The organism is Pseudoduganella violacea, assembly GCF_014191875.1.
GTDB lineage: Bacteria > Pseudomonadota > Gammaproteobacteria > Burkholderiales > Burkholderiaceae_D > Rugamonas > Rugamonas violacea_A.
The window spans coordinates 114,252-571,827 of the sequence record NZ_JACHXD010000001.1; the positions used below are offsets into that span (position 1 = coordinate 114,252).

The window sequence follows — 457,576 nt, forward strand, 5'->3', positions numbered from 1 at the left end:
AAGACATATGAAACGCGCTTCCCGGAGATTCCGGCCAGCCGCTTCGCCCTGATCGAAAACGGTTACGACGAAGAGAACTTCGCCGACGCCGGCGCCCTCGCCGCCCAGGCCGCGCCGGCGCAGGGCCGTCCGTTCACGCTGATCCACAGCGGCATCATCTACCCGTCCGAACGCGACCCGGTGCCGCTGTTCGAGGCGCTGGCGGAGCTGCAGGCGCAAGGCCGGATCGATGCGCAGCGTCTGCGCGTGGTGCTGCGCGCCACGGCGCACGACGACTATCTGGCTGGCTTGATTGCGCGCTATGGCATCGGCGAATTGGTCGGCCTGGCGCCGCATATCGCCTACCGCGATGCGCTCAGCGAAATGCTGACGGCCGATGCGCTGCTGGTGCTGCAAGCGAGCAACTGCAACCACCAGATTCCGGCCAAGCTGTATGAATACCTGCGCGCGCGCCGCCCCATCCTGGCCCTGACCGACACCATCGGCGACACCGCCGCCGCCTTGCGCCAGGCCGGCATCGACACCATCGCGCCGCTCGACTCGAAGGAAGGCATCATGCAAGGGCTGATGCGTTTCCTGGAGCTGGCGGAAGCGGGCAAGGCGCCGCTCGCGTCGGAAGAGGCGATTGCCGCCAATTCGCGCCGCGCGCGCACGGGAGAACTGGGCCAGCTGCTGGAGCGCGTCGCCCAGCCGGCGCAAGCCGCGCATGCCTTGCAGGCCAATAGGGAGGAAGTACGATGAAGATCAAGGCAACCCTGGCTGCAATTCTGCTGCTGGCCGCCGCCAGCGGGCAATTGGCCGCCAAGCCGTTTTGCGGGGAGCTGGTGAACGCCTTCGGTCCCTTCGATTACCGCACGCCCGATGCCGAACAGCTGCATCTGGTGGAGCAGGCTCACTTCACGGAAGAGGTGGAACAGGGCCTGAAGGGCAATACCGGCACGCTGGGGGCGGACCTGGACTACACGCTGCGCGCCTTCCCCAACCATACGCGGGCGCTGGAAACACTGGCCAAGGTGGCGCTGCGCCAGAAAGCAGTGCAGCTGCCGGGCGGGAAATATCCGGTGGAATGCTATTTCGAGCGCGCCGTGCGCTTCGTGCCGGATGATGGCGCGGCGCATGCGGCGTACGCCGGCTATCTGTACCGCATCGGACAGGCCGAGAAAGCCCTGCCCATGCTGGAAAAAGCCGTGGAGCTGGACCCCGAGAATCCCACGATCAATTACAACCTCGGCCTGGCTTACGCGAAGATGAAGAAATACGACCCCGCCGTCAAATATGCAAGGAAGGCTTATGAGCTGGGCTTTCCGCTGCCGGGGCTGAAAAATATGCTGACGGCGGCGGGCAAGTGGAGCGATAAGACGCCATGATCCGCGCCGGGCTGCATCGAGCCAGCGCGCTGCTGATGTTCGCAGCGTTGCTGGCCGCAGCCTGGGTCTACCCGGCCAGCAAGCCTGTCCTGGGCGCCGCGCTGGTCCTCTATCTGGCGCTGCTGTGGCGCTATCCCGCCGCCTGGCTGCTGCTGGTGCCGGCCCTGCTGCCGGTCTTCGACATCGCACCCTGGACCGGCTGGTTCTTTCTGGAAGAACTGGACCTGCTGCTGCTGGCCACCTGCACCGTCGGCTATTGGCGCTACGCCGACGCACCGCCCGGCGCGCGCCTGCCAGCCGGCCTGAAAATCTGTCTTGCCCTATTGGCCGCCTGCTTCGCCATCGCCGCCTGGCGCGGCATGCAGCCGCTGGCGCCACTGGACGCGAATGCCTTCAGCAATTACGTCAGCCCCTACAACAGCCCGCGCGTGCTGAAAGGCTTTGCCTGGGGCTTGCTGCTGCTGCCGCTGCTGCGCCATAGCGCCGGGCCGCAACTGGAAAACCTCACGCGCCTGTTCGTGCCGGGCATGCTGCTGGGACTTGCGGGCGCTTGCCTGGCGGTGGGCTGGGAGCGCGCCGTGTTTCCCGGCCTGTTCAACTTCGCCAGCGACTACCGGCCGACCGCGCCCTTCTCGGCCATGCATACGGGCGGCGCGGCGCTGGATGCCTACTTGGCCATGGCCTTTCCCTTTGTCGCCCTGTGGCTGATCGGCGTGCACGATGCGCGCCGCCTGGTTCCCGGCCTGCTCCTGCTGCTGCTGGGCTGCTATGCGGGCCTGACGACTTTTTCGCGCGATATCTATCTGGCTTACGCCTGTTCCGGCGCGGTGATCGCGCTGCTGGCGGGAGCGCGCCACGTGCGCGACGGCAGCCTGACGCTGGCGCGCCTGCTGGGCGGCCTGCTGCTGCTTGCCCTGCTGGTCTGGGCGCTGGCCCAGGTCTTCGGCAGCGGCGGCTATCGCGGCCTGGCGGCGGCCCTTGGTCTGCTGGGCGTGGCGTTTGCCTTGGGCGGCGCCAGGCCGGTTCTGCAGCGGCGCGACTTGGCCGTGGCGCTGGCCGCTGGTCTGCTGCTGGCCTGCAGCGGCCTGTATCTGCTGCTGCAGGGCGGCGATGCCGCCACCGGCAAGGGCGCGTATGCCGCTTACCTGCTGGCGGGCGGCGTCGCTGGCGCGGGCATCCTGCTCCTGCTATTCGGGCCGCAGCGGAAGCAGTCGCTCGGACTTTGCCTGGCCCTTGCCGGTTTTCCCGCGCTGGCATTGAGCGCGGCGCTGGTGTCGGTGCATTGGGGCGGCGGCAAGGCCTGGCAGGACGCGGCGCTGCTGGCCTTGATTGCAGGCGCGCTGGCGGCGGCGCGCCTGCTGCCGCCTGAGCGGCGGCCCTGGCATCTGGAACGCTCGACGCTGATACTGGGCTTCTTCGGCGCGATTGTCTGCGCCACGCTGATTCCGGTGGCGGGCAGCTATTACGCGGGCAGCCGCTTCGCCACCGTGGGCGGCGACCTGGATGTGCGCCTGCGCCACTGGGGCGAGGCGCTGGAGATGATGGACAGCGACAGCGGCACGCAGCTGCTGGGCATGGGGCTGGGCCGCTATCCCGAGGTGTATTTGTGGAAGAATCTGCACGGCGAAATGCCCGGCACCTTCCGCTACGAGGAGGAGAACGGCAACAACCGCTTCCTGCGCCTCGGCACGCCGCAGTACTCGATAGGCTACGGCGAAGTGCTGCGCATGCTGCAGCGGGTCGACGTGCAAAACGGCCGCGATTACCGGCTGTCCTTCGACGTGCGGCGCAAGGATGGCAAGGTGGGCATGGCCATCGGCATCTGCGAGCGCTGGCTGCTGTACCGCCAGAATTGCAGCTACGTCCAGTCGCGCCTCAAGCCGCAAGAGCGCGCATGGCAGCATGTGGATGCCACGCTGCGTCCCCAACTCGGCCACGGCGGCCTGCTGGCCGCGCCGACCCAGCTGGAAATCTTCAGCGACGGCGGCAGCGCATGGTTGGACGTGGACAATATCAGCCTGCGCGACGCCGCAGACGGGCGTGAGCTGATCCGGAACGGCAGCTTCTCCGCCGCCAACGATTACTGGTTTTTCAGCAGCGACCGCAATCACTTCCCCTGGCATGTGAAGAATTTCGCGGTCAACACGGTGTTCGAGATGGGCTGGCTGGGCGCGATGGCGACGGCGGCCTTGCTGCTGGTGGCTGGCGGCCAGATGGCGGCGCGCGGCCTGATGGGCGAGCTGCTTGCCACGATCTGCCTGGCGGCGCTGGCGGGCTGCATGATGGTCGGCCTGTTCGACAGCATCTTCGACGTGCCGCGCCTGACTACCCTGTTCTTCCTGCTGCTGGGCGCCGGCAGCCTGCGTCCGGCGGCCGCGCCGCATCGGGGCAAGCGGCGCCGGCGCCGCTCGGCGTCTCAGGAAGAGGAACCCTTGATGGCGTGACGCTCCATCAAGTCGTATAAGGTGGGGCGGCTGATGCCGAGCAGTTCGGAAGCCTTGACGATATTGCCCTCGACCCGCGCCAACGCCTTGACGATGGCCTTGTATTCCGCCTCTTCGCGCACTTGGCGCAGGTTCAGCGGCTCCTCTTCCAGCGGCACGCCGGACAAGCCCAGGTCTTCCGCCAGGATCTGCGAGCCATCGGCCATGATGACCGCGCGCTTGATGCAGTTTTCCATCTCGCGCACATTGCCCGGCCAAGGATGGGTTTCGATCTGCACCAGTGCCTCCTGGCTGAAATGCAGATTGCCGCGTCCTTCCTGCGTCGCGAACTTGTTCTTGAAGTGCTGGGCCAGCAGCACCGCGTCGCCCAGGCGCTCGCGCAGCGGCGGGATGGTGACGACGATCTCGGACAGGCGGTAATACAAGTCTTCGCGGAAGCGGCCGGTGGTGGCCAGCTGCTTCAGGTTCTGGTGGGTGGCGCAGACGATGCGCACATCGACCGGAATCTCCTCATGCCCGCCCACGCGCTCAATGACGCGTTCCTGCAGGAAGCGCAGCAACTTGGCTTGCAGCGCCATGGGCAGGTCGCCCACCTCGTCGAGGAAGAAGGTGCCGCCATGGGCCAGCTCCACCTTGCCCTTGGTCTGTTTCACCGCGCCGGTGAAGGCGCCCTTCTCGTAGCCGAACAATTCGCTTTCCAGCAGGTTCTCGGGGATCGCCGCGCAGTTGATCGCCATGAAGCGCTGGCTGGCGCGGGGGCTGAGCTGGTGCAGGGCGCGCGCCAGCACTTCCTTGCCGGTGCCGCTCTCGCCCAGCACCATGACGGAGGCCGAAGTCGGCGCCACCTTCTCGATATTGCGGCAGACCTTCTGCATGCCCGCGTCGCGGCTGATGATGCCGGCCAGCGGCGACTCGGCCTGCGATTGCAGCATGCGGCGGTTCTCCTGCTGCAGCGCATGCAGGAAAAAGGCGCGCTGGATCACCAGCGACAGGATTTCCGGTTCGCTCGGTTTTTGATGGAAATCGTAAGCGCCCAGCGCGATGGCTTTCACCGCGTGGCTGCGGTCCTGGTTGCCGGTCAGGACGATGACCTTGGTGTCCGGCGCCAGGGCCAGGATCTGCTGCAGCGTGGCCAGGCCTTCGGTCGCGCCGTCCGGATCGGGCGGCAGGCCCAGGTCCATGGTCACCACCGCCGGTTCGTGGCGGCGCAATTGGGCCAGGGCGGCCTCGCGGTCGCCGGCCACCACCACATCGTAAGCATCGAAGCTCCAGCGCAGCTGCTTTTGCAAGCCTGGATCGTCTTCGATGATGAGCAGCTTCGGTTTGTTCTGAGTCACAGCTTTCCTTCTGCCTTATGCGGCTTGCTCGACGGTCTGCGCGCTCTGGCGGTACACGGGCAGGCGGACCTTGAATGTGGTTCCGTGCAGCGGCAGGCTGCTCACTTCCAGCCTGCCGCCCAGTTCATAGATGTATTCGCGGCTCTCGAACGCGCCGATGCCCATGCCGGCCGACTTGGTCGAATCGAAGGGCTTGAACAGGCGCTCGCGGATGAAGTCTTCGCTCATGCCCTGTCCGGTGTCGCTGATTTCGATCAGCACCTCGTCGCCGTCGCTGGCGGCGCGCACCACCACCTTGCCGTCCTTGGGCGTGGCTTCGATGGCGTTCTGGATCAGGTGGCCCACCACCCTTTCCAGGCGTTCGCCATCGGCCAGCACGCGCAGGCCGGACTGGCCGATTTCCAGCTGCGGCTTGGGCTCGAACGCCGCTTTCAGCGCCACAGCCTGGGTCAATACCTGCTCCACCGAAAGCGGCGCGGGCCGCTGGGGCGAGGCGCTGCGGCTCAGCTTTTGCAGCAGGAGTTTCATCTTCTGCACCGAGTAGGCGACGGTGTCCTGCATATCGCGCTGGAACTCGGGATTGTTGCGGTGCTTTTCCGCGTTCGCCATCATCAGCGACAGCTGGGCCACCAGGTTTTTCAGGTCATGCACCACGAAGGTGGACATGCGGTTGAAGGAGTCGAACTGGCGCGCCAGCATCAGGGCGCCCGCCGCCTCCTGCTGCGCCAGATAGCTGGCGGCCTGGCTGCCCGCGATCTTCAGCAGGTCGATCACTTCCCAGTTCAGGCGGATGGCGCCGCGCGGCTGCAGCAGCAGCACAAAGCCGAACAGGCGGCCATGCAGCATCAGCGGTAATACCAGGCGCGCGCGCGGATAGGCGTCGAGCCAGGCGGGCAGCGGCACGTCGGCGAATTGTTCGGGATGCTGGCGGTGTTCCTCCAGATCGACCAGCCACTGCTTCTGTTCCATGAACTGCAGCAGCGGGCTGTCGGCGGGTTCGACCTTGTCCGGCAAGGGCATATGCCAATGGGCGGCCGGCTCGAACTGGCCGGAATCGCGCCGGATCCACAGCGCGCCGGCCGGGCTGTCCACCAGCGAAGCCATGGCGCCGATGCTGCGTTCGCCCACGTCCTGGCCCTGCTCGGACAGGGTGCGCGTGAATTGCATCCACTCTTCGCGGTAATCGTAGTTGTAGCGGTAAAAGTGCTTGGCAAGGAACACCTTGAGCGAGGCGCGGAAGCTGCCCGAGAACAGTATGCCGACCAGCAGGATGCTGGCGCCGAACAGGAAGGCCAGCTGCATCAGCGAACCCCACATGCCGCCGACAAAACGCAGGTAGTAGCCGGCAAAGCTCATCGCCAGCAGATAGATGGCGGCGCCGATCAAGGTGGCCGAGTGGAACAGCATGCGGCGCGACACGGCGATCGGCGAAGCCCAGGAAGCGCTGCGCGACACCGAGACGGCGATCAGCGGCACCGTCAGCGCGTTGACCAGGCCACGCGCCGACCACAGCTCCACATTCAGTTCGCGGAACAGCAGGGTGTCGCTGTACATGTAAAAGTCGTAAACGAAGATGCCGCCGATGCCCAGGCAGGCAAACTTGATGGCCCAGCGCTCGGTGGGCGGGCGGTTGCGGTACAGCTGCTCCACCAGCAGCATGCCCAGCACGGCCAGGCCGACGCGGCCCACCACGGTCAGGTAGAACATCAGCGGCGCGCTCAGCCAAGGCAGCAGCAGCGCGCACACGACCAGCAAGGCATAGCCGGCGCCGATGGCGCGCGCGAAGCGGCGGCGGCGTTCGCTGCCCTCGCCTTGCGGCGCCAGATGGCCGAGCAGGGACAGCAGGGCAATCGTCCACGCGCCGTTGCGCGCCAGTTCCACCAGGTCGATGGCGAAGCTGGCCATGGTGGGCGGAATCAGCTGGGCGGTATACAGGGCGATAACGCCGCCCCAGATCACGCTGAGCAGGCTGGCCAGCGCCAGCACGCGCACATGCTGGCGGCTGCGCCAGCTGGTCAGCAGGAACAGGCACAGAAGTAGAAACGCCAGCGCGGCGCTGGCGTAGCTGAAGGCGGCGGTCGTGTTGAGCATCCGGTCCCGCCCCTCCGCTTACCGGCCGCCCCGGAACACCACGACCTTGAAGGTGTCGATCAGGATCAGGACATCCAGCAGCAGGCTATTGTTCTTCACGTAGTACAGATCGTACTGCAGCTTTTGCAGCGCATCCTCGACCGAGTCGCCATAGCCGTAGCGCACCTGGGCCCAGCCGGTGATGCCGGGTTTGATGCTGTGGCGGACATTGTAATAGGGCACGCGCTCGGTCAGCTGCTCGACGAAATATGGCCGCTCCGGACGCGGACCGACGAAGCTCATCTCGCCTTTGAGCACGTTCAAAATCTGCGGCAGCTCGTCGATGCGCAGCTTGCGGATGATATTGCCGACGCGCGTGACGCGCGGATCGTTGCGCGCCGCCCACTGCGGCTTGCCGCCTTTTTCCGCATCGTTGAACATGCTGCGGAATTTCAGCACCTTGAACACATGGCCGTCCTTGCCCACGCGCTCCTGCTGGTAGAAGATCGGCGCGCGGTCTTCGATGAAGATGCACAGCGCGGTAAACAGCATGACCGGCAGCGACACCGCCAGCAGCAAGAGGCTGGCCATCACGTCGAAGGCGCGCTTCATGAAGGCGCGCATGAAGCTCTGGTCAAAACCGCCGCCGAACACCAGCCAGCTCGGTTGCAGGGAGTCGACGCGGATCTGGCAGGTTTCGCGCTCGAAGAAGGTGGCCGCATCCGTCACCTGGATGCCGTACAGTTTGCACTCCAGCAGTTCCTTGATCGGGAAGGCGCCGCCGCGGCGGTTCGACACCGAGACCACGATCTCGCTGACGCGCTGCTTATTGGCCAATGCCACCAGCGACTGCCCCTCTTCCAGCGGCAGCAGGCTCGCTTGCGGCACGCAGACATCCTCGGAAGGCACGGGAATATAGCCGGCGATATCGTATTTGCGGTAGGAGCTCTTGCGCAGGGCCAGGTCGCCACATTCCTTGGCCAGCGCGCCGCCGCCGAGGAAGATGATGCGCGATTCGAGGAAGTGGAATTCCGAAGTCTTCAGGAACATCACCCGCGCCAGCAGAATGCCACTGCCGGAGAAGAAGAAGACCATGACCAGGATGCCGCGCCCGAAATACAGCTCCGGCGCCAGGTAGAACACCAGGGTCAGAATGCAAAAACCCATGGCGAAGGACGGCATGAGCTGGAAGAAGAAGGAATTGCGCAAGCCTTCATTGAAGTTGATCTGGTACATGCCCAATGCGCTCATGCTGAACACAATGGCGGCCGCGAAGACGCAAGCGGACATGAAGAAATGGTCGAGTTTCGGCAGCACGAATTCCTCGCCGTCGAAAAAGCGCAGGCCGGCCCCGGCATAGAAGGAGCCGATCAGGATCAGCACCTCCAGAAACAGCAGGCTGAATACGACCTTAGAGACGTAGTGGTTTGAGATTCTTAGCATTTTTCCCTCCCGCACAACCCTATTCTTCTGGATGAGAGCCGCGTCCCCACGCCGCCTCTCCAGGATTCGTTTTTTAATTGGAACGAACCAGATTGCGGACGTACCAATCCATGGCTTCTTTCAGTCCCTCCCCGATGCGGTGGGTGGGGTTAAAGCCAAGCAGTTGCTGCGCCTTGCCGATATCCGCCTGAGAATGGCGCACATCACCGGCACGGAAATCCTTGTACTGCGCCTGGTGCTCCTGCAGATGCGGGAAGCGGTCCAGCAGCAGCTGATGCATCATGCGGTACAGCTGGTTAAGGCTGGTGCGCTCGTTGAGCGCCACGTTATAAACCTGATTCACCGCTTGCGGCGCGTTGGCCAGGGCCGCCAGCAGATTGGCCTGGACCACATTGTCGATAAAGCAGAAATCACGGCTCGTCTCGCCATCGCCATTGATGAACAAAGGCTGGTTCTTGATCAGCGCTGCCACCCACTGCGGAATCACCGCCGCATAGGCGCCGTTCGGGTCCTGGCGCGGACCGAACACATTGAAATAGCGCAGGCCGATCGATTCGGCGCCGTAGCAGCGCGCGAACACGTCCGCATACAGCTCGTCGGCGTACTTGGTCACCGCATACGGCGACAAAGGATTGCCGATCTGGTCTTCCACTTTCGGCAGGCCGGGATGGTCGCCGTAGGTCGAGCTGGAAGCGGCGTACACGAAGCGTTTGATTTTCGCGTCGCGCGCGGCCACCAGCATGTTCAGGAATCCGGTGACATTGGTTTCATGCGTGGCCAGCGGATCTTCGATCGAGCGCGTGACGGAACCGAGGGCCGCTTCATGCAGCACGAAATCGACGCCGGCGCAGGCGCGTTCGCAATCGGCGCGCTGGCGGATATCGCCTTCGATGAAGTCGAAATTGGCCCAGGCCTGCGCGCCCACCAGCGCCTGCACCTGCTCCAGGTTGTGGCGGTGGCCGGTGGCGAAGTTATCCAGGCCAGTCACGCGCTGGTTCAGCTTCAGCAAGGCTTCCAGCAAATTGGAGCCGATGAAACCGGCCACCCCGGTGATCAGCCAGTGGTAGCGCTGTCCACGCAGGTGTTCCTGAATTTCCTCAAACTTGCCCACGGCTTTCATGCCTCCACTGTTCTTGTCGGTTGCGGCGCGCGCCGCCGCGCTCACAGGCGCCAGACGTTAAAGCCCGCTTCGCACAAGGCGGCCAGATCGAACTGCGATTTCACATCGATGAAGCAGCCGCCCTTGTTCAATTTTTCTTCCAGATCGGTCAGCGGGCGCGCCAGCAGTTCCTTGTGCGACACGGCCGCCACGATGGCGTCAGCCACCGGCAGGTCTTCCCATGTATCGAGCTTGATGCCGTATTCGTGCATCGCCTCGTCCGCGTCGGCCACCGGGTCGTGCACATGCACGTCCACGCCATACGAGCGCAGCTCGGCCACCACGTCCGCCACCTTGGAGTTGCGCAGGTCGGGGCAGTTTTCCTTGAAAGTCAGGCCGATCACATTCACCTTGGAACCCTTCACATGGAAACCGGCGGCGATCATTTCCTTAACGGTTTTTTCGGCCACGAATTTAGCCATGCCGTCGTTGATGCGGCGGCCCGCCAGGATCACCTGCGGGTGATAGCCGATCATATCGGCCTTGTGCGTCAGGTAGTAAGGGTCGACGCCGATGCAGTGGCCGCCCACCAGGCCCGGACGGAAGGGCAGGAAATTCCATTTCGTGCCGGCCGCCTGCAGCACTTCCAGCGTGTCGATGCCGATCTTGTCGAAGATCAGGGCCAGCTCGTTCATCAGCGCGATATTCAGGTCGCGCTGGGTGTTCTCGATCACCTTGGCCGCTTCCGCCACCTTCACGCTGGAGGCGCGGTAGACGCCGGCGGTGATGATCGATTCGTACAGGCCGGCGATGGCGTCCAGGGTCGGCGCGTCGTCGCCCGAGACCACTTTCAGGATAGTGGTCAAGGTGTGCTGCTTGTCGCCGGGGTTGATGCGCTCGGGCGAGAAGCCGACGTGGAAGTCCTGCTTCCATTTCAGGCCGGACTGCTGTTCCAGGATGGGAATGCAAATCTCTTCGGTGGCGCCGGGATACACGGTCGATTCGTAGACCACGATGGCGCCGCGCTTCATATGCTGGCCAACGGACTTGCTGGCGCCTTCGAGCGGGCCGAAATCGGGGTTATGGGCAATGTCCACCGGGGTCGGCACGGCGACCACGATGAAGTCGGCGGCGGCCAGCGCGGCCGGGTCGGTGGTGACGCTCAGATGCTCGGCGGCGCGCAAATCCTCGCTCGACACTTCGCCGGTCGGGTCGATGAAGCGGCGGTAATTCTCGACCTTGCTGGCCGACAGATCGAATCCGATGGTGCTGCGCTTTTTGCCGAATTCCACTGCCAGCGGCAGGCCGACATAGCCCAGCCCAACAACTGCGACAACCTTTGCCTTGTCCATAACGAATTCCATAAAAGAATTACATTTTGCAATTATGCTAACTATATATCATTACTTGAAACTATTCAATGCGCAATTTGTCGCAAATTAGTCTGCCTTTTGTGCATGACGGCAGCGTGACGCCAAGCCCGCAGCCATGGGCTTTTGGCGATAGTTTTGCGGGTGAAAGATTGATTCCGGACAAGCCAGATTATTGCTTTATTTACATGGAATAACGATTCTACACTGCTTGCTGAGCTTGATCCACAGAAGAACTGTGGCTAGCTGCAAGCTAGCCACAGTTGGGCAGGAAGGCGGGGATGGGAGGGTCAGGCCAGTTGCTTGAACTTGTTTTTTTCCAACCGTGGCGTGGCCGGCGACGCGGCGTGCGGGTGCGCCTGGGGCATTCCTCGGCGCGCGGCAATTTCCTTGAGCTTGAACACCGCCATGGCCTGGGCCACCCATTCGGCCTGCTGCGCCAGGCTGCGCGCCGCCGCGGCCGCCTGCTCCACCAGGGCGGCATTTTGCTGGGTAATGTCGTCGATCTGGTTGACCGCCTGGTTGACCTGCACGAGGCCATGGCTTTGCTGCTGGGTGGCCGAGGAAATCTCGTCCATCACATGGGTAACCCGCTCCACCGACTCGATAACTTCGCTCATCGTGCTGCCGGCGTTGCTGGTCAGCGCGGTCCCGGCATCGACCTTGGAGAGGGACAGGTCGATCAGCTGTTTGACCTCCTTGGCCGCCGTGGCCGAACGGTGGGCCAGGCTGCGCACCTCGCTGGCCACCACGGCGAAGCCCTTGCCATGCTCGCCGGCGCGCGCCGCTTCCACCGCCGCATTCAGCGCCAGGATATTGGTCTGGAAGGCGATGCCATCGATCATGCCGATGATATCGAGGATCTTGCGCGAGGATGTGCTGATATCGCCCATGGTCTGCACCACTTGCGAGACGATGTTGCCGCCTTGCGCGGCGATGCGCGAAGCCTGTCCCGCCAGCTCATTGGCGCTGGCCACGTTGCCGGCACTTTGCTGCACATTGGTAGTCAGTTGCTCCATACTAGCGGCAGTTTGCTGCAAGCTCGATGCTTGCGATTCGGTCCGTCCCGACAGATCCATATTGCCGCTGGCGATTTCGCTGGTGGCCAATTTGATTTCGTCGAAGTTGGCGCGTACATCGCCGATGATGCTGTGGAGATTGATATTGGTCTGGCGCAGCGCGGCCAGCAGCTGGCCCATATCGTTGTGCTGGGGAATGTCCAACGCCCCGGTCAGGTCGCCGCCCGCCATCTTGCGCGCAAAGCCGATGGCTTGCTGCAGCGGCATCACAATCGCCTGGTGCAGGCTGTACCACACATACAACGCTCCAACCACGGCCACGGCCGACAGGGTGCTGAGCCAGCCATGCAAGACACTGCCGTCGCCGCTGGTCCACAGGCCCACCGCCAGCAAAGCCAGCATCAGGCTGACCCCGCCCAGGCCCAGGCCAATGTGGCGCGCCAGCGACAGATGGCTCAGCCGCGCCAGCTTACCGACGAGGCCGCCACGCAACACCTGGCCGTGGCGCAGCGTCAGGCCACGCGGATTGCCGTTGCGCAGTTCACGGTAAAGGTCGTCGGCCTGGCGCACTTGCTCGCGGTTGGGCTTGGTGCGCACCGACATATAGCCGACCGGCCGGCCCCCCTCGATCACCGGCGTCACATTCGCCAGCACCCAGTAAAAATCGCCATTCTTGCAGCGGTTTTTCACCATGCCGGTCCAGGGCATGCCCGCCTTGATGGTGAGCCACAGGTCGGCAAACGCTTCGGCCGGCATATCCGGGTGGCGCAGAATATTCTGCGGCGCGCCGATCAGTTCGTCTTCCGCGAAGCCGCTGACTTCGATGAAATAGGGGTTGGCGTACTGAATCTTGCCTTTCAAGTCCGTGGTGGAGACGATGGTCTTGCCATCGTCCAGGACAAATTCATTATTGGTGACCGGAGAATTCACGCGCATGACGCTTTTCCTTCACTTATATATGGGAACAAGGAATCGATGCGCGAACCAGGGGCTGGGGTTCGCAAACACAGGCAAACAGTTGTTTGCCTGGCGCACGGCGCGACCTGCCATGCCCAGGGTTTTTTTGGAGTATAGGAAACAAAAACTTGAGGATACTCACCAATTGTCTCAACAGTGGAACTTACAACAGCAGCTTTCTTGATCTAGATCAATGCGAATAGTTCTCATTAACATTTAAGCTCGCGGTTTCCTTTCGTATCGATACCGTCAGCCACTCGGCCTGCCCGAACCAGCCAGCCCGGACTCGTCCCCACCACCGGAGGCTAGATGTTTCAGCAAAAACCCATGGCCGCGGCGCTCGTGCTCGCCTTGAGCGCGCCGCTTGCGCACGCCGATAAAACCCTGTCCACCATCACCGTCACCGCCACGCGTACCGAAACGGCGGCCGAAAACGTGGCCGCCACCGTCAGCGTACTGGAGCGCGCCGAGATCGAGCGCCGCCTGCCGGGCGACGCCGCCGACCTGCTGCGCAATGAAGCCGACGTGGCGCTGGCGCGCGATCTGCGCCGCTTCGGCGCCACCCGCGTGAACATCCGCGGCATCGAGGACAACCGCGTGACGCAGATGGTCGACGGCGTGCGCCTGCCTGACTTCTACAACGGCGGCGGCCCCACCAACTTCACCATGAATGCGCCGGGCGGCGCCTCGCCCGACTTTCTGAAGCGGGTCGAAATCCTGCGCGGCGCGGCATCGAGCCTGTATGGTTCGGACGCCATCGGCGGCGTGGTCGGCTACCTGACCCTGGACCCGGCCGACCTGCTGGCGCCCGGGCAGCGTACGGCGGCACGCTACCGCATCAGCCGCAATGGCGACAACGATGCGCTGCGCCATTCGCTGATGGGCGCCTGGCGCGGCGAGTCGGGTGAGGCGCTGCTGGGCTACTCGCGCGCCACCGCGCACGCCTTCGAGAATATGGGATCGGACGACAGCCACACGGCCAAACGCAGCCTGCCCAACCCGCAGGACATCCGCGACCAAGGCTTGCTGATGAAGTTCGCCTACCGCCCCGCGTCCGGCCACAAGCTGTCGGCCACGCTGGAAGGCCGCAAGATCGACAGCGACGTCGACGTGCTGCGCCTGGCCACCTCCCTGCCCAAGGTCAGCGCCATGTCGGGCGACGACCATAGCCGCCGTCTGCGCGGCACCGTGGAATGGCAGCATATGCCGCAAGGCGCCTGGTATGAGCGCCTGACCGCGAAGCTCTACCATCAGGATTCGGATACCAAGAACTACAACCGCCAGCAGCGCGAACGCACCAGCGCCACCTGCGCCGCCTCCGGCCCCGTGGGCGTGAACAACTGCCTGATCGACCAGGAATTCCTGTTCTCGCAAATCGCCACCGGCGCCAGCCTGCAATTCGAAAGCGGCCTGAAACTGGGCGGCCAGGACCATCTGCTGACCTATGGCGTGGATACCTCGCGCGTGAAGACCGAGGAGCGGCGCGACGCCACGGTGCGCAACCAGACCACCGGCACGGTGGGCAAGAACCTGGCCGGCGACATCTTCCCGCTGCGCGATTTCGCCATCGGCAATACCGACACCATCGCCTTCTTCGCCCAGGATGAAATCAGCGGCCTGGCGGGCGGCTCCCTGAGTCTGACGCCAAGCCTGCGTTACGACTGGCGCCGCCTCGCCCCCAAGGTCGACGCCCTGGCCCAGGCGGTGCTGGACAATATCAAGCGCAAGGTGGCGCGCCAAAGCGACGGCTCGCTCTCGCCCAAGCTGGCCGCGATGTGGACCTTCAAACCCGGCGTATCGGCTTACGGCCAGCTGGCGCGCGGCTACCGCGTCCCGAACTATGAAGAGGTCAACGGCGCTTTCCGCAACAACTCGCAGATGTACAGCATCGTTCCCAATCCCGATCTCAAGGCCGAAACCAGCGTCGGCCTGGAAGTGGGCCTGAAGCTGAACGCCGACAAGCTGCGCGGCCAGGTCGCCCTGTACGACAACCGCTACCGCGATTTCATCGCCAGCGTGCAGCTGAACTGCCCGAGCGATCCGCGCTGCGTGCCGGCGCCGATCCGCATGACCAGCATGTACCAGAACCTGTCGCGGGTGCGCATTCACGGCGCCGAAGCACGCGCCGTGTGGGACGTTGCGCCGGGCTGGAAACTCGACGGCTCGGTGGCCGTGGCGCGCGGCGACAACCGCTCCGACGGTCAGCCACTCAATACGGTGGAGCCGCAGCGCCTGAGCGCCGGCCTGCTGCACGATGCGGGCGCCTGGGGCGCCGAGCTGCGCCTGCGCGCCGCCAAGGCCGTGACGCGCACCGACGATAGCGATGGCGCCTGGTTCCGCCCTGCCGGCTATGGCGTCAGCGACCTGGCGCTGTGGTGGCGTCCGATGAAAGGCACACAGATCAATCTGGCGCTGAACAATCTGACCGATAAAAAATACTGGCTGTGGAGCGATATCCGCCAGAGCGAGGGGCGCGACCTGACGGGAGCGGACTTCTACACCCAGCCGGGACGCAAGCTGTCGGCCAGTCTAAGTTACCAGTTCTAAGGCCGGATCATGCGCAAGCTCTTACCCCGCTGCCTGTTGGCCTGCGTGCTGCTGCTGTGCGGCAGCGGCGCGGCCAACGCCGCCAGGCTGCTGTTTCTGACCACCAGTCCCACGCCCGCCGGCAAATTCCAGCTGCTCGCGCAGCTGGGCAAGCCGGTCGGCGCCAGCGTCGACGTGCGCTTCATCGAACAACTGCCATCGGAGCCGGACGCCTCGCTGTTCGCCGGCTATGATGCGGTGCTGTTCGACCTGCCGCGCGACCATATGCGCGAATTCGGCAAGCTGCGCCTGGCGCGCGCCTTGCCGGGCCTGAAAGCGCCCTCCCTTTGGCTGCACGAGCAAAGCCCGTCCTGGCAAGGCTTGCCGGAGCCGCTGGCGCGCCGCCTGCTCGCTTACTACGTGAACGGCAGCAGCGCCAATTACACTGGCTTCCTGCAATCGCTGACGGCGCATCTGGGCGGCAAGAGCCTGGACGGCATTGCGCCGCCCATCGTCTTCCCCAAGGCCGCGCTCTACCATCCGAAAGCGCCCGGCAAGATCTTCGCCAGCGCGGCCGACTACCTGCGCTGGAAGGGCGCGCGGATGGAGCGCAAGCCCGTCATCGTCGGCATCGCCCTGCACCAGTCCTATATCGCCGCCGAGCAGACCGCCTTCATCGACGACCTGATCGCGCGCATCGAGGCCGGCGGCGCGATCGCCCTGCCCTTCTATGGCCCGGCCATGACGCCGATGGCGCCGGCCATGAGTATTGATGGCAAGGCGCTGCCGGACGTGATCATCAACAGCCAGATCATGCTTAATCCCGAAGGCCGCAAGCAGGAATTCGAGGCGCTCGGCATTCCCGTGATCCAGGCCACGCCTTACCGCAAGGGCGATGCCGCCGCCTGGGCCGCCGATCCGCAAGGCGTGCAGCTGATGGACGTGCCCTTCTACCTGGCCCAGGGCGAATATGCCGGCATCGTGGACGCCATGGTCACGGGCGCGGCGCGCAAGAGCGACGACCAGATCCTGCCGATTCCGGCGCAGGCGCAAGCCATCGTGGAAAAAGCGCTCAAGCTGGTGCGCCTGCAGCGCACGCCGAATGGCGAGAAGCGCTTGGCCATCTTCTTCTGGAACTATCCGCCGGGCGAGAAGAATCTCTCGGCCTCCTATCTGAACCTGCCGCGCAGCCTGTCCGGCACGCTGGCCGCGCTGCACGCCGCCGGATACGGCACCCAGCCGCAGGACGAGGAAGTGCTGACCGCCTCGCTGCAACGCTTGCTCGCGCCTTTCTATCGCGACGATACGCTGGAAGGCTTGCTGCGCGATGGCCTGGCCGAGCTGCTGCCGGTATCGGCTTACCGCGCCTGGCTGAGTACCCTGCCCGAACCGGTCAGGCAGACGCTGAACACGCGCTGGGGCGAGCCGGAACGCTCGTCGATGGTCGTCAAGCGCGGTGGCGAAGCCTTCTTCGTCGTGCCGCGCGCGAAGTTCGGCAATATCGTGATCCTGCCGCAGCCGCCGCGCGGCGAGAAATGGGAGGGCAAGGAGAAAGCGCTCTACCACAGCACCAAGGCCGATCCTTCGCACTTCTATCTGGCCACCTATCTGTGGGCGCGCCAGAGCCAGCAGGCCGATGCGCTGATCCACTACGGCACCCACGGTTCGCAGGAATGGCTGCCGGGTAAGGAGCGCGGCCTGTCGGTGTATGACTATCCGCTGCTGGCGATCGGTGATGTGCCGGTGGTCTATCCCTACATCGTGGACAATATCGGCGAAGCGGTGCAAGCCAAGCGCCGCGGCCGCGCCGTCATCATCACGCACCAAACGCCGCCTTTCGCACCGGCCGGCCTGCACGACGCGCTCTCGAAGCTGCACGACCTGCTGCATGCCTGGCTGGCCCAGGACGCCGGCGCCGTCAAGGACAAGCTGGCCGAGGACCTGCTGCGCGCCACACGCGCCGAGCGCATCGACAAGGATATGGGTTGGGATGCGCAACGCATCGCCACCGATTTCCCCGGCTTCGTGGATGCTCTGCACAGCCAGTTGCACGAGGTGGCGCAAACGGCCCAGCCGCTCGGCCTGCACAGCTTCGGCAGCGCGCCCCAGGAGCTGCACCGCCTCGGCACCGTGATGCTGATGCTGGGTAAGCAGTACTGGAAGCTGGCGGCGGCGCCCGGCGATGAAGAGGACGAAGTCTTCGTCGACGATTACCGCAAGCTGGCCGAATCGGCGCCTTACCGCCTGCTGCACCGCTATGTGGTCGAAGGCCATCCACTGAGCGAAGTCAAAGACCAGCGTCTGTCCGCCCTGCTGCAGCGTGGCCAGGGCTACTACGCGGCGCTGGGCGCGAGCCAGGAAATGGCGGGCATGCTTGCCGCCCTCGATGGCCGCCACATTGCCACCTCCTACGGCGGCGATCCGATCAAGAATGCGGACGCGCTGCCGACCGGCCGCAATCTGTATGGCTTCGACCCCTCGCGCGTGCCGAGCGAGCAAGCCTGGAGCGCGGGCAAGGATGCGCTGAACAACCTGCTGGCCGCGCACCGCAAGGCCAAGGGCCAGCTCCCGAAAAAGCTGGCCTTCTCCCTGTGGTCGGTGGAAACCATGCGCCACCAGGGCATCCTGGAAGCGCAGGCGCTGTGGGCGCTGGGCGTGGAACCGGTATGGGACGCGGGCGGCCGCGTGGTGGACGTGAAGCTCATTCCGCGCGGCCAGTTGGGCCGGCCGCGTGTGGATGTCGTGCTGTCGGCCACCGGTTTGTATCGCGACCACTTTCCGAACGCCATGCGCCAACTGGCGAAAGCCGTGCGACTGGCGGCCGAGGCGCAGGAGGATGACAATCCCGTGCTCGCCAACACGCGCGCCATCGCCACCACGCTGGCCAAGGCGGGTGTACCGGAGGCGGAACGCCTGAACGCGGCCCAGACCCGCATCTTCTCCTCCGAATCGGGCCGCTATGGCAGCGGCCTGGATGACGCCACCCTCGCCAGCGACACCTGGAAGGGCAAGGAGGAAGGCGACCGCAAACTGGCCGAGCTATACCTGTCGCGCATGCAGTACGCCTACGGGCCGGACGAGGCGCGCTGGGGCCAGGCCGGCAGCAAATTGAACCTGTATGCCGAGGCGTTGCGCGGCACCGAGGGCGCGGTGCTGTCGCGCACTTCGAACCTGTACGGCATGCTGACCACCGACGATCCCTTCCAGTACCTGGGCGGCTTGTCGCTGGCCGTGCGCCACCTCGACGGCAAGGCGCCGGAGCTGTACATCTCCAATCTGCGCGACAGCAGTCAAAGCGGCGGCCGGGTGGAAAGCGCGGCCGGCTTCCTCGCCAAGGAGCTGGCGACGCGCAATTTCCATCCCGGCTATATCAAAGGCCTGATGGCGGAAGGCTATTCCGGCACGCTGCAAGTGCTGGACTCGGTCAACAATTTCTGGGGCTGGCAAGCCGTGGCGCGCGAAACCGTGCGCGACGACCAGTGGCAGGAATTCGTTGATGTGTATGTGCGCGACAAGCATAAACTTGGCATCCGCGACTGGTTTGAGCGCGACAACCCGCATGCGATGGCACAGACCATCGAACGCATGCTGGAAGCAGCGCGCAAGGGCTACTGGCAGGCCGATGCCGCCACCGTGCAGGAATTGAAGGAACGCTGGCGCGAGCTGGCCGCGCGCCATGATGTGAAAACGGATAACGCGCAGTTCCAGGCCTTCGTCGCACCGGGCTTCGGCCTGCAGGGCAGCGCGCCGGCGCAAGCCGTGGCGCGCGCCGCGCCGCCAGCGCCGGCGCAGAAATCCACCCAGGCCAAGCCTGCCGAAGCCGCGCCGCCGGCACCACCCGCACCGCCGCCCATCCGTGGCATGCAGCTGGAAAAAATCGCGACACCGCAACCGCCCAAGCCGCAACCCCTACCCGTGGCGCTGGCCATGATGCTGGGCGCCCTGCTGGCCGGCGCGCTGCGCCAGGCCCGTTCCCCATCCGCTATCTAACGTTGAAAGACCAACCATGCAAATCCTGATTGAAACCCTGATGTACCAGCTGGGTCAGATTTTCCTGCTGCCCACGCTGGCCCTGATCGCCCTGCTCTTCCTCTACAGCTGCTACAGCCTGGGCGGCTTTGCCGTGCAGGCCTTGCAGCGCCGCCGTGGCCAGGGCCGCCCGCTGCTGGAATGGTGGCGCGGCAACCGCCATGCCAGCGCCGACGAACTCGATGTGCGCGCCCACAAACAGCTCGAAGCGGCGCGCATCGCCACCCGCATCGCACCGATGCTGGGGCTGGTGGCGACCATGATCCCCATGGGGCCGGCCATGAAATCGCTCTCGGACGGCAATCTGGGCGCGGTGTCGCAAAACCTGATGGTAGCTTTCTCCGCCGTGATCCTGGCGCTGATCGCCGCTTCCGCCACCTTCCTGGTGGTGAATGTGCGCCGCCGCTGGCTGGCCGAGGAAATTCTGGAAATCGACAGCCTGCGTGGGGAGAAAGCGCAATGAAGCTGCTGCATGAACCGGAAACCGAAGACCCTATCCTCTCCGTGGTCAATCTGATCGACGTCTTCCTCGTTATCATCGCCGCGCTGCTGATCGTGGTCGCCAAGAACCCGATGCTGAACGCCTTCAGCCGCCAGGACGTCACCGTGATTACCGACGCCGGCAAGCCCACCATGGAAGTGATGGTGAAAAAGGGCGAGAAGATCGAACACTATAAAAGCAGCGGCAATATCGGCCAGGGCGAAGGCGCCAAGGCGGGCACTGCCTACCGCATGAAGGACGGTTCCATCGTCTACGTGCCGGAAGCTTGATACACATCATTCAAAAACCCGCCCCGCCGCGAGTAGGATTCCATCTGCGTCAATAGAAAGAAGCCGTCCAATGTCCCGTCTACCTTCTCCCATCGCCGCCGGCCTGCTGGCCGGTTGCAGCCTGCTGGCCGCCGAAGCGGCCGCGCAGGAAAGCACCCTGCCCCTGACCACCGTCACCGCCAAAGGCTATGCCGGCGAAGACCTGCAAACCCCATTGGCCGCCGTTTCGCTGAACCGCGACGAGCTGATGGCGCGCGGCGCGGCCAACGCCGGCGATGCGCTGCGCGGCGTGCCGGGACTGGCGGTCGCCAGCGACGGGCCGCAGGGACAAAATCCGGTGATCCGTGGCTTGAAGAAGGAAAGCATCGCCCTGCTGATTGACGGCATGCGCGTTAATTCGGCCCAGCCTGCGGGCGCCATCGCCTCCCTGCTGTCGCTGGGACTGGCGGATCGGCTGGAAGTGGTGAAAGGCCCAGCCTCGGTGTTGTATGGCGCGGGCGCCATGGGCGGCGCGATCAATATCCTGACGCCGCAGGCCAAATTCGTTCCGGGCGCGCAGATCAGCACCAGCATGGGTGGCGACAGCGCCAGCGATGCGCTACGCGCGGCGGCCATCGCCAATCTTTCGCAGGGCGACCATGCCTTCATGCTGGGCGCATCTATCGCCCGCATCGGCGACTACCGCAGCCCGGCAGGCGAGGTGGCGCATAGCGGCTACGATTCGGACAGCTTCATCGGCCAATACCGCTTTCGCATCGACGCCAACCAGCAGTTGCGCGTATCGCTACAGCGACACCGCGACGACGACGTGTGGTATCCCGGCTCGGCCAAACCCGGCACGCCGCCCGCGCTGGGCGTGGTGACGGTACGCGCGCCGAAGCAGGAGCGCAAGCTGGCCGAAGTTGGCTACAGCCGCAAGGATGGCGGCACCCTGAATTTCGACGTGCGCGCCTACCGCCAGGAAGTGCGCCGCCAGATCCAGGCTTATGCCGCCGCGCTGGGCCGCAACCAGAGCGAGACTGACGTCACCTTCACCACCGATGGCCTGGACGCCAGTGCCAACTGGCTGGTCCATCCCCAGCACTTGTTGTCCTTCGGCGTGAACGCATGGAAGATGAAGGCCGCGCCGGAGCGCTATCTGAACAACAACCCGCCGCTGTTCAACAACCATGTGCGCAACGATCCTTTCCGCGACGGGAAGATCGACGCCCTCGGCCTGTACGTGCAGGATGACGCGCGCTTCGGCCAGCTGAATGTGCTGGCGGGCTTGCGCTACGACCGCATCAAAGGCTCGGCCGAGTCGATGAGCAATGGCGCGGTACGCAATGGCCTTGCGCGCAGCGACCATGCTACCTCCGGCAGCCTGGGTGCGATCTACGAAGTGTCGCCGCTGCTGCGTCCTTACGCCAATCTGTCGCGCGGCTTCCGCGCCGGCGAGATGCGCGAGCGCTTCGAAGCTTCGCCGCGCGGCGACGGCTATTACTACGTGGGCAATCCGCAGATCCGGCCCGAAAAGGCAACGCAGTTCGAGTTGGGTCTGAAGGGCGAGGACAGCCGCTTCAGCTACAGCCTGTCGGCCTACCGCAGCCGCATCAGCGATTACATCACGGGCCGCGTCACCGGCGCTGTGAATGCCGGCCTGCCGGTCAAGCAAACTGAGAATATCGGTCGCGCCACGCTCAAAGGCCTGGAATTCCAGGGCCGCTGGCAAGTCGTGAACCAGCAGTGGCTGACGGCGGCTTACTCGCGCATCCGTGGCGAAAACGACGACCTGCGCGAGCCGCTGTTCCAGATGCCGGCCGACGAAGCTTCGCTGGGCTGGCAGGGCCGCATCGCCGGCGGCTGGAACGGCGACGCCACGCTGCGCATGGTCAAGCGCCAGGACCGCGTGGCGCGCCTCTTCGCGCGCGGCACGGAGAACGCGACAGCGGGCTTCGGCACGGCCGATCTCGGCCTGACTTACCGCTGGACGAAGAACAGCCTGCGCATCGCGCTGAAAAACCTGGCCGACAAGGCCTACCACGAGCACCTGACCGAAGGTTTGTCCGGCCAGGAAATCCAGGCGCCGGGTCGCAGCCTGGCGCTCAACTGGCAAAGCACTTTCTGATATGAATATCCTGCGCCGCACCGTACTGGCAGCCGCTCTCGCCGCCGTCTCCGTCTTCGCCCAGGCGGCCAAGCTGCCCAAGCTGGTACTGGCCGGACCGTATGCCAGCGTATCCTACCCGCTGATCCATATAGCCGAAAGCGGCGCACTCTCCGACCTCGCCGACAAGGTGGAATTCGTGGCCTGGCGCGATCCCGACCAGTTGCGCGTGCTGGCACTGGACGGCAAGGCCGACTTCCTCGCCATGCCAACCAATGTGGCGGCCAATCTGTACAACCGCGGCGCGCCGCTGTCGCTGCTGAACGTCTCGTCCTGGGGCATGCTGTGGATGGTGTCGCGCGATGCGAACCTGAAAACGCTGGCCGATTTCAAGGGCAAGGAAATCGCCATGCCCTTCCGCGCCGACATGCCGGACATCGTCTTCGGCGCGCTGGCCGAGAAGCAGGGGTTGGACCCGCGCAAGGACTTCCGCCTGCGCTATGTGGCGACGCCGATGGACGCCATGCAGCTGCTGTTGACGCGCCGCGCCGACCACGTTCTGCTGGCCGAGCCGGCCGCCTCGATGGCGCTGCGCAAGAGCCGTTCCTTCCCCATCAGCACCATCGCCCCCGAGCTGCACCGCAGCGTGGACTTGCAAAAGGAATGGGGCCGCGTCTTTCAGCGTGAAGCGCGCCTGCCGCAAGCCGGCATCGCGGTGCTGGGCAAGGCAAAGGGCGATGCCGCCCTGGTGGAACGCTTCCAGTCCGCCTACGCCGCCTCGCTCAAATGGTGCGGCGAGCATGCCGATGCCTGCGGCGCCATGGTCGCCAAAAAAGTGGACATGCTGACGCCGGAGGCGGTGGCCGATTCGATCCGCCTGGGCCGCAGCCAGTTCGTGCCGGCGCGGCAGGCGCGCCCCGAGCTGGAAGCTTTCTTCGGCGTCCTGCTCAGCAAACAGCCCGCCATCATCGGCGGAAAACTGCCGGACGCCGGCTTCTATTCCGGTAGCATGCCTGGCGAGAAGACAGCGGACAAGCGATGAGACTCCTGCGCGACTGGCTGTATGGCATCCCCGCTTATCTCTGGAGCGGTTGGGGCGCCATCGCCAGTCTGTGCCTGTTCCTCGCGCTGTGGGAATGGGGCGCGCAGGTTTACGGCGCGCTGATCCTGCCCGGCCCGCAGCAAGCCTTTGCCACGCTGGCCGAGCTGCTCTCCTCCGGCGCGGCCTGGCCGGAACTGTGGGCCACCGCGCGCCGTTCGCTGGCCGGCTTCGCGCTGTCTGTGGCGGCGGGCAGCACGCTGGGACTGGTGGCCGGACTATCCATGACCACGGCCATGGTCTCGCGTCCCATCGTCACCCTACTGGTCGGCATGCCGCCGATCGCCTGGCTGGTGCTGGCCCTGCTGTGGTTCGGCGCGGGCGACGCCACGCCGGTGTTCACCGTTTTCGTGGCCTGCTTCCCGGTGATCTTCGCCGGCGCGCTGCAAGGCACGCGCACCCTGGACCGCCAGCTCAAGGACGTGGCGCGCGCCTACCGCCTGCCGCTGCGCATGACCCTGCTCGACGTGTATCTGCCGCATGTGCTGTCCTACCTCTTCCCTTCCTGGATTACGGCGCTCGGCATGTCGTGGAAGATTGCCGTGATGGCCGAGCTGCTGGCCACGGCCGATGGCGTGGGCGCGGCGCTGGCCGTCACCCGTTCGCACCTGGACACGGCAGCTTCGCTGGCCTGGGTGGTGGCGGTGCTCGGCCTGCTGCTGGCGGTGGAATACCTGCTGCTGGAACCCATCAAGCGCGAAGTCGAGCGCTGGCGCGAGGCCACATCATGAAACTCAGCGTCGACCAACTAAGCCACAGCTTCGCGCTGGATGAGGTGCTGGCCGATATCGGCCTGACGCTGGAGGCGGGCGAATCACTGGCCCTGGTCGGTCCATCGGGCTGCGGCAAGACCACTTTGCTCAACCTGATCGCCGGCCTGCTGCAGCCGCGCGAGGGACGTATCGACAACAGCTTCACCAGCCTGGCCTATATGTTCCAGCAACCACGCCTGCTGCCCTGGAAAACGGCGCGCGACAATATCGCCCTGGGCCTGAAGGCGCGCGGCATGCCGCGCAAGGAGCGCGAGGCGCGCGCCGCCGATCTGGGCCGCAAGCTGGGGTTGGAAGCGGCCGATCTGGACAAGTTCCCGCACGCCCTGTCCGGCGGCATGCAAAGCCGCGTCGCGCTGGCGCGCGCCCTGGCGCTGGAACCCGATCTGCTGCTGCTCGACGAACCCTTCTCGGCGCTGGATGTGGGCTTGAAAATGGAACTGTACGCCCTGCTGCTCGACCAGCAGGAAGAGCGCGGCAGCGCCGTGCTGATGATCACCCACGATCTGATGGAAGCGGTGCGCCTGGCCGATCGCATCGCCATGATGGCCGCCGCGCCGGGACGCATCGTGCGCACCTTCACCCTGAGCCGCCCGCAGCATGAGCGCGACGATGGCTGGGTCTACCGCACCACGGCCAAATTGATGCAGGAGCCGGAAGTGCGCGCCGGCTTCGGTCTTGGCCGCGCCATGCTATCTTCGGACGACGAAAGCGGCGATGGCGTCGCCAGTTCCAGCGAGAGCAAACCGGCGCGCCGCAGGGAGATGCGCTGTGCCTGATCTCATGCCGCGTCGCCTGCAAGCGCACCCGCTGTTCCTGTGCGGCTTCCGTCCCTTCTTCCTGTTCACGGCCGGTTGGGGCGCGCTGGCCATGGCCGCCTGGCTGGCGATGTTGGCCGGCTGGCTGCCCATGCCCGACGTGGCGGGCGGCGCGCTGCAGTGGCATGCCCATGAAATGCTGTACGGTTTTGCCATGGCTTCCGTGGCCGGCTTCCTGCTCACGGCCGTGCCGGAATTCACCGGCGCGCCGGGCTATGGCGGCGCCACGCTGTTCGAACTGAGCCTGCTGTGGCTGGGCGCCCGCCTCGCCTTCCTGCTGTCGCCATGGCTGGGCGTCTGGCCGGCCGCCGTGCTGAATGCCGCCCTGCCGCTCTGGCTATTGTGGCTGCTGGCGCCGCCGGTGTGGCGCGATCCGGGCCGCCGGCATCTGAGCTTCCTCTACGCGCTGGCGGCGCTGGCCGCCGCCGATGCCGGCTTCTTCATCGCCCTGGCGCGCGGCGCGGTGGCGCTGCCCTGGCTGTACGCGGCCAATGGCGTGCTGATGGTGCTGATCGTGGTCACCGTCAGCCGCGTCTCCATGCGCATCGTGAACAGCGGCGTGGATGGCGACGATGACAGCGGCGCGGCCTATCTGGCGCGGCCGCCACGCCGCAATCTGGCCACCTTCGCCATTGCCCTGTGCACGGCGGTGGAATTCTTCTTGCCGGGGAATGCGGTCGCCGGCTGGCTGGCCCTGGCCGCCAGCGCCGCCATGCTCAATCTGCTCAACGACTGGCATGTGGGCATGCCCCTGTTCCGCCGCTGGCCGCTGATGCTGTACGCCGTGTACTGGCTGATGGCGCTCGGCTTCGGCGCCATGGGCGCCAGCCTGCTCGGCGCGCCCTGGCCGGTATCGGCCGGACGCCATCTGCTGATGGCGGGCGCCATCAGCCTCGCCATCCTGAGCGTGATGTGCATCGCAGGCCGCAGCCACGCCGGACACTGGCCGGAGCGGCGCGCCTGGGTGCCGCTGGCCGCCGCCACCATCATCCTGGCTGCGCTGCTGCGCTATGCGGCAGGCCTGCCGCAGGCGGGGACGCTGGCAGCCAGCCTGCTAGCTGTATCCGGCCTGCTGTGGCTCGCCGCCTTCGCGCTCTACCTGCGCTACTTCTGGCACGTCCTGGCCGGACCGAGACCGGACCAGGCACAGGGCTGTGCCGGTCCGGCCGAAGAGGCTTGATCAGGCCAGGTGCTCGGCGTACAGCTTTTCGGCCATCATGATCACGGTGGGATTCAGGTTGATCAGCGGGATGTCCGGGAAGATCGAAGCATCGATCACGCGCAAGCCTTCCACGCCGTAGACGCGCGCCGCCGCATCGACCACCGCGAGCGGATCATCCGGCCGGCCCATGCGCGCCGTGGCGCAGGGATGCTGAATGGTGGAGACAGCCTTCAGCAAGGCCTGCTCGATCTCGGCATCGCTTTCCACTCCGGGGCCGGGGAAGATCTCCGCCACGGTCAGTTCGGCCAGCGGCCCCGTGGCCGCCAGCTTGCGCGCCAGGCGGAAGCACTCCACCATGCGCCGCATATCGTCTGGATCGTCCAGGTGGTTGAAGTTGATGAGGGGCGCCTGCGCCGGGTCGCGGCTGGCCAGTCTGACCCAGCCCACGGACTTGGCGTTCATCAGTTCCAGTCCCAGGGTAAAGGCGACGCCGGTCGGGCTGACGCCGCCATCCAGCAGGTGCGAAGGCGAGATGGCGATATCCAGTTCCCTCTCCGACGAGGCATGGCTGGAGTTGGTCCACAGCTGGGCGCCGACCACCGGCTTTTCCTGCCCCTTCAATTCCGGCACGCCGGCAAAATTCATCCAGTAGAAAGGGTGGTCGCGCAGATGCGTGCCGACCGCCGCTTCGCGCAGCAGTGGAATGCCCATTTCTTCCAGATGTGCCTTGGGGCCGATGCCCGAACGCAGCAGGATGGCCGTGCTGCCGTAGGCGCCGGCGCTGAGGATGATGTCGCGCGCGGCGATTTCATGCCCGTCCGCCAGCACCACGGCCACCGCCTTGCGGCCATCGAAGCGCACCCGGTCCACCAGGCATAGCGGCTGGATCTTCAGGTTAGGCCGCGAGCGCACCGCATGCGTCAGATAGGCCATGCCGGTATTCACGCGCACGCCATTGACGATGTTCATGGGATTCGGTCCCGCGCCATTGTTGCCGTCCGAGTTGAAATCGTCCACCGCCGCGTAACCCAGTTCCAGCGCCGCATCGACCATGGCGCGCTGCACCGGCGAGATGGCCGCGCGCGACATCTGGTGGATGGGCAAAGGGCCGCTGCGGCCATGCCAGCGTTCCTCGCCATGCTGGCTGCTCTCCATTTTTTTATAGTAGGGCAGCACTTCCTCGAAGGACCAGCCTTTTACCCCGGCCTTCTCCCATAAATCGAAGCAATAGGGAGTGGCGCGGCAGGCGACGGCGGCGTTGATGGCGGAGCTGCCGCCCACCACCTTGCCGCGCGGCGTGTAGACCGGATTGTCATGCGGACCGGGAATGCCGTGGTAGCCCCACTCGTAGCGCGCATCGCCGTTGGCGGCCACGATATTGCTGTTGTAGATTAGTTCGGGATATTCGTGCGGGTCGAAACTCTGGCCCGCTTCCAGCAGCAGCACGCGCCGCTCGCTCTTCTCGCTCAGGCGCGCCGCCAGCACGGCGCCGGCCGAGCCGCCGCCAACAATGATGTAGTCGAATGCAGTATCGCTCATGGTTCTCTCCAAGGGTGGTCCAGTAAATCAGTGCGGCATGCGCAGCAGGGCTTTGACGGTGGCGCCCGACAAGGCGTCTTCGGCGGCCTGGTTGATCTGCTCCAGCTCATACACCTTCATCATGCGGTCGGCCGGGAAGCGGCCCTGGCGGAACAGCTCCACCAGGCGCGGAATGAAGACGTCGGGCACTGCGTCGCCCATCACGCTGCCGCGCACTACACGTCCGCGCAGCAAATGCCATAGGTCGATGTCGAAGCGCGAGCCGGCCGGCGGCGCGCCAGTGATCACGCATACGCCGTTTTCCGCCAGCGCATCGACGGCCTGGGTCATCACCCGCGTGACGCCGGTCGATTCGACCGCGCCGTGCACGCCGCCTTCCGTGATGGCGCGGATGCGCGCCACAGCGTCCTCCTTGCTGCCGTTGACGGTATGGGTCGCGCCCAGTTCGCGCGCCAGATCGAGGCGACTGTCCTTGATATCCACCGCGATGATGGCGGCGCAGCCGGCCACGCGGGCGGCCATGATGGCGGCAAGGCCCACGGCGCCGGTACCGAAAACGGCCAGCGTGCTGCCCGGTGTGGGCCGCAGGGTGTTCATCACCGCTCCAGCGCCGGTCATGATGCCGCAGGCGAAGGGGCCGAGAAATTCGAGCGGCACGTTCTGCGGAACCTTCACCACCGAACTGGCCGGCGCGATGGCGCGCGTGGCAAAGGAGGACTGGCAGAAGAAATGGCTATGCACCTCATACATGCCGTGGTGCAGGCAGGTCGAACCATCCAGGCGCGCGCCGCCGAAATTCAGCGCCACATGGTGCACGCAGTAGGTGGGCAGGCCGCTGCGGCATTTCTCGCAGACGCCGCAGGCGCCAAGGCTCAGCACCACATGGTCGCCCACCGCCACCTTGCCCACGCGCGCGCCCACGCGCTCGACGATGCCCGCGCCCTCATGGCCGAGCACGATGGGCAGCGGCGTGGCGATGTGCTGGTCGCGCACGGCGAGATCGGTGTGGCAGATGCCGGTGGCGACCACGCGCACCAGCACCTCGTCGTCGCGTGGATCGTCCAGCGTCAGGTCGGCCAGGCGGAACGGTTCCGCGGCGCGGCCGGCCAAGGCGGCTCGTATCTTCATTTGTCTCCCTTTCATTGCGTTAGTCGGCGCTGCGGATTGTAGAATCGGCCATTTGAGCAAACAATCCTCGATCTCTGAAACCCTATGTCAGTCTGGAGCGAACAATGAATTACCAATTCCCGTGGATCGAAGCCTTCGTCAAAGTGCTGGAGACGGGCAGTTTTACCGAGGCGGCGCGCGTGCTGGGCGTGACCAAGTCGGTGGTCAGCAAGCGCGTGCAGGATCTGGAACAGGCGCTGGGCGCCAAGCTGCTGCACCGCTCCACGCGCCGCCTGACGCCCACCGATGTGGGCCAGGGCTTTTACGAGAAAACGCGCAGCATCCTGATCGACCTCGATGGCGCGGTGGAGGACGTGACGAAGAGCGGCGGCCGGCTGACGGGCGCCATCCGCATTTCCGCGCCCATGAGTTTCGGCACCATGCACCTGGGGCCGGCGCTGTATCCGTTTCTGCGGCGGCATGCGCAGTTACAGGTGGCGCTCTCGCTCAACGACCAGCGCACCGACCTGCAGACCGAAGGTTTCGACCTGGGCATACGCATCGGACGGCCTGGCGACTCTTCGCTGATCGGCCGCAAGCTGGGCATCAGCCGCCGCGTGCTGGTCTGCAGTCCAGAATACGCGCGGCGCAAAGGCATCCCCGCCACGCCGGAGGAATTGCGCGACCACGACTGCATCCACTACCTGACCGTCAATCCCAACCAGCTCTGGCAATTCGAGCGCCCGAACGGCGAAATCCGCTCGGCCCCGATCAGCGCCCGCTTCATCGTCAACAACGGCGAAGCGACGCGCGACGCCGCTTGCGCCGGCCTGGGCATTTCGGTGCAGCCGCTCTTTCTGGCCTGGGAGGCGATCCGCGACGGCCGGCTGCAGATCCTGCCGAATTTCAAATTGGCGGACGACTACATTTATGCACTCTACCCGCAGGACCGCCACCGTTCCGAAAAGGTGCGCGCCATCGTCGAATACCTGTCCGGCTGCTGGCAGCAACCGGCCTGGGAGCGCGTGATTTACCCATAAAATATTTCTAATTCACAGTGATAATTTATTATTAACAATAGCGTCCCAGCCATAACACTTTTATTTAAGAAGTCTTTTCTCTGACATTTTTGTGATTATGTGTGACTATTTATAGTTAAACATTACAAAATATAGACAAATTGATATAAAACTTCGTTGACACAACCTACCTAGACAGCTATCTTTCCGTCACCGTTGAATTTCAACGTAGGATTAACGTCAGGAGTTTTGTATGAATACTGTCTACAGAAGCTGGCTGTGCTCCTCTCCTTTCCGGGGGAATTTACTTCAGCGCACTATTCAGTGCGACGCCGATATTTGTCTCTTTGATTTGGAAGATTCCGTTCCACAACACTTGAAACCGACGGCGCGCGAAGAGCTAGTAAAGCAAATGGGTCTACCCCATGAAAAGAAATATGCTTTACGTATCAATGCCTTATCTACAAGAAATGGCCTGCATGACATGATGTTGCTGGCCGATAACGATTTCGATGTGGATATTATTCAATTGCCCAAGGTCGAATCGGCCGGGGAAATCCGCATGGCCTGCCATTTGCTAAATGAAATGGGCCGTAAAGCGGAGATATTCGCCATTATCGAAACGCTGGCAGGATTGAAAGCAATTGATGAAATCTGCGCCGTTGGCGGACAATTACGCGGTTTGATTCTGGGTTCCGCCGACATTTCTTCGGAAATCGGCATCCAGGTCAATAATAAGGGCCGCATGCTGGGCCAGATCAAATATCAGATCGCGGTGGCCGCGCTGCGGAATGGGTTACATGCAATCGACTCGCCCTGCTTCGCCATTGACGATGCGGCATCCCTGCAAGAGGAATTGGAAATCGCGCTGGATTTGGGCTTTACCGGCAAGATCGCCATCCACCCGTCCCAGGTTGCTTCCATCAACCACGCCTTCTCGCCTTCCGAGGCCGAGCTGCGCGAAGCCATCGCCGTCGTGCGCTCGGTTGACGATTCCACCCACGGCATCGCCGCGGTGCAGGGCCAGATGATCGGCCCGCCGTTCGCCAAATACGCGCAAAAAGTCATTCAAAAAGCAGGTCTAACCACGGAGCACGCACGTCAATGAAAAAGAGCATCAGCGTCCTGGAACATATCGATGGACAGCGTTACCGCGAATCGCATGGCATGTACTACGAAGATTTCGATGTCGGCGATATTTATGAGCACCGTCCCGGCCGCACCATCTCGGAGGCGGACAATACCTGGATGTCCCTGCTGTGCATGAACACCCATCCGCTGCACATCGACGCGGCCTATGGCGAGCAGACGGAGTTCAAGAAGCCCCTGGTGTCGAGCCTGATCACCTTCGCCATCATCGGTGGCTTGAGCCTGGCCAGCACCAGCGCGCGCGGCGTAGCGAACCTGGGCTGGAGCAATGTGCGCTTCCTCTCGCCGGTATTCGCCGGCGACACCATCTATGCCGAAACGCGCGTGGTGGCCAAGCGCCAGTCGGACTCCCGTCCCGGCGACGGCATCGTGACGGTGGAAACCAAGGGCTTCGTGCATCCTGACCGGCAGTTCATGGTCTGCGAGCGCAGCTTCCTGGTGCCGCTGCGCAACGCCCAGCAATAAGGCCGCGCCATGCGTATCCTCAACAGCAAGGATGTGCGCGCCCTGGTGACGATGGCCGATGCTGTGGCGGCGCTGCGCGAGGGTTACCGCGCCAGCGTGGCCGAGCCGGCCCTGGTGCCGGCGCGTACCATCATTTCGCCGCCGGGCAGCCACGCCTACCTGGGCGCCATGCCGGCTTTCGGCGGCAGCGCGCGCAAATTCACCGTCAAGGTGGCGGCCCTGCACCTGCACGAGCAGGAGGCAGCCAGCATGCATTCGCTGGTGACGGTGCAGGACGGCGCCACGGGCCAGTTCCAGGCTCTGATCGAGGGCAATAGCCTGACCGCGCTGCGCACCGGCGCCACCGCCGCCCTGGTGACGGACCTGCTGGCCCCGGCCGACGCCGACACCGTGGCCATCATCGGCAGCGGCGCGCAGGCGCTGACCCAGCTGGAAGCCATGTGTGCGGTGCGGCCGATCCGGCGCGCCCAGATCTATTCGCGCCACGGCGCCAATGTGCAGGCCTTCATCGAACGCTGCGCCGCCGTCAAAGGCATCGCATGTGAACTGCTGGCGGCGCCCAGCCTGCGCCACGCGCTGGAAGGCGCGGCCATCATCTGCACCGCCACCACCTCGGAAACGCCGCTGATCGAGGCCGGCGACCTGCTTGCGCGCTGCCATATCAACGCGGTCGGCAACCACACCGACGACAGCATCGAAGTCGGGCGCTCGGTGCTGGACCAGGCCTTCCTGGCCGTGGAGGAGCGCGCCGCCGCCATCCGCGAAGCGGGCGAATTCAATCACCGCGCAGCGGAAATCGGCGAGCTGCTGAACCAGGCCAAGCCGCCGGCGCCATCCGGCCACAGCGTCTTCGTGTCGGTCGGCACCGCCTTCCAGGACTTGTGCATCGCCACCCTGATCCAGCAGCGCGCCGACCAGGCGCAGGCCGGACAGCTTATCGAATTTGCTTGAAGCCCCCCCTATTCAAAGGAAAGAACATGCCAGACGATCTGATTGCCCCACGCAGAAACCAGTTCATGAACAACGAGAAGGCGGTTGCCATCGGCTCGCGCTTCTGGGAAGAGACGGCGGCCCACGGCCTGGCCGGCATCGTCGCCTCGCTCGGCAAAGACGGCTACTTCACCACCGACAACGGCCACCGTTTCGTCAACCTGAGCTGCTGCTCCTACCTGGACCTGGATTCCCATCCGCACATCATCCAGGGCGCTATCCGCGCGCTGGAAAAATACGGCGTGCTCGATCATTGCATCTCGCGCGTACGGGTGCAGATGCCGGCCCTGCTGGAACTGGAAGACAGCCTGTCCTCCCTGTTCCGCGCCAAGGTCGTTACCGCCATTTCGGCCAGCGCCGCCAGCGCCGGCATCCTGCCGCTGATCGCCTCCGGCCACCTGGCCAATGGCGAAAAGCCGGTGGTGGTGTTCGACAAGAACGCGCACTTCTCGATGAACCTGTACAAGGCTGTGTGCGCCGACGAAACCGAAGTGCTGACCGCGCCGCACAACGATATGAACTTCCTGGAGGACGTCTGCAAGAAGCATAAGAACGTCGCCTATATCTGCGACGGCACCTACAGCATGGGCGGCCACGCTCCGGCCGAGGAACTGCTCGCGCTGCAGGAAAAATATGGTCTGTTCCTGTACTTCGACGATTCGCACTCGCTCTCCATCGTCGGCGAAAAAGGCGAAGGCTATATCCGCTCCAGCATCCAGGAGGTGAACGACCGCACCATCATCGTGGCGACGCTGAACAAGGCCTACGGCGCGGCCGGCGCGGCCATCATGTTCGGCCCGAAACGCAGCGACCAGGCGCTGACCCTGGAACGCTTCGGCGGCCCGCTGGCCTGGTCGCAGCCAATGAACACGGCGGCCATCGGCGGCGCCCTGGCCGCGGCCGAAATCCACAACAGCCCGGAACTCAAGGAGCGCCAGGAAAAACTGCAGCGCAATATCAAGCTGTTCGACGCACGCATCGACACCGAGCAGAAAGGCTTGCAGTTCCCGATCCGCGTGGTGCGCGCCAGCCACGAGAACGTCATCAACGTCGGCCTCGACCTGTACCGCCAGGGCTTCTATGTGTCGCCGGTATTCTTCCCCATCGTGGCGCGCGACAAGGCCGGCCTGCGCGTGATGCTGCGCGCCGGGATGCCGGAGTCGGAAGTGCAGCGCCTGTGCGACACCATCCTGCGCAATAAACTGTTCTGATCGGCGCGCGCATGAACGGCCTGACCCGCATCCTGCCGCTGATTTCCTTGCTGGTCACGCTGACCATCTGGGCTTCCGTGCCCACGGTGGCCAAGGCGGCGCTGGCGCATGTGTCGCTGGTCACTTACCTGATGCTGCGCTACACGCTGGCGGGCCTGTTCATGCTGCCCTACCTGAAGCAGACCGTGGCCGGCGCGTCCGGGCTGTCCTGGCGCAGCTGGGCCGTGCTGGTGGTCAGCAGCTGCCTGATCATCTATGTGCAGACCTGGGCCATCCAGCAGGTCACGGCCAGCTGGTACATCGTCGTGTTCTCCAGCTGCCCGGTGCTGATCGCGCTGCTGCTGCGCTACCGCTTCACCACCCGCGCCGTGGCCGGCCTGCTGGCCACGGTGGCCGGCCTGGCCCTGTATCTGCAGGACAGCCATGCCGCCGGTGCGCCTTTCCAGCTGGGCGCCCTGCTCGGCGTGCTGACCGGCATGCTGGCCTGGGTCGCCTATACCGTTATCATCACGCGCTTCCATGCCGTCTATAACGACACCCAGATCACCGCCATCTGCAGCTATATCGGCGCGCTCTTCAGCCTGATGCTGTTTATCGCCGCCGGCGACTACAGCGTGCGGCAGGCCAGTTGGCCGGTGGCTGCCGCCATCATCGTCAGCGGCGTGCTGATGCCGCTCTCGCTGTGGTGTTATTCGTATTCGATGCGCAAGGCCGAGGCGCTCACCATCTTCGGCCAGTATCTGGAACCCTTGATCGGATTGTTCATCGCCTTCCTGGTTTTCGGCGCCGAGCTGACCGCCTTTGCCTGCGGCGCCGTGGCCCTGATCCTGTGCGGCACCATCGCCGTCACCCGCTATAGCGTAAAGCCGGTGCGCCCATGACATCCGTCCGTCTTCCTGCCCGCTGCATGGGGCATGCAAGCCCACAGAAGGTGCCGCCCACGGCACTCCGACTTCATTTTTTGGAGGAACCATGCGATCTTTACTGATTCTATGCGCCGGTTTGTGCGCCGGGGCTGTCGCCCAGGCACAGGAACCGGTGGTGGCCGAAAAACCGCTGCGCGCCCACCTGGCCTACCTTGCCAGCGACCTGCTGGAAGGGCGCGGCACCGGCCAGCGCGGCGCCGACCTGGCCGTGCGCTATCTGGAGAAGCAGGCGGCCGAAGCCGGTCTCAAACCCCTACCCAACGGCAGCTATCGCCAAGTGGTGCCGATGCTGGGCATGAAAATCCAATCGACCAGCCAGATGAGCATCGTCGCCAATGGCAAGAGCCAGGCGCTGGAATTCGGCCGCGACGTGATCTACGGCTCGGGCAACGGCGAATCCGAGCTGCGCGTGGACGTGCCGATGGTCTTCGTCGGCTACGGCATCCGCGCACCGGAAGAGAACTGGGACGATTACAAAGGCGTGGACGTGCGCGGCAAGCTGCTGCTGATGATGCTCAACGATCCGCAGCCGACGGTCGATGAACCGAACCGTTTCGGCGGCAAGTCGCTGACCTATTACGGCCGCTGGGATTACAAGTTCGAGGAAGCTTTCCGCCAGGGCGCGCTCGGCGTGCTGGTGCTGCACACGGACGCTTCGGCCTCCTACCCCTTCTATGTACCGGCCAACGCCTATAAGCTGGAGCGCGTGCACCTGGCCGGCGGCGGCAACCGTTTCGAAGGCTGGCTGGAGGAAAACGCCAGCAAGGCGCTGTTCACGGCCAGCGGCCTCGATCTGGCGGCACTGCGCGCCAGCGCCGAATCGCGCGCCTTCCGTCCGGTGGAACTGACGGCCAGCGCGCATATCGAAATGCACAGCAGCATGCGCCAGCTGGAACAGTCGAATATCATCGGCATCGTTCCCGGCAGCGACCCGCAGCTGAAACACCAGGCCATGGTGTATTCGGCGCATTGGGACCATCTGGGCAAGGATCTGGGCAAGGACGACAAGAACGCCCGCACCGGCAAGACCGACCATATCTGGAACGGCGCGGTGGATAACGCCTCCGGCTCGGCAGCCCTACTGGCTATGGCGCAGGCGGCGGCGAAGAAACCGGCGCGCCGCACCCAGATCTTCTTCTGGCCCTGCGCCGAGGAAGAGGGCATGCTGGGCAGCGCAGCCTATATCCGCCAGCCGGCCTGGCCGCTGGCGCAGACCGCCGCCAACCTGAATCTGGACAGCATGAATTTTGTCGGCGTGACGCGCGATATGGGCGTGCCGGGCAGCGATGCCAGCACCCTGCGCGCCACCTCGGCCGAAGTGGCGGCGAAGATGGGGCTGAAGCTGGTGCCGGAAGTGCCGGATCCGGCGGGCAGCTTCTTCCGCAGCGACCACTATAACTTCGTGAAGGCGGGCATCCCGGGCATCCGTGTCGGCTCTTCGGTGTTCTCGGGCGACGGCCTGTTCGACTTCGTCAACGATCCGACCGGCTCGCTGGCACGCATCCGCGACTACACCCAGCACTATCACCAGGTATCGGACGAATACAATCCGGCCTGGGATCTGTCGGGTATGGTGCAGCAGGCGCAGTTCACGCTTAACCTCGGCTATGCCGTGGCGAACGCCGAGCGCATGCCCTCCTTCAAAGGCCAGCCGCCGCGCTAAGCCTGGGCTTCCGCCAGCAAGGCCCGCTGCCGGGTCTTGCTGAGCGATGCCAGGGCGCGCTCATACGACCACTGCACCAGTTCCCGCAGATAGTCTTCGGGAAAGGCTTGCACGTTCACGATCGTGGCCCAGTGAAAGCGCGCCATGAAGCGCGCCGGCTTCACGCCCGGCATGCCGGTCAATTCCAGAAAACGATCGGGCGTGGCGCGAAAGCTGAAGCGCCATTGTTCCGGCTCGCTGGTCTTGAACCAGGCGAAATGCTTGCCGCCCACTGTGTAGGTCAGGACATTCGAAGGCGGGCCGTGCAAGGCTTCCACGGCGGCTGGAAAGCTGTTGCAGAGGTCTTTCGCTTGCTGGATATTCATCGGCTCTCCAATGGTGAAGCGCAGATCATACAACGGTAACAGGCAGGTACTCGCTATCCGCAAAAAGACGTGCCGAAGCCGTGATCTCCACCATCAACGAGATGCGGCGCGCCATCGAAATGGCGCAGCCGCCCTTCATCCGCTGACGCGCCCCATCAACGACGCGGCGTGTACTTCAGGGTCAGCATCGCGCTGCGCGGTTCACCGTAATGGTTGTTCGACGCCGTTGTGCTGTAAGCTGGAATGTAATAGCGCTTGTCGAAGACATTGTTCACGTTCAGCGCCAGCGAAACTTCCGGCGTGACCTGGTAAGCAAGGCGGGCGCCCCAGGTGCTGAAGCCAGGCACATTAAAGGTGCGGCCAAAGCCCAGGGTATTGCTCTGGGTGTTCACGCCACCGCCCACGCTGACATTGCGCAGGGCGCCGGTCAGCTTGTAGTCGGCCCACACGCGCAGCATATGCTTGGGCGCCCAGGTGCTGAAGATCTGGCCTTCATTCTCGGGATCGGACAGATACTTGGTCGTGGTGTAGGCATAACCGGCGAACAGCTGCAGGCCGCGCGCCACTTCACCGCTCACTTCCGCTTCGCCGCCCTGGCTGCGTACCTTGCCCGACGCGCGCGAGCAGTACCAGCCGTCGCAGGCAAAGCCGGCATCCGTATCCTGCACGGCGCGGCCCGAATGATCGTAGCGGAACACGGCGAAGGAGGTGTTGAGGCGGCCTTGCAGCAACTCGCCCTTCACGCCCAGCTCATAATTGCGTCCGGTGACCGCGTCCAGCGTATGGCCGGCGACATTGCGTTCGGCTTGCGGCTCAAAGATATCGGCGTAGCTGGCGTAGGCCGACCAATCCTTGTTCAGCGCATGCACCAGGCCTGCATAGCCGGTGAATTTGCCCGATTCCGACTTGGTTTCGCTGGAACCCGGCGCGGCATACGTTTCCTTGAACCAGCTCAGTCGCCCGCCCACCACAGCGGTCAGTGCCGGCGAAAACTTGGTGCGCAAGGCGCTGTATACACCCTTCTGCTCCGTGTCGTAAGTGCTGGTGCGGGCGCGGTCCAGCTTGGCGATGCTGTTGAAGTCCTGCCATGGACGGTCGTGGCGGATATTCAAGATATTGCCGCCCTCTTCCCAGGTACGCGTATAGGCATCGTCCGAATTGAACTGCGAGTAATTCGCGCCGACGATGAGTTCATGCTGCAGCGCCAGGGCATCGATCTGGCCGCGCAGATAAGTGTCGAAGCCGCGTTTGCGGCTGCTGAAATCGACGGCGAAATTGGCATAGTCAACGCCATTGCCCTTGGCGTCCACCGCGCCGGCCATGCGCTGATGGACCGAGGCGTTACTCTCGCGCATGGCGATGCCGGCGAATTTATAGGTCCAGCGCTCGTTGAGGCGGTGCTCCAGATCGAAGAACAGATTGCTTTGCTCGTTCTGCGAACGGTTCCACCACGCGCCGGTATAGGTGGAGCGCGGCAGGCCGATATCCCCGCCATCCGCATGGCGCGGCAGGCCGATCATCTGGGGACGCGAACGGCTGCTGGCATGGCTGACGCCCAAGCCGATGGTGGTGGCGGAACTCAGATCGTAGTCCAGGGCGGCATACTGGGTATGCGCGCGGCTCCAGACCGAATCGATATAGGAATGCGAACGGTCCTCGTCCAGCAGCACGCGGCCGCGCAGCGTGCCTTCGGCGTTCAGCGGCCCACCGGCATCAAGCTGGGCGCCCAGATGATCCCACGAGCCGGCCTTGCCCGTCAGAGTGATGGTGCGTTCGGCCTGGCCGCGTTTGCGCACCAGATTCACGGCGCCGCCCGGGCTGCCGGTGCCCTGCAACAGACCCGATGCGCCGCGCAGCACTTCCATGCGGTCATAGAAGGCCATGCCTTCCGAAGCCCAGTTGCCGAGCGCGTAGGTGTTGCGCGGCATCGGCACGCCATCGTATTGCCACTGGTCAATCTGGAAGCCGCGGGAAAAAACGACCAGGCCGGGGCCGACGCCCTGCGCACCCACCACGCCCGTCACATTATTGACGGCCTGGCGCAGATCGGTGATGCCCTGGTCGTCCATGCGCTGGCGCGTCAGCACGCTGACCGACTGCGGAATCTCTTTCATGGCCTGTTCGCCGCGGCCCATGGTCATCACGCTGCTGGTGTAGGCGCCGCTGTTTTCGGTGGTGGCGCTCTTTTCCAGCTGCGCGGTCACGGTGACGCTGGGCAGCGTTTGGGCAGTCTGCGCCGTGCTGCCAGCCACCGCCTGCAGGGCATAGGAACCATTCGGCGCGCGCACCGCATCCAGACCGTGCCCTTTCAACAGCTCGGCCAGGCCTTCCGCCACGGTGTAGCTGCCATTCAGGCCGGCGCTGGTCTTGCCGGCGGTGAGGGAGGAATTGGCGGTCCATTCGATGCCGGCGGCCGCAGCGAAGCGGTTCAGGGTCTGATCCAGCGAACCGGCAGGCAGGCGATACATCTGGCGCGTTTGCGCCACGGCGCTGGTTTGCTGCGCCAGGGCGGCCGGCGCGGCGGTCAGCAGCCCCGCTGGCACGGCGCAGCACAGCAAGGCTGCGGCGAGGGAGGATGGGGTGGATGGTGAACGGTGGAAGCGGTGCCGCATGATGCCCTTTCGTTTGAGGATGTGGATTCGATACCCTGCTTTCCGAACGAGAAAGCAAAACCCTCAATCGCGCGGTAAAAAAAATTTCGTCAGGCCTGGCGGCGTGGCAGCACCCTGACCCAGTAAGGGCTGAGATAGCGGATTTCCAGCGGTAGGGCGAGTGCCAGGTTGCGCAGGGCGCGGTCGGTATCGCGCAAGGAGAACACGCCGCTCACCCGCAGCCCGGCCACAGCCGGATCGCAGCGCACCATGCCGCGCCGGTAGCGTCCCAACTCATCCAGCAGGTCTTGCAGGCGCATTTGCTCGGCCACCAGCACGCCGCGCGACCAGGCAGCGGCATTTTCCTCAGCCTGCTGCACGGCGCCAATGCGGCCGGCATCGAAGCTGGCCTGCTGTTCCGCCTCCAGCCGCTGCACCGAGCCATGTTCGCAGCGGATTTCAACCGCGCCATGCTGCACGCTCACGCTGGATTGATGCGCATACTGCCGCACCACGAACTCCGTGCCCAGCGCCCGCACCGTGCCATGCCGGCTTCGCACCGAGAACGGCCGGGCAGCGCCATCTTTAGCCGTGGCCACCAGAATCTCACCAGCCCTCAGCACGATGCGGCGCTGCGTGACGCTGAAGGCCACGTCGATGGCACTGCCGGTGTTCAGCACCACATTGCTGCCGTCGGGCAGGACCAGGCGGCGGATTTCGCCGGTCGCACTGGTGTAATCGGCACTGGCCAGCGCCCATGTCTCGCTGCTGCCAGCCAAACGCCAGGCGCCGCCGGCGACAACGCCGAGGCCCAGCAACTGCAAGACCTTGCGGCGCGCCGGCGACGGCGTGGGCATGCTCTTCAGCGCCGCGTGGGCGGCGGCTCCCGGCATGGCGTCAAAGCGCTCATTGACCGCTTGCAGGCATTGCCACGCCGCCTCGTGCTCCGGCTTTTGCGCGCGCCAAGCGGCGCAGGCGGCGCGTTCGGCATCGCTGGCATTGTCCGACCACAGGCGCGCCATCCATTCTGCGGCGCGCTGCACCAGCACCGGGTCGGGCACGGACGAAAGCATCTGCTTCATGCCGAATACAACGCCAGACAGCAGGCCTGCAAGGCCGCCGCAATGTATTTTTCCACGGACGACACGGAAACGTCCAACTGCGCCGCGATGTCGCGATAGTTCATGCCATCGAGCTTGCACAGCAGGAAGGCGCTACGCGCCTTGGCAGGCAGCTTGTGCAGTAGACGGTCCAGCTCCAGCACCGCTTCGACGGCCAGCGCCCTGTCCTCTTCCGATGGCGTTTGCGCCTCGGGCAAGACGCGCAGCGCCTCCAGATACGCCGCCTCGATCTGGCGGCGGCGGAACAGGTCGATCATCAGGCCATTCGCCACCTGCGCCAGGTAGCGCCGCCCATCCTCCGCAGCGGGCCGGGTGCCGGCGTGCAGGATGCGCACATAGGTATCGTGGGCCAGGTCGGCCGCATCCCAGGCATTGCCCAGCTTCGCGCGCAACCAGTTGCGCAGCCATGCGCCATGGTCGGTATACAGGCTATGCAGCGGGTGGGATGAGGACATGGGTGCGGCGTGGCGGCGGTCGCCTGCAAATGAGAACGATTCTCATTATAGCGGATTTGCGCGGTGACTTGCAGATCGCCTGTTCACGCCTCGCACGCGCTGCGGCGCATCGCCTTGCCGCTTTATTGCCCGACCAGTTTTTCCAGCCGCGAGCCATCGACGCGCATCTGGTATTTGCGCACCGTGCCGCTCGGGTCGAACAGGATGACCAGCTCGCGGTTTTGCGCCGTCACCTCGACGGCGCTTGCCAGCGATCCGACCAGCGGCACGAAGCTGACCAGCGCCGGCAGTTCCAGCTTGTCGTTATAGACCCAGACCTCATAGCCGCTGGGGAAGCTGGTCACCGCCGCCCGGCCCAGCGCGGCAGCCACCTCCGCCTTGCTGCTCCGGCCGACGACGAGCCGGGTCTGCGCCTCGGTCACGCTGACACCCGTGGAGGTGCGCGTTGGGCTGGCGCAGGCGGTCAGCAGCAGCAGACCAAGTGCGGCAAGGCCGCTGTGAAAACGCAGGTGCATGACGGTGTCCTAGTGCGCGGCCGAGGCCAGCGGCGCCTCGTCCATGTATTCCAGTTCGATCAAGGTATCGTCCGGCCAGCTGGCGTCCGAGATATGGATCCACACCGTGCGGTCCATCAGCAGCGGATAAAAGTCATAAAAGGAGAAAATCAGCGGCGGCAAGGGCCTGCCATAGTAGTGCGAGGAGAACAGCACCTGGCGCCGCGCGCCATGCACCAGCGTGGCGCTGAAGACGGGACGCTCCGCGTACAGCCACCAGCCCTGCTTGCGGTCCAGGCACAAATCGGAGGCCGCGTTCAGCGCATACCAGCTTGGCGTCTTCAATCCCCGCGCCAGGTCGGCGCCGCGATTGACCTCGCACTCAAGGCGCAAATCGCCCAGACGGCGCATGTGGGCGGGCAAGCCCGGCGTGCGCACCTCGGGGAACCAGGCAAAGCTGCGGTCCTTGCGGTTGCTGCTGACCGTCGCATTTTCCTCATACAGCTTGCTATCACGCTCCACGGTGAAACTCATATCCGGCGCCAGCGGCAGCACGGTACTGCCGTTGGCGCCGCGCAGGGTGAGCACCGTCCCTTGCGCCGCCACCTTGGGCAGGCGCGGCAAAATACGGTAGCGCAGCGTGGCTTGCGGCGCCAGATGATGGTATTGCTCGAAGAAGGCCATGCCCTTCACCAGATCGCGGTAACGGCGTTCGTCCGGATCGCTCAGGCCATTGATTTCGACCACTTGCACCGCGCCCGCGCCGGCATCGGTGCCTTGCTGCGCATGGAGCGGCGCGCAGCAGGTCAGGGCCAGCAAGGGCAGGCAGCGTAAAAGCCTCATAGCATTCCTCGTCATCACCTCAGTTAGCATAAGACTATCATCGCAACCTTTAGAAAATATTAAGGTTTGCCTTTCCCCAGCGCCGCGCGCGCACTGCTATTGCCTTGAAAGGAGCCACCTTTGGCAAAGCTTAAGGTTCGGGCTTTATACTTTTCCGCATGCATATCCTAATTATTGAAGACGACCTCGATCTGGGCCAGGCCTTGCAGCAAGCGCTGAAGGCCGATGGCGTCAGCAGCGAATGGCGGCGCCGCATCAACGACGCGCCGCCGGTTTGCGACATGCAGGACTACGACTGCGTACTGCTCGATCTGAGCCTGCCCGATGGCGGCGGCCTGCAACTGCTCAAGCAATGGCGCAGTGCCGGCTGCACGGTGCCCATCATCATCCTGACCGCGCGCGCCGGGCTGGAAGACCGCGTCACCGGCCTCGATGGCGGCGCCGACGACTTTATCGTCAAACCCTTCATCACGGCCGAATTGATGTCGCGCATCCGCGCCGTGCGGCGCCGCTACGCGCAGCAGGCCACCGAAGTGTGGCGCATCGGCGCCTTGCAGATCGAGCCGCGCGCCCACCTGGTGCAGCTCGACGGCGTGGCGCTCGACCTGTCGCCGCGCGAATTCCAGCTGGTGCTGGAACTGGCGCGCGAAGCCGGCGCCGTGGTGCCCAAGGGCGCGCTGGCCCAGCGCCTGGAGCCGCTCGGCGATCCGCTCGATTTCGGCGCCATCGAAGTGCACGTCTCCAATCTGCGGCGCAAGATCGGCGCCCAGCGCATCCGCACCGTGCGCGGCGTCGGCTATATGCTGGAGGCGTGATGTACCGGCGACGGCCATGGGCCAGGCCGACCCTCACGCGGCGCATCGTGATGGCCCTGCTGGTCGCGTTCGTGCTGGTGTGGTCGGTATTTCTCGGCATCGAATTCGTCAAGGCGCGCGATGTGCGCCACAACGACCAGGAACTGCGCGATTTCAGCGCCAGCATGATGAGCTCCATCAGCGGCCTGACCACGGCCAATGAAGCGCGCGCCGTCGCCAACACCACCTCCATCATCCTCAACGACTACTACGACAGCATCGACGTCCCCGGCGCCGTGCTGCTGCAGCTCGACGCGCGCAGCGGCGAACGCCTGTTCCTGTCGCCGGAAGCGGAAGGGGTGCGGCTCAAGGGCATGAATGGACAGATCGGCAACGCCGTCATGCACGGCTTGCGCTACCGCGTTTACCGCGGCGAATCCGAGCGCTGGATTCTGACCGTGGCCATGCCGATGCCCGCGCCCTTCTGGCTGCTGACCAGCGTCGGCAGCGATCTGGTCAAGGATTTGCTGATCGCCTTCCCGCTGGTGCTGCTGCCGATCTGGATTGCCGTGGCGCGCGGCCTGCGTCCCCTGCACCTGCTGTCGAAACGGATTGCCGCGCGCGGCCCGGACGAGCTGTCCCCGCTCGACCTCAACGCCAGCTACGCCGACCTGCTGCCGCTGGGCCAGGCGATCAACCAATTGCTCGCCAAACTGCGCCGGCGCATCGAACGCGAACACAATTTCGTCCACGACGCCGCGCACGAACTGCGCACGCCGCTGGCCGTGATCTCGGTGCAGGCCCACGCGCTGGCCGCCGCGCCCGACGAAACGCAGCGGCGCGTCGCCGAACAACGCCTCGACCACGCGATCGCGCGCGCCTCGCACCTGATCGCGCAGCTGCTGGAAATGGCGCAGGCCGACGGCAGCACCGCGCGCAGCGCCAGCAAGGTCGACGTGGCCGAACTGGCACGCCAGGAACTGGCCCTGGCCGCCCCCGCCGCCATGGCGCGCCAGCTCGACCTGGAACTCGACGCGCCCGACACGCTGCCGCACACGCTCGACGTGCCGGCCTTCCAGGCCATTCTGCAAAACCTGCTGCGCAACGCCGTGCACTACACCCAGGAGGGCGGACGCATCGTGGTCAGCCTGGCGCGCAACGGCAGCGGCCTGCAACTGGCGGTGGCCGACAACGGCCCCGGCATCGCAACGGCCGAACAGGAATTGATCTTCGAACGCTTCTATCGCGGCAGCGGCGGTCACGATACCCCGGGGTCGGGACTGGGCCTGGCCATCGTCAAGCAGGCCGTGGCGCGCTTGGCGGGCAATGTGCGCCTGAGCGGGGGGCTGGATGGGCGGGGGTGCACCTTCAGCGTGGAGCTACCGACTTAGCCGGCATCTGTGAACGAACCTACCAGCTTCACGGACCCGCTTGCTCAGATCAGTTCGATTGCATCTCTTAACAGCTTGCTTATTTGCGGGAGTCCTTGTTGTTCAAACGTCGCCACGTGAGCCTCTGCCGACTTGGGCGGGTTACGCAAACGCTCTCGCTGTGCCTTTACCACGCTGAGAAAACCGATCGGATCAAGGTGATACTGAGCAACAAGGAAGTCATCAGGATGAAGCACTTCTATTCCATAAGGTTTTGCAATCTCTTCTGGAAAATCCTTCATATTAAAAGTTACGATAGCATCCGCATGGCCAATAATTGCCGCAGCCAAGACATGACGATCATCCGGATCTGGCAACTTCAGGCTATCGACAATGGACTCGGCATTCTCAACGAGGCAGTCCTCCACAGCCGATGCCATTAACTCCACCGTACGCTCGAGCCTCTTCGGGTCAAGCTCAGGCCGCTTGGCCAAGAGATTGCGTATCCATTCCTGCTGAATGCTCTCCGTCCAGCGAGGACGGTATAAGCCATCCGCGCCAAGACTGAGCAATAGATCCCGTAACGGTGCCGGATACAATACGCATGCGTCCAATACCGCTGTATAGCGCGCAGTCCCGGCCATCAATAGCCCATTTCAAGCTCCTGCGCTTGATCAGCCAGTTCCTGCATTGCATCGTGCGCTTTCTGACGTCGCGTCTCTTTGTACTTAACAACATCTTCGAATGTCACCCTGCGATGCGTCCCAACCATATGATATGGAATCTTTCCTGACTCCAGCAGTCGAACCAAGTATGGCCTTGATACATTCAAGAACATGGCCGCCTCCTGAGTCGTAATATCAAGCTCCTTCGGAATCACCGAGACTGCCTTGCCCTGGGCCATCGAACCCAGCAAATCTGCAAACATCCGCAAGACCTTTGGCGGCAACTTAAGGATAGGCGCCCCATCTAAAGTCTCAATACCATCCTCGACAATTGCAATGCTCACAGCTCGCGAATGATCGAGCGCACTGATGATGCACCGTTGCGCGGATTTTGCGAGCTCGACTTCTTCCTTGCTCTCCAAGCGATCAACGATAGCCGACATTAAAATCTCCCTCTGAAACCTGATCAGCAGCCAGCCTCCTCATCGGCACGGTTCGTGCCGATGAGGAGGCTAACATTCCCTTCAAAACCATTGTAAACAAATCCTACGAAACAACCGAAATAAACGCAACAGCAAGATGCAAAATCGGATCGCAAGCGAGAACGCTTACGCAGGTGGGACAGCATGGGCATGAGGGGAAAGCGTTCGGCAGCGACTGTACCAAACTGAGCAGAATAATGCCCTACGATGCAATGTTCTGCATCTAATTAATTGATTTTATGGGGAATTAGTGGTGCGGCTGGCTGGGATCGAACCAGCGACCCTTGGCTTCGGAGGCCAATACTCTATCCACTGAGCTACAGCCGCGCGGGTGGGATGTCGGAAGTGAGACGAAGGATACCGGCTTTCGCCGCCGCCGTCCATGAGAATGCGGAAATTATTGCACAAATCGCATCAAATACCCCGCCAGCTCAGAATTGGAAGTAGATAAAACCGCCGTTGCCCCGCGTGAAAACGATGCTCAGGTAGGTAATCGCGGCAAAATTGGCGCCAAAAGCCCATGCGGGCTGGCGATTGACGGCGGCCATCAGCTGCTCGCGCCAGCGCATCGGGGTGAAATGCAGCAGGGCGGCGGCGGCCAGCGCCAGCAGGGCCGATAGCGACAGGGGGAAGCGGCCGTCCAGCGGTCCCGCCATGGCGGCGAGGTAGGAGCCGGCCACCGCCAGGCTCTCGCTGCGGAACAGGATGCGCGTCAGCGAGACGATGCTGAAGATCAGCGTCACTTGCAGCGCCAGCCGCAGGCCACGGTAGACGGGCGCCGGCAAGCCGCGCGCGGTGCGCGCTTCGCTGCGCAGGTGTTCCAGCGCCACCAGGCTGCCGTGCAGCAGGCCGTAGACCACGAAATTCCATCCAGCGCCATGCCATAGGCCGATCGCGACAAACACGATCAGCAGATTCAGCCAGGCCGGCGCGTTCCATGCCGCCGACAAGGGCGTGTACAGGTAGTTGCGGAAGAAGGAGGACATGCTGATATGCCAGCGCTGCCAGAAATTGGCGACGCTGGTGGCAAGGTAGGGCCGGTTGAAGTTGGACGGCAGCCGGTAGCCCAGCATGCGCGCCGCCCCCAGGGCCATATCGGTGTAGCCGCTCAGGTCCAGGTAGGCTTGCAGGCTGTAGCCGAACATGGCGAGCCAGAGGAAGGCGGAGGAATACACGCCGGGATTGGCAAACGCGGGATCGACCAGATGGCTGCCCAGGGTATCGGCCAGCAGCACTTTCTTGACCACGCCGCGCAGCACCAGGGCCAGGCCTTCGAAGCGCTGGTCGTCGGTGACGCGCACCGGCTGTTCCAGCTGCGGCAGGAAGTAGGCGGCGGGGACGATAGGCCCGGCCAGCAGGCGCGGGAAGAAGGCGATGAATAGGGCGAAGTCGCCCAGGCTGCAGGTCTTTTTCAGCCGCCCCGCATACAGGTCGATGGGATAGCTGATGGCCTGGAAGGTCATGAAGGAAATCCCCACCGGCAGCAGCACACTCACCAGCGGCAGCAACGCGTCCTGCCCCATCCAGTGGGCCACGCTGTTCAGCATGGCGGCGAAGAAGTTCAGGTATTTGAAGTAGCCGAGCATGGCAAGGCTGGCGACGATGGCCGCCGCCACCGCAGCGCGGCGCAGGGCCAGGCTGCGCGCACGCATCACCACTTCGCCGGCGCTGTAGTTGATGACGGTGAAGGCGGCCAGCAGGCCCATGAAGCGCCAATCGACGGTGGCGTAGAAGTAGTAGCTGGCGGCGGTGAGCATGGCTTTCTGCCAGCCGCCATGCGCGCGCAGATAGTGGTGGGCCGCCAGCACCAGCAGGAAAAACACCAGATAGGCGAAGCCCGTCAATTCCACGGCCGGACCTTACTTGTCTTTGCTGGTGAACGCGCCGCCGCTGGCCACTTCCATGCGCTGCGGGATGCCCAGGCCGCGCGCCAGATCCGGGTGGCTGTACATGCTGCGGAACAGGTAGTCGGCGGTGAAGCGTTCGCCGCGCGCGGTGAAGTGGCCGCCGTCGACAAAGTAATCGCGGCCGCCCGGCATGGCGCGGGCCAGGTCGACCAGCGCGGTATGGCGCTGCCGCGCCACATTGGCGATGGCGCGGTTGTACATGGCGCTGGCCTTGAGCAGGCCAGAGAGATCGAGGCAGGGATTGTAGAACAGCGCGGTCTGCGCCAGCTGCACGCTGCCGGGCTGCTGCTCATGCTTGGTGGCGCGCGCCACCGTCATCAGCACCGGCACGATGCCGGCGCTTTGCAGGCGGCTGACGATGGCGTCCAGCCGCGCGGCATAGCCGTCCGTCATGTGCTGGGCGGGATCGACCACGGTGGCGCGCACCGGCGGCTCGCGCAGCGAGACGGTGTTCTTGGACAGGATCTCGCGCGTCAACATCCAGCGTGGCAAGGAGGGCTGCGGCGCGTGGGCCGGTTTCTCGTGGCTGCGGGCGGCGCGGCAGATGCCGCTCATATCGTTGAAGCCGGGGTAGATCACCACGGCGGCCGGTTTCAGGCCGATCAGGGCGCGTTCCACCAGGCGTTCGATATCGTCCAGGGTATAGCCCTCGATGCCGGCGTTGACCACGTTCACCGGGCGGCTCGGCATCTGCTGGCGCAGGCGCTGCTCCAGCAGGCTGGGGAAGGTGTCCTGGTTGGTGGCGGCGTAGGCGCCGGACACGGTGGAGGCGCCCGCCACCACCACGCGCAGCTCGTTGGCTTGCGGCGCGGCGTCGATTTCCGGGCTGCGGAAGCCGAGCGAGTTGACGTCGAAGCGGCCGCCGTTGGCCAGCACCGTGCGCGAGAAGTGCGGGCGGTAGGTGGTCAGTCCCCAATCCTTGTTGAAGGCCATGGCGCCGCTGCCGGTCAGCAGGGAGGCAGCGCTACGGCCGGTCTTCAGGTAATGGCGCATCTGCAGCGAGCCTTCGCCCACGGCCAGCAGCGAGAAGGCGACCATGGCGGCGACGGCGAAGCGGCGCGGCCTATGCTCGTCCTGCACCGCTGCGACGGGCTGCTTGAGCGCTTCCAGTTCGGCGATCGAGCGCGCTTCCCAGTTTTCCGGCAGATGGCCCAGATAGCTTTCGATCAGCAGCGAGATGTCGACGAAGCTGACCGAGTCGCCGTCCAGATCGAGGAAGCTGTCCTCGGGCCGCACATCCTGCACGCCCAGCACCACGCTATAGGCTTCGATCAGCGAGCGCGGCGCCTCCGGCAACTCTTCACCGGCCGCCTGGCGCACCAGGCGCAGCACGGCGCGGTGGTCCACCTTGCCCGAGGGGAGCGTGGGCAGCGGATCGAGCACCCGGACTTCGACGGCCGACGCGGGCAGGCCAAAGCGTTCCAGCAAGGCCTGTTTCAATTCCGCGCGGCCTTCACGCTGCACCATGGCGACGGCGATCAGCTTGTCGTCGCCGCCCACAGCGCCGTACACGCCGCGCTGTTCCAGCCAGCGCTCGATCTCATCGAGGCTGATGCGCAGGCCGAGGATTTTCGAGAAGCGGCTCTTGCGGCCCACGATATAGTAGTTGCCGTTGGCCTTGCGGCAGGCCAGATCGCCCGTGCGCAGCTCGGCGGGACCGGCGCCGCGCGCCAGATCGGCCGCGCTTTCGGCATAGCCCATCATCACATTCGGGCCACGGTATACCAGTTCGCCCGGCTGGTCGGCGGCCGTCACCGGCTGGCCGTCTTCCTCGATCAGTTCAAAAGCGCCGCCGGGCACGGGCACGCCGATGCAGTCCGGGTTTTCGCTCAATTGCGCCGGCGGCACATAAGCCATGCGCGGCGCGGCCTCGGTCTGGCCATACATGACGAACATCTGCTTGCCCTGCTCGCGCGCCCAGTCGGCGTAAGCGAGCACCCGCTCGGCCGGCAGGCGGCCGCCGGCCTGGGTCAGGTAGCGCAAGGCGGGATAGCGGCGCTGGCGAAAGCCGATCCGCTCCAGCACATCGAAGCTGAACGGCACGCCAGCCAGCGAGGTGGCGCCCTCGGCCTCGAAACGCTGCCAGAACTCGTCCTGGGCCACCGAGTATTCGCTCAGCAGCACAGTGGCGCCCACGGCCAGATGGGAATTGAGTACGGACATCCCGTAGGAATAAAACAACGGTAGCGCCGTGATAGCTTTGTCCGTGCTCAAAATGCCCAAATATTCAGCAATGGCTTGGGCATTTTTTTCGATATTTGTCAGCGACAAACGGACCAGTTTGGGGCTGCCCGTGCTGCCCGATGTCGACAGAAGGAGACAAAGCTCGGGGTGCAGCGCTGGTTCTCTTGCCCCAGGTAAAGTTTGGAACGCCCAGGCGCCATGCTCGCTCTCGCGGAATACCAGGCCCGCCTGGAAGGTAGCGGCAATACGGGAATCGCGCGCGGTGGAGCCGGGCTCGGCCAGCACCACGGGCCAGCTGCGGCGCAGGCAAGCCAGATAGGCGCAGACGCATTCGATGCGGTTGGCGGCCTCGACAATAACCAGCTGGCGCGGCCCTTGCAGGGCGGCGGCGGCGCGGTCGGCGGCGGCGGCCAATTGGGCGTAAGACCAGAAGCAGCCGTCATCGGCCACAATCGCCAAACGCGTCCCGAAGGATTCCAGCCGTACTGCAAACGTCGTATCCGTCATTTGCCAGCCTCCGCAGCTGCTGTATTATTTTAATGTCATAAAGACAATTTAACACCAGCCGTTATAGCGAAGTCAACAAATCATTTACGTTCCATAGTGGTAAGTTTGGGTCTATAATCGCGGGTTTGGCGAGGGATTGCGCGCCAACGTGCAAAAACGAGAACGCCAACCGCCACCAGTTTCGATCTTTGTACTAAGGAAATCATGAGCGACGCACATAACGAACACGAATCCGCTATCAGAACGCCTAAGCAACTCGTTGCTGCCGTGGTAGGCTTCTTCCTCATCACCGTTATCGGGATTGCACTGCTGGTGCAGTTCGTGACCCAGGAAAAACTCACGGGCCACGGCTCCGACAGCCAATCCTCCGAAGCACTGGCCGCCCGCCTGAAACCGGTCGCCGACATCGACTACACCCTGAAAGACAGCAACGCGCCGAAAGTGCTGCAGACCGGCGAAGCGATCTACACCTCCACTTGCGCGGCCTGCCACGGCAGCGGCGCAGCCGGCGCCCCGAAAGTGGGCGACAACGGTTCCTGGAGCGCGCGTCTGGCCCAAGGCGAAGCGACCATCATCAAGCACGCCATCGAAGGTCTGCGCGCCATGCCTGCCAAAGGCGGCAACCCGGATCTGGACGATGTGGAAGTGGCCCGCGCCGTGGTCTTCATGGCCAACAAATCCGGCGGCAGCCTGAAAGAACCCGCAGTGCCGGCACCGGCCGCTGCCCCGGCCGAAGAAAAGAAAGAATAAATCTTCGCCGCATAAAAAAACCGCTCATTCGAGCGGTTTTTTTTGGCTATGTAGCGGCTAAGTGTTGAACTGTTTGCAGCCTGGTCGGCCCAAGTAAGTACGAAGAGACTGACCGGGGGCTGCAATGAAGAAAGCGGACTTTAAGGTACTCATTAATCAGCTGGACATGCTGTCTCCTAAGCAGCGTGCAGCGCTCGCAGCGATATTAGGTGAGTTGGGTAGGGCGGATGGTCTGGGAGAGCTGGCTGCCGTTTTGAGTGCCAAGTGTTCAAATTGCCCGCATTGTGGCGCAAGCACGCTATACAAACACGGCCAGGCACACGGCTTACCGCGCTATCGTTGCCGCGTTTGCCGCAAGACCTTCAACTGTTTAACCGGCACACCGTTGGCGCATCTGCGGTTACGGCACAAGTGGTTGTCCTACCAGCAATGCTTACTCGACTCGCTCACCATTCGCAAAGCGGCGATTGCTGTTGCCATCAGCCGTAATACCAGTTTCCGTTGGCGCCATCGTTTTCTCGCCTGGGTAAAAAATGACCGCCCGGAGCGTCTGCATGGCATCGCTGAAGCCGATGAAATGTATTTGCTGGAGTCAGAAAAGGGGGCGCGGCATATAACGCGCGCACCTCGCAAGCGTGGCGGTGCTGCCAGTCAGCGTGGCACGTCAAAGGAACAAGTTTGCGTGCTGGTCGTACGTGACCGAACTGGTCAGACGCGCAATTTCGTCACGGGCCGGGGCCCCGTTAGCAAGGCTCAACTGCGTCAATGCCTGCTACCGATACTCGATAAGGATGTGTTGCTGGTGACGGACTCCAATTCGGCATACCGCTTTTTTGCCCGTGATGCTGGCCTCAGCTACGAGTCGATCAATTTGCGCGCCAAGCAACGAGTCCGGGGCGCGATCCACATTCAAAACGTCAATGCCTACCATAGCCGCTGTCGGCAATGGCTCGACCGCTTCCACGGTGTGGCAACACACTACCTTCCCAATTATCTTGGATGGCGATGGGCGCTTGATGCCAACCGCATCAACGCACCCTTCGATTTGCTGAAGGCCTCGGTCGGTGTCTTTCCACACTTAGCCGCTACATAGCCTTTTTTTTCGCCTTCAAGTTGAGCCCGTGTCCACCCTGGTGCCAGGCACCAGGGTGGACACGGGCTCGGCAGTGGGCTTACCAGATGATGACGCGGTCTTTCGGGGCCAGGTACATCTTGTCGCCGGGTTTCACGCCGAAGGCATCGTAGAAGCCGGGCTGGTTGCGCATGGTGCCGTTGGCGCGGTACTTGCCAGGGGAGTGCGGGTCGGTCTTGATCTGCACGATCTGGGCTTGTTCACGCATCTTGCTGCGCCATACTTGGGCGAAGCCCATGAAGAAGCGCTGGTCGCCAGTCAGGCCGTCGATCACCGGCGCTTTCTTGCCTTTCAGGGACAGCTTGTAAGCCTTGTAGGCGATCGCCACGCCGGAGTTGTCGGCAATGTTCTCGCCCAGGGTCAGCTCGCCGTTGACGTTATAACCTGGCAGCGGGGTGAAGGCGCTGTACTGCTTGACCAGCTCACTCGTCTTCTTCTTGAAGTTCTTGTGGTCGGCGGCGCTCCACCAGTCGCGCAGATTGCCGTCACCGTCGTACTGGGCGCCCTGGTCGTCGAAGCCGTGGCTGATTTCGTGGCCGATCACGCCGCCGATGGCGCCGTAGTTCATGGCGTCATCCGCATTCGCGTCGAAGAACGGCGGCTGCAGGATGGCGGCCGGGAACACGATCTCGTTCATCTCCGGGTTGTAGTAGGCGTTGACGGTTTGCGGCGTCATGCCCCACTCGTCGCGGTCGATCGGCTTGCCGAGCTTGTTCAGCTCCTTGTTGTAGTCGAACTCGTTGGAACGCTTGACGTTGCCCAGCAGGTCGTCGCGCTGCACGTTCAGCGCGGCGTAGTCGCGCCATTTGTTCGGGTAGCCGATCTTGGTGGTGAACTTGGCCAGCTTGGCTTGCGCCTCTTTCTTGGTGGCCGGGGTCATCCAGTCCAGCTTATTGATGCTTTGCTTGTAGGCCAGCAGCAGGTTCTTCACCAGCTCTTCCATGCGCGCCTTGTTGGCGGCCGGGAAGTGCTGCTCGACGTAGATCTTGCCGATGCTTTCGCCCAGCGCGCCTTCGGTCACTTCCACGCCGCGCTTCCAGCGTGGACGGTTCTCGGTCACGCCGCTCAGGGCCGTGCCGTAGAAGGCGAAGTTGGCGTCGACGAAGGATTTCGACAGGTAAGGCGCGGCGGCGCGCACGGTCTGCCACTGGAAGTAGGACTTCAGGGTTTCCAGCGGGGTGGCGGCGAACAGGCCGTCCAGCGCTTTCAGATAGGTCGGCTGGCTGACGATCACATAATCGACCTTGCCGGCGATGCCGGTGGCTTGCAGATAGCTGTTCCAGTCGAAGTTGGCCATCAGTTCCGGCAGCTTGTTCAGGGCGACCTTGTTATAGGCCTTGACCGGATCGCGCAGTTCGACCTTGGTCCACTGGATTTTCGCCAGCTCGGTTTCGAAGGCCACGATGGCCTTGGCGTTAGCGGCAGCCTTGGCGTCGCCGGCCAGGGCCAGCATCTCTTCCACATGCTTGCCGTATTTCGCCAGGGTGTCGGCCAGTTTGGCGTCGTCGGCTTTCAGGTAGTAGTCGCGGTCGGGCATGCCCAGGCCATCCTGGAAGATGTCGGCCACATACTTGGTCGAATCCTTATTGTCCTGGTGGATGCCGAAGGCGAACGGGGAATGCACGCCATTGCGCACGGCGGCGGCCAGCAGCAGCGGCAGTTCTTTCTTGTCCTTGATGGCGGCGATGCGGTCCAGATCGGCCTTCACCGGGGCGATGCCCAGCTGTTCCAGGCGCGCTTCGTCCATGAAGCTGGCGTAGAAGTCGCCGATGCGCTTGGCGTCGGCGCCATTGGCCTTGGCGGCCGCTTCTTCGATGATGGCGCGCAGCTGCGGCTGGATATCGTCGCGCAGCTTGGCGAAGGTGCCCCAGCTCGATTTATCGGCCGGGATTTCGGTGGTGGACAGCCATTTGCCGTTCAGGTGAACAAAGAAGTCGTCCTGCGAACGCACGGCTGGATCGATGAACTGGGTATCGATGCCGGAGCCGAGGTTTTTTGCCGCGCTGACGGCAGCCTTGCCGGCAACGGCGCTGGTGGCGCCTTCCGCCGCAACTGCCAGGCTGGATACGCCAGCCAGCAGGCTCAAGGTCAATGCACTTAACAGATGTCGTTTCACTGATATTTCCCCTCTAGTTTTAGACAGTGGTTTGCTCGGACTTTTGCCGAGCTGACGACTCTAGCACAGGGCGGCAAGCATGAATAACAAAAAGACCACGCGATGTGGTCTTTTTGTAGAGGGCCAGCTCGGTTAAGCCGGTTTTAATTCAATGCTTATGCGCTTACCAGATAATGACGCGCTGCTCCGGCGCCACGTACATCTTGTCGCCTTCCTTCACGCCGAAGGCTTCGTAGAAACCTGGCTGGTTAACCACCGTGCCGTTGGCGCGGAACTGGCCCGGCGAATGCGGATCGGTTTTCACCTGCATGATCTGCTGCGGTTCCAGCATCTTGCTGCGCCATACCTGGCCAAAGCCCATGAAGAAGCGCTGCTCGCCCGTCAGGCCGTCGATCACCGGCGCCGGCTTGCCGTTCAGCGACAGCTTGTACGCCTTGTAGGCGACGGCGACGCCGGAGTTGTCGGCGATGTTCTCGCCCAGGGTCAACTCGCCATTCACGTTATAGCCGGGCAGCGGGCTGTAGGCGCTGTACTGTTTGACCAGGGCGTCGGTCTTGGCCTTGAAGTTGGCCTTGTCCGCCGCCGTCCACCAGTCGCGCAGATTGCCGTCGCCGTCGGACTGGCTGCCCTTGTCGTCGAAGCCGTGGCTGATTTCGTGGCCGATCACGGCACCGATGGCGCCATAGTTGACCGCGTCGTCGGCGCGCGCGTCGAAGAACGGCGGTTGCAGGATGGCGGCCGGGAACACGATTTCATTGGTGGTGGAACGGTAGTAGGCGTTCACGGTTTGCGGCGTCATGCCCCACTCTTCGCGGTCGATCGGCTTGCCCAGTTTGTTCAGATTGCGCTGGAAGGAGAACAGCGAGGCGCGGCGCATATTGCCGGCCAGGTCGCCCGCGGTGAACTGCAGGGCCGAGTAATCGCGCCATTTGTTCGGGTAGCCGATCTTGTAGGTGAACTTGGACAGCTTGGTTTGGGCTTCCTGTTTGGTTTCCGCGCCCATCCAGTCCAGCGTGTCGATGCTCTGCTTGTAGGCCGCCAGCAGGTTCTGCACCAGATGCACCATGCGCTCCTTGCGCTCGGCCGGGAAGTACTTGGCCACATACAGCTTGCCCAGGCCTTCGCCGATGGCGCCTTCCACCACGCTCACGCCGCGCTTCCAGCGTGGCGGCTGCTCCTTGGTGCCGGAAATAACGGTGCCGTAGAAGGCGAAGTTCTCTTCGGCGAAAGCCTTGGACAGGTATGGCGCGGCGTCGCGCAGCAGCTGCCATTCGAAGTAGGCCTGCCAGGTGGCCAGCGGGGTGTCCTGCACGATCTTGTCGAGCGCCGTGAAATAGCTCGGCTGGCTGACGATCACATAATCGGTCTTGCCCGACACGCCGGTACTGGCCAGCGCGCCTTTCCAGTCATAGGCTGGCGCCAGCGCGGCCAGCTCGGCGAAGCTCTTCTTGTTGTAGCGCTTGACCGGGTCGCGGTTCTCGACCTTGGACCATTGCACTTCCGCCATCGCGGTTTCCAGCGCCAGAATCGCCTTCGCCTTGGCTGGCGCGTCCTTGACGCCGGCCAGGCTCAGGATCTTGCCGATATGGGCTTCGTATTTGACGCGAACTTCGGCCAGGCGCTCGTCGTCTTTTTTCAGATAGTAGTCGCGGTCGGGCAGACCCAGGCCGCTTTGCGACAGGTAGACGGCGTAACGCGTCGATTCGCGCGCATCCTGGCTGACAAAGAAGCCGTAAGGCGCAGCCACGCCGATCTGGTTCATGTGGGCGATCAGCGCCGGCAAGCCTTTCTTGTCCTTCAGGCTGCGGATGCGGCTGAACTCACCGGCCAGCGGACGCACGCCGGCTTTTTCCAGCTTCGCTTCATCCATATAGCTGGCGTACAGATCGGCGATCTTCTGCTCTTCGGTGCCGGCCTTGTGCTTTTTCGTGTTCAGTTCTTCGATCAGGCCACGCAGCTGCGGCAGGGTGTCGTCGCGCAGCTTGGCGAAGGAACCCCAGCTCGATTTGTCGGCCGGGATCACGGCGGTTTTCAGCCACTGGCCATTGAGGTGGGTGAAGAAGTCATCTTGCGCGCGCACGCTAGCGTCGATGTACTGGGTGTCGATGCCGGACTGCGGAACGTCGGCGGCGTGGGAGAAAGCGGCCATGACGCTCAAGGCCAGAGTGCTCAGCAGATGGGTTTTCTTCACTTGTATCCTCTCTTGTTTATATGATCAGTTCGATCAGAACTTGGTTTCCAGCTTGATGCTCCACACCCGGTAGGTGGGGTTCAGCGAGTCCGAGGTAATGGACAGGCCCTTAGCGTACATCAGATTATGACCGAGCGAATCGTCGGCTAGCAAGTTCGAGGCCGAGAAGCGCAGCTGGGTGCGGGCGTCGAACTTCCACAGCGCGTACATATCGAGCACGCGCTTGCTGCCCGTATCCACCGTCTGCGTCGGGCTGGTTTGCACGCGCACCGACGGCGTCCAGTTAAAGCTGCCGCCCAGGGTCAGGGGGATATCCTTCATGCGGTAATCCATGCCCAGATTGGCGGTCTGCTTGGCTTGCTGGTCGAGGCGGTTGTCCGGGCCAGGAATGCCGTCCACCTTCGACCAGAAGCGGCTGTAATTGCTGCGGAAGTCGATATTCGGCGCGTTTTCCATCAACTCGGAAAGCGAGAATTTGGCCTCCAGCTCAATGCCACTGGTGCGCGCGTGACCGACGTTGGTCGGCATGGAGACCCAGTGCAGGCCATCGGCCATCTGCTTTTGCGCGACTTCGCGGCGGATCAGATTATCGATGTCGCGCACGAAACCGCTGACGCTGACGATGCCGTTGCGGCCCAGGTAGTGCTCATACGCGATATCCAGGCCGGTCGCCAGCTCCGGCTTCAGGTCGGGATTGCCGACGCGGTCGGGACGATCTGGACGGTTCACGCCGCGCGATGGCGTGGGCGCGGCGATCAGGTCCTGCACATTGGGCGACTTGTAGCTCTTGGTGAGGCTCATGCGCACCTGGTCCTTTTCGAAACCGGGAATGCGCCACACGCCGTGCAGCAGCGGGCTGAATACCTTGCTGGTGTTGCTGATGCTGCCGGCGCTGCCGTTGCTACGCTCGCTGCTGGTGCGGATGCCTTCCCAGCGCGCGCCCATATACACGGCCCATTGCGGCGTGATGTCCCACTCGTCCTGGGCGAAGAAGGCGACGCGGCGGGTGTCGGCGTTCAGGTTGTCGCCGGATTCGGCGAACTGCGGCTTGCCGTCCTTGTCCACCGACACCTTGGTCTGTTCGCGGTGACTGCTTTCCAGATCCCAGCCGGCGGCCAGCAAATGACCCTGGCCCAGCGGCGAGGTGTATTTGCCGCCGGTGCTGAAGTTGCGGTCGCGCGTGGAATCGGTGTCGGTAAAGCGGTCCAGCAGATTGCCGCTGCCATCGAATTCCGTGCGCTGCGAATCGCTATTGCGCTTGCCGATGCCGCCACCGAATTTCACATCGAGCTTGGCCGCGCCCTGCAGCTTGTGAATCCAGTTGCCGAAGCCGCGCAGGAAGGTCATGCTGGAATGGGCCTGCTGGGTGAAGGCGTTGTAGTCCGGGGCGTCCTTGCCGATGGGCTGCTCCAGCGTGCCTTTGGAGCCGGTGTCGCCGCGACTGGCCATCAGGAAGGGCTGGATATTCAGCGTGTCGCCGTTCTCGAATTTGTAGGAGACGCGCGGCGCGAAATGCAGGTTCTTCGAATTGCCCGAGCTTTCATCCTGCAGCAGCTGTTCGCGCTGCACCGTGCCGTCGTCGAGGATATCGCGGCTGATGCTGCGCCCGCCCTTGTCCTGGCTACGGTGCTGGCCGATGGAGCCGGACAGGGTATAGCTGAGCGCACCGGCCTTGCCCGGCAAGGTCACGGACAGATTCGGCGAATGCAGGCCTTCCTCGATCGAGTCGGTCAGCTTGACCTGGATATCGCGCTGCTGATAGCCGTCGCGCAGCACGATATTGATGGTGCCGGCGATGGCGCGCGCGCTGTGCTCGGCCACCGGGCCGCGCATCACCTCGATGCGCTCGACCTGGTCGGGCGACAGCGACTCCATCGAAAAACCGGCCGGCGGACGTTCGCCGTTCAGCAGAATCTGCGTATAGCCATTGCCCAGGCCGCGCATGCGGACATCGCCGCCGCGGCCGGGGCGGCCGCCGATGGTCACGCCCGGCAGGCGCTTGAGCACATCGCCCAGGCTGGTGTCGCCATTGCGGTCCAGCTCCTCGCGGCCGTAGATCTGCTTGCCGGCGGTCGAGTTGCGGCGCTCATCCATATCGCTCTGGCGGCCGCCGCTGACGGTCACCTGCGGCATCACCTTACCATCGGACCCCGTCGCCGGCGCACCGGCCTTCACGCTCCCCTTGGACGGAGAAGAAGCAGCGGAAGGCGCCTCGGCGGGCGTGGAATCGGCAGGCTGCTGCTGGGCCTGTGCCGTCGCCGCGCTCAACACCGCAGCGCAGGCAAAAGGGATCAATTTGCTCATGGATACTCAAGAAAGGACGCCGTGCGGCCTGGCTGGCAGAAAGCTGGCTCGGAAAAAAGGTTGCCGCGCCCGCATTTTAAGCGCCCCGCCCTACGCCAAGTCAGCCCAGGCACCAATTTTTACTTTTCGATACACAACCGCTCCTTTGACATTTCGCAAACAATGTCCGACCTTGGTGTCAGGCACCAGAGCCGGACATTGTTTGCGATAGATCAAGGAATGTCTAACCGTGGTGCCTCGGCGGCCCCGCCTGACACCAGGGTTGGACATTGTTTGATTTGGCGCAAAGGGTGGTGGTATCAGCTGCCGGGGCGGGCGGGGCGGCTGTCGCGGTGGTGGCCGCTGCGGTGCTCGCCGCTGTCGGCTTTGGGGCCGGGAGTACGCGGGGCGTCGGCTTGGCGCTGCAGCTGTTCGCTGAGGAAGGTGGCGACGGCGCGGCGCTGGCTGTCGTCGAGGGCGTCGTTGAGCTGGAGCCACCATTCGCGCAGTTGCTTGTCCTCAGCCGCGGCGGTCGCGGCTTCGCTGTCGATGGCACTGCTGAGTTCGCGCAGTTCGACATCCTTGCCGTCGAGCGATTGGCGGGTGGTCGCTTGCAGGCGCTCGCGCCGCACCTGTCGTTCGCGCAGCAGGGTTTTGCTGCGGCTTTCGGTCTGCTGCCACAGGGTTTGCTGGTTGGCGTTCAGTTGCAGGGCTTTCTTCAGCTCAGCCGCCATCATGATCAGGTCGTCGCTGCGCATGTCCATCAAGGGTGTGGCGTGGGCCACGCTGCCCAGCAGGGCCAATCCCAGCGCGCCGGCGCGCAAGCTTTTCAAAATGAAAACAGAGGACATTTTTGCTCCGTGCAAAAAAAAGCCTGCGCGGGAACGCAGGCGGAAAACCACTTCAGGGTAGAGAGAAATTACGGATTCAGTGTAGGTCCAGCTTGGCGCGCTTTCCGCTTTTCTTACAAATGCTTACTCTCGTAAATCTTCGCCATATGCGCGCTTACAAATCGCAATATTGACCGGTGACTATCGTGTTAGCGTAAAGCGTGGCTTAAGCAGGATTTATTACACTTGGGCTACTACGCTTGCTGAGAATCAGGTTTATACTGAATTTACCGGCGGCCGCGTGACCGCTGCGCACGACACAGGTGACACATGAGCAAGAAACTCAATAGCGCCGGGCTGATCGGGTTCGGGATGGTGGCCGGCATGGCCGTCTCCATGCAGTTTTCAGCGATGGCACAAAAGCCCGGCGAGCCGGTGCTTCCGCTCGATGAGCTGCGCCAGCTGGCCGATGTGTATGGCCTGATCAAATCCGATTATGTCGAGCCGGTCGAGGACAAGCAGTTGCTGACCCAAGCCATCTCCGGCATGGTCGCCTCGCTCGATCCGCACTCCGCTTATCTCGACAAGAAGGCTTACGCCGAGCTGCGCGAAGGCTCGCAGGGCAAGTTCGTCGGCCTGGGCATCGAGATCGGCCAGAGCGACGATGGTTATATCCGCATCGTGTCGCCCATCGAGGATTCGCCGGCCTACCGCGCCGGCATCAAGGCGGGCGACCTGATCACCCGCCTCGACTCGACGCCGGTCAAGGGCTTGAGCCTGGACGAATCGATCAAGAAGATGCGCGGCGAACCGCATACCAAGGTCACGCTGACCATTCTGCGCAAGGATGAGCCGCAGCCGCTGGTGTTCAATATCGTGCGCGAAGAAATCCATCAGAAGAGCGTGAAGGGCAAGATTGTCGAATCGGGCTACGCCTGGCTGCGCGTGGCGCAGTTCCAGGAGCCGACGGTCGACGACCTGGCGAGCAAGATCAGCGATCTGTATCGGCAAGACCCGAATCTGAAAGGCATGGTGCTCGACCTGCGCAACGATCCGGGCGGCGTGCTGCAAGGCGCCATCGGCGTGGCGGCGGCCTTCCTGCCCAAGGACACGGCCATCGTTTCCACCAATGGCCAGCTGCCCGACTCGAAACAGACCTTCTACGGCCGCGCCGAGTATTACAGCCTGCGCAGCGACGGCGACGCGCTGGCCAAACTGCCGGAAGCGGTGAAGCAGGTGCCGCTGGTAGTGCTGGTCAACACCGGTTCCGCCTCCGCCTCCGAGATCGTGGCCGGCGCACTGCAGGATTACAAGCGCGCCACCATCATCGGCAGCCAGACCTTCGGCAAGGGTTCGGTGCAGACCATCCGCCAACTGAGCGCCGACACGGCCGTCAAGCTGACCACGGCGCGCTATTACACGCCGAACGGCCGCTCGATCCAGGCCAAGGGCATCGTGCCCGATCTGGCGGTGGACGAGAACGAGGACGGCGACGGCTTGAACAGCCTGCGCATGCGCGAAGCCGATCTGGAAAAGCATCTGTCCAATGACCGCGAGCAGGAAAGCGGCAAGGCCAAGCGCGATGAAATGGAAGAGCAGATCCGCATCCTGGCGTTGGAGAAGAAGCGCAAGCCGCTGGAATACGGCGGAACGGAAGACTTTCAGCTGCGCCAGGCGCTGAACCATCTGAAAGGCCTGCCGGTGCAACTGGCGAAAGGCGAATCGAAGCTGGTGCAGGCCGACCTGCCGCCCAAAGGCAAGGCGAAAAAATGAGTCATACTGTTTATATAAACAGTCTTTAAGCACGGCTGAACAATTAGACGGCGCCCTCGGGGCGCCGTTTTTCATGGGCGCTTTGGGGTAAAATCAGCCCCATTGCTGGGCTCTCGCCCATTACCAGATCTGAAAGCTTAATCATGAAACAAGCCGTCATCAGCGGTACCGGCCTCTTTACTCCTCCCTACTCCATCTCCAACGAAGAACTGGTCACCTGCTTCAACGCTTATGTTGAGCAGTTCAATGCCGACAATGCCGGCGCCATCGCGGACGGCAGCGTCGCCGCGCTGGAACCATCCAGCGTCGCCTTTATCGAAAAGGCTTCCGGCATCAAGGCCCGCTTCGTGATGGAAAAGGAAGGCATCCTCGATCCGCGGCGCATGGTGCCGCGCATCCCCGAGCGTGCCGATGAGGAGCTGTCGGTGCAGGCCGAGATCTGCGTGAAAGCGGCGCAGCAGGCGCTCGACCGCGCTGGCCGCACGCCGGCCGACATCGATATGGTACTGGTGGCCTGCTCGAATATGCAGCGCGCTTACCCGGCCATGGCGGTCGAGGTGCAGCAGGCCCTGGGCATCGAGGGTTATGGTTTCGACATGAACGTGGCCTGCTCCTCGGCCACCTTCGGCATCCAGACCGCCGTCGCCGCCGTGCAAAGCGGCCAGGCGCGCGCCGTGCTGGTGCTCAATCCCGAAATCACCAGCGGCCACCTGAACTGGCGCGACCGCGACAGCCACTTCATCTTCGGCGATGCCTGCACCGCCATCGTGATCGAAGCGGCCGACAGCGCCGTCTCCAAGCACCAGTTCGCGATCCTCGACACCAAGCTGAAGACCGCCTTCTCCAACAATATCCGCAACAACTTCGGCTTTATGAACCGCTTCGACGAAAGCGGCATCGGCCAGGCCGACAAGCTGTTCCGCCAGCAGGGCCGCAAGGTGTTCAAGGAAGTATGCCCGATGGCCGCCGAGACGATCAAGAACGCCGTCGCCAACGCCGGCCTGGAAATCGCGCAGGTGCAGCGCTACTGGCTGCACCAGGCCAACCTGAACATGAACCAGCTGATCTCGCGCATGATCCTGGGCCGCGACGCCGAGCCGCAGGAAGCGCCGGTGATTCTGGACACCTATGCCAACACCTCCTCGGCCGGTTCCATCATCGCCTTCCACAAATACCAGGACGATATGCCGGCGGGCGCGCACGGCGTCATCTGCTCCTTCGGCGCCGGCTACTCGATCGGCAGCGTCGTCGTGCGCAAGCTGTAATCCCGCTCCACGGCTGAGTCCGTGTCCACCTTGGTGCCAGGCACCAAGGTGGACACGGGCTCAGCAAAAAAATCGGGCATTTTTCCTTCCCGGTTTATACTCTTTGCGGCTGGCGTCCGCCATCCGCAACGAATATGGAAGGAACCCACCCTGCATGCCCCATGACGTCCCCCTGATTACCACGATCGCCGCCGCGCTGGGATTTGGCCTGGTGTTCGGCTTTATTGCGACCCGCTTGAAGCTGCCGGCCCTGGTCGGCTATCTGGCCGCCGGCATACTGCTCGGCCCCGCCACGCCCGGCATGGTGGCCGATGCGGAGCTGGCTGGCCAGCTGGCCGAAATCGGCGTGATGCTGATGATGTTCGGCGTCGGTCTGCATTTTTCACTGGACGATTTATGGGAAGTCAGACGGGTGGCCCTGCCCGGCGCGCTGCTGCAGATCACGGCGGCGACGGTCATGGGCATGGGGCTGGCGTGGTATTGGGACTGGAGCATAGGCGGTGGCCTGGTCTTCGGCCTGGCGCTGTCGGTGGCGAGCACGGTGGTGCTGCTGCGGGCGCTGGAAGAACGCGGCATCCTCGATTCCTTCAATGGCCGCATCGCGGTCGGCTGGCTGGTGGTGGAAGATCTGGTGACGGTGCTGGTACTGGTGCTGCTGCCGCCGCTGGCCGGTTCGCTGGGCGGCACGCCCCTGCCCGGGCAGGCTGAAACCAGCCTGCTGACAACCATGGCCATCACCCTGGGCCAGGTCGGCGCCTTCATCGCCTTCATGCTGCTGGTGGGACGCAAACTCTTCCCCTGGATTCTGTGGCAGGTGGCGCGCACCGGTTCGCGCGAGCTGTTCACCCTGTGCGTGATCGCCGCCGCGCTGGGCATCGCCTATGCGGCCACCAAATTATTCGGCATCTCCTTCGCGCTGGGCGCCTTCTTCGCCGGCATGGTGCTGCGCGAATCGGAACTGAGCCACCGCGCGGCCGAAGAATCGCTGCCGCTGCGCGATGCGTTTGCCGTGCTGTTCTTCGTTTCGGTCGGCATGCTGTTCGACCCGGCCATCCTGATGCAGAAACCCTTGCAGGTGCTGGCGGTGGTGGCCATCATCGTCTTCGGCAAATCGCTGGCGGCCTTCCTGCTGGTGCTGCTGCTGCGCTATCCGGCCAAGACCGCGCTGATGGTCTCGGCCAGCCTGGCGCAGATCGGCGAGTTCTCCTTCATCCTGGCCGCGCTGGGCATGGCGCTGGGGCTGATGCCGCAGGAAGGGCAAAGCCTGATCCTGGCGGGCGCCATCATCTCCATCGCGCTCAATCCCGTAGTCTTCGCCATCACCGGGCCGCTGGAGCGCTGGTTCGGCAAGGACAAAGGGCTGGCCGCCAAATTCGATCGCAGCGCCGACCCGCTGGCCGAGCTGCCGATGAGTACCGCATCCACCAAGCTGGCCGACCAGGTGGTACTGGTCGGCTATGGCCGCGTTGGACGACGCATCGCCGAAACGCTGACCGCGCAAGGCATCCACTTCGTCGTAGCGGAGCAGAACCGCGAGGTCGTCGACCAGTTGCGCCAGCAAGGCGTTCCCGCAGTGGCGGGCAATGCCGGCGAACCGGCGGTGCTGATCCAGGCGCACATCGCGCGCGCGCGCATGCTGGTGATCGCCACGCCGGACACCTTCCACGTACGCGCCATGATCGAAACCGCGCGCGCGCTGAATCCGAATATCCGCACCGTCGTCCGCACCCATAGCGACGAAGAAGCCGAATTGCTGAAACGCGAACGCGCCGGCCAAGTCTTCATCGGCGAGCAGGAATTAGCCAAGGGCATGAGCGCCCACATCCTCCACGAGTTCCACACCACCCACCATTGATCTACCTCAAACAATGTCCAACCCTGGTGTCAGGCACCACGGTCGGACATTTGCTGATTTAGATCAAAGAATGTCCTACTCCGGTGCCTGACACCAGGGTTGGACATTGTTTGATTTGGCGCAAACTTTGGCGCAAAGGCGCTTGGCTTAGAGGCTGGCGGCGAGTTCGGCGCCTTCTTTGATGGCGCGTTTGGCATCGAGCTCGGCAGCCAGGGAGGCGCCGCCGATTTTGTGGAAGCGCGGACCATTCGCCATAGGCGCTTCGGGCATCAGGTCGGCCAGGCTGAGCTGGCCGGCGCAGATCACGACATTGTCGACGGCGAGCAGGCGCTCTTCGCCGCCAACCGTGATGTGCAGGCCATGGTCGTCGATCTTGTTGTACTGCACGCCGGCGAGCATGACGACGCCGTTGCGCGCCAATACCGCGCGGTGGACCCAGCCGGAGGTCTTGCCCAAGCCGGCGCCGGGTTTGCTGGTTTTGCGCTGCAGCAGATAGAGCTGGCGTACCGGTTCTTCGGCCACGGGCGGCACCAGGCCGCCGCCGCTGCGCGCTTGCAGGTCGACGCCCCATTCCGCCGTCCAGTGGGGGACGGCCAGCGGCAGTTCGTGCGCCGGATTGTGCAGCAGGTATTCGCCGACGTCGAAGCCGATGCCGCCCGCGCCGATGATGGCGACGCGCTTGCCGACCGGTTTCTTGTCGCGCAGGACGTCGAGGTAGGACAGCACTTTCGGATGTTCGATGCCTTCAATCGCCGGCTTGCGTACCTGGATGCCGGTGGCGACGATGACGTCGTCATAGCCGCCCGCCAGCAGTTCGTCGCGCGTGACGCGCCGGCCCAGTTTCACTTTCACGCCACTGAGTTCGATCTTGCGGCGGAAGTAGCGCAGAGTCTCCGCGAATTCTTCCTTGCCCGGGATTTGCATGGCGACCTTGAACTGGCCGCCCACGCTGTCGCTGGCATCGAACAGGGTGACGTCATGGCCGCAGTCGGCCGCCACCGTCGCCGCCGACATGCCGGCCGGCCCGGCGCCCACCACCGCGACTTTGCGCGGCGCGGCTTTGCGGGTGTAGACCAGCTCCGTCTCGTGGCAGGCGCGCGGGTTGACCAGGCAGCTGGCGCGCTTGTTCTGGAAGGTGTGGTCGAGGCAGGCCTGGTTGCAGCCGATGCAGGTGTTGATTTCGTCGGCGCGGCCTTGAGCGGCCTTGTTCACCAGCTCGGGATCGGCCAGGAAAGGGCGCGCCATCGAGACCATATCGGCGTCGCCGCGGACCAGGATGTCTTCCGCCTCGCCCGGCATATTGATGCGGTTCGAGGCCACCACGGGAATGGTGACTTCCTTGCGCAGCCGTCCCGCCACGCTGGCGAAAGCGGCGCGCGGCACCGAGGTGACGATGGTGGGCACGCGTGCTTCATGCCAGCCGATGCCGGTATTCAGGATGGTGGCGCCGGCCTGCTGCAAGGCCTTGGCAACCGCCACCACCTCTTCCCATGTATTTCCGCCTTCCACCAGATCGAGCAAGGAGTGGCGGTACATGATGATGAAGTTCGTTCCCACAGCGGCGCGGATGCGGCGCACGATTTCCACCGGCAGGCGCATGCGGTTTTCGATGCTGCCGCCCCAGCCGTCGGTGCGCAGATTGGTGCGGGCGCACAGGAATTGATTCAGCAGATAGCCTTCGCTGCCCATCACTTCCACGCCGTCGTAGCCGGCCTTCTGCGCCAGACGCGCGCAGCGCACATAGTCGCGGATGGTCGCTTCGATGCCCGCTTCCGTCAGGGCGCGCGGCTTGAAGGGCGAGATCGGCGATTTCTTGCCGGAGGCGGACACCACCAGCGGCTGGTAACCATAGCGTCCCGCGTGCAGGATCTGCATCAGGATTTTTCCGCCCTCTTCGTGCACGGCGCTGGTGACGCGGCGGTGGTTCAGCACATCGCCGATAAAGTTCATGGTGCCGCCGAAGGGCAGCAGCCAGCCCTGGCGGTTGGGCGAGATGCCGCCCGTGACGATCAGCCCTACCCCACCCTTGGCGCGTTCGCGGTAGAAGGCGGCCAGCTTGCCGTAGTTGAAGAAGCGGTCCTCAAGGCCGGTATGCATGGAGCCCATGATGACGCGGTTGCGCAGGGTGGTGAAGCCCAGGTCGAGAGGGGCAAGCAGGTGGGGGTAGTTGGTGGTCATGGTTTGTCGGTATCGTTCTGTGCGCTGGCTAACAGTGGAGGCGTGCGGCGCTTGTATTCTGCCACCAGTTCCCTTACGCTGGGAGAATGAAGCCTCTACTCTTGTTATTGCTTTTTGGTTTAGTCGCACCCGCCCCCAGCCCGGCGCAGGCAACAAGGCTGGACCCGCCCAAACTGGAAGTGTCGGTAAACCGCGTGAATCTGGACGCCCTTCATATGTATGAAGTGGGCGCCAGCGGCACCGTGCAGGCGTCGCCGGCCAGTGTCTGGAAGGTGTTGACCAGCTATGACAAGATGGACGAATTCGTGCCCGACCTGCAGTCCTGCCGCGTGCTCTCGCGCAATGGCAATGAGGTCATCATCGAGCAGTTCGGCACGGCGCGCTTCCTGTTCATGTCCAAGTCCATCCACCTGATCGTGCGCGCCACCGAGCAGCCCATGTCGGCCATCGACATCGCGCTCATTTCGGGCGATATGAAGCACTACGAGTCGCGCTGGGAGCTGCAGCCGGTGCCGGAAACGGGCGGCACGCGGGTGGTCTACAGCGGCCGCATGATTCCCAACTTCTACGTACCCGGCCTGCTCGGGACGAACATCATCCGCGGCGACATCGAGAGGATGATGGTCGCCGTGCTCTCGCGCCTGGATAAGCGCGAGCAGTAGTCCGAATGGATCAGGCGGGGTAGTAGTCCTGCGAGCGCAGCTCGGCGAAGTTTTCCAGGCTGCCGATGCGGATCACCACCGGATTCAGGCTGAGTTGACTCTGCATGGCGCGCCAGGCGAATTGCCATTCCTGTTCCACTTCGTCGTGCGCGTCCTTGGTGAAGGCGGCGCCCAGGGCGGCGCGCGCGCCGTATTCGACGGCGCCGTCGATGCCGGCCCAATTCGGCAGCGTGCGCTGCACGGCGCGGTGGATGCGTTCACCGAATTCCTCGGTGTTGTGGATGACCAGGCAGCTGTCGGCGCCGAAGTGGGCGAACAACTCGCGGTCCCAGGCTTGCGAGAAGCTCAGGGTCAGGAAGCCGTTGGCCGGGCGCAGCACGAACTGCCCCGTCGTCAAGGCCTGTTCAAGTTCGCTGCGCGGGCCGTAACGGTGCAGGGTCGGGGGGCGTTTGTAGTCGTGCATGGTGTTTCTTTATTCTTTATGGGGGCGGAGGACGGCGCTGGCCGTGCCGGTGTCGTTAGCTGTGCGTGGCGTGTGGCGGACGTGCCGGTGCGAGAGCATGAAGGATGAGGCAATGAAGATCTCGCGCAGCAGATACACAAAGCTTCCGATCAAGGTGCCCATGGCGATCACGAACAGGCCGGCCACATATTTGTCCAGCGCCACATTGGTGGTGTCGCCAACGAACAGCAATGCAATCACGATGCAGACCAGCAGGCCGCAGGCGGTTGAAAGCGCAATGGCAACATTAATCAAATGCGAACGCTTGTACAGGATGTCCAGTTCGTTCAGGTAGTTTTCGTTATAGCCTACATCAAGGCGGTCTTCCAGCGCGCGCGAACGGTCGATGATGCGCGCCAGACGGTTGGTCAGCACCACCAGCATGGTGCTCACGCCGGTCAACAGGAAAACTGGCGCAATCGCCAACTGGATCGTGTGGCCGATGTCGCCCAACTGAATGTTCATGGAGTCCCGGATTTTTTATAGGTCTAAGCCCTTAGTTTAGCAGCCCGCGCGGTCCTTATCCAAAACGGCGGTTCTGGCGGAACTGCTCGGTGGCGTTGACCAGGGCGCGGCTGATGCCCGTTTCCATGGCGGCGTGGCCAGCGTCGGGGATCAGGTTCAGCACCGATCCGGGCCAGGACCGGTGCAGACGCCAAGCCACATACGGTGGGCAGATCACGTCGTAGCGTCCCTGCACGATGGTGGCGGGCAGATGGGCGATGCGGTCCATATCGCGCAGCAGCTGGTTGTCCTCGAAGAAGCCGAGATTGGCCATGTAATGCGTTTCGAGACGGCCCACGCCCAGGTCGAGCGTGTCCGACGGCGGTTCTTCCGGCTGCGGCATGAGGAAGACGCGGCGGCCTTCGAAACGGCTCCAGGCGCGCGCCGCCGGCCAGAATACCTCGGGATCGTCGCTGCCGATGCGTTTAACGTAGGCTTGCAGCAGGTCCATGCGCTCCTCGGCCGGGATGGGGGCGACGAATTCCTCATACAGCTCGGGGTGGAACCATTGCGCGCCATCGAGGAACCAGTCGACTTCCAGCTGGGTGCAGAGGAAGATGCCGCGCAGGACGAAGCCCAGGCAGCGTTCCGGGTGCGCCTGGCCATAGGCCAGCGCCAGGGTCGAGCCCCAGGAGCCGCCGAAGACCAGCCATTGCTCGATGCCGAACATGTCGCGCAGGCGTTCGATGTCGGCGATCAGCAGCTGGGTGGTGTTGTTGCGCACTTCGCCCAGCGGCGTGGATTTGCCGGCGCCGCGCTGGTCGAACAGGATCACGCGGTAATGCTGCGGGTCGAAGAAGCGGCGGTGCTGAGGCGAGAGGCCGGCGCCAGGGCCGCCATGCAGGAAGATCACCGGTATGCCGTCGGGATTGCCCACCTCCTCCCAGTAAATCGTATGCAGCTCATCGACCGCCAGCATGCCGTGGCGCAGGGGTTGAATGGGCGGGAACAGGGAGGTGGAGAGTTCGGGCATGGCTGTCCTTTGCGGTTGATGCCTGATTGTAGCGAATCGGAGCCGGGGGAGCAAAAACACCGGGGCGAAATGAAAAAAAGGCCCGGTGGAGGTTACCGGGCCAAAGGGTACAGCGGGAAAGGGTGCTCAGAACTTGTGGTTGTACTCCAGCGTGAAGCGGGTTGCTCGCGGCGAGGAGCGGTTCAGGATGCGCTTGTAGGACGGGTCGATGCGATCGCCGGTGTTATAGGTTTCGCTGACCGAGAGCGCGGTCTGGCGGTTCAGCACATTGAACACGTCCACCTTCATGCGCAGTCCCTTGAGGAATAGGGGCTGGTAGGCCACGTTCAAGCCAAGCTGCACATCCCATGGCAGGTTGCCGCGGCTGCCGCGCGGAGCGGGCTTACCGTCGCAGTAGAAGAAGTTGGAGCCGTAGCCGCCGGCCGGATTCTGGCCGTCCGCGTTCTCGGATTTCGGCAGGTTGCCCATACAGTTGATGGGGCGTCCCGAAGTCAGGTTCAGATTGCCGCCCAAATTCCACTCCGGCGTCACCTGGTAGTAGCCGAAAGCCTTGACGACGTGGGTGTGGTTGTTGGGCAGCAGGCCGGTGGAATAGCGCATCAGCTCTGGATGGTCCCAGTTCGGCGTGACGGCCACCTGATAGGAACCTGTGGTGGTGTCGACCTGGCCTTCGCTATTGCCCTTGTTCTGCGACCAGGTGTACAGCACCTTGCCGTACCAGCCATTGCGCAGCGGGTGTTCGGCGAACAGATTCAGGGCGACGTAGGTACGGCGTACCTTGGGCAGGCCGATCTCGGCCGCCGTCAGCGGCACGCGCACCAGGTTGCCGTCGCCCTTGATGTCGAGCAGCAGGGTGTTGTCCGCGCCCGGATTGATGATGGCGCACTGGAAGCCGAAGTGGCTGTCGTCAACCTTGTTGCGCACGGCCCAGGCGTGGATGGGGCGCGGGTCGCAATAATCGTCGTTGGTGCTGCGCAGCTTGCGGTAGGTGGCCATGGCGCCGATATTCAGGCTGTCGGACCAGGCTTTCTCGAAGCCGAGCGCCAGTTCGTCCTGGTAGTTGGCCTTGATGTTCTGCGCCGCGACCTGGCGCGCATCCTTGGGCTGGCCCCAGGCGTTGCTGACCGAGACCGTGGGGCCGAGCGGCACCAGGCCGGTGGGGGCGCCGGTGGCGGGGTCGATGCCGGAATAGACGTAGTAGGTGTCCGTGGCGAGAGTATTGCCGGCCGCGTTGCGTGCCACATTGGTCGGCATTTGCAGATGGTAGCGGCCAGCGTTGGCGAAGACGCGGAAGGAGCTGTCGCCCTTCACGTCCCAGCTCACGCCAAGGCGCGGCGCCAGCTGGTGGCGCTGCGAGATGAAGGGCTTGCCGGCCGTGTTGTAGTTGGTGAACTGCTCGTTGCGCAGGCCGATGGAGAGCAGCAGATTGTCGGTGGCCTGGTAGCGGTCCTCGATGTATTGCGCCGACTGGTCGGTGCTGGGACGCGCCGTGTCGTAGAACATATGCTTGGTGGCGAAGTAGCCCTGCTTGCCGTAGCCGCCCGCCTGGGCTGGCGAAATCTGCGCGCCATATGGCAGGGTGGATGGATCGGCATAGCGGTTGTAGGTCCAGTAGCCGCCGCCGGCGGTCGATTCGCCCGTGACCGAGCGCACCTTGTTGCGGTCGATACCGACGCGCAGGGAGTGGTTGCCCAGCTTGTACTCGACGTCCACGCGCAGGGTGCGTTGCCAGTCGCCCGAACCTGGCGCGGGCAAGTTGCCGGACACGGTTTGCGGCGTGGTGTAGCTGAAGCCGGGGATCTGGGCCTCTACCGGGGCATTCACCTGCAGAATGTCCGGGTTGTAGCCGTCCGGCGTCTGCACATGGGTGGTCTTGGACTTGCCGTACAGCGTGGTCAGGGTCAGCTTGTCGGTCAGGTAGCCGGTGTATTTGAAGATATTGTCGGTGGCGCCGGCATTGGCGGGGCCGCAGCAGTTCACCCAGCTCATGCCGTTCTTGTACACATTGTCGCGCTGCTTGGTGGCGTTGCTCCAGCCGTAGTAGCGCGAGTTGGCCTCGGTCTTGTCGAAGATGCGCGTGTATTCGAAGTGGTGGTTGTCGTTCAGGTGGTAATCGAGCTTGGCCAGGTAACGCGGCGTCTTGCTCACGTTCTCGGTATAGCCGCCGCTGGAATTGAGCGTGGCCGTGGTGGCTCCCACGCTTTCCGATTCGCTGCGCTGCTGTTCGGCGGCGACGAAGAAGAAGAGCTGGTCGCGGATCAGCGGACCGCCGAGATAGGCGCCCACGGTGCGGCTGGTGGTCTTGTTATCCCGGTTCCATTGGTATAGCTGGCCGTCGGTCTTGGGGTTGGAGCCGGTGTTCGGGTAGTAGGTATTTTTCTGCGAAGCGCGCAGGCTATTGGGCGCGTACTGCACACTTGCCCCCGCCTCCCAGCGGTTGGTGCCGGTTTTGGTGGTGATGTTCACCACGCCGCCGGTGGAACGGCCGAATTCCGCGCTGTAGCCGCCGGTCAGGATCTGGGCGTTGGCGATGGCGCCGAAAGGCAGTTCCGAACTGCCTACCTGGGTCAGGATATTCGTGACCGGGAAACCGTTGATATAGAAAGCGTTCTCGGATGCGCCGGCACCGCCAAAGCTGGGGCCGGGAATGCGGCTATCGCCGCGGTTGGTGCCCGGCGCCAGCTGGATGATGGCGCCCACATTCTGCGCGATGGGCAGATTGTCGAGCTGCTTGGCGTTGAAGATGGCGCCGTTATTGGTGTTGCTCACGTCGATAGTCTTGCGCGTGCTGCTCACGGTGACCGTCTGCACCGCTTCGAAGGAGGCTTCGATGCCCTGCCCAATCAGCGCTTCCACTTCCAGGCTGCGCTCGACGGCGCCATTGCGCTGCAGCTGCACCTTGTAGCGGCCGGGCGGCATGGAGGTGGCCTGGTAGCGGCCGCGCGCATCCGGCGTCACGCTGCGGCGCACGCCGGTGGCCAGATTCTCCAGCAGCACGGTGGCCCCCGCCGCCTCGCTGACCTGGCCGAAAATGGTGCCGGTGGCGTTCGACTGGGCGAAAGCCGGGGCCACCATGGCGGCCGAAACAATGCTGCTTCCGAATGCGATGGCTACTGCCCGCGCCATCACCTGTCTCCTGATCGTAGTTTTTTTGGTGTGCATGGTCGTTCTTCGTGAAGTGGTTGGATTGCCAATCCACGATAGGCCGGGCCTTCCGGGCACGCCATCGACCATATCTAATCAACACCATTAGAAAAATTTGAACCTGGCCGCGCCCCGAGGGAGGCAAGAGAAAACGCCCGCTTTCCTTAACTATTTATAATGGACCGCATCAAATTTAGTCGCTGGCCGCGTGCCGGGGAGCGACTTATAGTCTCTGGAATACCACCATGACACGGCTATGCGATCACACTTCTTCAAGGGTTTGCAGGGACTGACATTCAGTACGCTGATCGGCGCCTTACTGTGCGCTCCGGCCGCCCATGGCGTGGAAACCGTGCGCGTCACCGTGGCCCATTACAGCAATGGCACGGCGCCCTACTTCCGCCAGATGGCGGAGCAGTTCGAGCGCGCCAATCCCGGCATCCGCATCAAGGTCGAGGATGTGAACTGGGACAGCCTGCTGCAAAAGCTGCAGATCGACGTGGCGGGCGGCGTGAACGCCGATATTTCCATCATCGGCACGCGCTGGCTGCCCGAAATGCTGCAGGACGATCTGGTCGAGCCGCTGGACGGCTATATGGACCCGGCTTTCCGCGAGCGTTTCATCGGCGCCTTCCTCACGCCCGGCCAGGCCCAGGGCAAAACCTATGGCCTGCCCATTGCCGCCTCGGTGCGCGGCCTGTTCTACAACAAGCAGATGCTGGCCAAGGCCGGCTTCCCCGATGGCCCCGCCACCTGGAGCGATGTGCTGCAGGCGGCGCGCCGCATCAAGCAGAACGGCGGCTATGGCTTCGGCCTGCAGGGCAAGGAGATCGAAACCGATGTGTACTGGTATTACGCGCTGTGGACGCATGGCGGCGAACTGCTCGACGCGCAAGGCAAGCCCGCTTTCGCCTCGCCCGCCGCTATCCGGTCGGCAAAGCTGTACCAGTCGCTCATCGGCGAAGGCCTGACCCAGCCCGGCGTCACCAGCTACAGCCGCGAAGACGTGCAGAACCTGTTCAAGCAGGGCCGCCTGGGCATGATGATCTCGGCCCCCTTCGTGGTGAAACAGTTGCAGAAGGAAGTCCCCCGCCTGCAATGGGGTATCGTCCCGATTCCCACGGCCGGCCGCGCCGCCACCTTCGCCACCACCGACTCCCTGATCCTGTTCAAGAATTCGCGCGTCAAGCGCTCGGCGTGGAAGTTCATGGACTTCCTGTTCACCAAGGCGCCGCGCGTGGCCTTCACCAGCGCGGAAGGCTTCATGCCGACCACCAAGGAAGAAGCCGCCGATCCCGCCTTCGCCGATCCGCTCACGCGCACCTTTGTCGACATGCTGCCCACGGCCCGCTTCACGCCCACCGTACAAGCCTGGGAAGACATCGCCAAATCCGTCAGCAACGCCATGCAGGCCGTGTACCTGAACCGGGCCACGCCGGAACAGGCGCTGGGCGCGGCCGCCGCCCAGGCGGAACAGGCGCTCAAGAAAAATTGAAGGTGACAGCCATGACCCCTGCCCGCAAACCGTGGCTGCTGATCGCGCCCAGCCTGGCCCTGGCGCTGTTCATCATCAGCTATCCCGTGTTCCACATGGCTTACCAGTCGCTGCACGAGATTTCGCGCTTCGGCGTGGTGCGCGGCTTCGCCGGCCTGGGCAACTTTACCGGCGTCTTCGTCGACCCGGTATTTCACGCCACCCTGCTGCGCACCCTGATCTGGACGCTGGCCGTGGTGGGCGGCTCACTGCTTATTTCCATGCCGCTGGCCCTGATCCTGAACCAGGACTTCCATGGCCGCTCGCTGGCGCGCACCATCATCATGCTGCCCTGGGCGGTATCGCTGACGATGACGGCCATCGTCTGGCGCTGGGCCTTCAACGACGAATTCGGTATGGTCAATCTGAGCCTGCAGGCGCTGGGCATGATCGACAAGCCGGTGCAGTGGCTGGCCAGCGCCGCCCTGGCCTTCCCGGCCGAGATCCTGGTCGGCATCATGGTGTCGATGCCGTTCACCGTGACCCTGCTGCTGGGTGGCCTGTCCTCGGTGCCGCAGGATATTTACGAAGCGGCGCGCATGGAGGGCGCCACGGCCTGGCAGCAATTCCGTCTGCTGACCGTGCCCTCGCTGCGGCCCTTCATCAATATGGCCGTGGTGCTGAACGTGATCTACGTGTTCAATTCCTTCCCCATCATCTGGGTGATGACGCAGGGAGGCCCGAGCAACTCCACCCATATCCTCGTTACCTATCTGTATGAGCTGGGCTTCCGCCTGGGACGTCCGGGCCAGGCGGCGGCGATCTCGCTCATCATGCTGGCCATCCTGCTGGCGTTTACCTGGCTGTATGTTCGCATGCAGCCGAAGGAGGAAGCGGCGTGAATCCGAAATTGAAACGCAGCCTGTGGGCCTGGCTGGCGCTCTCGCCCTTCGTCGTCATCATTCTTTTCCCCTTCGCCGTGATGTTCTTCACCGCGCTGAAACCGGCCGAAGAAGTGTTCAGCTTCCCCACGCGCTGGCTGCCAGTACAGTGGCGCTGGCAGAACTTCATCGATATGTGGCATGGCGCGAATTTCGGCCCGGCGCTGAAAAACAGCGTGATCGTCAGCATGGCATCCACCGCGCTGACCTTGGCCGCTAGCGTGCCCGCCGCCTATGCGCTGGCGCGCTTTCCCTTCCGCGGCCGCGGCCATTACCGCCAGTTCCTGCTGGTGACGCAGATGCTTTCCCCCATCCTGCTGGTGCTGGGCCTGTTCAAGATGGCGGCCAATATTTCATGGGATGGCGCTAACCTGGTGGACAGCCACTTCGGCGTGATCGTCGCCTACGCCGCCTTCAATATCGCTTTCGCCGTGTGGATGCTGTCGTCCTACTTCGCCACCATTCCGCGCGACCTGGAAGAAGCGGCATGGCTGGAAGGCTGCGGCCAGGGACGCGCCGCGCTGCGCGTCTTCCTGCCGCTGGCAACGCCCGCCATCGCGGTCAGCTTCATCTTCACCTTCATCAATGCCTGGAACGAGTTCGCCGTCGTCTACACCCTGATCCGCTCGCCCGAGAACAAGACGCTGACGGTGCAGATCGTGGACATGGTGGCCGGCCAGTACACCGTGGAATGGCAGCTGGTGATGGCGGCCACGCTGTGCGCCACCATTCCGGTCGCCGTTCTCTTCGCCTGGCTGCAGCGCTTCCTGGTGGGCGGCCTGGCGCTCGGTTCCGTTAAATAATCCCAACCACTGCAAGGAAAGCAGCATGAGCAAACAAAAAATCGCCTACGGCAATGTGCCGTCCGGCGCGGGCGGACAGCGCCTGCCCTTCTCGCCAGCGGTGCGCGCCGGCGACTTCGTCTACATCTCGGGCCAGGTGGCGATGAAGGAAAACGGCGAGATCGAATATGGCGGCATCGAGGCGCAGACGCGCACCACCATCGGCAATGTGGAGAAGGTGCTGGCACTGGCCGGCTGCACCCTGGAAGACGTGATCAAGGTAACGATCTGGCTGGACGATACGCGCGATTTCTGGACCTTCAACCGCGTTTACCAGGAATATTTCAAAGACCCAATGCCCGCGCGCTCCTGCGTGCAGTCGGCAATGATGGTGGACTGCAAGATCGAAATGGAAGTGGTGGCCTACAAGCCGCTGGACTAAGCTGGCCGGGGCCGCCGCTTCAGCGCGGCCCCATCCCAGCTTGACTCTATGCGCCAGCGGCTTCCTTGCGGATGGCTGCCAGGCGCGCCACGAAGGCGGCGGCGTTGGCGGTGACTTCGGCGTAATTGCCCTTCTTCGCCGGCCCGGTCATGCTGCCGCCGATCCCCACGGCCACCGCGCCGTACTTGAACCATGTGCCCAGGTTTTCCAGCGTTACGCCGCCGGTCGGCATCAGGGCGATATGCGGCAGCGGGGCGCGCAAGGCCGCCACATAATGCGGGCCGACCGCATCCGCCGGGAAGACCTTGACGATGTCGGCGCCCGCTTCCGCCGCCTGCACCACCTCGGTCGGCGTCAGCGCGCCTGGCATGGACACGACCTGGTAGCGGTTGCACAGGCGGATCACATCCACATTCACATTCGGCGCGATCATGAACTGGGCGCCGGCCAGAATCGCCAGGCGCGCCGTTTCCGCATCCAGTACCGTACCCGCGCCGATCAGCACACGGCCCGCGTGGCGCTCGCGCAGGGTCTTGATCACGTCCAGCGCGCCGGGCGTGGTGAAAGCCACTTCCAGCGCGCGCACGCCGCCTTCGATGCAGGCTTCGGCCTGCAGCAAGGCATCCTGCGCCGAGTCGGCGCGCACGATGGCCACCATGCCCGCTTCGCGGATGGCCTGCAATACCTCCAGCTTCATCATGGCGTCACCAGCTTTCTGGCGCGGGCGACGGCGATCGCGCCCAGGCCTGCGAGTTGCGGCTGCAAGTCGTCCGGCACCACCGTGACGTCGCCGGAGAAGTAATCGTCGTTCTGCACCAGCAGAGCCAAGGCCTGCTTCAGGATCGGCTTGCCGGCGATGATGACGTCGATGCCGGGCCGCATGCGGATGGCGTTGCTGTTCTTGAGCGTCAGCAGGTCCGCGCCCAGCACGGCGCCCAGCAGGAAGTTGGCGCGGTCGTTGCGCTGGTAGATGGTGAACTGGTCCAGGGTGCGCACATTGAAGCAGGCGCGCCCCAGGCCGATGCGCTTGGCCAGCTCGGCGCCGGCCAGCAGCATTTCTGGATTGATCTCGGTGGCGAAATCGCGGTCCAGCGAATCGGCCAGGATCGTGTTGTGGGTGATGATGTGCAGCAGCTCGCCGGACAGGGTGGTGACGCAGCCGGTGATCTGGTTGTTTTCGTCGATGCAGACGAATTTCGAATGCGATCCCGGCATAATCAGCATGGCCGGGCCGCGCAGCGACAGGCGCTCGATCAGGCCCATGACCTCGACCTCTTCGCCGCGCATCATGTCCATCTCTTCGCAGTTGTGCAGGCCGATGTTCTCCACATCATTGCGCACACCGGGAACAAACCAGATAGGCTTGCTGAAAATATGCGGCAGCAGCTCGCTCTCCATGCCCCGCGCCAGATCGGCGATGCCGGCCGGCGCCAGCACATGCGGAATCTCGTGCAGGCCGACATTCGAAGTGATCATGCCCGAAGCCAGCACCAGGTCCACATCATCCGCCGTGGTCCGCCCTTTTTCCAGCGCGGCGGCGATCGTATCGCGCACCGCTTCATCGAGCTTGCTGCGGCTGCCGGTGATGGCGGTGTCGCGCACCCCCACCTGGGTGGCGGCCACGCTGACCGCCTTGCCATCGCGCCAGAGCGTGATGCGGGTATTCGTCGTGCCGGTATCGATCGTCAATATCTTCATTTGATTTGAATAAAAAATTAAATGGCAGGCGCCGTGATATTCAAGCTCAATATTATCGCCATTATTACCTGTTAAAATATAACCGTTTCCCGCCAATTGCGACAGCGACGAATATTAAGGCAGTCGTTCAAAAAAAATTAAGGTGACACAAGCCGTTGATTTCATGAACTTTCATGGCTTAAATTACCTTTACTTCGTCCGCCCTGCACACAATTTCAATAAGGGAATTATGAAATTCATTTGATCTGGGTTATTATTGACACCGATTGCTCCACGATTATCAATATAACAGCAATATGGCACGCAAGCTCCCCCCGCTTAATTCACTGCGCGTATTTGAAACGGCCGCCCAGCGCCTGAGCTTCACGCGCGCGGCCGAAGAGCTGTGCGTGACCACGGCGGCGGTCAGCCACCAGATCAAACTGCTGGAAGACCACCTGGGCATCAAGCTGTTTGTGCGCACCAATAATGTGCTGGCCCTGACGGTGGCGGGCGAACGCTATCTGCCGCGCGTGCGCGAAGCTTTTCGCGCGCTGGCCCAGGCCACCGATGAACTGATGGACGAGAACAATGCGGTGCTGAAGGTGGCGGTGGCGCCGACCTTCGGCGCGAAGTGGCTGGTGCCGCGCCTGTACCGCTTCCTCGCCCAGCATCCCGAGATCCGCGTCGAAATCAATACCGATAGCGAGCGCAATTACCGCAACAGCGACATCACCATCGATTCGCGCCGCGCCGGTTTCGCCGACCTCAGTGTCGAACCTTTCCTGGCCACGGGCCTGATCCCGGTGTGCAGCCCGGAACTGAAGGCGCGCATCCGCACGCCGTCTGACCTGGCCAATGTCACGCTGCTGCATGAAGTCAGTCCCCTCAACGACGCCGACTATCCCAACTGGGAGGAGTGGCTGTCGGCGGCGGGCGTGGGCGATGTCGATGTGCGCCAGGGACTGGTGTTCTCGCAGGCGCTGATGGCGCTGCAGGCGGCCATCGACGGCCAGGGCGTGGCGCTGGCCCAGCGCCTGCTGATCGATTACGACGTGGCGGCGGGACGCCTGGTGCGCCTGTTCGATATCGCCACGCCGCTGCGCCTGCACTACTACCTGATCCACGCGCCGGAGACGCGCAAGAACCCGGCCTTCCAGGCTTTCCGCGGCTGGCTGCTGGCCGAGTTGAATCATTCCGCCGGCGAGTAGCGTTCTTCCTGCCGCCGCAGCACGCGGCCATGGCGCGCCGCTGCCGGCACGCCGCCCTCCAACGCCACTTCCCCGTTCACCAGCACATGGACGATGCCGGCCGCCGCCTGCTTGGGCTGGGCGAAGCTGGCACGGTCGGCCACGGTGGCCGGATCGAACAGCACCAGATCGGCCCAGCAGCCGACGGCGACGCGGCCGCGCTGTTTCAGGCCGAAGGTATCGGCCGAGAGGCTGCTCATGCGGCGGATGGCTTCCGGCAAGGTGAAGAGCTGCTCTTCGCGGCAGTAGTGGCCCAGCACGCGCGGGAAGCTGCCCCACAGGCGCGGATGGGGATGGGCGTCGTGCGGCAAGCCATCCGAGCCAATCATGGTATGCGGATAGGACAGCACGCGCCGCACATCATCCTCGCGCATCTGGAAATACACGGCGCCGGCAGGATGCAGGCGGCGCGCCGCCTCCTTCTGGTCCACGCCCCATTCGGCAGCGATGTCGGACAGGTCGCGGCCCGCCATTTGCGGGTGGGCTTGCGACCAGCTGACCATGATGCGGATCACGCCATCCACATAATCGGGATCGAGCACGGTGGAGCCGGCCACATAGGGATAGGCGTCCAGGCCCACAGCCTGCGTGCGGCGGCGCTCCGTGATCAGGGCCAGCGTCTCGCTGCTGCGGCCCCAGTTGGCGGGACCGGCGCATTTGTGATGCGACAGCACCACCGGCAGGCGCGCCGCGCGGCCCGCATCGCAGGCTTCGTTGAGCGCATCGATCACGCCGTCGTATTCGTCGCGGATATGCGAGGTATAGATGCCGCCATGTTCGGCCGCCACGCTGGCAAGCGCGATCACCTCGTCGTTGTTGGCGTGGCTGCTGGTCTTGTAGAACAGGCCGGAACTGAAACCGAGCGCGCCGGCACGCATGCCTTCATCGAGCAAGGCACGCATGGCCTCGATCTCTTGCGCTGTGGCGGGTGCCTGCGTGTCGCGCATGGCATTCACGCGCAGGGTCGAGTGGCCGACCAGCATGCCGACATTCACGGCGGGCCCCGCGTCCTGCACGGCGCTGGCGTAATCGGCCACGCTGGCGTAGCGGTAATCGGGCTGGGTGCCGATCAGCGACAGCGGCGCGGGCGGCGCCATCGTCGCCTGCCACGGCGCCAGGCTGATGCCGCAGTTACCGGTGATGACCGTGGTAACACCCTGGGTCAGTTTCGGCAGCATGGCTGGAGAATCGAGCACCTGGCGGTCGTCATGCGTGTGGACGTCGATGAAGCCGGGAGCCAGGGCCAGTCCTTGCGCATCGATCAGGCGCGCACCGGGCGGCAGTTGCAGCGAGCCGGCGGCGGCAATGGCGGCGATGCGGCCTGCGCGCACGGCCACGTCGGCGCGGAAGGCGGGACTGCCGCTGCCGTCGTAGACCTCGGCGTCGTGGATCAGCAGATCAGAAGAAGGTGTTGACGGCATGGCGCACGGTGTAGTCATCGTCCACTGCCAGCAGCAGCGTCCATTTATCGAAAGTGGTGCAGGGATGGGAAATGCCGCAGCCAATCAGATCGCCCACCTGCAGCGACCCGCACAGCGCATGGCCTTCCGGCAGGCGCAGATAGGCATGCTGGTCGTTCATCTTCTCGATGCGCGCGCCTTCGGGCAAAGCCTGCGGTTTCGCGTCGCCGGGACGGTGGGCCAGCAAGGGCAAAGGCAGGTCGATGTCGTAGGAAGCATCGCGCTTGCCCATGGACAGAATCGCCAGCGTCGGCTCGGGACGCGACAGCACCACGCTCCACACTTCCAGTGCGGGCAACAGGCCATCCTTCAGTACCGCGCCTTCGCGCTCGCCCAGTTCCTGCGTCAGGCCGTGGTAGAAGCCGTGGTCATTGGTCAGGTAGCAGCCGCTGCGCAGCACCGGCAGCACCGGGCGCGACAAGCCGTCGATGCGCGAGAAACCGCGCGCCACCAGGTCGAAATAGGCCGAGCCGCCAGCGGAGAGCAGAATCTGCGTCCCGCCGAACAAGCCTTCCTTGTCGGCCTGGCGCACGATTTCCACGATCTGCGCGACGAAGGCCGATACCGCCTCCACGTCGGCGGCGCGGTCATGGCTGACCAGCAGCCCCTCATAGCCTTCGATGCCGGCCAGCTCCAGCCCCGGCGCCTGCGCCACGGCGCGCGCCAGTTCCAGCACCTGTTCCGCGCTGCGGCAGCCGGCGCGCTTGCCTGCGATGCCCAATTCCACCAGCAGCGGCAAGGGGCGCTGCAAACCGCTGTGCTGCACCGCCTGCGATAGACGGGCCACACCCTCGGCCGAATCGACCAGGGCGAAGAATTCGAAGCCCGCGTCTTCCTTCATCAGATGCAGCACGGCGCGGATATCGGCCGGCGCCACCAGCTCATTGGCCAGCAGCACGCGGCGCACGCCGAAGCGGTAGGCGATCTGCACCTGGCTGATGGTGGCCAGCGTGATGCCCCAGGCACCATTGCCCAACTGGGCGCCGAACAGCTGGGGACTCATGGTGGTCTTGCCATGCGGCGCCAGTACCGCGCCATAGCGCTGGCAGAAGCGCTGCATCCAATCCAGATTGTGCTCCAGGGCCGACTGTTTCAGCACGGCCACGGGGAAGCTGGTGTCGCCCGCCAGCACATTCCAGCGCTGCACGCCAATCGCGCCCTGGCGCAATGGTTCGGTGATGGGCAAGCCTTTCACGCCCGGTTGCAGCAATTGCTCTTCAAGGGAGGCGAGCGCCAGCCCGCCGTCAGGCAGCTTGTTCATGGGGATGATCCTGGTTGAGTCGCGCCCCGGTGGCGCTGTCGAAATAGTGTAGGCGCGTTTCCGGCAGTTGCAGCGACAGCGCGTCGCCCGGCTGCACGGCCAGCCGTCCGGCGGCGGCCACGCACAGCGGCTGGCCGCCCAGCTTCGCGTAAAGATGGGTTTCGGCGCCGGTCGGCTCGACCACCTCCACGTTCACGCGCACCTCGCCCTGGCCGGCCACGATGTGTTCGGGGCGGATACCGAGCGTGACGCGGCTGCCGTGTTCGATGCCCGGCGCCTGCACATGGATGCGCGTGCCGTCGGCGCAGACCAGGCTCGCGCCGTAAGTCTCGCGCTGGATTTCGCCTTCGATGAAATTCATGCCGGGCGAGCCGATAAAGCCCGCCACAAAAAGATTGGCGGGACGGTCGTACAGCTCCAGCGGCGCGCCCACCTGCTCAATGCGGCCGGCGTTCATCACCACGATGCGGTCGGCCATGGTCATGGCCTCGATCTGGTCGTGGGTGACGTAGATGATGGTGTTCTTCAAGCGCTGGTGCAAGGCCTTGATCTCGGTGCGCATCTGCACGCGCAGCTTGGCATCCAGATTCGACAACGGCTCGTCGAACAGGAACAGCGCCGGCTCGCGCACGATGGCTCGGCCCATGGCCACGCGCTGCCGCTGGCCGCCGGACAAGGCGCGCGGCAGACGTTCCAGATACGGCGTCAGATTCAGCATGCGCGCCGCCGCCTCGATGCGCGGACGGAAGCTCGATTCCGGCTCCTTGCGCAGGCGCGGGCCGAAGGCGATATTCTCGTACACCGACAGATGCGGGTACAAGGCGTAACTCTGGAACACCATGCCGATATTGCGCTGCTGCGGCGGCAGCTCGTTGGCGCGCGCACCGTCGATCAGCAAGTCGCCGCCGCTGATGTCCTCCAAGCCGGCCACCATGCGCATCAACGTGGTCTTGCCGCAGCCGCTGGGACCGACCAGCACAATGAACTCGCCATGCGCGATGCGCAGGTCGACGCCATGCACCACCTGGTTGTCGCCGTAGCGCTTGAAAATGCCTTGGAGCTGGACGGTTGCCATATGATGGATGCCTTAAAAGTCTTCCAGCGTGAGTTCCTGCGCCATCACGCGGTTGCCCGCCATCAGGCCGCCATCGACCGGCAGCGCCACGCCGGTGATCACGCGCGCGGCGGACGAGGAAAGGAACAGCGCCGCGTCGGCGATATCGTCGGGCGTGGCGAAGTCGCCCAGCGGATACCACTTCTTCAGCTTCTCCAGGATTTGCGGATCCTTGTCTACACGCGCCTGCCAGGCCTGGGTTTTCACCGTCCCGGGGCAGACGATGTTCGCGCGCACGCCGCGCCGGCCGCTTTCCAGCGCCAGCGCCTTGGTATAGCTCACCAGCGCCGCCTTGGCCGCGCTGTAAGCGGGATGGCCCAGCGCCGTCAGCCCGTTGACGGAGCCGATCAGCACAATGCAGCCCTGGCCGCGCTCCAGCATCGCCGGACGCACCGCCTCCACCGTGTTGTAAGTGCCATGCAGATTCAAATCGATATCCGCATGCCAGGACTCCGGCGTGGTCGCCGCCAGCGTGGCGCAATCCGCCGCACCCGCATTCGCCACCAGCACCTCGACCGCGCCGTGCAAGGCCACAGCCGCATGCACTGCTGCCTTGGTGGCGGCGGCATCGGTAATGTCAGCCTGCAGCGGCGTGCAATGGGCAACGGCTGCCGCCAGCGTGGCCAACTGCTGCGCATCGCGGTCCAGCGCCAGCACATGGTCGCCCTGGGCCGCGAAACGTTCGCATAAAACGCGCCCGATACCGCCACAGGCGCCAGTGATAAGAACGACACGGCTCATGATGTGCTCCGATCGAAATGATGAAGGGCCGCCCCCAGCGCATCCAGACGCTCGCTGCGCAGCAAACCATGGTTATAAAACGCGAAATCGCGGATGCCCAGCGCCGCCAACCCCGCCAGCGCCTGCGGCAGCTGCGCCCCGTCGGCCAGATCCGGCGCCCCCGGCCGCAAAATCGCCCGCACCTTCACCGCCGAGCCCGTGTCCACTTTGGTGCCTGGCACCAAGGTGGACACGGGCTGAGCTATTACGGGCAGGCGGCGCAGGGTGTCGTGGGCGTCGGCGATGACGCGGGCGGCGTCGGTTTCGTAGAAGGGGACTTCGAGCCAGTCGGCAGCGGCGGCCAGGGCGCGCAGGTCCGTGCCTTCGATCCAGCTTTGGGCGGTGGGGCGCTGCACGGTGGGGATCACGGCCAGTTGCACGCCCGCCGGCAATCCGGCGCGGATGGTTGTTACCAGTTCGCTGACCCAGGCCTGGCGCTGGCGGAGGTAGGCGGCCAGCTCCTGGTCGTCGAGCAAATCGGCGGCGAGCCAGGCGGCGGCTTGCGCTTCGGTGGCGTCCACTGGCGCTTTCAGGTAGGCGTCGATGCGGCCGGCCACACGCAGGCGCAGGCCGGCGCCGTCGATGCCGGCATCGGCCGCCGCCTTGACGCAGGCGTCGCAGAAGCATAGGCCGAGCATGGTGTCGAGCCAGACATTGCTGCGCAGCTGGGCGAATTCGTGGTGGTAGCCATGGGCGTAGGGCAACCAGCCCGGCGTTTCGAGCACCACGCTGCGCACGCCCTGGGCGGCGGCGTCCTGCGCCAGCGCCACGGCGTATTCGAACACCGCCGGCTGCGCTGGGCACAGGCTGTAGACATAGCTGTCGCCGAAGGCATTGCGCGCCGTGTACTGCGGATAGGCCGCGCCCAGGCGGCTGTTATGCAGCAGCACCGTCCACGCATGTACGTCCAGGCGGCCATCGCCGGCCAGCTCGGCGAAGAGCCGGCGCAGGGCCGGGTCGGAATGCGGCTGGGCGCGCAGCTTGCCATAGCGCTTGGGATCGGGGTCGAAATACACCACGCCATCTTCCGGGAAGACCACGCGGCGGCCGCTGCGCGCATTCGGCCGCAGGAATTTGCCGGCGTGGTAGCTGGCCGCCAGCGTCACGCCATTCAGGCCGCGCGCCAGCGCCTTGGCGGCGAAGGCGGCCACGCCCTCTTCCGCCACGTCCCAGGGATAAGCGTACAGCGATCGGTATGCCGAAGTTTGCGTCATTATTTTCCTGCCTTGTCACCCTCGAAACCAATGACTGTAGCATTGGCCCAGTTGGCGCACACTTTGGCCGCGTCCTTACCGTGCGCGCCCAGGGTGCGCAGGCTCAAAAGCGAGATGCCGCGGATATCCAGCTCGGGTTTGACCACGGCCGGCGCCGCGATCAAGCCGCTATCGAACAGCAATTTCCCGTCGCCGTGCACCTGGAATTGCAGGCCGCCCGCCTGGCGGCAGCTGTCGTCGATGCCGACGTCGGCGCGGAACAGCTGCCAGTCGCCGCTCAAGCGGTAATCGACCTGGCTTTGCGCCGCCACCGGCAAGCCCTTGCTGAACTTCAGGCCATTCATCTGCAGCAGGCGCGGCTTGCTCAGGTTGCGGCTCAGGTCCGGCTTCGCTTCGGACAAGGCCAATTGCTGCTTGGCGCGGTTCGGCGCCGGCGCTTCCAGCACGCGGAATTCGGAGATGGTGATCGGGTTCACCTGCGGCGACAGGAAGGCGTTGAAGGCCTTGGCCTGCTTGCCGTTGCCATTGGTGGCCGTGACCATCGGGTCGTTGGTGTTGTCGTCCTGGCCCTGCTCCTGGGTGCTCAGCACGCGGAAGCGGAACAAGCTGCCCGCCTTGGCCGGGAATTCGACCTTCTGCTTGCCCTCCACCAGCTTCAGGCGGCCGGTGAACACCGGCTGGCCCCACTCGCCATTGCGGTCGCCCAGATAGATTTCGAAGTCGCGCACCTGGCCACTCTGCCAGTGCTTGTCGTTGCGCGGCGAGATTTCGAAGCCGTTGATCATGCGCCGTTCGCCCAGCGCCAGCGTGAATTCATGCGCGCCGGTCTTCTGCGACTGGTCACGGATGGTGCGGAACCAGGTGTCCGGCTTGTCGTCGAAGGCGTTTTCCAGCTTGTGGCCCGGCTCCTCGGCCGGACGGTTCAGCACCAGGATGCTGTCGGCCGCCACCGCGTTGCCCAGATCGGGCGCGGTGCCGAAAGCCGGCGTCTGCGCCAGCACGGCGTCGGCGGCAATCGCCAGGTCGAAGCGGTAGGCCGCGCGCACGCTGGTCTTCTCCGATTTGGCGTGCACCGTGCCGTACTTGGCTTGCGCGTCATAGAACCAGCCGGCGCCGCCCTTTTCGAATTCGGCCAGCGTGGCGTATTCCTTCAATGCCTTGCCGCCCAGGGCCAGCGTTTGCGGCTTGACGCGGGTATGCACTTGCAGGCGGTAGACGCGCTCCTCTTCCTGGCCCGCGTACTTGCCCTGCACCGCGCCCACCTCCACGCTGATATCGCCGGCGCGGCCCTGCGGCGCCTGCACGGTGAACTGCTGGCTGCTGAAGGCGCCGTCCTTGTACTGGCGGGTATTGCCGTCATCCTCGTACATGGTGAAGGCGGACTGGCCGTGCGGATAGATATCCAGGGTCAGCACATCCTTCGGCACCTGGCCGTCGTACAGGGCAGAAGGGTACATCGGGATAATGGCACCGGCGCGCACCAGCACCGGCAGCTTGTCCAGCGTGACCGGATAGTCGATCACTTTGCCCGATGCTCCCGCTTCAATCACGCGGCCATCCCAGTAATCGACCCACTGGCCCTGCGGCAGATAGATATTCTTGCGCCAGCCCTTGCTGGCGGCCTGGCTGCGGTAGACCGGCGCCACGAGGAAATCGCGGCCCAGCAGGAACTGGTATTTGTACGCTTCGTCGTTGGCATGCGGGTCGGCCGGATGGTCCCACATCAGGCCGCGCACGATCGGCGCGCCGGTCTGCTCGGCCTCGCGCGAATAGGTGTACATATACGGCGTCAGGCGCATCTTGAGCTTCAGGTAGTCACGGTTGATGCTGCGGTAAGGCTCGTCGAACCACCACGGGTGTTTGCGCTCGTTCTTGGCCCAGCCGGACATGCCCATCAGCACCGGCGTGAAAGCCTTCCACTGCAGGTCGCGCGTATAGGTTTCCGGGCTGCCGCCGAAGATGCCGTCCACGTCGCCCGTGGCGTAAGCCTGTCCCGACAGGCCGGAGCCGATCAGGGTCGGGATATGCCAGCGGATATAGTCCCAGCTGCCCGACTGGTCGCCGGTCCAGGTCACGGCGTAGCGCTGCATGCCGGCCCAGCCCATCACGGTCCAGATGAAGGGGCGCGCGTCGGAATTGGACAGGATGCCGTCGGCCGCCGCCTTGTTCGCATCGAGCGCGAACTGGTAGCCCTGGCCGGTCCAGGCCACGTCCAGCTTCTGCGCGCGGCTGCCGGCCGTGCCGACTTCCCACTTGATCTTGTCGACGCCGTTCTCGGTCCACAGGCCGGTGCGGAAGCCGTACTGCTTCAAGCCCTCCACCACCTTCGGCAGATCGGTGTAGCCGCAGCCGTAGCCGTCGTTGGGCAGAATCCAGCCGCCCGGCATATCGTGCTCGCGGTATTTGGCCGCCACCGACAACACCACATCGGGCGTGCTGCCGGTCGGACCATCGCTCCAGCCGGGCGGCGTGGTGCCCGGCTTTTTCACATTGTCCTTGTCGTTATAGCAGTCGGCGTCGCCATACTCGTAGGCCCAGCGCGGCAGCAGGGAAGCGCGGCCGGTCAGCTCAGTGTAGGCGTCCAGCACCTTGTGGATCGAGCCGCCCGCGAAATAATAGGCGTCGAAGCGGTTCTCGCGGTGGCCGGCCGTGATGAACTCATTCGAGCGGAAATCGTAACTGCCATTGGCCCAGGTATTGCGCAGCACGCCGTAGCCGGCGCTGGTCATATAGAAGGGCGCGGGGCTGGGGCGGTCGCCCTCCTCCCAGCCGCCCGAATACGAGATCGGCATCTCCTTACCCTTGAAGCTGTAGGCGCCGTTCTGCTGGCCGCCGCCGAAGAAATGCTCCTGCGCCGTGGTGGACAGGGTCTGGAAACTGCTGTCGGCCGACAGTTCCAGCGGCTGCATCTCGCGCCAGACCAGGGTCTGGTTATCGGCCTTGTACAGCTCGAAGCGCAGCGGCTTCTTGTAGATGCGCAGCGCCAGCGCATCGGTCTGGATCAGGTGATGGTCGGCCAGCTCGCTGTGGCGGAAGGCGACGGCGGCGTAATCGGTCTTCAGCACGATGGGCGCGGCCTTGTCGCCCGCGCCGGTGAACTTACCCTGCGGCCCGGCCAGGATGCGGAACACGTCCGGGCGCAGCAGCTCCACGCGCAGGGCCACGCCCTTGTCGGTCGCCAGTTCCAGCTTGCTGTCCTTCTGGGCGAATTTGTTCAGATTGCCGACCGGCGCGGCGCTGGCGCTCAGGCACAGCAGGGTGGCAGCGGTGGCGAACAGGGTCTTGCGAAGCACAGGCAGCATGGGGCGGGTCCGGTCTGGTGAATGTTGCACAGAATGTACACAAGCCCGGCCGCAAAGGCCAGCGACGCTTTTTCACCGGCCTCATTAGAAAAATTTAAGGGGTGCGGCGTTTGCCGGCCAGCACGCTTAATCGGTGATGGGGTTCTACCCTGTCCGCCCACGCCTCGTTTAACCGGGCAATGCCTCGTTTATCCTCGTTTTTGTAAGCGACTTCTGGGAACTCTCAGAGGGAAGTCCGGCTCCAACACGGTATCTCCACGAGCAAAAACGAGGCAAAACGATGAAAGACGAGGCATTTACCGTAGATATACCACCCACGCTCTACTTTGAGCTATCCACGCATCTCTTCCGCACCTGCGACAAGCGCCAACCCGGCGAAGTGGCCGCCCAAGCCATCCGTACCTGGCTGGCAACCGAACGCGGCAAAGCCAGCGGACGCGGCTACCAATGGAAGAGTTTGTTTCTGCCGGACAGCACCGAACTGCGCATGCACTATCGCGGCGACTACTACTACGCCAAAGTCGAGGGCGACCGGTTGATGTACAACTACGAACCTGTCTCGCCGCGCGAATGGACCCTGCTCGTCACAGGCACGGTGCGCAACGCCTGGCGCGACATCTGGATACGGCGCAATGCCGGAGAGTGCTGGCTGCGCGCATCAATGTGGCGCAGTCAAAACTCGGTTGAAGCCCTGCTTCCCTATGCCGAGCGGCGCCGCCACGCCCGCCGCAGCACGGACTAAAAAAAACAGCCAGCTCGCAAGCTGGCTGTTTTGCTTCGGCTGGCCGCCGCTTAGTACATATGCTGGCCGCCGTTGATGGCGATATTGGCGCCGGTCACGAAGGCCGCTTCTTCCGAAGCCAGGTAGGCGACCAGGCCGGCCACTTCTTCCGGCTTGCCCAGGCGCGACATCGGGATCTGCGGCAGGATTTTCGATTCCAGCACTTCCTGCGGGATTTCCATCACCATCTTGGTGCCGATATAGCCCGGCGAGATGGTGTTGACGGTCACGCCCTTGCGCGCCACTTCCAGCGCCAGCGCCTTGGTGAAACCGTGCACGCCGGCCTTGGCGGCCGAGTAGTTGGTCTGGCCGAAAGCGCCTTTCTGGCCGTTCACGGAGGAGATATTGATGATGCGTCCCCAGCCGCGCTCCACCATGCCGTCCGCTACCGGCTTGGTCATATTGAAGACGGAATCCAGATTGGTGCCCATGACGGCGTCCCAATTGGTCTTGTCCATCTTCTTGAACGTCATGTCGCGGGTAATGCCTGCGTTATTCACCAGCACCTCGACCGGGCCGATATCGCGCTCGACCGCCGCGACACAGGTCTGCGCCGAATCGTAATCGGACACGTCGCAGGGATAGGCCTTGAAGTCATAGCCCTGGTCGCGCATCGTCGCCAGCCACGATTCATGCGTCTTGTTGGATGGGGAATACGTGGTTACTACCTTGTAGCCCAAGGCTGCCAGTTTGATGCATACCGCTTCGCCGAGACCACCCATGCCGCCTGTTACTAATGCAACTCGTGCCATATGTTATCCCCTGTTTTGCGTTCAAAAAAACTGCTTAATCCCTTTCAACGGCCAGCGCCACGCCCATGCCGCCGCCGATGCACAGCGAGGCCAGGCCTTTCTTCGCGTCGCGGCGCGCCATTTCGTGCAGCAGCGTCACCAGGATGCGCGCGCCCGAAGCGCCGATCGGGTGGCCGATGGCGATCGCGCCGCCATTGACGTTGATCTTGCTGGTGTCCCAACCCATTTCGCGGTTGACGGCGATCGCCTGCGCCGCGAAGGCTTCGTTGATCTCCATCAGGTCCAGCTCCTGCGGCGTCCAGCCGGCTTTTTGCAGGCACAGCTTGGAAGCGGACACTGGACCCAGGCCCATCACGGCCGGATCGATGCCGGAGGAAGCGTAGGACTTGATGCGCGCCAGCGGTTTCAGGCCGAGCTGCTTGGCCTGGGTGGCCGTCATCATGATCACGGCGGCGGCGCCGTCATTGATGCCGGAGGCGTTACCGGCGGTTACGCTGCCCTCTTTCGAGAAGGCCGGGCGCAGGGACGACAGCGCGTCCAGCGTGGCGCCGGTCTTGACGTACTCGTCGCTGTCGAAGACGATGCTGCCCTTCTTCTGCACGATTTCCAGCGGCAGGATCTCATCCTTGAACTTGCCGGCTTTCTGCGCGGCTTCGGCCTTCTGCTGCGAGGCCAGCGCGAACTCATCCTGCTCGGCGCGCGAAATCTCGTATTTCTTCGCCACGTTCTCGGCCGTCACGCCCATATGGTACTGGTTGTACACATCCCACAGGCCATCGACGATCATGGTGTCGACCATCTTGGCGTCGCCCATGCGGAAACCGTCGCGCGAACCGTTCAGCGCGTGCGGCGCGGCGCTCATGTTCTCCTGGCCGCCGGCGATGATGATATTGGCGTCGCCGCATTTGATGGCTTGCGCCGCCAGATGGGTGGCTTTCAGGCCGCTGCCGCACACCTTGTTGATGGTGTAAGCCGGAATGGCCGACGGCAGGCCGGCCTTGATCACGGCTTGGCGCGCCGGATTCTGGCCCACGGCGGCGGTCAGCACCTGGCCCAGGATGGCTTCGCTGATCAGATTGGGGTCGATGCCGGTTTGCGCCAGCAGGCCCTTGATGACGTGGGCGCCCAGCTCGGACGCCGGAATCTTGGCCAGGCTGCCGCCGAATTTGCCGACCGCGGTACGGCCCGCGGCTACGATAACTACATCATCCATTTGTTTCTCCAGTGTGCTGAAAGTTTTTCAGCGAGGTTGGTCAAGCGATATCGTTGGTTTCATTCTAACGAACAGCGTGGGCCTATTCCAGTAGTCTCTTACTGGAAATCTGGGGTGTGCATTGACGTAGAGCAGAAATGCTAATTGTTGCGGGGCATAGAACGTTTGATTTACATCAAGCTTGCTGCAATTGTGCACAAAAAGACAATTATCGTCACGACAACAATTCGATACCGTCCAGCGTGCGCGCGCACTGTTCCCGTATCACATTGACGAAGTCGAGCACGAAGGCTTTCTGCCGCAAGGCATCCGGCACCGACACGAAGAGATCGCTCCACAAGCCCTGGTCGCCGACCGGGCGCGCGCTCACATAGTCGTAATCCACATAGTTTTTGATGGCCCAGTTCGGCAGCGCGGCCACGCCGCGCCGGCTCGCCACCAGTTGCAGCACGGCCACCGTCAGCTCGGCCGTGCGGCGCTGGTAGTGGATGCCGGCCGGCTGCAGCACTTCGCGGATGAGGTCGATGCGCGCTTCCGGCACCGGATAGGTGATCAGGGTTTCGCCTTCGAAGTCGGCCGCCTGCAAGCGGCGCTTGGCCTGCAATTTATGTTTCAGCGCCATCACCGTCAGGATTTCAAAACGGAACAGCGGGAAGGTGGCGAACTCGCTGGCGTAGTTGGAACCGATCACGAGGTCGGCATTGCCGGCGCGCAGCAGATCGCAGGGCTCGCTGTGGAAGCCCGACACCAGGTCGATTTCCACTTCCGGCCAGCGCTGGCGGAATTCGTCCATGACCGGCATCAGCCAGTCGAAGCAGGTATGGCATTCGAGCGCCACGCGCAACTGGCCCTGGTCGCCCTGGGACAGGCGGGCCACATCGCGTTCGGCTTGCTCGATTTCCGGCAACAGGGTATCGGCCAGGCGCAGCAGGCGCGCGCCGGTGGCGGTGAACCCGATGGGCACGGTTTTGCGCTCGAACAGGGGACCGCCGTAGCGGTCTTCCAGCAGCTTGATCTGATGCGACAGGGCCGATTGCGTCAGATTCAGCAATTGTGCAGCGCGCACCAGACTGCCGGCCGAGCGCAGCGCGGACAGGGTGCGGAGATGGCGGATTTCCAGCATGGTTTTGTATGAAAATCTTTCAAGTTAAGACGCAAAATCTTTCGTTTTTATTATGGGAAGAATTGTCGCACACTCTACATCACCAATATTTAATGCGGATGACAATTTCATGAATGCAATTCAGACCCATATCCCCGGTTTCCCGCGCATCGGCGCGGCGCGCGAACTGAAATTCGCGCTGGAGCGCCACTGGCGCGGCGAAGCAGATGAAAACGAGCTGGAGGCGGTCGGCCGCGAACTGCGCGCGCGCCACTGGGCGCAGCAGCGCGCCGCCGGCCTCGATTTCGTCACCGTCGGCGACTTCGCCTACTACGACCACGTCGCCAACCACATCCAGCTGTTCGGCTGCGAACCGGCCCGCTTCGGCTTCCGTAGCCGCGATTCGGCCCTGGCGCGCTACTTCACGATGGCGCGCGGCGGCCGCACCGACGCCGCCTGCGGCCACGGTCCCGGCTGCGGCCATGCTGGCCATGCGCTGGAAATGACCAAGTGGTTCGACACCAACTACCACTATCTGGTCCCGGAATTCTCGGAGCAGACCGCCTTTGCCCTGGCCGGCGAGCGCCTGCTGGGCGAAGTGGCGGAAGCGCAGGCCTTGGGCCATCCCGTCAAGGCCGTGCTGCTCGGCCCCTTGAGCTTCCTGTATCTGGGCAAGGAGCGCGCGGCGGCCGAGGGCTTCTCCCGCCTCGACCTGCTGGAACGCCTGCTGCCCGTGTATGGCGCGCTGCTGAGCCGCTTGAAGGAACAGGGCGTGGCCTGGGTGCAGATCGACGAACCGATTCTCGGCCTGGACCTGCCCCCGGCCTGGCGCAACGCCTTCGAGCAGGCGTACTGGCAGCTGAATCAGGCTGGCGCCCAGCTGCTGCTGGCCACCTATTTCGCCCCGCTCGAAGAAAACCTGAGCCTGGCCTGCCGCCTGCCGGTCGCCGGCCTGCATGTGGATGGCGTGCGCGCCGCGCATGAGCTGATCAATGTGGCCGACTGGCTGCCGGCGCACAAGGTGCTGTCGGTCGGCATCGTCGACGGCCGCAATATCTGGCGCAGCGATCTGGATGCGGCCCTGGCCCGCCTGGCGCCGCTGCTGGCCAAGCGCGACGGCAAGCTGTGGCTGTCCACCTCCTGCTCCCTGCTGCATGTGCCGTTCAGCCTCGATGCCGAAACCAAGCTCGATCCGGAACTGAAAAGCTGGCTCGCCTTCGCCGCCGAAAAACTCGGGGAACTGGCCGTGCTGAAAGCGGCGGTGGCGCTGGGGGATGGCGGCCAGCACGCCGCTGCGGCTGGCGCCGAGGCAAGCGCTGCCGCGCTGGCCGAGGCCCGCGCCCGCATCGCCGCCCGCCGCGCCAGCGCCCGCGTGCACAATGCCGCCGTCGCGGCGCGCCTGGACGCGGTGGCCGCCGATCCCCAGGCCGACCGCCGCGCCGCGCCCTTCGCCCAACGCCAGCAAGTGCAGCGCGAGCGTCTGCGCCTGCCCGCCTTCCCCACCACGACCATCGGCTCCTTCCCGCAAACCCCGGCCATCCGCGGTGCGCGCGCGGCCTTCAAGCGCGGCGAGCTGGCGGCTGATGCCTACCAGGCCGCGATGCGCGCGGAAATCGCCTACGCCATCGAGCGCCAGGAAATCCTCGGCCTGGACGTGCTGGTGCACGGCGAGGCCGAACGCAACGATATGGTCGAATACTTCGGCGAGCAGCTCGACGGCTTCGCCTTCACCCGGAACGGCTGGGTGCAATCCTACGGCTCGCGCTGCGTCAAGCCGCCCGTGATCTACGGCGACGTGGCGCGTCCGGCCGCCATGACCGTGGCCTGGACCGTGCATGCGCAAAGCCTGACCAAAAAGCCCGTGAAAGGCATGCTGACCGGCCCCGTCACCATCCTGCAATGGTCCTTCGTGCGCGACGACCAGCCGCGCGAGCGCACCGCGCTGCAGATCGCCCTCGCCATCCGCGACGAGGTGGCCGACCTGGAGCGGGCCGGCATCGCCGTGATCCAGATCGACGAACCGGCCGTGCGCGAAGGCTTGCCGCTGCGCCGCAGCCAGTGGAACGCCTACCTGGACTGGGCCACCAAGGCCTTCCGCCTGAGCGCCAGCGTGGCGCGCGACGCCACCCAGATCCACACCCATATGTGCTACGCCGAGTTCAACGACATCCTGCCGCAGATCGCCGCCATGGACGCCGACGTCATCACCATCGAAACCAGCCGCTCGGACATGGAGCTGCTGGCCGGCTTCGGCCAGTTCCGCTACCCCAATGAGATCGGCCCCGGCGTGTACGACATCCACTCGCCGCGCGTGCCCTCGGCCGCCGAGATGACGGCCCTGCTGCGCAAGGCCAGCGCCGTGATCCCGCCGTCCAATCTGTGGGTCAACCCGGACTGCGGCCTGAAGACGCGCGGCTGGGACGAAACCAATCTGGCCCTGGCCAATATGGTCAGCGCGGCGCGCCAGCTGCGCGCCGAGACAAAGGCCGCGGCGGCGTAAAAACGGCTGTAACACGCATGGATGCTGGGGGGAGCGCGCTTTGATTCGAGCAAAGCCACTCCCCTTTCTTGATTTTCCACAGTAGAATGCTGGGGCCGGGCCAGCCCACTTCTTACTACCGTTTATGTCCAAAAGCACGTTCCAGAAGCCCATCGAAATCAAGATTTCCACCGTCGTCGCCGTTTCCGCCATCCTTTACACCTCGGATGGCATCGCGCTCGACGCCGCGCTCAACGAAATGACCGGCGGCGTGCCGGACTTCTTCGAAGGCGACCTGGCCGTGATCGACGTCGGTTCCCTGGCGCCCGGCAGCGAGCGCATCGACTGGGCCAGCACCATCGCCCTGCTCAAGAAATACCGCCTGAACCCGGTGGCCGTGCGCAACGCCACGCCGGACATGGTGGAAGAGATCCAGGCCCACGGCCTCTCGCTCGACAGCGGCAAGCGCGAGGAGCCGGCGCCACCGGCGCCCGCCCCGGCCAAGGCGGCTGCGCCGGCCAGCGCAGCCGCCCCGGCCGCCGCACCGGCCGTGGGCGCCGGCGGCACCATGATCATCGACACCCCGGTCCGCGCCGGCCAGCGCATTTACGCGCGCGGCGGCGACCTGATCGTCATGGCCGTGGTCAACAATGGCGCGGAACTGATCGCCGACGGCAGCATCCACGTGTACAACACCCTCAACGGCCGCGCGCTGGCCGGGGCGTCCGGCAAAACCGACGCCCGCATCTTTGCCCTGTCGATGGCGCCCGAACTGCTGTCGATCGCCGGTGTGTATAGCACCTTCGAAGACGGTTTCCCTGCGGCCCACGCGCGACAGCCCACACAAATCAGGCTCGTCGGCGACCGACTGGATATACAATCTGTCAATTCCGCAACCCGCGCATAAAGCACGGCACTCAAAAAAGGATTATTTGTGGCAAGAATTATTGTTGTGACGTCCGGCAAGGGCGGTGTCGGCAAAACGACTTCCAGCGCCAGCTTCGCCAGCGGCCTGGCCCTGCGCGGACACAAGACCGTGGTCATCGACTTTGACGTTGGCCTGCGCAATCTGGACTTGATCATGGGCTGCGAACGCCGCGTGGTGTACGACCTGATCAATGTCGTCAACAAAGAAGCCTCGCTGAACCAGGCCCTGATCAAGGACAAGCACTGCGAGAACCTGTTCATCCTGCCCGCCTCGCAGACGCGCGACAAGGACGCGCTGACCGAAGAGGGCGTGGAAGCCGTGCTGCACGAGCTGATCAATATGGGCTACGAGTACATCATCTGCGACTCGCCGGCCGGCATCGAGCATGGCGCCCTGATGGCGCTGACCTTCGCCGACGAAGCGCTGATCGTGACCAATCCCGAAGTCTCCTCGGTACGCGACTCCGACCGCATTCTCGGCATCATCCAGGCCAAATCGCGCCGCGCCCAGTCCGGCGGCGAACCGGTGAAAGAGCACTTGCTGATTACCCGCTACGCGCCGAAACGCGTGGAAGCCGGCGAAATGCTGTCCTTCACCGACGTGCAAGAGATCCTGCGCATTCCCCTGATCGGCATCATTCCCGAATCGGAGCAAGTGCTGCACGCCTCGAACCAAGGCAATCCCGCCATCCACTTCAAGGGCACCGACGTCGCGAACGCGTACGAAGACGTGATCTCGCGCTTCCTCGGCCACGAAACGCCGCTGCGCTACACCAACTACGAAAAGCCAGGTCTCCTGCAGCGTATTTTTGGAGCAAAGTAAATGGCCCTGCTTTCCTTTTTATTCCCCAGCAAGCCGAAATCGGCCAATGCGGCCAAGGAACGGCTGCAAATCATCATCGCCCGCGAACGCAACGGCCGTAGCGGCCCCGACTTCCTGCCCGCCCTGCACAAAGAGCTGATCGAAGTCATCTCCAAGTACACCAAGGTCAACGCCGACGACATCAAGATCTCGCTCGACCGCCAAGGCAACCTCGAAGTCCTCGACGTCAACGTCGTCCTGCCCGACGCCTGACCCCACCGTTTGATCTTCCTCAACAAATGTCCACCCTGGTGTCAGGCACTGGGGTCGGACATTGTTTGATCTGGCGCAAAGAATGTCCGACCCTCGTGCCTGACACCAGGGTTAGACATTGTTTGATGCAGATCAAAGGCTTAGCGGGCGGCGAGCAGTTCGGCGGCGACTTTGGCGCAGGCGTCGATGTGCTGGTTGCCGATCTGGCGGAAGGCAATAAAACCGATCGCGGCGGAGGCGATCTGGCCGGCGATCGGGACGATCCGCGTGGCTTGCTTGGCCACCAGCTTGGCGCCGCTGCGCCGCAAGAGCTGCAGCACCAGCTCCTTGGTGATTAATTTTCCTATCAGCATGCCGCCGACGCTGAGCGCGGCTTCATACGCGACCAGGCGGAATCTGGGCTGCAAACGCTCGATCTGGGCCGGGGTCAGGCCGAATTCGCGGTTGATGTCGTCAATGACGGCGGCGAACAGGCCGAGGTCGGCCGCCAGGTCGACGCCCGGCAGCGGCACGGCGGCAATCCCGGCCGAGACGGCGGCGCGGCGCTTGACGATGCGCCGGCAACGGGCTTTCACCTCTTCAATATCGCGCTCCGAGGCGGGCATCAGGGTCCAGTCGGGCATGCGGCGGCTTCTCCTATGCAATATTGCAATTTTTGTAAAATTTAATTGATTAGCGTCTTTTTCCAGTGTACCGTGTTATCGCTAGACGGGTCCGCACCGCCGCAGGATGGAATTTCTTAATAGAACGTTACAGTTCGTGAAGATGTGAATTGTAAATCCCTGTTATTATTCCTGTAACCATTGTTTAACAAGCCTGTCTATATGAGAATCGTTGTACTCGATAAAGAACGCAATCAGACGGACTTGATCTGCCAGGTGCTGAGCGCCGCCGGCCATGTCTGCCATGGCTTCCAGACCGGCAAGGATGTGCTGAACCAGCTGCGCCGCGAGAATTACGATATGTTGATCCTCGACTGGCAAACCGAGGATACCCATGCCGCCGAACTGATGCGCCGCGCCCGCGAACGCCTGCCCGAGCCGGCGCCCGTCATCTTCATGACCACCACCGCGGGCGAGGACGATATCGTGGCCGGCCTGGCCGCCGGCGCCAACGATTACCTGGTCAAGCCGCTGCGGCGCAGCGAGCTGGTAACGCGCGTGCAAGCCATGCTGCGCCGCGCCTATCCGGCCCAGAACGGCGCGGAGCAGCTGCAATTCGGTCAGTATGTGTTTGAAACCCGCCCGGGCCGCCTGCTGCGCGACGGCCTCGTGCTCGACGTGACGCATAAGGAATTCTCGCTGGCCCTGCTGTTTTTCCGCAATATCGGCCGGCCGCTGTCGCGCGCCTACATCCACGAGACCGTGTGGATCCGCGAAACCGATGTCCCTTCGCGCACCATGGATACCCATGTCTCGCGCGTGCGCAATAAGCTGCAACTGAAGCCGGAGAACGGTTTTCGCCTGGTGCCGGTCTATAGTTACGGCTACCGGCTGGAGAAACTTGGCGTCTAGCAGGAGCGCCACAGTCCGGGCAAGAAAATGTACCGGGGGGAACATCACGGTATAATGTCGGCCAACGCCTGCCAAAATTCCAGAAATGCAAGTTCTTGCCGTCGGCCTCAACCATACCACTGCGCCTGTCGCCCTGCGCGAACGGCTGGCGTTCGCGCCTGAGCAGCTGGGCACGGCGGTGACGGCGGCGCGCAACTGGTTCCAGCGCCTGGACAACCGTTTCAGCGACGAGGCGGCCATCCTGTCCACCTGCAACCGCACCGAGCTGTACGCGGCCAGCGGCGCCGACAACGGCCTCGACGCGGGCGCCCATTTCCTTGCCGATTTCCACAAGCTCAACTACGCCGAACTGCGGCCCCACCTGTATCTGCTGCCCCAGCACGATGCGGTGCGCCACACCTTCCGCGTCGCTTCCGGCCTGGATTCGATGGTGCTGGGCGAAACCCAGATCCTGGGCCAGATCAAGGACGCCATCCGCACCGCCGACGAAGCGGGCGGCCTCGGCACCTATCTGCACCAGTTGTTCCAGCGCAGCTTCTCGGTCGCCAAGGAAGTGCGCAGCACCACGGAAATCGGCGCCCACAGCGTCTCGATGGCGGCCGCCGCCGTGCGCCTGTCGCAGCGCATCTTCGACAAGATCGCCGACCAGAACGTGCTGTTCATCGGCGCCGGCGAGATGATCGAACTGTGCGCCACCCACTTCGCGGCGCAAAATCCGAAATCGATCACCATCGCCAACCGCACCATGGAGCGCGGCGAGCTGCTGGCGCACCGCTTCAACGGCCGCGCCATGCGCTTGGCCGACCTGCAGAACCAGCTGCACCAGTACGATATCGTCATTTCCTGCACCGCCTCCTCGCTGCCGCTGATCGGCCTGGGCCTGGTGGAACGCGCCATCAAGGCGCGCCGCCACAAACCCATGTTCATGGTCGACCTGGCCGTGCCGCGCGATATCGAAGCCGAGGTGGGCCGCCTCAACGACGTCTTCCTGTACACCGTGGACGACCTGGGCAAGGTGGTGCAGACCGGCCTGGAAAACCGCCAGGCCGCCGTGGCCCAGGCCGAAGCCATCATCGAAACCCGCGTGCAATCGTTCATGCACTGGATCGACGACCGCGCCGTGGTGCCGGTGATCCAGGGCTTGCAGGAAAGCGGCGAAGCGATCCGCCAGATGGAACTGGAACGCGCGCGCAAGATGCTGGCCAAGGGCGAGGATGTGGAAGCCGTGCTGGAAGCCCTGTCCAAGGGCCTCACCGCCAAATTCATGCACGGCCCGCAACAGGCCCTGCACCGTGCCCAGGGCGACGAGCGCGCCCAGCTGGCCACCCTGCTGCCCCAGCTGTTCCGCGGCCGCCGTTAGCGCCCGCGTCTTCCTCGGCCGCCCGCGCCCTGCGGCGGCCTTGCCGTTTTTCCCGCGCTGCCCGCGCCCCTCACCGAATCGAATGCCATGAAACCATCAATGCTGGCCAAGCTGGACCAACTCGCCAACCGTCTCGTCGAACTCGACGAATTGCTGATGGCCGAGGGCGCCACGGCGAATATGGACAGCTACCGCAAGATGACGCGCGAGCACGCCGAACTGGGCCCGCTGGTCGAGCTGTACAAGAACTACCAGCAAGCCCAGACCGACATCGCCGCCGCCCAGGACATGCTGGCCGATCCCGAGATGCGGGACTTCGCCCAGGACGAGATCGATGCCGCCAAGGCGCGCATGGCCGAGCTGGAACTGGCGCTGCAGAAAATGCTGCTGCCCAAGGACGCCAATGACGAGCGCAATATCTTCCTCGAAATCCGCGCCGGCACCGGCGGCGACGAGTCGGCCCTGTTCGCCGGCGACCTCTTGCGCATGTACACCCGCTTCGCCGAGCGCAACCGCTGGCAGGTGGAAATCGTGAGCGCCTCGGAAAGCGATCTGGGCGGCTACCGCGAAGTGATCGCGCGCCTGATCGGGCACGGCGTGTATTCCAAGCTCAAGTTCGAGTCCGGCGGCCACCGCGTGCAGCGCGTGCCGGCCACGGAAACCCAGGGCCGCATCCACACCTCGGCCTGCACCGTGGCCGTGATGCCCGAAGCCGACGAAGTCGAGGACGTGCACATCAACCCGGCCGACCTGCGCATCGACACTTACCGCGCCTCGGGCGCGGGCGGCCAGCACATCAATAAGACCGACTCGGCCGTGCGCATCACCCACCTGCCAAGCGGCATCGTGGTCGAATGCCAGGACGACCGCTCGCAGCACAAGAACAAGGCTTCGGCCATGAAGGTGCTGGCGGCGCGCATCAAGGACGTGCAGCTGCGCGAACAGCAGTCGAAGGAAGCGGCCACGCGCAAGAGCCTGATCGGCTCGGGCGACCGCAGCGAGCGCATCCGCACCTACAACTACCCGCAAGGGCGCATGACCGACCACCGCATCAACCTCACGCTGTACAAGCTCGACATGATCATGGATGGCGAGCTCAACGAGCTGACCAATGCCCTGTCCGCCGAACACCAGGCCGAACAGCTCGCCGCCCTCGGCGACTAAGCCCCACCGCGTTTGATCTGCCGCAAACAATGTCCCACCCTGGTGTCAGGCGGGGCCGCCGAGGCACTGGAGTAGGACATTCTTTGATCTAGATCAGCAAATGTCCGACCTTGGTGCCTGACACCAGGGTGGGACATTGTTTGATTTGGCGCAAAGGCGGGGTTAAGGGCGGTATAAGGCCGGGGGCGCGGGGTTTGTGGGAGAATGGCGCGGACTTTACTTTTCTTTCTTTTGACGATGACTTCTCGCTCTGTCTTGATTTCGGTGGCTGCGGCCAGCTTCGGCATGATCGCGGTGGCGATGTATCTGCAGCATGTGATGGACCTGCTGCCTTGTCCGCTGTGCGTGATTCAGCGTTATCTGTTTATCGCGATCGGCGTCACGGCGCTGGTCGGCGCGTTTGCGCGCAAGCCGAAACTGGGCGCGGGCCTGGGCTTGCTGGCGGCGCTGGGCGGCGTCGGCGTGGGCGCCAAGCATTTGTATGTGCTGGCCCATCCCGGCCTGTCCTGCGGCATCGATCCGATGGAAACCTTCCTCAATAAAATCCCGACCGCGACCTTCCTGCCTTGGGTGTTCCAGGCCGATGGCCTGTGCGAGAACGCCACCGAGGGCTTCTTCGGCCTGTCGATTCCGCAGTGGGCCGTGGTGTGGTTCGGCATCTTCGCGCTGGTGTCGCTATGGACGCTGCTGCGCCGCCGCGCATGAGCCAGCACGTGCAGGCCGGTGCCACGGTCGCCTCGCTGCAGCAGCAAACCCGCCTGGACGCGGTGGATAACCGCATCCTGGTCTGCCATGCGCTGAGCTTGAACCGGGTCGGTTTGATTACGCAGTCGGAGCGCATGCTGACCGAGGCCGAGGCGGCGCGCCTGTCGGACTTGATCGAACGCCGCCTGCGCGGCGAGCCGGTGGCCTATATCATCGGCCAGCGCGAATTCTATGGTCTGGCGTTCGAGGTCAGCGACGCGGTGCTGATTCCGCGCCCGGAAACGGAACTGCTGGTGGAACTGGCGCTGGAGCGCCTGCCGCCGCGCGGCCGGGTGCTGGATATGGGCACGGGCAGCGGCGCCATCGCCGTGGCGCTGGCGCATAGCCGGCCCGACGCCGCCGTCAGCGCGCTCGATGTCAGCCCCGCGGCGCTGGCCGTGGCGCAGCGCAATGCGGCGGCCAACCAGGCCCCGGTGCGCTTCCTGCACAGCAGCTGGTATGCGGCGCTGGACGGCGGTGAGCGCTTCGAATTGATCGTCTCCAATCCCCCGTATATCGCCAGCGGCGACCGCCATCTGTCCGAGGGCGATCTGCGTTTCGAGCCGGTGGGCGCGTTGACCGACCATGCCGATGGCTTGTCGGCGCTGCGCACCATCATCGCCGGCGCGCCGCGCCATCTGCTGGGCCAGGGCTGGCTGCTGATGGAGCATGGCTATGACCAGGCCGCCGCCGTGCGTGGCCTGCTCGCGGCGGCGGGCTATCTTGAGGTGCAGAGCTGGCAGGATCTGGCCGGCATCGAACGCGTGTCGGGCGGCCGCCTGGCCTGAGCGGCCCGGCGCCGCTTTGATAAAATACCAAGCTTGAGGTCATCGGCGGCGCCGGCTGCGCGCCGGTGGACGGTTTTTGCCGGCGCTGCACGCACTTTTCCGTTTTCGGTTACTCTCGCACCAATCTTATATATGCTGTACAGGAAAGGAAGAGCCAATTGTCCAATCTTCTGACACGCCGCCTGGCCCTGCTGGCCGATGCCCAGCACCGCCCGCTGCTGAGCGGAGGCCTACGCGGCATTGAGCGCGAAACCCTGCGCGTCCAGGCGGACGGCCATCTGGCGCACACGCCCCATCCATTGGCGCTGGGCTCGGCCCTGACCCATCCCCAGATCACCACCGATTACGCCGAAACCCTGCTCGAATTCATCACCCCGGCCGAGCATGACATCGCCGACACGCTGCACAAGCTGGACGCCATCCACCGCTTCAGCTACGGCAAACTGGGCCAGGAGCTGCTGTGGAGCCAGTCCATGCCTTGCCAGTTGCCGTCCGAGGACGAGATCGAAATCGCCTGGTACGGCAAGTCGAACCTGGGCATGCTCAAGCATGTGTACCGGCGCGGCCTGGCCCTGCGCTACGGCAAGGCCATGCAATGCATCGCGGGCATCCACTACAACTACTCGCTGGACGAGGATCTGTGGGCCTTGCTCAATCATGAAGAAAATGGCGACCGCAAGCTGACCGCCAAGGCTTACCAGTCGGAAGCCTATCTGGCGGCGATACGCAATTTCCGCCGCTACAGCTGGCTCCTGATGTATCTGTTCGGCGCCTCGCCGGCGCTGGCCAGCGGCTTCCTGCGCGGCCAGCCGCACAAGCTCGAGACGCTGTCGGCCGACACCCTGTATCTGCCGTATGCCACCAGCTTGCGCATGAGCGACCTCGGTTACCAGAACGATGCGCAATCCGGCCTCAGCCCGCACGAGAATTCGCTGGACAGCTATGTGGCGACCTTGACGCGCGCCGTCAACCAGCCTTACGAGCCGTATCAGCGCATCGGCACCAAACGCGATGGCGAGTGGGTGCAGCTGTCGACCAATGTGATCCAGATCGAGAACGAGTACTACTCGACCATCCGGCCCAAGCGCGTGATCCGCACCGGCGAGCGGCCGATCCAGGCGCTGTGCCTGCGCGGCGTGCAGTACATCGAAGTGCGCTGCATGGACGTCGATCCCTTCGAGCCGGTCGGCATCAGCCTGGAGACGGGCCGCTTCCTGGACGCCTTCCTGCTGTTCTGCGCGCTGGAAGACAGCCCCACCATTTCCGAAGACCAAAGCCGCCTGTACGCGCAGAATTTCGCGCGCACCGTGAAGGACGGCCGCCGTCCCGGCCTGACCTTGAGCCGCGACGGCGAAGAAGTGGCGCTGCGCGACTGGGGCCTGGCGCTGCTGGAACGTATCCGCCCGGTGGCGGCCCTGCTGGACCAGGCGCGCGGCGACGGCGTGCACGCCGCCTCGCTGGCGGTGCAGGCGGCCAAGCTGGACGATCCGGAGCGCACGCCCTCGGCGCGCGTGCTGGCCGAGCTGCGCGCCAATGGCGGCTCGTTCGCCGCCTTCGGCCTGCGCCAGAGCGAGCGGCATGCGGCCTACTTCCGCGCCCATCCCGCCAATCGCGACGAGGAAGCCTACTTCGGCCAGCTGGCCGCGGAATCGCTGGCGGAACAGGCCGCGCTGGAACGCAGCCAGACCGGCAGCTTCGACGATTATGTGCAGGCTTACCGCGCCAGCAATCTTTGTCCCAACTGCGAGTAAGACCGGCAGAGCGCAGCATGCTGACCTTTTACAACGAACAGCACGACCAACACCGCGCCCGCCATGAGCTGGTGCGCGGCGAAGCCACGCCCTGCCTGGAAACGCCGGCGCGCGCCGAAGCCGTGCTGGCCGAGCTGGGACGGCGCGGCCTGGGCCGCATCGTCACGCCGCATGGCGTGCCGCTGATGTCGCTCGAGCGCGTGCACCAGCCGCGCTATCTGCATTTCCTGCGCAATGCCTGGACCGAGTGGCAGGCGCTGGCGCCCGCCAATACCGGCAAGGACGCCTTCCCCTCCGGCTGGCCGGTGCGCAGCTTCCGCGCCGATATCGAGCCGGAAGGCTTCGACGCCCGTCTCGGCCTGTATTCGCGCGACACGATTTCCCCCATCACGGCCGGCACCTGGACCGCCGCCAAGACCGGCGCCGACTGCGCCGTGAACGCGGCCCATGCGCTGCGCCTGGGCGAACGCGCCAGCTTTGCGCTGACGCGGCCGCCGGGCCACCATGCCGGCGCCGATTTCAGCGGCGGTTCCTGCTATCTGAACAACGCGGCGCTGGCGGCCCAGCATCTGCTGGACGACGGCCTGCGCCGCGTCGCCGTGCTGGACCTCGACTGCCACCACGGCAACGGCACGCAAAGCATCTTCTACGACCGCGCCGACGTGCTGTGCATTTCCCTCCACGCCGACCCGCGCTCCAGCTATCCCCACTATCTGGGCCACGCCGACGAAACCGGCGACGGCGCCGGTTACGGCTATAACGTGAACATGCCGCTGGCGCCGCAGCAACTCAATGCCCAGGCCTGGTTCGCGGCGCTGGAAACGGCTTGCGTGCGCCTCGCCATGTACGGGCCGGAAGCGCTGGTGGTGGCGCTCGGCGTCAACACCTTCCAGGGCGACCCGCACGGCGGCCTCGGTCTGCTCAGCGCCGACTTCCTGCGCGTGGGCGAGCGCCTGGCCTATCTGGGCCTGCCCACCGCTTTCATCCTCGAAGGCGGCAGCGCCATCCGCGAACTGGGCGTAAACGTGGTGAATGTGCTGGAAGGCTTCGAAACCGCGCTCTAAATGCCGGCAATATAGCCAAACAGTTACTTAAGTGTTGCTATTCGACGCCAGATACATCTGGCTTCTTGCTCTCCCCCTACCCCAGCGATATTGTTGACAGACGTTTTATGCAAAACCTGTCGGCATCGGGGCTTCTGGGGAGAACTGGCATGAGCATCAGGAACTTGAAAATCGGCATGCGTATAGGCGGCGGCTTCGTCGTCCTACTGGTACTGGTGGTGCTCATGGCCGTGCTGGGCATGGTGCGCATGAGGCAGATCGAGGACCAGTTGCTCGATATCGCCAAAGTCAATAACGTCGAGGCCCAGTTGCTGGTCCGCATGCGCGTCACCATCCTCGACCGCGCCATTGCCGCGCGCAATGTCGTGCTGCTGACCGAAGCGGCCGACATGAAGCCGGAAGCGGAACGCATCGAGGCCAACGAAAAGAAATACGCCGAAGCCGAAACGGAATTGAACCGCATGTTCAGCACCCTGGCCGCCACGACCGACAAGGAAAAGGCGTCCATGGTCAAGATCAAGGCCAGCGAACAGGCTGTGCTGCCGCCGATCCGCAAGGTGGTGGAGCTGGGGCTGGCCAACCGCAACGAGGAGGCGGTCAAGGTCTTGATGAAGGAAGTGCGTCCCGCCCAGCGGGTGTGGCTGGACGATATCAATGAACTCCTCGCCTTCGAGGACAAGCTCAATCAGGAAGCGATCCAGGAAGCGGAAAGCGTATATGCCAATGCGCGCAACTGGATGGTGGCGATTACCGTGGCCGCCATCGTCTTCGGCCTGGCGATCGCCTGGTGGATCACGCGCAGCGTGACCCAGCCCATCAACGCTGCGGTGGAAGCGGCGCAAACGGTGGCCTCGGGCGACCTGACGCGCGAAATCCAGGTCAATACCAACGATGAAACCGGCCAGCTGCTGCAAGCCCTGAAGGAGATGAGCGGCAGCCTGGAAGACATTGTCGGGCGGGTGCGCCACGGCACGAACGCGATCGCCGTGGCCTCGTCCGAAATCGCCAACGGCAATATGGACCTGTCCTCGCGCACCGAGCAGCAGGCCAGCTCGCTGGAGGAAACCGCCTCCTCGATGGAAGAATTGACCTCCACCGTGCAGCAGAACGCCGACAACGCGCGCCAGGCCAACCAGCTGGTGGTGTCGGCCACCGAGGTGGCGGTGAAGGGCGGCAGCATCGTGACGCAGGTGGTGGAAACCATGGGCGCCATCAATGCCTCGGCCACCAAGATCGTGGACATCATCAGCGTCATCGACGGCATCGCCTTCCAGACCAATATCCTGGCGCTGAACGCGGCGGTGGAAGCGGCGCGCGCCGGCGAACAGGGACGCGGTTTTGCCGTGGTGGCTTCCGAGGTGCGCAACCTGGCGCAGCGCTCGGCCGCCGCCGCCAAGGAGATCAAGGCCCTGATCGGCGACTCGGTGGAAAAAGTCCAGACCGGCAGCAAGCTGGTGGACGAGGCGGGCGGCATCATGCAGGAAGTGGTCAAGAGCGTGCAGCATGTGAGCGACATCATCAGCGAAATCACCTCGGCCAGCGTGGAGCAGTCGACCGGCATTTCCCAGGTCAACCAGGCCATCGTGCAGATGGACGATGTGACGCAGCAGAATGCCTCGCTGGTGGAGCAGGCGGCGGCGGCGGCCGGCTCGCTGAAGGACCAGGCCGAAGGCCTGGTGCAGGTGGTCAGCGTGTTCAAGATCAACGGCGGCGCGGCGAACAGCTATGCCAGCGCACCGAAGCCGCAAGCGCGCCCGGTGGCCGCAGCAATGCCCAAGCCGGCGCCGCGCAAGATCGCCGTCAAGAGCGCTGCCGCGCCACGCGGCATGGCTGCCAGCAAACCGGCGGCGGGCGGCGACGACTGGGAAGAATTCTGATCTGAACGCGACTTAAACAGCCTTTTGGGATGCCCAGCTAGCCGGCATCCGGCCGGGCCTGCTAGGATATGTGGACACTGTCCACATATCCTTCTTGCAGCCATGACGAAACCGCAGCGCGTCACCACCACCATTTCCGACGGCCTGGCCTATGTGCGCCTGGCGCGTCCCGAGCAGCACAACGCCATCGATTTCGACATGCTGCACGCGGTAGTGAAGGCCGCCCGCAGCCTGCGCAAGCAGCCGGGCGTGCGCGCCGTGATCGTGCATGGGGAAGGGCCATCGTTCTGCTCAGGCCTCGATTTCAAAAGCGTGCTGGCGCGGCCCATGCGCGGGCTGCTGCACTATGCCCAGCTGTGGTACTGCTGGCGCAATAACTTCCAGGACTGGAGCATGGGCTGGCGCGATGTGCCGGCGCCCGTGATCGCGGCGATCCACGGCAACTGCTTCGGCGGCGGCATCCAGCTCGCGCTGGGCGCCGACATCCGCATCGCCACGCCGGATGCGCGCCTGTCGCTGATGGAGGCGAAGTGGGGCCTGATCCCCGATATGGGCGGCGTGGCCCTGTTGCGCGAACTGGTGCCGATCGATGTGGCCAAGGAGCTGGTGCTCTCCGGCCGCGTCTTCAGCGGCGCGGAGGCGATGGAACTCAAGCTGGTCACCCATCTGGCCGACGATCCGCTGGCGGCGGCCGAAGCGCTGGCGGCCGAACTGGCCACCCGTTCGCCGGATGCCCTGGCGGCCGGCAAATTCCTGCTGCAGCGGGCCTGGAGCAAGTCCGAGTCCGGCGCCCTGGCACAGGAGCGGCGCTGGCAGCGCCGCTTGATGGGCTTTGCCAATAACCGCATCGCCATTCAGAACAATCAAGGCGGCAAAGCGGCGGCCGGCAAGGCTTACCAGGCGCGTCGCATACAAGGCTGAGGCGCGCCCGGACGGGCGGCGATTTACACCGATGCCGGATCGGCCTTGCCGGCGTCGATGCCGTAGCGCTGGATCGCCTCGGCAACCCGGCCACGCGGGATTGCGCCTTCGTCCGCCAGCGCTTTCAGGGCGGCCAGCACGATGAAGTGCCGGTCCACTTCAAAGAAGGTACGCAGCGATTCGCGCGTATCGGACCGGCCGAAACCGTCCGTGCCCAGGGAGACGAAACGGCGCTGTTCGACGAAGGGGCGGATCTGGTCGCCGACGATCTTCATATAGTCGGTCGCCACCACCACCGGACCCGCGCGATCGCGCAGGCATTGCTGCACATACGGAATGCGCGGCTCGCTTTCGGGATGCAGCATATTCCAGCGCTCCGCCGCCAGGCCTTCGCGCCGCAGCTCGGTCAAGCTGGTGGCGCTCCACACATCGCTGGAGACGCCGAAGTCCGTCTTCAGCAATTCCCCCGCCGCAATCACTTCGCGCAGAATCGCGCCGCAGCCCATCAACTGCACATGCGGCTTGCCTTGCGCCGCGCTACCGTCGCTGAACAGGTAGAGTCCCTTCAGAATGCCCGCCTCCGTGCCTTCCTGCAGCGCGGGGTTCGGGTAGTTTTCGTTGAGCAGGGTAATGTAGTAGTAGATGTCTTCCTGTTCCACATACATGCGGCGCAGCCCGTCCTGGATGATGACCGCCAGCTCGTAGGCAAAGGTCGGGTCGTAGGAGACGCAGTTCGGAATGACCGAGGACAGCACATGGCTGTGGCCATCGTCGTGCTGCAAGCCTTCGCCCATCAGCGTGGTGCGGCCGGAGGTGGCGCCGAGCAGGAAGCCGCGGGTACGCGCGTCGCCCGCCGCCCAGGTCAGGTCGCCCACCCTTTGCAGGCCGAACATGGAATAGAAGATGTAGAAGGGGATCGCGGCCAGGCCATGGTTGCTGTAGGCCGTTCCGGCCGCGATCCATGAGGAGATCGCGCCGGATTCGTTGATGCCTTCCTGCAGGATCTGGCCGTCCTTGGCCTCCTTGTAGTAACTGAGCTGGCCGGCATCCTGCGGCGTGTAGAGCTGTCCGAGATAGGAATGGATGCCGATCTGGCGGAACAGGCCTTCCATGCCGAAGGTGCGCGATTCGTCCGGTACGATGGGGATCACGAGCTTGCCCAGCTGCGGGTCTTTCAGCAGCGTGGTCAGGATGCGCACGAAGGACATGGTGGTCGAGACGCCGCGCTCGCCGCTATCCTTCAACTGCGTGGCAAAGGTGCTGAGCGGCGGCACCACCAGCGGCGCCACTTTGCTGATGCGGGCCGGGATGTATCCGCCCAGTTCCGCCCGGCGCTGCGCGAAGTAGCGCGCTTCCTCGCTGCCAGGTGCGGGTTTGAGGTAGGGCATCTCCGCCAACTGATCGTCCGACACCGGCAGCGCGAAGCGGTCGCGGAAGGCGCGCACCGCGTCGGCGCTCATCTTCTTCAGCTGGTGGTTGATGTTCTGGCCCTCTCCGGCCTCGCCCATGCCGAAGCCCTTGACCGTCTTGACCAGCACCACCGTGGGACGGCCCTCCGTGCGCACGGCTTGCGAATAGGCCGCGTAGACTTTCTCCGGATCGTGGCCGCCGCGCGTCAAGGCCCAGATTTCATCGTCCGACATATGCGCCACGAGTTCCAGCAGCTGCGGATATTTGCCGAAGAAATGCTCGCGCACATAGGCGCCGTTCTGCGACTTGAAGGTCTGGTATTCGCCGTCGACGCATTCCATCATACGCTGGCGCAGCAGGCCTGTGGTATCGCGTTTGAGCAGATCGTCCCAGCCGCTGCCCCACAGCACCTTGATGACGTTCCAGCCCGCCGCGCGGAAGGTGCCTTCGAGTTCCTGCACAATCTTGCTGTTGCCGCGCACCGGTCCATCGAGGCGCTGCAGATTGCAGTTGACGACGAAGATCAGATTGTCGAGCCGCTCGCGGCCGCCCAGCGAGATCGCCGCCAGCGATTCCGGCTGGTCCATCTCGCCGTCGCCAAGGAAGGCCCAGACCTTGCGGCCCTGGTGTTTCAGCAGCCCGCGATATTCCAGATAGCGCATGAAGCGCGCCTGGTAAGCCGCCGTCAGCGGGCCAAGGCCCATGGACACGGTGGGGAACTGCCAGAAATCCGGCATCAGGCGCGGATGCGGATAGGACGACAAGCCCTCGCGTCCTGCTTCGCGGCGGAAGTTGTCCAGCTGCGCCCCGCTGATGCGTCCCTCCAGGTAGGCGCGGCCATAGATGCCGGGAGCGGAGTGGCCCTGGATGTAGACCATATCGCCGCCAAAGGTGTCGGTGCGGCCACGGAAGAAGTGGTTGAATCCGACGTCATACAGGACGGCGGCGGATTGGTAGGTGGCGATGTGTCCACCCACATTGGAATACTTACCGGCCCGCAGCACCATGACCATGGCGTTCCAGCGGATATACGCGTTCAGGCGCTGTTCCACGCCGAGGTCGCCCGGATAGGCAGGCTGGCGCTCGCGGGAAATGGTGTTGACATAGGCCGTCGTCACCCGCCCGTGCAGATCGCCGTGCTGGGTGACGTCAAAATCCGTCAGTTGGTCGATCAGATAGTGGGCGCGCGGCCGGCCTTCGGCCGCGACGACGGCTTCCAGCGCCGCCAGCCACTCTCGTGTCTCTTGCGGATCGACGTCGGGAATTACAAGGGGCTGAGTCATGGCATATCTCCTGGAAAATAGAAAAGGCAATGTTGTCGGGCTGCTTCATGGATGCAAGACGTAATGGTCGATGAATTGCATTTGCAATCATAGCATTTGCAATCGTTTGAGTGTGGGATAGAATTGCATTTGTAATCGAAACAAGGCGGGGGAAAATATTTATGACAGCGAAGGAACCGGATCTTTGGTTCTCATTTGTGCGCGCGCATCGGACGATGATCCGGGAGGTGGAGCGCCGCCTGGCCGCAGCCGGCCTGCCCAGCTACGCCTGGTATGACACGCTATGGGGTCTGGAAAGCGGACCCGATGGGACGCGGCGCATGCACGAACTGGCCGACGCGCTGGCCATCGAGCGCTATAACCTGACAAGGCTGGTGGACCGCCTGGAACAGGAAGGTCTTGTCACGCGCGCCCGCTCCGCCGAAGACGGCCGGGCCGCCTACGCCTCCATCACCAAGGAAGGCCGCGCGCTGCGCAAGAAGATGTGGAAGGTGTACGAATCCACCGTCGCCGAATTATTCCTCAAGCAGTTCAGCGCTGGCGAACAGGCCGGCCTGGCCGAAGGACTGGATCGCGCGATCGACGCCGTCAAGGCATCGACAGGCCAATAGCTTTACGCAAGCCGGTAGCGCTCCAGCGCCTCTTTGGCACGGCCGAGCGGGATGCGTCCTTCCTCGCCCAATGCTTTGAGCGCGAGGGCGGCAATCCATTGGGTGCTGTCTGTTCCGGCGCGTAGCGGATGCGAGTCGGCGCCAAGCGCCGCGAAGCGTGCCGGCACGAAGCCGCCGATCTGGCTGGCGATATTCTGCGCATAGCCGGTCACGGCCAGCACCGGCGATGCGCTGCCGCCAAGACAGGTCTGGAGGTGCGAACCTCTCTTCTCCGCACGGGGATGCAGCGTATTCCAACGCTCCGCCGCATAAGCATCCCGCGCCAGGCGCGTATAGCTTGGGCAGCTCCATATCTCGCTCGCCACGCCCCAATCCTGCTGGAGCAGCTTCGCCGCGCGCTCCACCTGCGACAAGGTTTTGCCGGCTCCCAACAGCCGCACGCTTGCCGTGGATGTCTCCTGGAGGGGCGCTGCGCAGTACATGCCCTTGAAGGCATGCAGCCCATCGGCCGCTGACAGCGCGCGCGCATCGCCACCGTCGGCATGCGCAGAGAAATACACGAATCCCGGTTCGCCATCGATGTAAAGCGCATGCAGTGCCGCACGCAGGATGGCGAGCGTTTCGGCGCCGGAGGCGGGGTCGTATGGCGTGCCGTCCGCCATGGCGGAGAGCCACAGGGGCAAGGCCGGCTGCACGCTCTTTGGCCAGCGTGAACTGAACGCCTCCGCGTCATTGCAGAAGATGCCCTGGCTTGTCGTTTCCGCCAGCGCCGCACGCAACCCCGCGACGGATTCCGAACGCATCAGATAGAGCAGCGGCTTCTCGCGCCGCTGACATTCGCTGCGCAGCCACAACGGCCAGGCGCTGATGTTGTGATGGCCGTCTGCCGCGCTGGCATGCACCTCCGCGTCCCGCCCCACCGCCCGGACAATCCAGGCGCTGCCCTGCTCCAGGCGATTGGCTATCGCATGCATTGCAGTACGTGGCGAAGCGCTCCGGCAATGCGCGCTCAGTGCATCATCGTCCAAGCGATCCAGACAGCTTGCGGCGGCATGCCGCATTTCCCGCATCGACTCCGGCAGATGAAAACGCTCCAGCTCCATGGCATGCCTCTATCACACGATTGCAATTACAACGATTGTAAATGCAATCAATTAATGTATCAAGGATGAGCGCTGACGATGGTCGTCGGGGCAGCGTAAAAATTCTTTAAAAATCGCTTGCAATTAAATCGCACACTATTTATAGTGTGCATATGGGCGCTGCAAACAGTAAGCGGAATCCCAACAAATAGCACACTACTGAATCGTCAACTATTAAACTGAAAGGATTTCACCATGTCTATCAAACAAGTTCTGTACCGCGCCAACGCCAAATCCACCGGTGGCCGCGAAGGCCGTTCCGTCAGCAATGACGGCGTGCTGGACGTGAAACTGACCACGCCGAAGGAACTGGGCGGCAATGGCGCCGTCGGCACCAATCCGGAACAGCTGTTCGCCGCCGGCTACTCGGCCTGCTTCATCGGCGCGATGAAATTCGTCGGCGGCCGCGACAAGATCGCCGTGCCGGCCGACACCTCGATCGACGCCACCGTCGGCATCGGTGCCATCGAAACCGGCTTCGGCATCGAAGTGGAACTGAAAATTTCGCTGCCAGGCCTGGACCGTGCCAGCGCCGAGAAACTGGTGCAGGCCGCCCACATCGTCTGCCCATACTCGAACGCCACCCGCGGCAATATCGACGTGACCCTGACGATCGTGTAAGAAGCCGTACAATGGTCGCCTCACTTCACAGGGGCGATCATGATCGAATGGCAGTGGCGGGACTTTGACGGCATTCCGGGCCGGCACTTGTATGAGCTGCTGCGCCAGCGCCAGGACGTGTTCGTGCTGGAGCAGCAGTGCCTATATCCCGATCTGGATGGCTACGACCAGGGCGCCCACCACCTGCTGGGATGGCGCGAGATAGGCGGCAAGCGCGAGCTGGCCGCCTATCTGCGCTGCATCGCGCCCGGCGTGAAATTTCCCGAAATGTCGCTGGGCCGCGTGCTGACCACGGCCGCCGCGCGCGGCATCGGCGCCGGACGGCTGCTGGTGGCCGAAGGCGTGCGCCAGGCCGAATTGCAGCATCCGGGCCACCGCATCCGCATTGGCGCGCAAGCGCATCTGGAACAGTTCTATGCCGGCTTTGGCTTCCGGACCATCTCCGCACCTTACGACGAAGACGGCATCGCGCACATCGACATGCTGCGCTGAGCGCTCAGAAAGTCACGATGAAGCGCGCGCCGCTGCTGACGGTGCGCGCGTAACGCACCGTGCCGCCATTGCCATGCACCAGATGGCGCACCATGGCCAGGCCAATGCCGCGTCCCTGTTTTTTGGTGGAGAAGAAAGGCGTGAAAATATGCGCCGCCAGCTCGTCCGGCACGCCCGGGCCATTGTCGGCCACTTCGATGCGCAAGCGCCCTCCACGGCTTAAGCGGGCACTGACCGTAGCCGTGGGGCGGGCTTGCGCGGCCGTGGCTTCCGCCGCGTTTTTCAGCAGATTGATCAGCGCCTGTTCCAGCTGGCCGGGATCGACCAGCACTTCCAGCGAGGCCGGTTCGACCGAGAATTCAGCGTTGCCGCCGCGCGCCTGCCAGTCCGCCGCCAGCAGCGCCGCGAGGCGGGCGAACAAATCGCCCAGGCGCACGCGCTCGGGCTGTGCCTCCGGCACGGTGGACAGGCTGCGGTAGCTGCCGACGAAATCGGCCAGGCTGGCGGCGCGGCGCGCGATGGCGTCGAGCGAGGTGCGCAAATCGTCAGCCAGTTCCGCCGCTTGCGCCGGCTGCGGCGCCTGCATTTCCTCCAGCAGCTCGCGCGCAGTGCGCGACAGCGAGGCGACCGGGGTCAGGGAATTCATGATCTCGTGCGTCAGGATGTGCACCAACTGGCGCCAGGCGTTCAAGGCCTCGGCTTCCAGTTCGCTTTCCACCGGCAGCAGGGCGGCGATGCGCTGACCCTCGCCCTGCACCGTCAGCGCGGAAACGGCCAGCATGGCGCGCTCCAGGCCGCGTTCCGTATCGAAGCTGATCAGATTACGCTGGTCGGCCGGCTGTGCCGCCAATACCTCGCACAACTGCTGCGGCGCGCTGGCGCGGCCCGGCGCCAGCAGGCGGCGCGCATTGGCGTTCAATGGTGTGGCCTCGCCCGCGCCGCTCAGATGGGCGATGCGGAACAGTGCAATCGGCGCATGCTCCAGGCGCGCTTCCAGCGCCAGCGCGGCGGGATGCAAGCCCTGCCAGTTGGCCATGCCATCATCGCCATCGGTGGTGGACGTGGCGCGGCCGGCGGGCAGAAAGGCGCTGGCCGGGGCTTCGCGGCGCGGCTGTCGCACTTCCAGCTTACTTAAGCCATGCCACATCAAGGCCGCAGCTGCCGCCGCGCCGATGCCGCATAGCGCCAGCAGGCGCGGGCTGTCCGGCTGCGCGTACAGCACGGACGTGGCAGCCGCCGACACCGCCATCAGGACCAGCGCGCCAGCGACCAGGGCCAGCTTGGGGCCGCGCTCAGATGCCATGCTTGCCCAGCTTGCGGTACAGGGCGGCGCGGCTCACGCCCAGCAGGCGGGCCGTGTAGCTGATATTGCCTTTCGCCTGGGCCAGCGCCGCTTCGATCGCATCGCGTTCCAGCACATGCAGCTTCAATTCGTCCGGCGCGCCACGCAAGCCGGCCGCTTCCGCGAGCACTTCGTCTGTCACCGGTTCAACAATGGCAGGAACGCTGCCGCCGCCCAGGTTCATGCCAAAGTCTTCGGCAAGGTAGTCCTCGCCCGCGCACAGGATCACGGCACGCTCGCAGGCGTGGCGCAGCGCGCGCACATTGCCGATCCAGGCATGCGCCTGCAAGACCTGCAGGGCCGCGGCATTCAGCGCGCGCGCCGGACGCTGGTACTGCCGGCTGTAATGCTCCAGATAGTGATGCAGCAGGGCCGGAATATCTTCGCGCCGTTCGCGCAAGGGCGGCACTCGGATCACGATGGTGTTCAGGCGGAACAGCAGGTCGGTGCGGAAGACGGCCGGATCGAACAGGCTGGCCTCATCCAGATTGGTGGCGCTGACGATGCGCACGTCGATGGTCTCGGCGCGGTCGGCGCCCAGCGGCGTGACTTCGCGCCGCTCCAGCGCCGTCAACAGCTTGGCCTGCGCCGCCAGACCCAGATTGCCGACTTCATCGAGAAAGAGCGTGCCGCCGCGCGCGGCCTGGAAACGTCCGGCGCGGTCGGCCTTGGCGTCGGTGAACGATCCCTTGCGGTGGCCGAACAGCTCACTCTCGAACGTCGCTTCGGGCAGCGTGCCCATGTCCACCGGCAGGAAGACGCCGGCGGCGCGGCGCGATGCCAGATGAATGGCGCGCGCCACCAGCTCCTTGCCCACGCCGTTCTCGCCCAGCACCAGCACATTGGCGGCGGTGGGGCCGACGCTGGCGATCATGCGCTTGACGGCGCGCATGGCGGCCGATTCGCCCATCAGCGCATCGGTGGCGACGTTCGCGGACAGGCTGTCGGCGCGCCGCTCCTGGCGCGCCAGCGCCGTTTCCACGGCCGCCAGCAGGCGCGCATTGTCCCAGGGCTTGGTGATGAAATCGCTGGCGCCGCGCTTCAGCGCTTCCACCGCCAGCGGCACATCGGCATAGGCGGTCAACGCGATTACAGCGGGAGCGCCGGGATGGCGCCGCAGCAGCTCCAGCGTGGCCAGGCCTTCGGCGCCGTCGGTGCGGCCAGGCGTGAAATTCAAATCCAGCAGCACCAGATCAGGGGCCGAGGCTTGCAGCAAGGCAGGCAGACCCGCCGGATCGTGCAGCACGGAGATTTTGCCGTGATGGCGGCGCAGCAGCATCTGCGCGGCGTAGGCGACGTCGGGATCGTCGTCGAGGATCAGGATGTGTGCTGCGGAATCGGCCATGGCGTGGGAATGGGTGGGACTCGCCGGGCATTCTAGCAGTCCATCCGCAGGCCGCAAACGCCGGCCGGCGCAACGCGGACATATTGTCCGGAAACGGACAGCTGCCGCTGTTCGGAGCCGTACAGCGGCAGCCACCGGCGCGCCGCATCGCGCATCGTGCGTCCAGCGCCAGCCCTGTATCCATGCGGCTTGCGCCATCGACTTGGATGTCTGGCACGCGGCTTGCTGTAGCAGGCCTTCATGAATCGCTATTCTCAGCAACGATGAACCTGCACCAGCATCCAGCCGCCGCCAGCGGCGCCGCCATGGACCGCATTGTGCCGCGCAAGCGCGGCAGGACAATTGCCCTGGCCGCGCTGGCGGCAACGGCCGTCGTGGCGGCCGGCCTGGCTTTGTGGCACTGGGCGCCGCGCGGCCTGCTGGTATCAGGCCGCGACCTGCAGATCGCCCAGGTGGAGAGCGGCATCTTCCGCGACGACATTGTGGTGCGCGCCAGCGCCCAGCCGCTGTCCTCGGTGATCCTCGATTCGGTGGAGTCGGGCCGGGTGGAGGAGGTGTATGCGCGCGACGGCGATATGGTGCGCCAGGGCCAGCTGCTGTTCCGCATCTCGAATCCCCAGCGCAATCTGGAGCTGCTGGCGCGCCAGGCCGAACACGCGCAGCAGATTTCCAATCTGTCGAACCTGCGCGTGGCGCAGGAGGCCAGCCGCAGCGAGCATCAGCGCCGCCTGGACGATCTGGCCTTCGCCTTGCAGCAAGAAGAGAAGAAGCATGCGCGCAACGAGAAACTGGCGGCCGAAGGCTTTATCTCGGCCGTCGCACTGGAGGAGTCCCGCGACACGCTGGCGCAGCGCCGGCGTGCGTTGGCCCAGGCCCAAGCCAGCGACGCCACCGAAACCGAAGTGCGCGGCAATGCACTGGTCCAGCTGGGCAGCGCGCTCGATGGCCTGAAATCCGGCCTGCAACTGGTGCGGGCCACGGTGGAAGCGCTGGCCGTGCGCGCCCCGGTGGCGGGCCGCCTGACCGACTTCCGCCTGCAGGTGGGCGAGTCCATCGTCACCGGCAAGAACGTGGGCCGCATCGACGATCCGCGCCGCTTCAAGCTGTCGGCCCAGGTGGACGAGTTTTATCTGAACCGGGTGGCCGTGGGCCGCCAGGGCAGCTTGCGCGTGGACGAGCGCAGCTACCCGGTCGCCATCGGCACCATTTATCCGCAGGTGAAGGAAGGGCGCTTCACCGTGGAGCTGATGTTCAGCAAGGAGCAGCCGCCCGCGCTGAATCCCGGCCAGAGCCTGGATGCGCAGATCACGCTGGGCGAACCGGCGCCCGCCCTGCTGCTGCCCAACAGCGCCTTCAGCGCCGACAGCGGCGGCGCCTGGGTCTTCGTGCTGGCGCCGGATGGACGCCATGCGGAAAGGCGCGAGATCCGCAGCGGGCGGCGCAATAACAGCCAGGTCGAGGTGCTGGCAGGACTGCAGCCGGGCGAACGCGTCATCGTTTCCAGCTACGCCGCTTTCGGCAAATCCCTCACATTGCAGATTTCACAGTAAGCTCCATCCATTCATCGAAAGGAAGCACTCATGATCAAACTCGCAGGCGTCAGCAAAATCCATGTGGCTGGCGAAGTCCAGACCACCGCATTGGACCGCATCGACCTGGAAATCGATGCCGGCGAATACGTGGCGATCACCGGTCCATCCGGTTGCGGCAAATCGACCCTGCTCAGCCTTCTCGGCCTGCTCGATGTACCCAGCAGCGGCGATTACTGGTTCGAAGGCACGAATGTCGCCGGCTGGAGCGAGGCCCAGTTGAACACGCTGCGGCGCGGCCGCATCGGCTTCATCTTCCAGAGCTTTAACCTGATCGAGGAGTTGAGCGTGTTCGAGAACGTGGAACTGGCGCTGGAATACACCGGCATGGCGGCGCGCGACCGCAAGGACAAGGTCCATGCCATGCTGGAAAAGCTGGGCATCGCCCACCGCGCCAAGCACCGTCCCTCGCAACTGTCGGGCGGCCAGCAGCAACGCGTGGCCATCGCACGCGCCCTGGTGGCCGGCCCCGCCGTGCTGCTGGCCGACGAACCGACCGGCAACCTGGACACCGCCCACGGCGATGAGGTCATGCGCCTGCTGCGCCAGATCAATGCCGAAGGCACGACCGTGGTGATGGTGACCCACTCCCCCACCCACGCCGCGCAGGCCTCGCGCAGCCTGAACCTGCTCGATGGCCGCATCATGGTCGACGCCCTGCGTGCCGCATGAGAATCAGCGACTTCCGCATCGGCTGGCGCGTGCTCTGGCGGCAACCCGCCTGGTCGGCCGTCAGCATCCTCAGTCTCAGCGTCGGCTTTGCCAGCTGCTTGCTGCTATTGGGCTTTCTGCATTACAGCCTGAGTTTCAACCGCCAAGTGCCGCAGGCCGAGCGTATCCAACTGGTCAAATACCGTCCCAATCTGAAATCCGATGCCAGTTGGGCCGAGTCAAGCTATGCGCCGCTGCGCGATGCGGCACTAGGCAGCGGTCTGGCGGAGCAGGCCAGCATCGACGTCGCTCTCGATCTGCCGCTGCGATACGCCGGGCATCCGCATGACGCGCGTTTGCGTGCCGTGGACCCGGCGCTGGCTAACATCTTCAGCCTGCACGCTCTGCAAGGAGATGCACAGACCGCACTGACGCGGCCCGAGGGCCTGGCTCTCAGCATCAGCATGGCGCAGAAAATATTTGGCGACCGGCCGGCTCTTGGACAGTTGGTACAGCGGGCGGCAGCACGCTGCAAGTCATGGCACTGCTACCCGACCCGCCAAGCAACAGCAGTCTGCAATATCGGGCACTGGTCGGCAGCAATAGTCTCGCTTGGCCGCTAGCTGAGCGCGAAAAGGTCATGAATTGGGGATTGGCGCGTATCTGGCTGAAGCTGCGCGCCGATGCCGATCCAGCGCGCCTGCAAGCTTTTCTGCAGGCGGAAACCGACCGCAACTCCCCGTTGGCTGAGGCCAGGCTGGGCGTCATGGCTGCCGCGTTGGGTGGGCGCAAGCCGGTTGACATCGCTCTCGTCGGCTTACCTGCCCTTTACCTGGATCCTGACCTTGAGGATTGGGGCAGGTTTCAGCCGCATGGAAAATTAAGCGATGTCTACAGCCTAAGCGCGGCTGGCCTGCTGATCATGCTGCTGGCCGCCATCAACTACGTCAATCTGGCCACCATGCGCACCTTGCAGCGTCAGCGCGAAATCGCCATCCGCAAACTCATGGGAGCTGGCATCGGGCGCGTGGCTGCCCTCTTCCTGGCTGAATCCATCCTCGCGGCGCTGCTGGCTATGGCGCTTGGCCTTGGCCTGGCATGGCTATTCCAGCCGCTGCTGGGCAACTGGCTGGAACGCGACTTGGGCAGCTTATTCACTCCGTCTTATTGCGCCGTCGCGCTGTTGCTGGCGATTGCCATTGGCATCCTGGCCGGAGCCTATCCCGCCTGGCTGGCGCTGAACGTACATCCAGCCCAGCCTCTAGCCAACCGCGATAGCGGCGAGAAGTCGGCAGGGCTGAATATGCGCCGCACCCTGACGGTATTGCAATTTGGTGCAGCAATTGGGCTGGCCGCCACGGCTACCGCCATCACCTGGCAAACCTGGTATGCCAGCCATGCCGATCCAGGTTTCAACACCGCCCATCTACACGTCATTAGCCTGCCCGGCAAAGCCACGGCGCAAAGCAGGAAGGCCTTTGTCGAAGCGCTGAAGCGTGAGCCGGAGGTGCAGGCTGCGGCCAGCTCGCTGGCCGCAGTGGGCGGTAATCTCGGCGCCCGCATATTCCGGTTTTACAAAAACGGGAGCAGCCCTATGCTGAACTACGAAGCGCAGGTCGTGGACGCCACCTTCTTTCAGGTATACGGTATCCAGCCTCTCGCCGGGGAACTATTTTCGCCGCAACGCGACCAGGGCACGGCTCGCGGCGTGATCCTGAATGCGAGCGCTCTTAAAAGCTTTGGTTTCAGCAAGGCACAGGACGCCGTTGGCCAGACCATCCGCAACGCTAAACGAGAGACGGTACTGGGCGTGGCGCCGGATATCCGCCATCACTCGCTGTACAGCAAGGCGGGGGCCATCGTGTATGAACTCGACGATGGCAACGCAACCGGTGGTGTGGCCAGCGTGCGCAGCATCCTGGCCAGCGCCGAACTGGCGCGCCGGCTGGGGCCTGTTTGGCAGCGCTACTTTGCCGACGAAACAATGGCACTGCGTCCCGCTGCCAGCTTGTTCGCGGAAAATTATGAGCGGGACCGCGGCAAGGCGCATATGCTGGGTCTTGCCAGCTTGATCGCCATTGTGTTGGCTGCCTGCGGCATCTATGTATTGGCCGCCTACAGCGTGCAGCGCAATCAGCGCCAGATCGTGTTGCGCAAGCTGCATGGCGCCAGCAACGGCGCCATCGTACGCCTGCTGGGCCGCGAATATCTGCTGTTGCTGGCCTTCGGCGCCCTCTGCGGCCTGCCGCTGGCGGCGTTCGCCATCGAGCGCTATCTGGCCGAATATGCGGAGCGCGCGCCGATGGGCCACTGGCCGCTGCTGGCCGCTGTTCTGCTGGCCATGCTGGTTGCCCTGCTGGCCACCGGCCGCCATATGATGGCTGGTCTGCGACTGCCGCCAGTGCTGGCCCTGCGTCTGCAGGACGCCTGAAGCGCCGGGCTGAAATAAAAAGGGCGGCCCGCAGGCCGCCCTTTTCGCTCAAGCCTCGCGGCTTATTTCGGGTACACGCTCACCAGTTCGAACTCGAACAGCAGACCGGTATTCGGCGGCACCTGAGGCGGACGGCCGTTCGGGCCGTAAGCCAGGGCGCTCGGCACGGCCACCAGGCGCTTGCCGCCAAGACGCATGCCCAGAATGCCCATCTCAAAGCCAGGCACATAGTTGTTGCCCGCGCCCAGCGGAACGCTCAACTGGCCGGCATCCAGCTTGGTGCCTTTCTTGTCCACCGCGTCGCGGTTGTAGATATAGGTCACGTAGCGCACGTCGACGCGGTCGCCATTGACGACCGGGTTGCCGCTGCCGACGGCGATGTCGGTCTTGGTCAGCTCGGCGACCTGGGTCAGCGGGTCCAGGACCACGGGTTCGGAATAGTCTTTGGCGCCGCCGCAGGCTGCGAGAGCCAGGGCGCATGCCAGGGTAGCAATCTGTTTGAAAATCGAGTTCATCTTCGCCTTCTGTTTTACTGGATGTCGGAGTGGTCGCACACGCATCCGTGCGCCGATCGGAGCAGCAGTTTAGCAGACTGCCCCGAACGGGATTTAAAAGTACATTTTCTTACAAAATTTATGTCTCAAATTTCCACCTGCGTGCCCAGTTCGATCACGCGGTTGGTTGGAATCTGATAGTAATCGGCGGCGCCGCGCGCATTGCGCGACATGGCCACGAACAGATGCTCGCGCCACGGGGCCATGCCGGCGCCGGGGGCCGAGATCACGGTCTGGCGCGCGATGAAGAAGGAGGTTTCCATCATCTCGAACTGCAGGCCATGGTCGGCGCACAGTTCCAGCACTTTCGGAATATCCGCTTCGTCCTTGAAGCCGTAGTAGACATTCAGCTGGTAGCAGTCGTGGCCCAGGGCCGTAATGCGCACCTGTTCGGCCGGCGGCACCCATGGTTCTTCCACGATATGGATGGTGAAGAAGACCACGCGTTCGTGCAGCACCTTGTTGTGCGACAAGTTATGCAGCAGCGCATGCGGCACGCCGTCGCTCTCGCCGCGCAGGAAGATGGCGGTGCCGGGCACGCGCACCGGCGGCGCCATGAACAGGGAGTTGAGGAAGTCTTCCAGCGGGATGGCGTGCTTTTCCAGGTTCTTGAACACCAGCTGGCGGCCGGTGCGCCAGGTGAGCATGGTGGTAAACAGGATGCCGCCCAGCAGCAGCGGGAACCAGCCGCCATGGAACAGCTTGAGCGTGCTGGCCGAGAACAGCATGATGTCGATCACGATGAAGAAGCCGGTGGCGGCAAAGCACAGCAGCAGCGGCAGCTTCCAGCGGTAGCGGATCACGAAGAAGGTCAGGATGGTGGTGGCCAGCATGGTGGCGGTGACGGCGATGCCGTAGGCCGCGGCCAGGTTTTCCGAGGAGCCGAAACCGACCACGGCCAGCAGCACCACGGCCAATTGCAGCCAGTTCACGGCCGGGATATAGATCTGGCCGATCTCGCTCTCCGAGGTATGGCAGATGCGCATGCGCGGCAGCAGACCGAGGGCGATGGCCTGCTTGGTCATGGAGAAGGTGCCGGAAATGGTCGCCTGGGAGGCGATCACGGTGGCCATGGTGGACAGGATCACCAGCGGATACACGCTCCAGGCGCCCAGCTGCTGGTAGAAGGGATTGGTGACGGCCTCGGGATGGGCCAGCAGCAGGCCGCCCTGTCCCAGATAGTTCAGGGCCAGGGCCGGGAACACGATCATGAACCAGGCGGTGCGGATCGGCTTCTTGCCGAAGTGGCCCATATCGGCATACAGGGCTTCGGCGCCGGTCAGGGACAGCACCACGGCGCCCAGGGCGACGAAGGCGATCAGCCGGTTCTCGTACATGAAGACCAGGGCATGCCAGGGATTGAGGGCGGCCAGGATGGCGGGCGACTTGACGATATTGATGACGCCCATCACCGACAGGGCGATGAACCAGACCACCATCACCGGCGCGAACCAGCGGCCGATGCCGGCCGTGCCGTGCGACTGCACCGCGTACAAGGCGACCAGCACGACGATGGTGAGCGGCACCACGTAGGGACTGAAGGCGGGGGTGGCCACTTCCAGGCCTTCGATGGCCGACAACACCGAGATGGCGGGCGTGATCACGCTGTCGCCATAGAACAGGGTGGCGCCGAACACGCCCACCAGCAGCAGCACGGTGTGCCAGCGCGAATGGCGGCTGACCGAGGACAGCGCCAGCGCCATCAAGGCCATGATGCCGCCCTCGCCGCGGTTGTCGGCGCGCAGCACCAGGGTCACGTATTTGAGCGAAACGATGATGGTCAGTCCCCAGAAAATCAGGGAGACGATGCCGATCAGATTGGGGGCGTTCAAGGCCAGGCCGTGCTGCGGGTCGAACACGGTCTTCAGGGTGTACAGGGGGCTAGTGCCGATATCGCCATACACGATACCGACGGCCGCCAGCGTCAATGCGACGAGGCTGCTTTTTTTATGTTGTTGCGACGTCAAGTTTTCACCCGATTTTGTTATGGTGCATCGCACAATAGAAGATGTGTATGCAATTTGCAAGCGATTTTGCCACGGCCTCGGCCGCGCCTCCAAGCATCCCATTCTAGCCCTGGCCGGGGCTGCTCAGCGCCGATTGTGCATTTCCGCGATAATTCCAGGTTCCGCCCACCGTCTTTTGCGCGCAACCATGAACACCGGCATCCTGTACGCAGTCCTGGCCTTTTTGTGCTGGGGCTTGTTTCCCCTATATTTCCACGCCCTGGGCACCATGCCGGCGATGGAAATCCTGGCGCACCGCATGCTGTGGTCCCTGGTCTTCCTGCTCATCGTCCTCTTGCTGCGGCGCCAGTGGAGCTGGCTGGGCGCGGTACTACGCCAACCCAAGGTGCTGGCCAGCTTTATCGCCAGTTCGCTGCTGCTGAGCGCGAACTGGTTTGTATATATCTGGGCCGTCAACAATGGCCATGTGATCGACGCCAGCCTCGGCTATTTCATCAATCCCCTGTTCAATGTGCTGCTGGGGCTGCTGGTGCTGAAGGAAACACTGCGGCGCGGCCAGTGGCTAGCCATCGGCGTGGCGGCCAGCGGCGTGCTGTGGCTGACCTGGCAGGCCGGCCAACTGCCCTGGATCGCCCTGCTGCTGGGCATTTCCTTCGGCGGCTACGGCTTGCTGCGCAAGACGGCCGCGCTGGCGGCGCTGGAAGGCTTGTCCTTTGAAACCCTGCTGCTGTTCCCGCTGGCGGCCGGCTACGTCATCTGGCTTACCCTGCACGGCGCGAATACCTTCCTCAACACCGACAGCAGCGCCATGCGCTGGCTGCTGGCGGCGGCCGGTCCCATCACCGCCATCCCGCTGCTGCTGTTCGCCGCCGGCGCGCGCCGCATTCCGCTGTCGGTGCTGGGCATGCTGCAATATATCTCGCCGACCATGCAGATGCTGCTCGGTATGTTCGTGTTCCATGAAGCCTTCTCGTCCGAACGCCTGGCCGGCTTCTGCGTGATCTGGAGCGCCCTCGCCCTGTATATGGCCGAGGGCTGGTGGGCCAGCCGGCGCGCCGCGTAAAGGCGCAAAAGCATGGCTTGCGGACGCGCTTTGGCGTATCCTTGTTGACCTTTGTAAAAAAATCGAGATTTCCTAATGGCAAATTACGTCTATACCATGAACCGCGTGGGCAAAATCGTCCCGCCCAAGCGCCAGATTCTGAAAGATATTTCGCTGTCCTTCTTCCCGGGGGCGAAGATCGGCGTGCTGGGCCTGAACGGCTCCGGTAAGTCGACCTTGCTGAAAATTATGGCCGGCATCGATACCGACATCCAGGGCGAAGCGCGCCCGATGCCGGGTCTGAACATCGGCTACCTGCCGCAGGAACCGCAGCTGGACCCGGAACAGACCGTGCGCCAGGCCGTGGAAAGCGGCCTGGGCGAAGCGTTCGAAGCGCAAGCCAAGCTGGACGCCGTGTACGCCGCCTATGCGGAAGAGGACGCGGACTTCGACGCGCTGGCCGCCGAACAGGGCCGCCTGGAAGCCATCCTGGCTGCGGCCGATGGCGGCAACCTGAACCTGCAACTGGAAATGGCGGCCGACGCGCTGCGCCTGCCGCCATGGGACGCCAAGATCGGCGTGCTGTCCGGCGGTGAGAAGCGCCGCGTGGCGCTGTGCCGCCTGCTGCTGTCCAAGCCCGATATGCTGCTGCTCGACGAACCGACCAACCACCTGGACGCGGAATCGGTCGAGTGGCTGGAGCAATTCCTGCTGCGCTTCCCGGGCACCGTGGTCGGCATCACCCACGATCGCTACTTCCTCGACAATGCCGCCGAGTGGATTCTGGAACTGGACCGTGGCCATGGCATTCCTTGGAAAGGCAATTACAGCTCCTGGCTGGACCAGAAGCAGGACCGCCTGAAGCAGGAAGAAGCCACCGAATCGGCGCGCCAGAAAGCGCTGCAGAAAGAGCTGGAATGGTCGCGCCAGAACCCGAAAGCGCGCCAAGCCAAGTCGAAAGCCCGTCTGGCCCGCTTCAACGAGCTGAGCGAACACGAATACCAGAAGCGCAACGAAACCCAGGAAATCTTCATTCCTGTGGCCGAGCGTCTGGGCAACGATGTGATCGAGTTCAAGAATGTCTCGAAAGCCTTCGGCGACCGTCTGCTGATCGACAATCTGAGCTTCATCATTCCGCCGGGCGCCATCGTCGGCATCATCGGCCCCAACGGCGCCGGTAAATCGACCCTGTTCAAGATGATCACCGGCAAAGAACAGCCGGACAGCGGCGAAGTGGTGATCGGCAAGACCGCCAAGGTCTCCATCGTCGACCAGAGCCGCGACGCGCTCGACAACGACAAGACCGTGTTCCAGGCCGTCAGCAATGGCGCCGACATCCTGCAGGTGGGCCGCTTCGAAATGCCGTCGCGCGCCTATCTGGGCCGCTTCAACTTCAAGGGCGGCGACCAGCAGAAGGTCGTCGGCAACCTGTCGGGCGGTGAACGCGGCCGTCTGCACCTGGCCCAGACCCTGCTGATGGGCGGCAACGTGCTGCTGCTCGATGAACCGTCGAACGACCTGGACGTGGAAACCCTGCGCGCGCTGGAAGATGCGCTGCTGGAATTCGCCGGTTCCGTGATGGTGATCTCGCACGACCGCTGGTTCCTCGACCGTATCGCCACCCACATCCTGGCCTTCGAAGGCGACTCGCAAGTGGTCTTCTTCGACGGTAACTATCAGGAATACGAAGCCGATAAGAAAAAACGCCTGGGTGAAGAAGGCGCCAAGCCAAAACGCATCCGCTACAAGCCGCTGACGGTATAAGCAGGTTAAGATCGAAGGCACGCTCAACAGCGTGCCTTTTTTTATTTTCGGAGACTGCTATGCCTAAATGCTTATCTCTGCTGGGCCTGCTGGCCAGCGCCAGCGTGCTGCACTCCGCCGTCGCCGCCGAGACGGCCTCATTGGGCAGCCTGAACTGGCTGGCCGGCTGCTGGACGCAAACCAATGGCGAAACCGGCACGGGCGAACAATGGATGACGGCGGCCGGCGGCGTCATGCTGGGCACGGCGCGCACAGTCAAAAACGGCCGCGCCGTGGGCTGGGAATTCATGCGCATCGAGGAAACGGAGGCGGGCCAGCTGGTGTTTACGGCCAAGCCGCGGCGCGAGGCCGAGGCCAGCTTTGCGCTGCTGCGCCTGAGCGAGAATGAGGTGGTGTTTGAAAATGCCCAGCACGACTTCCCGCAGCGCATCAGCTACCGCCGCGACAGCGCCCAGGCCGTCAGCGCCAGCATCGAGGGCATGCTCAAAGGAAGGCTCAAAAAAATAGACTACCCGTTGAAGCGGGTAGTCTGTGAAGTAACTAAGGAAACGTGAAAAGAGGAGAGCGGGGGAGGCCGGGCGCAGGGACAGCGCCCCACGCCCCAGGCATGGGCGCTGTCGCACCCGGCCTCGATCGGTAGCGGGCCTTCAGCCCGCGTGACCATTAGAAGTGGTAGCGGGCGCCGAAACCGAAAGCGCCGTTTTTGCGGCCCTGGTCGGTTTTGTTCTTGCCGTAGCGCTCGTAGGACACTTCCAGACCCAGCTTCGGCGTGACCATATATTCGGCACCAATCGCGGCGTACAGGGCAGTCTTGTTGCCGCTGTTGTTCAGGTTCGCGGCCAGGCCGGCAGCGTTCACGTCGTTCTTGTTGCGGCCGACGCCCAGCTTGCCGAAAACGGAGAACTGTTCGTTGATCGGGTAAGCGGCTTTACCGGCGATGTAGAAGGATTTGGCCTTGGCTTCAACGCTGCCCTTGTCGGCGCCGAGGGAGTAGTTGTACTTCTCCTTGCCGAACTGGGTGTAGCCGGCTTCGACCGCGAACATCTTGTCGATCTGGTAGCCGCCGAAGATTTTGCCGCCGAATTCATTGGACTTCTTGTCGCCGCCGGTGGTGTCGTTGGCGATGTTGTACTGGTTCTTGTTGTACACACCGCCGATACCGATGTACGGGCCTGGTTCAGCAGCGTGGGCAGTCACGGCGCCCAGAGTGGCGGCAGTAGCGATAAGTGCGAGTACGGTCTTTTTCATGGTGTGATCTTTCAGCTAAAAGTTTTGAAAAGTCTTATTGCCTGGGATCGCAATCTCTCAGGTAATTGCGATTGCGATCACAATAGCACCGCAACAAAAACTTAGGCTGAAGGATTCAGTAATAAATGTTAGCAGATGTAAGCGCCCTTGAAACTGGGGAGATCGCCCCAAGTTGCCGGAAATTGCACGGAATTAATCTGATCTTAAGGTAATTTCACTGAACCAGACGAAACGTCAGATTAATCCGCGGACCGTGGGCGCGGCTGGACTTATTGATGCCATGACGCCAATAATGCTGCAACGCACCAGCCATCAGCAACAGGCTGCCATCGGTCAAATCGAGTTTCAGGTCGAGCGGCCGCTGCTTGTGCTTGAGGATGAAACGGCGCGTGGCGCCCAGGCTGAAGGAAGCGATGGCGGGATTGCGGCCCAGCTCGGGTTCATCGTCGCTGTGGAAGCCCATGCTGTCGCGCTCGTCGCGGTAGTAGTTGAGCAGCACGCTGTTGAAGCGGCAGCCGCTGGCGGCCTCGACGGCGGCCTTGATTTCCAGCAGCAGGGGCGTAAATGGCAGCGGATGGAAGGTCTTGCCCGAATAGGTGTAGCTGGCTTCGCCATACCAGGCGCTCAGGCGCGGCTGAGCCTGCTCCTTGCCGAAGACGATGATGGTTTCCACGCGCCATGCGATGTCCTCCTGCAGACGCCGCATCAACTCGGCGTTTGGGTAGGGCAGCTTCAGCTGCTGTAAAAAGCGCAGTTCGCCATCCTCGACCGGGATGGGCTGCATCGCATCGTCATCGGCGGCAAACAGGTCCATAGGGCTTATGATAGCGAAATCTGCTTCTTCGCCCAAAATCATGAAAAAACGCCATTTCCTCGGCGCTTTGGCTGCGGCCGGCGCCCTCCCCGTCTTGCACGCCGCGCCCGCCGCCGGCAAAACCGCGCCGCGTGGCCCTGCCCTGCTGACCGTCACCGGCGCCATCGCCCAGGCCAACCGCGGCCGCTTCGACCCGGTGGCCGACCAGATGATGCACAAGCAAAAGCTGAGCTTCGACAAGGCCTATGTCTTCGACTTCGCCGCCATCATGGCGCTGCCGGCCCAGACCATCCGCCCGACGCTGGAATATGACGGCAAGGCGCATACCCTGCGCGGTCCGCTGCTGCTGGACGTGCTGAAAACGGCCGGCGCCACGCTGAACGAGGGCGGCAAGCTGGTGCTGCGGGCGGTGGATGGCTATGCGGTCAGCCTGCCGGTGGCGCAGGCGCGCGCGCAGCGCTTCATCGTCGCCACCCATCTGGATGGCGCGGCGATGGCGCTCGGCGGTCTTGGCCCGCTGTGGGCGCTGTACGACGCCGACCGCGTGCCGGAGATGGCGGCCAAGCCCGTGGCCGAGCGTTTTCCGCTCTGCCCGTGGGCGCTGTACCATATTGAAGTGCAGGCCTAGGCCTGCGGCGGAAACTTAGGCGTAGGCTTCGGCCAGGGTCATCACGCGCGGCGCGATGGCGATGCCGATGTCGCCGAACAGCTTGGTGATGGCGGCCATATTCGCTTCGCATTCCTCGGCTTTCCAGCCCTTGAACAGGTCGGTACCGTCTTTCTGGAAGTGCAGGTCGAGCACCTTGCCGCGGTCTTTGTGCACATAGCCGGAGCTGTGGGTGTTTTGGAAGCCGAGGGCGGCCAGCGCCTCCAGCACCGCGGTGGGCGGATTATCCGGATCGGTTGCCATGTAGACACCGTAAGTCTTGCCTGGCGGCTTGGCGGCGATATCGACTTCGTAAATGCCCGGCGCCTTGGTCACGGTCGTGGATTTCAAAAATAACATGGCTATCCCCTGTTCGGCGCCGGTTCGCAACGCCGATGATGAATTCTTAGACACACGATCGCAGAGCGACCGCAAGTAACCTAGCTTATTGCTTCCGAGCCATTTTGTCGATGCAAACGACGATTTTTTTGCTCTACCACAACGCTTTTCGCCGTAGAGACAAGCCGGCCTGCTACTGAAATATACTTTCGCATCAATAATTTGCAAGCCGGCTTCGCTAGCGTGCGCAACACCATGCGCGGCAATATTGTCCAGGGCGAAACGCTGCGCGCTCAGCCCCGGGCTTCAGCCCTGGACCTTGCGCGCCGCCAGCGCCACGGTGGGACCGACCAAGGCCTGGTACAGCTCGCCGGTGGCGCCATCCCACGCCGCCACTGCCTGCCGCTGGCGTTCGACGGTAGCGAAGTCACCGCGCGCGATCGGGCCGCTGAGCGCGGGCGCGGCCCCCATGCGGAACACATTGTTCAAGGTTTCGCTGGCCAGGGGCCGGGCCAGCTCGCGCGCCACGTCCTCGGCAATGCCGGCCGCCTGGTAGGCGCGCAGGGCGGCGTCCAACACCGTCACCAGGTAGTTGCTGGCGAAGACGGCCGCCGCGTGGTACACGGTCTTGGCGGCGGCATCGATGGCGACCGGGCGGCCGCCGATGGCTTGCAGCGCCGGATCGAGCACGGCCAACGCGCGCGCATCGCCCTCCACGCCGCAAAAGGTGCCGGCGAAATGGGCGGCCACGGCGGCGGGATCGGCAAAGCTGCGGATCGGGTGCACGCTGGCAGTGTAAGCGCCCGCTTCGCTGGCGGCCTGCAGCCGGTCGGACGCCAGCGCGCCGCTGCAATGGAAGACCACGGCGCCCGCCAGCGGCACGGCCGCCGCCAGCGCCGCGCAGGCGGGCAGGATCTGGTCGTCGCTGACGGCCAGCAGATACACATCGGCCGGACGCAGCTGGGCGTACTCATGCAGGGCGCGGCCGGCGCCGATGAAGTGCGCCGCCTGGCGCGCCGATTGCGGCGAGCGCGTCAGCACGTCCTGCACGCTGAACTGGCCGGCCAGCAGGCGGCCCAGGGCGCGGCCCACATGGCCGCCGCCGATGATGGATAAGGTGGGCATCAGAAGCTGGAGCCGGGCTGGCGCAGGAATTCCTGCTCTTCCGGCGTGGAAGTGCGGCCGAGAATGGCATTGCGGTGCGGGAAACGGCCGAAGCGGCGGATCACGTCGAAATGCCGCTTGGCGTAATCGAGCGGCACTTCAAAGCCCGGCACGGCGGCGCTCAGCATATCGAACAGGTCGACCGAGCGCATTTGCAGCGAGAGGTTTTCCGCGTGCTCGAACGGCAGGTAGGCGAAGAAGCGCTGCACCGGCGGCAAGGTCTGGTTGGCGCCGGAATCGTCCAGGGCCTTGGCCGCCTCCAGCGCCAGCGCATCGCCGGCAAAGGCCTTGGGCGTGCCGCGATAGGCGTTGCGCGTCATCTGGTCCAGCACGATGATGCGCGCCAGCGTGCCTTGCGTACCCTCGTCATCCCACTGGCGCAGGCCGCCGCTGATGGCTTCCTCGATCAGGGCGCCGAAGTGCAGGCGGATGCCGGCGTCGAAGACCGGATCCTGGGTAAACCATTCCTGGCGCTGCGCATTGTGGCCTTTGACGCCGATGGGCAGGAACCAGAAATCCAGTATGTCTTGCGAAGTGATGATCACACGCGTCTCCTTCAGTTGCGGGCATGGGTCAGCTGGAAACCGTCGATGCCCTCGAAATGCGCCAGTTCGGCCGCCAGCTGCGACAGCGGCGAGCCGCTGCGCTTGCTGAGGGCCAGCGCCACGAAACGCCACTCCTGCATGCCGCGGTCCAGGCCGATGGTCAGCGAGCCGCCGGCGATTTCATAGCCGCGTTCCAGCGCCACCTTGCGCAAGGCGTCTTCGCGCGGCTCGAAACCGGGTTTGAAGCGCATGGTGATCGCAATCGCGTGGCGCGAAGGCAGCCAGGCCTCCAGCTTGGACAGGAAAATCATCGACATCGCGCACAGGAAGGCCAGTCCCATGGCCGAGGCGTAAAAGCCCACGCCCACCAGCACGCCGATCACCGAGGAGGCCCAGATCGAGGCGGCCGTCGTAAGGCCGCTGATATTGAAACCTTCCCGCATGATGACGCCCGCGCCGAGGAAACCGATGCCGGTGACGATGCCCTGGATGACGCGGGTGGGATCGACGCCCAGCATCTCGGTCATATGGCCGCCGAACCAGTGCGCCGGATAGCCGCCGATCACGGTCAGGGCGGCCGACGCCATGCACACCAGACCATAGGTGCGCATGCCGGCCGCCCGGCCATGATAGGAACGCTCATAGCCGACCAGCAGGCCAAGCAGCAGCGCGCCGAGCAAATTCAACAGAATCACGCCATTGGTCGCCAGCTCCCCGGTGGACCAATAGGCGCGCAAAAATTCAATGGAGGGCATCTTCGCCTCTTCTCCTGGTTAGTCGGCCTTCTTCTTGCCGAGCTGTTTTTCAAACTCGACATCGAGCTTGCTGACGCGCTTGGGTTTCTGCGGTCCCTGGGCGTTGAGGAAGGCGACGAAATCGTCGAGTTCCATCGGGGCGCACAGCGGCGGCTTGCCCGCACCTTCGCTCAGGAAGAAATGACCGTTGCCGGTGCGCGTCATCGAATAGGCGGCATTGCCGCTGCGTTCTTTCAGCCGCGCCAACGCATTGGCGGCCCTGGTGGAACGGGCGCCGCTCATATGGCCACCGTCCTTTCTTCCAGCCAGGCCAGGGCCGCGCCGCCCACATGGGGGCTGAGGCGAGCGCGCACGGTGGCGTGGTAATCGTTCAGCCATTGGACCTCGTCGGCGCGCAGCAAGGCCTTGTCGACGCAGCGCGTGTCGATCGGGCACAGGGTCAGCGTCTCGAACGCGAGGAAGGGGCCGAAGCCATGGTCGCCCGCCAGACGGTTGAGCACCAGGTTCTCGATGCGGATGCCCCATTTGCCGGGGCGGTAGATGCCCGGCTCGATCGAGGTGATCATGCCCGGCTCCATGGCGGTATGCGCTTCCGGCATGGCGGACGGCGAAATCGATTGCGGACCTTCATGCACATTCATGAAGTAGCCCACGCCGTGGCCGGTGCCGTGGCCAAAGTCGACGCCCTCGGCCCAGATTGGGGCGCGCGCAATGGCGTCCAGCATGGGCGACTTGGTGCCGCGCGGGAAGCGCGTCACGGACAGGGCCATCATGCCTTTCAGGACCAGGGTAAAGTCGCGTTTGTGCTCGGCCGTGATGCGGCCGACCGCGATCACGCGCGTGATGTCGGTGGTGCCGCCCACGTACTGGCCGCCGGAATCGATCAGCAGCAGGCCATCGCCTTCGATGACGGCGCTGCCTTCCACCGGTGCGCGGTAGTGCATGATGGCGCCGTTGGCCTTGAAGCCGGCAATGGTGCCGAAGCTCGGGCTGACGAAGCCGGGGCGGCGCGAACGCGCGGCCGTGATGCGGGTGCCGATTTCGTACTCGGTCAATGGCGCGCGTTGGGGATTGGCCAGGGTCTGTTCCAGTTCGCTGAAGAATTCGCACAGCGCGGCGCCATCCTGTTCCATGGTGTCGCGCACGTGGAAGGCTTCGGCCTCGGTCTTTTTCGATTTGGCGAAGGTGGTCGGGTTGATGGCTTCCACCACGTTCACCGAGGACGGCACGGCCTGGCGCGTGCCGCTGGTGATGCGGCGCGGATCGAGCAGCAGGGTGCTGCCCGGCGGCAGCGCGGCCAGCGCGGCATTCGCGGCGGCATAGGGCGCCAGCACGACCTTGTCCTGCGCCAGGATGGCAGCCAGCTCGGACGGCACCTTGCCCTCGGCCACGAACAGCGTGGCCTGGTCGGCGCCGATCAGGGCGTGGGACAGGAAGATCGGGTTGTAGTTGACGTCCGAACCGCGCAGATTGAACAGGTAGGCGATATCGTCCAGCGTCGAGATGACGTGGTGCTGGGCGCCCAGGCGCGCCATCTCGGCGCGCAGCTCGGCCAGTTTGGCGGCGCGCGGCGTGACGGCATATGGCGGCAGGTGTTCATACACAGGGGCATCCGGCAGGGCAGGACGGTCCTGCCACACCTCGTTCAGCAGATCGAGGTCGGTGCGCAGGTCCACGCCCTTCGCTTGCAACGCCTGCTGCAGCAGGCGGGCAATGGACAGGCCCAGCACTGCGCCATCCACGGCCACGGTCTGGCCGCGCTGCAGGGTGGCGGCCAGCCAGTCCACATACTGCACGCTGGCGCCCGAAGAAATCTTCATCAGCTGCACGCCGGTGCCGGCCAGCTCGGATTCGGCCTGGGTCCAGTAGCGGCCATCGGTCCACACCCCGGCGAAATCGGCGGTGATGATGAAGGTGCCGACCGAACCGGTGAAGTTCGACAGCCATTCGCGGCCCTGCCAGCGCGGCGGCAGATACTCGGACAAATGCGGATCGGCGGAGGGCACCATCAGGGCATCGATGCGGTGCGCGCGCATCGCCTGGCGCAGCGAGGCAAGCCGGCCGGCGATCGTGGAATTTTCTGGATTTTGCATGAGCTTCGTCGAATTCTTATCAGGCGCGCCACTGCGGCGCGGCATGGCTCTATGATACAGCGATCTCCCCAGCGCTGGGGCGCAGAGTCCGGCAGGCTTGCCAACGCATCCATCTATGACGCAGAACAAGGTGACGTCATTCTTGTTTTAATCCCCGTAGCTTATAAACTACACTGGGAGCATGCTTAAATTGCTCCGTTACCGCCGCAACGATGGCCGCGAACCCTTTACCGAATGGCTGAGCAGCCTGCGGGACAAGGTCGCTCAAGCTCGCATCCGTATCAGATTGCGGCAGCTTGAAACAGGCAATTTCGGCGACGCCGCCTCAGTTGGAGAAGGCGTAATGGAGCTGCGCATTCATCTTGGCGCCGGGTATCGGGTCTATTTTGCTCAACATGGAAAAACCATCGTCATCCTTCTGTGCGGCGGCGATAAAAGTAGTCAAAGCACAGATATACGGCGCGCCAAAGAATACTGGCTCGATTGGAAAGGTCGGGAACATGGATAAAGGAAGCAGTGCCGTTTCGCATACCGAACGGGAAATCGAGGAATTGCGCGCCGACCGGGAGCTGGCAACCGAATACCTGAAAGCCGCCATGGAGTCATTGGACGATCCCAATGAGAGGGCGGCGGGCCTGCTGGCACTGCGTACCGTCGCCGAAGCCTACGGCGGGCTGGGCGCAGTGGCGGCAGAAGCTGGCATCAGCCGCGAAGCACTGTATCGTGCCTTGTCCCCCAGGGGGAATCCAACATTACGCATCCTGCTGGCCGTGCTGAAGGCGGTCGGGATGCGTCTCTCTGTCGAATCCAGCGAGACTTGGGTAGAACAAGATAAGCGGGCAGCGCAAAGCGCGGGCTGATTAAGCCTCGAAGCGGCGCAGGCCGTCGAGGTCGAGGATGCGGATGCCGCCATAGTCGACCCGGAGCAGGCCTTGTCTTTCGAGCAGCTGCAAGGCCTGGTTGGCACGCTGGCGCGAGGCGCCAGACAGCAGGCCGACTTCTTCCTGCGAGATCTGCAACAGCGGTTCGCTGCCGGGATATAAATGCGAATGGAACAGCGAGGCGAGGCAGCGCGCCACGCGGGTGTCGGGGTCGAGCAGGCGTTCGCTTTCGACCAGGCCGATGAACTGGCCCAGGCGCTCGTTCAGTTGCATCAGCAGGAAGCGCGTGAACGGCAGGCTGGTTTCCAGCAGCCAGAGGAAAGTCTCGGCCGGCATGCGCGCGATGCGGCTGTCGCGCAGGGCCATGGCGTCGTATTTGCGGCGCTCATCTTTCAGCAGCGAGCCTTCGCCGAACCAGCCGCCGGGCGGCACGCCGGTGAAGGTCACGCTTTTGCCGGACGGCGAAAAATTATTCATCTTGACCATGCCGCTCAGGATGCCCACCCAATTGTCCACCACCTCGCCCTTGTGGCACACATAGCCGCCTTTCGGCACGAACACTTCGAAGGTGGTCGCTTCCACGCGCGCCATCTGCTCGGGCGTCAGGGTCTTGGCCCAGATTGCCGCGTGCAGCGCTTCCTTCAGGGTCGGTTGTTTAGTTTCCATTGTTGCGACGCACCATCAAAAGTCCGCGAATTGTCTCCGAAAAGACAACATGTCCCAAAAACGCACGTTAATATCATCACACAAGAAAAGTGCTGATCAGAACCATTATAAGCGCCCCCAAGAGAGGGCTAAGGAGACACTGGTGCAGACTGAATTACACACTTTCCCGCGCCGCCTGCTTCAGCACGGGAAGGACCGCCCGCTCAAGCCGGCGTTCCGCGAGAAGTACCTCGGCATCTGGCAGACCTGGAACTGGGCGCAGGTGAACGAGGAAGTGCGCGCCCTGGCCTGCGGGCTGGCCGCGCAGGGCTTCCAGCGCGGCATGAACCTGGCGATCATCGGCGACAACCGTCCGCGCCTGTACTGGGCCATGCTGGCGGCACAGTGCCTGGGCGGCGTGCCGGTTCCGCTGTATCAGGACGCGCCGGCCGCCGATATGGCTTTCGTGCTGGAGAACGCGGAAATCCGCTACGCCGTGGTGGAAGACCAGGAGCAGGTGGACAAGCTGCTGGAGCTGAAAGCGAGCTGCCCGGACATCGCTCACATCGCATACGAAGACGAACGCGGCATGCGCAACTACATGCAGCCGGAGCTGACCTCCTTCGCCAAGCTTCAGGAACTGGGCCGCGCTTACGACAAGGCCAATCCCGGCTTCTACGAAGCGGCCATCGCCGCCGGCCAGGAATTCGACAACGCCATCATCCTCTACACCTCGGGCACCACCGGCAAGCCGAAAGGCGTGTGCCAGACCCATTCCGCGCTGATCGCGGCCGCCACCGGCGGCATCGGCTTCGACAACCTGAAAGACAGCGAAGACATCCTGTCCTACCTGCCCATGGCCTGGGTCGGCGACTGCCTGTTTTCACTGGCGCAGGCCATGGTGGCCGGCTTCACCGTCAACTGCCCGGAATCGAGCGACACGGTGATGACCGATATGCGTGAAATCGGCCCCACCTACTATTTCGCGCCGCCGCGCATCTTCGAAAACATGCTGACCCAGGTGATGATACGCATGGAAGACGCCGGCACGCTGAAGCGCAAGATGTTCCAGCACTATATGGACGTGGCGCGCCGCTGCGGCGCCGACATCCTGGACGGCAAGGACGTGCCCCTGTCCGACCGCATTGCCTACGCCCTGGGCGACCTGCTGGTGTATGGCCCGCTGAAAAACGTGCTGGGCCTGTCGCGCGTGCGCGTGGCCTACACGGCGGGCGCCGCCATCGGCCCCGACCTGTTCCGCTTCTACCGCTCGATCGGCATCAACCTGAAACAGTTCTACGGCTCGACCGAGACCTGCGCCTATATCTGCCTGCAACCGGACGGCAAGATCAAGTTCGACAGCGTGGGCCTGCCCGCGCCCGGCGTGGAAGTGAAGCTGGCCGCCAACGGCGAGGTTCTGGTGAAATCGCCGACGCTGATGGACTGCTACTACAAGCGTCCCGACGCCACCAGCGAAGCCATCGACGAGCAAGGCTATTTCCACACCGGCGATGCGGGCCTGTTCGACAGCGAAGGCCATCTGAAAATCATCGACCGCGCGGCCGACGTGGGCAAGCTGAATGGCGGCGCCATGTTCGCGCCCAACTATATCGAGAACAAGCTGAAGTTCTTCCCCTTCATCAAGGAGGCTGTGGCTTTCGGCAACCAGCGCGACCAAGTCACGGCCTTCATCAATATCGATATGGAGGCGGTGGGCAACTGGGCTGAGCGGCGCAATATCGCCTACTCGGGCTACACCGACCTGGCGGCCCATGCGCAAACCTATGAGCTGATCAAGGAGTGCATCGAAAAGGTCAACGCCGACCTGGCCAGCGAGGCGCTGATGGGCGACACCCAGGTGCACCGCTTCCTCGTGCTGCACAAGGAACTGGATCCGGACGACGATGAGCTGACCCGTACCCGCAAAGTGCGCCGCAAATTCGTCGCCGAAAAATACGCGGTGCTGATCGACGCGCTCTACAGCGGCAAGGCCGTGCAACATATCGAAACCCAGGTGAAATTCGAGGATGGCCGCAGCGGCATGATCGCCGCCGACCTGCAAATCCAGGACAGCAAAACCTTTCCCGTCATCGGGAAGGCCGCAGCATGATCGAGGAACCCACCATGATAATGAATGAACCCGACATGCACTTCGGCTCAGCGCGCAAGACCGGCCCGGTGATACTCGATCTGCAGAATATCTCGCTGTCCTTCGGTGGCGTGAAAGCGCTGACCAATATCTCCTTCGACGTGCGCCAGCATGAAATCCGCGCCATCATCGGCCCCAATGGCGCGGGCAAAAGCTCGATGCTGAATGTGATCAATGGTGTGTACCGCCCGCAGCAGGGCGAGATCATCTATCGCGGCCAGCACCGCAAAAATATGGATTGCTACCAGGCCGCCAAATCCGGCATCGCGCGCACCTTCCAGAACATCGCCCTGTTCAAGGGCATGACGGTGCTGGACAACATCATGACCGGCCGTAACCTGAAGATGAAATCCAACTTCCTGCTGCAAGCCCTGTACTGGGGACCGGCGCGGCGCGAGGAGATCGAACACCGTAAAAAGGCCGAAGCCATCATCGACTTCCTGGAAATCCAGCATATCCGCAAAACGCCGGTCGGCCGCCTGCCCTACGGCCTGCAAAAGCGCGTGGAGCTGGGCCGCGCCCTGGCGGCCGAACCGGAAATCCTGCTGCTGGACGAACCGATGGCCGGCATGAACGTGGAAGAAAAACAGGATATGTGCCGCTTCATCCTCGACGTGAACGACCAGTTCGGCACCACCATCGTGCTGATCGAGCACGATATGGGCGTGGTGATGGATATCTCGGACCGCGTGGTGGTGCTTGACTACGGCAAGAAGATTGGCGACGGCACGCCCGACGAGGTGCGCGGCAATCAGGATGTGATCAACGCCTATCTCGGCAGCCACTAGGAGCAAGTAATGAATATCAGTTTCTTCTTCGAGGTGCTGATCGGCGGCCTGCTGTCCGGCGTGATGTACGCGCTGGTGGCGATCGGCTTTGTGCTGATCTACAAGGCATCCGGCGTCTTCAATTTCGCCCAGGGCGCCATGGTCTTCTTCGCCGCGCTGACCTGCGTCGGCATCATGGATAAATTCGGCCTCTCGCTATGGCTGGCGATTCCGGCCACCATGGTCGCCATGATTATTCTGGGGCTGGCCATCGAGCGCGTGGTGCTGCGGCCCCTGGTGAACCAGCCCGAGATCGCGCTGTTCATGGCCACCATCGGCCTGGCTTTCTTCATCGAAGGCCTGGCCCAGCTGCTGTGGGGTTCTCAAGTGCACAAGCTGGAACTGCCGATCGAGGACGTGCCGCTGCAATACCTGCTGGATAACTTCAACATCATCGTGTCCCAGTTCGACGTGATCGCCGCCGCCATCTGCGGCGTGATGGTGATCGTGCTGGCCCTGCTGTTCGCCAAAACCAAGGTGGGACGCGCCCTGCGCGCCGTGGCCGACGACCACCAGGCCGCGCTGGCCGTGGGCATTCCGCTGCAGCGCATCTGGGCCGTGCTGTGGGCCGTGGCCGGGCTGGTGGCGATGGTGGCGGGCCTGCTGTGGGGCGCGCGCAATGGCGTGCAGTTCGCGCTGACCTTCATCGCGCTGAAGGCGCTGCCGGTGCTGATCCTGGGCGGCTTCACCTCGGTGCCGGGCGCCATCGTGGGCGGCCTGATTATCGGCGCTTCGGAAAAACTGGCCGAGGTGTATATCGGCCCGCTGGTGGGCGGCGGCATCGAAGGCTGGTTCCCGTATGTGCTGGCCCTGCTGTTCCTGCTGGTCCGGCCCGAAGGCCTGTTCGGCGAAAAAATCATCCGCAGGATTTGAGAGGATCGCACCATGTTCTACCGTGAAGCAGGACAATTCAAGACCAGCTACGAAACGGACGGCCAGATCCTGCCCATCCGCCAGGACCGCATCGCCCTGTTCGCGACGCTGGCCGTGGCGCTGCTGGCGCTGCCGCTGATTTCCTCGCCCTATATGCTGTCGGCGATCCTCATCCCCTTCCTGATCTTTGCGCTGGCCGCGCTGGGGCTGAACATCCTGACCGGCTATGCCGGACAGCTCTCGCTCGGCACGGCCGCCTTCATGGCGGTGGGCGCCTTCGCCTCGTACAACTTCATGGCGCGCCTGCCCGGCATTCCGGTGCTGCTGGCCTTCGCGCTGGGTGGCCTGTGCGCGGCCATGGTGGGCATCGCCTTCGGCCTGCCTTCGCTGCGCATCCGCGGCTTCTACCTGGCCGCGTCCACGCTGGCGACCCAGTTCTTCGTGGTCTGGTGCCTGACCAAGATTCCCTGGCTGACCGGCCACAGCTCGTCCGGCGTGATCACCGCGCAGAAAATGGAAATCCTCGGCTATGCCTTCGATACGCCGGCACGCAAATATGTGCTGGTGCTGGGCGTGGTCGCCTTCATGGCCCTGCTGGCGAAGAACATGCTGCGCTCGAACGTGGGCCGCTCCTGGATGGCGGTGCGCGATATGGATGTGGCGGCCGAAGTGATCGGTTTCCGCCTGATGCGCACCAAATTGCTGGCCTTCGCTGTCAGCTCCTTCTACTGCGGCGTAGCGGGCGCGCTGTATGCGTTCGCCTATCTGGGCACGGTGGAACCGGAAGCGTACAACCTCGACCTTTCCTTCCGCATCCTGTTCATGATCATCATCGGCGGCGTCGGTTCGATTCTCGGCTCCTTCCTCGGCGCGGCCTTCATCGTGCTGTTGCCGGTGTTCCTGAACATCCTGGCGCATGGCCTGGCCCTGCCCACCAGCGTGGCATCGAATCTGGAGCTGATGACCTTCGGCGCCCTGATCATTTTCTTCCTGATCGTGGAACCCCACGGTCTGGCGCGTTTATGGCAAATCGGTAAAGAAAAACTGCGCCTGTGGCCTTTCCCCCACTGAGCAGCGGATAAAAACCATTGAGGAGACACAAATGAAAAAAGCCCTGAAAACCCTGGCCCTGAGCGTCGCCCTGATCGGCAGCTTCGCCTCCGCACAAGCCCAGGTCACGGAGCAGTTCGTGGCCCTGCCGTCCTACCGCGTCGGCCCTTATGCGGCGGGCGGTTCCGGCTTCTATGGCGGCATCATCGATTACTTCAACCTGGTCAACGCCAACGGCGGCATCAATGGCGTGAAGGTCAGCTGGGAAGAATGCGAAACCGAATACAACCCTTCGCGCGGCGTGGAATGCTATGAGCGCCTGAAAACCAAGAACGGCGGCGCCACCATGGTCGAGCCGCTGTCCACCGGCATCGCCTACGGCATCCTGGACCGCATCCCGCAGGACAAGGTACCGATGACGACCCTGGGCTATGGCCGCTCCGACGCGGCCAACGGCAAGGTCTTCCCCTACGTCTTCCCGCTGATCTCCGACTATTGGAGCCAGGCGGCCGCCATGATCAAGTATCTGGGCGATAAGGACGGCGGCGTGGCCAAGCTCAAAGGCAAGAAGATCGTGCACCTGTACCACGACTCGGCCTTCGGCAAGGAACCCTTGCCGGTGCTGGAGGCGTTGGCCGCCCAGCATGGCTTTGAGCTGATCAAGATTCCCGTCGCGCCGCCGGGCAGCGAACAGCAGTCGCAGTGGCTGCAGATCCGCCAGGCGAAACCGGACCATGTGATCCTGTGGGGCTGGGGCGTGATGAATTCCGTTGCCATCAAGACCGCGCAGCGCAACGGCTTCCCGCGCGAGAAAATCCTCGGCGTGTGGTGGGCCGGTTCGGAAGAGGACACCGTGCCGTCGGGCGACGCCGCCAAGGGCTATACCGCGATGTCCTTCAACACGCCGGGCAACTACCCGGTGCTGGACGAGATCCGCAAGAAAATCTACAGCGGCGGCAAGGGCAATCTGGCCGACCAGTCGCGCATCGGCTCCGTGTACCACATGCGCGGCGTGACGGCCGGCATTCTGTTCGTGGAAGCCATGCGCACCGCGCAGGATAAATTCGGCAAGGGCAAGCCAGTGACTGGCGAGCAGCTGCGCTGGGGTCTGGAGAACCTGAACATCGACGAGGCGCGCCAGAAAGCCATCGGCGCGCTGAATATGTTCCCACCGGTGAAAACCTCCTGCGACGACCACGAAGGTTCGGGCGCGGTCAAAGTGCAGCAGTGGGATGGCAAGAAGTGGAACGCCATCACGCCGAACTGGATCGTGGGCGACAAGGCGCTGGTGCGCAAGCTGGTGGAGGAATCCTCCAACAAGTACGCGGCGGAAAAGAAAATCACGCCAGCCTGCATGAAATAAAGCGGAGCGGGCTATGACTACCTTACATGCCGTGCCGTCAATCCAGCCAGCACCCCAGCCTTATCTGTCGGTGAACAATATCGAGGTGATCTACGACCATGTGATCCTCGTGCTGAAAGGCGTGTCCCTTCAAGTCCCGCAGGGCAAGATTGTGGCCCTGCTGGGCGCCAACGGCGCCGGCAAATCGACCACGCTGAAAACCATCTCGACCCTGCTGCGCGGCGAACGCGGCGACGTGACCAAGGGCGAGGTGCAGTTCAAGGGAGAACGCATCGACCAGCTCACGCCGAACGAGCTGGTGAAGCGCGGCCTGTCGCAGGTGATGGAAGGGCGCCATTGCTTCGGCCACCTGACCATCGAGGAAAACCTGCTGACCGGCGCGTATACCCGTTCGCTCTCGCGCGCCGAGCTGCGCGAAGCGCTGGACAAGGTGTACCACTACTTCCCGCGCCTGAAGGAGCGCCGCGCCAGCCAGGCCGGCTACACCTCGGGCGGCGAGCAGCAGATGTGCGCCATCGGCCGCGCGCTGATGGCCAAGCCTTCCATGATCCTGCTGGACGAACCGTCGATGGGCATCGCGCCGCAGATCGTCGATGAAATCTTCGGCATCGTGAAGGATTTGAACACCAAGGAAAACGTCTCCTTCCTGCTGGCCGAGCAGAACACCATGGTGGCGCTGCGCTATGCGGACTTCGGCTACATCCTCGAAAACGGCCGCGTGGTGATGGAGGGCGCGGCCGACGAGCTGGCGAACAACGAGGACGTGAAGGAGTTTTATCTCGGCATGTCCGGCGCGGGCCGCAAGAGCTTCCGCGACATGAAATTCTACCGCCGGCGCAAACGCTGGCTGGCTTAAGGACGGTATGAATCTGAACAAGGCAAAAACTTTCTGCCGCAGCCTGCCCGGCACGATAGAAAGCGTGAAATGGGGCGAGGTGCTGGTGTTCACGGTGGGCGAAAAAATGTTCGCCTGCACCGATGCCGACGGCGAGTCGAACCGCATCAGCTTCAAGGTGGAAGACGAACGCTTTCTGGAGCTGTCCGACCGTCCCGGCTTCGTGCCCGCGCCGTATCTGGCGCGCGCCAAGTGGGTGATGATCGATGACGTGAAAACCGTGGCCGAGGACGAGGCGAAGGCCTTGCTGCGGCGTTCCTATGAATTGGTGTTCGCCAAATTGAGCAAGAAAATGCAGCGCGAAATCGGAGAGCAGGTATGAGTGGCGATACGCTGGACGAACTGGAAACGAGGAAGCCGCAAGAGCGCGAACGCGAGCTGATGGCGCGCTTGCCGGGCCTGATCGCGCAGGCGCAGGGCGCGCCGGGCTGGGCGCGCATCCTGCAGGGCGTGGATGCCGCCGCTATCGACAGCCGCGCCGCGCTGGCGCGCCTGCCGGTCACGCGCAAGGCCGACCTGAAAGGCCTGCAGCACGATCTGATGCCTTTCGGCGGCTTGAACAGCACGCCGCAAAGCCAGCTGGCGCGGGTGTATATGTCGCCCGGCCCCATCTTCGATCCCGAGGGACGCTCGCCCGACTGGTGGCGCTTTTCGCGGCCCATGTACGCGGCCGGCGTGCGCGCCGGCGGCCTGCTGCAAAACTGCTTCTCCTACCACTTTACGCCGGCCGCCTTCATGGTGGAGGCGGGAGCCGCGCGCATCGGCTGCACCGTGATCCCGGCCGGCAGCGGCCAGACCGAGATGCAGGTGCAGGCCATGGCCGAGCTGAAGCCCGATACCTATATCGGCACGCCCTCCTTCCTCAAGATCATCATCGAGAAGGCGCGCGAGATGGGCGCCGATATCAGCAGCGTGAAGCAAGCCATGATGGGAGCGGAGGCGCTGCCCGAATCGCTGCGCCGCTGGTTCGCCGAGAACGGCGTGCCGCATGTGTACCAGACCTATGCCTCGGCCGATATCGGCAGCATCGCCTATGAGACGCGCAGCAACGGCGTGCTCAATCCCGGCATGGTGCTGGACGAGGATGTGATCCTGGAGATCGTGCGTCCCGGCAGCGGCGATCCGGTGGCGCCGGGCGAGGTGGGCGAGGTGGTGGTCACGCTGTTCAACCCGGACTATCCGCTGATCCGCTTCGCCACCGGCGACCTGTCGGCGATTCTGACCGACGCGCCGCCCTCGGCCTGCGGCCGCACCAATACCCGCATCAAAGGCTGGATGGGGCGGGCCGACCAGACCACCAAGGTGCGCGCCATGTTCGTCCACCCCTCGCAGGTTAACGAAATCGCCAAGCGCCATCCCGAAATCCGCAAGGCGCGCCTTGTCATTTCAGGCAAGGTTGCCAGCGACGTCATGACCCTGCACTGCGAAGTGGACGACCCCATGGACCTGCGCAACGCCGCCGCCATCGTCAACTCGATCCGCGAACTGACCAAATTGCGCGGCGACGTACGCTTTGCCGAATGCGGAAGCCTGCCAAATGACGGCAAGATCATCGACGATGTGCGCGATTACAGCTAGCTGTGGCGCGAATCCAACTGCCAAAGCGAGGGCCGGATTTATGGCGGATAATGAAGTCATTCTTGAGCCATTTACCACCGCCACAGAATTATTATGCAAGACTTTCACCATAACCGCGCCCGCGCCCTGCTGAAAAACGCAGAAGAAATCTTCGATAAACAAGCCGTTCTCGACTCCGTCGCCCGCATCGCCGACCAGCTGAACACCCGCTTCGACCATAACGACAACCAGGAATTTCCGCTGGTGCTGGGCGTGATGGGCGGGGCCGTGGTGTTCACCGGCCACCTGCTGCCGCAGCTGACCTTCCCGCTCGAATTCGACTATATCCACGTCAGCCGCTACGGCGACGACGACCAGGGCGGCAAGGTGGTGTGGAAGGTGATTCCGCGTCCGACCGTGGCCGGCCGCACCATCATCGTGGTGGACGATATTCTGGACGAGGGCGAGACGCTGGCCCACGTCAAGGAACGGCTGCTGGAAATGGGCGCCAAGGAAGTGATCCTGGCCGTGTTCGCGGACAAGGCGATCGGCAAGCCGAAGCCGGTGAAGGCCGACCTGGTGGGGCTGACCATCCCCAACCGCTTCGTGGTCGGTTTCGGCATGGATGCGTATGGCTACTGGCGCAATCTGCCGGGGCTGTGGGCCATTCGCAATGAGGATCTGAACCAGCGCTAGGCTGGTGCCGGGCCTTGCGCGGCCCGGCGATTTACGCGCTTACAGCGCCAGGCGCGCGCGCGCCGCCTGGTATTCGGCCGTCAGGCGCTCCACCATTTCGGCCACGGTCGGCACGTCGTTCATCAGGCCCACGCCCTGGCCGGCGCCCCAGATGTCGCGCCACGCTTTCGCGCTGCCTGAGCCGAAGCTCATCTTGCTCTTATCCGATTCAGGCAGGTTTTCTGGATCGAGGCCGGCGGCCACGATGGATTTTTTCAGGTAGTTGCCGTGCACGCCGGTGAACAGATTGGTGTACACGATATCGGCTGCCGCCGATTCCACGATGGCGTCGCGGTAGTCCTGGCTCACATTCGATTCCTGGGTCGCCAGCCAGCGCGAGCCGATGTAGGCGAAGTCCGCGCCCATGGCTTGCGCCGCCAGAATGGCGTCGCCGGTGGCGATGGAACCGGACAGCGCGATCGGGCCGCTGAAGAACTTGCGCACCTCGCCCACCAGGGCGAACGGCGAGAGCGTGCCGGCATGGCCGCCGGCGCCGCTGGCCACCAAGATCAGGCCATCCACACCCGCTTCCAGCGCCTTTTCCGCGTGGCGGATCGACACCACATCGTGCAGCACGATGCCGCCGTAGCTGTGGATCGCGTCCAGCATCTCCTTGGGCGGCGCGCGCAGCGAGGAAATGATGACCGGCACCTGGTGCTTGACGCAGACTTCCACATCATGCGCCAGGCGGTCGTTCGACTGGTGCACGATCTGGTTCACCGCGATCGGGCCGACGCGCTTGTCGGGATGGGCGCGCTGATAGTCGGCCAGCTCCGCCTGCAAGTCGGTGAGCCAGGTATCCAGCAACTCCGCCGGACGCGCATTGAGCGCCGGGAAAGAACCGACGATGCCGGCCTTGCACTGCGCCGCCACCAGGGCCGGGCCGCTGGCGATAAACATCGGCGAAGCGATGACGGGAAGAGACAGATTTTGCAGCACTGGAGGCAAGGCCATGGCACGCTCGCTAAAAAAAGGTTAATCGGACCCAGCCGATTATAGCCCCGAAATAGTACGATCGTGCTGAATCTAGACCAAAGCCTCTACCGCCACAGCCGAGTCCGTGTCCACCCTGGTGCCTGGCACCAGGGTGGACACGGACTCGGCTGCTTCAGCCGTCGTTGAGGAGGTAGTCGCCGTCGAGGCGGGCGGCGCAGGCGCGGGTGAGCTGTTTGATGGCCCAGGCGGCCAACTCGTCGTCGCTGCGGTGCAGGTAGCGCGCGTTGGCGGTGGCGAGGGCGGACATGCCGGCCAGGATGCCGGCGACGTCGCCCAGCGGGATGCGCTGGCGTTCGAGCAGCACGAATTTGAGCATGACCTTGACCGCGTATTCGGCATTGCGCACCGGATCGGCGGAGAGGAAGGCCAGGCGCTTGCGGGCGCGCCCCAGCGCGCCTTTGATGTCTTCGAACATGGCGCCGTGGCCGGGGATCACGACCCGCACGTCGAGGGTGTCGATCAGGTCGAGCGTGGCGCCGGCTTCCTCGAAGCCGTCCTCGCCTTCGAGCTCGGGGAAGATGACGCCAAAGCCGTTCCACCACAGGGCGTCGGCCGAAATCAGCACCTTCTCCTGCGGGCAGTAGTAGATCAGCGAGTGGGTGTGGTGGCCGGGTGCGCCGAGCGCCTGCCATTCCATATCGCCCAGGGTCAGCACTTCGCCCGCTTGCACCACGCCGTCGATGCGGAAACGCTCGCATTGCTGGCCGGTGGCTTTGAAAGTGAGCGCTTCCTCGTCCCAGTGGCGGACTTTTTCCGCCTCCTCGGCGGGCACGAAGGTGTCGCAACCGTAGTGGGCCTGCAGGATGGCGTTGCCGCCGCAATGGTCGGAGTGCAGGTGGGTGTTGTACAGGCGGTCCAGGCGGCGGCCCGGCAGCGCGTGGCGCACCAGCGCCAGGGTTTGCTCGGCGTGGCTGATGTAGCCGCTGTCGATCAGGGCCGCGTCATGGCGGCCAAGCAGCAGCACATTATTCGAGGAGAGCCAGCCACGTTCGAAAACGTGGATGGAGGAAGGCAAAGTAATCATTTTTTCATCTGGAAGGCCAGGGAGATCCTGGCAAATTCCACCAGCACGTCCTGCGAGCCGCCGTTGAAGGTGACGAAGGCGTTCCCGGTGCGCACCACCATGCGCGGCGGGAAGAGCCAGGACAGATACGGAATACCAATCAGTTTCGCGCCGCGCACATCGCGCCATTCGACCTTTTTGTCGTACAGCCAGGTCTGGCGGATGCCGCTGCCATCGATGGTGGTGGTGGCGCGCAAAAACCAGTAATAGCTGACGGTCAGCATCAGGCCCGCGCCGATCAGCAGGGCTTTCACGCCCAGGCCGAAGTGCAGCAGCGGGAAGCGCAGCGCCACGTTCATCGTGTAGCCGGCCAGCACGATGGTGATGAAGGTGGCGAACAGCTTGAAGCCCTTGCCATAGGCGGGGCCGGTGACCGCGCGCTCGGGTTGGTAGGTCTGCATGAATTATTCGAAATCGATCAGTTGCTCGCGGCGGCGAATTGCGGCCCATACGCCGCGTTTGAAGGCGTCGTCGGCCTGCGACCAGGCGACGATTTCGTCGATGGTGCGCAGGCAGCCTTCGCAAAAACCGCTGTCGCGGTTCATTTTGCACAGGCTGATGCAGGGCGATGGCACCGGCGTCGCCAATTCTGGGGCGCCGGGTGGCAGATCATGACTCATTGGTGCGGTGGTTGGGAAAATTAGGCGTATTTTATCCTGCGCCTGCATTTTTAGCGTGCGGCCGGAATTCGCTTGCATTGCTTCGTGCTTCTTTTACAATATTCCAAACAGATGGCGGGCCATGCCACGGACACGGAGGGGACTCGCGCCGATTCTCGTATTCACCAAGTATCCGAGGTATAGCATGAAGCTGAATTTCTCCTGGCTCGCCGGCCTGCGCAAGGCTGTGCGGCGATTATGGATGCGCCGCAGCGGCCTTCCCCCCACCGTGCCACCGGATGAGGACGCGCCCGGCCAAAGCCTGCCGCGCCACCAGCCCGGCCCGCGCTTCATCGCCGGCCTGTATCGCAATGAGTTCGGCGCGCGCCACTACAAACTCTATGTTCCGGCCAGTTTTCGCGGCCAGCCCATGCCCCTGCTGGTGATGCTGCACGGCTGCACGCAGGACCCCGACGATTTCGCCGCCGGCACGCGCATGAACCAGGTGGCGGAGGAAGAGGAATGCTTCGTGGTCTATCCCGCCCAGTCGCCCGAGGCCAACGGCTCGCGCTGCTGGAACTGGTTCAGCGCCCTCGATCAGCAGCGCGGCCAGGGCGAACCTTCCATCATCGCCGGCATCGCGCGCCTGGTGATGGAAGCTTACCCGGTGATGCCGGAGCGCGTGTACGTGGCCGGACTGTCGGCCGGCGGCGCGATGGCGGCCATCGTCGGCACCTTGTATCCCGATATCTTTGCCGCCGTCGGCGTGCATTCCGGCCTGCCCTTTGCTTCGGCCCAGGACCTGCCCTCGGCCCTGGGCGCGATGCGGCGCGGCGCGGCCAGCGCGCGCGACAGCAACCATGGCCCGCAGCCGGTGATCGTCTTCCACGGCGACCGCGACGACGTGGTGCATCCGGTGAATGGAGAGGATGTGATCGCCCAAGGCCTGCGCAGCCATCCGCTGGGACGCAGCGCGCGCTATTCCACGCTGTCGGGCCAGACGCCGGGCGGCCATGGGTACACGCATACGCGGCACTGGCTGAAAGGCGGCACGCCGCTCGGCGAGCATTGGGTGATCCATGGCGCGGGCCACGCCTGGTCGGGCGGCAGCGCCGACGGCAGCTATACCGACGCCAAAGGGCCGGACGCCAGCCGCGAGATGATGCGCTTTTTCAGCACCGTGGGCGCGCGCGCCCACAATCCCATTTCATCGCCGGCGCATCCGGCTCCGGTCGCAGCTTAAGAGATCAAGCGCCTTCGCCATTGCCCATGGGGTCGGCGAACATGGCGAGGCGCTTGCGCTTTTCGCCGATATCGTCTTCGCTGTCGGCGTAGTGCTGGGCGATGGCGCGCATCTCGTCCTGGATGGCGAGGAAGGCGTCCACCATGTCCGGATCGAAGTGGCTGCCGCGCCCCTTGGCGATGGTGGCCACCGCTTCGGAATGCGGGATGGGTTCCTTGTACACGCGGCGGCTGATCAGGGCGTCGTAGACGTCGGCCACCGCCATCAGGCGCGCCGAAATGGGAATGGCTTCGCCGGCCAAACCTTCGGGATAGCCGCTGCCGTCCCATTTCTCCTGGTGGCTGTAGGCGATCTCCTTGGCGAAGTGCAGGAAGTCCACGCTCAGTCCCAGCTCGCGTTCAGCGGCGATGATGGCGTCGCGCCCCAGCGTGGTGTGGGTCTTCATGATTTCCATCTCGTGCGGCTCGAAGCGGCCCGGCTTGAGCAGGATGCGGTCGGGGATGCCGACCTTGCCGATATCGTGCAGCGGCGCCGATTTGTACAGCAGCTGGATGGTCTTCTCCGTCAGGAAGGCGGAAAAGCGCGGATGGTGGCGCAGCTTGTGCGCCAGCGCTTTCACGTACAGCGAGGTGCGGCGGATATGGTTGCCGGTTTCGCTGTCGCGCGTTTCGGCCAGCGAAGCCATGGCGTGGATGGTCACGTCCTGCAGGGCCGTGACTTCGCGCGTGCGCTCTTCCACTTCATGTTCCAGGAATTTGTTCTGGTCGCGCAGGAAGTCGTGCATGCGCTTCATCGAGAGCTGGGTCTTGATGCGGGCCAGCACGATGGGCGCGGACAGGGGCTTGGTCAGGTAGTCGGCCGCGCCCATGGAGAAGCCGAGCTGCTCGTCCAGTTCCTCGCTCATGGCGGTGACGAAGATGACCGGGATGTCGCGCGTGGCGGGATTTTCCTTGAGCGCCTTGCACACATCGTAGCCGCTCATGCCCGGCATCATGATGTCGAGCAGGATCAGGTCGGGCTTGGCCTCGCCGTTGGCGATCTTCAAGGCACGTTCGCCGTTGACGGCGATCTTGGTGCGGTAATCGTCTTCCAGCAACGCGCACAGCACATCGATATTGTCGGGCGTATCGTCCACGACCAGAATAGTGGGTTTGCCCTGCGTATTCATGCCGTTCTTTCGTTGATCTTCAGGTGCAGCGCGGAGGCCGCCTCGTTCAGTTGCGCCAGCGCGCCATCAAAATCGTATTGGCCGATCTGACGCTGCAGCTGGCGCGCGTGCTCGCCCTGCCCTGCCGCCGCCAGCTGCGGACAGAGTTTTTCGGCCAGCTTGAGGGCCGCCGAATCGTCCTGCTCCAGCAGCGATGCCAGTTCCTGCAGGCCGGCGGCCAGGGCCACCAGATCCTGCTGGCCCTCGGCGGCGGGAGCGCCGGCCTCGCTGGCCTGCGCCTTGGCGCGCGCCGCGCCGCCTTGCAGCGCCGCCGGGTCGATGACGCTGCCCGCGCCCAAGCGCAGCGTCATGGTGATGCTGACCACCACGTCGCGCAATTCCGCTTGCATAGCTGCAGTCACTTCGTCGCGCCCTTCTTCCACGCCATGACTGAGCATGGATTCGAGCTGCGCCGCGCTGTCGGCCACACCGGCCGCGCCGATATTGCCGGCCAGGCCTTTGACGGTATGCGCTTCGCGCGTGGCGGACGCCAGGTCGTTATTGTCGACGGCGGCGGCGATGCGATTCATCACGTCAGCCTGGGTTTCCGCAAAGCGTATCAGCAGCTTGCGCATCAGCTTAGCATTTCCGCCGACGCGCTGCAGGGCCGCTTCCATTTGCAGGCCAGGAATTTGCGGCAGGTTTTCCGCTTCCTCCTCGCGCGCCGCCGCCATGCTGGCGGCCGGACGGCGCGGCTTGATCCAGCGCGCCAGGGTGGCGAACAGCTGGCTCACGTCGACCGGCTTGGCGATGAAATCGTTCATGCCGGCGGTCAGGCACTTCTCCTTGTCGCCCACCATGGCGTTGGCCGTCATGGCGATCACGGGCAGCTCGGCATAGCGCGGGTTTTCACGCAGCTTGCGGGTGGCGTCGTAGCCGTCCATGATCGGCATCTGGCAGTCCATCAGCACGCCGTCGTAATGCGTGACGGCGATCTTGGCCAGGGCCATGGCGCCGTTAGTGGCCACGTCGACGCGCACGCCGGCGTCGCCGAGCAGCTGCTGCGCCACTTCGCGGTTGACCTCATTGTCCTCCACCAGCAGCAGGTGGGCGCCGCGCATGGACTGGGCCGCAGACTGGTAATCGGCTTCGCGGCGGCGCGTGCGGCAGCGGTTCAGATCCTTGCCATAGGCGGTGGAGATGGAATCCATCAGGGTCGAGGCGCTGACCGGTTTATTGAGCACGCTGTCGACATGGACTTCGCGCGCCTCGTCCATCAGCACATCGCGGTTATAGGCGGTGACGACGATGAAGCGCGGCAGCGCGTCCGGCGCAAAGCCGGCATCGGCGCGGATGGCCTGGATCGCTTCGATGCCGTTCATGTCCGGCATCTGCCAGTCCATCAGCACCACGCCGAAGGGCTGGCCGGCCTGGCGCGCCTGGGACACGGCCAGCACGGCTTCGGGACCGCTGCCCACGCCCACCGCGTCGAACTGCAGGGAAGTGAGCATGGCGACGAAGATTTCGCGCGCGGCGGCATTGTCGTCCACCACCAGCACGCGTTCGCCGGCGATGTCGGAATCGGGCGCCACGTCGGGCGTGTGCGTGCTGGGCAGGCCGAAGCGGGCGCTGAAGAAGAAGTTGCTGCCCACGCCGGCTTCGCTTTCCAGGCCGATCTCGCCTTCCATCATTTCCACCAGGCGCTTGCTGATGGTCAGGCCCAGGCCCGTGCCGCCGTGGTGGCGGGTGGTCGAGGTGTCGCCCTGGGTGAAGGCCTGGAACAGCTTGGTGCGCTGGGCCGGGGTCAGGCCGATGCCGGTGTCGCGCACGTCGACGCGCAGGCTGACCTGGTCGTCGCTCTTGTCCAGCACGCGGATGGTGACGACGATCTCGCCCTGCTCGGTGAACTTGATGGCGTTATTGGTCAGGTTGATCAGCACCTGGCCGAAGCGCAGCGGGTCGCCCACCAGGGCCACCGGCACGTCGGGCGCGATGTCGAACAGCAGCTCCAGGCCCTTGTCCTGGGCGCGCATCACCGACAGGTCGGCGATATGGGCCATCACGTCTTCCAGATAGAAGTCGACGTTCTCGAAGGCCAGCTTGCCCGCCTCGATCTTGGAGAAGTCCAGGATATCGTTGACGATGCCGAGCAGATTGCGCGCCGCCGACTCCACCTTCTCCAGGTAGTTGCGCTGTTTCGGCGTCAGTTCGGTCTGCAGGGCCAGATGCGTCATGCCGATGATGCCGTTCATCGGCGTGCGGATCTCGTGCGACATATTGGCCAGGAAGTCGGACTTCATCTTGGTGGCGTCTTCCGCCACTTCGACCGCGTGGCGCAACTGCTGTTCGGCCGCCAGCGCCGCCGTCATGTCCTTCAGCGCCAGCAGCAGTTCACCCGTTTCATCCTTCGACGTGACTTCAATAACGGAACTCAAGTCGCCCTTGGCGACGCGGGTGGCGATGGCCACGGCTTCGGCCAGCGGCCGCGTGATCGAACGCGCCGAAATGGCGAAGGCCACGCCCACCAGCACGGCGGCCAGGCCGATGGCGCTCATCCACACCAGCGAGGCGTTGATGTCGGCGCGCGCCTCGGCGCCGGCCGCCAGCACGGTGCGCTTTTGCAGCGCGCTCAGTTCGCGGATGGCGCCTTGCAGGCGGTTCAGCGCGGGCGTGGCCAGGTTATCGAGACGGTCTTCGGCGCTGGCGCGTTCGCCCGCTTCCACCATATCGGCCACGGCGGCGAAGCTGTCGAAGTATTCGCTGCGCGCCGACTTGATGCGCTCGATCAGGTGCTGGGCTTCCGGCGCTTTCTGCAATTCAGCCAGTTGCTCCAGTTCGCGCTCGATGCCGCGCTTGATTTCCTCGATGCGGGCGTAACTGTGGGCGCGCTGCGCCAGATTGCTCTGCATGATGAGCGTCACCATGCGGGTGGACGCGTCGCGCGAATGGATGTCGATATTGTTGATGGCGGTGTAGGCGGCCCAATCCTGGCTCAGGATGCGGTCGCCCTCGGCGCGGATGGCGTAGATGCGGCAGACGCCGACCAGGATCACGCTCATCATCAGAAAGATCAGGATCGCATAACCCGCGTTGATGCGAACACTGATCCGTATGTCCCTAAAACGCATAAAACTTCCTTAAAACTCTGTCTGGCCGGCGCGGGTCGCCTCGGCTCCACCCTCCATGTTAACCTGCTTTTGGGCAATATGGTCTTTCAGGCAGGCCGCGCACCAGCAGCCCACGGCCGCATCGGCGGCGCCGGCGGCAGCGTCCAGCGCCGCCGCCGGCAACTCCGGCACCGGCACGGCGGGCGGAAAATAGGTGCACCAGCAGGGTTCCGTGGGCAGCTTGCCGTCCGGTCCCGCGTCGACCATGGCGCAGGAAAAGCTGGCGCCGCAGCGTGTGCATGTGCTCATCGCTTCTCCTCGTCGTCAAAGGGAAAACGCCGCATGGCCTGGCGCAGCAGGGACATCTGCCCGCTGAAGCGGGTGCAGGCGTCGCATACGCTCAGGTGCAGGCGCAGGCGGATGCGCTCGACCAGCGAGAGCTGGCGGTCCATGCCTTCGGAGACAAGGCGGTGTACTTCGCGGCAGGTGGGCTTGAGGCCGGGCTTTTCCATAGGGTCTAATGAGCGTGGTGGCCGAACCAGTTCAGATCGAGGCATTCGCGCAGGCGCATGCGGGCACGATACAGCAGCACCCAGGCATTAGACGCGCTAATGGCCAATTCCTTACAAATTTCCTCGGTTTCCAGTTCCAGCCATTCGCGCATCATGAAAATGCGCGCGGTCTTGGCCGGCAACTGGTCGAGGCAGACTTCGAGCACGCGGAAGAAGTCCTTCTGTTCCAGGCTGCGGTCAGGATCGCCCCACTGGCGCGGCAGCTCGCGCGCATGGCCGTCACGCGCGAACAGGGCGTCGATGGCCTCGTCCTCGCTCTGGCCCTCGTCCGGTTCGATCTGGCGTTCGCGCGTGGCACTGCGCAGGGCGTCGATGATCTTGTATTTAAGGATGCCGGTCACATAGGTGCGCAAGGAGGACTGGCCGGCATAGCGCCCGGGCTGTTCCAGCACGGCGATCAGGGCATCCTGTACGGCGTCTTCGGCCAAGGCTTGGTTTCGTATTTGCAACTGTGCAAAACGGACAAGCAGGGGCCGCATGGCTTCAAGCTGGCTATGGAGTTCTTCGTTGGCAGGCATATGCGGCCAGCCTAGCGGAAGCGTGCCGGATTGACAATCCAATTGGACCGAAAATTCACACTTGCAAGCGGCGATTGGCTGTAAAATCGCACAAATTTCTAACCGGACCCGCCATGACCTCTTTGCCTAATCTGAGCCTGGACATGAATCAAAACGACCTGACTGCGGTCTCGCCGCAGATCAAGGCTCAGATTCTGGCCGAAGCGCTGCCCTACATCCGTAATTTCCACGGCAAGACCATCGTCATCAAATACGGTGGCAATGCCATGACCGACGAGCGCCTGAAGCACGGCTTCGCGCGCGATGTGATCCTGCTGAAACTGGTAGGCATGAATCCGGTCGTGGTGCACGGTGGCGGTCCGCAGATCGACAACGCGCTGAAAAAAATCGGCAAGCAAGGCACCTTCGTGCAGGGCATGCGCATCACCGACGAAGAAACCATGGAAGTGGTGGAGTGGGTGCTGGGCGGCGAAGTGCAGCAGGATATCGTGATGCTGATTAACCACTACGGCGGCCAAGCCGTGGGCCTGACCGGCAAGGACGGCGGCTTGATCCGCGCCCGCAAGATGGCCATGCCGGACCGCGAAAACCCAGGCCAATTCCTCGACATCGGCTTCGTCGGCGAGATCGACGCGATCAATCCGGCCGTGGTCAAGGCGCTGCAGGACGACGCCTTCATCCCCATCATTTCGCCGATCGGTTTCGGCCAGGACGGCCAGGCCTACAACATCAATGCCGACGTCGTCGCAGGCAAGATCGCGGAAATCCTGAAGGCCGAAAAGCTGATCATGATGACCAATATCGCCGGCGTTCAGGACAAGAACGGCAATCTGGTGACCGACCTGTCGGCGCGCGAGATCGACGAGATGTTCGCCGACGGCACGATTTCGGGCGGCATGCTGCCTAAAATTTCATCGGCACTGGACGCGGCCAAGTCCGGCGTGAACACCGTGCACATCATCGATGGGCGAATTGAGCACAGTTTATTGCTTGAGGTGTTGACCGAACAGGCATTTGGCACTATGATCCGGTCTCACTAAATTTTTTAGCGGCGCAAGAACACCACAGCGCCGCTGAAATGTGAATGCCCTTGTAGCTCAGTGGTAGAGCACTCCCTTGGTAAGGGAGAGGCCACGTGTTCAATCCACGTCAAGGGCACCATTCCTCTTCAGTAGATCCGCTCCACCGCAATACCCCGCCGACGCAGCAAGTCCGGCACATTCTCCCAACCGATCAGATGCAACGCCCCGATCGCGGCCACGCTGAGTTTTTCGCGCGCCAGCAGTTTGGCAATGCCGTCGGCCAGTTGCGGATTGCGCTCTTCCAGCAATACCTTTTTCATAAATTTGCCGGAAAAAGTAGCATCATTGGACAGCTTGCGCGCCACCGCGTCCAAGGCAGCCGGATTGGCGCTGCTCCAGGCATCCATCAGTTCGCGCGCCTCGCCCGCGTATTTCTCGTCTTCGATCGATTGCAGGTCTTCTTCCAGCATGCGCAGCTGCTCGGCGTCGCTCAGGCGGCCGAACAGGGACATCTGGCCTTCCACCGATTCCAGCTCCTCCACCTTGAGACGGCGCGCGCGCGCCTGCTTGGACAGCCAGGCGTCGACCGCCAGGATGGGTTGATAACCCTGGGAGCCGAATTCCGCGATGGTCAGGGCGCTGGTCAGCATCCATGGCTTCAGCGGCGCGGCCGCTTCGGGCGGAATGCCGTATTTGCGCAATGCGCGTTCCAGGCGCGCGCGCGCGGCCGGCGAGAGCTGGGCCGAAGCCGGGCCGCTGCCGGGCGCGTAGACGCCGTATTTGCGCACGGCGTTGAGCATGCGCTTCTGGTCCGCCAGCGGATCGATTTCCAGCGCCAGCACGCTGGCCTGGGTCAGCGCTTCGGTGATGCGCGGCTCCAGCGGATAGAAATCGGGCGAGCCGACGTGGATGGTGCCGAACAGGTAAAGCGTATTGCCGCCCTGCTCCGCCTTGAATAAGACGCCGCGGTTCGGGATGGCCGGGGCGGTAGCCTGCGCCTGCTGCGCCCAGGCGGGCTGCAAGGTCAGGCAGAACAGACTGTAAAAGATCACTATAATCAGGCGTCGCATGTTTTCCTTTGCTGCTTACTCTCTGGTTAATCTCCCGTGAATATTAAACGCTCCGATCCGGTCTGGCTATTCGACCTGGATAACACCCTGCACAACGCTTCGCACGCCATCTTCCCGGCTATCAAGACGAATATGAACGCCTATATGGCGCGCGTGCTGGGCGACGGCGACACGCCGGCGGATATGGAGACGGTGAACGCTGCGCGCACCCTGTATTGGCAGCGCTATGGCGCAACGCTACTGGGACTGGTGCGCCACCATGGCGTAAACGCCAGCCATTTTCTGGACGAGACGCACACGATGGAAGACCTGCGCGCCATGATGCGCCATGAAAAAGGCCTGGGCCGCCTGCTCAAGCGTCTGCCCGGCCGCAAAATCCTGCTGACCAACGCGCCGCACCGCTATTCGACGGCGGTGCTGCGGCATATGGGCTTGCAGCGCCAGTTCTCCCACCATATCTCGATCGAATCGATGCGGGTGCACCGCGAGCTGCGGCCCAAGCCCTCGAAACTGATGCTGCGCTCCCTGATGCGCAAGCAGGGCGTGACGGCGCGCCGCTGCATCCTGGTGGAGGACACCTTGGCCAATCTGCGCACGGCGCATATGCTGGGCATGCGCACCGTCTGGGTCACGCAATACCTGATCGTGGGCGATCCGATCGGCTCGGCGCATCCGCCGAAAAGGCTGAACCGGCCCGCTTGGGTCGATGTCAAAGTAAAATCTGTCAAACATTTGCCGGCGCGGCTGTCGCGCCTGCGCTGATCCCCTCTTTTCAATCTTAGGTCGAACTCACATGGCTAGTACACCGCCAGGCCAACGCCGGCTGCAAATCCTCCAGGCCTTGGCCGAGATGCTGGAGCACCCGAAAGGCGAGAAAATCACCACCGCCGCGCTGGCGCGCAAGCTGGAATTCTCGGAAGCGGCCCTGTACCGCCATTTCGCCAGCAAGGCGCAGATGTTCGAGGGGCTGATCGAGTTCATCGAGTCCTCGGTCTTCGGCCTGATCAACCAGATCGCCGAAAAACAGCAGGACGGCCTGGCCCAGGCGCGCGACATTCTGGCCATGCTGCTGCATTTCGCCAGCAGCAATCCGGGCATGACCCGGGTGCTGATCGGCGACGCGCTGGTGAACGAGGATGAGCGACTGCAAGCGCGCATGAACCAGTTTTACGACCGCGTGGAACTCTCGCTGAAACAGGCGCTACGCCTGGCCGCCAGCGAAGGCCTGGCGCACGAAGCCGACGTGCCGGCGCGCGCCGCCATGCTGGTCAACTATGTTTTGGGCTGCTGGCAGCGTTACGCCAAGAGCGGCTTCAAGCAAAACCCCTCACAAGATGCCCCGATCCAGATCGCACTACTGCTGCAATGAACGACACTAGCTTCACCGGTTTTCCCTGCTTTGCCCTGCTGGATGACGCCAGCCCTGGCGATATCCAGGCGCCGCGCTCGCGCCTGTACACCGGCCACGCCGCCACCCTGAGCTGCAGCGACAGCGCGCACTGGCCGCAATTGCTGGACCAGATGCAGGCGGCGCTGGCGCGCGGCCAGTACGCCGTGAGCCTGTGCAGCTATGAACTGGGCGGCCACCTGCATGGCCTGCCGCCGCGCGCGGCGCAAGCCGGCCAGCCGCCGCTGGCGCAGATCCTGCTGTTCGAACGCTGCGAGCTGCTCGAACAGGGCCAGGTCGCGGCCTGGCTGGCAGAACGCTCCGGCGAGGAAGCCGCTGATGCCGCCGGACTGGCCGATATCCGCGCCAATGTGACGGAAGCGGAGTTCAGCGATGCGATCGAACGCATCCGCGCCTATATTGCGGCGGGCGACACCTATCAGGTGAACTATACCTACCGCCTGCGCTTCGACGCCTTCGGTTCGATTTACGCCCTGTACGAGCGTCTGCGCGCGCGCCAGCCGGTGCCATACGGCGCCCTGATCGGGCTGGAAGACGGCACGGCGGTGGTCTCGCTATCACCCGAGCTGTTCGTCCAGCATCAGGACGGCGTGTTGACGGCGCGCCCGATGAAAGGCACGGCGCCGGCCGCCCTGCCCTCGCCTGCCATGCAGGATGCGGAGGCCCTGGCCGAAGAAAACCGGCGCCGCGCCCAGGTGCTGGCCAGCGACAGCAAGAATCGTGCTGAAAACCTGATGATCGTGGATTTGCTGCGCAACGATATCGGCCGCGTGGCCGTCACCGGTAGCGTGCAGGCGCCCGATCTGTTTGAAGTGCGACGCTACAGCAGCGTGCTGCAAATGACCTCCACCGTGCGCGCCGAACTGCGCGCCGACGCCAGCCTGGTCGAAATTTTTGAGGCGCTGTATCCCTGCGGTTCGATCACGGGCGCGCCCAAGCGTCGCACCATGGAAATCATCGCCGAGCTGGAAGCGGCGCCGCGCGGCATCTACACCGGCGCGATCGGCTGGTTCGATCCGCCCGCGCAAGCGCAAGGCGCCCGCCGCTTCGGCAATTTCTGCCTGTCGGTGCCGATCCGCACCCTGTATCTGCAAGCACCTGAAAACGGCGTGCGGCGCGGCGAGATGGGCGTGGGCGCGGGCATCGTCTACGACAGCAATCCGCAGGACGAATTCGCCGAGTGCAAATTGAAGGCACGCTTCCTCACCGGCCTGTCCAACGATTTCGAACTATTCGAAACCATGTACGCCACGCGCGAAAGCGGCGCGCGCCATCTCGAGCGCCATTTGCAGCGGCTGCAAGCCTCGGCGCGCTATTTCGGCTTTGCCTGGGACGAGGCGGCGGCGCACGCCTATATCCAGATGGCCTGCAATGCGCTGCCGCCCGCCACGCCACACCGCCTGCGCCTGGCGATGAACCAGGCCGGCGCCTTCGCCGTGCAGACCGGCGCGCTGACGCCGCTGGCGGAACCGGTGCGCGTGCTGCTGGCGCCCGAGGCCACCAGCGCCAGCGAGCTTTTCCTGCGCCACAAATCGACGCTGCGCACGCGCTACGACGCGGCCTGGAAGGCGGCCGAAGCGCAAGGCGCTTTCGACCAGCTCTTCTTCAACGAGCGTGGAGAATTGACCGAGGGCGGGCGGTCCAGCGTCTTCCTGCGCCTGAACGGCCGCTGGGTCACGCCGCCGCTGGCTTGCGGGCTGCTGCCCGGCGTGATGCGCGCGGTGATCCTCGACGCCTGGCAGGCCGAGGAAGCGGTGGTCACGCGCGACATGCTGGCGCAGGCGGAGGAAGTCGTCGTCTGCAACGCCCTGCGCGGAGCGCTGCGGGCGACGCTGTAGGCATTACAAGTCCACGATCATCTTGAAGCCGCCGAAGATCATGCGCTTGCCGTCGAAGGGGAAAGTGGCGGGGTCCATCATCTCCTTCATGCGCGGGTCGTTCATCACTTTCTCGTTGATGATGTCGCGCTCCTCGCGCGATTCGTAGACGATCCACGAGAACATCACCAACTCGCCCTCTTCCTGCTTCACCGCCTGCGGGAAGGAGGTGTGCACGCCCGGCTTCACGTCGTCGGCCATGCATTCGCGGAACTGCAGCGCGCCATGCTCGCGCCAGATGGCGCCCGCCTTTTGCGCCATTTCGCGGTAGGCATCGATATTTTTCTGTGGAACGGGAATCAGAAAGCCGTCAACATAAGGCATCGCATTCTCCTTGCTCAAGCAGGCGCAGCCGGGGTGCCGCGCACCGTGGCATCAGCTTAGTCACGTTCGATTGAAATTACAATCATTGCAATTCGGCTACAAGGCAGGGGGGGGCGAAGCGGCGCCGGTAAGCGCCCGGCGTGGTCGCGGCCAAACGGCGGAAGTGGTGGCGCAACGATTCTTCGGAGCCGAAGCCGGCGCGCTCGGCCACCTGGGCCAGCGGCAGCTCAGGCGTTTCCAGCAGATCCTTGGCGATGGCAACGCGCTCGCGGGTCAGCCATTCCATCGCGCCCATGCCGGTCGCTTCCTGGAACTGGCGCTGCAAGGTGCGCGCGCTCATGGCCGCGCGTTCGGCCATGCTGGCCACCGTGTGGCGGCGCGCCGGATATTCGCGCAGCCAGTCCATCAGGCGCGACAAGCGACCCTGCTCGTCATGCGCCATGGGGCGCGGCAGGAACTGCGCCTGGCCGCCCTCGCGGTGCGGCGCCACCACCAGGCGCTGGGCCACCAGATTGCCGACGCGGGCGCCGTAATCGCGCCGCACCAGATGCAGCAGCATGTCCAGCCCTGCGGCGGAACCGGCCGAGGTGATGATCTGCCCTGCATCCACATACAGATCGTCTTCCCTGACCTCGATGCGCGGATAGCGGCGCGCCAGCCGCTCGGTATAGCGCCAGTGCGTGGTGGCGCGGCGGCCATCGAGCACGCCGGCTGCCGCCAGCACGAAGACGCCGGAACAGATGCTGCACAGGCGCGCGCCCCGCGCATGCGCGGCGCGGATCTGTTCCAGCAGCGCGGCGGGCGGCTCTTCATCGGCATTGCGCCAGCCGGGAATCACGATGGTGTCGGCGCGCGCCAGCAGCTCGGGCGCATACGGCGCCTGCAGCGTGATGCCGCCGGCGGCGCGAATCGGCCCCGGCTCGGCGGCGCAGACGGCAAAGTCATACCAGTCCACGCCCAGTTCGGGGCGGTCGAGCGCAAACAGCTCGACGGTGCAACCGAATTCAAAGGTGCACAAGCCGTCATAGGCCAGAGCCACGACCAGATGCTTTTTCGCCTGGGAGTCCATGGCGCAATCTTAACGCAGAATGGCATTTGCGCCACTGCCGGCTTAAGCCAGCCGCTTCGATAATGGAGGCCATCTACAGAGCGCCCGCCATCCCGGCGGGACCAAACACGGAGAATGTCCATGTCCATCGTTACCGAAGCCACCGCCCCCAGCACCCTTGCGCTAGCCCATTTCGAAGCCTCGCTGCAATTCGAAACCGACTGCTGGGATGTGCAGAGCGTGATGGGAACGCCGCAACAGGACTTCGTGCTGCTCGACGTGCGCGGCACGGAAAAATACGCGGCCGGCCACGTGCCAGGCGCCATCGACCTGGCCCAGCGCAAGATCATCGGCTCGCGCCTGGCGGCCTACCCGGCCGATACCGTCTTCATCACCTACTGCGCCGGCCCCCACTGCAACGGCGCCGCCCGCGCCGCCATCCGCCTGGCGCAGCTGGGCCGTCCGGTCAAGATCATGACCGGCGGCATCACCGGCTGGCTCGACGAAGGCTTCGCCCTCGCCACCACCTCCGCCAGCGAAGCCGCTTAAGCTCACTACTCTGGCGCAACCACATTCAGCCAGCGCAGGATAAGTTGAGGAGGATTCGGCCTGCGCCGGATATCGAACGCGACTTCCGGCCCTTTACGGATGTGCGCAATAGTGAACGCATCTCGCTGAACAGTGCTGTCATCGCACAGGATAGCCGCATCTGCCACATGGAGCGCGGAACGAATCGCTTGCTGCGTGCGCGTAAAGCGTTCGCGCAGGCGCTTTGCGGGAACAGAATGACCTCCTTGCGCGATGCGAGAGTACACGCGACCGATCGACAGGTTGACACTTGCCAGCCCAACAAAAATCAGCAGAACATAGTACCCGGCCTCCTGCAAGCTACGTATTGAAACTCGTCATCCACAAACCGACCGCGCGCCTCGCGGCCACGCCATTGCTGAATCACGAGTTCTGGATGCTCCGGATCGCCAAAATACACAGGCGTGTCCTGATCAAACTCCAAGTCGATACCGGGTTTGCCTAAGGCGGCAAGCAGTCCTTGCTTCGCCTGCTCGCTAGCTTGCAAAGCTGCCTGTACCTCATCCTTTTCCGCTTGCCCTGATCGTACGGATACCAAACCGATCGTAAGTTCTACCGTTGGATGATTTCTCTTTTCGCCGTTGCGTGCCATGATTTCCTCCTGCGCCATTCGATCTCTCTTCACATTCTTTCGACAAACGGCGCGGCAGGAAGTTCCTTACATGGCCAGCGCTTTTTCGACCGCGCCGACCAGTTGCTTGTCACCCGGCGTGATCTTGCTGGGGAAGCTTTCGATCACATTGCCATTGCGGTCGATCAGGTATTTGTGGAAGTTCCAGGCGGGGGCTTTGCCGGTGGCTTTGATCAGGCTGGCGTAGAAGGGATTCGGCGCGCTGCCCGACACCACCGATTTGGCGAACATGGGGAATTTCACGCCGTAGGTGTTGTAACAGAAGTCGGCGATCTCCTTGCTCGATCCCGGTTCCTGCTTGCCGAAGTCGTTGGACGGGAAGCCCAGCACCACCAGCCCCTTGGACGCGTATTTGGCGTGCAGCGCTTCCAGGCCTTCGTATTGGTTGGTGTAGCCGCAGTAGCTGGCGGTGTTCACCACCAGCAGCACCTTGCCGGCGTACTGGCACAGATCCTGCGGCGCATCGTCCTGCAGGCGCTTGAAGTTCTGCTTGAGGATGGCCGGGCAGCTGGCGGCTGGGGCGGCGGTGGAAGCGGCCGGCGCGGCGGGCGCGGATTGCGGCTGGGCGAGGACGCTGGCGGCGCTCATCAGGCCCAGCGCGGACAGCACGGAAAATTTGATCAAGGTAGGGGACATGGCTATTCCTGCACAAGTAAGAAAAGTGGGAAAAAACCATTCTATGTCAAAGCCATCCGCACCGCTGAACGACCCCGCAGCACGGTAAGCGTTCCTGCTGTACGATTGAGCGGCTTTAAATACCGCTCCAGAAGTTCTCGCAGAATTGCAGCTCCATTATCAACCGGGAGATTGCCATGCCACGCTGCCGTCCCTTCTTTGCACGCCGTATCGCAAGCCGCTTTATAGCCAGCCTGGTTTTGCTGGCCACCGCCCTGTCCCTGTCCGTATCACAGGTGCAGGCCGCTCCACTGCCCGCCATGAAGGCGAAGCAGGTTTCCGTTTCCGGACTCAGCTCCGGCGCGTATATGGCGGTGCAGTTCGGCGTCGCTTACTCGGCTATTGTGGATGGCGCGGGCGTGATCGCGGGCGGCCCCTACTACTGCGCGCGCGGCAACCTGAGCACCGCCACTACCGTATGCAGCTGCACCACCTTGCCCGCCATGTGCCATGTGAGCGCTGGCGGCACCAATGTGCCGGGCCTGTTCGACATCACCAACCAGAACGCCAGCAATGGCAGCATCGATCCCGTGGCGGGCATGAACCGCCAGCGCATCTGGCTGTTCTCGGGCAGCGCCGATACGCTGGTGCCGACGCCGGTGATGGACGACCTGGCCAGCTACTACCAGAACTATGTGCCGGCCGCGAATATCCGCTACAAAAAGGACCTGGCGGCCCAGCATGCGGTGCCGACCGACTTCTTCGGCAATGGCTGCTCGACATTGGCTTCGCCCTATATCAGCAACTGCGGCTACGATGCGGCGGGCGAACTGCTGCAATGGATTTACGGCCCGCTGGTTCAGAAGTCCAGCAACAACCCGGCCGGACGCTTTATCGGTTTCGATCAGGCCGAGTTTCTGAGCGATCCGCAGTCGCACGGCATGGCCGCCACCGGTGTGCTGTATGTGCCGCCGGGCTGCGACGCCAATAACGCCCAATCCTGCAAGCTGCACGTGGCATTCCACGGCTGCAAGCAGAATCAGGCCAACGTCAGCGACGCCTTTGTCCGCAACGCCGGCTATAACGGCTGGGCCGACGCCAACAATATCCTGGTGCTGTATCCGCAGGCTGCGGCGGTGACGATGGCAAATCCGAATGCGTGCTGGGACTGGTTCAGCTACGACGATCCCAACTACGCCAAACAGTCGGGCCGCCAGATGAAAGCCGTGAAGCGCATGGTCGACCGTCTGACCGGCGCCAGCGATCCCGGCCCGGGTCCAGGTCCGGCCACCTGCTTCAACGCCAGCAATTATGCCCATGTGCAGGAAGGGCGCGCCCATACGAACGGCTTCTACGTCTATGCCAACGGTTCGGATCAGCTGATGGGGCTGAACAATATCTTCGCCCGCACCACGCTCAAACGCACCGCGCCGGACTACTACGAAATCGGCACCTGCCCCTAAACTCTCAGCGAGGTATGCATGTATCCATGGCTCTGGTTCTGGAATCCGCAACTCAATCTTCCCCTCAGCGGCCATGTGGCCCAGCAGTTCGATTTAAGGCAGTTGCTGCGCACCCTGCCCAGCAATGCGGGCGATGGCGTGGTGGAAGGCGATGTGGTCCACGAGGTCGCCTCCTACGGCAAGCAGATCGGCTGGCTGACCGATGTGCTGCTGGACGAAGTGCAGGAAATACGGGAGAAGACGGCCGCGAAAAACAGTGCACTGGAGAGCTTGCGCATCACCCGGGAGAAAATCGAAGAGATCAAAAAGCGCTACAACCCGACGGCGGCCAGCATCTACAAGGATGTGCAAGACCTGCAGCGCCGCGACGGCGAGGAATTCCAGCAATTGCGCAAGCAATTGCTGGAGATTCTGCAACAGCCTCCGGCTGGCTAAGCCGAATCAGATCCCGCCCAGGCAGATGTATTTGACGACCAGGTAATCGTCCATGCCATAGCTGGAACCTTCACGCCCCAGGCCCGACTGCTTGACGCCGCCGAAGGGCGCGACCTCGTTGGAAATCAGCCCGGTGTTCACACCCACCATGCCGCTCTCCAGCCCTTCCGCCACGCGCCAGATGCGGCCGATATCGCGCGAATAGAAATAGCTGGCCAGGCCGAATTCGGTATTGTTGGCCAGCGCCAGCGCTTCCTCGTCGGTCTTGAAGCGGAACAGCGGCGCCAGCGGGCCGAAGGTCTCTTCGCCGGCCACCTGCATCTGATCGTTGGCGTCCGCAATCACGGTCGGTTCGAAGAAGCTATGGCCCAGCGCGTGGCGCTTGCCGCCCAAGAGCAGGCGGCCGCCTTTGGACAAGGCGTCGGCCACATGCTGCTCGACCTTCTGCACGGCTTTCTCGTCGATCAGCGGCCCCTGGGTCACGCCCTGCTCCACGCCATTGCCGACTTTCAGCTTGCCGACGGCAGCCGCGAATTTTTCGGCGAAGGCTTCGTATACGCCATCCTGCACATACAGGCGGTTGGCGCAGACGCAGGTCTGTCCGGCGTTGCGGTACTTGGAGGCGATGGCCCCTTCCACCGCCGCATCCAGGTCCGCGTCGTCGAACACGATGAAGGGCGCGTTGCCGCCCAGTTCCAGCGACAGCTTCTTGATCGTCGGCGCGCACTGCTGCATCAGGATGCGGCCCACGCCGGTGGAACCGGTGAAGGTCAGCTTGCGCACGATGGGGTTGCGGCACATCTCCTCGCCGATCTCGCGCGGCGAGCCGGTGATCACGCTGAACACGCCAGGCGGAATGCCAGCGCGCTCGGCCAGCGCGGCCAGCGCCAGCGCGGAGAACGGCGTGGCTTCGGCCGGTTTCAGCACCATGGGGCAGCCGGCGGCCAGCGCGGGGCCGGCTTTGCGCGTAATCATCGCAATCGGGAAGTTCCATGGCGTGATCGCGGCGCAGACGCCGATCGGTTCCTTGGTCACGACCAGGCGGCGGTCTGGCCAGGGCGACGCCAGGGTTTCGCCGGCAACGCGCTTGCCCTCTTCCGCGAACCATTCGATGAAGGAAGCGCCGTACTGGACTTCGCCTTTCGATTCGGCCAGCGGCTTGCCCTGCTCCGTGGTCATCAGCAGGGCCAGATCATCGGCGTTTTCCAGGATCAGCTCATACCATTTGCGCAGCACGACGGCGCGCTCCTTGGCGGATTTCTTGCGCCACGCGGGCCAGGCGGCATTCGCGGCTTCGATGGCGCGGCGGGTTTCGGCCGTGCCCATATTCGGAATGGTGCCGATCTGCTCGCCCGTGGCGGGATTGGTGACGGCATGGGTTTCGCCATTATCGGCATCGCTCCACGCGCCGTTGAGATACGCTTGCTGACGCAGCAGGCTTGGGTCCTTGAGTTGCATGATGGCCTCCAGCTGTGTTGATCCCGCCACTATGCCATATGGCGCCAGGGCTTGCAGCGCGCCTGCCACCTTGCCCCTTTTTTCAGCGCACTTGCAATTTCAGCAGCTCCGGCGCGGGCTCCGGCCATTTCAACTTCATGCTCTCCAGCGTTTCCAGCAGCAGCGAGGCGACGGCGACATTGCGGTGCGGCTTGGAATTGGCGGGCACCACATACCAGGGCGCATGGTCGGCGTCAGTGGCGGCGATGGCATCCTCATAGGCTTTCTGGTACTGGTTCCACAGCTCGCGCTCCTTTAAATCCTGGGGATCGAACTTCCAGCGTTTTTCCGGCTCATCGAGGCGCGCCTGCAAACGTTCGCGCTGCTCGTCGCGCGAAATGTGCAGGAAGATTTTGACGATGACGGTGCCGGTTTCCGCCAGCAGGCGTTCGAAATCGCGGATCTGGGCATAGCGGCGCTTGCATTCGGCCGGCTTGATCGTGCCATGCACCAGCGGCACCAGCACTTCCTCATAGTGGCTGCGGTTAAAGATGGCGATTTCACCCGCCTTCGGCACCTCGCGGTGCACGCGCCACAGATAGTCGCGCTCCAGCTCAGCCTCGGTCGGCGCCTTGAAGGCGACAGGACGCAGGCCGATGGGATTGATGCCTTTGAACAGGGCGCGCATGGCACCATCCTTGCCCGCCGTGTCTATGCCCTGCAGCACCACCAGCACCTTGCGCTTGCGCTCCGCCAGCAGCATGGTCTGCAGCGTGGCGATGCGTTCGCTGAGCGCCTCCATGCGCGCCTTTTCCTCATCCTTGCCCGGCTCCAGCGGGGCGCGGTCGGCATCCTTGTCGCGCAGCTTGAGTTTAGCGGGTGCCCGGAAATGGTCGCGTGCTTTCATGATGGTTCCTGTTTGCTTGCGGTAATGTCCTTGCAGACTAACAGAAATTCCGGCTGCAGCTTTTTAACGCCAAGTGGGTGCGTTACAATATTTGGGAGATGGTTGATCTATTGCGCAGGAGAGTTGGAATGTTAACAACTGAAATGAAGCGCCAGATTTTCCTGCGACTGCGCGACGAAAATTATCAAGCCAGTCTGCGGCTTGAAGGACTGGTGCCCGATAAGACCGACGCGAATCAGTCCACCGTCAAGCCGACCGTGGCTACGCCCAAAACCACGTATGTCCGATAAGTATGGCAGGAGCCAAGATGCGCTCTATTGCTATCCACACTCCAATGTCCTAATCAATAAACTCGGTCTAACCGAAGCGGATGCCCTCCAAGCGGCGGAAATTGAGCTCACGCAGACACGCATCAGTCAATATGAGCCCGACTTTAACAATATTTCCTTCTCGGCCTTACGCGCCATCCATTTCCACCTCTTTCAAGATCTCTATAACTGGGCCGGCGAGTTACGGACAATAGACATTAGCAAAGGCAGCACACGGTTTGCGAACGTCAATCGGATCGAACCAGAAGCGAACAATCTCTTTCGTCAACTTAAACAGGAAGCTTATCTCATCGGTTTACCGCGCGAGCAATTTGTCGCGCGCCTAGCCCATTATTACGGCGAACTGAACGTGATCCATCCATTCCGTGACGGCAATGGGCGCGCCCAGCGTTTGTTATTTGAAGTGCTCAGCATCAATGCCGGGTATGCACTTCGCTGGGAACCGATTCGCCGCGAAGAATGGGTAGGCGCCAACATTGCCGCCTACAACTGCCAGCTTGCGGCACTGACCGCTCTTCTCGACCGCGCATTCATGCCCATTTAACAGCTCGGGTTTATGCTATTCGAATTCGATAGTGCGTTTAGTTCAACGCCAGCCGCGCGGCGCGGTAGCCCCACCACGAGGCTTCCTCAAACACGGAGAAGCCACTGAGGTCGGAGTGGGCGAAAAGGATGGGACCATCCAGCTCGCGCAGGGCGCGCAGGCCGGCGTCGCTGCGGAAGCCCGGGGACGGGGAAGCCATGGCATGGCCGCGCAGTGTGATGTCGACGCGCTCGACGCAGGAGGCGAAGTTGGCGCCGTAAGCGGCTTTGAGGTCGGCGCCGGCCAGCGCCAGCAGCTCTTGCGGGCTGGCCGAGATCATCCAGCGCCGCGCGCCGGAAGGGGTGCGATCGGATAGCGCCACGTAGGAACTGAATACGGTCTTTTCCGGCGGACGCACGCGAATGTCCTGGTGGGTGGAGACAACATAGCCCAGCCCTGGTTCGCCGTACACCACATTGTCCCAGGAGAGCGGCGTCTGCCCCCTCTCTTCGGGGAAGCGCTTGAGCAGAAAGTTCGCCACCATCCACGGCGCGTACACGGGAATATGCTGGGCGGGGTTGAAGCCGTAGCTGGCGATGTTCTCCACCACGCGCGCCGCCACGTACAGCGGCATGGCGCAGATGGCTTTGCGCGCGCGCACCAGGAAGCTGCGCGGCTGGCCGCCTTCGAGCGCGAAGCAGAGCGCTTCCACGCCCTTGTCCGCACGCTTCAGTGATACGGCTGTGCCCTTCAGGCGCTGCGCGCCGGCGCGCCGTTCCAGGCCGGAAGCCAGGGTCTGCAAGCCGCCCGGCCAGGTGAGCCAGGCGCCCTGCCCGGCATTGGCTGCTTCGCCGCCACGGCCGCAGAAGTAGTGCAGGCCGGCCCAGGCGGATACCTTGTCGTAGCGCGCGCCGTAGTCGTCGCGGCAGCAGTAATTCAAGTACCAATGCAGGCTGGGCGAGCGGTAGCCTTTCTGTTCTATCCATTGCTTGAAGCTGATGGCGTCGAGCTTGAGCCAAGCCGCATCGTCCGAGGAATTCACGGTGGGGAAGGCGAAGACGCGCTTGCCGTCGCTGCCGCGCACCTGGCGCAGTTGCTCGACTTCGGCGAAGAAGCGTTTGTGCTCTTCCAGCTCCTGCGCTGGAACGCCTTCGTGCGGTACCAGCCCTTCCTGCCATTGGCCATTGAACAGCAGGCGCTCTTCCGGCGCGTGCAGCACGGCGCGTTCGTCGTAATACGGTCTTTGCGCCATGGCGTCGCGCTGGATCACGCCCAGATCGGTCAGAATCTCGCGCACGTGGAAGCATTCCTGCGTCGGCAGCGGCAGATAGTGGGCACCGGTCGGAAAAGCCAGCTCGCCGAAGCTGCCGCCCGCCGCGTTGCCATAGGGCTGGGGGCCGTCGAGCATGAGGAAATCTCGCTTGCCTTCCTTCGCCATCTTCCACGCCGCCGTCAGTCCGGCGATACCGGAACCAAGAATCATCACATCGGTTTCCAGCGTTTGCGATGGCGGCGGCAGGGCTTTGCGGTCGCGCAGGAGGTGACCTTCGTCGCGGCCCGGCATATTGACGTTGGGCGTGATTTCCTGCCAGCGTAGAAAGCCCGCCACGCCGGCGGCGGCGGTCGCGCCGCTGGCGCCGGCCCACAGCAGAAAGGAGCGGCGCAGCATCAGCGTATGCTCCGCCGCCAGTCGCGCTCGAATTCATTCACGAGGGACTGGGTGTTGAGGCGGTTGGGTTCCATCGGCAGCGGCTTCATATCGGGCGGGAAGCTGAACATGGCGCGCGTGGTTTCCGCATTCAGGTAGCGCATCGGCAGGCGATACGACTCGGGCGGCTTGTACTCCTGCTGCGGCGAGGCGAGGATAAAGCCCCATTCGCCGAACGAAGGAACGTAAGCGTGGTAAGGACTGGTGCGCAGGCCCACTTCGCGCAGCGTGGCGTCGATGGTCCAGAAAGCATGGGGCGCGAAGAAGGGCGAGGTCGATTGCACCACCAGCAGGCCGTTCGCCGCCATATGCTGCTTCACCATGCCGTAGAAAGGCACGGAGTACAGCTTGCCCAGCGCGAAGCTGGAGGGATCGGGGAAGTCGATGATGACGGCGTCGAACATCTCTTCCGTGTTTTGCAGCCAGATTGCCGCGTCGGCATTGATGACGCGCACGCGCTTGTCGGCAAAGGCGCCGTGGTTCAGTTTCACCAATTCTTCGCGCCGGGCGAAAGCCTGGGTCATGGCCGGATCGAGATCGACCAATGTGACCTGCTCCACCTGTGGATAACGCAGCACTTCGCGCAGGGCCAGACCATCGCCGCCGCCCAGCACCAGCACGCGGCGCGCCCAAGGCAGCGCTTCCATGGCCGGATGCACCAGCGCTTCGTGGTAGCGGTATTCGTCGCGCGAGGAGAACTGCAGATTGCCGTTGATGTAGAGCCGCAGGTCGTCCTTCCAGCGCGTGATGACCAGGCGCTGATACGGCGTGGTGGTGGAGTACACGATCTCGTCGCCGAACAGGCCATGCTCGCCGAACTGCGTCATGCGGTCGGCGCCGATGAAGCCGAACACCAGCGCCACCAGCACGGCGCTGGCGCGCAGCAGGCGTCCCGTCAGATTTTCCAATTCGCGGCGGAAGACGTAGATGGTCCACAACGCCACGCCCACGTTCAGCATGCCGAACATGAAGCCGGTGCGCACCAGGCCCAGATGCGGCGCCAGCACCAACGGGAACAGCAGGGACACGGCCAGGGCGCCCAGATAGTCGAAGGTCAGCACCCGGCTTACCAGTTCGCTAAAGCCGGTCTGGCGCACGTTCAGGGCGCGCATCACCAGCGGCACTTCCATGCCGACCATGGCGCCGACCATGAACACCATCGCATACAGCATGGTGCGGAAGGGCGCCCCCATCCACGAGAAGGTCAGGAACAGCAGGGCCGCCGAGACGCCGCCGATCAGGCCCACGGCCAGTTCGATGTCGACGAAGCGGGCCAGCACGTCCTCGTCCTTCACGTATTTGGACAGGTGGGCGCCGACGCCCATGGCGAACAGGTAGCAGCCGATGATGGTGGAGAACTGGAGGATGGAATCGCCCAGCAGATAGCTGGCGAGCGCCCCGGCGATCAATTCGTAGGCCAGCCCGCAGGATGCGACCACGAAGACGGACAGGATCAGAATCTTTTTGGTCATTTACGTGCTTTTGCTCTAATATGTTTCTATGCAAGCAAGTTTGACACATACTCAGCCACGGGGAAAGACGTGTACGCCATCCTGAATTATCTGATCCACCTGTTTCTGGCTGCCTTTTTATTGGGCGTGTTCTTCAAAGCGTACACCTGGATGACGCCCTACGATGAAGTTCTGCTGATCCGCCAAGGCAATCACGCCGCGGCCCTGTCGCTGGGCGGCGCCCTGATCGGCTTCTCGCTGACGATCGCTTCCAGCCTGCTGCACACCGCGAATTACCAGCAGTTCTTTGCCTGGGCCGGCGGCGCCATGGTGGTGCAGGCCTTGGCCTATGCCGTGACCACGCGCCTGCTGCGCATGGCCAAGGACCAGATCGAGGCCGACAACAGCGCCTTCGGCGGCCTGCTGGGCGCGATTTCGCTCTCCATCGGTGGCATCAACGCCGCCTGCATTTCCTGACACAGAGTATTCAAGCGAGGACCACATCATGGGTATCGGCAGCTTTATCAAGAAGCAGTTTATCGACGTCCTGCAATGGAACGAGGAGACGGAAGGCGTGCTGGCCTGGCGCTATCCGATGCAGGACGCGGAAATCCAGAACGGCGGCGTGCTCGTGGTGCGCGAATCGCAGGTGGCGGTCTTCGTCAACGAAGGCCAGATCGCCGACGTCTTCGGCCCCGGCACCCACAAGCTGAGCACCCAGACCTTGCCCGTGCTGACCAACCTGAAAAACTGGGACAAGCTGTTCGACTCCCCGTTCAAGTCGGACGTGTACTTCTTCAGCACCCGCGTGCAGACCGGCCGCAAATGGGGCACGCAGCAGCCGATCACCATCCGCGACAAGGATTTCGACATGATCCGCGTGCGAGCCTTCGGCATGTATTCCTACCGCGTGACGGATGCGCGCAAGTTTTTCACGGAAGTGAGCGGCACACGCGAAGCCTATACCCGCGACGAGGTGGAAGACCAGCTGCGCGGCATCCTGATGGCGACCATGGCCGGTTCGCTGGGCGGCTCGAATATCGCCTTCCTCGACATGGCGGCCAACCAGGCCTTGATGGCGCAGGAAGTCAAAGGCGACCTGGCCGATGCCTTCGCCCGTTACGGCATCGGCCTCGATGAATTCAATGTGGCCAGCGTCAGCCTGCCGGAAGAGCTGCAGGCGGCGCTGGACGAGCGCATCTCGGCCGGCATGAAGGGCGGCCTCTCGGCCGATAAGCTGGGAGGCTTCACCAAATACCAGGTGGCCAGCGCCATTCCGCTGGCGGCGCAGAACGAAGGCGGCATCGCCGGCATCGGCGCGGGACTGGGCGCGGGCGTGACCATCGGCCAGGCCATGGGCCAGGCGGTGGGCGCCAGCATGACCCAGGTGGGGGCGCCTACCGCAGCGGCGCCTGCGGTGGCGGACGACTCGATCGAAGCCCGTCTGGGCAAGTTGAAAGCCCTGCTCGACAAAGGCCTGATCTCGGCGGCCGACTACGACAGCACCAAGGCCGAGCTGCTGAAAAAACTGATAGGTTAAGCGCGTCTGATGCAAGTAGTTTCCTGCCCCAGCTGCGGCGCCGAAGTCAGCTTCCGCTCGCACGCCTCGGTCATGGCCGTGTGCGAGTACTGCAATACCCGTGTGCTCAAGGATGCCGACGCGGTCCAGAACCTGGGCAAGATCGGGTCCGTGCTGGAGGATTATTCCCCGCTCTGCCTGAACGCCAGCGGCGTGCTGGGTGGCCGCGCCTTCACCGTGATCGGCCGCATCCAGCTGCGTTATGCGGCGGGCATGTGGAACGAGTGGTATCTGCAATTCGCCGATGGCGGCAACGGCTGGCTGGGCGACGCCTCCGGCCAGTACACCGTGACCACGCTGCGCAAGCCGGAGGGCGAGCTGCCGGCGTTCGAGCAGCTGGCGCCGGGCCAGCAATACACCGTCGGCAAGGAGCGCTATACGGCGGCCGACATCCGCAGCGCCGAGTGCAGCGGCGGCCAAGGCGAGCTGCCGTTCAAGGTGGGCGACGGCTGGCAGGCGCGCGTGGCCGACCTGCGCCTGGGCGAGAGCTTTGTCACACTCGATTATTCGGACGGCGCGCAGCCGCAGCTTTATCACGGCATCGCCGTCACGCTGGGCAGCATGCAAATGCAGCTGCTGCGCGACGACGAGCAAATCCGCCGCACGGCGGGTCGCTATCGCGGCAAGCTCGATACGCTGAACTGCCCGTCCTGCGGCAGCGCCATCCAATACCTGCCCGGCCTGACCGCGAATCTGGTTTGCCAATCCTGCCGGACCAGCATCGATGCGGCCAGCCCGCAAGCGCAGGTACTGGCTGCCGGCGCAAAGCTGGAGCAGGTGAGCACTTCGCTGGCACTGGGCGCCAGCGGCAAGCTGGGAAACCAGGACTACACGGTGCTCGGCATCCTGCGCCGCCAGGACTATGAAGGCAGCAGCTGGACCGAGTATCTGCTGTACAGCGGCCGCAAAGGCTTTACCTGGCTGGTGGAGACGGACGAGGGCTGGTTCCGCTCCAACGTGATGGACAAGTGGCCCAGCTGGGACGGCCCGGCCTCCAGCGCCTGCACTTTCGACAAGATCCGATACGCCAAGCTATACGACTACGAAGCCAAGGTCACGTTCGCGGCGGGCGCCTTCAACTGGCGCGTCAGCGTGGGCGACGAGGCCAAGGTCTACGAATTCAAACAGGGCGTGGTGCAGCTGGCGGCCGAGCTGACGGGCGAGGAATTGAGCTGGTCGCGCGCCACGCCGATGTCGCGCGACCAGGTGAAGGCCTGGTTCGGCAAAGCCTATCGCGGCCCGGAACCGGGCGCACCGCTGCTCGACTCGGCGGCGGGCAAGCGCTATACCTCGGTCGCCAAGGGCATGATCATGATGCTGCTCGCGATCAATGCGATACCGCTGCTGGCGTCTTTCACCAGCACCTTCATGTACAGCGTGATCGCCGCGCTGGCGATCTATATTCCCGCCAAAATTCTGGATGCGATGGATAAGTAAGATGGGTAAATTCCTGGTGTATGCGATGGTTGTGACCATCTTCAGCATGTCGGCAAGCTGGATCCGCATGTTTTCCGGCGACGAAGGCACGCACGGCGGCAGCGGCAGCAGCTGGTCTTCGCGCACCGGCGGCGGCAGCTGGGGCGGCGGTGGCGGCGGAGGTCACAAGTGAGCGCATACTCACGCACGGACGACCGCCATCTGCCCAGCGGTACGCATTTGCTGGCCGATATGTCGGGCATCGCCGCGCAGCGCCTGGGCGACTGCAGCGCCATCGAAAAGCTGCTGCGCACCGCCGCCGAGGCGGCCGGCGCCTGCGTGCTGCACAGCCATTTCCACGGCTTCGGCCCCGGCCAGGGCGTGACCGGCGTGGTGCTGCTGGCCGAATCGCATATCTCCATCCACACCTGGCCGGAGGATGGCTTTGCCGCCGCCGACATCTTCATGTGCGGCGCGGCCCAGCCTCAGCTGGCCCTGGACCTGCTGCGCGCCGCCCTGCAGCCGGCCCATTGCGAGCTGCACACGGTGCGCCGCGCGCCGCCCCAGCTGCTGGCGCGCGCCGGTTGACTTCCTGGCAAGGCGGTGCCACACTGGCGCCTCCATCAACGACCACCACAGGAGACGACAAAATGCGTAAATTGGACATTGCCCTCCTGTCGGCAGCCTGATCCCCCGCGTTTCGCAAGCTCTCGCAACACCATCTGTTTGAGCCGGTAACGAGCCGCGCCTGATCGCGCGCCGACCTTCCCATTGCACTTCGTGCCTCCGCCTTGCGCGGATGCGTATGCTCGCGCGCGTCGCGAGCGAACTGAATCCGGGAACACCGCTCAATCATGATCGAATTCGATTTCGCAGTACTGCGCCGTATCGGCCTGAACAACTCCATCCTCGCCCAACTCTCCATGGCCGAGGCCGCCCCCGGCGCCCAACTGATGCGCCTGACCGAAGTCCAGCGCGACTGGCAAACCGTGCATGACGGCCAGGCCGAACACCGTGCGCGCGCCCTGCCCCGCCTGCTCAGCAGCTTGCAGGAACAAGGCAGCGGCCTGGCCGTGGGCGACTGGGTCGTGGTGGAAAGCCATGCCCATGGCGAGCTGTGGATAAGCCGGCGCTTATCCCCATTCACCCATATCGCGCGCCGCGCCAATGACGGCCGCCGCCAGCCCTTGGCCAGCAATATCGACACCGCCCTCTTAGTCATGGGATTGGATAATGATTTCAATCCACGCCGGGTGGAACGTTATATTGCCCTGGTCCAGGCCGCGGAAGTGGCGCCGGTCGTGGTACTCAGCAAAACCGATCTCGGCATCGATGTCGATAATCGCATCGCCGAATTACGCCAGCGCCTGCCTTCTTATATTCCAATCGTGGCAATTAATAGTCTCAGTATGATGGCCAATACGGAATTAAAACCCTGGCTGGGCAATGGGCAAACCATCTGCCTATTAGGCGCATCCGGCACCGGTAAATCCACGCTGACCAATACCCTGACTTCGGCGCATCAGGAAACCGGCGGCAACCGCAAAAGCGATGGCCGCGGCCGGCATACGACAACGGCACGTTCGCTGCATATCTGTCCGGATGGCGGCTGCATTATCGACACGCCCGGGCTGCGCACCTGGCGTCCCGATGCTGATGGGGAAACCCTGGCTGCCACCTTCGACGATATCGAAAGCTTGGCCGCCCATTGCCAATTCCACGATTGCCGCCACGAGGCAGAACCCGGTTGCGCGGTGCGCGAACAAATCGATCCGGATCGCCTATTGAATTACCACAAGCTATTGCGCGATGTGCAGCGCAGCCAGCAAACGCCGCTGGACAAAATCTCCGCGCGCGCCAAGTGGAAAGTCATCATCAAGGCCGCCCGCACGCGTGGCCGCGACAAGCGCAGTGTGTAGGCACTAACACGCATACACAGGTGCACGAGCTGGCGGCTGTTTCAGCAGCTTGTTTTTGCACCAATATTTAGCTTATACAAGCTGCAATCTTGCACAAAACTCTAATCCAGTTCCTCCCAGCCCGGACTTTGGCCCGTGCTGGGAGTACACTATGGTTTCCGGCTACTCCAGCCTCACTCAGACTGCATACCTATCATGCGCCGCTTTGCGCCCCTCGCTTTCGTTTTCCTCGTCGCCGGCTGCAGCGACAATTACACCGCCCCCAGCCTGTATATGGCGACCACGCCCGAGTGCAAGACCTGGGCCGAAGGTTCGACTTTCCAGCTGCCGCGCGGCATTACCGTCTCCGCCACGGCGCCCACCACCCTGCCCGAGGGCGGCGTGGAATTCAGCATGATTTATATGGTCCCGCGCGGCAATGAAGTCCAATTCACCAGCCGCGCTTTTAAAATCAGCCAGCCCAAAGGCGAAGTCATTGCGCCGGCCGAAGTCGTCAGCATTTACCAGCGCGGCACCAATCAGCGCGCCGATCTGGTGGAAGTGATTAAAGAAGTGCCATTAATGATGATTTCCGTCGGTACTTCCGACGAAACCCAATTCCGCTATTCCTTCCGCTATACGGGCAAATTGCCGGAACGTTTTGATGTCACCCCGCCCACGACGATTATTCGCGGCAATCGTTACCCGGTGCGGACTTTCACTTACCGCTATTTCGCCGACCGCAAAGCCTACGGTTTATGCACCTAATCAGAACCACGGAGATTTGTGCATGGAGCTCGATGTTATTCACTGTGCCCCGCAAATTCTCGGAGGCATTGACGACTTCCCATCGGTAAGCCGCGCCAGTGCCTTAGCCTAAAAAGCTTAAGACAAAGAAAAAGGCAGCCGAGGCTGCCTTTTTTGCTGTGCTGCGCGGACCGATCAGTGCTTGGTCTGGCGCAGTTTGGCGATCGCTGCCAGCTGGCCGATGGCGGCTGCCAGTTCAGCTTGCGCTTTCGCGTAGTCGATGCCGGTCTTGTTGTTGGCCAGGGATTCTTCCGCCAGTTTCTTGGCGGCCTGGGCCTTGGCTTCGTCCAGATCGTGACCACGGATCGCGGTGTCGGCCAGTACCGTCACGGCGTTCGGCTGCACTTCCAGCAGGCCGCCGGCGACGAAGACGAACTCTTCTTCAGCCTTGCCTGGGATCTGGATGCGCACCGCGCCCGGACGGATACGGGTAATCAGCGGCGTGTGCTTCGGGTAGATACCCAGCTCGCCCTGTTCGCCCGGCAACGCGATGAAGGTGGCTTCGCCGGAGAAGATTTCTTCTTCGGCCGAAACCACGTCAACGTGAATAGTGTTTGCCATGTGTGTCCTATCGGGTGTAAGCGGCGCCGCCCACGGGGCCGCGCCGCGCCAAACTCAACGATTAGTTGAGTTTCTTGGCTTTCTCGATTGCTTCTTCGATCGTGCCAACCATGTAGAACGCTTGCTCTGGCAGGTGATCGAGTTCGCCGGAGGAGATCATCTTGAAGCCTTTGATCGTGTCCTTGAGCGAAACGTATTTACCTGGGGAACCGGTAAACACTTCAGCAACGTGGAAAGGCTGCGACAGGAAACGCTGCATCTTACGGGCGCGAGCCACCAGCAGTTTGTCTTCCGGCGCCAGCTCGTCCATACCCAGAATCGCGATGATGTCACGCAGTTCTTTGTAGCGCTGCAGGGTGCCCTGCACGGAGCGCGCGGTGTCGTAGTGTTCCTGGCCAACCACCAGCGGATCCAGCTGACGGGAGGTCGAATCCAGCGGGTCCACGGCTGGGTAGATACCCAGGGCGGCGATGTCACGCGACAGAACCACGGTGGAGTCCAAGTGGCCGAAGGTGGTCGCAGGCGACGGGTCGGTCAAGTCATCCGCTGGCACGTACACGGCCTGGATCGAGGTGATCGAACCGGTCTTGGTCGAGGTGATACGCTCTTGCAGACGGCCCATTTCTTCGGCCAGGGTCGGTTGGTAACCCACGGCGGAAGGCATACGGCCCAGCAGTGCGGACACTTCGGTACCGGCCAGGGTGAAGCGGTAGATGTTGTCCACGAAGAACAGCACGTCACGGCCTTCGTCACGGAAGGATTCCGCGATGGTCAGACCGGTCAGCGCCACGCGCAGACGGTTGCCTGGTGGTTCATTCATCTGACCGTAAACCATCGCCACTTTCGAGTTGGCTGGGTTTTCCAGGTCCACCACTTTGGCGTCGGCCATTTCGTGGTAGAAGTCGTTACCTTCACGGGTACGCTCACCCACGCCGGCGAACACGGACAGACCCGAGTGCGCTTTAGCGATGTTGTTGATCAGTTCCATCATGTTCACGGTCTTGCCGACACCGGCGCCGCCGAACAGACCCACTTTACCGCCTTTGGCGAACGGGCAGACCAGGTCGATAACCTTGATGCCAGTTTCCAGCAGGTCTTGCGATGGCGACAGTTCGTCGTACGCAGGCGCCACGCGGTGGATCGAAGCCACTTGGTCGTGAGCAACTGGACCGCACTCGTCGATCGGGTTGCCCAGCACGTCCATAATACGGCCCAGGGTTGCTTTGCCCACTGGCACCATGATTGGTTTGCCAGTGTTCTGGATGCTCATGCCGCGACGCAGACCGTCGGAGGAGCCCAGTGCAATGGTACGGACAATGCCGTCACCCAACTGCTGTTGCACTTCCAGGGTCAGCTCGGAGCCTTCCATTTTCAGCGCGTCAAAAACTTTAGGCATCGCATTGCGTGGGAACTCAACGTCCACCACAGCGCCGATACACTGAACGATTTTGCCATCAGCCATGTTCGTTCCTTCAAATATAGTTAAATTCGTTTAAACCGCTGCCGCACCGGCGACGATTTCAGACAGTTCTTTGGTAATTGCAGCCTGGCGGGTCTTGTTGTAGACCAGCTTCAGTTCACCGATGACGTTACCGGCGTTGTCGCTGGCGGCTTTCATCGCCACCATACGGGCCGATTGCTCGGACGCCAGGTTTTCCGCCACCGACTGGTACACCAGCGCTTCTACATAGCGCTCCAGCAGTTCGTCGATCACGGTCGCAGCGTCCGGCTCATAGATGTAATCCCAGTTGTGATTACCCTTGTCAGCCTGCACTTTGTCTGCCGTCAGCGGCAGCAATTGCTCGACCATCGGTTCCTGCTTCATCGTGTTGATGAACTTGGTGTAGCACAGGTAAACAGCGTCCAGCTTGCCTTCCTGGAATTTCTCCAGCATGACTTTGACCGGGCCGATCAGCTTTTCCAGGTGCGGCGTATCGCCGATCTGGGTAGCTTGGGCGACCACGGGCACGCCAACGCGGTTCAGGAAGCCCAAACCTTTATTACCAATTGCGACTGCCTCAATCTTGTTACCAGCGCCTTCCAGCTCGCGGGTCTTGGCCGTCACCATACGCAGCACGTTGGTGTTCAGGCCGCCGCACAGACCTTTATCGGTCGTGACGACGATGAAACCCACTGCCTTCGCTTCCGTGCCCTTGGCGTCCGCCAGGAACGGGTGCGTATATTCCGGGTTGGCATTTGCCAGGTTCGCAGCGATGTTCCGAATCTTGTCACTGTAGGGACGGGCGGCGCGCATGCGATCCTGCGCCTTGCGCATTTTCGATGCGGCGACCATTTCCATCGCCTTGGTGATCTTCTTCGTATTCTCTACGCTCTTGATCTTGCCACGTATCTCTTTGCCTACTGCCATGAGTCCTTACTCCTTTGCGCGTGAAGGCGGCCTGTCGCCAGGCCGCCGTGCATCTTAGAATGCGCCGGATTTCTTGAAATCAGCAATGGCGGCCGACAGCGCAGCTTCGGCGTCTTTGTCCAGTTGCTTGGTTTCTTCGATCTTGGTCAGCAGAGCAGCGTGCTTGGCTTTCAGGAACGAATGCAGACCAGCTTCAAAGGCCAGCACTTGCTTCACAGCGATATCGTCCAGGAAGCCCTTGTTCACGGCGAACAGCGATGCACCCATCAGGGAGATCGACAGCGGCGAGTACTGGGACTGCTTCAGCAGTTCGGTCACGCGGGCACCGCGGTCCAGCTGCTTACGGGTCGATTCGTCCAGGTCGGAAGCGAACTGCGCGAACGCAGCCAGTTCACGGTACTGTGCCAAGTCGGTACGGATACCGCCGGACAGGCCCTTGATGACCTTGGTCTGGGCAGCACCACCCACGCGCGACACCGAGATACCGGCGTTAATCGCAGGACGGATACCGGAGTTGAACAGCGAGGTTTCCAGGAAGATCTGGCCGTCGGTAATCGAAATCACGTTGGTCGGCACGAAGGCGGACACGTCGCCAGCCTGGGTTTCGATGATCGGCAGCGCGGTCAGGGAACCGGTCTTGCCTTTGACTTCACCCTTGGTGAAGGCTTCGACGTAGTCGGCGTTCACGCGGGCTGCGCGTTCCAGCAGACGCGAGTGCAGGTAGAACACGTCGCCTGGGTAAGCTTCGCGGCCTGGTGGGCGGCGCAGCAGCAGGGAGATCTGACGGTAGGCAACAGCTTGCTTGGACAGGTCATCGTACACGATCAGGGCGTCTTCGCCGCGGTCGCGGAAGTATTCGCCCATGGTGCAGCCGGAGTAGGCCGAGATGTACTGCATGGCAGCGGACTCGGATGCCGAAGCGGCCACCACGATGGTGTATTCCAGCGCGCCGTGCTGTTCCAGCGAACGCACGATGTTCTTGATGGTCGAGGCTTTTTGGCCGATCGCCACGTAGATACAGGTCATGCCCTGACCTTTTTGGTTGATGATGGCATCAACCGCAACGGCGGACTTACCGGTCTGGCGGTCGCCAATGATCAGCTCACGCTGGCCACGGCCGATCGGCACCATGGCGTCGATCGATTTCAGGCCGGTCTGCATTGGCTGCGACACCGACTCACGGGCGATCACGCCGGGGGCGATTTTTTCGATAGGGGAGGTCAGCTTGGCGTCGACCGGACCTTTGCCGTCGATCGGCTGGCCCAGGGCGTTGACCACGCGGCCGCGCAGTTCAGGACCGACTGGCACTTCCAGAATACGGCCGGTGCACTTGACGGTGTCGCCTTCCGAGATGTGCTCGTAAGCACCCAGAATCACGGCGCCGACGGAGTCGCGCTCCAGATTCATGGCCAGACCAAAGGTGTTGCCTGGGAATTCCAGCATCTCGCCTTGCATCACTTCGGACAGACCGTGGATGCGGCAGATACCGTCGGCAACGGAAATTACGGTGCCTTGGTTGCGCACTTCAGCGCCGCCATCAATGCCTTGAATCCGGCTCTTGATCAGCTCGCTGATTTCAGATGGGTTGAGTTGCATACTAACTCCTAAATGTTTTCTCTCAGCTTGCGCGAGGGTATATGGGTCTGCCGAAGCGGGTGCGAATTACGCTACCAGCGCAACACGCATCTGTTGCAGCTTGGCGCGCACCGAAGTGTCCAGCACTTCATCACCTACCACCACGCGCACGCCACCGATCAGCGATGGGTCGACCGTGACGCTTGGGTTGAGCTTGCGGCTGAATTTCTTTTCCAGCGTGTTGACCAGCTCAGCCGTTTGGGCTGCGCTCATATCGAATGCGCTCGTGATCTCGGCATCGGCCGCGCCTTCCGCGCTGTTTTTCAACAGCTGGAATTGGGCGCCGATTTCCGGCAGCAATTCAATACGGCCATTTTCGATCAGCATCGACAGGAAGTTCTGCGCTTCCGCGTTCAGCGGAGCCTTCACCAATGCTTGAATGGTCGCGGCAACATCGCTATCCGACACTTTCGGATTGCGTGCATACGACAGCACCTCGGGGTGGCTGCCGACCTGGGCCAGTTCGGACACCAGATCGGACCACACCGCGAGGTTGCCGGCTTGGGCTACGCGGAAGAGGGCTTCCGCGTATGGACGAGCGACGGTTGCGAGCTCTGCCATAATTACAGCTCGGTCGCAAGGCGCGACAGCAGGTCGGCGTGGGCCGACGCGGTCACTTCGCGCTTCAGGATTTGCTCGGCGCCCTTGACGGCCAGATCGGCGACCTGGGCGCGCAGTGCTTCGCGGGCCTGGGTGATTTGCTGGTCGGCTTCGGCCTTGGCTTGCGCAATGATGCGGGCCGCTTCGGCTTGAGCGTTGGCTTTGATTTCTTCAGCGATCAGCTGAGCGCGTTTTTCAGCGTCCGCAACGCGCTGCGAAGCTTCGTCGCGGGCCGAAGCCAGGGCTTCATTGGCGCGCTTTTCAGCGAGCACCATGGAAGCCTGGCCCTGGTCGGCAGCTGCCAGACCGTCGGCAATACGCTTGGCACGCTCATCCAGCGCATTGTTCAGCGCTGGGAATACGAATTTCATCGAGAACCATACGAGCACCGCGAAGGTGATCATCTGGCCGATGAGAGACATATTGATGTTCATACCTTGCTCCTAAAAAGAGTTTCCCCGGTTGGAGCGTGGATTACTGAGCTGCTGCGGTGGCCAGGGCGGTCAGGAATGGGTTGTTGAAGGTGAACAGCAGAGCAACACCAACGCCAATCATCGAGATCGCATCCAGCAGACCAGCGATAACGAACAGCTTGGTTTGCAGTTGTGGCATCAGTTCTGGTTGACGTGCCGAAGCTTCCAGGAACTTGCCGCCCAGGATAGCGAAGCCGAGTGCGGTACCGATGGCGCCCAGGCCGATGATGATGGCAACTGCCAGAACGGTCATGCTTTGTACTTGTGCGATCAGAGCTTGCATTAGATTTCTCCTAATTTAAAAAACGAAAGATACTAAAAAAACAAAATATAAAGTTGCTGATTAATGCTTCTCAACCGCGAGGCTAAGGTACACAACCGTCAACGCCATAAACACAAAAGCTTGCAGAGTTACAATCAAGATGTGGAAGATTGCCCATGGACCACCCAGCAGCCACTGTGCCCACCATGGCAACAACGCGATCAGGATGAAAATCAGTTCGCCGGCATACATATTGCCGAACAGTCGCAGCGACAGCGAAATTGGTTTGGCCAGCAATTCCAGCATCTGGAACAGGAAGTTGATCGGGGCCAGCAGGATGGCTGCCGGACCGTGCGCGTGGAACGGCGCAGTGAACAGTTCTTTACCCCAGCCGCCGATGCCCTTGGCCTTGATGGAGAAGCCGATAATGCACAGCAGGACGCCGATCGACATGCCGAAGGTGTGGTTCACGTCGGCGGTCGGCACGACGCGCAGCTTGTGCACGCCGAACAGTTCCAGCACGCGCGGCAGGGCGTCAACCGGCAGGAAGTCCATTGCGTTCATCAGCCAGACCCAGACGAAAATGGTGATGGCGAGAGGAGCGATCACGGCGCTTTTCGCGTGGAAGGCGCTGTTGACGGTGTCATTGACCAGCTCCATGACCCATTCAACGAAGTTTTGCAGCTTGCCCGGCACGCCAGCGGTGGCGCGGCGCGAAGCCATGGAGAAAATGCCCAGGAAAACCAGGCCGAGAATGGCGGAAACCCAGAACGTATCCAGATTGATGGTGCCGTCCGCGCTTTGCAGGTGCGAAAGGTGGTGTTGGATGTATTCCGTGGCATTTGCCGGGCCTGCGTGGCCAGTAGCGTGTTCAGTGGTCATAAGTTGAAATTAAGATGATTAAACCGCGAGTAATGACAACCAATACGCCATGGTCGCCACCACAAAACCCAAGATCAGCCATAACCAGGCGGCCGACTGAAACAGCACCAGTGCCAAAATAAACAGCACTGCTGTGATAAAAATTTTTATCAATTCGGCACGAAAATGCGTCCGAAAAGCTTGCTTGGCGTCAGGGTTCCCCTTGGCCACCATCAGCGCGTACACCAGACTCCCGGCGACTGCGATTGCGCCGCCCATGGCGGCGGACCACCCTTTGCTTTCGCTCGCAAAATACGCGGTGGCGGCGGCAAACAGGACGGCGATGGCGAATTGCAGGGCAACTACTCGGTACACTGGTTTGGCAATGCTTTGCGAAGAATCACTCACTTGCCACGTTCCCAGAGATAGCCTATTGACCCAAAGACACGGGATTATAGGTTGGTTTCGGGAGCTGCGTCAAACATGCTGCGGCGCAGCATGGCACCGCAAGCAACATTGCTCGCTTTTGGGGGATGCGAAGGCTGGGACATGCACCAGTTTGGTGCATGTGACCTTGCTTAAATTGTAGGCTCAGCCGCGCAGGCGGGCGAGCACGCCGTCCAGAATTTCCAGATCGGCGAAATCGATAATCATTTGACCACGGCCCTTATTCCCCATCTTGAACACGACCGGGGTGGCCAGGGCGTCGGACAACTCTTCCTCCAGGCGCAGGATGTCGCCCGATTTCTCGCGCGGCTTGGCCTGCTCCTTGGCCGACTGCTCTTCCTGGCTGCGCTGGACCAGTTTTTCGGTCTCGCGCACCGACAGCCGTTTCGCCACCACCAGATTGGCCAGCGTGATCTGGGTGGCGGCATCGACCGCCAGCAGCGCGCGCGCATGGCCCATATCGATGTCGCCCGCCATCAGCATGGTTTGGACCGGCGCGGCCAAGTTCATCAGCCGCAGCAGATTCGACACCGCGCTGCGCGAACGGCCCACCGCATGGGCGGCCTGTTCATGGGTGAAGCTGAAGTCCGTGATCAGACGATGGATACCTTGGGCTTCTTCCAGGGGATTCAAGTCCTCGCGCTGGATATTTTCGATCAGGGCCATGGCGGCGGCCGTGGTGTCGTCCACATCGCGCACCAGCACCGGCACGTTTTCCAGGCCGGCCAGTTGCGCGGCGCGGAAGCGGCGCTCGCCGGCGATGATCTCGTACTTGGTCTTGCCGTTGGCCTGACCCACCGGGCGCACCAGGATAGGCTGCATGATGCCCTGGGTTTTGATGGAGGCGGCCAGCTCGGTCAGGCTGCCCTCGTCCATGCGGGTGCGCGGCTGGTATTTACCGGCCTGCAGCTGCTCGATCGCCAGTTCGTGCGGCTTCGCATCGGAAGCCGGGTTGGATGGATCGCCGTCGCCGCCAAGCAGCGCATCGAGGCCGCGTCCGAGGCCTTTGAGTTTTTTCGTTGCCATTGAGGGGAATTCCGTAATTACATTTTCTTGATGCGTTTGACCATCTCGGCGCCGAAGGCGATATACGCCTGGGCGCCCTTCGAAGCCGGATCGAAGGTCACGCCCGGCATGCCGTAGGACGGCGCTTCGGCCAGGCGCACATTGCGCGGGATGATGGTCTTGAAGACCTTGTCGCCGAAGTGCTGCTCCAGCTGGGCCGAAACCTGCTGCGACAGCGTCATGCGCGGATCGAACATCACGCGCAGCAGACCGATGATCTTCAGATCCTGGTTCAGGTTGGCGTGCACCTTCTTGATGGTGTTGACCAGATCGGACAGGCCTTCCAGCGCATAGTACTCGCACTGCATCGGGATGATCACGCCATGGGCGGCGCACAGGCCGTTCAGCGTCAGCATGGACAAAGCGGGCGGGCAGTCGATCAGGACGAAGTCGTACTCCTTGTCCACCGCGGCCAGCGCATCCTTCAGGCGGCGCTCGCGGTTATCCAGCTGCACCATCTCCACCTCGGCGCCGGCCAGCTCGCGGTTGGCGGGCAGCACATCGAAGCGCCCCGCCTCCGAACGCTGGCGCGCCGTGACCACATCGGAGTTGCCCAGCATGACTTCATAAGTGGAAGCCTGCAGGCCGGCCTTGTTGATGCCGGCGCCCATGGTGGCATTGCCTTGCGGGTCCAGGTCGACCAGCAGTACGCGCTGGTTCAGTTTGGCCAGGCCGGCGGCCAGGTTCACCGTGGTGGTGGTTTTGCCCACGCCGCCTTTTTGATTCGCTACGCAGAATATTTTCGCCATGTATCTTCTTGTTCTGTTTATACCGTTTATACGATATAAATCATTTATACAGTTTATTCAATTTATACCGTATAAACGATTTATACTGTTTATATAGTTAAGCCTTGCCAATGAAAACCAGGTGGCGTTCCGCGTCCAGTCCCGGCACCTGCAAAGCCCGCAATTCCCGCACCTGCCACGGCTCCGGCAAGCGTTCCCTTTCCTCCGCTGGCGCCGTGCCTTTCAAGGCGATAAAGCGTCCGCCCTCGCCCAGCAGGTGGCCGGACCAGTTGACGAAGTCCGACAAGTCGGCAAAGGCGCGCGAGGTGATCACGTCGAAGGCTTGCTTGACCTCCAGCTCCTGCACTTTCTTGGTGTACACCGTGACATTGGCCAGCTTCAGCTCCGCCTTGACCTGGGTCAGGAAGGCGGTTTTCTTGTGCACCGTATCGATCATCGACACCTTCATATCCGGGCGGGCGATGGCCAGCACGATGCCCGGCAAGCCGCCTCCCGCTCCCACGTCCAGCACGTTCTGCGCGCCCTCGAAGGCGGCCACGGCCGCCAGGGAATCGAGCAGATGCAGGGTCAGCATCTGCATCGGATCGCGCACGGAAGTCAGGTTATAGACTGCATTCCACTTGTTCAGCAGAGCCAGGTAATCCAGCAATTGCTCCTGCTGGGCCTGGTTTAAATCGAGTTGCAGGCCGTCCAGGCCATTCTTCAGCATCTGCGCCAGCGCGGCGCGGTCGAACAACCTCATTGGACCGCCTCGTCTTTCAGCGTGACGAAGCCGCCATAGCCGGCTTTCTTCAGGTGCACCAGCAGCAGCGAGATCGCCGCCGGGGTCACGCCCGAGATGCGCGAAGCCTGGCCCAGGGTTTCCGGACGGTGTTTCGCCAGCTTTTGCCGCACTTCGATCGACAGCGCGGCGATGTCCAGATAGTTGAAACCTTCGGGCAATTTCAGGTTTTCGTAGTGCTCGTGGCGCTCCACTTCCTTGATCTGGCGCTCGATATAACCGGCATATTTGAGCTGGATTTCCACCTGTTCCTGCACCGCCGCGTCCTCCACGCCGGGGCCGCCGAGGTTCTGGCCTTCGGCGCCGGTCAGCGTCACCAGGGTATCGTAATCCACGTTCGGACGGCGCAGCAGGTCGGCCAGCGAGTATTCGCGCTCGATGGCCTGGCCGATCACGCGCTCGGATTCGGCCGCCGCCACGATGCGCGGATTGACCCAGGTGGAACGCAGACGCTCCAGTTCGCGCGCCACGGCCTCGCGTTTGCGCTCGAACGCTTCCCATTGCGCATCGCCGACGCAGCCCAGCTGGCGGCCGATTTCGGTCAGGCGCATATCGGCATTGTCCTCGCGCAGGCTGAGGCGGTACTCGGCGCGGCTGGTGAACATGCGGTACGGCTCCTGCACGCCCTGGGTGACGAGATCGTCCACGAGCACGCCCAGATAGGCTTCCGAACGGGCCGGGGTCCAGGCGTCCTTGCCCTGGGTTTGCAGCGCGGCATTAATGCCCGCCAGCATGCCCTGCGCCGCCGCCTCTTCGTAGCCGGTGGTGCCGTTGATTTGGCCGGCGAAATACAGGCCGGAAATGGCCTTGGTTTCCAGCGATGCTTTCAAGCCGCGCGGGTCGAAATAATCGTATTCGATGGCGTAGCCGGGGCGCAGGATATGGGCGTTTTCCAGGCCTTTCATCGAGCGTACCAGGGCGATTTGCACATCGAACGGCAGGCTGGTGGAGATGCCGTTTGGATAGAATTCGTGCGTGGTCAAGCCCTCGGGTTCGAGGAAAATCTGGTGCGATTCCTTGGCCGAAAAGCGGTGGATCTTGTCCTCGATCGAAGGGCAATAACGGGGGCCGACACCCTCGATCACGCCGGTATACATGGGGCTGCGATCCAGGCCGCCACGGATGATATCGTGGGTTTGCTGGTTGGTATGCGTGACCCAGCACGGCAGCTGCTGCGGGTGCATGGCGGCATTGCCCATGACCGAAAACACCGGCACCGGATCGAGGTCGCCAGGCTGTTCCGTCATCTGCGCGAAGTCGATGCTGCGGCCGTCGATGCGCGGCGGCGTGCCGGTTTTCAAGCGGCCCTGCGGCAGTTTCAGCTCTTTCAGGCGGGCCGACAGCGACAGCGCGGGCGGATCGCCGGCACGGCCGGCCGAATAGTTTTGCAGGCCGACGTGGATCTTCCCGTCGAGGAAAGTACCGGCCGTCAGCACCACGGCGCGGCCCAGGAACTTCAGGCCGATCTGGGTGACGGCGCCGACCACGCGGTCGCCCTCCACCATCAGATCGTCCACGGCCTGCTGGAACAGCCACAGGTTCGGCTGGTTTTCCAGGCGGGAACGGATGGCCTGCTTGTACAGGATGCGGTCGGCCTGGGCGCGCGTGGCGCGGACTGCCGGGCCTTTCGAGGAATTCAGGATACGGAACTGAATGCCGGCTTCGTCGGTGGCAATCGCCATCGCACCGCCCATGGCATCGACTTCTTTGACCAGATGGCCCTTGCCGATGCCGCCGATGGAGGGATTGCACGACATCTGGCCCAGGGTCTCAATATTATGCGTCAGCAAGAGCGTCTTCTGCCCCATACGGGCCGAAGCAAGGGCCGCTTCGGTGCCGGCATGGCCGCCGCCGACAACGATAACGTCGAATTCAGTAGGAAATAACATGGTGGAAAAATTGGGTAAATCGGGGAGTTAAGACCAGATTATAGAGTCTTTTTGCGGCTGCGAATTTTTTAGGCAGAAATTTTCCTCGCGATTGTTCCACGTGAAACATAAAAAAAGCGCCGGCGAAGCGGCGCTTGCTTGGTCGCCGAGTCCCCTACTCGGCTGTTCCACGTGAAACAATCACCAACGTTGCCAGGCATCGAAGCCCGTCTTCACGATCAGGATGGTCACCACCACCAGGAAGATACGGCGCACGAAACCGCTGCCATGCTTGAGTGCAAGCTTGGTCCCCAGCAAAGAACCGAGGACCTGGCACACCGCCATCATCAGACCCAACTGCCACAGCAGATGGCCGCTATAGCCGAACCACATCAGCGCCGCCAGATTGCAGGCCACGTTGACCACCTTGGCCGCCGCCGACGCGCCGAGGAAATCGAAGCCGAAGCAGCGCACAAACAGGAAGACCAGGAAGCTGCCCGTGCCCGGGCCAAAAAACCCGTCATAAAAACCGATCAGCGCGCCAACACCGATAGCCATCACCCGCTCCTTGGTGCCGGTATGCAGCGGCGCGTGCACGCTGCCCAAGTCTTTCTTGCGGAAGGTATAGATCGCCACCGCGATCAGCACGAAGGGCAAGAGGATGCGCATGAAATCGGCCGGAATCTTGGTCACCGTCACCGCACCGAGGAAGGCAAAGATAAACGCCGTAACCGCCGCCGGCGCCGCGGCCGACCATGCCACCCTGACCCGGCGCGAATAATTCACGGCTGCAGCGGCTGTGCCAAAAATCCCCGCCAGCTTACTGGTCCCGAACAGCGTCGCCGGCGCCGTCGAACTGAACGCCGAAAACAGCACCGGAATCTGGATCAATCCCCCGCCCCCGACCACCGCATCCACCAAACCCGCAGCAAACGCCGCCACCGCCAACATCGCAAACTCAAGCATGACACCCCGCACAACATCGTTATAAGAGGTCTCACATTGTACGGAATAAACGAAATCCGTTTGCGCTAGATCAAAGAATGTCCCACCCTGGTGTCAGGCACCAGAGGCGGACATTGTTTGCGCCAAATCAAAGAATGTCCGACCTTGGTGCCTGACACCAGGGTTGGACATTTGTTGAGGAAGATCAATGCGCCTTAGTCGGGGATGTCGATGCGGGTACCGGTGGTGGTGATGGCGTTGGCGCCGGGGGCGCTGCTGAAAGCCGGCAGGTTCGCGCTGGTGATGGGGACGCTGGCGTCCGCCCGCGTTGTGGTGCGGATCAGCTGGGACGGCGGTAGTGCGCTGCTGTTCTTGAGGTTGGCGTACACCGCGTCCAGCGCCCGGGCCAGGTAGACGTGCAGCGGGACGATGTTCTTCGGATAGACGGAGCTGAAGGAGTCGAAGTGGTTGGCGTTGGTGACTTCGATGTAGCGCAGCTTGCTGCCGCTGCCTTCGGTGGCGGCGTTCAATCCGACATAAGCGCGGGCGGCGTGATTGACGGGGATCAGGGCGTCGCTGCGGCCGGAGACGATGATGGCCGGTTTGCCTTTCAGATTGCCGCTGGCCTGCACTTCGCCAATGCCGTTGCGGACCTTGGTACTGAGCGCGGCCATCTCGGGCGACAGTGCCAAGCCGCTGATGGCGTCAACGCCCAGGACCAGGGAGCGCATGCAGAGGAAGGCGTCCAGCGACAGGTCGGCTTCTCCCGTCGAGGGCGATGTGCCGAAGGCATAGGACTTCGCGCCGCCCACCGAGTTCTCATACACGGGCGTGCCGATGATGCCGTTCTGCCCCGCGAAGCTGGCCGCCCTTTGCGCCGCCGTGAAAGGGATCAGGGCGCCGCCAGCGTCCACGGACGAGAAACTGATGCCGCATACCTTGTCGATCACGGAGAAGCGTCCGTAGGCGTTCAAATAGGTGGTGGCGACGAGGATATTGGTCAGCGCATGCGCGCCTTGTATGACGTCGGTATCGGCCTGCCAGCCATAGGCTTTCAGCCGCGCCATGGCGTCGGCCTGCTGGCTGGTCAGGTCGACGCCGTTCAGCAGCCCCCTCTTCACCAGCGCCGAGCAGCGCGCCGCACTGCCGGCGATGCAGTGCTGGTATAGCGCCGCGTAGGTGGTGTAGTCGAACAGCGGCTTGCCTTGCGCCGACACCGCCGCCCCACCCTGCCGTATCGTGTAGCTGCCGGACTTGGGTTGGATCTGCGGCTCGGTCACGGCCACGGCGTCGATCAGGCCTTTGCTGTCCTGCTCCGCCGCCAGCAAGGCTGAGCCGCCGCCATTCGAAATGCTGGAGGCGATGGTCGCCGTATTCTCCGGCTTCAGGCGCACCTCGTGGCTCTTGCCGTCATCGGACAGGGCGCCGTATTTCTCGTTCAGGACATAGAAGGCAAACTCGATGGCCTGCAGCGTGACCTTGCCCCAATCCTTCTCCGGATTCTGCTGCGAGTGCGCATGCTTGAAGGCGACGCGGTTGGGATAGTCGCGCAGGAAAGCGGCGCGTTCCGCATCGCTCAGCGCCGGCGCGAAGTGGGCATCCTTGCCTGCCGCCGTGCGCGTGGCGCGCACGCCGTTCTGCAGGTTCACGCTATCGTCGTCGAAGGTGTACATGCCATTGCCGCTGCCCTTGTCGGCATAGGCCACGGCGCAGTTGTTCTTCAGCCCCCATTCGCCCGAGCTGCCGATGGCGCCATAGATCCCGCGCGAACCGCTCGACGTGCCGGTGACGATGCAGGGATTGACCGGATCGAAGCTGGCCGGCACCTGCACCAGTAAAGTCACATTCTGCTTGCCGCTGCCATCGTCGGTGTACGCCATGTACTCGGCGCCGGCGATCTTGCCCTCGCCCGGCGTCACCACGCCGGCGGCATTCACGTTCGGCCCGTACATGGTGCCGTAGCCGCTGTTGGCGGCGATATCGAGCACGGCGCGGTAATTGGCCCAGATCGCGTTGCGGCGCAATTCAGCGGCGGTGGGATTGGTCGGATCAGCGTAGGCCGGCTGGGCGCCGGCCAATCCGGTCTTGCCCAGGCCTGCGGTCAGCAGGTCGTCGCTATTGCCGTCGTAGTTCTTGACGGTGACCGCGCCGAGAAAGGATGGCTTGGTGTTGACGCTATCGGAAAAAGTGCTGCTGCAGGATGTCAGCGCCAGCATGGCGGCGCTGGCCATGGCCAGTTTTTGGATTTGCATATCGTGTCCTCATTCTTCGGTCATGAAAAAGTGGAACCAGCAACTTGCTTGCTACAAGTACCTCTGAAAAGAAAAACGCCGGACATCGTCCGGCGCTTTCGGGTCTTGCTTCAGGCAGATCTTCTTCTGCCTGTGAGGGCGACAATTTCGCCCACGATGCCTTTCCTGAACAGCAGCACGCAGGTGACGAAGATCAGACCCGTCACCATATTCACCGCCTCGCCCAGGGTATTGAACCATTCCACGCCGGTGTGCGATGCGACGAAGGTGCCGAAGTCACCCAGCTTGTTTTCCAGCGCGATGATGATGATGGCGCCGATAATCGGGCCGACCAGGGTGCCCATGCCGCCCACGAGCGTCATCAGGATCACCAGGCCGGACATGGCCCAGTGCACATCGGTCAAGGTCTCAAATCCCAGCACCACGGTCTTGGTGGCGCCGGCCAACGCGGCCAGTGAAGCCGACAGCACGAAGGCCATCAGCTTGTACTTGTCCACGTCGTAGCCGAGCGAGATGGCGCGCGGCTCGTTTTCCTTGATCGCCTTCAGGGTTTGGCCGAAAGGCGAATGCACGGTGCGCATGATGAGGGCAAAGCCGGCCACCGCGATCGCCAGCACCACGTAGTACATGGTCAGATCGTCGTGCAGATCGATCATGCCGAGCAGCTTGCCGCGCGGGACGCCTTGCAAGCCATCTTCGCCGCCCGTGAAATCGGTGAAGCGCAGGCCGGCGAAATACACCATCTGCGCCAGCGCCAGCGTGATCATGGAGAAGTAAATGCCTTGGCGGCGGATCGCCAGCGATCCCATGACAAAGCCGATCAGCGCGCCCGCCGCCACGCCGGCCAGCAGCGCCATCTCGAACGGCAAGCCCCAGTTGCGCAGCGCATTGCCGGTGGCATAGCCGGCCGCGCCGAAGAAGGCCGCGTGGCCGAAGGACAGCAGGCCGGTAAAGCCAATCAGCAGATTGAAGGCGCAGGCAAACAGCGCGAAGCACAGAAGCTTCATCAGGAAGACCGGATAGCCGACAAAGGGCGCGGCCAGGGTCAAGGCAAAGGCAATCGCATAGCCGATTTTCTTGTTCATTCCAGACTCCCTTATTTCTCTTTGCCGAACAGGCCGGCGGGACGCAGCAGCAGCACGATCACCATCACCACGAAGACCACGGTGGACGAACCTTCGGGATAAAAGACCTTGGTCAAACCTTCGATCACACCCAGTCCGAGGCCGGTCAGGATCGATCCCATGATGGAGCCCATGCCGCCGATCACCACCACGGCGAACACCACGATTATCAGGTTGGAGCCCATCAGCGGCGTCACCTGGATGATGGGCGCCGCCAGCACGCCGGCGAAGCCCGCCAGCGCCACGCCGAAGCCATAGGTCAGCGTCACCATCAGCGGCACATTGATGCCGAAAGCCTCCACCATCTTGGGATTCTCGGTGCCGGCGCGCAGATAAGAACCGAGCTTGGTTTTCTCGATCACATACCAGGTGCTGATGCAGACGACGAGGGACGCCACCACCACCCAGGCGCGGTAATTCGGCATCACCATAAAGCCCAAGTCCGTCGCGCCCTGCAGCTGGGACGGCGTTTCGAACGGCTGACCGGAAACGCCGTAGAAGGAACGGAATAGGCCTTCGATCAGCAGCGTGATGCCGAAGGTCAGCAGCAGCCCATACAGATGATCGAGCTTGTACAGCCAGCGCAGCATGGTCTTCTCGATGACCACACCGAGCACACCGACGATCAGCGGCGCGGCCACCAGCATCACCCAGTAGCTCAGGCCGAAATAGCTCATGCCCATCCACGCCAGGAAAGCACCCATCATATACAGGGCGCCATGGGAAAAATTAATCACGTTCAGCAGGCCGAAGATGACCGCCAAGCCAAGGGATAACATCGCATAGAAGGAGCCGTTGACGAGACCCAGCAACAACTGGCTCATCAAGGCTGGCAGGGGGACACCGAAAATATCCATGGCTGCACACAGGAGAGGGAGTGAAAAAAACGGCGCAGCAAAACCGGGACGAGGGCGCTGCGCCGGGGCTAAACGACAGGCGCCGCGCACTATCGCGGCGCCCTCTTCCGACTACATCATTTCCAGAGCGGGCACTTGGTTTCGGCCTTGGTCAGATAGGCCTGGTCGCCCGGCACGGTGGCCACGACCTTGTAGTAATCCCAGGGATATTTCGATTCCGCGGGCTTCTTCACTTCCATCAGGTACATATCGTGCACCATGCGGCCGTCGGGACGGATCACGCCGTTCTTGGTGAACATATCGTTGATCGGCGTTTTCTTCAGATGGGCCATGACCTTCTCCGAATCGTCGCTGCCGACCGCCTTCACCGCTTTCAGATAGTTGGCCGCCGCCGAGTAATCGGCCGCCTGCAGCATGGACGGCTCTTTCTTCATCTTGGCGAAATAGCGTTTGGACCAGGCGCGCGTGTCGTCGTTCATATCCCAGTACCAGCCGTCGGTCAGGTACATGCCCTGAGTGGTGTTCAGGCCCAGCGAGTGAATGTCGTTGATGAAGATCAGCAGGCCCGCCATCTTCATCTTCTTGCTGATGCCGAATTCATTGGCGGCCTTGATCGAGTTAATGGCGTCGCCGCCGGCATTCGCCAGGCCCAGGATCTGCGCATTCGAGGATTGCGCCTGCAGCAGGAAGGAAGAGAAGTCCGATGCCGACAGCGGATGCTTGACGCCGCCCAGCACCTTGCCGCCCGCCGTTTTCACCACGTCCGCCGTATCTTTTTCCAGCGAGTGGCCGAAGGCATAGTCGGCGGTCAGGAAGTACCAGTTCTTGCCGCCCTGCTTGACGATGGCGCCGCCGGTGCCGCGCGCCAAGGCCACGGTGTCGTAAGCGTAGTGCACGGTGAAGGGCGTGCATTCCTCATTGGTCAGGCGCGAGGAACCGGCGCCGATGGAGATGAACACGCGCTTCTTTTCGGACGCGATCTTGGCCATGGCCAGGTTGGCACCGGAATTGGTGCCTCCGATCAGCATGTCCACGCCCTGCTGGTCGAACCATTCGCGCGCCTTGGAGGCGGCGATATCGGCCTTGTTCTGGTGGTCGGCCGAAATGAATTCGACTTTCTTGCCGGCGATGACCACGCCCGCATCGGCAATCGCCATCTTGATCGCTTCCGCCCCGCCTAAGCCGTCGATGTCGGAATAGAGGCCTGACATATCGGTGATGAAACCGATCTTGATGGTGTCACCCGACACCTGCGCCTGGGCGGCGCCGGAAATGCCAAATGCACAGGCGGCAGCGGCCACAGTGGCGAGAGCTTTGCGTTTCATTTTGTCTCCGTTTTAGGATTGTAGTAATCGATTTTGTACAGCTATGTACTACTTACACATACTTAGACTTGGTATTACACGCCCAACAACTCAGTCAACACCGGCATCTTGGCGTCCAACTGGGATGCAGCAAAAGTCTCGACAATCTGACCGTGCTCCATCACATAGAACCGGTCCGCCAGCGGCGCGGCGAAACGGAAATTCTGCTCCACCATGACGATGGTGTAGCCCTTGGCTTTGAGGGTGGTGATCATGCGCGCCAGCCCCTGCACGATGACGGGCGCCAGGCCTTCGGAGATCTCGTCCAGCAGCAGCAGCTTGGCGCCGGTGCGCAGGATGCGCGCCACGGCCAGCATCTGCTGCTCGCCGCCGGAAAGCCGCGTGCCCTGGCTGTTGCGGCGCTCTTTCAGATTCGGGAACATGGAGTAGATCTCATCCACCTCCATGCCCTTGCCGTTGGTCTTCAGCGTGGGCGGCAGCATCAGGTTTTCTTCGGTGGAGAGCGAAGAAAAAATCGCGCGCTCTTCCGGGCAGTAGCCGACGCCGAGGTGGGCCACCTTATGCGTCGGCATGCCGACCGCTTCCGTGCCATTGATCTTGATCGAGCCTTTGCGCGCGCCGGTCAGGCCCATGATGGCGCGCAGCGTGGTGGTGCGGCCGGCGCCGTTGCGGCCCAGCAGGGTCACGACTTCACCCGGTTTTACCGTGATGTTCACGTCATGCAGGATGTGGGATTCGCCATACCAGGCTTGCAGATTGCTGATTTCGAGTGCGCTCGTCATCTCAATGGGCTCCCGCCAGCTCGGTGGCTTCGGTGCCCATATACGCTTCCATCACCTGGGCGTTCTTCGATACTTCGGCGTAGCTGCCTTCGGCCAGCATGGCGCCGCGCTGCAGCACCGAGATCTTGTTGCAGATACCGGACACCACATTCATATTGTGTTCGACCATGAGGATGGTGCGTCCCGCCGAAACCTTCTTGATCAGCTCCGTCACGCGGTGCACGTCTTCGTGGCCCATGCCCTGGGTCGGTTCGTCGAGCAGCATCAGCTCCGGTTCCATCGCCAGGGTGGTGGCGATTTCCAGCGCGCGCTTACGGCCGTAGGGCATATCGACGGTGATGGTGTCGGCGAAGCTGCCCAGGTCCACCTCTTCCAGCAGTTCCATGGCGCGGCCATTCAGCTGGTCCAGACTGCGCTCGCTCTGCCAGAAATGAAAGGTCGTACCGAGCTTGCGCTGCAAGCCGATGCGGACATTTTGCAACACTGTGAGGTGGGGGAAGACGGCGGAAATCTGAAAAGAGCGGATCACGCCCATGCGCGCGATCTGCGCCGGCCTGGCGGCGGTGATGTCTTTTCCATTGAATAGAATCTGTCCCGAGGTGGGAACCAGGAACTTGGTCAGCAGGTTGAAGCAGGTGGTTTTGCCGGCCCCGTTAGGGCCGATCAGTGCGTGGATATGGCCGCGCTGCACCTTCAGGTTCACTCCGTTTACAGCAGTGAATCCCCTGAACTCCTTGGTCAAATCTCTTGTTTCCAAGATAAAGTTTGACATTGTGTCTCCTGGTTATTCTTTGCATAAAGCTAAAGTTTTTTAGATCATACACAGAATAAATTTTCGTCACAATACGGTATAACTACCATGATCTTCAGCAGTTTACGCCTGGCTTCCTCTTGTGCTGCTTGAGATTCCGTAAAGCGCCTGTCGCTTCATTCCCACATCGAATGAATCAGTTGCGCGGCTTTTTCCGCGATCATGATCACCGGCGAATTCGTATTGCCGGAGGTGATGGTGGGCATGATGGAAGCGTCGACCACGCGCAAGCCGGCCACGCCGCGCACGCGCAACTGGCTGTCCACCACGGCCGATGCATCACCGTCCCGCCCCATCTTGCAGGTGCCGACCGGATGGAAGATCGTGGTGCCGATCGCGCCCGCCGCCTGCGCCAATTCCTCGTCGCTGCGGTAATGGATGCCCGGCTTGTATTCTTCCGGCGCATAGCGCGCCAGCGCCGGCGCCGCCACGATGCGGCGCGTCAGATTCAGCGCCGCGGCGGCCACGCGCCGATCCTCTTCCGTACTCAAATACATGGGCAGGATTTTCGGCGGCGCATACGAATCGGCCGAAGCGATGCGCACATGACCGCGCGAGGTGGGACGCAGATTGCACACGCTGGCCGTAAAGGCTGGGAAAGCGTGCAGCGGATCGCCGAATTTTTCCAGCGACAGCGGCTGCACATGGTATTGCAGATTCGGCGTCGCTTCCGCCGCATGCGATTTGGCGAAAGCGCCCAGCTGCGAAGGCGCCATCGACATCGGCCCGCTCTGCAGCAAGGCATATTCGAGGCCGATGCGCAGCTTGCCCAGCCAGTTGCTGGTCATGACGTTCAGCGTCTTCGCGCCCTGCACCTTGAACACCATGCGCAGCTGCAGATGGTCCTGCAGATTGCCGCCCACGCCGGCCAGATCGGCCAGCGGCTGCACGCCAGCTTCCTGCAGCACGGCGGCCGGGCCGATGCCCGACAACTGAAGTATCTGCGGCGAACCGATGGAACCGGCCGCCAGCAGGGTTTCGCGGCGCGCATCGGCGCGGTAGAGCGTGCCGCCGCCGCTGAACACCACGCCCTTGCACACCAGCCCCTGCTCGCCTTTTTCAATCAGCAGCTTTTCCACGTGACAGCCAGTCATGATGGTCAGGTTCGGCCTGTGCGCCGCCGGCTTGAGAAACGCCTTGGCCGTATTCCAGCGTATGCCGCGCCGCTGGTTCACCTCGAAGTAGGAACAGCCCTCGTTGTCGCCGCGGTTGAAGTCCTCCACTTTCGGAATGCCGCTTTGCGCCGCCGCCTCGCGGAAAGCATCGAGGATCTGCCACGACAGGCGCTGCTTCTCGACCCGCCACTCGCCGCCCGCGCCGTGAAAATCGGAAGCGCCGGCATGATGATCTTCGCTGCGCATGAACAGCGGCAAAACCGCCTTCCAGCGCCAGCTGTCGTCGCCGCACAAATCGGCCCACTGCTCATAATCGCGCGCTTGGCCGCGCATATAAATCATGCCGTTGATCGAGGAGCTGCCGCCCAGCACCTTGCCGCGCGGGTACAGCAGGCTGCGTCCGCCCAGGCCTTCATCGGGTTCGGTGCGGAACAGCCAATCGGTGCGCGGATTATCGATGCAATGCAAATAGCCGACCGGGATGTGGATCCACACATAATCATCCTTCCCTCCTGCCTCGATCAGCAGCACTTCCGCCTTCGCATTGCGCGTCAGACGGTTGGCGAGCACGCAGCCGGCCGTGCCGGCGCCGATGATGATGTAGTCGAACTGTCCAGCTGATTCCAAAGACCGCTCCTTCATGTGAGTGTTATGCGGCCTGCATTTCCGCCACCAGGGTTTCGACCAGCTTTGCCGCCGGCATGGCGCGCGCTTTGGCCACCCCCGTGCCGCACCACAGCGACATCCATTCCGCATCGCCGCGCCTGGCCGCCTCGGCGCGAATGCTGCCGGTCAGCGCATTCTGTACGGGATAAGCCGGCACTTGCGTTTCCACCGCGGCCATCTCGCGCATGAAACGGTTTTCCAGGCCGCGCGCATAGCGGCCGGAGAAAGCGCGCGTGAGCCGGGTCGGCGTCTCGCCCGGATTCAATAGGCGCGCCTTGTAAGCCGGATGGATCGCCGATTCATCGGCCACCAGGAAGGCGGTCCCCATCTGCACCGCCTTGGCGCCCAGCGCCAGCCGCCGTTTGATGTCGGCGCCGTTCATGATATTGCCGGCCGAGATGACGGGAATGCCCACCGCCGCCACCGTCGCCAGCAGCAAATCCTCGGCGCCGAGCGTGGCTTCCGTCTGCGGCACGAGGAAGGTGCCGCGATGGCCGCCCGCCTCCACTCCCGATGCAATCACCGCGTCGGCGCCGATCTCTTGCCAGGCCAGCGCTTCTTCCGCCGTGGTGATGGTGCCGACCACGGCAATGCCAGCCTCGTGCAGACGCTGTACTTGCGCGCGCTGCAAGATGCCGAAAGTAAAGCTGACAACGGCCGGTTTCAGCTCCAGCAAGGTTTCAAACTGGGCAGCAAAATCTTCGCACCATTTCGCCGGCAGCGGCAATTCCTGCCAACCCAGCGCCGTCCACACGGGCTTGAGCAGCCCGGCAGCCCGTTCCAGCTCGGCTTTATCGGGCGCCGGCGTGCCTTGAACGAAAAAATTCAGCGCAAAAGGCTTGCTCGTCAGACGGCGGATCTCAGCCACCTGGGCGCGCAGCGCATCCGGCGTCAGCAGGGAAGCGGCCAAGGAACCGAGTCCGCCGGCATTCGACACGGCCGCAATCTGGGCTGGCGTATTCGAACCGCCGGCAGTCGGCCCCTGGATGATGGGATGGGGAAAAAGGGACAGCAGTTCCATCGGCATTACTCCTGAGCATGCAGAAAGATTGTCAGGATACGCCTAAAAACCTCCTCTTGGAGCTGTTGATAAGTGATTGGATATCCACAGGTATCGTTTGTGAGTAAACAAAACTTTTTTCGGAGCCGTCATTTTTGTCCAAAAACAGTTCCTGGCCCATACAAGGTTTACGCGCCGCCTTATACAAGAGCCAAATCCCTGATTTTTCGCTGGTTTACCTGGTTATCCACAAAAACCGGCACTTGTTAACAACCATTACTATCTTGTATACACACTATTCATATGTAAACGAAGCCAGCTTTTTCCTTCACGCAGTCAAAAATCCAACACCCGCTACGCTGCGCGTCCAGCATCCCCTATACTGACTCGACCCAAAAACCCAAACTGCACAGCTGAGGATAGCCTTGTCCAAACAGCGCTCAGGCAAGCCAACCGTCCAATCGAACGCTTACCTGCGCTTTCGACAGCGCCTGATCGCCGGTCTGCTGACTATGGCGGTACTCGCTACAGCGATCGTTGTCTGGGAAATCCACACTGCAGCGCAAGAACGCGAGCAAGCCATCGCGCGCCAGACTCAGCACTACACGCGAGCGATCGAAGCCCAGGTTCTATCGACCATCGAATTTGTCGACCTCTCCCTCACAGGTTTCAGCAATGCACTCAAGCTGCTGCCTGCCGACCACAACAACGTGAACAACCGTATCGCCGCCCTGCTCTCTTCCCGCGGCAGTTCCTTTCAAGGCGTCTACTGGCTGGCTTTCATCGATGCGCAAGGCCAAGGCGTTGCCGCCTCCAACGATTTGCCAATTGCTGGCACGGATTTTTCGCAACGCGACTATTTCCAAGCCCATTTACAAAACAAGGTGGGCAACAAGCTGTTCATCGGCGAACCCATACTTAGCCATATCACCAAAAGCCGGCTCTTCGTCATCAGCCGTCGCGTGGAAAATGCTGAAGGCAAGTTTCTTGGCGTGATCGCCGCCCCCCTGGATGCGCGCCGTTTTGCCGAAGTGTTCGAAAAATCGCGGCTAGGCAAGGATGTTTCGATTTCCCTGGTGCATATGGGTGGCCATCTGATCGCACGCGCACCGCAATTCGAACGCACTTTCCGCTGGGATCTGCGCAACAACGAATTGTTCAAACGCGTTCCTCAAAGTAAAAACGGAACCTTCACCACCATCAGTCCCATCGATCACGTTTCCCGCGTGTTCAGCTATGCGGTGTTGCAAGACTTTCCGCTGATCGTGGTGTCGGGCAGTTCCGATACCGCCATCGGCCTGGCCATGGACCGGCATATCTTCGCCGGCGTACTCGGCTTGACCCTGTTGCTGGGCATCATGCTCGCTGGCGGCCACTTCGCCTTGCGCTCCTACGCCAAAGTCGAAGAAAGAGAAAGCCGCTACCGCCAGCTCTACGTGCGCAGCCGGGACACCGAAGCCAAACTGACGGCCAGCGAACAACGCCTGCGCTTGATTGCCGACAACTTGCCGATCATGATCGCCTACGTTACCCGTGATGGCCGCTATAGCTTCACCAACCGCCGCTTCGAGGAAAGATTCGGCCAGATAGGACAAAGCCTGATCGGCAAATCCGCCGCCCAGACGGTCGGCCAAGAGCTGTACCAGATTGTCCTGCCGCATCTCGACAAGGCGTTCGGCGGCCAGAACACCCGATACGAACGCAAAGTGCTCACTTCCCATGGCGAACGCTGGGATAGCGTCTGCTATGTGCCCGATTTCGACGATAAAGGCCAGGTTGTCGGCCTGTTTTCCATGGTCGAAGACATCACCAACCGCAAAAAGCACGAAGAATCGATGAAACTGGCCGCCCTGATGTACCAAAACAGCTCGGAAGGCATGTTGGTGACGGATGAAGAAGGCACGATCCTCTCCGTCAACCCCGCGTTCTCGCGCATCAGCGGCTATGAAGAACGGGAAGTAGTTGGCCGTCCCGCGTATCAGCTGACTGCCGGGCTGCAGGATCGGGAGTTTTTCAGCCGCATGCGCCAGTCCATCCTGCATACGGGTCGCTGGGAAGGCGAGATCTGGCACCAGCACAAAAACGGCGAACACTACTTGGTCGCCCTGCGCTTCGACAGCGTTTGTGATGAAAACGCTGCGGCCTACCGCCGTGTCGCCCTGTTCTCCGACGTCACCAAGCGCAAAGCCTCGGAAGAGCTGATTTGGAAGCAAGCCAATTTCGACGCCCTGACCGGCCTGCCCAACCGCCGCATGTTCAACGAGCGCCTGAACCAGGAATTGAAGAAATCGCAGCGCCACCGCCTATCCATGGCCCTGCTCTTCATCGACCTGGACGGCTTCAAGGGCGTCAACGACACCCTGGGCCACGCCATGGGTGACGTGCTGCTGCAAAAAGTGGCGCAAAGGCTGGGCCAATGCGTGCGCAGCAGCGATACCGTGGCCCGGCTCGGCGGCGACGAGTTCACCATCATCCTCAGCGAGGTGCACCAAGCCTCCGCTGTCCTGCGCGTGGTGCGCGATGTGCTGGCCGGCACGGCCGATAGCTTCGATCTGGGCAAGGATCAAGTCCAGATTTCGGCCAGCATCGGCATCACCAGTTATCCGGACGATGGCGAAGACGCCGAAACCCTGCTGAAAAACGCCGATCAAGCCATGTACGCGGCCAAACAGCAGGGCCGCAACGGTTACCACTACTTCGCCCCAGCCATGCAGGAAGGCGCCACGCTCAAGCACGAGCTGCGGCAAGCCTTGGAAAACAATGAGTTACGTCTGGTCTATCAACCCGTGATTGCGCTGGCCAGCGGCCGCATGCAAAAGGTGGAAGCCCTGCTGCGTTGGCAGCACCCATCGCGCGGCCTGCTGACGCCGGCTGAATTCCTCGCCGCGGCCGAGCATTCCGGCGCCATCGTCGGTATCGGCGACTGGATCTTCCGCCAAGCCGTGCTGCTGGCCCAACGTCTGCAAGCCGAATATGGCCCGAATTTCCAGGTGTGCGTGAACAAGTCGGCCCTGCAATTCCGCAGCGAAGACTGCAATGTGGAAAGCTGGCTGGCATTTCTGCGGCAAAGACAGGTTGACGCGCGCAGCATTGTCATCGAAGTCACGGAAAAGCTGCTGATGGATGCGAATAGCCAGACCACCGGCAAGCTCAAACGGCTGCAGGAAGCCGGCATGCAGCTGGCGCTGGATGACTTTGGCACCGGTTACTGCTCGGTCAGCTTCCTGCGGCGCTTCCAGATCGACTACCTGAAGATCGATCCGGCTTTCATCGCCAATCTGGACGATGGCATCCATGGCCAGGAGCTGTGCCGGGCGATTATTGCCATGGCGCACACGCTCGGCATCCAGGTGATCGCGGAAGGCATCGAACATCCGGGCCAGTTGGCGATATTGAAGGCTGCCGGTAGTGATTTTGGCCAGGGCAATCTGCTGTCCGAGCCGGTTTCGGAGGACAAACTGGAGAAAATCAGCCTTGTCTGTTGATAAGTGCCTGAATATCCACAGGATCGAATGTGCGTAAACGCCTCAGTTAGCCCCAGCTGAAAAATTTGTCCCAAACTCGTCCTTTGCAGACGCAAGGTTTTTCCAGCCAGTTTACAAGACCGTAAACTTCTGATTTTGTGGATGTTAACAGACTTATCCACAGTAGACCTCGCGTTTACTATCTACTACCATCTTTATATATCTACTTTTATCTATATTAAAAGGAAAAGTCGCGATTCACGCGAGCAAAGTCCAAATCCTGGAAAAACTATGAACTCAGCACAAAAAATGCGTCTTGGAATCATCTCAGCCTTAGCTGAAGAACAACACGGCCTCATAGAAGCCATGAAAAGCCCCTACAAGCTCATCCACGGCATGCGTGAGTACACAGCCGGAAAACTCTGGGAAATCGATTCTGTGTGTGTTTTATCGCGAATTGGCAAGGTTGCTGCTGCGATGACCGCTGCAATCCTTGTGGAGAAGTTTCAAGTTACCCACATCGTCTTTACTGGCGTAGCTGGTAGTGCCGATTCTGGGGTACGTGTAGGTGATGTCGTGGTGGCCGAATCGCTGATTCAGCACGATATGGATGCCAGTCCCCTGTTTCCCCGTTTTGAAGTCCCGCTGACAGGGATTTCGCACCTGATGTCCGATCGCGAACTTAGCCGGCGACTGCATGCCGCCACGCGCCAATACCTGGAAACCGAAAAACTGCCGAGCAACATCCACCGCGGCCTGATCGGCAGTGGCGATCAATTCATGGAAAACCCGGCCAAGCTCGCCGAGCTAAAAAGACGACTGCCTGACCTGCTCGCAGTCGAAATGGAAGGAGCAGCCGTCGCCCAAGTCTGTTTCGAGCTAGGCGTCCCCTTCGCGGTGATACGCACGATTTCAGACGACGCCAACGAATATGCCGCCACCGACTTCATGCACTTCGTCAAAACCGTCGCCTCCCGCTACGCCTACGGCATCCTCAAAAACTTCTGCCACAGCTAAGCCGTTTGATTTTTCTCAACAAATGTCCAACCCTGGTGTCAGGCACCAGAACCGGACATTCTTTGATTTTGCGCAAAAAAAGTCCACCTCTGGTGCCTGACACCAGGGTGGACATTTGTTGATTCAGCTCAAACGGCTGGTTTAGGCACCGAGCGTCATCAGACTGGCGTTGCCGCCGGCTGCGGTGGTGTTGACGCACAGGGCGCGTTCGGCAACCAGACGCCACAGCGGGATTTCGCTGTCGTCGCTGCTGTCGATGACGGAGACCAGGGCGCCGTCACGGGCTGCCAGCTCAGGACGCAAGCTGGCGCTGAGCGACGATTCGACCAGGGCGATCTGGAAGCCGGCGTTGACGTCGTTCAGCTTGCTGAAGACCTGGATACGGTCTTTGACGGCTGCCGGCAGGTCGGCTGGCAGCAAAGCCGGGCTGCTTTCCAGCACCAGGGCCTGGTTGCCGGTCGCCATGGCGGCGGCAATTTGGTTCAGCAGGGCTGGCTGGGTGCTGGCTGCGCACAATACGGCGCCGCGGGAGGTGAAGCTCAGCGTATTGCGTTCACCCGTCGGACCAGGCAGGACGGTGGTGCTGCCGAGCAGGCTGCTGTGGGCGTATTTGTCGCTGAGCTTGCTCACCGTGTCCAGGCCTTTGGCTTTGGACCAGGCTGCCAAGGCGTCGAAAGCGGCGGTGGTGCGGCGTTCCGGCGTCGATGCGAGCACGGCGTTGCGTTGCAGACGTTTCAGATACAGCGGACCGCCGGCTTTCGGCCCCGTGCCCGATTTGCCTTCGCCACCGAACGGTTGCACGCCCACCACGGCGCCCACGATATTGCGGTTGACGTAGATATTGCCCACGTGCGCGCGCGACGTGATGAAATCGATGGTTTCATCGATGCGCGAGTGCACGCCCAGGGTCAGGCCAAAGCCACTGGCATTGATTTCGCCAATAACTTTGGGCAGTTCCGAGCGCTTGTAGCGGATCACGTGCATCACCGGCCCGAAAACTTCCTTGCTCAGCTCGTTCAGCGAGCGGATTTCGAGTACGGTCGGCGGCACGAACGTACCGTTCACATCGCTTGGCAGGCCCAGGGAGAAGCTGTTGACGGCCGTTTTGCGCGTGGTTTCGATGTGGGCCAGCAGGTTTTGCTGTGCTTCGGCATCGATCACCGGGCCGATATCGGTCACCAGGCGGTCGGGGCTGCCGATTTTCAGCTCGGCCATGGCGCCTTTGAGCGTGCGAATGGTCTTGTCGGCGATATCTTCCTGCAGGAACAGCACGCGCAGCGCCGAGCAGCGCTGGCCGGCGCTGTCGAAAGCCGAGGAAATCGCATCCTGCACCACCTGCTCCGGCAGCGAGGAGGAGTCGACGATCATGGCGTTCTGGCCGCCGGTTTCGGCGATCAGCGGGATATCGGCATGCTCGGCCGCCGCGCGTTTGGCCAGCGAACGGTTGATCAGCTGGGCCACTTCGGTCGAGCCGGTGAAGATCACACCCTTGACGCGGGCATCGTTGCACAGGCCGGCGCCGACGACTTCGCCGCGGCCCGGCAGGAATTGCAGGGCGGCACGCGGAATGCCGGCTTCATGCAGCAGTTCCACGGCGCGGAAAGCGATCAGCGGGGTCTGCTCGGCCGGTTTGGCCAGCACCACATTGCCGGCGGCCAGTGCGGCCGCGACCTGGCCGGTGAAAATGGCCAGCGGGAAATTCCAGGGGCTGATGCAGGTGACCGGGCCCAGGGCCAGGGTATTCGGCGCGCTGCCCACCTCGGCGGCGTAATAGCGCAGGAAGTCGACCGCTTCGCGGATCTCGGCGATCGCATTCGGCAGCGATTTGCCGGCTTCGCGAATCGCCAGCGTCATCAATTCCAGCATATGGGTTTCGAACAGCTCGGCGGCGCGCACCAGGGCGGCGGCGCGCTGCGACGGTTCCACCGTCTGCCAGTCCATGGCGAAATGGCTGGCGCTGGCCAGCGCGTTTTCCACGTCGGCGGCATTGGCTTCCGTCACCTGGCCCACCACATCGCTCTTCTGCGCCGGGTTGACGACCGGCTGGGCGGGCTGGCCCTCGCTGGCGGCCACGGCCAGCAGCGGCACGGCGCTCCAGCTGCGCTGTTCGGCCAGCACGGCCGAGATATGGCGCAGCACGTCTTCGTTCGCCAAGTCCAGGCCGGCCGAGTTCAGACGCTCGGCGCCGAACAGATGCAGCGGCTGTGGAATGGCCGGGTGCGGCAGGCCGCCTTGTTCGCGCGCAATGTCCAGCGGGTTTTTCACCAGCGATTCGACCGGAATGCTCTCATCCACGATCTGGTTCACGAAGGACGAGTTGGCGCCGTTTTCCAGCAGGCGGCGCACCAGGTAGGCCAGCAGCGTCTCGTGCGAACCGACCGGCGCGTAAATGCGGCAGGCCTTGCCCAGCTTGTCGGCGCCGACCACCTGGTCGTACAGCGTTTCGCCCATGCCGTGCAGGCACTGGAACTCGTAGTCTTCGATGCCGTCGCGCTTGGCCCAGGTGTAGATGGTGGACACGGTGTGCGCATTATGGGTGGCGAACTGCGGATAAATCACGTCGGTCGCGGCCAACAGCTTCTGCGCGCACACCAGGTAGGACACATCGGTGTACACCTTGCGCGTGTAGACCGGGTAGCCGGGCATGCCCTCGACCTGGGCACGCTTGATCTCGGCATCCCAATACGCGCCCTTGACCAGACGCACCATGAATTTGCGACCGCTGCGCTTGGCCAGGTCGATCAGGAAGTCGATAGCGAAGGGGCAACGTTTCTGGTAAGCCTGCACCACGAAGCCGATGCCGTCGAAACCGGCCAGGGCCGGGTCGAACGCCATCGCCTCCATCAGGTCCAGCGACAGTTCCAGGCGGTCGGCCTCCTCCGCGTCGATATTCAGGCCGATGTCATAGCCTTTGGCCAGCAGCACCAGTTGGCGCAGGCGCGGCAGCAGCTCATTCATCACGCGCTCGCGCTGGGCGCGGCTGTAGCGCGGGTGCAGGGCCGACAGCTTGACCGAAATGCCCGGGCCTTCCTTGATGCCGCGGCCGTTCGACGCGCGGCCGATGGCGTGGATCGCGGTTTCATAGGCGGCGTAGTAGTTGGCCGCATCCGCCTCGGTCAGCGCCGCTTCGCCCAGCATGTCGTAGGAATACCGGTAGCCGCTCGATTCGTTCTCGCGGCCGTTCTTGATCGCTTCATCGATGGTCTGGCCGGTCACGAACTGGTTGCCCAGCATGCGCATCGCCAGGTCCACGCCCTTGCGGATCAGCGGTTCGCCGCCCTTGGCGATCAGGCGGGTCAGGGCCGACCCCAGGCCCTGCTCGCTGCTCGAGCTGACCAGCTTGCCCGTCACCAGCAGACCCCAGGTCGCCGCATTGACGAACAGCGAAGGCGACTCGCCCAGGTGCTTGCGCCAGTCGCCCTTGCTGATTTTGTCGGCAATCAGGCGGTCGGCGGTGGCGCTGTCTGGAATACGCAACAGTGCTTCGGCCAGGCACATCAGCGCCACGCCCTCTTCCGACGACAGCGAAAACTCATGCATCAGCGCATCCACGCCCGACGAGCGGGTACGTTTTTCACGTACCGAATTCACCAGACGCTGGGCCAGCGTCTGCGCCTGTTGCGTGGTTTCCGCGCCGCCCTCGCGGATTTGCGACAGCAGCCATTGCACGGCGCCCTGCTCATCGCGGCGATATGCAGCGGTAACGGCGGCGCGCAGCGGGCTGGGATCGCGCAGGATTTCGGCTTGCAAAGTAGCAAACGGGACGAGGGAAGGAGGGGCTGCTGGGTGCATGAAGGGGCTCTTTTATCGAAGAAATAATGAGGTTGAGCACATAAGAAAACACGCCCGACAAACCCTGTTTGCGGAGCGTGTTCTACGGTGCTGCTGATGATTTGATTGTATGCGGGATTCTTCTGGATTAATTCTGGTATTGCTTAGGACTAGCAATACATAGTTTTTAGTGAGAGAATTTGACCAAATAAAATTAATTAGGGGATGAATCCATGCTGGACAAGATCAGTAAGAAGATTCTGATGGAGCTGCAAAGCGACGGCCGCATCAGCAATGTAGAACTGGCGGCACGCGTCAATCTCTCGCCGGCCGCCTGTCTGGAGCGCGTGCGCAAGCTGCATGAATCCGGCTACATCATGGGCTACACCGCCCAGCTTAATCCACAATTGCTGGACGTGTCGCTGCTCGTCTTCATCGAAGTCGTGCTCGACCGCACCACGCCCGAAGTTTTCGACGCCTTCAAGCAAAGTGTGCAAGTCATCCCCGAAGTGCTCGAATGCCATATGGTGGCCGGCGGCTTCGACTACCTGGTGAAAGCACGCGTCAAGGACATGGCCGCCTACCGTGAATTCCTCGGCAAGACCCTGCTGCAGAAAGGCGTACGCGAAACCCACACCTACGCCGTGATGGAAGAAGTCAAAAACACCAGCAAGCTCCCCATCAAATAAGCCCGTTTGCGCCAAATCAAACAATGTCCCACCCTGGTGTCAGGCACCACGGTCGGACATTCTTTGAGAAAAATCAAGCAATGTCCTGCTCTGGTGCCTGACACCAGGGTGGGACATTTGCTGATTTAGATCAAAGGTTTAGTAGGTGTCGTTCTTGGGCGCGGTGCCGGGCGCGGTGCGCTGGGTGACGCTGTTCATGCTTTCGAGGTGGCTGCGCAGCCATTTGTGCACGGGACTGCGGGCGTCGCGTTCGTGCCAGAGCATGTCGAGGTGGACGGCGGGGAGCTGGAACGGCAGCTCTTTCGAGATCAGGGCGTCGGTCATGCCGGTGGAGGCGATCAGGTGCTTGGGCAGCACCGTCACCAGGTCGGAGTTGGCGACGACGCGGCCGGCGGTGAAGAATTGGTTCACCGTCAGCAGGATGCGCCGTTCGCGGCCGATCTGGGCCAGGGCTTCGTCCACCAGGCCGTGGGCGCGGCCGGAGAAGCTCACCAGCAGGTGGTTGACGGCGCAGTAGTTGTCCAGCGTGAGCTCGCTTTTGGCCAGCGGATGGTCGCGCCGCATCACGCAGACATAGGTTCCCGAATACAGGCGCTCGTGGCGGATCGGCGAACTCGGTTCGCTCATCAGCTGGGCCGCCACGCCGGGGAAGAAGCCGACCGCCAGGTCGATGTCGCCGCGCAGCAGCATGGGACGCGGCTCGCGCGTCGTCAGCGGCACCATCCGCACATTCACGCCGGGCGCTTCGCGCTCGATCGAACGCATCAGCGAAGGCAGCCAGAAGGCGGCCGTGGCGTCGGCCATGGCCATGCGGAAGGTGGCGTGGGCGCGCGACACGTCAAACGTGCCGGGCGCCACCGCCGCTTCCAGCGAGGCCAGGGCGCTGCGCACGGCCGGCCACAGCGCTTCGGCGCGCGGGGTCGGCTTGACGCCGTAGGCGGTGCGGATCAGCAAGTCGTCGCCCAGGCTTTCGCGCAGGCGCTTGATGGCGTTCGAGACCGCCGGCTGGGTCATGGCCAGGTGGCCGGCCGCGCGCGTCAGGTTCTGCTCGGTCATCACGGCGTCGAAGACGCGCAACAGGTTCAGGTCCAGCGTCAGAAAGCTCATGGTGTTTGGCGGTCAGGTTGGGGGCGGCTCGAATGATTATTCACAATAATTATAATTATTATTGGGAAACAAAATTAGATTTATATGTTGCGCTGCACTATAGTTACGCTAGATTCTAAATGCAACTGAAACATCATGTCTACCTTCATTTCCGCGTCGCAACTTTTCCTGCAAGACCTCTCCTTCATGGACGCCGTCCTGGTGCTGCTGGGCGTGGCCCTGGTATTCGGCACCGTGATGCTGTTCCAGCCGCTGCTGCGCGGTGTGGCACGCGCGGCAATGATGGTCGTGAAGCCAAAAATGAGTAAAGAGGAGCAGCTGAACCGCCGCAAGATGCATGACGCGATGCTCTTGAAAAGCATGCTGAACTCGCCCGATGGCTCGCCCAGCCATGCCGCCGAGCTGTATGCTCTGGCATCGCGTTCGTAAGAAATGAACGTGGCGGCAGCGGGTCCCCCCGTCTGCCGCATTGCAGCATCGAAGCTTACTTCACTTCACCGAGCAGTTTCGGCTTGAGCGAGCTGTCCACGGCCTTGTCACCAATCCAGATGCGGGTAATGGCGTTGTAGAACGCGACATCCGGCACGGTTTCCCCGATTTTCTTCCCATTCAGCTGGCATTGCGTGCCGACGCCGGGAACCCAGTCCACCAGCAGCACATCGCCCTTCTTCAGGCCGGGGATGGCGGCGAACATTTCACCGAAGGTTTTGGTTTGCGGCAGGATCTTGGTGCGTTCGGCTTGGTCGGTATTGGCGTTCAAGCCATCCATGAAGGCTTTGCCGAAGTCTTCCGAGCTCAGGTCGCGCATGCTGACGATCTGGATGCGGCGCGCGCCCGGCACGGCCAGGATGTCGGCCATGGTGGTCTTTTTCTCGCTCAGATACAGGCCCAGGGCATAGACCTTGAAGATGACCTTGGTGCGCAGGCCGGCGCCGTTCAGCTTGAGCTGTTGGCCGGCGACGGTGGCGGTTTCCTCGAATTTCACGCCGGCCACGTCGGTGCTGGCGAAAACCGGGGCGGCAGAGAGCATCAGGGCAGCGGCGGCTGCCTGGATCAGGGTGCGGCGGGTGATGGACATGCGGTCTCCAATTAGTGTGGTTGCCGGTGAAATATACCACCGGCCGCGCCTAATTGTGCACGCCCATGCTATTTTGCGACGTTTAAGCCTTGGCGGCTTGCAGGCGCTCGAACTTCTCGTACAGCTGGTCCTGGGTTTCGCGGCGTTCCGGATTGAAGGGAATGCAGCTCACCGGGCACACTTGCTGGCACTGCGGCTCGCTGAAGTGTCCCACGCATTCGGTGCATTTATCCGGGTCGATTTCGTAAATTTCCGGCCCCATATAAATCGCGTCGTTCGGGCACTCGGGCTCGCACACATCGCAATTAATGCAGTCGTCGGTAATCATTAAGGCCATGGCAGTACTCGCAATACAGGTAAAACGTTAAGGCTAGGCTTGGGACTCGGCCTTCAGCGCGGCAATCTTCTTTTGCAGCCAGCGGTCGACCGAGGGGAAAACGAATTTGGACACGTCGCCGCCCAGCTGGGCGATCTCGCGCACGATGGTGCCGGAGATGAACTGGTACTGGTCGGACGGGGTCAGGAACAGGGTTTCGACGTCCGGCAGCAGGTAGCGGTTCATGCCGGCCATCTGGAATTCATATTCAAAGTCGGACACGGCGCGCAGGCCGCGCACGATCACGCGCGCATCGTGCTGGCGCACGAAATCCTTGAGCAGGCCGGAGAAACTCTCCACTTTGACGTTGGGATAATGCCCCAGCACCTCGTTGGCGATGGTCAGGCGTTCTTCCAGCGAGAAGAAAGGCTTTTTATTCTGGCTATCGGCCACCCCGACCACGAGCGTGTCGAACAGGCCGGAGGCACGGCGTACCAGATCCTCGTGACCACGGGTCAGGGGATCGAACGTTCCCGGATAAACTGCTACAACCATTGCGGCTCCCTGCGATATGCACCAAAACGCGCATTATGCCTGAAATCGCTGCTGCTAATTTTTTAGGCGCAATTTCAATAAATGATAGTACACCATGCCAGCCTTGTCCGCCCGGACCACCTCCCAAGCCGCCATCCACTCGGGCACTTCTTCGCCTTCGAACGTGAGCGGCAGGCCGGATTCGGCATACACCAGGCCATCTTCTTTCAATAGGCCGGCGCACAGCGGCAGGGCCTTGCTCAGAAAGTCTTGCTGGTAAGGCGGATCGAGGAAGACCAGGTCGAAGCGCTGGCCGCGCAGCGCCAGCGACTGGGCGCTGGCCACGGCGTCGCCGCGCTGCACCGTCACATTGGCGGCGTTCAGCTTGGCCTTGATGCTGTCCAGCTGGCGTACCACGGCGCTATTGCTGTCGATCATGAGCACGTTCTGCGCGCCACGGCTGGCCGCTTCGAAACCGAGCGCGCCGCTGCCGGAGAACAGGTCCAGCACCTGGGCCGCGGCCCATTCGCCGTCGCGCAGGTGGTTGATCCAGTTGAACACCGTTTCGCGCACGCGGTCCGGCGTGGGACGCAGGCCCAGCGCTTCGAGCACGGGCAGCGTCGAACGTTTCCATTGCCCGCCGATGATGCGCACCTGCTTGGCGTGCTGGGGACCGTGGACGGGGACTTTGGCGGGCTTCTTCTTTTGCATGGGACAACGGAGAGGATGGTTCAACGGCGGCCACTATACCATGCAGCCGCCCTCGGGCCGCCCCGCCAGCCCTTATTTGGCCTGGGCCGCCAGCGTGTTGAAATCGTCGATCCAGCCCTGTATGCGCTTGTGGGCATGGGCTTTCTGCGCCGGCGTGGCCAGCTGGACCACGGTGTAGACCAGGTCGATGGTGCTATTGGTATACGCGTCCATGAAAGGCTTGCGTTCGGAATTGTCCATGCGCGCGAAGCTTTCGCGGATCAGGCTCTGCACCCAGGCAATGGCTTGTTCGCGGCTGGGCTGCTCGCGCGCGATGCGCTGCGCCAGTTCCAGGATGCTGCGCTGGCGGCGCATGCGCTCGTCGAGCCAGATTTCATTGTCGAGCGGACGGGCGTCGGAGGCGCGGCGGATCGCCGCCTCCTGCTCGGCACTGAAATTGCCGAACCATAGCTCGAACTGGTCCATCGACTTCTTATAGCGGAACTTGTTCTGCTGCTCGCGGTCCCCTTTCATATTCTTTTTGCGGAAATCGGCATTGTTCTTGGCGAATTTCTTTTCCATCTGGGCCAGTTGCTCGGGATGGAGAGTCAGCGCCATATCGGCGATATCGGGCGCCGCCTTGAGCAGCAGGGCCTGGGTGCGGTTGCGCGCATCGTGATAGCTAGCCAGCAGGTCGGCGCGGCTGATCTTGCCTTGCTGCAGCTGGGCCTGGGCCTTCTGCAGCACCTGCACATAGTCTTGCAACTGGGTTTTGCGGTGCCAGCGGAACAGCTCGTCGATATCGTGTTTGGCCTCGCCCTTCTGCTCGCCGTCGAAATCGATATAGCCGTCCAACCACCAGTAAAGCAAGGTATCGCCATTGTTGTACGCCAGACGCAGCGAGCTGCAAGCCGTGACCAGCAAGGCCAGGGCCAGCACGATATACAGGCTGGCGCGACGGGAAAAAGAGTGCTGCGTGTTAAACTTTTGCATATTTTTAACTCTCTCGAATTTTCGGCCTATGAACGTTGTTATTCTCGCCGCCGGCATGGGCAAACGCATGCAATCCGCCCTGCCGAAAGTTTTGCATCCCCTGGCCGGTAAGCCGCTCCTGTGGCACGTGATCGATACCGCGCGCACCTTGTCTCCCGCCAAATTATGCGTGATCTACGGTCACGGCGGCGCAGCCGTGCTGGAGTCGCTGGAAAAGCAGAAAAAGCCGGACGGCATGCAGATCAGCGCCGCCCTGCAGGAACCGCAGTTGGGCACCGGCCACGCCGTGATGCAGGCGCTGCCGGAACTCGATGACAGCGTGCCGACCCTGATCCTGTACGGCGACGTGCCACTGACCAGCGCCGCCTCGCTGCAGCGCCTGGCCGAAGCGGCCGGTAAGGACAAGCTCGGCATCCTGACCGTGGTGCAGGACAATCCCTTCGGCCTGGGCCGCATCGTGCGCGTCGGCGGCCAGATCATGCGCATCGTCGAAGAGAAGGATGCCAACGAATTCGAGCGCGCCATCAAGGAAATCAATAGCGGCATCATGGTGGCGCCGACCGCCCACCTGAAGCAGTGGCTGACCGCGCTGAAGAACGACAATGCCCAGGGCGAGTACTACCTGACCGATATCGTGGCCCAGGCCGTGGCCCAGGGCGTGGACGTGGTCTCCGCCCATCCGGAGGCCGAGTGGGAAGTGCTGGGCGTCAACAGCAAGGTGCAGCTGGCCGAGCTGGAAGGCATCCACCAGAACAATATCGCCAAGGCCTTGCTGGAAAAAGGCGTGACCGTGATCGACCCGCACCGCATCGATGTGCGCGGCGAGCTGATCTGCGGCCGCGATGTCACCATCGACGTCGGCTGCGTCTTCGAAGGCCGCGTCGAGCTGGCCGACGGCGTCACTGTCGGCCCTTACAATGTGCTGGTCAATGCGCACGTGGCTGCCGGCGCCACCATCAAGCCCTTCTGCCATATCGAAGAGGCGGTAGTGGGTCCGGCCTCCATCATCGGCCCGTATGCCCGCCTGCGTCCCGGCACCGAGTTGGGCGAGGACGTGCATGTGGGTAACTTCGTCGAGATCAAGAACAGCCAGGTGGCCGCGCACAGCAAGGCCAACCACCTGGCCTATATCGGCGACGCCACCATCGGCTCGCGCGTGAATATCGGCGCCGGCACCATCACCTGCAATTACGACGGCGCCAACAAGTTCCGCACCGTGATCGAGGACGACGCCTTCATCGGCAGCGACAGCCAGCTGGTGGCCCCCGTCACCGTCGGCGCGGGCGCGACCCTGGGCGCCGGCACCACCCTGACCAAGGATGCGCCGGCCGGTAAGCTGACCATTTCCCGTCCCAAGCAATTGACCATCGAAGGCTGGAAGCGTCCGGTCAAGGTCAAGAAGTAAAACTGTTCCTAGTAGGAACGACGGCGCCTTCGGGCGCCGTTTTACGTTTACGCGGGCTTGTGGATAAATATGTGTATATGTCTGCGGAAAAACCGGGCATAAGCCCATGGATAAACAAGGGGATAAGCTGGGGAATGTGGCGGGATAACTTTCTTTCCACGCTGAATAGTTTGGTTTTTGCAACTATTTGCCGCCAATGTGGATAAGGCTGTGGTTAAGCCCTTGGGTAAGTATTGGAAAACTGCTGAACAAGCCTGTATAGCACCAATTCCGCCTATTTTTCTTGCAAGCGTCATGTGGATAAGCTTGTGGAAATGCGGGGAAAATTCCGTGGATAAAGTTGTTAACAACAATTTTTGACCCCTTTTTTGCGCTGGCCTGTCATAGCAGATGAAGAGTGGGCGCTCCTGCCCGCTTTGCCCGAATAAGGTTTGCGCATGGCTTTCCCGAAACAGCTTCTCACCCGCCGCCGGCTGGCTGCGGCCCTTCTGCTCGTCCTTGGCGCGGGCGGCATCCTCTGGTGGCAGCAGCAGCGCAAAGCGCCCAAGATCGAAACCGCCCGCCTGGCCAAGTCCAGCATCGAAGCGAACGTGATGGCGGTTGGCACCTTGCAGCCGCGCAGCTATGTGGATATCGGCGCCCAGGTCTCGGGCCAGATCCTGCGCCTGCACGTCACGCCCGGCGCCACCGTCAGCAAGGGGCAATTGCTGGTCGAAATCGATCCCAGCGTGCAGCAGGCCACCGTGGACGCCGGCCGGGCCGCTCTGGCGGGCCTGAACGCGCAATTGTCCGAACAGCGCGCCCAGCACCGCTTGGCGGGCCAGCAGCATAGCCGCCAGCAGCAACTGGCGCGCGACGGCGCCACCCGCGAGGAGGACATGCAGTTGGCCGTGGCCGCGCTGGAAACGGCGGCCGCCCGCATCGCCAACCTGCAGGCCCAGATCCAGCAGACGCAAGCTACCTTGAAGGCCGACGAAGCGCGCCTGGGCTATACCCGCATCTATGCGCCCATGAGCGGCACCGTGGTCTCGGTCGAGGCGCGCGAAGGCCAGACCTTGAACGCCACCTACCAGACGCCGAATGTGCTGCGCGTGGCTGACCTGTCGGGCATGACGGTGTGGACCGAAGTCTCCGAAGCCGATGTGCGGCGCGTGAAACCCGGCATGCCGGTGTATTTCAGCACCCTGGGCGGCAACCAGCGGCGCTGGCATGGCAAGGTGCGCCAGCTCTTGCCCGCCCCGCCCCAGGCCGAGGCGCGCAATAACGGCACGGCCATCACGCCCTCCTCGGGCAAGGTGGTGCTGTACACCGCGCTGTTCGATGTGGATAACAGCGATGGCGAATTGATGCCGCAAATGACGGCCCAGGTGCATTTTGTCACCGCTTCGGTCAAGAACGTGCTGGTGGCGCCGCTGCCCGCGCTGACGGCGCTGGAAGGCAAGCCGGGCCAGTTTTCCGCCCGTGTCATGAACAGGGATGGCGCCATCGAACAGCGCGTGGTGCAGGTCGGCGTGCGCAACCGCCTCTCGGCCGAGGTGCTCGGCGGCCTGCGCGAAGGCGAGCTGCTGGTGACGGGTGAAATGCCATCCGATAGCGCCAGCAGGTTCCAGCTGTGAGCGCGCCACCACTGATTTCCCTGCAGGGCATAAGAAAACGTTATGGCGGCGGCCATGGTACGCCGCCGGTCGAAGTGCTGCGCGGGATTTCGCTCGATATCCACGCCGGCGAATTCGTCGCCATCGTCGGCGCCTCCGGCTCGGGCAAATCGACCTTGATGAATATGCTGGGTTGCCTCGACCGCCCGAGCGAAGGCGTTTACAGCTTTGCCGGCGAAGACGTCGCCACGCTCGATGCCGACCAGCTGGCATGGCTGCGGCGCGAAGCGTTCGGCTTCGTGTTCCAGGGCTATCACTTGATCGCCACCGAGTCGGCGCGCGAAAACGTCGAGCTGCCCGCCGTGTATGCGGGCATGGCGCCAGCGCAGCGCGCCGAAAGGGCGCAGGCGCTGCTGCGGCGCCTGGGCATGGACAGCCGCATGGAGCATCGTCCCAACCAGCTATCGGGCGGCCAGCAACAGCGCGTCTCCATCGCGCGCGCCCTGATGAACGGCGGCCGCATCCTGCTGGCCGACGAGCCGACCGGCGCCCTGGATTCCACCAGCGGCGCCGAAGTCATGGCGTTGCTGCACGAACTGGCCGACGCCGGCCACACCATTATCCTGATCACCCACGACCGCAACGTGGCGGCGCAGGCGCGCCGCGTGATCGAAGTGCGCGACGGCCAAGTCGTCAGCGACTCGGCGCATGCCAGCCGCACGGCCAGCGGGCATGGCCTGCCGCCGCCCGATATGCGCCAGGTGGTGCGGCAGAACGGCCATGGCGGCGGGGCTTCCTTCTGGACCGATATCCGCGAGGCGGCGCGCGCCGCCTGGCGCGTGATGTGGGTGAACCGCTTCCGCACCGGCCTGACTTTGCTCGGCATCGTGATCGGCGTGGCCTCGGTGATCGTCATGCTGGCGATCGGCATGGGCGCGCGGCAGAAGGTGGTGGCCCAACTGGGCGCCTTCGGGTTCAACCTGATGTATATGTCCTCCATCGGCAACAGTTCGCGCCTGCCGGGACGCAGCATCACCCTGGCCGACCTGGAAGCGGTGGCCGAGCTGCCCAATATCAGCCATGTGCTGCCCAACGTCACCGGCAACCAGGTGGTGCGCTTCCGCAACCGCGATGTGCAGACCTATGTGCGCGGCAGCGGCGCGGCGCTGCCGCGCATCCAGACTTGGCCCTTGGCGCGCGGCGGCTTCTTCACCGAGCAGGATGACCGCGAGCTGGCCAACGTCGCGGTGCTGGGCCACAAGCTGGCGCAGGAACTGATGCCCGACGTGGCCGACCCGATCGGCCAGATCATCCTGATCGGCAATCTGCCGCTGCAGGTGGTCGGCGTCATGAGCGAAAAAGGCGCGCTGACCGGCGACCGCGACGAGGACAATGTGTTGCTGCTGCCCTTCAGCACCGCCGGCCTGAAAGTCTTCGGCCAGCGCGAGCCGACCTACACCGTGATCGCCGTCGACGACGTCAGCCGCGTTGCCCAGACCCAGGCCGCGATGGAAGCGCTGATGCTGGAACGTCACGGCCTGCGCGACTTCGACGTCGGCAACGCCGCCGCCTCGATTGCGGCCGAAGCGAAAACCAGCGACACCATGACCCTGATGCTCAGCCTTATCGCCGCCGTGTCCCTGGTGGTGGGCGGCATCGGCGTCATGAACGTGATGCTGATGACGGTGCGCGAACGCACGCGCGAAATCGGCATCCGCATGGCGACCGGCGCCCGCCAGCGCGACATCCTGCGCCAGTTCATGACCGAAGCGGTGCTGGTCTCGCTGACCGGCGGCCTGATTGGCGTTGTCGCCGGGCTGGCGCTGGGCGCCGCCCTGCTGTGGTGGGACGTGGCGCTGATCTTCTCGCTGCGCGCCATTGGCGGCGCCTTCGCCTGCGCCCTGATCACCGGGCTGGTATTCGGCTATATGCCCGCCCGCACCGCCTCCCGCCTCGACCCGGTGCAGGCTCTCGCCTCCGAATGAATGGAATACCGATGAAACACAAGACCGTGCCGCTCTGCCTGACCATCCTGCCGCTGCTGGCCGCCTGCGCCGGCGCGCCCGCGAGCAAAAGCACGCCGGACATCGCCGCGCCGGCCGCATGGCGCAATGCCGCTGCGCAGGCTGGCGATACCCCCCACGCCGCAACGCAAACCGACTGGTGGCGCGCCTTCGGCAGCCGCGAACTGGATGAGCTGCTGGCGCGCGCCCTGCAAGGTAACCACGATCTCGCCGCCGCCGCCGCGCGCGTCGACCAGGCTTATGCCGCCCTGCGCATGGCCGACGCCAACCGCCTCCCCAGCCTGAACGCGCAAGCCGGCGCCGGTGGCGACGGCCGCCTCGGCGCGCGCCGGACCAGCAGCGCCAGCGGCGCCTCCTACACCGCCGCCCTGCGCGCCAGCTACGAAATCGACCTGCGCGGCCGCAACCGCGCCCTGAGCGACAGCGCCGCCGCCCAGCTGCAAGCGAGCCGGTATGAACGCGAAGCCAGCCGCCTGAGCGTCACCGGCGCCGTCGTCAACGCCTGGCTGCAAAGAGGCGCGCTGGCCGAACGCCTCGCCATCGCCGACGCCAACATCGCCAGCGCCGAACGCATGCTGGCGCTGGTCGCCGCCCGCGTCCGCGCGGGCGCCGCCCACCCGCTCGAACTGGCCCAGCAACGCGGCCTGCTCGCCGCCCAGCAGCGCCAGCGCGCCGAACTGCGCCAGCAGCACGAAGACAGCCACCTCGCCCTCGCCCTTCTGCTCGGCCAACCCGCCGCCGATGTCCACCTTGGGGTCAGACCCCAATCGGACACGGGCTCAGCGGTGCCGCTGCAGCGCTTGATACTGCCGGCGGCGGAGGCGGGATTGCCGTCGGCCCTGCTGGCGCGGCGGCCGGATATCGCCGGCGCGGAGGCGCAACTGGCGGCGGCCGAGGCGGATGTCGCCGCAGCCCGCGCCGCGCTGTTCCCGAGCCTGACGCTGGATGGCGCGCTGGCTTCTTCTGCCAAAGGTTTTTCCGGCCTGTTCGACAATCCTATCTACAGCCTGGCCGCCGCCATCGGCGCGCCGCTGTTCGATGGCGGCCGCCTGGCGGCAGGGCGCGATCTGGCCGGCGCGCGCCGCCAGGAGCTGCTGGCCGCCTACCGCCGCACCGTGATGACGGCGTTTGCCGACGTCGAGCGCGCCTTGAACGCCATCGGTTCGCTGGCCATCCAGCGCAGCGCCCAGGACGAGGAATTGCGCGAAGCCGGACGCGCCCTGGCCCTGGCCGAAGCGCGCTACCGCGCCGGCGCCGAGAACGCCCTGACCCTGCTCGATGCCCAGCGCACCTTGTACGCGGCACAGGACGCATCCCTGCAACTGCAATTGGCGCGCCTGCAGGCCGCGGTCGCGCTGCACCAGGCTTTGGGCGGCGGCTGGCAGCAAGGTTCCTAAAATGAAGCTAATTGTGTATAATGAGAATCATTCGCATTTAAATGCCGTCCGGCCCGACCGGCGATTCTCTAGGACCTTCACGCCGTGTCAGCCCACGATCTTGCGCCGCGCAGTGACTTTGCCGCCCTGTACATGGAACACCATGGCTGGCTGGTGGCTTGGCTGCGCCGCAAGCTCAATGGCGCCGACCACGCCGTCGATCTGGCGCACGACACCTTCGTGCGCATCCTCTGCCAGCCGGACCAGAAGCGCGCCCCGCTGCAGGAGCCGCGCGCCTACCTCACCACGGTCGCGCGCAACTTGCTGATCAATTACGTGCGCCGCCAGTCGCTGGAACAGGCTTACCTCGACGTGCTGGCCCAGTTGCCGGAGGCGCAGACGCCTTCGCCCGAAACGCGCCTGATGCTGCTGGAAACCCTGCATGAAATCGACGCCATGCTGGACGGCCTGCCCAGCAAGGCGCGCGAAGCCTTCCTGCTGTCGCAGCTGGAAGGCCTGACCTACGCCGAAGTCGGCGAGCGCCTCGACGTCACCGTGCGCACCGTCAAACGCTATATGGCGGCGGCCTTCGAGCAGTGCATCCTGCTGCTGGACGACGCCGCATGAGCAGCCAGAACGCGCCGGCCGTCGATCCGCGCGCCGCGCGTGAAGCGGCGCGCTGGATGATGCGCATGCACTCCGGCGAAATGAGCGCGGCCGACCAGCGCCGCTGTGCCCAATGGCGCGCCAGCGATCCCGAAAACGAAAAAGCCTGGCAGCGCGCCGAGAGAGTGGCGCACAAGCTGGGCATGGTGCCGCCCGCCCTGGGCGCTCCGGCCCTGCGCAACGCCGCCGGCGACAGCCAGCGCCGCACCGCGCTCAAGACCTTGGCGCTGGCGCTGGGCGCCGTTCCCTTGGGCTGGGCCGTCTGGCGCGCCACGCCCTGGAACGAGTGGAATGCCGACCAGCAGACCGCCGCCGGCGAGCGCCGCGAAATCAAGCTGCCCGACGGCGGCAGCGTGGTGCTGAATACCGCCACCGCCCTTGACGTCCAATACGACAGCGCCACGCGCCGCCTGCGCCTTTACAAAGGCGAGATCCTGGTGCAGACCGCCGCCGACGCGCTGGGCCGCCACTTCATCGTGGAAAGCCCGCAAGGCGCCATGCGCGCCATCGGCACCCGTTTCGTGGTGCGCCTGGATGGCGAGCATACCCGCCTCGGCGTGCTGGAAGGCGCGGTCGAAGTGCGCCCCGCCGGCCATCCGGACGCGCCCTATGTGGTGCGCGCCGGCCGTCAAAGCCGCTTCAACGCGGCTGGCGGCGCGACCGAAGTGCTCGATCCGAACGCAGAGGCCTGGAACGGCGGCGTGCTGTACGCCGAAAAGATGCCGCTGGCCGACTTCGTGGCCGAACTGGCGCGCTACCGTCCCGGCCTGCTGCGCTGCGACCCATCCGCCGCCCGCCTGCGCGTTTCCGGCGCCTTCCAGCTGCGCGATACCGACAGCATCCTGCAGGCCTTGGCCGCCTCTCTCCCCGTGCGCGTGCAGACGCGCACCCGCTACTGGGTCACCCTGACCCACGCCTGAAAATATTTTTGGGACGGCATGTCCCTTTTTGCAATCTCGCGGGTCATAGAGGGGAGAAGCATATCGACCACTATCCACGCAGAAGGACAGTTTCATGAATCAACACGCATCCTCTTCCAAACGCCTGCCCGTGCTGAAACCGGCCGCCCTGATGGTCGCCGCCGCGCTGGCCCTGGCCGCCGCGCCGCTGCAGGCCTATGCCGCCGAAGCGCCGGCTGCCGCCAGCGCCGCCAAGAGCTACAGCATTCCCGCCGGCCCGCTTAGCCCGGCCCTGTCCCAATTCGCCGGCCAGAGCGGCGTCACCCTGTCCTCCGATGCGGCCCTGACCGAAGGCCTGAGCACCAAAGGCCTGCAAGGCAGCTTCAATATCGCCGATGGCTTTGCCCGCCTGCTGCAAGGCAGCGGCCTGGAAGTGGCGCAACGCAGCGCCGGCGTCTACGTGCTGCGCAAGCTGCCCGGCGCCGACAAGAACGCCTCCGTCATGCCGCAAATTACCGTGACTGGCCAAGGCCTGGGCGCGAACACCGAAAACAGCGGTTCCTACACCGGCGGCTCGATGAAAACCGCCACCCGCATGGATATGTCGATCCGCGACACCCCGCAATCGGTCAGTGTCATCACCCGCGAACGCCTGAACGACCTGGGCGTGACCCGCCTAGACCAGGCCCTGGCCCAGACCACCGGCATCATGATCGGCCAGCAGGACAGCGAACGCACCCGCTACTACTCGCGCGGCTTCGGCATCAACAATGTGCAGGTGGATGGCCTGCCGCAGGGCGTGAATTCGCCACTGACCGACACCGTGCTGTACGATCGCATTGAAGTGGTGCGTGGCGCCACCGGCCTGATGGGCGGCACCGGCGATCCGTCCGCCACCGTCAATATGGTCCGCAAGCGTCCGACCCGCGACCTCCAGGCCAGCACCTCGCTGCAGTACGGCCGCTGGAACAACCGCCGCGCCGAAGCCGATATCTCCACCCCGCTGACCGCCAGCGGCAATGTGCGCGGCCGCGTCGCCCTCGCCTGGCAGGACCGCGATTCCTATATGGACCGCTACGGCGAGCGCAAGACCATCGGCATGGCCATCGTCGAAGCCGACATCACGCCGGATACCCTGCTGACCGTCGGCGCCGACTTCCAGCACAACAAGCCGCGCGGCTCGACCTGGGGCGCCATCCCTTACTGGAACAAGGATGGCAGCCTGGCCAACCTGCCGCGCAACTTCAGCCTGAGCGCGAAGTGGAACAGCTGGGCCAATGAACAGGAAACCTACTTCACCACCGTCGACCACAATTTCGGCAGCGGCTGGAAGCTGCATGCCGGCTATGCCCGCACCAATAGCCGCAACAACACCTCCCTGGCCTATGGCGGCGCCGGTTATCCCGACCCGGCCACCGGCAAAGGCATGACGCTGTGGACCGGCGTCTGGGGCGAAGGCTATGGCGTGAACCAGAATTACGAAGCGTATCTGACCGGTCCCTTCCAGCTGTTCGGCCGCCGCCACACCGTGATCGCCGGCTTCAATGGCGGTAACCAGAACAGCCGTTCGCAGGGCGGCGACGCGCCGAAGCAGTACCCGGACGAGATTCCGGACTACCGCAACTGGACCGGCGATCTGCCGCGCCCGATCTTCCAGCCTGACGGCACCCATACCGAAGAACTCACCCGCCTGTCCGGCGCCTATCTGGCTGGCCGTTTCAGCCTGGCCGATCCGCTCACCATGATCGTCGGCGCGCGCATCAGCAACTACAGCACCGAAACCCGCGAGTTCGATAACAAGAACAAGCACACCGGCACCAACGGCTTTGCCGAAACCAAGGAAGAGGTCACGCCGTATGTGGGCCTGGTATATGACCTGAACGAACAGATTTCGACCTACGCCAGCTACACCACCCTGTTCAACCCGCAGAGCCAGCGCGACAAGTTCAACAACTTCCTCGCGCCGGAAACCGGCACCAATATGGAAGCGGGCGTGAAGGGCGAATTCTTCAGCGGTAAGCTGAACGCCTCGGCCGCCGTCTTCCAGACCCGCAAGAAAAACCTGGCGGAGCTGGATAAAACCGTGCCGCAAGGCTTCAAGCTGCCGCAAGGCGGCGACGCCTACGTGGCGAATGGCGACGGCATCAAGGCGCGCGGCGTGGAGTTCGATGTGTCCGGCCAGATCAGCCAGGCCTGGAATGTCAGCGGCGGCTACACCCTGCTGAAGGCGGAAGAAAAAGACGGCCGCCGCGCCGTACCAAGCCAGCCGCGCCACCTGCTGCGCTTCAGCACCGCGTACAGCTTCGGCGGCCAGCTGCAAGGCCTGAAAGTCGGCGTGAACATGACTGCGCAAAGCGGTATCTATGGCGAAACCTGGTATGGCCGTCCGACCTATCCACGTTCGCAGAAAGAGCGCCTGGTGCAGGGTTCCTATGCCCTGGTCGGTGCGATGGCGTCCTACCAGATCGACAAGCACATGAGCGCCCAGCTCAACATCAGCAACCTGCTGGACAAGAAGTACTACCGCAACGTGGGCTTCTACGACAGCGTGTTCTGGGGCGAGCCGCGCAACGTCACCGCGACGCTGACCTACAAGTTCTGAGGACGACATGAAGCCCACGCACGCCGCCGCGAGCCAGAGCCGCTCCTTGTTGCAAGCCTTGCGCCAGCCGCATCCCACGCTGTCGCGTACTTTGGCCGCGCTGGTGGGAGGCTATCTGTTCGCCTCCGCCGCCGGCGTGCTGCTGACGGCGCTCAGCCTGGTGCCGCATGAATCGCCGGAGCACGCCATGCTGGGCGGCGGCCTGCTGGGCCTCGCCATGTATGCGATCGACATCACCTGGGCTTTCGGCACGCGCAGCGTGCGCCGTGCCTGGGCCGGGCTGTTGCTCGGTTCCGTGCTGCTGGCCGTTCCCGGCCTGCTGCTGACCATGCGTGGAGGTGCGGCATGAAGGCGGCCAAGGACGAAATCCAGGGCGGCCTGCGCCAGCGCATGTCCTGGCTGCATACCTGGGGCGGACTGTGGGTGTGCTGGCTGGCTTTCATCATCTTCCTGCCTGGTACGCTGAGCGTGTTTTCCGGCCCCATCACGCATTGGATGGAGCCGGAACACCGGCCGGAGAAAGAAGTGCCGGCCTTCGTCGCGCCATCCAGCCATGCGGCCGCGCTGGAACATGGCCTGCGCTATCTGCGCGAACATGCGCCCAACAGCAATCTGTGGGAGATGTGGCCGCGCGCCGGTGAAGATAGCTTCATGGTCTACTGGCTCGACGAGAAGAACCGCTTCGCCGACGTGCGTCTGTCCACCGCTACCGGTCAGCCGGTGACGGAAGCCGAACACGCCGACGTGCGCGAAACCGCGGGCGGCAACCACTTCATCCTTTTCCACTACCGCCTGCATGCGGGAACGGCGGGCGTGTGGATCGTGGGCGCGGCGTCCATCGCCATGCTGGTGGCGCTGATTTCCGGCGTTATCACGCACAAGCGCATCTTCAAGGACTTTTTCACCTTCCGTCCCGCCAAGGGCCAGCGCTCCTGGCTCGACGCGCACAATCTGATGGGCGTGCTGACCCTGCCCTTCCTGTTCATCATCGTGTTCAGCGGCGTGGCGATCAGCTGGGACACCCTGGTGCCCGCCGTACGCTGGGCCCAGGTGGTCCGCACCGGCGAAGCGGCTGAAGTGCGCGACTTTGGTCCGCAAGGCCAAGCCACCGGCAAGAAGGGTGAGCTGACCGCGCTGGCGCCGCTGGTGCAGCAGGCCGAGGCTACGCTGCAAAGCCACACCTTCGCCGTGGTGGTCAATCACCCAGGCGACGCGGGCATGAAGGTGCAGGTATATGGCATGGCCAATCCCGACATCCAGCAAAAACACCTGCTTAGTTCGCGCGGCATGCTGGAATTCGACGGTGTCAGCGGCGCGCTGACGAAGACCAAGCTGGCGCATGCCGTCGATCCGCATCCGGCCCGCGCCACCATGCAGGCGCTGGACGATATGCACCGCCTGCATTTCGCCGGCACCACGATACGCTGGCTCTACTTCGTCTCCGGCCTGGCCGGCACGGCGTTGATGGCGACCGGCGCCATTCTCTTCATGGTCAAACGCCGCCAGAAATCGCTGCGCGAGTTCGGCGACAGCACGCAGCGCTTCTACCGCATCTGCGAGGTGTTGAACCTGGCCGCCATCGCTGGCCTGGTACTGGCCTGCATCGGCTACCTGTGGGGCAACCGCCTGCTGCCGGTCAAGCTGCATGAACGCCACGACTGGGAAATCGCCGTCTTCTTCAGCGTCTGGCTGGTGGCGCTGCTGCATGCGCTGTTGCGTCCTTCGGCCCAGGGCTGGCGCGAACAGCTGCTGTTGGGCGGGGCGATGTGCGTTGCCCTGCCGCTGCTGAACTGGATCACGGCGGGCCAGCACCTGTTCGGCTACTGGCTCAATGGCGATCTGGAACGCGGCAGCGTGGAACTGGTGACGGTGGCCCTGGGCCTGGGCCTGCTGTATGCCGCCCGCAAGGTGGGCAGCCGCATTGCGGCGGCATCGGCCAAAGCGCAGGCCAAGGCCAGCGCCGTACTGCAAACGGAAAGGGCGGGAGCATGATGGGATTTACAGCAATGGCATTGGCCGCCCTGGCACTGTCCTTTTCCGGCATGAGCGCTTTGGCGCTCGCCATGGACCGCCACCACCAGCAGCTGCGCCAGCGCGACGTGGCGCCCCGATTGCGCAATATCCTGCGCGTGCTGGGCGGCATACTGCTGCTGATGGCGCTTTTACCCTGCATCGATTTATGGGGTGGCGGCGCCGGCATCGTCGCCTGGGCAGGCTTCCTGACGGCCGGCACCCTGCTGCTGGCTATCCTGCTGCCCTACGCCCCCGGGCTGGCTGCGGGTTTGGCGGCATTTTCCCTGGTTTATGGCTTGTGGATAAGCTTGTTGGTAAGTGTTGGAATAAGCGCGGCATAAGTATGGGATAAGTGGCGCATAAGTCCGCTTATCCCGTGTATAACTCAGTGTATAAATCTGTGAAGAACGTGTGATTAGCCTGTGATAGACGGTGGAAAAGCCAGTGGATAAAGCTTGGATACTGCGTGAATAAATTGGGATAACTCACACGGCAATGCACGTTTCGAACTTGCTGCGGAAAGTGGAAAAGTAGGTTTTCACATTGCGCACATTGGTCTGGGTGGCGAACAGACGATGCGCCAGCGCGTGATAGGCCGGCATATCCGCCACCTGCAGCACCAGCACAAAGTCCGGCCCCGGCGACACGCGATAGCATTGCAGCACCGCCTCCTCCTTCGCCACATGGGCCTCGAATTCCTCCATGCGTTCCGCCGCCTGCACATCCAGCGTGATCTCCACGATGGCCGTCAGGCGCGCGCCCACCTTATCCGGCGCCACGATGGCCACCTGACGCTCGATAATCCCGCTCTCGGTCAGCTGCTTGACCCGCCGCAGACAGGTGGGCGGTGACACGTGCACGGCCTGCGCCAGCTCGCTATTGGTCAGTGACGCGTCATTTTGCAATGCGTTGAGGATGCGGCGGTCGATTTCGTCGAGGTTAGGTAATGAATTCATTAAAAATTGCCTATGAAATGAAATAATATTTCATGCATGATGGTGTGTGAAATATTATTTCATAAAATGCGAAACTCTGAACGCATATTTCATCGCAACTCAACTACGATGGCTCCATTGTCAATTTCTTACGAACAGAGGCCATCATGTGCGGAATCGTCGGCGCAGTCGCGCAACGCAATATCACCCCAATTCTGGTTGAAGGCCTGAAACGCCTCGAATACCGCGGCTACGACTCCTGCGGCGTCGCCCTGCATGTGGACGGCCAATTGCAACGTTCGCGCAGCACCTCGCGCGTGGCCGACCTGGAAAAGCAGATCGACGAAGTGGGCCTGAAAGGCTTCACCGGCATCGCCCACACCCGCTGGGCCACCCACGGTGCGCCAGCGTCGCACAACGCCCACCCGCACTTCTCGCCCAGCTCCGAGAACGCCCGCATCGCCCTGGTCCACAATGGCATCATCGAAAACCACGATGAACTGCGCGCCGAACTGACGGCCCTCGGCTATGTCTTCCAGAGCCAGACCGACACCGAAGTGATCGCCCACCTGGTCGACCATATGTACAACGGCGACCTGTTCGAAACCCTGCAGCAAGCCGTCAAACGCCTGCACGGCGCCTACGCCATCGCCGTCTTCAGCCGCGAAGAACCGCACCGCGTGGTCGCCGCGCGCCAAGGCTCCCCGCTGATCGTGGGCCTGGGCCAAGGCGAAAACTTCGTCGCCTCCGACGCCATGGCGCTGGCCGGTACCACCGACCAGATCATCTACCTGGAAGAAGGCGACGTGGTCGACCTGCAGCTGGGCCGCACCTGGATCGTCGACGTCAATGGCAAACAAGTGCAGCGCGAAGTGAAAACCGTGCACGCCCACACCGGCGCCGCCGAACTGGGTCCATACCGCCACTACATGCAGAAGGAAATCTTCGAACAGCCGCGCGTCGTTGGCGACACGCTGGAAGGCGTCACCGGCATCATGCCCGAGCTGTTCGGCGACGGCGCCTACAAAGTCTTCAAGGAAGTGGACCGCGTGCTGATCCTGGCCTGCGGCACCAGCTACTACGCCGGCCTGACCGCCAAATACTGGATCGAATCCATCGCCCAGCTGCCGGTCAATGTGGAAATCGCCAGCGAATACCGCTACCGCGACAGCGTGCCGCATCCGAAAACCCTGGTCGTCACCATCTCGCAAAGCGGCGAAACGGCCGACACCATCGCCGCCCTGAAACACGCGCGCGAACTGGGCATGGAGCACACGCTCACCATCTGCAACGTCTCCACCAGCGCCATGGTGCGCGAATGCAAACTGGCCTACATCACCCGCGCCGGCGTTGAAGTGGGCGTCGCCTCGACCAAGGCCTTCACCACCCAGCTGGCCGCCTTGTTCCTGCTGACCCTGAGCCTGGCCCAGGTCAACGACCGCCTCAGCGAAGAACAGGAAGCCCAGCACCTGAAAGCTATGCGCCACCTGCCAGCCGCCATCTCGTCGGTACTCGCGCTGGAGCCACAGATCATCGCCTGGGCCGAAGAATTCGCGCGCAAAGAAAACGCCCTGTTCCTCGGCCGCGGCATGCACTACCCGATCGCCCTGGAAGGCGCGCTGAAGCTCAAAGAGATTTCCTACATCCACGCCGAAGCCTATCCTGCGGGCGAACTGAAACACGGCCCACTGGCCCTGGTGACGGAAGAAATGCCGGTCGTGACCATCGCCCCGAACGACGCGCTGATCGAAAAGCTGAAATCGAATATGCAGGAAGTGCGCGCCCGTGGCGGCCAGCTGTATGTGTTCGCCGACGTCGACTCGCGCATCACCTCCGGCGACGGCGTGCACGTGATCCGCCTGCCGGAACACTACGGCCACCTGTCGCCGATCCTGCACGTGGTATCCCTGCAGCTGCTGGCCTACCACTCCGCCCTGGCGCGCGGCACCGATGTGGATAAGCCACGCAATTTGGCGAAGTCGGTGACGGTGGAGTAAGCCCGCCCTCAAGGCATTATTGTTGTAGAAAGATAAAAAATCTGACAAAAAGCAAAGTCTGACAAATGGCTTTGGGGCGAGAAGGGGACACCGATTTGAAGCGGCGTCCCCTTCGCACAAGAGCCTATAGCTGCTGAAATCCAAACATATTGTGCTTCTTAGGAACAGGTAATAACAAATGCAAGTGCTGGATTACGAACATCAATGTTGGTTTCTTTTGGAGGATGAGGGAACTCTTTACGTTGATGTAAACTGTAATCACAGCTTCGTAGGCTATGATTTCCTACTCCGGCTCGACCCTGGGGAGATTGGAAAATTTCGGGTGGAAGGGCACGAGTACATTTCCTGGCTAGCTAGGGACATCCAAAACTCTGCACCTATTCTCGCGGCAAGCAATTCGAAGTACAAAGGTCGCGATCTTTCAACGGAGTATTCAGAACGGATCACAGCCGCAATACATGAATGGTGGAGCAGAAAATGACACATGCACCGCCAGAAATCCCAGGGGCCTACTTAGGCGCTCCAGCCTTCTACGTTGGGGCGTAGCAAATCACATGAAACCCATTGAACGATTCTCACTGCAGTCGCTACCCGCTGGGTACCCTTCCAAGGAGTTCAAGCGCCGCCTGGTTTGCGATGGGCTTCCGACTTGGGTAGTGGTTGATGGTGATGAAATCGCTGCTCAATTTCTGTGCGATGGTTTTATAGTTCTTGTGACGAACTACGACTACTTCGACGGTGTGAATACTTGGATTCATCTCCTCGATGAGGACGGAAAAATCCGAGACATCGTTACGACTCCTGACTATTTCGGCTTCCTTCAAGAAGTCGAAATCCAATCCGAACGTGAATTGAATTTTGGGTTTTACGGTACAAATGATCGATGGAGCTTGCGTTTGCGCGAAAAGCCCGTTTGGTCTTTCCGAATCGAGGAATTGCGATCTCGTGCAAACCGTTTTCTGTTTTCTAAGAGGCGTCTCATGTTGGCCTGTACAAAAGGCAAACCATGGTTTTTCCAACCAGACCAATTGGGCGTTCCAGAGAATGCCGCTGAGCTTGACGATTAGCATTCCATGCGCTTACCTCTAACATTAAGCTTGCTCGCTTCTATGGCGGCGATTACTTTCGCGCCCCTTCCAGTATGAAGCCGCTTTTTGTGGAAGAGTTATTTTAAGGTTCGGTCTAGCGTATGCCGAGGTACCACTATGACTTTCTCGTCATTCCCCTTGCCGCGTGCCCTTACGATATTCGGTAGGACTACTGCCAGTCCAATGTTTAAACGCGCGGCAAAAGCCGGTGGCGTCGGCGAAGCCCAGATCAAACGCCAGCTTCGCCACGCCCGTGTTGGAGTTGGTCAGCCGATGGACGGCGATATCTCTTCGCAGTCCGTCTTTCACCAGTTGGAAATGCGTTCCCTCCTCGGCAAACCGCCGGTTGAGCGTGCGCACGGAGGTGTGCAATGCCTGCGCCAGATCCTGGATGGTGACCGGCAGCGCGATGTTCTGTTCCAGATACTCGCGCGTTTTCGCGGTAATGGAACCGGGATGGAAGGCGCTGAAGGTCCAGTCTTCCGGCGCGCGTTTCAGGAACGCCCATAGCTCGTGCTTCTCGCGTTTGAACAGCTCCGCGCAATCCTCGTACAAGAAGTAAATGCTCGTCGCGCTTGCCTTGAAGTGCACCTCGCCGGGGTAGAGGAAGGCATAGTCTTCCGCATGCCTGGGCTTGGTGAAACTGAACTCGATGCGGTGCAGGCTGATCTCCCTGCCAAGCAGCCAGGACGCGATGCCGTGAATCAGCTTCATCATCAACTCATGCCCAAGCGGCGTGACCTGGGTGCCGGGCGACCTTTCCACCAGCGCCAATCGCACCAGCTGGTTTTTCGTGGAGATCTGCAGCCGGTAATCATCCAGCAGCAGATTCCAGAAGCGGACAAAACGGTTCAAGGCCACCAGCACCGTCGGCGCGTCCAGCAGGCTGAGCATCAAGTACTTCAAGGTGCCGGTGCGGATGGGGCGGGACCACAGTCCCAGCATCTCGTCATCGAGTGTTGCCGCGACCGTTCTGTAGAGCGCGACATATTGTTGGCGTGTCAGCCGCGCATCGGGCTGGACAAGAAGGGACGGCGGGATGGCGGCGCCGGCCAGCACTTGGGCCGCCGCGTCCTCTCCATGCCGGCTGCGGATGAAGTGCAGCATCCCATGCAGAAAGTGGGCTGAAACGGTGAGAGAGCTTTGCCAGGACGGTTTCATGGTTCTTCAATTATGGCGCATTATGCATATACATTGGCGTGATGCGCCAATCTTTCCCCCAGCGTCTGCCTATACTGAGGTGCGATTTCTACGGTGCCTGAAGATTCCGATGGCTGCCGTGTGGCGTATTTTGCCAATCGCTTGCTGCATATCTTCATTGCTCAACAAAGGGAGCGGAGTTTGAATACAAGACGCGTTGTGGTCACTGGCATGGGTTTGGTGTCGCCTTTGGGATGTGGCGTGGAGGCCGCCTGGCGGCATCTCTTGAACGGCCAATCGGGATTGGCCAGTTTGGATGACGAGATCACGGAAGGGATTGCCGCAAAGGTCGCGGGCATGGTGCCGGCGTTGACGGCGGATCGCCCTTGGGGCTTCGATGCGAACCTCGCCGTGGAACCCAAGGACCAGAAGAAGATGGACCGCTTCAGCATGTTTGCGCTGGCGGCGGCGCAGGAGGCTTTAGCACAGGCCCGCTGGCAGCCTGAAACCGACAGCGAGCGTGAGAGGACGGCAACCATCGTCGCGTCCGGCATAGGCGGTTTTGCGGCCATTGTGGAGGCTGTCAGAGTCACGGATGGCCGTGGGCCAAAGCGGCTCTCGCCTTTCACCGTTCCCAGTTTCCTGGCGAATATGGCAGCCGGACACATTTCCATCCGCCACGGCTTCCACGGCCCCCTTGGCGCCCCCGTGACCGCCTGCGCCGCCAGCGCCCAGGCCATTGGCGACGCGGCGCGCCTGATCCGCGCTGGTGAAGCCGATATCGCCGTGTGCGGTGGCGCCGAGGCTTGCATCGATCGCGTCAGCTTTGGCGCATTCGCCGCCGCAAGAACCATGTCCACCGGCTTCAATGACAGCCCCACGCAGGCATCCCGCCCCTTTGATGTTGAACGCGATGGCTTTGTCATGGGCGAAGGCGCCGGCATACTGGTCATCGAGGAATTGGAGCACGCATTGCGGCGCGGCGCGGTGCCGATTGCGGAACTGCTTGGCTATGGCACGAGCGCCGACGCCTATCACATGACGTCGCCGCCCGAAGACGGCGCCGGCGGACGGCGCGCCATGGAGCTGGCCATCCGGCAGGCGAACATCGCGCCGGAACTGATCGGGCATTTGAACGCGCATGCGACGTCCACGCCGGTGGGCGACGCCAGCGAGCTGGCGGCCATCAAGGCCATATTCGGCGCCGGCCGTGGTCCCGCCGTGTCGGCCACCAAGTCCGCGACAGGGCATTTGCTGGGCGCGGCTGGCGGTGTGGAAGCCATCTTCACCGTGCTTGCGCTGCGCGACCAGATGGCGCCTCCCACGCTGAACCTGACGCAGCCGGATGCGGCGGCCGAGGGCATCGACATTGTCAGCGGAGCGGCGCGCAAGATCGCGACGGACTATGCCCTCTCCAATGGCTTTGGTTTTGGCGGCGTCAACGCCAGCCTGCTGTTCCGCCGGCTTTGATCCTGGACCGCGCGATGGCCGTGCTCAGGGGTGTTCCCTGTCCTTGGCCCCACACGCGGGGACGGCCCGGCGCTGCTCCGTCACGTCGCGCGCGACGCCCGACAGCCGCACCGGCTGCCGGGGTTCTCCCCCGAATTCGACTTTGCCGTTGAACGCCAGCCAGCGTTCGACGCCATCGGCGCCACGGACGCGGATCTCGTCGCGGAAAATGCCATCGCTGCCGGGATCGAGCGCCCGTCTCAAGACCGCCTCATGGCGTTCGAGGTCGTCGGGATGGATCATCGCCGCCGCGCTGGCATGCGTCAGCGCCGCGTCGGCAGGCAGGCCGAATAAGGCCAGCAGCATTGCGTCCGCCTCGGTCCGGTCCTCGGCCGGATACCAGGCATAGCAACCCATCTCGGCGGCATCGAGCGCCAGGCGCAGCCGGCTTTCCTCGGCGCGCAAGGCATCGTCGCTGCGTTTGCGCGTGCTGATATCGTTGAACAGGATGCCGACGCGCCGCAACTTCGGATCGCCAACGCGGAAGGCATACACATCAAAGAAGCGTCCCAGTTCCTTGGCCTCGCTTTCAAAGCGCACCGGTTCGCCGGTCTGGACGACGCGGCCATAGGTTTCGAACCAGTATTGTTCGTGCCGTGGTGCGATCTCGCGCATCCAGCGCCCAGTGGGCTCCTTGATCCCAGCCTGCCGTTCGACGGCCGGGTTGATCTGCAGAAAACGGTAGTCGACCGGCTTGTCATCGCCATCGAACAAGACTTCGATGATGCAAAAGCCTTCATCAATGGCGTCGAACAGCTTGCGGTACTGTTCCTCCGAATCGTGCAGCGCCTCTTCGGTGCATTTTCTTTCGGTGATATCGCTGGCCGTGCCAAACCATTTGGCAATATGGCCCTGCTGGTCGAAAAGCGGGATGGCGCGCGAGAAAACCCAACCAGTGCTGCCATCGATGCGGACGACGCGGTGTTCCAGTTCGAAATAGCCATGCTCCGCGGTCGCCTGTTTGATGGCGGCCCAGACGCGCGGCTTTTCATCTTCGGGAATATATTCCTCGATCCAGTCCTTGCGCGGAATCTCGGTCGTGGCAATGAAGTTCTTGCCATCGAGCGAGCGCATTTCGAGCCAGTCCGCGCTCATTTCATAAACGATCTCAGAAGTTGCGCTGATGAAGGTTCTGAGCTTTTCCTCGGAGGCTTGCAGCGCCGCCTCCGACTGCTTGCGTTCGGTGATGTCGAAAAAGGTGAGCACCACGCCCACAATGCGCTTCTGCTGCGCATGATAGGGCAGCACGCGGGCGAAATAGCAGGTCCCGGCTTGCCCGCGGATTTCGCGCTCGATCGGATCGCCGCCGTTCAGGACATGCTCGGCATCGCTCGGCAGGGCCGGATAGTCCAGGTCATTGCGCAGGTCGCTCAGCATGCGGCCGATATCGGCTGGAATCAGGCGGAACAGGTCCAGTGCGCGCGGCGTGTAGCGCATGATGCGCAATTCGCGGTTCAGAAAGACCATCGGAATCGCCGCCGCGTTCATGTGATTGTTGAGATCGCTATTGATCTGTTCCAGCTCGTCGAGCTTGGTGCTCAGCACCAGATTGACGGCGGTCAACTCGGCGTTCATCGAGCGTAGCTCCTGGCGGTGGATGTCCAGCTCTTCCAGGGTGGCGTGCAGTTCCTGCGTGATGACTTGCAACTGCTGCTGGGCTGTTGCGCCGGCGGTCTCCGGCCGGACGCTGCCGAGCAAACGCTGCTGCAATAATTTGAGCTGATCCTGAAGCTGGTTCAGGGTGGGGCCTTCCCTTTCCTTTCTCGGCAATGCGGCTTGTCCATAGGCGCTCTGTTCCATTGTCAGCGAGCGTTGAATCGAGCCGCCGCCGCTGGTTTTGCGCTGCGGGTCGGTGCTGCGGCGATAGATGCGGTACCGCGATTCCAGCGGATAAAACGCCGTGTTGAAGTTCAACAGTCCCTCGGCGGCCCCGAGAAATAGCATGCCGTGCGGATCGAGGGCAAAGTCGAACACATCCATCATCCGCTTTTGTCCCTCCGGATTCAGGTAAATCAGCAGATTGCGGCAGCTGACCAGGTCGATACAGGTGAAGGCGGGGTCGCCGACCACGTCGTTTTCCGCGAACAGCATGATTTGGCGCAATTCCCGCCGCACGCGGTAGCCGCCGGCCTCCCGCAGGAAAAAGCGCTCCAGGCGCTCCTCGCCCACCGACGCCGCCACCACCGGCCGATACAGCCCGGCGCGGGCTTTTTCGATGGCGGAACGGTCCAGGTCGCAGCCAAACACCCGGATGCCGGGTGGATGCAGGAGCGTTTCCGCATATTCCTGCAACAGCATGGCGATGGAATAGGCTTCCTCGCCGGTTGCGCAGGCGGGCACCCAGACCCGTACAAAATCGGCTTCGCCCTTGCCTTTGAACAGTTCGGGGATATGCCGGCGCAAGGCGTCGAACGCTTCCGGGTCGCGGAAAAAGCCGGTGACGGAAATCAGCAGTTCGCGCAGCAGCGCCTCCGGTTCGGCGGCGTCCGTATCGAGCAAGGCCAGATAGTCGGCCGCCTTCCCCTGAACCGTTATCTCCATGCGCCGGCGCAAGTGCCGCAGCACCACGATCTGGCGGAAGTAGGAAAAATCACGGCCGGTTCGCCGTCGCAGGCTCTGCACCGCCTTGTGCACCAGCTCCGCTTCCTTGTCCGTCGGTTTCAGGAGGTGCTTGGTTTTCAGGGCTTGCAGGGCGGGCGGCCGGCGCAGCGTGGCGTTGATGCCAAAGCTGGACAGCAGCAGCGCGGGCATCTGCCCGGCGGACAAAACGGCATCGACGCAGCCGCTGTCGATCGCCGCGCGGGGCATGATTTCCTGGGCGGCGTCGGCGGGATTTTGTACCAGCGTCAAGCCGCCCGCTTGCTTGATCCGTCGCAAGCCGGCCGTGCCGTCGGAATCGGCGCCCGACAGCAAAATGCCGGCCAGGGGAGGATGGTCCGGCACGGCCAGCGATTCGAACAGCACATCGATCACGGCGACCCTGCCATGCTGCAGGTCCAGCGGCGCGACTTGCAAGCTGTCCTGCTGCCGGGTCAGGATGCGCCCGGGCGGAATCACATACACATGATTGGCAAAAATATGCTGATTGTTTCGTGCATGAATCACCTTCAAGGCGCAGCGCCGCTGCAACAATTCCGGCAGCAGGCTTTCCTCGTTGGGGGAGAGATGGACGACGACGATAAAGGCGATGCCGCAGTCTTCCGGCAAGACCTCGAAGAATTGGATGAGAGCGTCCAGGCTGCCGGCGGACCCGCCAATCGCGACCAGCGGCGCTTGTTTCGAGACGATGTCACGCGAGTGGCCAGGCATACGTTTCCGCCCCACTGCCGGGAATGAGAGGGCTTCATCATAGCACCAAGGTTCCGGCGCGATTGTGCGCTACACCGCCTTATGTCCCAGTGCGATCACGCCGGCGCCCAGCAGTGCCATGCCCGCGCCGATATAGTCATGCAAGTTCAAGGAAAGGCCAGGCCCAGCGTGCGGCCCAGCAGTATTCCATCCATAGTGGTGGTTCCGGTGGGGGTGGCCGTTCAGGCCTGCTCGGAGATTTCGATCAGGTTCAGGTCCGGATCGCGCACGTACACGGAACGGATCGGCCAGTTGGCGCCGGTGCGCATCAGCGGGCCTTCTTCGATCGCCACGTCCGCGGCGTGCAAACGCGCGATGACCTGATCCAGCGGCAGCGAGGCGATGAAGCAGAGGTCGAGCGAGCCGGGCGTCGGCGCCTGCGCCTTGGGCAGGAATTCCTTGCCGTACTCATGCAGATTGATCTTCTGCGCGCCGAACTTGAAAGCCACCCGGCCGGCGCCGAAGGTTTCCAGCTGCATGCCCAGCACGCGCGTGTAGAAATCGATGCAGCGTTCCTTGTCGCGCGTGGTCAGGACGAGGTGGTCAAGATGGTCGATCATATCCGCGGTCTTCAGCAGAGTTTGCCTGGCGCCATGATACCGCAGGGGCCAGTTCCGCGTCCCGGCGCAACCCTGCCCGGACTCAATCGACGCCGGCCGGATAGGCGGCGGAACCCGCGTCGTGCGGCTTGTGACCGAGGTAGGGCAGCAGGCTGACCAGGCCGAGGAAGGCCAGCGCGACGCCGACCCACAGCGGCGAGCGCAGGCCGTAGCCGGCGGCAATGCCGGCGCCGCCGGCCCAGGAGCCGACGCTCAGGCCGATATTGATGACCGAGGTGTGCACGGTATTGACCAGCGGCCCGGGATGCGCGGTGCGCATGACGCGGGCGATGATGGCCGGATTCATCGACATGCCGACCAGGCCGGTCACGATCAGCAGCGCGACGCTGATGTTCTGGTGGTGCGCGAAGACGGCGAACAGCGCCAGGCTCGAACCGAGCACGATCATGCCGCCCACCATGATGGGGATGGTGTACTGGTCCGCAAAACGCCCCACCACGCCGTTGCCCACGACGTTGGCGATGCCATAGACGCCGAGCAGCCAGGGAATCGAGGACGGTGGGAAACCGCTGACCTCGGTCAGGATCGGCGTGAAATAGCTGAAGGCGGCGAAGATGGCGCCGATGATCAGCGCGCTGCTGGCATAGGCCGCCCACAGGTGGCGGTTGCGGAATTCGCCCAGCTCATCGCCAAGGCTGACCTTGTCGGAAGCCTTGGCCGGCGGCACCAGCAGCGCGATGAGTCCGAGGCACAGGAGCGCCAGCGCCACCACCAGCCAGAAGCTGGCGCGCCAGCCGAAGTGCTGGTCGATGAGCGTGCTGACCGGCACGCCGACCACGCCGGCCAGCATCAGGCCGCCGATCACCACCGCCGCGGCGCGCCCGCGCATTTGCGGCTTGACGGCCTCGGCGCAGATTGCCAGCGACAGGCCAAAGCAGACCGAGCCGGCCACCCCCGTGGCCAGCCGGGCGATGGCCATGACTTCGTAGTTGTTGGCCGAGGCCGCGGCGGATTGGGCCAGCGCGTACAGGCCCAGCAGCCACAGCAGTCCCTTCTTATTGGGAATGCGCAGCCGCAGCAGGCCAATGGTGAACAGCGGCCCGCCAATCACCATGCCCATGGCATAGAGCGAGATCAGATAACCGATCTGCGTCACGGGCTGGCCCAGGGCCTGGGCCAGCGATGGCATCATGCCCGCCACCATGAACTCGGACGTGGTGATCGAAAAGATCGTCAACCCTAAAATATAGACAAGCAATGGCATATACGGCTCCTGGCTGGGCTGCTGTGTACTGTTAGCGGGAAAGAACGGTGCTGGTTCCCGGCATGAAAACGCTGTCCGCAATTTCGCCGGCAAAGAAGTTCGGGAAATCGCGCACCGACTGGTGCAGCGGGTCGCTGCCCGTCACCATGCGCAGCAAGTGGTTGCCGCCGGCCTGCAGGTAGAAGACCGAAGGCGCCTTGCCCGGCCGTTCCACCACCCAGGCGTCGGCCTCCTGGCCCAGCACGCTGTGGCGGCCGTCGTGGCGCGCCTCGCCGTCGACCAGGATGGCCTGCGGCAGGAACAGCTCATGAAACGGCGTCACCTCATCGGGCAAGGCCGTGTCGTACAGCTGCACGCCCGCCGCCGCCGTTTCCCTGGCGTAGGCCACTTTCTGCTTGCGGCTTTGCTCGCGCCGGGCGTCGCCGATTTCCGACATCCAGAGCCGGTGGCCGGTTTCCTTTTCCGACCAGGGATTGAACAAGCCGTCGATGCGGCAGATATTGCGGCCGTAATCGAACCAGCAATAGCCGGAGGTGGTCTGGTCTTCCTCCAGCATCGGCGTCCAATACGAGATATAGGCGCTGCTCCATTGCAGCGGCAGCAGCGGCGGCGTGGCGTGTGCGGGCATGGCTTCTCCTTAGCGGCCGAGGGCGTAGCCGAGGCTGGCCATCAGCGCGTCCTGCAGCGGCGGCAAGTCCTTGCGGCGGGCGTCGAAGCTGGCGGTCAGCTCCTCATTGCTCAGCGCAATGCGCTCGCCCACGGTTTCGAACCACAGACGGCTGCTGTTGGCGTGTTCCTTGAACAGCTGTACCAGCGGCACGGCGCGCGCGTTGAAGTTCTCCAGCGCGGCGGGGACGCCGGCATCGGTATTCAGGGTCTTCGCCAGCAGCAGCGCGACCACCACCGCCATCGTCGTGCCGTGGCCGATCGAGAAGTGGCCGGTTTGCAGCGCGTCGCCGATCAGCACGAACTTGCCGTCATAGGCCAGGTCGTGGCTCAGGGTCATGAAATTGCGCCAGCCCTGGCCCGGCTGGCTGATCAGCTCATGCCCGCCCAGTTCGGCCTGGAAGACTTTCGCGACGTAGGCGGCGGCATCGCGCTCGGGCCGCGCTTCCAGCTCGGCGCGGGCGAACGTCTGCTCGCTGCACTCGACCACGAAGGTGCTCATCTTGTCCGAGTACTTGTAGGAGTGGCCGACGAAAATGCCGTGGTCGCTGCTGCGGAACACCAGGTTCATCTGGTCGAACAGCTGGGTGGTGCCGTACCACATGTATTTATTGCTGCCGAAGTCCACATGCGGCGCCAGCGCCGGCGGCAGTTCCAGGGTTTTGTAGTTCAGGCCGTTGGCCACGACCACCAGGTCGTACTCGGCTTCCAGTTCCTCCTTGCTGGCCGGCGGCGTTTCGTAGCTGATCGGGATGCCGGCCGCCACGCATTTGGCGCGCAGCGCATGCACCAGGCCGCGCCGTTCGGCGCCGCACAGCGTAACGCCAGTGCTCATCAGGTTCGGCTGGTTATTGTGCACCAGCTTGAATTCTTCGAGGAACTGCGGATGCAGGCGCTCCGGCTCGTCGATATACGAGAGCGGATTGGCCGGATGGTGCGGCGGCCGTCCCGGCAGCACCACGCCCCAGCCCAGCACTTCATCCGGCGTGTTTTTTTCCACGATGCTGATGTCCCAGCCAGGTTGCGACTTCTTCAGTTGGTTGGCAAAAATCAGTCCTGCTGGTCCAGCGCCGATAACGAGAATCTTCATTAATTTACCCTTCCAAGTTTGTACCAAACGTTTTGCTTCTTCTGGATTTGCTGCAGCTCATCGTAGGGAACCGATGTGAAATACAGTTTCTCCGCCATATCGGGCGGATAAACGCGGGGGAATTTCTTGTGCATATAGCGGGTGTACCGGGTCTGCAGGAAGAAAATCAGATTCGGGTTGCTCAGCGTTTCGTAGTTGGCGATCGCCATATCCTGCATGGCGTCGGCTTCCACCTTGCGCAGGCGGGTGAAGTCGGACAGGGCCAGGTCCAGCGCGTTGCCGTGTTTTTCCAGCAGCTTGACGAAGACGTGCACATCTTCCAGCGCCATATTCATGCCCTGGCCCAGGAAGGGCGCGGTGGCGTGCGCCGCGTCGCCGATCAGCACCACATTGCCCTTGTAGTGGAAGGTGCTGGAACGGACATTGATCAGATCGTTGCTCGGCAGCGCGATGTACTGCTCCATCAATTCCTTGCGGCTGGCCGGCGGCAGCATGCTGAAATAGCGGTCGAAGAACTCGGCCATGGCCTCCGGGTTTTGCGTCGCCAGGCTGGGCGTGCCGGTGTAGGGCAGGCAGATGGCGAAGCTGATGCTGCCGTCCGGAATGGTGGCGGCGCGGCCGGCGAACAGGCCGCGCGAATCCATGCCGAAGAAATACAGCAGATCCTTGCGGAAGCCGAGCGCCTCGGCATTCGGCAGCACCACTGTCTTGTAGCCGTGGCGGAAGAAGGTCTGCTTGAACTCGAAGCGCCGCATATTGCTTTGCATGATGCGCCGCACGGCCGAGTGGGCGCCGTCGGCGCCGATGATCAGGTCGCCATGCAGATGCTGCAGGGCGCCATCCGGCCCCTGGATCAGCACGGTTTTCCGGTCCAGGTCGACGTCCAGGCATTTATGCTCGAAATGGTATTTCACCTTGTGCAGGGCGGCGTATTTGTTGAGCAGGCGCTGGAAGGCGTTCCGGTTCAGCGACAGCGGGAACAAGCCTTCGAGCGGCGTCAGCTCGCGCACCTTGTATTGGCCGCGCACGCAAAACGCCATGCCGACCACGGGTTCGCCGCACTGGTCCAGATCCTCTTTGCTGATGCCGGCCCCGAGCACCGCCTTGATGCCGCGCACCGTCATGCTGACGCCGATGGCGCGCGAGTTGATCGGATCGGCCTTGGGATTTTCCTGCAGCGGATCGCTGCGCTTTTCCACAACCTGGACGTGGTGTCCGCGTTGCGCCAGATAGATGGCGGTGAGGCTACCTGCCAAGCCGCCGCCGACGATGATGATTTTGTGCATTCAGGCCTCTCTTGACATCTTTCCCCGAGATAAATCGGTCAGTTGCTGATTAAAGAACTCCAACATTTCGATCGGCGCCAAGCCGACCACGCCCGCTTCCAGACTGCGGGCGTATTGCGCCAGCGCCAGGCATTTCTGCGCCAGCTGCTCGCAGCCCGTGCTGTAGTCGCTGCTGATCTGGCTGCTCAGCGGCATGGGCACGGGCGGTCCGGCATTGCGTCCGGGCAGGCCGGACGGCATATTCATCAGGGCGGCCGACAGCGGCCGCAACAAGCCGGTCATGATGTCGATGGCCGCGTTCATCAGGCGCGAGCGGCGCAGGCTGCCCAGTGGCTGCTGCGCGAAATGGTGGGCCATCAGCGCGAAGGTCAGCTCATTGCAGCCCTGGTACAGCTGCATCAGCGACCGCGTCTTCGGATCGGTCACGATATTGCAGTCCGGGCGCGCCTCCAGCACCGGATTTTTCAGCGCCGGAATGGCCGGTTCGAAGGGCTTGGCGCAAGCGGCGAACTGGCCGGCCAGGGTGCGCAGGCGCTGGAAATGCGAGGAGGCGAAATGCGGTGAATCGACCGCCACGCCCTCGCCCTGTTCGGTGACGAAGTCGATGGCGAACAGCGCGCTGTCGCGGTCGCCCACTTCCAGCTGGTAGCCGGGATAGGCGCGGTTGGTCAGTTCCTTGAGGAACAGGTGGTGCTCGCCGCCGCTCTTGCCGCGGCCGCTCTGGAACAGGTCCGGCAGCTCGCTCAGCGCCTGGCGGATGGCGATATAGAAGCTGGCGATGGACTTGCCCGGCGTCGGAATATAGTCGGGCCATTCGAAGCGCACGAACCGGGCCAGCACATGCTCGGAGAACGGTTCGAAGGCGAATTCGGTGTCGAGGCCGAAGCGTTGCCGCGCCTGCTCTCCCACTAAGGGCACGCCGGCATAGAACGGTTCGCCGAGCGCCATCAGCACATTGTTCACCAGCAGGTAGTGGATCATTTCCTCATGGGCGATTTCCAGCAGGGCGCCGCGCGCACCGCTGTTGCGGCGCCGGTCTGCGCCGCCGCACGCCAGTTCCAGCTCGGCGGGCAGCCAGCGTCCCGCTTTCACCTGCTGCAGCCCCTGCTCGTAATTCGGGATCGAATACGCGGCATACAGGTACTGCAGCATGAGCGACAGTTCGAGGTCGATCGCCTTCTTCAATTCCTCGACCAGCTCGCCTTTGCAGCGGATCACGTGGGCCGCGCCCGCGTCCGGCTGCCCCGTCTTGGCGGCGGCCTCGACCTGGGTCAGGTATTTCAGGAACAGGCGCGATTTCGGCAGCGACAGCTCGCGCGTGCTCGGCATGTAATAGCTTTTGTCGCGGTTCTGCGGATCGCACATCTGCCACATCAGGCGCGAATAGGTTTCACACTTGCACTGGTCCGCCAGGCTGAACACCTTGTCCGACATGAAGGGATAGATCAGCTCGTAATAGCCCATCACATGCTGGTAGAGGAAGGCATAGTCGACCTGCTCGGCCGGCACCTCGTCCAGATGCCAGTCGTCGGGCAGCACGCGCACGCCGATGGCTTGCGCCTCCCTGCCCTCGCCCAGCATGATGCGCGTGGCGCCCGCACGGCGGCCCGTGATGCGCAGATCGGCGTAGCCCGTTCCTTGCGCCGAGGCTTCCAGCGCCAGGGCCAGCATGTCGCCGTCCCGCGCCTGCACCGCCAGCGCCGGATGGTCCGCCAGCGCGCCGCGGAAGCGGCTTTGCAGCCTGATCGTCTGCGGGAAGTCCTGCTGCTTGTGCCGGTTCGGCGCTTCCAGATACAGCAGGTTGCTGTCGGATTGCAGCACCCAGTCGGCCTCGTCCCACTGCGCTTGCGCGCTGCTCAGGCTGAGCGAGCCGGACGCCGCCCCGGCGTGCTGCAGCGGCACATCGATGACGCCATGGTGGCGCCAGTAATCCAGATACGCCTGCTCCGGGATGCGCGCCAGCAGCGCGCCATCGGCGCCATGCAGCAGCAGCTCGCCCAGCGCCTGCTTGCCGCCCAGGGCATGGGTCGGATGCTGTTCCGACACGGCGCCGGGCGCGCGCGTGGTGAAGGGAATGGCGGTCGGCATATTCAGCGAGACGCGGTCGGCGTGCACCTTGACCAGCACCGGTCCCAGGCGGCTCTGGCGCGGCAGCAGCAGGCGGCCGGCCGGATAGGTGGCCAGCTCGCCGCGCCGCCACAGCCCGATGCTGCCGGCCAGGTCGTAAAACACTTGCGAATCGGGCTTCGGCGGCGTCGACATATTGAACAAGGCATACTGCACCGTCAGTCCCAGCACATCCTCGTCGGCCAGCGCCTCTTGCAAGGCGCGCAGGCTGGCCGGCAGCGCCGCCTCCTGGTTGAAGAGGAAATTGGCGTCCTGCTTGGACACGGAAAACTGGAATACCCTGGAACGGCCGAATTCCTCGTCCAGGAAGTGCCCGCTGCGCTCGGTGATATGGCCATGGCCCAGCATGCGCACCGAATGCGCCTGCGCCAGGTCGGCGCTGAACAGGCTGGGCGTATTCGCCGTGGCCTGCTTGCCGCTCAGCGTGAACTGGCCGGCGTAAATCAGCGTGCTGTCCGGCTCGGCGGGATTCTGGTCGACCCACCGGGCGCGGTTGAACGTCGTGCGCAGGTAGTCGTTGTAATGTCCCCATAAGGCCAGCTTGGCGCCGACCAGATTGTCTGCGGTATCGACGGCGCCTTCCTGCAGCTGCACGCCGGTGATTTGGACGTTTTCCCAAGCAAAATGATTATTGCCGCAAGCATTGTAGCCCGCCGCCTGGCTGAAAATGCCTTCCGGGTCCGGCTTGCCTTCGGCGTTGAAGCGCGGCGCCAGCTGTTTCAGGTGCTCATGGAATTCCGACGGCGGCCGGCCCAGATCGAAAGGCTCGCCCGCGATCGATACCGTATTGCTGGCGATATCGATATGGCCGTGCGTATTGCGGTTGGCAGTCGGCACATTGGCGCGGGCAAAGCCCCGGAAATGGAAGCGCGGAAAATCAAGAATGCTCATAGGCGCTCAGTTCGAGGAAGTGGCGAGCTTGTCCTTCGTTCCGGACTCTTCCGTTACCTCGCTGAGCCGTTCCAGCAGCAGGTCGGTGGCTTGCCGCGCGCTGATCAGGCTGCCCTCCATCCAGCCGCAATGCTGGGTATAGGCGTCCGAGCAGGAGATGATGCCGTCCGGGTGCAGCAGGACCGGCGGATGTTCCGCTTCCGGCTCCAGGTAAAACTCGACGCCGTGTGGCCAGTGCTTGTAGAAATGCGTCTTGATCGGCGGCAGCGGCTGTCCGTTCAGCGGCAAGACTTCTTCCAGGTGGCTGCGCACCCGCTCCAGATACACTTCCTCGCCCTGCTCCAGACTGTCCCGCCAATACGTGGCGCTTTTGCTGTCGACGTAGAACACCATGTACTTGTCGCTCTTGAAGTAGATTTTCCGCAGAGGATTGTTAGCCATCAGTACTTTGTCGGTCAGGCCCAGACCCTGGAACCAGGACTTGTCGAACGTCAGGAAGCCTTTGAACAAAGGCAGGGAATCGTACTTGAACGGGCTCCACGTGGCGGGGAAATCCAGGTCCAGGCCGGCCATGGCGGAGGGCGGAATGGCCATGATCAGGTGGCGGGTGCGGTGCACCAGGGTATCGCCCATATGGCTGAAGGAGAGCACATACTCGGCGCCGGTTTTTTTGACCGACAGCAGGCGGTGCTCCAGCTGGAACTCCACGCCGCCGGACTGGGCCTGGCGTTGCAGCTGGCCCAGCAGTTCGCTGTAGCCGTCGGTGGCATAGCGCCACTGGTTGGCGGCATTCTCGGTAAAGTTTTGCGTTTCCGGGTGCTTCTTGATGATGTCGTACGCCATGGCGGCCGTCACGATCGGCAACAGCAGGGCGTCATAGCCGGTGGCCTTGATGATGCGGGTGGCTTCCTCGGCGCCCAGGTAGTGGCTGACGAAATCCAGGAAGGAATCATCCGGATGTTCCTTCACCATCGGGCTCAGGCTCAGCAGGGTTTCTTTCAGCTGCTCCTGCTCGCGCTCGCGAAACACCGCTTCGGTGAAAGGATAGATGGCATGGGCCAGACCGCTTTCCTGCATGAGCTGCTGGAAGTTCGGATGCAGTTGCGGCGAGTAGCGCGCGGCGCCGAGTTCGGCGATTTCCTCCTCGTCGATTTCGCGCGACTGGATACGGCCGCCTACCGACGTATTCAGATCGAATACGCGGATGCGTAAATTTTTCCCGGCCGTGGCGTTGATCAGTTGGGTTGCGCAAGTCAGTCCACCAATGCCAGCGCCAACTATGCAAATGTCAGAATAATTCGTCATCCGGAAATTCCTTTTCGTTAATCAAGAACGGTCGATTTGGGTGGCACTTGTTCTATTCCGGGCAACGGCCCGCCACTTGCGCTTAGCGGGTGAGGCTCAAGAAAAAGTGTCGTCTACGAATTCACCTATGCGCATCTCGTTACCTCTCCCGAACCGGCGCGAGAAGGGGCCGTGGTAATCAATGTCCGGGGATCTTGCTTTCCTGAAAAAAGGCAGCGTGACTTTACATTCCCAAGTTGCGGGATGCTACTGCCAGGTTTTGCAGGGGGCGGCCAAGTCGTGCGGCGCAGCGGACTCCTTCCTCTGCGCAGCTGCTCAAGCTCGGATTGGATTTCTTGATGAAAATCAAAAGTTGGCTAGACAATAACCTAAGGGTTTGCTAGCCCGTTTGATAAATATCAAAGGTGCGTCGGACGCAAGAAACTATTTTTGACGTATGCTTTACGGTTACTTAAGAAAAGGCGCGCTGAATTAGCGTGGCGGTTGCTTTGCTAGTTACTACCTTCAGTTGCGCTGCAATGGATTGGCTTACAGGCCCCGCGCGATCAGCGTCAACTGATCGCGCAACTCCGGCTTGAGGCGGTACAGCTGTGCGGGCCGGTGCGCGCCAGCGGCGGAAAATTCGCCGGCGATGGCTTCGAGCATATCCATTTCCACCATCTTGCGGCGGAAGCTCACCTTGTTGAGCGCCTCACCCATCAGCGCCTCGTAAATCCGCTGCAGCTGCGGCAGCGTGAACGCCTCGCCCGCCAGGTAGCAGGGCAGTGAGGAATACTGGCTTTTGCCGCGCAGGCGCTGCACAGCCGTGTTGACGATCGCGCGGTGGTCGAAGGACAGCCGGGGCAGCTTGTCGACGCTGGCCAGCGTCACGTCCGCCTGGCCAGCCTGCCCGATCACATCGAATGGCACCAGCGCGTAATACACCACCGAGATCGACCAGCCGCGCGGATCGCGCGCCGGACCGGAGAAGGTCGCCAACTGCTCCAGATACGGCGGCTGGATCGCCGTCTTCTGCGCCAGCATGCGCAGCGCGGCATCCCGCGTATCGGCGTCCGTATCGGGATGAATATAGCCGCCCGGCAGCGCTTGCACGTCCTTGAATGGCGCGCGGCCGCGCTTCAGCAGCGCCACCTTCAGCGCGCTGTCCTGCAGCGTCAGCAGAACCACATCGACGGTACAAACCACTTGCTGCATCATTTTCTGCATACCGGCTCCATTTTCATCGGCAAGGGAACTATAGCATAGTTAGTTTACGTTTTAAACTAAGTGGGCTACACTGTTTCCATGAGCCGAAATAATGGCGCTAGCAGCAAAGGTTGAATATGCACGACAGAGATATCATTCCGATCCAGCCCTTGACCGGGGAGCGGGCCGCGCAGCTGGTCGCGGCGCCGGTGCTGGCGCAACTGCCCGCAAGCGTGCCGACAGTCGCCTACCGCGCGCCCGCCGCGATGGACGACAAGCGCTGGCGCGCGCATACCATCGGCGGACGCAGCTACCGGATCGCGCAGCCGGTCACGTTCACGCCCTATGCCTCGGCCAAGCCATGCTCGGCGCGCTGCCGCTTTTGTTCGGAAAGCCTGATCGAGAAAGCTTCGGCGAAGCCATCCAGTTCGCTGCGGCCCGGCAGCGCCTACTTTGACAATTTGCGCGCCGCGCTGCGCGAGCTGGCGGGCCTGCCTATCTCCTACTCCCTGTCCGGGCTCGAAACGACGGACGATCCCGAATGGATGTATCAAATGCTCGACGCGCTGCAGCGGCATGCCGCGTCTTCGCCGGTCAACGACCGGGTGCTGTATACCAACGGTTCAGGGCTGGCGCATGCGGCGCATGGCGCGGCGCTGATCGAACGCCTTGCCGTCTTTGGTCTGGATTGGGTCGAGCTGTCGCGGCATCACCATCATGAAAACATCAATCAGTCCATCATGCGTTTTCGGCCCGGCGTGGAGGTACGGCAGCAGGGGCGTTTTTTGACCATGCTGCAGCGCCTGACCAGCCGCATTCCGGTGAAGCTGGTTTGCATCGTGCAGGCTGGCGGCGTCGCCACTGCCGGCGACGTGCTGGACTACCTCGGCTGGGCGCGCGAGCTTGGCGTGGAGGCGGTCGTGTTCCGTGAATTCTCGCAGCTTGACGACAGCTATAAGGACAACGTGACTTCGCGCTACATCGCCGGCACGCGCATCCCCATGGCGGACCTGCTGGAGCAATGCCTGAACCAGCCCGAATTTGCGGGCCGGTTCGGGTTTGAGCAAGTTACCGAAGGCTACTACTTCTGGAATCTGGTTGGCCACTACCGGGGCATGCGCGTTACGTTCGAAGCATCGGACTACGCCCTCATGCATCGCCAGCATGGCTCCGGTAATGTATACAAGCTGGTATTCCACGCCAACGGCAATCTGTGCGCCGGCTGGAATCCCGAGCGGCATATCCTGTTTTCATCCGCGCGCGAGGAGGCACTGATTGGATAACAATAGTTGGCTGCTGCTGCAAGAGCAGGAGGCCGGGCACCGCCTGGCGCCAGACCTGGCCGCCCGCGATCCCTTCGGCGCGCGCGATTGCGGCTGGGTCGAGCAGATGCGTCCCTTCATCCGCCAGTTCTGCCCTGAGGGCGGGGTGCTGCTCGATCCCTTCTGCGGTTTCGGCACGACCTTGATGGCGGCCCATCTCGAAGGACGGCGCGGCATTGGCGTCGAGCTTGAACCGGCGCGCGCCGGCATCGCGCAGGAGCGCATGGACCGTGCCGGCGCCGTGCGCCAGACCGTATTGGCAGGCGATATCATAAAAGCCGCCGCCCAGCTGCCGCCCATCGATCTGTTGCTGACGAATATCCCCTACTTCGGCTGCCGCTGGCCCGAGGAGGGCGAAGCGCAGCTATATAACTCCACTACCTACGCGGAATTCCTGGAACAGATTTACCTGGTATTCAAGGGTTTGAAGCCGCTCGTGCGCGAAGGCGGCTATGTGATTGTCATGGCCGAGAATCTGCGCATAGGCCAGCACTTTGTGCCGATGGCCTGGGACGTTGCGCGCATTCTCTCCGAACGCTACGACCTCGTTGACGAACGCATCCTGCTGTACGAGCGCGCAAGACAGCCGCTGCCTGCCTTGCAGGTACAAAGCAACCGCGCCCACGAATACGCCCTGATCGCGCGCAAGCAGGCCCGCGCCATCGACCTGCAGGAGTCGCTGAGCTGCGTCCGCGCGCTGGCGGCCGCCTTTCCTGACATCGTGGTGTATGGCAGTTACGCGCACTGGCTGCACGGCGAAGCGCTTGAGCGCCTGCCATCGGACGTCGACCTGCTGGTGCCTGACGATCTTGAACAGCTTAAGAAACTCGTTTGCTGGTTCGAAGCGCAAGGCTTCCAGATCGCTCGCTGGGGCGCCCCATTGGCCAGCCACGCGGTGCCGCTGGCCGCCAACGCCGCCCACTACTTCCGCGCCCAGCGCCTGCGCGCCAGCGGCGAGCTATGCGTGATCGACGTCTGCTTTGAGGACGCCCAGCTCAGTTACCCCGCCGCGCTAAGCCAGGCAATTACGTTTGGCGGCATCAAAGTTATGCCTTTCCGCTAGATTGAAAAAACTGGTGTTGATCCAGCACCTGGCGCAGAAGGCGCGCGAACGCCTGCGCTTTTTCTTCGGTGATCGTTGAGATGGTGATGCGCAAGCCGTGTGCCGGCGTTTGCAGGCCGAAGGATTCGCCGCCGCGCACCAGCCACCCGTGCTGCGCCAGCGCCAATACCAGCGCCTGGGAACTTTGCTGCAATGGCAGCCATAGATTCAAGCCGTCGGCGGGCGACGCGACGGCGATGCCTTGCCGCGCGAGCGCCTGGGCCATGATGCCGCGATGTCGTGCGTAGCCGTCCCTGGCGTGGGCGATCTGTTCCGATACTTCCGGCGAAGAGAGGCAGGCTGCAACGGCATCCTGCAAAAGATGGCTGACCCAGTTCGTGCCTGGAGCAAGGCGCAGGCGCAGGCGCTGCGAGGTCTGCGCGTCGCTTGCCACGAAGGCCAGACGCAGGTCCGGGCCGAACATCTTGGAGACGGAACGGATCAGCGCCCAGCGGTGGGCGGCGGGTGGAATCACATCCTGATAAGCCGTTACCGACAGCAGGGAAAAATGGTCGTCGACGATGACCAGCACATGCGGATGCTTTGCCAGCACAGCGCGCAGCTTGCGCGCGCGGGCCGTACTCAGGCTGCAGCCGCTTGGATTGTGGGCGCGCGGCGTGATAATGACGGCCTGCGCGCCCTGCGTCAGCGCTTCTTCCAGCGCCTCGTCCTGCATGCCCTGCGCATCAATTGCCACGCCCACGGTTTGCAGTCCGGCGGCGCGCAGCGCGTTGACGCTGCTGATGAAGCAGGGATCTTCCACCGCCACCTTGTCGCCCGCCACCAGATGCGCCGCCAGCAGCCTTTCGATCGCATCCACCGAGCCATGCGTCAGATTGATGTCCAGATGCTCCGGGCAATCCTTGGCCAGCCAGTGGCGCGCCGCGGCTTCCAGTTCAGGATCGACCGGTGGCTCGCCATACAGGCGCGCGCGGTAGGGCTTGCGCACCAGGGCGGCGCCGATATCCGGCAGCCAGGCCGCATTCGGGTTGCCGCTGCCCAGGTCGGCCAGCGGTGAACCGGGCAACGCACCTTCCTGCTCGCCAGGACCGGACTGGCTGCGGATCACCGTGCCTAGCCGTCCTTGCGTGGCGGCGATTCCTGCTGCGGCCAGGCGCTTATAGGCCATCGAGACCGTATTGCGGTTGACGCCCAGCGTGGCGGCCAGGTCGCGTACCGTGGGCAGCTCCTGGCCGGCGGTCAAGGCGCCTGTCTGGGTCAGCATGCGGATGCTGTCGAATATGTCTGCCGCGGTTTTTCCTGTAATACGCATAATAATCTAGGACGTGATAGCATTTGGCCTAGGACAAATTGTACACCATGGCTTTCTGATATCGAGGTGAATGCAATGAATGCGGAAAATGTCAGCCTATCTTTGGAAACCCCTACCTTGCATGACCAGCATGGACGCTGGCCGCAAGCCGCTTCCGTGGCCGATTTCCGGCGCAATCTCGCCGCAGTCCATGAGCGCATCGCTGCGGCTTGCCGGCGCTCCGGACGCGAGCCCGCCAGCGTGCGCCTGCTCCCGGTGAGCAAGACCGTGGACGAAGCGCGCATCCGCCTGGCCTACGCCGCCGGTTGCCGCCTGCTCGGCGAGAACAAGGTACAGGAAGCGCATGGCAAATGGGAGGCGATGGCCGATCTGTCCGGTCTGCATTGGTCGGTGATCGGCCATTTGCAGACGAACAAGGCCAAGCAGGTGGCGCGCTTCGCCACCGAGTTCCAGGCATTGGACAGCCTGCGCCTGGCCGAGGAGCTGGACCGGCGCCTGCAGGCCGAAGGCCGGGCATTGGATGTTTTCGTGCAGGTGAATACATCGGGCGAGGCCAGCAAGTACGGTCTGCCGCCTGAGGACGTGGCTCCCTTCCTGCGCGCGCTGCCCGCCTTCCCCGCCTTGCGCGTGCGCGGCTTGATGACGCTGGCCGTGCTGTCGGCCGAGGCTTCGCGCGTGCGCCAATGTTTCGCCCTGCTGCGCGGCTTGCGCGATCGTCTGCGCCAGGAGGCGCCGGATGGCATCGGCCTCGATGAACTATCCATGGGCATGTCCGGCGACTACGAGATCGCCATCGAGGAGGGCGCAACGGTCGTGCGCGTGGGCCAGGCCATCTTTGGCGCCCGCTCCACGCCGGACGCATATTACTGGCCTGCCGCGCAGGCTTGAGGAGCTACCATGCATATTCATTTTGTCGTTCACGAATCCTTCGAAGCGCCCGGCGCTTATGAAACCTGGGTCGAGACACGCGCTTACACGGCCAGCTATTCGCGCGTCTATGCCGCAGAGCCGTTGCCGCAGACGGTGGATGCCATCGACCTGCTGGTCGTGCTGGGTGGTCCGCAGTCGCCCACCACTACCAGGCAAGAGTGTCCGCATTTCGACTCCGCCGCCGAACAGGCGCTCATCGTCCAATGCGCGGATGCTGGAAAGGCCGTGGTGGGCGTCTGCCTCGGCGCCCAGTTGATCGGCGCGGCGCTGGGGGCGCCAAGCGAGCCTAGTCCTGAAAAGGAGATCGGCAATTTCCCCATCGCGCTCACCGCCGCAGGCAAGGCCAATCCGAAATTCGCCCACTTCGGCGACACGCTGGTAACAGGACACTGGCATAGCGATATGCCCGGCCTGACCCCGGCTGCGACGGTGATGGCCTCCAGCGAGGCTTGCCCGCGCCAGATCATCGCCTACCGCGACCTGGTCTACGGCTTCCAATGCCATATGGAGTTCACGCCCGAGGCGGTGGAACTGCTCATCGCCGCCTCCGAGGCGGAACTGGCGACGCTGAGCGCGCATCGATTCGTGCAGCAGCCAGCCGCATTGCGCGCCAACAGCTACGCCGCCATGAACCAAAAGCTGTTTGCGTTCCTGGATCGCCTGATGCTGGAGTATTCAAACTAAACCAGTCAGATTGATCGGTTTTGTGGGGTTTATTGATCGGATATGTAGGTTTGTGAAGACATGCGTGAAATATAATTTCGGCATGGACTTCTACCTTCCCCCACGCACGCCGACCAAGCGCGCCACCCGGCAGCCGCTCCCGCCAGACACGCTCGCCGTGCGCGATGGCGTCGGCATGATGGCCCAACCGCTGTTGCGCCGGGAGCAGGTCGTTCGCGGCTTCCAGTTTTTCGACGCGACGCTCTTGCTGGTCCGCTCGGGAACGCTGACGCTCGATATCGGCGCAAGCCAGCAGCGCCTGGACGCGCCATTGACGCTGCTCGCCGTGGCCCAGCACACCCGCGCCGACGTCCGCAAAACGCCCGGTGGGGAGGAGCGCATCTTCCGTTCCACTTTCCTGGCCTTCCCGCCGGAAGTGATCCTGGAGTTCTACAAACAATACGAGAGCGAAGCCGCGCTTTCTTCGCCTCTCGACCGCACTCACCGGCTCGACCTCGATACCCTACTGGCTGATACGCTGGACTACTGCGTGCGCGGCATGTTGGCGGCCCAGGTCAGCGACCGTGAGCAGAAGCATAGGCTGATCGGGCTCCTGCTCGCGCTGGCGGAACGGGGCTGCATCTTCCCCCGTCCCTCCGTCCTGCAGATCGGCGACAAGCTGAAAGGCTTGCTCAGCCCCGCGCCGCAGCGCCGCTGGACAACGGCCATGGCGGCGCATGAACTGGCGATGAGCGAAGCGACGCTGCGGCGCCGGCTGGCCAGCGAAAACCTGCGCTTTGAAACCCTCCTGTTGGATATCCGCATGCACCACGCCATGACGCTGTTGCAGACCACGGCGTGGAGCATTCCCCAGATTGCCGAAGCGTCCGGATATCAGGCCAGTTCCCGTTTTGCTTCGCGCTTCCGCGAACGCTTTGGCTGCCCGCCGTCGCGCGCGCGCTGAATCTCCCGCAGTAACCACTCAATCCGAAATAAGGAAGACCATGATGTTCGATACCCTATTCAAATCGTCCCAACCCATCGCCGTAGCCGCAGCCGTGGCAGCCGCTTTCGCCTTCGTTCCGGCGCAGGCAGCCGCGCCGATGGCCAAGTTCCAGGCGCCGGGCTTCTACCGCACCATGCTGGGCGATTTCGAGGTGACGGTGCTGAGCGATGGCACCACCGAGCTGCCGGTCGATAAGCTGCTAAAGCAGCCGGCCGGGAAAACCGATCAAGCCTTGCGCAAGGCGTTTACGAAAAGCCCGCTGGAGACCTCCTTCAATGGCTTCCTGATCAATACCGGCAGCAAGCTGGTTCTGATCGACACCGGCGCCGCCAGCCTGTTCGGCCCCACGCTGGGCAAGCTGGCCGCCAACCTGAAAGCCGCCGGCTACCAGCCGGAGCAGGTCGATGAAATCTACATCACCCATATGCACTTCGATCATGTGGGTGGCCTGGCCGCCGGCAAAGAGGCCGCCTTCCCCAATGCCGTGGTCCGCGCCGGCAAGGCCGATGCCGACTATTGGCTCAGCCAGGCGAATATGGACAAGGCGCCAGCGGATACGAAAGGCTTCTTCCAAGGCGCGATCAGCTCCATGGCGCCATATATCAGCGCCAACAAGTTCCAGCCGATCACGCAAAACGGCGAGCTGACCCCCGGCATCAAGTCTTACGCCAGCGCCGGCCATACCCCAGGCCACATCAGCTACATTGTCGAGAGCAAGGGTGAAAAGCTGATGCTGCTGGGCGACTTGATCCACGTCGCGGCGGTGCAGTTCGAGAACCCCGACGTCGGCATCGCGTTCGACAGCGAAGGCAAGGCCGCCGTGTCGGAACGCAAAGCCGCATTTGCGGCAGCCGCCAAGGACGGCTATCTGGTCGGCGCCGCGCATCTCCCCTTCCCGGCGCTGGGCCACCTGAAAGCCAGCGGCAAAGGCTATACCTTCATTCCGGTCAACTACACCGTGCCACGCTAAGCGGCATCCAACATTACATCTGCCGGAAGTGATGCAGGTAGCTGCGGCTGACCGGCAAAACCTCCTTGCGTCCGCGCAGATGCAGTTCGGCGGTTTCGTTCACGCCTCGCACGACTTCAGTGACATAGCCGAGGTTCACGATGGCGGAACGGTGGACTTGCACGAAGCGTTCGGGGTCGAGCTCCTCCACCAGCTCGCGGATGCTCTTGCGTATCAGCGCTTCCCCTTCGTCCCAAGCCACCAGGGTGTATTTTTCCTCGGCGCGCAGAAAGCTGATTTGCTCGACCGGAATCAGCCGCACGCTATTGCCGATGGATGCCTTGATCCATTGCAGCCAGCGCCGGGGCGGGATGCGTTGTTCCAGCCGGCCCGCCAACAGGTCCAGCGCCGCATCCAGCGCCTGCTTGGCCTGGAACGGCGCCGACAACTGGCGCTGCAGGCGCTGCACCGTATCGGCGAGACGTTCCGCATCGATGGGCTTGACGAGATAGTCGATGGCGCCTTGCTCGAATGCCTGCAGCGCATATTGCTCGTAAGCCGTCACGAAGACCAGGTGCGCGCGGCGCGCCAGTGCCTTTGCCGTCTCAATGCCGTTCAGTCCGGGCATATGGATATCGAGGAAGACGATTTGCGGCTGGTGTTGTTCGAACAGCTCCAGCGCCTCGGCGCCGTTGCGCGCATCACCGGTCAGGCGCAGTTCCGGCCATAGCTGCGCCAGATGGCTGCGCAGGCGCTCGCGCAGCAGCGGCTCGTCGTCGGCAATGAGGGCGGTGATGGGCGTCATGGCTTCGGTTCCGGATAAAAGTGTAGTTCCACGCGCAGGCCGTGCGGCGCTTGCTCGTGCAGTTCGATATGCGCGTCGCCGCCGTAGAAGGCTTGCAGGCGGGTGCGCAGATTGCTCAAGCCCGTCCCCGGCTGTGCCGTTTCGGACATGCCCACGCCGCTGTCGCTCACCCATACGAGCGCCTTGCCGCCCGCGGGATCGCGATGGCCGCCGACTTCGATGCGGCCGCCATCCACACTGGGGTCGATGCCGTGGCGTACCGCGTTTTCCACCAGCGTCAGCAAGGCCATGGCCGGAAAGCGAAACTGGGCCAGCGCGGGCAGCTCCGCCACTGCAAATTGCAGGCGATCCGGCATCCGTAGACGCTTCAATTCCAGGTAGTTGCGCACCAGCTGCAATTCCGTGTCCAGCGTGGCGTCGGCATCGCCCAGGCGCGGCATGGCGGCGCGCAGATAGGCGATCAGGTGGCGCAACACCGGGCCCGCGTTGTTGGAGCCTGCGGCGACCAGGGCTTCCACATTCGCCAGGGTATTGAACAGGAAATGCGGCTCGATCTGGGCCTGCAGCAGGCGCATGCGCGCATCGAGCAGTTCGCGTTCCAGCGTATTCCTTTCCAACTCGGCCTGCAGCCGGTCGGCGCGTTCATTCGCCCTACGCTCGTTGCGCATCGCCAGCAAGGAGAACAGCAGGCCAAAGGCCAGCGCCAGAATCACCATCAGAATGTGGCCGACCAGCGTCTCGGTCTTGCGCAGATAGGCGAGCGCATTGCCGCCCTGGCTCAGCACCGCCGTACCGAGCGAGGCCAGGGGCGCCGTCAGCACAATGGCGAGCAGCCGGGCCGCTCCTGGCGCCAGCCAGCGCGGATGCCATTTGCCGGCCGCCGAATAGGCCATCAGCAGGCAGCCGCCCACAAAACCCACGCGGGAAAATACCGTGGCAAAGGGCGTGCTGGTGAGCGAATGCAGCAGCCATGACAGCAGCAAGGTGGCTGTCGTGACGATCGCCGCCTGCCGCAAGGTAGGCAGGGCGCTGCGGGACGAACGGGCGGTGGAGGGCGCGGGAGTCATCGCGCCACAATAACCGTAAGCCAACCGTCGTTCAAGCCCCTAAAACCGTCGCCGGTCGCATGGATTCCACTTTGGCGCACAGGTTGCGCGTATGGCTGTCTATTCTGGCTTATGTCCAACCAACCAGGAGACAGCGCCATGCCAGTCAGTTCCGCATCCTTCTACTCCAAGCCTATGCATGCGGTGCGCGGAGCCACGTGGCCAGCGGCTGCGCTGAACGCGGCCGCAACACTGTGGTTCCTGCTCACGCTGGCGGGCCAGCTGATCTTCGTGACCTATATTGTCGCCCTCTATGGCGGCGCCGTGGTGCGCGGCGATCTGCAGGGCTGGAACCAGGTCATGAGCCACGGCTATGTGGTGGGCGACCGCGCCGGCAATATGGCCATCGGCGCGCATTTGCTGCTGGCGGCTGTCATCATGCTGGGCGGTGCGCTGCAGCTGATTCCGCGTGTGCGCACCATCGCTCCCACTTTCCACCGCTGGAATGGCCGCGTCTATCTCGCGGGTGCCGTGGCGGGCAGTTTGAGCGGCCTGTATATATTGTGGTTTCGCGGCGCGGTGGGCGACACGGTCCAGCACATCGGCACCAGCCTGAATGCCGCGCTGATCCTGCTGTGCAGCGGCATAGCCCTGCGCACCGCCTTGGCGCGTGATTTCGGCGCGCACCGGCGCTGGGCGCTGCGCCTGTTTTTATGCGTCAGCGGCGTCTGGTTCTTCCGCATTGGGCTGATGTTTTGGCTGGCTCTCAATGGCGGCCCCGCCGGTTTCGACCCCAAGACCTTCACTGGGCCTTTCCTGAGTTTTCTTGCCTATGCCCAGTACCTGCTGCCGTTGGCCGTGCTGGAGCTCTATCTGCGCTGCCGCGAGCATGCCAATGCGGCGGCCCGCTGCGCCATGGCTGCTGTGCTGTTGGTCTTGAGCGCAGCCACCGCTTTAGGCGTGGCCGTGGCGACCATGGGCATGTGGTTGCCCCGCATGTAGCGGCTGAGGGAATTTCTGCAACTGTGCTAAGTTAGCAAAAATCCGTTTTCTGTTCTTAGCCATGAAATTACTTTTAGCCGCCCTGCTCCTTCCCTCCTGCGCCTTTGCCAACGACGGCATCGGCGCCGTCAGTACCGGCGGCATCGTCTTCCGCAAGACCGATGCCATCGCCATGAAGAAGGAAGTGCTCAACGTCAGCCACGATATGATCAGCGTGGACTATGAGTTTCTGAACGAATCGCCGCGCGACGTGGAGGAAACCATCATCTTCCCGCTGCCGGAGTATCCGGTGGCGATCCAGATGGGGAATACCTACTACGGCCAGCCCAGCGGCTTTTCCATTTATGTGGATGGCAAGCCGGTTGGTTTTACCACCCGCATCAAGGCTACGCTTGAAGAGCGCGACGTTACCGCCCAGTTGAAGAAGGCCGGCTTGAGCGACGCGCAGATTGCTTTCAGTGCCGCCTTCAGGGACGGCGCCAAAGTACCGGAGCTGAATCCCCGGCAGCGGCAGCAGTTGATGGATCTCGGGCTGATAGGCGAGCTGGCGGATGGCGAAATCGGCTCGCGCTGGTCGGTGCAGGTGAACTACATATGGCGGCAGAAATTCCCCGCCCACAAAGTGCTGCGCGTGCATCACGAATACCGTCCCTTCGTCTCCGCCGGTACCGGCGCATCGTGGACCGGTGACGACTTCGCAAAGCGCTACTGCGCCGACAATGCCTTCTCCAAAGCCTATGAAAAAGCAGCGGCGCGCACTGAGGGCGGTTACCCCAACGCTCGAGGTGTCTCCTACATCCTCAAGACCGGCAACACCTGGAAGCGCGGCATCGAAGACTTCACCCTGAACATCGTCAAGCGCAACCCGGCGGAACTGGTCAGTCTATGCTTCCCCGGCGATTTCAAAAAGATCGACGCCAAAACCCTGCAAGTCCGCCTGAAAAACTTCCAGCCCTCGGACGACCTGGCTGTCTACTTCGCCAACGTGGAGCGCAGCGAAGATGACGGCGCCGGTGTCATGCCAGCAGCGGCGCGGTAAATGCTCGTGGCGAGGAAGTCGATGATCTAGCGCCTTCCGCGCCTTTTCAGTTTTGCATCCGCCGCCTGTTTGGATAAGTCCAGTATCAGCTGGCCGAAAGCCTGCGTCGCCGCTGTCTTCCCCTCGTCGTTGCAGATCAGCGCGAAGCTGGCTTTCGGCAGGGCGGGCAGGCCATAGCAGCCGTCGACGATGCGCATGCCCTCCTTCACATCTTCGCGCGGCAGCACCGAAACGGCCAGGCCCGAGAGGATGGCTGCGCTGATGCCCTGCTGGCTGGGCGAGGTGAAAACGGTTTGCCACTTCACGCCAATCTCGTCCAGGGCGCTGATGCCCACCCGGCGGTTGATGCAGGGCGTGGGAAAGAAGGCCAGCGGCAGCGGGCTGCCTTTCGGCAGGTCGAACGATTCGCCCGCCACCCACACCAATTGCGTCTGCCGGATGCGCGTGCCTTCCTGGCTGTCGCCGGGCGTCATGATGACGGCCAGGTCCAGTTCTCCATCGCGTATCAGCGCGCGCAGGTCGAGCTGCATATTGACGCGCACATCGAGGCGCACCGATGGGAAGGAGCGCGCGAACTGGCACAGCAAAGTCGGCAAGCGATCGCCGACAAAATTCTCCGGCGCGCCAAAGCGCACCTCGCCCGAAATAGGCGAGGGCCGGAAACGCTGGCCCAGGCTATCCAGGGCGTCCAGAATCTGCCGGGCGTAGGGCAGGAGGTCTTCGCCATCGTCGGTGATGGTCAGGCTGCGCGTGGTCCGCTGCAGCAGGGGGCGGCCCAGCTGCTCTTCCAGGCGGCGGATCTGGTGGCTGATGGCCGATTGCGTCAGGTGCAGGCGCTCGGCGGCGCGCGTAAAGCTGCCAGCTTCGTGAACGGCGACAAAGGTGCGCAGCAGGGAAGGGTCCAGATTCATGGCGTTCAGTCGGCTGGTTTATTAATGAAAACTGTTAATGAATTATACGAAATCAAATCATTTGTGGCATAAGTGAATCTCACCCAGAATCGGTTTCTCCTTCCAGCTGCCGCTGCGGTCTGGGGGCAATGCAACCTATTTTGGAATATCTAATGACACTTTCAACTTCTCGAAGAAACGCCCTGGCGCTGGCATCGGTGTGTCTTGCTTCGCTCATGTTTGGACTGGAAATATCCAGCGTACCGGTCATCCTGCCGACACTGGAGCGCCTGATGCACGGCGACCTCAAAGACCTGCAATGGATCATGAACGCCTACACCATCGCCTGTACCACGGTGCTGATGGCGGCTGGCACGCTGGCCGACCGTTACGGACGCAAGCGCCTGTTCATCATCACCCTGACCGGCTTCGGCCTGACTTCGCTCATTTGCGGCCTGGCGACCAGCATGCCGGTGCTCATCGTTAGCCGCTTCATGCAAGGCATGAGCGGCGGCGCCATGATGATTTGCCTGTTTGCGATCCTGTCGCACCAGTTCCGCGAGGAGCGCGAGCGCAGCCGCGCCTTTGGCGCTTTCGGCATCATTTTTGGCGCGGGCCTGGGTTTTGGACCGCTGATCGGCGGCGCCATCGTGGCGCTATCAAGCTGGGAATGGGTGTTCCTGGTGCACGTTCCGCTGACCCTTCTGACCCTGTTCCTGGCGATCACCGGCGTAACGGAGTCGCGCGATCCGGAGGAGAAGAAGCTGGATATCGCCGGCATCGTCACACTGTCCCTGGCTGTATTTGGATTGACCTACTTCATCACGCAAGGCTCCGATATGGGCTTTGTCAGTCCTGCCGGCATGGCCATCATCGGCGCGACGGTGTTCTGTTTTGCGGTCTTTATGTATGTGGAAAAAACCGTCCGCCATCCGATGTTCGATTTCTCCGTCTTCAGGATTCGTGACTTTTCCGGTGCCATGCTCGGCTCCATCGGCATGAATTTCAGCTTCTGGCCGTTGATGATTTATCTGCCGCTGTATTTCCAGTCGGTGCTGGGATATGGCGCCGTCGATGCCGGCCTCGCCCTGCTGGCCTATACGCTGCCGACCCTGGTCGTTCCACCGTTTGCCGAGCGCCTCTCCTTGCGCTATCGGCCCGGCGTGGTGATCCCGGTCGGTATGTTCACGCTCGGCCTGGGCTTTATCCTGATGTGGTGCGGCAGCGGCGTCGAACACGCCAACTGGCTTGGCCTGCTGCCAGGATGCGTGATCGCCGGCGTTGGCGTAGGCATGAGCAATACGCCAGTAACCAATACCGCCACGGGATCGGTATCGGCCAACCGGGCCGGCATGGCCTCGGGCATCGATATGAGCGCGCGCCTGATCACGCTGGCGGTGAATATCGCGCTCATGGGCTTCCTGCTGCTGGAATGCGTGCTCGCCTATCTGCGAGAACATGCGCCGGCCAACATCGCCCCCGCGCAGCTGCGTGGCATCGGCGAGGCGATTGCGGCGGGCAATCTGCGACCGGCCTTCTTGACTGGGCTGGACGCAAATCTGGCGCAGGCGGCGCTGGCGCATGGACTCGGCGCCTTGATGTTGTATGGCGGCGTCGGCGTCTGGATATTGGCTGCGCTCAGCTATCTGATCTTCAATTCCGGTAAAACCAGCCGTGACAGGCGGGGTGCAGCGACAGTATTTCTTCCGCCAGCTTCTGAATAGGCGGCTAATACTTGCTGTATGCAAGTATTAGCCGCATCTTCTCCGCCCCGGCAGCTCAGGCTATGATGGCAGCACATCAATGCTGCTTAAGGCAAAGGCGGGTCCATGAAACGTTCGCGCTTGGTTGTCGTGCTGCTGCTGCTGATTGCCGCTGCCGTGTGGTTTCTCGGCGGCGGAAAAACGGTTTACCACTTTCCCGGTCTGAGCGGTCCTGCGCAGACCGACAGCCTGCGGCCGCCGCGTAACGCGCAGCTGGAGGACTTCAACAAAGGCGGCAAGAGCCGTCTCGCCATCCTTGTCACCGATCCGGAGTCCGACTGGTTGGGACTGGCCCATGGATTGCGTACCATCGGCATTCCCTTTGTGCTCACGCGCGACTACCAGGCTGCGTTGGCGCATAAGCTGGTGCTGGTCTATCCCACCATTTCCGGCAAGGTCTTGAGCACGGAAGCCTTGCAGGCGCTGGATGCCTTTCCTCGCAAGGGCGGCACCCTGCTTGGCTTCCAGGTGCTAGGCGGCGGCATGAACGACGCTTTCGGCATCAGCGCGGCGGCCGGCTATCGCACGCATAAGTCCCTCAGTATCGAAGCGGAGCAGGCGAGCGCCTGGGATTTGCGGCAGGAGGAGGAGCGTCACATTCCGCTGGCCGGCAAGGAAACCGGCATGGCGACTTACGCTTTTGAAGCCAGCAGCGGCAAGGTGCTGGCGCGCTATGACGACGGCCGCGCCGCCATCGTCGGCCGCGACTTCGGCGCGGGACGCACGCTCGCCATCGGCCTTGATTTCGGCGCCTATCTGGCCAAGATCTACAACGGACGGCAGGAAGTCGATGGCGCCTATATCAACGTCTACCGGCCCGCCGTCGACACCGTGCTGCGCGCCTTGCTGGCGCTGTACCGCAAGGCCGAGCCGCTGGCCGTGACGCTGTCCACCGTCCCCGACGGCAAGCCGCTATCCCTCATCGTCACCCACGATATCGACTACGGCAAATCCATCGTCAACGCCCAGCGCTATGCCGAGGTGGAAAAGCAGAGCGGCGTCAGCGCTACCTACTTCATCCAGACCAAGTACGTGCGCGACTGGAACGACGATATCTTCTACAACCAGGCAGGCGCCGCCATCGCGGGCAAGCTGCACGGACAAGGCATGGAAATCGCCAGCCATTCAGTGGCGCACTCGCGCGTGTTCTCCACCGTTCCCATGGGCGACGGCAAGGAGCGCTATCCGGACTACGCCCCTTTCGTTAAGACCCGCACCGACACGCGCGACGCCAGCATCCTGGGCGAGCTGCGCGTCAGCCGCTTCCTGCTCGAAAGCCAGGTGCCCGAGCTGCGCGTGCTCAGTTTCCGTCCCGGCCACCTGGAATATCCCTTCGGCCTGCCGCAGGCGCTGGACGCCACCGGCTACCGTTACAGCTCCTCGGTTGCCAGCGGCACCGCCGCCACCCACCTGCCCTTCCGCCTGAACTACAACCGCGAGAACAAGGCTGAAACGCCCATCTACGAATTCCCCATCACCATCGAGGATGAGCGCGAGCGGCCCATGACCGGCCGCCTGCCCGCCGCGCAGACCATCCTGCAAAAGCTGGCTGCCTACGGCGGCATGTGCGTGGTCTTGATCCACCCCGACGTGTTCGACGACAAGCTGGCGTTCCTGCAGGCGCTGCTGCCCGCAGCGAAGAAGATGGACGCCTGGATCGGCAATCTGCGCACGTTCGGCGCCTGGTGGCAGGCGCGCGATGCGGTGGAGGTGGATGTGGCGCGCGAAGACGGAAACATCGTCGCTGATATCTCCGCCCCCGCTCCTTTCAGCCAGCTGGCTTTTGAGGTGCCGGCCGGCTGGACCCTGGATACCGCCGCATCAAACGGCAAGGCGGCGCAGCAGGGCGCCAAGGTCGTGGTGAGCCAGCCCGCCCAAAAGATCAAACTGGTCTTTCGCCCCTGACTTAGCGCAGCAGGAACTTCACGATCAAGTGCGCCAGCTTGCCGAACGGCGGCCGTAGCAGGCCACTGAAATTGATGCGGCTCTGCTGGAAGATGCCTTTGGCGTGGCTGAGCGAGCGGAAACCTTCGATGCCGTGGTAGGCGCCGATGCCGCTTGGCCCCACGCCGCCGAAAGGCAGGTCGTCCTGGGCAAAGTGCAGGAGCGTGTCGTTGAGCGTGACATTGCCCGAGGTGGTGCGGTTCAACACTTGGCGCTGGCTGGCGCGGTCGAAGCCGAAGTAATACAGGGCCAGCGGACGCGGATGGGCGTTGATATAGGCAATCGCCTCGTCCAGCGTGCGGTAGCTAATCACCGGCAGCACCGGGCCGAAAATCTCGTCCTGCATGACGCGCATTTCATTGGTCGCGCCCAGCACCAGCGTCGGCGCCAGCGTATGCGGACGCTGGTGCGCATCGCCCGGCTGCACGCCCACCTCGCTGACGCGCGCGCCCTGGGCGCGGGCATCGTCCAGCAGCGCGCAGATGCGGCCGTAGTGGCGCTCGTTGACAATGGAGGTGTAGTTCGCGCTCGACGGGCCTTCCGGATACAGCGCGCGTACCGCCCCGTCATACGCCTGCACAAAGCCCTCCACCTCCGCCTCGTGCACTAACACATAATCGGGCGCGATGCAGGTCTGCCCCGCGTTCGCCAGCTTGCCATAGGCGATGCTGCCGGCGGCGCGTTCCAGGTCATGGCCTTGCTCCACGATGGCGGGCGATTTGCCGCCCAGTTCCAGCGTGACCGGCACCAGATGCTCGCTGGCCGCGCGCATCACCGCCTTGCCCACCGCCGTGCTGCCGGTGAAGACCAGATGGTCGAAAGCCAGGCCGGAAAACGCCTCGCCCACGCTGGCGTCGCCCGTCACCACCGCCACCTGCTCCGGCGCGAACAGCTCGGCCATCATGGCTTGCAGCAGGCGCGTGGTGGCCGGCGTGTATTCGGACGGCTTGATCATGGCGCGGTTGCCGGCGGCGATGGCGGTGGCCAGCGGCATCAGGGCCAGCGACATCGGGTAGTTCCACGGCACCATGATGCCGATCACGCCCAGCGGCTGGTACTCGATGCGCGCGCTGGCCGGCTGGAAGTGCAGCGGCACCTGGCGTTTTTGCGGGCGCATCCAGCGCCGCAGATTGCGCAGCAGGTAGTTAATGCCGTGCACCAGCGGCACCAGCTCCATGATCGTTGTCTCATGCGTGGAGCGGTGGCCGAAGTCGGCTTTCAGCGCCTGTTCGATCTCGCTCCGGCGCGCCAGGATCGCCGCTTTCAGCCGGCGCAGGTCGGCGCAGCGCTGGGCCAGCGAGGGCGCGCCCTCGTGCAGGAAGGCGCTGCGCTGGCGCGCCAGCAGGAAATTGGGATGCACGCTGGCTGGATTGGCATGAGGAGAGTTCATAGCGTCTTGAAATGTAGACAGTGGTAACTTGTGAGTTCAGGCTACGCCTCAATGTAGGCACTGTCAACAATATTTTTATGAAGCGTGGTGCTCCGCTATACTGCGTTTTTACCCGGATATAGCCATGCAGCCATGCAGGAAAAGGAACGGCCCTACCACCACGGCGACCTGAAACGGGTCATCATCGAAACGGCGCTGGACATGCTGCGCGAGGAGCGCGGCTGGCAGTTCACGCTGCGTGAAGTCGCGCGCCGCGCGGGCGTCAGCCACGCCGCGCCGTACAAGCACTTCCCAGACAAGGGCGCCCTGCTGACCGAGCTGGCGCTGCTCGGCTTCGCCCAGATGCGCCAGGAGCTGGCCGCCGCCATCGACACCGCGCCGCAGCACGAGGTGCGGCGCGTCTTCTTCGCCATGGCCGACGCCTATGTGCGCTTCGGCGCCGCCAATCCCGCCCTCTACCGCCTGATGTTCAGCGCCGACGCGGGCAAGATCCACGATCTGTATCTGAGCGAAATCCCGATGGCCACCTTCGGCCTGCTGCTGGCCATCCTGGAACGCGGCCAGCAGCAGGGCGTGCTGCGCCAGCGTCCCGTGCAGGGCCAGGCGGCCGCCTGCTGGGCCCAGGTGCATGGCTTCACCCTGCTCTCCATCGACGGCTTGCTGCTGCCGGAAAAAGTCGGCGATAACGCCTTCGAAGCGGCCCTGACTACTTTGCTGGAGGGGCTGGAGGGCTGACCATATTCGTCAGCGTCACCCCGGCCGCCACCAGCACGCCGCCCGCCACCATCGACGCCAGCACCGGCTCGCCCAGCACCAGCGCCGCCAGCGAAACGCCGAACACCGGCACCAGATTATTGAAGACGGCGGCGCGCGAGGCGCCGATCGCCTTCACGCCCTCATACCACCAGATAAAGCCGAACACGGTGCCGAACGCGCCCAGATAGAACAGCGCAGCCCAGACCTGCCAGCCGACCGCCGTCCACTCGATGCCGCCCAGCTGCCTGGCCGAGGAGAGGGTCAGGAAGAACAGACCCCACAGCGCCGCATAGGTGGTGGCGGCAATCGGCGACAAGCCTTTCAGCGCCGCCTTGCCGATCAGGGTATACGCCGCCCAGCAGCTGATCGCGCCCAGCATCAGCAGCTCGCCCACGCCCAGCGACTGGCTGATGTCATGCAGGGCGCCCAGCGGATCGCCGCGCGTGATGACGATGGCTGCGCCGATGAAGGCCAGCCCGATGCCGCCCCAGCGCAGCGCCGTCAGCCGCTCGCGCAGCACCACGGCGGCGGCCAGCGCGGTCACGATGGGATTGAGGGCAATGAAGAGCGCCGCCCGCCCTGCCGGTATATGCGTCATCGCGCCGAAAAAGCACAGGTTGTAAAGGAAGATGCCGCTCAGGCCCAGCAGGGCCGTGGCCAGCAATTGCGCGCGGCTCAGGCGCGGCAGGCCGCCTTCCAGGCGCCAGGCCACCAGCAGGAGCAGGATGGCGGCGATGGCGAAGCGCACGGTGGCGGCCACCGTCACCGGCAGCGCCGCCGAGGCGATGCGGCCGGCGATGAAGGTGCCGCCCCAGAGAAAGGTGCAGGCCACCAGCTTGGCGTACACCGCCATCGGCGCGGCGGCCTTGGTTGGCGTGGCCTGCGCCTTGGGCGCGCTGGGCAGGGCGCTGACGGCGGGACATTTGGCGGAAGCGGTAGTCATGATCTTGCCTTGCGCGGGAGTTGGAATGTGCATACATTAATACTTATCCATATTCATCTCAAAATGAGCGATTACTCATCATGACCTTCACCCAGCTGGAGATTTTCGCCCTGGTGGCCGAGCTGCAAGGCTTCACCGCCGCCGCCATGCGCCTGGGCATCAGCCAATCCGCCGTCTCGCATGCGATCAAGTCGCTGGAGCAGGAACTGGGCGCGCCGCTGATCCTGCGCCAGCAAGCGACGGCCGAGGTGACGGAAGTGGGCCAGCGCCTGCTGACGCGGGCGCGCGAAATCCTCGGCCTGGCCGAAGCCATGCGCCAGGAAGTGGCCGCCGCGCGCGGCTTGAACCAAGGCTTGCTGCGCATCGGCTCCTTCGGCCCCACCGCCTCGCTCAAGCTGATGCCGGCGATCCTGGCGGTCTTCCACAAGCGCTATCCCGGCATCGAGGTGCAGATCGACGAAGGCGGCGACCATGATGTGCTGCAATGGCTGCTGGACCGCCGCGTCGACGTCGGCTTCGTCGTGCTGCCCGACGAACGCTTCGACACCGTGCCGCTGGTGGAGGACCAATTGGTGGCCCTGCTGCCCGCCGAGCACGCGCTGGCCGAGCGGCGCGCCATCTCGGTCAACGATCTGGCCGACGTGCCCTACATCCTGGGCGAAGCCGGATGCGCATCCCTGATGCAGCCGGTCTTCGCCGCCCATGGCATCAGTCCCAAGGTGCGCTATCGCATCTCGCAGATCATGACCATCCTCGGCATGGTCGGCAGCGGCGACGGCGTCACCGTGATGCCGGAACTGGCCCTGCCCAAGGACATGGAGCGCGCCTATCCGCAAGTGGCGCTGCGCCCTTTCCGGCCCGCCGTGCGGCGCCGCGTCGGCCTGGCCCTGCGCGACCTGCGCCAGGCTTCGCCGGCCGCCAAAGCCTTCATCGATACCGCCCGCGAAGTGGTCAAAACCCTGGCCTGATGCGGCCTGGCGCGGCGCGGATATATTTTCCGCAAGCATAAGCCATATCAAATTTCACCGACAAAAACGCTATATAGTCATGTATATTGCGCTGTCGGCCGCATTGGGCGGCCATTTTTTCGGCAGGCGTTATATACGTCTGGATATAGCGATAAGGAGCAGCAAGTGAATCAGCGTGGCAAGCAGCCGCAACTGCGCAAAGCAGGACAAGGCATCCTGGCCGCCGCCATCCTGGCGGCATTCGGTTCCAGCCCGGCGTGGGCGCATGGCGAGGACGATGGCTCCGCCTTCGAACTGGGCACCATCACCATCATGGGCAAGCGCCCGCAGGCCGGCGAAGTGGGCGAAGACCAGGTGGCATCCGTGGTCAGCCGCCAGGAAATGCAGCGCTTTAACCGCGACAATGTGGGCGACGCATTGAACCTGCTGTCCGGCGTCACGCTCTCCAACAACTCGCGCAACGAGAAGACCATCTCCGTGCGCGGCTTCGACGCGCGCCAGGTGCCGCTCTTCATCGACGGTATTCCCGTGTATGTGCCGTATGACGGCTATGTGGACTTCAACCGCTTCAGCACCGCCGACCTGGCCGCGATCCAGGTGGCGAAAGGCTTCAGCTCCGTCGCCTACGGCGCCAACACCATGGGCGGCGCCATCAACCTGATCTCGCGCAAGCCGACCAAGGCGCTCGAAGGCGATGCCAGCATCGGCTTCGCCGAAGGCAGCGAGCGCCAGGCTTCGGCCAACGTCGGCACGCGCCAGGGCCGCTGGTATCTGCAGGCCGGCGTGTCCTGGCTGCGCAGCGACAGCTTCCCGCTGTCCTCCGACTTCCGCCCCACCGCCAGCGAGGATGGCGGCGAGCGCAATAACGCCTACCGCAAGGACAGCAAGGTTTCGCTCAAAGTCGGCTTCATACCCAACGCCAGCGACGAATACGCCGTCAGCTACTACAAGCAGGACGGCAAGAAAGGCCAGCCGCCATCGACCGATCCAACGGCGGCGCGCTACTGGAAATGGCCGTACTGGGACAAGGAAAGCCTGTACTTTATCTCCAACACGGCGCTGGGCCGCAGCGAGCTGCTGCAAGTGCGCCTCTACCACGACCGCTACGGCAATGAGGTGGACAGCTACACCAACGGCAGCTACGCCACGCTCAAGCCCTCCGGTTCGGGCAGCGTCGGCACCGGCCGCAGCATCTACAAGGACAAGACCAACGGCGGCTCCATCACCCTGGAATCCTCGCGCTGGGACGCGCACAGCCTGCGCCTGGTGGCCCACTTCAAATCCGACGACCACCGCGAGACGGATGCCAACGCCACCCTGAACTCCAACTTCAAGGACGAATTCCTGTCCTACGCGGTGGAAGACAATATCCAGCTCTCGCCGTCCTTCATGCTGGCGCTGGGCGCCGGCCGCCACGAGCAGCGCGCCAAGACCGTCTACAGCCTGGGCAACCCCTACTCCGTCCCAGGCCGCAAGAGCGCCAACAATCTGCAGGCGGGCCTCTACTACGACTGGAGCGGCATCGGCCGCCTGTACGCCACCGCCGCCAAGAAAACCCGCCTGCCGAAGCTGAAGGACCGCTATTCCCAGCGCCTGGGCAGCTTCATCGAAAATCCGAACCTGCAGGCGGAAGAAGCGCTCAACTACGAGATCGGCTACCAGGGCCGCGCATGGAGCGGCGCCAAGGCCGAAGCCGCGCTGTTCTACAGCGATGTGAGCGACAAGATCCAGAGCCAGCCCAATGTGGTGGGCAACAAGTCGCAGATGCGCAATATCGGCAAGGTGCACCTGTCCGGACTGGAGCTGGGCGTCAGCGGCCAATACGCGTCGTGGCTGGAATACGGCGCCAACTTCACCTACACGGAGCTGAAAAACGTCAGCAATCCGGCCGTGAAGCTGACCGATATCCCGCGCCGCAAACTCACCGCCCACGCCCTGCTGCGTCCCATGGACCGGCTGGAGCTGATCGCCTTCATCGAGAACAATAGCGGACGCTGGGCCAACAACGCGCTGGAGCTGTCCGGTTTCACTACCGCCAACCTGAAAGCGAACTACCACTTCACGCGCCAGCTGGCGCTGGAAGCGGGCGTCAACAACGTGGCCGACCGCAATTACGCCCTGGCTGACGGCTTCCCCAGCGCGGGCCGCAACTGGTTCGCCAATATCCGCTACCAATACTAAGGAGAGAAAACATGATCCAGATCCTGCGCCGCCGCGCCCTCGTCTTCGCCTTCGCCTTTGCCGCCACGGGCGCCCTGCTGCTGCCCGCCGCCGCGCTGGCCGAACACAAACCGGCCGATCCATCCAAGTACGTGACGGAGCGCGTCAGCGTCAGCGGCGCCGTGCAGCATGCGCTCACGCTGAAAGTGGACGACCTGCGCAAATTCCCGCCGCAGCAGGTCGGCGAAATGCCGCTGATCTGCCAGTCCGGCGCGAATATGGGCAAGCTGGAAAACTTCAAGGGCGTGCTGCTGCGCGATATTCTCAACAAGGCCGAACTGGTGTCGCGCGAGCATAACGACTTCAAGAAGCTGGTCATCATCGCCACCGCCAGCGATGGCTACAAAGCCGTCTTCTCCTGGAATGAGCTGTTCAATTCCAAGCTGGGCGACGGCGTGCTAGTCTTCTTCGAGAAGGACGGCAAGCTGCTGGGCGATGACGAAGGCCGCATCGCCATGGTTTCCAGCCAGGACACGCGCAGCGGCCCGCGCCACGTGAAATGGCTGCAATCGATCGAAGTGCGCCGCATCACGGAATGAGCGCCTCCACCGGCCATGGCGCTGGCCTGCCCGTCGGCGCGGGTGGATCGTCTGCCGCGCCAGCGCCGCGCGATCCCGCCGCCTTGATGGCGGCGGCCGTCGCGGGCGTGCTGCGCCACGCCGCCCAGGGCGAACTGCCGCCGTTCGCCCGCACCCTGGGGCTGCCGCAGGCGGAGCTGGCGGCCATGGTAGCCAGCTGCCTGCCGCCGCCGGCCAAGGAGGAAGCCCATCCATGGCCCGGCGCCGTGTCATCCGCCAAATACCGGGCCATCGCCGACAGCACGCCGGCCGTGTTCCGGGATCTCAGCGCCCTGCTGCTGGCAAACCGCAGTGCCGCAGTGAATGAGCGCCACACCGCCTGGGCCGCGCGCGCCATCGCCGCCGCCAGTCTTGGCGGCCGCCACCTATGGCAGGATCTGGGACTGAATGGACGACAGGAAGTCTCCGCCCTGCTGCGCCACTACTTCGATCCCCTCTTCCAGCGCAATACGCGCGACCTCAAATGGAAGCGCTTCCTCTACCTGGAGCTGGGCGCGGCGCAAGGCATTCCCGAACTGCGTCCGCCCAAATGCCTGAACTGCGACCAGTACCGCGCCTGCTTCCCGCTCTAGCACAGCGTTAACAGACTAGCGATGGACAGCACATTCTCCGGCCGCAGCATGGTCAGCACCGCCCAGCCGCATAAGGCGCACAGCAGACCGATAAAACACAGCAGGGCAGCGCGCGCCTTCATGCCGGCTGCACGCGCGCCACGGCGCGGTCATCGATAGGCCAATGCAGCGCCGCCGCCACGAGGCCTAGCACGATGGCGCCGATCCACACCGCGTCATAGGAACGCGTCGCCTCGAACACCACGCCACCCAGCCACACCCCGAGGAAGCTGCCGATCTGGTGGCCCACAAAGACCAGGCCAAACAGCGTCGAAATATACTGCACGCCGAATACCTGTGACACCAGCCCGTTCGTCAGCGGCACGGTCCCCAGCCACAGCGCGCCCATGATGAAGGCAAACAGATAGATGCTGGCGTGGCTGACCGGCAGCACGAAGAACAGCAACATGGCCGCGGAGCGCAGCAGATACAGATACGCCAGAAGATGCTTGCGCCGGTAGCTATTCCCCAGCAAGCCGCACAGATAGGTGCCGCCCACATTCGCCAGCGCCACGATGGCCAGCGCCGCCACGCCGGTGTGCGCGTTGAAACCCTTATCCAGCAAATACGCCGGAAAATGGCTGGCGATAAAAGCCAGCTGGAAGCCGCAGGCCAGGAAGCCCAGATTCAGCAGCCAGAAACCGCGATGCGACAGCGCCTCGCGTATCGCCTGCCCCATGCGCTGCCCCTTCTGCTGCACTGCCGCCAGCGCGCCGCCATCGTTCAAGCCCGCCGCCAGCGGCGCAGCCATCGCCAGCAGCACGGCAATGGCCAGCAAGGCGCCCATCCAGCCCAGCGTATCGATCAGGCCCTGCGCCCCCGGCACCATCAAGAACTGCCCTACCCCGCCCGCCGCGCCGGCCAGTCCCAGCGCCCAACCGCGTTTTTGCGGCGCCACGATGCGGCTCAAGGCGCCATACACCGTGCCGAAGGTCGTCCCCGACAGCGCCAGCCCGATCAGCAAGCCGCCGCTCAGCGCCAATTCCGTGCTGCTGCGCGCATACGCCATCAAACACAGTCCCAAGGCATACAGCAGACAGCCCGCCAGCAGCACGCGCAGCGAGCCGAAACGGTCGGCCAATATGCCCGTCAAAGGCTGGGCCAGTCCCCAGACCAGGTTTTGCAGAGCCAGGGCGAGCGCGAACTGCTCCCGGCTCCAACCTCGCGCACCGGTCATCGGCAGCATGAACAGGCCCTGGACATGGCGCATCCCCAGCGCCAGGCCGATGATGACCCCACCGCAGATCACGGCGGCCAAAGGCGATTTCAATATCTTCACAAGCGACTCCCAAAGAGCAACAAAGCATGCCCCAGTATAGGAATTTCAGACGCCGGCGCGAGCGCTGATTTCGCATGCCATCCATGCGCTGTACGCATGGATGGCATGAACCGAAAACGCTTGAACGGATGCGCCGGCCGCAGCAGAATGGAAACATCGCCAACAGCAGGAGAGGATGTCATGAAGATAGCCGCGATGCTGCGACACTGGCCGCGCGCGCAACTGGAAGTCGGCGGCCGCCTGACGCTCGAAATGGCGCAGGAAAGCGTGCCGGGAAAAAGCACGCCCGGCATGGCGCTGGGGCTGCGTCCACGCGAAAGCGCCCGGCTGGCGCTGGACGGCGCCCTGCGCGTACGCTGCGTCGCCGGCATCCTCTGGATCGTCGGCGCCGACTGCGAAGACCACATCCTGCAAGCCGGCCAAGCCGCCCTGCTCAGCAAGCACGGCCTGCACCACCTCAGCAGCCTCACCCGCGATGCCCCCGTCACCTTCGAACTGCGCCTCGAACCCGCTTGATTTGATCCACATCAAACAATGTCCACCCTGGTGTCAGGCACCAGAGTAGGACATTCTTTGATTTAAATCAGTAAATGTCCCACCCTGGTGCCTCGGCGGCCCCGCCTGACACCAGGGTGGGACATTGTTTGATTTAGCGCAAACTGTGGAGGAGCCAGTCGCGGAAGTGGCGGACTTCTTCGCGCGGTTCGGGGACGGCTTGCAGCAGCCAGTAGGCGTAGTCGGGCACGCCCTGGGGGACGGAGGCCAGGGCTTGCAGCCGCCCATCCTTGAGCATGTTCTGGATCAGCGGCAGCCGGCCGAGCGCGACGCCGTGCCCTTCCAGCGCGGCCTGGATGATCTGGTCGTATTGGTGGAAGTAGAGGAAGCCTTTGGCGCGCAGGCCGGGCGCCTTGCGTTCCAGCCAGTAGGACCAGCGCAGCCACGGCCGGCTATTCCTTTCCAGGTCGAGCAGCACTTCGCTGAGCAGGCCGCGCGGGTGGGCCAGCACGCGCTGGGCGACGGCGGGACTGGCCACCGGCACGATCTGTTCATCGAACAGGTGCCGCGCATTGGGGCCGGCCTGGGCGGCGGCGCTGTAGCGGATGGCCAGGTCGATGTCTTCCTGCGCCAGGTCTTCGACGCGGTTGTTGGCCGCCAGCCTGACGTCGATATCGGGATGGGCGGCCTGGAAGGCGCCCAGGCGCGGCAGGATCCAGAGCGAGGCCACGCCGATGCTGGCCGATATCGTCACCGTGCGCGGACGGATTTCCTCGCGCAGCGATTCGCTCAGCTCGGCCAGCTTGTCCATCCACGGCGAGCAGAGACGGAACAGCTGTTCGCCCGCCATGGTCAGCGTGATGCTGCGGTTGCTGCGCGTGAACAGCTGGGCGCCGAGGCGCTCTTCCAGCGTCTGGATCTGGCGGCTCACTGCCGATTGCGTCAGGCATAAATCGTCGGCTGCCTGTGTGATGCTGAGGCGGCGCGCGGCGGCGACAAAGCCGCGCAGCGCATCGAGCGGCGGCAGGGCGATCAGGGGATGGCGCATGATGCGTTCTGGCTGGCGGTAAAGTCCGCATTGTATGCGCAAACCAGGCAGCGGTCATCCATGCGTTTGGCGCATGGATAAAATCACCTCTTCAAAGTAGGGAGCGAGCCTGCCGCCCGCGCTCGGCCAGCGCCGCCAGCGTCTCGCCCTGCTCGGCGGCCTTGCTTTCCATTTGCCGCAGTTCGCTTTCCAGCGCCGCCACCCGCAGCGCATGCAGGTCCAGCCCGATCTGATGGGCCGTGTAGTGCAGCACTTCGCATTCGTCGGGGCGGTAAGCCAGGCCGTCGGCCTTGGCGCCGACCACGATAAAGCCGTTCAGCGCGCCGCGATGGCCCATGGGCAGGGCGATTTCGCCGCGCATGGCGGTGCCGACCTGCTTGAACAGCAGCGCATCCATCTCGGCGCGCAGGGCGGGCAGCATGGCGTCGCTTTCGGCCACCGCCAAGGGCACGCCGGCCAGGGTGCTGGTGGCCAGCGTGTATTCGCCGCCGGCCTGGCGCAGGTAGATGGCGCAGCCGGCCTGGCCGGTGAAGTTGTCCACCGCCGCGCGGCAGGAGGCCAGCAGCGCATCCATGGCCGTGATGTGTTCCGCTTCCTCGACGTAGTGACGCAACTGGTTTTCCTTTGCATGCCACTTGCTGAAGAAGATGCGCCGCATCCAGCGTTCGATATGCCGGTGCAGCTGGTGCAGCAGCAGGTAGCCGACCAGCACCGTGGCCGTGAACAAGGCCATGCTGTGCTGCGGTCCGCCGCCTTTGAGCAGCGTCTTGGCCAGCCATTCCATGCAGCCCACCAGCGCGAGCAGCAGGATGGACAGCACGGTGTACACCAGCATGCGGTGCACCGCGAAGTCGAAGCTGAACACGCGCACGCGCAGCACCGCATAGGCCAGCCCCATATACATCAGCAACTGGCCGCTGACGGCGGCGAAGGCCGTGATGCGCATGCCGTTGTAGCTCGCGTCCAGCGCGGGGATGAAGGCCAGCATGCCCGGCACGGCGCCCGTCAGGAAGGAGGCCATCAGCCAGACGTGGCGCTGCCGTATCTCGCCATGCGTGGCCTGCCAGCCGTGATACAGGCTGGTGATGGTCAGTCCCAGGCCGCCGCTAATCGAGAGGAAGATCATGAGCCACAGCAGCGGCGCCTCGTGGCCCAGCGCGAACCAGCAGGAATAGGCGGCGGTGCCGACAGCCAGCGTGCCGTACACGGGCCGGCTGCGCGTCAGCCAGCGCCGCAAGCCTTGCTGGGCGTAGGGCTGGTAGAGCAGGGCGAAGCACACGCACCAGTACCACACCAGCGGATAGGTGGTGAGGTTGGCGGCCTTGCTGAAGCGGTAGAAGAAGCTCGGCGGCGAGTAGTTGAAGGTGAAGAAGTACATCAGGCTCAATGCCGCGAAGACGGCCGCCAGGTAGCGGTAGCAGCGCACCTCGGCGCGCTTGAAGCCGATCAGGAGGCTGAACAGGATGGAGGTCGCGCCCACCAGGAAGCGTCCCCAGTAATCGAATTGTTCAGCGAAGGTGGGCCGCGCGGCCTGCGCCGCCAGCCGCAGATGGCGTTCGCTGTCGCCGCGGTACAGGGTCAGGCCGACCGGCTCGCCGACCAGGAATTTGCGCCAGCGGTCCAGCGGGCGGTCGAATTTGAGCTTGTCGCCGGGCTGGGCGCCGGCCGCCCGCAGCGGCGAATCGGGCGCCAGTTCCAGGATGGTCAGGTAGTGGCTGGATTGCGCTTCTTCGCTTTCGCCCAGCTGGTCGTTCAGGCGCGCGCCCAAGCTGCCCTGGCGGCCATCGATCAGCAGGGCAGGGATGCCGGCGCTCAATTCAAATACCAGGAGTAGGGCCGAGCTTAAGGCCAGGGCCGCGATCAGCCATTTCCACAGGCTGGAAGCAAGGCGTGTGCGCGTCATGAGGTCCTCGCTTTTGTTCTTGTTATGGGATGCCATTAACTTATAAGCAAGGCCGAAAAGCCTGTCAAATCAAGGTGATAGCCGGCATGCATGCTTTGTGCTGATTATAGGAGATGGCTTGCGGCAGGGCGAGGGGTTGCTGCATGGAATCATACTTTTCGTTGTAAAAGAAAAGCATTGCTTGATGAAATATAAATCTTTATTAACCGCCAGACTACTCGCCCATGGTGGCGCGGCTGTCGCTCGGCGCGTTTGCGCCGCGGCTTGGCGCGCCAGCAAGGCCGCCCGCCTCCTCGCGCTCCAGCCAGCTGCGACCGCACTCCAGCACCCGCTGCAGCTCGCGCCGCACGGCGGCAAAGGCGGCCGGCAAATCCGCCTCGGCGCCGGAGCCGATCGCCGTTTCCGCTTCCAGCGTGGCGCGGATCAGACGCTTGGCGCCCAGCGTGCCGACCGCGCCGCGCAGGCCGTGGAAGATGCGCGCCGCGTCGGCGGCGCGTCCCTCGCTCAGGGCTTTGTCGGCATCGTCGGCCGGCTGCATGCCGCCGTTCAGCGCGCCGCGCACCATCTTGAACATCACCGCGCGGCCCTTGGCGTCCTTGCCCATCACGCGCATCAGGCTATCCATGCTGAAGACCTGTTCGCTGGCCGCATCGGCCGGCGCCGCAGCTGCCGCCTGCTCCGTCGGCGCCGCCGGCGGCAGCGCCGCCGCCAGGGCCGTGGCGGTGGAAACGGTCGAGGTGACGGCGGCGGCCAGGGGCAGGGGAGAGGCCGGCGCCAGCACCGTGCCGCCCGCGCCGCTGCCGTCGCCGGCGCGCGGCAGGCGGCGCCGCTCTGGCAGGTGGCGCGCGATCACGGCCATCATTTCCTCCACCACCACGGGCTTGGCGATAAAGTCGCTGATGCCGGCCCGCATGCAGCGGTCGCGCTCCGAGGCCAGCACGCCCGCCGTCATGGCGATCACCGGCAGCTCCAGCCGCAATTCGCGGCGGATGATTTCCGTCGCCGTGAAGCCGTCCAGCACCGGCATCTGCATATCCATCAGCACCACGTCGTAATTGTCCGACTCCGCGCGCAACACATCGACCGCCTGCTGGCCGTCGCCCACCACGTCCAGTGTGGCGCCGGCGTGCTCCAGGATGCCGCGCGCCACCGCCTGGTTCAGCAGATTGTCTTCCACCAGCAGGAAGTGCACGCCCACCAGGAGGTTGCGCGCGCCGTTCTGTGCGCTGCGTTCATCGCCGCCGTTCTTCGCCACCACCGCCTGGTGCAGCGCTTCGAACAGGCTGGAGCTGGTGATCGGCTTGACCAGCACCACGTCCGCCTCCGGCGTGCCCGAAATGTCCTCCAGCTGGTCGCGCGCGAAGGCGTTCACCATCACCACGATGGGTTGGCTGCGCGTGCCGGCCTGCAGTCGGATCGCCTTGGCCGCCGCCAGGCCGTCCATGCCCGGCATATGCCAGTCGGCCATCACCACATCGTAGGGATGCGGCACCTGCAGCGCGGCCTGGTACTGGCGGATCGCCGCCTCGCCGCAATCGACTTCGTCGGCCTCCCAGCCCCAGGCCGTGATCAGGCGGCTCACCATTTCGCGGCTGGTGCGGTTGTCGTCGGCCACCAGCACGCGCAGCGGGCCGATGGAAGGGCGGCGCGTTTCCTCGGTGCGATTGGACAGCGCATAGAACGTCAGCTCGAACCAGAAATGGCTGCCGCTGCCGGGCGCGCTGCGCAGGAAGATTTCGCCGCCCATCAATTCGATCAGGCTCTTGGTGATCGCCAGTCCCAGGCCGGTGCCGCCGAAGCGCCGCGTGATGCTTTCGTCGCCCTGCGAGAAGGCGGTGAACAGCTGCGCCTGCCTTTCCTCGCTGATGCCGATGCCGGTATCGCGCACGTCGAAGCGCAGGCTGACCTGATCCTCTTGCTGCGGCTGGCGTTCGCTGCGCCGCACGCTGACCACCACCTCGCCCTGTTCGGTGAACTTGATCGCGTTGCCGGCCAGGTTGACCAGGATCTGCTGCAGGCGCAGCGCATCGCCGTACAGCAGCTTGGGCACGTCCGGCTCCACCACCACCGCCAGCTCCAGTTCCTTTTCGCTGGCGTTCATCGTCATCGTCGTCGCCAGCGTGCCCATGGCCTCGTCCAGGTCGAACTCCACCGGCGCCAGTTCCATGCGGCGCGCCTCGATCTTGGAGAAGTCGAGCACATCGTTGAGGATGCCCATCAGCGAATGGCCGGCCGTCTTCACCATCGACAGGTATTTGCGCTGCTGCGGCGTGAGCGGCGTGTTCCCCAGCAGGTAGACCATGCCCAGCACCGCATTCATCGGCGTGCGGATTTCATGGCTCATGTTCGCCACGAAATCGCTCTTGGCGCGGTTGGCCGCCTCGGCGCGGTCGCGTTCATGCTCCAGATGCGCGTCGGCCTGCAGGCGTTCGTGCATCAGGTCATTGAAGGCCTGGGTCAGTTCGCCGATTTCGTCCTGGTGGCTGAGCGGAAGCGGCGTAAAGCGCGAAGGGGTGGAGCGCAAGGCCATGATGGCGTTGCGCAGCCGGCCCACGGGCGCCAGCAGGCGCAGCGTGAGCCAGCTCAGGACCGCCGCCGCGCCCAGCGCCGCCACCAGCGTGATGGCGCCCAGCCGGTACAGCGCGCCCTCGAACGGCGCGAAGGCTTCGTCCACCGGCAGCGACGCGCCCAGCACCCAGTTCACCGTCTGCAACGCCTTATAGCTGTTCAGGGCTTGCAACTGGCTGGAACCGGTGCTGATGACCGTGCCTTCGAAGTTTTCGTTTAAAGCCTGGCTGGTGGACGGATTGGCGTTGGGCGGCCGCGGCTGGAGCATGCGCGCCGGATCGGGATGCAGCACATACACGGGGTTCTCGCCGCGCGTCAGCGCGTAGTAGAAGCCGGTCTTGCCCACCTTGGCCGTGCGCAGATTGCCCAGCATATTGTTCTGGTACAGCTGCAAGGCGCCCATCAGCACGCAGACGATTTCGCCGTTGGCGTCGAAGACCGGCGCCATCACCTGGATCAGCGGCTTGCCATGGGTGCGGCCCAGCACCGGATCGCCAATCATCGGCTTGCGCCCGGCCATCACCTGCTGGAAGTAGGCGCGATCGGCCACATTGCGGCCCGCGCGGCCCTGCATGCGCGGCAGGTCGGCCACCACCAGGCCGTCGCGGTTGACGATGATGATATCGTCGAATAAGGTCAGCATGGCGCGCTGGCCATAGTAGGCGCGCAGCGCCGCCTCGTCATTGGCGATGGCCGGCGGTTGCATGCGCGCCGATTCGGCGATGATGTCGAGCAGCATCTGCAGCTTGCCGTCGAGTTCTTCGGCCGTGTGCTGGATCAGGGCATTCTGCTGGGCGAACAGCACGCGCGTGAAGTCTTGCTTCATGCGCTGGATCTGCAAGGCGGATACCAGCGCGATAATCACTATCGACGTGATACTCGTTGCGAGGGCGACCTTGACTTTGATACCGAGGGGTTTCATACAGGCCTTTGTGCAGGGAGCGCTGGGAAATTCTCCTATCAAAGGCCGGGCTTGGCAAGGCTGGCACGCCACACGCTACAAACGGCCGCGCGCGGCGGCCCTTGCGTACCGCGCGCGCTGGCGATTACGGCTGCTGCAGCGCGGCCAGGATCACCTCCGCCACCTGCTTCGGCTGCGACAGCATCGGCACATGGCTGCTCGCCAGCGTCGTCACTTTCGCCTGCATGCGCTTGGCGAAGTCCTGCTGCAGGGCGGGCTGGATCATGCGGTCCTTGCTTGCCACGATGTAGTAGCTTGGCTTGGCGGTCCAGGCGGCGGTGCTGAGCGGCTCGCCGAAAGCCTTGCTATTGATCGGCCCCTGGGTGGCGGCGATCAGGCGCTGCTCGGCCGCGCTCACGTCCTGGGCGAAATTGGCGGCCACCGAGGCGGCGGGCAGGCTCAGATAGCCGGCGCTATCGGCTTGCAAGGTGGCGACGCCGACCGACACGCCATGCTCCTTGCCCAGCGCACCCACGGCTTCGCCCACCTGCGGCGCAAAGGCCGCCACATACACCAGGGCTTTCACCTTGTCGCTGGCGCCGGCTTCGCTGATCACGGCGCCGCCCCAGGAATGGCCCACCAGCACCACCTTGCCGCTCTGCGCTTCGATGACGCGGCGGGTCACGGCCGCATCGTCGGCCAGCGAACTCAAGGGGTTCTGCACCGCGACCACCTTCACGCCCTTGGCCTGCAGCAGGGGGATCACTTTCTGCCAGCTGGAGCCGTCGGCGAAGGCGCCATGCACCAGCACCACGGTGGTGTCGCTGGCGGCGGCGTGGGCCGGAATCAGGCTGGCGCCGGCCAGCAGGGTGGAGGCGAACAGGGCGGTACGGATGGAGCGGTTCATGGTGCTTCCTTTCAGTTAAATTGATCGCTATTGCTTAGTGCGCTAAGCATGACGTAAATGTAGTGTATTAATCGTTAGCGCGCAAGTTGTTTTTGAAAATTGGCGAAAATTCAACCGAGTTACCAATGAACCGGTTTTTGGATAGGCTTTTTTCTCGTCGGAACGATAGGTGGAAGCTGCGCCTGCAGAAGCTGATCGTCCGAAAGGCTCGGCGCGATCCAGTCTGAGAATTTCGCAAGCGAGCCACTTGTCCTTCGATAAACAGGCCCGCCAGATATGGAAGGGCGAATCGGCACTACCAAGCCGATCATGATGTCGGGGAAGTCCTCCCGGATGGCAACCAAGGCAGGTTCGGCGTCACTATCATTGGAGACTAGAATCACACGGGAAACCGTGCGTTTGCAGACATCCCGATACATGTGTAGTGCTAGATTGACGTCCGTTTTCTTTTCTTCCAGTTTCCAGACTCTGGTCCGGTTTGTACGGTCATACGGCAGGCCAGCAACAAAGCACGGTAACAAGGTGCCACTCTTGTCATAAGCATGGGTGCCATAAACCAGATCAAAACGATCGGGATAGCTGGCCTTCAGAGCGCGATGGTAAGCGGATTGCGCTTCGACAGATGCCTTGCCATGGCTGGCGAAGTTGGCTAAAGCAGGAGCGGTGAAAAAACGCACCATTGCCAGGCTTTCATTCTGGTCGCGTTGTGCCAGCATGGCATCGAAAAGCCGTACCAGATCAAGCCATTTGTAAGACGTGCCGCGCAGTCTGCCATAGTAGAGATTGTAGCCATCGACGTACACGGCTGTCTTTCTCGGGCTTTTTGCACTGGCAGGCATGACTTTTGTCTTCCTCCAAATGTGAAAAAGCCGCCCAACTGAGCGGCTTTTCCTTCTCAAGCAAAGCCAAGCGAATGACAGCGCAAGAGATGAGTGGTATTTCCAGTGTGAGTTGTAGCGCGGGGATTGTCAACTACCTCCCTTGCCGCGCGCGTCGAGATTGGCGCTCAACTGGTCCAGGCCGCTCATCAGGGCCAGGGCTTCGTCCAGGCTGATGCCGCAGCCGTCGACGATGGCTTGCGCCACCTCCACGCCCTGGGCGCGCAGGGCGCGGCCGGCCTCGGTCAGGGTCAGCACGCGGTTGCGCTCGTCGCGCGGGTCGCGTTCGCGCAACAGATAGCCTTCGGCTTCCAGGCGCTTGACCAGCGGCGTCACCGAGCCGGAATCCTGCTGCAGGCGTTGGGCCAGATCCTTGATGCCCAAGCCTTCCTCCTCCCACAGCAAGACCATCACCAGATACTGGGGATAGGTCAGGTTCAGCGCGCTCAGCAGGGGCTTGTAGAGCTGCGTCATCTTCAGCGATGTCGAATACAGCTTGTAGCACAGGTGCTGGGCCAGGGTGGGTGGGTTTTTCTTCGGCATGGGGCTAGCGTGGGTTTCAGGACAATATGGGGCGTAGCCTAGCAAAAAAATGTCGCCGCCGCGACCCGCGCCGGCCCCCGCCGCCTCCCAGAACTTGCCAAATGCACATTTTCGATAGGGAATAGTTGATCATCTGACTCCAGCTTTCATATCATTCGCGGCGCGTTGTCTCACGATGCAGTAAACTGGCAGCTACGCCCAGTTGCGCTACTGCAATCAAATCATGACACAAGAGCATCAAATCCTAGCCATGCCAGGCATGACCGTCGAAAACCTGCGGGCCAAATGCGCCACCTGCAGCATGCACCAGCTCTGTCTGCCGATGGGCCTGGACATGGGGGATATGGACAAACTGGACCAGATCATCGGCCGCCGCCGCAAGGTCGTACGCGGCGGTACCCTGTTCCGCATCGGCGATCCCTTCACCAACCTGTATGCGATCCGTCTGGGCCATTTCAAGACCTACCAGATCAATGCCAACGGTTCGGAGCAGGTGACGGGCTTCCAGATGGCCGGCGAGCTGCTCGGCATGGACGCCATCAGCGCCGACCGCCACCACTGCAGCGCCGAGGCGCTGGAAGACAGCGAAGTCTGCGAGATCCCGTTCTCCAGCCTGGAGCAGCTGCTGCGCGATATGCCGACTTTGCTGCGCCACTTCCACCGCATGATGAGCCAGGAAATCACGCGCGAGCAGAGCGTGATGCTCCTGCTCGGCAATATGCAGGCGACCCAGCGCTTCGCCGCCTTCCTGGTCAACCTGGCCTCGCGCTACGAGGCGCGCGGCTATTCCGCGACCGCCTTCCAGCTGCGCATGTCGCGCGAGGAAATCGGCAACTACCTGGGCCTGACCATCGAGAGCATCAGCCGCCTGCTGGCCAAGTTCAAGAAGGAAGGCCTGATCCGTGTCAGCAACCGCGAGATCGAAGTGCTCAATCCGACCAAGTTGAAAGCGATCACCGCCGGCACCGAAGTCTGCAACTGAGGTCCGCGCGCTGCGGCGCCCACCCAAAAAACAAAGCCCGGCAATGCCGGGCTTTTTGCTGTGCCGCCTGAAGCGGCTTAGTTGGCCGGCGCTGGCGCGTCGGCGCGGATTTCGATCTCGTGCTGGGCCGGCCATTGCCACACGCCTTCCAGGCGCCAGTCGCGCTTCTCGCCTTCCACCAGCACTTGCCAGCGGCTGCGTTCGAGCAGGGCCAGGGGCGTGCCGAACACGCCGTCGGCGTCCGGCGCCACCGTCAGCACCACGTCTTTGGCGGGCTGGGTGGCGTGCGCCAGATGGATTTGCACGCTGCGCTCCTGGTGGCCGGCCGGCAGTTCCAGCTTGCCGGTCAGGACGCCGCGCGCGGCGTCATAACGCAGGCCCACGGCCACGCCCAACGCCGTCGCGGCCTGGTCGCGCCGCAAGTCCTGGTTGATAGCCTTGCCCTTTTTGTAGTAGTCGCCCACCACCAGCGCGTCGGGCTGGGAGAAGGCCAGGTAGCCCAGGTACAGGCCACCCATGATGACGATGAAGGGGCCGAGCATCAGCAGCCATGGCCAGCGGTGGCGGTACCAGGGGAGGTTCGCGCCTTGCGGCGTATTCAGGCTCATTGCATTGCTCACTTTCTGCTCCTTCATTCCGGCATTCTACTGCTTATCTGCCACTTAACGGCGCGGCACGATAAAGACCGCGTTTTCCTTCACATGCAGGCTCGGATCGTCCACGGCCGTCACTTCCACCTGGATCTTGTTCGAGCCTTTGACGCCGGCGCCGTGGGCGGCGCGCATGCGGATCGGCACGGCGCGCGTTTCGGTGGCCTGCAGCGTCACTTCCGGCGCCGTGGTCAGGGTCAGGCTATCCATGCCCGACACCTTGATGCGGAAGGTATGCGCCTGTTCGGTCGTATTCATCACTTGCAGACGGTAGACGTTTTCGATCATGCCGTCCTCCACCTCGCGGCCCATGGAGCCGCGGTCGCGGATCACGTCCACCTTGAGCGGCGTGCGCACATACAGCGTCAGACAGACGGCGGCGACGATCAGGCCCAGGATCGAGGTGTAAATCAGCACGCGTGGACGCAGGGTGCGCTTGCGGATCTGTGCCGCGTCGTAACCCTTCTCCATCGCCATTTCGGTGCTGTAGCGGATCAGGCCGCGTGGCTGCTTGATCTTGTCCATCACGGTGTTGCAGGCGTCGACGCAGGCGGCGCAGCCGATGCACTCATACTGCAGGCCGTTGCGGATATCGATGCCGGTAGGGCAGACCTGCACGCACAGGCTGCAGTCGATGCAGGAGCCGCTGTCGGCTTTTTTGCCCAATGGAGCGCGTGGTTCGCCGCGTTTGGCATCGTAGGTGATGATCAGCGAGTCGCGGTCGAACATCGAGCTCTGGAAACGGGCGTAAGGGCACATGTATTTGCACACCTGTTCGCGCAGCCAGCCGGCGTTGCCGTAGGTGGCGAAGCTGTAGAACAGCACCCAGAACCATTCCCATGGACCAAAGTCCAGGGTCTGCACGGCCGTGACCAGGCTCTTGATCGGGGTGAAGTAGCCGACGAAGGTGAAACCGGTCCACAGCGCCACGGCGCCCCAGATCAGATGCTTCGTGGTCTTCTTCGAGAATTTCTTGAGCGACGGGCCTTGCCTGTCGAGCGCCATGCGGGCGCTGCGCGGTCCTTCGATCTTCCTTTCGATCCACAGGAAGATTTCGGTATACACGGTTTGCGGACAAGAGAAGCCGCACCAGACCCGCCCCGCTATCGCCGTCGCCAGGAATAGCAGATAGGCGCAGATGATGAGCAGGGCGGCCAGATAGATAAAGTCCTGCGGCCACAACACCAGGCCGAAGATGTAGAACTTGCGCGCGCCCAGGTCGAACAACAGGGCCTGGCGGTCGTTCCACACCAGCCATGGCAGGCCGTAGAAAGCGAGCTGGGTGAGCCAGACGCACAGCCAGCGGATCGTGGCGTAGCGTCCCTTGGCCTCGCGCGGATAGATTTCCTCGCGAGGGGCGTACATCTTGATGACTTTAACTTCTGGCGCGTTCATTGCAGCTTCTCTCGATTACTTCTTACTTTGTTTCTGGATTGTTCGACAGGCTCCAGACATAAGCCGACAGCAGGTGGACTTTACCTTCACCGAGGAACTCGCCGAACGCAGGCATGGTGTTGGTACGGCCTTTGCGGATGGTTTCCATCACGGTTTCCACGCTGCCGCCATACAGCCAGACCTTGTCGCTCAGGTTAGGCGCGCCCAGTGCCTGATTGCCGACGCCGCCCGCGCTGTGGCAAGCCATACAGGCGCCGAATTTTTCCTTGCCGAAGGAGGTCTTGATCGGATCGGAAGTGCTGCCCGAGAGGCTCAGAACATAGTGTGCCACGTTCTCGACGTCCTTGTCGGAGCCGAGCACCGCGCCCATCGGCGGCATCATGCCGGTGCGGCCGTTCATGATGGTGGTCTTGATGGTGTCCGGTTCGCCGCCATGCAGCCAGTCCTTGTCGGTCAGGTTCGGGAAGCCCTTGTTGCCGCGGGCGTCGGAACCGTGGCACTGCGCGCAGTAGGTCAGGAACAGGCGCTCGCCGATGGCGCGCGCTTGCGGATCGGCCGCCACGGCCTTCAGATCCTGTTTCTGATACTTGGCGAACAGCGGGCCGTATTCCTTCTCGGCCTTGCCCAGTTCTTCCTTGTACTGGCCGGTCGATTCCCAACCCAGCTTGCCGGCGTAGGTGCCCAGGCCTGGATACAGGAACAGGTAGCCGACGCTGAAGAAGATGGTGATGTAGAACAGCCACATCCACCAGCGCGGCATCGGCGTATTCAGCTCCGTCAGGTTCTCGTCCCAGATATGGCCGGTGGTGCCTACCGGCGCGTCCGGATTGGCGTTCGGGTCCACTTCATGGGTCGATTGCATGTACAGCAGCAGACCGCAGCCGACCACGCCCAGCACCGTCAGGGCGATGATGTAGAAATTCCAGAAATCGCTGGTGAATTCAACCATTTTGCTTCTCCTCGTCGGCGAAAGGCAGTTGCGCTGCCTGCGCAAAGCCCGCCTGGTTGCGGCCAGCCCAGGCCCACCAGACGATGCCGATGAAGGTGATGAATGACACCACCGTCATGATGCTGCTGGCGCTGTCAAACAGTTTTTCGATAGCCATGTCAGTTCCTTGTCTTGATCTGGGTGCCCAGGCCTTGCAGATAGGCGATCAGGGCGTCTTCTTCCGTCTTGTCCTTCAGCTCGTCCGGAGCCTTGACCACATCCTCTTCGGAATATGGCGTGCCCAGGCGCTGCAGGGCGCGCAGTTTCGGAATCACGTCTTGCGGCACCAGCTTGGTCTGCGACAGCCAAGGGTAGTTCGGCATATTCGATTCCGGCACCACGTCGCGCGGATTGTTCAAGTGGGTGCGGTGCCATTCATCGCTGTAGCGGCCGCCCACGCGGGCCAGATCCGGACCGGTGCGCTTGGAACCCCACTGGAAGGGACGGTCGTAGACGAATTCGCCGGCCACGGAGTAGTGGCCATAGCGTTCGGTCTCGGCGCGGAAAGGACGCACCATCTGCGAGTGGCAGGCGTAGCAGCCTTCACGCACGTAGATGTCGCGGCCCACCAGGCGCAGCGGGGAGTAAGGCTTCAGGCCCGCCACCGGTTCCGTGGTCGATTTCTGGAAGAACAGGGGCACGATTTCGACGGCGCCGCCGACCGACACCACCACCGTCACCAGGGCGATCATCAGCCAGGGGTTCTTCTCGATCCATTCATGTGAAAATTTCATTCTTTGCTCCAAATCAGGCGTGTGCCGCGGTTTTCAGCTCAGGGATGCGGGCGGTGACGGTTTCACGGCCGCGCAGCGTCATCCAAGTGTTGTAGCCCATCATGATCATGCCGCCCAGGTACAGGGCACCACCGGCGAAGCGCACCACGTAGTAGGGGTAGGTCGCTTTCACGCTTTCCACGAAGGTGTAGGTCAGGGTGCCGTCCGGGTTCACCGCGCGCCACATCAGGCCTTGCATCACGCCGGCGATCCACATCGCGGCGATGTACAGAACGATGCCGATGGTGGCGACCCAGAAGTGCAGGTCGACCAGACGCATGCTGTACATCTGTTCGCGGCCGGCCAGGCGTGGCAGCAGGTAGTAGATCGAGCCCATGGTGATGAAGCCAACCCAGCCCAGTGCGCCGCCGTGGACGTGGGCGATGCCCCAGTCGGTGTAGTGCGACAGTGCGTTCACGGTTTTGATCGACATCATCGGACCTTCGAAGGTGGCGATGCCGTAGAAGGACAGCGACACGATCATGAACTTCAGCAGCGGGTCGGTGCGCAGTTTGTGCCAGGCGCCGGACAGGGTCATGATGCCGTTGATCATGCCGCCCCACGATGGTGCCAGCAGAATCAGCGAGAACACCATGCCGAGCGACTGGGTCCAGTCAGGCAGGGCGGTGTAGTGCAGGTGGTGCGGACCGGCCCACATATAGGTGAAGATCAGCGCCCAGAAGTGCACGATCGACAGGCGGTAGGAATACACCGGACGCTCGGCCTGCTTCGGAATGAAGTAGTAGACCATGCCCAGGTAGCCGGCGGTCAGGATGAAGCCCACCGCATTGTGGCCGTACCACCATTGCACCATGGCGTCTTGCACGCCGCTGTACATGGAGTAGGACTTGAACAGGCTGGCCGGCATGCTCATGCCGTTGACCACGTGCAGGATGGTCACGGCCAGGATGTAGGAGCCGAAGAACCAGTTCGCCACGTAGATGTGCTTGACCTTGCGCTTGACGATGGTGCCGAAGAACACCACCGCGTAGGCAATCCACACCACCGCGATCAGGATCGAAATCGGCCATTCCAGCTCCGCGTATTCCTTGCCGCGGGTCAGGCCCATTGGCAAGGTGACAACGGCGCTCAGAATCACGGCCTGCCAGCCCCAGAAGGTGAAGCTGGCCAGTTTGTCGGAGAACAGGCGGACCTGGCAGGTGCGCTGGACGACGTAGTAAGAGGTGGCGAACAAGCCCGAGATGCCGAAGGCGAAAATCACGGCATTGGTGTGTAAGGGACGCAGGCGCCCGTACGTCAGCCAGGGGATGTCGAGGTTCAGTGCGGGCCAGGCGAGCTGTGCGGCGATGATGACGCCGACCAGCATGCCAATAATGCCCCACACCACCGTGGCGATCGCGAATTGCTTCACGATCTTGTAGTTGTAGTTCAGTGATTGATCCACTTTGATGTTCTCCCGAGAACGCTTTGATGATGTATATCAAAGAGTAGCGGGATGAACGTCAAAAAACTTTGATGTGGATCAAAATTGCCCGAACGAATTACTGCTGGGGGGTTTTCGGTTCGCTGCGGTCATCGTCCTGTAATACGCGCAGGCCGGGGCCGACCAGGTCGTCGAACTGGCCGCTGTCGGAGGCTTTGAAGAACAGCCAGATCGCCAGGAAGACAATGGCGATGCTGAGCGGAACGAGGATATACAGGACTTCCATCTTGTCGATTCACTATGTTTGCTAGCGGCGCAGGCGCAGCGCGTTGCAGATGACCACGGCCGAGCTGAGCGCCATGCCCACCCCGGACAACCAGGGATTGAGCCAGCCGAAGGCGGCGGCCGGGATCGCCACCAGATTGTACAACGTCGACCAGGCCAGGTTCTGCCGGATCACGCCCATCGTGCGCGCCGCCGTGCGCGCCGTGTCGGCCACGGCGCCCAGTTGTCCATTCAATAAGACCGTGTCGGCGTGGGCCTGGGCCAGGGCCGCGCCCGAACCCATGGCGAAGGACACGTCGGCCGCGCTCAGCACGGCCGCGTCGTTGATGCCGTCGCCCACCATCGCCACCACGGCGCCCTCGGCTTGCAGTTTTTGCACGTAATCGAGTTTTTGCTGGGGCAGGAATTCGCCGTGGGCGCTGCCGATGCCCAGGTCCAGCGCCACGCTGCGCGTCAGCGCGTGCTGGTCGCCGGAGAGCAGCACCAGCTGCTTGCCGTGGCTGCGGAAGTAGTCGACCGTGGCCTGGGCGTCCGGCCGCAGCGCGTCGCTGAGCAGGAAGCAGGCCAGCCAGCGCCCGTCCGTGCCCAGGTAGACGGCGGTGGCGCCGTCGCCGTCGAAGGCCGGCGCGCTGCCGGTCAGGCCGGTGACGAAGGCTTGGTTGCCGAGGCGGTAGCGCTGGCCCTGCACCCGGCCCTCCAGGCCCTGGCCCGGCAGTTCCTGCACCTCCTCGGCCTCCCAGCCGGCGCCGGCGCCCGCCGCGTCGGCCGCGGCCACAATGGCGCGCCCGATCGGGTGCGCGCTGCCCGCTTCCAGCGCGGCGGCGATCTGCAGGCTGACGGCCTCGCGGTTGTCGCCGAAGCTGTGCACCTGCTGCACCACCGGCTTGCCCATGGTCAGCGTGCCGGTCTTGTCGAACACGATATGGGTGGCGCGGTGCAGGGTTTCCATCACATGCGGCCGCACGATCAGCACGCCCCTGCCCAGTAAATAGTCGGTGGCCGCCGCCAGCGCCGAGGGCGTGGCCAGCGACAGCGCGCAGGGGCAGGACACCACCAGCACCGCGATCGCCACCGGCCAGGCGCGCGCCGCGTCGTGCCACCACCAGAAGGCGAAGGTGGCCAGGGCGAACAGCAAGAGGGCGCTGACGAACCAGGAGGCGACGCGGTCGGCCCATTGCGCGATCCGCGGCTTGGCGCCGCCGGCGCGCTCGATCAGTTTCAGGAGATCGGCCAGGGTGCTCTCGCGCGCCGGGCGCAGCACGCGCAGCAGCACGGCGGCGCTGGCGTTGATGGCGCCGCCCGGCACTTCCTCACCCAGGCCGCGCGACTGCGGCGCGCTTTCGCCGGTCAGCAGCGACATATCGACCGCGGTGCGGCCTTCGACGATGGCGCTGTCGGCGGCGATCGCCTCGCCCGGCTTGACCAGGATGATGTCGCCCTGCTGCAGGGCGGCGGCCGGCACCACGGTGCTGTCGCGGCTGCGCGGCCAATCGTTCAGGCGCGCGGCCGACGCGGGCAGGGCTTGCTGCATGCGTTCCAGCGCGCTGGCCGCCTTGCGCCGCGCCACCATCTCCAGGTAGCGGCTGCACAGCAGCAGGAAGATGAACATCGTCACCGAGTCGTAATACACCTCGCCCGCGCCGCGCCAGGTGGCCGCCACGCTGCCGAGGAAGGCGGCGGCGATGCCGATGGCCACCGGCACGTCCATGCCCAGCACGCGCGCGCGCAGGCTGGCCAGCGCGCCCTGGAAGAAGGGCAGGGCGGAATACGCCACGGCGGGCAGGGTCAGCAGCAGGCTGGCCCACTGCATCAGCGCCGCCATGCTGGCGTCCAGCGTGCCGTCGTCGCCTGCCATATACGAGGGCGCCACATACATCATCACCTGCATCATCGACAGGCCGGCCACGAACAGCTGGCGGCCCAGGGTGCGGCTGGCGCGCTGCAGCTGGGCGCCATGGCGCTCGGCGTCGTAGGGGAAGGCGGCGTAACCGATATCGCGTACCGCCTGCAGGATGGCGCTGGCCTGCAGCTTGTCTTTTTGCCAGCGCACCTGCAGCTTCTCGGTCGAGACGTTCAGGCTGGCGCTGGCCACCCCTTCCACGCACTGCAGGCGGTGTTCGATCAGCCAGACGCAGGCGGCGCAGCGGATGCCTTCCACCAGCAGGGTCGCTTCGCAATACTCGCCGTCGGCGGTAAAGCGCGGGTCGTCGTTGTCGTACAGCGCCAGTTCCGGCGGCACCAGGCTGGCCTGGTCGGCGGTGGCGGCAAAGCCGGTGCGCTTGCGGTAGTAGTCGGTCTGGCCGATGTCGACGATGGTCTGGGCCACGGCGGCGCAGCCCGGGCAGCACATGCTGCGCGGCGCGCCGTCGATCGTCACCTGCCATGGCGCCGTGCGCGGCAGCGGCAGGCCGCAGTGGAAGCAGATCTCTTCCGTATCGGCGAAGGCGGCGGCCGTGTCGTCGGGACGCGCCGCGCGTGAGCTGGCGTGGTTCATGGGCGAGGGGTGACGCAGAAGGTGTCGAGCCAGCCATGGCCGGCGCCGTGGGTCAGGCCGAGCGCATCGAGCAGGGGCATGGACAGGCCGCTGGCGCGCAGCAGGCCGAGCAGGCCGAAGCCCAGCACCAGCAGGCCGCAGGCAATGCGCACCTTGCGCTGCTGCAGATACTGGCGCACGCGCGCGCCGGCCAGGCCCAGTCCCAGCAGCATGGGCAGGGTGCCCAGGCCGAAGGCGAACATCACGGCCGCGCCGCCGGCGGCCGACCCGCTCAGCATGGCCGTCAGCAGCACGCTGTACACCATGCCGCAGGGCAGCCAGCCCCACAAGCCGCCCAGCGCCAGGGCCTTGAGCGGCGTATCCATCGGCAGCAGGGGCTTCATCAGCGGCTGCACATGGCGCCACAGCAGGCCGCCGGCCGCTTCCAGCCGCGCCAGGCCGCGCCAGGCGTCCATCAGGTAAAGGCCGAGGGCGGCCAGCATCAGGTTGGCGGCCCACAGGCCGGCCGTCTGGATCGAGGTCAGGCGCGCTAGGCTGACGGCGCCGCCGGCCAGGCCGCCGGCGATGGCGCCGGCCAGCATATAACTGCCGATGCGGCCGGCGTTATAGGCGAACACGCGCGCCAGGCTGTCGATGGCTTGCGGCAGGGCCACGGTGGCCGGTCCGGCGGCGGGCGCGATGGGAATCACGCGGCGCGCCGGTCCCTGGGCCGCGCTCAGCGCGCCCACGATGCCGCCGCACATGCCGACGCAATGCACGCTGCCGGCCAGGCCCACGGCAAACACCGGCAACAGATTCAAACCGCTCATCAAACGCCTCAGATGGTCTTCGAATAGCGCAGTGGCTGGACTTCAGGACTGCGCGCCGCTTCGGCGCGCGCCGCGTTCAGATAGCGGTCGAACACCATGCAGATATTGCGGATCAGCAGGCGGCCTTTCGGCGTTACCGAGATCCACTCCGCGTCGATCGTCACCAGGCCGTCCTGGGCCAGTTCCGCGAGCCTTTTCAGCTCGTCCGCGAAATAGCCTTTAAAGACGATAGGATACGCCTGTTCCAGCGACACGATGGACAGCTCGAAATTGCACATCAGGCGCTGGATGATGATGCGGCGCAGCAGGTCGTCGGTGCCGAGCTGGATGCCGCGCGCGATCGGCAGCTTGCCCTGATCCAGCTTGGCGTAGTACTCGTCCAGCGTTTTCTCGTTCTGGCTGTAGGTCGCGTTCACCGAGCTGATGGCCGACACGCCGCAGGCCACCAGGTCCATCTCGGCGTGCGTCGAATAGCCCTGGAAGTTGCGGTGCAGGCGGCCCTGCTGCTGGGCCACGGCCAGGTCGTCGGTCGGCTTGGCGAAATGGTCCATGCCGATATACACATAGCCGGCGGCCGTCAGGCGGCCGATGCACTCGGCCAGCATGCCCAGCTTGACCGAGGGCGACGGCAGGTCTTCATCGAGAATGCGGCGTTGCGGCTTGAACAGGTGCGGCATGTGCGCATAGTTGTACAGTGCGATGCGGTCCGGGTTGGAGGCGATCACCTTGCTCAGCGTCTGCGACATGGTCGTCAGGTTCTGCTTCGGCAGGCCGTAAATCAGGTCGATGCTGATCGAGCGGAAGCCGGCGTCGCGCGCCGCTTCCATCACGCCCAGCGTCTCTTCCATCGGCTGGATGCGGTTGACCGCCTTCTGCACCTCGGGATCGAAATCCTGCACGCCCAGGCTGACGCGGTTGAAGCCCTGCGCGCGCAGCGAGTGCACGCGTTCCGGCGTCACGGTGCGCGGGTCGATCTCGATCGAGTACTCGCCTTCGCTGTCCGGCGCGAACTCGAATTGGCGGTGCAGGTGGGCCATCAGCTCGCCCATCTGCTTGTCGCTGAAATAGGTCGGCGTGCCGCCGCCGAAGTGCAGCTGCTCGACCCGGTTCAAGCCGGCGAACAGCTTGCCCTGCATCTCGATTTCCTGCTTCAGATAGCTCAGGTAGGTGGCCGCCTTGCTGCGGTCCTTGGTCACGATCTTGTTGCAGGCGCAGTAGTAGCACACCGTGTCGCAGAAGGGCACGTGCACGTACAGCGAGAGGGCGCGGCGGCCGCCGCGCAGTTTCAGGCTGGCCAGCGCCTCAAGGAAATTCCCGTAGCCGAAGTCCGCGCTGAAGCGGTCGGCCGTCGGGTAGGAGGTATAGCGCGGGCCGGACTGGCTCATTTTCCCGATGATCTCGGGATCGAACTCGATCGTGGGCTCGGCTGCGGAGGCGATGGTGTGCATAAGGCTTCTTTACGTATAAGGTGTCAGGCGGCCAGGCGTTTGGGACTGGCCGCGGGGCGGGCGGCGCTGCCGCGGCGCGCGGCACCCACGGGCTTGCCGAACTTGAACAGGCTGACGGCTTGCGACACGCTGCTGGCTTCCTCGGCCAGGCTGTTGGCGGCGGCGGCGGCTTGCTCGACCAGGGCGGCGTTCTGCTGCGTCACCTGGTCCATATGGGCGATGGCCTGGTTCACCTGGTCGACGCCGATGCTTTGCTCGCGCGAGGCGACCGAGATTTCGCTCATGATGGCCGTCACCTGCTTGACCGAGTTCACCACCTGTTCCATGGTGGCGCCGGCGCGCTGGGCGCGTTCCATGCCGTCGCTGACTTTGCCGACCGAGATGCTGATCAGGTTCTTGATGTCTTTCGCCGCCACCGAGGAACGCTGCGCCAGGTTGCGCACCTCGCCGGCCACCACGGCGAAGCCGCGGCCTTGTTCGCCGGCGCGCGCCGCTTCCACCGCCGCGTTGAGCGCCAGGATATTGGTCTGGAAGGCGATGCCCTCGATCAGGCCGATGATGTCGACAATCTTCTTCGACGAGCTGTTGATCTCGTCCATGGTGGCGATCACGTCGGAAACGATCTCGCCGCCCTGTTCCGCCACGTTCGAGGCCGCTTGCGCCAGGTCGTTGGCCTGCAGCGAGTTGTCGGCGTTGGCTTTGACGGTGGACGAGAACTCGTCGATGCTCGACGCGGTTTTCTCCAGGCTGGCGGCCTGCGCCTCGGTGCGGCCCGACAGATCGTTATTGCCGGCGGCGATCTGGCGTGTGGCCACGGCCATGGTTTCCACGTTCACCCGCACATCGCGGATGGTGGCGATCAGATTGCTGTTCATCTGCTGCAGGGCGCGCAGCAGCTGGCCCACCTCGTCGGTGCTGTCGGTGTCGAAGCTGCCGGACAGGTCGCCCGCCGCGATCTGGCGCGCGCCGTCCAGGGCGCGGCCCAGCGGCTGCAGCACGCCCACGCGCAGCGTCCACCACAGGAAGACGTTGATCAGCAGGCCGATGAAGGTGGCGCCGAAGATGCCGTAGCGGATCCAGGACGAGGAGCCGTCGCCGAACAGGCTGGCCGCGCAGACGATCATCAACAGGGTGTTGACCACGCTGGTCGAGAACCAGATGCGCATGCCGAGCGAAACATGGCTCAGGCGCGACAACAGATTGCCTATGCCGGAGCGGATGATCTGGCCGTTCTTGATGGTGATGCCATGGGCGCCGTTCTGGCGGATGGCGCGGTAGGCGGCGGCGGCGCTGGCGATCTGCTCGCGCTCGGGCCGGGTGCGCACCGACATATAACCGATGGTGCGGCCGTTTTCCTTGATCGGGGTGATATTGGCTTTGACCCAGTAGAAGTCGCCATTTTTGCAGCGGTTCTTGACCAGGCCGGTCCAGGGCGTGCCGGCTTTGATGGAACGCCACAGGTCGGCGAAGGCCTCCGGCGGCATATCGGGGTGGCGCACGATATTCTGTGGTGAACCGATCAGCTCTTCTTCCGAAAAGCCGCTCACTTGCATGAAGTAGGGGTTCACATAGACGATGTTACCGTCCAGATCCGTTTTGGAGACGATGGCCTGATCTTCCGACAGTTCCACTTCTTGATTCGTTACGGGCAGGTTGTTGCGCATTTGAATACTCTCCTCCGAGCCACTGGCTTTTGTCTCCATTCTTGCTTTATCGCAAGTTACAGGTCAAAGTTTACGCAGTTGGGCCATTAGTTTTATTGATGTAGATCAAAATTAAGGGAATTTCGGCAAAGCCGGTCTTGCCTTATTGCGAATAATGCAATAAGCGGAACACCATGCCGTGAAGGCAGGAGGCTGGTCTCTACAGCCCCCTGGAGGCGCGCGCTGCGGATGGGCGCGCCCGTTTGGTATCAGCCGCGGCCGCGCACTGCGCCCCACAGCTTGCCGGCCACGGTCACCAGGGCCAGCACGATGGCGCCGGCCACCACCCCGGCCACGCCATTCAAGACGCTCGGCGTCAGCGCGCCCAGCACGGGGCCGATGCCGGCCACGCCGTGGGCCAGCTCGCCGGCATGCTCGATGGCATGGTGGGCGGCCGGCAGGCCGTGGGTCAGGATGCCGCCGCCGACCATGAACATGGCGGCGGTGCCGACCACGGACAGCAATTTCATCAGCACCGGCGCCGCCGCCAGCAGAAAGCGGCCGAAGGCGCGCACGCCGGCCGCGGCCGCGCCGGCGCGCTGGCTCAGGTAGAGACCGGCGTCATCCATTTTGACGATGCCGGCCACGATGCCGTACACGCCCACCGTCATCACGACGGCGATGCCGGCCAGCACCGTCACCTGCTGGGCGAAAGTGGCTTCGGCCACGGTGCCCAGCGCGATCACGATGATTTCGGCCGACAGGATGAAGTCGGTGCGGATGGCGCCCTTGATCTTGTCTTTTTCCAGCGCCACCAGGTCGACGGCCGGATCGGCCACGGCGGCCGCCAGCTCGGCGTGGTGCGCGGCGTCCTCCTCGGCGCTGTGCAGGAATTTATGGGCGATCTTTTCGAAGCCTTCGAAGCACAGGTAAGCGCCGCCCAGCATCAGCAGCGGGATGATGGCCCAGGGCGCGAAGGCGCTGATGGCCAGCGCGGCCGGCACCAGGATGGCCTTGTTCTTCATCGAGCCGACGGCCACCGCCCACACCACGGGCAGCTCGCGCTCGGCCTGCACGCCGGACACCTGCTGCGCGTTCAGCGCCAGGTCGTCGCCCAGCACGCCGGCGGTCTTCTGCGCCGCCACTTTGCTCATGGCGCCGACGTCGTCGAGGATGGTGGCGATATCGTCGATCAGTGCCAGCAGGCTGGTTCCGGCCATCAGTGGCCTCCCTGGAAGGTGGTGCGCATAGACATAGAAAATAAGAAAGCTGATTCAAAGAGCAATCTTACCCCAGACCAAGATCGGCGAATACCGCCGCCAAGCGCTAGAATGAAATATTTAAGTTGGGAGCCACGATGAGTTTCGCCGCCTGGATCACTTTTGTCATTGCCGCCTGCATCATCTCCGTCTCGCCCGGGTCCGGCGCGGTGTTGTCGATGTCGCATGGCCTGTCCTACGGCGTGCGCAAGGCCAGCGCCACCATCATGGGCTTGATCGCCGGCCTGCTGCTGCTGATCGGCATTGCCGGCGCGGGTGTCGGTTCCCTGCTGCTGGCCTCGGAGTTCGCCTTCAGCGTGGTCAAGACCGTGGGCGCGCTTTACCTGATCTATCTGGGCCTGTGCCAGTGGCGCGCCAAGACGGCCGCCGGCCTCGGCGTGGATGCGGCGTCCGGACGGCCGCAAACGCCCTCGCTGCGGCGCCGCTTCATGACCGGCTTCCTGACCAATGCCACCAATCCCAAGGGCATCATCTTCATGGTGGCCGTGCTGCCTCAGTTCATCACCCAGGGCCGGCCCGTGCTGCCCCAGCTGCTGATCCTGGCCGCCACCATGGTCACCATCGACTGCATCGTGATGCACGGCTACGCCTTCCTGGCCTCGTCCATGCAGCGCTTTTTCCGCGACGCGGGCGCCGTGAAAAAACAAAACCGCGTATTCGGCGGTTTGCTGATGGCGGTCGGCGCCGCCCTGTTCTTTGTTAAACGCGGCAACCACGCTTGAGGAAAAGGCGCATACTGTAGCCAGGCGGCGCAAAAAAGCGCGCCTTATCTTGCGGAATAAATAAAACAGAACTCCGCGGGATATGAAAAAAACTGTAACGCTGGTCGCCATGCGTGGCGCTTCCGGCGTTTAATATATGGCTATACAAGGAGACACTTCATGCAACGTAAATTTCTTCACTTCATATTACTGGTGGCCTTCATCACCGCCTCGGCCCTGGCCCTGGCGGCGTAAACCCCGCCTCCCGCGGCGGAGATATTGCAGTTCATCCGCCTTTTTTTGTCTTTCAAGCGCCGAATTGAACAGTCTGTCACAATACCGTGGTTTCGCTCTGCAATACTCCGTAGAGTGCCGACAGTGGAATATGCAAAACAGTGCCGACGACAGGACTTTAATGTCCGCACCGCCTGCTTTTGCGTTTTTGTTTTCCGACCCGGTTTTGTCCCGACTATTTTCATTCCGCACGAACGAGAATAGTTTTTACCAGCCCCTTGGGGCTGGTTTTTTTTATTCCGACGCCTATTCCACCTCCCGCGCGCGCTGGCGGATACGCTCGCGCCATTCGCCCAAGGCCGACAGGGCGCCATGGAATTCTTTTTCGATCAGATCGGCTTCGGCCACCGATACCTTGCCGTCTAGCAGGGCGCTGGACACCGCCTCGGCCACCGCGCCGACCTGGCTCATCACCTTGCACACCGTCTGCGACAGATCGTCCTTGCTGACCTGCTCGGGCAGCGGCACGACGAAGGCCGCCATGCCGTGCCGCGTCAGCAGCGCGTGCAGCGGCCGCATGGCGTCGGCCACGCCGGCCTGGTGGCATAGCTCGACGATGGCCGAAACCTCCTCGAACGAGGGGTAATGCGAGGCGATCGTCGGCGCCAGCTTATTGCGCAGCACATTGACCGAGATGTCCATGGCCTGGGCCAGGGCGTCGATGCCGCCGGGGTAGCCGCGCGCCACGGTGTACAGGGCGTCGTGCTGGTTCATAGCGAGATACTTGCGAGTCATGGTGAAGCTGATCCTTTTTTACCGTTGCAATGACTTGGGCTGGACAGTATGCTGTCTTTCATTCAACTAGCAATTTAACCATTTTTCCGGGAAGCCAAGATGAAGTTATTCCGCACCGCCCTCATCGCCGCCCTGCTGCTGCCGCTGGCCAGCATGGGCGCGGCCGATGCGCGGCCCAGCTCCTCGTATAAAAGCGGATTTTCGTCGCAAAAGAGCGGCCCATCAAGGAGCGCGCCCTCCAAGGCCGCGCCGGATTATTCGAGCCGTCGCTCCAGCTATGGTTCCTTCAGCGGCAGTGGCAGCCGCAGTGCCGACGCCGAGCCGGCGCGCAAATCGGGTTTCGGCAGCTTTGGCGGCCGCCCGGCGCGCGACAACCCGGCCGAGGCGCCCAGCCGCCCGTCCGGCTACGGCAGTATCGGCAGCCGCGCCGCCAACGACAGCGCGGCCGAGGCGCCGAGCCGCCAGTCCAGTTTCGGCTCCTTCGGCCGCCGCAGCGGTGACGAGGGCGCGCAGAACGGCGGCAGCGCCGGTTCGCGCAGCGGCTCCGCCCTGTCGCGCGACCTGGGCCAGCGCACGGCCGAGGACCGCGCCCTGCGCAGCCTCGACGCGCGCAAGGCGGCCGGCGCCGGTCTGGCCGGTGCGGCCATCGGCGGCGCGGCCGGTGCCGCCGCCACCCATGGCGATGCCCTGCCGCCCCTGCATGATCCGGTGATGGCGCGCCAGGCCAACTCCGGGCAAGGCAATGGCGGTGGCCAGTACAACCAGGGCCAGTACGGCCAGCCCGCGCCACCGCCGCCGGTCGCGGCGCCGCAGCAGAAGGACAACAGCCTGTTGTACGGCCTGGGCGGGTATATGCTGGGCCGCTCGATGAATAACCATGGCGGCGGCCATAACGGCGCCAGCGGCAATCACAGCCAGGGCAGCGAAGTCGGCGGCAGCAGCAGCGGCGGCAGCGCGATGGAAGCGGCGGCCCAGGCGCCGGTCAAGGAATCCTCCTTCGGCGGCGCGGTACTGCGCACCTTCCTCTGGCTGGTGGTGCTGGGCACGCTGGGCTGGCTGATTTACTTTGGCGTCAAACGCCTGCGCGGCCAAGCCGAACGCAAGGCTAACTATTCGTTTGAAAGGAATTGATATGGGCTGGAAAGATGCACTCGGCTACCTGCGCGCTGGCGCCGCCAAGCGCGGCGTGGGCGAGGAGCAGCGCGAAGACGGGGATCTGCCGCTGGGCGCCCGCATCGGCAGCCTGGTGAATGTGCAGCAGTCGCCGCTGATCCGCGCCAGTGCCGCCGGCTCCCTGCTGGCGCTGCCGGACGAGGGCGGCCCGCGCATCGTCGCCATCTCCCAGCTCAAGCTGAACCTGTCGGGCAAGCTGTACCGCTATTACCTGGCCAAGGGCGATGACGATGCGCAGGAGCGCTTCCTCCAGCTCTACCAGAACGAGCAGGGCGAGGTGGCCGAAGTCCTGTACTGCACCCAGCTGGCGCGCGTGATCCCGGAAACGGAAGAGGACCAGGACGCGTACACGGGCAGCCAGGGCTACGGCCTGGGCGACCCCAGCTACACGCTGTGGCGCGAACAGCTGGCCGAACAAGGCTATGCCGCCAGCGTGCTGGACGCCGCCTTCGGCGCGAACGAGGGCGCGGAATACCAGCGCGATGTCGGCAGCGGCGACTTCGTGCCGCCGTTCACCGGCACGGAAACGCGCATCGACGACGCGGGCGGCATGCAGGGCTTGCGCCAGGAGCTGTACTTCATGCCCTATGCGCGCAGCCTGAACGATGGCGGCAAGGAATATCTGCTGATCACGACGGAGATTCTCCAGAGCGTGAACGGCGCAGGGAAACGCGGTATCCACGTCGACTTCGTGGTCGGGATACCGGTGGAGCAGGAACGGCTCGTCATCCAGTGATGACACCGGTGTGGTGTAGTAATTCAAATCAACGAAAGGAAAGATGACATGAGCAATTCGAATGGCTGGGGCTTGACCGCGCGCCTGATTTCCAAGCACTTTGGCGCCCTGGGCGACCGTTTTGCCGAAGCTATCGCCAGTTTTGATCCGGAAACGGCCACCGAAGCCGACCGCGACCGCCTGGCCGACACCCTGCGCAATGCCGCGCAAAAGCTGGCGTCGGCCCGTTCCGCCTTCAATAAGGAGCGCGAGGACGTGGTCAAGCTGCGCGAACTGATCGCCACCGACGAGAAAGCCACCGAAACCCTGGCTGAGCGCCTGGCGGCCGGCCAGATTTCCGAAGCGACCATCAACCTGTTCTGCGATGAGCTGGAAGCGAACAAGGCGCGCCTGCCGCAAGAGCTGCGCGAAGAGGCCGACGCCCAGGAATACATGAGCGAGCTGCAGAAAATCGTCGACGCCCTGTCGCAGCAGCTGGCCGATTTCGACGCCGCCGCCAAGAAAGCCATGCAAGCCCTGGCCACGGCCAAGGCCCAGCGCGAGCTGCAGGAAGTGCGCGCCGAGCGCCAGAGCGAGCTGGCCAGCCTGTCGGGCATGCGCGGCAACACCAGCGCCCTGAACGCGCTGACCCGCCGCGCCCAGCAGATCAGCAACGAGGCCGAAGGCATGAAGATCGTTTCCGACATCGGTCAGCGTCCTTACGACCAGGCGGCCGAAATCGACGCCATCCGCAAATCGGTGAACCAGCCGGCCAGCGAATCGGCGCTGGATCGTCTGAAACGCCTGTCGAGCAAAGCGGCGGCAGCCTAAGTCCGCTGCATGGTTCCGGCCGGAAACCGGAGCCATGCGCGGAATTTGGCTAAAATAGGAAGCGGCGCGCAAACGCGTGCCGCTTCTTTTTATTTGTTAAACGATTGGAAATTTTATGGCAGCGATCCCCCCGTCCGAGTCCCTCATCGAATACCCGAGCGACTTCCCGATCAAGGTGATGGGACCGACGCATGAGGAATTTGCGGCCACCATCCTGGCCGTGGTGCTCAAGCACGACCCCAGCTTCCACGAAGGCAAGATGGAAACCCGGCCTTCGGCCAAGGGCAATTTCACCGGCCTGACCGTGACCGTGCGCGCCACCAGCCGCGAGCAGCTGGACGCCCTGTACACCGAGCTGTCCGGCCACCCGATGGTGAAAATCGTCATGTAAGCCGCAGCTGCGGCGCGAATTGCGCGATCTCGGCCAGCAGCCAGGCACGGAAAGCTTGCACCTGCGGCTTGGCCGCCGCGCCGGGCGGCGTCACGAAGTAATAATCGTCCGGGCTGGGCGTGGCGAGCTCGAACAGCCGCCGCAACTGCCCGGACGCCAGCTCCTGCATCGCCACCACATGGCGCACCAGCGCCACCCCGTCCCCATCCACGGCGGAACGGATCAGCATCGATAAATCCTCGAACATCACGCCGCCGGCCGGCTCGGCCAGGTGCAGCCCGGCCGCGCGGAACCAGGGCAGCCAGGGTTCGTTCGAACGCAGCAGCGTGGCCTGGGCCAATGCCGCCGGCGTGGCGGGCAGGTCGCCGCCACGATAGCGGGGACTCACTACCGGGTAATAGATATCGCCCATCAGGCGTTCCGACAGCAAGCCCGGATACTGGCCGCGGCCGAAGCGGATGCCGACGTCGATGCCTTCCAGATGCAGATCCTGCAGGGTGCTGCTGGCCTGCAGCACCACCTCCACCTCGGGATGCCGCTCGATAAAGCGGCCCAGGCGCGGCGCCAGCCAGCGCGCCGCGAACGAGGGAATCGAGGAAATCGTCAGGCGCTGGCAATTCCGCCCCGGCCGCAGCGCCTCGGCCGCCGCCGCGATCTCGCCCAGGGCGCGGCCCACCGTCAGCGCGAAGCGCCGGCCTTCCGGCGTCACCTTCACCTGCCGTCCCTTGCGCGCGAACAGGGCCAGGCCGAGGTCGTTTTCCAGGCCGCGCACCTGATGGCTGATCGCGCCATGGGTCAGGTGCAATTCTTCCGCCGCGCGCGAAAAATTCTCGTGGCGGGCCGCCGCCTCGAAGGCGCGCAGGGCGGACAGATTGGGCAGGCGGCGCAGGTCGGACATGGCGGCTATGTGAGGGAAACTAACAACGATAAAGAAAATATATCGTTATGCGGCCCGTGCTGCAAGCCCGTAGCATGTGAATAGAATTCAACAACCGGAGCCGCCATGAGCCTCAAACTGTATGCCGACAGTGCGTTCACCAGCCCTTACGCCCTATCCGTTTTTGTCGCCCTGAAGGAAAAAGGCCTGTCCTTCGAGCTGGAAACCCTCGATCTCGACGCCGCCGCCAACAAGAACCCGGCCTACCGCAGCCAGGCCATCACCGGCCGCGTGCCCTGCCTGGTGCATGACGGCTTCGCCCTGACCGAATCGAGCGCCATCAGCGAGTATCTAGATCAAATCTTCCCCGCCCCGGCCCAGCGCGCCCTCTACCCGACCGCGCCGCAGGACCGCGCCGTCGCGCGCCAGATCCAGGCCTGGCTGCGCAGCGACCTGGCGGCCCTGCGCACCGAGCGCAGCACCCATACCGTGTTCTACCAGCGCGCCGAGCGGCCCCTGTCCGCCGCCGCGCAAGAGGACGCCGAGCGCCTGCTGGCCGCCGCCGAGCGCTGGATACAGGGAAGCCACCTGTTCGAAGACTGGAGCATTGCGGACACCGATCTGGCCGTCATGCTCAGCCGCCTGGTCATGAACGGCGATCCGGTGCCGCAAAAGCTCAAGGATTACGTGGCCCGCCAATGGCAGCGCGATTCCGTGCAGGAATGGCTGAAGCGCATCAACCGCTGAGCAGTTGCGTCCATCCCGGATGCAGCCGCTCCGGGCTTGCGCTGAAGCGCGTTGCAGGCGTTCGTGACATCATATGAGTCTTGAAGAAGTACCTGAAATCGTGAGGGCTATATGAGCCAAGTTACCGCAGAAGCTGTCTATGAAAGTTTCACGCAGCTAGCCATTCCCGAGCGTGCAAAATTTTTTGCATTGCTGGCCGAATCAAGTGTTCAAGGGCAAAATTTTTCTCATGAGCAGGTATTTGGCCATTTGGCTGAAGACGAGTTTACCGCGATGGAAGCGGCGGAATATCTGGACGTATCGATTTCGACATTCCGCCGATATGTTGCTCAAGGGAAGATCAAATCCTCCAATGAGGTAGGGCGAAATCAGCTTTTCGCAACGAAGGATCTGAAAGCATTTAAGCGATCTCTCCATGCCGTAAAAGCTCGTGCTGCTGCGATTGCTGCTTGAATTGTTGTCAAGAATACTGACCACTGGCAAGTAAATCTGCCTTCTAGGGTGGCATAATTGCCGCATGCAACTACCCGCCATTTTCCGCTCCCTGCCCCAGCACGAAGCGCTGGGCCGCCTGGTCTGGATGCGCGCCATCGCGTTGTCGTTCGAAACCTGCGGCGTGCTGGCGGCGGCGCTCTGGCTCGACGTCTTCCTGCCGATCGAAGCCGCGCTCGTCGTCATGGCCCTGCTGGCCAGCTTCAATATGTGGTCCTGGTGGCGCATGCAGAATCCGCGGCCGGTGGGCGAACTCGGCCTGTTTTACCAGTTGCTGGTCGACGTGCTGGCCCTGTCGGCCCTGCTGTACCTGACGGGCGGCGCCACCAATCCCTTCGTCTCGCTCTACCTGCCGGCGCTGGCCGTGGCCGCTGCCATCCTGCCGCTGGCCCTGGCCCTGGTGCTCGCCATCGCCGCGCTGGCCGCCTACTCGGCCATGATCACCCACTATGTGCCGCTGCATGTGATGGACCACCACATGGCCATGAACTACCACCTGGTTGGCATGTGGATCAATTTCGCGCTGTCGGCCGGCCTGATCACCTGGTTTGTCGGACGCCGCTCGCGCACCCTGCGCGAGCGCGACGCCCAGCTGGCGCTGGCGCGCGAGCAGCACCTGAAAAGCGCGCAGATGATCGCGCTCGGCACCCAGGCCGCCAGCGCCGCGCACGAAATGGGCACGCCGCTCTCGACCATCGCCCTGATTGCCGACGACCTCAAACACGATTTTGCGCGGGACGCCGCCTTCGCCGCCTACCGCGCCGACATCGCCACCATCGAAACCCAGATTGCGCTGTGCAAGGCATCGCTGCAGCGCCTGGGCGCCACGGCGCCGGGCGCGGTGGTGCCGGTGGCCGACTGGCTGGCCCAGTTCATCGAAAAATGGCGGCTGCGTTGCCCCGCGACCAAGCTCAAGCTGGCGCTGCCGCCCAGCGCGGCGCGCATCGGCAACGCCCAGGATCTGGCGCAGATCTTGCTCATCCTGCTCGACAACGCGGCCTTCGCCGCCAGCCGCGCCGATACCGAACTGGCCATTACACTGAGCGTGGCCGGCGCCAACGCCTGGATCCGCATCGAAGACCACGGCCCCGGCATTGCGCGCGAGTTGCTGAAGCGGCTGGGCGGCGAACCGGTCAAGAGCACCTCGGGCGGCCAGGGCATCGGCCTCATGCTGGCCTTCGCCACCGCCAGCCAGATCGGCGGCCGCATCGACCTCACTTCCACCCCCGGCACCGGCACCACGGCCACCGTCACCATCCCGCTGCATGAAGCCTAAACTCCTCATCCTCGACGATAACGAAGTCTTTGCCGCCACCCTGGCGCGCTCGCTGGGCCGGCGCGGCCTCGACGTCACGGTCGCCCACAGCGGCGAAGCGGCGCTGCAGGCCGCCGCCCAAACGGTCTTCGACTACGCCACCATCGACCTGCACTTGGCCAGCGATTCGGGCCTGCAATGGATCGCGCCGCTGCGCCAGGCCTTGCCGCAGGCGCGACTGCTGGTGCTGACCGGCTACGCCAGCATCGCCACCACGGTGCACGCCATCAAGCTCGGCGCCGACGACTACCTGGCGAAGCCAGCCAATGTCGACTCCATCCTGGCCGCCCTGCAGTTCGAGGTGGAGGACAGCCCCGAATTGCCCGAGCCGGAGCAGTTGATACCGATGACGGTCGAGCGGCTGGAATGGGAACACATCCAGCGAATTCTTATCGAAAATCAAGGAAATATCTCTTCGACGGCGCGCGCCCTGAACATGCACCGGCGCACCCTGCAACGCAAGCTCGGGAAAAAACCCGTTGCAAAATAAGGGCTTAGCGCAAGCGACGCGCTGCCCCTGACGCGCAAAACGGCCTTGCCGCAGGCAAAGTGCGACAATTGGTCGCATTCCCAACTGCTAGCGACCTCCCCATAATTCGTATTGCAAATTAGAAATAAGTTAAGTGCCAAGCAATACTACAAGGGGAATTTCATGCAATATCCAGTCCGTCCTAGCGCCATGGCCCTGGCTGTCGCCGCGCTGATTTCGGGAACCGCACCAGCCGCCTACGCCGACGAAGCCCAGCAGATGCCGACCGTGCTGGTCACCGCATCCAAATTCGTTCCCGTGCCGGTGACCGCCGGCAGCCTGGACGCCGAGCAGATGGCCGGCAAGCGCTCCGCGCTCAACGATACCGCCCAGCTGCTCAGCGACGTGCCCGGCATGTCCCTGGCCGCCGGCGGCGCCGTCTCCAGCCTGCCTGTGATCCACGGCCTGGCCGACGACCGCAACCGCATCAAGATCGACGGCATGGACCTGATCTCGGCCTGCGCCAACCACATGAATCCACCCCTGTCCTATATCGACCCTGCGAATGTGGGCAATATCAAGGTCTACACCAGCCTGATTCCGGTCAGCCTGGGCGGCGACAGCATCGGCGGCGCCATCGTGGTCGCCTCGCAGAATCCGCGCTTCGCCAAAGCGGGCGAAGGCTTGCTGACCACGGGCGAACTGGGCACCTTCTACCGCTCCAACGGCCATGCCCGTGGCGTGCAGGCCGCCGCCACCATCGCCAGCGAGAACCTGAGCTTCAGCTATAACGGTTCCACCGCGCGTTCGGACAATTACGAAGCGGCGCGCGACTTCAAGCCGGGCGTCAACGCCGTCGCCACCAAGATCGGCGATCACTGGATCGCCGGCGATGAAGTGGCGTCCTCCAGCTACAAAACGGAAAACCACGCCCTCAACCTGGCCATGCGCAGCGGCCAGCACTTGTTCGAATTCAAGGCCGGTTTCCAGGACATGCCTTACCAGGGCTTCCCCAACCAGCATATGGACATGACGAAGAACCGCAGCACCCAGCTGAACTTCGTCTACACCGGCCAGTTCGACTGGGGCACTTTGGTGACGCGCCTGTACCAGGAAAAAACCCGCCACCAGATGGACTTCTCGAACGACAAACTGTTCTGGTACGGCGCTGCGCGCAATGTGGCCGGCATGCCGATGGAAACCAAGGGCAAGAACAATGGCGTGTCGGTCAAGGCCGATATCGCACTGAGTCCGATCGACCAGCTGCGCGTGGGCGGCGAACTGCAGCGCTACCGCCTCGACGACTGGTGGCCGCCCGTGGCGAATTCCATGATGATGTCGCCCAACACCTTCATGAACATCAATAACGGCAAGCGCGACCGCTTCGACCTCTACGGCGAATGGGAACGCGAGTGGACCTCGAAATGGACCTCGCTGATTGGCTTGCGCGCCGACCGCGTCAGCATGAATGCCGGCAATGTGCAGGGCTATAACACCATGCCCATGGGTTACGGCAACGACGCGGCCCGCTTCAACGCGGCCGACCGCAAAAAGACCGACAACAACTACAACCTGACGGCCCTGGCCCGCTACACCGCCAACGCCAACCAGAGCTTCGAAGGCGGCATCTCGCGCAAAGCGCGTTCGCCCAGCCTGTACGAGCGCTATACCTGGTCCACCAATGGCATGGGCATGACCATGAATAACTGGATCAATGACGGCAATGGCTATGTCGGCGATATCAACCTGAAGCCGGAAGTGGCGCATACCCTGAGCCTTTCCATGGACCTGCACGACGGCGCCGGCAAGCAGTGGGATCTGAAAGTCGCACCCTACTTCACCCGCGTCAACAACTACATCGACGCGGCCTGCCTGACGAAGTGCAGCCCGAACCGCTTCAATTACCTGAAAGTGGTGAACCGCGACGCCAAGCTGTATGGCTTCGACCTGTCCGGTTCGGCCAAGCTGGGCAAGATCGAGGGCTTCGGCAGCTTCACCGGCAAGGGCGTGCTGAGCTATGTGCGCGGCAAGACCACCGATGGCGATAACCTCTACAACATCATGCCGCTCAATGCGCGCCTGAGCGTGGAGCACCGCATGGGCAATTGGACCACCACCGTGGAAGAAGTGCTGGTGCGCTCCAAGTCCAAGCTGTCCCAGGTGCGCAACGAGATGGAAACCGGCGGTTATGGCCTGCTCAATCTGCGCACCAGCTATGAGGCCAAGGCTTACCGCATCGACATCGGCCTGGATAATGCGTTCAACAAGTTCTACTCGCAGCCCCTGGGCGGCGCCTATATCGGCCAGGGTGTGACCATGTCGCTGAACGGCGGCGGCGCGCCTTACGGCATCACGGTGCCGGGCATGGGGCGCTCGCTGTACGCGGCGCTCAAACTCAAGTTCTAAGTTGGCAGCAAAAGGCGCCCGCCCTGCCGTCCTGGCAGGGCGGGCGCCTGTTTTTTGGGCAGTGACGGCCCCCCAGCCGGGGCCGAATCGGCAGGCCTCGGCCAAGCTGACTTATAATGGTGGGGCATTTGCCAACCCGACCAGCCCTTCAATGTCCACGATCCGACCCGAACCGGCGCTCATCCGCCATCTCGGACACGCCGAATACGAGCCGATTTTCGCCGCCATGCGCGCCTTTACCGACGCGCGCACGCCCGATACGCCCGATGAGCTGTGGATCGTCGAACATCCCCCGGTGTTCACCTTGGGCCTGGGCGCCGACCGTGGCCACCTGCTGGCCGGCGCCAGCGCCATTCCCGTGGTGCAGACCGACCGGGGCGGCGAGGTGACTTACCATGGCCCGGGCCAGGTCGTGATCTATTTGCTAATGGACCTGCGCCGCAACAAGCCGGGAGGCAAGCTGTATGCCCGCCAATTCGTGCATAAAATCGAGCAGGCGATCATCAATGTGCTGGCGGCGTATAATCTCGCTGGCGAGCGCGTTGAAGGCGCGCCCGGCATCTATATGGCCGGCGGCCCGAAAAAAGGCGCCAAGATCGCCGCGCTGGGATTGAAAGTGCGCGGCAACGGCTGCACCTACCACGGGGTGTCGCTGAATGTGGGCATAGATCTGGCGCCGTTCGGCTGGATCAATCCCTGCGGCTACGCCGGTCTGGAAACCGTGGACATGCGCAGCATGGGCGTCGAGGCGCCCCTGGCCGACGTGCAGAACGCGCTGGCCGAAGAACTGACCCAGTTGCTGGGCGCCGCTGTACCTGAACCCGAACCCGTCGCGCAGGACTAACCGAATCAACTACTTAGGCCCATTGGGCCACGCAGCTTATGACCACCGAGACCACTTCCAGCCCAGCCCCAGCTTACAACCCCAGCGAAAAGCAAAAAGGCGCCAGCAAGACCTCGCGCATCCCGATCAAGATCGTGCCGATCGAGCAGGTGGAGCGCCTGAAAAAGCCGGAGTGGATTCGCGTCAAAGGCGCCTCCGTTTCCAGCCGCTTCTACGAAATCAAGGACATCCTGCGCGAGAACAAGCTGGTGACCGTGTGCGAAGAGGCGAGCTGCCCGAACATCGGCGAATGCTTCGGCAAAGGCACCGCCACCTTCATGATCATGGGCGACAAGTGCACCCGCCGCTGCCCCTTCTGCGACGTGGGCCACGGCCGCCCCGATCCGCTCGACGTGAACGAGCCGGGCAACCTGGCCAACACCATCGCCAAGCTGCGCCTGAGCTATGTGGTGATAACCTCCGTTGACCGCGACGACCTGCGCGACGGCGGCGCCGGCCACTTCGTCGAGTGCATCACCAAGACGCGCGACCTGTCGCCGAAAACCCAGATCGAAGTACTGGTGCCCGACTTCCGCGGCCGCCTGGAAAAAGCCCTGGACATCTTCGCCAGCGGCCTGCCGGACGTGATGAACCACAACCTGGAAACCGTGCCGCGCCTGTACAAGGAAGCCCGTCCCGGCGCCGACTACCTGCATTCGCTCAAGCTGCTGAAGGACTTCAAGGCCCTGTACCCGGACGTGAAGACCAAGTCCGGCCTGATGGTCGGCCTGGGCGAAACCGACGAGGAAATCCTCGAAGTGATGCGCGATATGCGCGCCCACGACATCGACATGCTGACCATCGGCCAGTACCTGGCGCCGTCCAACAGCCACCTGCCGGTGCGCCGTTACGTGCACCCGGACGTGTTCAAGATGTTCGAGGACGAAGCGTACAAGATGGGCTTCGCCCACGCCGCCGTCGGCGCCATGGTGCGCAGCTCCTACCACGCCGACGTGCAGGCGCATAACGTGCTGGCAGCCGGCTAAGGATACCCGCGCCAATGACGGTGCGCATCGAGGCCTCCTGGAAGGAACAGCTCCAGGAGGAATTCAGCAAGCCCTATTGGGAAAGCCTGACTTCCTTCGTGCGCGCCGAGTATGCGGCCGGGCAGTGCTGCCCGGCCGGCAAAAACATCTTCCGCGCCTTCGACCTGACGCCTTTCGATGAGGTGAAGGTCGTCATCCTCGGCCAGGATCCGTACCACACGCCCGGCGCCGCCATGGGCTTCTGCTTCTCCGTCCCGGACGGCAACCGCCCCCAGCCCAGCCTGCAAAACATCTTCCAGGAGATCGGCACGGACCTGGGCGTGGCGCGCAGCAGCACCGACCTCTCGGACTGGGCGCAGCAGGGCGTCTTCCTGCTCAACGCCGTGCTCACGGTGCGCGCCCACCAGGCCGGCTCGCATGCCAAGCGTGGCTGGGAAAATTTCACCGACAGCGCCATCAGCCGCCTCTCGTCCGAACGCGAGAACCTCGTGTTCATCCTGTGGGGCAGCTACGCCATCGCCAAGCGCGCCCTGATCGACGCCCGCAAGCACCACATTATCACCTCGCCCCATCCCTCGCCGCTGTCAGCCCATCGCGGCTTCTTCGGCAGCAAACCCTTTTCCCGCGCCAACGGCTACCTGGCAGCCAAGGGCAAAACGCCCATCGCCTGGGCCTGAGCGGCGCAAGAAGAAAATTTCCACGTGGAAACTTTATAATAAATACTTTTCCGGTGACGGGCGTGCGCCAGCGTACAAGACGCCGCCGTGTTCCCGTCCAAGCGAGGAGTTTCGTATGCGTTTGCTGTCTGCGTTTGCGCGCGTCGCCCTGGTGGCCACGCTGTCCGGCTGTGCCAGTATCCCGTTCATGAACGATATACCGCTCTGGCACAACGATCCCGATAAGATCGCCGCCCTCGGCAAGGGCGCGTCAGTTGCCGATATCGACAAGGCTCTCGGCCGCACCCGCCTCCTGTGGAGTATGAGCGTCGACGTCAACGGTACTCCCTACCAGTTCCGCCTGTATGACTGGGTGGAGCGGGCGGCTGTGACTGGGCATAGCACGAACTGCTCCACCAACGGCTGTACGACGACCCAGAACATGAAGTACGACAAGCTGCCCTATGCACTCGTATACACCGGCGCCGAACCGCGTTTGCATGCGTGGGGCACCTTGGCCGAACTGCGTGCCAGCACCGATCCCGCCGTTGTGGCGGCATTGCCGCAGCTGACCCGGCGCTACAACGAATACAAGTACCCACGGCGGCAAAGCTGGTTATGATCGGGCCTGGTTTGATTTTTTCACCGCGAAAGGCAGCATGGAACTCGATTACTTCAACAACTTCGGCAAGGGCACGCTGCCCGACCACCTTGGCATCAAAGTCACCGGCACCGGCAAGCATGAGCTGAGCGCCGAATTCACCGTCGCGCCGCACCACCTGGCGCCGAACGGCTATCTGCACGCGGGCAGCATCGTGACCCTGGCCGATACGGCCTGCGGCTACGCCTGCTACACCAATCTGCCCGAGGGCGCGAACAACTTCACCACGATCGAGCTGAAATCCAATCACCTCGGCACGGCGCGTGAAGGCGTGGTGGCGGTGACGGCGCGCGCCGCGCATATGGGCCGCACCACCCAGGTGTGGGACGCCACTGTGGTCGATAAAGCGACAGGCCGCACGATTGCCTTGTTCCGCTGTACACAAATGATCTTGTATCCGAAATAATAGGAGCCTTGAATATCCACCCGGCCGCGCCGGAGAAAGGATGGTCATGGTTCTGCATCGCCTTGCGGGCGCCAGCCTGCTGCTCGCCACCACGCTGGCTTGCGCGCAAACGCCGTATGCCGAGGACTCCACTTATCGGGGCCTCGGCGGCCAGGAAGGCATCAGGAAGATAGTCGATACCTTCATCCCTCTGATCCTGGCCGATGAACGCATCAAGGCCACATTCGAAGACACCGATATGAAGCAGCTGGCCGAACGCCTGGCCGAGCAGTTCTGCGAATTATCCGGCGGTCCCTGCAAATACACCGGCAAGTACAAGGGCAAGGACATGGCTTCGGTCCACATTGACCTGAAGATCAGCAACGCCCAGTTCAACGCCCTGGCTGAAGACTTGCAGATCGCCATGGAGCGCAATCATGTGCCGAACAGCGTGGCCAATAAGCTGATTGCCAAGCTGGCGCCGATGCAGCGCGATATCGTGACCAGCGGCGCCGCGCTGTCCCACTCCCGCCCCGATATGGGCAACTTCCTCGCCACCGGCGGCGTCAGCCAGCTGGAAGGCGCGGGTGGCGGCGGCATCACGCCCTGGGCGCTGATCAGCGGCTACGGCACGCGCGACAGTTGGGGCGGCAATGTCCACTATACCCATGTGAAAACGCAGGACTATTCGCTCGGCACGTATGGCGTGGCGGTCGGCCTCGCGGACCGGCTGGAAATCTCGCTGGCGCGCCAGGAATTCAAGGGCGAGCTGGCGCCGCTCGACCAGTTGCGGATCAAGCAGGACATCATCGGCCTCAAGCTGCGCGTGGCGGGCGACGCCGTGTACGCGCAGGACCGCTGGCTGCCGCAGATCGCCGTCGGCATCCTGTACAAGAAGAACAAGGGCGTGGACGGCCTGGGCGCGCTGGGCGTCAGTAACGTGACCCAGCTTGGCGCGAAGGACGACAGCGGCTACGACTACTATGTCTCGGCCACCAAGATCCTGTTCGAGCAAAGCCTGCTCCTGAACGGCACCCTGCGCGCCACGCGCGCCAACCAGATGGGCATCCTCGGCTTCGGCGGCGACCGCAACGACAGCACGCGCCTGATGCCGGAAGTCTCGCTGGCCTATCTGGTGAACCGCAAGCTGGCGCTGGGCGCCGAATACCGCCGCAAGCCGCACAATCTGACGCTGGACGACGAGAAGGCGTATTACGACGCCTTCATCGCCTGGTTCCCCAACAAGAACCTGTCGCTGACGGCCGCCTATGCCCACCTGGGCGACATCACGGTGCTCAACAAGAAGAAGCAGAAGGGCTGGTATCTGTCGCTGCAGGCCGGCTTCTGAGCCTGGGCATGAAAAAAGGACGCCGCGGCGTCCTTAGTCTTATCCCTTGAGGTGCTCTTCGAGCAGCTTATGCAGGGCCGGGAATTCCGGCTGACCCACATAGCGCTTGATGATCTTGCCGTCCTTGTCGATGACGAAGGTGGTGGGCGTCATCGCCACATCGCCATAAGCCTTGGCCGCTTCGCCCGTCACGTCCAGCGCCACCTTGAAGGGCAGCTGGCGCGTTTCGGTGAAGTTCACCACGTAGTTGGGCGCATCGTATTTCATGGCGACGGCCACGAATTCCAGGCCTTTGTCCTTGTACTTATTGTAAGTGTCGACCATCTGCGGCATCTCGGCCACGCAGGTGGTGCAGGACGTCGCCCAGAAATTCACCATCACCACCTTGCCGCGCAGGCTCTCGGGCGTGATCTTCTCGCCCTTGATACCGACGAAGGTCACGGCGGGCGCGCTGTTCTTGCTGTTCAGGGTGGAATAGGCGGCCAGGCCGGCGGCGGCCAGCAGGACGGCGGCGATGGCGGGTTTGACCCAGGCTTTGGAGGAGCTTGTCATGGTGCGAAGGCGGTTGGACGCGGGATGCGGCCATTATAGTCCGGCCGCGCCCCGCTTGTCTGAAGCGAGCCTGAAAGCCGGAGGGCTTCCAGGCGCCGCGGCGGCATCAGCGTGCCGCTGCCGGTTGCTGCTGTTGTTGAGGCGTGGGCTGGTACTGCTTCCACTCCTCTTCGGTGATGTACTCGAAGACTTTCACCACCTTGCTCACGCCGCTCACGCCGCGCGCGATTTCAGCCGCGATATTGCCTTCGCGCTGGGTCACGCGGCCCATCAGGAAGACGGCGCCGCGCTCGGTCACGATCTTAAAGCTGTTGGCCGAGATATCGCGCGAGTCGATCAGGCTGGCCTTGACCTTGGTGGTGATCAGGGCGTCGTTCGAGCGCGAGGTGAAGCTGGCCGGGCCGGCGATTTCCAGCTCGTTGACCACCGATTCCACGTTCTCGATCGCCTTCACTTCGCGTTCGACGCTGGCTTTCATCGCCTCGTCGGCGACTTCGCCGGTGATCAGTACTTTGCGGTTGAATGCGTTGACATTCACGTGGCCTGCATTGCCCAGCACATTCGGCAGCCGCACGTCGGCTTTCAGGCCGATGGCCTTGTCCTCGGTCTGCGCGCCGAAGGTGCGACGGTCGGAAGCGGCCACGGTACCGGCCACGGCGCCCGCCGCAACCAGGCCCACGCAGCCGGACAAAGTGCTCAGCAGCGCGCCGCCGATCAGGACCAGCGCCACAGGGCGCGCCAAACGGGCATGCAGGCTCCGCGATTTACTCATTCACATCTCCTCCGAACAGGGCGACGTCGATGCCGTCGCAAATACAGTGGATGGTTACCAGGTGGACTTCCTGGATGCGCGCCGTGCGTTCCGCCGGCACGCAGATATGCACATCGGCGTCGGTCAGCATCTTGCCCATGGCGCCGCCGCCTTTGCCGGTCAGGGCCACCACGCGCATCTCGCGCTCCAGCGCCGCCTCGACGGCCGCCATCACATTGCCCGAGTTACCCGAAGTGGAAATCGCCAGCAGAATGTCGCCGGCCTGGCCGAAGGCCTGCACCTGCTTGGAGAAGATTTCGCGGTAGCTGTAATCGTTCGCCACCGCCGTCAGGATCGAGGTGTCCGTGGTCAGCGCGATGGCCGGCAGCGGGAAGCGTTCGCGCTCAAAGCGGCCTACCAGTTCGGCGGCGAAGTGCTGGGCATCGGCAGCCGAACCGCCATTGCCGCAGACGAGGATCTTGTTCCCGTTCGAGAGAGCGGAGAACATCAGTTCGATCGCCTGCGCGATGGGCTGCGCGAGAGCGGTGGCGGACTGGATCTTGATTTCGGCACTTTCGTGGAAGTGCGAGAGGATGCGTTGATTATTCATAGTGTGCATGATTATAGTGCAGGCGTAGGGTGGGTCGGACAAGCCCTGTAAAAAATGCTTACATTTCGAGTACGTGGCGCAGCCAGACCAGTTGTCCGCCATCGATGGCGATGACGTCGAAGCGGCAGGGCGGCAGCGGCTGATAGCGCAGCAGGTAGAACTGGGCGGCGCGTATCAGGCGCCGCTGCTTGGCCGGCGTAATGCTGGCGGCGGCCCCGCCGAAACGCTTGCTGGCGCGCCGCCGCACCTCGACAAAGACCAGGACGGCGCCGTCGCGCATGATCAGATCGAGCTCGCCCACCTTGCAGCGGAAATTGCGTTCGACCAGCTGCAGGCCCTGGCCCAGCAGATGCTCCAGGGCCGCGTCTTCGCTGGCCTGGCCCGTCAGCTGCTGGCTGGTGCGGGCCATGGCTTCTTCGGCTCAGGGCTGGGTGGACAGCGGCACCGGAATGCCGTTGCGGTACACCGCCGGCAGTTCGCTGCGTTCGAAGTAAGCCGCGCCCTGGCCGAAACTGACCGAGAGCTGGCCGGTCACGCCGTCCAGCGTGAAGCGGGCGCCCGGACGCAGGGCGATCTCGCGCGCCACGCGGAAGGCGTCGATGCCGAGCGCGTACAGGCGCTCCATATCGGCGCTCAGGCGCGCATCGTCGCGCGGTATCGGCTGCGGATAGACCATCACCGCCGGATGGTCGCGCTGCAGCTGCCACGGCAGGTCGAGCAGGCGCACGCCATCCAGCTCAGGGCCGGGCAGCAGGCGGCTGCGGCCGGGATTCAGGGCGGACGTGCCGTAGATCGGCATCTCGCCCAACGGCGGCGCCGACAGGGCCACGCGCAATTGGCGCGCCTGGTCGGTGTCGAGGGCTGCGAACAGCACGGTGGGGCCGGCCGTCTGCAGGCGCGCGCGCAGCGCCACCAGTTCCGGATCGCTCAGATAGCCGTTGATGGCGCTCATTTCCTGCGTCTGCGCGGTTTGGCCCTGGCGCTGCCACTGGCTGGAAAAAGCGCTGGCGATGCGGCGTTGCCAAGCGGCGTTGCCGCTCAGGATCAGGGCCGTGGCGCCGGGATGCTCCTGCGCCGCCCAGCGCGCCGCCTGGCGCGCCTCGTCCTCGATCGACAGACCCATGACCAGCATCTTCTCGGGCAGCGCCGTATCGCCGCGGCCATCCGGATGATTCAGCGCGATGGTCGGCTTGTTCACCAGCGCGCTGCCCGCCACGGCGGTGACGGCGGAACGGGCCAGCGGGCCGACCACGATATCCTGCTGTTCCAGGCTGGCGGCGTAGCTGGACAGGACATCTTGCGCCGCATCGCCGGTTTCCACCACGGTGACGACGAAGCCGTCGCGGTCGCGCTCCCACGCCGCCAGGAAGCCCGCGCGCAAGGCGTCGGCGGCCTGGCCCAGGGCCTCGGAACGCAGCGGCAGCAGCAGGGCGATGCGCACCGGCTGGCCCGCCTTCGGCTGGGCGGCGGCCGGCGGCGCGCGCTCCTCGCTGGCCGCACCGGGCATGGCGACGGCGTAAGTCTGGGCCGGCGGCGGCGGCTCCTCGGCCTTGGCCGGCGGTGGCGCGGGCGCCGGTTTCGGCGGTGGACTTGTCACCGACACGATTGGCGCGCACAATCGGCCGGGCGCGCCGCAAGGCGCGCTGCATGCGCCGACAAGCGCCGCAACGAGGCCCAGTAACAGTATTCTTATTTTCCTAGCCAGCATCCATACCCCCAATGACAGTTCAAGATTCCAGCCCGATCGCCAACCTGCCCATCATGGGCGAAGCTGCGCACCAGACCTATCCTAGCGCAACATTGTATGTAGTGGCGACCCCCATCGGCAATGTCACCGACATCAGCCTGCGCGCGCTGCACGTCCTGAGCCTGGTCGATGCCGTGGCTTGCGAAGATACGCGCAACACCGCCCAGCTGATGAACCGCTTCGGCATCAGCAAGCCGCTGCTGGCTGCGCACATGCACAACGAAAGGGAGGCGGCGCAGATGCTGATCGCGCGCCTGCAAGCCGGCGAGCGCATCGCCCTCGTCTCGGACGCTGGCACGCCCGCCGTGTCCGACCCCGGCGCCCGCATCGTCGACGCCGTGCGCAAAGCCGGCCTGAATGTGGTGCCGCTGCCGGGCGCCTCGGCCGCCGTCACGGCCATTTCGGCCAGTGGCCTGGTCAACGACGAATTCCACTTCGTCGGCTTCCTGCCCGCCAAAGCCAAGCAGCGCGAAAGCGTGCTGCAAAGCCTGGCCGCCGCCAAGCCGATACTTGTCTTCTACGAAGCGCCGCACCGCATTCTTGAATGCGCCGCCGCGCTGAAAGAAGCGTTCGGGCCCGAACGCCAGGTCGTGTTCGCGCGCGAGCTGACCAAGTTGTTCGAAGAAATCCACCGCTGCCCGCTGGCCGACGCCGAAGCCTGGCTGCGCGCCGATGCCCACCGTGAAAAAGGCGAGTACGTCGTCCTGGTCGACGGCGCCCCCGCCGCCGATGAAGAAGGCGACGCCGAAGCCGAGCGCGTGCTGGGCATCCTGCTGGCCGAACTGCCGCTCAAGCAAGCCGCCGGATTGGCCGCCCAGATCACCGGCCGCAAGAAAAACGCCCTCTACGACCGCGCCCTCCAGCTCAAAAACGCCTGACCACCGTCCAGCCCGTGTCCACCTTGGGGTCAGACCCCATTCGGACACGAGCACAACCATACTTCCATGGTGGCATTACTGTTGAGTCTGTGTCTGATTGGGGTCTGACCCCACGGTGGACACGGGCTCAGCTGTGGGAACTACCACTTGCAGCCGTGGTCTTTTTTGTCCATCAGCAGGAAGAGGGGGGCGAGCAGGCCGCCGGGCAGGCCGTCTTTGCAGTCGGGGCGGGCGGCTTTGGTCATCTCGCGCGCGAGCTTGCCTTCCTGGATGTCGCGCTGGCGCTGCTGGGCTTTGAGGCGGGATAGCGGGGCGTCGTCCGGCAGTTCGGGTTCGGAGGCAAGCTGGCGCGCCGATTTGCGCGCGGCGTCGAGGTCGAATTTGCCATTGCTGGCCGGCTGGGCGAAGGGATCGGCCGGCAGGGCCGGAGCGGCGACGATGGCTTCGTCCGCCGGTTTTTCGCGGATGGGCTGCGCTGCCCGTTTTTCGGTACGCGGCCGGATGGCCAGCTCCTGCCGGCGTGTGACCGGTTTGGCGGCCGGCCCGGATTTGGTCTGGGCCACGGGCGGCGGCGCTTCCGGCGCCACGGGCGCGGCGGCCGGCTTGGGCGGTGCGGGACGCAGCAGCCACACCGTGGTCGTGCGCCGCGCCTCGTCCGGCGGCAGGACCTTGAGCGGGGGCGTACTGCCGCGGTACATAAGGATCAGCAGCGCATGCACCAGCAGCGAAACCACGATCCCGGCCAGCATGCCGCCCGGCCGCTGGGCGCTGGAGCGGAATGCGGGTGCTGCCTCATATGCGGTGCTGCTCTGATCCATGATTGCTTACCTCGGTGCCAACATAATCAATTTAGCACGCCCAGAATGAAGGTCGGATGAAGTTTTTTCGCGCAGGCGCTTGACGACCGGCTGAGCTGCTTGTATTATCTTGCTTCTTCGGAGTGTAGCGCAGCCCGGTAGCGCACCTGGTTTGGGACCAGGGGGTCCAAGGTTCGAATCCTTGTACTCCGACCAAAATTTAAAATCCCGTGTGATGGCAACGTCACACGGGATTTTTCCATTCCCGGGGGCAGACCACGCTTTTCGGAAAGTCTTTCCCGAAAAACGTGGTCTGTCCCCGGTTTTATTAGCCCGCGCGCTTGGCCGCGATGGCGTTGCCGGCGCGGCTGGCGCCTTTGCGGCCCAGGAATTGCGAGATGAACTGGCCGGCGTCGACCACGATGTCCAGGTCCACGCCGGTTTCAATGCCCAGCCCCTGCATCATGTACAGCACGTCCTCGGTCGCCACATTGCCGGTGGCGCCCTTGGCATACGGGCAGCCGCCCAGGCCCGACACCGAGGAGTGGAAGATGGCGATGCCCGCCTCCATGCTGGCGTAGATATTCGCCAGCGCCTGGCCGTACGTGTCGTGGAAGTGGCCGGACAGGCCTTCGATGCGGAATTCGCGCGCCGCCGCCGCCATCACCGCCTGCGTCTTGCGCGGGGTGGAGACGCCGATGGTGTCGGCGATGTCGATCTCGTCGCAGCCCAGGTCGCGCATGCGGCCCACCACGTCGGCCACGGCTTCCAGCGGCACCTCGCCCTGGTAGGGGCAGCCGAAGGCGCAGCTGATGCTGCCGCGCAGTCGCAAGCCATGATCCTTGGCCGCTTTCGCCACGTCGACGAAGCGCGCGATCGATTCGGCGATCGAGCAGTTGATATTGCGCTGCGAGAACGCTTCCGAGGCCGAGCCGAAGATCACCACCTCATCCGCGCGCGCCGCCAGCGCCGCCTCGAAGCCCTGCATATTCGGCGTCAGCGCGGAATAGACCACGCCCGGCTTGCGCGCGATGGCCGTCATCACTTCCTTGCTGGTGGCCATCTGCGGCACCCACTTGGGCGAGACGAAGGAAGCTGCTTCGATATTGGCGAAACCGGCCGAGGTCAGACGGTCCACCAGCTCGATCTTCACTTCGGCCGGCACGTTTTCCTTCTCGTTCTGCAGGCCGTCGCGCGGCCCCACTTCGACGATTTTGACTTGCTTAGGCAAACTCATATCAATACCCCTGCTCGCGGTTGATCACATCGGCCACCGGCTCGCCCTTCGCCAGCAGACGCATTTTGTGGGCGATCTGCTGCACGCTTTCGCGGCGCAGCGTCAGCGCCGAGATATGCGGCGTGATGGTGATGCGCGGCTCTTCCCAGAACGGATGCTGCATCGGCAGCGGTTCGTTGCGGAACACGTCCAGCGTGGCGGCCGCGATATGGCCGGTCTTCACCAGCGTCAGCAGATCGGGCTCGGACACATGGCCGCCGCGCGCCACATTGATCAGGTAAGCGCCTTGCGGCAGCTTGAGCATATTCGTGCGGTTCAGCAGATTATTGGTCTCGGAGGTCAGCGGCAGCATGCACACCACCACGCGCGAGCCGGCGAGGAAGGCGTCCAGCCCCTCGCTGCCGTGGAAGCATTGCACGCCGTCGACGCGCTTCTCGCTACGGCTCCAGCCGCGCAGCGGGAAGCCGAATTCCTTGAGCGCCTGCAGCACGCGGCTGCCCAGCATGCCCATGCCCAGCACGCCGACGGAGAATTCCTCCTTCTCGTGCTGCGGCAGCTGCAGCCACTGGCCATTGCGCGCCTGGACTTCGTATTCGTCCAGGCGGCGGTAATAGCGCAGCACGGCATGCGCCACATATTCGGCCATCTGCACGCCCATGCCGGCATCGCCCAGGCGCACGATGGGAATCTCGCGCGGGATCATATGCTCGTGCTTCATGATCGCGTCCGCGCCGGCGCCGGTCAGGAAGATGGCCTTCACTTCCGACAGCTCGCGCAGCATGGCTTCCGGCGGCGACCACACCACCGCATAGTCGCAGGGCGGCGCTTTCACGCCATCCTGCCAGAGCACGACTTCCGCCTCAGGCAGGAACTCGGCAAAATCCTTGATCCACGGGCCGGTCTGGCCGTCCGCGCGGTACAGCAATATACGCATGGTGTCCTCTCCTCAAGCTGTTTTGAACGCGAGCAGCGGTGCGCCATCGGTGACCTGGTCGCCGATGGCATACAGGATCTCGTCCACCAGGCCGTCATGCGGAGCGGTGATGGTGTGCTCCATCTTCATCGCCTCCATGATGACCAGTGCCTCGCCCTTTTTCACTTGCTGGCCTGCTTTGGCCAGCACCGCCACCACCTTGCCCGGCATCGGCGCGGTGAGGCGGCCGCCTTCGGCTTCCGCTTCGCCCGCATGTGCCATCGGGTCGTTATAGGCCAGCGCATAGTGGCCGCCGCCGGTGAACACATGGAATAGTTCACCGTCGCGGCGCACCGTACCATGCACCGAGGTTTCACCCAGCTTGATGCTTAAATCCACGCCATCCTGCGACATCAGGCCCACATGCGCCTCGATGCCTTCCATCGCCAGCAGCCAGCCCTGATGCAGATAGCTGAACTGCGGCTGATAGTTCTTGCCATGCTCGTCGCTGAAGGACAGCTTGCGCGCATAGGCCGTATTCATGCGCCAGCCCAGGGCTTGGCCCCAGGGATCGGCGCGGTTGGCGCCCGACTGGGCGGCCGATTGCTCTTTTTCCTGTTCCACCAGGGCCACGGCGGCCAGGGCCACGGCGGCAGCCGGCACCGAGCGGGCCGGCGGGAACAGGGCTTCCTGATTGCGTTCGATCAGGCCCGTATCCAGGTCGGCGTTGGCGAAGGCATCGCCTTCCACCAGGCGCTTGAGGAAGGCGATATTGGTGGCCAGGCCGACGATCTGGTATTGCGACAGCGCTTGCGCCATGCGCGCCAAGGCTTGTTTGCGGTCGGCGCCCCAGACGATCAATTTGGCGATCATCGGATCATAGAAGGGCGAAATCGCATCGCCTTCGCGCACGCCGGAATCGATGCGCACAGCCGAGGGCAGGTTCGGAATGCCGCCCAGTTCGAAATTCGCCGCCTCCGGCGTTTCCAGATGGCGCAGCGTGCCGATCGAAGGCAGGAAGCCTTTCTCCGGATTCTCCGCATAGATGCGCGCCTCGATAGCGTGGCCGGTGATTTTCAGCTCATCCTGTTTTTTCGGCAGCGGCTCGCCGGCCGCCACGCGCAGCTGCCATTCCACCAGATCGGTGCCGGTCACCATTTCCGTGACCGGGTGTTCCACCTGCAGGCGGGTGTTCATCTCCATGAAGTAGAAGCTGCCGTCCTGGTTGGCGATGAATTCCACCGTACCGGCGCCCACATAGCCTACCGCCTTGGCTGCCGCCACGGCGGCGTCGCCCATGGCGGCGCGGCGTTCGGCCGTCATATTCGGCGCAGGCGCTTCCTCCAGCACTTTCTGGTGGCGGCGCTGCACCGAGCAATCGCGCTCGAACAGATAGATGCAGTTGCCCAGCGTGTCGGCAAACACCTGGATCTCGATATGGCGCGGACGCTGCAGATACTTCTCGGCCAGCACCTTGTCGTCGCCGAAGGAGCTGATCGCTTCGCGTTTGCACGAGGCCAGCGCGTCCTTGAACGCCGCCGTGTTCTCCACCACGCGCATGCCCTTGCCGCCGCCGCCGGCCGAAGCTTTCAGCAGCACCGGATAGCCGATGCGGTCCGCTTCCTTGTGCAGGAAGTCGGGGTCCTGCTCGTCGCCGTGGTAGCCCGGCACCAGCGGCACCTTGGCTTTTTCCATCAGCGATTTGGCGGCCGACTTGGAACCCATGGCGCGCATGGCCGAAGCCGGCGGGCCAATGAACACCAAGCCCGCTTCGGCACAGGCATCCGCGAACTCGGCGTTCTCGGACAGGAAGCCGTAACCGGGGTGGATGGCCTGCGCTCCCGTTGCCAACGCCACGGCGATGATCTTGTCGCCGCGCAGATAGCTTTCCTTGGCGGGCGCAGGACCGATCAGCACCGCTTCGTCGCACACCGCCACATGTTTGGCGTTCGCATCCGCTTCCGAGTACACGGCAACGGTTTTGATGCCCATGCGGCGAGCGGTGGCGGCGACGCGGCAAGCGATTTCACCGCGGTTGGCAATCAGGATTTTTTTGAACATGGTCTCTTTCTTTACAGCTCAAAGGGCTGGAAGTTTTTTTGTCGAGGGTTTCAAAGGACGGAAATCAGCAGCCGCAACTTTCCTTCTGCACCGATTCCAGGGTGGCGGCGCGCGTCGGCAAGCCCAATTTGGCCAGCAGGGCGCGGTCGTCGTTCGCTTCCGGGTTATCGGTGGTCAGCAGCTTGTCGCCATAGAAGATGGAGTTGGCGCCGGCCATGAAGCACATCGCCTGCACCGCTTCGCCCAGCTCGCGGCGGCCGGCCGACAGGCGCACGCGCGCTTTCGGCATGGTGATGCGGGCCACGGCGATGGTGCGCACGAATTCCAGCGGGTCGAGACGGTCCATGCCGTACAGCGGCGTGCCTTCCACCTGCACCAGGTGGTTGATCGGCACCGATTCAGGGTAGGGATTCAGGTTCGCCAGCTGGGCGATCAGGCCGGCGCGCTGGTCGCGCGTTTCGCCCATGCCCACGATGCCGCCGCAGCAGATTTTCAGGCCGGCGTTGCGCACGTGGCCCAGGGTGTCCAGGCGGTCCTGGTATTCGCGGGTGGAGATCACGTTATCGTAGAACTCGGGCGCGGTGTCCAGATTGTGGTTGTAGTAATCCAGGCCGGCGGCCTTCAGGCGCTCGGCCTGGTCTTCTTCCAGCATGCCCAGGGTGGCGCAAGTTTCCAGGCCCAGCGCCTTCACTTCGCGCACCATCTCTTCGACCTTGTCCATATCGCGCTCTTTCGGGCTGCGCCACGCGGCGCCCATGCAGAAGCGGGTGGCGCCGTTTTCCTTGGCCTGGCGCGCCGCTTCCAGCACGGTGTCGATGCCCAGGATCTTCTTGGCCTCGACGCCGGTGTCGTAGCGCGCCGCCTGCGGACAATAGCCGCAATCCTCTTCGCAGCCGCCGGTCTTGATCGACAGCAGGGTGGCCAGTTCCACATCGCCTTCCGGGAAGTTGGCGCGCTGGATTTGCTGGGCGCGGAACATCAGTTCAGGGAAGGGCAGTTCGAACAGGGCCAGCACCTCTTCGCGCGGCCAGGTCGCCGCTTCCGGCAGCTTGATTGCCGCGGTAGGGCGGTGCAGGGCGACGGTTTTTGGTTCTTGCAGGGTTTGCGGCATTTTCTTTCCTTACACGTTCAATTGTTATGACGGACCGGCCAGTTGGGCAGGCTCGTAAAGTTCAGGTATTCGGCGGCGGCGGCGGCCGTGGGCTGTTCCAGGCGCGGCACGCGGCCCAGCAGCGGCGCGCCGAGGCGTGCTTCCAGCGCTGCGATATTTTCGTCGAAGAAGCGCATTTCCGCTTCCAGCGTATTGGCCACCCAGCCCACCAGCTTCAGGCCGCGCGCGGCGATCGCTTCGGCGGTCAGCAAGGCCTGGCTGATGCAGCCCAGGCGCATGCCCACCACCATCACCACCGGCAGGTTCAGTTGCTGGGCCAGGTCGGCGCTGTCGTATTCGTCGTTGAGCGGCACGCGGAAGCCGCCCACGCCTTCCACCACGGTAGCGTCGGTGGCGGCGGCGATTTCCAGGTAGGCCGCCAGAATCGGCACCGGGTCGATCACCACGCCTTCCAGCGCGGCGGCGATATGCGGCGCGGCCGGCTCTTTCAGCATGAAAGGCGTAGTCAGTTCGGGCAGCATGGCGACATTGCCGGCGGCGGCCAGCATATCGGCATCGTCGTTATGCAGGCGGCCGTCGCGCAGTTCGGCGCCGGCGGCGATCGGCTTCATGCCGCAGGCGCGCGCGCCGCTGCGCGCCAGCGCATACAGCATGGCGGCCGAGGTCAGGGTCTTGCCGATTTCGGTATCGGTGCCCGTGACGAAGCAGGAGAAGCGGGGCGGCATGCCGCTGGCGGCAGGCGCCGTTTCGGTTTGAGGTGCGATCACCGGATCTTCCAGGGCCATCTTAAGTCCTTTCCAGTTCATTGAGCGCGGCGATCAGTTGCGCCACGTCGCGCGTGCTATGACCGGCCGACAGCGTGATGCGCAAGCGCGCCGTATCCGCCGGCACCGTGGGCGGGCGGATGCCGCCGACCCAGATACCTTGCTCGTACAAGGCGGCGGCCGCGCGCATGGTTTCCGCATTGTCGCCGATAACGATGGGCTGAATGGCTGTGCGCGAGGGCAGCAGGCGCCAGCGCCGCAGGCGCAAGCCATCCTGCAATTGTGCCACCAAAGCCTGCAGGTGCGCGCGGCGCTCCCGGCCTTCGGCGCCGCCCAGGATATCCAGGCTGGTCAGCAGGGCGTGGGCCAGCGCCGGCGGCGCGGCCGTGGTGAAGATATAGGGCCGGGCGCGCTGCACCAGGGTTTCGATCACGCTGCGGTGGGCGGCCACGAAGGCACCGCCGACGCCGGCGGCCTTGCCCAGCGTGCCGACATACACGATATGCGGCGATTGCAGGCCGAAATGCTCCAGCGCGCCGCGTCCGCGGCTGCCCAGCGTGCCGAAGCCGTGGGCGTCGTCCACCACCAGCCAGGCGCCATGGCGCTCGCACAGGGCCAGCAATTGCGGCAGCGGCGCCAGATTGCCGTCCATGCTGAACACGGCGTCGGTGACGACGATCTTGTTGCTGGCGGTGCTGGCTTGCAGCATGCCCTCCAGCGCCGCCACATCGGCGTGCGGATAGACTTTCAAGCTGGTGCGCGCCAGGCGCGCGCCATCGATCAGGGAGGCGTGGTTGAGCGACTCGGAGAAGATTTCCGTGTTCTTGTCGCCCACCGCGAGTCCGGTCAGCACGGCCAGATTGGCCATATAGCCGGTGCAGAAGTAGAGCGCGCGCGGCTCGACCAGATTCGGGCCGACATATTCGGCCAGCTTTTCTTCCAGCTGCACGTGGGCGCGGCTATGGCCGCTGATCAGGTGCGAAGCGCCGCTGCCGGTGCCGTACAGGTCCACGCCTTCGCGCAGCGCTTCCGCGATCAGCGGGTGGCTGGCCAGGCCCAGGTAATCGTTGCTGCAGAAGGCCAGCAGTTCGCGCCCACCCACCTTCATGCGCGGGCCGCAGGGCGTTTCTACCGCGCGGCGCTTGCGGATCAGGTTTTTCTCTTGCAAGCCTTGCAGCTCGCTTTCCAGTTTTTCCAGCAATTCCATCGTCATCCCGCCAGGCTTTGTTCGAACACGGCCAGCGTGCGCTGGGCCAGGATGCCGATTTCCTCATCGTTGAGGATATACGGCGGCATCAGATACACGGTGGAACCGATGGGACGCAGCAGCAATTCCTGCCGCGTGGCGTTGGCGAAGAAGCGGCGCGAGAAGCCCGGCGCGGCGTCGATGGCGTCGAAGGCCCAGATCATGCCGCGCTGGCGGAAATGCGCGGTGCGTTCATGCTGGGCCAGCGGCGCCAGCGCCGCCGTGATGCGGGCGGCGCGCGCCCGGTTCGCTTCCAGCACATGGTCTTCGGCGAAGATGTCGAGCGTGGCCAGCGCGGCGCGGCAGGCCAGCGGATTGCCGGTGTAGGAATGTGAATGCAGGAAGCCGCGCGTCACGTCTTCGCTGTAGAAAGCCTGGTAAATCTCTTCGCGCGAGAGCACGATGGAGAGCGGCAGGTAGCCGCCGCTGATGCCCTTCGACAGGCACAGGAAGTCCGGCCAGATCCCCGCCTGTTCGCAGGCGAAGAAGGTGCCGGTGCGGCCGCAGCCGACGGCGATTTCGTCCAGGATCATGTGCACCTGGTAGCGGTCGCACAGCGCGCGCACCAGTTGCAGATACAGGGGATCGTGCATGGCGAAGCCGGTGGCGCACTGCACCAGCGGCTCGATGATGATGGCGGCGATGCGGCCTTCGGCCTGCTGGAAGGCGCGCTCCACGTCGGCGGCGGCGCGGCGCGCCACATCCTGCGCCGTTTCGCCTTCCTCGGCCTGGCGCGCATCGGGCGACATCACGGTCTGCGCGGCGCGCAGCAGTGGGCCGTAGGCATCCTTGAACAGGGCGACATCGGTGACGGCCAGCGCGCCGATGGTTTCGCCGTGATAGCTGCCTTTGAGGCAGAGGAATTCCTGCTTATCAGCCTTACCGCCATTGCGCCAGGCGTGGAAGCTCATCTTCAGCGCGATCTCGACGGCGGAAGCGCCATCCGAGGCGTAGAAGGCATGACCCAGGGTATTGCTGGTCAGGTCCGACAGGCGCTCCGACAGCTGGATCACCGGTTCATGGGTGAAGCCGGCCAGCATCGCGTGTTCCAGCATGTCCAGCTGCTCGCGCAGCGCCGCGTTGATGCGCGGATTGGCGTGGCCGAACAGGTTCACCCACCAGGAGCTGATCGCGTCCAGATAACGATTGCCCTGGTGGTCGTACAGCCATGCGCCGCGCCCATGGCTGACCGGAATCAGCGGCGTGCTTTCATGATGCTGCATCTGGGTGCAGGGATGCCATACGCTGCGCAGGCTGCGCGCTACCCAGTCGGTTTGTCGATTCGCTTCCAAAAATTACTGCTCCATTCTTTAATTCAGCCAGTTCGGCTTGCGCTTCTCCAGGAAGGATTGCACGCCTTCGCGGCCCTGCTCCGACGCCCGGATCTGCGCGATGCGCAGCGCGGTGTCGGCCAGCAGCGCATCGCTCACCGGCTGGTTCACCACCTCGCGCACCAGCACCTTGGCCTCTTTCACGGCGTTCGGGCTGTTCGTAAGCAGCGCTTTGACGATTTCATTGACTTTCGCATCCAGCGCGTCGGCGCCCACCGTTTCGTGCACGAAGCCGATGCGGTGCGCCTCGCGCGCGGAAAAGCGTTCGGCCGTGAGGAAGTAGCGGCGCGCCGCGTTTTCGCCCATGGCCTTGATCACATAAGGCGAAATAGTAGCCGGAATCAGTCCCAGCTTCGCTTCGCTCAGGCAGAAGTTGGCCTCTTCCACGGCCACCGCGATATCGCAGGCGGCCACCAGGCCCATGCCGCCCGCATAGCAGTCGCCCTGGACCTTGGCCACCACGGGCTTGGGGCAGAGGTAGATGGCGCGCAGCATCTGCGCCAGCTGCATGGCGTCGGCATTGTTTTCGGCGTGCGTGTAGCCCGCCATTTTCTTCATCCAGTTCAGGTCCGCGCCGGCGCAGAAGGCCGGACCGTTCGCCGCCAGCACGATGGCGCGCACCACGTCGTCGCGGCCCAGCTCATTGAAGGCCACGGTCAGCTCATTGATGGTCTGCTCGTTGAAGGCGTTGCGCACATCGGGACGGTTCAAGGTCACGGTGGCCAGCTTGTCGGCGATGGAAATGCTCAGGGTTTGATAGTCCATATTCATCTCCTTACATGCGGAACACGCCGAACTTGGTGTCTTCGATTTCGGCGTTCAATGCCGCCGACAGGCCCAGGCCCAGCACCATGCGCGTATCGGCCGGATCGATCACGCCATCGTCCCACAGGCGCGCTGTGGCGTAGTAGGGGTGGCCCTGGTGCTCGTACTGCTCCTTGATCGGCTGCTTGAAGGCCGCTTCCTCTTCGGCCGACCACTGGCCGCCCTTGCCCTCGATGCCGTCGCGCTTGACCGTCGCCAGCACCGACGCCGCCTGGTCGCCGCCCATCACCGAGATGCGCGCGTTGGGCCACATCCACAGGAAGCGCGGCGAGAAGGCGCGGCCGCACATGCCGTAATTGCCGGCGCCGAAGCTGCCGCCGATGATGACGGTGAATTTCGGCACCGACGCCGTGGCCACCGCCGTCACCATCTTGGCGCCGTTGCGGGCGATGCCCTCGTTCTCGTATTTGCGGCCGACCATGAAGCCGGTGATGTTTTGCAGGAAGACCAGCGGAATCTTGCGCTGGCAGCACAGTTCGATGAAGTGGGTGCCTTTCAGCGCCGACTCCGAGAACAGGATGCCGTTATTGGCGATGATGCCGACCTTCATGCCGTAGATATGGGCGAAGCCGCATACCAGGGTGGTGCCGTAGCGCGCCTTGAACTCGTCGAATTCGCTGCCGTCGACGATGCGGGCGATCACTTCGCGGATGTCGAAAGGCTTGCGCGTATCGACCGGGATCACGCCATACAGTTCTTGCGGCGCGTATTTCGGCTCCACCGACTCGCGCAGCGCGCCCTGCTGCGGCTTTTGCCGGTTCAGGTTGGAGACGATGGTGCGCGCCATGGACAGCGCATGCATATCGTTCTGCGCCAGGTGGTCGGCCACGCCCGACAGGCGGGTATGCACGTCGCCGCCGCCCAGGTCTTCGGCCGACACCACCTCGCCGGTGGCCGCCTTCACCAGCGGCGGGCCGCCGAGGAAGATGGTGCCCTGTTCCTTGACGATGATGGATTCATCGCTCATGGCCGGCACGTAGGCGCCGCCGGCCGTGCAAGAACCCATCACCACCGCGATCTGCGGAATGCCCTTGGCCGAGAGGTTGGCCTGGTTGAAGAAGATGCGGCCGAAATGGTCGCGGTCGGGGAAGACATCGTCCTGGTTGGGCAGGTTGGCGCCGCCCGAGTCGACCAGGTAGATGCAGGGCAGATTGTTCTGGTCGGCGATTTCCTGGGCGCGCAGGTGCTTCTTCACCGTCATCGGATAGTAGGTGCCGCCCTTCACGGTGGCGTCATTGCAGACGATGACGCATTCCTGGCCGGCCACGCGGCCGATGCCGGTGATGATGCCGGCCGCCGGCGCCGCGTCGGCGCCCTTGTCGGGGTACATGCCGTAGGCGGCCAGTTGCGAGAATTCGAGGAAGGGCGTGCCGGGATCGAGCAGCATCTGCACGCGGTCGCGCGGCAGCAGTTTGCCGCGCGCCACATGCTTGGCGCAGGCCGCCTCGCCGCCGCCCTCGGCCACCTTGGCGACTTTGGCGCGCAAGTCGTCCACGATGGCCTGCATGGCGGCCGCATTGGCCTTGAAATCTTCGCTGCGCGGATTGAGTTTGCTTTCGATGTGCGGCATTCGGGTTCCTCTTATTAGATCGCGTTGTCTCCGACGCGGTTTGGCCGGGAGGCCGGCAACAGCCTCCTATGCAGGAAATTCACCGTCAACGTAGAACCAGCGCGGCGTGCCCGCCGCATCCGGCTCGCGCAGGAAGCGGCTGATCTCATGCAGGCGCTGGCCGCGGCCCCCGATGCGGCAGCGGGCCACGAATTCCACGAAATCCTCATCCGGCTGCACTTCTGCTTTACGTTGACGTAAACGTAAACCGGATTTTACCTCAAGTCCCAGCCACTGCAATTGCTCCTTGGGGTCGATAATTTGCTCGCCGGGGCGGGTGCTGGCATGCCAGGTTGACAACAGATACGGTTCATTGCGCAGGGCGTAGGCCGTATAGCGTGAGCGCATCAGCTGTTCGGCGCTGGGCGGCACGGCGGCGCCATCGAGGAAAGGGCCGCAGCACGCGGCCAGCGCGGGGCCGCCGCAGGGACAGCCGACCGGGGTCTTGGACTTGGTCATTGAATAAGACGGACAGCGGAAAATCCCGCCATTATCCGCCATATCGGCGACCGGGGTGCGGCCGCCGGCATGGCGGCTCAGGCCAGATCGGGTGAAACAGGTCCTTCCAGAGCGATGCTTATTTAAACTTCAGGCCAAAACTGAAATAAGCGGCGTGCTTGTTTTAAGTTTGCTTAATCAGGCCTGCTTAACGCAGCAGCAGGCCGTCGAGGGGAATGGCGGGGGCTTTGCCGCGCATCAGGTCAGCCAGGATGGCGGCCGAGCCACAGGCGAAGGTGAAGCCGAGCGGACCGTGGCCGACGTTGAGCCATAGGTTGGGGTAGGGGCTGGGGCCGAGGATGGGCGCGCTGTCCGGCGTGGCGGGGCGCAGTCCGGCCCAGCCTTCCACGCGCCCGTAGTCGGCGGCATCGGGCATGGTGCGGCGCGCCAGGCGCAATAACTGGTCGGCGCGCTTGGGATCGTAACTGGCGTCCTCGCCCACCAGGTCGACCATGGCCGCCACGCGCAGATTCCAGCCGATGCGCGCATATAGCACCTTGCGTTCGAAATCGGTGACGCTGATTTCCGGCGCCTGGTCGCCGGGGCGGATCGGCGCATTCAGGCTGTAGCCCTTGAGCGGATACAGGGGCAGGTCGATGTCAGCCGTCGCCGCCAGGCCGCGGCTCTGGATGCCGGCCGCCAGTACATAGTGCTCGGCCTCCAGCCGTCCCGCGCTGCTTTCCACCCCCGCCACGCTGCCGTCCTCGATGACGATGGCGCGCGCCTTGGCCTGCACCCGGCCCTCGAAGCGCGGATGGGCCAGCAGGCGCTTTTCCAGCGCCACGCAGAAGGCATGGCAGTCGGCGACCGCTTCGCCCGCGTTGAAGACGCCGCCCGCCAGCCTTGGCGCCAGCGCGGCCAGCGCCGGCTCCAGCTGGGCGCACTCGGCGCCGGACAGGATCTGGCGCCGTCCATCCGCATCGCGCTTGGCGACGGCCGCCTCGAACGCGCCGCGCGTGCGGTAGACCACCAGCTTGCCCGCCTCGCGCCAGCCGAATTCCGCCAGCGGCAGTTGCAGCGCCAGTTCGGACATCATGCAGCGGCTCAGTTCTCCCAGCAGCAGCAGGCGTTGCGTGGTGCGCGCGTTGCTGGCGGCATTGCAGTGGGCGAGAAATTGCGCCAGCCAGCGCCACTGGCGCCAGTCGGCTTCGGGACGGAAGCGCAGCGGCCCGGCATCCTGCAGCAGCCAGCGCAGCGCCTTGAGCGGCACGCCCGCATCGGCCAGCGGCGACACATAGCGGTAGCTGAGCTGCCCGCCATTGCGCAAGCTGGCGCCGCAACCCACCGCCGCCTCGCGCTCCAGCAGGGTGACGCGGAAACCGGCTTCCAGCAGCCACCAGGCTGTTGCCAGGCCGACCACGCCGCCGCCGATCACCAGGACTTGCGAAGAATTGCGCTGCATTGGACCCCACCATGAATTTTCCGAGGGTTGAGCTTAGGCCCGCGTCCGCGCCGGGGCTAATGAAAGCTCGTGCGGCCGCCATAACCGCGCGTCATGTGCTACCCCGTTTGCGCCTGCCGGCCGTCGCGGATTGCCAACACCGGCGGGCTTTTCCGCCGCGCCGGCCACCCATAACCGGCCTGCATGCGGCTTTGGCATTTTTTCATGTCTTTAAAAATCAGCGCAAATTCTCCGTCCCTATTAAACTAATAGAAATTGGAGAAAGTGTAATGAGCCAGACCAGCGTTGAATTCAAAGCGGACAGTTCGCCGCTGTATATGCAAATTGCCCGCAAACTGAGCGACGAAGTGCGCAACGGCCGCTACCAGGTGGACCAGGCCCTGCCCTCGGAGCGCACGCTGTCCGAACAGCTCAATGTCTCGCGCGTGACGGCCCGCAAAGCCATCGACCAGCTGGTGGAGCAGGGATTGGTGGTGCGCCGCCGCGGTTCCGGCAACTATATCGCGCCGCGCATCGAACAGCCACTATCACATTTGACGAGTTTTTCCGAACAGCTGCAGCAGCGCGGCTACACGCCCGGCTCGCGCTGGCTCAAGCGCAGCGTGGTGGTGGCCAGCGCCGACGAGCAGCTCAGCCTCGCGCTCTCCCCCGGCAGCAAGGTGGCGCGCCTGGAGCGCCTGCGCCTGGCCGACGACGTGGTGATGGCGTACGAGGTCAGCGTGCTGCCTGAAGCCGTGCTGCCGCGGCCGGACGCGGTGGGCGACTCGCTGTACGAATATCTGGACTCGGTCGGCAAGTTGCCGGCGCGCGCGCTGCAGCATGTGCGCGCCATGAACGCTTCGCCCGAATTGGCGCGCCAGCTCGAAGTGGCGGAAGGCCGCGCCGTCCTGTTCATCACCCGCATCGCCTACCTGGAATCGGGCGAGGCGGTCGAGCTGACCCATTCCTACTGCCATAGCGATCACTATGATTTCGTGGCCGAGATGCGGCGCACGGGCTGAGGACCGCGCATAACTTTTCGGAATGCTGATACTGCCAGCTTTCATGGCAAAAGCGCGCTGTGGTCCCGGCGGTTTGGTATTACACTGGTTTTCATCGTATCCCTTCCCCGCAGATGACGATGCTCAAAACCGAAACACCCAGTCCCCGGCATACCGAACTGGATCAGTACTCCGTGCTCGACCTGGTGGCCGCCTTTGTGGATGACCAGTTCCAGGCGGTGCAGGCCGTGCGCGACGCCGCGCCGCGCATCGCCGCCGCCATCGCCATGGCGGTGCCGCGCGTCGAAGCGGGCGGACGCCTGATCTATGTCGGCGCCGGCACCTCCGGCCGGCTCGGGGTGCTGGACAGCGTCGAACTGTATCCCACCTTTTCCTGGCCCACCGAACGCGCCCAGGCCCTGCTGGCCGGCGGCATGGGCGCCATGTTCCAGGCCGTGGAGGGCGCGGAGGACGACCGCGAACAGGGCGGCCGCGATCTGCTGGCGCTGGCGCCCACGCCCAACGACGTGGTTTTCCTGCTGGCCGCATCGGGCGGCACGCCCTATGTGCTGGGCGCCCTGCACGCGGCGCGCGGCGCCGGCGCGCTCACCATCGGCATCGCCAACAACGACCACGCGCCGGTGGCGCTGCAGGCCGAAGTCGGCATCACCCTCGACACCGGCGTCGAAGTCATCTCCGGCAGCACGCGCCTGAAAGCGGGCACTTCGCAGAAAATCGTCCTCAACACCATTTCCAGCGCGCTGATGGTGCGTTTGCATAAAGTCTATGGAAACTTGATGGTAGACTTGAAGCCCACCAACGCCAAGCTGGTACGGCGCGCGGTGCGCCTGACCATGCACGCCACCGGTGCCGACGAAGCGGCGGCGCGGCGCACGCTGGAACAATGCCGCTTCCACGTGAAGGTGGCGATCGTGGCCCTGCTCCGGCAGGCCACGGTGGAGCAGGCGGAGACCCTGCTGGAACAGGCGAAAGGAAGCGTGCGCGCGGCGCTGGCCCTCTAGAGACGGGCCGCGTTCCCGCTTCCTCCAACGGATGACAAAGGAAGTGATGGAACAAGCAGCGCAACAGCGAAACCCCTGGTGGTGGATTCCCACCCTGTATTTCGGCCAGGGCATCCCTTATGTGGTCGTGATGACCCTGTCGGTGGTGATGTACAAGAACACCGGCATCTCGAATACCGATATCGCGCTGTACACCGGCTGGCTCTACCTGCCCTGGGTGATCAAGCCCCTGTGGTCGCCCGTGGTCGAAATGTTCCGCACCAAGCGGCTGTGGATCGTCGCCCTGCAATTGCTGATCGGCGCCGCGCTGGCGCTGGTGGCCTTCACCACCCATTTGCCCAGCTTCTTCCAGATGAGCCTTGCGGTGCTGTGGCTGATGGCCTTCAGCTCCGCCACCCACGACATCGCGGCCGACGGCTTCTATATGCTGGCGCTGCGCAAGCCGCAGCAAGCGGCCTTCGTCGGCGTGCGCAGCACCTTCTACCGCCTGGCCATGATCGCCGGGCAGGGCGGCCTGGTGGCGCTAGCCGGGCTGCTGATCAAGCGCCTGGGCGATCCGCACGCCGCGTGGTCGGTGGTGTTCTTCGTGCTGGCCGCCGTCTTCCTGGCGCTGTTCGCCTACCACCAGTGGATGCTGCCGCGTCCCGCGGCCGACCAGCCGGCGCCCGAAAGCGGCAATCTGCTGCGCGAATTCGTCCAGACCTTCGCCGCCTTCTTTCGCAAGGACGGCATCCTCGTCATCCTCGGTTTCCTGCTGCTGTTCCGCCTGGGCGAGGCCCAGCTGCTGAAAATGGCCATGCCCTTCCTGCTCGATCCCGCCAGCGCGGGCGGCCTGGGATTGAGCAATGAGGCGGTCGGCCTGGCCTACGGCACCATCGGCGTGGTGGCATTGACGCTGGGCGGGCTGCTGGGCGGCGTCACCATCGCCCGCTTCGGCCTGAAACGCTGCCTGTGGCCCATGGCCTTCGCCGTGCACGTGCCGGACCTGGTCTTCGTCTACCTGTCCAGCGCCCTGCCCGAGAACCTGCTGCTGATCTCCGCCACCATCGCCGCCGAGCAGTTCGGCTACGGCTTCGGCTTCACCTCCTACATGATGTACATGATCATGGTGGCCGACGGCGAGCACAAAACCGCGCACTACGCCATCTGCACCGGCTTCATGGCGCTCGGCATGATGCTGCCGCAGATGGCCAGCGGCTGGATCCAGAATATGCTGGGCTACCAGCACTTCTTCATCTGGGTCTGCTTCGCCACCGTACCCGCCTTCATCATGACGGCCCTGGTCAAAATCGACCCCGCATTCGGACGCGAATAGCGCGCCCCAGCGATTACAATAATGGGCTTCAAAGAATCGGGGGAATGTTTTGGGTTTCAATGCGAAAAAGCGGCTTAGCCTGAGCGCTGGCGCGGCCGGCGTGCTGGCCGCCTTGCTCTCGGCCTGTTCCAGCACGCCGATGGCCGACCGCAGCGGCGCGCCGTCCACGCCGGGCGGACCCGTGCCGCAGCCGTCAACGCCCCAGCCGCCGCGCTTCACCGGCGAGCAGCCGCCGCCCGCCCCGCGCGAATTCCGCGCCGTCTGGGTTTCCACCGTCGCCAATATCGACTGGCCCAGCCGCAGCAATCTGAGCGTGGCCAAGCAGCAGGCCGAAGCCCTGGCCATCCTCGACCGCGCCAAGGCCATCAACCTGAACGCCATCGTGCTGCAGGTGCGCCCCAGCGCCGACGCCATCTACCCGTCCAAGCTGGAACCCTGGTCGGAATACCTGACCGGCCTGCAGGGCAAGGAACCGCAGCCGGCCTACGATCCGCTGCAGTTCTGGATCGCCGAAGCGCATGCGCGCGGCCTCGAACTGCACGCCTGGTTCAACCCCTACCGCGTGCGCAACGCCGGCGCGCGCTCGCCGCTGGCGCGCGAACACATCGCCAACAGCAAGCCGCAGCTGGTCAAACAGTACGGCAAATACTTGTGGATGGACCCGGGCGAGCCAGCCGCCGTCCAGCACACCCTGGACGTGATCCTGGACGTGGTGCGCCGCTACGACATCGACGGCGTCCACATCGACGACTACTTCTATCCCTACCCGGTCGAAGCCACCAGCGCGAACGGCGCCGAAGCCGCCGCGCTGGATGCCCTGCCGTCCAATGGCCCGCGCGCCGAACTCGAATTCCCCGACCAGGCCTCATGGCAGCGCTATGCGCAGGGTGGCGGACAGCTCGACCGCGCCTCCTGGCGGCGGCAGAACGTCAACCAGATGATCGAAGCGATATACACCGGCGTGCACAAGGAGAAGACCTGGGTACGTTTCGGCATCAGTCCCTTTGGCATTGGTCGTCCGGACCGCCGCCCGCCCGGCATCGTCGGCTTCAGCCAATACGACAAGCTGTATGCTGACGCCGAGTTATGGCTGCAAAACGGCTGGCTCGACTACTTCGCGCCCCAGCTCTACTGGCCGATCGCGCAAGCGCCGCAAGCCTTCCCCGTGCTGCTCGATTACTGGCAGGCGCAAAACCGTCGCGGCCGCCACTTGTGGCCCGGCCTGTACACCAGCCGCATCGACGACAGCGCCCGCTCGTTCACGGCCGAAGAAATCGTCCAGCAGATCGAAGTCACGCGCAGCCGCGCCGGCGTCGCAGGCCACATCCACTTCAGCATGGCCCCGCTGATGCAGAACCGCAAAGGCATCTACGAACGTCTGCGCAGCAGCAGCTACCAGAGCGCCGCGCTGATCCCCGCCTCCCCCTGGCTCGGCGGGACAGCCCCTACCGCCCCGCAGCTAAGCGCCCGCCGCGCCGCGAACGGCCTGTCGCTGAAGCTGGGCGCCGACAAAAATAGCGTCCAATACGCCATCTGGGCTAAATACGGCGACGAATGGCGCTTCACCACCGCCCCCGCCGCCCTGACCGAAATCCTGCTACCCGACGCCGCCGGCGCCCCCGTCAGCGCGGTCGTCGTCACCGCCGTCGACCGCCTCGGCAACGAAAGCCCCCGCGTCACCGCCCCCGCCCTTTGATCTGCCTCAAAAAATGTCCACCCTGGTGTCAGGCACCACGGTCGGACATTGGCTGATCCAGATCAAAGAATGTCCGGTGCTGGTGCCTGACACCAGGGTGGGACATTTGTTGAGATAGATCAAAGAGGGTATAACTGATGGACATGGGGGAATGGCAAGGTTTCATGGTGATATGCTAGATGATTCGCTTTACACTCGTCGCATTATGTTGAAATCCGCTTCTGATGGCGTGCTGGGCCTGGGCATCGATGCCGGCGGCACGCAAACTCGTTGGGCGCTGGCCGATCCGGCCGGCGCGGTGGTGGCCGAGGGCCGGGTTGAGGGGTTGTCGGCGCTGCAGCTGTCCAGCGCGGCGGGCCGGGAGTCGGTGCGCGCGGCCTTTGCGGCGCTGGCGGCCGAGGTGCTGGAGATCGGCCATCCGGGCCGGGTCTGCGCCGGGCTGACCGGCTTTGGCGGCGATAGCCATCTGCCGGCCGGCTGGCTGGCCGATTTGCTGGCGTTGCCGGCGGAATCGGTTAGTCTATGTAATGATATCGAGATCGCTTACCTGGATTGTTTCGATCCGGGCCAGGGCTATCTGGTATACGCGGGCACGGGTTCGATCGCGGCTTTCATCGATGAAGAAGGCGCCTTCCACCGCGCCGGCGGCCGTGGCGTGGTGCTGGACGATGGCGGCGGCGGTTTCTGGATCGCGCGCGAAGCCATGCGCCGCATCTGGCGCCGCGAGGACGAGCAGCCCGGCGCCTGGCAGGATTCGCCGCTGGCGCAAGCCGTGTTCCGCCACGTGGGCGGCAGCGATTGGACGTTCTCGCGCCAGTTCATCTATGGCCTGGAGCGCGGCGAGGTCGGCAAGCTGGCCTTGGCCGTCGCCGCCAGCGCCGATGCCGATGCCGCCGCGCGCAATATCCTGCAGCAGGCGGGCCGCGAACTGGCGCGCCTGGCGCTGGCCCTGGTGGCGCGTTTCGGCGAGCGTCCGGTGCTGCTGTCGGGACGCGCGTCCGAGCTGCATCCGCTGATCGCCGAATCGATGCGCGCCGCCCTGCCCGGGGACCAGGCTTTCGAACATCGCCCGGTGCGGCCGCATGTCGCCGCCGCCCGCATGGCCGCCAGGCCAAGGAATTGAAGAACAAGGATGATTGAATGAAGAAACTGCTGCTGATTCTCTTGATGGCCGTGCTTTCCGGCTGCGCCACCCAGCTTCCCCGCATCGACAACAGCTACACCGCGCGCGGCCAATCCAGCCGCGTCAAATTCATCGTACTGCATTACACGGTGGCCGATACGCCGCGCTCCATCAAGATTTTGACCGAGCAGGAAGTCAGCGCCCACTATCTGCTGACCGATGCCGACCAGCCGGTGCTCTACGGCTTGGTGGATGAGTCGCGCCAGGCCTGGCATGCCGGGAACAGCAGCTGGAAGGCTTTCACCCAGCTGAATACCAGCTCGGTTGGCATCGAGATCGTCAACGCCGGCTTCAAGGATACGCCGGAGGGCCGTGTCTGGTATCCCTTCAAGCAAGCCCAGATCGACCAGCTGATCCCTCTGCTCAAGCAGATCGTGGCGCGGCATGAGGTGCGTCCCGAATTCATCCTCGGCCATAACGAGATCGCGCCCCAGCGCAAGCAGGATCCCGGTCCGCTCTTCCCCTGGAAGCAGCTGGCCGACGCGGGCCTGATCACCTGGCCGGATGCGAACCAGGTGGCCCAGCGCCGCGCCGTCTTCGAACAGCTGCCGCCGGAAATCTCCTGGTATCAGAAGAAGCTGGCCGAGCATGGCTATGCCACGCCGCAAACGGGCGTGCTCGATGAGGCCACGCGCAATGTGCTGGGCGTGTTCCAGTCCAAATACCGCCAAAGCAAATTCGATGGCGTGCCCGATGCGGAAACCGCCGCCATCCTCGATACGCTGACGGCGCCCGCCGCCGCCGCGCAGTAAGGAACTCGGCATGCGTCTGCGTCATATCGAAGTTTTCCACGCCATTATGCAGGTCGGGACCATCAGCGGCGCGGCGCAAGTGCTGCATATCTCGCAGCCGGCCGTGACCAAGGTCTTGCAGCACTGCGAACTGCAACTGGGCATGCCGCTGTTCGAGCGCGTGCGCGGCAAGCTCTATCCCAAGCCGGAAGCGCACCGCCTGTTCGCCGAAACCGAAAAACTGCACCGCGACCTGCAAGGCATACGCCGCCTGGCTGCCAGCCTGAAAGGGCATGCGGTGGAAACCGTGCGCCTGGTGTCCACGCCGACCGTGGCCCTGAGCGTGCTGCCGCAGGCGATGAGCGAGTGGCGCAAGGACTTTCCCGGCACGCGCTGCGAGCTGGCCAGCCATCACACCAGCGAAATCGTCAACGCCCTGCGCCTGGGCGAGGCCGATCTGGCTTTGTCGCTGCAGGACCCGCGCCATCCCGGCATCGTGGCCGAGCCGCTGGCGCAAGGCTTGATGACGGTGATCGCTCCCGCCGGAACCTGGGACGAGTCGGAACTGGATACGCCGCTGTCGGCCGCCGGCCTGCAGGGAGAATTGATCGGCTATGCCGACAACGATCCGCTGGGCGAGATGGTGGTGGCGGCCTGCGAGGCGCAGGGCATCCAGCCGGTGTTCCGCACCGTGGTGCAGACTTACCAGATCGCGCGCACGCTGGTCGAGGCGGGCGCCGGCATGGCGGTGGTCGATCCGTTTACCGCCGCATCGGCTTCGGCGGTGCGCGTGCAGCGCCGTCCGTGGGCGCCGGCCATTCCGATCCAACTGTATCTGCTGACGGCCGGCCATTCGCCGCTGTCGCACGGCTGCCGCCAACTGGCCGACAGCATCGCCGCCTCGGCGCGCGCCTGCCTGTTCCGGGGCCTGGAATGAACACCTTGCCCAGCGAGCGGATTGCCTCCGATCCGGCTTACCGGCATCTGAGCAGCATCGCGGGCATCGGCGTCGATCTGCGCTACGCCACGCCGGACAATTTTGTCGGCCGCGATCTGTACACGCCGCTGGATTGCGCCTGGCTGCACCGCGATGCCGCCGCCGCGCTGGAAAGCGCCGTCGCCTGGCTGGCGGCGCGGCGTCCTGGCTATTGCCTGCTGGTGCTGGATGCCTTGCGCCCGCAGCGCGTGCAGGAGCAGCTGTGGCAAGCCTTGCAGGGTACGGAGCTGCTGGGCTATATCGCCGAACCGTCGCGCGGCTCCCTCCATTCCTTCGGCATGGCGGTGGACATCACCATCGTCGATGAGCAGGGCCGCGAACTGGATATGGGCACCGGCTTCGATGATCTGAGCGAACTATCCCATCCCGCGCTGGAAGATGAGCTGCTGGCGCGCGGCGCCATCCTTCCCGGGCACGTCGCCAATCGCCAATTGCTGCGCGACGCCATGTTCCAGGCGGGCTGGCATGGCATCAAGAGCGAGTGGTGGCACTTCGACTGCGGCGACCGCGTGCAGGTGCGAGCCACCTATACCCGCGTTCTCTGATTTCAGGGCAGGACTTTTAGCGCCGCCGCGTTGCGCGCCACCCAATCGATCAGCGCGTCGGTGATGTTGCGGCCGGCGCCGTTGCCCGTGCGCTCGTGGTTGACCATGCCGACCACGATGCATTGCTCATCATTGGCATCCCTCACATAGCCGGCGATGGCGACCACGCCGTTCAGCGTGCCGGTCTTGATGCGGGCATGGGTCGCGGCGGGGCTGTCGCGCAGGCGGCGGCGCATGGTGCCGTCGGTGGCGGCGATGGGCAGGCTGGCCTGGAATTCGGGCGCCCACGGCGATTTCTGCGCGGCCGACAAAAAGCCCGCCAACTGCTCGGGACTCAGGCGCTCCGTGCGCGACAGGCCGGAACCGTTATCGATCACCATGCCGCTGTCGTTGATGCGGTGCTGGCGCATCCATTCGCGCACGGCCTGCTCGGCGCGCGCGGCGCTGGGCAGGGGGGCGACCACGCTGCCGTCCGGACCCAGCACCGGCAGCGGCTCCAGCGGACGGCTGCCCAGCGCTGCATCGGCCTGCAGGCTACCCAGGCTCAGATATAGAGTGCGCGCCAGCGCGTTGTCGGACCACTTGTTGATGTCTCGCAGCAGCTCGGGCAGAGGCCGCGACACATGTTCGGCCAGCAGGCGCATGGCCGGCGCATTCTCCATCGCGGTTCCGGCCGGGGCCAGCGCGCTGGCGGGCGCTTCGCGCACCTCGCCGCTGAATTCACCGCCCAGGCGCGACCACGCGGCGCGGAACAGGCGCTCCAGATAATCCTGCCGCTCCAGCACATTGATCGCATAGGTCTTGCTGCAATTGCGCGGGAAGGTGCCGCGCAGGACCACGGTCAGCTGCTCGCCATTGCGTTCATAGCCGGGCAGGCGCCAGCCGTCTTCCCATCTGGCGCAAGGCGCGTCGACCAGCTTCATATCGGCGCGCACCGCCACCTTGTGCAGCATGGGCAGGGCTTGCGCCCGCACGCTCTTGGCGTCCGACACCATCTCCACCTGCAGCATATTGTTATTCAACAGCAGCGCATCGGGAATCACGTTGTAGTAAGCCTCGGGCGATTCGTCGAAAGGCGGCACGCCGACGTCCATGCGCGCCGGCTGGAACAACTGGCGGTCCAGCAGCAGGTCGCCGCGGATGCGCCGCACGCCCTTCAGGCGCAGCTTCTCCAGCATATGCACCAGCGCGTCCTCGTTGAAGTCCATGTCCGCACCGCCACGCAGCAGCAGATCGCCCTGCAGCACCCCATCCACCACCTCGCCGCTGCCCAGCAGCTCGGTGCGGCCACGGAAGACGGGACCAAGCTGCTCCAGCGCCACCACCGTGGTGGCGATCTTCATCACCGAAGCGGGCGCCATCACGCGCTCCGCGTGGTGCGCCAGCAGCACCGCATCGCCGCGTATGACCATGATGCCGATGGCATTCTCGGGAATGCCGTGCGCGGCGGCGGCCTTGGCCACAGGCTCCGGCAATTCAGCATGAACCAGGCCGCAGGCGGCAAGAAGGCCGGCAAGTACAAGGCGTTTCAGCATATTGCGGCCTTCCTTAGCCGAAGAAGACATAGGCCACGCCGATCGCCGTGATCACGCCGGCCAGGTCGGCGATCAGGCCGCAGGAAATGGCGTAGCGCGTCTTGCGGATGCCGACCGAGCCGAAATACAGGGCCACGATGTAGAAGGTGGTATCGGCCGAACCCTGGAAGATGCAGGACAGGCGTCCCACGAAGGAATCCGGTCCGTAGGTCTTCATCGCGTCGATCATCATGGCCTTCGAACCGCTGCCGCTCAAAGGTTTCATCAGCGCGGTCGGCAAGGCCGGCACGAAATCGGTATTGAAGCCCAGGGCGCTGAAGATCCAGTTGAAGCCATCGACCACGAAGGTGAATACGCCCGCGTTGCGGATCACGCTGATCGCGACCAGCATGCCGACCAGGTAGGGAATTACGGTCAGCGAAGTCTGGATGCCCCCTTTCGCGCCTTCGATAAAGGCTTCATACACATTCACCTTCTTGCGCAGTGCGCCGACGATGAACACCGTGATCACGCCGATCAGCACCAGGTTGCTGACTACCTTGGACACGGTCTCGATCTGTTCCTTCGTCAGGTACTGGGTGAAGTACCAGATCAGCGCCACGATGGCGGCCGTCATGCCGCCCAGCCAGGACAGCACCACGGAGTTGATCAGATTGATGCGCTGCCGGATCGACACCGCGATAATGCCCGTCACCGTCGCCACATAGGTCGCGATCATGCAGGGGATGAAGATGTCTGACGGGTCGGCCGCGCCCAGGATCGCGCGCTGCGCCATGATCGCCAGCGGAATCAGGGTCAGGCCCGAGGTGTGCAGCACCAGGAACATGATCTGCGCGTTGCTCGCCTCGTCCTTGTTGGGATTGAGCGTTTGCAGGCTTTCCATCGCCTTCAGGCCGAAGGGCGTGGCCGCGTTGTCGAGGCCCAGCAGGTTGGCGGAGAAGTTCATCACCATATGGCCGGTGGCCGGATGGTCCTTCGGCACTTCGGGGAAGATGCGCGAGAAGAAGGGCGAGATCACCTTGGCCAGCCAGCCCACCACGCCGGCCTTCTCGCCGATATTCATGATGCCCAGCCACAGCGTCATCACGCCGGCCAGCGGCAGGGCGATGTCCATCACCCCCATGCGCGCCGACTCGAAGGTGCCGTCGATGATGCGTTTGAAAATCTCGTTATCCCCCAGGAAGAGCCACTGTGCCAGGGCGGCCGCGAAGCCCACCAGAAAGAAGCCAGACCAGATGTAATTGAGAGACATAAAAGCGCGATTTCCGAAAGAACGTAGACGATTGGGCGATTTTGCAGCGAAAGTATAGGCCCAGCACGGCCTTTCGGGATGAAAGAATGCGAATCGGGCATGAGAAAAACTCATAAGAGCGCTGGCGCGTCCGCTCATGCTGGCGTATTCTCTTGCGGCTGACACCCTCCAAGCGACTATGAAGATTCTCTGGAAAACCGGGCTGGCCGCCGCGTCGCTCATCCTGTTCGCGGCCCATGCCGCGCCCTCCGCCACCGCAGCCCAGGCTAACGGCGCCCCCAAGGTCTTGCACGCCTTCCTCTCCACCGGCGAAACGGGGCTGGACCCGGCCGTGGCCTCCGACGTGGCCAGCCTGACCCTGCTGGAAAACCTGTTCGACCCCATGCTGCGCTACGACTACCTGGCGCGCCCGGTCAAGCTCCAGCCCAACACCCTGCGCGCCATGCCCGAGGTGGATGCGGCCGGCCTCACCTACACCTTCCACCTGCAGCCCGGCATCCATTTCACGCCCGATGCGGCCTTCAAGGACCAGCCGCGCGAGGTCACGGCGCAGGACTATGTGTATAGCCTGAAGCGCCTGTACGACCCGGCCCTGAAATCGCCCTGGGTCTTCCTGTTCGAGGACAAGATCGTCGGCGACGAAGCGCTGCGCCGCGATTTCAGCTACGACAGCCATATCCCCGGCCTGCAGGCGCTGGACAAGTACACCCTGCGCATCCGCCTCAAGGCGCCCGATGCGAGCTTCCTGTTCTATCTCGCTCTGCCGGCCAGCGGCGTGGTGGCGCGCGAAGTGGCCGAGGCTTACGGCAGCCAGGTCGGCAATCATCCGGTCGGCAGCGGACCGTTCCTGATCGGCGAATGGAAGCGCAGCGACAAGATCACCCTGCTGGCCAATCCCGGCTTCCGTCCCACCGTCTTCCACGCCAGCCCCGACGCCGATCCTGCCAGCCGCGCCGTCGCCGCCGGGCTGGAAGGCAAGCGCCTGCCGCTGCTGGACAAGATCGAAGTAAAGATCATGGAGGAATACCAGTCGCGCGTGCTGGGCTTCCTGAACGGCGAATTCGACTTCATCGAGCAGGTGCCCGAATCCCTGCGCGATATGGTGCTCGACCCGAACGTGTCGCAGCCGGTGCTGAAGCCTGAACTGGCGCGGCGCGGCATGCAACTGATGCCCTTCCCGGTGCTGCAGACCTATTACATGTGGATGAATATGGACGATCCGGTGATCGGCGGCTATGGCAAGGCGCAGGTCGCGCTGCGCCGCGCCATCGCCCTGGGTTACAACAGCGGCGAGGATATCGCCCTGCTGAAAAAAGGCCTGGCGCTGCCGGCCCAGACCCCGCTGCCGCCGAATGTGCTGGGCTACGATCCGACTTACCGCAGTCCGGTCAGCTACAACCCGGTGCTGGCGCGCGCCCTGCTGGACCGCTTCGGCTACCGCAAGGGCAAGGACGGCTTCCGCAGCCGTCCCGACGGCAGCCCCCTGACTTTGGTGATGCACACCGAGCCGTCCATGGTGGGGCGCCTGCGCGATGAGCTGTGGCGCAAAAACCTGAACGCCATCGGCCTGCGCGTGGAATTCAAGAGCGACAAGAAGACCGAGATCATCAAGGCTTCGCGCCTGGGCAAGGTGATGATGTTCGAGACCAACTGGGTGGCCGACTTCCCCGATGGCGACAACTTCTACCAGCTGTTGTATGGCCCGAACAGCGGCCGCGCCAACTACGCCAATTTCAAACTGCCCGATTACGACCGCCGCTACGAGCAGGCGCGCCAGCTGGGCGATACGCCGCAGCGGCGCGTGCTGTACCGCGAACTGGCCCAGCTGATCCACGCCTACAACCCCTGGGTCTTGCTGACCCATCCGATTTCGGCCGATATCCGCCAGCCGTGGCTAAAAAACTACATGCGCCACCCGGTCGAATTCAGCAACTGGCGCTATCTGGACCTGGACCCGCAGCAGCGCTCAGAGGCGGGCAGGGCGCGCCAAAGCGCCAAATGAATTGAAATTTACTCATACATTACTAAAAGTTATAGTTGCAGTAGAGAATTTCATTGGAAACCGGGAGTTGCTGCGCGCTACTCTGGGTTTCATAAGAATTTAGTAACAATAAATATGCAATCGGCATAAGGGAGAGGCTTGTGAAGGTAAAGCAGCTGGCGCAGATGATGGCGCTGATTGGGGTAGTGGGTCCGTCCATGGCCCAGGTGGCGCCGCCGCAGACCATGCAGCGCGTGGAAATCACCGGCAGCAGCATCAAGCGCGTGGCGCGCGAAGGCGCCTTGCCGGTGCAGACCATCAGCTTCGACGCCATCGAAAAGGCCGGCATCACCAGCACCGACCAGCTGATGCGCACCATCGCCGCCAACGGCGTGGGCGCCGACAATATGACCTCGGGGAATAACGTCTTCGGCGCCGATGCCGACCGCGTTTCCGGCGGCGCGGCCTTCGCTTCGCTGCGCGGCCTGGGGCCGAACGCCACCCTGGTGCTGCTGAATGGCCGCCGCGTCGGCAACCACGGCGCCAGCGGCAAGGCGGTGGACTTGAACTCGATCCCGCTGGGCGCCATCTCCCGCATCGAAATTCTGAAGGATGGCGCTTCCGCCATCTACGGCACGGACGCCATCGGCGGCGTGATCAACTTCATCCTGAAGACCGATTACCAGGGGCTGGAACTGTCCACCACCCTGAACGGCACGGAGGCGGGCGGCGGCATGGAGCGCCGCGTGTCCCTGCTGGCCGGCTATGGCTCGCTGCTGGACCAGGGCTTCAACATCATGGCCAGCATCACCCACGACAAGAACGACAAGCTCGATTCGCGCCAGCGCGGCTTCTCCAACGGCTACCAGCCCTGGCGCGGCCTCTCGCCCGACAGCACCGGCACGCCTTACGCCACGCAGCTGGCCGACACCGGCTCGGCCCTCGGCACCGGCTTCAATATGCCGGGCGATCCGACCAAGTATCTGCAAGCGAACCTGCTCAGCTTCCAGGGCAAGTGCGACTCCATTCCCGGCATGTCGCAATACGCTTCCGAGCTGTGGCCGAACGTCACGCCCATCACCCGCACCAAGTATTCCTGCGCCTACGACTATGGTTCGGACTACCAGATGTCCTTCCCGGTCGAGCGCACCAATGGCGTGTCGCGCGCCACCTGGCAGATCAGCCCTGACCACAAGCTGTTTGCCGAAGTCCTGGCCTCGCGCACCAAGGCCACCGGCGAGCTGACGCCGGTCCAGGTGCAGGCTTCGTTCAAGGCCGGCAATGCCTATCCGGTCAACGGCCCTTACTATCAGGACTTGACCGGCATCGTGCCGGGCTTCGACCGCAGCAAGCCGATTCTCTACAAATGGCGCGCTTCCGATCTGGGCCGCCGCACGCAGCAGATCGTCGGCGAGAATGCGCGCGTGCTGGTCGGCGCCGAGGGCGTGCTGTGGGATAAATACGATTACAAGCTGGGCCTGTCGCGCGCCGAAAGCACCACCAAGGTCGCGCTGCTGGACGGCTATGCCTATACCGACAAGCTGAATGCCCTGCTGGGCAGCGGCAAGGTCAATCTGTGGGCCGCCCCCGGCCAGGGCCAGACGCCGGAAACCGCGGCCCTGCTGGAAGCGGCCAAGTTCCGCGGCGCCCTGCAGCACGGCAAAACCACCATGACCCAGCTTGACGGCTCCATCTCGGGCGAGGTGTATCAACTGCCGGCCGGCGCGTTGTCGATGGCGGCCGGTTTCGACCTGCGCCGCGAAACCTATAACTTCGAGCAGGACATCGATGCCACGACCGTCTTCCTCTCGCCCGGCAACGGCGCGCTGCGCGATGCCGGCCGCAATGTGAAGGCCGTCTACGCCGAGTTGCTGGTGCCGGTGCTGAAGGACCTGGAAGTGCAGCTGGCCGTGCGCCGCGACCATTACAGCGTGATCGGCGCCACCACCAATCCCAAGGTCTCCTTCCGCTATCAGCCTACCGCCAGCCTGCTGTTCCGCGGCTCGGCCAACAAAGGCTTCCTTGCGCCCAGCTTCGTGCAGCTCAATTCGGCCCGCCTGTCGCAGGAGCTGCCGAACGGCGTGATCGACCAGGAAGGCTGCGCCAAGCATCCGGGCGACCCGGCTTACTGCGCCATTCCGCGCCTGGCCTACAACACCGGCGGCAATTCCTCGCTGGTGCCCGAAACGTCCAAGCAAGGCACGCTGGGCATGGTGCTGGCACCCATCGACGGTTTCTCCGCCTCCTTCGACTTCTGGGCCATCAATATCGAGAACCGCATCCTGAACCGCACGCCGCAAGTGGTGCTGAACAACTGGCAGTACCTGCCGCAGTACATCGTGCGCGATGCCGCCGGCGTGATCGATCACGTGGAAGCCGGCTGGATCAATGCCGCCGGCCTGAAAACGCGCGGCCTGGACATCGGCCTGAACGCCGACGGCAAATTTGATGGCGGCTATAAATGGAGCGCCAAGCTCGATGGCACCTGGCTGAAAAGCTTCAAGTTCGCCGAATTCGAAGGCCAGCCTTACAAGGAACTGGTCGGCAAATTCTCCACGCGCGACGTCTACCTGCGCTGGCGTCACAACGCCAATATCCGCCTCTCCAAAGGCGACTGGAGCGCCATGCTGACGCAGAATTATTCGTCCGGCTATGCCGACCAGCTGCCGAACGGTGGCAAGACATCGCCGCCGGCGGGCTTCGAGCCGCATGTGAAGCACTACGCCAAATACGATCTGTCGGCCACCTACACCGGCTTCCGCAACACCACGCTGACGGTCGGCATCCAGAACCTGTTCGACAAGGAGCCGCCGTTCACGGCCCACAATGTGGATGAAGTGGTGGGCGCCGGCTGGGATCCCCGCGTCGCCGATCCGCGCGGCCGCGCCCTGTCCTTTATGCTGAAGTACAAGTTCATGTAGTCTGAGACCAGCCCCTGTACGCTGGTTCTGCCCTTTACGGCGGCACTCCCTGACGGTGCCGCCGTTTTTTTATGCGCGCTCCGCCTGAATGCCGGCGGCGGTAGAATGGCCGCATGGCCATCTTCAACCGCAAGGCCGTCGCCTATGTGGCCAGCCATCCCTTGCATTTTGTGCTGCAATGCCTGCGCGGCTTCCGCGCCAATCAGGGGCTGCTGCTGGCGGGCGCCGTCGCCTATTATTCGCTGCTGTCCCTGGTGCCGCTGCTGATGCTGGTGGTGGTGGCCCTGTCCCATGTGATCGACCAGGCCGAGTTGCTGACTACCCTGGGCCGCTACCTGGAATGGCTGCTGCCCGGCCAGTCGCGCGCCATCGTCACGGAGATCGCCCACTTCCTGCAGCACCGCGACCTGATTGGCGGCGTGCTGGTGCTGACCATGCTGTTTTTCAGTTCGCTGGCCTTCTCCGTGCTGGAAAGCGCCATGTGCGTGATCTTCATCCACCGCGCCGAAGTGCGGCGGCGCCATTACCTGATTTCCGCCATCCTGCCCTACTGCTACATCCTCTCGCTCGGCATCGGCGCCCTGGTCGTCACGCTGGTGGCGGGCAGCCTGCAAGTGATCGGCGAGGAAAGCGTGCGCCTGTTCGGCCATGAATGGTCGCTCAACGGCCTGTCCGGCGTGCTGCTGTATTTGCTCGGCATGGCGGGTGAGGTGCTGCTGCTCAGCTCCATCTATATGGTGATGCCGGTCGGACGCCTGTCGTGGCAGCACGCCTTGCTGGGCGGCGCCACGGCGGCCCTGCTGTGGGAGATCGCGCGCCATCTGCTGGTCTGGTACTTCAGCACCCTGTCGCAGGTGAATGTGGTGTATGGCTCGCTGACCACGGCCATCGTCGTCATGTTCAGCCTGGAGATCGGCGCCACCCTGCTGCTGTTCGGCGCCCAGGTCATCGCCGAATACGAATGCGTGGCGGGCGATAGCGGCCGGCTGGCGGCGCTGGAACAGGCTTAGTCGATCGGCAGGCGGATGGTGAAGCGCGCGCCGCCCATGGGCGAACTATCCACCGAGATGGCGCCGCCATGCAGTTCGATGGCCTTGCGCGCGATCGACAGACCCAGGCCGAAACCGCCCGTGCTGCGGTCGCGGCTGCGGTCCAGGCGGTAGAAGGGATCGAAGATTTTCTCGCGCTCCGCTTCCGGAATGCCGGGACCATCGTCTTCCACCACGATGCGCACGCCGTCCAGTCGCCGCGCCGCCGACAGCGCCACCCGTGTTGCCGCATACTTCTGCGCATTGCGCATCAGATTGCAGACGGCGCGCAGCAGCAGGCGGCGGTCGCCGCGATAGCTGTCCACATTGTCGGCCACCAGCACGTCGAGGGCCGGGGCGGCCGGCGGCAGCGAATCGGCCACGCTGCGCAGGGTCTCGGCCAGGTTGAAGCGTTCGCGCTTGAGCGGCTGGTCGCCCATGCGGATCATGCCCAGCAGCTCGCTGACCAGCTGGTTCAGTTCATGCAGGTCGCCCTCCATGGCGGCGATGCGCTCTTCCAGCGCCGGCGACTGGGCCGCGTCGCGCAGCAGTTCCAGCGCGAATTCCAGGCGCGCGATCGGCGTGCGGATTTCATGCGAGACCGAATGCAGCAAGCTGCTTTGCGCGTCGAGCAGGCGCTCGATGCGGTCGGCCATATTGTTGAAGCGTTCCGCCAGCGGATGGATCGCCTCGCTGGCCGGCAGGTGCACGCGCGCCGCCAACTGGCCCTGGCCGAATTCATCGGCCATCTGTGCCAGCTTCTGCAGCGAGCGCCAGTGCGCGCGCGACCAGACGGCAATCGGCACCAGCACCACCAGCGCCACGATCAGATAGCGCACCGCCTCCATCTTCAGCGCCAGGCCGACATCGATCGGCAAATCCTGGGCATGGATGGCTTCCTCGTTGCTGCCGATATAGCGGTCGCCGCTCAGATCGACGCGGCGCAGGAAGGCTTTGTTGCGCACGTCGATCACCACCTCGCCGCGCTCGAAGGCAGCGCGGCTGCCGGCCGGCAGATGCTGGCGCGCCGCCGCCAGCGGCAGCAGGTCGAAGCGCACCTCGGACACTTCGCGCACCTTGTTCAGGCGTCCCAGCCACTCGTCGGCCGGCGCCTGGTCGACATACTGTTCGAGCAGGAAAATCTGGCCCGCCGCCTGGCGCCGCGCGATGCTTTCCTGCGGGTCGCCGAACAGCCAGCTCATGGCGAAATAGGCGATAACGGCCGCCACGCTGATCGACAGCGTCACCAGTACGGCAAAGCGGCGGAACAGGCGGTTCATGGGCGGATTGTATAAGAGTTAAGCTTCCGCCAAACGTTTCACTTACAAATTTATGACAATTCGCCCGCATTTGCAGGACGAATCTCTACCGTGCGGGCACTACGATGAATTCATTGATAACAAGGAGTCCCTATGAGCAAACCACCCACCGCCGTGGCTGTAATGCGCATCTGGCAGCTCAGCTAGAATAGCGGGCATGCCTGCCCACAGCCCATGCCATGCGCCCCCAACTCCACCACGCTCCCGCTGCCTTGCCCAGCGCCGCGCGGCTGTACTGAACGCGATCCTTGCGCCGGCCTCCCAGCGTTCATCATGAAGCCCTTGCGACTTCTTCTGGCCTGGTTGTTCCTGCTGGCGGCGGGGGCGGCGCTCGCCCAGGGCGAGTGGATCAGCTACCGCGACGCCTACCGCGCCATGGTGCAGTTCGAGAAGTACGGCAAGCCCAAGCACTTCCTGCAAAACCACTACCAGGTGAGCGCGCGCGACGGCCAGCTGCCCGACGGCTTGCGCCTGACCCTGAACGTCAAGGCCAGCCAGCTCAATCTGCCGTTGGACGCCACCGGCCGCACCACCTTCCCGCTGCTGAAAAGCGCGTATGACGAGAACGCGGCTCTGGTTTTGAACCGCAAGATCAGCCAATACACTTTCCAGCCGCGCCTGTCGATCATCGTGCGCCTGGACGGCTTGTATGAGGGCGTGGACCTGCGCAGCGCCTGCGAGCAGGCCTTGCAGTACCAGCGCTACCTGGATGCGGCCACCTATGGCGGCAAGCGCTGCGGCGGCGTGCGTTTCGGCTTCCTGCGCAAGGCCGAGGCCCAGGTGCGCGTGCGCGACGGCGAGAAAGAACATGGGCTGCCGGTGGCCGAGGGCGCCATCTTCGATGGCGACCCGAACACCGGCTTTCGCATCGTGGTCTACCGCTTCCAGGACTGGCCGGAAAAGGTGCAACTGATCAGCCAGAACGCGCCGCTCGCCATCGTGCCCGTGATCGAGTAATCAGTTCCAGGCCGAGGGCGAGAACAGATAGCCTTCGCCCCACACCGTCTTGATCTTTTCCGATTCGCCGTCGTCGAATTTGCGGCGCAGCTTGGAGATGCTGTTGTCGATGCTGCGGTCCAGGCCATCGAACTCGATGCCGCGCATCTTCTTCAGCAGCGCGTCGCGCGACAGCACGCGGCCGGCCGATTCGGCCAGCACCAGCAGCAGCTTGTATTCCGTATTGCTGAGCACCGCCGGCTCGCCGCGCCAGGTCACGGTGCGGTCGCTGGTGGCGATGTTCAGGGCGCCGAACACCATGCCATGGCCGGCCTGCTTGTCCTGGGCGCGGCGCAGCAGCGCGCGCAGGCGCGCCAGCAGCACGCGCGGCTGCACCGGCTTGTTGACGAAATCGTCGGCGCCCTGCTCCAGCAGGGATACTTCATCATAGGAATCTTCGCGCGCCGTCATCACCAGGATCGGCACCTTGCTGATATCGCGCAGCTGGCGCGACACTTGCATGCCGTCCAGGCCGGGCAGCATCAGGTCCAGGATCACCGCATCGGCCGGACTGGCCTTGAAGCTGGCCAGCGCCTGGTCGCCGCGGCCCACCACCGTCACCTTGAATTCATAGGCGCCCAGGTATTCCGTTACCAGTTCGGCCAGGCGCGCATCGTCCTCCACCAGCAATACTTGGTACATGGCCATCCTCCCTCGAAGATGGTTATTTTATAAGAGCGAAAAAGGAAAAGACACAAGCTGCCAGGCTTGAGGACAAATGAATACACTTTCATGACAAATGCCGCCACCTGTTGGCGGTGGCGGCATCCGTCTTACAGCGCGCGCGCGATCAGCAGCTTCTGGATATCGCTGGTGCCCTCGTAAATCTGGCACACGCGCGCATCGCGGTAGATGCGCTCGACCGGGAAGTCGCTGACATAACCGTAGCCGCCGTGGATCTGGATCGCGTCCGAGCAGACGCGCTCCGCCATTTCGGAAGCGAACAGCTTGGCCATGGCCGCCTCCTTCAGGCAGGGCAGGCCGGCATCCTTCATCGCCGCCGCGTGCAGGATCAGCTGGCGCGCCGCTTCGAGCTGGGTCGCCATATCGGACAGCTTGAACTGCACCGACTGGTGTTCGAAGATCGGCTTGCCGAAGGTTTCGCGCTCGCGCGCGTATTTGAGCGCGGCCTCGTAGGCCGAACGCGCCATGCCCACCGACTGCGAAGCGATGCCGATGCGGCCGCCTTCCAGGCCCGACAGCGCGATCTTATAGCCCATGCCTTCTTCGCCGATCAGGTTCGCGGCCGGGATGCGGCAATTCTCGAACACGATCTGGGCCGTGTCGGAGGAATGCTGGCCCATCTTCTGTTCCAGGCCGGCCACGATATAACCCGGCGTCGAGGTCGGCACCCAGAAAGCTGAAATGCCCTTCTTGCCGGCCGCCTTGTCGGTGACGGCCATGACGATGGCGACGTCGGCGTACTTGCCGCTGGTGATGAACTGCTTCACGCCGTTCAGCACATAATGGTCGCCATCGCGCGTGGCCGTGGTACGCAGGGCGGCCGCGTCGCTGCCCGTGTGCGGCTCGGTCAGGCAGAAAGCGCCCAGCAGCGCGCCCTGGGCCAGCGGCCGCAGCCACTGCTCCTTTTGCTGCGCGTTGGCATACATCATGGCGATGCTGCACACCGGGCAGTTATTGACCGAGATGATGGTCGAGGTGCCGCCATCGCCGGCCGCGATCTCCTCCAGCACCAAGGCCAGCGACACATAGTCGAGACCGGCGCCGCCCAATTCTTCCGGCACGGCCACGCCGAAAGCGCCCAGGGCCGCCAGCTCCTTCAACTCCGCCTGCGGAAAATAGTGTTCCTTATCCCAGCGCGCCGCGTTGGGCGCCAACCGCTCCTGCGCGAAGGTGCGCAGCGCGTCCCGAATCATCTGATGCTCTTCACTCAAAATCATTGCAATCCTTCTTACTGTTCAGCCCGTGTCCACCCTGGTGCCAGGCACTGATCGGACACGAGCTCGACCGTTATATAGCTGAGCTCGTGTCCACCGTGGTGCCTGGCACCAGGGTGGACACGGGCTCGGCGGTGGGGCGGCTTACCAGGCGATGGGGCTGCCGTCGTAGTTGAGGTAGGCGGGCTTGTCGCTGGCGGGCAGGCGGGCCAGCGTGGCGCGCATGCCGGCCGCGCTTTCTTCGGCGGAAATGTCGGCGCCGGCGCCGCCCATCTCGGTCCGGACCCAGCCCGGGTGGAAGGCGACGCAGGTCACGCCTTTGCCGCCATACAGCAGGGCGGTGTCGATCAGCACCGAGTTCAGCGCCGCCTTGCTGGCGCGGTAGAGCGAGCCGCTGGCATGGCTGCGCTCGCTGAGCGAACCCATGCGCGAGGACAGCACGGCCAGCTTGCCGCGCGCCAGGCTCACCAGCGGCGCCAGGATCGGCAACAGCCGCATCGCCGCCAGCACATTGGTGTGCATCACCTGGTCGAAGTCGCCCTGGGTCGGGAAGCCGTCGTGGCGCGGGCCGTACACGCCCGCGTTCAGGATGGCCACGTCCAGGTGCTCGCCGTCGAGCTTCCAGCCCAGCGCGGCGACCGCTTCCACATTGTTGACGTCGAGTTCATGCGTGTCGGCCCCCATGGCCTCCAGCGCATCGCAGTCTTGCGCCTTGCGCGCGGTGGCGATCACGCGCCAGCCGTCGGCCAGGTACTGGCGCACCAGTTCGTGGCCGATGCCGCGCGAGGCGCCAATGATGAGTGCGGTCGCCATCGGCTTCGCTTACGCCAGTTCGATGCCGACCGCGGTCGCTTCGCCGCCGCCGATGCACAGGGCGGCCACGCCGCGCTTGCCGCCGGTTTTGCGCAGCGCGCCGAGCAGGGTGATGATGATGCGCGCGCCGGAAGCGCCGATCGGGTGGCCCAGGGCACAGGCGCCGCCGTGGATATTGATCTTGCTGTGCGGGATGTCCAGATCGTGCATGACGGCCATCGGCACGGCGGCGAACGCTTCGTTCACTTCGAACAGGTCGACGTCGCTGGCTTTCCAGCCGTTCTTGGCGAACAGTTTCTGGATCGCGCCGACCGGCGCCGTGGTGAACAGGTTCGGCGCCTGCGCCTGGGTGGCGTGGCCGACCACCTTGGCCAGCACGGTCAGGCCCAGTTTCTTGGCGGTCGATTCGCGCATCATGACCAGGGCGGCGGCGCCGTCATTGATCGAGGACGAGGAGGCGGCCGTGATCGTGCCGTCTTTCTTGAAGGCCGGCTTCAGGGCCGGAATCTTGTCCAGCTTGGCCTTGCCCGGACCTTCATCCTTGTCGATCACCACCTCGCCGGCGCGGCCGGACACGGTCACCGGCGCGATTTCCCAGGCGAAGCTGCCGTCGGCCGTGGCGGCCTGGGCGCGCTTGACGGAGTCGATGGCGAACGCGTCCTGCGCCTCGCGCGTGAATTTGTACTGGGTGGCGCATTCCTCGGCGAAGGTGCCCATCGAGCGGCCGCCGCCTTTTTCATCGCGGTTGTAGGCGTCTTCCAGGCCGTCCAGCATCATGTGGTCGAACATCATGGCATGGCCGATGCGGTAGCCGCCGCGCGCTTTCGGGATCAGGTAGGGCGCGTTGGTCATCGATTCCATGCCGCCCGCGACCACCACCTCGGCGCTGCCGGCGGCCAGGGTGTCGTGCGCGAAGATGGCCGCTTGCATGGCCGAACCACACATCTTGGACAGGGTCACGGCGCCGGTCGAGGTCGGCAGGCCGGCCTTGATCAGGGCTTGGCGCGCCGGGGCCTGGCCCTGGCCCGCCATCAGGCAGTTGCCGAAATAAACGTGTTCCACGGCGTCCGGCTTGACGCCGGCGCGCTCGACGGCGGCCTTGATCGCCACGGCGCCCAAGTCGTTGGCGCTCAGGCTGGAAAAGTCGCCCTGGAAGGCGCCCATCGGGGTGCGCGCGGCGCCGACGATAACGATAGGATCATTCATTTTCAACAGTCTCCAAAAGTGGTGGCGTCACAGGCGCCAGGGTTTGTGCGGAAGTTTGATTGCAGAAACGGATGTGCTGAGGATAGGGGAAGACATCCTCGATAATGTTGGCTTCGATGCGTTCCTTGTGCGCTTGCCACCAGGCTTGCGTCAGCAGGTCGGCATGGTGTTTCAGGAAATACTTGCGGATGTGCGTGTTCCCCAGCAGGAATTTGCCGAACTGCTCGGGAAACACGTCGTGGCGTCCCACGGGATACCAGGGTTCGGAGGCCATTTCGTCCTCCTCGTTGCGCGGCTGCGGAATGTGGCGGAAGACGCAGTCGGTGATGTATTCGATTTCATCATAGTCATAAAAGACGACGCGCTTATGACGGGTGACGCCGAAATTCTTGTACAGCATATCGCCGGGGAAGATATTCGCCGCCACCAAGTCCTTGATGGCGTTGCCGTACTCCAGCACGCCATGTTCGATGGCGGCCTCGTCGCCCGCCTGCTCGGCCTGGGTCAGCCAGATATTCAGCGGCACCATGCGCCGCTCGATATACAGGTGCTTGATGACGATCTGCTCTTCTTCGATCTCGATCAGCGAGGGCGCGAACTGCTGGAGCTCGGCCACCAGTTCCTCGGCGAAGCGGGCGCGCGGAAACGCCACATTGGAATACTCGAGCGTGTCGGCCATGCGGCCCACGCGGTCGTGGTTTTTCACCAGCAGGTACTTTTCCTTGATCTGGGCGCGCGAGGTTTCCTTCGGCGGCGGATAGAAATCCTTGATCACCTTGAACACATAGGGGAAGGAGGGCAGGGCGAACACCAGCATCACCAGGCCGCGGATGCCGGGCGCGGTCTCGAACAGGTCGGAGGAATGCTTGAGGTGTTGCAGGTAGTCGCGGTAGAACAGGGTCTTGCCCTGCTTCTGCAGGCCGAGGATGGTGTAGATCTCGCTGCGCGGCTTGCGCGGCAGTAGGCTGCGCAGGAATTGCACATAGGCCGAAGGCACTTCCATATCGACCAGGAAGTAGGCGCGCGTGAACGAGAACAGGATGACGATCTGCTCCAGGTCGAGCAGTACCGTGTCGAGCACCAATTGCCCGGCGCGGTTGTGCAGGATCGGCACCACAAAGGGGAATTCGCGGTTGCCGTTGATGGCCTTGCCGACGATGTAAGCGCCCTTGTTGCGGAAGAACAGGCTGGACAGCACCTGCACCTGGGCATTCGGTTCTAGCTTGGCATGGCCGAACACCTGGTTCAGGCGCGCCTCGACCTGGTCCACATCGCGGTCCAGGTTGGCGAACTTGGCATTGAGCTGGAAATTGGTAATGATGCGCTTCAACATGAAGTGCATGCCATCGTTGGACGGGTAATAGACGCGGTAGGTGGGCGCCAGCTCCTCGGTCTCGATGTATTCGGTGGACACCACCGGCCGCACGAAGATGAATTCGTTATGGAAGTAACTGCGGTGCAGGATATTGCAGCACACCGAGTTGAAGAAGGTTTCGGCCAGCTCCGGCCGCTTATGCTCGGCCAGCATGCCGATATAGTGCAGCTTGCATTCGCGCCAGACTTCGTCGGTCAGCTCGGCCGAATCGTACTCGTCTTCGAGCATCTGCACGCATTCCTGCACGCGTTTGTCGTAGAAGCCGATGCGCTCGCGCGCGGCCTGCTGCGCCACCGCCCAGTCGCCGCGCTCGAAATGCTGCTTGGCGGCCTGGCTGGTCTGGCGGAACAGGCGGTAATGCTTGTCGAAGCCTTCGCGGATGGTGCGCGCGATATCGAAGGCGATCTGGGAAGACAGCAATTTGGGGAACGCAGCCTGGCTCATACCTTTTCTCATCGAATGGAGTGCCTCTGCCGGTTCCCCGCAGCCGCGCTTACTTCGTTTCCGCGAACAGTTCGCGGCCGATCAGCATGCGGCGGATCTCGCTGGTCCCGGCGCCGATTTCATACAGCTTGGCATCGCGCCACAGGCGGCCGACCGGATATTCATTGATATAGCCGTTGCCGCCCAGGGTCTGGATCGCCTCGCCGGCCATCCAGGTGGCCTTCTCAGCACTATACAGAATTGCGCCGGCCGCATCTTTACGCAGCGCGCGCACCTGTTCCGGCGTCGTCGCCCGGTCGCAAGCCTGGCCCACGGCGTAGACGTAGGCTTTGCAAGCCATCATGGTCGAATACATATCCGCAATCTTACCCTGCATCAGCTGGAACTCGCCGATGGGCTGGCCAAACTGCTGGCGGTCATGAATATAGGGCACGACGGCGTCCATACAGGCTTGCATGATGCCCAGCGGGCCACCGGACAGCACGGTGCGTTCGAAGTCCAGGCCCGACATCAGCACATTGACGCCCTTGCCCAGGCCGCCCAGCACGTTCTCGGCCGGCACTTCGCAATCTTCGAACACCAGCTCGCCCGTGTGCGAGCCGCGCATGCCCAGCTTGTCGAGTTTTTGCGCGATGGAGAAGCCCTTGAAGCCTTTTTCGATGAGGAAGGCGGTCATGCCGCGCGGGCCGGCTTCCAGGTCGCTCTTGGCGTAGACCACCAGGGTGTCGGCGTCGGGGCCGTTGGTGATCCACATCTTGGTGCCGTTCAGCACCCAGCGGTCGCCCTTGAAGTCGGCGCGCAGCTTCATGCTGACCACGTCGGAACCGGCGTTCGGCTCGGACATGGCGAGCGCGCCGATGTGTTCGCCCGAAATGAGCTTGGGCAGGTATTTGCGTTTTTGCTCTTCCGTGCCATTGCGCTTGATCTGGTTCACGCACAGATTCGAGTGGGCGCCATAGGACAGGCCGACCGAGGCCGAGGCGCGCGAAATCTCTTCCATCGCGACGATGTGGGCCAGGTAGCCCATATTCGCGCCGCCATACTCCTCGCCGACGGTGATGCCGAGCAAGCCCAACTCGCCCATCTTGCGCCACAGGTCCATCGGGAACTGGTCGCTGCGGTCGATCTCGGCGGCGCGCGGGGCGATTTCGGCGGCGGCGAACTGCTGCACCGCTGCGCGCAGGGCGGCGATGTCTTCGCCGTGGTCAAAAGTCAGGCCTGGGAGATGGAGCATGTCATCCTCATTCTTCTAAGTTAAGGTATGGAAGCGCAAATCATACGCCGATGTGACGTTAACGTAAACGTAAAGTAACTGCTGCAAATGGTCCCTGGCGGCCGCTGTCTTGCTGCGGGCAGCGGGCCGTGGCGGGCCGGCTTACGCGGCCGGCGCTGCCTGGCCGACGGCGGCCAGCAAACGCTTGCATTCCTCTTCATGGGCGCTGATTTCCGCCAGCGACATTTCGATATCCTCGCGCTGCTGCTCCAGGGTTTCGCGGTGCTGGGCCAGCACGCCGAGGAAGCGGTTCATCTGGGCCGCCGTGTCCTTGGGCGACTCATACATATCGACCAGGCTCTTGATCTCGGACAGCGACAGGCCCAGGCGCTTGCCGCGCAGGGTCAGTTTCAGGCGGGTGCGGTCGCGCGGCGTGTAGACACGGTTGCGCCCGCCCGCGCCCTCGCGCGAAGGGCTGAGCAGGCCCTGGTCTTCATAAAAGCGGATGGCGCGGGCGGTGATGTCGAACTCGCGCGCCAGTTCGGTAATGGTATAGGTCGGCATGGCTTACAATGGATCTTCCGTTTACGTAACGTCAAGCACATTGTAGCGCGCCCGCCGACAGTAAGCCATGTCCGCTTGGGCGGGCGTGAGCGCTGCGAGACAGAGCGGCCTATAATGAACCGTCCCCGCGATTCCAGGTTACTTGTGATTCGCCACAAATTGTTCATTTGGACTAATGGTCGCTGAACGAGCGTGCTTTTGCGTCCGTCTCCGCGTTGACGCAAACGGCTCCCGTTTTAATACCAGCGGAGTTTTAACAGCCGGATTACACTGCCGTTTGTCCCGCCCATTTTTTCGTCAAGATTGTTCTAAAGTTAATTCATTTCTTTCTAGAAATGACTAGTAAAATTTGCTACGCAACGGGGTTTCGGCAATATTTTATTTGGTAGGACAGGTGGGGCAAAGGTGGTCGCCAAGCGTAAAATGTTAATTGTTAAGTTTTTGTTTGTCACAATTGGTCTGACCTTTCCAGAGACTGACATTCATGCCGTGTCATGAAATAGTGCAACTATGAATTCTTCAAATGAACGCGAAAGCTTTAGCCAGCGCCTGCAGCAAGCTTTGAAAAACGCCCATTATTCCCCCGACAGTCCGACCCGGCTGGCCAGGGAATTCAATATCCGCTTCGACGGCCGTCCCATCACCGTCCACGCCGCCCGTAAATGGCTGGTAGGCGAGGCTATTCCCACCCAGGAAAAGCTGCGCATGATCGCGCAGTGGCTGGGCGTGCCCGCCGAATGGCTGCGTTTTGGCGGCGCGGAAAATGCCGCGGCCAATGGCGAAGGCGCCAATGGTTTGTCGCGCTTTGAGTCCGCCGATGTCAAATTGATAGCCGATTTACAGCGTCTGGACGAGCATCACCGCCAAATTGCGCGAGAATTTATTCGCATGCTGGTCCGCGTCAACTACCAAAAGTAACAAGAAATCACGGCTTAGTCCCGCGCAGGCTCGCCGTTTTTGCAGTCCGCTTTCGCTTCCCGCCTCCTCCTCCGCGCGTCCCCCTCCGACACCCGCGTTGCCCTTCTGCACCCGATTTTCAGCCCGTCTTGCCGCATTTTTGCGCAGCCTTGTGCCGTCCGCATGGCGTCGGCGGCGGCCGGTTTGCGACCATACCACTTTGTATCTTCATGTAATGAAATGGTTCAAAATGCGAAATGTCACCGATCTGACATCATTTTGATGCAGAATAGCGCCAAGGCGCCCCGCCCCCGCGCGAATTGCAAGGAGTAGCATGAGTCCTCTGTTCAAAAGCAATTACAGCAATGCAGCACAGCTGAAAGACCTGATGACCGCCCCGCCGATGACGGCGGCCCAGCACGCCGAAGTCCTGCGCAAGCGCAATGCGCAGCGCCGCATGGTCGAAGAAGCCAAGGAGTTGAAGCGCGCCACCTACTCGCCGTACGAGGGACGCTAGTCCCGGCGCTGGTGGATTTAGGGCGGGCCGTTCAAGCCGCTCCAGCGCGGCGCCAGCTGATGCTCCAGTCCCAGCAGATCGATGACGCGGGCCACCGTGTGGTCGACCATGTCGGCAATGCTTTGCGGCCGGTGATAGAAGCTGGGCAGGGGAGGGAAGATGATGCCGCCCATCTCGGTGACGGCGGTCATATTGCGCAGGTGCGCCAGGTTGAAGGGGGTTTCGCGCACCATCAGGATCAGGCGGCGGCGCTCCTTCAGCATCACGTCGGCGGCGCGCGCGATCAGATTGTCCGACAAGCCATGCGCCACGGCGGCCAAGGTCTTCATCGAACAGGGCGCGATTACCATGCCATCGCTCTGGAACGAGCCGCTGGCGATCGAAGCGCCGATATTCTGCGGCTTATGCACGACGTGGGCCAAAGCCTCCACCTCGCGCCGCTGCCAGCCGGTTTCCTCGTGCAGCGTGAGCACGGCCGCTTCCGAGACCACCAGATGGGTCTCGACGGCCGGCATGTCTTTCAAGATTTGCAGCAGACGCACCCCATACACGGCGCCGGTGGCGCCGGTGATGGCAATGACGATCCGCTGCGGGCGATCAGGCATTCAGCAGCGCTTTCAGTTCGCCCGACTCGAACATCTCGCTCATGATATCGGAGCCGCCGACGAATTCGCCGCGCACATACAGCTGCGGAATGGTTGGCCAGTTCGAGTATTCCTTGATGCCCTGACGCACTTCCGGATCATCCAGCACGTTCACGGTGGCGATATTCTCGACGCCGCAAGCCTTCAGAATCTGGATGGCGCGGCCGGAAAAACCGCACTGCGGGAACTGGGCGGTGCCCTTCATGAACAGCACCACAGGGGTATTGCTCACGGTTTCCTTGATCCACTTTTGCACATCGTCGCTCATTGCTGCCTCTAAGAAAAAGAAAAGATGCTTCTATTTTATAAGAAAACGCCGGCCAAGGCCGAAAAGCCGCCCAAGCCCCGCCACTTTGCGCCAAATCAAACAATGTCCCACCCTGGTGTCAGGCACCGCAGCTAGACATTCTTTGATCTGGCGCAAACAATGTCCGACTCCAGTGCCTGGCACCAGGGTGGACATTGTTTGACGAAGATCAAACGGTGGGGCTTAGCCGCGCAGTTTGGCGAAGGCGGCGGCCATGGAGTTTTGCACTTGCGGCTCGCGTGCCTGCTGTTTTTGCTGCTGGCCCATGGCGCGGCGGTCGTTGCGGTCGCCGCGCTGTTCGGGACGGGAACCGGCCGCCGGCGCGCTGTCCGTCAGGCGCATGGTGAGGGCGATGCGCTTGCGCTTTTCGTCCACTTCGAGCACCTTGACCTTAACCACCTGGCCGGCTTTCACCACGCTGTGCGGGTCTTTGACGAAGTTGTTGGAGAGGGCGGAAATGTGCACCAGCCCATCCTGGTGCACACCGATGTCGACGAAGGCGCCAAAGGCCGCCACATTGGTCACCACGCCTTCCAGGATCATGTCGGGACGCAGATCCTTGATCTCTTCCACGCCTTCCTTGAAGGTGGCGGTGGTGAATTCGGGACGCGGGTCGCGGCCCGGTTTTTCGAGTTCGCGGATGATGTCGCTGACGGTCGGCACGCCGAATTTTTCGTCGGCATACTTGGCCGGGCTCAGGCTTTTCAGCAAGCCGGCGTCGCCGATCACGGCCTTGATCTCCTTCTTGATGTCGCCGAGGATTTTTTCCACCAGCGGATACGATTCCGGGTGCACCGCCGAAGCGTCGAGCGGATTGTCGCCGCCCAGCACGCGCAGGAAGCCGGCCGCCTGCTCGAAAGTTTTGTCGCCCAGGCGCGGCACGGCTTTCAGGCCGGCGCGCGAACTGAACGCGCCTTTCTGGTCGCGGTAGCTGACGATGCTCTGCGCCACGCTGGCCGACAAGCCGGACACGCGCGCCAGCAGCGGCGCCGAAGCGGTGTTCACATCCACGCCGACGGCGTTGACGCAATCCTCGACCACGGCGTCCAGGGTGCGCGCCAGCTGGGTCTGGCTGACATCGTGCTGGTATTGGCCGACGCCGATCGATTTCGGGTCGATTTTCACCAGCTCGGCCAGCGGGTCTTGCAGGCGGCGCGCGATCGAGACGGCGCCGCGCAAGGAAACGTCGAGTTCCGGCAGTTCGCGCGAGGCGAATTCCGAGGCCGAATACACCGAGGCGCCCGCTTCCGACACCACGATCTTGTTCATCTTCAATTCGGGCTGCTGCTTGATCAGATCCTGGGCCAGCTTGTCGGTCTCGCGCGAGGCGGTGCCGTTGCCGATCGAAATCAGCGCCACATTGTGCTTGGCCGCCAGTTGGGCCAGGGTGTGCAGGGAACCGTGCCAGTCGTTGCGCGGCTGGTGCGGATAAATCGTGGCGGTGTCGACCACCTTGCCGGTGGCGTCCACCACCGCCACCTTGACGCCGGTACGCAGGCCCGGATCCAGGCCCATGGTGGCGCGCTGGCCGGCCGGGGCCGCCAGCAGCAAGGCTTTCAGATTGGTAGCGAAAACATTGATCGCGTCGAGTTCGGCGCGTTCGCGCAGCGCGCTCATCAATTCGGTTTCCAGGTGCATGAAGCTTTTCACGCGCCAAGTCCAGCGCACCGTGTCGCCCAGCCATTTATCGGCTGCGCGGCCTTGCTGGCGGATGCCGAAGCGCGCCGCGATGCGGCCTTCGCAGGGATTGTGCGGCGCGTCCCATTTCGGTTTTTCCGCTTCCGTATCCAGGCGCAGGGTGACGTCCAGCATGCCTTCGCGCCGGCCGCGCAGCAGGGCCAGCGCGCGGTGCGAGGGAATCGCGTGGATCGCTTCCGAATAGTCGAAGTAGTCGGCGAATTTCTCGCCTTCTTCCTGCTTGCCCTCGACCACCTTGGAATCGACCACGCCGTGTTCCTGCACGTATTCGCGCAAGGATTGCAAGAGCGTAGCATCTTCGGCGAAGCGCTCCATCAGGATTTGGCGCGCGCCGTCCAGCGCCGCCTTGGCGTCGGCCACGCCGGGATTCTTGCTGCCGTCGGCCGTGGTGAAGGCGTCGCGCAGGTAGTTGGCCGCTTCGGCGTCCGGATTCAGGGCGGGATTGTCCAGCAGGGCCTCGGCCAGCGGGCTCAGGCCGGCTTCGATGGCGATCTGGGCCTTGGTGCGGCGTTTCTGCTTGTACGGCAGGTACAGGTCTTCCAGCCGGGTCTTGTCCTCGGCCAGCATGACCGCTTGCAGCAGTTCGGGCGTCATCTTGCCCTGTTCGGTGATCGAGGCCACGATGGCGGCGCGCCGCTCTTCGAGCTCGCGCAGATAGCGCAGGCGCTCTTCGAGCAGGCGCAGCTGGATATCGTCCAAGCCGCCCGTGGCTTCCTTGCGGTAGCGGGCGATGAAGGGGACGGTGGCGCCTTCGTCCAGCAGGGCGATGGCGGCGGCGACCTGGGCCGGCTTGGCGGCCAGTTCCAGGGCGAGACGTTGTTCGATAGCAGGCAGCATGTGATAGTCCTAATAGGCCAAGGCCGGAATCATAACCAATTCAAGGGATAGATAGGGGGAAAACGGGTGTGCGGTAACACTAAGTTAGAACTTTCACAAACACAGAACCATACTTGGCGGATAATATTGCGTGTTGTTGTTTTTGAACCTTCCAAACGTACATGCGCCCAATGGATTTAACCCGCGACGAAACCCGCGAAGCTCCTGCCGCTCCCACCCCTGTTCCGGCCGGCGCGCCGGGGACGCAACTGCCCTATGCCGTCGCCACCTGGTTGCAGCGGGTGGATGCGGCCGCCCATCCAAAAGCGAAGCTGACGCCGGTCGAAGCGGACCCGAAACAAAGCAGCCACCGCCTGATCTATGTGCTGGCGCCCACTAGCGGCGGCCGCCATGTGGCGCTCTGCCTGTACAAGGCGCGCCTGCGGCCGAATGGCGATGTGGCGGCCGCCACGCCGATCAGCGAAGTGTTTTCCCTGCTCTCGGCCCCGCCCACCTTCCTGGAAGCCGGCGACGATGACTTGATCCGCTTTTTTGTCGCCATGCGCAGCGGCCCGAATTCCCAGACCGGCACGGCCACCGAGCCGCGCGGCAAGATCGGCGCCGCCCTGCTGACCATGCTGTCGACCCAGGGCAAGCTGCTGTGGGCCAATTCCTGGGCCGATGTCGGCAACGGCATGGTGTATCCGATGAAAGCGGGCCCGCTGCGCGAAGCCAATCTGGCCTGGCGCGAAGAGGGCAAGGGCTTGCGCCTGGGCTGGCAGGTCGAGCCGCCCGAGGGCGCGCGCCACCCGGGCGCCGACCAGATCGACTATATGCTGCCGACCGATCCGCCCTGGTATATCGACAACCTCTCGTGCGGCGAGCTGTACCTGAACCAGGGCGGCAGCAATATCGCCCTGGCCGAGTTGCAGGCCCTGGTGGCCCAGGCGCCGCTCTTGATGCCCAACGACAAGATGCGCGTCTCCCAGCTGCTGCTGGCGCATGGCTTGCAGCACCTGATGCCGCTGCCGCAGCAGTTGCCGCAGCGCCTGCGCAAAGACGTGCAGCCGCGCCCCATTCTGCTGCTCGACAGCGCCCAACTGGCCGACGGCTCGGTGCAGCGCTGGAACGATTACGCCGTGCTGTCATACGATTACGACGGCGAGCGCGTCTCCTTCGATCCGGCGCAGCGCGTGGTGCGCCAGCGCGGCGACGTGACCGAGATCATCCAGCGCAACGAGGAGGCCGAGGCGGCCGCCCTGCACACGCTGACCGAGCTCGGTTTCCGCAAGCCGAACGCGCTGCCGCTGTCCAGCGTGCGTGGCGGCTTGCTGCTTGCTAGCCAAGCGGACTGGATCCGCTTTGCCGAAGCCGGCATCGAGACGCTGCGCGCGGCCGGCTGGCAGGTCGAGAAATCCGTCAAATACCGCTACGACTTGAGCGCCGTCGGCGACTGGTATGCTGAGGTCGAGGAAGAGGGGCCGGACAGCGGCAATGCCTGGTTCGAGCTGGAACTGGGCATCACCGTCGGCGCCGAACGCGTGCCGCTGCTGCCGGTGCTGGTGCAGATGATCCGCACGGTGCCGCAAGACTTCAACATCAAGGCCCTGGCGGCCCACGCCGACGCCGACCAGATGCTGGCCACCCTGCCCGACGGCAGCCGCGTGGCCCTGCCCTGGAAACGCGTGAAGCCGATCCTGGCGACGCTGGGCGAGCTGTATTTCAGCGAAAAAGTGCGCCATGCCGTGCGCATGGCCACGCTCGACGCGGCCCGTCTCGATGAGTTGGCGCGCAATATCGACTTCGTCTGGACCGGCGGCGAGGAATTGCGCGCCATGGGCCGCCGCCTCAACCAGTTCGCCTCGGTGCAGCGCATCGCCACCCCGGCCGGCCTGCAGGCCACGCTGCGCGACTATCAGACCGAAGGCCTGTCCTGGATGCAGTTCCTGCGCGAATACGGCCTGGCCGGCATCCTGGCCGACGATATGGGCCTGGGCAAGACGGTGCAAACCCTGGCCCACATCCTGGTGGAAAAAGAGGCGGGCCGCCTGACTCACCCGGCCCTGGTCATCGCGCCCACCAGCCTGATGGGCAACTGGCAGGACGAGGCCGCCCGCTTCGCGCCCGGCCTCAAGGTGCTGCTGCTGCAAGGCAAGGACCGGGCCCAGATGTTCGACCAGATCCCCGAAGCCGACCTGGTGCTGACCACCTATGCGCTCTTGCCGCGCGACGAGGAAAAACTGCGCGAGCACGACTTCCATCTGGTCATCCTCGACGAATCGCACTACATCAAGAACACCCGTTCCAAGGCGGCCCAGAGCGCCGGGCTGTTGCGCGCCAAGCACCGGCTCTGCCTGTCCGGCACGCCGCTGGAAAACCACCTGGGCGAGCTGTGGTCGCAATTCCACTTCCTGCTGCCCGGCCTGCTGGGCGACGAGAAGACCTTCAACACCCAGTTCCGCCATCCGATCGAGCGCCAGGACGATCCGCTGCGGCGCGCGCTCCTGAACCGCCGCATCAAGCCCTTCCTGCTGCGCCGGACCAAGGACAGCGTGGCCAAAGAGCTGCCGCCGAAAACCGAGATGGTGCGCAAGGTCGAACTGAGCGGCGGCCAGCGCGACCTGTACGAAACCGTGCGCCTGGCCATGGACCAGAAGGTGCGCGAGGAAATCGACCGCAAGGGCGTGGCGCGCAGCCAGATCGTGATCCTGGAAGCGCTGCTCAAGCTGCGCCAGGTATGCTGCGACCCGCGCCTGGTCAAATCGCTGCCGGCGCGCAAGCAGCAGGCGGCCGGGTCGGCCAAACTGGCCGACTTGATGCAGATGGTCGAGGACCTGCTCGAAGAAAACCGCAAGATCCTGGTGTTCTCGCAATTCACGTCCATGCTGGAATTGATCGAGGAAGAACTCGATGCGCGCGACATTCCGTATGCCATCCTCACCGGCGAGACCAAGGACCGCGGCGCGCAAGTGGCGGCTTTCCAGCAGGGCGCGGTGCCGATTTTCCTGATCAGTTTGAAAGCCGGCGGCGTCGGCCTCAATCTGACGGCGGCCGATACGGTAATCCACTATGATCCGTGGTGGAACCCGGCCGCTGAAAACCAGGCCACCGACCGCGCCTGGCGCATCGGTCAGGACAAACCCGTGTTTGTCTACAAGCTGATCGCCAAGGGTACGCTGGAAGAGAAGATCCAAGTCCTGCAGCAAAAGAAAGCGGATCTGGCGCAATCGGTCCTGGCGGAAGGCGAATCGCAAAAACTGGCGCTGACGCAGGAAGACCTGCAGCAGATCTTCGCCCCACTGGTGGACTGATATGAGCGAACTTGCCCAACTCCGGCTGCTGCTCGACAGCAGCAGCGATGTGCATTGGCTGATCGACTGCGCCAGCGGACGCCTGCTGTATCTGAGCGCGGCCCATGCCGCCTTCGGCTTCAGCGCCGAAGAAGCCCAGCGGCATGCCGACCAGCTGCTGGCGCAATTGCCGGCGCGGCTGGCGCGTTTCAAGGATGGCGACGCCAGCCGCCTGCGCCTGCGGCGCGAACTGGTGTTCGAGCGCGCCGACGGCAGCAGCCTGACGGTGGAAATCGAATCGCTCCTGGTGCTCGACAAGAAGGGCCAGCCGCTGCAGCTGGCCGGCGTGGTGCGCGACCTGAGCCGCCAATTGGCCGAGCGCGCCGAATGGGAAACGCAGCAGAAGCGTTTCGCCTCCATGCTGTCGCACGAATTCCGTACCCCGCTGTCGACCATCGACGGCTGCCGTGCAGCGCCTGGAAATGACGTCGGCCAATGCCGACGAAGCCACGCGCAAGCGTTACCGCAAGATCCAGGTGGCGGTGGACCGCCTGATCGCCATGATCGACGATTATCTGTCGCCCGAGCGTCTGGCCAGCATCGGCCGCAAGCGCCAGGCCAATGAAATTTCGCCCGCCGCCCTGCTCGAAACGGTGGGCGAAGCGGCGCGTATACGGCGTAACGCTATCAAGGTGGAAGTCGTTGGCTTGCCGCCATGGCTGCGTTGCGACCCGCAAGGAATGCGGCTTTGCCTGGATATTTTGCTCGATAATGCAATTAAGTACACGGCACCCGATACCGCGATAGAATTAGTAGGTAAAAAAGCAAGCGAAGGCGGGGTCGAGTTCTCGGTGATCGACCATGGTTCCGCGCTTCCCGACGAGGAAATCGCCCGTCTCGGCGAGCGCGGCTTCCGTGGCCGCGCGGCCGAAGGTATTGCCGGGTCCGGACTGGGCCTGTATATGGCGCGCGCGGTGGCGGAAGCGCACGGCGGCAGCCTGACGGCGGAAAACCTTTCTGAAAGCGGCAAAAAGTTTCGGATTTGGTTGCCGATTGCCGTTTGAGCGGGGAAATATCTTGCATAGGGCAGAACCAACCGTGATAATTCTTTGACGCAAGCCATGGGCTTGCTGAACCTATTGGAAAAACGGCGCATCAATGACGCAAATACTGATCGTGGAAGACAATCTGGAGTACGCCGAGGAGATGGCGGAATTCCTGACTGAGCTTGAACACGAAGTCCATATCACCAATAACGCCAGCGAAATGTGGTCCGCACTCAGCCAGGGCAATGTCGGCGTGGTCGTGCTCGACCTCGGCTTGCCGGACGAGGACGGGTTCAATGTCATCCCGCGCATGCGCCAGCTGTATCCGCAGATCGGTCTGCTGGTGCTGACCGGCCGCGTCGCTTTCGACAACCGCATCCTCGGCCTGCGCCTGGGCGCCGACCATTATCTGACCAAGCCCATCAAGTTCCCCGAGCTGGCCGCCCATATCGAGGCGCTCGACCGCCGCGTCGGCCCGCAGGAAGCCTTGCCCCTGCCCAGCAAGTGGACCTTGAAGGTCAGCGCGCGCCAGCTCGAATTGCAGGGCCAGGCCATCACGCTGACCGAGAAAGAGTGCAATTTCCTGCACCTGCTGACCATCAACACCCGTCCCGTGCCGCGCCAGGTCATCGTGGCCGGCATCGGCGGCGACGATCCCGATGCGGGCCGCCGCGTCGACATGCTGGTCTACCGCCTGCGCAAGAAGGCGCGCAGCGGTCTGGGCCAGGATCTGCCCCTGCGCAGCGCTTATGGCGAGGGCTATAGCCTGTCGGCCAGCTTCAATCTCTCGTAATTAGGGACAGAGTCGCCGCGATTTTTCCTTGCGCGGAATTAATTGGGGACAGAGTCAAGCAAACTGGGTAGAATCGGGCTTCCGATCTACCCTTTTTGCATTGTATGGCCCGTTTACCGCGCCTGGTCGTGCCCGGCCAGCCCCATTACCTGGTCCAGCACGGCTTGAATGGCCAGCTGGTGTGCCAGGATGCCGACGATTACCAAGCCCTGTTGGGCTGGCTGCGCAGCGCCGCGCGCAGCTATCAAGTCGCCTTGCACGCTTATGTGCTGCTGCCCGGCCAGCTCCACCTGCTGGCGACCCCGGCCACCACGGACGGCCTGGGCCAGATGATGCAGTGGGTCGGGCGCTACTATGTGCCTTACTTCAACCAGAAATACCGCCGGGCCGGCACCTTATGGCAGGGCCGCTACAAGACGGCCGTGATCGACGCCGAACACTATCTGCTGGCCTGCTGCCGCTATATCGAGTTCGCGCCGGTGCGCGCCGGGCAGGCGGCTTGGCCGCAAGACTATCCCTGGTCCAGCTACGCCCACCACGCCGGCATCAAGCCGGACGGCATGATCACCGACCATCCGTTCTATTGGGCGCTGGGCAATACGCCCTTCCAGCGCGAGGCGGCGTATAGCGAACTGGCGGGACGGGGATTGGGCAGCGCCGAGACGGCGGCCATCGAAGCGGCCGTGCTCAAAGGCTGGCCCTTGGGATCGGAGCGCTTCAAGGCGGAATTGCAGCACCGCATGAAGCGCCAGGTCTTGCCGGCGAAACGCGGCCGGCCTTTCAAGGTGAAAGACGCGGCGGCGGAATAAAAACGGCGCGCCGTTCAAGGCGCGCCGCGGATAAGCCGGCCCTGCCGGGTGGCAGGGCGTCAAAACCGGATTACCAGCCGATATCCTTCAGCAGCGGCAGGGTCAGGTCTTTCGGTGGCGTCAGCACGGTGCCCAGATCGGTGTTGATGTTGGGTTCCATCAGCAGGTTCGGGCTGGCCGTCACGTCCCAGTGCGATACCGAGGAACCGCGCGCCAGCGTGGCCGGGGTGTACAGCAGCGGACGGCCTTGGCCGTCGGCACCCGAGATACGGGTGTTGTCGATGCCGAAGGTGGCCGCCACCGTGCCCGGCTTCAGGCGCGAACCATAGGGCACGGCCGCTTTGATCGCCGCTTTCAGCGCATCGCCGGCGGCTTGGCTGACGCCGGCCGAAGGGATGGTGACGCTGCTGTCGGTGCCGCCTGGCGTGAAGGCGCCGGCCACATTATTGGCCAGCAACACGCCGACGGCGCCCGCATCCTGGGCATTTTTCACCTTGATGGCGAAGGCGCAGCCGCCGCGGCTGATGACCGGTACTTTGCCGAAGGCCGCAGCGCGGTTGGCGGCATTGAACGGGTCGCAGCCTGGACCGGCTTCACCGGCTTGCGCCGCGATATTGGCGAGCACGCCCAGGTTGCCGCTGTTAGGCACGGCTGGACCGAACAGCGAAGGGCTGAGGTCATAGACGCCGCTGCCGCCGACGGCCGGCGAGCTGGTTTTCACTTGCTGGGTCGCTTTCAGCATGGTGGCGCCGGCCACGGCGTTGGCGCCGGTCCAGGCCAGTTGCAGCGGGTTGATGGCCGATGCCTTGCGCTCGGCATTGCTCATTTGCAGCCAGCTCTTCTGCTTGGTGTTGTCGAACATGAAGCTTTCCCACACGCTCGGCAGGCCGCCGGTCGGGAAGAAGCCGCTGCCGTCGGCGGCGTAGCGGTAGCCGGTGCCGGTGTCCACGGTGGAGACGGCGAAGCCGAGGCCGTGGCCCAGCTCATGCAGCAGGGTTTCGACGAAGTTGACCTTGGTGCCGGCATTGCCGTCCAGGCCGAGGTAGAAGGGCGAGCCGTCCAGGCAGCCTGGGTTGCCCAGGTTCACATTGAACTGGGTCTTGATGTCCACATTATTGTATTCGCCTGGGGCTTCGGGTTCGTTGCCGGACAGGTTCACGCCGGCGATCTTGTTGGCCAGCGCCTGTGGATACCAGGTGCCTGGCTTGCCGCCCGGGAAGTCATGCCACAAGTTCCACGCACCGGCGCTGCCCAGCACGGCGGAGCTGGAGGTGCAAGTGAGCGCTTCCCAACCCGCGCTGACGGTGATGTCGACATTGCTTTGCAGGTTCTTTTCCCAAATATCGGCCACATAGCGGTAGACATTCAGGCGCTGCTGGCCCAGGGTGGTGCCGGTATTGCCGCCCACCGGGGCAACCGGGGTCGGGTCGTTGAAGCCCACGCCCGGCGCATCGCGGCTGGTGATGACGATTTTTGCGGCTTCGGCGCTGAAGCAGGCCAGCGCGCAAGCGGCGGCGATCAGCGAACGGGTCAGGTGACGGTTGGTCTTGGTCCGCATAAGTGTTTACTCCGTTGCAATCTGAGGGGTGACGTGGACGTGGCCGGCCTGTGCTGCGTTGTCGGCGGCGCCGTGCGAATCGAAGCATTGCTTCTGCATGCTGCCGTCCGGCAGGCGGGTCACAACGGACGAGCTCAGGAACTCATCGGTCACGCGCGCGCCGCGGGCGCCGCTGGCGTGGAATTTTTGCTGTGCCTGTGGCGCGGCGGACTGGCGCAGGCGTTTGCCGGCGTTGGCTTTCTGTTGCAGGGCGGCTTGCTCTTCGCCGGTGGCGGCGCGCAGTTCGCCGGTGACGGGATCACGCACCACGGTCAGGGCGTCGGCGCTTTGCACGGTGGATGCTTGGGCGGATTCCGCCTGGGCCGGCAGGGCGCTCAGGCCCAGCACGGCGATGCCGAGGCCAGCCAGCAGGCTGGATTTGATGGTTTTCATATGGTTCTCCTGGTATGGCGAAGCGCTCAGCCGCGCTGACGGCGGCGCAGGGCGCCAATTGCGAACAGGCCGGCGCCCAGCATCAGGAAGGACGCTGGCTCGGGAACGGCGGCGATGGACAGGTTGTCGATGCCGACATAGGTGGAGCTGTCGGCCAGGCCGTTGTAGTTGATGGCAAAGCGGCCGACCGTACCCGCGCCCAGGGCGCCGATATTGAAGGTGTACTTGGTCCAGTCGCCGGCGGCTTCAAACGAAGGCTGCAGCACGAAGTCGTTGGCGGCGCTGCCGCCTTTGCTCAGGCCGAAAGAGATGTGGTCGCTGAAGCCCGCTTCATTGGCGCCGCGCACCCACAGCGAGATCGACACGTTCTTGGCGGTCGAGAATTCTGGGGTGATCAGCCAGTTGTTCAGGACGCCACCTTCGGCTGCGCTGCCAAAGCTGGCGGCAGCGTAAGAATTGGCCGCGCCCGATTGGGCGTGGAAGACCTTGCTATTGCCTTGGAACCAGCTATTCGAGCCAACAGGCGAGCTGGCATTGTTGAAGACCCAGCCGGACGCGCCGAGGGCGTCGACATTGTTGAAGTTTTCTTGCAGTAACACGTCGGCCTGAGCCGAGGCAGCCGCGCCCAGTAACACCAGGGCACTGAGAGTAGTTTTAATCATTGCGCTATAGCCTCCAAAAGTTGTGCGGGACGCCGTTGGGCAGCGTCCCAGGGACGGGTACTGTAGAAACATCTTTCAAGAAATCCGGGGTTCCCTTTAGAAATTTTCTACATAATTTCCACCAAGCAAAAAATATGCCAAATTTAACAAGTCCTTGATTTAACACAAAGACTATTGAAATATTTTGGTAATTTTTACAAAAGTGTAATTTTTCCCGACAGTTGACGCAATGCTAAATGTAACAAGACGTTTCAATTACACAACAACGCCTTTGCTGCATAGCGCCATGAGTCAGCTGCCGCGCCAAAGTGGCGCTTGCGCGCTGCAAGCTGGTGCACGGGAGGTGTGAGGAGGACGATTTGGCCGGGCATTTAACCCACGCTTCAGAGGAAGGCGAGGGAATTCCAGCGGTTCACTCATCACTCTGTCCCTAATTAATTATTTATCTCATCTCCTGCAATTTAATTCGACTCCGACCCTAATTGTTTTTGTTGAGTTTTTTGTTGCGTTGCACTACTCTGAATTTTCAATATTCCAAATAAGCTTCGGAGAAACGCATGAAAGCGCAAGGTTTGTACGACCCAGCCAATGAACATGACGCCTGCGGTGTCGGATTCGTTGCTCATATAAAGGGCAGCAAAAGCCACTCCATCATCGAGCAGGGCCTGCTGATCCTGAAAAATCTCGACCACAGGGGCGCGGTGGGCGCGGACAAACTGATGGGCGACGGCGCCGGCATCCTGATCCAGATTCCGGACCAGTTCTACCGCGATGAAATGGCGAAGCAGGGCGTGGAACTGCCGCCGCCGGGCGAATATGGGGTCGGCATGGTCTTCCTGCCCAAGGAAAACGCCTCGCGCATCGCTTGCGAACAGGAAATCGAGCGCGCCGTGCGCATCGAAGGCCAGGTGGTGCTGGGCTGGCGCAATGTGCCGATCGACACCGAAATGCCGATGTCGCCCCTGGTGCGCGCCAAGGAGCCGGTGATCCGCCAGATATTCATCGGCCGCGGCCCGGACATCATGGTGACCGACGCGCTGGAGCGCAAGCTGTATGTGATCCGGAAATCCTCGGGCCACGCCATCCAGGCTTTGAAGCTGATCCACGGCAAGGAATTCTTCGTGCCCTCGATGTCGGCCCGCACCGTGGTCTACAAGGGCTTGCTGCTGGCCGACCAGGTCGGCGTGTATTACAAGGACTTGCAGGATGCGCGCTGCATTTCGGCGCTGGCGCTGGTGCACCAGCGCTTCTCCACCAATACCTTCCCGGAATGGCCGCTGTCCCACCCCTACCGCCTGATCGCCCACAACGGCGAAATCAATACGGTGAAGGGCAATTTCAACTGGATGCGCGCGCGCGAAGGCGTGATGAAGTCGGCCGTGCTGGGCGAAGATCTGGGCAAGCTGTTCCCACTGATCTATGAAGGCCAATCCGACACCGCCTGCTTCGACAATGCGCTGGAACTGCTGCTGATGGCGGGCTACCCGATCGCCCAGGCCATGATGATGATGATTCCCGAAGCCTGGGAAAACCACGGCCTGATGGACGATAACCGCCGCGCTTTCTACGAATACCACGCCGCCATGATGGAGCCATGGGACGGCCCGGCCGCCATGGCCTTCACCGACGGCCGCTATATCGGCGGCACCCTGGACCGCAACGGCCTGCGCCCGGCGCGCTACATCGTCACCGACGACGATCTGGTGGTGATGGCTTCCGAATCGGGCGTGCTGCCGATTCCCGAATCCAAGATCATCCAGAAATGGCGCCTGCAGCCGGGCAAGATGTTCCTGATCGACCTCGAAGCGGGCCGCATCATCGACGATAAAGAGCTGAAAGATACTTACGCCAACGCCAAGCCCTACAAAGCCTGGATCAACGCCGTACGCATCAAGCTCGACGAACTCAAGCTCAGCGAAAGCCAGCTCCAGCATAATGTCGCCAAATATGGCACGGCCCCCGGCGAGAAGCAGGTGGCTTCCGTGCTGGACCGCCAGCAAGCCTTCGGCTACACCCAGGAAGACCTGCGCTTCCTGATGGCGCCGATGGCCGCCGCCGGCGAGGAAGCCGTGGGTTCCATGGGCAACGACTCGCCGCTGGCCGTCATGTCCAACAAGCTGAAACCGCTGTATAACTATTTCAAGCAGCTGTTCGCCCAGGTCACCAACCCGCCGATCGACCCGATCCGCGAAGCGATGGTGATGTCCCTGGTGTCCTTCATCGGCCCGAAACCGAACCTGCTCGACACCAATAACGTCAACCCGCCGATGCGCCTGGAAGTGGCGCAGCCGGTGCTCGGCTTCGACGATATGGCGCGCCTGCGCAATATCAGCCAGCACACGGGCGGCAAGTTCAAGTCGTATGAGCTGAGCATTTGCTACCCGCTGGCCTGGGGCAAGGAAGGGGTGGAAGCCTGTCTCGCCTCGCTGTGCGCTGAGGCGGTCGATGCCGTCAAATCCGGCCACAACATCCTGATCGTGTCCGACCGCTCGATCTGCGCCGACCGCGTCGCCATCCCGGCCCTGCTGGCCACCTCGGCTATCCACCAGCATCTGGTGAGCAAGGGCTTGCGCGCTTCCACCGGCCTGGTGGTGGAAACCGGCTCGGCCCGCGAAACCCACCACTTCGCCCTGCTGGCCGGCTATGGCGCGGAAGCGGTCCACCCCTATCTGGCGCTGGAAACCCTGATGGAACTGGCGCACGGCATGCCGGGCGACCTGTCGGGCGAGCAGGCGGTGTACAACTACACCAAGGCCATCGGCAAAGGGCTGATGAAGGTGATGTCGAAGATGGGCATCTCCACCTATATGTCGTATTGCGGCGCGCAGATTTTCGAAGCGATCGGCTTGAATAAATCCCTGGTCGACAAATACTTCAAGGGCACGGCCTCGAATGTGGAAGGCATCGGCCTGTTCGAAGTGGCCGAAGAAGGCTTGCGCCTGCACAACCTGGCTTTCGGCAACGATCCGCTGCTAGCCGACGCCCTCGACGCGGGCGGCGAATACGCCTACCGCGTGCGCGGCGAAGACCATCTGTGGACGCCGGACGCCATCGCCAAGCTGCAGCACTCGACGCGCGCCAACAACTACTCCACCTATAAAGAATATGCCCAGATCATCAACGACCAGAGCCGCCGCCACCTGACCCTGCGCGGCCTGTTCGAATTCAAGCTCGACCCGTCCAAAGCCATTCCGCTCGACGAGGTGGAGCCGGCGAAAGAGATCGTCAAGCGCTTCGCCACCGGCGCCATGTCGCTCGGCTCGATCAGTACCGAAGCCCACGCCACGCTGGCGATTGCCATGAACCGCATCGGCGGCAAGTCGAACACGGGCGAGGGCGGCGAAGATCCGGCACGCTACCTCAATGAACTGAAGGGCATCCCGATCAAGGTCGGCGAAACCATGGCCTCCGTGCTGGGCAAGGACCGCGTGGCGGCCGATATCCCCTTGCAAGAGGGCGACTCGCTGCGTTCGCGCATCAAGCAGGTGGCCTCGGGCCGCTTCGGCGTGACGGCGGCTTACCTGAATTCGGCCGACCAGATCCAGATCAAGATGGCCCAGGGCGCCAAGCCGGGCGAGGGCGGCCAGTTGCCGGGCCACAAGGTGTCGGAATACATCGCCACCCTGCGCTTCTCGGTGCCGGGCGTGGGCCTGATTTCGCCGCCGCCGCACCACGATATCTACTCGATCGAAGATTTGGCCCAGCTTATCCACGACCTCAAGAACGCCAATCCGAGCGCCTCGATCTCGGTCAAGCTGGTGTCGGAAGTGGGCATCGGCACGGTGGCGGCCGGCGTCACCAAGGCCAAGGCCGACCACGTGGTGGTGGCCGGTCATGACGGCGGCACCGGCGCCTCGCCGTTGTCCTCGGTCAAGCATGCCGGCACGCCCTGGGAACTGGGCCTGGCGGAAACCCAGCAGACCCTGGTGCTCAACGGCTTGCGCAGCCGCATCCGCGTCCAGGCCGACGGCCAGATGCGCACCGGCCGCGACGTCGTCATCGCCGCCATGCTGGGCGCCGACGAGATCGGTTTCGCCACGGCGCCCCTGGTGGTCGAAGGCTGCATCATGATGCGCAAATGCCATCTGAACACCTGCCCGGTCGGCGTCGCCACGCAAGACCCGGAACTGCGCGCCAAATTCCAGGGCAAGCCCGAGTATGTGGTGAATTACTTCTTCTTCGTGGCCGAAGAGGCGCGCCAGTTGATGGCCCAGCTCGGCATCCGCACGTTCGACGCATTGATCGGCCGCGCCGACCTGCTCGACAAATCGAAAGCCATCGCGCACTGGAAGGCGCAAGGCCTGGACTTCACGAATATCTTCTACCAGCCCAAGGCCAAGGAAGGCATGAGCATCTTCCACACGGAAGAGCAGGACCACGGCCTCGACCGTGCCCTCGACCATAAGCTGGTGGCCCAGGCCAAGGCCGCGCTGGAAAAAGGCGAACGCGTCTCCTTCATCTCGCCGGTGCGCAACGTCAACCGCACGGTCGGCACCATGCTGTCGGGCGAGGTGGTGAAGCGCTACGGCCATGCCGGCCTGCCAGACGACACCATCCACATCCAGTTGCAGGGCACGGCCGGCCAGTCCGCCGCCGCCTTCCTGGCGCACGGCATCACGCTCGATCTGGTGGGCGAGGGCAACGACTATGTGGGCAAGGGCTTGTCGGGCGGGCGCATCATCGTGCGCCCGAACACCGAGTTCCGCGGCTGGGCCGTAAACAACATCATCATCGGCAATACCGTGCTGTACGGCGCGATTGCCGGCGAAGCCTTCTTCAACGGCGTGGCCGGCGAACGTTTTGCCGTGCGCAATTCCGGCGCCACCACCGTGGTCGAAGGCTTGGGCGACCATGGCTGCGAATACATGACGGGCGGCACCGTGGTGGTGCTGGGCGCCACCGGCCGCAACTTCGCGGCCGGCATGTCGGGCGGCATCGCCTATGTCTACGACCCCGATGGTGAGTTCGGCCGCAAATGCAATCTGTCCATGGTCAGCCTGGAAGAGGTGCTGCCTGCCGCCGAGCAGATGGTCGACAAGTCCACCTGGCACAGCCAGCGCCGCGATGGCGAGCCGGAGGCCGACGAGACCATCCTCAAGCGCTTGATCGAGCGCCACTTCAAGTACACCGGCAGCACGCGCGCCCGCCTGTTGCTCGACAACTGGGCCGAGAGCCGGGGCAAGTTCATCAAGGTCTTCCCCAGCGAATACAAGCGCGCCCTGGTGGAGCTGGCCGACAACGCCGCCATCGAAGCGGAAACCCAGGCCATCGCCGCCTAATCAGGCCGACCCAGGAATTGAAAGGATAGCAAAGTGGGAAAAATCACCGGTTTCATGGAATTCCAGCGCCAGGAAGAGGGCTATCTGCCCGTCGCGGCGCGCGTCAAAAACTATAAAGAGTTCGTGCTGCACCTGAACCACGAGCAGGCCAAGCTGCAGGGCGCGCGCTGCATGGATTGCGGCATCCCTTTCTGCAACTCGGGTTGCCCGGTCAATAACATCATCCCGGACTGGAATGACCTGGTGTACCGCGGCCACTACCGCGAAGCGCTGAATGTGCTGCACTCGACCAATAACTTCCCCGAGTTCACGGGCCGCATCTGCCCGGCGCCCTGCGAAACGGCGTGCACGCTTGGCATCAACAACGATCCGGTCGGCATCAAGTCGATCGAGCACAAGATCATCGACGAAGGCTGGGAACACGGCTGGGTCGTGCCGCAGCCGCCGGCCCACAAAACCGGCAAGAAAGTGGCCGTGGTCGGTTCCGGCCCGGCCGGCCTGGCGGCGGCCCAGCAACTGGCGCGCGCCGGCCACGCCGTCACCGTGTTCGAGAAGAGCGACCGCATCGGCGGCCTGCTGCGCTACGGCATCCCCGACTTCAAGCTCGAAAAAGCGCATATCGACCGCCGCGTCGAACAGATGGAAGCCGAAGGCGTGACTTTCCGCACCTCGGTGCTGATCGGCAAGGATTTCCCGGCCACGGTGAACAACTGGGCCAAGGAAACTATCTTCCCCGAAGACCTCGACAAGGAATTCGACGCCGTGGTGCTGGCCGGCGGCGCCGAACAGCCGCGCGACCTGCCGGTGCCGGGCCGCGAGCTCAAGGGCATCCACTTCGCCATGGACTTCCTGCCGCAGCAGAACAAGGTCAACGCGGGCGACAAGGTCAAGGACCAGATTAAGGCCGCCGGCAAGCACGTGGTCGTGATCGGTGGCGGCGACACCGGTTCCGACTGCGTCGGCACCTCGAACCGCCACGGCGCGGCCGGCGTCACCCAGTTCGAACTGCTGCCCATGCCGCCCGAGCAGGAAAACAAGCCCCTGGTCTGGCCCTACTGGCCAACCAAGCTGCGCAGCTCCTCCTCGCACGAGGAAGGCTGCGAGCGCGACTGGGCCGTCGCCACCAAGCGCTTCGAAGGCAAGGGCGGCAAGGTCGAGAAGCTGATCGCCTGCCGCGTCGAATGGAAAGACGGTAAGATGAGCGAAGTGCCCAACTCCGAATTCGAGGTGAAAGCCGACCTGGTGCTGCTGGCCATGGGTTTTGTATCCCCTGTGCAACAAGTTCTCGATGCCTTCCAGGTCGACAAGGATGCCCGCGGCAACGCCCGCGCCACGACCGACGGCGCCGGCTGCTACCAAACTTCGGTAAAAGGCGTGTTTGCCGCCGGCGACATGCGCCGCGGCCAATCCCTGGTGGTCTGGGCCATCCGCGAAGGCCGCCAATGCGCGCGCGAAGTCGACGCCTACCTCATGGGCCATAGCCAGCTCCCCCGCTAAGTCCCCACCCACAGTCCAGCCCGTGTCCACCTTGGTGCCAGGCACCAAAGTGGACACGGGCTCGGCAGCACTATCGCAAGTTTCTGCCCTGGCCGTATTGCTGAACTCGTGTCCACCTGGTGCCTGGCACCAAGGTGGACATTGTGCTATGCAGCAATGGAAAACTGTTTTCCAGATGTAACTTGCTGACTTTACGGTTAGTAATGTTGTATCATGTACATTCTGTCGTGCTGGCGCTTGCCCACTTTTGGGGAGTCTTAAGCAGAGGATAGCGTTTCTGCACTACAATATGGCCTTAAAAATAAAGAGCTAGCCTGTGCCTAATCTTGTCGAAATCCGTGATTTACACTTCTCCTATGGGAAGCGGAGCATTCTCTCCGGCCTCCATATGGACTTTCCACGTGGAAAGGTTGTGGCCGTCATGGGCGGTTCCGGCAGCGGTAAGACCACGGTGCTGCGCCTGATCGGCGGCCAGTTGCGCCCGCAAAAAGGGGCGGTGAATGTGGACGGCCAGATCGTCCACAAGCTGAAAACCAGCGATCTGTATCTGTTGCGCCGCAAAATGGGCATGCTGTTCCAGCATGGCGCCCTGTTTACCGACCTGACCGTCTACGATAACGTCGCCTTCCCGCTGCGCGAGCATACTGATTTGCCGGAAGAGCTGATCCGCGACCTGGTGCTGATGAAGCTGCACGCCGTCGGCCTGCGCAATGCCGCCAAGCTCAAGCCGGGCGAGATTTCCGGCGGCATGGCGCGCCGCGTCGCGCTGGCGCGCTCCATCGCGCTCGATCCGCAACTGATTATGTATGACGAGCCGTTTGCCGGCCTCGACCCGATCTCGATGGGCGTGACCGCCAACCTGATCCGCAACCTGAACGATGCGCTCGGCTCGACCTCGATCCTGGTGTCGCACGATGTGAAGGAATCCTTCCTGATCGCCGACTATGTGTATTTCCTGTCGCAGGGCAAGATCGTGGCCCACGGCACGCCGCAAGAGATGACGGTGTCCACCGACCCCTATGTAAAACAGTTCGTGCACGCCGAGGCCGATGGCCCCGTGCCCTTCCACTACCCGGGCAAGACCCTGGCGGAAGACCTGGGCCTGGGAGGCCGTCCATGATTACCCGCGTCCTCGGCAATATGGGCGCCACCCTGCGCGACTACGTGGAAAGCCTGGGTTACGCCACCCGCACCTTCTTCGCCATGCTGGGCCTGTCGGTCGGCCTGCTGCGCCGTCCGCGCCTGGTGGTCGAGCAACTGCACTTCATCGGCAATTATTCGATGCTCATCATCACCCTGTCCGGCCTCTTCGTCGGCATGGTGCTGGGGCTGCAAGGCTATTACACGCTGAATAAATACGGCGCGTCCGAGTCGCTGGGCCTGCTGGTCGCCCTCGGCCTGACGCGCGAGCTGGGTCCGGTCATCACGGCCCTGTTGTTCGCCGGCCGCGCCGGCACCTCGCTGACGGCCGAAATCGGCCTGATGAAGGCGGGCGAGCAGTTGTCGGCCATGGAAATGATGGCCGTCAACCCGATCGCGCGCGTGCTGGCGCCGCGCTTCTGGGCCGGCGTGCTGGCCGTGCCGCTGCTGGCCTCGATCTTCAGCGCCGTGGGCGTGCTGGGCGGCTATCTGGTCGGCGTGCAGCTGATTGGCGTCGACGACGGCGCTTTCTGGTCGCAGATGCAGGGCGGGGTGGATATCTGGAAAGACGTGTTCAATGGCTTCGTCAAGAGCGTGGTCTTCGGCGTCGCCATCACCTTCATCGCGCTGTACCAGGGTTATGAAGCGAAACCGACGCCGGAAGACGTGGCCGGCGCCACGACGCGTAGCGTGGTGGTGTCCTCGCTGATGATCTGGTGGCTCGATTTCATGCTGACGGCCTTGATGTTCAGCAAGTAAGTTAATAAATTTAAGCAATAAGTTGACGCAATAAGCTGGCGGGCGCGCTGCGCCGCCATAAAACGATAGGATTGTTCTATGCAACGTAAATCTCTGGATATCTGGGTGGGCCTGTTCGTCGCGATCGGCGTGGCCGCACTGATGTTCCTGGCGCTCAAGGCGGGCAATATGAGCTCGATGTCCTTCGCCCAGACTTATGACATCACCGCCAAGTTCGACAATATCGGCAGCCTGCGCCGCCAGGCGGCCGTCAAGGCCTCGGGGGTGGTTGTGGGCCGCGTGGCCGACATCACTTTCGACGACAAGACGTATAAGGCGCTGGTTACGCTGCGCATGGAAGCGGGCTACAAATTCCCGAAAGACAGCTCGGCCAAGATCCTGACCTCCGGTTTGCTGGGCGAGCAATACATCGGCATCGAAGCGGGCGGCGACCTGGCCAATCTGGCTGGCGGCGACAAGATTGCCCGCACCCAATCGGCCGCCGTGCTGGAAGACTTGATCAATCAATTTATCTACAGCAAGGCCGCCGAAGGAAAGGATAGCAAATAATGCAAAAAGCCACTCCCTTCAAGCTGCGCCAGCTGGCGCTGGTGCTCGCCGCGAGCGCCGCGCTGACCGGCTGCGCCAGCACCAATCCGCGCGACCCGTATGAAGGCTTCAACCGCGCCGTCTTCAAATTCAACGACGCCGTCGACCAGGCCGCGCTGAAACCGGCCGCCACGGTCTACAAGAACGTGTTGCCGGGCTTCGTGCAGACCGGCGTCGGCAATTTCTTCGGCAATCTGGCCGATGTGTGGACCGCCGCCAATAACCTGATGCAGGGTAAGGGCGAGGAAGGCATGTCGGACGTGATGCGCGTGGCCATCAACTCGACTTTCGGCCTGCTGGGCGTGCTCGACATCGCGTCCGAAGCCGGCCTGAAAAAGCATAAGGAAGACTTCGGCCAGACCCTGGGCGCCTGGGGCGTGCCGTCCGGTCCTTACGTGATGCTGCCGCTGCTGGGCCCGTCCACCGTGCGCGACACGGTCGGCTTGCCGCTCGACATCGCCGCCGACCCCTGGGTCCACAACCGGAATATGCGCGTGCGCAATGTCGGCACCGCCGTGCGCGTGGTCGACCAGCGCGCCGCCCTGCTCGACGCCTCCACCTTGCTGGAAGACGCCGCGCTGGACCGCTATGAATTCATCCGCGACGGCTTCCTGCAAGCGCGCGAAAACCGGGTCAACGATGGCGAAGACCAGCCGCGCCACAATGTGTGGCCGCTGAAGGCCAAGCCGGCGGCCGAGGACAAGCCGGCCGGCTCCAGCCCGGAAGCCAAGCCGGAAAGCAAGTCCGACGCCGCGCCGGCCGAAGGCAAGCCGGCGACGGCCCAAGCTGACAGCGAAGCGATGGCGCCTCAGGCTATAATGCCGCCACAGGCTGCCAATACGGCCAGCCTGTAATTGCCGCACAACCAATATAGGTAAAAAGCCCATGAAACTGATTAAGCAACTCATCGCCCTGGCCACCGTGGCCTTCGCCGTCAGCGCGACGGCCGCCCCGGCCCCGGCCAACGAAGCGCCGGACGCTCTGGTGAAACGCATCAGCCAGGAAGTGCTGGACACCGCCAAAGCCGACAAGGAAATCCAGGCCGGCAACCAGAAACGCGTGATGGACCTGGTGGAAACCAAGATCCTGCCCTACGTCGACTTCCAGCGCATGACCTCGCTGGCCGCCGGCCGCTATTGGCGCGAAGCCACGCCGGACCAGCAAAAACAGCTGTCCACCGAGTTCCGCACCCTGCTGATCTTCACCTACTCGGGCGCCCTGTCCCAGGTGAAAAATGAAACCATCGAGTTCAAGCCGCTGCGCGCCGACCCGAGCGACACCGAAGTGGAAGTGCGTTCGCAAGTGAACGTGGCCCGTGGCGAGCCGGTGCCGCTGAACTACCGCGTCGCCAAATCGGCGGCCGGCTGGAAGATTTACGACATCAATGTGCTGGGCGCCTGGCTGGTGGAAACCTATAAAGGCACGTTCGCTTCCGAAATCAGCAAGGGCGGCATCGACGGCCTGATCAAGGCGCTGGCCAACAAGAACAAGCAGCTGGCCAACAAGCCCCTGAAAACCGTCCAGAAATAAGCCGGATACCAAGACCGATGTCTGCTGCCAACAACAATCCGCTGTCCCTGACCTCGCTGACCGTGGCCAATGCCACGGTGGCGCTGGAGCAGGGTCTGGCCGCCATCCGCGCCGGCCAGACCACGTTCGACCTGGGCCAAGTGACGGCGGTGGATTCGGCGGCCGTCTCCGTGATGCTGGCCTGGCAGCGCGCCGCTGCCCAGGCTGGCGTCCGTCTCGACCTGCAAAACCTGCCCGATGCGCTGAAAAGCCTGACCAAGCTGTATGGCGTTTGCCCGCTGATCGCAAGCGCCCCGGCCCCCGTGGCCGAAGAGCCGGCCCTGAGCCCGGCCAATCTGCATCATCATTGACCCCCGCCTCACCCCCCCGCCCCAGCTTTACCCGGTCCGGCGATGCCGAACCAAAATTCCAATATAATTGACCGTTGCCGTTGCCCTAGAGAGCCGCGGCGCTCGCATCCCCCGGCCTGCTGGGCCGTCCGAGCAACGGTCGCCGTTGCACCAAAAACCTAACTAAGCAAGCATGACAGCAATCCAAATCAGCAATGTCGAGAAGCGTTACCAATCGCTGCAGGCGCTGGGCGGCGTGTCTCTCTCCATCGAGGAGGGTGAGTTCTTCGGGCTGCTGGGGCCGAACGGCGCCGGCAAAACCACCCTGATCTCCATCATCGCCGGCTTGATCCGCGCCGATAAGGGCACGGTCAAAATCCACGGCCACGACGTGGTCAGCGATTTCCGCGCCGCGCGCCGCAAGCTCGGCGTGGTGCCGCAGGAACTGGTGTTCGATCCTTTCTTCACCGTGCGCGAAACCCTGCGCCTGCAATCGGGCTATTTCGGCCTGGGCAAGAACGACGCCTGGATCGATGAGGTCATGCACAATCTGGACTTGACGCCCAAGGCCGACACCAATATGCGCGCCCTGTCCGGCGGCATGAAGCGGCGCGTGCTGGTGGCCCAGGCCCTGGTGCACAAGCCGCCCGTCATCGTGCTCGACGAGCCGACCGCCGGCGTCGACGTGGAGCTGCGCCAGACCCTGTGGAAGTTCATTTCGCGCCTGAACCGCGAAGGCCACACCGTGGTGCTGACCACCCACTATCTGGAAGAGGCGCAAGCCATGTGCAAGCGCGTGGCCATGCTCAAGACCGGCCAGGTGGTGGCGGCCGACACCATGGCGGCCCTGATCCGCCGCATCTCCGGCTCCCAGCTGATCGTGCATATGCAGAGCGGCGACCTGCCGGAAGGCTTGCGCCATCTGATCACGCATCCGCTGGAGGCCGACAGCGGCCGCAAATACAGCCTGCGCATCAACGACTACGCGGAGGTGGAGGGCATCCTGGCGCGCCTGCGCGAAAGCGGCGCCGTCATCGACGAAATGCAGTTGCAGCAGGCCGACCTGGAAGACATCTTCCTGCAAATCATGAATGGAGGCGAATGATGCTGTCCACCGGCTTCCGCACCCTGGTATATAAAGAAACGCTGCGCTTCTACAAGGTCGCCACCCAGACCATCGCCGCGCCCATCCTGACCGCCATGCTGTACCTGCTGATCTTCGGCCACGTGCTGGGCGGGCAGAAGGTGTACGAGGGCGTCAGCTACACCGCCTTCCTGATTCCGGGCCTGGTGATGATGAGCGTCTTGCAGAATTCCTTCGCCAATTCCTCGTCCTCGCTGATCCAGTCCAAGATCACGGGCAATCTGGTGTTCGTGCTGCTCACGCCCCTGTCGCACTGGGAGATTTTCTCGGCTTACGTGCTGGCGGCCATGGTGCGCGGCATCACGGTCGGTTTCGGCGTGTTCCTCGTCACCGCCTGGTTCGCGCAGCTGAGCTTTACCGCGCCGCTGTGGATTCTGGCGTTCGCCCTGCTGGGCGCGGCCATCCTCGGCACCGTGGGCCTGATCGCCGGCATCTGGGCCGAGAAATTCGACCAGCTGGCCGCTTTCCAGAACTTCCTGATCGTGCCGCTGACCTTCCTCGCGGGCGTCTTTTATTCGATCCATTCGCTGCCGCCGTTCTGGCTCGCCGTTTCGCACCTGAACCCGTTCTTCTACATGATCGACGGCTTCCGCTACGGCTTCTTCGGCCAGTCCGACGTCAATCCCTGGACCAGTTTCGCCATCGTCGCCGGCTTCCTCGCGGTGCTGTCGCTGGTGGCCATCCGTCTTCTGCGCAGCGGCTACCGTCTGCGCCACTAAAACACTCTGCACAAGGAAAAATCGTGAGCACCACACCAGAAGCAATCCACAGCTATATCGCCGCCGGCCTCGAATGCACCCACCTGCAAGTGGAAGGCGACGGCCAGCATTTCCAGGCTGTTATCGTGTCCTCGGCCTTCGCCGGCAAGCGCCTGATCCAGCGCCACCAGCTGGTGTACGCGGCGCTGGGCGACCGCATGCGCGAAGAGATCCACGCGCTGTCGATGAAAACCCTGACCCCTGAAGAATTCCAAGGATAAGCCGACATGGACAAACTGATTATCCAGGGCGGCAAACGCCTGATGGGCGATGTCACCATTTCCGGCGCCAAGAACGCGGCCCTGCCCATTCTGTGCGCCGGCCTGCTGACTTCGGGCGACGTGAAGCTGTCGAACGTGCCGAAGCTGCACGACGTGTCCACCATCCTGAAACTGCTGGGCCAGACCGGCCTGCAAGTGAACCAGGACGGCGACAAGGTCACGCTCAACGGTTCGAAAATCACCAAGCTGGAAGCGCCGTATGAGCTGGTGAAGACCATGCGCGCCTCGATCCTGGTGCTCGGTCCCCTGCTGGCGCGCTTCGGCCAGGCCAAGGTCTCGCTGCCGGGCGGCTGCGCCATCGGTTCGCGTCCGGTCGACCAGCACATCAAGGGTCTGCAGGCGATGGGCGCCGATATCAGCATCGACGGCGGCTATATCTACGCCAAGTGCAAAAAACTGAAAGGCACCCGCATCGTCACCGATATGATCACGGTGACCGGCACGGAAAACCTGCTGATGGCCGCCACCCTGGCCGAAGGCGAAACCATCCTGGAAAACGCCGCGCGCGAACCGGAAGTGACCGACCTGGCCAATCTGCTGGTGGCCATGGGCGCGAAAATCGAAGGCATCGGCACCGACCGCCTGGTGATCCAGGGCGTGTCCGAGCTGCACGGCGCCAGCCACGACGTGATTCCCGACCGTATCGAAGCGGCCACCTTCCTGTGCGCCGTGGCGGCGGCGGGCGGCGACATCACCCTGCGCAATACCCGCGTCGACATCATGGACGCGGCGCTCGACAAGCTGCGCGAAATGGGCCTGCGCATGACCATCGGCAAGGACAGCATCCGCGCCCAGATGGACAGCCGCCCGAATCCGGTCAGCTTCCGCACCACCGAGTACCCCGGCTTCCCGACCGATATGCAGGCCCAGTTCATGGCGGTAAACACCATCGCCAACGGCGCCAGCAAGGTGACGGAAACCATTTTCGAAAACCGCTTCATGCACGTGCAGGAAATGAACCGCCTGGGCGCGGCCATCGAGACCGACGGCAACACCGCCTTCATCAAGGGCGTGGAGCAGCTGATCGGCGCGCCCGTGATGGCGACCGACCTGCGCGCTTCCGCCTCGCTGGTGATCGCCGCCCTGGCCGCCAAAGGCGAAACCCTGGTCGACCGCATCTACCACCTCGACCGCGGCTACGACCGCATGGAAGTGAAGCTGCAGGCGCTGGGCGCCAATATCAGCCGCATCAAGTAACGCAATCGAAAGCCCATCATGAACGCAATCACCAGCCAGGCCGGGAACGATTCCCAGTTGATTCTGGCACTCTCCAAAGGCCGAATCTTCGAGGACACCCTGCCGCTGCTGGCGGCTGCGGGCATCACCGTCACCGAGAATCCGGAGACGTCGCGCAAGCTGATCCTGCCAACCAACGATCCGCACGTGCGCGTGCTGATCGTGCGCGCCACCGACGTGCCGACCTATGTGCAGCATGGGGCGGCCGACTTCGGCGTGGCCGGCAAGGACGTGCTGTTCGAGCACGGCGGCGAAGGCCTGTACCAGCCGGTCGACCTGAATATCGCGCGCTGCCGCATGTCGGTGGCGGTGAAGGCGGGCTTCGATTATGAAACCGCCGTGCGCCAGGGCGCCCGCCTGCGCGTGGCGACCAAGTTCACGCAGATGGCGCGCGAGCACTTTGCCGCCAAGGGCGTGCACGTTGACCTGATCAAGCTGTATGGCTCGATGGAGCTGGCGCCGCTGATCGGCCTGTCCGACGCCATCGTCGACCTGGTCAGCACCGGCAGCACCCTGCGCGCCAATAATCTGGTGGAAGTGGAAGAGATCATGGACATCTCTTCGCGCCTGGTGGTGAACCAGGCCGCGCTGAAACTCAAGCGCGCGCGCCTGCAACCCATCATCGAAGCTTTCGAACGCGCCTCGCAGGCGCAAGCCCAACAAGCGTAACCATCATGACCATCCAGATCCGCAAGCTCGATTCCCGCCAGCCCGATTTCCAGGAAACGCTGGACGCGCTGCTGGCCTTTGAAGCCTCCACCGACGAAGCGATCGAGCAGGCCGTCACCGGCATCATCGCCCAGGTGCGCGCGCGCGGCGACGAAGCCGTGCTGGAATACACCAACCGTTTCGACCGCATTCCCAACGGTGGCGCGCAGAGCATGGCCGCCTTCGACATTCCGCAGCAGGAGCTGGACGCGGCGCTGGCCGCGCTGCCGGAGAAGCAGCGCTTGGCCCTGCAGACGGCGGCCGAACGCATCCGCCTGTTCCACGAACGCCAGAAGCAGGAGCTGCAAGGCTTCAGCTATACCGAGGCCGATGGCACGGTGCTGGGCCAGCGCGTGACGCCGCTCGACCGCGTGGGCATCTATGTCCCCGGCGGCAAGGCGGCCTATCCTTCCTCCGTGTTGATGAACGCCGTGCCGGCCCGCGTGGCCGGCGTGCAGGAAATCATCATGGTGGTGCCGACGCCGGACGGCGTGAAAAACCAGATGGTGCTGGCCGCCGCCGCCATTGCCGGCGTCACGCGCGTGATCAGCATCGGCGGCGCGCAAGCCGTCGCGGCCCTGGCTTACGGCACCGAAACCATCCAGCCGGTGGACAAGATCGTCGGCCCCGGCAACGCCTATGTGGCTTCGGCCAAGCGCCGCGTCTTCGGCACCGTGGGCATCGACATGATCGCCGGTCCGTCCGAAATCCTCGTGATCTGCGACGGCAGCACCGATCCGGACTGGGTGGCCATGGACCTGTTTTCCCAGGCCGAGCACGACGAGCTGGCGCAGGCCATCCTGCTGTGCCCCGACGCGGACTATATCGCCAAGGTGGAAGCGAGCATCGCCAAGCTGCTGCCGGCCATGCCGCGCCAGGACGTGATCCGCACGTCGCTGACCGATCGCGGCGCCCTGATCCAGGTGCGCGATATGGCCGAAGCCTGCGCCATCGCCAACAGCATCGCCGCCGAACACTTGGAAATCTCGGCCGAGAATCCGCAGCAGTGGGCCGAGCAGATCCGCCACGCCGGCGCCATGTTCCTGGGCCGCTTCTCTTCCGAATCGCTGGGCGACTATTGCTGCGGCCCGAACCACGTGCTGCCGACCTCGCGCACGGCGCGCTTTTCCTCGCCGCTGGGCGTGTACGATTTCCAGAAGCGCTCTTCCGTAATCCAGGTCAGCGAGGCCGGCGCCCAGACCCTGGGCAAGGTCGCCGCCGAACTGGCGTATGGCGAAGGCTTGCAGGCCCACGCCCGCAGCGCCGAGTTGCGCCTGAAGCAGGGCGTATGAGCGGCTGGCTCAATCAGCTGTATTGCGAGGATGCGCTGGCCGGACTGGCGCGCATCCCGGACGGCGCCATCGACTTGATCCTGACCGATCCGCCCTACAACCTGGGCAAGGATTACGGCAATGCCTCGGACCAGCAAAGCGTGGAAGACTATCTGCGCTGGACCGAGCAGTGGATCGACGCCGCCCTGCCCAAGCTCAAGCCGAACGGCAGCCTGTACATCTTCCTCACCTGGCGCTTTTCGCCGGAGATTTTCGTCATGCTCAAAAAGCGCATGACGATGATGAACGAAATCATCTGGGACCGCCGCGTGCCCTCGATGGGCGGCAGCGTGCGCAGTTTCTCTTCCGTGCACGATACGATCGGCTTCTTCGTGCGCCGCAAGGATTACTACTTCGACCTGGACGCGGTGCGCATCCCCTACGATGCCGAAACCAAGAAAGCCCGCTCGCGCTCGATCTTCGTCGGCGCCAAGTGGCTGGAAGTGGGCTACAACCCCAAGGATTTGTGGAGCGTATCGCGTCTGCACCGCGAGCATGCCGAACGCGTCGACCATCCGACCCAGAAGCCGCTGGAAATCATCGAGCGCATGGTGAAAGCATCCTGCCCGCCGGACGGCGTGGTGCTTGACCTGTTCATGGGCAGCGGCACCACCGCCGTGGCGGCGCGCCGCTGCGGCCGCAACTTCGTCGGCTTCGAGCTTAATCCCGAATACTGCGCAGTCGCCCAAGCCCGTCTGGCAGAGCTGGAACTGGCGGCGCGGGAAACGGCCGAAGTGCTGGCCGCCGCCGCCGCGCCCGACGCACCGCCCGATGTGCCGGCCAAGCCGCGCCGCGCCCGCGCCGCCAAACCGGCGGCCGCAAAAAAGACCGCCGCGAAAAAGAAGAAGTCTCCCCTTAAAGAAGTCACTGTCTAGCCAACCACAGGAGTGCAGCAAAGATGTCTTCCCTCGACGATTTGATCAGCAAAACCATCCGTTCCGACGTGCGCGCCATTGGCAGCTACCATGTGCCGGATGCGAGCGGTTTTATCAAACTGGACGCGATGGAAAACCCGTATGAGCTGCCGCAGCATCTGCACCATGAATTGAGCCGGCGCCTGGCCGATGTGGCGCTGAACCGCTACCCGGTCGCTTCCTACGCCACGCTCAAGCAGCGCCTGTGCGCCAAGCTGGGCGTGCCGGCCGGTTACGACGTCATCCTCGGCAACGGTTCCGACGAACTGATTTCCATCATGGCCACGGCCTGCGCCAACCAGGAAAAACGCGCCGTGCTGCTGGCTCCCGTGCCCGGCTTCGTCATGTTCCAGCGTTCGGCCCAATTCGCCGGCATGGAGTTCGTCGGCGTGCCGCTGCGCGCCGACCTGACGCTGGACAAGGACGCCATGCTGGCCGCCATCGCCGAGCACCGTCCGGCGCTGACCTTCCTGGCCTATCCGAACAACCCGACCGGCAATCTGTACGATGCCGACGAGATGGTCGAGATCATCCGCGCCCTCGACGGCGTGGGCCTGGTGGTGGTGGACGAAGCCTACGAGCCGTTCGCGCGCCAGAGCTTCATGGGCCGCCTGCCCGAGTTCCCGAACCTGATCGTGATGCGCACCCTGTCCAAGCTCGGACTGGCCGGCATCCGCCTCGGCTATATGTCGGCGGCGCCCGCGCTGCTGACGGAATTCGATAAAGTGCGGCCTCCATACAACATCAATGTGCTGAGCCAGACGGCCGCCGAATTCGCGCTCGACCACATCGAAGTGCTGGACGAGCAGGCCGCCCTGCTGCGCGAGCAGCGCGGCCTGCTGGCAGAGGCGCTGGCGGCCTTGCCCGGGGTCGCGGTCTTCCCCTCGGCGGCGAATTTTATTCTGATTCGGGTGCCCAATTCCGACGATGCCTACGCGAAACTCCTTACGCACAAGGTATTGATCAAAAATGTGGGTAGAATGCATACTGTGCTGTCCAATTGCCTGCGCGTGACTGTCAGCACGCCGGACGAGAATGCAGCCCTCCTCGGCGCTTTGAAAGCATCGCTGGCAGACTAAGAGATGAGCCTTTCCATGAACCGCACCGCAGAAATCACGCGCAACACCAACGAGACCCAGATTCGCGTTGCCATCAATCTGGATGGCACCGGCGTACAGAAACTGAACACCGGCGTTCCCTTCCTCGACCATATGCTGGACCAGATCGCGCGCCATGGCCTGTTCGATCTCGATATCGAAGCGACCGGCGACATCCATATCGATAACCACCATACGGTGGAAGACGTCGGCATCACCCTGGGCATGGCGGTGGCGAAAGCCATCGGCGACCGCAAAGGCATCCGCCGCTACGGCCATGCTTATGTGCCGCTGGATGAAGCGCTGTCGCGCGTGGTCATCGATTTTTCGGGCCGTCCCGGCATCGAATACCATATTCCTTTCACGCGCGCGATGATCGGCGGCTTTGACGTTGACCTGACGCTGGAATTCTTCCGCGGCTTCGTCAACCACGCCCTGGTCACGCTGCACATCGACAATCTGCGCGGCACCAATGCCCACCACCAGTGCGAAACCGTGTTCAAGGCTTTCGGCCGCGCCCTGCGCATGGCCGTCGAACATGACGAACGCGCGGCAGGCACCATCCCTTCGACCAAAGGAAGCCTGTAATTTCCCTCCGGCTTTGAACGGCATATGAAAAAAATTGTTGTAGTGGACTACGGCATGGGCAATCTGCGCTCGGTGGCGCAGGCTTTGCGCGCCGTAGCGCCGGAAGCCGAGATCCTGATCTCGGGCGCCGCCGCCGATATCGATAGCGCCGAGCGCATCGTCCTGCCCGGCCAGGGCGCCATGCCGGACTGCATGCGCAGCCTGCGCGAATCGGGCGTGCAGGAAGCGCTGTTGCGCGCCGCCGCCAGCAAGCCGATGCTCGGCGTGTGCATCGGCGAGCAGATGCTGTTCGAGCGCAGCGAGGAGGGCGACGCCGCCGGCCTCGGTCTGTTGCCCGGCAAGGTGGTGCGCTTCCAGCTCGACGGCCAGTTGCAGGAAGACGGCTCGCGCTTCAAGGTGCCGCAGATGGGCTGGAACCAGGTGAAACAGACCGCCGCCCATCCGCTGTGGCAGGGCATCGCCGACAACGCTTACTTCTATTTCGTGCACAGCTATTACGTCCAGCCCGGAGAGGCGGCGCACCGCGTCGGCGAAACGGTCTACGGTGCGCCCTTCTGCTGCGCCGTAGCGCACGATAATATCTTCGCTACCCAGTTCCACCCGGAGAAAAGCGCAGCTGCCGGCCTGCAGCTGTTCAAGAATTTCGTTCATTGGCAACCTTAAACTCCCACCTTTTTTTCTTTGACACTTTAGATACCATGCTGCTCATTCCTGCCATCGACCTCAAAGACGGTCACTGCGTTCGCCTGAAACAAGGCGATATGGAACTTGCTACTGTTTTCTCCGAAGACCCGGCCGAAATGGCGCGTCATTGGCTGCAACAGGGCGCGCGCCGTTTGCATCTGGTTGACCTGAACGGCGCCTTCGCCGGCAAGCCAAAGAACGAAGGCGCGGTGAAAGCCATTCTGAAAACCGTGCAGGATTTCGCGCTGGAACACGATATCGACGAAATCCCCGTGCAGCTGGGCGGCGGCATCCGCGACCTCGACACCATCGAGCGCTATCTGGACGATGGCATCAGCTACATCATCATCGGCACCGCCGCCGTGAAAAGCCCGGGCTTCCTGCATGACGCCTGCGGCGCCTTCCCCGGCCACATCATCGTCGGCCTGGATGCCAAGGACGGCAAGGTGGCGACCGACGGCTGGAGCAAGATGTCCGGCCACGAGGTGATCGACCTGGCGCAGAAATTCGAAACCTATGGCGTCGAATCCATCGTCTACACCGACATCGGCCGCGACGGCATGATGGGTGGCGTGAATATCGAAGCCACCGTGCGCCTGGCGCAGGCGGTGCGCATTCCCATCATCGCTTCCGGCGGCCTGCACAATCTGAGCGATGTGGAAGCCCTGTGCGCGGTGCAGGACGAGGGCATCGAGGGCGTGATCTGCGGCCGTTCGATTTACGAAGGCACGCTGGACCTGAACGCGGCCCAGCTGCGCGCCGACGAATTGTCGGGCGAGATCGAAGAAGAAGAGTAAACCATGCTAGCCAAGCGCATCATCCCCTGCCTCGACGTGACCAATGGCCGCGTCGTCAAAGGCGTCAATTTCACCGAGCTGCGCGACGCGGGCGACCCGGTGGAAATCGCGCGCCGCTACGACGAGCAGGGCGCCGACGAGCTGACCTTCCTCGACATCACCGCCTCCAGCGATAACCGCGGCCTGATCCTCGACATCATCGAGGCGGTGGCGTCCCAGGTCTTCATCCCGCTGACCGTGGGCGGCGGCGTGCGCCAGGTGGACGATGTGCGCCGCCTGCTGAACGCGGGCGCCGACAAGGTCAGCCTGAACACCTCGGCCGTGAGCAATCCGCAACTGGTGTACGAAGCGTCGCAGAAGCACGGCGCGCAGTGCATCGTGGTGGCGATCGACGCCAAGCAGGTGGCGCCCGGCAAATGGGAAGTGTTTACCCACGGCGGCCGCAACGCCACCGGCCTCGATGCCATCGAGTGGGCGCGCAAGATGGAGGGACTGGGCGCGGGCGAGCTGCTGCTGACCAGCATGGACCGCGACGGCACCAAGTCCGGCTTCGACCTGGGACTGACGCGCGCCGTGTCGGACGCGGTGCAGGTGCCGGTGATCGCCTCGGGCGGCGTGGGCGGCCTGCAGGATCTGGCCGACGGCATCAAGCTGGGGCGCGCCGATGCGGTGCTGGCCGCCAGCATTTTCCACTATGGCCAGCACACCGTGCAGGAAGCCAAGCGCTTCATGGCCGAGCAGGGCATTCCCATGCGCCTGGTCTGAGAAAGAGGACGAATATGGCAACCGGAACCGCGGCGAGCGTCGCCAAGGCGAAATGGCTGAACAAGGTGAAGTGGGACGAACACGGCCTGGTGCCGGTGATCGCCCAGGAGGCGGGCAGCAACGATGTGCTGATGTTCGCCTGGATGAACCGCGATGCCTTGTACAAGACAGTGGAGCTGGGCGAGGCCGTGTACTGGAGCCGTTCGCGCAAGAAGCTGTGGCACAAGGGCGAGGAATCGGGCCATGTGCAGAAGGTGCTGGAAATCCGCCTCGATTGCGACGAGGACGTGGTGCTGCTGAAGATCGAGCAGGCCGGCGGCATCGCCTGCCATACCGGCCGCCATTCCTGCTTTTTCAACAAATTCTTGGGCGATCCGAAAGATGGCGACTGGCAGAACGTGGAGCCGGTGCTGAAAGACCCGGAAACGATTTATACGGAAACCAAGAAATGACGACAGTGCTGGACCGCCTGGCAGCGGTCATCGAATCGCGCAAGCCGGCCAATGGCGGCGACCCGGCCGCCTCCTATGTGGCGCGCCTGTTTGCCAAGGGCGACGACGCCATCCTCAAGAAAATCGGCGAGGAAGCGGTGGAAACCGTGATGGCCGCCAAGGACGCGCGCCACGGCGGCGATCCGGACAAGCTGCTGTACGAGTGCGCCGACCTGTGGTTCCATTCGCTGGTGCTGCTGTCCCAGTTCGGCCTGAGCCCGCAGCAGGTGCTGGACGAGCTGGCGCGGCGCGAAGGACTGTCCGGCCTGGACGAAAAGGCCGCGCGCCCGGATCAACATTAATCTCAAGACATAAGGACTGAACGTGGACAACTGCCTGTTCTGCAAGATTGCCGCTAAGACCATTCCCTCCTCGGTGGTGTACGAGGATGAGGAGCTGCTGGCCTTCAAGGATATCAACCCGGCCGCGCCGGTGCACCTGCTGGTGATCCCGAAGAAGCACTACAGCACCCTGTCCGATTGCGGCAGCGACGACGCGCCGCTGCTGGGCCGTATGCTGGCGCTGGCGCCGCGCCTGGCCGAGGAACATGGGGTTTCCGTGGTCTACGACACCGACGGCCAACCGACACGAGGTTATAAAACCTTGATAAACAGTGGTCCCGACGGCGGGCAAGAAGTGTACCATCTGCACTTGCATATGGTCGGCGGTCCGCGCCCTTGGCGTGCGATGCGCTAAAGGGTATTGCCTCTGGTAAATATGACAAGCACATGACGGGCGCGCTTCGCGTATACTGTGCGTATTACCGGTTTATTTTTGGGCGCTGAGCGTCCTGCAAGGGGAAAATGATGGGTTCGATGAGTATTTGGCACTGGCTGATCGTGCTGGTGGTGGTAATGCTGGTGTTCGGTACCAAGAAACTGGGCAATATGGGTTCGGATATCGGCAAGGCCGTGAAGGGCTTTAAAGACGGCGTGAAGGGCGAGGAAGACAAGCCCGCGACGCCGGCGGCGCCGCAAGCGGTGGCCGACAAGAGCACCATCGACGTCGACGCCAAAGAGAAAAGCAAGCATTAATGCCATGCCGGCCGCGGCCGGCGGCATGCGCCGATAGCCTATGATCGATCTCGGTCTCTCTAAACTCGCCATCATCGGGGTCGTTGCCCTCGTCGTGATCGGCCCGGAAAAACTGCCCAAGGTGGCCCGCATGGCGGGTACCTTGTATGGCCGCGCCCAGCGTTATCTGCATGATGTGAAGGCGGAAGTCAGCCGCGAAATCGAACTGGAAGAGCTGAAAAACCTGCACAAGGAAGTGCAGGAAACGGCCCAGTCGATCAAAAGCGGCGTGGAAGACAGCATCGCGCAGAATATGTCGGAAGTGGAAAGCGCCTTGCGCGTCGACGATGCGGCGCACTCGCCGCCGATCACCGCCACCAACGAGGACCTGTCGCGCAAGGCCAAGGAATTCCGCCGCAAGCGCCTGGTCCGCACCTCGGCCGTACCGCTCTGGTATAAGCAGCGCAACGGCGGTCGCAGCCATGTGGTCTCGGGCGCGGCGCGCGTGGCGCGCTTCCGTCCGCGCAGCGGCAAATCTGCATCGTTCTATTAAATGAGCAATCCACAACCTGTCGAAGAAACCTTCATCTCCCACCTGATTGAGCTGCGCGACCGTCTGGTCAAGGCCTCGATCGGCGTGCTGCTGGTGACGGCGGCCCTGATGTTCTGGCCCGGTCCTTCGCATATCTACGACATCATCGCCCAGCCCATGGTGAATGCTTTGCCGGCCGGTTCGAAGATGATCGCCACCGGCGTCATCGCGCCCTTCCTGGTGCCGATGAAGGTCACGCTGGTGATCGGCCTGATCCTGTCACTGCCCTGGGTGCTGTACCAGATGTGGGCCTTTGTCGCGCCCGGCCTGTACGCCCATGAAAAGCGCTTGATCGCGCCGCTGGTGATTTCCTCTTCGCTGCTGTTCATGGCGGGCGTGGCCTTCTGCTACTTCCTCGTGTTCGGGCGGGTGTTCGCTTTTATCTCGGAATTTTCGCCGACGTCGATTTCGGTCACGCCCGATATCGAGAATTATCTCGATTTCGTGATGTCGATGTGCCTGGCCTTCGGCTGCGCTTTCGAAGTGCCGGTGGTGGTGGTGATCCTGGTGCGTATGGGCCTGGTGTCGGTGGCCAAGCTGAAGGAGTGGCGCGGTTATGTGATTGTGGCCGCCTTCGTGATCGCCGCCATCGTCACGCCGCCGGACGTGGTCAGCCAGTTCTCGCTGGCGATTCCGATGTGGCTGCTGTTTGAGGTCGGTGTGCTGCTTTCGCCGATCTTCGTCAAAGTCACGCAGGCGCCCAGCGAACAGCAGGAATAAGCCTAGAGAAAAAGCTTGGTCAGGACAATGGCGTGCATCAGCAGCGATGCCGCCAGCATCCAATAGATAGGTCTGAGCTTTTTATCCACCTCCGCCAGAATTTCTGCTTTGAATTTCACGAACATTTCGCTGACCTGGGCGAGAATTTCCGCTTTCAGGATGGCCAGGTCGGAGGAGAGGCAAACCGGTTCGCTCAGCGCGTAGGAGAGGGCGTCGGCATGGGCTTCCGCCTGCGCCGGCGGCACGCCGCTGGCTTGCAGGATGCGGGAATATTCGAGCTTGTCGAAAGGCAGGGGCATGGGCATCGCAACTCCTTGGAATCAGGATAGCAGATCGGACGCCGCCAGGGCGTCCGCACCACATGCCATGCTAAGCGCCCGCTCGCTGACGCCGCTTGCGCGGCCGCAAAGGCGGGCGGGATAGGACGGGCTTACTGCATCAGCTCGCGGATCACGCGCACCGGGGCGCTGCCGTAGCTGAGGAACTGCTCGTGGAAGTCCTTCAGCACGAAGCGGCTGCCCAGGGTCTGGCGGCGCTGCTCGCGCAATTCCATGATCTCGCTGAAGCCGCTGAAATAGCTGGTCAGCTGCACCGAGGTCAGTTGCACGCGGCGCCATTTCTCGGCCGCTTCGCGCGGCGTCTGGAAGGCCTGGCGCGTCAGCAGGTCGATGGCCTGCTCCTTCTCCATGCCCAATACGTGCACGCTGTAATCGAGGATGGTATTGGTCACGCTGCGCAGATTCCACTTCGAATACATCAGCCACATCTCGGGCGCGTTGTCGCCATAACCCGATTCCAGCATCATGCGTTCGCTGTAGACCGCCCAGCCTTCCACCATGGCGCCATTGCCGAAGATGGACTTGATCACGGAAGGCGATTTGTTGGCGTACACCAGCTGGGCGTAATGGCCCGGAATCGCTTCGTGCATGTTCAGGATCTGCAGGATCCAGTGGTTGTACTCGCGCAGGCTGCTCTCGGCTTGTTCCGGCGTTTCCTTGTCGAGCGGCGTCACATTGTAGTAAGTGCGGTCCTGCGGACGGAAGGGGCCTGGCGCCTCGATGCTGGCGCCGGCCACGCCGCGCTGGTACTCGGGCGTTTCGCGCACCACCAAAGGCTTCTTCGGATCGAGGGTCAGCAGATTGTGCTTGACCACCCAGTCCTGCAGTTGCGGAATCTGGCGGCGGATCTCGGGGAAGAAGTTCTCGCGCGCGACGTGGTTGGAGGAGAGCTTGTCGATCATCATGCCGATCTTGGCATAGCGCTCGGCCGGTTTCGGCGTATCGCCCAGATACTTGGGCCACAGCTCGTCGGCGATGCGGTCCATATTCGCCAGCAGCTGCTCGCGCGCCGCCAAGGCTTTCTGGTAAGTCTGCTCGCCGGTGCTGCCGGCCTGGATGTCGAAGCCGAACTTGGCCTCGTACAGCTCCTTGCCGATGCGGAAGGAGCGCGCGCCGGTTTTTTCCAGCGTCTTATCCAGCTCGCCGAGCCAGGCGGCGTAGGATTCCACGGCCTTCTTCGCCTCCGCCACGCGCAGCGCGAACAACTGCTTCTCGTCGCTGGTCAGAATCGAGGCTTGCGCCTCTTTCTGGATATCGTTCAGCACCGCCACCACGCCGGGCGCCTGCGCCACGGCCAGCTGGGTGTGTTCGCGCGTCGGATTGCTGATGCTGGCGCGCGCCGCGTCGTAATAGGCCGGCACGCTGGCGATGCGCTTGAGCAGGGTGCGCAGGCGCTGCGGCTTGGCCGCGTATTCGGTGTTGAGGATGAAGTCGAGTGGGCTGGCGATATTGTAGGACGCCGGATTCCACTCGAACTCGCGGAAGGTGGTCAGATACCAGCGGTCGCTATTCAGCTTGTTCTGCAGCAGGCCCAGGTCGGTGCGCTGGCGCGGCGACAACTGGCGCGCATCGAGCTTGCCGAAGCGTTCCAGCCAGTCGTCGATAAAGGCCAGCTGGCGCTGGCGGCTGGCCGCGTCGGGAATAGTCAAGGTGGCGGCGGTATCGTATTTGCCGACCGAGATGGCCAGCTCGGGATCGGCGCGCCACAGGGCGCTGAGGAACTGGTTGCTCACATTGCCGAACGTGCGGTCCTGGCGGCGCTCCTGCGCCACCGGCGCGGCAACGGCGGCCGCGGCGGCGCCCGCGCCCGCTGCGGCGGCAGCTTTGCCCTTGCCTTTGCTGGATTTTTTGGCTGGCGCGCTGCTTGTCTTGGCGGGCTTGCCGGATTTTTGCGGCTTCTTCGCCGCGCTGGCCGGGGACAGCGCCAGGCAGGCCATTACGGCGGCCAGCGCAATCTTGGTCTTGATCATGGGGGAACCTCTTGAATTGGAGCGTGCAGCGTGCGAGATTATCATTATTCCGCCCGCTTGAGCGCCCCGTGTTACATGACGCTACAAACGCGTTTTCAGTTCAGCGTATTGCCGCGGATAAGCTGCTGGTGACGCTCATTGATCTGCGCCACCACCTGCTTGCCGCGCGCCATATGGCTTAGCAGGATCTCGCTCGATTTGGTGAAGCGGTGGCCGATGCGGATCGAATAGGAGCGAAACATCCAGCTCCAGAACGATTGGACGAAGGTGGCTTCATCCAGGTCGCGCCACTTCACGCCCTGCACGCCGCGCGCCCAGGGCAGAATGCCGGCATACATCCACACGCCCACATCGTCGCAATACAGCTGCACGCTGCGGATCAGCAGCACGCGGTAGCCGATCACCACGGTGGACAGGAACAGCACGCCGGCCGCCAGCCACTCGGAATAGGTGAAGGACAGGCGCAGCACGAAGAGCATGACGAAAGCCATGAGCAGCGGGCCGATATAGGCGGTCCAGGCTTTGACGCTGAGCAGGGTGGCGCCCGGCGCGATGCGGGCATTGTTATCTTCTTCCATGGTCTTGCATATCTTGAATCGGAATGGCGCATGATGGCATGAATGCCCCCGCCGAACAAGCTGGCCGTCCGCTCAACGGCGCAGGCCTTCGGTCAGCATGGCCAGCATATCCTCGGCCGACATGCGGGCCGCGCCGTCGCTGCCGTCGAGCAGGCTGTCGGCCAGCTCGCGCTTGTGCTGGTGCAGGTCGACGATGCCTTCCTCGATCGTATGCCGCGCCACCAGGCGGTAAATGGTTACGGGGCGCTGCTGGCCCATGCGGTGGGCGCGGTCGGAAGCCTGGTCTTCCACCGCCGGATTCCACCACGGGTCCATATGGATCACATAGTCGGCCGCCGTCAGGTTGATGCCGACCCCGCCCGCTTTCAGGCTGATGAGGAAGACATCGCCTTCGCCCGCCTGGAAGGCGTCCACGCGCTGCTTGCGCGCCGCCATCGGCGTCGCGCCATCGAGGTATTGGTAGCGCACGCCCTGGGCATCGAGCAGTTGCCGGATCAGGCTCAGATGGTCGACGAACTGGCTGAACACCAGCACCTTGTGGCGGTTCTCCAGCAAGCCTTGCAGCAACTGGTCGAAGGCCGCCAGCTTGCTGCTGGCCAGCTTCAGCGAAGGCGACACCAGGTTCGGATTGCAGCAGGCGCGGCGCAGCTTCATGATCTCGGCCAGGATCTGCATCGACTTCTTGTCGGCCGGGCCTTCGATCGACGCCAGATGCTCCAGCGCCTCGCGCCGCAGCGATTCGTAGAGCGCCGTTTCCTCCGCCGACAGGTCGACTTCGAGCACGATCTCGGTGCGCGCCGGCAGCTCGCGCAGCACCTGGGCCTTGGTGCGGCGCAGGATGAAGGGCTGGATCAGGCGGCGCAGGCGATTGCGCGCGCCGACTTCGGCGCGGTGGTCCTGCTGGCGTTCGATGGGGCCGGCGAAGCGCAGATTGAATTGCTCCAGGCTGCCCAGCAGGCCGGGATTGATGAAGCGGAACAGGTTCCACAGCTCGCCCAGATGGTTCTCCAGCGGCGTGCCGGTGGCGGCGATGCGGAAATCGCCTTGCAGCGCCATCACGGCCTGCGAACGCTTGGTGGCGGCATTCTTGATCGCCTGCGCCTCGTCCAGCACGATGGTGTGCCATTGCTGTTTGGTGAAGCGTTCCGATTCCAATTGCAGCAAGCCGTAGCTGACGATGAGCAGGTCGAAAGGCCCGGCGTTGGCCACGCTCTCCTCGCGGTCGCCCTCGCCGAAAATCTTCACGCGCAGCGTGGGCGCGAAGCGCGCCGCCTCGCTGGCCCAGTTCAGGCAGACCGAGGTCGGCGCCACCACCAGGGCCGGGCCTTGCGGCGCGCGCAGCAGGATCAAAGCCAGGGCTTGCAGCGTCTTGCCCAGGCCCATATCGTCGGCCAGGCAGGCGCCTACGCCCCAGTGGGCCAGGCGCGCCAGCCATTCGAAGCCGGCCAGCTGGTAGTCGCGCAACTCGGCCTGCAAGGTGCTGGGCAGCTGCGGCATATAGGCGGCCTGCGCCTCGATGCGCTGCAGGTGCTCGCGCCATAGGCGGTCGGCCTCGACGCCGCTCACTTCGGCGGCCAGCTCCTCCAGCACGAAGGCGGCCAGGCGGTGCACGCGCACGCCGCCATCGTCGTCCATGCCATAGTCGTTCAGTTCCGACAGGCGGCGGTGCAATTCCTCCGACAGCGCCAGGAACTGCTTGTCGCCCAGTTCGATGAAGCGGCTCTTGCTGGCCTTGATCAGCTCCAGCAGCGAGCGCAGGTCCATCACCTTGTTCTCGTCGATCTGCAACTGGCCGCTGGCGGCGAACCAGTCCTTCTTGCTCTTGATCGCCAGGCGCAGCTGCTTGGTTTCGACCTGCTGCGTGACGCGGAACGCTTCGCCGTCGGGCCAGCCGATGACGATTTTGTCCGGATCGATGGCCTGTAATTCGGCCAGCAGCTGCAGGCAGAGCGCGGGCTGGCCCAGCAGCCATTCGCCGTGATCGAGTTCGGCCTGCTCCAGCACCGGGCATTTCAGAACCAGCTGGCGTTCGGCGTCACGCTCGCCGGCCAGGCTGCGCCGCGCCTGCACCGTGCTGCCATTGACGTCGGCGATCACGCTCTCGGCGCCGGAGCCGGGCGCGTAATAGGCCCCGGTGGGCAGGGGGCGCACCTGGATCTGCATCTTCAAGCCCTGCTGATAGGGCAGCAGGTGGATGTGCAGGCGCGCGTCGGCGTCTTCCTGCTGCGAGCTGGCGGCGGCGCCGCCGATATCCGACTGCACCGTCACCATGGAGGACACGGCGCCGATGGCTTCCAGCACCTGTTCTTCCGCATGCAGCGGCACGTTCAAGCCTTCGCCGACGATGGCGGCGATGCGGTGGTGCTCGTCCTGCACGCTGACCACGCGCAGGCGGCCCGGTGTTTCCTTGACCACCACCACATGGCTGTTCGGGTCCGTGATGGCGGGCTGCATGGTGAGCAGCAGCTGGCCGCTGCGGCGCTGGATCAGCAGCTCGGGCTGGCCGGCCAGCAGTTCCACCCGCATGTCCGGCGCATCCATCCAGTAGGCGAACGGATGGCCGACCAGGGCCAGCGCCGCCTGCTCGGTATCGATGTCGTAGCGCAGGCCGGAAGAATAGGCCTGGCGCGAAGGGGCGATGGTGCTGCTGATGCGGATATCCTGCGGCGTCAGATAGTCCAGCTGCGCCGCCTCCTCGCGCAGGCGCTTGAGCGCCACCGGACGTCCCTTGCCCCACTGGCCGCGCGCATCGCGCTTCTGCTCGCGCGGTTCGACCTCGGTGATGCCATGGCGCGGCGAGTAGGACACCATCCACACCAGCCGCGTTTCGCTGCCGCTGTCGCTGCCGCCGCCGTGCTGCAATTTGATCAGGGCTGAGAGCTGGCGCTGCCAGGCTTCCTGCCGTTCGAACCAGAGCGCCATATCGGCAAAGCCATGCTGTTCGCGCAGGGCGGCGGCGCGCTCGCCGTAATGTTCCTCGCCCAGATGGCCGAGCAGCCCGGCGGCTTGTCCCGCGATCAGCAGATAGCCCGCGCTTTCGGCCTGCTGCACCACGTCCTGCAATTCAGCGCGGCGTTGCTTGAGCGCTGGCAGTGAGAGCCAGAAATACAGAAGCCCCTGGAACACTTGCGCCTGCATCGCGGATTCCCAGCCGCGCGCGAGCACGATATCGGTGCTCATGGTGCCGGCGCGCACTTGGCGCAGGGCGCTCAATTGCTGGTAGACGGCGCTATCCGGATTGTGCTGGGCACGCACCGCCAATTCCAGATAGCTTTCCGCCGCCTTCAAGGCCTTGCTGTCGCCCTGGCGCAGCAGGGCCAGCACATACAGGTGGCCGCCGATGCCCTGGAACAGGTGCTTGCGCTTGCCCGACTCGCGCCGGATCGATTTCAGCGCCGCTTCGAAGCCGGCCAGCGCGCCCGCCACGTCGTTGCGCAGCATCAGGATCACGCTGGCGAAGAACTGGGCCAGCGCGCCTTCCACGCCTTGCAGATAGCGGCCCGCTTCGGCCAAGCGGCCGCACAGGATGGCATCCTCGGCCAGCGCCAGGCGCAGCGCGTCGCTGACGTTGTCCTTGGCCGCCAGGCGGCGCTGGAAGTGGCGTTCGGCATAGGCGCGCACCGGCTGCGCCAGCGCCAGTTCGCGCTGGCCGTGCTGCAGGAGCAGCATCAGCACATCGTCCTGCAAGAGCGGATGCACCAGCAGCAGCATGCCTGCCTCGAAAGGACGGGTGAAGATGTCCACCACCGGATGCAGCTGGGCCGCCTCGTAGCACACCATGCAGGCTGTGAGCAGGGGCGCGATCTGCTGCGGACCCTGGCCGCGCAGCAGGGCCATGCGCAGGCGCGCCACGCCATGGCGGTAGCTGCGCGGTTCATAACTGCCGTTCCAGCTCTGGCGCATCGGCGTCAGCGCCTCGTGCGCCTTGCACAAGTCGTCCAGCAGATGGGCGCCGATGGCGGCGCGGATGGCGGGCCAGCGCAGCTTGGCGTTGCAGATAAAGCCGCGCCCTATCACCACGCTGACGAATTCCAGTCGCTCCAAATGCACGATGGAATCGTTCAGCGTGTTGGCGCTGAGCGCCTTGCCGTCCTCGCGCTGCACACCGGCCTTGACCAGATGGTCGAGGATGGCGGTTTTGCCCACCGGATCGCCCATCAGCGATAGCAGGGCCAGGATCATCTTCTCGGCGCGGTGCAGCGCGTCGAATTCGGCAAGCAGGGACTGGTCGGACATGCGGTGACGCTTTACTGGGGCAGGTTATCGATATGCAGCGGCGCTGGCGCGGCCGCGTCGTGCAGGCCGAACATGCGCTGGTAGAAGTACAGCTCCGCCTCCAGCGTGCGGATGATGTTTTCGGCCTTGCGGAAGCCATGGCCTTCGCCTTCCAGCGGCACATAGGCCACCGGCACGCCGCGCTGCTTGAGCGCTTCGACCATGGCCACCGATTGCTGCGGCGGCACCACCTTGTCGTCCAGACCCTGGAAGAAGATCATGGGGCGCGACAGGCGCGCCGTGTGGTGGCTGGGCGAGCGCTGGGCATATACCGCGTCCGCCTCGGCCTTGGGCGCGATCAGGTATTCGTTGTAATGCGATTCGAATTTATGCGAATCCTGGTCCAGCCCTTTCAGGTCGGACACGCCGTAATAGCTGGCGCCGAGCTTGAACACATCGTGGAAGGTGAGGGCGCACAAGGTGGTCAGGCCGCCCGCGCTGCCGCCGCGGATGATCAGGCGCTCGCCGTCGGCCAGGCCGCGCTCGACCAGGTAGCGCGCGCCGGCGATGCAGTCCTCGACATCGACGATGCCCCACTGGCCCTTGAGCGCATCGCGGTAGGCGCGGCCAAAGCCGGTGCTGCCGCCATAGTTCACGTCCAGCACGCCGAAGCCGCGGCTGGTCCAGAACTGCGTGGCCAGCTTCAGGGTATTGGCCGCCATGCCGGTCGGGCCGCCATGGCTGATGACGATGACGGGCGGCTTGCTGCCGGCCGGCGCTTGCACGTCGCGGTTCTGCGGCGGGTAGAAGAAGGCGTAGGAAGTGCGGCCATTGGCGCTCGGGTAGCTCAGGTTGCGGGGCACCGACAGGTAGCCGGCGTCGGGCAGGGTCTCGATCGAGCGCGCCAGCACTTCCACCTCCTCGCTGGTGAAATCGATGCAGGCCACTTCGGCCGGAATGGTCGGGCTGCCGCCCAAGAGCACGACGAAGCCGGGGCCGACGCGCAGCTCGCGGATTTCCTGGTAAGGGTTGGCGATGGCTTCCAGCTTGCCGCTATTCAGCAGCAGGCGCGCCAGGCGGCTCACGCCCTGTTCGATATAGGTGCAGATGATTTCGCCGGCCGAGCGGAAGCCGTACATGGAGACGCCGAAGACCCAGTGCGGGCCGGCGAATTCGGCCTGCATCGGGCAGACGCCTTCGATGCGTTCGGCGCTGAAGCGGTACAGATTCCACCAGCCGCTGCGGTCGGACACGAAATACAGCGTGCCGTCGGGCGACCACTCGGGCTGGCAGATCGATTCTTCGGCGCCGCCGGCAATCAGGCGCGGTGCATCCAGCGTGCCGTCGGCAAGGAAGTCGGCCAGCCACAATTTGCTGCCCTGCCAGGGCATGCGCGGATGGTCCCAGCTGATCCAGGCCAGGCTGCGGCCGTCGGGCGAGAGGCGCGGCGCGGCATAGAAATCGGCGCCCGTGGCCAGCACAGTCTCGCTGCCGTCCATGGCTACCGCGCACAGGGTGTTCACCGGCTCCGCATGCGCGGCCGGATCGGCATCGTGCAGCTCGCGCACGGCGATCAGGCGGTTGCGCGCGCGGTCGGCGACGAAATCGGCGAAGCGCTGGTTGCCCGGCGCGGTGAAGGGCTGGGCGGCATCTTCGCCGCTTTGGCGGTACAGGCGGTTGTCGGCGAAATGCGAGAAATACACGGTGTCGCCGTCGACGGCGTAGGCGCCGCCGCCGTATTCGTGCACCCGGCTGCGCACATTCAGCGGCAGCGGCGTGAGCTCATCCACCCGCGCGCCGTGGCGGCGCAGCAGGGTGGTGCGGCCCGCCTCGCTGGCGCGGCCGGCCAGCCAGAAGATGTCGCGTCCATCCGCCCCGCCCAGGGCCAACTGGCTCAGGGGCGTGGCGCCGGCAGCCACCGTGGCGGCGCTGATGGGCGAAGGCCAGGCGCCATGCGGCGCGGAGAAGGTGCTCGAGGTCATAGATTTGCTCCGATTCTTGATTTGTCCGCTCTGGTATGGGCTTGGCTTGCGCGTAAACGGCCTGCGGGATGCGATAATAGCGCCTTTCTTCCAGCTTTTGATTGTCTGCCATGCCATCTTTTGCTCCGCTCAAGAACGATACCTTCCTGCGCGCGCTGCTGCGCCAGCCGACCGAGTACACCCCGGTGTGGCTCATGCGCCAGGCCGGCCGCTACCTGCCTGAGTACCGCGCCACGCGCGCGCGCGCCGGATCGTTCATGGGCCTGGCGACCAATCCCGACCTGGCCACCGAAGTGACCTTGCAGCCGATCGACCGCTATCCGCTGGACGCGGCCATCCTGTTCTCTGACATCCTGACCGTGCCGGACGCCATGGGCCTGGGCCTGTACTTCGTCGAAGGCGAAGGCCCGAAATTCCAGCGCCCGCTGAAAACCGAGGACGACGTCAAGGCGCTGCGCCTGCCGGAAGCCGGCTCGCTCGACTATGTGTTCAAGGCTGTGACCCAGATCCGCACCGAACTCAATGGCCGCGTGCCGCTGATCGGCTTCTCGGGCAGCCCGTGGACCTTGGCTTGCTATATGGTGGAAGGCCAGGGCTCGCGCGAATTCCACACCATCAAAAAGATGCTGTACAGCCGTCCGGACCTGATGCACCACATCCTGGACACCAATGCGCGCGCCGTGGCCGAGTACCTGAACGCCCAGATCGATGCCGGCGCCCAGGCCGTGATGATTTTCGACTCCTGGGGCGGCGCGCTGGCCGACGGCGCCTACCAGCAGTTCTCGCTGCACTATATGCAGAAAGTGGTGGCGCAGCTGCAGCGCGAAAAAGACGGCGTGAAGATTCCCGCCATCGTCTTCACCAAGGGCGGCGGCCACTGGGCCGAGGACATCGCCGCCATCGGCGCCGACGCCATGGGCCTGGATTGGACCGCCGATATCGGCAAGGTGCGCGCCCTGGTGGGCGACAAGATGGCGCTGCAGGGCAATCTCGATCCGGCCATCCTGTTCGCCAGCCCGGAGCAGATCCGCGCCGAGGTGGTGCGCGTGCTGGACGCGTTCGGCAAGCACAATACCGGCCACGTGTTCAATCTGGGCCATGGCATTTCCCAATTTACGCCCCCGGAATCGGTGTCCGCCATGGTGGAGGCCGTGCACAGCCATAGCCGCAGCCTGCGCGCGGCCTGATTTTCTCTGGCGAAAGGGCGCGTTTCCCACGGAAACGCGCCCTTTTTCATTCTGACAGCAGCGCGGCAAGACCGACTTATGCACAATTTTTTTTGCTGCGGAAATAACAGGCAGTGATTCCGCTCCTGCCCGGGGGGACTCTCTAAGTGCTTGATTTATAAGGGTTGAAAAAACGGCCTACGAGGCTGGGTCTGGTGATAACTAAAGCTTATCCCAAGGCGTCTGAAAGCTTTTTAGCCCATTCTCCACAAAGTTATCCACAAAAACTGTGGAAAAAAGAGAAAAGCCCTTAGTAAACCGTTACTTAGTCATAATGTTGAAGTTTTTGCCGAGGATTCTGTTGCGCCGCATGAATTTTCGGTAAGCTTTCTAATGCGGAAAGTGCTTGCCTGGGCGTAAACCTTGCTGGACCAGCAGGCGGTGCGGCTGCTGTGGCGCAGCATGCGGGATTTTTGGCGGTTTGATGACAAAAAATGCTTGATTTCAGGCGAAAACTTGTCCCTAAATACTTCACTTATGCACAGAGCGCGGAAAAATATGTGGTTTTGGCCTGCCCTGGGCTGTTTTTTGTAAGTATTTGATTATTAAAGAGAAAAAATGCCGTTTTGGGGGCTGCCCGGGGCGAATGCGGGAAGGGCGACGAGCAGGACGCTAGACAGCCTGCTCATTGTCCACAAAGTTATCCCCAGAATCTGTGGATAGTTCAAAACGGCGGGAAAAACAGGTCCGAATGGCGCATTGCATCCTTAGAATTGCCCTCGATACGCCGCTGAATGCGGTCTTCGATTACCGCTGGGCGTGCGAGCCGGGCCAGGAGCCGCTGGTCGGCCAACTGGCCCTGGTGCCGTTCGCGCGGCGCGAGGTGGTCGGGCTGATCGTGGCCATCGCGCAAGAGAGCGAGGTGGCCGAGGACAAGCTCAAGGATGCGCTCGCCGTGCGCAGCCAGCTGGCGCCGCTGTCGGCCCAGTGGCTGGCGCTGGCCGGTTTCGCCGCCGACTATTACCAGCGTCCGCTGGGCGAGGTGGCCTTGCCCGGCCTGCCGAAGAACCTGCGCGTGCTGACCACGGTGGCGCTCGACCGCGCCATCAAGAAGCTGGGCAAGCTGGAGGCGCCGCATGACCCGACGCCGGCCGGCATGCCCGTGCTCAATCCGGCCCAGCAGGCGGCCGCCGACTGCATCGGCAGCGCCACGGGTTTCCAGCCGGCCCTGCTGTACGGCGTGACGGGCAGCGGCAAGACCGAAGTCTATCTGCAAGCTTGCGCCCAGGTGCTGGCGCGCGATCCGGCGGCGCAGATCCTGATCCTGGTGCCGGAAATCAATCTGACGCCCCAGCTCGAAGGCAATATCCGCGCCCGCTTCCCGGGCCTGATGCTGGCCACCCTGCACAGCAGCCTGTCGGAGGGCGAACGCATGCTGCACTGGCTGGCGGCGCACGAGGGCAAGGCGCGCATCGTGCTGGGCACGCGGCTGTCCATCCTGGCGTCGCTGCCGCGCCTGCAACTGATCGTGATCGACGAGGAACACGACCCGTCGTACAAGCAGCAGGAAGGCTTGCGCTATTCGGCGCGCGACCTGGCCGTGTGGCGCGCCTGGCAGTTGCGCATCCCCATCGTGCTGGGGTCGGCCACGCCCTCGCTGGAAAGCTGGCACCATGCCCAGTCCGGCCGCTACCGCCTGCTTGAGCTGCGCGAGCGCGCCGTGCAGCAGGCCGTGCTGCCGACCGTCAAGCTGATCGATTTGGAGCGCGACAAGCCGCGCGACGGCCTCAGCGCCAACCTGCTGGCGGCCCTGCGCCAGCGCATGGCGCGCGGCGAGCAGTCGCTGCTGTTCCTCAACCGGCGCGGCTATGCGCCCGTGATCTGCTGCGAATCCTGCGGCTGGGTCAGCGAGTGCAAGCGCTGCACGGCGCATATGGTGCTGCACCGGCCCGAACACCGGCTGCGCTGCCACCATTGCAGCCTGGAGCTGCGCATCCCGCGCCACTGCCCCGACTGCGGCAATGTGGACTTGCAGCCGGTCGGACGCGGCACCCAGCGCATCGAAGAAGCTTTGCAGCAGATGTTCCCCGAAGCGCGCATTTTGCGCATCGATGCCGACTCCACGCGGCGCAAGGGCAGCGCCCAGCAAGCCTTCGACACGGTGCACCGGGGCGAGGTCGACATCCTGATCGGCACGCAGATGGTGGCCAAGGGACATGACTTCAAGAAGCTGACTTTAGTCGGCATTTTGAACCCCGATGCGGCCCTGTTCTCGCAGGATTACCGCGCCAGCGAGCGCCTGTTCGCGCAGCTGATGCAGGTGGCGGGCCGTGCCGGCCGCGCCGCGCAGAAAGAGGGCGGCAGTCCCAGCGAGGTGCTGATCCAGACCCGCTATGCGCGCCATCCGCTGTATGGGGCCGTGGTGGCCCATGATTTCGACCATTTCGCCAGCGCCCTGCTGGCCGAGCGCGCCCAGGCCGATCTGCCGCCCTATCTGTTCCAGGCGCTGCTGCGCGCCGAAGCGGCCGAGCTGGCCGTCGCGCTCGACTTCCTGCGCGCGGCGCGCGCGTGCACGGCGCATGAGGGCATCACCGTCAACGAGCCGATTCCGATGAGTATGACGCGCGTGCACAATGTCGAGCGCGCCCAATTGCTGGTGGAATCGGCCTCGCGGCCGGCGCTGCAAGCCTTCCTCAAGGAATGGACGGCGGCCCTGCGCGCCCTCAAAACCCGGGTCAAATGGTCGCTTGAAGTCGATCCGCTCGATATCTAAGGCTGGACCAGGTAGCGCCGGGCCGTGGTGAGCACTTGCTCCGACAGCGCGCGCGTAAATGGCGTGTCGAGCTGCCAGCTGTGCCAGTTGAGTTCGACATCGAGGTAGGCGCCCGGCGCCAGGTCGATCAGCGTGCCTTGCGCCAAGCCATGCGCCGCCTGCAGATACGGTAGTAAACCATAGGCCAGGCCGCCGTACAGGCAGTCGGTCAGCGCGGTCGCAAGCGGCACCTTGTGGTGGGGGAAGGCGCGCTTGACCTCCAGGTGCTGGGCCAGGAAGCGCGCCGTCAATTCCAGCGCGTGGGTCACGGCCGGGGCCAGTTGCACGGCCTCGGCGCTGAGGCCGTCGCCGAACCAGCGCTTGGCAAAGGCCGGCGTGGCGACGCAGACATGGCGCATGCCGCCCAGGGCCGTGACGGCCGCGCCGTTCAAGTCGGCCGGCGGCAGGGCGCCGGCGGCGGCCACGCAGCCGAATACGCTGCCTTCGCGCAGCAGGTGCAGGGCGGCGTCGCGTTCGAGTTGCCGCACGTCGAGCTGGCAGCGCGGCGGCGCCAGCAGCGGCCCCAGGCTCAGCGGGAACCAGGTCGCCAGGCTGGCGGCGTCCACCGCGACGGCGATTTCCGGCATGCTGACCGTGTTGCCGAGGTCGATGTCCAGGGCCGCTTCCATCAGCTTGACGTTGCGGTAATGCGAGATCAGGCGCTGGCCGAGGCCGGTGGGCAGGGCGGGCGCCCCGCGCACGATGAGCAGGCGGCCTGCCGCATCTTCCAGCGCCTTGATACGCTGGGATACGGCGGGCTGGGAAATGCCCAGCGCCAGGGCCGCCTTCTCGAAACTGCCGTGGCTGGCCACGGCATCCAGCACCGCCAGCGCGCGGTAGTCCAGATTTTCCATAAGTTGTACTTATATATTTCGACGAAGATAAGCAATACTAATACACCCTGTGTCGCTTGTCAGCAGGCGCGCGTGTGACAGTGTAGTATCGGCAGACGAATTCCCCATGAGGCGGCGCATGAAGACGATAACTTGCGATGTGGCAGTCATTGGCGCCGGCACGGCCGGCTTGAGCGCTTACCGCCAGGCGCGCGCCGCCGGTAAGCATGCCGTGCTGATCGAGGACGGTCCCTATGGCACCACCTGCGCCCGCGTCGGCTGCATGCCGAGCAAGCTCTTGATCGCCGCCGCCGAGGCGGCCCACGCGGTGGCGGCCGCGCCCGCGTTCGGCGTCCATCCTGGGCCGCTGCGCATCGATGGCGCCGCCGTCATGGCGCGCGTGCGGCGCGAACGCGACCGTTTTGTCGGCTTTGTGCTGGAGAATATGGCCCAGCTGCCGGCCGCGGATTTGTTGCGCGGCCGGGCGCGCTTCAGCGGCCCGCGCACTCTGCTGGTGGATGGGCATACCACGGTCGAAGCGAACGCCATCGTGCTCGCCACCGGTTCCCGCCCCATCGTGCCGGCCGCCTGGCGCGCGGCGGGCGCGCGCGTGCTCAGCAGCGACGCCGTGTTCGAGTGGACGGACTTGCCGGCCGCCGTGGCCGTGGTGGGCAGCGGCGTGATCGGGCTGGAGCTGGGCCAGGCGCTGCACCGGCTCGGCGTGCGCGTGGCCCTGTATGCGCGCGGCGACAGCGTGGCCCAGCTCGGCGATCCGCTGGTGCTGGCGGCGGCGCGCGCGGTGCTGGCCGAGGAACTCGATCTGCGTTTCCACACCCAGGTGGCGGCCATTGAGGCCACGGCCGAGGGCGACGGCGTGCTGCTGCGCAGCCAGGGGCCGGACGGCGCCGCGCGCAGCGAGCGCTACGACTATGTGCTGGCCGCCATCGGCCGCGCGCCGAATATCGAGGACTTGAATCTGGCGGCGGCCGGCATCGCGCTCGACGGCGACGGCGTGCCCGTCTACGACCGCCACACCATGCAATGCGGCAATAGCGCCATCTTCATCGCGGGCGACGCCAGCGACGAGCTGCCGCTGCTGGGCGAGGCGGCCGACCAGGGCAAGATCGCCGGCCGCAATGCCGCCGCCTTCCCGGCCGTGGCGCCGGGCCTGCGCCGCACGCCCTTGACCATCGCCTTCAGCGAACCGCAGATCGTGACCCTGGGCGCCGGCTACGAGGCGTTGTGCCGCAGCCACGAGGGCCGCTTCGCCGCCGGCAAGGTGGACTTCGGCGACCAGGGCCGCAGCCGCGTCATGTTGCAAAACAAGGGCTTGCTGCGCGTGTACGGGGAATACGGCAGCGGCCGCTTCCTGGGCGCCGAACTGATCGGGCCGCGCGCCGAGCACCTGGGCCATCTGCTGGCCTGGGCCTGCCAGGCCGGCCTCACGGTGCGCGCCATGCTCGACATGCCGTTTTACCATCCCGTCATTGAGGAGGGCGTGCGCACCGCCTTGCGCGAGCTGGCCGAGCACCTGGCCACGACGCCGCCGCCCGCCCAGCCCTGCCCCGACTGCACGCCCGGCACCTGAGGCCGGCCAGTGCTGGCGGGCGCGCATACAACAGTGGCGCCCCGCCGTCCCTCCGGTAACACTTTCCTGCTTGAGAATTTTACATTCTGATATAAACTATTGATCCTAGGAAATGGGATCGGAATGGCGATACGGCGCATCACACATGGCGATATCCGGCTGGGGCAGACCCTGGCCTGGAATGTTTATGGCGAAAACGGCGCCCTGCTGGTACGCCAGGGCTTTGTGCTGGCCAGCGAGGCCCAGCTCGACAATCTGGTCGAGCGCGGCTTCATCGAAGACAATAGCCTGGACGCGCTCAAGGAATACCAGGACCCGCCCTCGGTGCTGCGCATGCTGAACGAAGCCGCCCAGCGCCTGCAAGCGGTCCTGGCGCCGCTGGCGGCCGGCAGCACCGGCTTGCGCGGCGAATTGGAGGCCATCGCCGCCCTGGTCGACGCGGCCGTCGCCACCAATGCCGACGTGGCCGTGGCCTGCATCCTGCACAACCAGCAAGCCGTGGCCTACGAGGGGCGCCACTGCATCGATGCCGCTGTGGTGGCGCAAGTCGTGGCGCTGGCGCTCAAGAAAAGCGCCGACCAGATGCGCACCCTGACTCTGGCCGCGCTGACCATGAATTTAGGCATGCTCGGTCATCAACAGCGCCTGCATGGCGACCCGGCGCCGCTGTCCGAGGCCGATAAGCGCATCGTGCGCGAGCATCCCCAGGTCAGCGCCGTGCTGCTGCGCCGCGCCGGCATCGAAGACAACGACTGGATCGCCTGCGTGCTGGCGCACCACGAAAACGAGGATGGCAGCGGCTACCCGCTGGGCAAGGCCGGCGCCGCGATTCCCGAACTGGCCAAGCTGCTGGCGCTGGCCGACCGCTACTGCGCCCGCGTCGCCGAGCGGCGTTACCGCAAGCCCATGCTGCCCAACCAAGCCTTGCGCGACATCCTGCTCGAGGCGCGCAGCACGCTCGACGCGCAGATCGCCTCGGTGCTGATCCGCGAACTGGGGATTTACCCGATCGGCAGCTATGTGCGCCTGCTGAACGGCGAAGTGGGCGTGGTGGCGCGCAAGGGCTTGAACTCGACCGCGCCCTGGGTCGAATCGATCATCGGCCCGCGCGGCGCGCCGCTCGACGTCTTCCTGCAGCGCGACACGCGCGGCGACTTGAACGGCATCCGCGAGGTGCTGAGCGCGGCCCAGGTCGGCCTCGCGCTGCGCATGGACCGCATCTGGGGCCGCGCCGCCGCGCTGTAAGGCCGTCTCAGTTGAGGGTGGCGTCCAGGCGGCCGTCGGCGATCAGCTCGCGCAGCACGCGGATGGTGTCGATATCCGATGCCACATAGGCCGAGCGGCGGAAATCGTCGTACATGGCGTTGGCCGCGTCGGTGGCGGCGTCGTGGCCGTCGTCGTACTGGAAACGCACGAACAGCACTTCGGGCTGCGGCGACTCGATCGACATCACCAGGCTGGAGGCGCTGATGTCGCCCTGGGCCGGCACCTCGTAGCGGATGCGGTCGGGCTGTTCGAGCCGCACGCGGTCGACGATCACCACCTGGCCGTAGCGCAGGCGGCGGCGGAACCCGCCGGCCGTGCGCTCGTCGATCTGGCATTCGTCCAGGTGCGGCACGAACAGCTTGGGCGACTCGGCGCGCAGCACCAGGCCGCGCCACAGCTGCGCCGCGCTGATGGTGTCGACCAGCGGGTTAAGCGGATCGTTGATTTCGATGAGGTGTTCAAATTTCATAATGCTGTCCGGCGGAATGGCTGGCCATCGTTGGCCCTGGCACCACTATATTCCGGCGCGCGCCCAATAATCAATGGGCAAGGCGGTACAATGCTCCGCTGTACCGCCCATCCCGTCTGGAAATCATGTCCAATGCACCACAGTTTGGCCTGAACGGCCCGCAAAGCGAAGCCGTGCTCTATCTCGACGGTCCCGCCCTCGTGCTGGCCGGGGCCGGCTCGGGCAAGACGCGCGTCATCACGCAGAAAATCACCCACCTGATCGAAGACCGGGGCTACGACCCGCGCACCATCGCCGCCCTGACCTTCACCAACAAGGCCGCGCTGGAAATGCAGGAACGCGTCGGCAAGCTGCTGAAACAGCCGCGCCAGGCCAAGCTGCTGACGGTGTCGACCTTCCACTCGCTGGGCGTGAAAATCCTGCGCCAGGAAGCCAACCACCTGGGCTTGAAGGACCGCTTCTCCATCATGGACAGCGACGACTGCTATTCCCTGGTGCAGGACTTGGCCATCACCACCGACAAGCAGCTCATCCGCGGCATCCAGAACGATATCTCGCTGTGGAAGAACGGCCTGGTGACGCCCGAGGACGCGCTGCGCCACGCCAAGGACGAGGACGAGGCGCAGTCGGCGCGCATCTACGGCAGTTATGTGGCGACGCTGAGCGCCTACCAGGCCGTCGACTTCGACGACTTGATCCGCCTGCCGGTGGAACTGTTCCGCAACAACGGCCAGGTGCGCGACAAATGGCAGCGCCGCCTGCGCTACCTGCTGGTTGACGAATACCAGGACACCAATACCTGCCAGTACGAGCTGGTCAAGCTGATGGTCACGGGCCTGGGCAAGAAACCCATGTTTACCGCCGTCGGCGACGACGACCAAGCCATCTACGCCTGGCGCGGCGCGACCATCGAAAACCTGAGCAATCTGCAAGTCGATTTTCCCGACCTGCGCCTGATCAAGCTGGAACAGAACTACCGCTCCACCACGCGCATCCTGCAGGCCGCCAACGCGGTGATCAGCAACAATCCCAAGCTGTTCGAGAAGGCGCTGTGGTCGGAGCACGGCCTCGGTGAGCCGATCAAGGTGCACGCCATGCCCAATGAGGAGCAGGAAGCCGACCAGGTGGCCATCATGATTTCGGCCGACCACTTCGAGCGCAAGAACAAGTGGTCGGACTACGCCATCCTGTATCGCGGCAACCACCAGGCGCGCGTGATCGAACAGGCGCTGCGCAACCAGCGCATTCCCTACACGATTTCCGGCGGCCAGAGCTTCTTCGACAAGGCCGAAATCAAGGACATCATCGCCTACCTGCGCCTGCTGGTCAACCAGGACGACGACCCCGCCTTCATCCGCGCCGTCACCACGCCGCGGCGCGGCATCGGCCAGTCCACCTTGGAGGCGCTGGGCTCCTTCTCGGGCCAGTGGCAATGCTCGCTGTTCGAAGCCGTGTTCAAGGGCGGCATCGAAGCCAAGCTGACCGACCGCCAGCTCAAGCCCCTGCGCGATTTCTGCAATTTCATCAGCGACCTGGAAGCGCGCGCCACGCGTCCCGGCCCGTCCGGCAGCGGCGACAACGCGGCCCAGGTGCTGGACGACATGATGGAAGCCATCCACTACGAGCACTATCTGTACGACTCGTTCGAGGAGCGCGCGGCGCAGAGCAAGTACCAGAACGTGCTCGATTTCGTCAACTGGCTCAAGGACCGCGGGCGCGGCGGCAAGGACCGCGACGGCGAGGAAAAGAATGTGCTGGAGCTGACGCAGATGGTGGCCCTGATGTCGATGCTGGACGGGAAGGACGAGGAACCGGACGCGATCCGCATGTCCACCCTGCACGCCTCGAAAGGCCTGGAGTATCCGCACGTCTTCCTGGTCGGCGTGGAAGAGGGCATCTTGCCGCACAAGGGCGACCCGGACGCGCCAGTGGAAACCCTGGCCCAGCGCATCGAGGAAGAGCGACGCCTGATGTACGTCGGCATCACGCGCGCCCAGCGCACCTTGCAGATCACCTGGTGCAAGAAGCGCAAGCGCGGCGGCGAGCACGTGCACTGCGACGTCTCGCGCTTCATCGCCGAAATGCAGCTCGATGTGGGCGACGCTCCGCCCAAGGAAAGCGAGGTGCTGACCCCGCGCGAACGGCTGGCGCGCATGAAGGAGCTGCTGGCCACGCCGAAGGATGTCAAGCCGGCGTAAGGCGAACCGCTCAATCGGCCTTGCAATAATCGATCATCTCGTCTTCCCGGCGCCGTGATTTGGGTGTGCGGCGCTCCACCTGTTGTTGCGTATTGCGCTGGATATGCTCCACCAGGGTCAGGGCCGCCTGCAGCGCCTCGCGCATGCCTTTGGCGGCCAGCTCCATGGTTTCGGCAGGGGAGGCGGGGCGCGCCTGCACATTTTTTTGCTGGGTGCCGCGCAATTTCGCGGCTTGGATCCAGGTCTTTTCGCAGGGTAGTTGAACCCATAAATCCTGCCAGGCATTGCGGCCTGCGCCGGCAATTTCGATGGTCATCTGCCGTGGCGAAACCGGCCGGCCTCGGAAGCGCAATTCGTCTACAGTGACCTGAGCGTGGAAGCACTGGCCGTCGTAATGCATGCGCAAGCGGCTGCCGGCGGGCAGGAAGAGGCATTTCCATTGATAGCCCTGGCCGGCGTTAGCGGTTTGCTGTTGCGCCTTGATCCATTGCCGGATGGCGTGGCTTGCCGCCTGCTCCAGCGGCAAGGGATTGCCAGACTGGACCAAAAACTCATCCAGTTCGGTCAATGCCGATGGGGGGACTTCTTTGCGGGATGCTCGATCATTCATTCTCGTTCTCCTTCCGCGTTTTATCGCATTTGTCCTCGTTTCTTCTCGTTTGACCGGGAGGCGCACTGCAAGTTCAAACGAGATGAAACGCGATAAAACGAGAAGGGTAAACGAGAGCGTTTGATCGAGGCAGGCGATAAGGACTGCCCCACACACGCTCCGCCGCGTCAGGCTGGGGCCGCTGTTACAATGCCGGTTTTTGCCGCAAGGAGTACGCCGTGAGCGACGAAGACCGCTTCATCGATATCGAAATCAAGCTCGCGCACCAGGAGGATCTGGTGGAATCGCTCAATACCCGCATCTACGAGCAGCAAAAGCAGATCGACAAGCTGGAAGCCATGCTCAATGCCCTGGCCGAGCATCTGCGCAATAACGCCCAGCACGGGCAGACGCCGCTCAACGAGCGTCCGCCGCACTATTGAGCGCATGCGCCGCCGGGCCGCCGTCTGAAGACTGCGGCCGATTCTGTTAAGGTAGCCGTATCCTTCCGCCGCGACCGGTCATGAACTACCTTGCCCACATCTTCCTTGCCCGCCATAGCGACGACGCCATGGTCGGCGCCCTGCTGGGGGATTTCGTCAAGGCTGGCGGGCAGACGCTGTTTCCGCCCGAGGTGGCGCGGGAAATCCAGCTGCACCGCTATATCGACAGCTATACCGACAGCCATCCCACCGTGCGCGCTGGTGTGCAGCTGTTCGGCGAAGGACGGCGCCGCTATGCCGGCATCGTGCTCGATGTGTTCTACGACCATCTGCTGTCGCGCCGCTGGGCCGACTACAGCGGCAGTCCCAAAGCGGAATTGATCCAGCGCTTCTACCAGGCCGTGGCGCAATACGAGCCGCTGCTGCCCGAGCGCCTGCGCGCCATCCTGCCGCGCATGGTGGCGCAGGACTGGCTGGGCAGCTACGAGGATCTGGTCAGCGTCGAACTGGCCGTCAACCGCATCTCCCAGCGCCTGAGCCGCAACGGCCACCTGATGCGCGAAGGCCTGCTCGACTTGCGCCAGCACCAGGACGCCCTGGCCGCCGGTTTCGACCAGTTCTTCCCCGAGCTGATCCGGTTTGTGGAGCTAAAGCGTGGTGAGATGCGCGTCCTGCCGTGGATTGCAGAAGCCTCAGAATAGGATCACAATGCATCGTAATTGCAACGCACGAGGTCGATGATGAAAACCGCGACATTTCCATCTTTACGAGTGGAGCCGGAATTGAGAGAGGCCGCAGAACAGAGCTTGCACGAAGGAGAAACCCTTTCCAGCTTTGTCGAGCAGTCGATCCGGGAAAGCATTGAGCGTCGTCGCTATCAGCGTGAGTTTCTCGCGCGGGGTCTGGCGTCGCGTGAAGACGCAAAGCGTACGGGCAATTATGTGAGCTCGGAAGCTGTCGTGCAGCGCCTTGAGGATATGCTGGCCGCCGCCAGGTCGAAAAAATGAGTTTTTCTGTCCGCTTCAGCGAGCATGCGGAGGCAGATCTGATAAGGCTTTATCAGTTTATTCTTGACCGGGATGCCAGCGATCTGGTGTTGGCCGAGCGTGCACTGGATGCGATCAAAAATGCGATCCGCAGCCTGGAAACATCACCGTTCAGCTGCCGTAAGGCCCAGGCGGATACCCCTTTTTTTCGCGAGTTAATCATTCCTTTTGGCGCATCAGGCTATGTGGCCTTGTTTGAAATAGAGGACGCCAATACCGTGACTGTTCTCGCCTTGCGCCATCAGCGCGAGGACGACTATCACTAAGATCGCCAGTCCATATGATGGGCCAATGGGGCGAGGAGTGAGGCATAAGGCCAGCTATTCCAGTTTTTGCTGAAGCTAAGGCCCATGTAAAATCGCTTCAATTTCCAAATTGATAATTCAACGGCTTGCCACTGGCGGGCCATAGCGGCCGTGCGCGGCCACAATTCCGGACGTAATCCGACCGACAGGACGACCATGGGCAAGAGCCGCCTTGAAGCCTTCAGCGATGGCGTGATCGCCATCATCATCACCATCATGGTGCTGGAACTTAAAGTCCCGCACGGCACGAGCTGGGAGACTTTGGGGCCGCTGCTGCCCATTTTCCTCAGCTATGTGCTGAGCTTCATTTATGTCGGCATCTACTGGAACAACCACCACCATCTGCTGCACGCGGCCAGCAAGGTCGATGGCCGCGTCATGTGGGCCAATCTGCACCTGCTGTTTTGGCTCTCGCTGATTCCTTTCGTCACCGGCTGGATGGGCGAAAACCATTACGCTTCGCTGCCCGTCACCATGTATGGCGTAGTGCTGCTGATGTGCGCCATCGCCTATATGGTTCTGGCCTGCGCGCTGAGCGCCCTGCATGGCAAGCAGTCGCCGCTGGCCGAGGCCATGGGCCGGCAGGGCAAGGAAGTGTATTCCATCGTGCTGTACCTGCTGGCGATTGTCGCCTCGGCCTGGTATCCCTGGCTGGGTGTGGGCCTGTACGCGCTGGTGGCGGTGCTGTGGTTCATTCCGGATCGGCGCATCGCCCGGCGGCTGGAGCATTGAGCGCCGTTTTTCCTCCCTCCGCTTAGCCCTTGCAATCACCCACTACTAAAGGACCAGCATGGCAATCTCCTCGATCGGCGCGCGCGACAGCCAGATAATGTCGCCCAGCTTCAGTGCTTCCAGCGGCGGCAAGACGGCGGGCGCCTCGGCCAGCGGCAGCAAGGGACTCAATGCGGAGCTGGACGATTACCTGAAAATGAGTCCGGCCCAGCGCTTCCGCGAGGCGCTGCTGAAAAAACTCGGTCTCAGCGAAGATGACCTGGCGAAAATGAGTCCGGAGGAACGCAAGAAGGTCGATCAGCAAATGAGCGATCTGGCCAAGCAGGAAATGCAGAAGACGAGCGGGAAGGCCAAGGGCAATATGGTCGATGTCAGCGCCTGAGGCGCGCGCGGGACGGGCCGTGACGCGGCCACGGCGGCCTGCTATCATCTGACGCTTACGTGCTGTCCGCAGAGGCGGCATTTTCCTTGGCGTTGATAAGAAAGATGATATGTCCCATCCTCGAATGCTCGTTCTCGCCGCCAGCCTTGGCCTGGCACTGACCACCATGACCCACGTCGCCACCGCCGCCAAGCCTGCCGTCGCCGCCGCCGCTGCGGCCAATCCCCTGTTCAAGGCCAGCACGCTGCCGCTGCAGTATCCGGCCTTCGACCAGATCAAGGACGAGCATTTCGCGCCCGCCTTCAAGGCCGCCATGGCCGAGAACCTGAAGGAAATCGCCGCCATCGCCAACAACCCGCAGCCCGCCACCTTCGACAACACCATCGTGGCGATGGAGCGCTCGGGCGAGATGCTGCACCGGGTGCAGACCATCTTCGGCAATCTGCAGGGCGCCAACACCAACGACAAGCTCGATGAAATCAGCCGCACCATGTCGCCCAAGCTGGCCGCCCACAGCGACGCCATCTTCCTGAACGCCAAACTGTTCCAGCGCGTGCAGTCGCTGTACGCGCAGCGCGACAAGCTGGGCCTGGACGCCGAAGCGGCCCATCTGCTGGAGCGCTACCACACCGATTTCCTGCGCGCCGGCGCCCAGCTGTCGGCCGCGCAAAAAGCCAAGCTGAAAACCCTGAACGCGCAGATCGCCAGCCTGCAAACGACCTTCGACCAGAACGTGCTGAAGGAAACCAACGCCTCGGCCCTGGTGCTGGACAGCCGCGCCGACCTGGCCGGCCTGAGCGAGGCCGCCATCGAGGCCGCCGCCGCCGAAGCCAAGTCGCGCAAGCTGCCCGGCAAATTCGTGCTGCCGCTGATGAACACCACCAGCCAGCCGGCGCTCGGCGAGCTGACCAATCCGGCCGTTCGCGCCCGCCTGCTGCAGGCGTCGATGGCGCGCGGCAGCCATGGCGGCAAATACGATAACCGCGAAGTGGTGCGCAAGCTGGTCAAGCTGCGCGCCGAACAGGCGGTCCTGCTGGGCTATGCCGATTTCGCCTCCTACTCGCTGGAAGAGGAAACGGCGAAGAACCCGGCCGCCGTCAACCAGCTGCTGTCCGAGCTGGCCAAGCCGGCCGCCGACAACGCGCGCCGCGAAGCGGCCGACCTGCAGGCCGTCGCCGGCGGCAAGATCGCCGCCTCCGACTGGGACTTCTACACCGACAAGGTGCGCGCCCAGCGCTTCGCCTTCGACGAGAAGCAGCTCAAGCCGTATTTCGAACTCGATAGCGTGCTGATTAACGGCGTGTTCTTCGCGGCCGGCAAGCTGTATGGCCTGAGCTTCAAGGAGCGCAAGGATCTGCCGGTGTACAACCCGGACGTGCGCGTCTTCGACGTGTTCGACGCCGACGGCAAGCAGCTCGCCATCTTCCTGGCCGATATGTACGCCCGCAGCAATAAGCAGGGCGGCGCCTGGATGAACGAATACGTGTCGCAGTCCAAGCTGAACGGCACGCTGCCGGTGGTGGCCAACCACCTGAATATTCCCAAGCCGCCGGCCGGCGAGCCGACCCTGCTGACGGTGGATGAAGTCAAGACCGCCTTCCATGAATTCGGCCACGCTCTGCACGGCATGTTCTCGAACGTGACCTATCCGCGCTTCTCCGGCACCAGCGTGCCGCGCGACTTCGTCGAATACCCGTCGCAGGTCAACGAGATGTGGATGGACTGGCCGGAAGTGCTGGCTAACTACGCCAAGCATTACAAGACCGGCGAGCCGATGCCGAAAGAGCTGCTCGACAAAGTGCGCGCCGCGAAGAAATTCAACCAGGGCTTCGCCACCACCGAATACCTGGCCGCCTCGCTGCTGGACCAGCGCTGGCACCAGATGAAACCGGCGCAAGTGCCGGCCGACGTACTGGGTTTTGAAGCGGCCGCGCTGAAAGAGGCCGGCGTCGACCTGGCCGAAGTGCCGCCGCGCTACCGCACCACCTACTTCAACCACAGCTTCGCCGGCGGCTACTCGGCCGGCTACTACGCCTATCTGTGGAGCGAAAAGCTCGACGCCGACACCGTCGAATGGTTCAAGGAAAACGGCGGCCTGCAGCGCCAGAACGGCGACTGGTTCCGCAAGACGCTGCTCTCGCGCGGCGGCACCGCCGACGCCCTGCAACTGTTCCGCGACTTCCGCGGCCGCGACGCCAAGATCGAACCCCTGCTCGAACGCCGCGGCCTGAACGCCAAGTAAGCCCACCGCCCAGCCCGCCGGATGGCCGTCCCGTCCGATTTTGGGGCCAGACCCCAAAATCGGACGGGACGGCCATCCGGCGGGCTCAGGTGTCGTCTGTCCTTTTCTTTTAGAGTTACGTATTCATGAAACACCCACAATTGCTTTTGATCGCTGCCGGCCTGGCGCTGGCCGGTTTGACTTGCGCCCATGCGGCACCGCTGGCGGAATCGAACCCATTCGCCAAACCGAGCGCGCTGCCTTTCCAATATCCTGCTTTCGACAAGATCCACAATGAGGACTATGCCCCGGCTTACGAGGCGGGCATCCGCGAGCAGGCGGCTGAAGTGGCGGCCATCGCCAACAATCCGCAGCCGGCCACGTTCGAGAACACCATCGTGGCCATGGAGCGTTCGGGCCAGCTGCTGGCGCGCGTGTCGTCCGTGTTCGGCAATCTGTCGGGCGCCAACACCAACGACAGCATGGAGGCGCTGGACCGCGAGCTGGCGCCGAAACTGGCGGCGCACAGCGATGCGATCCGCTTGAACGGCAAGCTGTACCAGCGCATCAAGTCGCTGTACGAGAAGCGCAATAAGCTGGGCCTGGACGCCGAGTCGAAGTTCCTGCTGGAGCGTTACCACACCGATTTCGTGCGCGCCGGCGCCAAGCTGTCGGCTGCCAACAAGGACAAGCTGAAAGCCTATAACACCGAGCTGGCGGGCCTGCAGACCACCTTCAGCCAGAACGTGCTGAAGGAAGCCAATGCCTCGGCCCTGATTGTCGACACGCGCGAAGAGCTGGCCGGCATGAGCGAGAAGGCGATCGACGCCGCCGCAGCGGCGGCCAAGGCGCGCGGCCTGGAGGGCAAATTCGCCATCGCCGTCAGCAATACCACCGGCCAGGCGCCGCTGGCGGTGCTGAGCAACCGCAGCACGCGCCAGCGCCTGCTGGAAGCGTCGCTGGTGCGCGGCAGCCATGGCGGCGAGTTCGACAACCGCGCCATCGTGACCCGCATCGCCAAGCTGCGCGCCGAACGCGCCGCCCTGCTGGGCTACCGCAACCACGCCAGCTACGCGCTGGAAGACCAGACCGCGCACGACACGGGCGCCGTCAACCGGCTGCTGGCCGAATTCGCCAAACCGGCGGTCGCCAATGCGCGCCGCGAAGCGGCCGATATCCAGCAGGCGATCGATGCCGAGAAGGGCGGCTTTGCCGTCGGCGCCCACGACTGGGCCTTCTACAGCGACAAGGTGCGCCAGGCGCGCTATGCCTTCGACCAGAACCAGCTGCGGCCTTATTTCGAGCTCGATAATGTGCTCAGTAACGGCCTGTTCTTCGCCGCCAACAAGGTGTATGGCCTGAGCTTCAAGGAGCGCAAGGATCTGCCGGTGTACCACCCGGACGTGCGCGTGTTCGACGTGTTCGACGCCGACGGCAAGCCGCTCGCCATCTTCCTGGCCGACTTTTACGCGCGCGGCAATAAGCGCGGCGGGGCCTGGATGAACGCCTATGTGTCCCAGTCCAAACTGATGGGCACCCAGCCGGTGATCGCCAACCACCTAAACATTCCGAAGCCCTCGGCCGGCGAGCCGACCCTGCTCACCTACGACGAGTTGCGCACCCTGTTCCATGAATTCGGCCATGCGCTGCACGGCATGTTCTCCGACGTGAACTACCCGCGCTTTGCCGGCACCCGCGTGCCGCGCGACTTCGTCGAGTTCCCGTCCCAGGTCAACGAGATGTGGGCCACCTGGCCGGAAGTGCTGGCTAACTACGCCAAGCACTACCAGACCGGCGCGCCGATGCCGCAAGAGCTGCTCGACAAGGTGCAGGCCGCGAAGAAGTTCAATGAAGGCTACCGCACCACCGAATACCTGGCCGCCGCCATCATCGACCAGCGCTGGCACCAGCTGGGCGCCAAGCAGGTGCCGAGCGATGTGCTGGGCTTCGAAGCGGCCGCGCTGAAGGACGCCGGGGTCGACTTCACGCCGGTGCCGCCGCGCTACCGCACCACCTACTTCTCGCACGTCTTCGCCGGTGGTTACGCGGCCGGCTACTACGGCTATCTGTGGAGCGAAAAGCTCGACGCCGAGAGCGTCGAATGGTTCAAGGAAAACGGCGGCATGCTGCGCAAGAACGGCGACTGGTTCCGCAAGATGCTGCTCTCGCGCGGCGGCACCATGGACGCCATGCAAATGTTCCGCGCCTTCCGCGGCCGCGACGCCCGGATCGAACCCCTGCTCGAACGCCGCGGCCTGACGGCCAAGTAAAGGCCGGGCCCGTGTCCACTCTGGTGCCTGGCACCAAGGTGGACACGGGCTGGGCGGTAGGATGCTGCTTAGGTCATGGCTGGATGGGCGATTTCGGTGTATAAATTCATTGTGGTCATTTCATTTGGATTGGGATATGAATAAGCTGAAAGAGCAATTGAAAACCCTGCATGAACAGCTGCACCAGACGGGGCCGATCGATGAGGAATTGCTGGATCTGCTGCAGCAGCTCGACGGCGATATCAAGTCGCTGCTGGAGCAGGGCGCGGCGGCGGCGCCGGAAAGCACCACCACCTATGGCCTGGCCGAGCGCACCCAGGAGCTGACGGCGCGCTTCGCGGCCCAGCACCCGTCGCTGGAGCCGACCTTGCGCGAGCTGGGCCGCATCCTCGGCAATATGGGTATTTGAGCCGCGCCTAAAAAAACGGGACAGTCCGCAGACTGTCCCGCCTGGAAGAGGACCCGGGGCAAGCACCACCCCGGGCGGCTAGCGTTACGGAAACGCCAGCATGGGCGGTTCTTCACCGCCAAAGTCGAAATCGGGATGGCGCCGCGCGATCATCGCTTCGATGTCTTTCATGCGCCGCACCGGCACATCGACCATCATCAGCACCTGGCCCTGATCGAGGCGGGGCGCGTATTGCTCCAGTTTCTTGTTCGGGATGGCGGCCGCGTTCATGCCGGACGCCCAGCCGCCGAACAGGGCGCCGCCCAGGGCCACCAGCAGGATGCTGGCGGTGCGCAGGGTCACGCCTTCGGGCGGGAACAGCGACAGGAAGATGCCGGCGCCCAGGCCGACAATGCCGCCGATGATGGTGCCCCACTGGGCGCCGTGGATCAGGTCGGTTTTCACCATGAAGCTGCAGCCCGGCATATCGTCCGGCAGCGGCGCGCGCGCCAGGAAGCGGATATGGCGTTCTTCGATGCGCGCCAGCAGCATCTCGTCGAGCATGGCGCGGGCGCTGGGCAGGTCGGGCAGCAGATAGTACAGGCGGCGTCGCATGATGGTGTCTCCCGGGGGTGGTTTTTCTCGTTATAGCAAAAATGCTACGCAAAGCAATGTGCTTTTGCTATTTTCCCGTTGCGCCGGGCCTTGCGCTTTGCATACAAGTTGTTGAAAATTAAGAGTTTTTCAGCGGCAAAAACGGTGGCCGCCGTGCTCAGCCCCGGGCATTTCCGGTACAATGCCGCCAATGAACTCCCCCGCCAATCTTTTTGCGACCGTCCCGAAGCGGTCTGCGCGCGCTGCCGTCGCGCCTTTTCTTCCCATGTCCCGCGCCGAAATGGATACCCTGGGCTGGGACGCGTGCGACGTCATCCTGATCACCGGCGACGCCTATATCGACCATCCGAGTTTCGGCATGGCCCTGGTCGGCCGCCTGCTCGAAGCGCAAGGCTTCCGCGTCGGCATCATCAGCCAGCCGGACTGGCATTCGGCCGACGCCTTCCGCGCGCTGGGCAAGCCGCGCCTGTATTTCGGCGTCACCGCCGGCAATATGGATTCCATGGTCAACCGCTACACGGCCGACCGCAAGATCCGCTCCGACGACGCCTACACCGCCAACGCCGAGCCGAACAAGCGGCCCGACCGCGCCGTCACCGTCTACGCCCAGCGCGCGCGCGAAGCCTATGCCGACGTGCCGGTCATCATCGGCAGCATCGAAGCCTCGCTGCGCCGCATCGCCCACTACGATTACTGGTCAGACAAGGTGCGCCGCTCGGTGCTGCCCGATTCCAAGGCCGACCTGCTGATCTTCGGCAATGCCGAACGCGCCCTGGTCGACCTGACCCACCGCCTGGCGGCGGGCGAGGACATCAAGGACATCAAGAACCTGCGCGGCACGGCCTTCATGGTGCCGCAGGGCTGGCTGCCCGGCGCCGACTGGGCCGTGCACAACTCGACCCGCGTCGACGTGCCGGGCAAGGTCGATGTGCATCCGAATCCGTATGCGATGGCGCCGGAAGACAAGCAGGCTTGCGCCACCGATAATGCCGCCACGGCGCCGGAAGTGGTGAAACCCATCGTCATCATGACGCGCGAAGAGCGCGCGGCGCTGGCCAAGGAGCAGCACCACAAGACCGTGGTGCGCCTGCCGTCCTACGAGACGGTGAAAGCCGATCCGGTGATGTACGCCCATACCTCGCGCGTATTCCACCTGGAATCGAACCCCGGCAATGCGCGCGCCCTGGTGCAGGGCCACGGCGAGCGCGATGTGTGGATCAATCCGCCCCCGCTGCCGCTGCAGATGGACGAGATGGATGGCGTCTACGATATGAATTATGCGCGCGCGCCGCACCCAAGCTATGGCAATGCGCGCATCCCGGCCTGGGAAATGATCCGCTTCTCGATCAATATCATGCGCGGCTGCTTCGGCGGCTGCACCTTCTGCTCGATCACCGAGCACGAAGGGCGCATCATCCAGAGCCGTTCCGAGCCGTCCATCCTGCGCGAGATCGAGCACGTGCGCGACAAGACCAAGGGCTTCACCGGCACCATTTCCGACCTCGGCGGGCCGACCGCGAATATGTACCGGCTGGCGTGCAAGGACAAGAAGATCGAGGAAACCTGCCGCCGCCTGTCCTGCGTTTACCCTTCGATCTGCGTCAACCTGGGCACCGACCACAGCAAGCTGATTTCGCTCTACCGCAAGGCGCGCGCGATTCCCGGCGTGAAGAAGATCCTGATCGGTTCCGGCCTGCGCTACGACCTGGCCGTGCGTTCGCCCGAGTATGTGAAAGAGCTGGTGACCCACCACGTCGGCGGCCTCTTGAAGATCGCGCCCGAGCACACCGAGCCGAATGTGCTGAACAAGATGATGAAGCCCGGCATCGGCGCTTACGACGAGTTCAAGGCCATGTTCGAGAAGTATTCGCTGGAAGCGGGCAAGAAGCAGTACCTGATTCCCTACTTCATCGCGGCCCACCCGGGCGCCACCGACGAGGACATGCTGAACCTGGCGCTGTGGCTCAAGAAGAACAACTTCCGCCTGGACCAGGTGCAAGCGTTCATGCCGACGCCGATGGCGATGGCGACCACCATGTACCACTCGCGCAAGAACCCGCTGCACAAGGTGACGGCCGATTCGGAAGTGGTGGAAACGGCGCGCAGCGGCAAGGTGCGCAAGGCGCACAAGGCCTTCCTGCGCTATTACGATCCGGAGAACTGGCCGATCCTGCGCGAAACGCTGCAGCGCATGGGGCGCGCCGACCTGATCGGCAATGGCGAGCGCCACCTGATCCCGGCCTGGACGGCGGGCGAGGAAAACCTGAAGGCCGCGCCCGAAGGCAAGCGCGCCATGCCGACGCTGGCGCCGGGCGCCAAGCCGCGCAGCGCGCCAGGCCAGGGGCCGGCGGCCGCGCCGCGCGGCGCCGGGCGTGGTCCGGCGGCGGCCTCGGCGGCCGGCGCCCGCGGCGGCCAGCGCGCCAACGCCCTGACCGGCTCGCTGACGGCGCGCGCCACCGTCGAGACCAAGGTGCGCGCTTCGATCCTCGACACCATCAAGGTCAAGCCCAAGGCGGCCCCGGCCAAAGCGGGCGGCGCCAAGCCGGCGCGCGGCGGCCGCAAATAAGCGCGCGGCGGTAAAAAGGGGCACAAAGGGGAGCTGCGGCTCCCCTTTGGCATTGGATTTCTGGTTAGCAACGTTGTATGATCGCCATTCCGCACAATAGCAAGGCAAATGCCGGCTTGCTCGCGCGACGGCGCCGGCCATTTCGCCCTTACACTAGACGGCAAGCTGCTCTACCTTAACCAGATCATGATGACTACCATGCCTAAGTTCAAAACCCTGTTCCTGGTGCCCCTGCTGGCGCTGCTGGCCGCCTGTGGCGGTGGTGGCGGCGGCGGCTCGTCCACCCCGACCACGCCGGACGTCACGCTGAAATCGATCGTCGTCACTCCGGCCAATTTCACCGTGGCGGTCGGCGGCACGCAAACCTTGACGGCGACCGGCACCTATTCCGACGGCAAGGTGGCCGCCATCACCAGCGGCGTGACCTGGACCTTGAAAACCGGGACGGCGGCCGAAGTGTTCAGCAATGGCAGCGTGCGCGGCAAGCTGATCGGTAACGACACGGTGACGGCCACGGTCGGCAGCGTGGCCGGCAGCACCAGTTTCACCATCAAGCCCCCGTATTCCAGCCTGGTCGCTGGCGGCAACCAGACCCTGGCCGTGAAAGCCGACGGCAGTACCGTGGCCTGGGGCGCCAATAACTGGGGCCAGTTGGGCGACGGCAGCCTGGCCGACCGCAACACCCCGGTCCAGGTCAAGAACCCGCAGGCCCTGCCATGGAAGGTGGTGTCCACCGGCGAATTCCACACCCTGGCCATCCGCGAGAACGGCACGCTGTGGGCTTGGGGGCTGAACCAGAACGGCCAGCTCGGCACGAATAACACCAGCAACCGCGCCGATCCGGTGCAGGTGGGCTCGGCCACGGACTGGGTCTTCATTTCGGCCGGCAAAGGCCATTCGCTGGCCATCAATAAGGGCGGCGTCCTGTTCGGCTGGGGCCGCAACAACAATGGCCAGCTGGGCGACAACACCACCATCGACCGCCTGGTGCCGACCAAGATCGGCACCTTCACCAACTGGCGCACCGTGTCCGCCGGCGCCACCCACACGGTGGGCATCCGCGCCGACAACAGCCTGTACACCTGGGGCGGCAATGCCAGCGGCCAGCTGGGCAATGGCGGCACCACCGACGTGCTGCTGCCAACCAAGGTGGGCACGGCCAGCTGGCTGAGCGCGTCCGCGGGCGGCGCCCATACCCTGGCGATCCAGACCGGCGGCTCGCTGTGGGCCTGGGGCGCCAACGGCGCCGGCCAGCTCGGCAACGACAGCTCGACCAATGCCTCGGCCCCGGTGCAGGTGGGCAGCGACGACAATTGGTTCATGGCCGTGGCCGGCAATACCCACTCGGTGGGCATCCGCACCAACAACACCCTGTGGGCCTGGGGTTCGAACGTCGAAGGCCAGCTCGGCGACGGCACCCTGAACGATGTGGGCGGCCCGCGCCAGATCGGCACCGACAATAATTGGTATGCCGTGGCGGCCGGCCTGCAACACAGCTTCGGCCTGCGCCTGGACGGCACGCTGTGGGGCTGGGGCTTGAACAAGCAGGGCCAGCTGGGCAATGGCAGCAATAACAGCGCGCTGATCCCGACCCAGCTGCCCTGAGCCTGGGGCAGCAGCGGCGGGCGGCATGCCCCGCCGCCGGCATGACCGGAAAGGAATAAAAGCGTGCCGGCAGCCAGAGCGGATACAATCTGCTCAGGCTGCTGTTCCGCTAACCCGTTTCCGGACAATTCAGTGCACGCAAGCCCTCACCCTTCCTTCCTCCTTCTGCGCGCCAGCCTTGCTGGCCGTTTTGCTTTTCTGCTGGCCCTTGCGCTGGTCCTTGTGCTGGCGCTGCCGGCCGTCCCGGCCCAGGCCCAGCAGAAAGTCGTGCTCCAGCTCAAGCACACCCACCAATTCCAGTTTGCCGGCTATTACGCCGCGCTCGAAAAAGGCTATTACCGCGAGGCCGGCCTCGAGGTGCAATTGGTCGAAGGCCATGGCGGGCTGGAGCCGGAAAAAGCCGTCCTGGCGGGCAAGGCCCAGTACGGCGTGGGCGATAGCGGCTTGCTGCTGTCGCGCCTCTCCGGCAAGCCGCTGGTGGCGCTGGCCGTGGTGTTCCAGCACTCGCCCTATGCGCTGGCCATGCGCCAGGAAGGGCCGGGCAACGATATCCGCCGCATCGCCGGCAAGCGCGTCATGGTCGGCTCGCTGCAGGACGCCCAGCCGCAGATCGACGAGCTGATGGCCTATCTGAAGAAGGAGGGCGTGAACACCAGCGATATCGTGCGCCTGGAACACAGCTTCGACCCCAACGACCTGATCGTCGGCCGCACCGACGCCATGGCCGTGTTCGTCACCAACGAGCCCGATTACCTGGACCGCGCCGGCTTCCCCTACGAGATCTTCAGCCCGCGCTCGGCCGGCATCGATTTTTACGGCGACAATCTGTTTACCAGCGAACAGGAACTGAACGCCCATCCGGAACGCGTGAAAGCCTTCCGCGCCGCCAGCATGCGCGGCTGGCAGTACGCCATGAGCCACCAGGAAGAAATCGCCGACCTGATCCTGAACAAATACTCGCGCCGCCACGACCGCCTGCACCTGCTGTACGAGGCGCGCCAGATGGTGCCGCTGGTGCAGCCGGTGCTGGTCGAAATCGGCTATATGAACCCGGAGCGCTGGCAGCACATCGCCGACATCTACGCCGAGCAGGGCATGCTGCCCAAGGGCGCCTCCTTCGACGGCTTCCTGTACAACATGGAGAGCGGCGCCAACCTGGTCTGGCTGTACCGCGTGCTGGGTGCGGCGGCCACCCTGCTGGTGCTGGGCGCCGGCGTGCACTTCACCCTGCTGGCGCGCGAGCGCAGCCGCACCGACGAAGCCATCCGCAAGGGCGAGCAGCGCTTCCGCACCATGTTCGAAGCGGCGCCCATGGGCATCGCCCTGATCGATTCGGTCAGCGGCCAGTTCCGCGACGTCAATCCGCGCTTCCTCGAAATCGCCGGGCGCACGCCGATGGAGATGAAGGCCAGCCGCTGGATGGACATCAGCCATCCCGACGATGTCGCGCCCGAGCAGGACAAGATGGCCCAGCTCAACGCCCAGCAAGTGAGCGGCTTCAAGCTCACCAAGCGCATGCTGCGCCCCGACGGCGGCGTGGTCTGGGTCGACGCCTCGATCAACGCCATCGAAACCGAGAGCCACCCGCACCACCTGTGCATGATCGAGGATGTGACCGAGAAAAAGGAAACCGAAGCCCTGATCTGGCAGCAGGCCAATTTCGACACCCTGACCCAGCTGCCCAACCGGCGTATGTTCCTCGACCGCCTGCAGCATGACATCCTGAAGAGCCGGCGCGACGGCACCCGCATCGCCATCCTGTTCATCGACCTCGACCACTTCAAGGAAGTCAACGACACGCTCGGCCACCACCAGGGCGATGTGCTGCTGATCGACGCCGCGCGCCGCATCAGCGCCTGCGTGCGCCAGTCCGACACCGTGGCCCGCCTCGGCGGCGACGAATTCACCGTCATCGTGCCCGAGCTGCACGACGTCGAGCGCGTCGACAGCATCGCCCAGAACATCATCGACAGCCTGCTGGCGCCCTTCCCGCTGGGGCAGGAGCAAGCCTTCGTCTCGGCCAGCATCGGCATCACGCTGTACCCGGACGACGCGGCCAGCGTGGACGATCTGCTCAAGCACGCCGACCAGGCCATGTACGCCGCCAAGGGCGCGGGCCGCAACCGCTTCAGCTACTTCACGCCGGCGCTGCAGGTGGCGGCCCTGAACCGCATGCGCCTGACCAACGACTTGCGCGGCGCGCTGAAGGGCAACCAGTTCAAGCTCTACTTCCAGCCCATCGTGCACCTGGCCACGGGCCGCATCCACAAGGCCGAGGCGCTGATCCGCTGGGAGCATCCGCAGCGCGGCCTGGTCAGTCCGCTGGAATTCATCCCGCTGGCCGAGGCGAGCGGCCTGGTGGTGGCGATCGGCGAATGGGTGTTCCATGAATCGGCGCGCTGGGTGCAGCACTGGCGGCGCGAAGTGGATCCCGACTTCCAGGTCAGCATCAACCAGTCGCCGCTCGAATTCCAGCGCGAAGGCGCCAGCTACGCCAACTGGCTGCGCACGCTGCAGCAACTGGGCCTGCCGGGCCAGTCGCTGGTGGTGGAAATCACCGAAGGCTTGCTGCTCGACGCCAGCAGCACCGTTACCGACAAGCTGCTGCAGCTGCGCGACGCCGGCATCCAGGTCGCGCTCGACGATTTCGGCACCGGCTATTCCTCGCTGTCCTACCTGAAGAAATTCGACATCGACTACCTCAAGATCGACCGCAGCTTCACGCGCAACCTGGCGCCCGAATCGAGCGATATGGCCCTGTCCGACGCCATCATCGTCATGGCCCACAAGCTCGACCTGAAGGTTATCGCCGAAGGCGTGGAAACGGCCGAGCAGCGCGACCTGCTGGCCGCCGCCGGCTGCGACTACGGCCAGGGCTACCTCTTCGCCCGCCCCCTGCCCGCGGCCGATTTCGACACCCTGCTCAAAACCCAGGCTTGAGCCGGCGCAGCACCGGCGCTGGCCAAGCGGCTAGTGTGATTGTTCAGACAGTCACGCCGGAATAAAGCGATGGGAACTGGGACTACAATGAGCCATGTTCGTGTCGGCCGCTGGATGTCAATGGCGGAATACGCCTTGATGCGTGCCCGATTCCGCAGATGCCCGCCGCTGCCAATATCGTATTATTCGCTTGTAACTGGCGAAGGAGTTAAGAATGCTGAGCAGGTTTCATGCCTGGGCCACGGCGCTGTTGGCGACCTTGCCTCAGGACGTGGAGGCGGGATTGAATGTGTGCCCGCCTTCGGCCAATCCGGCGCTGCGGCTTGAGCTGGACACGCCGGCGGCCCTGGCCTCCCTTGTCTGCTGGGAAAGCGGCAACTATGCCGCCGAAGTGCTGGACGTCAGGACGGAACAATACCGTTGCCAGCGCCTGGGCGAGTTTTCGCCCGACTTTCCCTTATCCGAACAATTGAGCGATTTCCTCGCCGCTTTGCAATTGGACTTGGCGCCGCCCCCCGCCCCCTGAGCAAAAGCGCAACCCTGGCAGGCCGGCAACCCGATCGCCGCCGACAGGCGATAATACGCGCTGGCTAGATGTTGCGATAGTTAAATTCAATTGAGTTTATTGCGACAATCAATTTTTCAAATAGCCGAGAAAGCCTTAGACTGGCAACTCATTGATCCACAACCCTTCACGAGGAAACCACAATGTCCCTGATTAACACCCAAGTCAAACCGTTCAAAGCCACCGCTTACCACAACGGCAAGTTCATCGATCTGAACGAAGAGTCCCTGAAAGGCAAGTGGTCGGTCTTCGTGTTCTACCCAGCCGACTTCACCTTCGTCTGCCCAACCGAACTGGAAGACCTGGCGGACCACCACGCCGAATTCGCCAAACTGGGCGTGGAAATCTACGGCATCTCGACCGATACCCACTTCGCCCACAAAGCCTGGCACGACACCTCCGACGCCATCAAGAAAGTGCAATATCCGCTGATCGGCGACCCGACCGGCCACCTGGCCCGCAACTTCCAGGTGATGATCGAAGAAGAAGGCCTGGCCCTGCGCGGCACCTTCGTCATCAATCCTGACGGCTTCATCAAAGTGCTGGAAGTGCACGACAACGGCATCGGCCGCGACGCTTCCGAGCTGCTGCGCAAAGTGAAAGCGGCCCAGTACGTGGCTTCCCACCCAGGCGAAGTGTGCCCGGCCAAGTGGACCGAAGGCGCCGCCACCCTGACCCCGTCGCTGGACCTGGTCGGCAAGATCTAAGCTGTAGCAAGCCCCGCATACCGGCCGGCGGGGTATCGCCCCCCGGCCGGGATGTCGCAAACGAATAAAGGAAAACGTCATGTTGGATGCCAATCTCAAAACCCAGTTGAAAGCCTATTTGGAAAAGGTGGTGCAGCCGATTGAGATCGTTGCATCGCTCGACGGTTCCGCCAAATCGCAGGAATTGCAAGGTCTGCTGCAGGACATCGAATCCCTGAGCGACAAGATTACCGTGGTCGAGCGTCCGGAAGCGCATAGCCGCAAGCCCGCGTTCTCGATCAACCGCCCTGGCAGCGATATCGGCGTGACCTTCGCCGGCATCCCCATGGGCCATGAATTCACCTCCCTGGTGCTGGCCCTGCTGCAAGTGGGCGGCCACACCATCAAGCTGGACGAGGCCGTGATCGAACAGATCCGCAACCTCGACGGCGACTACAACTTCGAGACGTATATCTCGCTGAGCTGCCATAACTGCCCGGAAGTGGTGCAGGCGCTCAACACCATGTCGGTGATCAATCCGCGCATCAAGGTGACCACGGTCGACGGCGGCGTCTTCCCGCAGGAAGTGGAAGCGCGCCAGATCATGGCCGTGCCGATGATGTTCCTGAACGGCGAGCACTTCGGCCAGGGCCGCAGCAGCGTGGAAGAGATCCTGTCCAAGCTCGACACCGGCGCCGGCGAACGCCAGGCCGCTGAGCTGAACAAGAAAGACGTGTTTGACGTGCTGATCGTCGGCGGCGGTCCGGCCGGCGCGGCCGCGGCGATCTACGCCGCCCGCAAAGGCATCAAGACCGGCGTCGTGGCCGACCGCTTCGGCGGCCAGGTGCTGGACACCCTCGCCATCGAAAACTTCGTCTCGGTGAAGGAAACCGACGGCCCGAAATTCGCCGTGGCCCTGGAACAGCACGTCAAGGATTACGAAGTCGACATCATGAATACCCAGCGCGCCGTGAAACTGGTGCCGGGCAAGGTCAGCGAAATCCACACCGCCAGCGGCGCGGTGCTGAAAGGCAAATCGGTGATCATTTCGACCGGCGCGCGCTGGCGCGAAATCAATGTGCCGGGCGAGAAGGAATACCGCAACCATGGCGTGGCCTACTGCCCGCACTGCGACGGCCCCCTGTTCAAGGGCAAGCGCGTGGCCGTGATCGGCGGCGGCAACTCCGGCGTGGAAGCGGCGATCGACCTGGCTGGCCTGGTCGAGCATGTGACGCTGATCGAATTCGGCGCCGAACTGCGCGCCGACGCCGTACTGCAACGCAAGCTGCACTCGCTGAAAAACGTCAAGGTGATCGTCTCGGCGCAAACCACCGAGATCCACGGCGATGGTAAAAAGGTCAACGCCCTGAGCTACACCGACCGCAATAGCGGCGAGTCGCGCAAGGTCGAGCTGGAAGGCGTGTTCGTGCAGATCGGCCTGGTGCCGAATACCGAATGGCTGAAAGGCGCGATCGAGTTGTCGCGCCATGGCGAAATCGTGGTCGACGCCCGTGGCCAGACCTCGGTGCCTGGCGTCTTCGCCGCCGGCGACGTCACCACCGTGCCCTACAAGCAGATCGTCATTGCCGTCGGCGAAGGCGCCAAAGCCTCCCTGGCTGCCTTCGACCACCTGATCCGCAGCAGCGACGACGTCATCGCCGCCTAAGCCCAGCGGCGCCTTTGCGCCAAATCAAACAATGTCCCACCCTGGTGTCAGGCACCAGAGTGGGACATTTTTTGTTTTAGATCAAAGAATGTCCGACCTTGGTGCCTGACACCAGGGTGGGACATTTTTTGCGCTGGATCAAAGGGAGCTTCGAGGTGGGGGCGAAGTGCGGGTCGAGCATTGCGCTTTCGGTGAGCCGGGGGAGTTGGGGCGTGTCGCCGTCGCAAGCAATGCCGTGAGGAAAACGGCGGCGGAAATGAAAGAAGCCCGGCGAACCGGGCTTCTTTCGGAATATTGGCGGAGCGGACGGGGCTCGAACCCGCGACCCCCGGCGTGACAGGCCGGTATTCTAACCAACTGAACTACCGCTCCAATTCTTCATGTCCATTTCGTTGCTGGTGGGCGCTGAGAGGCTCGAACTCCCGACCTAATCCTTGTAAGGGATCCGCTCTACCAACTGAGCTAAGCGCCCTTCATCCTGCTTCGAAACTTTCAAACGTTTGTCACAACGTTCAGAAGAGGCCGTATTGTAATGCGGCGTTTCGCAGTTCCGCAAGGGTTTTCTCAAAAATATTTCAATTTCTTTGAAAACCCTGTTTTGCGGTTTGCGCGCTTACTCGGCGATGCCCCACAGCGACAGCATCCAGGCGCGCTGGAAAGCCTGCTCGTGCAGCGCGTCGTAGCGGCCCGAGGCGCCGCCGTGGCCGGCGCCCATATTCACCTTCAGCAGCAGCGGCTGCTTGTCGGTCTTATGGGCGCGCAGCTTGGCCACGTACTTGGCCGGTTCCCAGTACATCACCTGGCTGTCGTTCAAGCCGGTCGTCACCAGCATGGCCGGGTAGGCTTTGCGCTCGATATTGTCGTAAGGCGAGTAGCTGCGCATATAGTCGTAGGCCGCCTTCTCGTTCGGATTGCCCCATTCCAGGTACTCGCCTGTGGTCAGCGGCAGCGACGCATCCATCATGGTGTTCATCACGTCGACGAAGGGCACGGCCGCGTGCACGCCGCGGAACAGCTCGGGACGCATATTGGTCACCGCGCCCATCAGCAGGCCGCCGGCGCTGCCGCCTTCGGCGATCAGGCGCTCCGGGCTGGTCCATTTTTCCTTGACCAGGTAGTCGGCCACGTCGATGAAGTCGGTGAAGGTGTTTTTCTTCTTCATCAGCATGCCGTCGTCGTGCCAGGCTTCGCCCAGCTCGTTGCCGCCGCGGATATAGGCCATCACGTACACGGCGCCGCGGTCGATCAGGCTCAGGTTGCGCGCCGAGAAGGTGGCGTTCATGCCCATGCCATAGGAACCGTAGGCGTACAGCAGCAACGGCGCCTTGCCGTCGCGCGCCACGCCTTTTTTCGCCAGGGTCCACAGCGGCACCTGTACGCCGTCGCGCGCCGAGGCCCACAGCATGCGCGTTTCGTATTGGCCGGCGTCATAGCCGGGCACGGTCTTGCGCCAGATTTCGCGGCGCTGGCCGCTGGCCATATCGACGCCCAGCACGGTGGGCGGCGCCACCGGCGATTCATAGCTCAGCACCAGCTCGCGCGCGTCGAAGTCGGCCGGCACGCTGCCTGGACTGGAGCCTGGGGTGCGGGTGGCGTAGACCTCGTCCGGGAACTGCACGGTTTTCCAGCCGCGCGTAGCGAAGTCGTAGATGCGGGTGCGCGGCAGGGCGCGGCTCTTTTCGTGCACCGCGAGGAAGCCTTGGTACAGGCCAAAGCCTTGCAGCAGCACGTCCTTGTCGTGCGCCACCACCTCGGTCCAGTGCTGCGGCTGCGGCGTCGCCAGCGGTGCGCTGACGATGCGGAAGTTCTTGGCATCCTTATTCGTCATCAGGTAGACCTGGCCGTCGCGGGTATCGGCAAAGTAGCGGTGGCCTTTTTCGCGCGGCAGCAGCACCTTGAACTCGCCCTTGGGCTGGTCGGCCGGCAGCAGGCGCGTTTCATTGGTGTCCGTGCTTTGCGCGCTGAGCTGCAGGAACTTGCCGTCCGAGCTGGTATCGACGCCGATATTGAACAGCTCGTCGACTTCATGGTAAAGCTGAGTGGGCTTGCCGCCCAGCGGCAGGCGGAACAGGCGGTCGGAACGCTTGGTGGTGGCGTCTTCCTGCACCACGAACAGGGTCTTGTTGTCGCTGGCCCAGGCCAGCGCGGTGATGCGCGGCATGGTGGTGCTGAGCACTTTGCCGGTTTTCAGATCCTTGACGTGCAGCTGGTATTGGCGGAAACCGGTGGTGTCGGTGGTGTAAGCGAGCAGGCGCGAGTCGGGGCTGACGGCAAAGCCTTCGACCGCGAAGAATTTCTTGCCCTTGGCCAGCTTGTTGCGGTCGAGCAGAAGCTCTTCGGGTGCCTTGGGGTCGTAGGCATCGTTGGCGCCGGCGCGGCGGCGGTAGTTGGAGCCGTATTGCTGGCCCGCCTCGATGCGCGTGTAATAGTAATAGCCCTTGCTGCGCAGCGGCGCGCCTTGTTCGGCTTCCAGCATGCGGCCCTTCATCTCGCCGAAGACCTTGTCGGCCAGCGGCTTGATCTTGGCGGTCATCGCCTCGGTATAGGCATTTTCCGCTTTCAGATAGTCGATGACGGCGGGCGTGCTTTTTTCGCGCAACCAATAATAATCGTCCGTCACGACTTCGCCGTGGCGGGTTTCCTGCCAGGCGCGCTTGGCGGCGACCGGCGCCTCGAGCGCCAGGGCCGGTGCTGCCATAATGGCCAAGGCGGAGGCCAGGGCGCTTGCTTTGACTATCTTCACTACGACTCCCTTGGGTTATTTTTTGTGCAATGATGATACATTGAAAAATCAGAAAGTGATACAGATGGGAAACTACTCGGGGGAGGCATCGCAGGACGAGGCGCTATACGGCCGCATCGGGCGGCGCCTGGTGCCGTTCCTGTTCCTGTGCTACGTGGTGGCCTATCTCGACCGCGTGAACGTCGGCTTCGCCAAATTGCAGATGCAGGCCGATCTGGCGCTGTCGGATACCGTCTATGGCCTGGGCGCGGGCATTTTCTTCCTCGGTTACTTCCTGTTCGAGCTGCCCTCCAATCTGCTGCTGGCCCGCGTCGGCGCGCGGCGCTGGATCGCGCGCATCATGGTCAGCTGGGGACTGGTGTCGGCCGCCACCATGTTCGCCACCGGGCCGGCCAGCTTTTACCTGCTGCGCTTCCTGCTGGGCGTGGCGGAAGCGGGCTTCTTCCCCGGCATCATCCTGTATCTGACCTATTGGTATCCCGAACGCCGCCGCGCCCGCATCGTGGCCCTGTTCATGAGCGGGGTGGCGGTGGCCGGCGTGCTCGGCGGACCGCTGTCGGGCTGGATCATGAAAGCTTTTGCCGGCGCGGGCGGCCTACATGGCTGGCAGTGGTTGTTCCTGCTGGAAGCCTTGCCAGCCATCGTGCTGGGCCTGTGGACCCTGGTCTATCTGGACGATGGCCCGGCGGCCGCGCGCTGGCTGTCGGCGTCGGACCAAGCCGCCGTGCTGGCCGCGCTGGCGGCCGACGGCGGCCGGCGCGAGCACATGCCGCTGCTGGCGGTGCTGTCCAGCGCGCGCGTCTGGCTGCTGGCGCTGATCTACTTCCTGTTCGTGATGGGCTTGTATGGCGTGAGCTTCTGGCTGCCGCAGCTGATCCGCAATACCGGCGTCAGCGATGTGTTCGAGATCGGCCTGCTGACGGCGATTCCGTATGGCGTGGCGGCGCTGGCGATGATTGTGGCGGCGCGCCATTCCGACCGCACGGGCGAGCGGCGCTGGCATGCGGCGCTGGCCGCGTTCGCGGGGGCGGCGGGCTTGCTGGCCTCGGTCCACTACGGCCAGCATACGATGCTGGCGATGGCGGCGCTGAGCCTGGCCACGGCGGGCATCTTGAGCACCTTCCCGATTTTCTGGAGCCTGCCCACGGCCATGCTGGGCGGCACGGCGGCCGCCGCCGGGATTGCGATGATCAATTCGATCGGCAACCTGGCCGGTTTCCTCAGTCCCTACCTGGTGGGCGCCATCAAGGACGCCACCGCCAGCACCGCCAACGGCATGCTGATGCTCGCTCTGAGCCTGCTGCTGGGCGGCGTGCTGGTGCTGCTCTCCACCACGGCGAGCGGAGAGATGCGATGACGCGCGCGCACCACGTGACGGCGGGCGGCGAACGCGCGCTGCTGCGGCAGCTGTTTGAAGCCGCCGTGCAGGCGGTCGATCCGCTCCACCTCATCGCGCGCCGACGCTGCGGATCGAAGTGGTGGAAGCGGGCCATCCAGTGCCGGACGATGCGGCCCACGACGCGGCCTTGCGCATGCTGGCGCTGGTGCGCGGCCTGACAGCGGACGATCTGGTGCTATGCCTGATGTCGGGCGGCGGCTCGGCCCTGCTGTCGCTGCCCGCGCCCGGCCTGAGCGTGCAGGAAAAGCGCGCGGTGCATCGCGCCCTGCTGCAATGCGGCGCCCCCATCGACGAGATGAATTGCGTGCGCAAGCACCTGTCGGCCATCAAGGGCGGGCGGCTGGCGCTGGCCTGCGCGCCGGCACGCGTCTTCACCCTGGTGCTGTCCGACGTGCCGGGCGACGACCCCGCCGTGGTGGCGTCCGGTCCCACGTTGGCCGACGCCAGCACGGCGGCCGATGCGCTGCGCATCCTGCAAAAATACGCGATCCCGATAGCGCCCGCCGTGCAAGCCCTGCTGAATGACCCGGCCCAGGAAACGCCCAAGCCCGGCGACGCGCGCCTGGCCGGCCATGGCGCCGTGGTCATTGCCACCGCCCAGCAAGCGCTGGAAGCGGCGGCGCAGGCGGCGCGCGCGGCAGGCTACGCGCCGCTCATCCTCAGCAACAGCATGGAAGGCGAGGCGCGCGAGGTCGCCATCGTCCACGCCAGCTTGGCGCGCCAGGCGAGGCTGCACGGCCAGCCGCTGGCGCCGCCCTGCGTGATTCTGTCCGGCGGCGAAACCAGTGTCACGGTGCGCGGCCAAGGTCGGGGAGGGCGCAATGCCGAATTCCTGCTGGCGCTGGCCATCGCGCTGAAAGATCTGCCCGGCGTGCACGCCATCGCCTGCGACACGGACGGCATCGACGGCACCGAAGACAATGCCGGCGCCCTGCTCGCGCCCGACACCCTGGCGCGCGCCGCCGCCCTCGGCCTCGATCCCGCCGCCCTGCTGGCCGACAATGACGGCTACAGCTTCTTCGCCGCGCTGGGCGACCTGCTGCTGACCGGACCCACCCGCACCAACGTCAACGACTTCCGCGCCATCCTGGTCAACGCGTCATGAGCAATTGTCTGAGCATCGCCAAATCGAAAAACGAGGACGTGCTGCTGACGGTTAGCCTGGAGCTCGACGGTCAGCGGCACGAGGTGACGCTGTGGGGCGATGACGACACCCTGCCGTGTTTCGCCCACACCCTGGGCAAAATCGTGCACCAGGGCGCGGCGTTGGCCTTGCAGCTCGGCCACTTCGGCCCCGGCTTTGCCGGCGACGCCGTGAACCTGCGTTTCAGCCACGCCGCGCCGCAGCAGCTAGGCATCGACGCCACATTGCTGGCCGAAGAAGACAAGGGCCGGATGCCGCCCCGGCAGTTCAATATCCGCTGCGAAGCGCATGCCGCCGCCGCCTTCCTGCAAGCCCTGACCCAGCTCGACGGCGAAGCCCGCGGCCAGGCACAGCTCAGCCTGCTGCCCCCAAACCAAGCCCCCCTTTGATCCAGATCAACAAATGTCCCACCCTGGTGTCAGGCGGGGCCGCCGAGGCACCAAGGTCGGACATTTGCTGATTTAGATCAAGGAATGTCCTGCTCTGGTGCCTGACACCAGGGTGGGACATTTGTTGATGTAGATCAGATGGCGGTGATTACCTGGGAGGTAATCGCTGTTATACGGCTTTATCCGGAGAATGGCTTCTGTCGATTGCGACATTAACCAACCGGAGATCGTCATGAACAAGGCTTTTGAAATCGCTGAGCAATACCTGGCTGTCTGGAATGAGCGCGATGCCGCGGCGCGCCGCAGCAAAGTGGCGTCCACCTTTACGCTGGATGCGGATTACGTGGATCCGATGATGAAGGGCGCGGGCCACGCCGGCATCGACGCGCTGATCGCGGGCGCGCAGAGCCATTTTCCCGGCCACCGCTTTGCGCTGTCGGGCACGCCCGATGGCCATAATGACGTGGTGCGCTTTTCCTGGGCGCTGAATGGCCCGGAAGGCCAGCCGGTGGCGCATGGCACCGATGTCGCCGTGGTCGCCGCCGATGGGCGCTTGAGCCGCGTCACCGGCTTTTTGAATAGCGTGGCGTGAGCCGCTGCTTGAGCCGGGCGCCGATCCGCGCTAGATTGTGCCATCCCATTTGAACGAGGCGAGCATGAATACCGCAGCATCCGGCGTGCCGGACCAGTATTTCAGCGATTTTCCGGCGTCCCTGCGCTATTGGCGCGGCAAGCGTGGCTATAGCCAGCTGCGCTTGTCCACCGATAGCGGCATCTCGCAGCGCCATATCAGCTTTCTGGAAAGCGGTCGTTCGCAGCCGAGCCGGGAGCTGATTCTGAAGCTGGGCATGGTGCTGGATATTCCGCTGCGCCAGCGCAATGTGATGCTGCTGGCGGCCGGCTATGCGCCAGCCTACCAGGAGCGCAAGCTGTCCGATCCGGAAATGCAGGCGGTGAAGCAGGCGCTGGATTTCATGCTGGCGCAGCAGGCGCCCTATCCGGCACTGGTGGTGGACCGCCTGTGGAATCTGGTGATGTGCAACGAGCCGGCCGGCGCCATGGTGCGCTGGCTGCTCGATATGCCGCCGCATGCGCCGATTCCGCGCGACGGCTCGGTGAATGTGCTGAAGCTGATGCTGGACCCGAACGCGATGCGCCAGCATATCGCCAACTGGGAGGAGGTCTGCGCCGACCAACTGCTGTGGATTCAGCGCGAGGCGATGGGCGATGGCCCCGGCAGCGAGGCGAGCGCGCTGCTGGCGGAGCTGCTTGCCTATCCCGGCATCGGCATGGCGACGCAGGCGCCCAATCTGGACCGGCGCGCCTTGCCCTTCTTGCCGGTCATGCTGCGCAAGGATGGCGTGGCGCTGAACCTGTTCACCACCATCACCACGCTCGGCACGCCGCATGATGTGACGGTGCATGAGCTGCGCCTGGAAGCGTTCTTTCCGGCCGATGAGGCCAGCGCCGCCTGGTTCAAGGCGCGCCATCAGGGTGGAGGACCAGCCGTGTAATTATTGCGGCCGCGCGTAGAAATCGAGGATTTCGCGCATGCCGCCGGCATACAGGCGGCGCGTGGCGGCCGCACCGATATTGCGTTCGTAGATGCGCAGGATGGTGCCGTCCTCCAGCATGGCGCGGATGGTCTGGGCATAGGCGTTGCGCACATCGGAGGAGAGGTTGTGCTGCGACAGATACAGTCCGGCCAGCTGGCGCGGCGATTCGGGCATGGTCAGCGCGCGCACCTGGGCGGCGATGCCGAGCCGGCTCAGATGCCACATAGAGATGACGGGTGGCGCCAGCGTGCCGTCGGCGCGGTTGGCGGCGATCTTGCGGAACACCACGTCGAAGTCGGGCACGTATTCGATGCGGCCGGCCTGCGCCAGCTTGTCGAGCAGGATGGCGACGTCGGCGCTGTAGACCATGCCGCGCACCACGTTCAGGCGCGCATCGCTGCGTTCGACAAAGTCGCTCAGGCTGGTGAAGCTGCCGGCCACGCGTGTCGACAGCAGCAGCTCGAACTGGGTGTAGACATAGGGGACGAACTGGCCGGTGCGGTCGCGCTCGGACGAACGTACCGAGCTGACAGTCATGTCGATGCGGTCGTTTTCAAGCTGGGCAAACAGGCGGCTGCGCGGGAACCAGGCGAACTTCATGGTGCAGCGGGTGCGGCGGCCGACTTCGCGCATCACTTCCACGCCGGCGCCGCGCAATTCGCCGTCCTGCTGGTAGGAGGAATAGCCTAAATCGCTGATGCCGACCACCGTGCGTTCGGGGCAAAGAATTGGAGCCGCGCCTGCGGTGCAGGTGATGCTGGCAGCCAGTAATCCGATGAGGAAGGAACGCAAGCCCATGTAACGGAAGTTGGTGGTCGAAACACTGCGCGCAGTGTACCACCGCCTTCCGTGCCGGGCTAGCGGCTTGGGCGCTGCGCGTTTAGAACTCTTCCCATTCGTCGTTGGCCGTGCTGGCGGGAGCTTTGGCCGGCTTGGATGCGGTAGCCGTGCGCGCCGGCGCTGCGGCGGCATCCCGGGCTGGCGCCGGCGTAGGCCTGGCCGCGGCCGGGCGCGTGCCGCGGCCGGGCAGGCTGACCGGCTTGGCGGCGGGGCGGATCGGCGGCCGGTCCATGGCGCGCTGCACGGGCACGATGGTGCGGCTGTCGCTGAGGCGGAATACCGCCACCGCTTCCGACAGGCGCACCGCCTGCTCCTGCATGCTGCCCGCCGCCGCCGCCGCCTGTTCCACCAGGGCGGCGTTCTGCTGGGTGGTGGTGTCCATCTCGGTGATGGCGACGTTGACCTGTTCGATGCCCTGGCTTTGCTCCTGGCTGGCCATGGTGATCTCGTTCATGATGTCGGCCACCTGCTGCACCGAATTGACGATCTGCTGCATGGTGGCGCCGGCATCGTCCACCAGGCGGCCGCCCGCGTCCACCTTCTGCACCGAATCGTCGATCAGCGCCTTGATTTCCTTGGCGGCGCTGGCCGAACGCTGCGCCAGGTTGCGTACTTCGGACGCCACCACGGCGAAGCCGCGTCCCTGCTCGCCGGCGCGCGCCGCTTCCACCGCCGCGTTCAGGGCCAGGATATTGGTCTGGAAGGCGATGCCGTCGATGACGCCGATGATGTCCACGATCTTGCTGGAGCTTTCCTTGATCGAACCCATGGTGTTGACCACTTCGCCCACCACCTGGCCGCCGCGCTGGGCGAATTCGGCGGCGGATACCACCAGCTGGTTGGCCTGGCGCGCGTTGTCGGCATTCTGCTTGACGGTCGATGTCAGTTGCTCCATCGAGGAGGCGGTTTCCTCCAGGCTGGAGGCTTGCTGTTCGGTGCGCGAGGACAGATCCAGATTGCCGGCCGCGATCTCGGCCGAGGCGGTGGTGATGGTGTCGCTGCTGCTGCGCACCGCGCCCACGGTGCGGGTCAGCGAGTCGACCATCTCCTTCAGGGCGTTCAGCAGGCGGCCCGTTTCATCCTTGCGCGTGACGGAGATATGCGCGCTCAGGTCGCCGCGCGCCACGGTTTCGGCCAGGTCCACCGCCTCGTTGATCGGCACCGTCACCGAGCGCGTGATCAGATAGCCGCCAACGGCCGAGAGCAGGGTGGCCAGCACCAGCATGCTGATCATCATGACGGTGGCATCATGGGCCGCCGCAGCTGCGGCCTGGCCGTCCTCCGCCATCAACTGGCTCTGGTATTTGAGGATGGTGTCCAGGCGCTGGAAATACGCCGTCTGCGCCGGTATCACTTCCTTGAACAGATACTGGATGGCGCCATCGCGGTTGCCGTCCGTATGCAGCTTGGTCGCCTGGTCGCGTTTTTCCGCATACACGGCGTAGTCGGCGCGCTGCTCCGCGAACAGCTTTTTGGCTTCCGGCCGCACCAGGAGTTTTTCCAGCTTGTTGGCCGCTTCCGCGCCGACGCGTTCGGCCTCCGTCATGCTCTCGAGGAAGCTGCGCGAGCTGCCGTTATCGTGGGCCAGCATGGCGTTGCGCAGCGCCTGCGCGCCACGGTTGGAATAGCTGCGCATATCGTTGGTCAGCGTGACCTTGACGTAGCGGTCGTTGACGATGCGGTCGGTGAGCGAACTGGTATGGTAGATGCTGGTCAGACCGCTGAAGGACATGATCAGCATGATCACGATGGTCAGCGCGAAGCCGATCGCGAGGCGGGCGCCGATTTTCATATTGGACAGGTTCACAAAACCTCCCGTTTGCAGTGGTGGTGATTAAAAACTGTGACGGATGCCGGTTGCCGCACTGGTTGCGCGCGGCTTGCCGCTCACCCTGTCGGTCATGGCCAGCACATACAGCTCGCTGCGTTTCGAGGCTGGATACAGATAGCCGAGGGTGGCCGTGGCGCGCGTGCGTTCGGGACCGAACAGGCTGCCGTCGCGGCGCGTATTGGCATAGCCGAACAGCACCGATCCCGGCCCCTGGCGCGAACTCAGTCCAACGCTGGCGACGCGGTCGTTCATGTGCAGGCCGGTGGGCGTGTTGTTGAAGGTGCGCTGGAACGTGGCGTACAGCTTGACGGCCGCGAAGTCATAGGCGATGCCGCCGAAATAGGCGCGCTGGTTGTCGACGGCCGCGTAGTTGATGGGCGCGCGCATGGCGTCGATGATGGGATTGCCCTGGTTCGGATTGCTCTCCCGCACGCGGTGCACGAAAGCGGTCAAGGCCAGCGGCCCGCGCGCATAAAAGACATTGGCCGCGATATTGTTCATGCCCGCCAGCCCCTGGCGCTCGCCGGGCTGGAAATGCACGCTGGCCTTCAAGCCGTTCACTTCCGGCGTGGTGTAGGCGATCTGGTTGCTCCAGCCGCTGTCGCCGGCGCTGCTGGGCGTCCAGTTGCGCGCGCCCGCCGGGCCGGACGGGATGTACGAGTGCAGCATCAGCGGCGAAAACGTGAAGGAATTGCCGAAGGGGTTGAACTGCACATTCGACAGGAAGTTGGGGGCGGCGGCGCGGCCGAACATCAGGCGGCCGAACGGCCCGGCCAGGGCCACATTGGCGTCGCGCGAAAACATGGGGTCGCCGGCGAAGCGTCCCGAGGCGCCGGTATCGACCAGGAAGGAGCCGGTCAGCGCGAATTCGGCGCGCAGGCCGCCACCCAGCTCTTCGCGGCCCTTGAAGCCGAAGTAGGACGTCGTCATGCCGCCGCTGCCGACCACGTTGCGGCGGGTAGCGTCGCCGCTATTGCGCAGCGTGCCGACATACGCATCGATCACGCCCATCACCGTGACCTGGGTCTGGCCCAGAGCCGGAACAGCGAGGGTGCAAAACGAGCATACGGCCAGCAGGAAAAGACGCGTCATAGCTGCTCCGGGAGGAGTGGGCGAGTTACGATAGTAACCCTGTTTGCCGCCGATCCAACGCCAAAACCGGCGCTTGTTGCACAAATGTGCAATCGGCCACATCCTTGATATACTGTATGCATTCACAGTGTCCGGATTCCGCCTTTGACCATGCCCGCCGCGCGCCGCATTGCCCATCTCGACATGGACGCTTTCTACGCGTCGGTGGAGCTGTTGCGCTATCCCGAGCTGCGCGGCCGGCCGGTGGTGATCGGCGGCGGCTCCACGGCGCAGCCGCGCCAACTGGCCGACGGCACGCGCCAGTTCGCCCTGCTGCGCGATTATGTGGGACGCGGCGTGGTCACCACCTCGACCTACGAGGCGCGCGCCCTCGGCGTGTTTTCCGCGATGGGCATGATGAAGGCGGCGGCGCTGGCGCCCGAGGCGGTGCTGCTGCCCACCGACTTCGATTCCTACCGCCGCCTGTCGCGCCAGTTCAAGGCTGCCGTGGCCAGCATCGCGCCGCAGATCGAAGACCGCGGCATCGATGAAATCTATCTCGATCTGAGCGAGGTGGCGGGCGAAACGCGGGCGCTGGCACAGCGCATCAAGCAGGCGGTGAAGGATGCCACCGGCCTATCCTGCTCCATCGGCATCGCGCCCAACAAGCTGCTGGCGAAAATCTGCTCGGACCTGGAAAAGCCGAACGGGCTGACCATCGTTTCGCATGACGATGTGCCGGCCCGCATCTGGCCTCTGCCGGTACGCAAGATCAATGGCATCGGCCCCAAGGCCAGCGAAAGGCTGGCCATGCTGGGCATCGAAACCGTGGCCCAGCTGGCCGCCGCCGAGGCGCATCTGCTGCAGGAGCATTTCGGCCTGAATTACGCCGAGTGGCTGCGGCGCGTCGCCCATGGGTTGGACGAGCGTCCGGTCGTCACCAGTTCGGAGCCGAAGACCATCAGCCGCGAAACCACCTTCGAACGCGATCTGCATGCGAAGCAGGACCGTGCCGCGCTGTCCGGGATTTTCACCGACCTGTGCACGCGGCTGGCCGCCGACCTGCTGCGCAAGCGCTGCATCGGCCGCACGGTGGGCATCAAGCTGCGCTACGCCGATTTCCGCACCGTGACGCGCGATGTGACGCTGCCGCATGCCACCGCCGATGCCGCCGCGATCCGGCGCGCCGCCGGCGAGTGTCTGCGCCGGGTGCCGCTGGAGCAGCGCCTGCGTCTGCTGGGCGTGCGCGTGAGCGCCTTGAGCAGCATGGACGAGGCGGCGGCGCAGCGCGCCGCCGTGCAGGGCGAGCTGTTCGCCAGCCTGTAAAAATCGGTAACAAATACTTGCTATTTTGGCTTGCAAATCATGCATAATGCCTGCGCGAGCCGGCGTGGACCGGCTGCACCACGGGAAGACGAATGCACTGGAATACTGACGACGCCAGGACCGCGCGCAATTGGCCCTGGCTGGGCGCGATCGCCCTGTTGCACCTCGCGGCCTTGCTGGCCTGGCGCCCCGCCATGCGGCTGCGCGCGCCGGATACGGTGGTCTGGGCCCAGCCCCTGACCCTGCGCTGGTTGACGCCGCCCGCCCATCCGCCCGAGCGTCCGCGCCCGTCGCCAGCACCGTCGCCGGCGCGGCCGGCCGCCGCGCCGCGCATGCCCTCCGCCGCCCCTGCCGAGGCGGCGCCGGCCGCCCATCCGCCGCCGCAAGCGATCACCCAACCCGCGCCGCAGGAAGAGCCGGCCGTGGCGCTGCCCGCCGATCCCTTCGCCCAGCCCGCGCCGCCGGCCGCCACCCTGGCCGAACGCGCGCGCCGCGCCGCCGCCGGCATCGACAAGCAACTGCGCAAGGAAAGCTTGAACGAGGCCGACCGCGCGCCACCGCAGGAGCCGGAATTGGCGCGCAAGATCGCCGAAGCGTACAAGGAGCGCAGCTTCGGCATCGTGTGGGAAAAGCGCTTTCCGAACGGCGAGGTGCTGGCCAAGATACGCACGCCGATCTACAGCTACTGCATCCGTCTGAAGCGACGCTACGACGGCACCGAGCAGACATTTATCGTGACGTGCCCAAACTAGGCCATGTAAAATGTCGATCCCCAAGGATTAAGATCAACAAGGCAAGCAAAACTTATGTGGTTTAAGAATCTACAGATTTATCGTCTGCCCGCTCCGTGGGCTTACACTCCCGAACAACTCGAAGAAGCACTCCGTCCGCATGCGTTCACGCCGGCCAGCAGCAATGAGCTGATGCGCCAGGGCTGGGATACGCCGCGTCCGAACGGCGGCCTGGTTCACGTGGTCAACAAGCAGATGCTGATCCTGCTCGGCACCGAGAAGAAGCTGCTGCCGTCCACCGTGATCAACCAGGTGGCCAAGGCGCGCGCCGCCGAGATGGAAGAACAACAAGGTTTCGCTCCTGGCAAGAAAGCCATGAAGGAACTGAAAGAACGCGTGGCCGACGAATTGCTGCCGCGCGCCTTCACCATCCGCAGCAATGTGTGGACCTGGATCGACCCGGTCAACGGCTGGCTGGTGGTCGATGCTGCCAGCCCGGCCAAGGCCGATGACGTCATCAAGCTGCTGCTCAAAGCCGTCGACCGCATGCCGCTGGAAAGCCTGCGCGTGCAGCGTTCCCCGGTGGGCGTGATGACCGCCTGGCTGCAGGACGACGAGGCGCCGGCCGGCTTCACCATCGATATGGATACCGAACTGCGCGCCACCGGCGAGAGCAAGGCGGCGGTGCGCTATGTGCGCCACTCGCTGGAACCGGAAGAGGTGCGCCGCCACATCGCGGCCGGCAAGCAGTGCACCCGCCTGGCCATGACCTGGGACAGCAAGATTTCCTTCGTGCTCACCGAGTCGCTGGCGATCAAGGGCGTGAAACCGCTCGACGTCATCAAGGAAAACGAATCGTCCACCCGCAACGACGAAGAACGCTTCGACGGCGACTTCATGCTGATGACCGGTGAGCTGAGCAAGCTGATGGCCGACGTGGTCGAAGCGCTGGGCGGCGAAGCGACGGCCTGATTCCGGCCGCCGGCTTTCCCTGAGCAGGCCCGCCATGCGGGCCTGTTTGCTTATCGGGCCACGCCCAGCGCCTTGAAGATGGGCAGCAGGAATTCGCCGAACTTGCCGGCGCGCCGTTCCAGCTCCGCCAACTGCTCCTGGTCGGAATCGATCACCTTGCCCTCGATGATGATGCGCTGCCCCAGGCTTTGCAGAATGCCGTTGGCGAAACGCGCCCAGTCTTGCGGCAGGCGCTGGCCATCCTGGCGCGCCAGCAGGAAGAGCTGGTGGAAGCGATCGGCCGTGACGGCGCTGCCGGTAACCGGCGAAGCCAGGGCGCCCTGTTCCAGGCCTTCCGCAGACAGCTGGCAGAGCTTGCGGTTCAGCTTATCGGTCAGCGGCTGGGCGCGCGCGATGGTTTCCTCGTCCTGCACCGGCTGCACCTGCAAGGTCCCGGCCAGAATGAACAACGCCTGGATGACTTCACCCTGCGTCACGCCCTGCGCTTCGCAGTTGCGCGCGATCTGCTCCACGCTCTTGGGCTGGTAGTCGGCCAGGCAATCGATCACCGGACGGTAGACCCGCTCGTGCAGTTCGACTTCGCCGCGCGCGGTGCTGGCCTTCAGCGTCAGAAGATGGCGCGGAATAGTCAGGATCATGCGCTGCGCCAGCCATTTTTCACGGCGCGCCTGCAGGCTGAGGCGGCGTGCGCCGTGCACCCAGTAGTCGCGGCGGAAAGTCTGGTTGACAAGGAAATCGCGCACGGTTTGCCGTAATGAGGGGTCTTCGATTTCATCCAGAATTTTGGACTGCTCGGGGCTGAAATTGGCGACGTCGATATGGTCCAGATAGTGGGCGGAGCAGGCGAAATTCAGCTTGGCCGGTTCCAGCCATTTCGTCATCGACGAGAAAGACATGGGCAGCCAGTCGCGGTTGAAATACTCATGCGCCAGATAACTGCGATCCAATTTTTTCATGCTCTCGATCTTGGCTGCGATCTGCGGATTGGCGCTGAGGAAGCCCGGTCCGCTGGCCAGCAGGCGTTCGGCAAACTGCAGCGCATCGTTGATGCGTGGCGCAATGCCCTTGCCGGGCGCGCCCATCACCTGGCTGTACTCGGTCAGCAGATCGCGCATGGGCACCATGGCGGCCCAGCCGGGCTGGGTGTTGTAGCTGATGTAGAGCACACCGCCCAGCTTCAGCTTGCGGCGGATGAAGTCCACGATGACAGCGCGGTTCTCGTCCGAAATCCAGCTCCAGATGCCGTGCAGGCCGATGCTGTCGAAGTCGGGCAGGTCGTCGCGGCGGCAGAATTCGGCGAAGGCCTGGTCGTACAACTGGGCCTGGGCGCCCGAGGCGCTGGCCAGCTCCTGCGCGAAGCCGGCCTGGGAAGGGTTGAAATCGGTGCCATACCAGGTGTGGCCGGAACTGGCGGCATGGATATTGATGCTCATGCCCTAGCCGAAGCCCAGTTCGCAGCAGTTTCTCACTTCAGGAAACACCAGGCCGGCGTGAAGGAAGGCCAGCCGCGCGCGCATCTGGCTCAGCTCGGAATACGTACCATAGGTATAGGTGATATCGGCGATATAGCCGGCAGACCAATCGGGCATGACAACTCCTGTTCAAAGTGGTTGATGCAAGGACCGGTGTTTAAATTGGTTGTCGAATATATATCGGATTGCATGGGTCTGGCGTACGGTAGGCGAAAAAAAGCACCGGCCGCGTGCTGGCGGCCGGTGCCCCGTTTACTGCTGGCTTGCTAGTGTCTTACAGCGGCTGGAACACGCCGGCCGCCTTATTCTTCTGCACATTGTCCCAGGCGAAAATCTGGCCGTTCATCGCCACGTAGACGCCGGCCGGCAAGGTTTGCGCCACGGCGCAGGCGAAGCCCAGATTGAAGAAGGCGTCCGAGTTGTCGATCTCGTAGGGGATCATGGCGCCGGTCAGCACGATGGTCTTGCCCAGGTCGGCCGGGCCGAGCACGGCCGCGGTTTCCTTCATGGTGTCGGTGCCGTGCACGATGACGATGGCTTTCTCCGAGGCGGCGCGGCAGGAGGCCAGCACGCGTGCCCGGTCGCTGTCCTGCATATCGAGCGAATCGAGCAGGGGCAGCTGTTCCAGCTGCACGCCGATGGTGATGCGCGCGCGCGCGATGGCGGCAGGCAGGTGGCTGTCGGAGAAGCCCAGGGTGCCGTTCAGTTCATTGTAATGCTTGTCGAAAGTGCCGCCGGTGGCGATGATGCGCAAGGTCATGGTTCTGTCATCTAAAGGTTGCAAAATAGGACAATGATAACGTGAAGCCCGCCGCCTGTGCGGTCCGTCCGCCGCAAAAAAACTTTGCCGCCGTGCTCTGGCAAAGTGAGGCATCGTTGAGTACACTGGATTTTTTGCCAAGCTCCCGTCCCATGAAAGCGCTCGCACCCGGCACCGTGATTTTCCACCGCCATCGCGGTTATGGCGTGATCACGGCCGTCAACCTGCTGACCGGCTGGATCGCCGCCCGCTTCGGCAGCGAGTCGCGCACGCTCGACCTGAACTTATCGACGGACGAAGTGCAATTCGCCGACGGCGAAGCGATCCTGTTCCGGCGCGCGCCGCCCGACCGCATGCCGCACGCGCGGCTCATGGCCATGGTGCGCGAACTGCACCGCGCCGGCTATCAAAAGCTCTACCTGTATGCCTGGCCCAAGCCCTCCGGCCTGCACTGGCGCTGGCATCTGTTCAGCGGTCCACGCGACTGGATGCAGCGTTCTTGGCGCGAAGGCTGGTACGGTTCCGGCGCCGACTACAACGTCAATCCCGTCATGGGCTGGGGCGACAAGCCCGGTGCCAGCACGCACGAACTGATCGACGCCCTGGCCCGTTTCGATCCGCAAGGCCTGGCCCAAGCCCTCGGTCGCGACGAAGACCACAGCGCCTGGTTCGAGCAAGTGTGCGAGGCCCTGCTGCCCGGCTATATGTACAGCCTCGACATGCAGCGTCCCGACGGCGGCCCGCTGCTGGACGCGCCGGCGGTGCCCGTCATTCCCGTGCGCGCCACCCTGCCGCCGTACAGCGGTCCCGACATCGGCTGGCCGCCCGGCTGGCACGGCCTGTGGAGCAAAGTCCACGTTCTGCCCGCTCGCCGGCCCGACTTCAGCGGCATCCCCGAAACCTGAATGCCGCAGCTTTGATCTGCCTCAACAAATGTCCCACCCTGGTGTCAGGCACGGGAGTCGGACATTCCTTGATTTTGCGCAAACAATGTCCCACCCTGGTGCCTGACACCAGGGTGGGACATTGTTTGCGCTGGATCAAACGGGCGGGCGCTGGTAGCCGGGGTTGAGGATGGTCTGGCAGCGGCCGGCTTCGAAGTCGAGCAGGTTTTGGAAGGCGTGCTGGAAGTAGAGCTCGTAACTGTCTTTTTCGACGTAGCCGAGGTGGGGCGTGGCGAGCACATTCGGCATGCGCAGCAGCGGCGAGTCGGGCGGCAGCGGTTCGGTGGTGAAGACGTCGAGTGCGGCCGCGCCGGGATGGCCGGCTTGCAAGGCGGCCTCGAGCGCGTCGTCGGCGACCAGCTCGGCGCGGCTGGTGTTGACGAACAGGGCGTCCGGTTTCATGCGCGCCAGGTCGGCGGCGGTGACGATGCCGCGCGTGGCCTCGTTCAGGCGCAAGTGCAGGGTCAGCACGTCGGCTTCGGCGAAGAAGGCTTCGCGCGTGGCGGCGGCGCGCAGGCCGTCGGCGACGGCGGCCTGGCGGCTGTTCTCGCTGCCCCAGACCAGCACGTCCATGCCAAAGGCGCGCGCATAGCCGGCAATCATCTTGCCGATCTTGCCGTAGCCCCAGATCGCCAGGGTGCGGCCCTTGAGCACCGTGCCGATGGTGTTGAAGTGTTCGTTGGTGGAGACGGTCTGCCACTGGCCTTCCTTGAGCCGCGCGGCGTACGGCACCAGCTTGCGCTGGGCCGCCATGATCAGCGCCCAGGTCAGCTCGGCCGGGGCGGTGGGCGAGCCGATGCCTTCGGCGATGGCGATGCCCAGCTCGGTGGCGGCGTCGACGTCGATGTGGCCGCTGACCTTGCCGGTCTGCGAAATCAGCTTGAGGTTGGGCAGCTTGCTGAGCAGGGCGCGGTTGAAGCTGCTGCGCTCGCGGATCAGCACCAGGGCGTCGAACGGGGCCAGGCGGGCGGCCAACTGGCCCAGGCCGCGGCTGGAGTTGGTGAAGACTTTGACTTCGTGTTCATTTAGCAACTGAAAACAGTCGAGTTTCCGAACAGAATCTTGATAATCGTCAAGTATCGCAATTTTCATGGCTTTTAGCGCCTTTTTGGCGGTGGGAAGTAGCGAATTAACGGGTTTGCGAAAAACGGAAATAGCCTACTACAATGGTCAACAACTATTCCTACATTTTTGTCTGTGTGGGCCATGGACGGGTGTACAATCGGCCCACCTTTGGAACTCAGCATTGGGTTCCCGCAACAGATGTTCCATCAGCCCGGCTATCCTGACCGGGTTGCGCGCCCTCGAGAAATCGGGCGCTATCGACATGACCGCCGTATCGCCGAAGCATTTCGAATGACTTTCCGAGCGCAAGCTATCAGCTGACGACGATCCTGCCGTGCCGGGACAAGACCAGAATTCTTTATTGGCATTGGAGGTACTATGAATCAGCCCGTTATGGGAGGCGTTGCAACAGTGAACGCGCCAGCTTACATCAAACAGCAAAAGCTGATCAATTGGGTCGCGGAAATCGCCGCCCTGACCAAACCGGACCGCATCTACTGGTGCGATGGCTCGCAGGAAGAGTATGACCGCCTGTGCGCCGAAATGGTGGCCGCCGGCACCATGAAAAAGCTGAACCAGGAAAAGCGTCCGAATTCCTACCTGGCTTGCTCCGATCCGACCGATGTGGCGCGCGTGGAAGACCGCACCTTCATCTGCTCGAAAACCAAAGAGGAAGCCGGTCCAACCAATAACTGGATGGACCCGACCGAAATGCGCGGCACCCTGAACGGCCTGTTCGACGGCTGCATGGCCGGCCGCACCATGTATGTGGTGCCGTTCTCGATGGGCCCACTGGGTTCGCCGATCGCCCACATCGGCGTGGAACTGTCCGACTCCCCTTACGTTGCCGTCAACATGCGCACCATGACCCGCATGGGTAAGGCTGTGTACGACGTGCTGGGCACCGACGGCGAGTTCGTGCCTTGCGTGCACACCGTGGGCGCGCCGCTGAAAGCCGGCCAGAAAGACGTGGCATGGCCATGCAATCCGACCAAGTACATCGTGCACTATCCTGAAACGCGCGAAATCTGGTCCTTCGGTTCCGGCTACGGCGGCAACGCGCTGCTGGGCAAGAAGTGCTTCGCGCTGCGCATCGCTTCGAATATGGGCCACCAGGACGCGCAGAACGGCGGCGCCGGCTGGCTGGCAGAACACATGCTGATCCTGGGCGTGGAATCGCCGGAAGGCAAAAAGCACTATGTTGCGGCGGCCTTCCCATCGGCCTGCGGCAAGACCAACTTCGCCATGCTGATTCCGCCCGCATCGTTCAAGGGCTGGAAAGTCACCACCATCGGCGACGACATCGCCTGGATCAAACCGGGCAAGGATGGCCGTCTGTACGCCATCAATCCGGAAGCGGGCTACTTCGGCGTGGCACCTGGCACCAACACCAAGACCAACTCGAACTGCATGTCCTGCCTGGGCGAGAACACCATCTTCACCAACGTCGCCCTGACCGACGACGGCGACGTGTGGTGGGAAGGCCTGACCAAGGAAGTGCCTGAGCACCTGATCGACTGGCAAGGCAAGGACTGGACGCCAGCCTCCGGCACCAAGGCAGCGCACCCGAATGCGCGCTTCACCGTGGCCGCGACCCAGAATCCAGTGATCGATCCGGCCTGGGACGATCCAGCCGGCGTGCCGATCTCCGCCTTCATTTTCGGCGGCCGTCGCTCGACCACCGTGCCGCTGGTGACCGAAGCGCGCAACTGGATCGAAGGCGTGTACATGGCCGCGACCATGGGTTCGGAAACCACCGCGGCCGCTGCCGGCCAGATGGGCATTGTGCGCCGCGATCCGTTCGCCATGCTGCCCTTCATCGGCTACAACATGAGCGACTACTTCCAGCACTGGCTGAATCTGGGCAAGAAGCTGGGCGACGCCGGTGCGAACCTGCCGAAGATCTTCTGCGTCAACTGGTTCCGCACCGACGAGAACGGCCACTTCGTATGGCCGGGCTTCGGCGACAATATGCGCGTGCTGAAGTGGATGCTGGAACGCGTGGAAGGCCAGGCTGGCGGCGTGGAAAACGTCTTCGGCACCACCCCGCGCTACGGCGACCTGAATTGGGATGGCATCCCGTTCACCGCGGAAGAATTCGAAACCATCACCTCGATCGACAAGGAAGCGTGGCGCGAAGAACTGAAGCTGCACGCCGAACTGTTCGAGAAGCTGGCTTACCACCTGCCGCAGGAACTGAAGGACACCAAGGCCGCCATCGAGCAGCGCCTGAACGCCTGATTATCCAAGCCGTCCCGGTTCGATGAGATGCCCCGCCAAGTGCGGGGCATTTTTCTATTGGCCGTTGTAGAATTCTTCGGGTGAAAAATATTCCGAAGATGCCAGCATGGCTGACCTGACACTGGACCGCGCCCTGGTCGATAGCGCCGATGGCCCTTTCCTGTTCGTGGTGGCGGGCCGCAGCCAGGACACCGAGTTTGCCCAGGGGCCGCACCGGCACGCGCGCGGCCAGCTATTCGGCTCGCTGCAGGGTTTGCTATCGGTCGGCATCGAGAGCGGCGTGTGGGTGGTGCCGGCCATTCATGCCGTGTGGCTGCCGCCCCAGTATGAGCATTCGGTGCGTTCCCACGGCCCTTTCAACGGCTGGAGCGCCTTCATCACCGAGGCGGCGTGCGAGAACCTGCCCAAGCAGCCCTGCACCCTGCGCGTATCCGGCCTGCTGCGCGAAGCGGTGCTGCGTGCCAGCACCTGGCCCTACGAAGCGCTGGACAGCGTGCGCGAACATGTGGCGGCCGTCATCGTCGATGAAATCCGCCATTTGCCGGCTGAGACTTTCGGCTTGCCGCTGCCGAAGGATGCGCGCCTGCTGCGCATTGCGCGCGCCCTGATCGACAACCCGGCCGACGAGCGCGATCGGGAGCAGTGGGCAAGCTGGGGCGCGGTCAGCACGCGCACGCTGAGCCGCCGTTTTGTCGACGAGACAGGATTCAGCTTCACGGCCTGGCGCCAGCGCGCCCGCTTGCTGCGCGCGCTCGAACTATTGGCGGCGGGCGAGCCGGTGACGCGCATCGCCATCGACCTCGGTTATTCCTCGGCCACGGCCTTCATCAACCTGTTCCGGCGCACCTTCGGGGCAACGCCGGCGGTCTATCGCGAACGTTTGCAGCGCGGCGCTGCCGGCGAGTGAACGCCGCATCGCATCTCATTGCATCGCGTCGCTCATAGATCCCCGGCCAGCAATTCCCGGCCTTGCTGTATGGCCTGCTCTTCGGTGGCGGCGAATTTCACCGCGAAGCCGAAAGCCTTGCTGGCCGTTGCCGCCACCAGGCGCATCGCTGCCGGAATAGGCTTCTCTCCTTCGACGACAATCATCCCGCGGCATAGCTCACGCATGCGCTCCTTGACCTTCTTGAAGAAGAGCGCCTTCTCCTTGCGCTCCTCTTGCGTTTCATCCGCATGATCCTCGTGCCTATGATTGGTAATCAGGACGAAGGGCTGGTCTTGCGCCAGGAGCTGCTGGATTTGCTCCGTAACGGGAATGCTGGATTCCACTTCTTCCCTGATGTAGACGAAGGGCGCTTGTGAGATATCGATGAACATGCTGGTTTCCTGAAAAAGAGAACGTTGAAAAAGGCGTACAAGGCAGGCTTGTGCGCCATTGCCAGCATGTCAGTTGTCCCGATCCGGCGCTCCTACGGATGCGCCAATGCGTAGCGCGTAGCTGCCATTTCGCAGGCGCATGGATCAAAAAACGCTTGACACCTGATTCGGGACGGGTGCAGAATCCGCTCCACTGATTTTTTGTTCAACCCAATTCTTAGAAAGGACGACCATGCCACGTACGGCTATCACATCGCAGCACACTCGATAGCCCTGAGTAGCGCGCTCGGGGCCAGGCAATCTTGCCGCCCTGAGCCGGTCGTTCTTTTGACATGAACCCCGGTGAGGAAACTTGCTGGGGTTTTTTGTTTTCCAAAACCCCGGCGTAACGAAAGACGTTATGCCAATCAAACAAAGCCTGCACAAAGGCCTGGTGCCTGTGCACATCTATACGGATGACATCGATCATTCGGCCATCCAGCAACTGCTGAATATTTCAAACCTGCCCATCGTGCATCCGCACGTGGCGGCCATGCCCGACGTGCATGCCGGTATCGGCGCCACCGTCGGCAGCGTGATCCCGACGCGCGGCGCCATCATTCCGGCCGCCGTCGGCGTCGACATCGGCTGCGGCATGAATGCCGTGCGCACCACGCTGACCGCCAGCCAACTGCCCGACAGCCTGGCCCGCGTGCGCAGCGCGATCGAAACGCTGGTGCCGGTCGGTTTCGAGCAGCACGCCTTCGACAAGGTGCGCGGCTCGGCCCATGCCCGCGTCGGCCGTCCGCTGAACGACCGCCTGGACCGCATCGTGGCGCGCCACAAAGGCATCATGAAGATGCAGCACAAGTTCGCGCAGACCTGGATCTGCCAGATTGGCACGCTGGGCGGCGGCAACCACTTCATCGAGTTGTGCATCGATGAGGCGCAGCGCGTGTGGATCATGCTGCATTCGGGATCGCGCGGCATCGGCAATGTCATCGGCCGCTACTTCATCTCCGCCGCGCGCAAGGAAATGATGCGGCACAAGGTGAACCTGCCGGACCGCGACCTGTCCTACTTCAGCGAAGGTTCGGAACTGTTCGACGATTACGTGGAAGCGGTGGACTGGGCCCAGGACTACGCCATGCTGAACCGGCGCGAAATGATGCGCCGCGTGGTGGCTGCACTGGAGCCGCATGTTCCGCCGTTCAAGCTCGATGGCGAGGCGATCAACTGCCACCACAACTACGTGGCGCAGGAATCGCACTTCGGCCACAAGCTGTACGTCACCCGCAAGGGCGCTATTTCGGCGCGCGAAGGCGAGCTGGGAATCATCCCCGGCAGCATGGGCGCCCGCAGCTACATCGTGCGCGGCAAGGGCAACGAGGAATCGTTCTGCTCCTGCTCGCACGGCGCGGGCCGCCGCATGAGCCGCAGCGAGGCGAAACGCAAATTCAACCGTTTCGACCTGGCCGAACAGACCGAAGGCATCGAATGCCGCAAGGATGGCGGCGTGGTGGATGAAATCCCCGCCGCCTACAAAGACATCGACCAGGTCATGGCGCACCAGTCCGACCTCGTCGAAATCGTGCACACGCTGAAGCAAGTCGTGTGCGTGAAAGGGTAAGTCATGAAAGTAACCATCAAACTGCCGAAACCGCGCAACCCGCTGGCCGTCCTGGCACGCCAGCGCAAGGCGGGAGGCCACCAGCGCAACGAGCAATCGCGGCGCGAATTGAAACAGCAACTGCGCCGCCAACTGGCGCGAGAGGAATAAGTACATGCAATCTGCAATCATGTTGAACCAGGAGCAGGCGATCGACTTCCTGCTGCACGTAGCGATCACGCGTCCGGTATTCATGTGGGGTCCGCCGGGCATCGGCAAGAGCGCGCTGGTGCGCCGCTTTGCCGACGCGGTGGGCATGGAGTGTGTGTCACTGCTGGGCAGCCAGCTGGCACCGGAAGACTTGCTGGGCATTCCGCAGATCGACGGCAAATGCTCGCGCTTCTTCCCGCCGGCGAACATCGTGCGCGACGAACCGTTCGTGCTGTTCCTGGACGAGCTGAATGCGTCCTCGCATGAGATTCAGAAGGCGTTCTATTCGCTGATCCTGGACCAGCGCATCGGCGAATACAGCCTGCCGAAAGGAACGGTCGTCATCGGTGCCGGCAACCGCGCCAAGGATGCGGCCATCGTCAAGCCTATGCCGTCGGCGCTGGTGAACCGCATGGTGCATATTCACCTGCGTTCGGACCACCGCCAATGGCTGGCGTGGGCGGCCACGGAGGGCGGCATCCATCCATGGGTGCTGGAGTACATCCAGCTGCGTCCCGACCACCTGTGGAGCGAGCCGCCGAAGCATGAGGAACCGTTTTCCACGCCGCGCAGCTGGCATATGCTGTCCGATGCGCTGAATTCCTTCGGCGAGGAGGCCAGCGACGATATGCTGGACGCACTCGCCTACGGCCTGCTGTCGCCGAACCATGCCGGCAACTTCAAAGGCTTCCTCAAGCAGCTGCGCCACAAGCACGGCCTGCACGCCATCCTGAAAGGCGAGCAGCATTGGCCGGATGCGCCGGGGGACCGCGACGTGTTGTACTTCCTGGCGCAATCGTTCCGCGCGCATCTGCTGAAGGAATTGCCGGCGGAAGAAGCGTCGGTGCGCAGCACCCACCATGCGCTGTCGATGCGCGCCAAGGACATGCTGCGCGACCTGGCGCGCATCAGCGTCGAAATCGCGCAGTCGATCCTGGGCGAGGATGGCGAAGGCCGCCGCCTGCCAGCCTGGTTCCTGGTCGAAGTGGCGCGCGACTTGCCGCGCCTGGCCGGGCGCGGCAAGAAAGAGAGCGCATGAGCAAGGACCAAAAGCAGGATTCGGCGACGCTGGCGCGGCAGGCCGGCATCGTGATGGTGCAGGCCCACCTGGTGCTGGGGGCTGTCGCCAAGGGCGCCCGAATCTGCATCGACGAAGGGCAACACCATGTGCGCGCGAAAGGCTGGGTCGCCGTTGCGCTCAATGGCACCATATGGCTGCATCCAAAGCGGCGCGCACGGCCGGAGGAGTGGGCCAGCGTCATCGGCATCGTGTTGTCTTGCCTGGGCCTCGGGATGGTGCGCCAGCGTGAGCCCGCCGCGCTGTGGGAAGTGGCCAGCCTGGTGACGGCCTTGCGCTTTTGCGCGGAGCTGAAGCTGGGCGAGCTGCCGGAAGAGTGGCGCTTGCCCGAATGCGAGGACGCCAGCGTGGAAAGCCTGTTCCAGCGCTTCTGCATTGAGGGTTGTCCGGAACCCTTGCAGGCGTGGTATGCCGATATCGGCGGCGGCGAGCCCTTGTTCGTCGCACTCGATGAGAAGCTGTTGCCATGGCAGCGCAAGATACTGTGGCATGAGCTGCTGGCGGATGGCATTGCGCGCGGCGTCGGCAGGGCGATTGCCATCGCTGGCGGCGCGCCGGCGGACCAGGCGATCAAACCGCAAAGCCGCGAGTACCGCGCGCGTCGCCGCATGATGGATTGCTATCCCCTGCTTGGCGCGCTGGCGGCCAGCTTCGACCTGGAGAACGATATCCGCATCTGCCAGCAATACGATATCCGCGTTGCCGCCATCGATGTTGGCGCGCGCCGCATCTGGATCAATCCGGCGGCTGGGCTGAACGACGATGAAACCCTGTTCGTGCTGGCCCACGAACTGCTGCATGCGGGCCTGAACCACGCGTCGCGGCGGCGCGGACGCGATCATGTGCTGTGGAACGTCGCCTGCGATTTCGCCATCAATAGCTGGCTGATCGAAATGCAGGTCGGCGTGCCGCCCGCCATCGGCCTGCTGTACGACGCCGCGCTGGCGGGACAGTCCGCCGACGAAATCTACGATGGCCTGGCAAGCGATATGCGCCGCGCGCGCAAGCTGGCCACGCTGCGCGGCGCCGGCGCGCCCGATTTGATCGGCGAAGACAGCGGTGGCCAGTTCGCCGATGCCGAGGAATACTGCCGCCGCGCGCTGGCGCAAGGCATGGACCGCTGGGAGCACGATGGCCGCCGCGGCACGGTGCCGGCCGGCCTGCTGGAGGAGATCCGCAGCCTGGCGCAGCCGCCGATCCCCTGGGATGCCCGGCTGGCGCACTGGTTCGACGAGCGCTTCCCGCCGCTCGAAATGCGCCGCAGCTATGCGCGGCCATCGCGCCGGCAAGGCGCAACACCGGATATTCCGCGTCCCTCGCTGAGCAAGCCGCCCGAGGAGGAACGCAAGAGCCGCGTCTTCGCTGTGCTGCTCGACACCTCCGGTTCGATGGAGCCGGCCATGCTGGGAAAAGCGCTGGGCGCGATCGCCAGCTATGCCATGGCGCGCGACGTCATCGCCGTGCGCCTGGTGTGCTGCGATGCGGCGGCCTACGACTGCGGCTGGGTCGAGCCGGAAAACCTGCTGCACCGTTTCACCCTGCGCGGACGCGGCGGCACCGTGCTGCAACCGGGCTTCGACCGCCTGCGGGAGCTGGCGAACCAAGGCGAGCTGCCCGCGCATGGCCCGGTGCTGGTCATCACCGACGGCTGGTGCGAAGACAGGCTCGAAACCCGCATGGACCACGCCTACCTGATGGCCGACGGACGCCGCCTACCCTTCACACCACGCGGCGAAGTGTTCCACATCACCCCATAGCTGCCGACCGTAAGCGCACCGAATGGCCGAGTTCGTGTCCGGTCGGTGCCAGGCACCAAGGTGGACACGGGCTGAGCTGTATGTGGTTTAGGCGGCGTGGGAGAGGGCGCGTTCGAGTTCGGCCATGCCGGCGGGGAGGTCGAGGCGGGCGCCAGCGCTTTGCATGCTGGAGCCGAGGGCGTGCAGGGTGCGGAACAGGTTGTGGGCGCGGCTTTGCTCGCCCATCTGGCCGATGCGCAAAATATTCAATCCGAACGCGCCCGAAATCTCGACCTTGTGCACGCGCGACATGTGCGCGCGCACGGCGTCGGCCGAGACCTGCTCCGGCGTGACGATGCCGACCACGGAATTGAGCCGGTGCTGCTTGGG

At 63.7% G+C, this 457,576-nt stretch carries 408 protein-coding genes, 5 tRNA genes and 1 pseudogene (2 of these 414 only partly in view); 218 read left to right on the plus strand and 196 right to left on the minus strand.

Going from position 1 to position 457,576, the window contains the following annotated elements; genetic code table 11:
• The 3 genes in view from FHS03_RS00535 to FHS03_RS00545 are tightly spaced (each overlapping or abutting the next) and all read left to right on the plus strand, a layout consistent with a single transcriptional unit that may run on beyond the window.
• A protein-coding gene (locus tag FHS03_RS00535; protein ID WP_183439088.1) for a glycosyltransferase crosses the window boundary here: on the plus strand, positions 1-741 show its 3' portion. It extends 555 nt beyond the left edge of the window; only the last 741 of its 1,296 coding nucleotides appear in the window; the start codon falls outside the window, past its left edge; the stop codon is at positions 739-741.
• A complete protein-coding gene (locus FHS03_RS00540; protein WP_183439089.1) occupies positions 738-1,367 on the plus strand; it encodes a tetratricopeptide repeat protein in 630 nt (209 codons plus the stop codon). Before FHS03_RS00535 ends, FHS03_RS00540 begins: the two co-directional genes overlap by 4 nt.
• The gene (locus tag FHS03_RS00545; RefSeq protein ID WP_183439090.1) at positions 1,364-3,811 is read left to right on the plus strand and encodes a hypothetical protein; all 2,448 of its coding nucleotides are present in this window, start codon (positions 1,364-1,366) and stop codon (positions 3,809-3,811) included. Before FHS03_RS00540 ends, FHS03_RS00545 begins: the two co-directional genes overlap by 4 nt.
• On the opposite strand, the gene prsR is transcribed toward FHS03_RS00545, so the two are convergent.
• The 6 genes from prsR to FHS03_RS00575 form a co-directional block, all read right to left on the minus strand.
• Entirely contained in the window at positions 3,784-5,148 is a 1,365-nt protein-coding gene (gene prsR, locus FHS03_RS00550; protein WP_183439091.1) for a PEP-CTERM-box response regulator transcription factor, read from the minus strand. The two genes, FHS03_RS00545 and prsR, sit on opposite strands and share 28 nt — an antisense overlap.
• 15 nt (positions 5,149-5,163) lie before the next feature.
• The gene (prsK, locus tag FHS03_RS00555) at positions 5,164-7,239 is read right to left on the minus strand and encodes an XrtA/PEP-CTERM system histidine kinase PrsK (protein ID WP_183439092.1); all 2,076 of its coding nucleotides are present in this window, start codon (positions 7,237-7,239) and stop codon (positions 5,164-5,166) included.
• Between the two features lie 18 nt (positions 7,240-7,257).
• Entirely contained in the window at positions 7,258-8,661 is a 1,404-nt protein-coding gene (locus FHS03_RS00560) for a TIGR03013 family XrtA/PEP-CTERM system glycosyltransferase (RefSeq protein ID WP_183439093.1), read from the minus strand.
• Positions 8,662-8,734: 73 nt separating this feature from the next.
• Positions 8,735-9,781 (minus strand): SDR family oxidoreductase, encoded by a 1,047-nt coding sequence (locus FHS03_RS00565; protein ID WP_183439094.1) that lies wholly within the window; start codon positions 9,779-9,781, stop codon positions 8,735-8,737.
• A 41-nt stretch (positions 9,782-9,822) separates the two neighbouring features.
• Complete coding sequence (locus FHS03_RS00570) at positions 9,823-11,112, minus strand: nucleotide sugar dehydrogenase (protein WP_183439095.1); 1,290 nt, start codon at positions 11,110-11,112, stop codon at positions 9,823-9,825.
• Between the two features lie 308 nt (positions 11,113-11,420).
• Entirely contained in the window at positions 11,421-13,085 is a 1,665-nt protein-coding gene (locus FHS03_RS00575; RefSeq protein WP_183439096.1) for a methyl-accepting chemotaxis protein, read from the minus strand.
• A 348-nt stretch (positions 13,086-13,433) separates the two neighbouring features.
• Here FHS03_RS00575 and FHS03_RS00580 point away from each other — a divergent pair, with 348 nt between their 5' ends.
• The 9 genes from FHS03_RS00580 to FHS03_RS00620 all read left to right on the plus strand — a co-directional run bounded on the left by FHS03_RS00580 (position 13,434) and on the right by FHS03_RS00620 (position 26,385).
• The gene (locus FHS03_RS00580; protein ID WP_183439097.1) at positions 13,434-15,653 is read left to right on the plus strand and encodes a TonB-dependent hemoglobin/transferrin/lactoferrin family receptor; all 2,220 of its coding nucleotides are present in this window, start codon (positions 13,434-13,436) and stop codon (positions 15,651-15,653) included.
• Between the two features lie 9 nt (positions 15,654-15,662).
• Positions 15,663-19,622, plus strand: coding sequence for a cobaltochelatase subunit CobN (cobN, locus tag FHS03_RS00585; RefSeq protein ID WP_183439098.1), 3,960 nt, complete (start codon positions 15,663-15,665; stop codon positions 19,620-19,622).
• A gap of 16 nt (positions 19,623-19,638) precedes the next feature.
• Positions 19,639-20,124: a MotA/TolQ/ExbB proton channel family protein gene (locus FHS03_RS00590; protein ID WP_183439099.1), complete on the plus strand. Its 486-nt coding sequence runs from the start codon at positions 19,639-19,641 to the stop codon at positions 20,122-20,124.
• Entirely contained in the window at positions 20,121-20,432 is a 312-nt protein-coding gene (locus FHS03_RS00595) for a DUF2149 domain-containing protein (RefSeq protein WP_183439100.1), read from the plus strand. Before FHS03_RS00590 ends, FHS03_RS00595 begins: the two co-directional genes overlap by 4 nt.
• A gap of 70 nt (positions 20,433-20,502) precedes the next feature.
• The gene (locus FHS03_RS00600) at positions 20,503-22,539 is read left to right on the plus strand and encodes a TonB-dependent receptor (protein ID WP_183439101.1); all 2,037 of its coding nucleotides are present in this window, start codon (positions 20,503-20,505) and stop codon (positions 22,537-22,539) included.
• A 1-nt stretch (position 22,540) separates the two neighbouring features.
• Positions 22,541-23,560 (plus strand): ABC transporter substrate-binding protein, encoded by a 1,020-nt coding sequence (locus FHS03_RS00605; RefSeq protein WP_183439102.1) that lies wholly within the window; start codon positions 22,541-22,543, stop codon positions 23,558-23,560.
• Positions 23,557-24,348 (plus strand): ABC transporter permease, encoded by a 792-nt coding sequence (locus FHS03_RS00610; protein ID WP_183439103.1) that lies wholly within the window; start codon positions 23,557-23,559, stop codon positions 24,346-24,348. The genes FHS03_RS00605 and FHS03_RS00610 overlap by 4 nt, the downstream gene beginning before the upstream one ends.
• Positions 24,345-25,166 (plus strand): ABC transporter ATP-binding protein, encoded by an 822-nt coding sequence (locus FHS03_RS00615; protein WP_221208003.1) that lies wholly within the window; start codon positions 24,345-24,347, stop codon positions 25,164-25,166. Before FHS03_RS00610 ends, FHS03_RS00615 begins: the two co-directional genes overlap by 4 nt.
• A complete protein-coding gene (locus FHS03_RS00620) occupies positions 25,159-26,385 on the plus strand; it encodes an NnrS family protein (protein ID WP_221208004.1) in 1,227 nt (408 codons plus the stop codon). The genes FHS03_RS00615 and FHS03_RS00620 overlap by 8 nt, the downstream gene beginning before the upstream one ends.
• Here the strand turns inward: FHS03_RS00620 and FHS03_RS00625 are convergent, their stop codons facing one another.
• Positions 26,386-27,906, minus strand: a complete 1,521-nt coding sequence (locus FHS03_RS00625; protein WP_183439104.1) for a GMC family oxidoreductase — start codon at positions 27,904-27,906, stop codon at positions 26,386-26,388.
• A gap of 27 nt (positions 27,907-27,933) precedes the next feature.
• The gene (locus tag FHS03_RS00630; protein WP_183439105.1) at positions 27,934-29,034 is read right to left on the minus strand and encodes an NAD(P)-dependent alcohol dehydrogenase; all 1,101 of its coding nucleotides are present in this window, start codon (positions 29,032-29,034) and stop codon (positions 27,934-27,936) included.
• Positions 29,035-29,138: 104 nt separating this feature from the next.
• On the opposite strand from FHS03_RS00630, the gene FHS03_RS00635 reads away from it, so the two are divergent.
• The 7 genes from FHS03_RS00635 to FHS03_RS00665 all read left to right on the plus strand — a co-directional run bounded on the left by FHS03_RS00635 (position 29,139) and on the right by FHS03_RS00665 (position 36,436).
• Entirely contained in the window at positions 29,139-30,053 is a 915-nt protein-coding gene (locus FHS03_RS00635) for a LysR family transcriptional regulator (RefSeq protein ID WP_183439106.1), read from the plus strand.
• 232 nt (positions 30,054-30,285) lie between these two features.
• Positions 30,286-31,140 (plus strand): HpcH/HpaI aldolase/citrate lyase family protein, encoded by an 855-nt coding sequence (locus tag FHS03_RS00640; RefSeq protein ID WP_183439107.1) that lies wholly within the window; start codon positions 30,286-30,288, stop codon positions 31,138-31,140.
• The gene (locus FHS03_RS00645) at positions 31,137-31,646 is read left to right on the plus strand and encodes a MaoC family dehydratase (protein WP_050410160.1); all 510 of its coding nucleotides are present in this window, start codon (positions 31,137-31,139) and stop codon (positions 31,644-31,646) included. Before FHS03_RS00640 ends, FHS03_RS00645 begins: the two co-directional genes overlap by 4 nt.
• A 9-nt stretch (positions 31,647-31,655) precedes the next feature.
• Positions 31,656-32,597, plus strand: a complete 942-nt coding sequence (locus tag FHS03_RS00650; RefSeq protein WP_183439108.1) for an ornithine cyclodeaminase family protein — start codon at positions 31,656-31,658, stop codon at positions 32,595-32,597.
• A gap of 26 nt (positions 32,598-32,623) precedes the next feature.
• Positions 32,624-33,847: an aminotransferase class I/II-fold pyridoxal phosphate-dependent enzyme gene (locus tag FHS03_RS00655; RefSeq protein ID WP_183439109.1), complete on the plus strand. Its 1,224-nt coding sequence runs from the start codon at positions 32,624-32,626 to the stop codon at positions 33,845-33,847.
• An 11-nt stretch (positions 33,848-33,858) separates the two neighbouring features.
• Entirely contained in the window at positions 33,859-34,728 is an 870-nt protein-coding gene (locus FHS03_RS00660) for a DMT family transporter (RefSeq protein ID WP_183439110.1), read from the plus strand.
• Positions 34,729-34,819: 91 nt separating this feature from the next.
• Positions 34,820-36,436, plus strand: a complete 1,617-nt coding sequence (locus FHS03_RS00665; RefSeq protein ID WP_183439111.1) for a M28 family peptidase — start codon at positions 34,820-34,822, stop codon at positions 36,434-36,436.
• Here FHS03_RS00665 and FHS03_RS00670 read toward each other — a convergent pair.
• The 6 genes from FHS03_RS00670 to FHS03_RS00695 all read right to left on the minus strand — a co-directional run bounded on the left by FHS03_RS00670 (position 36,433) and on the right by FHS03_RS00695 (position 42,305).
• Complete coding sequence (locus FHS03_RS00670) at positions 36,433-36,801, minus strand: MmcQ/YjbR family DNA-binding protein (RefSeq protein ID WP_183439112.1); 369 nt, start codon at positions 36,799-36,801, stop codon at positions 36,433-36,435. The genes FHS03_RS00665 and FHS03_RS00670 overlap by 4 nt on opposite strands.
• Positions 36,802-36,956: 155 nt before the next feature.
• Positions 36,957-39,413 (minus strand): TonB-dependent siderophore receptor, encoded by a 2,457-nt coding sequence (locus FHS03_RS00675; protein WP_183439113.1) that lies wholly within the window; start codon positions 39,411-39,413, stop codon positions 36,957-36,959.
• Between the two features lie 89 nt (positions 39,414-39,502).
• Positions 39,503-40,474 (minus strand): FecR domain-containing protein, encoded by a 972-nt coding sequence (locus tag FHS03_RS00680; RefSeq protein ID WP_229426004.1) that lies wholly within the window; start codon positions 40,472-40,474, stop codon positions 39,503-39,505.
• Positions 40,471-40,968 (minus strand): sigma-70 family RNA polymerase sigma factor, encoded by a 498-nt coding sequence (locus FHS03_RS00685; protein WP_183439114.1) that lies wholly within the window; start codon positions 40,966-40,968, stop codon positions 40,471-40,473. The genes FHS03_RS00680 and FHS03_RS00685 overlap by 4 nt, the downstream gene beginning before the upstream one ends.
• Before the next feature lie 122 nt (positions 40,969-41,090).
• Entirely contained in the window at positions 41,091-41,483 is a 393-nt protein-coding gene (locus tag FHS03_RS00690) for a hypothetical protein (protein ID WP_183439115.1), read from the minus strand.
• A 9-nt stretch (positions 41,484-41,492) separates the two neighbouring features.
• Complete coding sequence (locus tag FHS03_RS00695) at positions 41,493-42,305, minus strand: hypothetical protein (RefSeq protein WP_183439116.1); 813 nt, start codon at positions 42,303-42,305, stop codon at positions 41,493-41,495.
• 158 nt (positions 42,306-42,463) lie between these two features.
• Between FHS03_RS00695 and FHS03_RS00700 the strand changes: the two genes are divergently transcribed.
• Together FHS03_RS00700 and FHS03_RS00705 are read left to right on the plus strand one after the other, a co-directional pair.
• A complete protein-coding gene (locus FHS03_RS00700; protein ID WP_183439117.1) occupies positions 42,464-43,120 on the plus strand; it encodes a response regulator in 657 nt (218 codons plus the stop codon).
• Positions 43,120-44,490 carry a sensor histidine kinase gene (locus tag FHS03_RS00705; protein ID WP_183439118.1) on the plus strand — a complete coding sequence of 457 codons (1,371 nt, stop codon included), beginning with the start codon at positions 43,120-43,122 and terminating at the stop codon, positions 44,488-44,490. Before FHS03_RS00700 ends, FHS03_RS00705 begins: the two co-directional genes overlap by 1 nt.
• A 44-nt stretch (positions 44,491-44,534) precedes the next feature.
• On the opposite strand, the gene FHS03_RS00710 is transcribed toward FHS03_RS00705, so the two are convergent.
• From FHS03_RS00710 to FHS03_RS00730, 5 genes are all read right to left on the minus strand, one after another.
• A complete protein-coding gene (locus FHS03_RS00710) occupies positions 44,535-45,113 on the minus strand; it encodes a PIN domain-containing protein (RefSeq protein ID WP_183439119.1) in 579 nt (192 codons plus the stop codon).
• On the minus strand, positions 45,113-45,577 hold the full coding sequence (locus FHS03_RS00715) for a helix-turn-helix domain-containing protein (protein WP_183439120.1): 465 nt from the start codon (positions 45,575-45,577) through the stop codon (positions 45,113-45,115). Before FHS03_RS00715 ends, FHS03_RS00710 begins: the two co-directional genes overlap by 1 nt.
• A gap of 290 nt (positions 45,578-45,867) precedes the next feature.
• Positions 45,868-45,943, minus strand: a tRNA-Arg gene (locus FHS03_RS00720).
• 104 nt (positions 45,944-46,047) lie between these two features.
• A complete protein-coding gene (locus FHS03_RS00725; protein ID WP_183439121.1) occupies positions 46,048-47,466 on the minus strand; it encodes an MBOAT family O-acyltransferase in 1,419 nt (472 codons plus the stop codon).
• Between the two features lie 9 nt (positions 47,467-47,475).
• The gene (locus tag FHS03_RS00730; protein WP_183439122.1) at positions 47,476-50,214 is read right to left on the minus strand and encodes an AMP-binding protein; all 2,739 of its coding nucleotides are present in this window, start codon (positions 50,212-50,214) and stop codon (positions 47,476-47,478) included.
• Between the two features lie 204 nt (positions 50,215-50,418).
• Here FHS03_RS00730 and FHS03_RS00735 point away from each other — a divergent pair, with 204 nt between their 5' ends.
• The gene (locus tag FHS03_RS00735; RefSeq protein WP_183439123.1) at positions 50,419-50,964 is read left to right on the plus strand and encodes a c-type cytochrome; all 546 of its coding nucleotides are present in this window, start codon (positions 50,419-50,421) and stop codon (positions 50,962-50,964) included.
• 124 nt (positions 50,965-51,088) lie between these two features.
• A complete protein-coding gene (locus FHS03_RS00740; RefSeq protein ID WP_183439124.1) occupies positions 51,089-52,057 on the plus strand; it encodes an IS1595 family transposase in 969 nt (322 codons plus the stop codon).
• Between the two features lie 79 nt (positions 52,058-52,136).
• Here FHS03_RS00740 and FHS03_RS00745 read toward each other — a convergent pair whose 3' ends face one another.
• The 4 genes from FHS03_RS00745 to FHS03_RS00760 all read right to left on the minus strand — a co-directional run bounded on the left by FHS03_RS00745 (position 52,137) and on the right by FHS03_RS00760 (position 59,537).
• Entirely contained in the window at positions 52,137-54,212 is a 2,076-nt protein-coding gene (locus FHS03_RS00745; RefSeq protein ID WP_183439125.1) for a M13 family metallopeptidase, read from the minus strand.
• A gap of 163 nt (positions 54,213-54,375) precedes the next feature.
• On the minus strand, positions 54,376-56,361 hold the full coding sequence (locus FHS03_RS00750; protein WP_183439547.1) for a M13 family metallopeptidase: 1,986 nt from the start codon (positions 56,359-56,361) through the stop codon (positions 54,376-54,378).
• Between the two features lie 75 nt (positions 56,362-56,436).
• Positions 56,437-58,707 carry a TonB-dependent receptor plug domain-containing protein gene (locus tag FHS03_RS00755; RefSeq protein ID WP_183439126.1) on the minus strand — a complete coding sequence of 757 codons (2,271 nt, stop codon included), beginning with the start codon at positions 58,705-58,707 and terminating at the stop codon, positions 56,437-56,439.
• Positions 58,708-59,006: 299 nt separating this feature from the next.
• Positions 59,007-59,537, minus strand: a complete 531-nt coding sequence (locus FHS03_RS00760; RefSeq protein ID WP_183439127.1) for a hypothetical protein — start codon at positions 59,535-59,537, stop codon at positions 59,007-59,009.
• A gap of 309 nt (positions 59,538-59,846) precedes the next feature.
• Here FHS03_RS00760 and FHS03_RS00765 point away from each other — a divergent pair, with 309 nt between their 5' ends.
• The 3 genes from FHS03_RS00765 (at position 59,847) to FHS03_RS00775 (ending at position 64,409) form a co-directional block, all read left to right on the plus strand.
• Positions 59,847-61,289, plus strand: a complete 1,443-nt coding sequence (locus FHS03_RS00765) for a S41 family peptidase (RefSeq protein ID WP_183439128.1) — start codon at positions 59,847-59,849, stop codon at positions 61,287-61,289.
• 143 nt (positions 61,290-61,432) lie between these two features.
• Entirely contained in the window at positions 61,433-62,554 is a 1,122-nt protein-coding gene (locus FHS03_RS00770) for a beta-ketoacyl-ACP synthase III (protein WP_183439129.1), read from the plus strand.
• 154 nt (positions 62,555-62,708) lie between these two features.
• Positions 62,709-64,409 (plus strand): cation:proton antiporter domain-containing protein, encoded by a 1,701-nt coding sequence (locus FHS03_RS00775; protein WP_183439130.1) that lies wholly within the window; start codon positions 62,709-62,711, stop codon positions 64,407-64,409.
• 147 nt (positions 64,410-64,556) lie between these two features.
• Here FHS03_RS00775 and FHS03_RS00780 read toward each other — a convergent pair whose 3' ends face one another.
• The gene (locus FHS03_RS00780; protein WP_183439131.1) at positions 64,557-66,587 is read right to left on the minus strand and encodes an NADPH-dependent 2,4-dienoyl-CoA reductase; all 2,031 of its coding nucleotides are present in this window, start codon (positions 66,585-66,587) and stop codon (positions 64,557-64,559) included.
• Positions 66,588-66,673: 86 nt separating this feature from the next.
• Here FHS03_RS00780 and FHS03_RS00785 point away from each other — a divergent pair, with 86 nt between their 5' ends.
• Positions 66,674-67,249: an SRPBCC family protein gene (locus FHS03_RS00785; protein WP_050410200.1), complete on the plus strand. Its 576-nt coding sequence runs from the start codon at positions 66,674-66,676 to the stop codon at positions 67,247-67,249.
• A gap of 10 nt (positions 67,250-67,259) precedes the next feature.
• Here the strand turns inward: FHS03_RS00785 and FHS03_RS00790 are convergent, their stop codons facing one another.
• The 4 genes from FHS03_RS00790 to FHS03_RS00805 all read right to left on the minus strand — a co-directional run bounded on the left by FHS03_RS00790 (position 67,260) and on the right by FHS03_RS00805 (position 72,354).
• A complete protein-coding gene (locus FHS03_RS00790) occupies positions 67,260-67,712 on the minus strand; it encodes a hypothetical protein (RefSeq protein WP_183439132.1) in 453 nt (150 codons plus the stop codon).
• Between the two features lie 9 nt (positions 67,713-67,721).
• Positions 67,722-68,216, minus strand: a complete 495-nt coding sequence (locus FHS03_RS00795; protein WP_183439133.1) for a DUF2721 domain-containing protein — start codon at positions 68,214-68,216, stop codon at positions 67,722-67,724.
• Between the two features lie 55 nt (positions 68,217-68,271).
• Positions 68,272-69,228 carry a prolyl aminopeptidase gene (gene pip, locus FHS03_RS00800; protein ID WP_183439134.1) on the minus strand — a complete coding sequence of 319 codons (957 nt, stop codon included), beginning with the start codon at positions 69,226-69,228 and terminating at the stop codon, positions 68,272-68,274.
• A 126-nt stretch (positions 69,229-69,354) separates the two neighbouring features.
• Positions 69,355-72,354: a TonB-dependent receptor gene (locus tag FHS03_RS00805; RefSeq protein ID WP_229426005.1), complete on the minus strand. Its 3,000-nt coding sequence runs from the start codon at positions 72,352-72,354 to the stop codon at positions 69,355-69,357.
• A gap of 274 nt (positions 72,355-72,628) precedes the next feature.
• Between FHS03_RS00805 and FHS03_RS00810 the strand changes: the two genes are divergently transcribed.
• The 4 genes from FHS03_RS00810 to FHS03_RS00825 are packed head-to-tail and all read left to right on the plus strand — an operon-like array spanning position 72,629 to position 76,011.
• Positions 72,629-73,867 carry an ABC transporter substrate-binding protein gene (locus tag FHS03_RS00810; protein WP_183439135.1) on the plus strand — a complete coding sequence of 413 codons (1,239 nt, stop codon included), beginning with the start codon at positions 72,629-72,631 and terminating at the stop codon, positions 73,865-73,867.
• A gap of 11 nt (positions 73,868-73,878) precedes the next feature.
• Complete coding sequence (locus FHS03_RS00815; protein WP_183439136.1) at positions 73,879-74,748, plus strand: carbohydrate ABC transporter permease; 870 nt, start codon at positions 73,879-73,881, stop codon at positions 74,746-74,748.
• The gene (locus FHS03_RS00820) at positions 74,745-75,590 is read left to right on the plus strand and encodes a carbohydrate ABC transporter permease (RefSeq protein WP_371871560.1); all 846 of its coding nucleotides are present in this window, start codon (positions 74,745-74,747) and stop codon (positions 75,588-75,590) included. The genes FHS03_RS00815 and FHS03_RS00820 overlap by 4 nt, the downstream gene beginning before the upstream one ends.
• A 25-nt stretch (positions 75,591-75,615) precedes the next feature.
• Positions 75,616-76,011: a RidA family protein gene (locus tag FHS03_RS00825; protein ID WP_183439137.1), complete on the plus strand. Its 396-nt coding sequence runs from the start codon at positions 75,616-75,618 to the stop codon at positions 76,009-76,011.
• Positions 76,012-76,057: 46 nt separating this feature from the next.
• Here the strand turns inward: FHS03_RS00825 and FHS03_RS00830 are convergent, their stop codons facing one another.
• Together FHS03_RS00830 and FHS03_RS00835 are read right to left on the minus strand one after the other, a co-directional pair.
• Positions 76,058-76,711, minus strand: a complete 654-nt coding sequence (locus FHS03_RS00830; protein ID WP_183439138.1) for a bifunctional 2-keto-4-hydroxyglutarate aldolase/2-keto-3-deoxy-6-phosphogluconate aldolase — start codon at positions 76,709-76,711, stop codon at positions 76,058-76,060.
• Complete coding sequence (locus FHS03_RS00835) at positions 76,708-77,709, minus strand: 2-dehydro-3-deoxygalactonokinase (protein WP_183439139.1); 1,002 nt, start codon at positions 77,707-77,709, stop codon at positions 76,708-76,710. Before FHS03_RS00835 ends, FHS03_RS00830 begins: the two co-directional genes overlap by 4 nt.
• Positions 77,710-78,005: 296 nt before the next feature.
• Between FHS03_RS00835 and gcvA (FHS03_RS00840) the strand changes: the two genes are divergently transcribed.
• Positions 78,006-78,899, plus strand: coding sequence for a transcriptional regulator GcvA (gcvA, locus tag FHS03_RS00840; RefSeq protein WP_183439140.1), 894 nt, complete (start codon positions 78,006-78,008; stop codon positions 78,897-78,899).
• Here gcvA (FHS03_RS00840) and FHS03_RS00845 read toward each other — a convergent pair.
• The 6 genes from FHS03_RS00845 to FHS03_RS00870 are packed head-to-tail and all read right to left on the minus strand — an operon-like array spanning position 78,881 to position 88,069.
• Positions 78,881-80,377 carry an N-acyl-D-amino-acid deacylase family protein gene (locus FHS03_RS00845; RefSeq protein ID WP_229426006.1) on the minus strand — a complete coding sequence of 499 codons (1,497 nt, stop codon included), beginning with the start codon at positions 80,375-80,377 and terminating at the stop codon, positions 78,881-78,883. The genes gcvA (FHS03_RS00840) and FHS03_RS00845 overlap by 19 nt on opposite strands.
• Positions 80,337-81,659: an amino acid deaminase gene (locus FHS03_RS00850; RefSeq protein ID WP_183439141.1), complete on the minus strand. Its 1,323-nt coding sequence runs from the start codon at positions 81,657-81,659 to the stop codon at positions 80,337-80,339. Before FHS03_RS00850 ends, FHS03_RS00845 begins: the two co-directional genes overlap by 41 nt.
• Positions 81,643-82,734 carry an ABC transporter ATP-binding protein gene (locus FHS03_RS00855; RefSeq protein ID WP_183439142.1) on the minus strand — a complete coding sequence of 364 codons (1,092 nt, stop codon included), beginning with the start codon at positions 82,732-82,734 and terminating at the stop codon, positions 81,643-81,645. The genes FHS03_RS00850 and FHS03_RS00855 overlap by 17 nt, the downstream gene beginning before the upstream one ends.
• Positions 82,735-82,746: 12 nt before the next feature.
• A complete protein-coding gene (locus FHS03_RS00860) occupies positions 82,747-83,514 on the minus strand; it encodes an SDR family oxidoreductase (RefSeq protein WP_183439143.1) in 768 nt (255 codons plus the stop codon).
• On the minus strand, positions 83,511-84,767 hold the full coding sequence (locus FHS03_RS00865; RefSeq protein WP_183439144.1) for a hypothetical protein: 1,257 nt from the start codon (positions 84,765-84,767) through the stop codon (positions 83,511-83,513). The genes FHS03_RS00860 and FHS03_RS00865 overlap by 4 nt, the downstream gene beginning before the upstream one ends.
• Positions 84,767-88,069 (minus strand): TIM-barrel domain-containing protein, encoded by a 3,303-nt coding sequence (locus tag FHS03_RS00870; protein WP_183439145.1) that lies wholly within the window; start codon positions 88,067-88,069, stop codon positions 84,767-84,769. Before FHS03_RS00870 ends, FHS03_RS00865 begins: the two co-directional genes overlap by 1 nt.
• Before the next feature lie 280 nt (positions 88,070-88,349).
• Between FHS03_RS00870 and FHS03_RS00875 the strand changes: the two genes are divergently transcribed.
• Entirely contained in the window at positions 88,350-88,811 is a 462-nt protein-coding gene (locus FHS03_RS00875; RefSeq protein WP_183439146.1) for a hypothetical protein, read from the plus strand.
• Positions 88,812-88,861: 50 nt separating this feature from the next.
• Here the strand turns inward: FHS03_RS00875 and phbB are convergent, their stop codons facing one another.
• The 3 genes from phbB to FHS03_RS00890 form a co-directional block, all read right to left on the minus strand.
• On the minus strand, positions 88,862-89,602 hold the full coding sequence (gene phbB, locus FHS03_RS00880; protein WP_183439147.1) for an acetoacetyl-CoA reductase: 741 nt from the start codon (positions 89,600-89,602) through the stop codon (positions 88,862-88,864).
• A gap of 34 nt (positions 89,603-89,636) precedes the next feature.
• Positions 89,637-90,815, minus strand: coding sequence for an acetyl-CoA C-acetyltransferase (locus FHS03_RS00885; RefSeq protein ID WP_183439148.1), 1,179 nt, complete (start codon positions 90,813-90,815; stop codon positions 89,637-89,639).
• Between the two features lie 214 nt (positions 90,816-91,029).
• On the minus strand, positions 91,030-91,938 hold the full coding sequence (locus FHS03_RS00890) for a LysR family transcriptional regulator (protein ID WP_183439149.1): 909 nt from the start codon (positions 91,936-91,938) through the stop codon (positions 91,030-91,032).
• A 109-nt stretch (positions 91,939-92,047) separates the two neighbouring features.
• Here FHS03_RS00890 and metE point away from each other — a divergent pair, with 109 nt between their 5' ends.
• From metE to minE, 4 genes are all read left to right on the plus strand, one after another.
• A complete protein-coding gene (gene metE / locus FHS03_RS00895; RefSeq protein ID WP_183439150.1) occupies positions 92,048-94,417 on the plus strand; it encodes a 5-methyltetrahydropteroyltriglutamate--homocysteine S-methyltransferase in 2,370 nt (789 codons plus the stop codon).
• Positions 94,418-94,541: 124 nt separating this feature from the next.
• Positions 94,542-95,303 carry a septum site-determining protein MinC gene (minC, locus tag FHS03_RS00900; protein ID WP_183439151.1) on the plus strand — a complete coding sequence of 254 codons (762 nt, stop codon included), beginning with the start codon at positions 94,542-94,544 and terminating at the stop codon, positions 95,301-95,303.
• Between the two features lie 27 nt (positions 95,304-95,330).
• Positions 95,331-96,146 (plus strand): septum site-determining protein MinD, encoded by an 816-nt coding sequence (minD, locus tag FHS03_RS00905; protein WP_183439152.1) that lies wholly within the window; start codon positions 95,331-95,333, stop codon positions 96,144-96,146.
• Positions 96,147-96,398 (plus strand): cell division topological specificity factor MinE, encoded by a 252-nt coding sequence (minE, locus tag FHS03_RS00910; RefSeq protein WP_050410249.1) that lies wholly within the window; start codon positions 96,147-96,149, stop codon positions 96,396-96,398.
• Positions 96,399-96,538: 140 nt separating this feature from the next.
• Here minE and FHS03_RS00915 read toward each other — a convergent pair whose 3' ends face one another.
• Entirely contained in the window at positions 96,539-97,021 is a 483-nt protein-coding gene (locus tag FHS03_RS00915; RefSeq protein WP_229426007.1) for a hypothetical protein, read from the minus strand.
• A 201-nt stretch (positions 97,022-97,222) separates the two neighbouring features.
• Between FHS03_RS00915 and FHS03_RS00920 the strand changes: the two genes are divergently transcribed.
• From FHS03_RS00920 to FHS03_RS00960, 9 genes are all read left to right on the plus strand, one after another.
• Positions 97,223-97,912, plus strand: a complete 690-nt coding sequence (locus tag FHS03_RS00920; protein ID WP_183439153.1) for a response regulator transcription factor — start codon at positions 97,223-97,225, stop codon at positions 97,910-97,912.
• A gap of 85 nt (positions 97,913-97,997) precedes the next feature.
• Positions 97,998-99,272, plus strand: coding sequence for a glutamyl-tRNA reductase (gene hemA / locus FHS03_RS00925; protein ID WP_183439154.1), 1,275 nt, complete (start codon positions 97,998-98,000; stop codon positions 99,270-99,272).
• A gap of 87 nt (positions 99,273-99,359) precedes the next feature.
• Positions 99,360-100,436: a peptide chain release factor 1 gene (gene prfA, locus FHS03_RS00930; protein ID WP_183439155.1), complete on the plus strand. Its 1,077-nt coding sequence runs from the start codon at positions 99,360-99,362 to the stop codon at positions 100,434-100,436.
• Positions 100,437-100,673: 237 nt separating this feature from the next.
• Complete coding sequence (locus FHS03_RS00935; protein WP_183439156.1) at positions 100,674-101,141, plus strand: disulfide bond formation protein B; 468 nt, start codon at positions 100,674-100,676, stop codon at positions 101,139-101,141.
• Positions 101,114-101,968, plus strand: coding sequence for a peptide chain release factor N(5)-glutamine methyltransferase (gene prmC, locus FHS03_RS00940; RefSeq protein WP_229426008.1), 855 nt, complete (start codon positions 101,114-101,116; stop codon positions 101,966-101,968). Before FHS03_RS00935 ends, prmC begins: the two co-directional genes overlap by 28 nt.
• Before the next feature lie 158 nt (positions 101,969-102,126).
• A complete protein-coding gene (gene gshA / locus FHS03_RS00945) occupies positions 102,127-103,719 on the plus strand; it encodes a glutamate--cysteine ligase (RefSeq protein WP_183439157.1) in 1,593 nt (530 codons plus the stop codon).
• A 17-nt stretch (positions 103,720-103,736) separates the two neighbouring features.
• A complete protein-coding gene (locus FHS03_RS00950; protein ID WP_183439158.1) occupies positions 103,737-104,783 on the plus strand; it encodes a histone deacetylase family protein in 1,047 nt (348 codons plus the stop codon).
• 149 nt (positions 104,784-104,932) lie between these two features.
• A complete protein-coding gene (locus FHS03_RS00955; protein ID WP_183439159.1) occupies positions 104,933-106,660 on the plus strand; it encodes a methyl-accepting chemotaxis protein in 1,728 nt (575 codons plus the stop codon).
• A 102-nt stretch (positions 106,661-106,762) separates the two neighbouring features.
• Complete coding sequence (locus FHS03_RS00960) at positions 106,763-107,581, plus strand: crotonase/enoyl-CoA hydratase family protein (protein WP_183439160.1); 819 nt, start codon at positions 106,763-106,765, stop codon at positions 107,579-107,581.
• A 23-nt stretch (positions 107,582-107,604) separates the two neighbouring features.
• On the opposite strand, the gene aceE is transcribed toward FHS03_RS00960, so the two are convergent.
• The gene (gene aceE, locus FHS03_RS00965; RefSeq protein WP_183439161.1) at positions 107,605-110,274 is read right to left on the minus strand and encodes a pyruvate dehydrogenase (acetyl-transferring), homodimeric type; all 2,670 of its coding nucleotides are present in this window, start codon (positions 110,272-110,274) and stop codon (positions 107,605-107,607) included.
• A 161-nt stretch (positions 110,275-110,435) separates the two neighbouring features.
• Here aceE and FHS03_RS00970 point away from each other — a divergent pair, with 161 nt between their 5' ends.
• Positions 110,436-110,885 (plus strand): MarR family winged helix-turn-helix transcriptional regulator, encoded by a 450-nt coding sequence (locus FHS03_RS00970; protein WP_183439162.1) that lies wholly within the window; start codon positions 110,436-110,438, stop codon positions 110,883-110,885.
• 2 nt (positions 110,886-110,887) lie between these two features.
• Here the strand turns inward: FHS03_RS00970 and FHS03_RS00975 are convergent, their stop codons facing one another.
• On the minus strand, positions 110,888-111,988 hold the full coding sequence (locus FHS03_RS00975; protein WP_183439163.1) for a transketolase-like TK C-terminal-containing protein: 1,101 nt from the start codon (positions 111,986-111,988) through the stop codon (positions 110,888-110,890).
• Positions 111,989-112,222: 234 nt separating this feature from the next.
• Here FHS03_RS00975 and FHS03_RS00980 point away from each other — a divergent pair, with 234 nt between their 5' ends.
• Positions 112,223-112,648, plus strand: coding sequence for an organic hydroperoxide resistance protein (locus FHS03_RS00980; RefSeq protein ID WP_183439164.1), 426 nt, complete (start codon positions 112,223-112,225; stop codon positions 112,646-112,648).
• A gap of 39 nt (positions 112,649-112,687) precedes the next feature.
• Positions 112,688-113,140 (plus strand): GNAT family N-acetyltransferase, encoded by a 453-nt coding sequence (locus FHS03_RS00985; RefSeq protein ID WP_183439165.1) that lies wholly within the window; start codon positions 112,688-112,690, stop codon positions 113,138-113,140.
• Positions 113,141-113,144: 4 nt separating this feature from the next.
• Here FHS03_RS00985 and FHS03_RS00990 read toward each other — a convergent pair whose 3' ends face one another.
• Both FHS03_RS00990 and FHS03_RS00995 read right to left on the minus strand, forming a co-directional pair.
• Complete coding sequence (locus FHS03_RS00990; protein ID WP_183439166.1) at positions 113,145-114,443, minus strand: sensor histidine kinase; 1,299 nt, start codon at positions 114,441-114,443, stop codon at positions 113,145-113,147.
• On the minus strand, positions 114,433-115,827 hold the full coding sequence (locus FHS03_RS00995) for a sigma-54-dependent transcriptional regulator (protein ID WP_183439167.1): 1,395 nt from the start codon (positions 115,825-115,827) through the stop codon (positions 114,433-114,435). Before FHS03_RS00995 ends, FHS03_RS00990 begins: the two co-directional genes overlap by 11 nt.
• Before the next feature lie 263 nt (positions 115,828-116,090).
• Here FHS03_RS00995 and FHS03_RS01000 point away from each other — a divergent pair, with 263 nt between their 5' ends.
• The 4 genes from FHS03_RS01000 to FHS03_RS01015 are packed head-to-tail and all read left to right on the plus strand — an operon-like array spanning position 116,091 to position 120,498.
• Positions 116,091-117,377, plus strand: coding sequence for an efflux RND transporter periplasmic adaptor subunit (locus FHS03_RS01000; protein WP_229426009.1), 1,287 nt, complete (start codon positions 116,091-116,093; stop codon positions 117,375-117,377).
• Between the two features lie 30 nt (positions 117,378-117,407).
• Positions 117,408-118,088, plus strand: a complete 681-nt coding sequence (locus FHS03_RS01005; RefSeq protein ID WP_183439168.1) for an ABC transporter ATP-binding protein — start codon at positions 117,408-117,410, stop codon at positions 118,086-118,088.
• Positions 118,085-118,690, plus strand: coding sequence for an ABC transporter permease (locus FHS03_RS01010; RefSeq protein WP_183439169.1), 606 nt, complete (start codon positions 118,085-118,087; stop codon positions 118,688-118,690). The genes FHS03_RS01005 and FHS03_RS01010 overlap by 4 nt, the downstream gene beginning before the upstream one ends.
• A gap of 17 nt (positions 118,691-118,707) precedes the next feature.
• A complete protein-coding gene (locus tag FHS03_RS01015; RefSeq protein WP_183439170.1) occupies positions 118,708-120,498 on the plus strand; it encodes an FtsX-like permease family protein in 1,791 nt (596 codons plus the stop codon).
• Between the two features lie 62 nt (positions 120,499-120,560).
• Here FHS03_RS01015 and FHS03_RS01020 read toward each other — a convergent pair whose 3' ends face one another.
• Together FHS03_RS01020 and FHS03_RS01025 are read right to left on the minus strand one after the other, a co-directional pair.
• Positions 120,561-121,013 carry an FKBP-type peptidyl-prolyl cis-trans isomerase gene (locus FHS03_RS01020; protein WP_183439171.1) on the minus strand — a complete coding sequence of 151 codons (453 nt, stop codon included), beginning with the start codon at positions 121,011-121,013 and terminating at the stop codon, positions 120,561-120,563.
• A 125-nt stretch (positions 121,014-121,138) separates the two neighbouring features.
• Positions 121,139-123,019, minus strand: coding sequence for a potassium transporter Kup (locus tag FHS03_RS01025; RefSeq protein WP_229426010.1), 1,881 nt, complete (start codon positions 123,017-123,019; stop codon positions 121,139-121,141).
• 187 nt (positions 123,020-123,206) lie between these two features.
• On the opposite strand from FHS03_RS01025, the gene rarD reads away from it, so the two are divergent.
• The 3 genes from rarD (at position 123,207) to FHS03_RS01040 (ending at position 126,379) form a co-directional block, all read left to right on the plus strand.
• Entirely contained in the window at positions 123,207-124,082 is an 876-nt protein-coding gene (gene rarD / locus FHS03_RS01030; protein WP_183439173.1) for an EamA family transporter RarD, read from the plus strand.
• 75 nt (positions 124,083-124,157) lie between these two features.
• Complete coding sequence (gene ettA, locus FHS03_RS01035) at positions 124,158-125,825, plus strand: energy-dependent translational throttle protein EttA (protein WP_183439174.1); 1,668 nt, start codon at positions 124,158-124,160, stop codon at positions 125,823-125,825.
• A 59-nt stretch (positions 125,826-125,884) separates the two neighbouring features.
• On the plus strand, positions 125,885-126,379 hold the full coding sequence (locus FHS03_RS01040) for a DUF6265 family protein (protein ID WP_183439175.1): 495 nt from the start codon (positions 125,885-125,887) through the stop codon (positions 126,377-126,379).
• A 109-nt stretch (positions 126,380-126,488) separates the two neighbouring features.
• On the opposite strand, the gene FHS03_RS01045 is transcribed toward FHS03_RS01040, so the two are convergent.
• Together FHS03_RS01045 and FHS03_RS01050 are read right to left on the minus strand one after the other, a co-directional pair.
• The gene (locus tag FHS03_RS01045) at positions 126,489-127,073 is read right to left on the minus strand and encodes a porin family protein (protein ID WP_183439176.1); all 585 of its coding nucleotides are present in this window, start codon (positions 127,071-127,073) and stop codon (positions 126,489-126,491) included.
• Between the two features lie 214 nt (positions 127,074-127,287).
• Complete coding sequence (locus FHS03_RS01050) at positions 127,288-127,887, minus strand: alpha-ketoglutarate-dependent dioxygenase AlkB family protein (protein ID WP_183439177.1); 600 nt, start codon at positions 127,885-127,887, stop codon at positions 127,288-127,290.
• A 40-nt stretch (positions 127,888-127,927) separates the two neighbouring features.
• Between FHS03_RS01050 and FHS03_RS01055 the strand changes: the two genes are divergently transcribed.
• Complete coding sequence (locus FHS03_RS01055) at positions 127,928-128,515, plus strand: putative pterin-binding protein (protein WP_183439178.1); 588 nt, start codon at positions 127,928-127,930, stop codon at positions 128,513-128,515.
• Positions 128,516-128,530: 15 nt separating this feature from the next.
• On the opposite strand, the gene FHS03_RS01060 is transcribed toward FHS03_RS01055, so the two are convergent.
• From FHS03_RS01060 to FHS03_RS01085, 6 genes are all read right to left on the minus strand, one after another.
• Entirely contained in the window at positions 128,531-128,893 is a 363-nt protein-coding gene (locus FHS03_RS01060; RefSeq protein ID WP_050410290.1) for a hypothetical protein, read from the minus strand.
• A 285-nt stretch (positions 128,894-129,178) separates the two neighbouring features.
• Positions 129,179-129,997 (minus strand): Rossmann-like and DUF2520 domain-containing protein, encoded by an 819-nt coding sequence (locus tag FHS03_RS01065; protein ID WP_183439179.1) that lies wholly within the window; start codon positions 129,995-129,997, stop codon positions 129,179-129,181.
• Positions 129,997-130,581, minus strand: a complete 585-nt coding sequence (locus FHS03_RS01070) for a DUF924 family protein (protein WP_371871561.1) — start codon at positions 130,579-130,581, stop codon at positions 129,997-129,999. Before FHS03_RS01070 ends, FHS03_RS01065 begins: the two co-directional genes overlap by 1 nt.
• An 11-nt stretch (positions 130,582-130,592) precedes the next feature.
• Positions 130,593-131,336 (minus strand): MgtC/SapB family protein, encoded by a 744-nt coding sequence (locus FHS03_RS01075; protein WP_183439180.1) that lies wholly within the window; start codon positions 131,334-131,336, stop codon positions 130,593-130,595.
• A gap of 18 nt (positions 131,337-131,354) precedes the next feature.
• Entirely contained in the window at positions 131,355-131,618 is a 264-nt protein-coding gene (locus tag FHS03_RS01080; RefSeq protein ID WP_183439181.1) for a hypothetical protein, read from the minus strand.
• Positions 131,615-133,429 (minus strand): aminopeptidase P family protein, encoded by a 1,815-nt coding sequence (locus FHS03_RS01085; protein WP_183439182.1) that lies wholly within the window; start codon positions 133,427-133,429, stop codon positions 131,615-131,617. The genes FHS03_RS01080 and FHS03_RS01085 overlap by 4 nt, the downstream gene beginning before the upstream one ends.
• A 181-nt stretch (positions 133,430-133,610) precedes the next feature.
• On the opposite strand from FHS03_RS01085, the gene FHS03_RS01090 reads away from it, so the two are divergent.
• The gene (locus FHS03_RS01090) at positions 133,611-133,937 is read left to right on the plus strand and encodes a type II toxin-antitoxin system RelE/ParE family toxin (protein ID WP_183439183.1); all 327 of its coding nucleotides are present in this window, start codon (positions 133,611-133,613) and stop codon (positions 133,935-133,937) included.
• A complete protein-coding gene (locus FHS03_RS01095; RefSeq protein ID WP_183439184.1) occupies positions 133,930-134,289 on the plus strand; it encodes an addiction module antidote protein in 360 nt (119 codons plus the stop codon). The genes FHS03_RS01090 and FHS03_RS01095 overlap by 8 nt, the downstream gene beginning before the upstream one ends.
• Here the strand turns inward: FHS03_RS01095 and FHS03_RS01100 are convergent, their stop codons facing one another.
• Positions 134,290-134,976, minus strand: a complete 687-nt coding sequence (locus FHS03_RS01100) for a Crp/Fnr family transcriptional regulator (RefSeq protein WP_183439185.1) — start codon at positions 134,974-134,976, stop codon at positions 134,290-134,292.
• 139 nt (positions 134,977-135,115) lie between these two features.
• Here FHS03_RS01100 and FHS03_RS01105 point away from each other — a divergent pair, with 139 nt between their 5' ends.
• From FHS03_RS01105 to FHS03_RS01145, 9 genes are all read left to right on the plus strand, one after another.
• Positions 135,116-137,065, plus strand: a complete 1,950-nt coding sequence (locus tag FHS03_RS01105) for an AMP-dependent synthetase/ligase (protein WP_229426032.1) — start codon at positions 135,116-135,118, stop codon at positions 137,063-137,065.
• Between the two features lie 14 nt (positions 137,066-137,079).
• Positions 137,080-137,892 carry an ABC transporter ATP-binding protein gene (locus FHS03_RS01110; RefSeq protein ID WP_183439187.1) on the plus strand — a complete coding sequence of 271 codons (813 nt, stop codon included), beginning with the start codon at positions 137,080-137,082 and terminating at the stop codon, positions 137,890-137,892.
• Positions 137,893-137,907: 15 nt separating this feature from the next.
• Positions 137,908-138,804 (plus strand): branched-chain amino acid ABC transporter permease, encoded by an 897-nt coding sequence (locus FHS03_RS01115; RefSeq protein ID WP_183439555.1) that lies wholly within the window; start codon positions 137,908-137,910, stop codon positions 138,802-138,804.
• A 12-nt stretch (positions 138,805-138,816) separates the two neighbouring features.
• Positions 138,817-139,875, plus strand: coding sequence for a branched-chain amino acid ABC transporter permease (locus FHS03_RS01120; protein WP_183439188.1), 1,059 nt, complete (start codon positions 138,817-138,819; stop codon positions 139,873-139,875).
• Between the two features lie 31 nt (positions 139,876-139,906).
• Positions 139,907-141,217, plus strand: a complete 1,311-nt coding sequence (locus FHS03_RS01125) for an ABC transporter substrate-binding protein (RefSeq protein WP_183439189.1) — start codon at positions 139,907-139,909, stop codon at positions 141,215-141,217.
• Between the two features lie 13 nt (positions 141,218-141,230).
• The gene (locus FHS03_RS01130) at positions 141,231-142,073 is read left to right on the plus strand and encodes an ABC transporter ATP-binding protein (protein WP_183439190.1); all 843 of its coding nucleotides are present in this window, start codon (positions 141,231-141,233) and stop codon (positions 142,071-142,073) included.
• A 7-nt stretch (positions 142,074-142,080) separates the two neighbouring features.
• On the plus strand, positions 142,081-142,434 hold the full coding sequence (locus FHS03_RS01135; RefSeq protein ID WP_183439191.1) for an MmcQ/YjbR family DNA-binding protein: 354 nt from the start codon (positions 142,081-142,083) through the stop codon (positions 142,432-142,434).
• On the plus strand, positions 142,431-143,690 hold the full coding sequence (locus FHS03_RS01140) for a phenylacetate--CoA ligase family protein (protein ID WP_183439192.1): 1,260 nt from the start codon (positions 142,431-142,433) through the stop codon (positions 143,688-143,690). The genes FHS03_RS01135 and FHS03_RS01140 overlap by 4 nt, the downstream gene beginning before the upstream one ends.
• 93 nt (positions 143,691-143,783) lie before the next feature.
• Entirely contained in the window at positions 143,784-144,365 is a 582-nt protein-coding gene (locus tag FHS03_RS01145) for a hypoxanthine-guanine phosphoribosyltransferase (RefSeq protein WP_183439193.1), read from the plus strand.
• 39 nt (positions 144,366-144,404) lie between these two features.
• Here the strand turns inward: FHS03_RS01145 and FHS03_RS01150 are convergent, their stop codons facing one another.
• From FHS03_RS01150 to FHS03_RS01165, 4 genes are all read right to left on the minus strand, one after another.
• A complete protein-coding gene (locus tag FHS03_RS01150; protein ID WP_183439194.1) occupies positions 144,405-145,358 on the minus strand; it encodes an NAD(P)H-dependent flavin oxidoreductase in 954 nt (317 codons plus the stop codon).
• A gap of 154 nt (positions 145,359-145,512) precedes the next feature.
• A complete protein-coding gene (locus tag FHS03_RS01155; RefSeq protein WP_183439195.1) occupies positions 145,513-146,424 on the minus strand; it encodes an MBL fold metallo-hydrolase in 912 nt (303 codons plus the stop codon).
• Complete coding sequence (locus tag FHS03_RS01160; protein ID WP_183439196.1) at positions 146,421-146,864, minus strand: hypothetical protein; 444 nt, start codon at positions 146,862-146,864, stop codon at positions 146,421-146,423. Before FHS03_RS01160 ends, FHS03_RS01155 begins: the two co-directional genes overlap by 4 nt.
• Before the next feature lie 3 nt (positions 146,865-146,867).
• Positions 146,868-147,083: a DUF1289 domain-containing protein gene (locus tag FHS03_RS01165; protein WP_183439197.1), complete on the minus strand. Its 216-nt coding sequence runs from the start codon at positions 147,081-147,083 to the stop codon at positions 146,868-146,870.
• Positions 147,084-147,267: 184 nt separating this feature from the next.
• Between FHS03_RS01165 and FHS03_RS01170 the strand changes: the two genes are divergently transcribed.
• The gene (locus tag FHS03_RS01170) at positions 147,268-148,305 is read left to right on the plus strand and encodes an extracellular catalytic domain type 1 short-chain-length polyhydroxyalkanoate depolymerase (RefSeq protein ID WP_183439198.1); all 1,038 of its coding nucleotides are present in this window, start codon (positions 147,268-147,270) and stop codon (positions 148,303-148,305) included.
• 4 nt (positions 148,306-148,309) lie between these two features.
• On the opposite strand, the gene FHS03_RS01175 is transcribed toward FHS03_RS01170, so the two are convergent.
• Genes FHS03_RS01175 through FHS03_RS01195 form a run of 5 tightly spaced genes read right to left on the minus strand, consistent with a single transcriptional unit; the run spans position 148,310 to position 153,610 of the window.
• A complete protein-coding gene (locus FHS03_RS01175; RefSeq protein WP_183439199.1) occupies positions 148,310-149,473 on the minus strand; it encodes a response regulator in 1,164 nt (387 codons plus the stop codon).
• Positions 149,470-152,580 carry a hybrid sensor histidine kinase/response regulator gene (locus FHS03_RS01180; protein WP_183439200.1) on the minus strand — a complete coding sequence of 1,037 codons (3,111 nt, stop codon included), beginning with the start codon at positions 152,578-152,580 and terminating at the stop codon, positions 149,470-149,472. The genes FHS03_RS01175 and FHS03_RS01180 overlap by 4 nt, the downstream gene beginning before the upstream one ends.
• A 9-nt stretch (positions 152,581-152,589) precedes the next feature.
• Positions 152,590-152,868, minus strand: coding sequence for a cysteine-rich CWC family protein (locus tag FHS03_RS01185; RefSeq protein ID WP_183439201.1), 279 nt, complete (start codon positions 152,866-152,868; stop codon positions 152,590-152,592).
• The gene (locus FHS03_RS01190) at positions 152,865-153,071 is read right to left on the minus strand and encodes a zf-HC2 domain-containing protein (protein WP_229426011.1); all 207 of its coding nucleotides are present in this window, start codon (positions 153,069-153,071) and stop codon (positions 152,865-152,867) included. The genes FHS03_RS01185 and FHS03_RS01190 overlap by 4 nt, the downstream gene beginning before the upstream one ends.
• Positions 153,072-153,076: 5 nt before the next feature.
• Entirely contained in the window at positions 153,077-153,610 is a 534-nt protein-coding gene (locus FHS03_RS01195) for a sigma-70 family RNA polymerase sigma factor (RefSeq protein WP_229426033.1), read from the minus strand.
• 182 nt (positions 153,611-153,792) lie between these two features.
• Here FHS03_RS01195 and argB point away from each other — a divergent pair, with 182 nt between their 5' ends.
• On the plus strand, positions 153,793-154,689 hold the full coding sequence (gene argB / locus FHS03_RS01200) for an acetylglutamate kinase (RefSeq protein WP_050410335.1): 897 nt from the start codon (positions 153,793-153,795) through the stop codon (positions 154,687-154,689).
• Positions 154,690-154,735: 46 nt separating this feature from the next.
• A tRNA-Thr gene (locus FHS03_RS01205) sits at positions 154,736-154,810 on the plus strand.
• Between the two features lie 7 nt (positions 154,811-154,817).
• On the opposite strand, the gene FHS03_RS01210 is transcribed toward FHS03_RS01205, so the two are convergent.
• The gene (locus FHS03_RS01210) at positions 154,818-155,741 is read right to left on the minus strand and encodes a TraB/GumN family protein (protein ID WP_183439204.1); all 924 of its coding nucleotides are present in this window, start codon (positions 155,739-155,741) and stop codon (positions 154,818-154,820) included.
• A gap of 36 nt (positions 155,742-155,777) precedes the next feature.
• Between FHS03_RS01210 and FHS03_RS01215 the strand changes: the two genes are divergently transcribed.
• Genes FHS03_RS01215 through pabB form a run of 3 tightly spaced genes read left to right on the plus strand, consistent with a single transcriptional unit; the run spans position 155,778 to position 158,987 of the window.
• Complete coding sequence (locus FHS03_RS01215) at positions 155,778-156,503, plus strand: pyrimidine 5'-nucleotidase (RefSeq protein ID WP_183439205.1); 726 nt, start codon at positions 155,778-155,780, stop codon at positions 156,501-156,503.
• 31 nt (positions 156,504-156,534) lie between these two features.
• Entirely contained in the window at positions 156,535-157,110 is a 576-nt protein-coding gene (gene slmA / locus FHS03_RS01220; protein WP_183439206.1) for a nucleoid occlusion factor SlmA, read from the plus strand.
• Entirely contained in the window at positions 157,107-158,987 is a 1,881-nt protein-coding gene (gene pabB / locus FHS03_RS01225; protein ID WP_183439207.1) for an aminodeoxychorismate synthase component I, read from the plus strand. Before slmA ends, pabB begins: the two co-directional genes overlap by 4 nt.
• Before the next feature lie 3 nt (positions 158,988-158,990).
• On the opposite strand, the gene FHS03_RS01230 is transcribed toward pabB, so the two are convergent.
• Together FHS03_RS01230 and ftrA are read right to left on the minus strand one after the other, a co-directional pair.
• A complete protein-coding gene (locus FHS03_RS01230) occupies positions 158,991-159,350 on the minus strand; it encodes a DUF1428 domain-containing protein (protein ID WP_183439208.1) in 360 nt (119 codons plus the stop codon).
• 82 nt (positions 159,351-159,432) lie between these two features.
• The gene (gene ftrA / locus FHS03_RS01235; protein ID WP_183439209.1) at positions 159,433-160,419 is read right to left on the minus strand and encodes a transcriptional regulator FtrA; all 987 of its coding nucleotides are present in this window, start codon (positions 160,417-160,419) and stop codon (positions 159,433-159,435) included.
• A gap of 120 nt (positions 160,420-160,539) precedes the next feature.
• Here ftrA and FHS03_RS01240 point away from each other — a divergent pair, with 120 nt between their 5' ends.
• Entirely contained in the window at positions 160,540-160,947 is a 408-nt protein-coding gene (locus tag FHS03_RS01240) for a rhodanese-like domain-containing protein (RefSeq protein WP_183439210.1), read from the plus strand.
• 5 nt (positions 160,948-160,952) lie between these two features.
• Here the strand turns inward: FHS03_RS01240 and FHS03_RS01245 are convergent, their stop codons facing one another.
• The 3 genes from FHS03_RS01245 to FHS03_RS01255 form a co-directional block, all read right to left on the minus strand.
• Entirely contained in the window at positions 160,953-161,285 is a 333-nt protein-coding gene (locus FHS03_RS01245; RefSeq protein ID WP_183439211.1) for a hypothetical protein, read from the minus strand.
• A complete protein-coding gene (locus FHS03_RS01250) occupies positions 161,255-161,578 on the minus strand; it encodes a hypothetical protein (protein WP_183439212.1) in 324 nt (107 codons plus the stop codon). Before FHS03_RS01250 ends, FHS03_RS01245 begins: the two co-directional genes overlap by 31 nt.
• A 66-nt stretch (positions 161,579-161,644) precedes the next feature.
• A complete protein-coding gene (locus tag FHS03_RS01255) occupies positions 161,645-162,253 on the minus strand; it encodes a glutathione peroxidase (RefSeq protein ID WP_183439213.1) in 609 nt (202 codons plus the stop codon).
• A gap of 176 nt (positions 162,254-162,429) precedes the next feature.
• On the opposite strand from FHS03_RS01255, the gene FHS03_RS01260 reads away from it, so the two are divergent.
• Together FHS03_RS01260 and FHS03_RS01265 are read left to right on the plus strand one after the other, a co-directional pair.
• Positions 162,430-163,695 (plus strand): extracellular catalytic domain type 2 short-chain-length polyhydroxyalkanoate depolymerase, encoded by a 1,266-nt coding sequence (locus FHS03_RS01260; protein WP_183439214.1) that lies wholly within the window; start codon positions 162,430-162,432, stop codon positions 163,693-163,695.
• Between the two features lie 18 nt (positions 163,696-163,713).
• Positions 163,714-164,130 carry a hypothetical protein gene (locus FHS03_RS01265; protein ID WP_183439215.1) on the plus strand — a complete coding sequence of 139 codons (417 nt, stop codon included), beginning with the start codon at positions 163,714-163,716 and terminating at the stop codon, positions 164,128-164,130.
• A 6-nt stretch (positions 164,131-164,136) separates the two neighbouring features.
• Here the strand turns inward: FHS03_RS01265 and gabD are convergent, their stop codons facing one another.
• Together gabD and FHS03_RS01275 are read right to left on the minus strand one after the other, a co-directional pair.
• The gene (gene gabD, locus FHS03_RS01270) at positions 164,137-165,591 is read right to left on the minus strand and encodes an NADP-dependent succinate-semialdehyde dehydrogenase (RefSeq protein ID WP_183439556.1); all 1,455 of its coding nucleotides are present in this window, start codon (positions 165,589-165,591) and stop codon (positions 164,137-164,139) included.
• A gap of 79 nt (positions 165,592-165,670) precedes the next feature.
• Positions 165,671-166,474, minus strand: coding sequence for a PPK2 family polyphosphate kinase (locus FHS03_RS01275; protein ID WP_183439216.1), 804 nt, complete (start codon positions 166,472-166,474; stop codon positions 165,671-165,673).
• Between the two features lie 128 nt (positions 166,475-166,602).
• Between FHS03_RS01275 and FHS03_RS01280 the strand changes: the two genes are divergently transcribed.
• Complete coding sequence (locus FHS03_RS01280; RefSeq protein ID WP_183439217.1) at positions 166,603-166,764, plus strand: YhfG family protein; 162 nt, start codon at positions 166,603-166,605, stop codon at positions 166,762-166,764.
• Positions 166,754-167,347 carry a putative adenosine monophosphate-protein transferase Fic gene (locus tag FHS03_RS01285; protein ID WP_183439218.1) on the plus strand — a complete coding sequence of 198 codons (594 nt, stop codon included), beginning with the start codon at positions 166,754-166,756 and terminating at the stop codon, positions 167,345-167,347. Before FHS03_RS01280 ends, FHS03_RS01285 begins: the two co-directional genes overlap by 11 nt.
• A gap of 37 nt (positions 167,348-167,384) precedes the next feature.
• Here the strand turns inward: FHS03_RS01285 and FHS03_RS01290 are convergent, their stop codons facing one another.
• Complete coding sequence (locus tag FHS03_RS01290) at positions 167,385-168,995, minus strand: NAD(P)-binding protein (RefSeq protein WP_183439219.1); 1,611 nt, start codon at positions 168,993-168,995, stop codon at positions 167,385-167,387.
• The gene (locus tag FHS03_RS01295) at positions 168,995-170,506 is read right to left on the minus strand and encodes a polyamine aminopropyltransferase (RefSeq protein ID WP_183439220.1); all 1,512 of its coding nucleotides are present in this window, start codon (positions 170,504-170,506) and stop codon (positions 168,995-168,997) included. Before FHS03_RS01295 ends, FHS03_RS01290 begins: the two co-directional genes overlap by 1 nt.
• Before the next feature lie 69 nt (positions 170,507-170,575).
• Between FHS03_RS01295 and FHS03_RS01300 the strand changes: the two genes are divergently transcribed.
• From FHS03_RS01300 to FHS03_RS01330, 7 genes are all read left to right on the plus strand, one after another.
• Entirely contained in the window at positions 170,576-170,962 is a 387-nt protein-coding gene (locus FHS03_RS01300) for a DUF350 domain-containing protein (RefSeq protein WP_183439221.1), read from the plus strand.
• Positions 170,963-170,990: 28 nt separating this feature from the next.
• A complete protein-coding gene (locus FHS03_RS01305; RefSeq protein WP_183439222.1) occupies positions 170,991-172,025 on the plus strand; it encodes an SPFH domain-containing protein in 1,035 nt (344 codons plus the stop codon).
• 9 nt (positions 172,026-172,034) lie between these two features.
• Positions 172,035-173,501, plus strand: a complete 1,467-nt coding sequence (locus tag FHS03_RS01310) for a DUF4178 domain-containing protein (protein ID WP_183439223.1) — start codon at positions 172,035-172,037, stop codon at positions 173,499-173,501.
• Between the two features lies 1 nt (position 173,502).
• A complete protein-coding gene (locus FHS03_RS01315) occupies positions 173,503-173,673 on the plus strand; it encodes a hypothetical protein (RefSeq protein ID WP_183439224.1) in 171 nt (56 codons plus the stop codon).
• Positions 173,670-174,068: an adenosylmethionine decarboxylase gene (gene speD, locus FHS03_RS01320; protein ID WP_371871562.1), complete on the plus strand. Its 399-nt coding sequence runs from the start codon at positions 173,670-173,672 to the stop codon at positions 174,066-174,068. Before FHS03_RS01315 ends, speD begins: the two co-directional genes overlap by 4 nt.
• Positions 174,069-174,334: 266 nt before the next feature.
• Positions 174,335-175,399: a ribosome small subunit-dependent GTPase A gene (gene rsgA / locus FHS03_RS01325; protein WP_183439225.1), complete on the plus strand. Its 1,065-nt coding sequence runs from the start codon at positions 174,335-174,337 to the stop codon at positions 175,397-175,399.
• A gap of 195 nt (positions 175,400-175,594) precedes the next feature.
• Complete coding sequence (locus FHS03_RS01330; RefSeq protein ID WP_183439226.1) at positions 175,595-176,146, plus strand: hypothetical protein; 552 nt, start codon at positions 175,595-175,597, stop codon at positions 176,144-176,146.
• 174 nt (positions 176,147-176,320) lie between these two features.
• Here the strand turns inward: FHS03_RS01330 and FHS03_RS01335 are convergent, their stop codons facing one another.
• The 22 genes from FHS03_RS01335 to FHS03_RS01440 form a co-directional block, all read right to left on the minus strand.
• Positions 176,321-176,746 (minus strand): F0F1 ATP synthase subunit epsilon, encoded by a 426-nt coding sequence (locus FHS03_RS01335; RefSeq protein WP_050410372.1) that lies wholly within the window; start codon positions 176,744-176,746, stop codon positions 176,321-176,323.
• A 61-nt stretch (positions 176,747-176,807) separates the two neighbouring features.
• A complete protein-coding gene (gene atpD / locus FHS03_RS01340; protein WP_050410374.1) occupies positions 176,808-178,208 on the minus strand; it encodes a F0F1 ATP synthase subunit beta in 1,401 nt (466 codons plus the stop codon).
• Positions 178,209-178,238: 30 nt separating this feature from the next.
• A complete protein-coding gene (atpG, locus tag FHS03_RS01345; RefSeq protein ID WP_050410375.1) occupies positions 178,239-179,114 on the minus strand; it encodes a F0F1 ATP synthase subunit gamma in 876 nt (291 codons plus the stop codon).
• A 54-nt stretch (positions 179,115-179,168) separates the two neighbouring features.
• Entirely contained in the window at positions 179,169-180,710 is a 1,542-nt protein-coding gene (gene atpA, locus FHS03_RS01350; RefSeq protein ID WP_050410377.1) for a F0F1 ATP synthase subunit alpha, read from the minus strand.
• A 66-nt stretch (positions 180,711-180,776) separates the two neighbouring features.
• Positions 180,777-181,310 carry a F0F1 ATP synthase subunit delta gene (locus FHS03_RS01355; protein ID WP_183439227.1) on the minus strand — a complete coding sequence of 178 codons (534 nt, stop codon included), beginning with the start codon at positions 181,308-181,310 and terminating at the stop codon, positions 180,777-180,779.
• A 2-nt stretch (positions 181,311-181,312) separates the two neighbouring features.
• The gene (locus tag FHS03_RS01360; RefSeq protein ID WP_050410381.1) at positions 181,313-181,783 is read right to left on the minus strand and encodes a F0F1 ATP synthase subunit B; all 471 of its coding nucleotides are present in this window, start codon (positions 181,781-181,783) and stop codon (positions 181,313-181,315) included.
• A gap of 40 nt (positions 181,784-181,823) precedes the next feature.
• The gene (gene atpE, locus FHS03_RS01365) at positions 181,824-182,105 is read right to left on the minus strand and encodes a F0F1 ATP synthase subunit C (RefSeq protein ID WP_183439228.1); all 282 of its coding nucleotides are present in this window, start codon (positions 182,103-182,105) and stop codon (positions 181,824-181,826) included.
• 60 nt (positions 182,106-182,165) lie between these two features.
• Positions 182,166-182,966: a F0F1 ATP synthase subunit A gene (gene atpB, locus FHS03_RS01370; RefSeq protein ID WP_183439229.1), complete on the minus strand. Its 801-nt coding sequence runs from the start codon at positions 182,964-182,966 to the stop codon at positions 182,166-182,168.
• Between the two features lie 18 nt (positions 182,967-182,984).
• The gene (locus FHS03_RS01375) at positions 182,985-183,353 is read right to left on the minus strand and encodes an ATP synthase subunit I (RefSeq protein WP_183439230.1); all 369 of its coding nucleotides are present in this window, start codon (positions 183,351-183,353) and stop codon (positions 182,985-182,987) included.
• Between the two features lie 183 nt (positions 183,354-183,536).
• Entirely contained in the window at positions 183,537-184,418 is an 882-nt protein-coding gene (locus FHS03_RS01380) for a ParB/RepB/Spo0J family partition protein (protein WP_183439231.1), read from the minus strand.
• Positions 184,419-184,435: 17 nt separating this feature from the next.
• Complete coding sequence (locus tag FHS03_RS01385; protein WP_183439232.1) at positions 184,436-185,206, minus strand: ParA family protein; 771 nt, start codon at positions 185,204-185,206, stop codon at positions 184,436-184,438.
• Positions 185,207-185,303: 97 nt separating this feature from the next.
• Complete coding sequence (gene rsmG / locus FHS03_RS01390) at positions 185,304-185,948, minus strand: 16S rRNA (guanine(527)-N(7))-methyltransferase RsmG (RefSeq protein WP_183439233.1); 645 nt, start codon at positions 185,946-185,948, stop codon at positions 185,304-185,306.
• Complete coding sequence (gene mnmG / locus FHS03_RS01395) at positions 185,945-187,876, minus strand: tRNA uridine-5-carboxymethylaminomethyl(34) synthesis enzyme MnmG (protein ID WP_183439234.1); 1,932 nt, start codon at positions 187,874-187,876, stop codon at positions 185,945-185,947. Before mnmG ends, rsmG begins: the two co-directional genes overlap by 4 nt.
• A 180-nt stretch (positions 187,877-188,056) precedes the next feature.
• A complete protein-coding gene (locus FHS03_RS01400) occupies positions 188,057-188,821 on the minus strand; it encodes a sulfite exporter TauE/SafE family protein (protein WP_183439235.1) in 765 nt (254 codons plus the stop codon).
• A 194-nt stretch (positions 188,822-189,015) separates the two neighbouring features.
• On the minus strand, positions 189,016-191,052 hold the full coding sequence (locus FHS03_RS01405) for a 3-hydroxybutyrate oligomer hydrolase family protein (protein WP_183439236.1): 2,037 nt from the start codon (positions 191,050-191,052) through the stop codon (positions 189,016-189,018).
• 110 nt (positions 191,053-191,162) lie between these two features.
• The gene (locus FHS03_RS01410) at positions 191,163-192,137 is read right to left on the minus strand and encodes a branched-chain amino acid ABC transporter permease (protein ID WP_183439237.1); all 975 of its coding nucleotides are present in this window, start codon (positions 192,135-192,137) and stop codon (positions 191,163-191,165) included.
• 11 nt (positions 192,138-192,148) lie between these two features.
• A complete protein-coding gene (locus tag FHS03_RS01415; protein ID WP_183439238.1) occupies positions 192,149-193,033 on the minus strand; it encodes a branched-chain amino acid ABC transporter permease in 885 nt (294 codons plus the stop codon).
• A gap of 116 nt (positions 193,034-193,149) precedes the next feature.
• Positions 193,150-194,358 carry an ABC transporter substrate-binding protein gene (locus FHS03_RS01420; RefSeq protein WP_183439239.1) on the minus strand — a complete coding sequence of 403 codons (1,209 nt, stop codon included), beginning with the start codon at positions 194,356-194,358 and terminating at the stop codon, positions 193,150-193,152.
• Between the two features lie 74 nt (positions 194,359-194,432).
• Complete coding sequence (locus FHS03_RS01425; RefSeq protein WP_183439240.1) at positions 194,433-195,140, minus strand: ABC transporter ATP-binding protein; 708 nt, start codon at positions 195,138-195,140, stop codon at positions 194,433-194,435.
• A gap of 1 nt (position 195,141) precedes the next feature.
• Entirely contained in the window at positions 195,142-195,912 is a 771-nt protein-coding gene (locus FHS03_RS01430) for an ABC transporter ATP-binding protein (RefSeq protein ID WP_050410405.1), read from the minus strand.
• A 155-nt stretch (positions 195,913-196,067) separates the two neighbouring features.
• On the minus strand, positions 196,068-197,693 hold the full coding sequence (locus FHS03_RS01435) for a GMC family oxidoreductase (RefSeq protein WP_183439241.1): 1,626 nt from the start codon (positions 197,691-197,693) through the stop codon (positions 196,068-196,070).
• 22 nt (positions 197,694-197,715) lie between these two features.
• On the minus strand, positions 197,716-198,753 hold the full coding sequence (locus FHS03_RS01440) for an NAD(P)H-dependent flavin oxidoreductase (RefSeq protein WP_183439242.1): 1,038 nt from the start codon (positions 198,751-198,753) through the stop codon (positions 197,716-197,718).
• 404 nt (positions 198,754-199,157) lie between these two features.
• Here FHS03_RS01440 and FHS03_RS01445 point away from each other — a divergent pair, with 404 nt between their 5' ends.
• Complete coding sequence (locus FHS03_RS01445) at positions 199,158-202,217, plus strand: bifunctional diguanylate cyclase/phosphodiesterase (protein ID WP_183439243.1); 3,060 nt, start codon at positions 199,158-199,160, stop codon at positions 202,215-202,217.
• A 270-nt stretch (positions 202,218-202,487) separates the two neighbouring features.
• Positions 202,488-203,213, plus strand: coding sequence for a 5'-methylthioadenosine/adenosylhomocysteine nucleosidase (locus FHS03_RS01450; RefSeq protein ID WP_229426012.1), 726 nt, complete (start codon positions 202,488-202,490; stop codon positions 203,211-203,213).
• A gap of 141 nt (positions 203,214-203,354) precedes the next feature.
• Here the strand turns inward: FHS03_RS01450 and putA are convergent, their stop codons facing one another.
• A complete protein-coding gene (putA, locus tag FHS03_RS01455; protein WP_183439244.1) occupies positions 203,355-207,005 on the minus strand; it encodes a trifunctional transcriptional regulator/proline dehydrogenase/L-glutamate gamma-semialdehyde dehydrogenase in 3,651 nt (1,216 codons plus the stop codon).
• Positions 207,006-207,217: 212 nt separating this feature from the next.
• Between putA and FHS03_RS01460 the strand changes: the two genes are divergently transcribed.
• Positions 207,218-207,673, plus strand: a complete 456-nt coding sequence (locus FHS03_RS01460; protein ID WP_050410417.1) for an Lrp/AsnC ligand binding domain-containing protein — start codon at positions 207,218-207,220, stop codon at positions 207,671-207,673.
• 138 nt (positions 207,674-207,811) lie between these two features.
• On the opposite strand, the gene FHS03_RS01465 is transcribed toward FHS03_RS01460, so the two are convergent.
• On the minus strand, positions 207,812-208,780 hold the full coding sequence (locus FHS03_RS01465; RefSeq protein ID WP_183439245.1) for a LysR family transcriptional regulator: 969 nt from the start codon (positions 208,778-208,780) through the stop codon (positions 207,812-207,814).
• A 135-nt stretch (positions 208,781-208,915) separates the two neighbouring features.
• Between FHS03_RS01465 and FHS03_RS01470 the strand changes: the two genes are divergently transcribed.
• A complete protein-coding gene (locus FHS03_RS01470) occupies positions 208,916-209,209 on the plus strand; it encodes a hypothetical protein (protein WP_176345026.1) in 294 nt (97 codons plus the stop codon).
• Between the two features lie 55 nt (positions 209,210-209,264).
• On the opposite strand, the gene FHS03_RS01475 is transcribed toward FHS03_RS01470, so the two are convergent.
• From FHS03_RS01475 to FHS03_RS01495, 5 genes are all read right to left on the minus strand, one after another.
• The gene (locus FHS03_RS01475) at positions 209,265-209,858 is read right to left on the minus strand and encodes a chalcone isomerase family protein (protein WP_221208007.1); all 594 of its coding nucleotides are present in this window, start codon (positions 209,856-209,858) and stop codon (positions 209,265-209,267) included.
• A gap of 82 nt (positions 209,859-209,940) precedes the next feature.
• Positions 209,941-210,195 (minus strand): YfhL family 4Fe-4S dicluster ferredoxin, encoded by a 255-nt coding sequence (locus FHS03_RS01480; protein ID WP_183439246.1) that lies wholly within the window; start codon positions 210,193-210,195, stop codon positions 209,941-209,943.
• A gap of 33 nt (positions 210,196-210,228) precedes the next feature.
• Positions 210,229-210,729 carry a pantetheine-phosphate adenylyltransferase gene (coaD, locus tag FHS03_RS01485; protein WP_050410425.1) on the minus strand — a complete coding sequence of 167 codons (501 nt, stop codon included), beginning with the start codon at positions 210,727-210,729 and terminating at the stop codon, positions 210,229-210,231.
• Between the two features lie 54 nt (positions 210,730-210,783).
• Positions 210,784-211,419: a 16S rRNA (guanine(966)-N(2))-methyltransferase RsmD gene (rsmD, locus tag FHS03_RS01490; protein WP_176345023.1), complete on the minus strand. Its 636-nt coding sequence runs from the start codon at positions 211,417-211,419 to the stop codon at positions 210,784-210,786.
• A 72-nt stretch (positions 211,420-211,491) separates the two neighbouring features.
• Positions 211,492-212,391: a DUF6279 family lipoprotein gene (locus FHS03_RS01495; protein ID WP_183439247.1), complete on the minus strand. Its 900-nt coding sequence runs from the start codon at positions 212,389-212,391 to the stop codon at positions 211,492-211,494.
• Positions 212,392-212,419: 28 nt separating this feature from the next.
• Between FHS03_RS01495 and glmU the strand changes: the two genes are divergently transcribed.
• The 10 genes from glmU to FHS03_RS01545 all read left to right on the plus strand — a co-directional run bounded on the left by glmU (position 212,420) and on the right by FHS03_RS01545 (position 225,312).
• Positions 212,420-213,796, plus strand: coding sequence for a bifunctional UDP-N-acetylglucosamine diphosphorylase/glucosamine-1-phosphate N-acetyltransferase GlmU (gene glmU / locus FHS03_RS01500; RefSeq protein WP_183439248.1), 1,377 nt, complete (start codon positions 212,420-212,422; stop codon positions 213,794-213,796).
• Between the two features lie 437 nt (positions 213,797-214,233).
• Positions 214,234-215,412 carry an efflux RND transporter periplasmic adaptor subunit gene (locus tag FHS03_RS01505; RefSeq protein ID WP_183439249.1) on the plus strand — a complete coding sequence of 393 codons (1,179 nt, stop codon included), beginning with the start codon at positions 214,234-214,236 and terminating at the stop codon, positions 215,410-215,412.
• On the plus strand, positions 215,409-217,376 hold the full coding sequence (locus tag FHS03_RS01510; RefSeq protein WP_183439250.1) for a MacB family efflux pump subunit: 1,968 nt from the start codon (positions 215,409-215,411) through the stop codon (positions 217,374-217,376). Before FHS03_RS01505 ends, FHS03_RS01510 begins: the two co-directional genes overlap by 4 nt.
• Positions 217,377-217,387: 11 nt before the next feature.
• Positions 217,388-218,812 carry an efflux transporter outer membrane subunit gene (locus FHS03_RS01515; protein ID WP_221208008.1) on the plus strand — a complete coding sequence of 475 codons (1,425 nt, stop codon included), beginning with the start codon at positions 217,388-217,390 and terminating at the stop codon, positions 218,810-218,812.
• Positions 218,813-218,944: 132 nt separating this feature from the next.
• Positions 218,945-219,418, plus strand: a complete 474-nt coding sequence (locus tag FHS03_RS01520; RefSeq protein WP_221208026.1) for a sigma-70 family RNA polymerase sigma factor — start codon at positions 218,945-218,947, stop codon at positions 219,416-219,418.
• Entirely contained in the window at positions 219,415-220,377 is a 963-nt protein-coding gene (locus FHS03_RS01525; protein ID WP_183439252.1) for a FecR domain-containing protein, read from the plus strand. The genes FHS03_RS01520 and FHS03_RS01525 overlap by 4 nt, the downstream gene beginning before the upstream one ends.
• Before the next feature lie 94 nt (positions 220,378-220,471).
• The gene (locus tag FHS03_RS01530; RefSeq protein WP_183439253.1) at positions 220,472-222,958 is read left to right on the plus strand and encodes a TonB-dependent siderophore receptor; all 2,487 of its coding nucleotides are present in this window, start codon (positions 220,472-220,474) and stop codon (positions 222,956-222,958) included.
• Positions 222,959-222,965: 7 nt separating this feature from the next.
• Positions 222,966-223,307, plus strand: a complete 342-nt coding sequence (locus FHS03_RS01535; protein ID WP_229426013.1) for a DUF3649 domain-containing protein — start codon at positions 222,966-222,968, stop codon at positions 223,305-223,307.
• Complete coding sequence (locus FHS03_RS01540; protein WP_183439254.1) at positions 223,304-224,950, plus strand: PepSY-associated TM helix domain-containing protein; 1,647 nt, start codon at positions 223,304-223,306, stop codon at positions 224,948-224,950. Before FHS03_RS01535 ends, FHS03_RS01540 begins: the two co-directional genes overlap by 4 nt.
• A 14-nt stretch (positions 224,951-224,964) precedes the next feature.
• Entirely contained in the window at positions 224,965-225,312 is a 348-nt protein-coding gene (locus FHS03_RS01545; RefSeq protein WP_229426014.1) for a DUF3325 domain-containing protein, read from the plus strand.
• A 144-nt stretch (positions 225,313-225,456) separates the two neighbouring features.
• Here the strand turns inward: FHS03_RS01545 and FHS03_RS01550 are convergent, their stop codons facing one another.
• Positions 225,457-225,927 carry an Lrp/AsnC family transcriptional regulator gene (locus FHS03_RS01550; RefSeq protein ID WP_183439255.1) on the minus strand — a complete coding sequence of 157 codons (471 nt, stop codon included), beginning with the start codon at positions 225,925-225,927 and terminating at the stop codon, positions 225,457-225,459.
• A gap of 146 nt (positions 225,928-226,073) precedes the next feature.
• On the opposite strand from FHS03_RS01550, the gene glmS reads away from it, so the two are divergent.
• A complete protein-coding gene (gene glmS / locus FHS03_RS01555) occupies positions 226,074-227,903 on the plus strand; it encodes a glutamine--fructose-6-phosphate transaminase (isomerizing) (RefSeq protein WP_183439256.1) in 1,830 nt (609 codons plus the stop codon).
• A 554-nt stretch (positions 227,904-228,457) separates the two neighbouring features.
• Entirely contained in the window at positions 228,458-228,970 is a 513-nt protein-coding gene (locus tag FHS03_RS01560) for a hypothetical protein (RefSeq protein ID WP_183439257.1), read from the plus strand.
• A 150-nt stretch (positions 228,971-229,120) separates the two neighbouring features.
• On the opposite strand, the gene FHS03_RS01565 is transcribed toward FHS03_RS01560, so the two are convergent.
• Positions 229,121-230,152, minus strand: coding sequence for an AraC family transcriptional regulator (locus FHS03_RS01565; protein ID WP_183439258.1), 1,032 nt, complete (start codon positions 230,150-230,152; stop codon positions 229,121-229,123).
• A 180-nt stretch (positions 230,153-230,332) separates the two neighbouring features.
• Between FHS03_RS01565 and fabF the strand changes: the two genes are divergently transcribed.
• Positions 230,333-231,601: a beta-ketoacyl-ACP synthase II gene (gene fabF, locus FHS03_RS01570; protein WP_183439563.1), complete on the plus strand. Its 1,269-nt coding sequence runs from the start codon at positions 230,333-230,335 to the stop codon at positions 231,599-231,601.
• A 24-nt stretch (positions 231,602-231,625) separates the two neighbouring features.
• Here fabF and FHS03_RS01575 read toward each other — a convergent pair whose 3' ends face one another.
• The 9 genes from FHS03_RS01575 to FHS03_RS01615 all read right to left on the minus strand — a co-directional run bounded on the left by FHS03_RS01575 (position 231,626) and on the right by FHS03_RS01615 (position 245,371).
• Entirely contained in the window at positions 231,626-234,949 is a 3,324-nt protein-coding gene (locus tag FHS03_RS01575) for a chemotaxis protein CheB (protein ID WP_183439259.1), read from the minus strand.
• A gap of 221 nt (positions 234,950-235,170) precedes the next feature.
• Positions 235,171-235,548 (minus strand): VOC family protein, encoded by a 378-nt coding sequence (locus FHS03_RS01580; protein WP_183439260.1) that lies wholly within the window; start codon positions 235,546-235,548, stop codon positions 235,171-235,173.
• 82 nt (positions 235,549-235,630) lie between these two features.
• The gene (locus tag FHS03_RS01585) at positions 235,631-236,812 is read right to left on the minus strand and encodes an MFS transporter (RefSeq protein WP_183439261.1); all 1,182 of its coding nucleotides are present in this window, start codon (positions 236,810-236,812) and stop codon (positions 235,631-235,633) included.
• Between the two features lie 31 nt (positions 236,813-236,843).
• Complete coding sequence (gene vioE, locus FHS03_RS01590; RefSeq protein ID WP_183439262.1) at positions 236,844-237,440, minus strand: violacein biosynthesis enzyme VioE; 597 nt, start codon at positions 237,438-237,440, stop codon at positions 236,844-236,846.
• Between the two features lie 9 nt (positions 237,441-237,449).
• A complete protein-coding gene (gene vioD / locus FHS03_RS01595) occupies positions 237,450-238,568 on the minus strand; it encodes a flavin-dependent violacein biosynthesis monooxygenase VioD (RefSeq protein ID WP_183439263.1) in 1,119 nt (372 codons plus the stop codon).
• On the minus strand, positions 238,568-239,854 hold the full coding sequence (vioC, locus tag FHS03_RS01600; RefSeq protein WP_183439264.1) for an NADP-dependent violacein biosynthesis oxygenase VioC: 1,287 nt from the start codon (positions 239,852-239,854) through the stop codon (positions 238,568-238,570). Before vioC ends, vioD begins: the two co-directional genes overlap by 1 nt.
• A complete protein-coding gene (gene vioB, locus FHS03_RS01605; RefSeq protein ID WP_183439265.1) occupies positions 239,855-242,872 on the minus strand; it encodes an iminophenyl-pyruvate dimer synthase VioB in 3,018 nt (1,005 codons plus the stop codon).
• Between the two features lie 6 nt (positions 242,873-242,878).
• Complete coding sequence (vioA, locus tag FHS03_RS01610) at positions 242,879-244,177, minus strand: flavin-dependent violacein biosynthesis tryptophan-2 monooxygenase VioA (protein WP_183439266.1); 1,299 nt, start codon at positions 244,175-244,177, stop codon at positions 242,879-242,881.
• Positions 244,178-244,705: 528 nt separating this feature from the next.
• Positions 244,706-245,371: an NUDIX hydrolase gene (locus tag FHS03_RS01615; protein WP_183439564.1), complete on the minus strand. Its 666-nt coding sequence runs from the start codon at positions 245,369-245,371 to the stop codon at positions 244,706-244,708.
• A 128-nt stretch (positions 245,372-245,499) separates the two neighbouring features.
• Here FHS03_RS01615 and FHS03_RS01620 point away from each other — a divergent pair, with 128 nt between their 5' ends.
• Positions 245,500-246,645: a radical SAM family protein gene (locus tag FHS03_RS01620; protein ID WP_183439565.1), complete on the plus strand. Its 1,146-nt coding sequence runs from the start codon at positions 245,500-245,502 to the stop codon at positions 246,643-246,645.
• Positions 246,638-247,747, plus strand: coding sequence for a TRM11 family SAM-dependent methyltransferase (locus FHS03_RS01625; protein ID WP_183439267.1), 1,110 nt, complete (start codon positions 246,638-246,640; stop codon positions 247,745-247,747). The genes FHS03_RS01620 and FHS03_RS01625 overlap by 8 nt, the downstream gene beginning before the upstream one ends.
• Here FHS03_RS01625 and ptsJ read toward each other — a convergent pair.
• Positions 247,731-249,059 (minus strand): MocR-like B6 salvage transcription factor PtsJ, encoded by a 1,329-nt coding sequence (gene ptsJ / locus FHS03_RS01630; protein ID WP_183439268.1) that lies wholly within the window; start codon positions 249,057-249,059, stop codon positions 247,731-247,733. The genes FHS03_RS01625 and ptsJ overlap by 17 nt on opposite strands.
• Before the next feature lie 75 nt (positions 249,060-249,134).
• Between ptsJ and FHS03_RS01635 the strand changes: the two genes are divergently transcribed.
• From FHS03_RS01635 to FHS03_RS01650, 4 genes are all read left to right on the plus strand, one after another.
• A complete protein-coding gene (locus FHS03_RS01635) occupies positions 249,135-249,947 on the plus strand; it encodes a YggS family pyridoxal phosphate-dependent enzyme (RefSeq protein WP_183439269.1) in 813 nt (270 codons plus the stop codon).
• Between the two features lie 9 nt (positions 249,948-249,956).
• Positions 249,957-250,673: a type 1 glutamine amidotransferase gene (locus FHS03_RS01640; RefSeq protein WP_183439270.1), complete on the plus strand. Its 717-nt coding sequence runs from the start codon at positions 249,957-249,959 to the stop codon at positions 250,671-250,673.
• A gap of 64 nt (positions 250,674-250,737) precedes the next feature.
• Positions 250,738-251,616: an AraC family transcriptional regulator gene (locus tag FHS03_RS28580; RefSeq protein WP_183439271.1), complete on the plus strand. Its 879-nt coding sequence runs from the start codon at positions 250,738-250,740 to the stop codon at positions 251,614-251,616.
• A gap of 40 nt (positions 251,617-251,656) precedes the next feature.
• Positions 251,657-252,628 carry an MBL fold metallo-hydrolase gene (locus FHS03_RS01650; RefSeq protein WP_183439272.1) on the plus strand — a complete coding sequence of 324 codons (972 nt, stop codon included), beginning with the start codon at positions 251,657-251,659 and terminating at the stop codon, positions 252,626-252,628.
• Positions 252,629-252,641: 13 nt separating this feature from the next.
• On the opposite strand, the gene FHS03_RS01655 is transcribed toward FHS03_RS01650, so the two are convergent.
• Complete coding sequence (locus FHS03_RS01655) at positions 252,642-253,412, minus strand: LytR/AlgR family response regulator transcription factor (protein WP_183439273.1); 771 nt, start codon at positions 253,410-253,412, stop codon at positions 252,642-252,644.
• Positions 253,409-254,479, minus strand: coding sequence for a sensor histidine kinase (locus FHS03_RS01660; RefSeq protein ID WP_183439274.1), 1,071 nt, complete (start codon positions 254,477-254,479; stop codon positions 253,409-253,411). The genes FHS03_RS01655 and FHS03_RS01660 overlap by 4 nt, the downstream gene beginning before the upstream one ends.
• A gap of 138 nt (positions 254,480-254,617) precedes the next feature.
• Between FHS03_RS01660 and FHS03_RS01665 the strand changes: the two genes are divergently transcribed.
• Positions 254,618-255,460, plus strand: a complete 843-nt coding sequence (locus tag FHS03_RS01665; protein WP_221208009.1) for a DUF2306 domain-containing protein — start codon at positions 254,618-254,620, stop codon at positions 255,458-255,460.
• 61 nt (positions 255,461-255,521) lie between these two features.
• On the plus strand, positions 255,522-256,499 hold the full coding sequence (locus tag FHS03_RS01670; RefSeq protein ID WP_183439276.1) for a DUF4424 family protein: 978 nt from the start codon (positions 255,522-255,524) through the stop codon (positions 256,497-256,499).
• 26 nt (positions 256,500-256,525) lie between these two features.
• Here the strand turns inward: FHS03_RS01670 and FHS03_RS01675 are convergent, their stop codons facing one another.
• Positions 256,526-257,410, minus strand: coding sequence for a LysR family transcriptional regulator (locus FHS03_RS01675; protein ID WP_183439277.1), 885 nt, complete (start codon positions 257,408-257,410; stop codon positions 256,526-256,528).
• A 152-nt stretch (positions 257,411-257,562) separates the two neighbouring features.
• Between FHS03_RS01675 and FHS03_RS01680 the strand changes: the two genes are divergently transcribed.
• Both FHS03_RS01680 and FHS03_RS01685 read left to right on the plus strand, forming a co-directional pair.
• Positions 257,563-259,113 carry an MFS transporter gene (locus tag FHS03_RS01680; RefSeq protein WP_183439278.1) on the plus strand — a complete coding sequence of 517 codons (1,551 nt, stop codon included), beginning with the start codon at positions 257,563-257,565 and terminating at the stop codon, positions 259,111-259,113.
• A 105-nt stretch (positions 259,114-259,218) separates the two neighbouring features.
• Positions 259,219-261,057: a polysaccharide deacetylase family protein gene (locus tag FHS03_RS01685; RefSeq protein ID WP_183439279.1), complete on the plus strand. Its 1,839-nt coding sequence runs from the start codon at positions 259,219-259,221 to the stop codon at positions 261,055-261,057.
• Between the two features lies 1 nt (position 261,058).
• On the opposite strand, the gene FHS03_RS01690 is transcribed toward FHS03_RS01685, so the two are convergent.
• Positions 261,059-262,486, minus strand: coding sequence for a coniferyl aldehyde dehydrogenase (locus FHS03_RS01690; RefSeq protein ID WP_183439280.1), 1,428 nt, complete (start codon positions 262,484-262,486; stop codon positions 261,059-261,061).
• Between the two features lie 132 nt (positions 262,487-262,618).
• Here FHS03_RS01690 and FHS03_RS01695 point away from each other — a divergent pair, with 132 nt between their 5' ends.
• Entirely contained in the window at positions 262,619-263,221 is a 603-nt protein-coding gene (locus tag FHS03_RS01695; RefSeq protein ID WP_183439281.1) for a TetR/AcrR family transcriptional regulator, read from the plus strand.
• Here FHS03_RS01695 and FHS03_RS01700 read toward each other — a convergent pair.
• The gene (locus FHS03_RS01700) at positions 263,193-264,185 is read right to left on the minus strand and encodes a DMT family transporter (protein ID WP_183439282.1); all 993 of its coding nucleotides are present in this window, start codon (positions 264,183-264,185) and stop codon (positions 263,193-263,195) included. The genes FHS03_RS01695 and FHS03_RS01700 overlap by 29 nt on opposite strands.
• Before the next feature lie 80 nt (positions 264,186-264,265).
• On the opposite strand from FHS03_RS01700, the gene FHS03_RS01705 reads away from it, so the two are divergent.
• From FHS03_RS01705 to FHS03_RS01720, 4 genes are all read left to right on the plus strand, one after another.
• Positions 264,266-265,153, plus strand: coding sequence for a LysR family transcriptional regulator (locus FHS03_RS01705; RefSeq protein WP_183439283.1), 888 nt, complete (start codon positions 264,266-264,268; stop codon positions 265,151-265,153).
• Positions 265,154-265,318: 165 nt separating this feature from the next.
• A complete protein-coding gene (locus FHS03_RS01710; RefSeq protein WP_183439284.1) occupies positions 265,319-267,334 on the plus strand; it encodes a TonB-dependent receptor plug domain-containing protein in 2,016 nt (671 codons plus the stop codon).
• A gap of 11 nt (positions 267,335-267,345) precedes the next feature.
• Positions 267,346-267,912 (plus strand): molybdopterin-dependent oxidoreductase, encoded by a 567-nt coding sequence (locus FHS03_RS01715; RefSeq protein WP_183439285.1) that lies wholly within the window; start codon positions 267,346-267,348, stop codon positions 267,910-267,912.
• On the plus strand, positions 267,909-268,523 hold the full coding sequence (locus FHS03_RS01720) for a nitrogen fixation protein NifQ (protein ID WP_183439286.1): 615 nt from the start codon (positions 267,909-267,911) through the stop codon (positions 268,521-268,523). The genes FHS03_RS01715 and FHS03_RS01720 overlap by 4 nt, the downstream gene beginning before the upstream one ends.
• Here the strand turns inward: FHS03_RS01720 and FHS03_RS28350 are convergent.
• Positions 268,520-268,645, minus strand: a complete 126-nt coding sequence (locus FHS03_RS28350; RefSeq protein ID WP_260108274.1) for a hypothetical protein — start codon at positions 268,643-268,645, stop codon at positions 268,520-268,522. The two genes, FHS03_RS01720 and FHS03_RS28350, sit on opposite strands and share 4 nt — an antisense overlap.
• On the minus strand, positions 268,642-269,832 hold the full coding sequence (locus tag FHS03_RS01725; protein ID WP_260108422.1) for an MFS transporter: 1,191 nt from the start codon (positions 269,830-269,832) through the stop codon (positions 268,642-268,644). Before FHS03_RS01725 ends, FHS03_RS28350 begins: the two co-directional genes overlap by 4 nt.
• A 189-nt stretch (positions 269,833-270,021) precedes the next feature.
• Here FHS03_RS01725 and FHS03_RS01730 point away from each other — a divergent pair, with 189 nt between their 5' ends.
• A complete protein-coding gene (locus tag FHS03_RS01730) occupies positions 270,022-270,357 on the plus strand; it encodes a hypothetical protein (protein WP_183439287.1) in 336 nt (111 codons plus the stop codon).
• Between the two features lie 133 nt (positions 270,358-270,490).
• Here FHS03_RS01730 and FHS03_RS01735 read toward each other — a convergent pair whose 3' ends face one another.
• From FHS03_RS01735 to FHS03_RS01760, 6 genes are all read right to left on the minus strand, one after another.
• A complete protein-coding gene (locus tag FHS03_RS01735) occupies positions 270,491-271,384 on the minus strand; it encodes a LysR substrate-binding domain-containing protein (protein ID WP_183439288.1) in 894 nt (297 codons plus the stop codon).
• Between the two features lie 91 nt (positions 271,385-271,475).
• A complete protein-coding gene (locus FHS03_RS01740; protein ID WP_183439289.1) occupies positions 271,476-273,287 on the minus strand; it encodes a S41 family peptidase in 1,812 nt (603 codons plus the stop codon).
• Positions 273,288-273,501: 214 nt separating this feature from the next.
• A complete protein-coding gene (locus FHS03_RS01745) occupies positions 273,502-276,777 on the minus strand; it encodes a response regulator (RefSeq protein WP_183439290.1) in 3,276 nt (1,091 codons plus the stop codon).
• A 124-nt stretch (positions 276,778-276,901) separates the two neighbouring features.
• Positions 276,902-277,663, minus strand: coding sequence for an alpha/beta fold hydrolase (locus FHS03_RS01750; protein WP_183439291.1), 762 nt, complete (start codon positions 277,661-277,663; stop codon positions 276,902-276,904).
• 119 nt (positions 277,664-277,782) lie between these two features.
• On the minus strand, positions 277,783-278,502 hold the full coding sequence (locus tag FHS03_RS01755) for an NYN domain-containing protein (RefSeq protein WP_183439292.1): 720 nt from the start codon (positions 278,500-278,502) through the stop codon (positions 277,783-277,785).
• Between the two features lie 129 nt (positions 278,503-278,631).
• Positions 278,632-279,084: a MarR family winged helix-turn-helix transcriptional regulator gene (locus FHS03_RS01760; RefSeq protein ID WP_183439293.1), complete on the minus strand. Its 453-nt coding sequence runs from the start codon at positions 279,082-279,084 to the stop codon at positions 278,632-278,634.
• Positions 279,085-279,307: 223 nt separating this feature from the next.
• Between FHS03_RS01760 and fnr the strand changes: the two genes are divergently transcribed.
• Positions 279,308-280,066, plus strand: a complete 759-nt coding sequence (fnr, locus tag FHS03_RS01765; RefSeq protein ID WP_183439294.1) for a fumarate/nitrate reduction transcriptional regulator Fnr — start codon at positions 279,308-279,310, stop codon at positions 280,064-280,066.
• Between the two features lie 77 nt (positions 280,067-280,143).
• Here fnr and FHS03_RS01770 read toward each other — a convergent pair whose 3' ends face one another.
• The 12 genes from FHS03_RS01770 to FHS03_RS01825 all read right to left on the minus strand — a co-directional run bounded on the left by FHS03_RS01770 (position 280,144) and on the right by FHS03_RS01825 (position 293,155).
• Positions 280,144-280,686, minus strand: coding sequence for a FixH family protein (locus FHS03_RS01770; RefSeq protein ID WP_371871566.1), 543 nt, complete (start codon positions 280,684-280,686; stop codon positions 280,144-280,146).
• A gap of 42 nt (positions 280,687-280,728) precedes the next feature.
• Positions 280,729-282,111 carry a cytochrome c oxidase accessory protein CcoG gene (gene ccoG, locus FHS03_RS01775; RefSeq protein WP_183439295.1) on the minus strand — a complete coding sequence of 461 codons (1,383 nt, stop codon included), beginning with the start codon at positions 282,109-282,111 and terminating at the stop codon, positions 280,729-280,731.
• Between the two features lie 22 nt (positions 282,112-282,133).
• Positions 282,134-283,060: a cytochrome-c oxidase, cbb3-type subunit III gene (gene ccoP, locus FHS03_RS01780; protein ID WP_183439296.1), complete on the minus strand. Its 927-nt coding sequence runs from the start codon at positions 283,058-283,060 to the stop codon at positions 282,134-282,136.
• Positions 283,053-283,217 (minus strand): cbb3-type cytochrome oxidase subunit 3, encoded by a 165-nt coding sequence (locus FHS03_RS01785; protein ID WP_183439297.1) that lies wholly within the window; start codon positions 283,215-283,217, stop codon positions 283,053-283,055. The genes ccoP and FHS03_RS01785 overlap by 8 nt, the downstream gene beginning before the upstream one ends.
• Position 283,218: 1 nt before the next feature.
• The gene (ccoO, locus tag FHS03_RS01790; RefSeq protein WP_183439298.1) at positions 283,219-283,833 is read right to left on the minus strand and encodes a cytochrome-c oxidase, cbb3-type subunit II; all 615 of its coding nucleotides are present in this window, start codon (positions 283,831-283,833) and stop codon (positions 283,219-283,221) included.
• A gap of 13 nt (positions 283,834-283,846) precedes the next feature.
• Positions 283,847-285,277 (minus strand): cytochrome-c oxidase, cbb3-type subunit I, encoded by a 1,431-nt coding sequence (gene ccoN, locus FHS03_RS01795; protein WP_183439299.1) that lies wholly within the window; start codon positions 285,275-285,277, stop codon positions 283,847-283,849.
• Positions 285,278-285,374: 97 nt separating this feature from the next.
• Positions 285,375-285,542, minus strand: a complete 168-nt coding sequence (gene ccoS / locus FHS03_RS01800) for a cbb3-type cytochrome oxidase assembly protein CcoS (protein WP_183439300.1) — start codon at positions 285,540-285,542, stop codon at positions 285,375-285,377.
• Positions 285,543-285,563: 21 nt separating this feature from the next.
• Complete coding sequence (locus FHS03_RS01805) at positions 285,564-288,035, minus strand: heavy metal translocating P-type ATPase (RefSeq protein ID WP_183439301.1); 2,472 nt, start codon at positions 288,033-288,035, stop codon at positions 285,564-285,566.
• Positions 288,032-288,844: a sulfite exporter TauE/SafE family protein gene (locus FHS03_RS01810; RefSeq protein WP_183439302.1), complete on the minus strand. Its 813-nt coding sequence runs from the start codon at positions 288,842-288,844 to the stop codon at positions 288,032-288,034. The genes FHS03_RS01805 and FHS03_RS01810 overlap by 4 nt, the downstream gene beginning before the upstream one ends.
• Positions 288,845-288,852: 8 nt before the next feature.
• Positions 288,853-290,292 (minus strand): oxygen-independent coproporphyrinogen III oxidase, encoded by a 1,440-nt coding sequence (hemN, locus tag FHS03_RS01815; protein WP_183439303.1) that lies wholly within the window; start codon positions 290,290-290,292, stop codon positions 288,853-288,855.
• A gap of 23 nt (positions 290,293-290,315) precedes the next feature.
• Positions 290,316-291,956 (minus strand): methyl-accepting chemotaxis protein, encoded by a 1,641-nt coding sequence (locus tag FHS03_RS01820; RefSeq protein ID WP_183439304.1) that lies wholly within the window; start codon positions 291,954-291,956, stop codon positions 290,316-290,318.
• A 248-nt stretch (positions 291,957-292,204) separates the two neighbouring features.
• Positions 292,205-293,155 (minus strand): DUF808 domain-containing protein, encoded by a 951-nt coding sequence (locus FHS03_RS01825; RefSeq protein ID WP_183439305.1) that lies wholly within the window; start codon positions 293,153-293,155, stop codon positions 292,205-292,207.
• 137 nt (positions 293,156-293,292) lie between these two features.
• Here FHS03_RS01825 and FHS03_RS01830 point away from each other — a divergent pair, with 137 nt between their 5' ends.
• Complete coding sequence (locus FHS03_RS01830) at positions 293,293-293,937, plus strand: LysE family transporter (RefSeq protein WP_183439306.1); 645 nt, start codon at positions 293,293-293,295, stop codon at positions 293,935-293,937.
• 519 nt (positions 293,938-294,456) lie between these two features.
• Here the strand turns inward: FHS03_RS01830 and FHS03_RS01835 are convergent.
• The gene (locus FHS03_RS01835) at positions 294,457-294,945 is read right to left on the minus strand and encodes a phage regulatory CII family protein (RefSeq protein WP_183439307.1); all 489 of its coding nucleotides are present in this window, start codon (positions 294,943-294,945) and stop codon (positions 294,457-294,459) included.
• Positions 294,946-295,044: 99 nt separating this feature from the next.
• Between FHS03_RS01835 and FHS03_RS01840 the strand changes: the two genes are divergently transcribed.
• The 4 genes from FHS03_RS01840 (at position 295,045) to FHS03_RS01855 (ending at position 298,055) form a co-directional block, all read left to right on the plus strand.
• Positions 295,045-296,076 (plus strand): hypothetical protein, encoded by a 1,032-nt coding sequence (locus FHS03_RS01840; RefSeq protein WP_183439308.1) that lies wholly within the window; start codon positions 295,045-295,047, stop codon positions 296,074-296,076.
• Between the two features lies 1 nt (position 296,077).
• On the plus strand, positions 296,078-296,854 hold the full coding sequence (locus FHS03_RS01845; RefSeq protein ID WP_183439309.1) for a DUF2491 family protein: 777 nt from the start codon (positions 296,078-296,080) through the stop codon (positions 296,852-296,854).
• A gap of 48 nt (positions 296,855-296,902) precedes the next feature.
• A complete protein-coding gene (locus FHS03_RS01850; protein WP_183439310.1) occupies positions 296,903-297,664 on the plus strand; it encodes a hypothetical protein in 762 nt (253 codons plus the stop codon).
• 115 nt (positions 297,665-297,779) lie between these two features.
• A complete protein-coding gene (locus FHS03_RS01855; RefSeq protein ID WP_050410549.1) occupies positions 297,780-298,055 on the plus strand; it encodes a DUF493 family protein in 276 nt (91 codons plus the stop codon).
• Here FHS03_RS01855 and gcvA (FHS03_RS01860) read toward each other — a convergent pair.
• On the minus strand, positions 298,048-298,953 hold the full coding sequence (gene gcvA, locus FHS03_RS01860) for a transcriptional regulator GcvA (protein ID WP_183439311.1): 906 nt from the start codon (positions 298,951-298,953) through the stop codon (positions 298,048-298,050). The two genes, FHS03_RS01855 and gcvA (FHS03_RS01860), sit on opposite strands and share 8 nt — an antisense overlap.
• 105 nt (positions 298,954-299,058) lie before the next feature.
• On the opposite strand from gcvA (FHS03_RS01860), the gene yfcF reads away from it, so the two are divergent.
• From yfcF to FHS03_RS01915, 11 genes are all read left to right on the plus strand, one after another.
• Positions 299,059-299,679 (plus strand): glutathione transferase, encoded by a 621-nt coding sequence (yfcF, locus tag FHS03_RS01865; RefSeq protein ID WP_183439312.1) that lies wholly within the window; start codon positions 299,059-299,061, stop codon positions 299,677-299,679.
• 111 nt (positions 299,680-299,790) lie between these two features.
• On the plus strand, positions 299,791-300,132 hold the full coding sequence (locus FHS03_RS01870; RefSeq protein ID WP_183439313.1) for a helix-turn-helix domain-containing protein: 342 nt from the start codon (positions 299,791-299,793) through the stop codon (positions 300,130-300,132).
• Positions 300,133-300,196: 64 nt separating this feature from the next.
• Positions 300,197-301,447: an ATP-binding protein gene (locus FHS03_RS01875; protein ID WP_183439314.1), complete on the plus strand. Its 1,251-nt coding sequence runs from the start codon at positions 300,197-300,199 to the stop codon at positions 301,445-301,447.
• Positions 301,437-301,976, plus strand: coding sequence for a response regulator transcription factor (locus tag FHS03_RS01880; protein ID WP_183439315.1), 540 nt, complete (start codon positions 301,437-301,439; stop codon positions 301,974-301,976). The genes FHS03_RS01875 and FHS03_RS01880 overlap by 11 nt, the downstream gene beginning before the upstream one ends.
• Before the next feature lie 162 nt (positions 301,977-302,138).
• Positions 302,139-304,361 (plus strand): TonB-dependent receptor plug domain-containing protein, encoded by a 2,223-nt coding sequence (locus FHS03_RS01885; RefSeq protein ID WP_183439316.1) that lies wholly within the window; start codon positions 302,139-302,141, stop codon positions 304,359-304,361.
• 151 nt (positions 304,362-304,512) lie between these two features.
• The gene (lipB, locus tag FHS03_RS01890) at positions 304,513-305,205 is read left to right on the plus strand and encodes a lipoyl(octanoyl) transferase LipB (protein ID WP_183439317.1); all 693 of its coding nucleotides are present in this window, start codon (positions 304,513-304,515) and stop codon (positions 305,203-305,205) included.
• A 38-nt stretch (positions 305,206-305,243) separates the two neighbouring features.
• Positions 305,244-306,230 carry a lipoyl synthase gene (lipA, locus tag FHS03_RS01895; protein WP_050410561.1) on the plus strand — a complete coding sequence of 329 codons (987 nt, stop codon included), beginning with the start codon at positions 305,244-305,246 and terminating at the stop codon, positions 306,228-306,230.
• Between the two features lie 14 nt (positions 306,231-306,244).
• Positions 306,245-306,907, plus strand: coding sequence for a uracil-DNA glycosylase (locus FHS03_RS01900; RefSeq protein WP_183439318.1), 663 nt, complete (start codon positions 306,245-306,247; stop codon positions 306,905-306,907).
• Positions 306,908-307,022: 115 nt separating this feature from the next.
• Entirely contained in the window at positions 307,023-307,508 is a 486-nt protein-coding gene (locus FHS03_RS01905) for a hypothetical protein (RefSeq protein ID WP_183439319.1), read from the plus strand.
• Between the two features lie 37 nt (positions 307,509-307,545).
• The gene (locus FHS03_RS01910; RefSeq protein WP_183439320.1) at positions 307,546-307,953 is read left to right on the plus strand and encodes a PaaI family thioesterase; all 408 of its coding nucleotides are present in this window, start codon (positions 307,546-307,548) and stop codon (positions 307,951-307,953) included.
• Between the two features lie 46 nt (positions 307,954-307,999).
• Positions 308,000-309,280: a DUF3034 family protein gene (locus tag FHS03_RS01915; RefSeq protein WP_183439321.1), complete on the plus strand. Its 1,281-nt coding sequence runs from the start codon at positions 308,000-308,002 to the stop codon at positions 309,278-309,280.
• A gap of 39 nt (positions 309,281-309,319) precedes the next feature.
• Here FHS03_RS01915 and FHS03_RS01920 read toward each other — a convergent pair whose 3' ends face one another.
• From FHS03_RS01920 to FHS03_RS01940, 5 genes are all read right to left on the minus strand, one after another.
• Positions 309,320-309,832 (minus strand): peroxiredoxin family protein, encoded by a 513-nt coding sequence (locus FHS03_RS01920; protein ID WP_183439322.1) that lies wholly within the window; start codon positions 309,830-309,832, stop codon positions 309,320-309,322.
• Between the two features lie 106 nt (positions 309,833-309,938).
• A complete protein-coding gene (locus FHS03_RS01925; RefSeq protein WP_183439323.1) occupies positions 309,939-310,604 on the minus strand; it encodes a BON domain-containing protein in 666 nt (221 codons plus the stop codon).
• Positions 310,597-311,193: a phosphoheptose isomerase gene (locus FHS03_RS01930; RefSeq protein ID WP_050410573.1), complete on the minus strand. Its 597-nt coding sequence runs from the start codon at positions 311,191-311,193 to the stop codon at positions 310,597-310,599. The genes FHS03_RS01925 and FHS03_RS01930 overlap by 8 nt, the downstream gene beginning before the upstream one ends.
• Before the next feature lie 58 nt (positions 311,194-311,251).
• Complete coding sequence (locus FHS03_RS01935) at positions 311,252-311,602, minus strand: YraN family protein (protein ID WP_183439324.1); 351 nt, start codon at positions 311,600-311,602, stop codon at positions 311,252-311,254.
• A 12-nt stretch (positions 311,603-311,614) separates the two neighbouring features.
• Positions 311,615-312,796 carry a penicillin-binding protein activator gene (locus FHS03_RS01940; protein ID WP_371871567.1) on the minus strand — a complete coding sequence of 394 codons (1,182 nt, stop codon included), beginning with the start codon at positions 312,794-312,796 and terminating at the stop codon, positions 311,615-311,617.
• Between the two features lie 116 nt (positions 312,797-312,912).
• Between FHS03_RS01940 and rsmI the strand changes: the two genes are divergently transcribed.
• Positions 312,913-313,818, plus strand: coding sequence for a 16S rRNA (cytidine(1402)-2'-O)-methyltransferase (gene rsmI / locus FHS03_RS01945; RefSeq protein WP_183439326.1), 906 nt, complete (start codon positions 312,913-312,915; stop codon positions 313,816-313,818).
• Positions 313,819-313,958: 140 nt separating this feature from the next.
• Here rsmI and FHS03_RS01950 read toward each other — a convergent pair whose 3' ends face one another.
• Positions 313,959-314,636, minus strand: coding sequence for a hypothetical protein (locus tag FHS03_RS01950; RefSeq protein WP_183439327.1), 678 nt, complete (start codon positions 314,634-314,636; stop codon positions 313,959-313,961).
• A 118-nt stretch (positions 314,637-314,754) separates the two neighbouring features.
• Between FHS03_RS01950 and FHS03_RS01955 the strand changes: the two genes are divergently transcribed.
• A tRNA-Pro gene (locus tag FHS03_RS01955) sits at positions 314,755-314,831 on the plus strand.
• Positions 314,832-314,943: 112 nt separating this feature from the next.
• Here the strand turns inward: FHS03_RS01955 and FHS03_RS01960 are convergent.
• From FHS03_RS01960 to FHS03_RS02010, 11 genes are all read right to left on the minus strand, one after another.
• On the minus strand, positions 314,944-315,852 hold the full coding sequence (locus tag FHS03_RS01960) for a hydroxymethylglutaryl-CoA lyase (RefSeq protein ID WP_183439328.1): 909 nt from the start codon (positions 315,850-315,852) through the stop codon (positions 314,944-314,946).
• Position 315,853: 1 nt separating this feature from the next.
• A complete protein-coding gene (locus FHS03_RS01965; protein ID WP_183439329.1) occupies positions 315,854-316,786 on the minus strand; it encodes a 2-hydroxyacid dehydrogenase in 933 nt (310 codons plus the stop codon).
• 12 nt (positions 316,787-316,798) lie between these two features.
• Positions 316,799-318,826 (minus strand): acetyl/propionyl/methylcrotonyl-CoA carboxylase subunit alpha, encoded by a 2,028-nt coding sequence (locus FHS03_RS01970; protein WP_183439330.1) that lies wholly within the window; start codon positions 318,824-318,826, stop codon positions 316,799-316,801.
• Between the two features lie 64 nt (positions 318,827-318,890).
• Positions 318,891-319,937: a biotin synthase BioB gene (bioB, locus tag FHS03_RS01975; protein WP_183439331.1), complete on the minus strand. Its 1,047-nt coding sequence runs from the start codon at positions 319,935-319,937 to the stop codon at positions 318,891-318,893.
• Positions 319,938-319,954: 17 nt separating this feature from the next.
• Positions 319,955-320,722, minus strand: coding sequence for a dethiobiotin synthase (gene bioD, locus FHS03_RS01980; protein ID WP_183439332.1), 768 nt, complete (start codon positions 320,720-320,722; stop codon positions 319,955-319,957).
• Between the two features lies 1 nt (position 320,723).
• The gene (gene bioF, locus FHS03_RS01985; RefSeq protein ID WP_183439568.1) at positions 320,724-321,908 is read right to left on the minus strand and encodes an 8-amino-7-oxononanoate synthase; all 1,185 of its coding nucleotides are present in this window, start codon (positions 321,906-321,908) and stop codon (positions 320,724-320,726) included.
• A 2-nt stretch (positions 321,909-321,910) separates the two neighbouring features.
• Positions 321,911-323,239: an adenosylmethionine--8-amino-7-oxononanoate transaminase gene (gene bioA / locus FHS03_RS01990; RefSeq protein WP_183439333.1), complete on the minus strand. Its 1,329-nt coding sequence runs from the start codon at positions 323,237-323,239 to the stop codon at positions 321,911-321,913.
• Between the two features lie 18 nt (positions 323,240-323,257).
• A complete protein-coding gene (locus FHS03_RS01995) occupies positions 323,258-324,049 on the minus strand; it encodes an enoyl-CoA hydratase/isomerase family protein (RefSeq protein WP_183439334.1) in 792 nt (263 codons plus the stop codon).
• 4 nt (positions 324,050-324,053) lie between these two features.
• Positions 324,054-325,673, minus strand: a complete 1,620-nt coding sequence (locus FHS03_RS02000) for a carboxyl transferase domain-containing protein (protein WP_183439335.1) — start codon at positions 325,671-325,673, stop codon at positions 324,054-324,056.
• A 66-nt stretch (positions 325,674-325,739) separates the two neighbouring features.
• Positions 325,740-326,171, minus strand: coding sequence for a YchJ family protein (locus tag FHS03_RS02005; RefSeq protein WP_183439336.1), 432 nt, complete (start codon positions 326,169-326,171; stop codon positions 325,740-325,742).
• A gap of 187 nt (positions 326,172-326,358) precedes the next feature.
• Positions 326,359-327,612, minus strand: a complete 1,254-nt coding sequence (locus FHS03_RS02010) for a D-amino acid dehydrogenase (protein WP_183439337.1) — start codon at positions 327,610-327,612, stop codon at positions 326,359-326,361.
• Between the two features lie 269 nt (positions 327,613-327,881).
• Between FHS03_RS02010 and FHS03_RS02015 the strand changes: the two genes are divergently transcribed.
• The 8 genes from FHS03_RS02015 (at position 327,882) to FHS03_RS02050 (ending at position 336,081) form a co-directional block, all read left to right on the plus strand.
• Positions 327,882-328,613, plus strand: coding sequence for a GntR family transcriptional regulator (locus tag FHS03_RS02015; RefSeq protein WP_183439338.1), 732 nt, complete (start codon positions 327,882-327,884; stop codon positions 328,611-328,613).
• Positions 328,614-328,732: 119 nt separating this feature from the next.
• Positions 328,733-329,614, plus strand: coding sequence for an N-acetylmuramic acid 6-phosphate etherase (murQ, locus tag FHS03_RS02020; protein WP_183439339.1), 882 nt, complete (start codon positions 328,733-328,735; stop codon positions 329,612-329,614).
• Positions 329,615-329,660: 46 nt separating this feature from the next.
• The gene (locus tag FHS03_RS02025) at positions 329,661-330,929 is read left to right on the plus strand and encodes an MFS transporter (RefSeq protein ID WP_183439340.1); all 1,269 of its coding nucleotides are present in this window, start codon (positions 329,661-329,663) and stop codon (positions 330,927-330,929) included.
• A 139-nt stretch (positions 330,930-331,068) separates the two neighbouring features.
• On the plus strand, positions 331,069-332,625 hold the full coding sequence (locus tag FHS03_RS02030; RefSeq protein ID WP_183439569.1) for a glycoside hydrolase family 10-like protein: 1,557 nt from the start codon (positions 331,069-331,071) through the stop codon (positions 332,623-332,625).
• Positions 332,626-332,830: 205 nt separating this feature from the next.
• Entirely contained in the window at positions 332,831-333,748 is a 918-nt protein-coding gene (locus FHS03_RS02035) for a BadF/BadG/BcrA/BcrD ATPase family protein (protein ID WP_183439341.1), read from the plus strand.
• Positions 333,749-333,765: 17 nt separating this feature from the next.
• The gene (locus tag FHS03_RS02040; RefSeq protein WP_183439342.1) at positions 333,766-334,560 is read left to right on the plus strand and encodes an N-acetylmuramoyl-L-alanine amidase; all 795 of its coding nucleotides are present in this window, start codon (positions 333,766-333,768) and stop codon (positions 334,558-334,560) included.
• Positions 334,561-334,570: 10 nt separating this feature from the next.
• Positions 334,571-335,476, plus strand: coding sequence for a LysR family transcriptional regulator (locus FHS03_RS02045; RefSeq protein WP_183439343.1), 906 nt, complete (start codon positions 334,571-334,573; stop codon positions 335,474-335,476).
• Entirely contained in the window at positions 335,473-336,081 is a 609-nt protein-coding gene (locus FHS03_RS02050; protein WP_183439344.1) for a M15 family metallopeptidase, read from the plus strand. Before FHS03_RS02045 ends, FHS03_RS02050 begins: the two co-directional genes overlap by 4 nt.
• Before the next feature lie 2 nt (positions 336,082-336,083).
• Here FHS03_RS02050 and dacB read toward each other — a convergent pair whose 3' ends face one another.
• Both dacB and FHS03_RS02060 read right to left on the minus strand, forming a co-directional pair.
• Positions 336,084-337,616: a D-alanyl-D-alanine carboxypeptidase/D-alanyl-D-alanine endopeptidase gene (dacB, locus tag FHS03_RS02055; protein ID WP_183439345.1), complete on the minus strand. Its 1,533-nt coding sequence runs from the start codon at positions 337,614-337,616 to the stop codon at positions 336,084-336,086.
• Between the two features lie 13 nt (positions 337,617-337,629).
• Positions 337,630-338,868 (minus strand): spore maturation protein, encoded by a 1,239-nt coding sequence (locus tag FHS03_RS02060; RefSeq protein ID WP_183439346.1) that lies wholly within the window; start codon positions 338,866-338,868, stop codon positions 337,630-337,632.
• 178 nt (positions 338,869-339,046) lie between these two features.
• Between FHS03_RS02060 and FHS03_RS02065 the strand changes: the two genes are divergently transcribed.
• The 3 genes from FHS03_RS02065 to FHS03_RS02075 all read left to right on the plus strand — a co-directional run bounded on the left by FHS03_RS02065 (position 339,047) and on the right by FHS03_RS02075 (position 344,780).
• Positions 339,047-340,870, plus strand: coding sequence for an ABC transporter substrate-binding protein (locus FHS03_RS02065; RefSeq protein WP_183439347.1), 1,824 nt, complete (start codon positions 339,047-339,049; stop codon positions 340,868-340,870).
• Between the two features lie 140 nt (positions 340,871-341,010).
• Complete coding sequence (locus FHS03_RS02070; RefSeq protein WP_183439348.1) at positions 341,011-343,770, plus strand: TonB-dependent receptor; 2,760 nt, start codon at positions 341,011-341,013, stop codon at positions 343,768-343,770.
• 113 nt (positions 343,771-343,883) lie between these two features.
• Positions 343,884-344,780, plus strand: a complete 897-nt coding sequence (locus FHS03_RS02075; RefSeq protein WP_183439349.1) for a YihY/virulence factor BrkB family protein — start codon at positions 343,884-343,886, stop codon at positions 344,778-344,780.
• Here FHS03_RS02075 and FHS03_RS02080 read toward each other — a convergent pair.
• Positions 344,777-346,078: an ATP-binding protein gene (locus tag FHS03_RS02080; protein ID WP_183439350.1), complete on the minus strand. Its 1,302-nt coding sequence runs from the start codon at positions 346,076-346,078 to the stop codon at positions 344,777-344,779. The two genes, FHS03_RS02075 and FHS03_RS02080, sit on opposite strands and share 4 nt — an antisense overlap.
• A gap of 312 nt (positions 346,079-346,390) precedes the next feature.
• On the opposite strand from FHS03_RS02080, the gene FHS03_RS02085 reads away from it, so the two are divergent.
• Positions 346,391-347,074: a hypothetical protein gene (locus tag FHS03_RS02085; protein ID WP_183439351.1), complete on the plus strand. Its 684-nt coding sequence runs from the start codon at positions 346,391-346,393 to the stop codon at positions 347,072-347,074.
• On the opposite strand, the gene FHS03_RS02090 is transcribed toward FHS03_RS02085, so the two are convergent.
• From FHS03_RS02090 to FHS03_RS02120, 7 genes are all read right to left on the minus strand, one after another.
• Complete coding sequence (locus FHS03_RS02090) at positions 347,075-347,755, minus strand: response regulator (RefSeq protein ID WP_183439352.1); 681 nt, start codon at positions 347,753-347,755, stop codon at positions 347,075-347,077.
• A 131-nt stretch (positions 347,756-347,886) separates the two neighbouring features.
• Entirely contained in the window at positions 347,887-349,014 is a 1,128-nt protein-coding gene (locus FHS03_RS02095; RefSeq protein ID WP_183439353.1) for an acyl-CoA dehydrogenase family protein, read from the minus strand.
• A gap of 141 nt (positions 349,015-349,155) precedes the next feature.
• A complete protein-coding gene (locus FHS03_RS02100) occupies positions 349,156-349,824 on the minus strand; it encodes an SDR family oxidoreductase (RefSeq protein ID WP_183439354.1) in 669 nt (222 codons plus the stop codon).
• A gap of 9 nt (positions 349,825-349,833) precedes the next feature.
• Entirely contained in the window at positions 349,834-351,030 is a 1,197-nt protein-coding gene (locus FHS03_RS02105; RefSeq protein WP_183439355.1) for an acetyl-CoA C-acetyltransferase, read from the minus strand.
• The gene (aceK, locus tag FHS03_RS02110; RefSeq protein ID WP_183439356.1) at positions 351,023-352,849 is read right to left on the minus strand and encodes a bifunctional isocitrate dehydrogenase kinase/phosphatase; all 1,827 of its coding nucleotides are present in this window, start codon (positions 352,847-352,849) and stop codon (positions 351,023-351,025) included. Before aceK ends, FHS03_RS02105 begins: the two co-directional genes overlap by 8 nt.
• Positions 352,850-352,898: 49 nt before the next feature.
• The gene (locus FHS03_RS02115; protein WP_183439357.1) at positions 352,899-354,083 is read right to left on the minus strand and encodes an isovaleryl-CoA dehydrogenase; all 1,185 of its coding nucleotides are present in this window, start codon (positions 354,081-354,083) and stop codon (positions 352,899-352,901) included.
• Positions 354,084-354,224: 141 nt separating this feature from the next.
• Positions 354,225-354,626 carry a MerR family transcriptional regulator gene (locus tag FHS03_RS02120; RefSeq protein ID WP_183439358.1) on the minus strand — a complete coding sequence of 134 codons (402 nt, stop codon included), beginning with the start codon at positions 354,624-354,626 and terminating at the stop codon, positions 354,225-354,227.
• Positions 354,627-355,136: 510 nt separating this feature from the next.
• Between FHS03_RS02120 and FHS03_RS02125 the strand changes: the two genes are divergently transcribed.
• Positions 355,137-355,544 carry a hypothetical protein gene (locus FHS03_RS02125; protein ID WP_050410634.1) on the plus strand — a complete coding sequence of 136 codons (408 nt, stop codon included), beginning with the start codon at positions 355,137-355,139 and terminating at the stop codon, positions 355,542-355,544.
• A gap of 313 nt (positions 355,545-355,857) precedes the next feature.
• Entirely contained in the window at positions 355,858-356,040 is a 183-nt protein-coding gene (locus FHS03_RS02130; RefSeq protein WP_183439359.1) for a hypothetical protein, read from the plus strand.
• A 17-nt stretch (positions 356,041-356,057) separates the two neighbouring features.
• Here the strand turns inward: FHS03_RS02130 and FHS03_RS02135 are convergent, their stop codons facing one another.
• The 3 genes from FHS03_RS02135 to FHS03_RS02145 all read right to left on the minus strand — a co-directional run bounded on the left by FHS03_RS02135 (position 356,058) and on the right by FHS03_RS02145 (position 359,526).
• Complete coding sequence (locus FHS03_RS02135; RefSeq protein WP_183439360.1) at positions 356,058-356,645, minus strand: UbiX family flavin prenyltransferase; 588 nt, start codon at positions 356,643-356,645, stop codon at positions 356,058-356,060.
• Entirely contained in the window at positions 356,638-356,952 is a 315-nt protein-coding gene (gene grxD, locus FHS03_RS02140) for a Grx4 family monothiol glutaredoxin (protein WP_183439361.1), read from the minus strand. The genes FHS03_RS02135 and grxD overlap by 8 nt, the downstream gene beginning before the upstream one ends.
• Before the next feature lie 222 nt (positions 356,953-357,174).
• Entirely contained in the window at positions 357,175-359,526 is a 2,352-nt protein-coding gene (locus FHS03_RS02145) for a Tex family protein (RefSeq protein WP_183439362.1), read from the minus strand.
• A gap of 170 nt (positions 359,527-359,696) precedes the next feature.
• Between FHS03_RS02145 and FHS03_RS02150 the strand changes: the two genes are divergently transcribed.
• The 5 genes from FHS03_RS02150 to FHS03_RS02165 all read left to right on the plus strand — a co-directional run bounded on the left by FHS03_RS02150 (position 359,697) and on the right by FHS03_RS02165 (position 365,443).
• On the plus strand, positions 359,697-362,816 hold the full coding sequence (locus FHS03_RS02150; RefSeq protein WP_183439363.1) for a DEAD/DEAH box helicase: 3,120 nt from the start codon (positions 359,697-359,699) through the stop codon (positions 362,814-362,816).
• Position 362,817: 1 nt separating this feature from the next.
• Positions 362,818-363,420, plus strand: a complete 603-nt coding sequence (locus FHS03_RS27975; RefSeq protein WP_229426015.1) for a PAS domain S-box protein — start codon at positions 362,818-362,820, stop codon at positions 363,418-363,420.
• Entirely contained in the window at positions 363,356-363,859 is a 504-nt protein-coding gene (locus FHS03_RS27980) for a sensor histidine kinase (RefSeq protein WP_229426016.1), read from the plus strand. Before FHS03_RS27975 ends, FHS03_RS27980 begins: the two co-directional genes overlap by 65 nt.
• 94 nt (positions 363,860-363,953) lie before the next feature.
• Positions 363,954-364,634 carry a response regulator transcription factor gene (locus FHS03_RS02160; protein WP_050410646.1) on the plus strand — a complete coding sequence of 227 codons (681 nt, stop codon included), beginning with the start codon at positions 363,954-363,956 and terminating at the stop codon, positions 364,632-364,634.
• 104 nt (positions 364,635-364,738) lie between these two features.
• Entirely contained in the window at positions 364,739-365,443 is a 705-nt protein-coding gene (locus FHS03_RS02165; protein ID WP_183439364.1) for a transposase, read from the plus strand.
• Between the two features lie 70 nt (positions 365,444-365,513).
• Here the strand turns inward: FHS03_RS02165 and FHS03_RS02170 are convergent, their stop codons facing one another.
• From FHS03_RS02170 to FHS03_RS02180, 3 genes are read right to left on the minus strand one after another with little or no spacing between them, the layout of a single operon-like run.
• Positions 365,514-367,001: a PA domain-containing protein gene (locus FHS03_RS02170; protein ID WP_183439365.1), complete on the minus strand. Its 1,488-nt coding sequence runs from the start codon at positions 366,999-367,001 to the stop codon at positions 365,514-365,516.
• 6 nt (positions 367,002-367,007) lie between these two features.
• Complete coding sequence (locus FHS03_RS02175; protein ID WP_183439366.1) at positions 367,008-367,433, minus strand: post-PEP-CTERM-1 domain-containing protein; 426 nt, start codon at positions 367,431-367,433, stop codon at positions 367,008-367,010.
• Between the two features lie 26 nt (positions 367,434-367,459).
• A complete protein-coding gene (locus FHS03_RS02180) occupies positions 367,460-368,095 on the minus strand; it encodes a choice-of-anchor J family PEP-CTERM protein (protein ID WP_183439367.1) in 636 nt (211 codons plus the stop codon).
• Positions 368,096-368,652: 557 nt separating this feature from the next.
• On the opposite strand from FHS03_RS02180, the gene FHS03_RS02185 reads away from it, so the two are divergent.
• The 26 genes from FHS03_RS02185 (at position 368,653) to tatC (ending at position 392,336) form a co-directional block, all read left to right on the plus strand.
• Positions 368,653-373,374, plus strand: a complete 4,722-nt coding sequence (locus FHS03_RS02185) for a glutamate synthase-related protein (protein WP_183439368.1) — start codon at positions 368,653-368,655, stop codon at positions 373,372-373,374.
• 33 nt (positions 373,375-373,407) lie between these two features.
• The gene (locus tag FHS03_RS02190; RefSeq protein WP_183439369.1) at positions 373,408-374,871 is read left to right on the plus strand and encodes a glutamate synthase subunit beta; all 1,464 of its coding nucleotides are present in this window, start codon (positions 373,408-373,410) and stop codon (positions 374,869-374,871) included.
• Between the two features lie 316 nt (positions 374,872-375,187).
• Positions 375,188-375,991 (plus strand): ABC transporter ATP-binding protein, encoded by an 804-nt coding sequence (locus FHS03_RS02195; RefSeq protein WP_183439370.1) that lies wholly within the window; start codon positions 375,188-375,190, stop codon positions 375,989-375,991.
• Positions 375,988-376,770, plus strand: a complete 783-nt coding sequence (mlaE, locus tag FHS03_RS02200) for a lipid asymmetry maintenance ABC transporter permease subunit MlaE (protein WP_050410660.1) — start codon at positions 375,988-375,990, stop codon at positions 376,768-376,770. The genes FHS03_RS02195 and mlaE overlap by 4 nt, the downstream gene beginning before the upstream one ends.
• 78 nt (positions 376,771-376,848) lie before the next feature.
• A complete protein-coding gene (gene mlaD, locus FHS03_RS02205; protein ID WP_183439371.1) occupies positions 376,849-377,319 on the plus strand; it encodes an outer membrane lipid asymmetry maintenance protein MlaD in 471 nt (156 codons plus the stop codon).
• Positions 377,319-378,212 (plus strand): MlaA family lipoprotein, encoded by an 894-nt coding sequence (locus FHS03_RS02210; RefSeq protein ID WP_183439372.1) that lies wholly within the window; start codon positions 377,319-377,321, stop codon positions 378,210-378,212. Before mlaD ends, FHS03_RS02210 begins: the two co-directional genes overlap by 1 nt.
• 31 nt (positions 378,213-378,243) lie before the next feature.
• A complete protein-coding gene (locus FHS03_RS02215) occupies positions 378,244-378,888 on the plus strand; it encodes an MlaC/ttg2D family ABC transporter substrate-binding protein (protein WP_050410664.1) in 645 nt (214 codons plus the stop codon).
• Between the two features lie 17 nt (positions 378,889-378,905).
• On the plus strand, positions 378,906-379,238 hold the full coding sequence (locus tag FHS03_RS02220) for an STAS domain-containing protein (RefSeq protein ID WP_183439373.1): 333 nt from the start codon (positions 378,906-378,908) through the stop codon (positions 379,236-379,238).
• 172 nt (positions 379,239-379,410) lie between these two features.
• Positions 379,411-380,322, plus strand: a complete 912-nt coding sequence (locus FHS03_RS02225; protein WP_183439374.1) for an ABC transporter ATP-binding protein — start codon at positions 379,411-379,413, stop codon at positions 380,320-380,322.
• Positions 380,322-381,080, plus strand: coding sequence for an ABC transporter permease (locus FHS03_RS02230; RefSeq protein WP_183439570.1), 759 nt, complete (start codon positions 380,322-380,324; stop codon positions 381,078-381,080). Before FHS03_RS02225 ends, FHS03_RS02230 begins: the two co-directional genes overlap by 1 nt.
• A gap of 23 nt (positions 381,081-381,103) precedes the next feature.
• Positions 381,104-381,340: a BolA family protein gene (locus FHS03_RS27985; protein ID WP_183439375.1), complete on the plus strand. Its 237-nt coding sequence runs from the start codon at positions 381,104-381,106 to the stop codon at positions 381,338-381,340.
• 6 nt (positions 381,341-381,346) lie between these two features.
• A complete protein-coding gene (murA, locus tag FHS03_RS02240; protein ID WP_183439376.1) occupies positions 381,347-382,597 on the plus strand; it encodes a UDP-N-acetylglucosamine 1-carboxyvinyltransferase in 1,251 nt (416 codons plus the stop codon).
• An 18-nt stretch (positions 382,598-382,615) separates the two neighbouring features.
• Positions 382,616-383,305 (plus strand): ATP phosphoribosyltransferase, encoded by a 690-nt coding sequence (gene hisG / locus FHS03_RS02245; protein ID WP_183439377.1) that lies wholly within the window; start codon positions 382,616-382,618, stop codon positions 383,303-383,305.
• A 5-nt stretch (positions 383,306-383,310) separates the two neighbouring features.
• Complete coding sequence (gene hisD, locus FHS03_RS02250; protein ID WP_183439378.1) at positions 383,311-384,636, plus strand: histidinol dehydrogenase; 1,326 nt, start codon at positions 383,311-383,313, stop codon at positions 384,634-384,636.
• Positions 384,633-385,550, plus strand: coding sequence for a DNA-methyltransferase (locus FHS03_RS02255; RefSeq protein ID WP_183439379.1), 918 nt, complete (start codon positions 384,633-384,635; stop codon positions 385,548-385,550). Before hisD ends, FHS03_RS02255 begins: the two co-directional genes overlap by 4 nt.
• Positions 385,551-385,573: 23 nt before the next feature.
• Positions 385,574-386,668 (plus strand): histidinol-phosphate transaminase, encoded by a 1,095-nt coding sequence (hisC, locus tag FHS03_RS02260; protein ID WP_183439380.1) that lies wholly within the window; start codon positions 385,574-385,576, stop codon positions 386,666-386,668.
• A gap of 15 nt (positions 386,669-386,683) precedes the next feature.
• Entirely contained in the window at positions 386,684-387,274 is a 591-nt protein-coding gene (hisB, locus tag FHS03_RS02265; RefSeq protein WP_183439381.1) for an imidazoleglycerol-phosphate dehydratase HisB, read from the plus strand.
• A 24-nt stretch (positions 387,275-387,298) separates the two neighbouring features.
• Positions 387,299-387,937, plus strand: coding sequence for an imidazole glycerol phosphate synthase subunit HisH (gene hisH / locus FHS03_RS02270; protein ID WP_183439382.1), 639 nt, complete (start codon positions 387,299-387,301; stop codon positions 387,935-387,937).
• Positions 387,938-387,972: 35 nt separating this feature from the next.
• Positions 387,973-388,755: a 1-(5-phosphoribosyl)-5-[(5-phosphoribosylamino)methylideneamino]imidazole-4-carboxamide isomerase gene (gene hisA / locus FHS03_RS02275; RefSeq protein WP_183439383.1), complete on the plus strand. Its 783-nt coding sequence runs from the start codon at positions 387,973-387,975 to the stop codon at positions 388,753-388,755.
• A gap of 3 nt (positions 388,756-388,758) precedes the next feature.
• A complete protein-coding gene (gene hisF / locus FHS03_RS02280) occupies positions 388,759-389,520 on the plus strand; it encodes an imidazole glycerol phosphate synthase subunit HisF (protein WP_183439384.1) in 762 nt (253 codons plus the stop codon).
• Positions 389,521-389,534: 14 nt separating this feature from the next.
• Complete coding sequence (hisI, locus tag FHS03_RS02285) at positions 389,535-389,972, plus strand: phosphoribosyl-AMP cyclohydrolase (RefSeq protein WP_176344766.1); 438 nt, start codon at positions 389,535-389,537, stop codon at positions 389,970-389,972.
• Positions 389,969-390,313 carry a phosphoribosyl-ATP diphosphatase gene (locus FHS03_RS02290; protein WP_183439385.1) on the plus strand — a complete coding sequence of 115 codons (345 nt, stop codon included), beginning with the start codon at positions 389,969-389,971 and terminating at the stop codon, positions 390,311-390,313. Before hisI ends, FHS03_RS02290 begins: the two co-directional genes overlap by 4 nt.
• Positions 390,314-390,335: 22 nt before the next feature.
• Positions 390,336-390,707, plus strand: coding sequence for a histidine triad nucleotide-binding protein (locus tag FHS03_RS02295; protein ID WP_050410690.1), 372 nt, complete (start codon positions 390,336-390,338; stop codon positions 390,705-390,707).
• A gap of 110 nt (positions 390,708-390,817) precedes the next feature.
• The gene (gene tatA, locus FHS03_RS02300; protein ID WP_183439571.1) at positions 390,818-391,045 is read left to right on the plus strand and encodes a Sec-independent protein translocase subunit TatA; all 228 of its coding nucleotides are present in this window, start codon (positions 390,818-390,820) and stop codon (positions 391,043-391,045) included.
• Positions 391,046-391,085: 40 nt separating this feature from the next.
• The gene (gene tatB, locus FHS03_RS02305) at positions 391,086-391,577 is read left to right on the plus strand and encodes a Sec-independent protein translocase protein TatB (RefSeq protein ID WP_183439386.1); all 492 of its coding nucleotides are present in this window, start codon (positions 391,086-391,088) and stop codon (positions 391,575-391,577) included.
• Entirely contained in the window at positions 391,578-392,336 is a 759-nt protein-coding gene (tatC, locus tag FHS03_RS02310) for a twin-arginine translocase subunit TatC (RefSeq protein ID WP_183439387.1), read from the plus strand.
• Between the two features lie 2 nt (positions 392,337-392,338).
• Here tatC and FHS03_RS02315 read toward each other — a convergent pair whose 3' ends face one another.
• The 5 genes from FHS03_RS02315 to FHS03_RS02335 form a co-directional block, all read right to left on the minus strand.
• On the minus strand, positions 392,339-392,641 hold the full coding sequence (locus tag FHS03_RS02315) for a hypothetical protein (RefSeq protein WP_183439388.1): 303 nt from the start codon (positions 392,639-392,641) through the stop codon (positions 392,339-392,341).
• A 125-nt stretch (positions 392,642-392,766) separates the two neighbouring features.
• Entirely contained in the window at positions 392,767-394,644 is a 1,878-nt protein-coding gene (locus FHS03_RS02320; protein WP_183439389.1) for a DUF885 domain-containing protein, read from the minus strand.
• Between the two features lie 95 nt (positions 394,645-394,739).
• Positions 394,740-395,222 carry a hypothetical protein gene (locus tag FHS03_RS02325; RefSeq protein WP_183439390.1) on the minus strand — a complete coding sequence of 161 codons (483 nt, stop codon included), beginning with the start codon at positions 395,220-395,222 and terminating at the stop codon, positions 394,740-394,742.
• A gap of 72 nt (positions 395,223-395,294) precedes the next feature.
• Positions 395,295-399,458, minus strand: coding sequence for a DEAD/DEAH box helicase (locus FHS03_RS02330; protein WP_183439391.1), 4,164 nt, complete (start codon positions 399,456-399,458; stop codon positions 395,295-395,297).
• Positions 399,459-399,469: 11 nt separating this feature from the next.
• Entirely contained in the window at positions 399,470-401,419 is a 1,950-nt protein-coding gene (locus FHS03_RS02335) for a S9 family peptidase (RefSeq protein WP_183439392.1), read from the minus strand.
• A gap of 110 nt (positions 401,420-401,529) precedes the next feature.
• On the opposite strand from FHS03_RS02335, the gene hemE reads away from it, so the two are divergent.
• Both hemE and FHS03_RS02345 read left to right on the plus strand, forming a co-directional pair.
• Positions 401,530-402,606, plus strand: a complete 1,077-nt coding sequence (gene hemE / locus FHS03_RS02340; protein ID WP_183439393.1) for a uroporphyrinogen decarboxylase — start codon at positions 401,530-401,532, stop codon at positions 402,604-402,606.
• A gap of 730 nt (positions 402,607-403,336) precedes the next feature.
• A complete protein-coding gene (locus FHS03_RS02345; protein WP_183439394.1) occupies positions 403,337-405,358 on the plus strand; it encodes a primosomal protein N' in 2,022 nt (673 codons plus the stop codon).
• Here the strand turns inward: FHS03_RS02345 and FHS03_RS02350 are convergent.
• A complete protein-coding gene (locus tag FHS03_RS02350; protein ID WP_183439395.1) occupies positions 405,355-406,251 on the minus strand; it encodes an ArgP/LysG family DNA-binding transcriptional regulator in 897 nt (298 codons plus the stop codon). The genes FHS03_RS02345 and FHS03_RS02350 overlap by 4 nt on opposite strands.
• Before the next feature lie 118 nt (positions 406,252-406,369).
• Between FHS03_RS02350 and FHS03_RS02355 the strand changes: the two genes are divergently transcribed.
• Positions 406,370-407,818: a dihydrolipoyl dehydrogenase gene (locus FHS03_RS02355; RefSeq protein ID WP_183439396.1), complete on the plus strand. Its 1,449-nt coding sequence runs from the start codon at positions 406,370-406,372 to the stop codon at positions 407,816-407,818.
• Positions 407,819-407,941: 123 nt separating this feature from the next.
• Complete coding sequence (locus FHS03_RS02360) at positions 407,942-409,063, plus strand: HD-GYP domain-containing protein (protein ID WP_183439397.1); 1,122 nt, start codon at positions 407,942-407,944, stop codon at positions 409,061-409,063.
• 7 nt (positions 409,064-409,070) lie between these two features.
• Here the strand turns inward: FHS03_RS02360 and FHS03_RS02365 are convergent, their stop codons facing one another.
• Complete coding sequence (locus tag FHS03_RS02365; RefSeq protein WP_183439398.1) at positions 409,071-409,553, minus strand: SRPBCC family protein; 483 nt, start codon at positions 409,551-409,553, stop codon at positions 409,071-409,073.
• 125 nt (positions 409,554-409,678) lie between these two features.
• On the opposite strand from FHS03_RS02365, the gene FHS03_RS02370 reads away from it, so the two are divergent.
• The gene (locus FHS03_RS02370) at positions 409,679-411,751 is read left to right on the plus strand and encodes a UvrD-helicase domain-containing protein (RefSeq protein ID WP_183439399.1); all 2,073 of its coding nucleotides are present in this window, start codon (positions 409,679-409,681) and stop codon (positions 411,749-411,751) included.
• Between the two features lie 10 nt (positions 411,752-411,761).
• On the opposite strand, the gene FHS03_RS02375 is transcribed toward FHS03_RS02370, so the two are convergent.
• Entirely contained in the window at positions 411,762-412,427 is a 666-nt protein-coding gene (locus FHS03_RS02375) for a hypothetical protein (protein ID WP_371871568.1), read from the minus strand.
• Positions 412,428-412,579: 152 nt separating this feature from the next.
• Between FHS03_RS02375 and FHS03_RS27990 the strand changes: the two genes are divergently transcribed.
• From FHS03_RS27990 to FHS03_RS02420, 9 genes are all read left to right on the plus strand, one after another.
• On the plus strand, positions 412,580-412,783 hold the full coding sequence (locus FHS03_RS27990; protein ID WP_176344737.1) for a SlyX family protein: 204 nt from the start codon (positions 412,580-412,582) through the stop codon (positions 412,781-412,783).
• An 80-nt stretch (positions 412,784-412,863) separates the two neighbouring features.
• Complete coding sequence (locus tag FHS03_RS02385; RefSeq protein WP_183439400.1) at positions 412,864-413,484, plus strand: acyl carrier protein phosphodiesterase; 621 nt, start codon at positions 412,864-412,866, stop codon at positions 413,482-413,484.
• A gap of 36 nt (positions 413,485-413,520) precedes the next feature.
• Positions 413,521-413,790 carry a YlcI/YnfO family protein gene (locus FHS03_RS02390; RefSeq protein ID WP_371871569.1) on the plus strand — a complete coding sequence of 90 codons (270 nt, stop codon included), beginning with the start codon at positions 413,521-413,523 and terminating at the stop codon, positions 413,788-413,790.
• Entirely contained in the window at positions 413,787-414,095 is a 309-nt protein-coding gene (locus FHS03_RS02395) for a type II toxin-antitoxin system RelE/ParE family toxin (protein ID WP_183439401.1), read from the plus strand. The genes FHS03_RS02390 and FHS03_RS02395 overlap by 4 nt, the downstream gene beginning before the upstream one ends.
• Before the next feature lie 195 nt (positions 414,096-414,290).
• Positions 414,291-414,866 carry a TMEM175 family protein gene (locus tag FHS03_RS02400; protein ID WP_183439402.1) on the plus strand — a complete coding sequence of 192 codons (576 nt, stop codon included), beginning with the start codon at positions 414,291-414,293 and terminating at the stop codon, positions 414,864-414,866.
• A gap of 58 nt (positions 414,867-414,924) precedes the next feature.
• Entirely contained in the window at positions 414,925-415,248 is a 324-nt protein-coding gene (locus FHS03_RS02405; protein WP_183439403.1) for a hypothetical protein, read from the plus strand.
• A 109-nt stretch (positions 415,249-415,357) separates the two neighbouring features.
• Positions 415,358-417,490, plus strand: coding sequence for a M3 family metallopeptidase (locus FHS03_RS02410; protein ID WP_229426018.1), 2,133 nt, complete (start codon positions 415,358-415,360; stop codon positions 417,488-417,490).
• Positions 417,491-417,615: 125 nt separating this feature from the next.
• Positions 417,616-419,739: a M3 family metallopeptidase gene (locus FHS03_RS02415; protein WP_183439404.1), complete on the plus strand. Its 2,124-nt coding sequence runs from the start codon at positions 417,616-417,618 to the stop codon at positions 419,737-419,739.
• Between the two features lie 136 nt (positions 419,740-419,875).
• Positions 419,876-420,148 (plus strand): DUF4404 family protein, encoded by a 273-nt coding sequence (locus tag FHS03_RS02420; RefSeq protein WP_183439405.1) that lies wholly within the window; start codon positions 419,876-419,878, stop codon positions 420,146-420,148.
• A gap of 84 nt (positions 420,149-420,232) precedes the next feature.
• Here the strand turns inward: FHS03_RS02420 and FHS03_RS02425 are convergent, their stop codons facing one another.
• A complete protein-coding gene (locus FHS03_RS02425) occupies positions 420,233-420,742 on the minus strand; it encodes a DUF1269 domain-containing protein (RefSeq protein WP_183439406.1) in 510 nt (169 codons plus the stop codon).
• A gap of 190 nt (positions 420,743-420,932) precedes the next feature.
• Between FHS03_RS02425 and FHS03_RS02430 the strand changes: the two genes are divergently transcribed.
• From FHS03_RS02430 to ahpF, 6 genes are all read left to right on the plus strand, one after another.
• A complete protein-coding gene (locus FHS03_RS02430) occupies positions 420,933-423,308 on the plus strand; it encodes a YgiQ family radical SAM protein (RefSeq protein ID WP_183439407.1) in 2,376 nt (791 codons plus the stop codon).
• Positions 423,309-423,416: 108 nt separating this feature from the next.
• Positions 423,417-424,913: an Ig-like domain-containing protein gene (locus tag FHS03_RS02435; protein WP_229426020.1), complete on the plus strand. Its 1,497-nt coding sequence runs from the start codon at positions 423,417-423,419 to the stop codon at positions 424,911-424,913.
• Positions 424,914-425,045: 132 nt separating this feature from the next.
• The gene (locus FHS03_RS02440) at positions 425,046-427,853 is read left to right on the plus strand and encodes an EAL domain-containing protein (protein ID WP_371871570.1); all 2,808 of its coding nucleotides are present in this window, start codon (positions 425,046-425,048) and stop codon (positions 427,851-427,853) included.
• 214 nt (positions 427,854-428,067) lie between these two features.
• Complete coding sequence (locus FHS03_RS02445; RefSeq protein ID WP_183439408.1) at positions 428,068-428,379, plus strand: immunity protein TriTu family protein; 312 nt, start codon at positions 428,068-428,070, stop codon at positions 428,377-428,379.
• A gap of 182 nt (positions 428,380-428,561) precedes the next feature.
• The gene (gene ahpC / locus FHS03_RS02450) at positions 428,562-429,125 is read left to right on the plus strand and encodes an alkyl hydroperoxide reductase subunit C (protein ID WP_183439409.1); all 564 of its coding nucleotides are present in this window, start codon (positions 428,562-428,564) and stop codon (positions 429,123-429,125) included.
• A 79-nt stretch (positions 429,126-429,204) separates the two neighbouring features.
• Positions 429,205-430,770 (plus strand): alkyl hydroperoxide reductase subunit F, encoded by a 1,566-nt coding sequence (gene ahpF, locus FHS03_RS02455; protein ID WP_183439410.1) that lies wholly within the window; start codon positions 429,205-429,207, stop codon positions 430,768-430,770.
• Positions 430,771-431,065: 295 nt separating this feature from the next.
• Here ahpF and FHS03_RS02460 read toward each other — a convergent pair.
• From FHS03_RS02460 to FHS03_RS02470, 3 genes are all read right to left on the minus strand, one after another.
• Positions 431,066-431,142 (minus strand) — tRNA-Asp (locus FHS03_RS02460).
• Between the two features lie 24 nt (positions 431,143-431,166).
• Positions 431,167-431,242: transfer RNA gene (locus FHS03_RS02465), tRNA-Val, on the minus strand.
• 141 nt (positions 431,243-431,383) lie between these two features.
• The gene (locus tag FHS03_RS02470) at positions 431,384-433,513 is read right to left on the minus strand and encodes a S9 family peptidase (protein WP_371871571.1); all 2,130 of its coding nucleotides are present in this window, start codon (positions 433,511-433,513) and stop codon (positions 431,384-431,386) included.
• 64 nt (positions 433,514-433,577) lie between these two features.
• Here FHS03_RS02470 and FHS03_RS02475 point away from each other — a divergent pair, with 64 nt between their 5' ends.
• The 5 genes and pseudogenes from FHS03_RS02475 to FHS03_RS02495 all read left to right on the plus strand — a co-directional run bounded on the left by FHS03_RS02475 (position 433,578) and on the right by FHS03_RS02495 (position 437,959).
• A complete protein-coding gene (locus FHS03_RS02475; RefSeq protein ID WP_183439411.1) occupies positions 433,578-434,870 on the plus strand; it encodes an MFS transporter in 1,293 nt (430 codons plus the stop codon).
• A 91-nt stretch (positions 434,871-434,961) separates the two neighbouring features.
• Positions 434,962-436,017, plus strand: a pseudogene (locus FHS03_RS02480) (glycerate kinase type-2 family protein); the annotation flags it as partial.
• Entirely contained in the window at positions 436,014-436,445 is a 432-nt protein-coding gene (locus tag FHS03_RS02485; RefSeq protein ID WP_183439412.1) for a hypothetical protein, read from the plus strand. The pseudogene FHS03_RS02480 and the gene FHS03_RS02485, both read left to right, overlap by 4 nt.
• A gap of 232 nt (positions 436,446-436,677) precedes the next feature.
• Positions 436,678-437,037 (plus strand): nuclear transport factor 2 family protein, encoded by a 360-nt coding sequence (locus FHS03_RS02490; protein ID WP_183439413.1) that lies wholly within the window; start codon positions 436,678-436,680, stop codon positions 437,035-437,037.
• A gap of 64 nt (positions 437,038-437,101) precedes the next feature.
• Positions 437,102-437,959, plus strand: coding sequence for a helix-turn-helix domain-containing protein (locus tag FHS03_RS02495; protein ID WP_183439414.1), 858 nt, complete (start codon positions 437,102-437,104; stop codon positions 437,957-437,959).
• Here the strand turns inward: FHS03_RS02495 and FHS03_RS02500 are convergent, their stop codons facing one another.
• From FHS03_RS02500 to FHS03_RS02510, 3 genes are all read right to left on the minus strand, one after another.
• Positions 437,960-438,799 (minus strand): substrate-binding periplasmic protein, encoded by an 840-nt coding sequence (locus tag FHS03_RS02500; protein WP_183439415.1) that lies wholly within the window; start codon positions 438,797-438,799, stop codon positions 437,960-437,962. It lies immediately after the preceding gene.
• A gap of 82 nt (positions 438,800-438,881) precedes the next feature.
• Positions 438,882-440,648 carry a methyl-accepting chemotaxis protein gene (locus tag FHS03_RS02505; RefSeq protein WP_371871572.1) on the minus strand — a complete coding sequence of 589 codons (1,767 nt, stop codon included), beginning with the start codon at positions 440,646-440,648 and terminating at the stop codon, positions 438,882-438,884.
• A gap of 27 nt (positions 440,649-440,675) precedes the next feature.
• Positions 440,676-441,764, minus strand: a complete 1,089-nt coding sequence (locus FHS03_RS02510; RefSeq protein WP_183439416.1) for a porin — start codon at positions 441,762-441,764, stop codon at positions 440,676-440,678.
• Positions 441,765-441,914: 150 nt separating this feature from the next.
• On the opposite strand from FHS03_RS02510, the gene dinB reads away from it, so the two are divergent.
• The 3 genes from dinB to FHS03_RS02525 all read left to right on the plus strand — a co-directional run bounded on the left by dinB (position 441,915) and on the right by FHS03_RS02525 (position 444,772).
• On the plus strand, positions 441,915-443,069 hold the full coding sequence (gene dinB / locus FHS03_RS02515; RefSeq protein WP_183439579.1) for a DNA polymerase IV: 1,155 nt from the start codon (positions 441,915-441,917) through the stop codon (positions 443,067-443,069).
• 92 nt (positions 443,070-443,161) lie between these two features.
• Entirely contained in the window at positions 443,162-443,821 is a 660-nt protein-coding gene (locus tag FHS03_RS02520) for a hypothetical protein (protein WP_183439417.1), read from the plus strand.
• A 54-nt stretch (positions 443,822-443,875) separates the two neighbouring features.
• On the plus strand, positions 443,876-444,772 hold the full coding sequence (locus FHS03_RS02525) for a recombination-associated protein RdgC (protein WP_183439418.1): 897 nt from the start codon (positions 443,876-443,878) through the stop codon (positions 444,770-444,772).
• Between the two features lie 50 nt (positions 444,773-444,822).
• Here the strand turns inward: FHS03_RS02525 and FHS03_RS02530 are convergent, their stop codons facing one another.
• From FHS03_RS02530 to FHS03_RS02535, 3 genes are all read right to left on the minus strand, one after another.
• On the minus strand, positions 444,823-446,205 hold the full coding sequence (locus FHS03_RS02530) for a methyltransferase regulatory domain-containing protein (RefSeq protein ID WP_229426021.1): 1,383 nt from the start codon (positions 446,203-446,205) through the stop codon (positions 444,823-444,825).
• Between the two features lie 3 nt (positions 446,206-446,208).
• A complete protein-coding gene (locus tag FHS03_RS27995) occupies positions 446,209-446,361 on the minus strand; it encodes a hypothetical protein (RefSeq protein ID WP_229426022.1) in 153 nt (50 codons plus the stop codon).
• A gap of 157 nt (positions 446,362-446,518) precedes the next feature.
• A complete protein-coding gene (locus FHS03_RS02535) occupies positions 446,519-447,004 on the minus strand; it encodes an asparaginase domain-containing protein (RefSeq protein ID WP_183439419.1) in 486 nt (161 codons plus the stop codon).
• A gap of 152 nt (positions 447,005-447,156) precedes the next feature.
• On the opposite strand from FHS03_RS02535, the gene FHS03_RS02540 reads away from it, so the two are divergent.
• On the plus strand, positions 447,157-447,909 hold the full coding sequence (locus FHS03_RS02540; RefSeq protein WP_183439420.1) for an L-asparaginase: 753 nt from the start codon (positions 447,157-447,159) through the stop codon (positions 447,907-447,909).
• A gap of 135 nt (positions 447,910-448,044) precedes the next feature.
• Here FHS03_RS02540 and FHS03_RS02545 read toward each other — a convergent pair whose 3' ends face one another.
• A complete protein-coding gene (locus tag FHS03_RS02545) occupies positions 448,045-449,040 on the minus strand; it encodes a D-2-hydroxyacid dehydrogenase family protein (RefSeq protein WP_183439421.1) in 996 nt (331 codons plus the stop codon).
• A 351-nt stretch (positions 449,041-449,391) separates the two neighbouring features.
• Between FHS03_RS02545 and FHS03_RS02550 the strand changes: the two genes are divergently transcribed.
• A complete protein-coding gene (locus FHS03_RS02550; RefSeq protein ID WP_183439422.1) occupies positions 449,392-451,254 on the plus strand; it encodes a phosphoenolpyruvate carboxykinase (GTP) in 1,863 nt (620 codons plus the stop codon).
• A gap of 106 nt (positions 451,255-451,360) precedes the next feature.
• Entirely contained in the window at positions 451,361-452,161 is an 801-nt protein-coding gene (locus tag FHS03_RS02555) for an AraC family transcriptional regulator (RefSeq protein WP_183439423.1), read from the plus strand.
• Between the two features lie 32 nt (positions 452,162-452,193).
• Here FHS03_RS02555 and FHS03_RS02560 read toward each other — a convergent pair whose 3' ends face one another.
• Entirely contained in the window at positions 452,194-452,574 is a 381-nt protein-coding gene (locus FHS03_RS02560) for a hypothetical protein (protein ID WP_183439424.1), read from the minus strand.
• Between the two features lie 400 nt (positions 452,575-452,974).
• On the opposite strand from FHS03_RS02560, the gene FHS03_RS02565 reads away from it, so the two are divergent.
• The 4 genes from FHS03_RS02565 to FHS03_RS02580 are packed head-to-tail and all read left to right on the plus strand — an operon-like array spanning position 452,975 to position 457,207.
• Positions 452,975-454,183, plus strand: coding sequence for an RtcB family protein (locus FHS03_RS02565; protein WP_183439425.1), 1,209 nt, complete (start codon positions 452,975-452,977; stop codon positions 454,181-454,183).
• A gap of 3 nt (positions 454,184-454,186) precedes the next feature.
• Positions 454,187-454,333 carry a hypothetical protein gene (locus tag FHS03_RS02570; protein ID WP_183439426.1) on the plus strand — a complete coding sequence of 49 codons (147 nt, stop codon included), beginning with the start codon at positions 454,187-454,189 and terminating at the stop codon, positions 454,331-454,333.
• A 4-nt stretch (positions 454,334-454,337) separates the two neighbouring features.
• The gene (locus FHS03_RS02575) at positions 454,338-455,411 is read left to right on the plus strand and encodes an AAA family ATPase (protein ID WP_183439427.1); all 1,074 of its coding nucleotides are present in this window, start codon (positions 454,338-454,340) and stop codon (positions 455,409-455,411) included.
• Positions 455,408-457,207: a vWA domain-containing protein gene (locus FHS03_RS02580; protein WP_183439428.1), complete on the plus strand. Its 1,800-nt coding sequence runs from the start codon at positions 455,408-455,410 to the stop codon at positions 457,205-457,207. The genes FHS03_RS02575 and FHS03_RS02580 overlap by 4 nt, the downstream gene beginning before the upstream one ends.
• Before the next feature lie 87 nt (positions 457,208-457,294).
• On the opposite strand, the gene FHS03_RS02585 is transcribed toward FHS03_RS02580, so the two are convergent.
• Positions 457,295-457,576: the final stretch of a pyridoxal-phosphate-dependent aminotransferase family protein gene (locus tag FHS03_RS02585; protein ID WP_183439429.1), read on the minus strand. 921 nt of this gene lie beyond the right edge of the window; only the last 282 of its 1,203 coding nucleotides appear in the window; its start codon lies beyond the right edge, outside the window — the gene reads right to left on this strand; its stop codon occupies positions 457,295-457,297.

Bases quoted from the DNA above. Each gene is read 5' to 3' on its own strand.
- yfcF (WP_183439312.1), top strand. From the start codon at position 299,059: ATGAGCCTCAAACTGTATGCCGACAGTGCGTTCACCAGCCCTTACGCC.
- FHS03_RS00670 (WP_183439112.1), bottom strand. From the start codon at position 36,801: ATGAATATCCAGCAAGCGAAAGACCTCTGCAACAGCTTTCCAGCCGCC.
- FHS03_RS01415 (WP_183439238.1), bottom strand. From the start codon at position 193,033: ATGGATATTTTCGGTGTCCCCCTGCCAGCCTTGATGAGCCAGTTGTTG.
- FHS03_RS01315 (WP_183439224.1), top strand. From the start codon at position 173,503: ATGGGTAAATTCCTGGTGTATGCGATGGTTGTGACCATCTTCAGCATG.
- FHS03_RS01680 (WP_183439278.1), top strand. From the start codon at position 257,563: ATGACACTTTCAACTTCTCGAAGAAACGCCCTGGCGCTGGCATCGGTG.
- FHS03_RS02415 (WP_183439404.1), top strand. From the start codon at position 417,616: ATGAAACACCCACAATTGCTTTTGATCGCTGCCGGCCTGGCGCTGGCC.
- FHS03_RS01965 (WP_183439329.1), bottom strand. From the start codon at position 316,786: ATGCGTATATTGCTGTACCGCGCGGACGGCCAGACCGGCCCGTGGATC.
- FHS03_RS00645 (WP_050410160.1), top strand. From the start codon at position 31,137: ATGAAAAAGAGCATCAGCGTCCTGGAACATATCGATGGACAGCGTTAC.
- gcvA (WP_183439311.1), bottom strand. From the start codon at position 298,953: ATGTCCGACCTGCGCCGCCTGCCCAATCTGTCCGCCCTGCGCGCCTTC.
- FHS03_RS02550 (WP_183439422.1), top strand. From the start codon at position 449,392: ATGAATCAGCCCGTTATGGGAGGCGTTGCAACAGTGAACGCGCCAGCT.
- FHS03_RS02015 (WP_183439338.1), top strand. From the start codon at position 327,882: ATGAGCCAGACCAGCGTTGAATTCAAAGCGGACAGTTCGCCGCTGTAT.
- FHS03_RS01425 (WP_183439240.1), bottom strand. From the start codon at position 195,140: ATGACGAGCGCACTCGAAATCAGCAATCTGCAAGCCTGGTATGGCGAA.
- FHS03_RS02475 (WP_183439411.1), top strand. From the start codon at position 433,578: ATGGGAAACTACTCGGGGGAGGCATCGCAGGACGAGGCGCTATACGGC.
- glmS (WP_183439256.1), top strand. From the start codon at position 226,074: ATGTGCGGAATCGTCGGCGCAGTCGCGCAACGCAATATCACCCCAATT.
- FHS03_RS01805 (WP_183439301.1), bottom strand. From the start codon at position 288,035: ATGAACCACGCCAGCTCACGCGCGGCGCGTCCCGACGACACGGCCGCC.
- FHS03_RS02420 (WP_183439405.1), top strand. From the start codon at position 419,876: ATGAATAAGCTGAAAGAGCAATTGAAAACCCTGCATGAACAGCTGCAC.
- aceE (WP_183439161.1), bottom strand. From the start codon at position 110,274: ATGACTCAGCCCCTTGTAATTCCCGACGTCGATCCGCAAGAGACACGA.
- FHS03_RS01135 (WP_183439191.1), top strand. From the start codon at position 142,081: ATGAATCTGAACAAGGCAAAAACTTTCTGCCGCAGCCTGCCCGGCACG.
- ahpC (WP_183439409.1), top strand. From the start codon at position 428,562: ATGTCCCTGATTAACACCCAAGTCAAACCGTTCAAAGCCACCGCTTAC.
- FHS03_RS00760 (WP_183439127.1), bottom strand. From the start codon at position 59,537: ATGTCCTCTGTTTTCATTTTGAAAAGCTTGCGCGCCGGCGCGCTGGGA.
- FHS03_RS01210 (WP_183439204.1), bottom strand. From the start codon at position 155,741: ATGCGACGCCTGATTATAGTGATCTTTTACAGTCTGTTCTGCCTGACC.
- FHS03_RS01640 (WP_183439270.1), top strand. From the start codon at position 249,957: ATGCATATTCATTTTGTCGTTCACGAATCCTTCGAAGCGCCCGGCGCT.
- ahpF (WP_183439410.1), top strand. From the start codon at position 429,205: ATGTTGGATGCCAATCTCAAAACCCAGTTGAAAGCCTATTTGGAAAAG.
- fnr (WP_183439294.1), top strand. From the start codon at position 279,308: ATGACACAAGAGCATCAAATCCTAGCCATGCCAGGCATGACCGTCGAA.
- FHS03_RS27995 (WP_229426022.1), bottom strand. From the start codon at position 446,361: ATGCCCGATTGGTCTGCCGGCTATATCGCCGATATCACCTATACCTAT.
- vioC (WP_183439264.1), bottom strand. From the start codon at position 239,854: ATGCACAAAATCATCATCGTCGGCGGCGGCTTGGCAGGTAGCCTCACC.
- hemN (WP_183439303.1), bottom strand. From the start codon at position 290,292: ATGCACACCATCGCCTCCGCAGCCGAGCCCACGATCGAGTTCGATCCC.
- FHS03_RS02345 (WP_183439394.1), top strand. From the start codon at position 403,337: ATGGCGCATTGCATCCTTAGAATTGCCCTCGATACGCCGCTGAATGCG.
- mnmG (WP_183439234.1), bottom strand. From the start codon at position 187,876: ATGTTATTTCCTACTGAATTCGACGTTATCGTTGTCGGCGGCGGCCAT.
- FHS03_RS02575 (WP_183439427.1), top strand. From the start codon at position 454,338: ATGCAATCTGCAATCATGTTGAACCAGGAGCAGGCGATCGACTTCCTG.
- FHS03_RS01740 (WP_183439289.1), bottom strand. From the start codon at position 273,287: ATGACGCGCACACGCCTTGCTTCCAGCCTGTGGAAATGGCTGATCGCG.
- FHS03_RS02325 (WP_183439390.1), bottom strand. From the start codon at position 395,222: ATGGAAGAAGATAACAATGCCCGCATCGCGCCGGGCGCCACCCTGCTC.
- FHS03_RS00950 (WP_183439158.1), top strand. From the start codon at position 103,737: ATGCTGACCTTTTACAACGAACAGCACGACCAACACCGCGCCCGCCAT.
- hemA (WP_183439154.1), top strand. From the start codon at position 97,998: ATGCAAGTTCTTGCCGTCGGCCTCAACCATACCACTGCGCCTGTCGCC.
- FHS03_RS02075 (WP_183439349.1), top strand. From the start codon at position 343,884: ATGGCCATCTTCAACCGCAAGGCCGTCGCCTATGTGGCCAGCCATCCC.
- FHS03_RS02230 (WP_183439570.1), top strand. From the start codon at position 380,322: ATGCTGTCCACCGGCTTCCGCACCCTGGTATATAAAGAAACGCTGCGC.
- prsK (WP_183439092.1), bottom strand. From the start codon at position 7,239: ATGCTCAACACGACCGCCGCCTTCAGCTACGCCAGCGCCGCGCTGGCG.
- FHS03_RS00750 (WP_183439547.1), bottom strand. From the start codon at position 56,361: ATGGCCGCTTTCTCCCACGCCGCCGACGTTCCGCAGTCCGGCATCGAC.
- FHS03_RS01530 (WP_183439253.1), top strand. From the start codon at position 220,472: ATGAATCAACACGCATCCTCTTCCAAACGCCTGCCCGTGCTGAAACCG.
- FHS03_RS00570 (WP_183439095.1), bottom strand. From the start codon at position 11,112: ATGGACAAGGCAAAGGTTGTCGCAGTTGTTGGGCTGGGCTATGTCGGC.
- FHS03_RS00990 (WP_183439166.1), bottom strand. From the start codon at position 114,443: ATGGCATCTGAGCGCGGCCCCAAGCTGGCCCTGGTCGCTGGCGCGCTG.
- FHS03_RS01835 (WP_183439307.1), bottom strand. From the start codon at position 294,945: ATGACTCGCAAGTATCTCGCTATGAACCAGCACGACGCCCTGTACACC.
- FHS03_RS00865 (WP_183439144.1), bottom strand. From the start codon at position 84,767: ATGACGCAAACTTCGGCATACCGATCGCTGTACGCTTATCCCTGGGAC.
- FHS03_RS01335 (WP_050410372.1), bottom strand. From the start codon at position 176,746: ATGGCAAACACTATTCACGTTGACGTGGTTTCGGCCGAAGAAGAAATC.
- atpE (WP_183439228.1), bottom strand. From the start codon at position 182,105: ATGCAAGCTCTGATCGCACAAGTACAAAGCATGACCGTTCTGGCAGTT.
- FHS03_RS02115 (WP_183439357.1), bottom strand. From the start codon at position 354,083: ATGCTCCATCTCCCAGGCCTGACTTTTGACCACGGCGAAGACATCGCC.
- FHS03_RS01875 (WP_183439314.1), top strand. From the start codon at position 300,197: ATGCAACTACCCGCCATTTTCCGCTCCCTGCCCCAGCACGAAGCGCTG.
- FHS03_RS01670 (WP_183439276.1), top strand. From the start codon at position 255,522: ATGAAATTACTTTTAGCCGCCCTGCTCCTTCCCTCCTGCGCCTTTGCC.
- rarD (WP_183439173.1), top strand. From the start codon at position 123,207: ATGAACACCGGCATCCTGTACGCAGTCCTGGCCTTTTTGTGCTGGGGC.
- atpB (WP_183439229.1), bottom strand. From the start codon at position 182,966: ATGACCACTGAACACGCTACTGGCCACGCAGGCCCGGCAAATGCCACG.
- FHS03_RS01880 (WP_183439315.1), top strand. From the start codon at position 301,437: ATGAAGCCTAAACTCCTCATCCTCGACGATAACGAAGTCTTTGCCGCC.
- hisG (WP_183439377.1), top strand. From the start codon at position 382,616: ATGAACGCAATCACCAGCCAGGCCGGGAACGATTCCCAGTTGATTCTG.
- rsmG (WP_183439233.1), bottom strand. From the start codon at position 185,948: ATGAGGTTGTTCGACCGCGCCGCGCTGGCGCAGATGCTGAAGAATGGC.
- FHS03_RS02050 (WP_183439344.1), top strand. From the start codon at position 335,473: ATGAACACCTTGCCCAGCGAGCGGATTGCCTCCGATCCGGCTTACCGG.
- FHS03_RS01150 (WP_183439194.1), bottom strand. From the start codon at position 145,358: ATGGCCTTGCCTCCAGTGCTGCAAAATCTGTCTCTTCCCGTCATCGCT.
- prmC (WP_229426008.1), top strand. From the start codon at position 101,114: ATGGACGCTGCTGCGCCGCCGCGCATGAGCCAGCACGTGCAGGCCGGT.
- FHS03_RS00655 (WP_183439109.1), top strand. From the start codon at position 32,624: ATGCCAGACGATCTGATTGCCCCACGCAGAAACCAGTTCATGAACAAC.
- gcvA (WP_183439140.1), top strand. From the start codon at position 78,006: ATGGCACGCAAGCTCCCCCCGCTTAATTCACTGCGCGTATTTGAAACG.
- FHS03_RS01160 (WP_183439196.1), bottom strand. From the start codon at position 146,864: ATGCAGACCTACCAACCCGAGCGCGCGGTCACCGGCCCCGCCTATGGC.
- FHS03_RS00765 (WP_183439128.1), top strand. From the start codon at position 59,847: ATGAGCAAGAAACTCAATAGCGCCGGGCTGATCGGGTTCGGGATGGTG.
- FHS03_RS00565 (WP_183439094.1), bottom strand. From the start codon at position 9,781: ATGAAAGCCGTGGGCAAGTTTGAGGAAATTCAGGAACACCTGCGTGGA.
- FHS03_RS00875 (WP_183439146.1), top strand. From the start codon at position 88,350: ATGAAAGACGAGGCATTTACCGTAGATATACCACCCACGCTCTACTTT.
- FHS03_RS01930 (WP_050410573.1), bottom strand. From the start codon at position 311,193: ATGAATAATCAACGCATCCTCTCGCACTTCCACGAAAGTGCCGAAATC.
- FHS03_RS02435 (WP_229426020.1), top strand. From the start codon at position 423,417: ATGCCGGCTTGCTCGCGCGACGGCGCCGGCCATTTCGCCCTTACACTA.
- FHS03_RS02350 (WP_183439395.1), bottom strand. From the start codon at position 406,251: ATGGAAAATCTGGACTACCGCGCGCTGGCGGTGCTGGATGCCGTGGCC.
- FHS03_RS02520 (WP_183439417.1), top strand. From the start codon at position 443,162: ATGCACTGGAATACTGACGACGCCAGGACCGCGCGCAATTGGCCCTGG.
- FHS03_RS02490 (WP_183439413.1), top strand. From the start codon at position 436,678: ATGAACAAGGCTTTTGAAATCGCTGAGCAATACCTGGCTGTCTGGAAT.
- FHS03_RS00675 (WP_183439113.1), bottom strand. From the start codon at position 39,413: ATGCGGCACCGCTTCCACCGTTCACCATCCACCCCATCCTCCCTCGCC.
- FHS03_RS01285 (WP_183439218.1), top strand. From the start codon at position 166,754: ATGTCCGATAAGTATGGCAGGAGCCAAGATGCGCTCTATTGCTATCCA.
- FHS03_RS01545 (WP_229426014.1), top strand. From the start codon at position 224,965: ATGGCATTGGCCGCCCTGGCACTGTCCTTTTCCGGCATGAGCGCTTTG.
- hisA (WP_183439383.1), top strand. From the start codon at position 387,973: ATGCTGCTCATTCCTGCCATCGACCTCAAAGACGGTCACTGCGTTCGC.
- FHS03_RS02045 (WP_183439343.1), top strand. From the start codon at position 334,571: ATGCGTCTGCGTCATATCGAAGTTTTCCACGCCATTATGCAGGTCGGG.
- FHS03_RS00785 (WP_050410200.1), top strand. From the start codon at position 66,674: ATGAAGCCTCTACTCTTGTTATTGCTTTTTGGTTTAGTCGCACCCGCC.
- FHS03_RS28350 (WP_260108274.1), bottom strand. From the start codon at position 268,645: ATGAAGGCGCGCGCTGCCCTGCTGTGTTTTATCGGTCTGCTGTGCGCC.
- FHS03_RS01255 (WP_183439213.1), bottom strand. From the start codon at position 162,253: ATGTCCCCTACCTTGATCAAATTTTCCGTGCTGTCCGCGCTGGGCCTG.
- FHS03_RS02555 (WP_183439423.1), top strand. From the start codon at position 451,361: ATGGCTGACCTGACACTGGACCGCGCCCTGGTCGATAGCGCCGATGGC.
- FHS03_RS01060 (WP_050410290.1), bottom strand. From the start codon at position 128,893: ATGTTATTTTTGAAATCCACGACCGTGACCAAGGCGCCGGGCATTTAC.
- FHS03_RS01175 (WP_183439199.1), bottom strand. From the start codon at position 149,473: ATGAATACGCAGGGCAAACCCACTATTCTGGTCGTGGACGATACGCCC.
- FHS03_RS02570 (WP_183439426.1), top strand. From the start codon at position 454,187: ATGAAAGTAACCATCAAACTGCCGAAACCGCGCAACCCGCTGGCCGTC.
- FHS03_RS01230 (WP_183439208.1), bottom strand. From the start codon at position 159,350: ATGCCTTATGTTGACGGCTTTCTGATTCCCGTTCCACAGAAAAATATC.
- FHS03_RS01580 (WP_183439260.1), bottom strand. From the start codon at position 235,548: ATGATCGACCATCTTGACCACCTCGTCCTGACCACGCGCGACAAGGAA.
- FHS03_RS01825 (WP_183439305.1), bottom strand. From the start codon at position 293,155: ATGGCCGGAACCAGCCTGCTGGCACTGATCGACGATATCGCCACCATC.
- ccoS (WP_183439300.1), bottom strand. From the start codon at position 285,542: ATGGAAGTCCTGTATATCCTCGTTCCGCTCAGCATCGCCATTGTCTTC.
- FHS03_RS02150 (WP_183439363.1), top strand. From the start codon at position 359,697: ATGGATTTAACCCGCGACGAAACCCGCGAAGCTCCTGCCGCTCCCACC.
- hisD (WP_183439378.1), top strand. From the start codon at position 383,311: ATGACCATCCAGATCCGCAAGCTCGATTCCCGCCAGCCCGATTTCCAG.
- FHS03_RS01920 (WP_183439322.1), bottom strand. From the start codon at position 309,832: ATGACAAGCTCCTCCAAAGCCTGGGTCAAACCCGCCATCGCCGCCGTC.
- FHS03_RS02410 (WP_229426018.1), top strand. From the start codon at position 415,358: ATGTCCCATCCTCGAATGCTCGTTCTCGCCGCCAGCCTTGGCCTGGCA.
- tatC (WP_183439387.1), top strand. From the start codon at position 391,578: ATGAGCAATCCACAACCTGTCGAAGAAACCTTCATCTCCCACCTGATT.
- FHS03_RS02085 (WP_183439351.1), top strand. From the start codon at position 346,391: ATGAAGCCCTTGCGACTTCTTCTGGCCTGGTTGTTCCTGCTGGCGGCG.
- FHS03_RS02180 (WP_183439367.1), bottom strand. From the start codon at position 368,095: ATGATTAAAACTACTCTCAGTGCCCTGGTGTTACTGGGCGCGGCTGCC.
- FHS03_RS01275 (WP_183439216.1), bottom strand. From the start codon at position 166,474: ATGAAAGCACGCGACCATTTCCGGGCACCCGCTAAACTCAAGCTGCGC.
- lipB (WP_183439317.1), top strand. From the start codon at position 304,513: ATGTCCACGATCCGACCCGAACCGGCGCTCATCCGCCATCTCGGACAC.
- bioD (WP_183439332.1), bottom strand. From the start codon at position 320,722: ATGGCCCTGGAAGATCCGGTGATCGCACCTCAAACCGAAACGGCGCCT.
- FHS03_RS01915 (WP_183439321.1), top strand. From the start codon at position 308,000: ATGGTTCTGCATCGCCTTGCGGGCGCCAGCCTGCTGCTCGCCACCACG.
- FHS03_RS01960 (WP_183439328.1), bottom strand. From the start codon at position 315,852: ATGAGTTTGCCTAAGCAAGTCAAAATCGTCGAAGTGGGGCCGCGCGAC.
- FHS03_RS01900 (WP_183439318.1), top strand. From the start codon at position 306,245: ATGACGGTGCGCATCGAGGCCTCCTGGAAGGAACAGCTCCAGGAGGAA.
- FHS03_RS02360 (WP_183439397.1), top strand. From the start codon at position 407,942: ATGGCGATACGGCGCATCACACATGGCGATATCCGGCTGGGGCAGACC.
- FHS03_RS01950 (WP_183439327.1), bottom strand. From the start codon at position 314,636: ATGGATCAGAGCAGCACCGCATATGAGGCAGCACCCGCATTCCGCTCC.
- FHS03_RS01810 (WP_183439302.1), bottom strand. From the start codon at position 288,844: ATGAGCGGTTTGAATCTGTTGCCGGTGTTTGCCGTGGGCCTGGCCGGC.
- hisF (WP_183439384.1), top strand. From the start codon at position 388,759: ATGCTAGCCAAGCGCATCATCCCCTGCCTCGACGTGACCAATGGCCGC.
- FHS03_RS02220 (WP_183439373.1), top strand. From the start codon at position 378,906: ATGTCTGCTGCCAACAACAATCCGCTGTCCCTGACCTCGCTGACCGTG.
- FHS03_RS01575 (WP_183439259.1), bottom strand. From the start codon at position 234,949: ATGCCTGGCCACTCGCGTGACATCGTCTCGAAACAAGCGCCGCTGGTC.
- minC (WP_183439151.1), top strand. From the start codon at position 94,542: ATGTCCAAAAGCACGTTCCAGAAGCCCATCGAAATCAAGATTTCCACC.
- FHS03_RS00805 (WP_229426005.1), bottom strand. From the start codon at position 72,354: ATGGCGCGGGCAGTAGCCATCGCATTCGGAAGCAGCATTGTTTCGGCC.
- FHS03_RS00775 (WP_183439130.1), top strand. From the start codon at position 62,709: ATGCCCCATGACGTCCCCCTGATTACCACGATCGCCGCCGCGCTGGGA.
- FHS03_RS01535 (WP_229426013.1), top strand. From the start codon at position 222,966: ATGAAGCCCACGCACGCCGCCGCGAGCCAGAGCCGCTCCTTGTTGCAA.
- FHS03_RS00595 (WP_183439100.1), top strand. From the start codon at position 20,121: ATGAAGCTGCTGCATGAACCGGAAACCGAAGACCCTATCCTCTCCGTG.
- FHS03_RS00985 (WP_183439165.1), top strand. From the start codon at position 112,688: ATGATCGAATGGCAGTGGCGGGACTTTGACGGCATTCCGGGCCGGCAC.
- hemE (WP_183439393.1), top strand. From the start codon at position 401,530: ATGCCATCTTTTGCTCCGCTCAAGAACGATACCTTCCTGCGCGCGCTG.
- FHS03_RS02500 (WP_183439415.1), bottom strand. From the start codon at position 438,799: ATGGGCTTGCGTTCCTTCCTCATCGGATTACTGGCTGCCAGCATCACC.
- FHS03_RS00955 (WP_183439159.1), top strand. From the start codon at position 104,933: ATGAGCATCAGGAACTTGAAAATCGGCATGCGTATAGGCGGCGGCTTC.
- FHS03_RS02525 (WP_183439418.1), top strand. From the start codon at position 443,876: ATGTGGTTTAAGAATCTACAGATTTATCGTCTGCCCGCTCCGTGGGCT.
- FHS03_RS00815 (WP_183439136.1), top strand. From the start codon at position 73,879: ATGACCCCTGCCCGCAAACCGTGGCTGCTGATCGCGCCCAGCCTGGCC.
- pabB (WP_183439207.1), top strand. From the start codon at position 157,107: ATGAACGACACTAGCTTCACCGGTTTTCCCTGCTTTGCCCTGCTGGAT.
- FHS03_RS01095 (WP_183439184.1), top strand. From the start codon at position 133,930: ATGGATAAAGGAAGCAGTGCCGTTTCGCATACCGAACGGGAAATCGAG.
- cobN (WP_183439098.1), top strand. From the start codon at position 15,663: ATGCGCAAGCTCTTACCCCGCTGCCTGTTGGCCTGCGTGCTGCTGCTG.
- FHS03_RS02215 (WP_050410664.1), top strand. From the start codon at position 378,244: ATGAAACTGATTAAGCAACTCATCGCCCTGGCCACCGTGGCCTTCGCC.
- hisH (WP_183439382.1), top strand. From the start codon at position 387,299: ATGAAAAAAATTGTTGTAGTGGACTACGGCATGGGCAATCTGCGCTCG.
- FHS03_RS00850 (WP_183439141.1), bottom strand. From the start codon at position 81,659: ATGAACAAGCTGCCTGACGGCGGGCTGGCGCTCGCCTCCCTTGAAGAG.
- FHS03_RS00580 (WP_183439097.1), top strand. From the start codon at position 13,434: ATGGCCGCGGCGCTCGTGCTCGCCTTGAGCGCGCCGCTTGCGCACGCC.
- FHS03_RS01460 (WP_050410417.1), top strand. From the start codon at position 207,218: ATGCTGGACAAGATCAGTAAGAAGATTCTGATGGAGCTGCAAAGCGAC.
- FHS03_RS00915 (WP_229426007.1), bottom strand. From the start codon at position 97,021: ATGCCCGACTGGACCCTGATGCCCGCCTCGGAGCGCGATATTGAAGAG.
- FHS03_RS01045 (WP_183439176.1), bottom strand. From the start codon at position 127,073: ATGAAAAAGACCGTACTCGCACTTATCGCTACTGCCGCCACTCTGGGC.
- FHS03_RS02210 (WP_183439372.1), top strand. From the start codon at position 377,319: ATGCAAAAAGCCACTCCCTTCAAGCTGCGCCAGCTGGCGCTGGTGCTC.
- FHS03_RS01550 (WP_183439255.1), bottom strand. From the start codon at position 225,927: ATGAATTCATTACCTAACCTCGACGAAATCGACCGCCGCATCCTCAAC.
- FHS03_RS02095 (WP_183439353.1), bottom strand. From the start codon at position 349,014: ATGATTTTGAGTGAAGAGCATCAGATGATTCGGGACGCGCTGCGCACC.
- FHS03_RS01695 (WP_183439281.1), top strand. From the start codon at position 262,619: ATGCAGGAAAAGGAACGGCCCTACCACCACGGCGACCTGAAACGGGTC.
- FHS03_RS01665 (WP_221208009.1), top strand. From the start codon at position 254,618: ATGCCAGTCAGTTCCGCATCCTTCTACTCCAAGCCTATGCATGCGGTG.
- FHS03_RS01170 (WP_183439198.1), top strand. From the start codon at position 147,268: ATGAAGCTGAATTTCTCCTGGCTCGCCGGCCTGCGCAAGGCTGTGCGG.
- FHS03_RS02545 (WP_183439421.1), bottom strand. From the start codon at position 449,040: ATGAAAATTGCGATACTTGACGATTATCAAGATTCTGTTCGGAAACTC.
- FHS03_RS02485 (WP_183439412.1), top strand. From the start codon at position 436,014: ATGAGCAATTGTCTGAGCATCGCCAAATCGAAAAACGAGGACGTGCTG.
- FHS03_RS02405 (WP_183439403.1), top strand. From the start codon at position 414,925: ATGGCAATCTCCTCGATCGGCGCGCGCGACAGCCAGATAATGTCGCCC.
- FHS03_RS00825 (WP_183439137.1), top strand. From the start codon at position 75,616: ATGAGCAAACAAAAAATCGCCTACGGCAATGTGCCGTCCGGCGCGGGC.
- FHS03_RS01055 (WP_183439178.1), top strand. From the start codon at position 127,928: ATGAAAAAACGCCATTTCCTCGGCGCTTTGGCTGCGGCCGGCGCCCTC.
- FHS03_RS02035 (WP_183439341.1), top strand. From the start codon at position 332,831: ATGTTGAAATCCGCTTCTGATGGCGTGCTGGGCCTGGGCATCGATGCC.
- FHS03_RS01820 (WP_183439304.1), bottom strand. From the start codon at position 291,956: ATGCGCAACAACCTGCCCGTAACGAATCAAGAAGTGGAACTGTCGGAA.
- FHS03_RS00870 (WP_183439145.1), bottom strand. From the start codon at position 88,069: ATGCTGCCTGTGCTTCGCAAGACCCTGTTCGCCACCGCTGCCACCCTG.
- FHS03_RS01085 (WP_183439182.1), bottom strand. From the start codon at position 133,429: ATGCAAAATCCAGAAAATTCCACGATCGCCGGCCGGCTTGCCTCGCTG.
- vioD (WP_183439263.1), bottom strand. From the start codon at position 238,568: ATGAAGATTCTCGTTATCGGCGCTGGACCAGCAGGACTGATTTTTGCC.
- tatA (WP_183439571.1), top strand. From the start codon at position 390,818: ATGGGTTCGATGAGTATTTGGCACTGGCTGATCGTGCTGGTGGTGGTA.
- FHS03_RS01090 (WP_183439183.1), top strand. From the start codon at position 133,611: ATGCTTAAATTGCTCCGTTACCGCCGCAACGATGGCCGCGAACCCTTT.
- FHS03_RS01110 (WP_183439187.1), top strand. From the start codon at position 137,080: ATGATAATGAATGAACCCGACATGCACTTCGGCTCAGCGCGCAAGACC.
- ettA (WP_183439174.1), top strand. From the start codon at position 124,158: ATGGCAAATTACGTCTATACCATGAACCGCGTGGGCAAAATCGTCCCG.
- FHS03_RS01065 (WP_183439179.1), bottom strand. From the start codon at position 129,997: ATGCCCACCTTATCCATCATCGGCGGCGGCCATGTGGGCCGCGCCCTG.
- FHS03_RS00600 (WP_183439101.1), top strand. From the start codon at position 20,503: ATGTCCCGTCTACCTTCTCCCATCGCCGCCGGCCTGCTGGCCGGTTGC.
- FHS03_RS02385 (WP_183439400.1), top strand. From the start codon at position 412,864: ATGAACTACCTTGCCCACATCTTCCTTGCCCGCCATAGCGACGACGCC.
- FHS03_RS01120 (WP_183439188.1), top strand. From the start codon at position 138,817: ATGTTCTACCGTGAAGCAGGACAATTCAAGACCAGCTACGAAACGGAC.
- FHS03_RS01380 (WP_183439231.1), bottom strand. From the start codon at position 184,418: ATGGCAACGAAAAAACTCAAAGGCCTCGGACGCGGCCTCGATGCGCTG.
- FHS03_RS01195 (WP_229426033.1), bottom strand. From the start codon at position 153,610: ATGCGGCCCCTGCTTGTCCGTTTTGCACAGTTGCAAATACGAAACCAA.
- FHS03_RS01675 (WP_183439277.1), bottom strand. From the start codon at position 257,410: ATGAATCTGGACCCTTCCCTGCTGCGCACCTTTGTCGCCGTTCACGAA.
- FHS03_RS00845 (WP_229426006.1), bottom strand. From the start codon at position 80,377: ATGACTACACCGTGCGCCATGCCGTCAACACCTTCTTCTGATCTGCTG.
- FHS03_RS02370 (WP_183439399.1), top strand. From the start codon at position 409,679: ATGTCCAATGCACCACAGTTTGGCCTGAACGGCCCGCAAAGCGAAGCC.
- FHS03_RS00980 (WP_183439164.1), top strand. From the start codon at position 112,223: ATGTCTATCAAACAAGTTCTGTACCGCGCCAACGCCAAATCCACCGGT.
- FHS03_RS01885 (WP_183439316.1), top strand. From the start codon at position 302,139: ATGCAATATCCAGTCCGTCCTAGCGCCATGGCCCTGGCTGTCGCCGCG.
- FHS03_RS01405 (WP_183439236.1), bottom strand. From the start codon at position 191,052: ATGCAAATCCAAAAACTGGCCATGGCCAGCGCCGCCATGCTGGCGCTG.
- FHS03_RS02100 (WP_183439354.1), bottom strand. From the start codon at position 349,824: ATGGCGACCGCACTCATCATTGGCGCCTCGCGCGGCATCGGCCACGAA.
- FHS03_RS02290 (WP_183439385.1), top strand. From the start codon at position 389,969: ATGACGACAGTGCTGGACCGCCTGGCAGCGGTCATCGAATCGCGCAAG.
- tatB (WP_183439386.1), top strand. From the start codon at position 391,086: ATGATCGATCTCGGTCTCTCTAAACTCGCCATCATCGGGGTCGTTGCC.
- rsmI (WP_183439326.1), top strand. From the start codon at position 312,913: ATGACAGTTCAAGATTCCAGCCCGATCGCCAACCTGCCCATCATGGGC.
- FHS03_RS00960 (WP_183439160.1), top strand. From the start codon at position 106,763: ATGACGAAACCGCAGCGCGTCACCACCACCATTTCCGACGGCCTGGCC.
- FHS03_RS01360 (WP_050410381.1), bottom strand. From the start codon at position 181,783: ATGAACATCAATATGTCTCTCATCGGCCAGATGATCACCTTCGCGGTG.
- FHS03_RS01515 (WP_221208008.1), top strand. From the start codon at position 217,388: ATGAAACACAAGACCGTGCCGCTCTGCCTGACCATCCTGCCGCTGCTG.
- FHS03_RS01845 (WP_183439309.1), top strand. From the start codon at position 296,078: ATGGGCTGGAAAGATGCACTCGGCTACCTGCGCGCTGGCGCCGCCAAG.
- FHS03_RS02040 (WP_183439342.1), top strand. From the start codon at position 333,766: ATGAAGAAACTGCTGCTGATTCTCTTGATGGCCGTGCTTTCCGGCTGC.
- hisB (WP_183439381.1), top strand. From the start codon at position 386,684: ATGAACCGCACCGCAGAAATCACGCGCAACACCAACGAGACCCAGATT.
- FHS03_RS02255 (WP_183439379.1), top strand. From the start codon at position 384,633: ATGAGCGGCTGGCTCAATCAGCTGTATTGCGAGGATGCGCTGGCCGGA.
- FHS03_RS00885 (WP_183439148.1), bottom strand. From the start codon at position 90,815: ATGGATGATGTAGTTATCGTAGCCGCGGGCCGTACCGCGGTCGGCAAA.
- FHS03_RS00935 (WP_183439156.1), top strand. From the start codon at position 100,674: ATGACTTCTCGCTCTGTCTTGATTTCGGTGGCTGCGGCCAGCTTCGGC.
- FHS03_RS02225 (WP_183439374.1), top strand. From the start codon at position 379,411: ATGACAGCAATCCAAATCAGCAATGTCGAGAAGCGTTACCAATCGCTG.
- FHS03_RS01755 (WP_183439292.1), bottom strand. From the start codon at position 278,502: ATGCCTGCCAGTGCAAAAAGCCCGAGAAAGACAGCCGTGTACGTCGAT.
- FHS03_RS01280 (WP_183439217.1), top strand. From the start codon at position 166,603: ATGTTAACAACTGAAATGAAGCGCCAGATTTTCCTGCGACTGCGCGAC.
- FHS03_RS01565 (WP_183439258.1), bottom strand. From the start codon at position 230,152: ATGAAACCGTCCTGGCAAAGCTCTCTCACCGTTTCAGCCCACTTTCTG.
- FHS03_RS01475 (WP_221208007.1), bottom strand. From the start codon at position 209,858: ATGTCCATCACCCGCCGCACCCTGATCCAGGCAGCCGCCGCTGCCCTG.
- ccoG (WP_183439295.1), bottom strand. From the start codon at position 282,111: ATGAACGCGCCAGAAGTTAAAGTCATCAAGATGTACGCCCCTCGCGAG.
- argB (WP_050410335.1), top strand. From the start codon at position 153,793: ATGAATCAAAACGACCTGACTGCGGTCTCGCCGCAGATCAAGGCTCAG.
- FHS03_RS01870 (WP_183439313.1), top strand. From the start codon at position 299,791: ATGAGCCAAGTTACCGCAGAAGCTGTCTATGAAAGTTTCACGCAGCTA.
- FHS03_RS02090 (WP_183439352.1), bottom strand. From the start codon at position 347,755: ATGTACCAAGTATTGCTGGTGGAGGACGATGCGCGCCTGGCCGAACTG.
- FHS03_RS00625 (WP_183439104.1), bottom strand. From the start codon at position 27,906: ATGAGCGATACTGCATTCGACTACATCATTGTTGGCGGCGGCTCGGCC.
- FHS03_RS01505 (WP_183439249.1), top strand. From the start codon at position 214,234: ATGGCTTTCCCGAAACAGCTTCTCACCCGCCGCCGGCTGGCTGCGGCC.
- FHS03_RS02135 (WP_183439360.1), bottom strand. From the start codon at position 356,645: ATGCCTGATCGCCCGCAGCGGATCGTCATTGCCATCACCGGCGCCACC.
- FHS03_RS01185 (WP_183439201.1), bottom strand. From the start codon at position 152,868: ATGAGCACATGCACACGCTGCGGCGCCAGCTTTTCCTGCGCCATGGTC.
- mlaD (WP_183439371.1), top strand. From the start codon at position 376,849: ATGCAACGTAAATCTCTGGATATCTGGGTGGGCCTGTTCGTCGCGATC.
- FHS03_RS01685 (WP_183439279.1), top strand. From the start codon at position 259,219: ATGAAACGTTCGCGCTTGGTTGTCGTGCTGCTGCTGCTGATTGCCGCT.
- prfA (WP_183439155.1), top strand. From the start codon at position 99,360: ATGAAACCATCAATGCTGGCCAAGCTGGACCAACTCGCCAACCGTCTC.
- FHS03_RS02390 (WP_371871569.1), top strand. From the start codon at position 413,521: ATGATGAAAACCGCGACATTTCCATCTTTACGAGTGGAGCCGGAATTG.
- FHS03_RS00540 (WP_183439089.1), top strand. From the start codon at position 738: ATGAAGATCAAGGCAACCCTGGCTGCAATTCTGCTGCTGGCCGCCGCC.
- vioA (WP_183439266.1), bottom strand. From the start codon at position 244,177: ATGACGAATTATTCTGACATTTGCATAGTTGGCGCTGGCATTGGTGGA.
- FHS03_RS01465 (WP_183439245.1), bottom strand. From the start codon at position 208,780: ATGAGCTTTCTGACGCTGGACCTGAACCTGTTGCGCGTCTTCGACGCC.
- FHS03_RS01650 (WP_183439272.1), top strand. From the start codon at position 251,657: ATGATGTTCGATACCCTATTCAAATCGTCCCAACCCATCGCCGTAGCC.
- minE (WP_050410249.1), top strand. From the start codon at position 96,147: ATGGCCCTGCTTTCCTTTTTATTCCCCAGCAAGCCGAAATCGGCCAAT.
- FHS03_RS27975 (WP_229426015.1), top strand. From the start codon at position 362,818: ATGAGCGAACTTGCCCAACTCCGGCTGCTGCTCGACAGCAGCAGCGAT.
- ptsJ (WP_183439268.1), bottom strand. From the start codon at position 249,059: ATGCGTATTACAGGAAAAACCGCGGCAGACATATTCGACAGCATCCGC.
- FHS03_RS02170 (WP_183439365.1), bottom strand. From the start codon at position 367,001: ATGCGGACCAAGACCAACCGTCACCTGACCCGTTCGCTGATCGCCGCC.
- bioF (WP_183439568.1), bottom strand. From the start codon at position 321,908: ATGGAATTGCTGGAAAAACTGGAAAGCGAGCTGCAAGGCTTGCAAGAG.
- FHS03_RS01905 (WP_183439319.1), top strand. From the start codon at position 307,023: ATGCGTTTGCTGTCTGCGTTTGCGCGCGTCGCCCTGGTGGCCACGCTG.
- murA (WP_183439376.1), top strand. From the start codon at position 381,347: ATGGACAAACTGATTATCCAGGGCGGCAAACGCCTGATGGGCGATGTC.
- FHS03_RS01660 (WP_183439274.1), bottom strand. From the start codon at position 254,479: ATGACTCCCGCGCCCTCCACCGCCCGTTCGTCCCGCAGCGCCCTGCCT.
- FHS03_RS00610 (WP_183439103.1), top strand. From the start codon at position 23,557: ATGAGACTCCTGCGCGACTGGCTGTATGGCATCCCCGCTTATCTCTGG.
- FHS03_RS00590 (WP_183439099.1), top strand. From the start codon at position 19,639: ATGCAAATCCTGATTGAAACCCTGATGTACCAGCTGGGTCAGATTTTC.
- FHS03_RS01470 (WP_176345026.1), top strand. From the start codon at position 208,916: ATGTCTACCTTCATTTCCGCGTCGCAACTTTTCCTGCAAGACCTCTCC.
- FHS03_RS02065 (WP_183439347.1), top strand. From the start codon at position 339,047: ATGAAGATTCTCTGGAAAACCGGGCTGGCCGCCGCGTCGCTCATCCTG.
- FHS03_RS01745 (WP_183439290.1), bottom strand. From the start codon at position 276,777: ATGAAACCCCTCGGTATCAAAGTCAAGGTCGCCCTCGCAACGAGTATC.
- FHS03_RS01760 (WP_183439293.1), bottom strand. From the start codon at position 279,084: ATGCCGAAGAAAAACCCACCCACCCTGGCCCAGCACCTGTGCTACAAG.
- slmA (WP_183439206.1), top strand. From the start codon at position 156,535: ATGGCTAGTACACCGCCAGGCCAACGCCGGCTGCAAATCCTCCAGGCC.
- FHS03_RS02540 (WP_183439420.1), top strand. From the start codon at position 447,157: ATGAAAGCGCTCGCACCCGGCACCGTGATTTTCCACCGCCATCGCGGT.
- FHS03_RS01495 (WP_183439247.1), bottom strand. From the start codon at position 212,391: ATGCAAAAGTTTAACACGCAGCACTCTTTTTCCCGTCGCGCCAGCCTG.
- FHS03_RS00630 (WP_183439105.1), bottom strand. From the start codon at position 29,034: ATGAAGATACGAGCCGCCTTGGCCGGCCGCGCCGCGGAACCGTTCCGC.
- FHS03_RS01050 (WP_183439177.1), bottom strand. From the start codon at position 127,887: ATGGACCTGTTTGCCGCCGATGACGATGCGATGCAGCCCATCCCGGTC.
- FHS03_RS02430 (WP_183439407.1), top strand. From the start codon at position 420,933: ATGAACTCCCCCGCCAATCTTTTTGCGACCGTCCCGAAGCGGTCTGCG.
- FHS03_RS00695 (WP_183439116.1), bottom strand. From the start codon at position 42,305: ATGAGGCTTTTACGCTGCCTGCCCTTGCTGGCCCTGACCTGCTGCGCG.
- FHS03_RS01910 (WP_183439320.1), top strand. From the start codon at position 307,546: ATGGAACTCGATTACTTCAACAACTTCGGCAAGGGCACGCTGCCCGAC.
- FHS03_RS00730 (WP_183439122.1), bottom strand. From the start codon at position 50,214: ATGACGGATACGACGTTTGCAGTACGGCTGGAATCCTTCGGGACGCGT.
- FHS03_RS02560 (WP_183439424.1), bottom strand. From the start codon at position 452,574: ATGTTCATCGATATCTCACAAGCGCCCTTCGTCTACATCAGGGAAGAA.
- FHS03_RS01155 (WP_183439195.1), bottom strand. From the start codon at position 146,424: ATGATTACTTTGCCTTCCTCCATCCACGTTTTCGAACGTGGCTGGCTC.
- FHS03_RS01145 (WP_183439193.1), top strand. From the start codon at position 143,784: ATGCAAGACTTTCACCATAACCGCGCCCGCGCCCTGCTGAAAAACGCA.
- FHS03_RS02060 (WP_183439346.1), bottom strand. From the start codon at position 338,868: ATGTCTCTCAATTACATCTGGTCTGGCTTCTTTCTGGTGGGCTTCGCG.
- FHS03_RS02175 (WP_183439366.1), bottom strand. From the start codon at position 367,433: ATGAAAACCATCAAATCCAGCCTGCTGGCTGGCCTCGGCATCGCCGTG.
- FHS03_RS01440 (WP_183439242.1), bottom strand. From the start codon at position 198,753: ATGGAACTGCTGTCCCTTTTTCCCCATCCCATCATCCAGGGGCCGACT.
- FHS03_RS00890 (WP_183439149.1), bottom strand. From the start codon at position 91,938: ATGCTGGAAATCCGCCATCTCCGCACCCTGTCCGCGCTGCGCTCGGCC.
- FHS03_RS01040 (WP_183439175.1), top strand. From the start codon at position 125,885: ATGCCTAAATGCTTATCTCTGCTGGGCCTGCTGGCCAGCGCCAGCGTG.
- FHS03_RS02000 (WP_183439335.1), bottom strand. From the start codon at position 325,673: ATGCCGCACATCGAAAGCAAACTCAATCCGCGCAGCGAAGATTTCAAG.
- FHS03_RS02080 (WP_183439350.1), bottom strand. From the start codon at position 346,078: ATGAACCGCCTGTTCCGCCGCTTTGCCGTACTGGTGACGCTGTCGATC.
- FHS03_RS00995 (WP_183439167.1), bottom strand. From the start codon at position 115,827: ATGGCCGATTCCGCAGCACACATCCTGATCCTCGACGACGATCCCGAC.
- FHS03_RS00770 (WP_183439129.1), top strand. From the start codon at position 61,433: ATGAAACAAGCCGTCATCAGCGGTACCGGCCTCTTTACTCCTCCCTAC.
- FHS03_RS01855 (WP_050410549.1), top strand. From the start codon at position 297,780: ATGGCAGCGATCCCCCCGTCCGAGTCCCTCATCGAATACCCGAGCGAC.
- FHS03_RS01540 (WP_183439254.1), top strand. From the start codon at position 223,304: ATGAAGGCGGCCAAGGACGAAATCCAGGGCGGCCTGCGCCAGCGCATG.
- FHS03_RS02565 (WP_183439425.1), top strand. From the start codon at position 452,975: ATGCCAATCAAACAAAGCCTGCACAAAGGCCTGGTGCCTGTGCACATC.
- FHS03_RS02160 (WP_050410646.1), top strand. From the start codon at position 363,954: ATGACGCAAATACTGATCGTGGAAGACAATCTGGAGTACGCCGAGGAG.
- FHS03_RS02010 (WP_183439337.1), bottom strand. From the start codon at position 327,612: ATGCAGCGCAATTCTTCGCAAGTCCTGGTGATCGGCGGCGGCGTGGTC.
- rsmD (WP_176345023.1), bottom strand. From the start codon at position 211,419: ATGCAAAAGAAGAAGCCCGCCAAAGTCCCCGTCCACGGTCCCCAGCAC.
- FHS03_RS00755 (WP_183439126.1), bottom strand. From the start codon at position 58,707: ATGAGCAAATTGATCCCTTTTGCCTGCGCTGCGGTGTTGAGCGCGGCG.
- FHS03_RS02330 (WP_183439391.1), bottom strand. From the start codon at position 399,458: ATGTCCGACCAGTCCCTGCTTGCCGAATTCGACGCGCTGCACCGCGCC.
- bioB (WP_183439331.1), bottom strand. From the start codon at position 319,937: ATGCCGCAAACCCTGCAAGAACCAAAAACCGTCGCCCTGCACCGCCCT.
- FHS03_RS01015 (WP_183439170.1), top strand. From the start codon at position 118,708: ATGAATTGGGGATTGGCGCGTATCTGGCTGAAGCTGCGCGCCGATGCC.
- FHS03_RS02425 (WP_183439406.1), bottom strand. From the start codon at position 420,742: ATGCGACGCCGCCTGTACTATCTGCTGCCCGACCTGCCCAGCGCCCGC.
- FHS03_RS01635 (WP_183439269.1), top strand. From the start codon at position 249,135: ATGAATGCGGAAAATGTCAGCCTATCTTTGGAAACCCCTACCTTGCAT.
- FHS03_RS00835 (WP_183439139.1), bottom strand. From the start codon at position 77,709: ATGAAGATATTGACGATCGATACCGGCACGACGAATACCCGCATCACG.
- FHS03_RS00975 (WP_183439163.1), bottom strand. From the start codon at position 111,988: ATGGAGCTGGAGCGTTTTCATCTGCCGGAGTCGATGCGGGAAATGCGG.
- FHS03_RS27980 (WP_229426016.1), top strand. From the start codon at position 363,356: ATGATCGACGATTATCTGTCGCCCGAGCGTCTGGCCAGCATCGGCCGC.
- FHS03_RS00795 (WP_183439133.1), bottom strand. From the start codon at position 68,216: ATGAACATTCAGTTGGGCGACATCGGCCACACGATCCAGTTGGCGATT.
- FHS03_RS01125 (WP_183439189.1), top strand. From the start codon at position 139,907: ATGAAAAAAGCCCTGAAAACCCTGGCCCTGAGCGTCGCCCTGATCGGC.
- FHS03_RS01190 (WP_229426011.1), bottom strand. From the start codon at position 153,071: ATGGAAAAGCCCGGCCTCAAGCCCACCTGCCGCGAAGTACACCGCCTT.
- FHS03_RS01010 (WP_183439169.1), top strand. From the start codon at position 118,085: ATGAGAATCAGCGACTTCCGCATCGGCTGGCGCGTGCTCTGGCGGCAA.
- FHS03_RS01480 (WP_183439246.1), bottom strand. From the start codon at position 210,195: ATGGCCTTAATGATTACCGACGACTGCATTAATTGCGATGTGTGCGAG.
- ccoP (WP_183439296.1), bottom strand. From the start codon at position 283,060: ATGGTTGAATTCACCAGCGATTTCTGGAATTTCTACATCATCGCCCTG.
- FHS03_RS02320 (WP_183439389.1), bottom strand. From the start codon at position 394,644: ATGATCAAGACCAAGATTGCGCTGGCCGCCGTAATGGCCTGCCTGGCG.
- grxD (WP_183439361.1), bottom strand. From the start codon at position 356,952: ATGAGCGACGATGTGCAAAAGTGGATCAAGGAAACCGTGAGCAATACC.
- FHS03_RS00780 (WP_183439131.1), bottom strand. From the start codon at position 66,587: ATGACCACCAACTACCCCCACCTGCTTGCCCCTCTCGACCTGGGCTTC.
- FHS03_RS01005 (WP_183439168.1), top strand. From the start codon at position 117,408: ATGATCAAACTCGCAGGCGTCAGCAAAATCCATGTGGCTGGCGAAGTC.
- FHS03_RS01525 (WP_183439252.1), top strand. From the start codon at position 219,415: ATGAGCAGCCAGAACGCGCCGGCCGTCGATCCGCGCGCCGCGCGTGAA.
- dacB (WP_183439345.1), bottom strand. From the start codon at position 337,616: ATGCTGAAACGCCTTGTACTTGCCGGCCTTCTTGCCGCCTGCGGCCTG.
- FHS03_RS01260 (WP_183439214.1), top strand. From the start codon at position 162,430: ATGCCACGCTGCCGTCCCTTCTTTGCACGCCGTATCGCAAGCCGCTTT.
- FHS03_RS01850 (WP_183439310.1), top strand. From the start codon at position 296,903: ATGAGCAATTCGAATGGCTGGGGCTTGACCGCGCGCCTGATTTCCAAG.
- FHS03_RS01020 (WP_183439171.1), bottom strand. From the start codon at position 121,013: ATGAACTCGATTTTCAAACAGATTGCTACCCTGGCATGCGCCCTGGCT.
- FHS03_RS02125 (WP_050410634.1), top strand. From the start codon at position 355,137: ATGAATTCTTCAAATGAACGCGAAAGCTTTAGCCAGCGCCTGCAGCAA.
- FHS03_RS01130 (WP_183439190.1), top strand. From the start codon at position 141,231: ATGACTACCTTACATGCCGTGCCGTCAATCCAGCCAGCACCCCAGCCT.
- FHS03_RS00740 (WP_183439124.1), top strand. From the start codon at position 51,089: ATGAAGAAAGCGGACTTTAAGGTACTCATTAATCAGCTGGACATGCTG.
- FHS03_RS01075 (WP_183439180.1), bottom strand. From the start codon at position 131,336: ATGCCCTCCATTGAATTTTTGCGCGCCTATTGGTCCACCGGGGAGCTG.
- FHS03_RS00855 (WP_183439142.1), bottom strand. From the start codon at position 82,734: ATGGCAACCGTCCAGCTCCAAGGCATTTTCAAGCGCTACGGCGACAAC.
- FHS03_RS00685 (WP_183439114.1), bottom strand. From the start codon at position 40,968: ATGTCCTCATCCCACCCGCTGCATAGCCTGTATACCGACCATGGCGCA.
- FHS03_RS01785 (WP_183439297.1), bottom strand. From the start codon at position 283,217: ATGGCTATCGAAAAACTGTTTGACAGCGCCAGCAGCATCATGACGGTG.
- FHS03_RS01830 (WP_183439306.1), top strand. From the start codon at position 293,293: ATGAGTTTCGCCGCCTGGATCACTTTTGTCATTGCCGCCTGCATCATC.
- FHS03_RS01925 (WP_183439323.1), bottom strand. From the start codon at position 310,604: ATGAGTAAATCGCGGAGCCTGCATGCCCGTTTGGCGCGCCCTGTGGCG.
- FHS03_RS01385 (WP_183439232.1), bottom strand. From the start codon at position 185,206: ATGGCGAAAATATTCTGCGTAGCGAATCAAAAAGGCGGCGTGGGCAAA.
- FHS03_RS00700 (WP_183439117.1), top strand. From the start codon at position 42,464: ATGCATATCCTAATTATTGAAGACGACCTCGATCTGGGCCAGGCCTTG.
- FHS03_RS02395 (WP_183439401.1), top strand. From the start codon at position 413,787: ATGAGTTTTTCTGTCCGCTTCAGCGAGCATGCGGAGGCAGATCTGATA.
- FHS03_RS00635 (WP_183439106.1), top strand. From the start codon at position 29,139: ATGAATTACCAATTCCCGTGGATCGAAGCCTTCGTCAAAGTGCTGGAG.
- FHS03_RS01080 (WP_183439181.1), bottom strand. From the start codon at position 131,618: ATGAGCGGCGCCCGTTCCACCAGGGCCGCCAATGCGTTGGCGCGGCTG.
- FHS03_RS01735 (WP_183439288.1), bottom strand. From the start codon at position 271,384: ATGCGCCATCCCCTGATCGCCCTGCCGCCGCTCGATGCGCTGCGCGGC.
- FHS03_RS00790 (WP_183439132.1), bottom strand. From the start codon at position 67,712: ATGCACGACTACAAACGCCCCCCGACCCTGCACCGTTACGGCCCGCGC.
- FHS03_RS01560 (WP_183439257.1), top strand. From the start codon at position 228,458: ATGAAACCCATTGAACGATTCTCACTGCAGTCGCTACCCGCTGGGTAC.
- FHS03_RS01840 (WP_183439308.1), top strand. From the start codon at position 295,045: ATGAAGTTATTCCGCACCGCCCTCATCGCCGCCCTGCTGCTGCCGCTG.
- FHS03_RS01295 (WP_183439220.1), bottom strand. From the start codon at position 170,506: ATGACCAAAAAGATTCTGATCCTGTCCGTCTTCGTGGTCGCATCCTGC.
- FHS03_RS02130 (WP_183439359.1), top strand. From the start codon at position 355,858: ATGAGTCCTCTGTTCAAAAGCAATTACAGCAATGCAGCACAGCTGAAA.
- FHS03_RS01305 (WP_183439222.1), top strand. From the start codon at position 170,991: ATGGGTATCGGCAGCTTTATCAAGAAGCAGTTTATCGACGTCCTGCAA.
- FHS03_RS01000 (WP_229426009.1), top strand. From the start codon at position 116,091: ATGAACCTGCACCAGCATCCAGCCGCCGCCAGCGGCGCCGCCATGGAC.
- lipA (WP_050410561.1), top strand. From the start codon at position 305,244: ATGACCACCGAGACCACTTCCAGCCCAGCCCCAGCTTACAACCCCAGC.
- FHS03_RS02030 (WP_183439569.1), top strand. From the start codon at position 331,069: ATGGCCGACCGCAGCGGCGCGCCGTCCACGCCGGGCGGACCCGTGCCG.
- FHS03_RS00680 (WP_229426004.1), bottom strand. From the start codon at position 40,474: ATGAAGCAGATGCTTTCGTCCGTGCCCGACCCGGTGCTGGTGCAGCGC.
- FHS03_RS00920 (WP_183439153.1), top strand. From the start codon at position 97,223: ATGAGAATCGTTGTACTCGATAAAGAACGCAATCAGACGGACTTGATC.
- FHS03_RS01730 (WP_183439287.1), top strand. From the start codon at position 270,022: ATGAAGATAGCCGCGATGCTGCGACACTGGCCGCGCGCGCAACTGGAA.
- FHS03_RS02005 (WP_183439336.1), bottom strand. From the start codon at position 326,171: ATGACCAAGTCCAAGACCCCGGTCGGCTGTCCCTGCGGCGGCCCCGCG.
- FHS03_RS01720 (WP_183439286.1), top strand. From the start codon at position 267,909: ATGAGCGCCTCCACCGGCCATGGCGCTGGCCTGCCCGTCGGCGCGGGT.
- FHS03_RS00615 (WP_221208003.1), top strand. From the start codon at position 24,345: ATGAAACTCAGCGTCGACCAACTAAGCCACAGCTTCGCGCTGGATGAG.
- FHS03_RS02355 (WP_183439396.1), top strand. From the start codon at position 406,370: ATGAAGACGATAACTTGCGATGTGGCAGTCATTGGCGCCGGCACGGCC.
- ftrA (WP_183439209.1), bottom strand. From the start codon at position 160,419: ATGGACTCCCAGGCGAAAAAGCATCTGGTCGTGGCTCTGGCCTATGAC.
- FHS03_RS01655 (WP_183439273.1), bottom strand. From the start codon at position 253,412: ATGACGCCCATCACCGCCCTCATTGCCGACGACGAGCCGCTGCTGCGC.
- FHS03_RS02535 (WP_183439419.1), bottom strand. From the start codon at position 447,004: ATGACCTTGCGCATCATCGCCACCGGCGGCACTTTCGACAAGCATTAC.
- FHS03_RS00575 (WP_183439096.1), bottom strand. From the start codon at position 13,085: ATGCGCGTGAATTCTCCGGTCACCAATAATGAATTTGTCCTGGACGAT.
- FHS03_RS02530 (WP_229426021.1), bottom strand. From the start codon at position 446,205: ATGAGCATCAATATCCATGCCGCCAGTTCCGGCCACACCTGGTATGGC.
- FHS03_RS01180 (WP_183439200.1), bottom strand. From the start codon at position 152,580: ATGCGTTTTAGGGACATACGGATCAGTGTTCGCATCAACGCGGGTTAT.
- atpD (WP_050410374.1), bottom strand. From the start codon at position 178,208: ATGGCTGATGGCAAAATCGTTCAGTGTATCGGCGCTGTGGTGGACGTT.
- FHS03_RS02105 (WP_183439355.1), bottom strand. From the start codon at position 351,030: ATGAATGATCCTATCGTTATCGTCGGCGCCGCGCGCACCCCGATGGGC.
- FHS03_RS02400 (WP_183439402.1), top strand. From the start codon at position 414,291: ATGGGCAAGAGCCGCCTTGAAGCCTTCAGCGATGGCGTGATCGCCATC.
- FHS03_RS01430 (WP_050410405.1), bottom strand. From the start codon at position 195,912: ATGTCAAACTTTATCTTGGAAACAAGAGATTTGACCAAGGAGTTCAGG.
- FHS03_RS01410 (WP_183439237.1), bottom strand. From the start codon at position 192,137: ATGAACAAGAAAATCGGCTATGCGATTGCCTTTGCCTTGACCCTGGCC.
- FHS03_RS00710 (WP_183439119.1), bottom strand. From the start codon at position 45,113: ATGGCCGGGACTGCGCGCTATACAGCGGTATTGGACGCATGCGTATTG.
- FHS03_RS01265 (WP_183439215.1), top strand. From the start codon at position 163,714: ATGTATCCATGGCTCTGGTTCTGGAATCCGCAACTCAATCTTCCCCTC.
- putA (WP_183439244.1), bottom strand. From the start codon at position 207,005: ATGCACCCAGCAGCCCCTCCTTCCCTCGTCCCGTTTGCTACTTTGCAA.
- coaD (WP_050410425.1), bottom strand. From the start codon at position 210,729: ATGGTTGTAGCAGTTTATCCGGGAACGTTCGATCCCCTGACCCGTGGT.
- metE (WP_183439150.1), top strand. From the start codon at position 92,048: ATGAATGCAATTCAGACCCATATCCCCGGTTTCCCGCGCATCGGCGCG.
- FHS03_RS01615 (WP_183439564.1), bottom strand. From the start codon at position 245,371: ATGCAGCAAGTGGTTTGTACCGTCGATGTGGTTCTGCTGACGCTGCAG.
- FHS03_RS02365 (WP_183439398.1), bottom strand. From the start codon at position 409,553: ATGAAATTTGAACACCTCATCGAAATCAACGATCCGCTTAACCCGCTG.
- FHS03_RS01290 (WP_183439219.1), bottom strand. From the start codon at position 168,995: ATGCTGCGCCGCTCCTTTCTGCTGTGGGCCGGCGCCAGCGGCGCGACC.
- FHS03_RS00660 (WP_183439110.1), top strand. From the start codon at position 33,859: ATGAACGGCCTGACCCGCATCCTGCCGCTGATTTCCTTGCTGGTCACG.
- hisC (WP_183439380.1), top strand. From the start codon at position 385,574: ATGTCTTCCCTCGACGATTTGATCAGCAAAACCATCCGTTCCGACGTG.
- FHS03_RS01620 (WP_183439565.1), top strand. From the start codon at position 245,500: ATGCACGACAGAGATATCATTCCGATCCAGCCCTTGACCGGGGAGCGG.
- FHS03_RS00665 (WP_183439111.1), top strand. From the start codon at position 34,820: ATGCGATCTTTACTGATTCTATGCGCCGGTTTGTGCGCCGGGGCTGTC.
- FHS03_RS01355 (WP_183439227.1), bottom strand. From the start codon at position 181,310: ATGGCAGAGCTCGCAACCGTCGCTCGTCCATACGCGGAAGCCCTCTTC.
- FHS03_RS00860 (WP_183439143.1), bottom strand. From the start codon at position 83,514: ATGAGCCGTGTCGTTCTTATCACTGGCGCCTGTGGCGGTATCGGGCGC.
- FHS03_RS00705 (WP_183439118.1), top strand. From the start codon at position 43,120: ATGTACCGGCGACGGCCATGGGCCAGGCCGACCCTCACGCGGCGCATC.
- FHS03_RS02025 (WP_183439340.1), top strand. From the start codon at position 329,661: ATGGAACAAGCAGCGCAACAGCGAAACCCCTGGTGGTGGATTCCCACC.
- FHS03_RS00650 (WP_183439108.1), top strand. From the start codon at position 31,656: ATGCGTATCCTCAACAGCAAGGATGTGCGCGCCCTGGTGACGATGGCC.
- FHS03_RS00810 (WP_183439135.1), top strand. From the start codon at position 72,629: ATGCGATCACACTTCTTCAAGGGTTTGCAGGGACTGACATTCAGTACG.
- hisI (WP_176344766.1), top strand. From the start codon at position 389,535: ATGGCAACCGGAACCGCGGCGAGCGTCGCCAAGGCGAAATGGCTGAAC.
- FHS03_RS01750 (WP_183439291.1), bottom strand. From the start codon at position 277,663: ATGAACCGCTCCATCCGTACCGCCCTGTTCGCCTCCACCCTGCTGGCC.
- FHS03_RS02580 (WP_183439428.1), top strand. From the start codon at position 455,408: ATGAGCAAGGACCAAAAGCAGGATTCGGCGACGCTGGCGCGGCAGGCC.
- FHS03_RS00690 (WP_183439115.1), bottom strand. From the start codon at position 41,483: ATGCACCTGCGTTTTCACAGCGGCCTTGCCGCACTTGGTCTGCTGCTG.
- phbB (WP_183439147.1), bottom strand. From the start codon at position 89,602: ATGGCACGAGTTGCATTAGTAACAGGCGGCATGGGTGGTCTCGGCGAA.
- FHS03_RS00640 (WP_183439107.1), top strand. From the start codon at position 30,286: ATGAATACTGTCTACAGAAGCTGGCTGTGCTCCTCTCCTTTCCGGGGG.
- vioB (WP_183439265.1), bottom strand. From the start codon at position 242,872: ATGAGCATTCTTGATTTTCCGCGCTTCCATTTCCGGGGCTTTGCCCGC.
- FHS03_RS01165 (WP_183439197.1), bottom strand. From the start codon at position 147,083: ATGAGTCATGATCTGCCACCCGGCGCCCCAGAATTGGCGACGCCGGTG.
- FHS03_RS00560 (WP_183439093.1), bottom strand. From the start codon at position 8,661: ATGCTAAGAATCTCAAACCACTACGTCTCTAAGGTCGTATTCAGCCTG.
- FHS03_RS01715 (WP_183439285.1), top strand. From the start codon at position 267,346: ATGATCCAGATCCTGCGCCGCCGCGCCCTCGTCTTCGCCTTCGCCTTT.
- FHS03_RS01585 (WP_183439261.1), bottom strand. From the start codon at position 236,812: ATGCCATTGCTTGTCTATATTTTAGGGTTGACGATCTTTTCGATCACC.
- atpA (WP_050410377.1), bottom strand. From the start codon at position 180,710: ATGCAACTCAACCCATCTGAAATCAGCGAGCTGATCAAGAGCCGGATT.
- FHS03_RS01140 (WP_183439192.1), top strand. From the start codon at position 142,431: ATGAGTGGCGATACGCTGGACGAACTGGAAACGAGGAAGCCGCAAGAG.
- FHS03_RS01520 (WP_221208026.1), top strand. From the start codon at position 218,945: ATGGAACACCATGGCTGGCTGGTGGCTTGGCTGCGCCGCAAGCTCAAT.
- FHS03_RS02185 (WP_183439368.1), top strand. From the start codon at position 368,653: ATGAAAGCGCAAGGTTTGTACGACCCAGCCAATGAACATGACGCCTGC.
- mlaE (WP_050410660.1), top strand. From the start codon at position 375,988: ATGATTACCCGCGTCCTCGGCAATATGGGCGCCACCCTGCGCGACTAC.
- FHS03_RS02495 (WP_183439414.1), top strand. From the start codon at position 437,102: ATGAATACCGCAGCATCCGGCGTGCCGGACCAGTATTTCAGCGATTTT.
- FHS03_RS01995 (WP_183439334.1), bottom strand. From the start codon at position 324,049: ATGAATATGGACTATCAAACCCTGAGCATTTCCATCGCCGACAAGCTG.
- FHS03_RS01420 (WP_183439239.1), bottom strand. From the start codon at position 194,358: ATGAAACGCAAAGCTCTCGCCACTGTGGCCGCTGCCGCCTGTGCATTT.
- rsgA (WP_183439225.1), top strand. From the start codon at position 174,335: ATGATCGAATTCGATTTCGCAGTACTGCGCCGTATCGGCCTGAACAAC.
- FHS03_RS02445 (WP_183439408.1), top strand. From the start codon at position 428,068: ATGCTGAGCAGGTTTCATGCCTGGGCCACGGCGCTGTTGGCGACCTTG.
- FHS03_RS00545 (WP_183439090.1), top strand. From the start codon at position 1,364: ATGATCCGCGCCGGGCTGCATCGAGCCAGCGCGCTGCTGATGTTCGCA.
- FHS03_RS00970 (WP_183439162.1), top strand. From the start codon at position 110,436: ATGACAGCGAAGGAACCGGATCTTTGGTTCTCATTTGTGCGCGCGCAT.
- FHS03_RS00605 (WP_183439102.1), top strand. From the start codon at position 22,541: ATGAATATCCTGCGCCGCACCGTACTGGCAGCCGCTCTCGCCGCCGTC.
- pip (WP_183439134.1), bottom strand. From the start codon at position 69,228: ATGCCCGAACTCTCCACCTCCCTGTTCCCGCCCATTCAACCCCTGCGC.
- FHS03_RS02165 (WP_183439364.1), top strand. From the start codon at position 364,739: ATGGCCCGTTTACCGCGCCTGGTCGTGCCCGGCCAGCCCCATTACCTG.
- FHS03_RS01690 (WP_183439280.1), bottom strand. From the start codon at position 262,486: ATGAACTCTCCTCATGCCAATCCAGCCAGCGTGCATCCCAATTTCCTG.
- murQ (WP_183439339.1), top strand. From the start codon at position 328,733: ATGCTCAAAACCGAAACACCCAGTCCCCGGCATACCGAACTGGATCAG.
- FHS03_RS01400 (WP_183439235.1), bottom strand. From the start codon at position 188,821: ATGCTTGAGTTTGCGATGTTGGCGGTGGCGGCGTTTGCTGCGGGTTTG.
- FHS03_RS01330 (WP_183439226.1), top strand. From the start codon at position 175,595: ATGCGCCGCTTTGCGCCCCTCGCTTTCGTTTTCCTCGTCGCCGGCTGC.
- FHS03_RS01700 (WP_183439282.1), bottom strand. From the start codon at position 264,185: ATGACTACCGCTTCCGCCAAATGTCCCGCCGTCAGCGCCCTGCCCAGC.
- FHS03_RS00735 (WP_183439123.1), top strand. From the start codon at position 50,419: ATGAGCGACGCACATAACGAACACGAATCCGCTATCAGAACGCCTAAG.
- FHS03_RS01705 (WP_183439283.1), top strand. From the start codon at position 264,266: ATGACCTTCACCCAGCTGGAGATTTTCGCCCTGGTGGCCGAGCTGCAA.
- FHS03_RS02145 (WP_183439362.1), bottom strand. From the start codon at position 359,526: ATGCTGCCTGCTATCGAACAACGTCTCGCCCTGGAACTGGCCGCCAAG.
- FHS03_RS00830 (WP_183439138.1), bottom strand. From the start codon at position 76,711: ATGATGAAGCTGGAGGTATTGCAGGCCATCCGCGAAGCGGGCATGGTG.
- vioE (WP_183439262.1), bottom strand. From the start codon at position 237,440: ATGCCCGCACACGCCACGCCGCCGCTGCTGCCGCTGCAATGGAGCAGC.
- glmU (WP_183439248.1), top strand. From the start codon at position 212,420: ATGAACGTTGTTATTCTCGCCGCCGGCATGGGCAAACGCATGCAATCC.
- FHS03_RS02510 (WP_183439416.1), bottom strand. From the start codon at position 441,764: ATGACGCGTCTTTTCCTGCTGGCCGTATGCTCGTTTTGCACCCTCGCT.
- FHS03_RS02120 (WP_183439358.1), bottom strand. From the start codon at position 354,626: ATGCCGACCTATACCATTACCGAACTGGCGCGCGAGTTCGACATCACC.
- FHS03_RS01100 (WP_183439185.1), bottom strand. From the start codon at position 134,976: ATGGAAACTAAACAACCGACCCTGAAGGAAGCGCTGCACGCGGCAATC.
- FHS03_RS00715 (WP_183439120.1), bottom strand. From the start codon at position 45,577: ATGTCGGCTATCGTTGATCGCTTGGAGAGCAAGGAAGAAGTCGAGCTC.
- FHS03_RS01310 (WP_183439223.1), top strand. From the start codon at position 172,035: ATGCAAGTAGTTTCCTGCCCCAGCTGCGGCGCCGAAGTCAGCTTCCGC.
- FHS03_RS02335 (WP_183439392.1), bottom strand. From the start codon at position 401,419: ATGACCTCGAGCACCTTCTCCGCGCCGCATGGCGCCTGGCCTTCGCCC.
- aceK (WP_183439356.1), bottom strand. From the start codon at position 352,849: ATGAGCCAGGCTGCGTTCCCCAAATTGCTGTCTTCCCAGATCGCCTTC.
- FHS03_RS01250 (WP_183439212.1), bottom strand. From the start codon at position 161,578: ATGGCACGCAACGGCGAAAAGAGAAATCATCCAACGGTAGAACTTACG.
- dinB (WP_183439579.1), top strand. From the start codon at position 441,915: ATGCCCGCCGCGCGCCGCATTGCCCATCTCGACATGGACGCTTTCTAC.
- FHS03_RS01935 (WP_183439324.1), bottom strand. From the start codon at position 311,602: ATGGCCCGCACCAGCCAGCAGCTGACGGGCCAGGCCAGCGAAGACGCG.
- atpG (WP_050410375.1), bottom strand. From the start codon at position 179,114: ATGGCAGTAGGCAAAGAGATACGTGGCAAGATCAAGAGCGTAGAGAAT.
- FHS03_RS01970 (WP_183439330.1), bottom strand. From the start codon at position 318,826: ATGTTCAAAAAAATCCTGATTGCCAACCGCGGTGAAATCGCTTGCCGC.
- ccoO (WP_183439298.1), bottom strand. From the start codon at position 283,833: ATGAAATTTTCACATGAATGGATCGAGAAGAACCCCTGGCTGATGATC.
- FHS03_RS01450 (WP_229426012.1), top strand. From the start codon at position 202,488: ATGAACTCAGCACAAAAAATGCGTCTTGGAATCATCTCAGCCTTAGCT.
- FHS03_RS02315 (WP_183439388.1), bottom strand. From the start codon at position 392,641: ATGCCCATGCCCCTGCCTTTCGACAAGCTCGAATATTCCCGCATCCTG.
- FHS03_RS01240 (WP_183439210.1), top strand. From the start codon at position 160,540: ATGTCCATCGTTACCGAAGCCACCGCCCCCAGCACCCTTGCGCTAGCC.